At 45.5% G+C, this 403524-nt stretch carries 372 protein-coding genes, 1 tRNA gene and 1 riboswitch (1 of these 374 cut by a window edge); of the genes, 175 read left to right on the forward strand and 198 right to left on the reverse strand.

What is annotated here, in order from left to right; genetic code table 11:
• Nucleotides 1-1002, forward strand: partial view of an EAL domain-containing protein gene (locus KIT90_RS00395; protein ID WP_285374406.1) — the end only. 1335 nt of this gene lie to the left of the window's left edge; the window shows 1002 of its 2337 coding nt (coding positions 1336-2337); its start codon lies off the left edge, out of view; it ends in the stop codon at nt 1000-1002.
• 122 nt (nt 1003-1124) lie between these two features.
• Here KIT90_RS00395 and KIT90_RS00400 read toward each other — a convergent pair whose 3' ends face one another.
• The 4 genes from KIT90_RS00400 to KIT90_RS00415 all read right to left on the reverse strand — a co-directional run bounded on the left by KIT90_RS00400 (nt 1125) and on the right by KIT90_RS00415 (nt 4161).
• Nucleotides 1125-1880, reverse strand: coding sequence for a 5'-methylthioadenosine/adenosylhomocysteine nucleosidase (locus tag KIT90_RS00400; protein WP_009704133.1), 756 nt, complete (start codon nt 1878-1880; stop codon nt 1125-1127).
• A 357-nt stretch (nt 1881-2237) separates the two neighbouring features.
• Nucleotides 2238-2936, reverse strand: a complete 699-nt coding sequence (locus tag KIT90_RS00405; protein WP_285374408.1) for an aspartate/glutamate racemase family protein — start codon at nt 2934-2936, stop codon at nt 2238-2240.
• Nucleotides 2937-2944: 8 nt separating this feature from the next.
• A complete protein-coding gene (locus tag KIT90_RS00410; RefSeq protein ID WP_009704131.1) occupies nt 2945-3562 on the reverse strand; it encodes an NUDIX hydrolase in 618 nt (205 codons plus the stop codon).
• Nucleotides 3563-3750: 188 nt separating this feature from the next.
• Nucleotides 3751-4161 carry an NUDIX hydrolase gene (locus KIT90_RS00415; protein WP_285374409.1) on the reverse strand — a complete coding sequence of 137 codons (411 nt, stop codon included), beginning with the start codon at nt 4159-4161 and terminating at the stop codon, nt 3751-3753.
• A 573-nt stretch (nt 4162-4734) separates the two neighbouring features.
• On the opposite strand from KIT90_RS00415, the gene KIT90_RS00420 reads away from it, so the two are divergent.
• The 3 genes from KIT90_RS00420 to KIT90_RS00430 all read left to right on the forward strand — a co-directional run bounded on the left by KIT90_RS00420 (nt 4735) and on the right by KIT90_RS00430 (nt 6409).
• Complete coding sequence (locus tag KIT90_RS00420) at nt 4735-5379, forward strand: murein L,D-transpeptidase catalytic domain family protein (protein ID WP_039988942.1); 645 nt, start codon at nt 4735-4737, stop codon at nt 5377-5379.
• Nucleotides 5380-5588: 209 nt separating this feature from the next.
• A complete protein-coding gene (locus KIT90_RS00425) occupies nt 5589-5996 on the forward strand; it encodes a hypothetical protein (RefSeq protein ID WP_009704128.1) in 408 nt (135 codons plus the stop codon).
• Between the two features lie 95 nt (nt 5997-6091).
• On the forward strand, nt 6092-6409 hold the full coding sequence (locus KIT90_RS00430; RefSeq protein WP_009704127.1) for a hypothetical protein: 318 nt from the start codon (nt 6092-6094) through the stop codon (nt 6407-6409).
• An 85-nt stretch (nt 6410-6494) separates the two neighbouring features.
• On the opposite strand, the gene KIT90_RS00435 is transcribed toward KIT90_RS00430, so the two are convergent.
• The 5 genes from KIT90_RS00435 to KIT90_RS00455 form a co-directional block, all read right to left on the reverse strand.
• Nucleotides 6495-7172 (reverse strand): DedA family protein, encoded by a 678-nt coding sequence (locus tag KIT90_RS00435; protein WP_285374411.1) that lies wholly within the window; start codon nt 7170-7172, stop codon nt 6495-6497.
• 49 nt (nt 7173-7221) lie between these two features.
• On the reverse strand, nt 7222-7629 hold the full coding sequence (locus tag KIT90_RS00440; protein WP_045483241.1) for a hypothetical protein: 408 nt from the start codon (nt 7627-7629) through the stop codon (nt 7222-7224).
• A 141-nt stretch (nt 7630-7770) separates the two neighbouring features.
• Nucleotides 7771-8154, reverse strand: a complete 384-nt coding sequence (locus KIT90_RS00445) for a hypothetical protein (RefSeq protein ID WP_005435725.1) — start codon at nt 8152-8154, stop codon at nt 7771-7773.
• Nucleotides 8155-8332: 178 nt separating this feature from the next.
• A complete protein-coding gene (locus tag KIT90_RS00450; RefSeq protein ID WP_171371531.1) occupies nt 8333-8797 on the reverse strand; it encodes a hypothetical protein in 465 nt (154 codons plus the stop codon).
• Entirely contained in the window at nt 8790-9458 is a 669-nt protein-coding gene (locus tag KIT90_RS00455) for a helix-turn-helix domain-containing protein (RefSeq protein ID WP_285374412.1), read from the reverse strand. The genes KIT90_RS00450 and KIT90_RS00455 overlap by 8 nt, the downstream gene beginning before the upstream one ends.
• Nucleotides 9459-9946: 488 nt before the next feature.
• On the opposite strand from KIT90_RS00455, the gene KIT90_RS00460 reads away from it, so the two are divergent.
• From KIT90_RS00460 to KIT90_RS00470, 3 genes are read left to right on the forward strand one after another with little or no spacing between them, the layout of a single operon-like run.
• Complete coding sequence (locus KIT90_RS00460) at nt 9947-12004, forward strand: hypothetical protein (protein ID WP_285374413.1); 2058 nt, start codon at nt 9947-9949, stop codon at nt 12002-12004.
• Nucleotides 12005-12022: 18 nt separating this feature from the next.
• A complete protein-coding gene (locus KIT90_RS00465; RefSeq protein ID WP_020197073.1) occupies nt 12023-13075 on the forward strand; it encodes a two-component system response regulator in 1053 nt (350 codons plus the stop codon).
• Nucleotides 13075-16638 (forward strand): response regulator, encoded by a 3564-nt coding sequence (locus tag KIT90_RS00470; RefSeq protein WP_285374415.1) that lies wholly within the window; start codon nt 13075-13077, stop codon nt 16636-16638. Before KIT90_RS00465 ends, KIT90_RS00470 begins: the two co-directional genes overlap by 1 nt.
• An 82-nt stretch (nt 16639-16720) precedes the next feature.
• On the opposite strand, the gene KIT90_RS00475 is transcribed toward KIT90_RS00470, so the two are convergent.
• Entirely contained in the window at nt 16721-17239 is a 519-nt protein-coding gene (locus KIT90_RS00475) for a DUF4136 domain-containing protein (protein ID WP_005435718.1), read from the reverse strand.
• Between the two features lie 328 nt (nt 17240-17567).
• On the opposite strand from KIT90_RS00475, the gene KIT90_RS00480 reads away from it, so the two are divergent.
• Nucleotides 17568-17642, forward strand: a tRNA-Gly gene (locus tag KIT90_RS00480).
• A 186-nt stretch (nt 17643-17828) separates the two neighbouring features.
• Here KIT90_RS00480 and KIT90_RS00485 read toward each other — a convergent pair.
• The 7 genes from KIT90_RS00485 to KIT90_RS00515 form a co-directional block, all read right to left on the reverse strand.
• A complete protein-coding gene (locus KIT90_RS00485; RefSeq protein ID WP_032801934.1) occupies nt 17829-18236 on the reverse strand; it encodes a hypothetical protein in 408 nt (135 codons plus the stop codon).
• A 103-nt stretch (nt 18237-18339) separates the two neighbouring features.
• On the reverse strand, nt 18340-19197 hold the full coding sequence (locus KIT90_RS00490) for a sterol desaturase family protein (RefSeq protein ID WP_285374417.1): 858 nt from the start codon (nt 19195-19197) through the stop codon (nt 18340-18342).
• Between the two features lie 9 nt (nt 19198-19206).
• The gene (locus KIT90_RS00495; protein WP_285374418.1) at nt 19207-20217 is read right to left on the reverse strand and encodes a DUF2804 domain-containing protein; all 1011 of its coding nucleotides are present in this window, start codon (nt 20215-20217) and stop codon (nt 19207-19209) included.
• Between the two features lie 151 nt (nt 20218-20368).
• Complete coding sequence (locus tag KIT90_RS00500; protein ID WP_285374419.1) at nt 20369-21250, reverse strand: LysR family transcriptional regulator; 882 nt, start codon at nt 21248-21250, stop codon at nt 20369-20371.
• 76 nt (nt 21251-21326) lie between these two features.
• On the reverse strand, nt 21327-21794 hold the full coding sequence (locus KIT90_RS00505) for an OsmC family protein (RefSeq protein ID WP_285374420.1): 468 nt from the start codon (nt 21792-21794) through the stop codon (nt 21327-21329).
• 119 nt (nt 21795-21913) lie between these two features.
• Complete coding sequence (locus tag KIT90_RS00510) at nt 21914-24277, reverse strand: ATP-binding protein (protein ID WP_285374421.1); 2364 nt, start codon at nt 24275-24277, stop codon at nt 21914-21916.
• Nucleotides 24270-25247, reverse strand: a complete 978-nt coding sequence (locus tag KIT90_RS00515) for a cytochrome-c peroxidase (protein ID WP_285374423.1) — start codon at nt 25245-25247, stop codon at nt 24270-24272. The genes KIT90_RS00510 and KIT90_RS00515 overlap by 8 nt, the downstream gene beginning before the upstream one ends.
• A gap of 259 nt (nt 25248-25506) precedes the next feature.
• On the opposite strand from KIT90_RS00515, the gene KIT90_RS00520 reads away from it, so the two are divergent.
• The 8 genes from KIT90_RS00520 (at nt 25507) to KIT90_RS00555 (ending at nt 36067) form a co-directional block, all read left to right on the forward strand.
• A complete protein-coding gene (locus KIT90_RS00520) occupies nt 25507-29109 on the forward strand; it encodes an ATP-binding protein (protein WP_285374425.1) in 3603 nt (1200 codons plus the stop codon).
• Nucleotides 29110-30252: an EAL domain-containing protein gene (locus tag KIT90_RS00525; protein ID WP_045412218.1), complete on the forward strand. Its 1143-nt coding sequence runs from the start codon at nt 29110-29112 to the stop codon at nt 30250-30252.
• 64 nt (nt 30253-30316) lie between these two features.
• A complete protein-coding gene (locus KIT90_RS00530; protein WP_285374427.1) occupies nt 30317-31984 on the forward strand; it encodes a tetratricopeptide repeat-containing response regulator in 1668 nt (555 codons plus the stop codon).
• A gap of 463 nt (nt 31985-32447) precedes the next feature.
• Nucleotides 32448-32813 carry a hypothetical protein gene (locus KIT90_RS00535; RefSeq protein ID WP_285374428.1) on the forward strand — a complete coding sequence of 122 codons (366 nt, stop codon included), beginning with the start codon at nt 32448-32450 and terminating at the stop codon, nt 32811-32813.
• 185 nt (nt 32814-32998) lie between these two features.
• Complete coding sequence (locus KIT90_RS00540) at nt 32999-33322, forward strand: hypothetical protein (RefSeq protein ID WP_285374430.1); 324 nt, start codon at nt 32999-33001, stop codon at nt 33320-33322.
• Nucleotides 33304-33669, forward strand: coding sequence for a hypothetical protein (locus tag KIT90_RS00545; RefSeq protein ID WP_041060638.1), 366 nt, complete (start codon nt 33304-33306; stop codon nt 33667-33669). Before KIT90_RS00540 ends, KIT90_RS00545 begins: the two co-directional genes overlap by 19 nt.
• Nucleotides 33670-33898: 229 nt before the next feature.
• A complete protein-coding gene (locus KIT90_RS00550) occupies nt 33899-35266 on the forward strand; it encodes a nodulation protein NfeD (protein WP_285374432.1) in 1368 nt (455 codons plus the stop codon).
• A gap of 9 nt (nt 35267-35275) precedes the next feature.
• Nucleotides 35276-36067 carry a slipin family protein gene (locus tag KIT90_RS00555; protein ID WP_005435702.1) on the forward strand — a complete coding sequence of 264 codons (792 nt, stop codon included), beginning with the start codon at nt 35276-35278 and terminating at the stop codon, nt 36065-36067.
• An 89-nt stretch (nt 36068-36156) separates the two neighbouring features.
• Here the strand turns inward: KIT90_RS00555 and KIT90_RS00560 are convergent, their stop codons facing one another.
• A complete protein-coding gene (locus KIT90_RS00560; RefSeq protein WP_017818669.1) occupies nt 36157-36561 on the reverse strand; it encodes a hypothetical protein in 405 nt (134 codons plus the stop codon).
• 287 nt (nt 36562-36848) lie between these two features.
• Here KIT90_RS00560 and KIT90_RS00565 point away from each other — a divergent pair, with 287 nt between their 5' ends.
• On the forward strand, nt 36849-37505 hold the full coding sequence (locus tag KIT90_RS00565) for an NAD(P)H-dependent oxidoreductase (RefSeq protein WP_005435698.1): 657 nt from the start codon (nt 36849-36851) through the stop codon (nt 37503-37505).
• A 162-nt stretch (nt 37506-37667) separates the two neighbouring features.
• On the opposite strand, the gene choV is transcribed toward KIT90_RS00565, so the two are convergent.
• The 6 genes from choV to betI form a co-directional block, all read right to left on the reverse strand.
• The gene (choV, locus tag KIT90_RS00570) at nt 37668-38852 is read right to left on the reverse strand and encodes a choline ABC transporter ATP-binding protein (RefSeq protein WP_285374434.1); all 1185 of its coding nucleotides are present in this window, start codon (nt 38850-38852) and stop codon (nt 37668-37670) included.
• A 1-nt stretch (nt 38853) separates the two neighbouring features.
• Nucleotides 38854-39696: a choline ABC transporter permease subunit gene (choW, locus tag KIT90_RS00575; RefSeq protein ID WP_005425967.1), complete on the reverse strand. Its 843-nt coding sequence runs from the start codon at nt 39694-39696 to the stop codon at nt 38854-38856.
• A gap of 62 nt (nt 39697-39758) precedes the next feature.
• Nucleotides 39759-40697 (reverse strand): choline ABC transporter substrate-binding protein, encoded by a 939-nt coding sequence (locus KIT90_RS00580; protein WP_285374435.1) that lies wholly within the window; start codon nt 40695-40697, stop codon nt 39759-39761.
• 29 nt (nt 40698-40726) lie between these two features.
• The gene (gene betA, locus KIT90_RS00585; RefSeq protein WP_285374436.1) at nt 40727-42427 is read right to left on the reverse strand and encodes a choline dehydrogenase; all 1701 of its coding nucleotides are present in this window, start codon (nt 42425-42427) and stop codon (nt 40727-40729) included.
• A gap of 19 nt (nt 42428-42446) precedes the next feature.
• Nucleotides 42447-43907, reverse strand: a complete 1461-nt coding sequence (gene betB, locus KIT90_RS00590; RefSeq protein WP_285374437.1) for a betaine-aldehyde dehydrogenase — start codon at nt 43905-43907, stop codon at nt 42447-42449.
• 16 nt (nt 43908-43923) lie between these two features.
• The gene (gene betI / locus KIT90_RS00595) at nt 43924-44523 is read right to left on the reverse strand and encodes a transcriptional regulator BetI (RefSeq protein ID WP_239213236.1); all 600 of its coding nucleotides are present in this window, start codon (nt 44521-44523) and stop codon (nt 43924-43926) included.
• A 546-nt stretch (nt 44524-45069) separates the two neighbouring features.
• Here betI and KIT90_RS00600 point away from each other — a divergent pair.
• Nucleotides 45070-46521, forward strand: coding sequence for a coniferyl aldehyde dehydrogenase (locus KIT90_RS00600; RefSeq protein WP_285374439.1), 1452 nt, complete (start codon nt 45070-45072; stop codon nt 46519-46521).
• 47 nt (nt 46522-46568) lie between these two features.
• On the opposite strand, the gene KIT90_RS00605 is transcribed toward KIT90_RS00600, so the two are convergent.
• Together KIT90_RS00605 and KIT90_RS00610 are read right to left on the reverse strand one after the other, a co-directional pair.
• Complete coding sequence (locus KIT90_RS00605) at nt 46569-47567, reverse strand: AraC family transcriptional regulator (protein ID WP_285374440.1); 999 nt, start codon at nt 47565-47567, stop codon at nt 46569-46571.
• Nucleotides 47568-47714: 147 nt separating this feature from the next.
• Nucleotides 47715-48803 (reverse strand): sensor domain-containing diguanylate cyclase, encoded by a 1089-nt coding sequence (locus tag KIT90_RS00610; RefSeq protein ID WP_285374442.1) that lies wholly within the window; start codon nt 48801-48803, stop codon nt 47715-47717.
• Nucleotides 48804-49009: 206 nt separating this feature from the next.
• Here KIT90_RS00610 and KIT90_RS00615 point away from each other — a divergent pair, with 206 nt between their 5' ends.
• Together KIT90_RS00615 and KIT90_RS00620 are read left to right on the forward strand one after the other, a co-directional pair.
• Complete coding sequence (locus tag KIT90_RS00615; RefSeq protein WP_009704082.1) at nt 49010-49330, forward strand: hypothetical protein; 321 nt, start codon at nt 49010-49012, stop codon at nt 49328-49330.
• A gap of 236 nt (nt 49331-49566) precedes the next feature.
• On the forward strand, nt 49567-49728 hold the full coding sequence (locus KIT90_RS00620) for a hypothetical protein (RefSeq protein ID WP_285374443.1): 162 nt from the start codon (nt 49567-49569) through the stop codon (nt 49726-49728).
• Nucleotides 49729-50225: 497 nt separating this feature from the next.
• Here the strand turns inward: KIT90_RS00620 and KIT90_RS00625 are convergent, their stop codons facing one another.
• On the reverse strand, nt 50226-51488 hold the full coding sequence (locus KIT90_RS00625; protein ID WP_009704080.1) for an amidohydrolase family protein: 1263 nt from the start codon (nt 51486-51488) through the stop codon (nt 50226-50228).
• 183 nt (nt 51489-51671) lie between these two features.
• Between KIT90_RS00625 and KIT90_RS00630 the strand changes: the two genes are divergently transcribed.
• Nucleotides 51672-52808 (forward strand): hypothetical protein, encoded by a 1137-nt coding sequence (locus tag KIT90_RS00630; protein ID WP_285374444.1) that lies wholly within the window; start codon nt 51672-51674, stop codon nt 52806-52808.
• 42 nt (nt 52809-52850) lie between these two features.
• Here the strand turns inward: KIT90_RS00630 and KIT90_RS00635 are convergent, their stop codons facing one another.
• From KIT90_RS00635 to KIT90_RS00660, 7 genes are all read right to left on the reverse strand, one after another.
• Nucleotides 52851-53927: an XRE family transcriptional regulator gene (locus KIT90_RS00635; protein WP_285374445.1), complete on the reverse strand. Its 1077-nt coding sequence runs from the start codon at nt 53925-53927 to the stop codon at nt 52851-52853.
• 196 nt (nt 53928-54123) lie between these two features.
• Entirely contained in the window at nt 54124-54399 is a 276-nt protein-coding gene (locus tag KIT90_RS27875; RefSeq protein ID WP_373417650.1) for an ANR family transcriptional regulator, read from the reverse strand.
• 192 nt (nt 54400-54591) lie between these two features.
• The gene (locus KIT90_RS00640; protein ID WP_199436031.1) at nt 54592-55635 is read right to left on the reverse strand and encodes a GMP reductase; all 1044 of its coding nucleotides are present in this window, start codon (nt 55633-55635) and stop codon (nt 54592-54594) included.
• A 453-nt stretch (nt 55636-56088) separates the two neighbouring features.
• Nucleotides 56089-57624 carry an NAD(P)H-hydrate dehydratase gene (locus KIT90_RS00645; RefSeq protein WP_285374446.1) on the reverse strand — a complete coding sequence of 512 codons (1536 nt, stop codon included), beginning with the start codon at nt 57622-57624 and terminating at the stop codon, nt 56089-56091.
• 110 nt (nt 57625-57734) lie between these two features.
• Nucleotides 57735-58175, reverse strand: coding sequence for a PAS domain-containing protein (locus KIT90_RS00650; protein WP_005425904.1), 441 nt, complete (start codon nt 58173-58175; stop codon nt 57735-57737).
• Nucleotides 58175-59179 carry a response regulator gene (locus KIT90_RS00655; protein WP_005425987.1) on the reverse strand — a complete coding sequence of 335 codons (1005 nt, stop codon included), beginning with the start codon at nt 59177-59179 and terminating at the stop codon, nt 58175-58177. The genes KIT90_RS00650 and KIT90_RS00655 overlap by 1 nt, the downstream gene beginning before the upstream one ends.
• 309 nt (nt 59180-59488) lie before the next feature.
• Nucleotides 59489-60397, reverse strand: coding sequence for an aldo/keto reductase family oxidoreductase (locus KIT90_RS00660; RefSeq protein ID WP_285374449.1), 909 nt, complete (start codon nt 60395-60397; stop codon nt 59489-59491).
• 96 nt (nt 60398-60493) lie between these two features.
• Here KIT90_RS00660 and KIT90_RS00665 point away from each other — a divergent pair, with 96 nt between their 5' ends.
• Complete coding sequence (locus KIT90_RS00665) at nt 60494-60907, forward strand: helix-turn-helix transcriptional regulator (protein WP_005435626.1); 414 nt, start codon at nt 60494-60496, stop codon at nt 60905-60907.
• Between the two features lie 43 nt (nt 60908-60950).
• Here KIT90_RS00665 and KIT90_RS00670 read toward each other — a convergent pair whose 3' ends face one another.
• On the reverse strand, nt 60951-61511 hold the full coding sequence (locus KIT90_RS00670; protein ID WP_285374452.1) for a hypothetical protein: 561 nt from the start codon (nt 61509-61511) through the stop codon (nt 60951-60953).
• A gap of 697 nt (nt 61512-62208) precedes the next feature.
• On the opposite strand from KIT90_RS00670, the gene clcA reads away from it, so the two are divergent.
• Both clcA and KIT90_RS00680 read left to right on the forward strand, forming a co-directional pair.
• Nucleotides 62209-63615 (forward strand): H(+)/Cl(-) exchange transporter ClcA, encoded by a 1407-nt coding sequence (gene clcA, locus KIT90_RS00675; protein ID WP_005435622.1) that lies wholly within the window; start codon nt 62209-62211, stop codon nt 63613-63615.
• A gap of 211 nt (nt 63616-63826) precedes the next feature.
• Nucleotides 63827-64792 carry a TDT family transporter gene (locus KIT90_RS00680; RefSeq protein ID WP_081096614.1) on the forward strand — a complete coding sequence of 322 codons (966 nt, stop codon included), beginning with the start codon at nt 63827-63829 and terminating at the stop codon, nt 64790-64792.
• Between the two features lie 93 nt (nt 64793-64885).
• Here KIT90_RS00680 and KIT90_RS00685 read toward each other — a convergent pair whose 3' ends face one another.
• Both KIT90_RS00685 and folE read right to left on the reverse strand, forming a co-directional pair.
• Nucleotides 64886-66127, reverse strand: coding sequence for an NRAMP family divalent metal transporter (locus KIT90_RS00685; protein WP_285374454.1), 1242 nt, complete (start codon nt 66125-66127; stop codon nt 64886-64888).
• 277 nt (nt 66128-66404) lie between these two features.
• Nucleotides 66405-67058: a GTP cyclohydrolase I FolE gene (gene folE, locus KIT90_RS00690; RefSeq protein ID WP_005373478.1), complete on the reverse strand. Its 654-nt coding sequence runs from the start codon at nt 67056-67058 to the stop codon at nt 66405-66407.
• Between the two features lie 287 nt (nt 67059-67345).
• Here folE and moeA point away from each other — a divergent pair, with 287 nt between their 5' ends.
• The 7 genes from moeA (at nt 67346) to KIT90_RS00725 (ending at nt 75776) form a co-directional block, all read left to right on the forward strand.
• A complete protein-coding gene (moeA, locus tag KIT90_RS00695) occupies nt 67346-68581 on the forward strand; it encodes a molybdopterin molybdotransferase MoeA (protein ID WP_010452536.1) in 1236 nt (411 codons plus the stop codon).
• Between the two features lie 9 nt (nt 68582-68590).
• Complete coding sequence (gene moeB / locus KIT90_RS00700; RefSeq protein WP_285374456.1) at nt 68591-69340, forward strand: molybdopterin-synthase adenylyltransferase MoeB; 750 nt, start codon at nt 68591-68593, stop codon at nt 69338-69340.
• 176 nt (nt 69341-69516) lie between these two features.
• Complete coding sequence (locus tag KIT90_RS00705; RefSeq protein WP_285374457.1) at nt 69517-71622, forward strand: LruC domain-containing protein; 2106 nt, start codon at nt 69517-69519, stop codon at nt 71620-71622.
• Between the two features lie 12 nt (nt 71623-71634).
• On the forward strand, nt 71635-72138 hold the full coding sequence (locus tag KIT90_RS00710; RefSeq protein ID WP_038895740.1) for a hypothetical protein: 504 nt from the start codon (nt 71635-71637) through the stop codon (nt 72136-72138).
• 139 nt (nt 72139-72277) lie between these two features.
• Nucleotides 72278-72577 carry a hypothetical protein gene (locus KIT90_RS00715; RefSeq protein WP_045483345.1) on the forward strand — a complete coding sequence of 100 codons (300 nt, stop codon included), beginning with the start codon at nt 72278-72280 and terminating at the stop codon, nt 72575-72577.
• Nucleotides 72578-72632: 55 nt separating this feature from the next.
• Entirely contained in the window at nt 72633-73463 is an 831-nt protein-coding gene (locus tag KIT90_RS00720; RefSeq protein WP_285374458.1) for a sulfurtransferase, read from the forward strand.
• 21 nt (nt 73464-73484) lie between these two features.
• The gene (locus KIT90_RS00725; RefSeq protein ID WP_285374459.1) at nt 73485-75776 is read left to right on the forward strand and encodes an EAL domain-containing protein; all 2292 of its coding nucleotides are present in this window, start codon (nt 73485-73487) and stop codon (nt 75774-75776) included.
• A 41-nt stretch (nt 75777-75817) separates the two neighbouring features.
• Here KIT90_RS00725 and KIT90_RS00730 read toward each other — a convergent pair whose 3' ends face one another.
• Both KIT90_RS00730 and KIT90_RS00735 read right to left on the reverse strand, forming a co-directional pair.
• Nucleotides 75818-77113 (reverse strand): glycoside hydrolase family 18 protein, encoded by a 1296-nt coding sequence (locus KIT90_RS00730; RefSeq protein ID WP_285374461.1) that lies wholly within the window; start codon nt 77111-77113, stop codon nt 75818-75820.
• A gap of 126 nt (nt 77114-77239) precedes the next feature.
• A complete protein-coding gene (locus tag KIT90_RS00735) occupies nt 77240-78241 on the reverse strand; it encodes a sugar-binding transcriptional regulator (protein WP_005435602.1) in 1002 nt (333 codons plus the stop codon).
• A 465-nt stretch (nt 78242-78706) separates the two neighbouring features.
• On the opposite strand from KIT90_RS00735, the gene tal reads away from it, so the two are divergent.
• Together tal and tkt are read left to right on the forward strand one after the other, a co-directional pair.
• The gene (tal, locus tag KIT90_RS00740) at nt 78707-79657 is read left to right on the forward strand and encodes a transaldolase (protein ID WP_005425862.1); all 951 of its coding nucleotides are present in this window, start codon (nt 78707-78709) and stop codon (nt 79655-79657) included.
• Between the two features lie 125 nt (nt 79658-79782).
• Nucleotides 79783-81774 carry a transketolase gene (tkt, locus tag KIT90_RS00745; RefSeq protein WP_285374462.1) on the forward strand — a complete coding sequence of 664 codons (1992 nt, stop codon included), beginning with the start codon at nt 79783-79785 and terminating at the stop codon, nt 81772-81774.
• A gap of 121 nt (nt 81775-81895) precedes the next feature.
• Here the strand turns inward: tkt and KIT90_RS00750 are convergent, their stop codons facing one another.
• The 3 genes from KIT90_RS00750 to aroG form a co-directional block, all read right to left on the reverse strand.
• On the reverse strand, nt 81896-83458 hold the full coding sequence (locus tag KIT90_RS00750; RefSeq protein ID WP_285374463.1) for a PAS domain-containing methyl-accepting chemotaxis protein: 1563 nt from the start codon (nt 83456-83458) through the stop codon (nt 81896-81898).
• A gap of 221 nt (nt 83459-83679) precedes the next feature.
• Complete coding sequence (locus tag KIT90_RS00755; protein ID WP_285374464.1) at nt 83680-84852, reverse strand: MFS transporter; 1173 nt, start codon at nt 84850-84852, stop codon at nt 83680-83682.
• A gap of 188 nt (nt 84853-85040) precedes the next feature.
• Nucleotides 85041-86093, reverse strand: a complete 1053-nt coding sequence (gene aroG, locus KIT90_RS00760) for a 3-deoxy-7-phosphoheptulonate synthase AroG (RefSeq protein ID WP_009706150.1) — start codon at nt 86091-86093, stop codon at nt 85041-85043.
• A gap of 460 nt (nt 86094-86553) precedes the next feature.
• Here aroG and KIT90_RS00765 point away from each other — a divergent pair, with 460 nt between their 5' ends.
• On the forward strand, nt 86554-87534 hold the full coding sequence (locus KIT90_RS00765) for an OmpA family protein (RefSeq protein ID WP_038895452.1): 981 nt from the start codon (nt 86554-86556) through the stop codon (nt 87532-87534).
• Between the two features lie 452 nt (nt 87535-87986).
• On the opposite strand, the gene cyoE is transcribed toward KIT90_RS00765, so the two are convergent.
• Genes cyoE through KIT90_RS00785 form a run of 4 tightly spaced genes read right to left on the reverse strand, consistent with a single transcriptional unit; the run spans nt 87987 to nt 91226 of the window.
• Nucleotides 87987-88901: a heme o synthase gene (gene cyoE, locus KIT90_RS00770; protein ID WP_285374466.1), complete on the reverse strand. Its 915-nt coding sequence runs from the start codon at nt 88899-88901 to the stop codon at nt 87987-87989.
• Nucleotides 88894-89913, reverse strand: a complete 1020-nt coding sequence (locus KIT90_RS00775) for a heme A synthase (RefSeq protein ID WP_285374468.1) — start codon at nt 89911-89913, stop codon at nt 88894-88896. The genes cyoE and KIT90_RS00775 overlap by 8 nt, the downstream gene beginning before the upstream one ends.
• 12 nt (nt 89914-89925) lie before the next feature.
• Nucleotides 89926-90462, reverse strand: a complete 537-nt coding sequence (locus tag KIT90_RS00780; protein WP_171357769.1) for a cytochrome oxidase biogenesis cluster protein — start codon at nt 90460-90462, stop codon at nt 89926-89928.
• The gene (locus tag KIT90_RS00785; RefSeq protein WP_020194807.1) at nt 90459-91226 is read right to left on the reverse strand and encodes an SURF1 family protein; all 768 of its coding nucleotides are present in this window, start codon (nt 91224-91226) and stop codon (nt 90459-90461) included. Before KIT90_RS00785 ends, KIT90_RS00780 begins: the two co-directional genes overlap by 4 nt.
• Between KIT90_RS00785 and KIT90_RS00790 the strand changes: the two genes are divergently transcribed.
• The gene (locus KIT90_RS00790) at nt 91225-91461 is read left to right on the forward strand and encodes a DUF2909 family protein (RefSeq protein WP_005425979.1); all 237 of its coding nucleotides are present in this window, start codon (nt 91225-91227) and stop codon (nt 91459-91461) included. The two genes, KIT90_RS00785 and KIT90_RS00790, sit on opposite strands and share 2 nt — an antisense overlap.
• A 2-nt stretch (nt 91462-91463) precedes the next feature.
• Here KIT90_RS00790 and KIT90_RS00795 read toward each other — a convergent pair whose 3' ends face one another.
• From KIT90_RS00795 to coxB, 4 genes are read right to left on the reverse strand one after another with little or no spacing between them, the layout of a single operon-like run.
• The gene (locus KIT90_RS00795) at nt 91464-92348 is read right to left on the reverse strand and encodes a cytochrome c oxidase subunit 3 (protein ID WP_285374470.1); all 885 of its coding nucleotides are present in this window, start codon (nt 92346-92348) and stop codon (nt 91464-91466) included.
• 11 nt (nt 92349-92359) lie between these two features.
• Nucleotides 92360-92965, reverse strand: a complete 606-nt coding sequence (locus tag KIT90_RS00800; RefSeq protein ID WP_285374471.1) for a cytochrome c oxidase assembly protein — start codon at nt 92963-92965, stop codon at nt 92360-92362.
• A 21-nt stretch (nt 92966-92986) separates the two neighbouring features.
• Nucleotides 92987-94627 (reverse strand): cytochrome c oxidase subunit I, encoded by a 1641-nt coding sequence (ctaD, locus tag KIT90_RS00805; RefSeq protein WP_039841460.1) that lies wholly within the window; start codon nt 94625-94627, stop codon nt 92987-92989.
• On the reverse strand, nt 94624-95787 hold the full coding sequence (coxB, locus tag KIT90_RS00810; RefSeq protein ID WP_285374473.1) for a cytochrome c oxidase subunit II: 1164 nt from the start codon (nt 95785-95787) through the stop codon (nt 94624-94626). Before coxB ends, ctaD begins: the two co-directional genes overlap by 4 nt.
• A gap of 329 nt (nt 95788-96116) precedes the next feature.
• On the opposite strand from coxB, the gene KIT90_RS00815 reads away from it, so the two are divergent.
• The gene (locus tag KIT90_RS00815; RefSeq protein WP_285374475.1) at nt 96117-97811 is read left to right on the forward strand and encodes a phospho-sugar mutase; all 1695 of its coding nucleotides are present in this window, start codon (nt 96117-96119) and stop codon (nt 97809-97811) included.
• A 94-nt stretch (nt 97812-97905) separates the two neighbouring features.
• Here the strand turns inward: KIT90_RS00815 and KIT90_RS00820 are convergent, their stop codons facing one another.
• Together KIT90_RS00820 and KIT90_RS00825 are read right to left on the reverse strand one after the other, a co-directional pair.
• Nucleotides 97906-98325 (reverse strand): GNAT family N-acetyltransferase, encoded by a 420-nt coding sequence (locus KIT90_RS00820; RefSeq protein WP_285374477.1) that lies wholly within the window; start codon nt 98323-98325, stop codon nt 97906-97908.
• Nucleotides 98326-98413: 88 nt separating this feature from the next.
• Nucleotides 98414-99046: a LysE family translocator gene (locus tag KIT90_RS00825; RefSeq protein WP_020194801.1), complete on the reverse strand. Its 633-nt coding sequence runs from the start codon at nt 99044-99046 to the stop codon at nt 98414-98416.
• A gap of 250 nt (nt 99047-99296) precedes the next feature.
• Between KIT90_RS00825 and KIT90_RS00830 the strand changes: the two genes are divergently transcribed.
• From KIT90_RS00830 to KIT90_RS00840, 3 genes are all read left to right on the forward strand, one after another.
• On the forward strand, nt 99297-100124 hold the full coding sequence (locus tag KIT90_RS00830; protein WP_045414646.1) for an AraC family transcriptional regulator: 828 nt from the start codon (nt 99297-99299) through the stop codon (nt 100122-100124).
• A 71-nt stretch (nt 100125-100195) separates the two neighbouring features.
• Nucleotides 100196-100939 (forward strand): AzlC family ABC transporter permease, encoded by a 744-nt coding sequence (locus tag KIT90_RS00835; protein ID WP_020194800.1) that lies wholly within the window; start codon nt 100196-100198, stop codon nt 100937-100939.
• Nucleotides 100936-101247, forward strand: coding sequence for an AzlD domain-containing protein (locus KIT90_RS00840; RefSeq protein ID WP_005435565.1), 312 nt, complete (start codon nt 100936-100938; stop codon nt 101245-101247). The genes KIT90_RS00835 and KIT90_RS00840 overlap by 4 nt, the downstream gene beginning before the upstream one ends.
• A gap of 8 nt (nt 101248-101255) precedes the next feature.
• Here KIT90_RS00840 and KIT90_RS00845 read toward each other — a convergent pair whose 3' ends face one another.
• Complete coding sequence (locus KIT90_RS00845) at nt 101256-101870, reverse strand: fumarylacetoacetate hydrolase family protein (RefSeq protein ID WP_009706166.1); 615 nt, start codon at nt 101868-101870, stop codon at nt 101256-101258.
• A gap of 206 nt (nt 101871-102076) precedes the next feature.
• On the reverse strand, nt 102077-103102 hold the full coding sequence (locus tag KIT90_RS00850) for a porin (protein ID WP_033005111.1): 1026 nt from the start codon (nt 103100-103102) through the stop codon (nt 102077-102079).
• A 568-nt stretch (nt 103103-103670) separates the two neighbouring features.
• On the opposite strand from KIT90_RS00850, the gene KIT90_RS00855 reads away from it, so the two are divergent.
• From KIT90_RS00855 to KIT90_RS00865, 3 genes are all read left to right on the forward strand, one after another.
• Complete coding sequence (locus KIT90_RS00855) at nt 103671-104639, forward strand: porin (RefSeq protein WP_005435562.1); 969 nt, start codon at nt 103671-103673, stop codon at nt 104637-104639.
• A gap of 405 nt (nt 104640-105044) precedes the next feature.
• Complete coding sequence (locus KIT90_RS00860) at nt 105045-105884, forward strand: DMT family transporter (RefSeq protein WP_285374480.1); 840 nt, start codon at nt 105045-105047, stop codon at nt 105882-105884.
• 62 nt (nt 105885-105946) lie between these two features.
• Nucleotides 105947-106561, forward strand: coding sequence for a glutaredoxin domain-containing protein (locus KIT90_RS00865; protein ID WP_005435560.1), 615 nt, complete (start codon nt 105947-105949; stop codon nt 106559-106561).
• Between the two features lie 67 nt (nt 106562-106628).
• On the opposite strand, the gene KIT90_RS00870 is transcribed toward KIT90_RS00865, so the two are convergent.
• From KIT90_RS00870 to KIT90_RS00880, 3 genes are all read right to left on the reverse strand, one after another.
• Nucleotides 106629-106763, reverse strand: coding sequence for a hypothetical protein (locus tag KIT90_RS00870; protein ID WP_009706169.1), 135 nt, complete (start codon nt 106761-106763; stop codon nt 106629-106631).
• A 134-nt stretch (nt 106764-106897) separates the two neighbouring features.
• Complete coding sequence (locus tag KIT90_RS00875; RefSeq protein WP_005435558.1) at nt 106898-107245, reverse strand: hypothetical protein; 348 nt, start codon at nt 107243-107245, stop codon at nt 106898-106900.
• A 122-nt stretch (nt 107246-107367) separates the two neighbouring features.
• Nucleotides 107368-108558, reverse strand: coding sequence for a multidrug effflux MFS transporter (locus tag KIT90_RS00880; RefSeq protein WP_054822129.1), 1191 nt, complete (start codon nt 108556-108558; stop codon nt 107368-107370).
• A gap of 111 nt (nt 108559-108669) precedes the next feature.
• Here KIT90_RS00880 and KIT90_RS00885 point away from each other — a divergent pair, with 111 nt between their 5' ends.
• On the forward strand, nt 108670-109557 hold the full coding sequence (locus tag KIT90_RS00885; protein ID WP_020194793.1) for a LysR family transcriptional regulator: 888 nt from the start codon (nt 108670-108672) through the stop codon (nt 109555-109557).
• A 187-nt stretch (nt 109558-109744) separates the two neighbouring features.
• Here the strand turns inward: KIT90_RS00885 and fhuB are convergent, their stop codons facing one another.
• From fhuB to KIT90_RS00905, 4 genes are all read right to left on the reverse strand, one after another.
• Nucleotides 109745-111739: a Fe(3+)-hydroxamate ABC transporter permease FhuB gene (fhuB, locus tag KIT90_RS00890; RefSeq protein ID WP_285374481.1), complete on the reverse strand. Its 1995-nt coding sequence runs from the start codon at nt 111737-111739 to the stop codon at nt 109745-109747.
• Entirely contained in the window at nt 111739-112692 is a 954-nt protein-coding gene (locus KIT90_RS00895; RefSeq protein WP_285374482.1) for an iron-siderophore ABC transporter substrate-binding protein, read from the reverse strand. The genes fhuB and KIT90_RS00895 overlap by 1 nt, the downstream gene beginning before the upstream one ends.
• Nucleotides 112693-112783: 91 nt before the next feature.
• Nucleotides 112784-114907 carry a TonB-dependent siderophore receptor gene (locus tag KIT90_RS00900; protein WP_285374483.1) on the reverse strand — a complete coding sequence of 708 codons (2124 nt, stop codon included), beginning with the start codon at nt 114905-114907 and terminating at the stop codon, nt 112784-112786.
• A gap of 207 nt (nt 114908-115114) precedes the next feature.
• On the reverse strand, nt 115115-116023 hold the full coding sequence (locus KIT90_RS00905; RefSeq protein WP_285374914.1) for an AraC family transcriptional regulator: 909 nt from the start codon (nt 116021-116023) through the stop codon (nt 115115-115117).
• A 219-nt stretch (nt 116024-116242) separates the two neighbouring features.
• Here KIT90_RS00905 and KIT90_RS00910 point away from each other — a divergent pair, with 219 nt between their 5' ends.
• The 3 genes from KIT90_RS00910 to KIT90_RS00920 all read left to right on the forward strand — a co-directional run bounded on the left by KIT90_RS00910 (nt 116243) and on the right by KIT90_RS00920 (nt 119952).
• Entirely contained in the window at nt 116243-117001 is a 759-nt protein-coding gene (locus KIT90_RS00910; RefSeq protein WP_285374485.1) for a siderophore ferric iron reductase, read from the forward strand.
• 79 nt (nt 117002-117080) lie between these two features.
• The gene (locus tag KIT90_RS00915) at nt 117081-117866 is read left to right on the forward strand and encodes an ABC transporter ATP-binding protein (protein ID WP_285374486.1); all 786 of its coding nucleotides are present in this window, start codon (nt 117081-117083) and stop codon (nt 117864-117866) included.
• 265 nt (nt 117867-118131) lie between these two features.
• Complete coding sequence (locus tag KIT90_RS00920) at nt 118132-119952, forward strand: bifunctional diguanylate cyclase/phosphodiesterase (protein ID WP_045483422.1); 1821 nt, start codon at nt 118132-118134, stop codon at nt 119950-119952.
• 35 nt (nt 119953-119987) lie between these two features.
• On the opposite strand, the gene KIT90_RS00925 is transcribed toward KIT90_RS00920, so the two are convergent.
• Both KIT90_RS00925 and KIT90_RS00930 read right to left on the reverse strand, forming a co-directional pair.
• Nucleotides 119988-121274, reverse strand: coding sequence for a peptidoglycan DD-metalloendopeptidase family protein (locus tag KIT90_RS00925; RefSeq protein ID WP_285374488.1), 1287 nt, complete (start codon nt 121272-121274; stop codon nt 119988-119990).
• 123 nt (nt 121275-121397) lie between these two features.
• Nucleotides 121398-122027: a hypothetical protein gene (locus tag KIT90_RS00930; RefSeq protein ID WP_285374489.1), complete on the reverse strand. Its 630-nt coding sequence runs from the start codon at nt 122025-122027 to the stop codon at nt 121398-121400.
• A gap of 149 nt (nt 122028-122176) precedes the next feature.
• Between KIT90_RS00930 and KIT90_RS00935 the strand changes: the two genes are divergently transcribed.
• The 4 genes from KIT90_RS00935 (at nt 122177) to KIT90_RS00950 (ending at nt 127619) form a co-directional block, all read left to right on the forward strand.
• Nucleotides 122177-122578, forward strand: a complete 402-nt coding sequence (locus KIT90_RS00935; protein ID WP_009706175.1) for a GFA family protein — start codon at nt 122177-122179, stop codon at nt 122576-122578.
• A 194-nt stretch (nt 122579-122772) separates the two neighbouring features.
• Complete coding sequence (locus tag KIT90_RS00940; protein ID WP_005435539.1) at nt 122773-123444, forward strand: YoaK family protein; 672 nt, start codon at nt 122773-122775, stop codon at nt 123442-123444.
• Nucleotides 123445-123915: 471 nt separating this feature from the next.
• Complete coding sequence (locus tag KIT90_RS00945) at nt 123916-125280, forward strand: YjiH family protein (RefSeq protein ID WP_005435537.1); 1365 nt, start codon at nt 123916-123918, stop codon at nt 125278-125280.
• Between the two features lie 467 nt (nt 125281-125747).
• Nucleotides 125748-127619: a methyl-accepting chemotaxis protein gene (locus tag KIT90_RS00950; RefSeq protein WP_285374492.1), complete on the forward strand. Its 1872-nt coding sequence runs from the start codon at nt 125748-125750 to the stop codon at nt 127617-127619.
• Nucleotides 127620-127700: 81 nt separating this feature from the next.
• On the opposite strand, the gene KIT90_RS00955 is transcribed toward KIT90_RS00950, so the two are convergent.
• From KIT90_RS00955 to KIT90_RS00965, 3 genes are all read right to left on the reverse strand, one after another.
• Nucleotides 127701-128024 (reverse strand): hypothetical protein, encoded by a 324-nt coding sequence (locus tag KIT90_RS00955; RefSeq protein WP_027726582.1) that lies wholly within the window; start codon nt 128022-128024, stop codon nt 127701-127703.
• Nucleotides 128025-128259: 235 nt separating this feature from the next.
• On the reverse strand, nt 128260-129417 hold the full coding sequence (locus tag KIT90_RS00960; RefSeq protein WP_009706178.1) for an amino acid permease: 1158 nt from the start codon (nt 129415-129417) through the stop codon (nt 128260-128262).
• An 805-nt stretch (nt 129418-130222) separates the two neighbouring features.
• On the reverse strand, nt 130223-130534 hold the full coding sequence (locus KIT90_RS00965; RefSeq protein ID WP_038895484.1) for a hypothetical protein: 312 nt from the start codon (nt 130532-130534) through the stop codon (nt 130223-130225).
• A gap of 140 nt (nt 130535-130674) precedes the next feature.
• Here KIT90_RS00965 and KIT90_RS00970 point away from each other — a divergent pair, with 140 nt between their 5' ends.
• Both KIT90_RS00970 and KIT90_RS00975 read left to right on the forward strand, forming a co-directional pair.
• Entirely contained in the window at nt 130675-131022 is a 348-nt protein-coding gene (locus KIT90_RS00970; RefSeq protein WP_009706181.1) for a helix-turn-helix domain-containing protein, read from the forward strand.
• A gap of 92 nt (nt 131023-131114) precedes the next feature.
• Nucleotides 131115-131867 (forward strand): hypothetical protein, encoded by a 753-nt coding sequence (locus KIT90_RS00975; RefSeq protein ID WP_078609804.1) that lies wholly within the window; start codon nt 131115-131117, stop codon nt 131865-131867.
• Nucleotides 131868-131953: 86 nt separating this feature from the next.
• On the opposite strand, the gene KIT90_RS00980 is transcribed toward KIT90_RS00975, so the two are convergent.
• The 7 genes from KIT90_RS00980 to KIT90_RS01010 all read right to left on the reverse strand — a co-directional run bounded on the left by KIT90_RS00980 (nt 131954) and on the right by KIT90_RS01010 (nt 138439).
• Nucleotides 131954-132700, reverse strand: a complete 747-nt coding sequence (locus tag KIT90_RS00980) for a phosphatase (RefSeq protein ID WP_285374496.1) — start codon at nt 132698-132700, stop codon at nt 131954-131956.
• A 26-nt stretch (nt 132701-132726) separates the two neighbouring features.
• On the reverse strand, nt 132727-133461 hold the full coding sequence (locus KIT90_RS00985) for a nucleoside/nucleotide kinase family protein (RefSeq protein ID WP_285374498.1): 735 nt from the start codon (nt 133459-133461) through the stop codon (nt 132727-132729).
• Nucleotides 133462-133470: 9 nt separating this feature from the next.
• On the reverse strand, nt 133471-133989 hold the full coding sequence (locus KIT90_RS00990) for an MltR family transcriptional regulator (RefSeq protein ID WP_005435522.1): 519 nt from the start codon (nt 133987-133989) through the stop codon (nt 133471-133473).
• Between the two features lie 59 nt (nt 133990-134048).
• A complete protein-coding gene (locus tag KIT90_RS00995; protein WP_285374500.1) occupies nt 134049-135320 on the reverse strand; it encodes a zinc-binding dehydrogenase in 1272 nt (423 codons plus the stop codon).
• A 47-nt stretch (nt 135321-135367) separates the two neighbouring features.
• Nucleotides 135368-136789: a PTS mannitol transporter subunit IICB gene (locus KIT90_RS01000; RefSeq protein ID WP_079855974.1), complete on the reverse strand. Its 1422-nt coding sequence runs from the start codon at nt 136787-136789 to the stop codon at nt 135368-135370.
• A 12-nt stretch (nt 136790-136801) separates the two neighbouring features.
• Complete coding sequence (locus KIT90_RS01005; RefSeq protein WP_005425097.1) at nt 136802-137245, reverse strand: PTS sugar transporter subunit IIA; 444 nt, start codon at nt 137243-137245, stop codon at nt 136802-136804.
• A gap of 474 nt (nt 137246-137719) precedes the next feature.
• Complete coding sequence (locus KIT90_RS01010; RefSeq protein ID WP_020194774.1) at nt 137720-138439, reverse strand: GntR family transcriptional regulator; 720 nt, start codon at nt 138437-138439, stop codon at nt 137720-137722.
• Nucleotides 138440-138752: 313 nt separating this feature from the next.
• Here KIT90_RS01010 and mngA point away from each other — a divergent pair, with 313 nt between their 5' ends.
• The 3 genes from mngA to manA all read left to right on the forward strand — a co-directional run bounded on the left by mngA (nt 138753) and on the right by manA (nt 144792).
• Nucleotides 138753-140687: a PTS 2-O-a-mannosyl-D-glycerate transporter subunit IIABC gene (mngA, locus tag KIT90_RS01015; RefSeq protein WP_285374504.1), complete on the forward strand. Its 1935-nt coding sequence runs from the start codon at nt 138753-138755 to the stop codon at nt 140685-140687.
• A 156-nt stretch (nt 140688-140843) separates the two neighbouring features.
• Nucleotides 140844-143483: a mannosylglycerate hydrolase gene (gene mngB / locus KIT90_RS01020; protein WP_285374506.1), complete on the forward strand. Its 2640-nt coding sequence runs from the start codon at nt 140844-140846 to the stop codon at nt 143481-143483.
• Between the two features lie 115 nt (nt 143484-143598).
• Nucleotides 143599-144792, forward strand: a complete 1194-nt coding sequence (gene manA, locus KIT90_RS01025; RefSeq protein WP_285374508.1) for a mannose-6-phosphate isomerase, class I — start codon at nt 143599-143601, stop codon at nt 144790-144792.
• Nucleotides 144793-145029: 237 nt separating this feature from the next.
• On the opposite strand, the gene KIT90_RS01030 is transcribed toward manA, so the two are convergent.
• Together KIT90_RS01030 and KIT90_RS01035 are read right to left on the reverse strand one after the other, a co-directional pair.
• Entirely contained in the window at nt 145030-145416 is a 387-nt protein-coding gene (locus tag KIT90_RS01030) for a heme-binding protein (protein WP_009706192.1), read from the reverse strand.
• A gap of 9 nt (nt 145417-145425) precedes the next feature.
• Nucleotides 145426-146394 (reverse strand): aldo/keto reductase family oxidoreductase, encoded by a 969-nt coding sequence (locus KIT90_RS01035; RefSeq protein WP_285374509.1) that lies wholly within the window; start codon nt 146392-146394, stop codon nt 145426-145428.
• Between the two features lie 128 nt (nt 146395-146522).
• Between KIT90_RS01035 and KIT90_RS01040 the strand changes: the two genes are divergently transcribed.
• Nucleotides 146523-147398 (forward strand): LysR family transcriptional regulator, encoded by an 876-nt coding sequence (locus KIT90_RS01040; RefSeq protein WP_285374510.1) that lies wholly within the window; start codon nt 146523-146525, stop codon nt 147396-147398.
• Between the two features lie 9 nt (nt 147399-147407).
• Here the strand turns inward: KIT90_RS01040 and KIT90_RS01045 are convergent, their stop codons facing one another.
• Nucleotides 147408-149180, reverse strand: a complete 1773-nt coding sequence (locus KIT90_RS01045) for an SgrR family transcriptional regulator (protein ID WP_285374512.1) — start codon at nt 149178-149180, stop codon at nt 147408-147410.
• A gap of 227 nt (nt 149181-149407) precedes the next feature.
• Here KIT90_RS01045 and KIT90_RS01050 point away from each other — a divergent pair, with 227 nt between their 5' ends.
• Nucleotides 149408-149539, forward strand: a complete 132-nt coding sequence (locus KIT90_RS01050; protein WP_009706196.1) for a hypothetical protein — start codon at nt 149408-149410, stop codon at nt 149537-149539.
• Between the two features lie 235 nt (nt 149540-149774).
• Nucleotides 149775-150314, forward strand: a complete 540-nt coding sequence (locus tag KIT90_RS01055) for a peroxiredoxin family protein (protein ID WP_005435499.1) — start codon at nt 149775-149777, stop codon at nt 150312-150314.
• Nucleotides 150315-150428: 114 nt separating this feature from the next.
• Here the strand turns inward: KIT90_RS01055 and KIT90_RS01060 are convergent, their stop codons facing one another.
• Both KIT90_RS01060 and KIT90_RS01065 read right to left on the reverse strand, forming a co-directional pair.
• Nucleotides 150429-150797, reverse strand: coding sequence for a helix-turn-helix domain-containing protein (locus tag KIT90_RS01060; RefSeq protein WP_005435493.1), 369 nt, complete (start codon nt 150795-150797; stop codon nt 150429-150431).
• A gap of 167 nt (nt 150798-150964) precedes the next feature.
• Nucleotides 150965-151549, reverse strand: coding sequence for an NAD(P)H-dependent oxidoreductase (locus KIT90_RS01065; protein WP_285374517.1), 585 nt, complete (start codon nt 151547-151549; stop codon nt 150965-150967).
• A gap of 271 nt (nt 151550-151820) precedes the next feature.
• Here KIT90_RS01065 and KIT90_RS01070 point away from each other — a divergent pair, with 271 nt between their 5' ends.
• From KIT90_RS01070 to KIT90_RS01080, 3 genes are all read left to right on the forward strand, one after another.
• Nucleotides 151821-152162 carry a helix-turn-helix transcriptional regulator gene (locus KIT90_RS01070; RefSeq protein ID WP_009706198.1) on the forward strand — a complete coding sequence of 114 codons (342 nt, stop codon included), beginning with the start codon at nt 151821-151823 and terminating at the stop codon, nt 152160-152162.
• Between the two features lie 85 nt (nt 152163-152247).
• Nucleotides 152248-153303 (forward strand): ACR3 family arsenite efflux transporter, encoded by a 1056-nt coding sequence (gene arsB, locus KIT90_RS01075; protein ID WP_005435488.1) that lies wholly within the window; start codon nt 152248-152250, stop codon nt 153301-153303.
• A 153-nt stretch (nt 153304-153456) separates the two neighbouring features.
• Nucleotides 153457-153675, forward strand: coding sequence for a hypothetical protein (locus KIT90_RS01080; RefSeq protein WP_005435487.1), 219 nt, complete (start codon nt 153457-153459; stop codon nt 153673-153675).
• A gap of 35 nt (nt 153676-153710) precedes the next feature.
• Here the strand turns inward: KIT90_RS01080 and KIT90_RS01085 are convergent, their stop codons facing one another.
• The 10 genes from KIT90_RS01085 to KIT90_RS01130 all read right to left on the reverse strand — a co-directional run bounded on the left by KIT90_RS01085 (nt 153711) and on the right by KIT90_RS01130 (nt 164708).
• Nucleotides 153711-154493: a helix-turn-helix transcriptional regulator gene (locus KIT90_RS01085; RefSeq protein ID WP_039840331.1), complete on the reverse strand. Its 783-nt coding sequence runs from the start codon at nt 154491-154493 to the stop codon at nt 153711-153713.
• 37 nt (nt 154494-154530) lie between these two features.
• Entirely contained in the window at nt 154531-155064 is a 534-nt protein-coding gene (locus KIT90_RS01090; RefSeq protein WP_005435484.1) for a YbhB/YbcL family Raf kinase inhibitor-like protein, read from the reverse strand.
• A gap of 255 nt (nt 155065-155319) precedes the next feature.
• Nucleotides 155320-155682 carry a RidA family protein gene (locus KIT90_RS01095; protein ID WP_285374523.1) on the reverse strand — a complete coding sequence of 121 codons (363 nt, stop codon included), beginning with the start codon at nt 155680-155682 and terminating at the stop codon, nt 155320-155322.
• 14 nt (nt 155683-155696) lie between these two features.
• Nucleotides 155697-156743: a lactonase family protein gene (locus KIT90_RS01100; protein ID WP_285374524.1), complete on the reverse strand. Its 1047-nt coding sequence runs from the start codon at nt 156741-156743 to the stop codon at nt 155697-155699.
• Nucleotides 156744-156822: 79 nt separating this feature from the next.
• Nucleotides 156823-159276 (reverse strand): beta-N-acetylhexosaminidase, encoded by a 2454-nt coding sequence (locus KIT90_RS01105; RefSeq protein ID WP_285374525.1) that lies wholly within the window; start codon nt 159274-159276, stop codon nt 156823-156825.
• Between the two features lie 90 nt (nt 159277-159366).
• Nucleotides 159367-159996 (reverse strand): bifunctional 4-hydroxy-2-oxoglutarate aldolase/2-dehydro-3-deoxy-phosphogluconate aldolase, encoded by a 630-nt coding sequence (locus KIT90_RS01110; RefSeq protein ID WP_050907602.1) that lies wholly within the window; start codon nt 159994-159996, stop codon nt 159367-159369.
• A gap of 16 nt (nt 159997-160012) precedes the next feature.
• The gene (locus KIT90_RS01115; protein WP_285374527.1) at nt 160013-160957 is read right to left on the reverse strand and encodes a sugar kinase; all 945 of its coding nucleotides are present in this window, start codon (nt 160955-160957) and stop codon (nt 160013-160015) included.
• Nucleotides 160958-161060: 103 nt separating this feature from the next.
• A complete protein-coding gene (locus KIT90_RS01120) occupies nt 161061-162584 on the reverse strand; it encodes a sodium:solute symporter family protein (protein WP_005435470.1) in 1524 nt (507 codons plus the stop codon).
• Nucleotides 162585-162818: 234 nt separating this feature from the next.
• Entirely contained in the window at nt 162819-163211 is a 393-nt protein-coding gene (locus KIT90_RS01125) for a RidA family protein (RefSeq protein ID WP_045486620.1), read from the reverse strand.
• Nucleotides 163212-163262: 51 nt separating this feature from the next.
• Entirely contained in the window at nt 163263-164708 is a 1446-nt protein-coding gene (locus KIT90_RS01130; RefSeq protein WP_047513934.1) for an amidohydrolase family protein, read from the reverse strand.
• A 179-nt stretch (nt 164709-164887) separates the two neighbouring features.
• On the opposite strand from KIT90_RS01130, the gene KIT90_RS01135 reads away from it, so the two are divergent.
• From KIT90_RS01135 to KIT90_RS01160, 6 genes are all read left to right on the forward strand, one after another.
• Complete coding sequence (locus tag KIT90_RS01135; protein WP_285374534.1) at nt 164888-166159, forward strand: amino acid deaminase; 1272 nt, start codon at nt 164888-164890, stop codon at nt 166157-166159.
• Between the two features lie 89 nt (nt 166160-166248).
• Nucleotides 166249-167112, forward strand: coding sequence for a MurR/RpiR family transcriptional regulator (locus KIT90_RS01140; protein WP_005425077.1), 864 nt, complete (start codon nt 166249-166251; stop codon nt 167110-167112).
• Between the two features lie 419 nt (nt 167113-167531).
• Nucleotides 167532-169163 (forward strand): methyl-accepting chemotaxis protein, encoded by a 1632-nt coding sequence (locus KIT90_RS01145; RefSeq protein WP_285374536.1) that lies wholly within the window; start codon nt 167532-167534, stop codon nt 169161-169163.
• 365 nt (nt 169164-169528) lie between these two features.
• The gene (locus tag KIT90_RS01150) at nt 169529-170479 is read left to right on the forward strand and encodes an HlyD family secretion protein (RefSeq protein WP_373417651.1); all 951 of its coding nucleotides are present in this window, start codon (nt 169529-169531) and stop codon (nt 170477-170479) included.
• Between the two features lie 4 nt (nt 170480-170483).
• Complete coding sequence (locus KIT90_RS01155; RefSeq protein ID WP_285374538.1) at nt 170484-171410, forward strand: ABC transporter ATP-binding protein; 927 nt, start codon at nt 170484-170486, stop codon at nt 171408-171410.
• Nucleotides 171410-172507 (forward strand): ABC transporter permease, encoded by a 1098-nt coding sequence (locus KIT90_RS01160; protein ID WP_009706212.1) that lies wholly within the window; start codon nt 171410-171412, stop codon nt 172505-172507. Before KIT90_RS01155 ends, KIT90_RS01160 begins: the two co-directional genes overlap by 1 nt.
• A 76-nt stretch (nt 172508-172583) precedes the next feature.
• Here KIT90_RS01160 and KIT90_RS01165 read toward each other — a convergent pair whose 3' ends face one another.
• From KIT90_RS01165 to fdhF, 3 genes are all read right to left on the reverse strand, one after another.
• Nucleotides 172584-172955 carry a hypothetical protein gene (locus tag KIT90_RS01165; RefSeq protein WP_027726579.1) on the reverse strand — a complete coding sequence of 124 codons (372 nt, stop codon included), beginning with the start codon at nt 172953-172955 and terminating at the stop codon, nt 172584-172586.
• Nucleotides 172956-173147: 192 nt separating this feature from the next.
• Complete coding sequence (locus KIT90_RS01170; protein WP_285374543.1) at nt 173148-174074, reverse strand: endonuclease/exonuclease/phosphatase family protein; 927 nt, start codon at nt 174072-174074, stop codon at nt 173148-173150.
• Nucleotides 174075-174167: 93 nt separating this feature from the next.
• Nucleotides 174168-178406 carry a formate dehydrogenase subunit alpha gene (gene fdhF / locus KIT90_RS01175; protein WP_285374544.1) on the reverse strand — a complete coding sequence of 1413 codons (4239 nt, stop codon included), beginning with the start codon at nt 178404-178406 and terminating at the stop codon, nt 174168-174170.
• A gap of 324 nt (nt 178407-178730) precedes the next feature.
• On the opposite strand from fdhF, the gene KIT90_RS01180 reads away from it, so the two are divergent.
• From KIT90_RS01180 to KIT90_RS01200, 5 genes are all read left to right on the forward strand, one after another.
• Nucleotides 178731-179153: a hypothetical protein gene (locus tag KIT90_RS01180; protein ID WP_130545838.1), complete on the forward strand. Its 423-nt coding sequence runs from the start codon at nt 178731-178733 to the stop codon at nt 179151-179153.
• Between the two features lie 135 nt (nt 179154-179288).
• Nucleotides 179289-180680: a TolC family protein gene (locus KIT90_RS01185; protein WP_285374547.1), complete on the forward strand. Its 1392-nt coding sequence runs from the start codon at nt 179289-179291 to the stop codon at nt 180678-180680.
• A gap of 164 nt (nt 180681-180844) precedes the next feature.
• A complete protein-coding gene (locus tag KIT90_RS01190; RefSeq protein WP_285374550.1) occupies nt 180845-182563 on the forward strand; it encodes an efflux RND transporter periplasmic adaptor subunit in 1719 nt (572 codons plus the stop codon).
• A 2-nt stretch (nt 182564-182565) separates the two neighbouring features.
• Entirely contained in the window at nt 182566-185745 is a 3180-nt protein-coding gene (locus KIT90_RS01195) for an efflux RND transporter permease subunit (RefSeq protein WP_285374553.1), read from the forward strand.
• 76 nt (nt 185746-185821) lie between these two features.
• Nucleotides 185822-186388 carry a copper-binding protein gene (locus tag KIT90_RS01200; protein ID WP_285374555.1) on the forward strand — a complete coding sequence of 189 codons (567 nt, stop codon included), beginning with the start codon at nt 185822-185824 and terminating at the stop codon, nt 186386-186388.
• Nucleotides 186389-186471: 83 nt separating this feature from the next.
• Here KIT90_RS01200 and KIT90_RS01205 read toward each other — a convergent pair whose 3' ends face one another.
• Nucleotides 186472-186999 (reverse strand): autotransporter domain-containing protein, encoded by a 528-nt coding sequence (locus KIT90_RS01205; RefSeq protein ID WP_171305402.1) that lies wholly within the window; start codon nt 186997-186999, stop codon nt 186472-186474.
• A gap of 150 nt (nt 187000-187149) precedes the next feature.
• Between KIT90_RS01205 and KIT90_RS01210 the strand changes: the two genes are divergently transcribed.
• Entirely contained in the window at nt 187150-188058 is a 909-nt protein-coding gene (locus KIT90_RS01210) for a LysR family transcriptional regulator (protein WP_285374558.1), read from the forward strand.
• Between the two features lie 109 nt (nt 188059-188167).
• On the opposite strand, the gene KIT90_RS01215 is transcribed toward KIT90_RS01210, so the two are convergent.
• Nucleotides 188168-188698 carry a hypothetical protein gene (locus KIT90_RS01215; RefSeq protein WP_009706222.1) on the reverse strand — a complete coding sequence of 177 codons (531 nt, stop codon included), beginning with the start codon at nt 188696-188698 and terminating at the stop codon, nt 188168-188170.
• Nucleotides 188699-188808: 110 nt separating this feature from the next.
• The gene (locus KIT90_RS01220) at nt 188809-190146 is read right to left on the reverse strand and encodes a ferric reductase-like transmembrane domain-containing protein (protein WP_285374560.1); all 1338 of its coding nucleotides are present in this window, start codon (nt 190144-190146) and stop codon (nt 188809-188811) included.
• 212 nt (nt 190147-190358) lie between these two features.
• Here KIT90_RS01220 and blaCARB point away from each other — a divergent pair, with 212 nt between their 5' ends.
• From blaCARB to KIT90_RS01235, 3 genes are all read left to right on the forward strand, one after another.
• Entirely contained in the window at nt 190359-191210 is an 852-nt protein-coding gene (gene blaCARB / locus KIT90_RS01225; protein WP_199482091.1) for a CARB/PSE/RTG family carbenicillin-hydrolyzing class A beta-lactamase, read from the forward strand.
• 129 nt (nt 191211-191339) lie between these two features.
• Nucleotides 191340-191855, forward strand: coding sequence for a TetR/AcrR family transcriptional regulator (locus tag KIT90_RS01230; protein WP_005435424.1), 516 nt, complete (start codon nt 191340-191342; stop codon nt 191853-191855).
• 2 nt (nt 191856-191857) lie between these two features.
• Entirely contained in the window at nt 191858-192907 is a 1050-nt protein-coding gene (locus KIT90_RS01235) for an alcohol dehydrogenase family protein (RefSeq protein ID WP_306309978.1), read from the forward strand.
• A 103-nt stretch (nt 192908-193010) separates the two neighbouring features.
• Here the strand turns inward: KIT90_RS01235 and KIT90_RS01240 are convergent, their stop codons facing one another.
• Together KIT90_RS01240 and KIT90_RS01245 are read right to left on the reverse strand one after the other, a co-directional pair.
• Nucleotides 193011-193583 carry a GNAT family N-acetyltransferase gene (locus tag KIT90_RS01240; protein ID WP_285374567.1) on the reverse strand — a complete coding sequence of 191 codons (573 nt, stop codon included), beginning with the start codon at nt 193581-193583 and terminating at the stop codon, nt 193011-193013.
• Between the two features lie 7 nt (nt 193584-193590).
• Nucleotides 193591-194754, reverse strand: a complete 1164-nt coding sequence (locus KIT90_RS01245; RefSeq protein WP_285374569.1) for a MerR family transcriptional regulator — start codon at nt 194752-194754, stop codon at nt 193591-193593.
• Between the two features lie 193 nt (nt 194755-194947).
• Here KIT90_RS01245 and KIT90_RS01250 point away from each other — a divergent pair, with 193 nt between their 5' ends.
• Nucleotides 194948-195601: a DsbA family oxidoreductase gene (locus tag KIT90_RS01250; RefSeq protein WP_285374573.1), complete on the forward strand. Its 654-nt coding sequence runs from the start codon at nt 194948-194950 to the stop codon at nt 195599-195601.
• 70 nt (nt 195602-195671) lie between these two features.
• Here KIT90_RS01250 and KIT90_RS01255 read toward each other — a convergent pair whose 3' ends face one another.
• The 5 genes from KIT90_RS01255 to KIT90_RS01275 form a co-directional block, all read right to left on the reverse strand.
• On the reverse strand, nt 195672-196070 hold the full coding sequence (locus tag KIT90_RS01255; protein WP_045394678.1) for an NUDIX domain-containing protein: 399 nt from the start codon (nt 196068-196070) through the stop codon (nt 195672-195674).
• 19 nt (nt 196071-196089) lie between these two features.
• Complete coding sequence (locus KIT90_RS01260) at nt 196090-196605, reverse strand: GNAT family N-acetyltransferase (RefSeq protein WP_285374576.1); 516 nt, start codon at nt 196603-196605, stop codon at nt 196090-196092.
• 127 nt (nt 196606-196732) lie between these two features.
• Nucleotides 196733-197095, reverse strand: a complete 363-nt coding sequence (locus KIT90_RS01265; protein WP_285374580.1) for a VOC family protein — start codon at nt 197093-197095, stop codon at nt 196733-196735.
• A gap of 115 nt (nt 197096-197210) precedes the next feature.
• Nucleotides 197211-198617 carry a cytochrome-c peroxidase gene (locus KIT90_RS01270; protein WP_285374582.1) on the reverse strand — a complete coding sequence of 469 codons (1407 nt, stop codon included), beginning with the start codon at nt 198615-198617 and terminating at the stop codon, nt 197211-197213.
• A gap of 357 nt (nt 198618-198974) precedes the next feature.
• Nucleotides 198975-199127, reverse strand: a complete 153-nt coding sequence (locus KIT90_RS01275) for a hypothetical protein (protein ID WP_005452601.1) — start codon at nt 199125-199127, stop codon at nt 198975-198977.
• A gap of 271 nt (nt 199128-199398) precedes the next feature.
• Here KIT90_RS01275 and speG point away from each other — a divergent pair, with 271 nt between their 5' ends.
• A complete protein-coding gene (speG, locus tag KIT90_RS01280; protein ID WP_005435398.1) occupies nt 199399-199923 on the forward strand; it encodes a spermidine N1-acetyltransferase in 525 nt (174 codons plus the stop codon).
• Nucleotides 199924-199982: 59 nt separating this feature from the next.
• Here speG and KIT90_RS01285 read toward each other — a convergent pair whose 3' ends face one another.
• The 7 genes from KIT90_RS01285 to KIT90_RS01315 all read right to left on the reverse strand — a co-directional run bounded on the left by KIT90_RS01285 (nt 199983) and on the right by KIT90_RS01315 (nt 209313).
• On the reverse strand, nt 199983-200780 hold the full coding sequence (locus KIT90_RS01285; RefSeq protein ID WP_038895547.1) for a hypothetical protein: 798 nt from the start codon (nt 200778-200780) through the stop codon (nt 199983-199985).
• 162 nt (nt 200781-200942) lie between these two features.
• Entirely contained in the window at nt 200943-202064 is a 1122-nt protein-coding gene (locus tag KIT90_RS01290) for an OmpP1/FadL family transporter (RefSeq protein ID WP_020194734.1), read from the reverse strand.
• Nucleotides 202065-202350: 286 nt separating this feature from the next.
• Nucleotides 202351-203142, reverse strand: a complete 792-nt coding sequence (locus tag KIT90_RS01295) for a hypothetical protein (RefSeq protein WP_285374587.1) — start codon at nt 203140-203142, stop codon at nt 202351-202353.
• Nucleotides 203143-203772: 630 nt separating this feature from the next.
• Nucleotides 203773-205929: a prolyl oligopeptidase family protein gene (locus KIT90_RS01300; RefSeq protein WP_285374590.1), complete on the reverse strand. Its 2157-nt coding sequence runs from the start codon at nt 205927-205929 to the stop codon at nt 203773-203775.
• 175 nt (nt 205930-206104) lie between these two features.
• Complete coding sequence (locus KIT90_RS01305; protein WP_285374592.1) at nt 206105-207676, reverse strand: ABC-F family ATP-binding cassette domain-containing protein; 1572 nt, start codon at nt 207674-207676, stop codon at nt 206105-206107.
• 342 nt (nt 207677-208018) lie between these two features.
• On the reverse strand, nt 208019-208414 hold the full coding sequence (locus KIT90_RS01310) for an SAM-dependent methyltransferase (RefSeq protein ID WP_285336685.1): 396 nt from the start codon (nt 208412-208414) through the stop codon (nt 208019-208021).
• 8 nt (nt 208415-208422) lie between these two features.
• The gene (locus KIT90_RS01315) at nt 208423-209313 is read right to left on the reverse strand and encodes a DMT family transporter (RefSeq protein ID WP_285374593.1); all 891 of its coding nucleotides are present in this window, start codon (nt 209311-209313) and stop codon (nt 208423-208425) included.
• Between the two features lie 114 nt (nt 209314-209427).
• Here KIT90_RS01315 and KIT90_RS01320 point away from each other — a divergent pair, with 114 nt between their 5' ends.
• The 3 genes from KIT90_RS01320 to KIT90_RS01330 all read left to right on the forward strand — a co-directional run bounded on the left by KIT90_RS01320 (nt 209428) and on the right by KIT90_RS01330 (nt 210912).
• Nucleotides 209428-210021 (forward strand): TetR/AcrR family transcriptional regulator, encoded by a 594-nt coding sequence (locus KIT90_RS01320; protein WP_285336687.1) that lies wholly within the window; start codon nt 209428-209430, stop codon nt 210019-210021.
• A 59-nt stretch (nt 210022-210080) separates the two neighbouring features.
• Nucleotides 210081-210332, forward strand: coding sequence for a DUF6482 family protein (locus KIT90_RS01325; protein ID WP_033005935.1), 252 nt, complete (start codon nt 210081-210083; stop codon nt 210330-210332).
• A gap of 154 nt (nt 210333-210486) precedes the next feature.
• Entirely contained in the window at nt 210487-210912 is a 426-nt protein-coding gene (locus KIT90_RS01330; protein WP_009706243.1) for a universal stress protein, read from the forward strand.
• A gap of 66 nt (nt 210913-210978) precedes the next feature.
• Here the strand turns inward: KIT90_RS01330 and KIT90_RS01335 are convergent, their stop codons facing one another.
• The 3 genes from KIT90_RS01335 to KIT90_RS01345 form a co-directional block, all read right to left on the reverse strand.
• Complete coding sequence (locus KIT90_RS01335; RefSeq protein ID WP_005439057.1) at nt 210979-211197, reverse strand: hypothetical protein; 219 nt, start codon at nt 211195-211197, stop codon at nt 210979-210981.
• A 118-nt stretch (nt 211198-211315) separates the two neighbouring features.
• Complete coding sequence (locus KIT90_RS01340; RefSeq protein ID WP_285374598.1) at nt 211316-212068, reverse strand: DeoR/GlpR family DNA-binding transcription regulator; 753 nt, start codon at nt 212066-212068, stop codon at nt 211316-211318.
• The gene (locus tag KIT90_RS01345; protein WP_285374601.1) at nt 212061-212813 is read right to left on the reverse strand and encodes a glycerophosphoryl diester phosphodiesterase; all 753 of its coding nucleotides are present in this window, start codon (nt 212811-212813) and stop codon (nt 212061-212063) included. Before KIT90_RS01345 ends, KIT90_RS01340 begins: the two co-directional genes overlap by 8 nt.
• 230 nt (nt 212814-213043) lie before the next feature.
• Between KIT90_RS01345 and ugpB the strand changes: the two genes are divergently transcribed.
• The 5 genes from ugpB (at nt 213044) to KIT90_RS01370 (ending at nt 218168) form a co-directional block, all read left to right on the forward strand.
• A complete protein-coding gene (gene ugpB / locus KIT90_RS01350; RefSeq protein ID WP_038895557.1) occupies nt 213044-214351 on the forward strand; it encodes a sn-glycerol-3-phosphate ABC transporter substrate-binding protein UgpB in 1308 nt (435 codons plus the stop codon).
• 127 nt (nt 214352-214478) lie between these two features.
• Nucleotides 214479-215360, forward strand: a complete 882-nt coding sequence (gene ugpA / locus KIT90_RS01355; protein WP_199436106.1) for a sn-glycerol-3-phosphate ABC transporter permease UgpA — start codon at nt 214479-214481, stop codon at nt 215358-215360.
• Complete coding sequence (gene ugpE, locus KIT90_RS01360) at nt 215360-216208, forward strand: sn-glycerol-3-phosphate ABC transporter permease UgpE (protein WP_005439065.1); 849 nt, start codon at nt 215360-215362, stop codon at nt 216206-216208. Before ugpA ends, ugpE begins: the two co-directional genes overlap by 1 nt.
• Nucleotides 216209-217366: a sn-glycerol-3-phosphate import ATP-binding protein UgpC gene (locus KIT90_RS01365; protein WP_285374605.1), complete on the forward strand. Its 1158-nt coding sequence runs from the start codon at nt 216209-216211 to the stop codon at nt 217364-217366.
• Complete coding sequence (locus KIT90_RS01370; protein WP_285374608.1) at nt 217359-218168, forward strand: HAD-IIB family hydrolase; 810 nt, start codon at nt 217359-217361, stop codon at nt 218166-218168. The genes KIT90_RS01365 and KIT90_RS01370 overlap by 8 nt, the downstream gene beginning before the upstream one ends.
• A 71-nt stretch (nt 218169-218239) precedes the next feature.
• On the opposite strand, the gene KIT90_RS01375 is transcribed toward KIT90_RS01370, so the two are convergent.
• Nucleotides 218240-218428 (reverse strand): hypothetical protein, encoded by a 189-nt coding sequence (locus KIT90_RS01375; RefSeq protein WP_045414561.1) that lies wholly within the window; start codon nt 218426-218428, stop codon nt 218240-218242.
• A 588-nt stretch (nt 218429-219016) separates the two neighbouring features.
• Here KIT90_RS01375 and KIT90_RS01380 point away from each other — a divergent pair.
• The 3 genes from KIT90_RS01380 to KIT90_RS01390 all read left to right on the forward strand — a co-directional run bounded on the left by KIT90_RS01380 (nt 219017) and on the right by KIT90_RS01390 (nt 219696).
• Nucleotides 219017-219352: a hypothetical protein gene (locus KIT90_RS01380; protein ID WP_005439068.1), complete on the forward strand. Its 336-nt coding sequence runs from the start codon at nt 219017-219019 to the stop codon at nt 219350-219352.
• 87 nt (nt 219353-219439) lie between these two features.
• Nucleotides 219440-219568, forward strand: coding sequence for a hypothetical protein (locus KIT90_RS01385; RefSeq protein WP_009706252.1), 129 nt, complete (start codon nt 219440-219442; stop codon nt 219566-219568).
• Nucleotides 219568-219696, forward strand: a complete 129-nt coding sequence (locus KIT90_RS01390; protein ID WP_009706253.1) for a hypothetical protein — start codon at nt 219568-219570, stop codon at nt 219694-219696. Before KIT90_RS01385 ends, KIT90_RS01390 begins: the two co-directional genes overlap by 1 nt.
• Nucleotides 219697-219755: 59 nt before the next feature.
• On the opposite strand, the gene KIT90_RS01395 is transcribed toward KIT90_RS01390, so the two are convergent.
• The 7 genes from KIT90_RS01395 to KIT90_RS01425 all read right to left on the reverse strand — a co-directional run bounded on the left by KIT90_RS01395 (nt 219756) and on the right by KIT90_RS01425 (nt 225620).
• Nucleotides 219756-220172, reverse strand: coding sequence for a MarR family winged helix-turn-helix transcriptional regulator (locus KIT90_RS01395; protein WP_005439069.1), 417 nt, complete (start codon nt 220170-220172; stop codon nt 219756-219758).
• Nucleotides 220172-221086: a CDF family Co(II)/Ni(II) efflux transporter DmeF gene (dmeF, locus tag KIT90_RS01400; protein WP_285374611.1), complete on the reverse strand. Its 915-nt coding sequence runs from the start codon at nt 221084-221086 to the stop codon at nt 220172-220174. Before dmeF ends, KIT90_RS01395 begins: the two co-directional genes overlap by 1 nt.
• A gap of 223 nt (nt 221087-221309) precedes the next feature.
• Complete coding sequence (locus tag KIT90_RS01405) at nt 221310-221873, reverse strand: HD domain-containing protein (protein ID WP_306309986.1); 564 nt, start codon at nt 221871-221873, stop codon at nt 221310-221312.
• Between the two features lie 146 nt (nt 221874-222019).
• Nucleotides 222020-223024 carry a GTP-binding protein gene (locus KIT90_RS01410; RefSeq protein ID WP_285374616.1) on the reverse strand — a complete coding sequence of 335 codons (1005 nt, stop codon included), beginning with the start codon at nt 223022-223024 and terminating at the stop codon, nt 222020-222022.
• Nucleotides 223014-223574, reverse strand: a complete 561-nt coding sequence (locus KIT90_RS01415) for a carbonate dehydratase (protein WP_005531901.1) — start codon at nt 223572-223574, stop codon at nt 223014-223016. Before KIT90_RS01415 ends, KIT90_RS01410 begins: the two co-directional genes overlap by 11 nt.
• Nucleotides 223575-223722: 148 nt before the next feature.
• Nucleotides 223723-225057, reverse strand: coding sequence for a dihydroorotase (locus KIT90_RS01420; RefSeq protein ID WP_285374618.1), 1335 nt, complete (start codon nt 225055-225057; stop codon nt 223723-223725).
• Nucleotides 225058-225161: 104 nt separating this feature from the next.
• Nucleotides 225162-225620, reverse strand: a complete 459-nt coding sequence (locus tag KIT90_RS01425) for a Fur family transcriptional regulator (protein ID WP_264407893.1) — start codon at nt 225618-225620, stop codon at nt 225162-225164.
• 179 nt (nt 225621-225799) lie between these two features.
• Between KIT90_RS01425 and KIT90_RS01430 the strand changes: the two genes are divergently transcribed.
• A complete protein-coding gene (locus tag KIT90_RS01430) occupies nt 225800-226648 on the forward strand; it encodes a patatin family protein (RefSeq protein ID WP_009706261.1) in 849 nt (282 codons plus the stop codon).
• A gap of 174 nt (nt 226649-226822) precedes the next feature.
• Here KIT90_RS01430 and KIT90_RS01435 read toward each other — a convergent pair whose 3' ends face one another.
• Nucleotides 226823-227671: a pirin family protein gene (locus tag KIT90_RS01435; protein ID WP_285374625.1), complete on the reverse strand. Its 849-nt coding sequence runs from the start codon at nt 227669-227671 to the stop codon at nt 226823-226825.
• Nucleotides 227672-227992: 321 nt separating this feature from the next.
• Between KIT90_RS01435 and KIT90_RS01440 the strand changes: the two genes are divergently transcribed.
• From KIT90_RS01440 to KIT90_RS01455, 4 genes are all read left to right on the forward strand, one after another.
• Nucleotides 227993-228205 carry a cold-shock protein gene (locus tag KIT90_RS01440; protein ID WP_005439099.1) on the forward strand — a complete coding sequence of 71 codons (213 nt, stop codon included), beginning with the start codon at nt 227993-227995 and terminating at the stop codon, nt 228203-228205.
• A gap of 297 nt (nt 228206-228502) precedes the next feature.
• A complete protein-coding gene (locus tag KIT90_RS01445; protein WP_005452681.1) occupies nt 228503-228712 on the forward strand; it encodes a hypothetical protein in 210 nt (69 codons plus the stop codon).
• A 62-nt stretch (nt 228713-228774) separates the two neighbouring features.
• Complete coding sequence (locus KIT90_RS01450; protein ID WP_285374628.1) at nt 228775-228915, forward strand: adenosine deaminase; 141 nt, start codon at nt 228775-228777, stop codon at nt 228913-228915.
• A 279-nt stretch (nt 228916-229194) separates the two neighbouring features.
• A riboswitch (purine riboswitch) is annotated at nt 229195-229294 on the forward strand.
• Between the two features lie 95 nt (nt 229295-229389).
• Complete coding sequence (locus KIT90_RS01455) at nt 229390-230394, forward strand: adenosine deaminase (RefSeq protein ID WP_285374631.1); 1005 nt, start codon at nt 229390-229392, stop codon at nt 230392-230394.
• Between the two features lie 76 nt (nt 230395-230470).
• Here KIT90_RS01455 and KIT90_RS01460 read toward each other — a convergent pair whose 3' ends face one another.
• Both KIT90_RS01460 and KIT90_RS01465 read right to left on the reverse strand, forming a co-directional pair.
• Nucleotides 230471-232105: a diguanylate cyclase gene (locus tag KIT90_RS01460; protein WP_285374633.1), complete on the reverse strand. Its 1635-nt coding sequence runs from the start codon at nt 232103-232105 to the stop codon at nt 230471-230473.
• Between the two features lie 148 nt (nt 232106-232253).
• A complete protein-coding gene (locus KIT90_RS01465) occupies nt 232254-233183 on the reverse strand; it encodes a LysR family transcriptional regulator (RefSeq protein ID WP_009706266.1) in 930 nt (309 codons plus the stop codon).
• Between the two features lie 168 nt (nt 233184-233351).
• Here KIT90_RS01465 and KIT90_RS01470 point away from each other — a divergent pair, with 168 nt between their 5' ends.
• The 3 genes from KIT90_RS01470 (at nt 233352) to KIT90_RS01480 (ending at nt 235450) form a co-directional block, all read left to right on the forward strand.
• Nucleotides 233352-233846 carry a hypothetical protein gene (locus tag KIT90_RS01470; RefSeq protein WP_009706267.1) on the forward strand — a complete coding sequence of 165 codons (495 nt, stop codon included), beginning with the start codon at nt 233352-233354 and terminating at the stop codon, nt 233844-233846.
• Nucleotides 233847-233849: 3 nt separating this feature from the next.
• Nucleotides 233850-234839: an efflux RND transporter periplasmic adaptor subunit gene (locus tag KIT90_RS01475; protein WP_038895577.1), complete on the forward strand. Its 990-nt coding sequence runs from the start codon at nt 233850-233852 to the stop codon at nt 234837-234839.
• A gap of 137 nt (nt 234840-234976) precedes the next feature.
• Nucleotides 234977-235450, forward strand: a complete 474-nt coding sequence (locus KIT90_RS01480) for a peroxiredoxin (RefSeq protein WP_045380112.1) — start codon at nt 234977-234979, stop codon at nt 235448-235450.
• A gap of 70 nt (nt 235451-235520) precedes the next feature.
• Here KIT90_RS01480 and KIT90_RS01485 read toward each other — a convergent pair whose 3' ends face one another.
• The 4 genes from KIT90_RS01485 to KIT90_RS01500 all read right to left on the reverse strand — a co-directional run bounded on the left by KIT90_RS01485 (nt 235521) and on the right by KIT90_RS01500 (nt 240410).
• Nucleotides 235521-236225, reverse strand: coding sequence for a class I SAM-dependent methyltransferase (locus KIT90_RS01485; RefSeq protein ID WP_285374642.1), 705 nt, complete (start codon nt 236223-236225; stop codon nt 235521-235523).
• Nucleotides 236226-236423: 198 nt separating this feature from the next.
• On the reverse strand, nt 236424-236831 hold the full coding sequence (locus tag KIT90_RS01490; protein WP_199455284.1) for an SPOR domain-containing protein: 408 nt from the start codon (nt 236829-236831) through the stop codon (nt 236424-236426).
• A 168-nt stretch (nt 236832-236999) separates the two neighbouring features.
• Nucleotides 237000-238946, reverse strand: a complete 1947-nt coding sequence (locus KIT90_RS01495) for a diguanylate cyclase (RefSeq protein WP_285374646.1) — start codon at nt 238944-238946, stop codon at nt 237000-237002.
• 294 nt (nt 238947-239240) lie between these two features.
• Entirely contained in the window at nt 239241-240410 is a 1170-nt protein-coding gene (locus KIT90_RS01500) for a D-alanyl-D-alanine carboxypeptidase family protein (RefSeq protein WP_285374649.1), read from the reverse strand.
• 499 nt (nt 240411-240909) lie between these two features.
• Between KIT90_RS01500 and KIT90_RS01505 the strand changes: the two genes are divergently transcribed.
• On the forward strand, nt 240910-242517 hold the full coding sequence (locus tag KIT90_RS01505; protein ID WP_005439125.1) for a BCCT family transporter: 1608 nt from the start codon (nt 240910-240912) through the stop codon (nt 242515-242517).
• A 170-nt stretch (nt 242518-242687) separates the two neighbouring features.
• Here KIT90_RS01505 and KIT90_RS01510 read toward each other — a convergent pair whose 3' ends face one another.
• Nucleotides 242688-243650: an NAD(P)H-dependent oxidoreductase gene (locus tag KIT90_RS01510; RefSeq protein ID WP_285374651.1), complete on the reverse strand. Its 963-nt coding sequence runs from the start codon at nt 243648-243650 to the stop codon at nt 242688-242690.
• A 132-nt stretch (nt 243651-243782) separates the two neighbouring features.
• On the opposite strand from KIT90_RS01510, the gene KIT90_RS01515 reads away from it, so the two are divergent.
• Entirely contained in the window at nt 243783-244682 is a 900-nt protein-coding gene (locus KIT90_RS01515; protein ID WP_041056762.1) for a LysR family transcriptional regulator, read from the forward strand.
• A 54-nt stretch (nt 244683-244736) separates the two neighbouring features.
• Here the strand turns inward: KIT90_RS01515 and yghU are convergent, their stop codons facing one another.
• Both yghU and KIT90_RS01525 read right to left on the reverse strand, forming a co-directional pair.
• The gene (gene yghU / locus KIT90_RS01520) at nt 244737-245597 is read right to left on the reverse strand and encodes a glutathione-dependent disulfide-bond oxidoreductase (RefSeq protein ID WP_285374656.1); all 861 of its coding nucleotides are present in this window, start codon (nt 245595-245597) and stop codon (nt 244737-244739) included.
• Nucleotides 245598-245813: 216 nt separating this feature from the next.
• On the reverse strand, nt 245814-246380 hold the full coding sequence (locus KIT90_RS01525) for a TetR/AcrR family transcriptional regulator (protein ID WP_285374659.1): 567 nt from the start codon (nt 246378-246380) through the stop codon (nt 245814-245816).
• Nucleotides 246381-246479: 99 nt separating this feature from the next.
• On the opposite strand from KIT90_RS01525, the gene KIT90_RS01530 reads away from it, so the two are divergent.
• Nucleotides 246480-247022 carry a dihydrofolate reductase family protein gene (locus tag KIT90_RS01530; protein WP_285374662.1) on the forward strand — a complete coding sequence of 181 codons (543 nt, stop codon included), beginning with the start codon at nt 246480-246482 and terminating at the stop codon, nt 247020-247022.
• A 316-nt stretch (nt 247023-247338) separates the two neighbouring features.
• Here KIT90_RS01530 and KIT90_RS01535 read toward each other — a convergent pair whose 3' ends face one another.
• Together KIT90_RS01535 and KIT90_RS01540 are read right to left on the reverse strand one after the other, a co-directional pair.
• Complete coding sequence (locus KIT90_RS01535; RefSeq protein ID WP_285374664.1) at nt 247339-249168, reverse strand: hypothetical protein; 1830 nt, start codon at nt 249166-249168, stop codon at nt 247339-247341.
• A gap of 500 nt (nt 249169-249668) precedes the next feature.
• Nucleotides 249669-250388, reverse strand: coding sequence for a beta-ketoacyl-ACP reductase (locus KIT90_RS01540; protein WP_285374666.1), 720 nt, complete (start codon nt 250386-250388; stop codon nt 249669-249671).
• Between the two features lie 440 nt (nt 250389-250828).
• Here KIT90_RS01540 and KIT90_RS01545 point away from each other — a divergent pair, with 440 nt between their 5' ends.
• Together KIT90_RS01545 and KIT90_RS01550 are read left to right on the forward strand one after the other, a co-directional pair.
• Nucleotides 250829-252313 (forward strand): DUF1800 family protein, encoded by a 1485-nt coding sequence (locus KIT90_RS01545; protein WP_285374668.1) that lies wholly within the window; start codon nt 250829-250831, stop codon nt 252311-252313.
• Between the two features lie 5 nt (nt 252314-252318).
• Nucleotides 252319-253665, forward strand: a complete 1347-nt coding sequence (locus KIT90_RS01550; protein WP_285374670.1) for a DUF1501 domain-containing protein — start codon at nt 252319-252321, stop codon at nt 253663-253665.
• A 156-nt stretch (nt 253666-253821) separates the two neighbouring features.
• Here the strand turns inward: KIT90_RS01550 and KIT90_RS01555 are convergent, their stop codons facing one another.
• The 3 genes from KIT90_RS01555 to KIT90_RS01565 are packed head-to-tail and all read right to left on the reverse strand — an operon-like array spanning nt 253822 to nt 256678.
• Complete coding sequence (locus tag KIT90_RS01555) at nt 253822-254616, reverse strand: metal ABC transporter permease (protein ID WP_285374673.1); 795 nt, start codon at nt 254614-254616, stop codon at nt 253822-253824.
• A gap of 3 nt (nt 254617-254619) precedes the next feature.
• Entirely contained in the window at nt 254620-255546 is a 927-nt protein-coding gene (locus tag KIT90_RS01560) for a metal ABC transporter solute-binding protein, Zn/Mn family (protein ID WP_285374921.1), read from the reverse strand.
• Complete coding sequence (locus tag KIT90_RS01565; RefSeq protein WP_005439147.1) at nt 255536-256678, reverse strand: membrane protein; 1143 nt, start codon at nt 256676-256678, stop codon at nt 255536-255538. Before KIT90_RS01565 ends, KIT90_RS01560 begins: the two co-directional genes overlap by 11 nt.
• A gap of 313 nt (nt 256679-256991) precedes the next feature.
• On the opposite strand from KIT90_RS01565, the gene KIT90_RS01570 reads away from it, so the two are divergent.
• Entirely contained in the window at nt 256992-257645 is a 654-nt protein-coding gene (locus KIT90_RS01570; RefSeq protein ID WP_285374675.1) for a cupin domain-containing protein, read from the forward strand.
• A gap of 68 nt (nt 257646-257713) precedes the next feature.
• Here KIT90_RS01570 and KIT90_RS01575 read toward each other — a convergent pair whose 3' ends face one another.
• A complete protein-coding gene (locus KIT90_RS01575; RefSeq protein ID WP_020194687.1) occupies nt 257714-257953 on the reverse strand; it encodes a YdcH family protein in 240 nt (79 codons plus the stop codon).
• A 233-nt stretch (nt 257954-258186) separates the two neighbouring features.
• Between KIT90_RS01575 and KIT90_RS01580 the strand changes: the two genes are divergently transcribed.
• The gene (locus KIT90_RS01580; protein WP_285374677.1) at nt 258187-258990 is read left to right on the forward strand and encodes an SDR family NAD(P)-dependent oxidoreductase; all 804 of its coding nucleotides are present in this window, start codon (nt 258187-258189) and stop codon (nt 258988-258990) included.
• Nucleotides 258991-259316: 326 nt separating this feature from the next.
• Complete coding sequence (locus KIT90_RS01585) at nt 259317-260189, forward strand: radical SAM protein (RefSeq protein WP_285374680.1); 873 nt, start codon at nt 259317-259319, stop codon at nt 260187-260189.
• 63 nt (nt 260190-260252) lie between these two features.
• On the opposite strand, the gene KIT90_RS01590 is transcribed toward KIT90_RS01585, so the two are convergent.
• Nucleotides 260253-261167, reverse strand: a complete 915-nt coding sequence (locus KIT90_RS01590; RefSeq protein WP_285374683.1) for a LysR family transcriptional regulator — start codon at nt 261165-261167, stop codon at nt 260253-260255.
• 105 nt (nt 261168-261272) lie between these two features.
• Nucleotides 261273-262142 carry a GyrI-like domain-containing protein gene (locus KIT90_RS01595; protein WP_005439161.1) on the reverse strand — a complete coding sequence of 290 codons (870 nt, stop codon included), beginning with the start codon at nt 262140-262142 and terminating at the stop codon, nt 261273-261275.
• Between the two features lie 130 nt (nt 262143-262272).
• On the opposite strand from KIT90_RS01595, the gene KIT90_RS01600 reads away from it, so the two are divergent.
• Complete coding sequence (locus KIT90_RS01600) at nt 262273-263421, forward strand: PLP-dependent aminotransferase family protein (RefSeq protein WP_285374686.1); 1149 nt, start codon at nt 262273-262275, stop codon at nt 263419-263421.
• 437 nt (nt 263422-263858) lie between these two features.
• Nucleotides 263859-264887 carry a hypothetical protein gene (locus tag KIT90_RS01605; RefSeq protein WP_285374689.1) on the forward strand — a complete coding sequence of 343 codons (1029 nt, stop codon included), beginning with the start codon at nt 263859-263861 and terminating at the stop codon, nt 264885-264887.
• Nucleotides 264888-264998: 111 nt separating this feature from the next.
• Here KIT90_RS01605 and KIT90_RS01610 read toward each other — a convergent pair whose 3' ends face one another.
• Complete coding sequence (locus KIT90_RS01610; protein WP_009706294.1) at nt 264999-265325, reverse strand: DUF4156 domain-containing protein; 327 nt, start codon at nt 265323-265325, stop codon at nt 264999-265001.
• A gap of 79 nt (nt 265326-265404) precedes the next feature.
• Nucleotides 265405-265869 carry a hypothetical protein gene (locus tag KIT90_RS01615; RefSeq protein ID WP_285374692.1) on the reverse strand — a complete coding sequence of 155 codons (465 nt, stop codon included), beginning with the start codon at nt 265867-265869 and terminating at the stop codon, nt 265405-265407.
• 243 nt (nt 265870-266112) lie between these two features.
• Between KIT90_RS01615 and KIT90_RS01620 the strand changes: the two genes are divergently transcribed.
• Nucleotides 266113-266820 carry a lipoate--protein ligase gene (locus tag KIT90_RS01620; RefSeq protein ID WP_285374695.1) on the forward strand — a complete coding sequence of 236 codons (708 nt, stop codon included), beginning with the start codon at nt 266113-266115 and terminating at the stop codon, nt 266818-266820.
• 61 nt (nt 266821-266881) lie between these two features.
• Here KIT90_RS01620 and KIT90_RS01625 read toward each other — a convergent pair whose 3' ends face one another.
• Complete coding sequence (locus tag KIT90_RS01625) at nt 266882-267310, reverse strand: VOC family protein (RefSeq protein ID WP_038895605.1); 429 nt, start codon at nt 267308-267310, stop codon at nt 266882-266884.
• A 252-nt stretch (nt 267311-267562) separates the two neighbouring features.
• On the opposite strand from KIT90_RS01625, the gene KIT90_RS01630 reads away from it, so the two are divergent.
• Both KIT90_RS01630 and KIT90_RS01635 read left to right on the forward strand, forming a co-directional pair.
• Nucleotides 267563-269128, forward strand: coding sequence for a DEAD/DEAH box helicase (locus KIT90_RS01630; protein ID WP_285374698.1), 1566 nt, complete (start codon nt 267563-267565; stop codon nt 269126-269128).
• Between the two features lie 212 nt (nt 269129-269340).
• Nucleotides 269341-269727 carry a hypothetical protein gene (locus KIT90_RS01635; protein ID WP_285374701.1) on the forward strand — a complete coding sequence of 129 codons (387 nt, stop codon included), beginning with the start codon at nt 269341-269343 and terminating at the stop codon, nt 269725-269727.
• A gap of 96 nt (nt 269728-269823) precedes the next feature.
• Here KIT90_RS01635 and KIT90_RS01640 read toward each other — a convergent pair whose 3' ends face one another.
• On the reverse strand, nt 269824-270717 hold the full coding sequence (locus KIT90_RS01640; RefSeq protein ID WP_045418627.1) for a LysR substrate-binding domain-containing protein: 894 nt from the start codon (nt 270715-270717) through the stop codon (nt 269824-269826).
• Between the two features lie 432 nt (nt 270718-271149).
• On the opposite strand from KIT90_RS01640, the gene KIT90_RS01645 reads away from it, so the two are divergent.
• Entirely contained in the window at nt 271150-271524 is a 375-nt protein-coding gene (locus tag KIT90_RS01645) for an MmcQ/YjbR family DNA-binding protein (RefSeq protein ID WP_285374704.1), read from the forward strand.
• Between the two features lie 5 nt (nt 271525-271529).
• Nucleotides 271530-272072, forward strand: coding sequence for a nucleotidyltransferase family protein (locus KIT90_RS01650; RefSeq protein ID WP_285374707.1), 543 nt, complete (start codon nt 271530-271532; stop codon nt 272070-272072).
• Nucleotides 272073-272079: 7 nt separating this feature from the next.
• Here the strand turns inward: KIT90_RS01650 and KIT90_RS01655 are convergent, their stop codons facing one another.
• Nucleotides 272080-273003: a LysR family transcriptional regulator gene (locus KIT90_RS01655; RefSeq protein ID WP_009697185.1), complete on the reverse strand. Its 924-nt coding sequence runs from the start codon at nt 273001-273003 to the stop codon at nt 272080-272082.
• A gap of 121 nt (nt 273004-273124) precedes the next feature.
• On the opposite strand from KIT90_RS01655, the gene KIT90_RS01660 reads away from it, so the two are divergent.
• The 5 genes from KIT90_RS01660 (at nt 273125) to KIT90_RS01680 (ending at nt 277273) form a co-directional block, all read left to right on the forward strand.
• Nucleotides 273125-273793 (forward strand): SDR family oxidoreductase, encoded by a 669-nt coding sequence (locus KIT90_RS01660; RefSeq protein ID WP_285374710.1) that lies wholly within the window; start codon nt 273125-273127, stop codon nt 273791-273793.
• A gap of 100 nt (nt 273794-273893) precedes the next feature.
• Nucleotides 273894-275081 carry an MFS transporter gene (locus KIT90_RS01665; RefSeq protein ID WP_285374714.1) on the forward strand — a complete coding sequence of 396 codons (1188 nt, stop codon included), beginning with the start codon at nt 273894-273896 and terminating at the stop codon, nt 275079-275081.
• Between the two features lie 78 nt (nt 275082-275159).
• Nucleotides 275160-275789: a GrxB family glutaredoxin gene (locus KIT90_RS01670; RefSeq protein ID WP_285374716.1), complete on the forward strand. Its 630-nt coding sequence runs from the start codon at nt 275160-275162 to the stop codon at nt 275787-275789.
• A gap of 10 nt (nt 275790-275799) precedes the next feature.
• The gene (locus tag KIT90_RS01675) at nt 275800-276891 is read left to right on the forward strand and encodes an alkene reductase (protein WP_285374719.1); all 1092 of its coding nucleotides are present in this window, start codon (nt 275800-275802) and stop codon (nt 276889-276891) included.
• 184 nt (nt 276892-277075) lie between these two features.
• Nucleotides 277076-277273, forward strand: coding sequence for a hypothetical protein (locus KIT90_RS01680; protein WP_005429656.1), 198 nt, complete (start codon nt 277076-277078; stop codon nt 277271-277273).
• Between the two features lie 142 nt (nt 277274-277415).
• On the opposite strand, the gene KIT90_RS01685 is transcribed toward KIT90_RS01680, so the two are convergent.
• The 6 genes from KIT90_RS01685 to KIT90_RS01710 all read right to left on the reverse strand — a co-directional run bounded on the left by KIT90_RS01685 (nt 277416) and on the right by KIT90_RS01710 (nt 288738).
• Nucleotides 277416-278474 (reverse strand): toxic anion resistance protein, encoded by a 1059-nt coding sequence (locus KIT90_RS01685; protein ID WP_285374722.1) that lies wholly within the window; start codon nt 278472-278474, stop codon nt 277416-277418.
• 15 nt (nt 278475-278489) lie between these two features.
• Nucleotides 278490-279194, reverse strand: a complete 705-nt coding sequence (locus KIT90_RS01690) for a phospholipase D-like domain-containing protein (RefSeq protein WP_285374724.1) — start codon at nt 279192-279194, stop codon at nt 278490-278492.
• Nucleotides 279195-284057: a DNA repair ATPase gene (locus KIT90_RS01695; protein WP_285374727.1), complete on the reverse strand. Its 4863-nt coding sequence runs from the start codon at nt 284055-284057 to the stop codon at nt 279195-279197.
• Between the two features lie 56 nt (nt 284058-284113).
• Nucleotides 284114-286201, reverse strand: a complete 2088-nt coding sequence (locus tag KIT90_RS01700; RefSeq protein ID WP_005532324.1) for a peptidase — start codon at nt 286199-286201, stop codon at nt 284114-284116.
• A gap of 21 nt (nt 286202-286222) precedes the next feature.
• Nucleotides 286223-286822 carry a DUF1449 domain-containing protein gene (locus KIT90_RS01705; RefSeq protein WP_285374729.1) on the reverse strand — a complete coding sequence of 200 codons (600 nt, stop codon included), beginning with the start codon at nt 286820-286822 and terminating at the stop codon, nt 286223-286225.
• A gap of 473 nt (nt 286823-287295) precedes the next feature.
• The gene (locus KIT90_RS01710; protein WP_285374731.1) at nt 287296-288738 is read right to left on the reverse strand and encodes a glutathione synthase; all 1443 of its coding nucleotides are present in this window, start codon (nt 288736-288738) and stop codon (nt 287296-287298) included.
• A gap of 195 nt (nt 288739-288933) precedes the next feature.
• On the opposite strand from KIT90_RS01710, the gene KIT90_RS01715 reads away from it, so the two are divergent.
• On the forward strand, nt 288934-289455 hold the full coding sequence (locus KIT90_RS01715; RefSeq protein ID WP_005439241.1) for a DUF2058 domain-containing protein: 522 nt from the start codon (nt 288934-288936) through the stop codon (nt 289453-289455).
• A gap of 61 nt (nt 289456-289516) precedes the next feature.
• Here the strand turns inward: KIT90_RS01715 and KIT90_RS01720 are convergent, their stop codons facing one another.
• On the reverse strand, nt 289517-290404 hold the full coding sequence (locus tag KIT90_RS01720) for a LysR family transcriptional regulator (protein WP_038895618.1): 888 nt from the start codon (nt 290402-290404) through the stop codon (nt 289517-289519).
• A gap of 152 nt (nt 290405-290556) precedes the next feature.
• Here KIT90_RS01720 and KIT90_RS01725 point away from each other — a divergent pair, with 152 nt between their 5' ends.
• On the forward strand, nt 290557-291540 hold the full coding sequence (locus KIT90_RS01725; RefSeq protein ID WP_285374737.1) for a zinc-binding dehydrogenase: 984 nt from the start codon (nt 290557-290559) through the stop codon (nt 291538-291540).
• Between the two features lie 67 nt (nt 291541-291607).
• Here KIT90_RS01725 and KIT90_RS01730 read toward each other — a convergent pair whose 3' ends face one another.
• The 3 genes from KIT90_RS01730 to KIT90_RS01740 form a co-directional block, all read right to left on the reverse strand.
• The gene (locus tag KIT90_RS01730; RefSeq protein WP_020194663.1) at nt 291608-292057 is read right to left on the reverse strand and encodes a YHS domain-containing (seleno)protein; all 450 of its coding nucleotides are present in this window, start codon (nt 292055-292057) and stop codon (nt 291608-291610) included.
• Between the two features lie 84 nt (nt 292058-292141).
• Nucleotides 292142-292534: a ribosome recycling factor family protein gene (locus KIT90_RS01735; protein ID WP_038895620.1), complete on the reverse strand. Its 393-nt coding sequence runs from the start codon at nt 292532-292534 to the stop codon at nt 292142-292144.
• A 4-nt stretch (nt 292535-292538) separates the two neighbouring features.
• A complete protein-coding gene (locus KIT90_RS01740; RefSeq protein WP_285374740.1) occupies nt 292539-293408 on the reverse strand; it encodes a LysR family transcriptional regulator in 870 nt (289 codons plus the stop codon).
• Nucleotides 293409-293515: 107 nt separating this feature from the next.
• Here KIT90_RS01740 and KIT90_RS01745 point away from each other — a divergent pair, with 107 nt between their 5' ends.
• On the forward strand, nt 293516-294772 hold the full coding sequence (locus tag KIT90_RS01745) for an adenylosuccinate synthase (RefSeq protein WP_005439252.1): 1257 nt from the start codon (nt 293516-293518) through the stop codon (nt 294770-294772).
• Between the two features lie 115 nt (nt 294773-294887).
• Here the strand turns inward: KIT90_RS01745 and KIT90_RS01750 are convergent, their stop codons facing one another.
• On the reverse strand, nt 294888-295103 hold the full coding sequence (locus tag KIT90_RS01750; protein ID WP_005439254.1) for a hypothetical protein: 216 nt from the start codon (nt 295101-295103) through the stop codon (nt 294888-294890).
• 463 nt (nt 295104-295566) lie between these two features.
• Here KIT90_RS01750 and KIT90_RS01755 point away from each other — a divergent pair, with 463 nt between their 5' ends.
• Both KIT90_RS01755 and ansB read left to right on the forward strand, forming a co-directional pair.
• Entirely contained in the window at nt 295567-297054 is a 1488-nt protein-coding gene (locus tag KIT90_RS01755) for an EAL domain-containing protein (RefSeq protein ID WP_033005965.1), read from the forward strand.
• Nucleotides 297055-297368: 314 nt separating this feature from the next.
• On the forward strand, nt 297369-298433 hold the full coding sequence (gene ansB / locus KIT90_RS01760; protein ID WP_005439260.1) for an L-asparaginase 2: 1065 nt from the start codon (nt 297369-297371) through the stop codon (nt 298431-298433).
• A gap of 116 nt (nt 298434-298549) precedes the next feature.
• Here ansB and KIT90_RS01765 read toward each other — a convergent pair whose 3' ends face one another.
• Nucleotides 298550-299386: a pyruvate, water dikinase regulatory protein gene (locus tag KIT90_RS01765; protein ID WP_005439262.1), complete on the reverse strand. Its 837-nt coding sequence runs from the start codon at nt 299384-299386 to the stop codon at nt 298550-298552.
• A 348-nt stretch (nt 299387-299734) separates the two neighbouring features.
• On the opposite strand from KIT90_RS01765, the gene ppsA reads away from it, so the two are divergent.
• The 8 genes from ppsA to KIT90_RS01805 all read left to right on the forward strand — a co-directional run bounded on the left by ppsA (nt 299735) and on the right by KIT90_RS01805 (nt 309954).
• Nucleotides 299735-302104 (forward strand): phosphoenolpyruvate synthase, encoded by a 2370-nt coding sequence (ppsA, locus tag KIT90_RS01770; RefSeq protein ID WP_027726571.1) that lies wholly within the window; start codon nt 299735-299737, stop codon nt 302102-302104.
• A gap of 183 nt (nt 302105-302287) precedes the next feature.
• Nucleotides 302288-303067: a hypothetical protein gene (locus tag KIT90_RS01775; protein ID WP_285374746.1), complete on the forward strand. Its 780-nt coding sequence runs from the start codon at nt 302288-302290 to the stop codon at nt 303065-303067.
• 117 nt (nt 303068-303184) lie between these two features.
• Nucleotides 303185-304006, forward strand: a complete 822-nt coding sequence (locus tag KIT90_RS01780; RefSeq protein WP_285374748.1) for a LuxR family transcriptional regulator — start codon at nt 303185-303187, stop codon at nt 304004-304006.
• A gap of 81 nt (nt 304007-304087) precedes the next feature.
• Nucleotides 304088-305344 (forward strand): tyrosine--tRNA ligase, encoded by a 1257-nt coding sequence (gene tyrS, locus KIT90_RS01785; protein WP_285374751.1) that lies wholly within the window; start codon nt 304088-304090, stop codon nt 305342-305344.
• Between the two features lie 165 nt (nt 305345-305509).
• Nucleotides 305510-305806: a Dabb family protein gene (locus KIT90_RS01790; RefSeq protein ID WP_285374754.1), complete on the forward strand. Its 297-nt coding sequence runs from the start codon at nt 305510-305512 to the stop codon at nt 305804-305806.
• 133 nt (nt 305807-305939) lie between these two features.
• On the forward strand, nt 305940-306893 hold the full coding sequence (locus tag KIT90_RS01795; protein ID WP_080637418.1) for a LysR family transcriptional regulator: 954 nt from the start codon (nt 305940-305942) through the stop codon (nt 306891-306893).
• Between the two features lie 117 nt (nt 306894-307010).
• Entirely contained in the window at nt 307011-309065 is a 2055-nt protein-coding gene (locus KIT90_RS01800) for a hypothetical protein (RefSeq protein ID WP_285374757.1), read from the forward strand.
• Nucleotides 309066-309162: 97 nt separating this feature from the next.
• Nucleotides 309163-309954 (forward strand): hypothetical protein, encoded by a 792-nt coding sequence (locus KIT90_RS01805; RefSeq protein ID WP_285374759.1) that lies wholly within the window; start codon nt 309163-309165, stop codon nt 309952-309954.
• Nucleotides 309955-310034: 80 nt separating this feature from the next.
• On the opposite strand, the gene KIT90_RS01810 is transcribed toward KIT90_RS01805, so the two are convergent.
• Nucleotides 310035-311510, reverse strand: a complete 1476-nt coding sequence (locus KIT90_RS01810; protein ID WP_285374761.1) for a DUF1214 domain-containing protein — start codon at nt 311508-311510, stop codon at nt 310035-310037.
• Nucleotides 311511-311639: 129 nt separating this feature from the next.
• Here KIT90_RS01810 and KIT90_RS01815 point away from each other — a divergent pair, with 129 nt between their 5' ends.
• The gene (locus KIT90_RS01815) at nt 311640-312665 is read left to right on the forward strand and encodes an AraC family transcriptional regulator (protein WP_285374763.1); all 1026 of its coding nucleotides are present in this window, start codon (nt 311640-311642) and stop codon (nt 312663-312665) included.
• Between the two features lie 125 nt (nt 312666-312790).
• A complete protein-coding gene (locus KIT90_RS01820) occupies nt 312791-313795 on the forward strand; it encodes a DUF1214 domain-containing protein (RefSeq protein WP_285374766.1) in 1005 nt (334 codons plus the stop codon).
• Nucleotides 313796-313871: 76 nt separating this feature from the next.
• On the opposite strand, the gene KIT90_RS01825 is transcribed toward KIT90_RS01820, so the two are convergent.
• A complete protein-coding gene (locus KIT90_RS01825) occupies nt 313872-314786 on the reverse strand; it encodes a LysR family transcriptional regulator (protein ID WP_285374768.1) in 915 nt (304 codons plus the stop codon).
• A 28-nt stretch (nt 314787-314814) separates the two neighbouring features.
• Entirely contained in the window at nt 314815-315174 is a 360-nt protein-coding gene (locus KIT90_RS01830) for a DUF6559 family protein (protein WP_186175817.1), read from the reverse strand.
• 129 nt (nt 315175-315303) lie between these two features.
• Between KIT90_RS01830 and KIT90_RS01835 the strand changes: the two genes are divergently transcribed.
• From KIT90_RS01835 to KIT90_RS01885, 11 genes are all read left to right on the forward strand, one after another.
• Nucleotides 315304-316185, forward strand: a complete 882-nt coding sequence (locus KIT90_RS01835) for a LysR family transcriptional regulator (protein ID WP_020196069.1) — start codon at nt 315304-315306, stop codon at nt 316183-316185.
• A gap of 103 nt (nt 316186-316288) precedes the next feature.
• The gene (locus tag KIT90_RS01840) at nt 316289-317371 is read left to right on the forward strand and encodes an efflux RND transporter periplasmic adaptor subunit (protein ID WP_285374775.1); all 1083 of its coding nucleotides are present in this window, start codon (nt 316289-316291) and stop codon (nt 317369-317371) included.
• 9 nt (nt 317372-317380) lie between these two features.
• The gene (locus tag KIT90_RS01845) at nt 317381-320437 is read left to right on the forward strand and encodes an efflux RND transporter permease subunit (RefSeq protein WP_285374776.1); all 3057 of its coding nucleotides are present in this window, start codon (nt 317381-317383) and stop codon (nt 320435-320437) included.
• 2 nt (nt 320438-320439) lie between these two features.
• A complete protein-coding gene (locus KIT90_RS01850) occupies nt 320440-321924 on the forward strand; it encodes an efflux transporter outer membrane subunit (protein ID WP_285374777.1) in 1485 nt (494 codons plus the stop codon).
• A gap of 160 nt (nt 321925-322084) precedes the next feature.
• Entirely contained in the window at nt 322085-322240 is a 156-nt protein-coding gene (locus KIT90_RS01855) for a DUF5993 family protein (RefSeq protein WP_005429588.1), read from the forward strand.
• A gap of 12 nt (nt 322241-322252) precedes the next feature.
• Nucleotides 322253-322792, forward strand: a complete 540-nt coding sequence (locus tag KIT90_RS01860; protein WP_041056611.1) for a disulfide bond formation protein B — start codon at nt 322253-322255, stop codon at nt 322790-322792.
• Nucleotides 322793-323009: 217 nt separating this feature from the next.
• A complete protein-coding gene (gltS, locus tag KIT90_RS01865; RefSeq protein ID WP_005441437.1) occupies nt 323010-324236 on the forward strand; it encodes a sodium/glutamate symporter in 1227 nt (408 codons plus the stop codon).
• Between the two features lie 147 nt (nt 324237-324383).
• Complete coding sequence (locus tag KIT90_RS01870) at nt 324384-324638, forward strand: hypothetical protein (RefSeq protein WP_005441438.1); 255 nt, start codon at nt 324384-324386, stop codon at nt 324636-324638.
• Nucleotides 324639-325010: 372 nt separating this feature from the next.
• The gene (locus tag KIT90_RS01875) at nt 325011-326027 is read left to right on the forward strand and encodes a GGDEF domain-containing protein (RefSeq protein WP_005441440.1); all 1017 of its coding nucleotides are present in this window, start codon (nt 325011-325013) and stop codon (nt 326025-326027) included.
• Between the two features lie 66 nt (nt 326028-326093).
• Complete coding sequence (locus KIT90_RS01880) at nt 326094-326909, forward strand: helix-turn-helix domain-containing protein (RefSeq protein WP_061007572.1); 816 nt, start codon at nt 326094-326096, stop codon at nt 326907-326909.
• Nucleotides 326909-327562 (forward strand): LuxR C-terminal-related transcriptional regulator, encoded by a 654-nt coding sequence (locus KIT90_RS01885; RefSeq protein ID WP_171369968.1) that lies wholly within the window; start codon nt 326909-326911, stop codon nt 327560-327562. Before KIT90_RS01880 ends, KIT90_RS01885 begins: the two co-directional genes overlap by 1 nt.
• Nucleotides 327563-327637: 75 nt before the next feature.
• Here the strand turns inward: KIT90_RS01885 and KIT90_RS01890 are convergent, their stop codons facing one another.
• On the reverse strand, nt 327638-330046 hold the full coding sequence (locus tag KIT90_RS01890) for a glycoside hydrolase family 2 protein (protein ID WP_285374787.1): 2409 nt from the start codon (nt 330044-330046) through the stop codon (nt 327638-327640).
• Between the two features lie 292 nt (nt 330047-330338).
• On the opposite strand from KIT90_RS01890, the gene KIT90_RS01895 reads away from it, so the two are divergent.
• The gene (locus tag KIT90_RS01895; protein WP_285374789.1) at nt 330339-331922 is read left to right on the forward strand and encodes a BCCT family transporter; all 1584 of its coding nucleotides are present in this window, start codon (nt 330339-330341) and stop codon (nt 331920-331922) included.
• 99 nt (nt 331923-332021) lie between these two features.
• Here the strand turns inward: KIT90_RS01895 and tnaA are convergent, their stop codons facing one another.
• Nucleotides 332022-333443 carry a tryptophanase gene (tnaA, locus tag KIT90_RS01900; protein WP_020196079.1) on the reverse strand — a complete coding sequence of 474 codons (1422 nt, stop codon included), beginning with the start codon at nt 333441-333443 and terminating at the stop codon, nt 332022-332024.
• A 654-nt stretch (nt 333444-334097) separates the two neighbouring features.
• Nucleotides 334098-335699 (reverse strand): long-chain fatty acid--CoA ligase, encoded by a 1602-nt coding sequence (locus tag KIT90_RS01905; protein WP_009706349.1) that lies wholly within the window; start codon nt 335697-335699, stop codon nt 334098-334100.
• A gap of 343 nt (nt 335700-336042) precedes the next feature.
• Here KIT90_RS01905 and KIT90_RS01910 point away from each other — a divergent pair, with 343 nt between their 5' ends.
• A complete protein-coding gene (locus KIT90_RS01910) occupies nt 336043-336702 on the forward strand; it encodes an HAD family phosphatase (protein ID WP_285374791.1) in 660 nt (219 codons plus the stop codon).
• 46 nt (nt 336703-336748) lie between these two features.
• Here the strand turns inward: KIT90_RS01910 and KIT90_RS01915 are convergent, their stop codons facing one another.
• The 14 genes from KIT90_RS01915 to KIT90_RS01980 form a co-directional block, all read right to left on the reverse strand.
• Nucleotides 336749-337171, reverse strand: a complete 423-nt coding sequence (locus KIT90_RS01915) for a hypothetical protein (protein WP_199436163.1) — start codon at nt 337169-337171, stop codon at nt 336749-336751.
• Between the two features lie 10 nt (nt 337172-337181).
• Nucleotides 337182-337898 carry a winged helix-turn-helix domain-containing protein gene (locus KIT90_RS01920; RefSeq protein WP_285374795.1) on the reverse strand — a complete coding sequence of 239 codons (717 nt, stop codon included), beginning with the start codon at nt 337896-337898 and terminating at the stop codon, nt 337182-337184.
• Nucleotides 337891-338499 carry a hypothetical protein gene (locus KIT90_RS01925; protein ID WP_045418438.1) on the reverse strand — a complete coding sequence of 203 codons (609 nt, stop codon included), beginning with the start codon at nt 338497-338499 and terminating at the stop codon, nt 337891-337893. Before KIT90_RS01925 ends, KIT90_RS01920 begins: the two co-directional genes overlap by 8 nt.
• Nucleotides 338489-340096 carry a hypothetical protein gene (locus KIT90_RS01930; RefSeq protein ID WP_285374798.1) on the reverse strand — a complete coding sequence of 536 codons (1608 nt, stop codon included), beginning with the start codon at nt 340094-340096 and terminating at the stop codon, nt 338489-338491. Before KIT90_RS01930 ends, KIT90_RS01925 begins: the two co-directional genes overlap by 11 nt.
• The gene (tadF, locus tag KIT90_RS01935; RefSeq protein WP_285374801.1) at nt 340096-340626 is read right to left on the reverse strand and encodes a tight adherence pilus pseudopilin TadF; all 531 of its coding nucleotides are present in this window, start codon (nt 340624-340626) and stop codon (nt 340096-340098) included. The genes KIT90_RS01930 and tadF overlap by 1 nt, the downstream gene beginning before the upstream one ends.
• A 449-nt stretch (nt 340627-341075) precedes the next feature.
• Nucleotides 341076-341780, reverse strand: coding sequence for a hypothetical protein (locus tag KIT90_RS01940; RefSeq protein WP_045418430.1), 705 nt, complete (start codon nt 341778-341780; stop codon nt 341076-341078).
• Nucleotides 341780-342676 carry a type II secretion system F family protein gene (locus KIT90_RS01945; protein ID WP_171369959.1) on the reverse strand — a complete coding sequence of 299 codons (897 nt, stop codon included), beginning with the start codon at nt 342674-342676 and terminating at the stop codon, nt 341780-341782. The genes KIT90_RS01940 and KIT90_RS01945 overlap by 1 nt, the downstream gene beginning before the upstream one ends.
• On the reverse strand, nt 342673-343542 hold the full coding sequence (locus KIT90_RS01950; protein ID WP_038890818.1) for a type II secretion system F family protein: 870 nt from the start codon (nt 343540-343542) through the stop codon (nt 342673-342675). Before KIT90_RS01950 ends, KIT90_RS01945 begins: the two co-directional genes overlap by 4 nt.
• Nucleotides 343535-344776 carry a CpaF family protein gene (locus KIT90_RS01955; RefSeq protein WP_045418426.1) on the reverse strand — a complete coding sequence of 414 codons (1242 nt, stop codon included), beginning with the start codon at nt 344774-344776 and terminating at the stop codon, nt 343535-343537. Before KIT90_RS01955 ends, KIT90_RS01950 begins: the two co-directional genes overlap by 8 nt.
• Nucleotides 344769-345920, reverse strand: a complete 1152-nt coding sequence (locus KIT90_RS01960; protein ID WP_285374804.1) for a hypothetical protein — start codon at nt 345918-345920, stop codon at nt 344769-344771. The genes KIT90_RS01955 and KIT90_RS01960 overlap by 8 nt, the downstream gene beginning before the upstream one ends.
• Nucleotides 345921-345925: 5 nt before the next feature.
• Nucleotides 345926-346408, reverse strand: a complete 483-nt coding sequence (locus KIT90_RS01965; protein ID WP_285374806.1) for a hypothetical protein — start codon at nt 346406-346408, stop codon at nt 345926-345928.
• Nucleotides 346383-347606: a type II and III secretion system protein family protein gene (locus tag KIT90_RS01970; protein ID WP_285374808.1), complete on the reverse strand. Its 1224-nt coding sequence runs from the start codon at nt 347604-347606 to the stop codon at nt 346383-346385. Before KIT90_RS01970 ends, KIT90_RS01965 begins: the two co-directional genes overlap by 26 nt.
• A complete protein-coding gene (locus KIT90_RS01975; protein ID WP_045418420.1) occupies nt 347587-348366 on the reverse strand; it encodes a hypothetical protein in 780 nt (259 codons plus the stop codon). Before KIT90_RS01975 ends, KIT90_RS01970 begins: the two co-directional genes overlap by 20 nt.
• 9 nt (nt 348367-348375) lie before the next feature.
• Complete coding sequence (locus tag KIT90_RS01980) at nt 348376-348837, reverse strand: prepilin peptidase (protein WP_199436171.1); 462 nt, start codon at nt 348835-348837, stop codon at nt 348376-348378.
• A gap of 1154 nt (nt 348838-349991) precedes the next feature.
• On the opposite strand from KIT90_RS01980, the gene KIT90_RS01985 reads away from it, so the two are divergent.
• From KIT90_RS01985 to KIT90_RS02020, 8 genes are all read left to right on the forward strand, one after another.
• The gene (locus KIT90_RS01985) at nt 349992-350189 is read left to right on the forward strand and encodes a Flp family type IVb pilin (RefSeq protein ID WP_050909066.1); all 198 of its coding nucleotides are present in this window, start codon (nt 349992-349994) and stop codon (nt 350187-350189) included.
• A 35-nt stretch (nt 350190-350224) separates the two neighbouring features.
• Complete coding sequence (locus KIT90_RS01990; RefSeq protein WP_102778555.1) at nt 350225-350419, forward strand: Flp family type IVb pilin; 195 nt, start codon at nt 350225-350227, stop codon at nt 350417-350419.
• Nucleotides 350420-350454: 35 nt separating this feature from the next.
• The gene (locus tag KIT90_RS01995) at nt 350455-350649 is read left to right on the forward strand and encodes a Flp family type IVb pilin (RefSeq protein ID WP_045374443.1); all 195 of its coding nucleotides are present in this window, start codon (nt 350455-350457) and stop codon (nt 350647-350649) included.
• A 30-nt stretch (nt 350650-350679) separates the two neighbouring features.
• On the forward strand, nt 350680-350871 hold the full coding sequence (locus KIT90_RS02000; protein WP_102778554.1) for a Flp family type IVb pilin: 192 nt from the start codon (nt 350680-350682) through the stop codon (nt 350869-350871).
• Between the two features lie 42 nt (nt 350872-350913).
• On the forward strand, nt 350914-351108 hold the full coding sequence (locus KIT90_RS02005; protein WP_052470799.1) for a Flp family type IVb pilin: 195 nt from the start codon (nt 350914-350916) through the stop codon (nt 351106-351108).
• A gap of 201 nt (nt 351109-351309) precedes the next feature.
• A complete protein-coding gene (locus KIT90_RS02010; protein WP_027726685.1) occupies nt 351310-351966 on the forward strand; it encodes a TetR/AcrR family transcriptional regulator in 657 nt (218 codons plus the stop codon).
• The gene (locus KIT90_RS02015; protein WP_285374819.1) at nt 351953-353281 is read left to right on the forward strand and encodes an efflux RND transporter periplasmic adaptor subunit; all 1329 of its coding nucleotides are present in this window, start codon (nt 351953-351955) and stop codon (nt 353279-353281) included. The genes KIT90_RS02010 and KIT90_RS02015 overlap by 14 nt, the downstream gene beginning before the upstream one ends.
• A complete protein-coding gene (locus KIT90_RS02020; protein ID WP_285374822.1) occupies nt 353278-356379 on the forward strand; it encodes an efflux RND transporter permease subunit in 3102 nt (1033 codons plus the stop codon). The genes KIT90_RS02015 and KIT90_RS02020 overlap by 4 nt, the downstream gene beginning before the upstream one ends.
• A gap of 688 nt (nt 356380-357067) precedes the next feature.
• Here the strand turns inward: KIT90_RS02020 and KIT90_RS02025 are convergent.
• The 3 genes from KIT90_RS02025 to KIT90_RS02035 all read right to left on the reverse strand — a co-directional run bounded on the left by KIT90_RS02025 (nt 357068) and on the right by KIT90_RS02035 (nt 361944).
• Complete coding sequence (locus KIT90_RS02025; protein WP_285374825.1) at nt 357068-357334, reverse strand: hypothetical protein; 267 nt, start codon at nt 357332-357334, stop codon at nt 357068-357070.
• A 280-nt stretch (nt 357335-357614) separates the two neighbouring features.
• Nucleotides 357615-360773, reverse strand: coding sequence for an efflux RND transporter permease subunit (locus KIT90_RS02030; protein WP_285374828.1), 3159 nt, complete (start codon nt 360771-360773; stop codon nt 357615-357617).
• A 13-nt stretch (nt 360774-360786) separates the two neighbouring features.
• Complete coding sequence (locus tag KIT90_RS02035) at nt 360787-361944, reverse strand: efflux RND transporter periplasmic adaptor subunit (RefSeq protein WP_009706355.1); 1158 nt, start codon at nt 361942-361944, stop codon at nt 360787-360789.
• Nucleotides 361945-362533: 589 nt separating this feature from the next.
• Here KIT90_RS02035 and KIT90_RS02040 point away from each other — a divergent pair.
• The 3 genes from KIT90_RS02040 (at nt 362534) to KIT90_RS02050 (ending at nt 365326) form a co-directional block, all read left to right on the forward strand.
• A complete protein-coding gene (locus KIT90_RS02040; RefSeq protein WP_285374832.1) occupies nt 362534-364051 on the forward strand; it encodes a phospholipase D family protein in 1518 nt (505 codons plus the stop codon).
• A gap of 89 nt (nt 364052-364140) precedes the next feature.
• Nucleotides 364141-364728 (forward strand): class I SAM-dependent methyltransferase, encoded by a 588-nt coding sequence (locus KIT90_RS02045; protein WP_285374834.1) that lies wholly within the window; start codon nt 364141-364143, stop codon nt 364726-364728.
• Nucleotides 364729-364762: 34 nt separating this feature from the next.
• Nucleotides 364763-365326, forward strand: coding sequence for a GNAT family N-acetyltransferase (locus KIT90_RS02050; RefSeq protein ID WP_045483795.1), 564 nt, complete (start codon nt 364763-364765; stop codon nt 365324-365326).
• A gap of 53 nt (nt 365327-365379) precedes the next feature.
• Here KIT90_RS02050 and KIT90_RS02055 read toward each other — a convergent pair whose 3' ends face one another.
• Nucleotides 365380-365853, reverse strand: coding sequence for an ASCH domain-containing protein (locus tag KIT90_RS02055; protein WP_285374837.1), 474 nt, complete (start codon nt 365851-365853; stop codon nt 365380-365382).
• A 195-nt stretch (nt 365854-366048) separates the two neighbouring features.
• On the opposite strand from KIT90_RS02055, the gene KIT90_RS02060 reads away from it, so the two are divergent.
• Both KIT90_RS02060 and KIT90_RS02065 read left to right on the forward strand, forming a co-directional pair.
• Nucleotides 366049-366906 carry a tetratricopeptide repeat protein gene (locus KIT90_RS02060; RefSeq protein ID WP_020196089.1) on the forward strand — a complete coding sequence of 286 codons (858 nt, stop codon included), beginning with the start codon at nt 366049-366051 and terminating at the stop codon, nt 366904-366906.
• Nucleotides 366903-367298, forward strand: coding sequence for a DUF2391 family protein (locus KIT90_RS02065; protein ID WP_005441475.1), 396 nt, complete (start codon nt 366903-366905; stop codon nt 367296-367298). The genes KIT90_RS02060 and KIT90_RS02065 overlap by 4 nt, the downstream gene beginning before the upstream one ends.
• A gap of 15 nt (nt 367299-367313) precedes the next feature.
• Here the strand turns inward: KIT90_RS02065 and soxR are convergent, their stop codons facing one another.
• Nucleotides 367314-367754: a redox-sensitive transcriptional activator SoxR gene (gene soxR / locus KIT90_RS02070; protein WP_005441477.1), complete on the reverse strand. Its 441-nt coding sequence runs from the start codon at nt 367752-367754 to the stop codon at nt 367314-367316.
• 91 nt (nt 367755-367845) lie between these two features.
• On the opposite strand from soxR, the gene KIT90_RS02075 reads away from it, so the two are divergent.
• Complete coding sequence (locus KIT90_RS02075; protein WP_285374838.1) at nt 367846-369045, forward strand: MFS transporter; 1200 nt, start codon at nt 367846-367848, stop codon at nt 369043-369045.
• 46 nt (nt 369046-369091) lie between these two features.
• Here the strand turns inward: KIT90_RS02075 and KIT90_RS02080 are convergent, their stop codons facing one another.
• The 4 genes from KIT90_RS02080 to KIT90_RS02095 form a co-directional block, all read right to left on the reverse strand.
• On the reverse strand, nt 369092-370210 hold the full coding sequence (locus tag KIT90_RS02080) for a carbohydrate porin (protein WP_020196091.1): 1119 nt from the start codon (nt 370208-370210) through the stop codon (nt 369092-369094).
• A gap of 410 nt (nt 370211-370620) precedes the next feature.
• On the reverse strand, nt 370621-372048 hold the full coding sequence (locus tag KIT90_RS02085) for a sucrose-6-phosphate hydrolase (RefSeq protein WP_285374841.1): 1428 nt from the start codon (nt 372046-372048) through the stop codon (nt 370621-370623).
• A gap of 52 nt (nt 372049-372100) precedes the next feature.
• Nucleotides 372101-373465: a PTS transporter subunit EIIC gene (locus tag KIT90_RS02090; RefSeq protein ID WP_038894400.1), complete on the reverse strand. Its 1365-nt coding sequence runs from the start codon at nt 373463-373465 to the stop codon at nt 372101-372103.
• Between the two features lie 233 nt (nt 373466-373698).
• Nucleotides 373699-374427, reverse strand: coding sequence for a GntR family transcriptional regulator (locus KIT90_RS02095; protein WP_041056562.1), 729 nt, complete (start codon nt 374425-374427; stop codon nt 373699-373701).
• 128 nt (nt 374428-374555) lie between these two features.
• Here KIT90_RS02095 and KIT90_RS02100 point away from each other — a divergent pair, with 128 nt between their 5' ends.
• The 4 genes from KIT90_RS02100 (at nt 374556) to fusA (ending at nt 379899) form a co-directional block, all read left to right on the forward strand.
• Entirely contained in the window at nt 374556-375440 is an 885-nt protein-coding gene (locus KIT90_RS02100) for a LysR family transcriptional regulator (protein WP_285374847.1), read from the forward strand.
• A gap of 119 nt (nt 375441-375559) precedes the next feature.
• Entirely contained in the window at nt 375560-376564 is a 1005-nt protein-coding gene (gene dgcN, locus KIT90_RS02105; protein ID WP_285374849.1) for an N-acetyltransferase DgcN, read from the forward strand.
• 14 nt (nt 376565-376578) lie between these two features.
• Nucleotides 376579-377565 (forward strand): N-acetyl-D-Glu racemase DgcA, encoded by a 987-nt coding sequence (dgcA, locus tag KIT90_RS02110; protein ID WP_285374851.1) that lies wholly within the window; start codon nt 376579-376581, stop codon nt 377563-377565.
• Nucleotides 377566-377874: 309 nt separating this feature from the next.
• Nucleotides 377875-379899 carry an elongation factor G gene (gene fusA / locus KIT90_RS02115; RefSeq protein WP_285374853.1) on the forward strand — a complete coding sequence of 675 codons (2025 nt, stop codon included), beginning with the start codon at nt 377875-377877 and terminating at the stop codon, nt 379897-379899.
• 73 nt (nt 379900-379972) lie between these two features.
• Here the strand turns inward: fusA and KIT90_RS02120 are convergent, their stop codons facing one another.
• Nucleotides 379973-380167, reverse strand: coding sequence for a hypothetical protein (locus KIT90_RS02120; RefSeq protein WP_020196099.1), 195 nt, complete (start codon nt 380165-380167; stop codon nt 379973-379975).
• Between the two features lie 336 nt (nt 380168-380503).
• Between KIT90_RS02120 and KIT90_RS02125 the strand changes: the two genes are divergently transcribed.
• Nucleotides 380504-383518, forward strand: coding sequence for an EAL domain-containing protein (locus KIT90_RS02125; RefSeq protein ID WP_285374856.1), 3015 nt, complete (start codon nt 380504-380506; stop codon nt 383516-383518).
• Nucleotides 383519-383602: 84 nt separating this feature from the next.
• On the opposite strand, the gene KIT90_RS02130 is transcribed toward KIT90_RS02125, so the two are convergent.
• Nucleotides 383603-384217: a sugar O-acetyltransferase gene (locus KIT90_RS02130; RefSeq protein ID WP_285374858.1), complete on the reverse strand. Its 615-nt coding sequence runs from the start codon at nt 384215-384217 to the stop codon at nt 383603-383605.
• A 175-nt stretch (nt 384218-384392) separates the two neighbouring features.
• On the opposite strand from KIT90_RS02130, the gene KIT90_RS02135 reads away from it, so the two are divergent.
• Nucleotides 384393-385199 carry a phosphotransferase gene (locus tag KIT90_RS02135; protein ID WP_285374860.1) on the forward strand — a complete coding sequence of 269 codons (807 nt, stop codon included), beginning with the start codon at nt 384393-384395 and terminating at the stop codon, nt 385197-385199.
• Here KIT90_RS02135 and nqrM read toward each other — a convergent pair.
• The 3 genes from nqrM to KIT90_RS02150 are packed head-to-tail and all read right to left on the reverse strand — an operon-like array spanning nt 385196 to nt 386183.
• The gene (nqrM, locus tag KIT90_RS02140) at nt 385196-385399 is read right to left on the reverse strand and encodes a (Na+)-NQR maturation NqrM (protein WP_285374862.1); all 204 of its coding nucleotides are present in this window, start codon (nt 385397-385399) and stop codon (nt 385196-385198) included. The genes KIT90_RS02135 and nqrM overlap by 4 nt on opposite strands.
• Nucleotides 385399-385896, reverse strand: coding sequence for a NifB/NifX family molybdenum-iron cluster-binding protein (locus KIT90_RS02145; RefSeq protein ID WP_285374864.1), 498 nt, complete (start codon nt 385894-385896; stop codon nt 385399-385401). Before KIT90_RS02145 ends, nqrM begins: the two co-directional genes overlap by 1 nt.
• Nucleotides 385893-386183 (reverse strand): DUF134 domain-containing protein, encoded by a 291-nt coding sequence (locus KIT90_RS02150; RefSeq protein WP_005452940.1) that lies wholly within the window; start codon nt 386181-386183, stop codon nt 385893-385895. Before KIT90_RS02150 ends, KIT90_RS02145 begins: the two co-directional genes overlap by 4 nt.
• A 341-nt stretch (nt 386184-386524) precedes the next feature.
• Between KIT90_RS02150 and KIT90_RS02155 the strand changes: the two genes are divergently transcribed.
• The 3 genes from KIT90_RS02155 to KIT90_RS02165 all read left to right on the forward strand — a co-directional run bounded on the left by KIT90_RS02155 (nt 386525) and on the right by KIT90_RS02165 (nt 389739).
• Entirely contained in the window at nt 386525-387517 is a 993-nt protein-coding gene (locus tag KIT90_RS02155) for an ABC transporter substrate-binding protein (RefSeq protein ID WP_285374869.1), read from the forward strand.
• 88 nt (nt 387518-387605) lie between these two features.
• The gene (locus KIT90_RS02160) at nt 387606-388505 is read left to right on the forward strand and encodes a proline/glycine betaine ABC transporter permease (protein WP_020196104.1); all 900 of its coding nucleotides are present in this window, start codon (nt 387606-387608) and stop codon (nt 388503-388505) included.
• Nucleotides 388498-389739 carry a glycine betaine/L-proline ABC transporter ATP-binding protein gene (locus tag KIT90_RS02165; protein ID WP_009706378.1) on the forward strand — a complete coding sequence of 414 codons (1242 nt, stop codon included), beginning with the start codon at nt 388498-388500 and terminating at the stop codon, nt 389737-389739. Before KIT90_RS02160 ends, KIT90_RS02165 begins: the two co-directional genes overlap by 8 nt.
• A 59-nt stretch (nt 389740-389798) precedes the next feature.
• On the opposite strand, the gene KIT90_RS02170 is transcribed toward KIT90_RS02165, so the two are convergent.
• Nucleotides 389799-389924, reverse strand: a complete 126-nt coding sequence (locus KIT90_RS02170; protein ID WP_267238854.1) for a hypothetical protein — start codon at nt 389922-389924, stop codon at nt 389799-389801.
• Between the two features lie 308 nt (nt 389925-390232).
• Here KIT90_RS02170 and KIT90_RS02175 point away from each other — a divergent pair, with 308 nt between their 5' ends.
• Together KIT90_RS02175 and KIT90_RS02180 are read left to right on the forward strand one after the other, a co-directional pair.
• Nucleotides 390233-390742 carry a copper resistance protein NlpE gene (locus tag KIT90_RS02175; RefSeq protein ID WP_005441521.1) on the forward strand — a complete coding sequence of 170 codons (510 nt, stop codon included), beginning with the start codon at nt 390233-390235 and terminating at the stop codon, nt 390740-390742.
• A 193-nt stretch (nt 390743-390935) separates the two neighbouring features.
• Nucleotides 390936-391748, forward strand: coding sequence for a 5'-methylthioadenosine/S-adenosylhomocysteine nucleosidase (locus KIT90_RS02180; protein ID WP_285374876.1), 813 nt, complete (start codon nt 390936-390938; stop codon nt 391746-391748).
• 47 nt (nt 391749-391795) lie between these two features.
• Here KIT90_RS02180 and KIT90_RS02185 read toward each other — a convergent pair whose 3' ends face one another.
• Nucleotides 391796-392680 carry a LysR substrate-binding domain-containing protein gene (locus KIT90_RS02185; RefSeq protein WP_199459623.1) on the reverse strand — a complete coding sequence of 295 codons (885 nt, stop codon included), beginning with the start codon at nt 392678-392680 and terminating at the stop codon, nt 391796-391798.
• Between the two features lie 94 nt (nt 392681-392774).
• Here KIT90_RS02185 and KIT90_RS02190 point away from each other — a divergent pair, with 94 nt between their 5' ends.
• Nucleotides 392775-393683 (forward strand): DMT family transporter, encoded by a 909-nt coding sequence (locus KIT90_RS02190; RefSeq protein ID WP_039988494.1) that lies wholly within the window; start codon nt 392775-392777, stop codon nt 393681-393683.
• Between the two features lie 87 nt (nt 393684-393770).
• On the opposite strand, the gene KIT90_RS02195 is transcribed toward KIT90_RS02190, so the two are convergent.
• Nucleotides 393771-395450 (reverse strand): hypothetical protein, encoded by a 1680-nt coding sequence (locus tag KIT90_RS02195; RefSeq protein ID WP_285374886.1) that lies wholly within the window; start codon nt 395448-395450, stop codon nt 393771-393773.
• 328 nt (nt 395451-395778) lie between these two features.
• On the opposite strand from KIT90_RS02195, the gene KIT90_RS02200 reads away from it, so the two are divergent.
• Complete coding sequence (locus KIT90_RS02200; RefSeq protein WP_285374888.1) at nt 395779-396870, forward strand: transporter substrate-binding domain-containing protein; 1092 nt, start codon at nt 395779-395781, stop codon at nt 396868-396870.
• Nucleotides 396871-396951: 81 nt separating this feature from the next.
• On the opposite strand, the gene KIT90_RS02205 is transcribed toward KIT90_RS02200, so the two are convergent.
• From KIT90_RS02205 to KIT90_RS02215, 3 genes are all read right to left on the reverse strand, one after another.
• Nucleotides 396952-397470 (reverse strand): glycine zipper 2TM domain-containing protein, encoded by a 519-nt coding sequence (locus KIT90_RS02205; protein WP_009706385.1) that lies wholly within the window; start codon nt 397468-397470, stop codon nt 396952-396954.
• 220 nt (nt 397471-397690) lie between these two features.
• Nucleotides 397691-398038 carry a GlpM family protein gene (locus KIT90_RS02210; RefSeq protein WP_045415961.1) on the reverse strand — a complete coding sequence of 116 codons (348 nt, stop codon included), beginning with the start codon at nt 398036-398038 and terminating at the stop codon, nt 397691-397693.
• 18 nt (nt 398039-398056) lie between these two features.
• Entirely contained in the window at nt 398057-398416 is a 360-nt protein-coding gene (locus KIT90_RS02215) for a hypothetical protein (protein WP_005436373.1), read from the reverse strand.
• A gap of 227 nt (nt 398417-398643) precedes the next feature.
• Between KIT90_RS02215 and KIT90_RS02220 the strand changes: the two genes are divergently transcribed.
• A complete protein-coding gene (locus KIT90_RS02220) occupies nt 398644-398826 on the forward strand; it encodes a hypothetical protein (RefSeq protein ID WP_032802795.1) in 183 nt (60 codons plus the stop codon).
• Between the two features lie 42 nt (nt 398827-398868).
• Here the strand turns inward: KIT90_RS02220 and pncB are convergent, their stop codons facing one another.
• Nucleotides 398869-400179, reverse strand: coding sequence for a nicotinate phosphoribosyltransferase (gene pncB, locus KIT90_RS02225; protein WP_285374894.1), 1311 nt, complete (start codon nt 400177-400179; stop codon nt 398869-398871).
• Between the two features lie 390 nt (nt 400180-400569).
• On the opposite strand from pncB, the gene KIT90_RS02230 reads away from it, so the two are divergent.
• The gene (locus KIT90_RS02230; RefSeq protein ID WP_005436370.1) at nt 400570-401295 is read left to right on the forward strand and encodes an NUDIX domain-containing protein; all 726 of its coding nucleotides are present in this window, start codon (nt 400570-400572) and stop codon (nt 401293-401295) included.
• A 32-nt stretch (nt 401296-401327) separates the two neighbouring features.
• Nucleotides 401328-401981 (forward strand): nicotinamidase, encoded by a 654-nt coding sequence (locus KIT90_RS02235; RefSeq protein WP_285374897.1) that lies wholly within the window; start codon nt 401328-401330, stop codon nt 401979-401981.
• 99 nt (nt 401982-402080) lie between these two features.
• On the opposite strand, the gene sodC is transcribed toward KIT90_RS02235, so the two are convergent.
• The 3 genes from sodC to KIT90_RS02250 form a co-directional block, all read right to left on the reverse strand.
• On the reverse strand, nt 402081-402593 hold the full coding sequence (gene sodC / locus KIT90_RS02240; protein ID WP_285374899.1) for a superoxide dismutase [Cu-Zn] SodC: 513 nt from the start codon (nt 402591-402593) through the stop codon (nt 402081-402083).
• Between the two features lie 27 nt (nt 402594-402620).
• Entirely contained in the window at nt 402621-403085 is a 465-nt protein-coding gene (locus KIT90_RS02245) for an ankyrin repeat domain-containing protein (RefSeq protein WP_064487828.1), read from the reverse strand.
• A 100-nt stretch (nt 403086-403185) separates the two neighbouring features.
• A partial coding sequence (locus tag KIT90_RS02250; RefSeq protein WP_285374906.1) for a catalase-related domain-containing protein occupies nt 403186-403524 on the reverse strand: 339 nt, incomplete at its 5' end.

Raw genomic sequence — 403524 nt, forward strand, 5'->3', positions numbered from 1 at the left:
TCAGAGTTGCTCAAACCCATCCACAACTTGAGCCAATCTTCGACAAATTCATTTCCAGTGACGGCAAGCGTTGGTATTGCTCAATATCCAAGAGATGGCGCTGATATTGCCAAGTTGCTTTCAAGTGCGGATGCGGCGATGTACCAAGCAAAACGCGGCGGCAAAAACCAATACGCCTATTATTCTGCGGCGCTCAATATTGAAGCTCAGCGCCGTAGCCAGATCGAACGCGCTTTGCGTAAAGCCAATGTGGAAGACGAATTCCATTTGGTTTTCCAGCCATACATGAACAGTCATGCCAATGAAATCGAGGGTCTGGAGGTTCTCTTACGTTGGGAAGCGGAAGGAATTGGGTCGATTCCACCGAAGGAATTCATCCCTATTGCGGAACAAACCGGGTTGTTCGAGAAAATCGACCGCTGGGTGTTTGCTAACGCAATGGAAGAGTACCACCAGCTTAAGAGTATTTTTGGCAAGGACATCATTTTATCCATTAACCTATCATCAGCAGAGTTGAACTCCCTATCGATGGCCGAGTTCATCCACGACAAAGCGAAGCAAAATGATGTGCCCCCTCACTGTATTGAGTTGGAAATAACAGAAACCTTCGCCGCAGACCAACAAGGTACTGCTCTGCTCGATGAACTAGCCCAACTTGGCTATAAACTTGCGATTGACGACTTTGGCTCAGGCTATACCTCACTGACGCAATTGGTTCAGTACCCTGTTCAGAAAATCAAATTCGACCGAGAATTTCTGCTCACCTTGATGAATACTGACAACGGCCACGTCATCAAACCAATCATTGAACTGTGCCATGCGCAAAACAAGAAGGTAACGGCAGAAGGTATTGAGCATAACGTGATGCACGAATGGCTATCTTCGTATCGCTGTGACTTCATGCAAGGTTACTTGTTTGGTAAGCCCATGAACAAAGAGCAGCTTGATCAATGGTGGAAATCGGCTAACGACCAACCTTTTACCCGCTCTGATATTGCTTAGCCTAATAGCCTAACGGCTTATATCGTTTATTGCAGATGAATTGAAACCCAACAAAAAAAGCAGCACCGTGTGTGCTGCTTTTTCGTGTTCTCAAAAGACTATTTAGCCTAGTGAACACTTTCTCACATGCGCTTTAGCATATTGAGTGTAATGTTCGCTGAGTTGTCGGCCGTTGCTTTTTTAAGATCTGAGTAGACAACATCTGCCGAACCATCCGCTTTGTCTGAAATCGTACGGATAACCACATAAGGTACTTTGAACGCATCTGCTACTTGGCCTAACGCCGCACCTTCCATTTCCACAGCCATTGCGTTGTATTCTTGGTAGATGCCCGTCACTTTCACTTTGCTTGCAATGAACTGGTCACCAGATGCGATAACGCCACGGTAAACACTCTCTTTGCCAAGCGTATCAACGGCTGCATCAAATGCGTATTTTTGCAGTGTTTTATCTGCGTAGAAGTAACGCTCTTCGTAATCAGGCAGTAGACCTTTCGGCATATTGAACGCGGTTAGATCAACATCGTGCTGAACCAAACGTGTAGAAACCACGACATCTAACGGGTCCAATTTAGGGTCGCTAGCACCAGCAATACCCGTAAAGATCAGTTGGTCAACGCCGAAAGATTCAATCAGAAGAGTGGTCGTCATTGCCGCATTGACCTTACCTACGCCAGATTTCGTCACGACAACGGTTTTGCCCTCTAACTCACCCGTGTAAAAGCGATGGCTACCAATTTTCTTTACTTGTTGGTTTTGGATTTTTGGTAATAGCGCTTCAACTTCGACATCCATCGCACCGACAATACCGATGGTCGAACCTGCAACGGAAGGAAGTGAGTACGCAGCAAGCATTAGAGCAAGAGATTTCTTCAACATGGGAATCCTGAAATGTAATACGCGCCACCAAAGTGTGACGCGACGCAAATTATACAATACATCCCCTAGGGAGCAATCGTTTGCATCAATCAACTAATACTGATTGATTAAGAAATTCTCAATTAATGAGAACGACTTAGCCATTTTTACTTTTTAAAGGAGAAACCACCCGATCTTTAACCCGGATCGACGGCATAAAATAATCGCAAGCAGCACGGTTCGCATCCGTTGGATGACCCCAAGCCCCGCAAATATCAGCGCAGCTCTTCTGCCTTGTAAACTGGCGACATTGTCCGCATCGATAATTCATAACTCTTCCCTGAGCAATTTAATCCTGTCGATCAATTCTGTAGAGAATTACGCTTCATTCAGCGCAGCTTCCACCGCGGCCTTAGCGTGGATCTCTGTTGTATCGTAAAGCTTCACGTCTGTGTGTTGAGGTTCAACTAACATCGCAATCTCAGTACAACCAAGAATGACCACTTCAGCGCCCTCTTCAACTAACTTATTGATAATGGCGAGGTACTGTTGACGAGAATCCTCAAGCACTTCTCCTTTGCACAGCTCGTTATAGATAACCTCATGAACAATCGTTTGATCATCTGAACTCGGTACGACGACATCAACACCAAATTTATCGATGAGTCGCTGCTTATAAAAGTCTTGCTCCATGGTAAAACGTGTACCAAGCAAACCAACCTTCTTAATGCCATCCGCCACCAGTTTCTCAGCGGTCGCATCAGCAATATGAACAAGCGGTACATTGACAGCTTGCTGAATTTGGTCAGCGACTTTGTGCATGGTATTAGTACAAATCAGAATGAAGTCCGCACCGCCTGCTTCCACCGATTTTGCTGCTTGAGAAAGAATCGTGGCCGTGTCTTCCCATCGACCTTGATGTTGAAGTGTTTCAATTTCGGCGAAATCGACACTGTACAAACAGACTTTTCCTGAATGTAACCCACCTAGACGCGCTTTTACTTCACGGTTAATGATTTGGTAATAGTTCGCGGTAGACTCCCATGACATACCACCAATTAAACCTATCGTTTTCATTTTCTTCCTTAATCGACGTGTACTTGAAAATCTTCACTGTAAAAAGCATCGAAGACCATTTCAATATCTCTTGGTAAAACTCGGCTTTGTGAAAGTGGCGGAATCTTATGTTGCGCGAAGAAATCGATTTCCGACACTTCAATGTTCTCTTTAGGCTCACCAGAAACGTATTCACACAAAAAGAACATCTTATAGATGTGGAATGGGTAAGGCGGCTGATAGTCATGCATCGCTCTGTCGCGAATCGCAATCAGTTTCGGTTTTGCAACGACGAGGCCAGATTCCTCCAACACTTCGCGCACCACCCCACTACTTGGCGTTTCACATACATCAGCCCAACCACCAGGCAACGTCCACCCTCCGTCTTCGCGCTCTCTTACGAGAAGTATCTTGCCATCTTTTATCACCCCAGCACGTAGGTCGACTTTGGGCGTAGGATAACCCGTTTCAGGGATAAACAAGTTTTGAATATCGGCAACTGACTTATCGCTGATGTCAGCAAACATCTGATGAGCGATGTCTTCTACCATTTTGAATCGTTCTAGATCGTAAGCATCTTTACTGTATGCTTCCCCTGCTTGAGCAATCGCCTGTAGTTGCTTTGCCCAATCTAACCACTTCGACATACACTTCCCTTTTTCAACTTACCTTGGCAGAAACTAGCATAACCAACTGAAAGCAAAGTTTATTTTTGATCAAGTTTTCGCAAAATATTTATCCGCTATATTTTGTTAATAAGATAATTCGAATATTTTCGATATTTACAATTCAATCAAAAATATTATTACTCGTCACAAATATTATTTATGGAACTTCATTTATTAAACACAGTTCTTAGCGCTGTATTTAATCGAAGATATTCACTTAATGCGACGCGATCGACTTCCGTCGAGACTGGTGCATTTGTTATTGGATACCATTTAACAGATTCCGCTTCTAAGCTCTGAATATCACCTTGCCAATTGGTCACCACATAATAGTGAATCAATTGCAGTTCTGTAGTTGGGTGATATAAAGAACATAAATAACCAAATTGAAGTGGCTTGATGTTGAGCTCTTCTTCCAATTCTCTAAACAACGTTTGTTGTTGGGTTTCGTTTAACTCCATATGGCCGCCGGGTATTGCTATTGCCCCAGGGTCAGATTCCTTATCCTTTACTCTAGTTTCCAGCAACACGTGATCGCCCTTAACTAAGATAAATGAGACACACTCATGAACTTCCATCTTCATCGCCCTTTGATAACAGTTTTATAGCAAACTAACATAAATCATTTCGATGATGTGAACAGCAATAGTCAATAAATTGACCACATACAACAACCTAGCTGCACGTTTAGTTGAATATGCAGAATTAGGTCTTCGCTTAATCTATCAATTGTCTGTAGTTGGGTAATGATTTGTTACGACTAGGATCACAGTCTAAAAAATTTTTGTCTAATGCTAAGTATGAAATAAATACATTGAATTCAAACGGTATTTTTATTTCATTTATAATTAAACGACGTTTTATTAGCACCACTGCTTAGTAAATCACGGTAAACACAGTTTTATTAATTACCCAAATCGGCTAGTATTTGTCTTGAAGATTTTTAAAGTCATCGATTAACCTCTCAATGTTGATTAATTTCAGCGAGTTAGTTGGCAGAACTCTACCAAATATCAAAATGGTTCGGTAATACGTGTCACTACGCATAATAGGAAACGTTGAGAATAGAATTAAATTGATGTGCATGCTGTATTAACGACTGCAAGACGCAATCGCTGAATTTGCTACACCAAGAGTTTTATTTAGTACAAATGAAAAAGCTATTTTTATTATTGATATGGACATCGCTTACGGTTTCACCTTTTGCCTTTGCTCACCACTCATCAGCAAAAGCAACGGAAACTAAAGCTACCAAGCAACTTGTTGAAAAGACATTTAAAGAAGCCAATTTGGAAGGAGTCATCGACTTCAGTTTATTCAACGATGCATTTTTAGCTTACAAAAAAGCACATGACCGTAAAAAGCCAGTATTAACCATCATCGACTACAGTAAACCCTCTACTGAAAAACGCTTTTATGTGGTCGATTTAGATAAGAAAAAACTTATCTTTAATACCTATGTTTCTCACGGCGTCAATAGTGGTAAAAAAACTGCGACAAAGTTTTCTAACGTAGTGAACTCCCGTAAGACTTCTTTGGGTACGTTCTTAACTGATACCACTTACTATGGTTCTAACGGATACTCGCTGCGACTCGATGGATTAACATCTGGTGTCAACGACAAGGCACGTGAGCGTTACATCGTGGTTCATGGCGCAGACTACGCAAACCCATCTTTTATCAAAAAGAATGGCTATCTTGGCCGCAGTTGGGGTTGCCCAGCACTGCCGCAAAAGTTATCGCGAGAAATCATTGACACCATTAAAGGTGGCAGCGTTATCTACGCAAGCGCTTAGCGCCGCTTTTACCAAGTCCAAAAAGGGAGCAGATTTGCTCCCTTTTTTAATAGACAAAAAACTGTTCATCCTGTTAACAAGTCGCTAGTATACGCAAGCGCCACCAATTGGCAGCAAACGAATATCGATTCCATCTTGTGTTAGGGTTAGTTTTGGTTCACGTATTTCGCCTACTGCTTTTGTTGTCACTCTCCCTGTTCTCAGGGCAGATGTATGCTGCGCAAAATCATGAATCTGCAGATACCAACTACACAGCTTCCGAGACGTTCTACAAACTTACACAACATGACTATCATGCGTTAAAAGTCCCTTATCGAGCTTGGAATACTCGTGATGCTTGGAGCCCTGATGGTTACTACCGCCACTTAAAGCGCGACCTGTTGGGTCTACTGCCTTGCCGTCGAGCTTCTGGTAACGATGGCGAGCTGACATTGAGCGTCCTACCCGAGTATCACCTTCTGGTCGCTTTTTTGTCCCCTTCCTTATTGGATATCGCACTCAAAGCCACACCTTTGCCAAATCGTGCACAGTTATCGGCAAGCAAAAGTGCGTTTCATCTTCCGGGATGGAAGCAAGCAAATTTACTTTACGTGTTTAAACACAGTCGCGAGGCTTAGCTCGCACATTGACTGTACTGACATTAATACGGATACCTTCAGTACTAGCCAAGGATGATCTCATCTTTACCCTGAATTAACTCGAGATCCTGATTATGAAAAAAATCGCGACTATCGCCGTTTTGGCTCTAACAACCTTATTCGCTGCGACGTCACAAGCAGCAAAACCTGAAGATATGAGTAATAGTGCGCTTCTAGAGTGTGCAAATGCTTCTAACGCTCGTGCAGCCGTTCCTGAGCATCGTGCTATGTTTCGTCATTACTTAATGGCTGAGCGCGGCTATACATTCAGCCAGCTCTCTTCTGCGGAGACCGAATTCAAAGCACAAGGCATGGATGAAACGAAGATGGAACAGTTCTACAAAACTGAGTGTAAGGAAGCAGGCGAATACCTTTACAACATCGGTTACTGATTCGCTCTCATTGCAAGCAATGCAAATACAGAAAAAGGCGCTGTGATAGCGCCTTTTTTGCTTTTCAAATTTCTTACCAGAACAATTATGGCAGTTGCGGAGTTGTTTTTGATTTGCTCCAAGCCTTGCGAACTTTCACCAATACAAAACTCATGATGGCAATGGTTAGGGTAATAACCGGTGCAGCCATCAATCCCATGGTCACAATCTTGTTTATCTTTTCAGGTAACAATGGTAGCAACAGGCCAAGACCGCACAGCAGTAGTGTCCAGAGAATCGCGCTCAGCCACGCAAAGTAATGGAACTTGCTAACACGGTTCACACGTAATCCCATCATCAATGGCAGCAACGAACGCACCACTGGAATAAAACGCGCGCAAAACAGCGCAATCAAACCATGCTTACCCAGCAACATGTCCACTTGCTCTAAACGCTTCGCTGGCACTGCGTTCACCCAGCCTTGTACTTTCGGCAAGCGGTTTAACCATTTACCTTGCAGATATGCTGCCCAACTGCCCATTGCTGCGCTGACAACAATCACCAACATGATCATAACTGGGTCAAGCACTCCTACCGCTGCCAATGTACCAGAAAGTACGACCACGCTGTCACACGGGAATGGGGCTGCGGGGATAAACCCACTTTCAAGGAAAATAAGTGCACCAACTACAAAGTAAATCAGCCCTGCACTACCCGGCGCCATTAGCGCGGTAAAGTCTTGGTGCCACAACGCAAACAGCACCTGAGTAATCGAATCAAACATAGCAAACTCCTAAACATCACAATTAAATTTAAAAACAGATGAATAGGCATCACCTAGCATGCATGAAGCGATAAATGAGATTAGATTCTTGCCCTGTTCCAAGTCGATATTTCGAGCGAGGATAAAAGACATCAATAACGGGCATAGCCACTTTAGATACAAAGCGTTTATTAGAATCCGCAACTACCGTTAGCCAACGCGCAGGTACTAAATCTAAGTCATCAGATTCTGGTGATGTGTTGGAATGGTTAACGCGCAGTGCGTTTCGACTGAATAAGCTGGCGGCAATTTTACGAGATGGTGAGAATGGTGCTTTCTCAAGATACGCTTCACCATCAATTAAAGAAGAGGTGTAGCTGACCGCGTGGGAAAGTTTTGGTGACGGTGAAGCCTGACTCAATCCAAAAGCCATCAGCGCAACAACAAGCCCTAACACACTGACTAGGTAAGTACGCACAGAATTCACCTAAACCACAACGATACGCTGTTGTAACTCCATGCGTGTTGATTTGCAATCTAAATTCTCAGTTGATAGTAAAAAGAGAGTTTTGCAAACCTTTGGGCGTACATTTCATGCTCAAAATACCTCAAAAGTGCTCTAAGTAATACCAGATAATCGAGAAGCGATCTTAGCAACCACTTGTGCAACAAACTCAAGTTTACAACGCCCTAGTAACGCACCAGCCGTAGCTTCTGCCAACATACGTATTTCGTTTGGGTTGATGCCAAGCCTTGTCAGCTCATTTAACTCAAACAATAAACCCGACTCTTGCGAGCTTTTATCCCCGGGCAGAGAAACCACGTTAATGAAAATGCCAACGGATGCTAAGCGATTACAAGCCGATGCAGAGCCCTCTTCATGATGCCACTTAACCATCACTTTATTCGCTTCCGCGTTTTCGTCTCTAAGCTTACAAACTTCAAGCCCTTCATCAATCAAGCAACGCGCAAACAAGTTCGCATTATCAACATCACTTAGCATTGTCTTGTTCCTTCTATCCAAAAGCAGCTTCTTTAATACTTCTGTCGCTACTTTAAAAATAACGTTCGCGCCTTAGTGAGTAATTTAGCGTTAAATAATGGCGGTACTGTTTGTTCCCATCGAAAAGTAACGCTTCAGGAACTAGCTCACTCACTGATGAAACGAGAGCTCTTGGTACTCACCTCATCACCATGGCAAACAAATCCATCTCGCCTTCTAACTGCCCTTCAATAACGTTGTTTTCCGGGAAGTTTTCGAAGATAAAGACACGATCGCCCAGCCGCTCTACGTGGTAAAAGAGGACGTTATATCCCGAGAAGATTTCGTTATATCTGTCTGTCAGGTTGTTCGTGCTGCCACCATCAATGCGGTTTCGGTCATAGATGATGTATATCACCTGCTTGCCAAACTTCATTTGCCTTGCCATTACTTGCCACTTGGAAACCAGTTCATTTTGTTCGTTGAGAAGAGAATGGAGCACCACCACCTTGCCGCGATAGCAGGTGACAAACGTTTTTTGATGTTCAGCATTTTCCACCGAGAGGTCATAGCGACAACCAGCACCATTGACCAGCCCAGATAAAAGAAAAGCGGTAGTTAAGATGAAGCCAAGAAATGCGACGCGTTGTAGTAGCTTAGTCATGATATGCCCCCTCATAACGCTTGCCGTTTGATGAGACGAAAATGGATGAGCCTTGCTCTGCTTTCACCTCAGAGTCGACATCCCCTCGAATTGCACAGACTTTGGATTGGCCGACAACCTCGCAATCAACTTGAACCCAAGAAAAGCTGAAATACGACGCCACAAACACCACATACAATAGCGATAACCAAGCGCAAATGACACTAATCTTGTTGGAGTTTGTTTCAATACGTTTATTGATATTATGTTCAGGCTTGGATGCAACGACTTGCTCTGTTACTTCTTCAACTTGTTCTGAATGCGACTCTCCAGATCCCATACACTCTACTTCCAGTTGATAACCTTGGCGGGGGACATTAACGATCTTGATCTTTTCCGGTTCGAGTACTTTACGCAGGTTTGAAATCGCGACGGGCAATGAGTTGGAGCCGATGATCTCGGGGTTTCCCCATGCTGCGCGAATTAGAGCATCTTTAGATACCACCTTACCTAAGTTGGTAACTAACGTTTTTAAGACATCACTTTCTTTCGTTGTAATGTTGTAGCGTTTACCGCTCTCCACAATGAGTTCACACGCGTGCTGTTGCACCTTGAGTAAACACGATCCCACTTGAACTTCGTGCGCTTCAAATTCCTCGAATACAGGGCTGGTAATCTTCATTGTGACCCCCACTTTTATTCATCCTGTTAAGGAAGTAGCAAAAGCTAAGCCAAGCCCTAAAAGTGTCGCCGCGACAACCTCGTCCATTGAGGCCATGTCTATTGAAGTCGCTGTCTAGCAGTCAACTTGCATCAGGAATAGATGAGAATGAGGGAGATTGCTCTCACCTACCTGGGCGCTAGGTTCTGAGTTCTGGGTTCTCAAATTGAATGTCAAAAAGAGAATTTTTGTCTCAAAGAAGAAACCTTGATGGATAAATAAGCAATAAATTACTTATTTTATCCGGTGATTTTCATCAATCATTAGTGCCCGCGAGATTCACGACTGGTTCACTCGCTTAATACACACTTGGTACGCCTTATGCTTCTTCAGTGTGTAACCCCGTCAGAAATAAGAGTTAGCCGACAATAAAAACAACACAACCGCTAAAGGCTAGTGCAATTAATAACGAATCCAGTCGCTTATAAGTTCACAACTCGGAATCATTTATGAAAGCACTTTTATTGTTAGTCACATGCTCAACGCTTTTTCTTACCGCCTGTAATGACACCGAAACAGGCACGGAGCTAGTTACGCCACCGCAACAACAAGAAGTTGAACTGCCGAAAACCCCAGATGTAGAACCGACACCAGACCCAATTCAACCGCCAGAGAGTGAAAAACCACCACTTCCGCCCGTCGATACGCCTCCAGTTTTGCCACCAAAGGCTGAACCGAAACCCGATCCGGTGCCAGAAAAGCAGCCCGACCAAAATAAGGACAAACAACCTGATGAGAATACAACGCAGCAGCCCGATCAAAACCAAGACAAACAACCAGAACCACCAGTGGTAGCGCCAGACCCAACACCTGTGCCTGTGCCGCCAAGCGCCTTTACACTGACTGCTCCGACTTTAGTAACTGGAAAAACGTTCTTGTTTCAGTGGCAAACCAGTCAAAACGCTCACGAGTACACCTTGTGCAAAAAAAACACGACATCAACGGATAACTGCGACGTCTTGTCTAGTGGATTAACCGAGACCAATAAACAAGTTGAGCTCAACAACTTGTTATCCACCAACGAGACGTATTTTGTGGTGGCTAGCAACAAAGATGGCAGCCAGAGAAGTAACGAAGTATCGATCGAACCAAACGCTTTATTGAATGCCATTGGCTTGTTGAAAGCATCTAACACCGACAGTAACGACAACTACGGCAACGCTGTCGCGGTGAGTAATGATGGCTCGACTATCGCAGTGAGTGCTTTCAAAGAGAGCGGCATAGTCAATGATCCTACTGTAAACAGTGCTGCCCTATCTGGAGCCGTATATGTTTATCGAAAAACAAACGGTATTTGGAATGAAGTTGCTTACCTTAAAGCGCCGAATGCCGATGACAAAGATGAGTTTGGTTACGCGATTGCTCTGAGCGGAGATGGCAACACGCTTGCTGTCAGTACGATAAACGAAGCCTCGTCTGCAACGGGTATCGATGGTAACCAGTTGGATAACCTATCGCCTGCGTCCGGTGCTGTTTATCTATACGTTAACAGTGGGTCTTCTTGGCAATCGCAAGCTTACATTAAAGCCTCAAACAGCAACCTTGTTGATTCGTTTGGCTTTTCCGTATCGCTGGATTCAGACGGTACGACATTACTTGTTGGTGCGCCTGGAGAAAGCTCCTCAGCTCAGTCCATCAATGGTGACGAGACAGATAACACAGGCAGTTTGTCTGGGGCGGCCTACGTGTTTGAAACGCAAAACAACCAGTGGGCGCAAACCGCGTACTTAAAGTCATCAAACTCAGACAAGCTTGACTCGTTCGGCTACGACGTGGCGTTAAGCGAGGACGGATTAACCGTGGTAGTAGGCTCACCGGGTGAAGATTCAAATGCCACCAGCGTCAATGGTGACGAGATGGATAATAGCAGTGATAACTCAGGTTCGGCCTATGTCTTTGTTCATAACGGTACAACTTGGGCTCAAGACTCCTATTTAAAAGCCTCAAACTCGGATTCTGAAGACCAGTTTGGACACTCAGTCGACGTAAACTCAGATGGTACCGTGATAGCGATTGGCGCTTTCAACGAAGCGTCTGACAGTGAGATAAACGGCAATGAATCAGACAACTCAGCTTCTGGCGCCGGTGCTGCTTACCTCTTCTACAAATCGCAAGCGGGTTGGCAACAAGAAGATTACATCAAAGCCGTTAACTCCGATGCTTCTGACCACTTCGGTTCCGATGTTCAACTGAGCAGCAATGGCAAAGCGCTTGTTGTTGGCGCCCCAAATGAAGCCTCATCTAGCCAAGGTTTGGATGGTGACGTGCAATTGAATAACGCAAGTGCTGCTGGTGCAGTTTATCTCTTTACCAATGTTGAAGGGACTTGGCAGCAAGCAGAATACATCAAATCCCTCAATTCAGATGCTGGCGATGGATTTGGCAGCGCTATCGCGATCAGTGGTGATGGTAATACCTTGATCGTCGGCGCAAAAGAAGAGGCATCTGATGGGTCAGATTTCAACGACAACAGTAGCTCGAGTTCGGGCGCAGCTTACATCTACTAAACGCAAAGGAGATGAACCATGCTAACGACTAAACCTACGGTCTTGGTCATTGACGATACACCCGAGCACATTCAGATCATCTCTAACGTGCTGAACGAAGAGTACCAAGTCAAAGCTGCGATCAACGGTGAACGCGGCTTGCAAATCGCACTGCAAGAGCCAAAACCTGACCTCATCTTGCTCGACATTGTCATGCCTGAAATGAACGGCTTTGAGGTATGTAAGCGTTTGAAGTCGAACCCTTTGACTAGCGCTATTCCGGTCATGTTTTTAACCGCACAATCCGATGACGATGATGAACAGTTCGGCTTTGATATTGGCGCGGTGGATTACATAACCAAACCGATTAGCCCAGCCATACTTCGAGTAAGAGTGCGATCACAGCTGCTGGCTTACAGTAAAAGCCGAATGCTAGCAGCTCAAGTCAAAGAGAAAACCGCCCTTCTTGCTCGAAACCAACTCGAGATCATCAACTGCTTAGCAAGGGCTGGCGAGTACAAAGACAACGAAACAGGCATGCACGTGATTCGAATGAGCCACTACAGCCGATTGCTGGCAGAGGCCATTGGCGCTGATGAGGAATGGTGTGAACTGCTCTTTACCGCCGCCCCCATGCATGACATCGGTAAAATCGGAACACCCGATGCCGTACTACTCAAGCCCTCTCGCCTCGATGAAGATGAATGGGAAGAGATGCAACGACACGTGGAATATGGTTATGAGATCCTCGGCAAGCACGATTCTCCTCTCCTTAACCTTGCGAGAGAAGTCGTCATCGCGCATCACGAGAAGTGGGATGGAAGCGGCTACCCGAAAGGTATTTCTGGGGAGCAGATTCCCCTTTCTGCTCGAATCGTTGCCATTGCAGACGTGTTTGACGCTTTAACCAGTGAACGACCTTATAAACGAGCATGGTCGATTCCCGAAGCATGCGCGCTTCTGACTAAGGAATCGGGTACCCACTTTGACCCAAAACTGGTGCCTGTTTTTATCTCTCTCATTCCTGAAATCAAAAAAATAATGGCGCGTTATTCGGATGTTGAGCCCCAAGCTTTGAGAGTTAACGCGTAATGACCAGAGAAGGCGAAAACAAAGTCTCGAAACAAGCAAAACGAACCCTGTTGAGTTTTGGGTTCGTTATTGCGCTGTTTTGTATCGTGGGCTTGTTCGCTGGTTTCAGTATCAATAAAACCTTTGGTTCAATAGAGAGGTACGGTCTCGCGGGGCAACTCTTGCTGGCACTTGATAACGCGAGATTATATGAGCTCACCTACACGCGCGATCGTCAGTTGGAAGACGCAGCTAAAGCAGAGCGTTTTATCGAAGAGACCAAAAAACTCGCGCAGAGCTTTGAAGAGAACTCAGTATCAAACGACCTCATCGATGACTCTTTACTTAGTTACGTAGAAGACTATCAGGAACTCTTCACCCAATATAAAACCCTCACAGAACAACAAAAACAAAGCCTTTCTGTGATGGAAAAGGATGCGACAACCGTTGCCACACAAACCCGAGAGTTACAAAAACGCCTCGCTTCTAAAGTCGTATCAGACAAACAGGAAGAACTTCAAAACCGAGACATGATGGTTCGTGTGGCCGAGCACGAATCACTCAGCTACGAGATAAACTTAACCGCCCAGTCCATTCGCTCTGCGAGTCTAGAGTTTCTTTTATTCGGCAGAGACAGGGACCTCAACGATGCCATCAAGTACACGGACGAACTTGAACAGCTTACAGAAACGCTCTCTGAAGCGCTGCACAACAAATACGAATTAACCCTCGTTCAAGCGCTGAAGAACTCGCAAAAGCATTATTCATCAGCCTTAAGCTTGGTAAATCAAAGCGCAGACAATGAAGCCACATCTAAAAACCTGAGATCCTCTTCTGAACAACTCGCTCGGAGCGTGGATGCATTGCGTGAACGCATCAGGCAGGACCTGATTCAAGCGCAAGCCAATGTTGCCAACCTAGAAAGTGACATGAACATGAGCCTTGAAGCAGGCATCCAAGCGACGCTACTTAAACAATCAGTCGGAAAGGCGAGACAAGCAGATCGCGACTTCATGATCTCGACTCGAGCCGAAGAAAAGGAAAAACACAAACTGATTGTGTTAGAGGCGTTAGCGAAAGCACAAGCACACACACGTAGCATCCAATCTTTTTTGGTTGAAGAGAGCAATAATGCGCTGTTTGAATCTGTGCCTAGCTCAATTGAGGCGTATAAGCTGCACTTTTTAGATGTCGTCGAGGTATCCCAACAACTGAACGATATTGCAGGCAAAATGGTCATGGCCGCGACCAAAGCAGACGACCAGCTTGACCACTTAAGAGAGCTGCGTTTTGCCGAGGTGTCGCAATTCAAACAAGTGTCGCAATATCTCATTTATTCGGCGTTCGTGTTCATTCTGGCAATCATCTTACTCGCCTATACCATGCGTCGCTCACAAATCGAACTTCAAGCGATGGCGGCGACATTGCAAGAAGCACGTGATGATGCCGAATCTGCTAATCAAGCAAAATCGAGCTTCCTAGCCAACATGAGTCATGAAATTAGAACGCCGATGAATGCCATCATAGGCATGAGTCATCTTGTTCTTGAATCAGAGCTCAATAAACATCAAAAGAACTACATTGAGAAGGTACATCGCTCAGCGAAATCCTTGTTGCGATTGTTAAATGACATATTGGACTTTTCGAAAGTAGAAGCAGGAAAACTAGAGCTCGAACGTACGCCCTTCTTTCTCGATGAATTACTCGATCAAGCTATCGATATTTTGTCAGTCAAATCACAGGATAAATCTCTCGACCTATTACTCTCTGTCGATCAAAACTTACCGCAAACCTTGATAGGCGACCCTTACCGCGTCAAGCAAATCATCCTGAACTTAGGGTTTAATGCCATCAAGTTTACTCACCAAGGCAAAGTCACATTGCGTTTGAATTTGCTTCGTAAAACCAAGCAATACAGTACCTTGGAGTTAGTTGTCGAGGATGAAGGTATCGGCATGACACCCGGACAGATCAGCAAGCTGTTTAATAGTTTCTCTCAAGCAGACACCTCAACAACGCGAAAATACGGTGGGTCAGGGCTCGGTTTAGCCATTACGAAAAACATCATCGATTTGATGAAGGGGACAATCTCAGTGACCAGTACGCTAGGAAAAGGCTCAACCTTTAAAGTTCAATTTGAACTCGAATATTGCAATGAAGACGTTCCGTGTCCAAACTTCGACCACGTGCCTAACCGCGCGTTTTTGGTCGATGCTTGTAAAGAGTCTCGCTTGCTCATACAAGGTCAATTGCAACAACTGAACATCCGTTGTGAGGGCTTTGCTGACCTAAAAGACATGATAGATTCTGAACTTAAGCTCCCTCCACTCCTTTTGGTCACCCTACCCGCCCAATCCCACTTAATTACCAAGATGCTCTCTCAGCTTCGAAGCCTTGATGTGCCGAATAGCAAAGTGCTTTTGGTCACTAATACCAGTGTTGCGCACGTTCTACACCAATTGGACTCTATTGACGTCAAATATGATGAGCTACTCAGGAAACCTTTCACAACTACAGTGCTTTCTGAGTGCTTGGATACCCTTTTCCAAAGTGAGAGTGAAGCGCCTTCTCCTGCCACCACAAGTTCAGGTTCAAGCTTGACGAAAAAACGAATTCTTGTTGTTGAAGACCATCGAATTAATCAAGAGTTAGTGCGAGATGTTCTAGTCAATGTGGGCTGCGTTGTGCAAATCGCCAACCACGGTAAAGAAGCCTTAGAACTTTTGGTTAAACACAACTTCGATGCCGTCTTAATGGATTGTCAGATGCCAATTATGGATGGATATCAGGCGACCCAAAACATCCGACAGAAGCTAAAGCTTACCGAGTTGCCAATTATCGCATTAACGGCCAATACCTTAGCTGAAGATGAGAAAAAAGCCCTCGATGCAGGCATGAATTGTGTGCTGCATAAACCCATAGATATTCCATTGCTGAAATCGACATTAGCGAAGCTACTGTGTACTGATGGCGGCAATAGTATTGAGACGCAAACGCCTACAAATGAGATGCCAATTGCCATCAAGGAAGCGCTTTCTCAAATACCTGAACTGAATATTGAACAAGGCATCAGAGTCACAGCAGGAAATGGCACGCTGTATCTGTCGGTATTACAAAAGTTTGCTCACCAATACAAATCGTTTAGCTTCGATGAAATGAATACTGACGAGGTAGGCAGAGCCATTCATACCATCAAAGGGCTCAGTGGCAGTGTCGGACTCAAGCAAATTCAAGCACTATGCACGCGATTGGAAAAAGAGAACGTCAGTGCAAAAGACAAAGTACTTCTTGTCCAGTCCTTAACGAGCGTCTGCACTCAGGTATTGTCAGCCATTGAAAACAATACACAAGAAAAGCCCGTTCAGAGTGACGAATCATTCAATCCAGAGACGTTCGAAATGTTGAAACGCCTACTGCTTAATGATGACACCGAGGTGCTTAATCACTTGAGTAGCGTTCATAGCGGCAAACAGCTCGGATTGGCGGCCTCTTGTTTCGATAAATTTAAAAGAGCAGCAGAACAGTATGATTTCTCCCTCGCGCTTGAAATCCTCAATACATCCGATGGTTTGAGTAACTCGTGAGGGAGCAATGATGAAACCCACGATCAAAATAGCCCCGTTCGACTCATGCCGGACGGGGCTATTAGTTCGTGCTTGAGCCGAGCTATTTCTTACCGTAAGGGTAGTTTTCAAACATCTTCATCACTTCTTCCGAGATTAGCTCTTCACGCTTTTCCGTACTCATTGATTCGGTTAGCTTGCGGCTAGAAACACCCTTCCACACCACTTGGTTAGCTTTGGTATCAACAAGTTCAACAACAAGCTTGCCGTACTTCTTCTCTTTATAGCGCTCAGGGCTAGAAGTGATCACGCCAAAGCTGTTCCATCCGTAACCAACGCTAAAGCTAGAACCCGATGACACCAATTCGGACTCTTTGATGATGTCGTGATGCACATAAAGGTCACCGCCGCTTTGCACGCGCGACAACCCTTTTGATTCCAGTTGAGCAGCCAATCCCTGTTCGATTCTTCGTGCGTCCAAACTGGTTGGGGTTTCAGACTGCTCACCAAAATCAAACGTTTTGTAGGATGAGAAATCCGCTTGCTTGTCGACGTCTGTCGTCACCGTTGTACAAGCCGTTACCGAGATAGCAAACAGTGTTGCCAGTAAACCTTTCCACATACCCTTTCTCCTCTGTATTATCGTGCCGGTCTCTCTCGGCAAATGGTGGTATTCGTTTTTACGTGTGTGGGAAAAAATTGAATCATTTCAACATTTAGTCTTGACCATGAATGCCAAGTGTTCAAATTCAAGACGCGAGAGAGACGAAGAACAGAGTAAATAACTGCCTGACAAAGAAAACGGTTCGATATTTGGAGTTACCTATCGCCAACGCCATCGTGCGCTTTTTGAGCGAATTGGTATTTATTTGCTCATTAAGCAACTCATTGAGCAAAAAAGACTTTTCTTTTGAATTTAATCTGGCATATTGAATGAGTCCTATTGATGCGCGGGCATCGTATAATGGCTATTACCTCAGCCTTCCAAGCTGATGATGCGGGTTCGATTCCCGCTGCCCGCTCCAAGCTTTCCTTTAAGCTAATCTTTTTCTCAGATTTCCCAAACCTACCCTTTAAATTCTTACTTCACTGCTATCACGCTGTGGCTGTAATCGATCTCTTGTATTTACTGCCTCAAGCTGCAGGCATAAAAAAGCCCCTGCAAAATACAGGGGCGCGTCTTCGTTATAATGTTCCCCATATCTTTGGGGTTAATCCAACTGAAGTGTCGTGAACGTGTCGTTTTTCAGCCCGCCACCAGCGCGTTTCTTCATGGTGACTTCGACCGATCGCTTCCCTTCATTGACGCGATAACGTATGGCTTGAGCAAGGTATTTGTCATTTCGCTTCAAGTCTCTAGCGTCAATCTTTAACGTACGATTTTGACGATTTACCGTGCAGCGATAATCCCAATCATTTTTGCCATTTTTCAAAGCCAGCAAAATACGTTGACCTGACGTTCCCGCCGTTTTAATCCCGCGGGGCTGCTTATCTATCGCCAGTGCTAACCCTGCTTTACACAGCTGATCTGCACTAAAAGCAGGAGCTGCGTATGCGTACCCAGAGCCGAGCATAGCGGCGGTCATCGTTACAATTGAGAAAACTCGATTGAATGTCATCGTCCGTCCCTTAAAACTTACAAAACACCGTACGCATTAAAGCAACATTACCGAATGCTGTCAAGAATAAATGGTATGGCGTTTAGTTAATCATAAGAAACGGCTATTCCAAGGTGTCAGACGGAGATGCAAACAAACACCGCCAGCGCTGACGCCAAGATAAATTAGGACGAGTCACTTCTTTGAGCATGTCTTTCCATTCAGCAAACGTCACGGTAATAGGATTAAAGCTGTTAACAGGTTTTGAGATGCCATAACGAACCGTTTCAACTTCAGGCTCGAACGTCCCGAACATGCGATCCCAGATGATCAGCACGCCTGCGTAATTCTTATCGATGTATTGACGATTCACACCATGATGAACGCGGTGATGAGATGGCGTATTGAAGACCCATTCTAAAGGACCAAGAGAACGAATCGATTGGGTATGAACAAAGAATTGCAGACCAAGATTGAGCAGAACAACAAACACCACCCACTTAGGATCAAAACCAATAATGACCAGTGGCAACCAGAACAACCACATGCCGGCCAATGGATACATCAGGCTTTGACGAAATGCGGTACTGAAGTTCATACGCTCAGAACTGTGGTGCACCACATGTGCCGCCCACATCCAACGGATACGATGACTTGCTCGGTGGAACCAGTAATAGAAGAAATCTTGTAAGACCATTAGCAGTAGGAAGGTAGAAACCGTCATCTCGATATCAAACAAACGCCAACCAAACCACCATAAGTACAGCTTGGCGATAAGCAGCCCTGTTAAGATATCTGTCGCTTGATGAAGCCCAGCCAATACAAAGTTACACACCACTTCGGGTAAATAATATCGAGCACTCTCAGGTAATCTTCCACCACGCTGTCCAAACCAATATTCTGCAGCAATGCAAAGAAAAAATATTGGCGCGAGCAACATCAACAATAAATCAGGATGTTCCGTAATTTGTGACCATTCCATAGTCCGTTCCTACCATTTCGCGTAGTGATCTTCGGTGAGTCCCATCACCTCTTCAAGTTCGTGTTTAATGCCATTGCCATCAATCAAATAGCCAGAAAAATAACCGACAAACTGACGAAAGTTACTCTTCAAAAACCAGAAGTTCTTTTTCTCTGAGCGCTGATTTTTAGGTTTGAAGATCAAGTCGATGCGCTTGTCTTGTGACGTAATTCGCCATGACGCTTCTTGATGGAGGCGAGAAAATTCGAATTGGACAGGTGGCATCAAATACCGTTCGCCATCAATCCAAATCACGTTTTCACAATGTCCGGTTTCGTTGACTCCAGCAGCAAAGTTCAGCCCTATCCGTTTGTCTTCACTGTGATGATTAATGCTCGCCCATCGCCAACTGGTTTCTCTTCGCATATACCCGGCAGAGAAGTCATACCCAGCAACTGCATTGGTTAGCTCTTGCGGTTGCCCTCTCACGCTCATTTCACCTTGAACAGCGAGCGCGTTGTGTTTTTGGGTGTAGGTCCATCCGGAATACGCGGTTGGCGTGCAGAGCATCAAAGGCAAGCTTTCTGACTCAGGTTTTAACCTCAAATCAGCTTGAATAAGGTCTGTTGAAAGCTGTATGTGCCATAGTCCATGTTCAATCTTAAATTGAATGGCATCATTAGCGAGATAGGCGTGACTGTTCCAACTAGAAGGCTGTGTTTGATAGCCCATGTTGAGCGGCTTTAGCCATTGCTGCTCCACCAGTTCATGGGTTTCTGTATCAAACACATAGCAAAAGCCAGACGCCAAATAGCGAATATCGGCAATCGCAACACCAATGATGTATTTCTCTGTCACGATCGAGACGAACTGGAACTGCTTATAGTCGAATCGCTTTCGCCAACTCGATGCAGGCTGGTCCATCTCATTAAGATACTGAAACGCATCCAACTGAAGCGATTCGGGAATCGATGCTAAATGACCAAATTGAGGTAATCCATTCGCTTGAATGAAGGGATTCAAAGGCGTTTGCACATCCATGCTCGCTATTAATCAATGACACACCATTCGATATTAACATTAATTTAACAACAAACAGTTTGCGCCACTGCACAACATTGGTTCAGTTCTCGGCTTCAAATGGACTAAAGTGTGAAACCAGTCACTCATATTCAGACCATTGAACGGTTAATTAGAGCTTTAACTTGGGTTGGATGAAATCAAGGAAAGCAGAAATACGCAATGAGACAGATGAAGATTTGTAATAAACCGCGTTGATCTGTTCACGACCGGTATTAGTGATTTTGTCTGATTCCAATATCGGCACCAAGCGCCCCTCTTCCATGTCTTTACGCACCATAAAACCGGACAAACACGCAATGCCATTGCCTGCTAGCGCCAGTTGGCGAATGGTCTCACCGTTACTGGAAAGCAAATTTGGCTCTATCTCTGGTGCGCCTTTTAATGGCAGTTTGTTGAGGATCTTCGGCTCAGTGAATCCGATAATGTCGTGATGAGCAAGGTCAGTTGGCTTTTGTGGAATCCCTCTGTGTTTGAGGTAATCCGGTGAGGCAACCAAATACAACTCACTCTTACCCAGCGCTCTTGCATGCAAAGTAGAATCAGACAGTTTACCGATACGAATCGCCACATCAGTGCGCTTTTCTAATAGATCAACGAAACCTTCGTTGGACGTCAGCACCAATTCAATCTGCGGATAGGCTTCACGGAAAGGTTTGATCAGGTCAACAAGTTGATGGAAGACGAATGGACTTGCTGCATCCACACGCAGTGTCCCTTGAGGTGTTTCTCCTAACGAGAGAATGCACTCTTCCGCCTGCTGAATGTACTGCATTGCGGTGCGCACATGCTCGACAAATCGGCGCCCCTCATCAGTTAACTCAACGCGACGTGTTGTGCGGTTTAGTAAAGAAACGCCAAGCTGTTGTTCAAGACGACTGACTGAGCGTGAAACTCTTGCCACTTGCACATCTAATGCTTCTGCCGCAGCGGAAAAGCCACCACAGTCTACAACCGTTAATAGGATTTCTAGATCATCGGAACGCGTTAACATCGTCTTACCTCACTTTTGTTGCTGTAACCATAATTGAGGAGAGACTTTTGTCAATATTGAAATAATCTAAACGACGCTAATCGAGAATTTCAGTCACGACTTCGGTCTTTACGGAATTGGCGATAAAACAGTTCTCATGCGCCAGATGATGCATTTTTTCTAACTGTTCACGTGTCGGCTGTTTATCTCCAGAAAAAACGATGCGTGGTCTCAGCACAACTTTAGAAACCCACTCTTTGCTGTTTTCTCCTGCCGTCAGTTCCCCAATTGCTTCATCCACGTACGAATCAATTACATAGCGACGCTTAGCGGCAATAGAAAGGAAAACCAACATATGACAACTCGATAACGCAGCAATAAACGCTTCTTCTGGATCGACGTTTTCTTCTACCGAAAGTGGTAGCGGGACAACTTGAGGAGATGGGGATGCCGGAACGGTAACGCCGCCGTCAAACTGCCAAACGTGTGCTCGGCTGTATTGATTGTCGCTAAAGATTTCGTTGGCCTGACGTTGCCATCGGATAACTGCGGTGTGTGTACTCATTACCATCCCTTGTGCTGTGAGGTATGCCTAATAAGGCGACTCTCCATGAATAAGGTCCCAAGTAAACCACAGCACAAAGCGTACCCCAAGAGCAGGGATGAAATACGTGCGCTAAGCCATTAAATCACCTGATTTGTGTCTGCCTGTTGTTTGCGAGATTGGTCAATAAGACGTTGCCCTTGATGCACATTCACCTGCAATCGGTTAATCAACTTTTGCAGTTGTTCAATATCCGGAATTTGTTTGTTCTTCACTTGGGTTTCAATTTCAAGCGCTTGATTTGCTAGCGTATCCAAACCTAAGTTTAGCGCCATGCCTTTGGTGGTATGCAAGGTACTGTGGAGCGCTTCAAGCTCTTCCGCCATGAAGAATTCAATCAACTCGTCGACCGACTTCTCAAAGTCATTCACTATGCTTTCTAGTAAATCTACCAAGGCTTCAGGTTCCTGTTTGAGGATCTCGACAGTTTCTGAATGAGTCAGTTCCTCTTCGGTCAGTCTGAGCTTCTCAATTGGCTCACGATGCAATTGAACAATATTGTCAGCTTGCTCTGGTGCATCATCACCTTGGGTTGGTAAACGCGAAGCAAACTGCTTGAGTGCGTCAGCAAAACTCTCTCGTTGCAGCGGCTTGGTCAGTACATGATCCGCCCCTGCTTCAATGAAGTTATCGTGCGCTTCTCTAAACACATCGGCGGTGTAGGCAAACAATAAGGTATTCACGCCAAGTTTTTCGCGGATAAAGCGGGTCGCCTCAACCCCGTTCATCTCCGGCATATGATTATCCATAAGAATCAAATCATATTGGTTCTCTTGCGCTTTCTTAGTCGCAATTAGACCATTCTCAGCAATCTCGACCGTATGCCCTAGCTTCTCACAGAATCCTTTCGCTACAATCGCATTGACTCGGTTGTCCTCGGCTAGAAGAATGTGCAGGTTACGTTTGTTTTCGCGCTGGACTTTGACTTTGGTATCCGCCGCTTTAGGTAACGCCTTCTCTTCCCAAGGTATTGGGAGTTCGACTAAAAACTGAGTACCAATGCTCTCTACACTCTTAAGCTTGACCTCACCACCCATCAATTCCGTTAGCTTTTTCACAATCGCTAAACCAAGCCCTGTGCCGCCAAACTTACGTGTGGTGGAGGTATCCGCTTGCTCGAAGGAGTTAAAGATACGGTCTTGCTTGTCAGCCGGAATACCAATGCCCGTATCGTTAATAGACAACAATAAGCGCTTTCTTGATTCGTCCAACTCTGCTCGAATCAGTACATGCCCATCACTGGTGAACTTGACCGCATTGCCTGCAAGGTTAAACAGTATCTGTCGAATGCGCGCACAGTCACCATTAAACTCGATGTTTTCTGGCACTTCGTTCTCGACGTAAAGCTGAATGTTTTTCTCTTCGATTAAAGGCTGAATCGCACTACAAACTGGGGTGAGCACTTGGGGTAAATTGAATGGTGCGGCTTCAAGCTCCAACTTGTTCTCTTCAACTTTGGAGAAATCCAAAATGTCATTAAGAATCGTCATCAGATGCTGACCAGAGTCCAAAATCACCTGAACGTGCTCCTTCGTCCCCTTCTCCTTGGTCTCACTGGCAATGATTTGCGAAATACCCAACACCCCATTCATGGGCGTTCTTAGCTCATGGCTCATGGTTGCTAAGAATTGTGATTTGGCTTTTGCTGCCCGCTCCGCTTTTTCTGTGGCTTCGGTTAAGTCGTCATTGAGTTGCTTCAGTTTGTTTACACGGTGCTGAGTTTGCAGCACAAATACTGCCACCAAAGAGATAATGGATAACAGAACGAACACCCACGTAAGCCTTGCTTCACGCTGAGCAATCTCTAAAAGTTGATGCTCCGAGTATTCAACAAATTCAAAATAGTGACTTTCCAAAATCTTGTTGGTGAGCAACTCAATTTTGCGTTCGCTCTCTCGTAGTCGATCAAGGAATAAGGCGATATTTTGGCTTTGCGCGTTCTCCCCCTCTAGGGCGGCATTGGTCAAGAATTCAAAATAATGCTGTTCAAGCCAAGCATCTTCATTGGTAACTTCAAACTGCTGCTTATAAATGTTGTGCAGAGTGTGCATCTCATATTGGTTTGCCACTTGAACGCCAACCAACATATCTAGCGTCTGCGTCGCATCGCGTACCTTGCCATCGAATTGGACGACGATGTTTTGCACGCGCGTTTTGGTTGGGGTGAAACTAAACCAAATGGATTGCTTAAAATCGGTACACAAATTCTCGGCGGCAATCTCTAATTCCACCAAGCTTTGGGTGATTTCGTAGTTCTTTCGCTCTCGAAGAGAATAACGATTCACGACACTGTCACGAGACTCAATCAAATGGTGACCAATCTCAGATAACGAAGCATGTAGACCCTGTGTGTTTTTGGAATTCACATGCGTCATGTACGCCAGCACCATCATTGCTGCAATAACGATGAAAAGAAAGGCGTTGAGTAATCGGAATTTATTCATTTTCAAACACCTCTAAAATCGCGGGTCTCGGCGCCGTTAACGTGTTTAAGAACGCTTCGATGTCTGCCACTTTGTCGTCACTCATGGTCACTCCCAGCTGGGTTTGCGACATGATCTGAATGGCTTCGGAAAGCTCATCGACTTGCCCGTTGTGGAAATAAGGGCTGGTTTGCCCCACGTTACGTAAGCTCGCGACTCGGAAATAGTACTTATCCTCGCCATCCGTTGTTCTTAAGTGACGCCCTGTATCGAGGCTTTCGTCTTGGGTTCGGAAGTAGGAAAAGCGCTGAATCATTGAACCACCGACATTCTTACCTTGATGACACTGAACGCAACCGACTTGTTGAAAGGTATTCCAACCCCGAATCGCTTGTTCGTCCAAAGTGTGAGAGTAGCCGAGTAAATAAGAATCAAAAGGCGCGCCTGGCGTTTGCAGTCCTTTAACGAACTCAACAATGGCACCTTTGATATTGTTGACAGTGATCGCTCGATTGGCGGCTTGCTTAAATAAAGCTTGGTAAGAGGTATTCGACTGTACATATTGCTCTATATCCTGCCAGTTCGAATCCATCTCTAATGGGTTTTGAACCGGGCCATCGATTTGAGCCATCAAAGAGTTCGCCGTGCCGTCCCAGAGAAAACGATAATTTAAAGCCGCATTAAAAACAGTAATCGAGTTGCGGTTGCCGACACCATTCACGCCGGTAGAAACCGCGGTTGGTTCTGCACCGTTAGTTGAAAGATCATGGCAAGTTTCACAACTGATTGTCCCGTTGGAAGATAAGTTTGGGTCTCGGAACAAGTGCCAACCGACTCGAGCTAGATCCATGTCGATCTTAGGTTCGCCATCAATTGGTTGCACCAACTGAAAGTTCACTTCGTCATCATGCGTTGCACCAGCAATAACCGAAGCGCTAAAACCTATCATCAAACATCCACATAACCCTTTTGTGGTAAGCCTTTTGTTCATAATTCTGGGTATCCTTACCTAACCTCTTAATATGAACTTAGTTGCTTTTAAGTTTTTTTCCATTACGGCTCGTGGGGATATTGAACTTCCTCTCATAACTTATTGATAATTAATCGTCCTGATCCTCTCAGAACTCATCGAGTTGTATATCAAGCGTATGTTGTCGACAAGACAAACAACCTTGATTGGAGAACGCGGTGAAAACCTATACGATTCCGCCCCATTTTGAATTCGGTTCTTGGCTGGAAAACATAAAATAGTGAAACTGTTCGCATTCATTGCTGCACTACTTACCGCTCTGTCATTCAATGCATCTGCTCGTGATTTCTTAAACGCAGAAGACAGAACATTTCTGGACAATCAAAGCACATTAAAAGTCGGTGTACTTGAGGGAGATTGGCTACCTTACTGGGGTGATCTTGCCTCAAAAGAAGGCATCAATATCGAGTACGCAGAGACCATGCTGCACGACTTAAACATTGAGGCAGAGTACGTCCCGTATAGAACGTTAAATACACTATTCGATGGCTTAGAAAACGGAGAGATAGACCTCACCGTTGGCTTTGTTGCAACTAAAAAGCGTGCAGAACGTTTCCTGTACTCTGATCCAATATTTCACACATTGAGACTGGTTTGGTTGCGTGACAGCGCATTAGAGAATACCCCGCTAGACGAGCTCAAATGGGTGTGTGTGCAAGATTCAAGTGCGTGCGACCAGATTGATGTACTTGGCTTTAAACACGTCCATTCTGTGCGTAATAACATGATGATGACGGCATCGCTGAATAGTGGTGCAGCTGATGCTGCCGTGGTCGGTTTGTCGACGCTGAGCTCTTATGGATTCAAAAACCCGAAAGGTGAACTGACGGGTAAAGTCGTGTACAACAAATCCCTCACTCCGGGAGAAGTAACGATTTTTACCGGAAAAGAGTCCACTCAGTTGATGGATATCATCACTAAGTACATCAAACACTCGAAAGAATCGAAACACAGTCGTGTGCACATCGAAGCTAATATCAATATTCTGCACAACGAATTGATGCTCGATATTCTAGAGCAGCAACAAGGTCATCAGACGGTACGCTACACAATTCAAGATAATGTGTATCCGCTGTCTTATCTCGATCCTAAAACGGGCGAGATAAAAGGCTATGTTCATGATCTGCTAAAGCTGATGGAACAAAAGAGCATGATCAAGTTCGAATACGTGCCAGCTAATGGGCGCGATGTTGACTTGATGCTGCAAGAAAACCTCGTCGATTTACTGCCTGCGCGCAACATTGCCTTAACCGACAAGAAACGATTTATCACGACCAGAACTCTGGGCTACTTGCAGTTTGGCTACATTAAGTCGCTCAATTCGAACGCTGAAGAAAACGTGGCTATTTTGGATCGTTCAGGTAACTTTTACCCGCATTTTCTCGATCACTCGGAGTATTCCTCTGCGGAAGTTTATCGTGATTTCGATAACTTGATGGCAGCGTTTGAAGAAGGTGAGATTTCCCATGCTTTCGTGAATCAGAGCCTAATCGATAACCACTATTACGATGGGCAAGGCAAGACATTTGAAGCGGTTACACCTCCAACGGGTATTCAGCTCAAAGTAAGACTGGGCATGGAGCTAAGAAAAGACTCTGAGTTCTTACGCCGCGTGTTGAACACCGTGTTGAAAATCACCACAGACGCCGAGTTAAAGCAGCTCATGGAGCGTCATGACAAAGTCACCGTCCATTATGGTGTCGACAAAGAAATCGTGGTGATTTGGGCGCTAGTCGGTGTCTGTGTGCTGTTGGTTGCCGTGCTGATTTACATTCTGAGAACCGGGCATCTGACTCGTAAGATCAAGCGTAAAGAATACGAGACCAAAGTACGTCAGCGACAAAACCGATGGTTGTCTTCGGTGCTTGATCATATCCCTAATAAGATTTTGATATCGGACGATAACAACCAGCAAATCTTGGCCAACAAACCGTACTTGTCGATGCTGCAACGATGCAATACCGACAGCAACATCACAGATGAACAACGCGAATTGGTTTTGAAGCTAACCAAGGATACGGACTACCCAGTACCGGATGAAATCGTCACCACACTCTGCTCTCTCGGTAAAAAACATTATCGAGTGAGAAGGCAGTCTCTCCTTCATCCAGAGGAAGGGACACGTTTTCATATGACGGTATTTGATGACATCACTGAGCTGAAAAAGAAAGAGTGTGCATTGAAAGCCTCCAACCTCAAAGCCATGCAAGCCATTGAGGCACGAGAACACTTTCTTGCGGTGATCAGCCATGAACTTAGAACCCCTATCGCTGCCATGCTCGGACTGATGGAACTGTTGGAACAAGACCTCGACCGTCCAGAAAGCAAAGAACTACTGAAAAGTGCGATGTTGTCGGCAGAGCGTTTGCAACTGCACGTAAACGACATTCTCGACTTCTCGAAAGTGGATGCGAACCAGCTTCAGTTAGATGTGCACAGTGGCAATGTCTATGAAGAGCTTAGCTCAAGTTTGCGCAGCTTTGAAAAAGCGGTGGAGCAAAAGGCTATAGCGTTTGAGGTGAATTGGCAACCGACGCCTTATGCCTTGGTGAATCTCGACTGGCTGCGAGTTAACCAGATCATCAACAACTTATTGAGTAATGCAGTTAAGTTCACAGACAAAGGCAAAATCAGTGTGAACATTCACGTCTATGCCAACGAGCTTGTGTTCTCCGTGCAAGACTCCGGATGTGGCATGAGCAAGGCTCAATTGGATGCCCTATTCCAACCATTTGTACAGGGTGACAAGAGCATCAGCCGTCGTTTTGGTGGTACAGGACTTGGTATGTCTATCGTGAAAAAACTGGTCGACATCATGACCGGCACGATAGAGGTGAACAGTAAACAAGGCAAAGGTACAGGGATTACCGTGCGTTTGCCGATGACCAGTCAGCCTCTCGACCTAACGGGAATGGGACCGATTTACACCGAAGACAAGCAGATACAGCGATGGCTAAACACTTGGCAGGTAACACTCGATGAGTTTGAACTCAAGCATCATGTCATTGAGCCAGAACCGCACTACTCCAATGTTTATCCGGACCTTATTCAGCAAAAGCTGAACACAAGTTCGACGATGCAAAATCATTGGACACAACCGACAGCCTGCCAATGGCAAGGTCGAGTTTTAGTGGTTGATGACGATGCCATTAACCGACTGTTGTTTAAGCGCCAGTTTGAAAAGCTTGGTGTGTGTTGCCAATTGGCAGCAAGTGGGAGTGAGGCGATTGAGTTGTTGAAGCAGGCTCAAGACGACGATGCTTTCGCGCCAATCAGTTTGATTATTAGTGATTGCCATATGCCGGATATGGATGGCTATCAACTCACACAAAAACTCAAAGCAAGCAGCGAATTTGCCTCACTGCCCGTTGTGGGTTGTACGGCAGAAAACTCCCGCAATGTGATTGAGAAAGCAGAGCAAAACGGCATGGAATCGGTCTTGTTCAAGCCCTATAACTTGGACGATCTCAAAGCCTTGTGTGAGCAGTATTTGGCGATGTCCTTCTCTAGCGAGACTCAAAGTGACTGGTTGGATGCCTATCACCATGAGGAAAAAGCAGAAATGGCACTCGTGGTGTGTGAAGCGCTGAGTAACGACATCGCATTGATTCATTCAGGCGAAGAGAGTCTTAAGTCTGTCGCACACCGAATTAAAGGTTCTGCCGCCGCATTGAATTTGACTCAATTGAAGCACAGTGCCCAGCAGTGTGAAGCGCTCATAGGTACAGAGCAAGAACAGCAAGCGCGCGCCGCTTTACTTAACGAATTAGAAACCATCATAGCCACCACAAAACAATGGCTAGATTTGAGTGAGAACAACTAATTGAACATTTTGATTGTTGAAGATGACCGACTACAAGCAACCAATCTCAAGATTCTGCTTAATCGTCTTTTTAATGGCTCAATCACCATCGTACATCGAGGTTCTGAGGTCAGCAAAATCTGCACCAACCAAGCTGTAGATTTGATGTTCTGCGACATCGACCTGCCCGATATCAATGGCGTGGACTTGCTGTGCACGCTGTCGGAAGAAACGCGTCCAAAAGGCGTGGTGATTTTGAGTGCAATGAATCAGGATGTGGTCGAAATCACTTACAACATGTGTTTGTCGGCAGGCTATGACTTTGTACGCGCACTCACTAAACCGATTTCTTGTGAACAACTGAGCCAGATATTGACGGCTTTCCAGCAGTACACCATCGAAGAACAAATCGTTGCGCTGCCTGTGCTGATGAACTCAACAGATATCGATACCGCGTTCCAACAAGGTTGGTTTCACAATTACTACCAGCCGCAATACTCCGTAGTCGACAACCGTTTGGTTGGGCTGGAAGCGTTGGTGCGCTGCTTTCATCCAGAACACGGCGTGTTAGCTCCGGCTCAGTTTTTAAGTGAGGTCCAAGCCCGTAATGAGCTGGATAAACTGTTTTGGTTGGTTCTGGAAAACGCCTTACGTGATTTGGCTAAACTCAACACCAGCGTGAGTTTGTCGGTCAACATGAACCAAAAGACGCTTAAACAACCGATGAGCGAACGGTTTTTCGGTTTGTGCGACCAATACCAGATCGCACCAGAACGAGTGACGTTAGAGCTTACAGAAGATGAGGTCTACGATTCAGACGTGGTTTCGTTGGCCAACCTAGCTAACTTGCGCCTAAGAGGTGTCGGTTTGGCGATTGATGATTTTGGGACGGGTTACTCCTCTCTCAGCCAACTGGCAATTTTGCCGTACACGGAATTGAAGATTGATCGCCAGTTCATCAAAAATGCGCTAACCAATTTTAAGAGCCAACAACTGACCATATCTAGCTTACAGCTGGCAAAGTCACTGGGATTAAAGTCGGTAGCCGAAGGCGTCGAAGATCATGAAACGCTTTACTACCTTCGTCAAATTGGCGTCGACCTGTATCAAGGTTTTGTGCGCAGTCGTCCTGTCCCGTTTGAGCAACTGGAAGCTTTGTTCTAATTCAATCTAAGTGGCGTATGGTCTGCCCTCGCCGCTTAGATTTTGTTTGATGAATCACTTTGAAATGAATACCAAATCTTTCTCACAATACAATGTGCTCATTGTCGATGATGCGCCTATCGTAGTACTCACATTACGAAACATGCTGACCAAACTTGGCTTCTCTGACAAACGCATTTTCACCGCTCGTCTTGCTAAGGGTGCGATTTCAATCGCCCATCAAGAGCGCATTGATCTGATCATTTGTGACTATAACTTTGGTCGCGGCATGAACGGCAAACAGCTCTTTGAAGAATTAAAACACCTTAAGCTCTTGAGCCATGATACGGTGTTTATTCTGGTAACAGGGGAAAGCTCTGCCACTATCGTACGTGCGATCATTGAGCTCAAGCCCGACGAGTACCTACTTAAACCCTTTAACTCAATCACGTTAAAAGAGCGTATTTCAGGCGCAGTAAAGCGTAAAAATACCTTACAAGCCATCTATGAAGCAGAGCTGAAGAACGATGCTCATGCAGGCTTAGAAGCGTGCGACGAGTTAGCACCCTTCCACCCAGAATACTTCTTCATCATTGAGAAGTTCCGTGCCGATTTCTTAACGCGCCTAAAGCTGCATCACGAAGCCAAAATCGTCTACGAACAAGTCATTGAACGCAAAGACGTTAACTGGGCAAAAATTGGCTTGGCGAACACGCTGGTCTCTCTGGGTGAAAACGACGAAGCACAACGCCTAGTACGTACCTTGCTAGAAGAGTCTCCTAACAATGTTGAAGTCCGTGAATGTGCCGCAAACTTCAACATGCTTAACCGTGAAGTGCCTAGCGCAATCAGACACTTAGAGCTAGCAAACAGCTTGGTTGAAGGCAATTCAGAACGTGAACTGGTGATCGTTAACTTGTGCCTAGCAGAGCACGATTATCACTCAGCATTGCAGCACTATCACGCGTACATGGAGATCAACAAAGATACCTATCGCAACAACACCTTCTCTAAGCTGAACTTGATTCGAATTTTGCTTTATTGTGTTCGAAAACTAGAAGGTCGCGAGGATTTACTAGCTCAGGCAAAAAGTCTGTTTAAATCCATCACTAATGGTCCTGAGAACAAGGCAATTAAAGACGAGTTGGATTTGATTGCCGCACACATTGCGATTGAGGAAAACCAGTACGTTGCAGCGTTTAAAGTGCTCAGTGATTTGTATCGTCGTAAGCCTTTCGCTCACTTTTATGCGCAGTTTCATCTCGCTTGGTTATTGCATGAGATGAACTTCGAATCTGAGTTTTCTCAAGCCATAACTTGGTGTTTTGAAAACCTACAAACCGACTCAAGCGATACGATTCTATCGAGTAAAATTGCTCTTGGTCGCTCGTTAGAAACCGACAACGCGGAGCGCCAAGCTTGGATGCAAGAACAGTACAAAAAGATTCGTGCAGCCGAGCAAGATTACCAAGCTTTGATCGATGCCTTAATTGAGCTTCAAGCACGTTGTCCACTGCTAAGAACCGTGTGTATTAACATCATCAAAGTGCTGACACGAGCTTTTCCAAGCAACAAATCGTCATTAGAGGTTGAGTTACTGATCAAGCGCTGCGACAACATTGTGAAGCAATTGGTTTCTAGTGAAGAGCTTGAGAAAAGCGGCTACGACAAGTTTCTGTTTCTGGCTCAAGATCGATGTCAACAGATGTCTGTGGTGAACACTCCACCTACGCAACCAGAACTGGCAAACTAGACAGCAAAAAGGGGCACGATGCCCCTTTTATTTCGGATTACAGGTTGAAGAAACGATTAATCCAAGTCACCTCACCGAACGCAATCAAATCGTAGATAGTGAAGAACACTGCACAGATAACGGCAAGCTTCACCAATCGAATCGCAATTAACATCATAACTTCCCACTTATCTTCTTGTCTGAGTGTCGTTGATTCTTCGCAGTTTACTGGTTTTCTGAAGAACCACAACGTCCCATAAAGTGAATTTCTTTGTTTATAGAAAATGCAACTTCACAAAATCAAAGTGACACCGGTAATCTTACGCGATAGTGATTAAATAAGTTTAAATTATATTAACTAAGGTTATAAATAGTACAAAATGACTCACGTATTATTCTCAAATCACTTATCGTTGTGACACATCCGTAGCAGGTTCAATAAAAAACTCACCGAGTTGAATATCAAATCAAATGGAGAAGTGCTGTGTTATTTCCATTTTTACTTCTTTTGAATAGCCTTTTCTTCTTACTTATTTGTCTTCAGATTCAAGTTAAAGAAAACGAGCTTAAGTTAGATAAAGAAGATTACTCATTATGGTTAAACGATGAAAAGGTCATCAGTTTTCGCAATGGCAGTATAAATTTTCGGTTTATTTCCTATTTATTTGATAACCCAGGGCGCCAAATCACTGTCTCGGAGCTAGAGCGCAATGTCTTTTTCGACAACAGCATCAACCTTAATAAGGTCATGCGAAATACAGGAATACCCACAGACATTGCAAAACAACACTTCGAATTAAAGAAAGGACACATATTAATGCATAAAAAACGGACATCACCCAATCAATGATGTCCGCACGCAAGTACGTGAAATAAAACGGCAAGGTGACGCTACGCAACAATGTGACTATAACGTCCACGCCATTCTCTAATATTATTTTGTGCTCTTTTGTGTCGAGGCTCACTCAGAGAATTTCTGAGAATAAACAAAGACTCTTCGCAAAATAAATAAAAACGTTATTGAGGATTAATAATATGAACAGAAAGAAACTTATCTTCCTATTTTCCCTATCTTTTTCAGGATGGTTTTTCTCAGGCTTTCTGCTTTATAACTATATGGAAGAACAGCGAGATCATTTAGAAAGTATGGTGAGCGAAAACGCCTATAACATCGTGGCTCAAGCGATTCAGGAAGATAAATCTCAAGAAGACATTATCGCAAGCATGGAGTTTTGGTTCGAAAATAATTGGACAGCACAAACTGGCTCAGTAACCACGCTTTGCAAATTTGGCAGGGATAAACTCAAACGCATTTTGACTGACGAAGGGGTAACCACAGTATGCCGACTCAATCTTTAACAATAGCCCCGCTGACCATATTAGTAGTAATACTGAGTTTTTCAGGTTGGATAACGTCAGCCTACTTGTATATAGAAACAACAAAACAAACACAGTATATGGCAGAAGCAAAGCTCATAAATGCCTACAATATTCTCTCAGGCGCCCTCGGCTCGGCCTCCTCAGAGAGTGAATTGCACAACATTATCAATGACTGGAGAGTGAAAGGTTGGAGCGCGCAAACAGGATCGCTCACAACCATTTGTGACAACAACGCTGCCCTATTGGTAAATCTAAACCCAGTAATAGATGAACCAGTCTCAGAACACATCTGCCAAACCAATGAACAATACATGCATCGACCTTAAAACATAGCAGTTTCAAAAGCTTGAGATAGGCGGTTATCAATGAAAAACAACCTATCTTAAAGTGCTCAGAGAAGCGTGATAAGTTTGTATGGCCCACTTTCATTCAAAATTCAGTGCAATGAATTCTTTGACGTTATTAAACGTTGTTTAATTCCCTTCTCCCTCCCTCTCGTATCTATACTTTAAATAGTGTTTTGATAAGTCCCAGTGGTAACACAAGGAGGGCTGTATGAAACAGATACGATTGTGGCTTCTTCCTCTACTCTTGTTTGCCAGCCAAGCGCTAGCGAGCACCGTTTGGGTATTGCCAGTCAAAGGCGCGATTGGTCCTGCTCTGAGTGATTATCTGTCGCGAGAGATTGAAGAGGCTCAGCAAAACGGCGTCGACCTCATCATTCTAAAAATGGATACCCCCGGCGGACTTGATAGCTCAATGAGAGACATTATTCACGCCATCACCACCTCTTCCGTGCCCATTGCAACTTGGGTTGGTCCGTCAGGCTCTCGGGCAGCCAGCGCTGGCACCTACATTCTGCTGGCTAGTCATGTCGCCGCGATGGCAGAAGCCACCAATTTAGGCTCAGCTACGCCTGTTTCACTTGGCGGTGCACCACAGCAACCTTCGAGTGCCGACGACAAAGACAATGACGAATCGAATGATGAATCATCAGGTAAAAACTCCGATAAAGTACCCGCCAAAACCGCAATGGAAAAGAAAGTCATTAATGACGCCAGAGCATATATCAAAGGCTTGGCTCGCTTGCATGGCAGAAACGCAGAGTGGGCAGAGAAAGCCGTCAGCGAAGCTGCAAACATAGACGCTTCAGAAGCGCTAGAGTTAAGCGTTATTGATTACATTGCTAACTCTCCCGAAGACTTGGTTAGCACTATTAATGGCACAGAGGTAAAAGTGAACGGCAAGCCATATAAGCTGACGTTAGATAACCCAACGTGGGTCGAGCGCGTCCCCGACTGGCGTGCAGAAATGTTGGCGGTGATCACCAATCCCAACGTGGCTTACATCCTGATGCTGATTGGTATTTACGGACTGTTATTAGAGTTCTACAACCCTGGCATCGGCTTACCTGGTGTGCTCGGGGGGATATGTTTGTTACTCGCCATGTATGCCCTACAAATGATGCCAGTGAATTACGTTGGTTTAGGGTTACTGCTGCTCGGTATTGCTCTGATGATTGCTGAAGCCTTTAACCCGAGCTTTGGCATACTCGGCTTAGGTGGTGTCGTTGCGTTTGTTCTCGGCTCAATCTTCCTAATGGACAGCGATATCCCCGGCTTTCAAATCGCTCTGCCATTGATCATTGGTATCGCTATTTTCTCTGCTGGATTAATCGTGATTACCGTTGGCTTGCTGCTTAAAATTCGCAGCAAAAAAGCCACTACTGGACTAGAAACCTACCCGGGCAAGCTCGCAGTTGTGAGCGATGATTTTGTAGATGGAGCGGGGCTTGTCCAGCTGGATGGTGCTTTGTGGCAAGCCAAAGCTGACGCACAGCTCAAACAAGGAGACCACGTCACCGTGGTAACCATAAAAGGGTTGACCCTAACCGTGAAACCCAGTGACCGCCCTAAGGAATAGGAGGCGCTTATGATGCTCTACACTGTTGCCGTTATCATTGTTTTATTGGTTGCGCTGGCAACGCAAATGTTCAAGGTGCTGCGTGAGTACGAGCGCGGCGTAGTGTTCTTCCTCGGTCGCTTCCAAGAAGTGAAAGGACCGGGTTTGATCATATTAATTCCTTTCATTCAACAAATGGTTCGTGTCGACTTACGCACCATCGTATTGGATGTTCCGACTCAAGATTTGATCACCCGTGACAACGTATCGGTCAGAGTCAACGCCGTGGTTTACTTCCGAGTTGTTGACCCACAAATGGCGATCAACAATATTGAAAGCTACAGCGATGCCACCAGCCAGTTAGCACAGACAACGTTACGTTCTGTACTTGGTCAGCATGAACTGGATGAGTTGCTTTCTGAGCGCGAACGCCTCAACAAAGATCTGCAATCCATTCTCGACCAGCAAACAGATGACTGGGGTATCAAGATAGCAACGGTTGAAGTGAAACATGTCGACCTTAACGACAGCATGGTGCGTGCCCTTGCCCGCCAAGCCGAAGCCGAGCGTAACCGCCGTGCGAAGATCATCCACGCAACTGGTGAGTTGGAAGCTTCCAACAAGCTAAAAGAGGCGGCAGAAATGCTTAACGAAGCACCTAATGCGTTGCAACTTCGATACATGCAGACGCTCACTGAAATCACCACAGACAAGACATCGACCATCATTTTCCCGATGCCGATTAATCTCGTCGAAGCAGTCTCCGATATCGCCAAAGCAGTGAAGAAAAATCAGGGAGAGTCGGAAGAAGGGAAAGAGTAATACTAGCATTCACGATAGAGGCAAGTGGGAAAAAGAAAAAAGGGAGTAGCTGTGTTCTACTCCCTTTACGAATTCAACATTGATTGAACTTAAGCGTCGGTGCACTCTTTCTTCATAATTGCTAAACCCGTCTCAAAGCAGTGACGCCACGCGTACTCGACCCTTTCATCAAAGTCAGGATCACATTGGGCGACGGTTTCTAACAGGCTTTCAAACCAGACATCGATATCTTCAGGGGCGACGCCTATATTGTTGTGTCCGTGCTTATTGCCGTATTTCCTCATCATGTCACGAGCGTCTGTTGAAGTATCTGCCATCATCACAAACACGATAGATCCTTTAAGCATCCGGATTTGCTTTTTCATGTCCACGCCATCGAACTTTTGTCTGAAGTTCTCACCTTTCGACCAAAAGTTCTCATAGAACAAATCAAAGAAGTCCTCATGGATTACGCAGCGTTCGTAGCTGTCGTTAAATACCTCGATTACGTTCATACCCTAGCCTCCAACCAACTTATCTATTTTCATTATGAATGTAATTTGATAATCCTACCAAGCTCGTTGGTGTTTTCTGCGATTTCTGAACGTCAGCGTACGGGGAATGCCAACCTGCCTCTTAGGCGTTCAAATTCTATTTTCAATAAAAAATAGAAAGTGATTTAAACGAAACACGTATTATCAATTCGATAAAAGTCGATATTATGGACTCACTTTCGAGGTACGCATGGTTGTCGATGCTAAGCGCATCCTCATTTGTCTAATAATATTAAGAGGATATAAACGTGTCTCATCAAATCATTACAGACCTAAACAACCGTTACACAGCTAAAAAATACGACGAAGAGAAACGCATCTCTCAAGAAGATATGGCAATCATCAAAGAAGCAATTCGCCTATCTGCGTCTTCTATCAACTCTCAGCCTTGGAAATTCATCGTAATTGAGAGCGACGAAGCGAAACAGCGTTTCCACGACACGTTTGCTAACATGCACCAGTTCAACCAACCGCACGCTAAAGCAGCATCTCACACTATTCTGCTAGCGTACGATCCAAAATTCACTAAAGAGAAATTCGCGAAGCGTGTTGATGCTGAAGTAACTTCTGGTCACCTACCAGCTGACATGTACGACATGTTCATGGGTGCTTACGCATTTGCTGAAGCAAACACAGATGAGAACGGCTACAACGGCGGCTGGACTAAAGCGCAAGTTTACATCGCGCTTGGTAACCTACTGCACACACTAGCGCGTCTAGGTATCGACTCTACTCCAATGGAAGGTGTTGACCCAACACTGATCGGCGAAGAGTTCAAAGCAGAACTAGACGGTCACGTATGTGAAGTTGCACTAGCAATCGGCTACCACAAAGACGGCGAAGACTACAACCACGGTCTACCAAAAGCACGTCTAAACATGGATGACGTAATTACTACTCTTTAATGAGTATCGTCTCCTAGCTCCTTGGTTCCTAGCCTAGAGCCTAGCTATCTAAATCATTGTTCAAATTGAAAGAGCCGTACTTCTTAGTGTCTTAGTCTAAGAGTACGGCTCTTTTTTTGTTTTGCTGAGGGGGAATCAACAAACGTTTGAGATAAGAAACAGCTACGCCACTTGCTTGGACTTAAAATTACCAAGCAGTGCGTCATACAACTCGTTATCACTCAGTACGCCCACTAACTTGTTCTCTTCTACTAGCAAGATAGGTTGATTGCTGCGTTGCTTCAGTTCAATCGCCTCACGCATACTGATGTCTGGGTTAGCTTGAACGACCGTGCTTTCACCGATGTCGTCGAGTGTGGTTGAATCGCTTTCCCAATTCACCAATGACTTATCGGAATCCACTAGCGTTAAGCCTTTCGGCTCTTGCTCGACCCAAATCTGTTTATCTGCACACACCAACACGCGATCATTCTGCTGCTTAAGCTCGGTGCAGGCTTGCATCAGCGAACGACCTCTCAAAACATTGAGCGGATTCGTGTGAGCCACAAAGTCCGCCACATAGTCGTTTTCTGGCGCAAGGATGATTTGCTCAGGATTACCGTGTTGAATCAGTTTGCCCGATTCCATAATGGCGATGTTGTTACCGATTTTTAGCGCTTCGTCTAGGTCGTGGCTCACAAACAAAATCGTCTTGTTGAGCTTCTCTTGCAGTTGAATCAATTCATCTTGAAGCTGAGCGCGAATCAGTGGATCGAGCGCAGAAAACGGTTCATCCATTAGCAAGATGTCGGTATCCATAGCAAAGGCACGAGCCAAGCCAACACGCTGCTGCATACCGCCTGAAAGCTCATGTGGGAACTTGCTCTCCCACTCGCTCAGCCCAACCATTTCTAGTTGCTCGCGTGCTTTTTTACGACGTTCCGCTTTGCCAATACCCTGCATCTCAAGACCAAACGCCACGTTATCCAATACAGTCAACCACGGCATAAGTGCAAACTTTTGGAACACCATTGATACGCGGTGAGTACGCAAGTTACGTAGAGTCTGCTCGTCACAATTGGCAAGCTCTACCATGTCTTCACCATCTTTGATTTTGAGTGAGCCACGAGAGATCTCATTCAAACCATTAACGGCACGAAGTAGGCTGGATTTACCCGAACCGGAAAGCCCCATCAATACACAGATCTCACCTTGTTTGACGCTCATTGAGACCTTATCAACACCTACCACTTGTCCGGTTTCATCAATGATCTCTTGGCGAGACTTACCTTGGTCTAAAAGCGCCAATGCTTGCTCTTGCTGCTGACCAAACACAACGTCGAGGTTTTCAATCGTAATTGCGTCCATGTTATGCCTCCTTCTGGTTTGGTGCTTTGCACAAACGGTCGAGAATAATCGCGACCAAAACAATCGCTAAACCGGCTTCAAAGCCTTGAGAAATGTTCACGGTGTTCAGTGCTCGTACGACTGGTTTACCCAGACCATCGGCACCTACTAGTGCGGCTATCACCACCATAGAAAGTGACAACATGATGCATTGGGTCACACCCGCCATAATGCTTGGCAATGCGGCTGGGAGTTCGACTTTGAATAGTAACTTCATGCGACTGGCACCAAAGGCTTTACCCGCTTCAATCAGCTCTTCTGGCACTTTGGTGATGCCAAGGTAAGTCAGACGAATCGGCGCGGCGATGGCAAAGATAATGGTAGAAATCAGCCCCGGTACGATACCTAAACCAAACAGAACCAATGTTGGGATCAGGTACACAAACGTTGGTACGGTCTGCATTAAATCAAGTATCGGGCGCAATAAGGTATACAACCATGGGCGATGCGCCGCCATGATGCCCAGCGGCACGCCAATTAATACGGAAATCGTTGTCGCAGCGAAGACGAGAACAAAGGTTTCCAGCATTTCTTGCCAGTAGCCGAGGTTAAGAATGGTCAGCAGAGCTAGCACGATAAACACAACTAAAGGAATGCTGCGGTGTAGGAACCACGCAATCGCTGCGGTCATGATGATCGGTGCTGCCGGTGGCATCCATTTGAAAATATCCACCACGAATAGAATGATGGTTTCGAGAAAAATAGAGATAGCATCAAAGAAACCCGACGCGTTCATGGTTAACCAATCTACGCCTGTTTCCATCCATTCGCCCAACGGAAGTTTGTTGTCCGTAATAAAATTCACAATAAAACCTTTGTGTTAAAAGGCGGGCATCGCTGCCCACCTTTTCCTAAAGAGAGGAATGATTAAGCGTTTGTTTTTAGGTAAGAAGTAATCGCTTGTTTTGCGTCTTTACCATCCAGCGTCTTCACACCTTCTAGCCACGCTTCAAATTGTTGTGGGTTAGCATTCAACCATTCTTGCGCCGCTTTCGCTGGCTTTTGTTTTTGGTTTAGAATCGCTTCCATCAACTGGTTTTCCATCTCTAGGCTGAACTCTAGATTCTTAAGCAGTTGCCCCACGTTTTGACACTCAGATAGGTAGTCTTGGCGCACGTTGGTGTAAACATTTGCACCACCATAGTTAGGTCCAAAGAAGTCATCACCGCCAGATAGGTATTCCATTTCAACATTGCTGTTCATTGGGTGCGGAGCCCAACCTAGGTAAACGATCCATTGGTTACGGCGCACTGCGCGAGACACTTGAGACACCATGCCCGCTTCGCTTGATTCCACTAGGCTGAAGTCTTTCAAGCCGAATGCATCGCTGTCGATCATATCTTGGATCAAACGGTTGCCATCGTTACCCGGCTCAATACCGTAGATGCGGTCTTTGAATTTGTCAGCATATTTTGCCAAGTCAGCAAAGCTTTTCACGCCTGCGTCATACACATACTTTGGCACGGCTAGAGTGTATTTCGCGCCTTCAAGGTTTGCGCGAACGGTTTCCACTGTGCCAGCTTCACGGTACTTGGCGATATCGCCTTCCATGGTTGGCATCCAGTTACCTAGGAATACGTCAATGTCGCCGTTTGCCATTGAAGAGTACGTTACAGGTACAGATAGAAGATCGGTCTTGGTTTTGTAGCCCAAGCCTTTGAGCAGTTCAGAGGTAACCGCTGTGGTTGCAGTAATGTCTGTCCAGCCTACATCGGCAAATCGAACACTTTCACATTGGTTAGCGTAAGCACCTGTTGCCACTGCACTCAGTGCGATAGATGAAAAGATTTTTGTCATCGTAGACATGTTTAAATTCCTTGTAATGATTGCTGACTTTATGAGATTGAGCTTAAGTCTCTTTTTGGCGGACGCATTCTTTGCGTCTCTTGCCAGTTCGGAGCAATCCAAACCGGTGTATTATTCGATTCTTCGAGTATGTTCCCCAAGATCATGTCCGCGGCACGCTCTGCAACCATAATGGTTGGTGCGTTTAAGTTGCCATTCGGAATCGTTGGGAAGATGGATGAATCCACCACGCGCAAGCCTTCAATGCCGCGCACCTGGCAGGCTTCATTCAGAACTGCCATTGGATCATCGTCTGCGCCCATTTTGCAACTACACGATGGGTGGTAAGCACTTTCTACATTTTGCTTCACCCATTCATCAATCGCTTCATCGCTGGTGATGTTCAGACCCGGTTGAATCTCTTCACCGCGGAACGCATCCATTGCAGGTTGATTGAGGATTTCACGCGTTAGACGAATACAGTCTCGCCAATCCTGCTTATCTTGTTCCGTCGAGATGTAGTTGAACTCGATTTTTGGCTTGTCATTTGGGTTGGCAGAAACTACTTCGACACTGCCGCGACTCTCTGGCTTATTTGGACCAACATGCACTTGGAATCCGTGACCATCAAATGCTGCGCGTCCGTCATAACGCATTGCTGCTGGTAGGAAATGATATTGAATGTTTGGCGATTTCAACCCTTCACGAGAACGGATGAACGCGCACGATTCAAAGTGGTTAGTTGCCCCCAACCCCTTGCGCGTCAGAATCCATTCCGTACCAATCAAACCTTTGCTGATCAAACCTAACTTGCTGTTAAGCGTGATCGGCTGTTTGCAGTGATACTGGAAGTACACTTCAAGGTGGTCTTGCAAGTTCTTACCCACGCCTTCTAGAACGTGTTTTACTTCGATACCTGCTTTCTCAAGCACAGACTTGGGACCAATACCCGAGAGTTGCAGCAGTTGTACTGAGCCGATAGAACCTGCGCTCGACACCACTTCTTTGTTAGCAAAGCACTGTTTGATTTTGCCAGATTGTTCAAACTCAATGCCGACCGCTTTCTTGCCTTCCAGCAAAATACGGTGAGCCGTTACGCCTTTCATCAAGGTAAAGTTACTGCGTTTCTTTGCACGGCTTAAGTAAGCGTTAGAGGTAGAAGCGCGCACGCCTTTGTCTACCGTCATGTGCATTGGACCGAAGCCTTCTTGCTGATAACCGTTGTAATCTTGCGTTTCTGGGTAGCCTGCATCTTTACCCGCTTCAATAAACGCTTGGTAAAGTGGATTCAGCTTCATGTCGTTGCCGTTACACGTCCCAACAGGACCACTGTCGCCACGGTATTCGTCTGCGCCGCCTGTCCATGTTTCCGCTTTACGGAAGTACGGCAGACAAGCTTGGTAGTTCCAGCCTTTCGCGCCTTCTGCTTCCCATTCGTCAAAGTCACAAGCATGACCACGAACGTAAACCATGCCGTTGATCGAAGAGCTTCCGCCTAACACTTTGCCGCGTGGACAATGCAGTTGGCGTCCGTCTAACCCTTCTTCCGCTACAGTTTCAAACTGCCATGCGTACTTTTCAGTGTTCATTGGGTAAGACAGCGCCGTTGGCATTTGGATGAAGATGCTCTTGTCTGAGCCTCCCGCTTCCAGCAGTAAGACTTGGTGCTGACCGCTTTCACTCAGACGATCCGCCAAGACACAACCTGCCGAGCCAGCACCGACGATGATGTAATCGTAGTGTTGTTGCATTACAAATCCTCCAGACTGATTACGCGTAAGGGCTGTCGAAATCACCCAAATGCACTAACACGCTCTTGGTTTGGGTGTAATGCTTGAGGGTTTCCACGCCGTTTTCACGTCCAATGCCAGACAGTTTGTAACCGCCAACTGGCATTTCGGCTGGGGAATCGCCCCACGTATTAATCCAACAAATACCTGCTTGGATTTGATGAATAACGCGGTGTGCACGAGAGAGGTTTTGCGTGAACACGCCAGCTGCAAGTCCGTAATCGGTGTTGTTAGCGCGTGCAATCACTTCGTCTTCGTCATTGAACTTAAGCACTGACATCACGGGACCAAAGATCTCTTGCTGCACATGCGGCATGTCGTCTTCGCAATCAGTGAAAACCGTTGGCACAACAAAATTGCCGTTCGCCAAGCCATTGTCTGTAACTTTATAGCCACCGGTCAGTAGCGTTGCGTTGCTTGCTTTCGCTTGTTCAATTGCGGAAAGAACTTTTGATTCGTGCTCTTTGGAAATTAGCGCGCCAATTTGGGTTTGCTCATCAAGCGGATCGCCAACCACCAGCAGTTCGGTACGTTTCTTAAGTTGAGCAATAAACTCATCATAGATACCTTCATGAACGAACACGCGAGTACCGTGTGTACAAACCTCACCTTGGGTGTAGAAGTTCGCGACCATTGAAGCAGAAACCGCGTCGTCTAACTTGGCATCATCAAAAATGATCATTGGAGATTTACCGCCAAGCTCCATTGTGACTTGCTTTAGCGTATTGGCACTGTCACCCATCACCACTTTGCCCGTACCGGATTCACCCGTGAAAGAGACTTTAGCGATGTCTGGATGTGCGGTGAGCATTTGCCCTACTCGGTAATCACCTTGAATGACGTTGAACACGCCATCTGGCAACCCCGCTTCGCTGTAGATTTCTGCTAGTTTGAGTGCGGTTAACGGAGTTTCTTCCGATGGTTTAAAGATCATCGCATTACCCGCAGCAAGTGCAGGAGCAGACTTCCACATCGCGATTTGAATTGGGTAGTTCCATGCACCAATACCCGCACAAACGCCAAGAGGCTCGCGGCGAGTGTAGAAAAACTGGGATTCATTCAGCGGCTGCTGTTCACCATGCATGCTAGGTGCAAGACCTGCGTAGTACTCGATCACATCTGCGCCCGTTGCAATGTCTACGCAATTCGCTTCTTGAATTGGCTTGCCTGTATCTGCAACTTCTAGTGCTGCCAACTCGTCGTTTCTTTCACGAAGTAACGCCACCGCTTTAAGTAGAATGCGACTGCGTTCTGTCGCCGTCATGGCAGACCAAATCGCAAAACCGCGCTTAGCAGATTCAATTGCCGCTTGCATATCTTGCTGGTTAGCCTGCTTCACATTCGCAAGCGGCTCACCATTGGCGGGATTGTATGTGGTGAAGTGTTCTTTTGAGCATCCTAGGTGCATCGCACCATCGATGTAGTGTGCTTTCATATCCATTTGAAGGTTTGACTCTTTATTTTTGTTTTGAGTAGAACGTGAGCTGTTTATCGAGATAGTCGTTAATGATGACGCGAGCTTTCTCGGCATCGATGCCTTGCGGGTTGAGCGTTCCGCGCAGCCAAATGCCATCAATCAGTGACGCAATACCATGCGCTACTAGCTCTGCTTGGTCTTGATCCAGCAAAGCTTTTAATTCTTTTTTTAGGTGAGAAAGGAGACGTCGTTCATTCACTCGTTGCAGACGTTTGAGCTGTGCGTCATGCATGGAGTACGACCAGAATGCCAACCAAGTTTTTGCCACTTGGTTCTCGGCTTGGAAACCCACAAAGTTGCCGTCGATGATGGCATTAATACGTTGATGATGCGCATCAGTTGGCAGTTGGCTTAAGTTCTCTTTGATGGTGGCAGAAAGCTGGCGCAGGATCTCACGCATGGTCTCTTCTAACAGACCGTGCTTTCCACCGAAATAGTGATTAATGATCCCCGTTGATACCCCTGCTTCTTTGCTGATCAACGAGATACTCGCAGCGTGCAAACCTACTCTGTCGATGACCGACATCGTCGCTTTGACTAGCTGCGGTTTTCTGATTTCAGGCATCCCAACCTTGGGCATTTTGCATCCTTGTTATTTTTAATTGAACGGTTAGTTAAATATAAAATGCCTCAAATTTAGTTCGAACTCAAACTAATTATCTAGAAAAAACAACAGAAACAGCCGAATCATTTCGACAACAATCATTATTAAAACTTGAGAAAAGAGAGAGTTTATGAAGATTTAACACGTAAAAACAGAAACACAAAAATCATTAAAATCAATAATTAGAGCATTTATAGCGCAAATTATAGATGCAAAGACTCATGAAAACCCCGTGCTTATCAAAAGTACAAACAAAGACAAATGCAATGAACTCAAATATTTTCTACACATTTTATTTTTAAGTTTATTAATTGACCAAGGAATGGCATACCGCTTCATCACATCAAGTTCATTGCACCAGGATGTAAACACCTTGTGGCAGTCAAGATCGTTCAGTTTGATGACATTCTTTGTTTTTGTTGTCCGGTTTGGACAATAAAATGTCCGCTATCAACATGTGAAGTTCACTTTGCTAAAGACATACTGAATTCCATAAACGCAGATACTAATGAGGAGTCAGATATGTCAGCTCAACCACTTTACGACATTGACCAACCAGAAGCGGCGCTTCGCCCCACGCTAGAAACATTGAAAAGTGCTTTCTTAACCATTCCAAATCCAAGCGCTGGCATGCGTATTGAACGTCTTCAAAGACTGCACTCAGCTTTGTTAGCCTATCAAGACCGTCTCATAGACGCGGTAGATCAAGATTTCAATGGGCGCTCAAGTGCTGAAACCTTGATGATCGAGCTTCTGCCTATTCTTGAAGGAATTCATTACAACAAGAAAAACCTGCGTAAGTGGATGAAACCATCTCGTCGCAAAACACCTTTGATGTTATTCGGCGCGAAAACTAAAGTGCATTACCAACCACTCGGTGTCGTCGGCATTGTTGTGCCTTGGAACTTCCCTATTTTCTTAGGTTTGTCACCTTTGGCTGGTGCGCTGGCGGCGGGTAATTTGGCCATGATCAAAACTTCTGAATTTGCCCCAAAGACGGGGGAAGTGATGAAGCAAATGATCTCCGAATATTTCACCTCTGACGAGGTTGTCGTGGTCAATGGTGGTGTTGAAGTCGCGACCGAATTCACCAAATTGCCGTTTGACCATATTGTTTTCACTGGCTCAACTCAGGTGGGCAGCATTGTAATGCAGGCGGCAGCACAGAACCTGACTCCTGTGACTCTCGAATTGGGCGGCAAATCTCCTGCCATCATCCACGAAGACTTCCCTATAGAAGAAGCAGCTAAACGCATCGCTTTTGGTAAAGGCCTCAACGCTGGGCAAGTTTGCGTTTCACCCGACTACATTTTAGTGCCAAATGGAAAGGTGGATGAGTTTGCAGAAGCATTCAAAAACGCCATCTCTAAGCATTATCCAACCATGCGTGACAACCCGGATTACACCTCCATCATTACAGAGAGGCAGCGCGATAGATTGGCTGACAACATTGCTGACGCGAAACAAAAAGGTGCAGAAGTGATGGTGATAAACCCAGCAAACGAAGACTTCTCTGGGACTCGAAAACTGCCTATGCATGTGGTTAAAAATGTCACTCACGACATGCGAGTGATGCGTGAAGAGATCTTTGGTCCAATTTTGCCGCTAGTACCTTACGAAACGCTTGATGACGCCATTCAATACGTCCAAAGCAAAGATAGACCGCTTGCTCTGTACTACTTCGACTGGGATCAGAGCCGCGTTGAGAAAGTGGTAGAAAACACACATTCAGGTGGCGTGTGTATCAATGAAGTGATGACCCATACCATGGTCGATGATATGCCTTTTGGCGGTGTAGGGCCTTCAGGCATGGGGCACTACCACGGCAAAGAAGGCTTCTTGAACTTCTCGAAAGCGAAATCGATTGTGATCAAAGGTCGCTTTGATGCGAGCCAGTACATCTCTGCACCTTGGGGAAATAAGATGTTCAACTTCTTCACCAACTTCCAGTTGAATCGTCTGAAAAAATTCTAGAACCAAATAGCCCTAATGACGCGAAGAGTCATTAGGGCTATTTGTGTTCAACACGTTTTCTTGATGCTGCCAGGCGAGAAGCCGAACTGCTTTACAAAGGCTCGAATAAAGCTCGCTGGCTCGGCATACCCTACTCGCCATGCGACGGTTTCTACGTTCAAACAAGAAGCCTCAAGTAACTGTCGAGCAATGGTCAAACGCGTGTTGGCATACAGTTCTCGATAAGTTGTCCCTTCATCACTCAAACGCCTTCTTAAGGTTCGCTCTGTCATTGAGAGTTTGTCGGCGACCGCACTGAGCGTTTTCTCTTCTGCGATATCTTCGAGAACCACTTCTTTCACGCGCTCGGTCCACTGTTTCTCCTCGTCTTCTCCTTGAGCCACAATGGCATCACACTGTTCCAAACAGAACTTCAAGGTAACCGGATCGCTTTTTGGCAGTGGCTGATTGAGCATAGAATGAGGAATCACCAACGCGTGGTGTGATTGCCCGCCTTTAACATGAATACCAAGAACCTGACTAAGTTTGTCGATGTGTTCCGGGTTATCTAGCGTGGTTTTCAGATAAAGGTCTTCCAGTGCGGGCAAAGGTAATGCTTCACGCATAAAGTTAAGCGCAACGGCGGTATGCCTCTCTAAGATGAAAGGCGTTACTCGCTCAGACAAACCAGACATGCCAAAGCTCAGCTCACCACCTTCTTGCGTCTCTTTGAAAGTCAGTTTGGCTATCACCAAAGAGAGCGCGACATAGTCGATTGCTGTGTTGAACGCAGCACGCATCGTCGGACTGGTTAATATCGCAAATCCCCAAATGCCGAACACATTCACATGCATTTGCTGACCGATTTCAGCACCGAGCCCCACTTCACTTGGCGCCAGTTTGACGTAGTTTTCTATCACCGCGACTTCTTGCGGCATGGTGAGTTTAAGATCGTCTTTGACAAGGTCTTGCTCTGTCAGCCCTGTGCCCGCTAAGCATTCCTCTAAAGGAATACCTCGCTTCTGTGCGGCATCACAAATCAATCGTACGCTGGTGATCGATCTCATAAGCGTCTCTGTAGGTGAACAAGGCTTACGAGTTTGAATTTTAATGCAATCATGCACTTATGCATAAACCATAACTTCCTAATTCAGGTATTTCCTTTTAAGCGAGAGTACTGATAGAAGTATAGAGCGTCAATGCTGAGAAGATAGTCAAAGCACATTGCATTGACGTGAGCTATGTTTCTCGCTCAGTTCAGCCTTGGCACTTGCTTGTTGTATCGATTCATCTTCAGAGCTACACACTCGGTTTCGACCCAATGTTTTCGCACGATAAAGCGCTTTATCTGCTCGGCGATAGCTTTGCTCTACAGAACGGTTGATCGTCGTAATTCCGCCACTGATCGTAATACCCAATACACTTTTCGATTGAATAATTTCTTTGAGACGATAAATCGCTTCAAATGCATTGCGAGTATTAGTCTCTGGCATGATGATGGCAAACTCCTCACCGCCAACACGCGCGACAATGTCTGTCTCTCGACACTGTGCTTTCATCAAGTTCCCGAGGTCTTTGATCACCTCATCCCCCACATCATGACCGTGTTTATCATTAATCTGCTTGAAGTGGTCTATATCGATAATGGCCAATGCGGTATTAGACACCGCGTAACGATCAGCAATACTCGCATGACGCGCCAGCTCCTTGTCGAAACGACGGCGATTCCAACAACCCGTTAGTGGATCTTTTTCGGCAAGGTTCTTCAGCTTATTCTCCAACCGCACTCGATGGCTGATGTCTCGGAAACTAAGCACATAACGGTCGCTCATTCCCATCCCCATTTTATAATGAGTAATGTGCGTATCTAGCGTTAGATGGTCACCAAAACGGTTGGTCACTTTGATTTCACCTTTCCAGTTGGCTTTCGCGCCTAACTTGGTCATCGCTTTGTTTAAACAATTGAAGCCATACTGTTGCAGGTTTTCACCATTCAGTTGTTCGCGTGTATAACCTGTCAGCTTAGAAAAACTCTTGTTCGCAAAATCGACTCGTAAATCTTGGTCGAGAATGACGACACCAATTACCGAGTGTGCGGCAATACTTGCGATCTTTTCGTCAATGCGTTCACTTTCTAAGTGGTAGTTGCGCACTACCATCAATAAACCGATGACGAACAGCAACAATGCCTGCCAACTGTAATCATGTGTGAGCGTGTAAATCCCCCAGCCAGTCAGCGTCAATAGATAAACAAACGGAAGTAACTTGCGCTTGGTATCGTTAGTAAATTTTCTCGCATTCATAATGCGTGCTCCGAATGATTCGATGAGCAAAGGTTATTGAATTCAGGTTGTTAAGATTTACCACTTTGCGCCACACCCTGATCACTGACATGCCGCTGACAAACCATCATCGCTATTCGTTTCTTCGTAAATGTCGCTTAATGGCAATTTTGGAACGTCGTTGCCCTTTATCTTATTCATCAACTCGATTGAATTAGGAAAGAAAAATGAAAGCACGTAATGCCCTTTTGATTTTACTTACAAGCACTATTGGTTTTAACGCTTATGCGATTACCGACGCAAGCAAGATTGGCGCAAATGCAGGAGCGATGAGTTACTGCTACGATCGCGTCGCCTCTGGCAAAGACAAATCGAAATACCGTTTATTGAAGCTCAAAACACTGGAAGAGTATCAAGACCTAGACAGCGGTGATCGAGCGAGAGCCCTAGTAATGAAGAAAGCCGCTGAAGATGGAGAATATCTTGGCGACCCACTGGATAAATCACGATGCAATAGCTTAAGAAAGATGTTGTTTGTGAAATACTAATCGAACCAGAATCCTTAAAAGCCATCACTGTTTAGTGGTGGCTTTTTTGTATCTGTAATCCACTCATTACAAATTCACCCCAGCTATTTATAACCACTCCGATCGATATTACTTTTTTATCTTTACGTGCGAAGTGGCGCCAAATGGTAAGTCCCCATTTACGCTTATTTCTACTATACCGCTACAGGGTATGCATTGAGCGACAGGAGTACCCACTTAAAAAATGAGAGACCAACATGACTTACGCAGAGTTCAAACAAACTGATCTACACACTTGCCTAACCGTTGCTGGTGAGCTGATGCTGACCATTGGTAAAGTTGCCTTCAAGACCATAATAATTTTATTCAAAGCCTTTGCTTGGTTGGCAATCAAAACTTACCGCTATGTGATGAAGTAAGCTGATTCGAACTCACTCTGTCACATTACTTTTAACTAGAACCGCGCCTTTCAAGGTGCGGTTTTTTGTATGTCCTATCCCAAGTTCAATTCCCTATCGCGCCCTTCTTTCTCCTCGATCCTTCTTGGCACTTGGCGCTCAGAACAAAGCAAACCAATGCTGGTTATGAACCAATTAAGAAGATAAAAGACACCTCTTGTTTGCTCCTATGCTGAACAATTTGAAGCGCTTTCCTTTTCTTTATAGGGAGCTAGGTTAATGAAAAACTCAATGCTAGAAACGTTCTGAGGCACTCTAGATAGGCAATTTAAAATGGCTAACAAGGGGCTTTAAGAATCAAAGTGAGGTGATCTTGTGACAATAGTGGCAGGAAGGTTTAACGACTTTAGAGCTAAGTTAAGGTTGAGTCTAAAAAACCGTTCACAGGTTGAGCTTCACTTTTCTTAACACGCAAAAAAGGCGCTCAGTGAGCGCCTTTGCCTAGGAGGTGTTAAGATTTATAGCGTGTTTTTGTACACGACACCGTCTTTCATGATCAACTTCTGTGTCTCTGTGTTTGCCACACATTCCACACCTTCTAGAGGGTTGCCATCGACGATCAACAAGTCTGCGTAAGCACCTTCCACGATTTGGCCTAACTTACCTTCTTGGTATGGGTGTTGGTAAGTCGACATCTCGAACAAACGACCACAGTTTGACGTCGCCATACGAAGTGCCGTGATGGTATCGAACGTTTTCTCAATCGCTCCCAGTTCATTTAGCTGTGTTGCATGAACATTTGTCTCGCCAACGCAGTCTGTACCAAAAGCGAGGTTTTGAATATCGTACTTCTTGATTAGCTCAGCAGACTTAAACATCGCTTTGCCCACTCGCTCGGTTTTGCGGTAAGTCTCCTCATTCGGTAGCGGGATTTTACGCTCAGCGATCAAAGAGGATGTAAAGTATGAAGGGATCACCCAAATACCTTTTTCTTTAATCGTCTGAGCGATATCGTCATCCATAATCGTTGCGTGTTCGAATGACATCACCCCTGCCTCAGCAGCTCTGCGCATCGCATCTGGCGTATGAATGTGCGCCGCGACATAAGTACCGTAGTCGCTCGCTGCTTCTACCGCTGCTTTCATCTCATCAAGCGTGTATTGCAGCGTATCAAGTGGGTCAAAGGTAGAAGACGCACCGCCACCAGCCATGATTTTGATTTGTGACGCGCCCTTAAATAGCTGTTCACGCACGGCTCTCAATACTTCTGCACGACCATCTGCCACTTTCATCGCACCTAGCTTCATCATTGGCGAATCTTCGTGGCCATTCGCTAAACGCTCTTGAGCTTGGTTTTGGCGATAGTCTGCATGACCACTCGTTTGCGAGATGGCTGCCATTGAAGGCAAAATTCGCGGACCTTTTGCATAACCATTATCGATGCTGTTTTTCAAACCTAATGTGTTACCCGCCACATCACGAATAGTCGTGAAACCGCGCATCAACATCTCTTCTGAGATTTTCGCTGATCGAATCGCGACTTCTTCACGTGTCATGGTGTCAATCACATTGAATGGCGCTGACAGCGTGATGTGTACGTGCGCATCAATCAGACCAGGCATCACCGTTTTGCCTTCGGCATCGATGATTTGCTCAGCATTCGAGTCATCCACTTTCCCGATTTGTGTGATTAAGTTGTTTTCAATCAGAAGATCCACGTTCTTCAGAAGTTGCTCATCCACACCGTTAAACACGTTTGCATTTTTAATTACGATACTCATGGTTTCTATCTCCGAGTCAGTTGTCTCAATACAGGTGCATCATATCGAGTGACTCGGAAATAGAATTGCCATTTCGCGACAGTAAAATCATTCAAGACTTAAGTAAGTTTTCGTGATAGATTCCGTCGCCATTTAAATATGCATGACTACTCTTATTAACCTTTTGTGCGGATAATCCTCGTTATGTTTTCTCAATCTGTCATTGAACAACTGAAATACTATGTCTACTTCTTACGAGACCCTCGTGATGGCAAGGTGTTTTACGTTGGTAAAGGCAAAGGTAATCGAATCTTTAACCATGCAGAATGTGCATTAGAAAGTGAAAGCTCAAGCGATAAACTTGACACTATACGAAGCATTTTAAGTGCTAACTACAAAGTAGAGCACTATGTATTAAGGCATGGATTAGAAGAAGCAGCAGCATTTGAAGTCGAAGCCGCTTTAATCGATTTTATAGGCTTAACCAACCTGTCTAATTCGCAAGGTGGTCACTACTCTAGCGATTTTGGCATTAAAACGACTGATGAGATTATCGCTATGTATAGTGCTGCGCCACTAGACACTTCGTTTCCTATCGTACTGATAAACATCAATAGAAAGTACTATCGTGAAATTACACAAGAAGAACTCTATGACGCAACCCGAGAAGCTTGGGTCATTGGCAGCAAACGAGATAGCGCTACCTATGCAGTCGCAACCTATCGTGGGTTAACTCGCGAAGTTTACAAGATCCAGTCTTGGTATCCTGTCGATATTGAAGGAAAAGAACGTTGGGGTTTTATTGGTGAGCTAGCGAGCGACGCCGTTCGAGAACAGCTTCGCTACAAAGCCATTTCTTCGTACTTCCCACAAGGCGCAGCAAACCCAATTAAATACCTAAACTGTGATACACCTTTATCTGTCGTTAAAACGATGCCGTCACAAAAAGTCGTACAAGATCCTATTGATTCAGACGACAAAAAATTGAATCTCATTGTTCATATCCAGAAAGGCAAAGAAATACATGGTTATGAATGGGGAACGCGCCAAGCGTGGAAGTGTGGGGAAAAAGCGCATCGGGTAAAACGTGTAATCGGTGTCGTGAAAGGTAAAATCGCTTGTATCGTAGACGGCGTCAGTGCCGAGGTATCAACACCAACATGCAACCCGAATCACAACGCAGGTTGCGAAGGCCGTTATGTGTTCGTCGGTGGTACATGCGTTAGTGAAAAAGATCTTTGCGTTGGAATGCACGGAACGCTGATGTTTAAAAAGATATCGGGGCTTGGTCAAGGTCATCGTTATCTCACCGATGAAGAGTTACTTTCCCGCATTGATTAATAAATTAAGAGCCGCTGTTGTCGGCTCTTAATTCGAAGTCATCTATACATGACTTCTTGTTTCAACCATATCTACGATAGGTATTCTAGCGATGTCGGGAGAGTTAACCTTTTTGAAATCCCGCAGATTACACAAATTACATTCAGGATCACAATTCGCTAGGCACTCTAGTTTTTCCTTCACTTTCTTCAATAGAACAGGGTTAGAAATTGACTTTATTATGTTATGTCTGAGTAGGTAAACGCCCATACTCCCCTTCTCTTTTGGAGGGTAGTATTTAACTTCTTCGGCATTGAAGACCAACTTACTGAAAGCGACCAACGGCTGAAAATCGACAACAAAGAAGTAAGCGTAATCTTTCTTACTGGAATATCTGATCAAATAATAACAAAGTGCTTGAACGATCAACTCAAAATAGTGCGTAGAACTTGTAAAATACCCCACACCAATCAAACAACTGCGTTCAGCTTCTTCTTGTGGGATCGAAATAAATGAAGGGAGACCATTGATGCCTTCAATATTCACTATACCGTACCAATGACCTACCGTTGCATCTTGGTCATTTTTAATCAAAACACATTGATACTTCACTTCACTCGCTTTCTCTTGGAGATCTTGATAGAACCTTTTTAACGGTGAAATGTTGTGGTTAAACTCTTTGAACATATCGGAATATTCATTTATCGTCAGACTTTTGATTTCGCTTTTAGGTAATCCAGAAACCTTACGATAAGAGAGGTTAGAGATAGAGAAATCCAGTGCGCGAACTAAAGTGCTGATGACAAGATCGTGTTTGTTGGAGTAACGAACTTTTGATAGATCCATTCGTAGCACGACGTCTATCAAATCCACTTCCAAACACTTGGCGATATAGAACTGTTTGTATATTGGCGGAATACTTTTACCTGTGAACCATCGGCTCAAGGTAATAGAATCAAGGCCTTTAAACTCCTCGTAGTAGTTATTTTGTAACAGCGCGATAAGGTCCTTCCGAGTAATATCTCGAGCATCGACCCAACGACTCAACTCATCTTTAAAACAATAAGTCATATGGCTTCCCCTCCTTATCAAACTCAAAATGTCCATAAGCAAAACCGAACATTTTAGTTGTGTATGCATTACAAATCTTTGGATGCTTCTATCGGCATTCTCTATTAAACAATGCAGCCAACTATAAGATGAGGTTATTTAATTTTATCTAATTTAGAAATATAACTTTATTACTCTCAGATTTTTCTTACACAATATAGAGAACACCTGACGAATAGCTCCGGCTAACTTGTTAACGCATTAGTACATTAGAAACGAGTAACCTTTAACCTTTCTGTAAATAATGGAGTCTACTCAAGCCTCGTAACGCAGCTCTTGTTTCATCCCGCTGACAAGGAGTCTCTGAAACGAAGAGCATTCCGTGTTCTCTGCCTCGACATCGACAAAAATCAGAACGCAATAATGCCCAATACTTATCTGTACTATTCTCTGGAGCTTTTGAAGCAGCTTGTAACCATAGTTCGCAAGCCATACCCCATTCGTACTCTCGTTCATTATCTCCCGCTAGCTTTGCTAAATCCAAATACGCTCGATTGGCCATATGTGTCCTTAATTTTCAGTAAATTAGAAAGTTATATTAAGAGACAGAAATAACGTTGAGATAGCATCACAAGAGGATTTAAGTAAAAAGACGCAACTGTAGGTGCCAATCAGACTCATAAATTGCGTTCCAGCAAAAAAAAGAGCCGCAAACTGCGGCTCTTAATTTATCTATTTCAATTTAAGCAAAAACTTATTCTTTACCGAATACGTTGTTTTCCTGCTCTTGTACGCGGATGAACGTAGTACGCTTGGTTAGCTCTTTAAGCTTTGCTGCACCGACGTAAGTACATGTTGAGCGAACACCGCCAAGGATGTCTTGGATAGTACCGTGAACGCTACCACGGAATGGTAGAAGTACAGTTTTACCTTCAGCGGCACGGTAGCCAGCAACACCACCAGAGTGCTTGTCCATCGCGCTCTTCGACGACATGCCGTAGAATTTCATGAACTTCTTGCCGTCTTTTTCGATCACTTCGCCGCCTGACTCTTCGTGACCTGCTAGCATACCGCCTAGCATTACGAAATCAGCGCCACCGCCGAATGCTTTTGCAACGTCACCCGCACATGAACAACCACCGTCACCGATGATCATGCCGCCAAGGCCGTGTGCAGCGTCACCACACTCGATGATTGCAGAAAGCTGTGGGTAACCAACACCTGTTTTAACACGTGTAGTACATACAGAACCTGGGCCAATACCCACTTTCACGATGTCTGCGCCCGCTAGGATTAGCTCTTCACACATGTCGCCAGTCACTACGTTACCTGCAGAGATAACTTTATCTGGGAATGCTGCACGTACACGCTGTACGTACTCGACTAGGTGCTCTGAGTAACCGTTCGCGATATCGATACAGATGAAGATAAACTCATCAGAGATCGCCATGATGTCTTTGGTTTTTTGGAAGTCTGCATCAGACGTACCAGTAGACACCATTACGTTGTTTAGCGTTGTTTTGTCAGCTGTTTTTGCAAACTCTGCCCAGTCTTCTACTGTGTAGTGTTTGTGAACAGCAGTCATTACACCATGCTCTGCTAGTGCCTTCGCCATTGCGAAGCTACCAACCGAATCCATGTTCGCCGCAATTACAGGTACACCAGACCATTGACGGCCACTGTGCTTGAATGTAAAATCGCGGGTTAAATTTACTTGAGAACGGCTCTTAAGGGTTGAACGTTTCGGGCGAAACAGTACATCTTTGAAACCTAACTTAAGTTCTTGTTCGATACGCATTGTGTAATTCCTTGATTCATAAGTATATGTGTCATCTCAGAGTGCGTAGTGAAGTCGTTGGCAGACGAGTTCACTGTTCTTCGGACACAAAAAAACCGGAGCGTTGGCAGACGCTCCGGTTTTCAGCATTATAGGTCGTGATTTATTTCCTACAAGTCTGATATTTGAATTTTTTTTGTGATACCATCTTGGAAATCGCATATCAAAAACACCTCACCACTCTCCAAACTCATAACTTTATTAACAATATCAAACAGTTAAAACCACCCTGCATTTAATCCTTTGCGCAAACCTTTGCGTTAAGCAACGGGTATTTTACCGTTCAACCTCTCATAAACGCTCAAAATTACACCAAACGATACTTATTAGTCGGTTTGTACAAGAATAATTTTCTAATTTTTTTCACGCTCCACATCACTTTTCTGCCACTTTTTTGAGTGTATCAAGCACGCACTAGCTCTCTGTGACGTTTATAGCGCATCGAAGTGATTCAATAACATCACTTGCTAATAAGCCAATTTCGCCTTTTTGTTGAACATTAATGTCCGCAGCGTGACTATGGAGCATGACTCCCAAACGTGCAGCAACAGCAATAGGTAAGCCTTTGGCAAGCAGTGCGGCAATTACACCGGATAACACATCCCCCATACCGCCACTAGCCATTCCCGGATTTCCGGCAAGACAAACGTACATTCTCACACCATCATAGATAAGCGTACCCGCCCCTTTAAGTACAACGACACCTCCATAACGTTCATGAAGTTGTCTTGCTGCGGCAAAGCGATCTTGCTCTATGTCCTTTGTAGAGACATTAAGTAAACGTGCTGCCTCTCCTGGATGTGGTGTAATAACGCGTTGCTCATCTCGTAAAACCACGACGTCATTACGCTGATTCAGCATCGCAAGAATATTGAGTCCGTCTGCATCAACGACTTTCAGTTTTTGCTGCTGAGATAAGTATTGATAGGCTTGATACGCCCATTCATCCTCACCGAAACCAGGACCGAAAACCAAGACATCCGCCCAACGTGTCCGTTTAATCAGTTCGTTATCTGCCTCTTTTAACTCATCAAACGTAATAGCCTGACTCATGACTTCTGGAGAGCCGACTTGCAATGGCAACAATGAGCTTGGGTGAGTGAGAGCAGCGGTCAACCCTGCCCCTGTTCTTACTGCGGCTGAAGCGCACAAACGAATGGCACCAGACATGCCTTGATTACCGCCTATACATAAGAGCTTGCCATTATTCCCTTTGTGGGCTGTGGCTTTTCTTTTTGGTAGTAACCTTTTGATGATTTGATGGTCGATGCCTAAAGCACTTTCTTCTTCAATCGACTCGAACTCAACGTTTACACCCAAGCCTGAAAAATGCAGCTCACCGACGTAATCTCTCGCCTGCCCTGTGCATAAGCCTTGCTTCACACCAATAAAGGTCACCGTATGATCCGCTTGTATGGCATCTCCGAGCACGGAACCGGTGTCTGCACTTAACCCCGAAGGAATATCGATTGAGATGACCGGACAATGAATTTGATTAACTTGATCAATGTAGCGACGATACTCATGTCTTACTTCACCAGAAAGCCCTGTACCAAGCATGGCATCGATGATCACATCCGCCTCTAAAAGTGCAGTGTGCCAATAATCCCAAGAGCTATTCTCGCCATCCACAGATTGCCAATCTTCAAACGCTCGCAGCGCATCCCCTTTCAATGATGTGATGTCGCCTAGCTGGAAGACACGAACATTTAACTGTGCCTGTTTGGCAAGCGTGGCAAACACGTATCCGTCTCCACCATTATTGCCTTTGCCACAGACCACCAGCACGGTTCGCGCCCTTGGGTAAAGATGAAGAAATCGTTCGTATACCGCCATTCCTGCACGCTGCATTAGGCTGTACATTGAGACGCCTGCCATTTGAGCGGCGAGTATTTCTCCGTTTCTGACTTGCTCTGCGGTGTAGAGCTTGAGGGCGAGATTAAAGTCCATATAGAGATTCTGCGTTTTAGAAGACACGATTTAAGTATACGAAAAAGCCGAGGCGAACCTCGGCTTTTACTGTGTTTATTTTCTCAAGCTTTATTTTTGGTGCTGCGACGTCAAGTTTGCTGCTGCGACATCAAGGCTTCGGCAGTTGCATCTTGAATCGACAAGAACAGCGAGTTGATTTTCCCTGTTGGGGTTCGCATTGGGTTTAGCGTCACGTTTTGGTACATGAACTCTGCTTGTTGCGTCACTGGTCGAACGTTGCGGCAACGGAACAGATATGGACGCTGACGCCACGTGATGAAGCTTCGGCACCCCAAATCGTAAACAGGCTTAGTTTTCAGTTTGAACCACTCTTGCGGGATCTCAGGGAAGATATCAAAGATCGAACGACCAATTGCCTCGTGAGATTGCAAACCGCTGTGGTGAGTCATAAAGCCATTCCACACTTGAACGTTGTAATCTTTATCGATCACAACTAAGCCCATGTCGACATTTTGAACCATGTCGACCATCCAATGGAATTGTTCAAATTCTGCAGGTAAGTTCAGCATTAGAAATCCTCCATTAGGTACGACAGTTTGTTATCCAGCAACGGCAGTGACTCATCAACAAACATGAACAGTAGGTCACAACGGATGGAAGTGCCTTCAATGTTGTAGCTGACCTCGAATGTCATGGTTCGGCTAAATGCACCTGTTGTCGACTCGATAATTGAATCGATGGAAATGTGCTGACCAAGCAGCACTGGTGAACTCTGGAAAAAGCGGACTTCAGACTGCTCGCCCAAACCATTCAAGAATGATCCAACCAAAATATTGGAGATGTCCATCAACAGTTCTAGTTCTTCCAACTCTTCACTGTCTGCTGGCACCTTCATCAGTTTCTTAAGATCAGAAACACTGGAGTCGCTCAAGATCACTAACGCTTCGCCGGCAATACCCTCACCACAAAAGCCTTGGCAAACACCAGAGACATTGTCGTGAGATGCGAGATCACGCAAAGCCATGTGCAGTTCACTGACTTCAAAGATATTTACGTTTGGTAATGGAAGCTGAACAAATACATCAAAGTGTCGAGCGAGCGCATCCGCTGCACGACCAATAGAAACATTCGCCACTTCCATATAGATGTCGCGGCGGCGGAGAATTGGCAACTCTATGGTTGTCGGTGTGATGACTTGTGGTCGATCATTCGGCTCGATCAGCTCTTTTAACGTCGCTTTAAGCTCATCTTTACCAATCGGCTTTTGAATAAATGCTTTCGCACCGAGAGCAAACACGCGCTCTTTTGCTTTTGGCTGAATATCACCAGACACAACCACGACAGGCGTTTGAATGCCCAAGCGTTTCATGTTTTCTAATGTTTCAAAACCGTCCATCTCTGGCATGGTGAGGTCGAGAAACATCAGTTTAAATTCTTTTTGCGCTAACTCTTCAAGCGCATTTTTACCATGGATGGCAAATGTCACGTCTGCATTCAATGTTGCTGGCAGTGATCTTGCCATCTGTTTGCGTGCTAACGCAGAATCATCACAGATGAGTACAGGAAAAGACATGCTACCACCTTTAAATATTCAACAATCTGCGCGGGATTCTACCAGATTGTTACTGCTACACAGACTAAGAGTCTTCGTTTTTTGTTTACTGGGTAAGCATACGCAATATGAATAGTTGAGTGAACCAATGAACTAAGAAAAAGTTCGATTCCCTATACATTTAGTGACATCAGTCAGGAATGATTAAAAGTTCTACAAGGCTTGATACGCAAGGGGTTGCGTTTATAAAGTTGCTGCCATTTAAGATAAGCAGAAATAAAAAAGGCACCCTCTTTGGAGTGCCTCAGTCTTTTGTTCACTGGTCGCTTTCTATGGCACACCGTGACCTTTTGATGCAACCCAAACTCGGTACCATTGTTCACGAGTTAGCTCAATGCTTAGCGCGTTAACTGCACTATGCACACGCTCGATTTTACCAGAACCAATAATTGGCATCGGCTTAGAAGGCAAGCGACGTACCCAAGCGTAAATCACTTCGTCAATGCTGTTTGCCCCCACTTCTTCTCGGATAGCTTCTAGCTCGTTACGAACACGAACCGCTTGCTCCGTATCACCAGTAAAGATTGAACCGCCACCCAAACATGACCATGCCATTGGACGAACACGATGCGTTTGAAGTAGGTCTAGCGTACCATCGTGTGCCACTTCAAAGTTCAGTGGGTTGATTTCCACTTGGTTAGTCACAAGAGGTTTGCTTAAACGAGATTGAAGAAGCTCGAATTGGCGAGGCGTGAAGTTAGAAACACCAAAATGTTTAACTTTACCCACTTTATGTAGCTCAGAGAACGCTTCTGCTACCTCGTCTGCATCCATCAACACGTCTGGACGATGGATAAGAAGAACATCAATCTCGTCGACTTTTAGTCGCTCAAGCGAGTTGTTCACGGATTGATAGATGTGTGCAGCGCTGGTGTCGTAGTGGTTAATCTTACGCTCTGGCGTTTTGTCACCACACAAGTTGATGTCGCACTTTGTCACGATCTGAATTTGCTCACGAACGCTTTTGTCCAGTGCGAGTGCTTCACCAAACAGCGCTTCACATTCGTAGTTACCGTAGATGTCAGCATGATCGACGGTAGTAATACCTAACTCAATGTGTTGCTTTAGGAACGACAAACGCTCTTGCACCGTCATGCCCCAATCTACTGCACGCCAATAACCTTGTACCAGTTCAGAAAACTCTGGACCGTTTGGTGCAGTCACTACTTTTGCAACCATGGGTTTATCTCCTTTTCTTAATCTGCTTTCATCCTAGTCTTGTTTTACCGCTCGCTCAACGGGTAAACTTTCGCAATTCGAACTGGAGTACGAAATATGTCTTTTGCCCAACGACTCGCGACATTAATTGGCGAAGAAAGCATCAGTGGTTTTGCGCGACGCGTGGACGTTTCTGAAGCTTTGATTCGCAAATACCTCAAAGGCAGCGAACCCAGCTTAGCCAAAGCGAATCAAATCGCCATGCGAGCCAACTGTTCATTGGAATGGTTAGCCACTGGTTGCGGCTATTTATACCGTCAAGCGGAAGTCGTGGACATGGAGGCCTATAAACTGGCCTTCCAACACGTGATGAATGGAACGATATCAGAAGAGGAAGAAGCCAAGCACCGCAAGCTGGTAGCGGGTTATCAGTACCTACGCGCACACAAAAAGTCAGATGGATTTTTGGATGAATCCGCGATGGCGACCTTTCTTTCGTTGCATGATGAAAACAAGACCGCGCAAAACTGAACCTTTAAACGATGTTTGTATCACGACGCCTTTAACTTCCGCTTTAAAAGCGCTCAACCTTAAGCTCAATCATTTCGCCATCACTATTTAACGTGACATGCACTCTCGGTGTTGGCGATTCAAACTCTTCAGCTAACACCCAATCAATACTTCGCGGCGCTTGCTGAGGGTAGCGGTTGATAAACAGAACCAGAGCTTTGTCGACAGCTTCTGGTGAGTTCTGTTTTAAAGCCGCAGCTATATCGTATTGCTCGCCCTTTATGTCAATTCGCTTCATCACCAAGCCATCTTTTCTCAGATTCAGTATCACATCACTCAAGTTTTGAGGTTGATAGTCCGTGAGAAAGTTCAGACGAATCGCTTTTTCTTCTATCGTTGCTTCTCCGTAAAGGTGCTGGTGGTAATAATGAAAATCATCCAAGCATAATGCATCTTCGCTTTCCTGCGTCTCACATCCGTACCAGTCACCACCCTCTTGCAAGGTTTGTCGAACCTCAACGAAAGGCGCTTCAGATAACATGATTTGCCACCATGCATCTCGTGCATTTGCGGTTTGAGAAAACAAACTTAAAAAATGAAGCAGGAAGAATGAGAAACGCAACATAGGGGTACTATCGATTTGACTCGAGAAGATGAATGAAAGAGCTTTATCTTTGCTGTAAGTAGAGCGAGAAGCAAGTGACTATGTCGGATTTCGGGCACAAAAAAAGCGAACCTTCTAGCCCGCATCAATCTTTGTATAAAGCATAAACCGCGTAGTCCATCACGCTGAGAACCATTACGAAACAGCAGAATAGCATACCATTTATATTTATCAACACTTCATACGGTTATTCTTAAGCAACCGTGCAGATACCTTTGTCGGCAGAGTAGTGAATAGACTTGCGGTTTAGGCAGGCATTAAAAAGGCGCACTCTTGCGTGCGCCTCTGCCTCGTGACTCAATCGTGAGTATGCGAATCGGGAAGTCTATTGATGCATCCCGAACAAATAACGAGGAATTTCTGTAGGGTTTGAATCCATCCAAATTGTGTGTAAAACCTCACATCCCTCCTTCTGAAGCAGTCATGTTGCTTTACACTTAAAGCATGGTTCATTTTGCTCAGAAAACAAGGTTACTCGATAAAAAAATAGCGTGAGATATGGGATCAATAGCACAATATTTATCAATATTTGCACAATAGACGCTTGAACTGCTCAATAGTGGAAAGCTAAATTGCATCTTTATTGATTAGGTCTAGACTCTCGTGAGCGTATAATTTCTTTCGTCCCTTCCAATTAGTAGTCTAGGAGAATCTGTTAATGACCAAACGCGAGAGAATTGTGAAATCTGTGTTAGCGCACGTACCTAAAGATGCGATTAACCAGTTTGTCTCTCGAGGGTCAACGCCAACATCATTTTCCGTCCTCTTTATGGCCGCAATCGTTGGTACGTTAGCAGGTCTTGTCGGCACCTACTTCGAAATTGCCGTTCACTTTGTTTCAGAAACTCGTACCGAGTGGTTAAAAAGCGAAATCGGTAGCGTTCTGCCTTTGTGGCTTGCTGCGATTCTAATCAGTGCAACCTTGGCATTTATCGGTTACTACCTTGTTCACCGTTTTGCTCCTGAAGCATCTGGCTCAGGTATTCCTGAGATCGAAGGCGCAATGGATAACATCCGCCCTGTACGTTGGTGGCGTGTTATTCCAGTGAAGTTCTTTGGCGGTATGGGTGCGCTTGGTTCAGGTATGGTTTTAGGTCGCGAAGGTCCTACCGTACAAATGGGTGGTGCGGTTGGTCGCATGGTCACTGACATCTTCCGTATTAAAGACGATGATACACGCCACTCATTATTAGCCTCTGGTGCTGCTGGTGGCTTGGCCGCTGCCTTTAACGCGCCATTAGCAGGCATTATGTTTGTGGTTGAGGAAATGCGCCCTCAATTTCGCTACTCGTTGATTTCTATCCGAGCGGTGATCATTTCAGCGATCATGGCAAACATTGTATTTCGCGCCATCAATGGCCAAGCCGCTGTTATCACCATGCCGCAATATCAATCGCCAGAGTTACAATCACTATGGCTATTCCTACTGCTTGGTTCTCTATTCGGTGTATTTGGTGTCATCTTCAACAAACTGGTGACTATTGCACAAGACAGCTTTGTTGCTCTGCACAAAAACGACCGTAAACGCTACCTAATCACTGGTACTGTCTTGGGTGGTGTGTTTGGCTTGCTACTGCTTTATGTTCCTCAACTTACTGGCGGTGGTATTGGTTTGATTCCGGACATTACCAACGGTAACTACTCAATTTCGATCTTGGTGATGTTGTTTGTTGGTCGTGTTATCACAACCTTACTCTGTTTTGGTTCAGGTGCTCCAGGCGGTATCTTCGCCCCAATGTTGGCGCTGGGTACGCTATTTGGCTACGCGTTTGGCGCAAGTGCAGACATGTTATTACCTTCTCTCACGATTGAACCAGGCGTGTTTGCCATTGCCGGTATGGGAGCGTTATTCGCAGCGACAGTGCGCGCTCCAATCACTGGCATCTTGCTGGTTATCGAGATGACAAACAACTACTACTTAATTCTGCCTCTCATCATTACTAGCTTAGGTGCGGTAATCGTAGCGCAGTTACTTGGCGGGCAACCGATTTACAGCCAGTTGCTACATCGTACGCTTAAAAATGACAAGCTACGTCAGCAAGACCTACCGGAAAACCAAGCCTAACTTAATATCGGCTCCAAATTATCTTCCACATAAGATGTTAGTTTGGAGCCAGTAATTCTGCGTTTTTACATCTCTCTACAAAATTTCCCTACCAAACTCACAAAATTCCCATTCTCTGATATTTACTTATAATATTTAAGGGTAACGACTCATGAATATTGTTAGTATTCTCGCCTCAAATTAGAGTGATTAATCCAATCTCGGAGTAGTTTTGAACTGGAGAAGACTTGTACAGTTTTACAGTGTCCCGCCTTCACAAGCGGCTTTGGCACTGGGTATGATAGGGCTTGGACAAGCTTGGGCTTTATACATTCCTGACATTGGCGAACCGATAAGACCATTTCTTGCTGCACTTGGTGCATTGCTCCTCACTCCAGTTCTCCTAAAATACGCCACCAGCCCTCGCCTGTTTATGGCGGATATCAAACACCCGCTAAGTGGTAGCTTAATGGCTCCGATGAGCATGGCCTTGCTCGTACTGTGTGACTACCTTGCGGCAGTAGCACCACTTATTGCGTATCCATTGTGGTTTGTGGCGGTCTTACTTCACTTTACGATGATGGTGTTGTTCTTTGGCTTCCAGATCATGAACTTCAAGATGTCGAACATCGTACCAAGTTGGTTCTTATATCCTGTTGGTTTGATCAGCTCTTCCCTTGCAGGTTCTCAATTCGGCCATAATGTGTTTTCTGAAACCTTGGCGATGATGTGCATTGGTATCTACTTCTTCATGTTGCCATTAGTGTTATATCGATTGGTGTTCTTTGGTTCCCTGCCACGCCGAGCACGCCCAACATTGGCGATCATGGCAGCTCCGGTGAACTTGTCTTTAGCGGCGTATTTGGTCAACTTTGGCGAGCCAGATCCTATTCTGACAGGCGCATTGGCAGGCATCGCAATCACCATGACGTTGCTGATTTACCTGTGTTACTTCCGCTTGATGCGTTTGAAGTTCCAGCCATCTATTGCGGCCGTGACCTTCCCTTCCGTTATCAGTGCTATTGCGATGCATCGCCTCACCACCTTTTTTGCTGAGTCTCATCCCCACTGGCATTGGTTGCACGATTTTGGATTCCTAGAGTTAAGCATTGCGACTGTGCTTGTCGTTTGGGTTTCTGCTGGTTATGTAAAAATGTACTGGCCAGAACTCGTAAGAACGCCTTCAAAACAAACATAAAAAAACGACCTCATTGCGAGGTCGTTTTCTTTTGTTCTTTGCAAGCTCATGCCCGATAAACATTACTCGATACACGTTAGCCGATGCATTGAGTTAGCCGATAAACTTGGCCATAAAGTTGCTGATATTGGTCACGCTTGATGCCGCCATTACTACGACAATTGCAACGCCCGTCAGAGTTAAGTAGGCTGGGTGTTTGTAGTCACCTACGATGTCTTTTCTGCGTGTCGCCACCAGCACCATACCTAAAACGATTGGCAGGATAATACTGTTAACAAGGCCAGCCAGCATTAGCAGCAGAATAGGCATGTTCATCGTCACAGTGCCAAGCGATGTGATAATAATAAAACCAACACACCATGCTTTCTCGTTGCGAGCCACAACTGGGAACAGCGTTTTGATAAGGGAAATCGCCATGTACGAGTTACCCACAACCGAGGTAATCGAAGCAACAAACAACACCAAACCAAAGATAAAGTAACCTACCTCACCCGCACCTTGACGGAACGCGTCTGCGGCCGGGTTTGCAGAATCCAAAGTCGCGCCTGTCGCAATCACACCGAACACGGCCATAAACAACAGGATGCGAATCACCACGGCAATTGAAATACCGGCCCATGCTGCCGTTTTGATAGCGGGTACGTTCTCTTTACCTTGCAAGCCGATATCAACCAAACGCTGCGCGCCTGTGTAATAGCCACCGACTGCGCCACCAACGCTCGTTAGCGTCGGTAATAGCAGGCTGCCAATATCAGTAGGCATTACTGCTGCGCTCAAGGTCTCCCCCATTGGCGGCAAACTGGTCATCGCGACATACGCAATTAAGATGATCATAAACAAGCCGAGGTAGCGTGCCATTTGGTCCATGCGTTTAGAAGCGTTGTGCACCACAAACAGCAAACAACCTACTACACCTGTAAAAAGAGCACCCCAAGTCGTATCTACACCCGTTAGTACATTAATACCGAGCGCAGAACCACTTACGTTACCGAAGTTAAATGCAACCGCACCAAGTGCCAGCAGAATACCCACCACGTAGCCCATCCCCGGTGCGACTTTGTTGGCAATATCTTGAATGCGCATACCAGACACACCTACGATACGCCACAGGTTCATCACAATACCAAAAGTGATAAACATGGATGCAAACACAGGGAATGCCATGTCGATTTTGTAGATATTGGTGAAGACCGCTGTTTGGGTTAAAAAGCCAGGTCCAACAGACGTGGTCGCCATTAAGAACGCGACACTAAGAATTGCTTTCTTTTGCCAACTATTTTCCGATGCTTGAATAGAAGCGGGAACAGTCGAGTTGATGGTGGTTTGTGTGGTCATGCCAAATCTCAATTTTGTTGCCTTTCTACTATTAGAAAACAGAAAGACAACTGACCGAGATCAGCTGAGCTTGAAGAATCAAATTGGGCAGAACGAATAGAGAAGTGAAACCTTCGCAACCGTTTGCTGGGCGCGGATATTAAGTCTATCGCATGTGACTGTCAACACAGAAATCGATAAATGATTTTTGTCGTTTTCATTCTCAAATCATTATTCATTTCAGACAGATACAAAAAAGGATGGCGTTTGCCATCCTCTTAGAATAGTGCTTTGTTACTTAGCGTAAACCGTGCAGAAACTCGGCACGCGTTGCTGGGTTGCTTTTGAAGATTCCACCCAATGCTGTTGTCGTCGTTTCGCTGGTTGCATCCATCACACCGCGAGATTTCACGCAGTAGTGTGTTGCGTCAATCGTCACTGCCACATCATCAGACTCAAGCAACGTTTGAAGTGCAACAAGAATCTGCTGTGTCATACGCTCTTGTACTTGTGGACGCTGGGCAAAAAAGCGAACGATACGGTTGATTTTTGATAAGCCAATGATCTTGCCACGTGGAATGTAAGCCACAGCGGCCTTGCCATCAATGGTCACAAGGTGGTGTTCACAAGTACTGGTCACTGTGATGTCCTTCACGCGAACCATCTCGCTCACGTTCATCTTGTTCTCAATCACCGTGATTTTCGGGAAGTTGGAGTAATCCAGGCCAGAGAAGATTTCGTCAACGTACATCTTGGCAATGCGGTGAGGGGTTTCTTCTAGGCTATCGTCGGTAAGGTCAAGTTGAAGCAGACCTAAGATCTCACGCATGTGGTGCTCGATCTTCTCTTTCTTCTCTTCACGACTTACGTTGTTTGGACGCATTGGCGTTTCCAAACCGCGTTGCTCTAGCGCTTCTTTTACTAACTTCGCTGACTCGCTAAGACCTGACATTCCACTTCCTCTTTTGTTACTTCCGCTTCAATACAAACCCAATCAAAACTGCATTCATATTTTTCGCTTTGAGCTGCTCAGTTTCGTGTCTTTACACCAAGTCACATCAAATATAGGTACTGAGCTGATTTTATTGAGCTCCGCGGGCTTTTTACCCCTTTCGGATGGCTGACAAGGATACTCGGATTTTTGAATAATTACACCCATATTTTATAGGTGGACATTCTTACTCGGTCCCCTTTTTATGGTAAAGTTGCCACAAAACAAAAGAACACAGGATTTTCTCAATGGGCTGCTGCGACGCACCTGGCTTGATGCCAATTGAAGAAGCGATGGACAAAATGCTATCGCGAATCAAACCTATCCAAACAACGCTTTCTCTTCCACTTGCTGACGCACTCGGTTTTGTACTGGCAGAAGACATCCTGTCTCCTATTCACGTACCGCCATTCGATAACTCAGCAATGGATGGCTACGCTATTCGCATTCAAGATCTTGAGTCATCTTCCGTTTTGCCTCTGGCAGGTAAATCATTTGCAGGACAACCTTTTGAAGGTGAATGGCCTCAAGGTACCTGTGTTCGCATCATGACTGGCGCAAAAATCCCACAGGGTTGTGATGCCGTTATCATGCAAGAAAACACAGAAGTAACGGATGCTGGCATTCAGTTCAACCAAACCGACGTGAAGCCGCAAAACAACATCCGCCCAACAGGTGACGACATCAAGCAAGGCGACATCGTGCTTGCACAAGGTGCACGTTTAACACCTCGCGATATTCCGATGATTGCGTCTCTTGGTGTGAGCCATGTGACAGTAGTACGTAAGCCAAAAGTTGCTTTCTTCTCTACTGGTGATGAACTTAAACCACTAGGCGAGCCCCTAGACGAAGGTCAGATTTACGATAGCAACCGTTACGGTATTAAACCGCTTATCGAGAACTTCGGTTGTGAAGCCGTAGATCTTGGCATCATTCCAGATTGCCCAGAGACTCTAAAAGCAACCTTTGAACAAGCGCAAACATTGGCAGATGTGGTCGTGACCTCAGGCGGCGTAAGTGTGGGCGAAGCGGATTACACCAAAGACATTCTTGAAGAACTTGGTGAAATCGGTTTCTGGAAGCTAGCAATCAAGCCGGGTAAACCTTTCGCGTTTGGTAAGTTAAGCACTGCTTGGTTCTGTGGTCTACCAGGTAACCCGGTTTCTGCAGTTCTTACTATGTACGTGCTTGTTCAACCAATGCTGGCAAAACTTGCAGGCCATACAGAATGGAAAGCACCCGAGTCTATTCCAGCAACAACCAAAACTGCATTTAAGAAAGCGCCAGGTCGTACCGATTATCAACGTGGTATCTACACATTGGAAGATGGCAAGTTTGTCGTTGAAACAACGGGCAACCAAAGCTCTGGCGCATTCCGCTCAATGAGCCTAGCGAACTGTTTTGTTGTCTTGGAACGTGAACGCGGCCGAGTTGAAGTGGGCGAAACGGTTCAGATTCAACTATTCAACTCAACCCTTTACTAGGAAGTCGTTGTGGATATTCTTTCCGATCAGGAAATGCTGCGTTACAACCGCCAAATCATTCTTCGTCAGTTTGATTTTGAAGGACAAGAAGCACTCAAACAAGCATCGGTATTGATGCTTGGTGCTGGCGGTTTAGGCTGCGCATCAAGCCAATATTTGGCGACTGCTGGTGTCGGTAAAATCACGCTGATTGATGATGATATCGTCGAGCTGTCTAACCTTCAGCGCCAAGTGCTACACCACGATGCGGATATTGGTCGTAAGAAGGTAGAGTCGGCGGCCGATGCACTACGTGAGCTTAACCCGCACATTATCGTAGATACCATCGCAAAACGTCTTGATGATACCGCGTTAGAGAGCCTGATTAAGCAACACACTATTGTTGTCGATGCATCAGATAACGTCGATACGCGCAATCAACTTAACCGCCTATGTTTTGCGACCAAAACACCGCTGATTTCAGGCGCGGCCATTCGTATGGAAGGCCAAGTGAGTGTATTTACTTACGATGACCCAGCACAACCATGTTACCAGTGCTTAAGTGCCCTCTTTGGCAGCGGTGCGTTAAGTTGTGTCGAAGCCGGAGTCATGGCTCCTGTTGTTGGTATCGTTGGCGCAGTACAAGCGATGGAAGCGATTAAAGTGATTGCTGATTACGGCCAACCAAAGAAAGGCAAAATTCTGATTTTGGACGCGCTCAGCATGTCTTGGCGAGAAATGAATCTGATGAAAATACCCACCTGTCCGGTTTGTAGTTAGTTCTAAACCTCTAATCATTCCCAAAAAGCCCAACTCGATGTTGGGCTTTTTTCTCATTTTGACAATCAGATTTAAAACCCTTCTTCTTACAAATATTAAATCAATAAAATTCAACAATTTAAAAGTTGGCACATTCCTTTCATTGCATATATCACGAACCAATGAGAGGGCGAATTATGAAAAGGACATCACTACTACTTGGGTCTCTAATAGCGAGCGCTTATGCACAAGCGGCGCCATTTGACACGTGCCCAAGCAAAGCATACCTATTCCAATCAACCCCGGTTCAAATCTATGGCGTCAATTTGGTTACAGGTTCTACGACTCTTTTAGAGGACGACACAGGTTTGGCTTCGGGCATTAACGGTGTAGGCTTTAACTTCACTGACCGTTATATCTACGGCTACGACACCACAAACAAAAAGATTGTTCGTCTTGGTCAAGACTTCCAAGCAGAAACGCTTGATGTTTCGGGCCTTCCTACCGACCACACGTTTTACGTAGGTGACGTTTACAACCACGTCTACTACTTGTACCGCAAAGGCAAAGGACTTTTCTCCATTGACCTGTCTCCGCTCGATTCTGATCCAAATGCGACATTAAGCATCGTGAAGATCAGCTCAACAGCGACTGTGAACCTAACCGACTTTGCATTCCATCCAGGCGACGGTTCCCTTTACGGCATCGACAATAACTCTGGAGTGCTGTACCAGTTCAACCCATCAAATGGTAATACGACTGCGATAGGTGACACAGGCGAGTTAGGCACATTTGGTGCTGGTTACTTCGATGTGAACGGCAACTACTACGTGTCACGCAACCAAGACGGCAAAATCTATCGTGTTGACCTTTCGGAAGGTAACGCAGCCAATATCGCAGCAGGTATCGTTCCTGCGGTTGAGTTTGTATCCAACGGTCCAAGCTCAAGCCAAAATGATGGCGCACGTTGTGCAAATGCTCCAGTGATTGACGAAGACGAGCCAATTGATTTTGGTGATGCTCCAGACAGCTACCACACCACGCTTGCGTCAAACGGTCCTCGCCACGAGGTGGACGGTGTAACTTGGCTTGGTTCAGTCGCTCCAGATGGTGATGCCGACGGTCAAGCAAACGACAACTCTGTTGGCACAGCTGATGAAGATGGTGTTGGTTTTGTATCCGCACTTGACCCAGGCTTAAGTTCAATTGTGAATGTGACGGCTTCCACTTCTGGCTACCTATCAGCATGGTTTGACTGGAACCGCGATGGTGACTTTGATGATGAAGGCGAACAAGTCTTCACCGACCAACTACTGTCTGCGGGTAATAATCCCCTACCGTTTGTAGTTTCAACCGCTGCAACGGAGGGTTCAAGCTGGAGCCGATTCCGCTTTAGCCAACAAATCGGATTAAACTACGATGGTGGTTCGACGTCTGGTGAGGTGGAAGATTACCCAATTACCATCACTGGTAATGGTTACTCAGTGGAATATTTCCCGAGTGCAGAAGATTACGCCACCGTGGCTTACGAAGATAACTGGCCATACACCGCAGACTACGACATGAACGATGTGGTCGTGAAATTCCGCATCACTGAAACCAGTCTTGCTGGTCATGTTGAGAATATCCAGATTACAGGTGACCTAGCGGCTTACGGCGCAAGTTACAAAAATGGCTTCGCAATCCGACTACCGGGTGTACTGAGAAGCTCGATTGAAAACGGATTAACAACGCTATCCTTCAATGGTGTAGAACAAGCATCTAATGGCTTGGAAAGTATTTCTGATGAAGCCATTTTCATCATCAGTGAAGACTTAAGCACACACGCGGCGAGCAGCTGTAGCTACTTCCGTACCGAGTCTGGCTGTGATGATAACGTTTCACTCACCTTTACCTTGAATGTGTACTTCACTGAAGGATCTGACCGTTCAGCCATTCAAGCCATGCCATACGACCCGTTCATCTTCGCAACGCCGGGGACTTACCATGGCGACGGGATTACCTTCCAGCCAGGTCGTAAATGGGAAGTTCACTTAGCAGACCAAGCACCAACAGAACAATTTGATGATCAAAACCTCTTCGGTGTCGGCGTCGATGCAAGTGACCCAGCACAAGGTGTGTACTTCAAAACAGCAAACAACTTACCTTGGGCACTGTTAATAGTAGAAGATTGGGATTGGCCGCTAGAGCGTGTAGACATGGTCGATGCATACCCTCAATTCCAAACTTGGGCTGAGTCTGGTGGCGAACTAAGCACAGATTGGCACACCGCTCCAACACCTAACAAATGCTACATTCCATAGGGAGATAACATTATGAAAGCACTTATCACAATCATCATGGGATTAGCACTAACAGCTTGTGGCGGAGGCGGTGGCGGCGGAGGTGGTGGTAACAGCACACCTCCACCAACCCAAACCACCGTGCCAGAGGAAGATACTACCCAGCAAGAAGAAACTACCGAAGAAGAGACAACGGTAACAGTAGAAGAAGATGCAACTATGCAGGATCTAGTAGTACCAGATGACTTTAGCTACAACCCAGTGACGGAAGGTACGCTCAATGTAGACATCAGTGGTTTCTCTTCACAACGAGCACACCTAAGCGTGTACAAAGAGTTTGTAGAGAACAGTTCAGGTAACTACGATGCAAGATACCCGAGTAAAGTCGCATCGGTTCCACTCAACAACGGAACAGCAAATGTTGACTTTAATGTCTCTGATAGCCAAGGTAGCCTGCTTGTTGAGATTTGGTTCTATGACGGTAGTGACCCAATTCAGAAAGTGATTACTTCTGGGGACAACACTTGGACCATGTAACTGGGTAAATTGAAGGCATAGCGAAAGCAGCCTTTCAGAGCAAATCTTCAATCTTTAACTTAAAAATCGCATCGTTCTTTTGAACATGCGATTTTTTTGTTGTAAAACAGTAGGATTAATCATCGAGCAGGAAAACACGTTGGACAACCCGAAAACCTTCATTTTGGTCTTTGTTGCTGCCATCGTCGCATTATGTTTGGCTCTGTGGCTAACATCTTCTGATGAAAATCAAACCATCACCGCAAAAGTGATTTCAAATACCCTGACACAATCCCTCGATGGGCAAAGACGCTATCTCACCGTCGAATCGGAGGCACTCGGAACAAAGCGTGTTGCGGTTCCAACCTCTGTACATTGTCCTGAAGGTGCCTTAGTGACATTCAACCAAGCTACGGATTCACTCTTCGAGCAACCGCTCACGTTTTTAAACTGCGAATGAGCCTACTCTTCGAATTCATGTCAAACGTCATACTACTTTGAGGAAATGAAAAACAATGCAAGCACTGATCAGTACTGATGAACTCAATAGCCTTCTCGGCCAACCTAACGTCAAGCTCCTCGACGCTAGTATTGCGTTTCAAATCCCTTCTGAAGGCAAAAAGATCCAAGATAAGTGGATTCCAAATACTTTACGCTTTGATTACGACAATGACTTTTGCTTACCCGGTTCCTCCCTGCCGCATATGATGCCAACAGAAGAAGGCTTTAACCAAAGTGCGCAACAACTCGGTTTGAACAACGAAGACTTGATTGTGGTTTATGACAACTCAGGCACTTTAGCGGCACCAAGAGCTTGGTGGATGTTCAAAGCCATGGGGCATAACAATGTTCGAGTCTTAAACGGCGGGCTTCCGGCTTGGATTGAAGCTGGATTCCCTGCCGAAAGTGTCCTATCGCAACCAAGCGAAAAAGGTAACTTTGCGGGTAAGCTCAACCAAAATGCCTTTTTGAGTGCACAAGATGTTCTTGCTCATTCAACCAATAAAAGTGCCAACATCATCGATGCGAGAGCCAAAGCCCGCTTCCTTGGTGAAGTGCCTGAGCCACGAGAAGGTCTACGTAGTGGGCACATTCCAAATTCGGTTTGCTTACCGTTTCAAGAACTCTTAACCAACGGTCACATTAAACCGAATTCAGAGTTGCAACAGATATTTAGCGCACTAACAATAGATAGTGATAATTCAATCATTTTTAGTTGCGGCTCCGGTGTGACCGCATGCATTTTATTACTCGCGGCGTATCAAATCGGTCTGGACAATCTGTCGGTGTACGACGGTTCTTGGACCGAATGGGGCGCTGACCACTCTCTACCTATCGAGCGTTAAGATCAGGAGCAGTAAAACGATATGATCGGCTTAAAGAAGAACATTTGGACGCTCTATATGACACTGTTTGCCATCAGTGTCGGATTGTTCTCTCTGTTTGGTCACTATCATTACGAATCCACTCTCGATAAATATAAGGACAAACAGCTCCTTCAATTGGAGTTGTTTGCTTCTTCTGTCGATTCTCTATTCAAAGGGCAAGAAACGCTGTTAGAAGTCGTTGGGCATCAACTGATTGACCAAAACGATTTCACTCGCACCGCGTCATTACAAATGCGCCCTTTGCTTGATGACTTGATGGATATCCATCCCGCCATCGCCGCTTTTGGCCTGACAAATCCTGAGGGGGATTATCTTGCCATTAGTTCTAATCTGGATTTACAAAAACTCCACAACCTCAAGCAAGATCCTCAGACTAAACAGACTTTCGAAGCCGCACTGCAATCTGAGCACATGGTCGTCGGTAGAACCTATTTCATGCCTGCGCTCGATTCGTTAGTGATTCCAATTCGAAAAGCGATTCGAGATAAAAGTGGTAAGGTGCTGGCGGTGATGACAGCAGGCTTCAACATGAACTCGTCTTTGGTGTTTAGAAATGATGTGCACGCCAACAAACACAATCGCGTGTCTTTGGTCCGAGAGGACGGCTACCTAACCTTTACCTCAGCAGAACAAGCAAGCCTATTCAGTTATACCCTTCCTGCTGATGGGCACAAAAAATCCATTGTTTTTGAACAGGTTGAGAAAAAGTACGGGTGGAGTCGAGAAACCGTCAAAGCGTTATCTGGTGCGGTCAATATTGTTGCTGATGATCCAAGAATTAATCAACTCGTCACGCTGAAGTACCTGCCAGATTACAAGTTGTGGGCCTCGTCTTCCACTGATCTACGCTACATCCAAAGTGGATTTTTCGACCAATTTGCACTGTATTCCATTGTCTTTCTTTTTATCCAAGCGGGTTTTTACGCACTCGTTCGCTCTATTGCCAACAACGAACTGGCGACACGCCAAAAGCTCCTTTACCAAGCGCATCATGATCACCTAACGCTGCTGCCGAATCGAGAATATCTCAGAACACACATTAAAGGTTGGTTAAGCGGGTCTTCAACGCCATTTACTCTGATGTTCATCGACATCGACAACTTTAAATCGGTCAACGACACTCATGGGCACGAGTTCGGCGACGAAGTGTTGAAGCAAATCGCACTGCGCTTGAAAAGCTTCGACAGTGATGGTCGATTGATTGTTAGAGAAGCTAGTGATGAGTTCATACTGCTCGTCAACCGTACCGATGAAAATGCTGTGCGAACGCTGGCAAGTGACCTAATTCACTACTTGTCTGAGCCTTACCTTGTGAATGAAAACCAGTTTCTATTGAGTTGCAGCATCGGTGTTGCCCTCTACCCTTCACACGGTAAAAATTTAGACGCATTGCTTCGCTCCGCAGATATCGCGATGTATCAGGCGAAAAAAGAGCGCAATGCATACAGTGTGTTCGACCAACAAATGCAAGCCAAACACCTGCATAAAATGAAGGTTGAACAACGTTTGAGGTTAGCGATAGAACGACAAAATCTGTTCCTAGTTTATCAACCACAGTTAAACGTGAACGGTGAAATCTATGGTGTTGAAGCCCTGATTCGTTGGCAAGATGAAGAGCTGGGTTTTGTTCCACCCAATGAGTTCATCCCCGTAGCGGAAAGCTCAGGCTTGATGGTGAGACTGGGTGAGTTAATCATCGAGAAAAGTTTGATTGATATGGCTCGCCTAACCAAACTAGCCACTCAACCAATTCAAATGTCGATAAACATCTCGGTCAAACAGTTCATTCAAGTCAACTTTATCGACGACTTGGTGACGTTGATTGATAAACATGGGGTCGACCAACATCGAATAACACTCGAAATCACCGAGAACCTATTTATTGAAGACCTCAACAAGTTTGCCCCGATTTGCGAACGCTTGCACACTCTAGGCTTCAAGATTTCTTTGGATGATTTTGGTACGGGCTACTCTTCCCTTTCGATGCTCAAAGCGTTACCGATTGATGAAGTTAAAATCGATAAGAGCTTTGTCGACAATATCGAGAACGACGAAAAAGCACTGAACATGGTGCAAAACATCATTGCTATCGGTAAAAACTTTGGGATGAAAGTGCTTGCTGAAGGGGTTGAGACACGTCAGCAACGCGATCAACTTGCCGCGTGTGGCTGTGATTTGATCCAAGGCTACTTCTATTCCAAACCCTTGCCTTTTGAGCAATTGATTAGCTTCGCCGCAGAGAACCAAAACGAAAAAGCCGTCGAACGATAGCGACGGCTTGATTTAAGTAGTTATAGCGTAAGGGACAGAGGCTAGTTCTGCATTTCCTTATACATCACTTCGACTAACTCCCCTTTCGGATCTCCTGATAGCTCCCACGTAAAGATCCCACCAAGGTTTGATTGTTTCGCCCAGTCTGCTTTGGCTTTTATAGAGCGCTGATCTTCGAATGAGATGAACACCTTCTTATCTGGGTTCCACAGGTAAGGCGCTTGAGCTTGCTCGTCATATTTGTACTCATATCCCTGTTTCATGCTGTAGTTCTTCATCAGATCCCAGAACATGAAGTAGCCATTCTCACCAGTACCGAACTGTGCGCCTTGCTCAGAAACTAGGTCTTGAGTTGGTAAGCCACCGGAGAAATCTTTGGTACCTTGCCAGCCACGGCCGTAGAACGCCGCACCAATCACCAACTTTTCACTCGGAATGCCCAACTCAATCATTTGATTAATAAACACGTCTGCGCCCATTCCCCACCAACTGCGGTCGGTCGCATGTAGGTTAGTTGTATGCCCTGTCTGCTGTCCCCAACCGCCAAGGAAATCGTAAGTCATCGCAAACATGTTGGTTAGGTAAGGCTGCGCCGCTTTCCAATCGATGCCCGCCGCTTTTGGACCAACACCCACCGCGGTTGAAAGCTCGTACTCACGCTTGGTCTTTTTCGCTAGTGTATCTAAATCGCCACGCATGGTTTTGACTAGATATGTGAAAGCGTCACGTTCAAGCGCTTTCTGCTCATCCGTCAACTTAGTATCTGGGTTCCAAGGAGACGTCGTTAAACCGCCGCCACCTGGGTATTCCCAATCCAAGTCAATGCCATCGAAGAAATCGTATTGAGCAATCAACTCAACAGCCGTTTTAGAGAACTGATCCATCGCTTGCTGGTTTTTAGCCATTGCATGGAAAGGTTCAGACATGGTCCAACCGCCAAAAGAAGGGAGAATTTTCAGATCAGGGTGTTGCTTCTTAAGTTCGGCTAATTGAGCGAAGTGCCCTTTATATGGAACGTCGACAGAGACCGGACCAAAGTCTTTTTCAAGTGCCGCCTCGGTATCAACCAGAATAGCGGTATATGGCTCTTTGCCTTCACATTGCTTAGCGACTAACTTTTGCACTGTCTGAGATGCGCCAGTATGAGGACCACACATGCTCAAAAACGCATAGATGATATGGGTCAGGTTATCAGCTGGGATGTCTTTTACTGTATATGGGTTGTCTGCGTTAGCGTATTGCCAATCAGCAAAATAGCCTGCAACGACTTTTTGCTCGGCGTGCGCCATGCCTGTTAACCCCGTAAATAAAGCAGCTGCGAGAAGTGTCTTTTTCATAATTTCCTCCAGAGTAATCAACTACAAATTACTCCTGAGGATTATTTTTAACTTGGAAACGAAATCAGGCTGCGAGTCATTTATAAATCCTCACAGCCTGATTACATAGTTTGCATATTATTTGTGCTAAACCTCTGATGTACTGTTGCCGTGCATCTGTTCATCCAAGTTAAGAACCGTCAATGCATTACTAACGCTGGTTGCAATAACATCAATCGCGCCAGTTCTTAAAGCACCTAATAGTGCGAGTGGCTTGCTGTTTTCCGCCGCAATCGCAATCACTTCTGCAATCGGTCTAAACTCTTCGATACCTAAACCGATTACTCGGTCACTCATTACTGTGTTTGCGACGTTGCCGTGGATATCAAAGAAGTCGTAGCCAGCAAAGTCCCCGACGACACCTTGCATTAAACGAGATTGCACCACTTCATCTGGAGTGAACCATCCAAGGTCAACCATGTAGCTGTTTTCACTCATATCACCGATACCGACAAGGGCAACATCTGCTTTACGCGCGAGATCGAGCGTTTGTTTGACCGTAGCATTTTGCATGAAGGCAATTTTCTGCTCTCGGTTTTCAGCGTAAGCCGGTGCATAAAGGGTTTCGGAGGTTCCACCATATTTCTTAGCAAACTGTCGGCAAATGTGGTCGGCGTTAAACATACCGCCACGAGGGTGAATCCCGCCGATGCCGCACACAAACTTACAATCACGCGGCGTAATAACACCAATGTGGTGAGCCACGGAAGATACGTTACGCCCTTGCCCTACCGTCACCACCATGCCGTTCTTGAGCGTGCTAGTAAGGTAGTTAGAGACTAAACCTGACACTTGAAGGCGCTGCGCTTCTTCATTGGGCTGATCCAATGCCACTAGCGCGCGTTTCACACCAAAGCGATCAATCAAGCGTTGCTCGATCTTAGCGCTGAACACTGGATGGTACTTTACGGTTATTTCAACAATCCCTTCATCACGCGCCTGTTTGAGCATTCGCCCTACTTTGGCACGAGAAATGGAAAATTTTCTGGATATCTCTTCCTGTGTTGCGCCATCTTGATAATAAGCAACGGAAATCTCCGTTAGTAAGTCTGTGCTTTCAATAGAAATATCTTGGTTAGAACTGCTCATGGTTTTTCTCGCCCTTTTAGAGGATCGACATTGTATGCATTAGTGAGCATCCGCTCATTGACTTAGCATATGTTACCCTCCAATTTTACTGCGACATTTGCTCACTGCAATGACATTTTCTCACTACTTAATTTTATTAATCTCAGCACTGCTCAAGCCTTGAACAATAAGGGCAAACGTTTATTTCGGCCATGCTCTGAACACACAGCAAAAAAACGTTGATGAACTTCACTTAAAGTCGGTTTCGGCGATTGACTTTCAGCATGGATAGGATAAATATGGATTCATCATTTACTCAGCTACCGATCAAATGTTCATAGCAAATGTTCGGTACCGAAATTTTCCGTAGTTGGCTGAGCAGATGTCTCGTTAAATATGATGAGACGATTAGCCGACACGCTTGCAAATGCACAAGCTGTGGTATTGAAAACCACACTTAAGCCCATTTATATAGGATGATCGATTATGAGCAACAAGTTAGAGCAACTTCGTAAACTAACAACTGTAGTAGCGGACACTGGTGAAATTGACGCAATCAAAAAGTACCAACCTGAAGATGCAACAACGAACCCATCTCTTATCCTAAAAGCGGCTCAAATCGAAGAGTACGCACCTCTAATCGACGCTTCTATCGAATACGCAAAAGCACAAAGCAACGACAAAGCACAACAAGTACAAGACACTTGTGACATGCTTGCAGTAAACATCGGTAAAGAGATCCTAAAAACTATCCCTGGCCGTATCTCTACAGAAGTAGATGCTCGTCTTTCTTACGACACAGAAGGCAGCGTTGCTAAAGCTCGCCAGCTTGTAAAAATGTACAACGACGCAGGCATCACTAACGACCGCATCCTAATCAAACTGGCTTCTACTTGGGAAGGTATCCGCGCTGCAGAGATCCTAGAGAAAGAAGGCATCAACTGTAACCTAACGCTTCTATTCTCTTTCGCTCAAGCTCGTGCATGTGCTGAAGCTGGCGTATTCCTAATCTCGCCATTCGTTGGCCGCATCATGGACTGGTACAAAGCGAAAGAAGGTCGTGACTTTGAAGCTTCAGAAGATCCAGGTGTAATCTCTGTAACAGACATCTACAACTACTACAAAGACTACGGTTACAACACAGTTGTTATGGGCGCAAGCTTCCGTAACATCGGCGAGATCCTAGAACTTGCTGGCTGTGACCGTCTAACTATCGCTCCTGCTCTTCTTGCTGAGCTAGAAGCTGCTGAAGGTGAAGTTGTAGAGAAACTGGTTGATTCTAAAGGTTCTAAAGAGCGTCCAGCTCCAATGTCTCACGCTGAGTTCCTATGGGAGCACAACCTAGACGCAATGGCTGTTGAGAAAGTAGCTGAAGGTATCCGTAACTTCGCGGTTGACCAAGGCAAACTAGAAGACATGATCGCAGCTAAGCTTTAATTGCTTACCAAAAGCGAGTAGCCAGCCTACTCGCTTTTAGCATCAACGCTTTATTCAAAAAATTCTATTTGAACTTGTTCCGACGAGTTCCCTCTATTTAAATCAAATATCGAGAAGTAACTACTATGGATCGTAAATACCTTGCAAATGCAATCCGTGCACTAAGCATGGACGGTGTTCAACAAGCTAACTCTGGCCACCCAGGCGCACCTATGGGTATGGCTGACATCGCTGAAGTTCTTTGGCGTTCTCACCTAAACCACAACCCATCAAACCCAGAGTGGGCTGACCGCGACCGTTTCGTACTGTCTAACGGCCACGGCTCTATGCTTATCTACTCTCTACTGCACCTTGCAGGCTACGAGTTATCTATCGACGATCTTAAGAACTTCCGTCAGCTTCACTCTAAGACTCCTGGTCACCCAGAGTACGGCTACGCACCTGGTATCGAGACAACAACGGGCCCTCTAGGTCAAGGCATCACTAACGCTGTTGGTATGGCGATGGCTGAGAAAGCACTAGCGGCTCAGTTCAACAAAGAAGGCCACGACATCGTTGACCACTTCACTTACGTGTTCATGGGCGACGGCTGTCTAATGGAAGGTATCTCGCACGAGGCTTGTTCTCTTGCCGGTACGCTAGGCCTTGGCAAACTGATCGCATTCTGGGATGACAACGGCATCTCTATCGACGGTCACGTTGAAGGTTGGTTCTCTGACGATACACCTAAGCGTTTTGAATCTTACGGCTGGCACGTAATCCCTGCTGTAGATGGTCACGACTCTGAAGCGATCAACGCAGCAATCGAAGCAGCAAAAGCAGATCCACGCCCTACGCTTATCTGTACTAAAACTATCATCGGTTTTGGTTCACCAAACAAATCTGGTTCACACGACTGTCACGGTGCGCCACTAGGTGCTGAAGAAATTGCAGCAACACGTAAAGAACTAGGTTGGGAGCACGGTCCTTTTGAAATTCCGCAGGAAGTCTACGCAGAGTGGTCAGCGAAAGAAGCAGGCGCAGCTAAGGAAGCAGCGTGGGACGAGAAATTTGCAGCTTATGAAGCAGCGTACCCTGAGCTGGCAGCTGAATTCAAACGCCGCGTAAACGGTGAACTACCGGCTGAGTGGGAAGAGAAAGCAAACCAAATCATTGCTGACCTTCAAGCAAACCCAGCAAACATCGCATCACGTAAAGCATCTCAAAACGCACTAGAAGCGTTTGGTCAAATGCTTCCAGAATTCATGGGCGGCTCTGCTGACCTAGCGCCTTCTAACCTAACTATGTGGTCTGGTTCTAAGTCTCTAGAAGCGAACGATTTCTCTGGTAACTACATCCACTACGGTGTACGTGAATTCGGCATGACAGCGATCATGAACGGTATCGCACTACACGGCGGTTTTGTTCCTTACGGTGCAACATTCCTAATGTTCATGGAATACGCTCGTAACGCTATGCGTATGGCTGCTCTGATGAAAGTTCAGAACATCCAAGTTTACACGCACGACTCTATCGGTCTTGGCGAAGATGGTCCAACTCACCAACCGGTTGAGCAAATCGCGTCTCTACGTCTTACTCCAAACATGAGCACATGGCGTCCATGTGACCAAGTTGAGTCTGCAGTAGCATGGAAACTAGCGATTGAACGTAAAGATGGCCCATCAGCACTTATCTTCTCTCGTCAAAACCTAGCGCAACAAGAACGTACTGCTCAGCAAGTTGCTGATATCGCTAAAGGTGGTTACATCCTGAAAGACAGCGATGGTAAGCCTGAGCTAATCCTAATCGCGACAGGTTCTGAAGTTGAACTAGCAGTGAAAGCAGCAGAGCAGCTAACCGCTGAAGGTAAGAAAGTACGCGTTGTTTCAATGCCTGCAACAGATACATTCGACAAGCAAGACGCAGCTTACCGTGAATCAGTACTACCATCAGATGTAACGGCACGTATCGCTATCGAAGCAGGCATTGCTGACTTCTGGTACAAGTACGTTGGCTTCGACGGCCGCATCATCGGTATGACAACATTCGGTGAATCTGCGCCAGCTGACCAACTGTTCGAAATGTTTGGTTTCACTGTAGAAAACGCAGTAAACACAGCAAAAGAACTGCTAGCTTAATCGCTAAGTATTGTCAGTTTTCTCTATTGCGAATTTGAAAACTGAAAAGCCCCGCTTCGGCGGGGCTTTATTTTATCTATCCAATTTCAAAAACGATTCAACGCTCTAGTTCTAGTTCGAATCATTTCTCCTCAAACTGAATCGCAAGTCGATAAAAGTCTTGAACTTGTTCTTTCAACTGCTTACTGTTTTGTTCTACAGAATGTGTAGCCGCTAAGTTCTGCTCTGCTGTCGACGCAATAGAATGAATGTGCTGGTTCACGTCGCTAGAAAGCTGCAACTGCTTATTGGCAGAGTCCGCGACATTCACCATCAAACCACTCATGGTTTGCATCATCTGTTCTACCTCAGACAGACGCGCCGCACTTTGTTCAGCCACTTGCGAACAGGTGTCTGTTTGGTCTTTATTAGCGATGATATCCTTCTGCCAGCCTTGAATCGTCATTAGCATAGCTTCAATCGATGCATTAATTTGCTCAGTCGCATTCGAGGTACGTCCGGAAAGCGCCCTCACCTCATCAGCCACAACAGCAAAACCACGACCTTGTTCACCCGCTCGCGCTGCCTCAATTGCAGCATTGAGTGCTAGCAGGTTAGTTTGATCGGCAATTCCACCAATCTCTTCCATTAATTGACTGACCTTTTGTGCTTGGTCACTCAATTGATAGGTCGTTTCTGTCGCCTTCTCAGCTTGCAAGCTTAGTTGCGCTAGGTTGGTATGGGTTTGATCTATCGTTTCTTTCGCCATTAGACAGGACTTCAAAGTATCATCAATCAGCAGATGAGCATCGTGAGTGCTGGATGAAACCGAGTTCGCTGATGCCTCCATCGAGTCAGCAGCATCACGAACTTCATGAATGTCTTTGTTCTGCTGCGTCAAAGCCGTAAGTACTTCTGCGGTGGTATGACTTAGCTCTTCAGCGCAATTTTGGAGCGGTCTTGCCGAGTCTGTCATACGACCCAAAACGGTACGAATACGAGCAGAAAGCATTTTGATGTGAAAGTCCGCGATAGAGAATGGCTTATTACCGGAATACACCAAGCGACTCACACTGTCGTATTGCGCTTGCAGTTTTTTAAACTGTTGCGGCGTATCAATGAGTTCTTGGCGGAACAACACGGTAAGCACGCCTGCCGGTAATAATGTAGCAAGCCAAGCGAGTGGCCCTTCAAGTGATAAAGCAAAGCTAGTGACCGGTGCGGCTAATGCACCTAGAAGAATCGCATAGCGTAGTGTTTCATTTAACTTCAGTGACCATGCACGTCCCGACTTTTCCGCTTTCAAAAGCCCTTGGTAAGCCTTAGAAGCGATATCAACCCATTCACGCTTTGGTTTCACACGAACCGATTGATAGCCCACCATTTGATGGCCTTCATAAATTGGGGTTACGTAAGCATCGACCCAATAGTAACCACCCGACTTCGTACTGTTCTTTACAATTCCGCGCCACGCTTTGCCTTGTTTTAGGCGAGCCCACATATCACCAAAAGCGGCTTTGGGCATATCTCCGTGGCGAACGATATTGTGGTTTTGTCCGAGCAGTTCGTCGTGGCTGTATTCTGCGATTCGACAAAACGCATCATTACAGTAAGTAATTACACCTTTGAGATCGGTGGTTGAGACCAGCTCGTCGGAATCTCCTACAAGGGTTTCTTGAGCTTTATTGGAAGTTGAGACTGACATAGATGAGGCTTCTATAGTTTTTATTAAATTGCGACAGGTTATATACACGATTGTTATATTTATTACAAAATGCTAGAGAAAAAACCTTACAGATGCGACATTTCGAGCTCGAAAAACTTACTTAGATAACAATAATTAACCAATTATTTTGTGGGTTGTGAGCCGATAGACAAAAAAGACCCAGTGTACATAACTGGGTCTTATAAAATCTTGAAGTTGATTTATGCAACTTGAGATTCAGGGTTGTTATTTGCTTTGATAAAAAATATTCCCATCACCAATAGAACAAAAGGCAGAACATACAAATTTAAGTTCTGCCACCCTACGGTAGATTCCAACCAACCAGACAAAAGCGCAGTAACGGTGACGCAGCTGAACACGAAAAACTCATTAAACGCCTGCGCTTTACTCTTGTTCTTTGCTTCATAACTCTGGCTAAACAAGCTTGTTGCAGCGATAAACATGAAATTCCATCCAACCCCGAGTAAGATCAACGCGGTACTGAAATGCCAAATAGAAAGTCCGTGCATGTTAATCGCGATACACGCAATAAACAGTACTCCACCAGCTAAGATCATCTTCTTTGCCCCAAACTTCTCGATCAAACTGCCCGTAAAGAAAGCAGGAACAAACATGCCCAAGACATGCCATTCAATCACACCAGCCGCTCTGGTGAAGTCAAAGCCACAACCAATCATCGCCAAAGGAGTTGCTGTCATCAGAATATTCATGACAGCATAGGCAACCATCGCGGCTAGAACTGCGATCATAAAGTTAGGACGGCGAACAATGACTTTTAGCGAGTCTGTTTTTAAATGCGAACTCTGGGTGCGTGCCGAGGGGAATCGAATCGTTTGAAGCAAAATGAGTGCGGTAACATACAAACCAATCAATACAGCAAAAGCACTAATATACAGACCATCGCTTGACCACTTTTGTGAATAGACAGCGAGGTTTGGCCCTAATACTGCGGCAAGTACCCCGCCCGCCATGGAAATAGAAATTGCGCGGTGCCTCGCAGATTCATCACAAACTTCAATCGCAGCAAATCGATAGAGCGTACCGAATCCAATCCCTACACCTAATAAAAAGGTAGAAGCACAAAACAAAGTGAAGTTTTCTAACGAAAGCGCATAAGTTGCTAATGAAGCGCCAAAGATGCCAATAACGTTACCCAAGCTAAAACCTAGACGACGCCCCAGTTTTCCCATAATTAAGGAAGCAGGAATCGTCGCTGACATTAAGCCAAGAAATTGCAACGCTACTGGCAGAGTAATCATGCTTGAAGAAGGAGCGATTTGCTTTCCGATGAGCGCGATGACTGAGATTAAGAGAATGTTCCCTGTCATTAATAAAGCTTGGCAAAGTGACAATAGCCAGACGTTTCTGTTCATCTCATTCCTTGGGTGTTTTTTAATCTATGCCCACACCATAACGGATTTAAAACTAAAACACATGACTTATGTGCAACACGTTTATTCTTGTTTTGGTTTAGTTGGATATAACCGATTTCATTCTATGTTTTCAGAACATTAAAAAAGCCAGCAAGTTGCTGGCTTTTATGAACACGAAATATTGATGCTTATTTAGCGCGACGAGCTTTTACAGCATCTGATAACTGACGTAGAACGGTTTCCGTATCTTCCCAACCAATACATGCATCTGTAATAGATTGGCCGTAGTTAGCGACTTTGCCGTCTACTAAGTCTTGACGACCTTCAACAAGGTGAGACTCAATCATTACACCGAAGATTGCATCTTCGCCGCCAGAAATCTGCTCTGAAACATCATCAGAAACCAGCATTTGACGCTTAAATTGCTTAGAGCTGTTTGCGTGGCTGAAGTCGATCATGACTTTCTTCGGCAGACCAGCAGCATCTAGCTCATCTTTGATTTGTGCAACATGAGACGCGCTGTAGTTTGGCTCTTTACCACCACGTAAAATGATGTGGCAGTCAGGGTTACCTGCTGTTTCTACGATTGCAGAGTGGCCGTATTTTGTCACTGATAAGAAGTGGTGAGATGCGCTTGCAGAGCGGATTGCGTCACTAGCGATCTTGATGTTGCCATCAGTACCGTTTTTAAAGCCAACAGGGCAAGACAAACCTGACGCTAGCTCACGGTGTACCTGAGATTCAGTCGTACGTGCACCGATAGCACCCCAACTAATAAGGTCAGCGACATACTGTGGCGTGATCATATCTAGGAATTCACTTGCTGTAGGAAGGCCCATGTCAGTAAGGTCAAGCAACAGCTTACGACCAATACGAAGACCATCATTCAGCTTGTAAGTATCATTTAGGTACGGGTCGTTGATTAGGCCTTTCCAACCAACCGTTGTACGTGGCTTTTCAAAGTAAACACGCATGACAACTTCAAGTTGCTCACCTAATTCATCACGAAGCACTTTGAGCTTTTTGCCGTACTCGACAGCAGCTTCTGGATCGTGAATAGAACATGGACCAACGATCACAAGCAGACGGTCATCTTTACCTTCAAGAATATTGTGGATGGCATTACGACATTCAAAAGTGGTTGTGGAAGCAGTTTCGGTTGCCGGAAATTTCTCAAGCACTGCAACAGGTGGCAATAGCTCTTTTACTTTATTAATTCTTACATCATCAGTTTGAAACATTACTTCTACTTCCTAATTACTATCCCAGACCCACTAATTTGCCCAAACTTTACTCAGCGCAACATTGTTCACAAAGCAAGCAATAATAAGGGCTGTGGGCTTATTTAATTGTGTCAATGCAAGTAACTTATCGACTTAGAAGAACAGTTGCAATCACTTTTTTTAAAAAAATGCAAATTAACAATCCATGTTCAAAACAAAACACAGTGTAAATTTTTATGTACAGAAAAAGTTCAAAATAATCATATATTTTCCTGTAACTTTGAAAAAGTTGTCTACAATGTAAGAAATATCAGAAGTTTGTGAGGGAGTTCGCGACTAAAAGTGTAGCAAGATCTAAGATATTGTTGCTTGATGTTAAATTAAATGACTATTAAACTAATTTCTTATAACTACCTAGTTTTACTCAAATTGTTAAAACAAAGTAGAAATTAATATGCAATCAATACAAGGAAACACTATGAAAAAAGTAGCAATTGCAGTAGCAGCAGTGGTAGCTGGTGGTTTAATTAACTCTGCTCAAGCTGAAATGTATATCGGGGGCAAAGTAGGCATGACTACACTAGATGATGCTTGCTATTTAAACAGCCCTTGTGATGATGATGCTTTCGGTGCCGGAATGCACATCGGTTACGACTTTACCGATATCATTGGTCTTGAGTACGGCGTTGATTACTTAGGTGACTACAAAGCTAACTTCAAGTCAGGGGCTAGTACAGTTGATACGATTGACGGCGACCTTTGGGCATTAACACTTGCACCAAAATTCAACTGGCATCTAAACGATACGTGGAACCTATTCGCGAAAGTCGGTGGTGCATACATGATCTCTGGTGACGAGAAAGACATCGTTCCTACAGGTTCATTGGGTGCGGAATACACTATCGATAGAAACTGGAGTGTTCGTGCAGAGTACCAACGTTACCAAGATATTTCTGACGACGTTCTAGATGATATGGACGCTAACTTCTTCGGCATCGGCGTTAACTACAAGTTCGCAGCAGCACCTGTTGTAGCGGCAGTAGTAACAGAAGAGGTGATGGAAGAAGAACCAGTAATGATGACGAAGACGCACAAAGAAGAGTACGGTACAGGTACGTTTGAATTCGACAGTGCAACACTTACTGATTCAGTATCTGAGCGTCTAGACAACTTCGTTAACTTCTTGAATGAGTACCCTCAAGCTCAAGTTGAAATCACTGGTTACACAGATAGCTCTGGTCCAGCAGCATACAACCAAAAACTGTCTGAGCGTCGTGCTCAAGCTGTTGCAGATTACCTAATCGCAGCAGGTATCGATGCAGACCGCTTCACAGTTAAAGGTATGGGTGAAGAGAACCCTGTAGCTGACAACAGCACTCACGAAGGTCGCGAGAAGAACCGTCGTGTTGAAGTTGTAGTTCCTGAGTTCCAATACGAAGAACTAGTTCAACCAGAATAAGAGTTACCGCTCTAATTTCTAGTCTAAGGGATGTTTCGGCATCCCTTTTTGTTTGCCTCTTATTTGTTCACTTCAGTACCATTTGCCGCTAAGACTCTCTCAACTCTCTCACTGTCTAAATCAAACTTCTTATTTGCTCCGTCATAACACTTCTGGTTCTAGCTCTTATATTAAAGGCGACAGTTTAAGCTCATAGATTAAGGGTTTGTTCAGCAAGACTTGACGGAGTTCAACGGAAAGCCGTGTGGCAGTTCTTCATGAGTCCTTCTCTCTCCCGTTGCTAACTAAAGCGTGATTCATAAATCCTCAGCTATTAGCACAAGCGCTCAAAAAGGTATTTATCAAACGGTTTGGGGCGCACTACTAAGTTACACCGCAAAATGATTAGATATAAAGGCCAACAAAAAACCGCACTTGTTCAGTGCGGTTTGGAGAAACAAAGAAGAGAGCATCTATAGCGAGAAGAGCAAACCAAGATAATGGTCTGCCAACAAAGCAACAAACAAAGCAAGTAATTGATAAATGGAGAATTTGAATGTTTCCATAGCGCTGTTTTGTTCAGGTGAGAACTTCAATTTCCACGCGTGATACATAAAGCCAATGTTAAGAAGCAAAGAAGAGAAAAGATAAACCGAACCGACCATCCCCACCAGCACAGGCAGAATACAAACGAGCGTGAGTAAAACTGTGTACAGAAGAATCGAAGTTTTGGTGTACTCAATACCATGGGTGACCGGGAGCATTGGAATATCCACTTTTCGATAATCTTCGACCCGATGAATCGCCAATGCCCAGAAATGAGGTGGCGTCCATATAAAGATAATCATCACCAAAAGCCAAGCATGGGCGTGTAACTCTCCCGTCACTGCAGTCCATCCTAAAAGTGGCGGCATAGCACCTGCAATTCCGGCAATTACAATGTTTTGTGGGGTCGCCCGCTTAAGGTACATGGTGTAAACCACCGCGTAACCGAGCAAGCTTAAAAACGTCATCCAAGCTGTTAACGGATTAACCAGTGCATACAGAAGTACAAAACCAACAACACCTAACGTAACAGCAAACAACGCGACTGATAACGGATTCGTGTCACCAGAAGGCAGAGGACGCTTATGAGTTCGAGCCATTCGCGCATCAATCCGGCGATCGATAAGGTGATTAAACGCTGCCGCGGAGCCAGCCATCAAGCCAATACCGATAAGGCCAATCGCCGCTTGTAGCCAAGGAAAATTAGCCACTGGCGCTAAGCTCATTCCTACAATGGCGGTAATCAACATAAGCGCGACGACTTTGGGTTTTGTTAGTTTTAAATAAGTTGACCCGAGCTTTTTCTTACCACTTTCTAGAGGTAACGCGATTTCTTTACTCATAGCGAACTCCTTTCGCTTGATGACTCCAACGAGCTTTACCCTGCCATAGGTAGAACTGACTAACACAGATAAGTGAAAGCATGACCGCTGCGCCTAAATTGTGCGCGACTGCCACATAGATAGGAAGTTGGAACACAACATTGCTTACGCCCAATAGGATTTGGCAAACCAAAGCCAAGCCAATCCATACACCCAAGCGCTGAGAATGGTGTGAGTCTTGTTTTAATAGTAATACGCAGTAAATCAGCACAACACATGCGGTAATGATGGCACCAATACGATGGCTGACATGAATTGTCATTCGTGCTGGGTAATCTAGAACACCAAACTCATAGTTATCAAACCCTGTTTGCCAGAAAGAAAACGCCTCTTTCCAAGATAAGTAACTGGTCCAGTTCCCCTCACAAATCGGTAAAGCGGTGCACATAAGAGCAGCGTAGTTGGATGATGTCCAACCACCAAGCAAGACCTGTGTTAACACTACGCCAAAAGCGATCAAGGAAAAGGTTCTTACGTTTTTGGAAGATGGCGAAAAGTAGAGGCTGTTCTGAGATTTAATCTGACAATAGAACACCGCTTGGAGAGCAAACAATGTAAATCCGCCCAGTAGGTGCAACATAACAATTACTGGCATGAGTTTTAAAGTCACGGTCCACATCCCCAATGCTGCCTGACCAATAACTAAGACGCAGAGTAAAATCGGAATTGTCGCATCAACACGTTCAGTCCTAACGGAAACAATCGCCATCATCAAAATTACGAGCCCTAAGGTGCCCGCAAAATAACGATGAATCATCTCCAGCCAAGCCTTTCCCTGTTCCACCGCACGTTCTGGAAATAATGCATTCGCTCGAGAAACTTCAGCATCGGTTTGAGGAACCAGTAACTGACCGTAACATCCAGGCCAATCTGGGCACCCTAAACCTGCATCAGCAAGGCGTGTGTATGCGCCCAGCATAATGACAACGAGGGTAAGACAAAGACTGAACTTAACTAAACGTTTTAACGCCATATCACTCTCTCCCTAACCTACACGTGATAACTTCAATAATTTTCGAAGATCCGCCAAAACGTCTTTACTTAACTGAACCAAATCCTCGTTGGCTTCCGGTGTATAGGCCATCACAAGCTGCCCTAATGGATCAACGATCAGCATTTGCCCTGCTTGTACTTTTTCCGACAACGAATCATTCATTTGCATCACCATCATCGTTTCACTCGTACTTTCTGACGGCTTTGATGTCCAGATAACTGGGACGACTCGCTCTTGGTACTTGCCCAACGCAATATGACTCTGCTGCATGAGGTGAAGTTGTTGCTGACACTGTTCTTGGCAATCAGAAGGCAACACATAAGCCAATTGCCACCCTTTTTCACTCAGAGGCGATGTCTGCCCCAATTGTTCAAATGTGGTATAGGGCTCCACCAGCTCACCTCTATTAGTCACACCTGTTTCGTACCAGCCTTGACTAAGCACCACTTTGGCAATAATTGCCGGGAGAGCAAAAAGAACAATTAGCGACAACAGTACAATTCTTCCTCTCGTGACCGCTGATGTCATACCTCACCTCCTTGTGAGCGTGAACTTTTAAACCATCGAATGAAGATCATCACCGTGATAAGCAGAAATACACCCGCCATAGCAAACCATTGAAAGGAGTAACCAAAATGCTTAGCACTGGTTAATGGCAAAGGATTCCATGGGAAAGAATACGGCCATCGAACTAAATTGTTTGGCTGTACGACGGTCGGCATTAATTCGACATTGAGTAACTGGCTCAGTTGATTGATGTTGAGGTTTTGGACGCGTATCGTATCGCCAACTTCTGCCATTAAGTCAGAACTCAAAGGGTTCATCGATTTACGATATAAACGCCCAGTAACCTCGTAGGGAGCTTGTAAAGTTTCCACTTTAGGTAGTACAGAGCGTGAAGCTCCCCCTTTGACAAACCCTAACTCCAGGAGGGTCAATGTGGTTGGGTCTTGGGTCAAAGAAACGACTTGAAACGCTAAATAACCCACTGCCCCTTCATACGTCTGGTTATCTAAAAGGATGACCGGAAGTGCCTCCGGAGTCACATTGGCTTTCACCTTAATGCCAATCACACTCTCCTCACGCCAATCATTGTTCTCCAGTACAGTGCGTATATCCTGATAAGGTGCATTCGCTCTTGCCAAAATAGCTTGTTCTAAAAGCTGCTTTTCGTTACCACGTTCGAGCTGCCAGAAGCCCAGTTTGACCAATAGAGAAAACACGACCACAGTTAAACAAACAGCAATCCAAACCCATTTCGACAACATCAAAAACGAAACCGGAGGTGCCATGTCCACCGTATTTCTGTTCAAATTAACGCTTGTCCTTTTGCTGCTTTTCATCATCTTTAACCTCGCAAAAGCGCTTATCGAAATGGTTCGCGAAGACCCAGAGGACTCATCGAAAAAAGGCAAACCAATGAGCCATTACCTTGGTCGTCGTGTCATGTTTTCTGCGTTAGTCGTGATACTCCTTCTGATTGCTCTAGGGGCAGGATGGATCGCCCCTAACCCTCGTCCTTACTAGTTTTACAGGACATAAACAAAAACAAATAAACACAGCCAAACCACATCTACAAAGTGCCAATACCAGCTGCCCGCTTGGAACGCAAAATGGTTTTTAGGTGAAAAGTGGTCCTTGGCGATGCGGAACAGCAATACGATGAGGAAGATGGTACCGAGACAAACGTGCAAACCATGGAAGCCCGTGAGCATAAAGAAGGTATTGCCATAAACGCCCGACTGCAGTGTCAGCCCAATATCTTGATAGGCATGAGCATACTCAACCGCTTGGTAATAAAGGAAGAAACCCGCTAAGACGATGGTGATCTCCAACCAGACAATCAGTGCTGTTCGCTTATCTTGTTCTAGGCTGATGTGTGCCATATGTAACGTAATCGAAGACAACAGCAGCAAAATCGTATTGGTTAATGGAATGCCTTGCCACGGCATTGCTTGAGTCGTATCACCACCCGGCGTGGTAGTGAGCGGCCATATCGCCTCGAAAGCTGGCCACAACACTTCATGAGTCATGGCATTGTTATCTGCGCCACCTAACCAAGGCACGGAAATCATTCTTGCGTAGAACAGAGCACCAAAGAACGCACCAAAGAACATGATTTCTGAAAAGATGAACCAGCTCATCCCTTGTCGAAATGAACGGGTGATTTGCGCGCTGTATTTTCCGGTAAGGGATTCGGTGATAACGTTGCTGAACCACCCGGCCAACATGTAAAGTAAAAACAGCATACCAATTGCAAGAATAATGCCGCCTAGCGTCCCAACCGCACCGTCACTTTGAGTGCCTTGAACGGTCATTCCAGCACCGACAGCGACAAGGAATAACGCAAATGCCCCTACAATAGGCCAACTGCTTTGTGCGGGAACATAATAGGTATCAGGCTTGTTACTCATGAGTTCTCTCCTTACAGACGCGCTTTGGTTTGAGGCGTTAAGGTCTGTTTCTCACTCCCTGAGAGGCTAGCTGTCGAAGACTCGCCCGATTGAGGAGGAAATTTGTAGAGTGTGTAAGACAAGGTCAATGTATGAATTGAATCCGGCACGTCCGGCTCAATGTAGAAAATCAAAGGCATACTCGCTTGTTGCTTACCTTCCAATGGTTGTTGATTAAAGCAAAAACACTCGATCTTATTGAAGTAAGCCGCACCAGTACCCGGCGATACGGAGGGCACAGCTTGTCCTACTAAATCTTCACCGCTTTGATTAAAAGCAAAATATTCAGTTTGAATCACTTCGCCGGGATGAACATCCATGGATACAACTTTTGGTTTGAACTCCCAAGGCATGTCTGGACTGACGTGCGCCATAAATTCCACACGAATCGTTCTACTGATATCCGCTTGCATTCCTGTGGGTTGAATCGCTGCGACCTCACTGGTTTTACCGTTAATACCCAATGCATCGCACATAATGTCGTAGAGCGGTACGAGGGCAAAACCGAAGCCGAACATCATTGCTGTCGCTAACAGCAACTTGATAGTGAGTTTCTTATTGGATGAATTACCTTGCATCTCGCTCACCTCACTCTTTTCTTAATCGACTTTTGGCGGCGTTGTGAACGTGTGGTGTGGCGCTGGACTTGGTACTGTCCACTCTAGACCTTCCGCCCTCTCCCATGGCTTAGCTGGTGCTTTTTCACCACCACGGATGCATTTAATCACTAGCCACAAGAAGATCAGTTGAGAGAGACCAAAGGCAAAGCCACCTATCGATACGATTTGGTTTATGTCAGCAAACTGGATGGCGTAATCGGGAATACGTCGTGGCATCCCAGCTAAGCCCAAGAAATGCATTGGGAAGAACAGTACGTTAACCGAGATGATGGAACACCAGAAATGCCACAGACTCAGCTTGTGGTCATACATATTGCCTGTCCACTTCGGTAGCCAGTAATACGCTGCCGCCATAATCGAGAACACCGCACCAGAGACCAAGACATAATGGAAATGCGCGACAACAAAGTACGTGTCGTGGTATTGGAAGTCCGCAGGCACAATTGCCAGCATCAAGCCTGAGAAACCGCCTATTGTGAATAAGACAATAAAGGCGATGGCAAATAACATCGGTGTCTCGAACGTCATTGCACCTCGCCACATGGTCGCTACCCAGTTAAACACTTTCACCCCTGTTGGCACAGCTATTAACATGGTGCAGTACATGAAGAAAAGTTCGGCGAATACTGGCATCCCTGTGGTAAACATGTGATGCGCCCACACTAGGAATGAAAGCAGCGCAATACTACAGGTAGCGTAAACCATCGAATGGTAACCAAACAGTTTCTTGCCGCTAAACGCCGGAATGATTGCCGAGACAATACCAAACGAAGGCAAGATCATGATGTACACCTCTGGGTGACCAAAGAACCAGAAAATGTGTTGGAACATCACCGGGTCACCGCCACCAGCGGCATCAAAGAAGCTGGTACCGAAGTATTTGTCGGTCAGTACCATGGTCACCGCACCGGCTAATACGGGCATCACCGCGATCAACAAGAATGCCGTGATTAGCCAAGTCCAAACAAACATTGGCAACTTGAACCATGTCATGCCCGGTGCTCGCATATTTACGATAGTCACAATCACGTTGATGGCACCCATGATGGAACTGATACCCATGATATGGACTGAGAAAACAAACAACGCCGTACTGTCAGGGCCGTAGGTTGTAGAAAGTGGCGCGTAGAAAGTCCACCCGAAATCAGGACCACCACCCGGTAAGAACAAAGAGCCGATCAAAATGAGGAAAGCAAAAGGTAAGATCCAAAAACTCAAGTTATTCATTCGTGGTAACGCCATATCCGGCGCGCCAATCATCATTGGGATCATCCAATTCGCTAAGCCGGTAAACGCAGGCATGACGGCACCAAATACCATCACCAAACCATGCACGGTCGTCATTTGGTTAAAGAACTGAGGATCAACCAATTGCAAACCCGGTTGGAACAACTCAGCGCGAATGATCATCGCCATCGCACCGCCAGTGAGGAACATGGCAAAACTAAACCATAAATAAAGCGTACCAATGTCTTTATGACTGGTGGAATAAAGCCAACGTGCTAGCCCTTTTGGTGCATGATGATGATCGTGGTCGTCCTCAATCGCAATGGTGGTGTTTGCGGTAGTTTGCGCTTCTGCAGGAGCAGACTTCACCGCTTTTTCAATTGGCTTACTCATATTTCCTCCTTGGCACTTTCTTGTGCCTTAAAGGCATTAACATCGGATGCTTGAACGGTATCGCCAGTGTCATTTCCCCAAGCATTTCGTTGATAGGTAATAACAGCAGCAATTTCTTGGTCGCTAAGTTGGTTAGCAAAAGCTTGCATCGCTGTCCCTGCACGTCCGTTCACTAATACGTCGATGTGAGCCATAACCGGGCCTTTAGCTATTTCGCTGCCTTTAATCGCCGGGAATGCGCCTGGAATGCCTTCACCATTGGCTTGATGGCACACGGCACAGCGCGCGGTGTAAACGGACTCGCCTTGTCCCATCAAGTCTTCCATTGAGAGGTCTTGCGTTAGTGCTTCTTGTGCAGCCGCTTTTTGTAATGCAATTTCTTGTTTCTTGTCTGCCATCCATTGGTCGAAATCGTCTTCCGCCATCGCATGAACGACAACCGGCATGAAACCATGTGCTCGACCACAAAGCTCTGCACACTGACCGCGATACACACCCGGTTCGTCAATCTTGGTCCAAGCTTCATTGATAAAGCCTGGAATCGTATCTTTCTTAACTGCGAAGTCAGGCACCCACCAAGAGTGGATTACGTCATCAGACGTCATTAAGAAACGAACTTTACGATTGATTGGTAAAACGAGCGGGTTGTCCACTTCGAGTAAGTAGTGCGCCCCTTTCGCTTCGATGCCATCAATTTCTTTCTGGCTGGTAGCAAGTAGGCTGAAGAATTCGACGTCCTCTCCGAAATAGCTGTAATGCCACTTCCATTGGGAACCCGTGATCTTCACAGTGAGGTCAGACTGACTTGTGTCCTCCATCGCCACCAAAGTTTTTGTGGCAGGAATCGCCATGGCAATGAGGATAATGACGGGGATGATGGTCCAGATAATCTCCACCTTGGTGCTTTCATGGAAATTGGCCGCAACTGCCCCTTTTGACTTGCGGTGTCGGAAGATGGAATAGAACATCACACCAAACACCACAAAGGCGATGGCACAACAAATGTAGAAGATCAGCATATGTAATTCATACACTTGCTCACTGATCCCTGTGACACCTCTCGTCATGTTGTAATCGTTTTGCTCTGACCAACTGTACGAAGAAAATGTGATAAAAATCACATTCGTTAATAAGGCTAGAGTAGTCGCTAATCTTTTCAAAAGATCTCTCCTCTGCTCAGCCGCTGCGCTTGCGCGAGCTTCCTTGTTTCCCGATGCAAATATCGAACAAATTTACAAAAAATCACAAAAACTACGATTTCAATGCACTTTGTTATATTTATGTTAAAAGGCTAGTTATAGTTCAATAGTTCTTCAAGAAATAAAATGTGAATAAATTCTGTACAGAGAGAAAAATAAATTCGGTTTATCGATTGCCCTCTTTGAAATGTAATTGAGAACCATTTACATTAATAAAAAGAAAACATTGGGACACTTTCCTGATAAAAGTGTCTAAACAAGTAGGCTCCCCCTGCTAAGGAAAGATGAATATGACAACACAAATTACTCAATGGCTAGCACGAGATCCTGACCCAAAAACTCGTGAAGAGCTTCAGCACCTAGTCGATGCGAATAACGAACAAGAACTGACAGATCGATTTGGCTCACGCTTAGCATTTGGTACGGCAGGTCTGCGCGGTAAAGTTGGCGCTGGTCCAAATCGCATGAACCGTTTGGTGATTCAAGAAACAGCAACTGGTCTCGGTCACTATCTGATTGAACAAGTGAAAGATGCATCGTCTCGCGGTGTTGTTATTGGTTACGATGGTCGCCCAGATTCACAACAATTCGCACACGATACAGCTTCCGTACTTACTGCTTTAGGCATCAAGGTTTACCTAACCTATAAAGTAGCGGCAACACCAATTGTTGCTTTTGGTGTTCGTGAGTTAAATGCAGCAGCTGCTGTGGTGGTTACCGCAAGCCACAACCCGCCTGAGTACAACGGCTTTAAAGTGTACTGGGAAAATGGCGCACAGATTATTCCACCGCACGATTCTGGTATTGCTGCAAAAATCGATGAAGCAACAACAAAACCGCTTCCTCTAATGTCACTGGAAGATGCGAAAGAAAAAGGTTTGTTAGTTTGGCTCGAAGACGAGTACTACCAAACATACCGCAAAACAATGAACGACAATGCCCTGCTAACACCGGACAGCAACACAGATATCTCGATTGTTTACACAGCAATGCACGGTGTCGGTGCGGACATGGCAGAAACGTTGCTCGCAGACGCTGGCTTTAAAAAAGTGGCAAGCGTTCCAGAACAGCGCGAACCGGACGGCACGTTCCCTACTGTAAACTTCCCGAACCCTGAAGAAGCAGGTGCGATGGACATGGTGATGGCGCTGGGTAAATCTGTCGATGCAGATATCGCTTGCGCGAACGATCCTGATGCAGACCGTTTTGCTGTGGCTGTAAAACGTCCAGATGGCGAATACCAGATGCTAACGGGTGACCAAGTGGGCTCATTGTTTGGTGACTACTTACTGCAAGCTCAACCAAACGCACTTGTCGGTAATACCATTGTGTCTTCTCGACTATTGAGCAGCATTGCTAAAGCACACGGCGCGGAATACTACCAAACGTTAACTGGCTTTAAATGGCTAACCAACGTCGCAATGACTCAAGAGACAGAAGCGAATCCGTTCCTGTTTGCTTACGAAGAAGCACTAGGCTACACCGTAGGTAATAAGGTATGGGATAAAGATGGTTTGTCAGCACTGGTCGCTTTCTCTCAATTGACAGGTAAATTGAAAGCACAAGGCAAAACGCTGTGGGATAAGTTAGAAGAACTATACCGCCAACACGGTTTTTACTTCAACGCGCAACGCAGCATTGCTCTTGACCCTAAATCACCACCAATCGGTGACAAACTTCGCGCAAACCCACCGAAAGCGATCGCGGGTAAACGTATCGAAGTGATCGAAGATCTGAAGTCATCACTTCGCTTTGTGACCGATGGTCCAACAGAAGCGATTGACTTGCCTGCAAGTGACGTATTGGTTTACCACCTAGAAGACAAATCACGCGTGATTGTTCGCCCTTCTGGTACTGAGCCGAAGTTGAAGTGTTACTACGAAGTGATCAGCGACTTCCCAGCAGAGATGGATTACGCGCAAGCTAACCAAGCAGCAGAAGCGAAGATGAACGCATTGATCGAAGCACATCAACAAAGCTTGTAATTCGGGTTTGAAACATCGATTCTGTGACAACAGCAAATAGTAAATAGTAAAAGAGGCGCATCGTGCGCCTCTTTTTTGTTAAATTCAAACCAAATCAAGCAATCTGTTTTTGCAGGAAATGTTTATCAATGTCTGCTGCTGGGTAACCTGAATACTGCCCTACTTTTTCAAAACCCAATTTCAAGTAAAAATCGAGTGCTTGAAAGCTATAAGTATCGAGGTACAAATGCGTTACTCCACGCGGTTTCACTTGTTCTTCCAGTAGAGAAATCAGTTTGCTTCCCAATCCCGAAGTGCGTGCCTCTGCATCTACCCAAAGATATTCAACGAACACGGTGTTATTGAACATCTCTCCCGTGAGTCCACCAATCACTTTGCCCTCGTCATTACGGGCAAAACAACCAATGGCATTTACATCACCATCCGGTAAATGCATGCGGTTATATGCTCGGATGCCATCACGGATAAAGTCGAGATCGTTTTGTTCTGGGTTGAGTTTAAATTCAAGTTTCATACTGCCACTCCTTGGAAATCAGTGTGATACTAAAACAAAAAGCCAGCGAGTGCTGGCTTTTGTTCAAAAATCTGATTGTTCCTACACACTACATCGCGAAGCTACTGAGCATCCACACCGCAAGGATTACGAACACCAAGCCCATCAGTTTGCCTTGGTACATGCGGAATTTATCGTTTTCCAATAACCCTTTACCCAATGTCCCCGCCAAGGCAACCAGCAAGATATTGAATAGCAAGCCTAAGACGTTCAGCAGCAAACCAAGTGCGAGCATTTGCTCACCCGACGATGCGGTAATGTTGCTAGAGACAAACTGAGGTAAAAACATCACGAAGAACACCAAGGCTTTCGGGTTCAGCAGGTTACTCATCAAAGCGCGTTGATAGTAAGTCGATGCCATTTTGTTTTTCTGGTCCAGCTCTGGTGCAGCAGAAACGTCCGCTCGTAGACAGTCCCAGCCCATTTTTAGCAAGTACGCGCCCCCCAGTAGATGAAGCACTTTTAATGCGATGGGGCTCATTGCAATCAAGGTTGACACGCCCATTGCGGCCAATAAGGTTAAGATCACACCGGATGTCGCGTTGCCCAAGCTCGCAAACAGACCAACTTTCTTACCATAGCTCATGCTAGAACTGGCAATCAGCAACATGTCAGGTCCAGGTAACAAAAGAAGTGCAACAACAGCAGTGAGATAAACAGGGAGTACAGATAAATCGATCATGGTGGAACTGGCTTTCTAAAACAGGCGGCGGATCTTATACCAATGAATAGATAACAACCAGACCAAATATCTAGCCAAGGAGTAAAATTCAGAAAATAGAAAAGGTTTAATGTTCAATTTAAAAACAATTAACCTTTTTGGTGTTTATTTTTAATACCGATAGCAATTTTGTACAAAAATAAGCAGGATGGATCCGGTAGACTCCAAATGATGTGATGCCACGATTAATGCTTGCGCAGTTCGGAACAAGATGAAAGAAAAGAATAAGGAAATCGCGACTTTTAAGATTGCTCAAGAGCTCGGTGGCTTGGAGCTGCTCGACGCAAAGTACGAAAAACAGAATTTCTCTCGTCATAGCCATGAAGGCTACACCATCGGTGTGATTGAAAAAGGCGCGCAACAGTTCTTTCGTACTGGTGGCAACCACATCGCACCACAAGACAGTATCATTCTTGTAAACGCCGACGAGGTGCATAATGGTCATTCAGCATCAGAAGGCGGTTGGGAATACAAAGCCATGTATCCCGTACCAGAGCAGTTTCAAACGCTTGGGGAAGAACTTGGCGCACCCAATGTCGCGTTGCCCTACTTCCCCCAACCTGTCGTTTACGATCCAGAGCTCGCAAACCAACTGCGGTTGGTGTTCGATACTCTAGAGAAGTCCGATAACCGCTTGTTAAGAGAGACACTTGTCTACGGTACGTTGGTCAAACTTGCCAGCAAGCACAGTACACATCGAGCCCCGCTTCAAGATGCGACCAAAGCGCAAAAGCAAGTACATCTGGTCAAAGAGTTTCTTGAAGACTTTCCTCAAGCCGATGTCTCTTTAGAAGAACTGGCGAAATTAGCGGGATTAAGTCCTTTTCATTTGTTGCGTGAGTTTCAAAAGCAGTTTGGTTTCCCACCGCACGCATTTCAGATTCAACAGAGGCTCAGAATGGCGAAAAAACTGCTCAAGCTAGGACAAAAGATTTCCGACGTTGCTCAAGAGTGTGGCTTTCACGATCAAAGCCATTTGCATCGTCACTTTAAAAAAGCCATGGGCGTAACGCCTGGGCAGTACATCAAGCATTGTTAGCAATTTTGTACAAGGCAGCGTGCTGAGGTCAGCCTACCTTAACAGCATGTTTTTCTATTTAAGTTGAAGTTATGGATACTACTTTGCCAACTCATCAAGACTCAAAATCTTCACTCTTTTTACAAGGCACCATCGCAATGATGCCATTGAGCATTGCTGTATTGCCTTGGGGATTACTAGCCGGCTCATTTGCCATTGATACTGGCTTACACCCTTTGGAAGGTCAGGCGCTTTCCGCCATTCTGTTTGCAGGCTCAGCACAGCTCGTGGCTATGGGGATGATTAAAGCAGGCGCTGGCTTGACGACTATGTTGCTGACTACTTTTTTTATTACCTCTCGCCATTTTCTTTATAGCGTTTCAATGCGCAGTAAAATTTCGCCATTGCCATTAAAGTGGCGTCTTTCACTTGGCTTCTTGCTCACTGATGAGCTATTTGCCATCGTCGGGCACCAATCCGATAAACAATTTGATCGATGGTACGCCCTAGGCGCTGGATTAAGCTTCTACTTATTTTGGAACTTCGCAACGCTTGCTGGCATCGTTGCCGGCAGTTTGATACCTGAATTGAATGAACTCGGATTGGAATTTGCCGTTGCTGCCACCTTTATCGCGATTGTGGTGCCAACGATAAAAAGCATTCCCGTTTTATGCAGTGTGTTGGTGGCATTAGTTAGCTCAGTGGCGCTGAACTACTACCAAGTGGAAGGGAGCTTGATGTTCGCGAGCATTCTCGCCATGTTAACGGGCTATTTTGTAGAACAATTTACGACAAAAGCACCAAACATTGAGAATACACCGGAGGAGCGCCAATGATTTTTTTGTCTATCTTAGCCATGACAGCCTTGGTGTTCACCAGCCGTTATCTGTTCTTAGAACCGAAATTACCGCTTAGGTTGGGGGTAAGAACTCAGAAAGTATTGAGCTACGCAAGCCCTGCAGTACTCACCGCAATTTGGGCTCCAATTGTGTTTATGCCAGAGGGTGAACTTAGCGTCACATGGCAAAATCCATTCCTATTGGCAGCTCTATTAGCTGCTGCGATTGCGTACCTCACCAAGAATGTCTTGCTCACCACCATAGTAAGTATGGTCGCGTTCTTATTGCTTCGAATTTGGTTGTAAGCTCACGACTAAGCAGCTACCCACTCAATCTCTAACAAGGTGATGTCTCCACACTTCAAACGCCCAAGGAAGACATCGCCTTGATGCACTTCTCCCACGCCCTTTGGTGTGCCTGTCATCACGACATCGCCATCTTCTAGTGTTGTATAGCTCTTCAGCTCATCGAGAATACTAACTGGTGGGTAAAGCATCTGTTTAACGTGCCCTTTTTGAACATGAACACAGTTAATCAAAAGCTCTAAGTTGAGATCGTCTATATCGACACCTTGAAGAGAGTGGAATCGACTGAATACCGCTGAACCGTCAAACGCTTTGGCGCGCTCCCACGGTAACCCTTTTTCTTTGAGGGTAGATTGTAAGCCGCGTTTGGTCAGATCTAAGCCGAGCCCAACCGCATTGTATTGACCATTTTTGATCAGAAAACAGATTTCTGCTTCGTAATGCAAAGGCTCTTGATGAAATGAGGTGAGTTTAGTTGAAACAGAAGTCGCCGGTTTATTAAACACGACCATTTGCTCTGGCATGGCATTATTGAGCTCTTGAATATGCTCAACGTAGTTACGCCCAACACACAGAACTTTACCAACTTTGACTTTCTTCTCTTCAACCTGAACGACGCTCATTGCTCTTCCCTGCAAAACAAAACGCACATGATAATCTAACTGCTTGAGTTGCCCACACTAGTTCCCGCTCTGGAATGTTAAAAACAAGACATTCAGCCCGTTTTGCTCTCGCACTCTTCAAGACGAAACTCTCTGGTTTATCAAACAACAGATATGAAAAAAGCCAGCACGAAGCTGGCTTTTATAGTAACTAGGACAGGTTACTATTATAGGTAGTAACGAGCACCAAGTGCCCATTTGTCGTCTGTTTTACGATCGTTAGCATCGTTTAGGTCGAACTGGTAACCAGCGTAACCAACAAACTTAGAAGTGAAGTTGTATTCTGCTTGAACAGCCATCTCTTCACGTGCAGTTTCAGTTTTGCTGCGGTTAAACTCTTTACCTTCAACCATTTCGTAGTTGATGCTTAGGTTTAGGCTGCTTGGTAGAGCGTATGCTAGTAGCGCTTCGTACGCATCACTTTCTACAAGGCGAGCGCCGTTTGTGCCGAAGTTCATGTTTTCGTTTGAACCGTATACCGCTGCAACGTATAGGCCTTGACCGTATGAACCGTATGCCGCAGATACTAGGTGAGATTCAGCAGATTGCTTGCCTACAAAGTTTGCTTGTTGGATATCACCACCGTTGTAGGTGTAACCGATTTTTGCGCCCATGATTGCGTAAGAAAGTGCAACTTGCATACGGTCATCGTATTCAGCGCCGTCTTCTTTAGCACCTTGCCAACCTAGACCGAAGTTGATTGCACCAGCTTCACCTAGCTCGATTGCGTTGCGGTAAGAAAGCATCTTGTCCGCACGACCAGTACCTAGAGCACCGTGGTCATCGTAGATAAAGTCGTTCGCAAACGCGATTGGCATATCAGCAACACCAGCTACGTCGTAGTAAGGTGCCCATTGAGTACCACCAACTGCACGGCCGTATACGTCGTGAGTTAGGCCTAGGTAGCCAAGACGAGTAGTGAATGTTTCTTCACCGCCATCTAGGTAGTTTAGAGCCCACTCACCACGAGCGTCAGCTGTGAAGCCGTTGCCTAGGTCTTGAGTTGCTGTGAAGTTGATACGTGGAGAGTTAGTACCTACATCTGTGTCGCCTTGCTCAGAACCGTTTAGGTTAACTGAAACGTGACCACCGATAGAGAAAGTAGTGCCGTCGTTGTTGTAAAGCTCCACTGCTACTGCTTGTGTACCAAATGTTGCTGCTGCGATCGCTGCTGCTAGGAATTTTTTGTTCATTATAAAATCCGTGTATTTATGCATTAGTTTATAAGTCAGTCTTATACAAAAGTGGACTGGGGCATCTCTTCCACCAATGTCGCGTCACTTTTGCTTAACAACTGCCAATCAATGTATTTCAGAAGTTCCCAAGAGCAGAGTGAAAAGATGTAATAAAAAAGAAAAATGGCAAACGTTTAGCTCGAATCAATACACAAATTTGGAAAACAACACCCAAAAACAGAAACATTTTGTTACATCCATGAAGAAACACCAAGCATAAGTCATTGTTAAACGGTCAGATAGTCAAACATTTAAGAAACCCAATGTTACATTTCGGGTAAAGAAATATGATTAGGAACTTTTTTAAAAACACACTGTCAATTAGGTAAGACAGAAACATAAAAAAAGATAAAAAGCCCTTTCCTCTTATTTTCATGAATAGGAACGCATTCATGCATTTGAAATAAAAATGCAATGGAATCATAACTTAACAGAAATCTATCTTTCATTTTCGCGGTTTACCTTAAGCGTCATCGACACAAATCGAGCAAGTAAGCTCATCGATTACAACTAGGGTAATAAGAAAATGAAAAAGGCAGCACTAACTACTGCAGTTCTAACAGCATTGGTATCATCACCATCTTTCGCAGCAACAGTTTACAAAGACGACGGCACTGAATTAAAAGTTGGTGGTCGTGTTGAATTTCGTGGTGACTTCATCGGTTCAGACGGTGCTGAAATCGATGGCTCTATGGAAGATGCATCACGTGCACGTCTAAACCTAAAAGGTAAGACAGACATCGGTAACGGTCTTTCCGCTTTTGGTGTTTACGAAGCAGAACAAAAAACAGGTAAAAGCGAGTTTAAAAACCGTTACATGTACGCTGGTGTGAGTGCTGATGCAGGTGATTTTTCGGTAGGTCGCCAAGACATGGCTGCTGTTATCATCTCTGATATGACGGATATCACTGAGTTCTCAGGTGTTCAACAAGTTATTGATTCATCTTCTGATAAGCAAGACAGCGTATTCGCTTACCGTGGCGAATTTGATGCTCTACAAGTTCAAGCAACTTACCAAGCTAACTCTGGTGACAGCCAAGACAAATACGGCATCTCTGGCCTTTACTCTCTACCAATGGGTCTAGACCTAGGTCTTGCTTACTCTGGTGGCGATGTAGATAAAGATAACTCAGAAGACCAAATTCTTGGTGGTATCGCTTACTCTCTAGAAAACCTTTACCTTGCAGGTACATACTCACAAGGTGCACTAGATGATTCTGAAGACTTCACCGCTTACGAAATTGCAGCAAGCTACAAACTAGCAAGCAAGTTCACTGTTGTTGGTCTTTACACATACCAAGAAAACGATCCAAACGGTGGCGCAAAATACGATGCTCTTGATGGTTTTGAGCTAGTTGGTTACTACAAGCTTAACAGCAACTTCCGTACTTACCTTTCTTACTACATGAACCAACTCGACGAAGAGAAGGATGCAGAAGGTAAAGTGATTCAAGGCGAAGACACGCTACGTCTAGGCGTACGTTACGACTTCTAATAAAAACTTGTCCTAATAGCGAGTCTTTTGGCCGGCACTATTGTGTCGGCTTTTTTGATCGCCTTAACTGACGAAGAACTTGCCCTCTTTTAATGCACCAGATCCCGAAGTTAGTGCATTTCCTCTAGTTTATCTCAAGCAATACCGATCTAGCCCTTTAAAATCAATAAATTAAAAGTTGGCACACTAGCTGCAATACTTAGATCGAGCAAATGCATGGCAGCGTTTGTGCTTCTCGTTCTTTGTACCTACTTCGGTAGGCACGTCCTTTGAATTGGTAATGTCGCCTCCCTCTGGGAGGCATTTTTTTATTGGCTACCTACAGATTAGGACGTATGATTCTGATAATTCTTTAAAACCGGAAATATCCAATTGAATCATCATCCTGTCCAAGGGGCATCTTGGATGCTTACCGCAGGTTTGGCATTCGCCATCGTCAATAGTTTTGCTCAAATTGCGAGTATTCACTTTGGTGTGTCATCCACCACATTTGCACTCTTCCAGTACGCCATCGCATTTTTCGCTATCTTGCCTTACTTGCGAACCTTAGGTATCCGCCAATCTCTGCGCACGAATCATTTTGGTTGGCACGCATTACGTATCTTCTTAGCGGTTATTGGTATTCAACTTTGGTTGTGGGCGCTCGCTTACCCCGTCCCGATTTGGCAAGGTATTGCGTTGCTAATGACCTCTCCTCTTTTTGCTACCGTTGGCTCAGGCCTGATTCTTAAAGAGAAAGTGGGAATCGCTCGTTGGATTGCGACACTAACGGGCTTTATTGGCGCGATGATCATCCTTGAGCCATGGTCAGACTCCTTCACATGGGCAACCTTGCTTCCTGTTGGCGCAGCGTTTTTCTGGGCTTCTTATTCTTTGATGGTGAAGAAACTATCAGTGAACGATCCTCCTTCCACTATGGTGGTCTATCTGCTTCTACTGATCACACCATTTAATATCCTGCTCGCCGTTCCTACTTTCGCGATGCCAGAAGGTTGGAGTATCTGGGGCATTTTGGTTGCTGCAGGTGTACTGACGGCTCTTGCACAGTGGGCGGTTGTTAAAGCTTATGCCGTAGCGGACGCCTCTTTTGTACAACCCTTTGACCATGCAAAGTTACCACTTAATGTGTTCGCTGGCTGGTTAGTGTTTAACTGGGTTCCACCGGGTCGACTATGGCTTGGTGCCGCAATCATTATCGGCTCGATTGCTTTCATTACTCATTGGGAAGCAAAAAAAAGAAAGTAATTTGAAAGAAATATTTGGGTTTTGGGTTCTATATTTTCAGGAAAGGAAATGAGGAGCATCTTATGACACAGCCAATCAAAATTACATTGTATCGTTGGGCAGGCAGCTGGGGACCGTTTAAAGTAAACATCCCATGTGGCGAATGCACACTAACAAAAGACATTCTTGCAGATACGTTTGAGAACGAATTAGCAGACGTACCTGTCGAGCTTGAAGTGAAAGATTGGTTGTCTCACTGGTGGGAACCGTTGAAGCTTGGTGCTTGGCACGCCCCTATCCTAGTTGTTGAAGGCAAAGTCGTCAGCCAAGGGGAAGCGCTAAACAGAGGTGTGCTTGTTCAGTCTGTAATTGCTGAATGGACCAAACGAGACCAACTTCAAGGCAACATCGTTTATGGTAAAGCGACCTGCCCTTACTGTGTAAAAGCCAAAAAACTGCTTGATGAAGCGGGAGTGGAATACAAATATCATGACGTTGTAAAAGACAGTGCAGCACTTTATCGAATGATCCCAGAAGTAAAAGCGATCATCGGAGAGAAAACACCAGTCACTGTCCCACAAATTTGGTTAGATGGTCAGTACATCGGAGGCGCCGATAACTTGGAAAAGTGGTTAGCGGAAAAGGGATTGGATAGTGTGCCAGATAACGTGGTTGAGATCCCAAGCCAAACAGCTTAAAGCTCCGAATTCAAAAACCGATACCTAGAATGCAAAAAGCCCCGACCTGATGTCGGGGCTTTTCTTATTAATTCGCTAGCTTTTTCATAACGCGAGCAAACATAGAAGGCTTTTTCTTCTTCGCTTTACCGTAAAGCGCTTTGTGCATCGCATCTTTGGCAATCATTTGACCAAAGTAAACACCACCAAGTTCGTAACCCATGACCTTCTCCTAAGAAGTAATTGACTGGTTTATGTTGTAATTTTACACCATAAAAACCACAAAACAAGACCTAGGTCACAATTATTTTGTAATTTACTTACAGGATCTTTTATCCTAGCGAATCAGAACGGTAATTAACGCTTAGGCTGTTGGTACGTTTTACCTGCTGCTTTGTACGTGTCTTTTGGTTTGATTTCAAAGAAAGTCTCAAAGAACCAAGCTGCGAATTTGATCAGGTGATCACCCTCATTCATTACATGTTCAACGAATTCTTTCTCTTCACCCGATTCATCGGCTTGAACCGTGATGTGGTAGATACGTTTTTCGCCTTCTACTTCAGCAAGACCAAATTGACCAGTCAGTGATTCAGCCGCTTGCGCTACTTCCTCTTCCTCACACGCTTTTAATAGCTCTAGCGCTTGAGGCAGGTTTTCTTTTTGACAGATTTCTTTTAGCAGTGCTTCAAATTCGTTTTGTTGCATGATTTCACCTAACGATTAACGGGTGTTGTCGAACGCTCACTTCCATAAGCCAAGTGTAGGAACGACACAATAATTGGTTGCGCATTTTAGAGAGGAGCTTAAACGCTTGCAACCAGATTTAACTATGAACGTTCCGGTTGAACCAAGCCATTTGAAGGCGTACGAAACTGCCCGAGCAGCAGAACAACGCAAGAAATAACGGCGACTAAAACGTAGAACACACCTAATTGATGTTGAGTTGTTACCCAACTTTCAACGAGGTAACCACCAAACAAACCTGCCAAACACATCTGGATAGATCCTGACAAAGCAGACACAGCGCCGGCTTGCTGCTTGTGTGGAGACAATAAGAGGCTAATTGACACAGGAAAAGACATCCCCTGTGCAAAGCTCAAGCAAGTGAACGCCACCAATAACGACACAACGTTAAACGGCAAACAAAGTAACATAACGCCAGAAGCCGCGACGATGACAAAGCTCATCAGTAAAATCTGCTGTTCTTTATAGCGCGAGTTGATGAAGTTGAGCACCAAACTGCCCATCAATAAGCCAGCCGAAGGCACGATCATTAGTGTTCCGTAATCTGCAGCGGTTAATCCAAGCTCTTGTTGCATCAAAAATGGATAAAGAGACAAAGTAACCAAAGCAGATAAGTAGCTAAGCCAGTTGTAGCTTGCGCTGCCAATCACTTGTTTATTGGTTAGTAATTCAAGGTAGTTCAGCATTACACGTTTTGGTTCAAAGCGTCGCTTGGGATACGGCAATGTTTCATGCAACACAGCAAAGCCCAATGTAAAAATCGCTAACAGATAAACAAGCACGAACACAAAAACCGCATGCCAACTGATGTGATAGGCAATCCAACCACCAAACAAAGGAGCGACTATCGGCATCACGGACGCTGTGACCGATATGTAAGAAAGCGCTTTGGTTAACTGCGGCCCATCGTAACTATCACGCAAGACGGAGCGTCCAAGCACGGAGGCACTACCCGCCCCAAGTCCCTGCAACAAGCGTCCGGCTTCAAGGGCAACAATATGATCAGCAAACACAATACAAATGACCGTACCAATCAAGTAGACGCTCTGCCCCAAGAGAAACACCGGTCTTCGTCCAATGGCATCCGATAAAGGCCCATAAAACAGCTGCGAAACACCGAAACCAACAAGGAAAAGAGTCACTAGGTTTTGAACGGTATGCTGTTGCAAAGCGAGGTCATGACTGATCAGAGGCAAAGAGGGAAGATAAATGCTGACGCCTACTTGACCAGTCGCGATGATCATCATCGCCAATAATAATGGTGTTTTACGCAATATACCCTCCTTACAACATGACAGTTTCACGACAGACAGTGTATATTTGTTACTCAAAGATGATAATCAACCAAAATGGAAAGGGATTATTTCCCCTGAGGATGGAATTGAATGGATTGGATACAGAGTGTTAATAGCTACATTCGCGTTGTTGAAGAAGGCAGTTTCAATGCAGCAGCACGTAAACTCAATACCACCAGCTCCGCCATCAGCAAACGTATCCAATGGTTGGAAGATAAGATCGGCGTCCAATTACTAAAACGAACGACGCGCTCCATTAGCCAAACCGAGGCAGGCGCTTTGTTTTACGAGCGCGCTAAAGTGCAACTCGACTCTTGGCAGTCCGTACTCGACGAAACCCGTTCCGTTAACCAATCTCCTGCAGGGCTCCTCAAAATTGGCGCTACGCTGGCCGTTGGCTCTAAATTCTTGGTGCATTACCTTGATGACTTTCTGGAAAAATACCCAGACATAAAGCTGCAGTTGATCACAACCCTACCCGGTCAAATACCTGAACTCAGTTTAGATTTGTTCATCAGCCGAGAGTTAGAGCAGTTGAATTCGCTTAGTTTTAAAGCCAGCCCTTTGTTCGAACACAAGGCCCAGTTTTATGCGGCGCCGAGTTACCTAGAGAAACATGGCACACCACAAAGTGTTGAAGAACTGTCACAACATAACGTTTTGATTTGGGGAGAAAAACCCGTAAGAGAAATCAAGACTAATCGTGGGAAACGCATTAGTCTTTCAGGGAATTTCGCCACCACTAATCCAGAAGCTCTGTTTCACGGCGCAAAACGGGGCATGGGCATCTTGCTATCAAACAACGTGATGATAAAAGAAGACCTGAGATCTGGGGCTTTAGTGCCGATTCTTCCAGACATCACAGCTGATGAAGCTACCGTTTATGCGTATTACCCTAAGCTCGATTACCAACACACTCGAACTCAACTCTTCTTGGACTACTTAAAGAGTCGTTTAGAAGAAGAAAAGCGCGCTTAATCTGATTACGCTTTGGTTGCAAAAGCACTGGGGAATCACAAGCGTGCGTTGGTCTTTCTCGAGTGCTTTTGAGTGATAGATAAGAAGTTATCACTTTCCTCACTCTAAAAGAGCCAACGCACCAAATCATACTAAGAACAAGGTTCGCTGATATTTGATGACAAAAACCTTCAACCTACTCACAAGCCTACGAATTTCGGGATTTCAGCAGCAAGAAGATGAAGTAGCTGCCACCGATAATAGAAACCAACGTGCCTGCCGCAAGCTGAGCTGGGAAAACAACCACTTGTCCTAACCAGTCGGCGAACAACATTAGTGCCGCACCAATCAAAAACGATAAGATGATCTGTTCTCGAACCAAGCGCGCACCAACCATCGCTGCAATATGTGGGGCCAGTAACCCGACAAAAGCAACCGGCCCCATGGTGGTTGTCACCATCGAACATAAAATCGCGACAATGCACAACAGAGCGACATAGGCGATGCTGATGTTCAACCCTCTTGCACTGGCAAACTGACGACCAGTAGCAATTAATGTCACCCAACGGCTCAACAGTAAAGCAACGCCAATACAAACGGTTATCACGATAGCCATGATCGTTGCCGCATCAGGTTCAACACGATAAGTAGAGCCAGCTAACCAAGCCAACAAGGTGTACTTCCCTTCCCCTACTCGCGTTAAAGAAAATTGTACTAAAGCCTCCAACACTGCGGTCAGCGAGATACCCGTCAGGATAAGAATCGAGGGTGCAAACTGATGCTTCTTACCAAGGAACAACAGCAAACACAGTGCAATAGCGCTGCCTAAAAAAGCAATCCACGGGCTTAGTGAATGAATCGAGTATCCCATAAACAGGCTACTGAAAATCAATGCTAAAACAGCACCCGCCGATACACCGAGGATGTCTGGGCTAGCAAGTGGGTTATAAACCAACCGTTGTAAAATCACACCAGCAACAGCAAGACCCCCACCAGCAAATATCGCAGTTAACATCCTAGGCCAGCGGATTGACCATTCAAACGCGTCTGGAATTGCAAAGTAGCCCATATCAGACGCTGGTTGTGACAATGTACTTAACGCCAGCAAACCGAAGATCATGATGAACAACAAGAAATAAGCCAAAGATGAGATAGACCTCGGACCTTTCGGCATAGAGAAAAACATTTGATCTTGGGCAGACATCTGTTTGCGGGCAATAATGATCAAAGCCGGAGCCCCAATCACCGCGGTTGCCGTTCCTGTTGGAATCATATCCAAAGACCATTGAGCTAAGAATATAGCCAGACTGTCGGTCACACAGAGTAATAGTGCGCCTAACGCACAGCTTGCAATGAGTTCTGATTTCGCCTTTAAAAAGCCCAAGTGCCTCGCAATATTTGGGGCAATCAAACCAATAAAGCTGATAACACCCACCGAGGTAATCGACACTGAAACCAACCACACGCCGATTGCCATTAGCACGAAAAAGGTTGTACCTATGTTAAGGCCACGCGCAGCCGCTCCTTCCGTACCAATCGAAAGCAACGTCAAAACCCTCGGTGCCAACAGAAAAATAGCAAAGATTGGCAGTAACTTAGGCATTAACCAAAGCACTTGTTCCCAACCGTTTTGCCCAAGATCGCCAGCTCCCCATACAAACAGGTTTTGTGCGTACTGGTCGTTAAGTAAGATAATCGCGGTCGCAAATGCGCCTAACAGTAAGTTAACCGCCATACCCGCCAAAACAATTGGCAAGCCACTCATGTTTTTGATGCCAACAATGGATACAATTAGCCCCATTGCAAGCAAAGCCCCGACCAGCGCAAACCAAACTGAATACTGAGCCACCAACATCGGCGCGACCACATTTAGAATGACCAGACCAAGCCATGCACCTGACGATGTACCTAAGGTAAGCGGAGACATCATGCGATTCTGTGTTAGCTGTTGAAACAGGCTACCTATCGTGCCGAGTGTTCCACCAACCAAAATCGCCATTACCAGACGAGGTAAGTTTACATAGGCTAGCGCCATCAACTCGAATGAATCATCGACCATTCGTTCGAACGAAGCGGTGTCGCTAATCTGTGAGATTTGCCGGAACAACTCATCAACGGGACCAAATTCAGACTGACCTAACCATAAATGAACAGAGGCGGCGAGCAATAACACCGCCCCCATCATCAAACCACCGAATCTCATTACTGCTCCGCGAGCTTCAACAACGATTGCGCCATAGCTTCAGCGTTATACAAAATCGACATCGCCCCGCCGTAACTCCAACTTGCGTCTACTGGGCTAAATTGGCCATTACGCACGAAAGGCATACTCTTCCAAATTGGGGACTGATTTAACTTGTCTTGGTATGGGAAAGGTTCGAAGTAAAGTGCAATGCCATTCTTCACCTTCTTAAGCTCAGTCATACGCTTTTGACTGATCCCCCACTGACTCGCAGGAAGATCCATTGCATTTTCAAAGCCTAACTGCTCAAGCGCATATTGCGGGATCGAGTTATCACCGTAAATGTATACCGAAGTGGTGCTGGCAAAACGGAATGAAGTAACTTTCGGTTTGTCACCTGGATACGCCTTGGCCAACTCAGCCTTTAGAACAGCAATACGCGCATCCATCGAAGCCAGTTTATTGTTCGCTTGTTCTTCTTTGCCAAGCAATTGAGCTATCTTCTTAAAGTTCTCGATAGCCGCCGCCGCGTTGCTATGCTGCTCACTATAAGTTTGGTAATAAAATACTGGCGCAATTTCAGAGAGTCGCTCTTGCAGATCTTTCTGAGGCGAAGCAATAAGGATCACATCAGGGTTAAGCTTCTTAAGTGCAGAAAAGTTAGGCTCTGTTCGAGTACCAATATCCGCCACACCTTTTGGAATCGCAGGTTGCACAACCCAATCACTGTACCCTGCAATATCAGGCACCGCGATCGGTGTTACGCCTAGTTCGATCACTTGCTCTGCTATATCCCAGTTCAGTGCCGCCACTCTAACGGGTTGAGCTTGAATAGTCTTAACACCTTCACTATCTTCGACTTGGTAATCTGCCATTGCATTAAATGATAAAGCGCTCGCTAAAACAGACAGAGTGAGTTTTGTATTCAAATTTTTTGCTTTAGAAAAATGGGAAGCGATTGATTTTAAGCTCATATATTTGCCTACTTAATCTAAATTCGATATTTGTTCAAACGACAAAAGCAGCCGAATTAAGGCTGCTTTAGTAGTGATATTCCTAACCTAGTTAGAACTCATAGTTCACACTAAGCTCGACAGATTGCTCTGCACCGAACCAACAGTTCGATTGGTCATAACACGCGTAATACTCTTCGTTGAAAATATTGTTCACGGCTAGGTTCGCTGTTGCACCAGATAGCGCATCACTGGCTGCCCCTAAGTCGTAACCTACAGACAAATCAACCACCGTGTAAGACGGAACTTTACCTTGTGTATTACTCGCATCCATTTGCATTTCACCAACGTAACGAGCACCTACGCTGAATCGAGAGCCCGCTAGCATGCCGTTAAACACGTTGTAGTTTGCCCACATGTTAGCTGTGTGTTCAGGTACATAAATTGGCGTCGTACCTTCTAAACCATTGTTAGAATCTTCAGTAATTTCCATGTCAACATACGTGTATGCTGCGGTAATATCGAAGTTCTCCGTCGCGAACCAACGTCCTGATAGCTCTGCACCTTGCGATACCACTTCACCCACTTGGATTCTTGGGCCATAAACGTTGGTTGGATCTGTCATCAACATGTCTTCTTTCACAATATGGAATAGAGAAACCGTTGCTTCTTTCGACATATCGTCAGACAGGTATTTCACACCAATCTCTGCTTGCTGTGCTGTCTCTGGGTCAAACTCATTACCAGCTTTATCAACACCCGGCGCTGGTTCAAAGCTCGTCGCGTAACTAGCAAAAGGTGCTAACCCATTGTCAAACTGATACAGAGCCCCTAAGCGGTAAGTAAACTGTTTATGATCAGATTCATGCGCGTAGTAATCACTCTCTGATTTGTAATGGTCAAATCGTGCGCCAGCAATCAGTACTAATGCATCTAAACGGATTTGGTCTTGCAGGTAAAAGCCCAGTTGGCTTGATGTTGTGTCATCTAGATATTCACCCGTTTTAGTTACATCGCTACGATCTAACAGATCATTATTAGGGTTCAATGGATCAAAGCTATTAAAGCCACTGCCATTCGCAATGTAAGACGAGTAGTTAACATTACCGTCTAAGTCTTGGTAATCTAGACCAAGCAATAGATTGTGTTCGACAGACCCAACATTTATGATGCCGCTCAACTGGTTATCAATAACAAAGCCTTTGAAGCTCTCATCCGTTGAATACAAATAACGATCCAGCTGGTTTGGCGTGCTTGGGTCGTAACTCACATGATAAGTGTTCTCTTGGTATAGAGACGCATCGGTGTAACGAGCATTCTGTAAGAATGTCCATTTATCATTGAAGTCATGGTTAATCTTATAACCAACCATCAACACTTCACGTTCCAATGTATTCCAATTCTTATCACCCATCGAAACGGATGGATCGCTTACTTTCAGAACATCTAATGGCATTGCCGAGTTAATGCCCATTGAAGGATCTTTTTGGTAGTAAAGGTTAAAGTTAACTAATGTACTGTCAGTTGCTTGCCAATCCACTGAGGGAGCAATTAGGTATCGCTCTTCTTCTGCATTATCAACTTGGCTATCTTGTTTACGAGCAAGCGCGATCAAACGGTAAGAAAAATCACTGTCGCCAAACTGACCAGTGGTATCGATAGAAGCTTCCTGTAAATTACGTGATCCCGTCGCAACGCCAACCTTAGTAGATTGCTCTGTTTGCGGGGCTTTCGCGATCATATTCACCATACCACCCGGTGGCATTGCACCATAAAGTACAGAAGTTGGTCCTTTAAAGATCTCGACTTGCTGCATTGCAATCGGGTCAATCTGTGGTTGTAGGTTCCAACCATTTAAGAATTGAAGCGAAAGACCATCGTAGTAGTTAACGTTGTTGGTCGCAAAACCACGGATAGAGTACGAATCAAACATGGCTACCGAACTACCACGGTTTTCAGTTACAACACCCGGTGCATAACGAAGGGCTTGATTCAAAGATTGAACACCTCGTTGCTCTAACTGTTCTTCATCAATAACGGTAATACCTTGAGGCGTTTCTTCTGGCTCAAGCGCCGACTTAGTTGCAGTATTACGATAAGCTTTTCCTAAAACAGTGATAGTTTCTATGTTCGAATCTGTCGCTGTAACAGCTTCTTCTGCTAAAGCCTGTGTGGAAAATGCAGTCAACAACGCAACTGCCAGTGATGAATACTTAAAACGAACGTGAGTGGTCATGATTCCCTCGGTACCAATGCTTAACTTAAATAGTAATAAATCTCATTTGCATTGTATGTATCTATAAAAGGGATAATTAACAATTTGGTGCAAATTCCAAAAGAACTTGGCCAATTTTGAGAAGAGTTAGGTCAATTGATGATTAAAAATACAATTAACCTTATTGATTGAGAGGCTTTGCAGGGAGTACGCAGGAAGAAGATATGACTACGATTTAATAATAGGCACCCAGTATTCCATTACGGCATCTGCGGCATTAGATTTATAGGCTGATGGGTACACTTCAAGTTCGTAACCGTCGACACCTCGATAACCAGATTTCGGCAACCAATTAAGTACGAACCAACTCAGAGTGTATCGAAGATTCTCAATCGGGCCACAGTGTTTAACTACTGCGTAGGTTTGTTTAGGAACGGATAAGACCTCTAATTTATCAGAGATAATGCTTGGCAATTGAGGGATTGAGATTTCGTCTTTAAGTTCGACCCCAGCCCAATAGCGGATATTCGTACCATCAAAACTCGATTGAGTAAGGTCGACAACGCCAATAGACTGAAAGACATTCTCGTCTGGAAGCGTCACTTCTCCTTCTAAACGCGACCACAGTTGAGGGACTTTCTGGGCAAAATCTTGCGTTAATGAAAACAAACCACTGATTTCCGAGGTAATCCCCTTAACCAAGAAAGGTTCTCTCTCATCGATACGCACATTAACAAAACTTAGCGCGCCCTTTTCTTCAGCGCTTACCGTTTCAGACACTTGTATCGGCTTTCTTAACCCTACTCTTTTCCCCGCCTTCCTGTACTGACTAGGGCTTGCCCCAAACATCTGCTTAAACGAACGGCTAAAACTAATTTCTGAATTGAATCCGAGCCCAAGCGCGATATCGATCACTCGCTCCTTGCTGTCCAACAATTCTTCAGCCGCTTGGCTTAACTTAAGCTCTCTCACGTAGTTTGCAACAGTAAGTCCGGTTTCAGCTTGAAACACTCTTTGCAGTTGCCATCGTGACCAGCAACTCTGCTTCGCAATATCTTCTAATGATAGTGTCGAGCTGAGGTTCGCATGGATATAAGCCAAAACACGGCTGATACGGTCAAATGCAGGTGTGTTCATAGTCAAGCAATTAAATTCCCGGTAGTGGTCATAACGTATTAGATGTCAGAGATACTTTTATCATTTAAAGGCGCTTTTATCACTTAAAAATGGCTAAAGCGCACCCAATTCATCCTTCCCTCTCATTGCAATTTCGCCGAGGATATGCCCCATTTTGTATGGTTATCATCGAAAAGGTTCGCTATGATAACGCAACTAATTCTCATTTAATGGTTTAAGATGCTTTCCCAGCTGCACAATGTTTTCACTCGTCGGAGAGCCCCTTCTCTACACCAAAAAATCTTCGCTTACTCTAAACAAATTACGCCTTATCTTAGCGGAAGTTATGGTTCTCTGAGCAGCAAAAGTATCGCTATTACGAATGATAAAAGCCATATCGAAATCAAGCGCGTATACGATGGCCTTGCAAAGAATCAACCAGAAGCGGGGAAAGCCTACTGGTTAACACGAACTTGGGACCTAGTATGCTGGCAACCTGTCTATGTCACTTTTGTTTCAATATACGGCCTTCATTCGCTGCCCGATATCAAGAATATTGGTCAATTTAGGTACAAAGAGTTCGTCACAGGGTACCGCTTCTTCAATGGTGACCATCAGCACGGCACACCAGAAGAGTTAATCCCACACGCTGGTAAAGCCATACTTGAACTCACTGAGTTTTTCCGCGTTCAGATTAGTGAGTGGACACGCATCCGCCCGGGCTTTACCAACCATTTACTCGCGGATCTATTATTGGGTTGTTTAATCAAACTGCAACAGCGCGAGCAAAGCCTGACCAATGAGTATATAACCGAGCAAGCGAAACTATGGTTAGCGGCATGCCAACTGCCAGATAGTCATTTAGACAGCCTCAAAATCGACGATACTTCGGGATTGCTTAAGCTCGTTAGGGTCAGCTGCTGCTTAGTCTATAAGTGTGACTCTGGGAAATATTGTGACGATTGTCCTAGGCATCCAGACAACAAGAAGAGCGCTTAACACCACCATCTAATTTCAAAGGCCAGTAAAGGTGCATTTGCTTTTATCAAGTGACTTTGTTGGTCGAGGCTATACTGACATGTTTCAACTTTCAAACATCAAAATCGTTCGTGAAGAGCGAACCATTCTCTCAATTGACGAGCTTTCCATTCCAACGAATGAACTCACCGTGATTCTTGGTCACAACGGTTCAGGAAAATCGACATTGGTTAACTTGCTCTCAGGGCAAATGGCACCGGACCACGGTACGGTAGAGTTAAATGGTGCTTCTCTCTCCTCTTTCAAAAGCAGAAACCTAGCCAAGAAGATCGCGTATCTACCGCAAAAGCTCCCAGCTTCTGCTGGCTTAACGGTAGAGGAACTGGTTCGTCTCGGGCGTTTTCCTTGGCGAGGCACCTTTGGTCTTTGGAACTCAGAAGATCAATCCATTATCCAACAAGCGATGGAAAGAACGGGCGTTGCTGACTTCTCGCAGGCACTAGCGGACGATTTGTCTGGTGGTGAACGCCAGCGAGCTTGGGTATCAATGTTGCTCGCTCAGCAGTCACCAGTATTAATCCTCGATGAGCCAACGTCAGCACTGGATGTTCATCACCAATTTCAACTGATGGGTTTGCTGTCTGAACTGAACAAAAAAGAAGATGTGGGTGTGATTGTCATCTTGCATGACTTGAACCTCGCACTGCGCTACGCGACACACATCGTTGCTTTAAAGAGAGGTCATATCGCATTTGAAGGTAACGCAGATAAGTTACTCGACGAACAAGCGTTGTCTGCACTGTATGAATCCCCTATCCGACTGATCGACCATCCTGTACCAGCCAACACCGCCGCAAGTGAAAAAGTCGCCGTCGTCTGTGAATAGCTTAGGAAACTCTCACAAAAGACCAACATAGCGCAGTCTCTAGTATCTAGTCACTACCAAGGAGACTGCCACTTTTGTGAGAGGTTGATTCAGCCCTTGCTAACCCATTAGTTGAAAAATGCCTTTCTTAAGCAATCAGAGTTTGAAAAATCACGTGAAGTAAACAATAGTTAACGTGATGCATATCGATTAAATGAGAAAAGATCGTGTAACAAAACCAACATAAACACGATATGGCAAAACACAACGTCGGGTGAAATGTTCAATGGATCATGAACAAAACAGTATCCAATTGCTTGATGAGATTCTAAAACTTAACGGTAGTGCATTACTCGATAGAGTAACGCTGGAGCTCCATCAACAATTTCAAAGCTACTGCACATGTGTAGTCGAAATAGCGCACCTACAGCACTGTGCCGTAACCCTTTCCAATTCTAGTGGTGGCACCATTGCTGACAACATGAGTTACGGATTAGAAGGGACACCTTGCGAAAAGGTAGCACAAGACATCGGTGAGATTATTTTCTATCAAGATGAGGTCTACCGTCTCTACCCTAAAGATCAGCTATTCCAAGATGCTGGCATTCAAGCTTACATCGGCCTTCCACTGAAGACACACAATGGGGAAGTGCTTGGTATCTTACTTTCGACCTTTCCTCGCGCCATCAATGAGCAAGAGGCAAAGGAGATCATCTTCTATCACCGTTTCTTGTCCAACGTGATCATCCACAGCTTAAGAGAGAAGTGGATCAGCGAACGTTCAGACAAACTGCTTAACCAGCTGAGTTATGAAGTCTCGCATGACAACCTCACAGGCTTACTCAATCGCAGTTGTTTGGCAGACACGCTAGAAACACTCACACAACAAGCTACGCGCCCTTTTAGTCTCGCCTATTTGGATATCGATAATTTCAAATCGATTAACGACATTAACGGTAACTACATTGGCGACCAAATTATCAAATTCACCGCCAATGCGATTCAGCAGAGCTTAACGTCACCAAATAACGCGTTCCGTGTTGCAGGCGACGAGTTTGCCTTCATCACTTATGACGAAGACCCTGTCGCGGTTTGTCAGGAAATTCTAGATAAGATTGAAGCGGGTTATTCAGACAAATCCAACCGTATTTCCTTTACGGTCAGCATTGGTATTGCTCGTGCTCCTGTCCATATGCTCAACAGTGACGACTTAATTCTCAATGCAAGCCTTGCGCTCAAAGACTGTAAAAAGCACCGAGATACACGCATACAGCACTACGACACCCATTTAAGTGCGCTCTATCATCGCCAAACACAGTTGATTGAAGCACTGCGCGAACAACTGCGTTTGAGTATCGATGAAAACGAAGAGCTATACGTCGTCGTTCAACCGATTGTGGACATCACCAGTGATCGCTGGGATTACTTTGAAATCCTAGCGCGATGGAACAGCAGCGTTTACGGCAGTGTCTCTCCCGTAGAGTTTATTGAAGCAGCCGAACAATCCGGGTTGATCATAGAGCTGGGCGAACGAATTGTTGAACTGGCTTGCCGTGCGAAACAAGATCTTGAACGACAGCTTGGCTACAAGGTGAAGCTTTCTATTAACTGTTCTGCACACGAACTGGTCGATTCAAACCGTTACATGAACTTTTTGACGCGTATTTTAGAGAAATACGATCACCAAGCGACTGACTTTGTTATTGAGCTCACCGAAACGGTTTTATTGTCGCAAAGTGGCCGCGAGCAGATGGTTCTGAACTCACTTCGTTATCTCGGGTTTAAAGTTGCACTGGATGATTTCGGTACGGGTTATTCGAGTTTGAACTACATCCATAACTATCCTATCGACAGTATTAAAATTGATGCCACCTTTGTGAGAAATATGTTGGCGAATACCACGTCAGAACAAGTGGTGCTGCTCATTGCTCAATTAGCACAACTGTTAGAAGTCGATTTGATTGCGGAAGGGGTTGAAGACGACAGAGCCTTACAGAAACTGATAGAGATGGGTTGCCATCACATCCAAGGCTACTTCTATTCGAGGCCACACAACGTCAATGAACTGATAAGTATCATCAACGAAAAACAAGTGAAAAGCGCATAAAAAAGACCAAACAATGTTTGGTCTTTTTTTGTATTTTATAAAACTGCTTTTTCTTTGTCTTTCAGCAGTTTGTCCATCTCGTCTCGATTAGCAACAAAGCTTGCCATTTCCTTCTTAGGCACTGAACTCGCCATAGGAATATTGGCACGCATTGCGTTCACCGGACGACCGTATTCGATCAACTCATAGTGAAGGTGCGGACCTGTCACACGCCCTGTTTTACCAGATAGACCAATACGTTGACCACGAGAGACCTTTTGGCCTTTCTTCACGAGGATCTTGCTAAGGTGCAGGTAACGCGTTTTGTACTTGCTACCGTGCTCAATCACCACGTAGTTGCCCGCATATGGGTGTTTACGTGTCATGATAACAGTACCGTCACCGGTCGCTTCTACTGGTGTACCAACAGGCACAGCCCAATCCGTACCGTTGTGCGGTGCAACACGACCTGTTACAGGGTGAAGACGTGTCGGATTAAAGCCAGAGCTGATACGCCAACTACGACTGACAGGATAACGTTGGAAGGCACGCTGTAGGCTTTCGCCTTTCGCGTTATAGAATTGACCATCGGTATGAAGATAAGCGGTAACTTCACGACCACGGTTATAAATTTTGATTGCTTCTATTTCGTTCTTGCCAGTTGGTACGCCATCAATGCTTTGAGATCGGCGAACCACTTCGAATCGGTCACCAGCACGTAAATCTTTACCGAAGTTCACTTGCTCTTTTAGCAGGTTAACTACTTGGCTAATTTCAGCTGAGCTCAAGCCTAAGCGATTTGCAGATGACGAGAAACTGCCTCGAATCACACCAACCAATGGTTCTTGTTTCCACACACCTGGGATTGAGATGTCTGAGAAATCGTAGCTGCCATCGTCATTACGGTGGTAAACCACTTTATCGGCAATGGAGAACTGAAGCTCCATCTTTTGTAGCTCACCTGTCGATTCATCACGCCAAAAACGCAATGTGTTGCCCGGTTTCAGGGTATCAAGAGCAAGGAAGTTCAAATCCGTTTCCATCACTTTCATCAACGAGCTGTAGCCGAAGCCCAGTTGGCTGAAAATGGTACTCAGGTTATCACCTGCTTGGATTTGGTATTCAAAATTGGGTGGAGTGACAACTTCTGCTGTTGTCGCATCAAGAATATTTTCGACAACCTGCGATTCGGGCAGGTTCAATGCGATGGTTTTGGTAAGGGAAGACTCTTTGAGAGAGTTGGAAACACCAATCGCAACTAATACTGGCAAGGAGTACAACAGTAGCGCTTTACGACTTGTCAGATTCGGCAACCGTCTTGTTGTAATTTCATTTGTAGACACGGGAATTACTATCTCCTTTATAACAAGGCTCATAGCTTATGCATTCCCGCATAAGAAATCACTATGAAATTACGAGATCTAGCGCAGAAAACACTTATTTTTTACAGAAGACAAAAAAATTCATTACTGTTGCATATGTAGGTTATTACCTACACGTTTAAGCGTCGTTGAATTCAATTGATTTGGTTGTTCTGCCATCGCTTGATCTTCGCCATGTTGAAGATAAGAAAGCGAAATTTGCGTATCACTTTCCCACTTCAAAGAAGACATCTGAATTCGATCACCAATGAAAACACTGTTCAATAGCACAACTCGGCTTGGCACTGCATCAAATTTAAACAACCCGATGTAATAAAACGCCCCTGAGCCTTGTGTGGTAACAATCACTGGCGCGACAATCCAAGGGGTTTCATTGATGTCGCGTTGAACAATAAACTCGGTAGGAACCAGCACTTCACCTCTGGTGCCACCAGCGTCATATTGACCTTTCAGGAAGCCGTTCTCTTTATCCCAATCTTCAAGAAATGTTACCGCTCCTTGTTCAGGAACTTGAACCGTCCACGGATTTCGTGACTGAATCCCCAGAACTTCGGCCACGATAGGATTAGATTGTGCCTGCGCTTGAGGAAACTTCGCCATAATTTCTTCATCGGACAGACTAAATCGATAAATGCCCGCAATGATCACCACGGCTAACAGGACGATTGGGATCAGTAGAATGAGAGGGATAGGTAGGATTCTCTTACGAGCCATGAAGACTTCCTTGTGTTCTTGTTCTCTTAATTATGTTCGGAGTATATACCAATTCACCCGTGAAGACCTCAACGCCTACTCGTTCAATTTGACTCAAGTGTTTCAAAATTAAACTAAACTGTTTGGTGGGCAACCAATAGGTAATAACGATGACAAAAATCACCCACACATGCGAGTGTGCCTGTGGCTTAGTCCAACTGCGTTGCACAGCGGAGCCCATTCGCACTTCTATCTGTCACTGCTTCGAATGCCAAAAGCGAACTGGCAGCGTATTCGGCGTTCAAGCTCGATTCAACAAAGACCAAGTCATCCTTGATGGTGAGGTCACCAGTTACATTCGCATTGCTGATTCAGGCAATCAAGTTCAATACGAGTTTTGCCCTGCGTGCGGCACAACCATGCGCTTGCTCTTGTCGGACGCACCAGATTACGCCGTGATTCCGATGGGTTTGTTTAACAATAAAGAGTTTTCAGAGCCAACGGTCTCTATTTACGAACAACGAAAACACGGCTGGGTAAGCTTTGATTGCACCATGGAACACATTGGTTAAGCAGAAGCAGCCACAACAATGACACAGCACTCAGCCTATCTACTTTCGATACGCCTATTTACCCTCGGTACGGACAGATCATTCAACAAAAGTTGAGACTTTATTGAGAATGATCAACCGCGTAATAGCAGAAGTACTTTCGTTCCGCGCCACGGGCGCTATAATCTGCTCCTAACATTTGGTGAGGTTTTATTGTGATTTCCAGACTTCCTCGTTGGGTGGAATATGGCGCGTTTTTGCTTGCTCTTCTCGCAGGCTGCGTCAATGCCGTGGGTCTTCTCGGCTTTCAACATCAAGCGATAACGCATCTTTCCGGAACCGTAACTCAGCTAGGGAACAGCTTACTAACAGGTGTGGACTCAACCATTCACCTGCTCTTTATTGTATTCAGCTTTTTAATAGGCTCTGCGTTTAGCGGATTCTTTATTGAAAGTAGTGCCCTCAAACTTGGCCGCCGTTACGGTGTTGCACTTTGTATTGAAGGCAGCTTGCTACTGCTGAGCTTAGGCTTTTTGGTACAAGGCAATGTTTATGGTCAGTACCTCGCTTCTGCCGCATGTGGTTTGCAGAACGCGATGATCACGACCTTCAGTGGCGCTGTGGTACGAACAACGCACATGACCGGCATCATTACCGACCTAGGTATTATGATTGGAGAGAGCTTACGTGGTCGTCAATTTGACCGACGTAAAGCCAAACTGTTCATCTTTATCTTTTTAGGTTTCTTGTTAGGTGGTACTGCTGGTGCGGCATTGTTTAACGTTTATGAACTGTATGCGTTGGCCTTCCCTGCGCTTCTGGCATTTGTTATTGCCATCGCATATTGGTGCTACTTGTACCTACTCAATCGTAATCAAACTGCCTAAATGTAATATGACGGTTTAAGCATTCGACTTAAGCCGTCACTCTTTTACTCTCTCACCTATCTCTTTCTGCTTTAAACGAATCTCTTCGATTGCTCTGATTCAGCTATTTGTTCTTTAATCCCTTAAAAGTTGTGCCACTACTGGGAGAAAACACCGCTTTCGCCTTGAGATCCGAATCACATTTGCTAGGCTTTTTATTGCTTTGGTCACACTGTGCCGTTTAACAAGCTGCTCAGAGGGGCTTGCGTGCTACAATTTTCTAACACGAGCAACAAATTCATATACAAGATTCTGGTTTTGATTCAATTGACCGAAAAAACGGCTGAATAACTAGATGTATTTAATGAATAGTATTGCAAAGGATACAGTTTGCGGGTAATCTCCGCACACTGTGATTAAATACGGATGTTTAGTGAATATTTATGTCATGGAATATGGCGAGTATTGACTAGTAGTAACACGAGACAAAAAATGCATAACAACACCAATGCTGCTGAAGCGCCTAAGGGCAACTTTTGGATGTTCTTCATCCCATCCCTGATCGGTCTTCTACTTTTCATGGCTCCAATCTCTTACGATGGCGGCCTGACAATCCCTGTTGCGGTAATGGCAAAAGTCATTCCTGCGGTTCTTGGCGATACTTTAATTGCGATCGTGACCGCTATTGTTGCTTTCATGGCTATAGCTTCTGTTCTGTGCAAAATTTTCAAGCCAGCAGCAATCCTACGTAATGGTTTCTTGAACGGCCTATTTAATCCTTCTCCACTTTGGTTAATGGTTCGCCTAATTGGTGGCGCAGCTGTACTGATGACTTTCTTCCAAGTGGGTCCAAAAGCAATTTGGGAAGAAAACACTGGTGGCCTTGTGCTTACTGGTCTTCTACCAACACTGTTTGCGGTATTTATTTTTGCAGGCTTATTACTGCCTCTACTACTTAACTTCGGTCTGCTAGAACTGTTCGGTGCACTTCTAAGTAAAGTAATGCGCCCTGTGTTCAACCTTCCTGGCCGTAGCGCTATCGACTGTATGGCTTCTTGGTTGGGCGATGGTAGTGTTGGTATCCTGCTAACCAGTAAGCAGTATGAAAACAACTTCTACACCCAGCGTGAAGCAGCGGTTGTAGGTACGACGTTCTCTGCGGTATCTATTACGTTCAGCTTGGTGGTACTTGCTCAGGTTCAATTAGAGCACCTATTCCTGCCTTTCTACGGCGCAATCTGTTTGGCAGGTGTTATCGCGGCGATCATCATCCCTCGCCTTCCACCATTGAGTTTAAAGAAAGACCGCTACATGGATGGCAGTGAGCCTAAGAAAGACGCAGACGCAGTACCTGCAGGTCACACAACTTTCTCTTGGGGTATGGATCTCGCACTAAAACGTGCTGGTCAAGTAACTTCAGTACGCTCAGTATTTAAAGAAGGCGTACACAACGCAATCGACATGGTCTTTGGCGTACTGCCAGTGGTTATGGGTCTTGGTACTGTTGCGCTGATCATTGCTGAATACACATCGGTATTTGAAATCCTAGGTCAGCCATTTATCCCTTACCTAGAATTGCTACAAATCCCAGAAGCAGCGGCAGCATCTCAAACTATCGTCGTTGGCTTTGCAGATATGTTCATCCCAGCGATCCTAGCGGCATCAATCGACAACGAGATGACTCGCTTCGTGATTGCAGCTATGTCAGTTACTCAGCTTATCTACATGTCAGAAGTGGGCGCACTGCTTCTAGGTAGTAAGATTCCAGTAAACATCGTAGAACTGTTCGTTATCTTCATTCTACGCACGCTGATTACGCTACCAGTTATTGCCGGTATAGCTCATTTGATTTTCTAAAATCATGCATCTTACAAAGGCTCCGCTCTGTCGGGGCCTTTTTTTTATCTACTGACTCGTTTTGCAATTTCCCGCCTGTTTTGTCACATCTCCCCTTATGTATTCAGCTTTCGAATAGCCTCACTTTAAACACATAAGTTATAAATATAACTTTAAATTCATTGATTTAAATTGCAGAAAACCAACAGCTCAGACTTGTTTCTATAAGGCTCAATGATACTATTCTTATGTTTTTAACAGTTTGATGACGAAGTTCAACAAATTAGATCAATCTCACAACTTTATAAAACAAGCGACTTTTTGTTCTCGTTTCGCCAACAAAAGTCGTAATTAGCCTTCAGGTTTCTGATAAATCTGTCGATAACAAAAATAACAAACACAATAATGTGTTCACTTCTGCCGAATGTGCCCGACAAAAAAGAGGTGCAAGCAGAGTAAACCAGCCGGGAGACTCGAGAGGGAAAAGTATGAAATTCAGACATAAGGTTGTCACCGCCTCTTCTATTTTGTTGCTTGTGACTGTGGCATTACTGTCGACACAACAAGTGATGACCATTCGTTCACAGATCGAAGAAAACATCGACACCAGCGTGAGTGAGATCCTATCCAGTGTGGGGAACACGGTAGAATCTGAAATGAACGCTAAAAAAGAACTCGCTCAATCCATGACCGAGATTCTTGAAATTAACCCAAGCGACCACGATTACGTTAAAGAAGTGCTAGAGAAGCCAATGCCAAAATCAAGCTTCTTGGCCATCGGTTATGCTTACGACAGCAACGGATTCGTGATTGAAAACGATGACGGTTGGGAAGCAGGCCCTGATTACGATCCTCGTGTTCGCCCTTGGTTTGTATCAGCAAAAGCAGAAAACAAACTTGTTGTCACCGACCCTTACGTGGATGTTTCTTCTAAGAAAGTGATCATCTCTATCGGTACACCAGTGCGTGAAGCTGGCCAGTTTTTAGCAGCCATGTTCTACGATATGGAGCTAACTACCCTTTCTGACTTGATCAACCAAGTAAACCTATTCGATGCTGGCTACTTGTTCCTAGTGACTGCGGATGGCACAACCATTGCGCACCCAGAAGCAAAATACAACGGCGAGAAGCTATCAAGCTACCTACCGCAAGTATCACTAACGTCTGGTGCTCAGCACATCGAGATGAATGGCGACAAATATATGGTCAGCCTAACGCACATCGCGAGCGAGAACTGGTATGTGGGCGCGGTTGTAGACGAGAGCATTGCTTATGCTGCGGTAGGTAAGCTGCGTAATAGCGCAATCATCTACTCATTGATTGCCGTTATTGCCTCTATCATCGCGCTGACTATCCTTATCCGTACCTTGATGCGCCCTCTTGATGAGCTAAACACAGCGATCCAAGCTGTAGCATCAGGCAAAGGCGATTTGACGCAACGTCTGGACACTAATACCGATCAAGAATTCTCTGAGCTAGCAAAAGGTTTCAATACCTTTATGGAGAACTTGCAGCATCAAATCATCGAATCGAAGAGCATTTCTGATCAGATCCTAAGTGGTACGCAAATCACCGCTGAAGGCGCTCGTGATTCAGCTTCTGCGATTCAAACTCAGCTGCAAGAACTTGAACAGCTCGCAACCGCAATGCACGAGATGTCAGTGACTGCGACAGAAGTTGCGAACAACGCACAAGGCGCGGCAAGTGCAGCGAAAGAAGCAGACGATGCAACGGTGCAAGGTTCTTCGATTGTGAATGAGTCTACAGAGACGATTAACCTGCTTTCAGACAGCATCGATCAAGCGGTTGAGGAAGTGCAAGGTCTTGAGTCAGCGACAGCAAACATCGAAACGATTCTAAAAGTAATCAACGACATAGCAGACCAAACCAACCTACTGGCACTGAACGCAGCAATCGAAGCAGCGCGTGCTGGTGAATCTGGTCGCGGCTTTGCAGTCGTAGCGGATGAAGTTCGCACTCTGGCGCAACGTACTCAAGAATCCACGACCGAAATCCGCAGCATGATCGAACAGCTTCAATCTGGTGCCTCTTCTGTGGCTAGCGCTATGCACCAAAGTAAAGGCAGCGCAGTAGAAGCGGTAGAGAAAGCAGAACACGCTAATGACGCCCTGCAACGTATTCGCGATGCGATCCAACGTATCTCTGACATGAACTTGCAGATAGCATCTGCTGCAGAAGAACAAAGCTTGGTAGCGGAAGAAATCAACAACAACACGGTTAACATTAAAGATCTGTCGACCCAAGTTGCTGATTCAGCGAACCGCACCAATGATGCAATGCAAGCACAGCATGAAGACGTTCGTAAGCAAGACGAGATTCTAAACCGCTTTACGGTCTAACTTCTCCTCTTTAACCCAGAACAAACTTCATCACCCAACAAGTAAAACAGCGAGCCAAAGTGCTCGCTGTTTTTTGTTTGCTTATAAAACCACATGTATATAGCGATCTTTCGAGCGCTTGTAATAAAAGTCATCCACTTTTAGGTAGGTAAAATTGCCAATCTGAATATAGGTGCTACGTGGTGGAATGTGTTTGTAATGGTAGTAGTGATGCTTCGGTCGCTTGTGCTTCACCACCACAACCTTTTTGTGTTTATGCTTATGTTTGTGCTTATGATGATGGTGGTGATGCCCGTGATGATGTCCGTGTTTGTGGTGATGTTTAGGGTGTGCCATTGCTTCAGCACTGAACATCCCCAAAGAAAGCATCATTCCAACGACTGTGAAAGAAAATCGCTTCGACACTCGGTTCCCCTTTACTTTATAACTTGTTAGTCATCATAAAGAGAGTGGTCGCAGGCCATGTCAGCCTATGGCGAGACAGTTTCACCTCAAGGTCAAATATCATCACGATTTATCAGGCAACGGTCAGGCCATACACGCCGCTGATGCAGCACTAACAATTCTGCACAAAAAAGCCGCTTGCCCAGTTATGGACAAGCGGCTTTCTAGATTCAATTTGTGTGTTCGTAAAGTCGATTTATACCGCTTGAGCGAACAGCAAGAAACAACCGAATAGGAAGATCATGCTCATACCCATCGCACCGCCACCAGCTTCGTACACACTGTTGTCTTCTACAGGAACACGACGTACTTTCATGGTCATCGATAGTGGAACAAACACCGCTAGGAATACAAGGATGATGCCTGCGTAGCTAAGGATCGCTAAGAAGTGCTCTGGAGCAAATACCGCGCCAAGCAACGGCAGAATAAACGTCGTCACGAATACCACTGGCTTACTTGCTTTTAGAAGGTCTGCATTTTGGTCGTAAAGCGCCATTGCTACACCCAAGAAAGACGTCAGCAATGCCAAACCAGTAAACATAGACAGAATGAACTCAAGACCTGTGTACTGTTGACCAAGAACAGAGATCAATTCAGACACGTTTGAGAACTGGATAAGTTCGTGTGGTGGCAAGTTACCCACTACTGCAAACAACCACAGTAGGTAACACACAAGAGGAATCGTCGAGCCAACAATGATCATGTTGCGCAGTTGGGTCTTGCTCGCTTCTTTGTTGTAAGTCACCAAAGAAGGAATCACGACCATGAAGCCAAAGCTTGTGAACAGAACTGAGCTTTGCTTGATCAATGCCATTTTGTCTGCGTTCACGACTTCACTTAGACCTTCAAACGATACGTTTGGTGCAAGAGAGAATAGCGTAAGAACAAGTGCGACAATCATACCGATGAATAAGCCACGGTTTAGCTTATCAACCACACCGGTACCCGCCGATACAATTAGACCAACCAAAACGGTAAAGCCAACTTGGCTAGAGATAGTAGAAAGTGGTAGGCCCATTGACGCAGTCACTTTTTGTACCAAGTCACCAGCACCGATGATGTACGCCATCAAAAGACAAACAAGCAGCGCGTACAAAAGACCGTTAGTAACAAACTGACCGCCTTTGCCCAGGGTTTCACGAGCAATCGCGTTCATGCTAACGCCACCACCTACTTTACAGCTTGCTTCCAATAGAAGAAGTGCAGCGTAAGTTGTACCCGCCCAGATGAACAGCATAAGAAGAGTGCCCCAAAGGAGGCCGAATTGAGCAAGCACCATTGGTATAGCAAGCATACCAGCGCCAAGAGCAGTACCTGCAACGATCAGGGAGCTGCCGACAAGTTTTAGGTTCACGGTTAATACCTCTAAATTTAATCCGTTTTGTTTTGACTTATCGTGCTTTTGGTTCGAAGCACGATCTACGGAAACGCCCTACTTTGCAGCCAATGAATTCGATGCTAAACAGCAATTCAGGATGCAAGAAGCCTAGACTCAAGACGGATCTATCCTGTCTGAGTATATTGGGGATGTAGGGAATCATTTCCGGGCAGAGTTCGACTAACGGAATGTCTCACTTTGGGTTCGAAGCAAAATCAGCGCATCCTTTTTCGTCAATCCCATTCTCTGCTGAATGGATTTGGTTCGAAAGGATTGTAAGGCATAAATAGGACGATTGAAAAGCAAAAGCTCCATCTTATAGCCATATATTTTAACAACTATCAGTTGATGCAACAGATATGTTGTAAAACCGCCGATTATTTAGCCTTTTGTTGTTATAAAGCTTAAGAAGTGGGCTTTGGTGCTCAATTTTTGAGGTGTACATGAAAATGTACACTTTGTTGAGAGGTGTTAGAAACCCGGAACATAGCCTAGATTCAGCAATATCGTTATTATTCGCTCCGTACCGATACGTTTCGGTTCACATACCTCTAAACACTGATTTACGGTTCGAAAATATAGGTAAATGAGTGTTCCGAATGCTGGGTTTGGTTCCCCAGCATTTGCATCCTTTCTTTAAATTCCTTCAGTGCTTTTATTTCACACAATTGGCTTTGTGGGATTTCGCTCGTTCATGCTTTTACTGCTCTCGTTCATGTTGTTACAGCTCTCCATACTTTACAGTTATCCATGCTTTACAACGAGCAACGCTTTCAACCAATTACATTTCCTTGTCTAGTGCGTCAATGATGTAAGTGAGTGCTGCAACACCCATGTCTGCCACTGAGCGCTCTATCAGGCTCAAATTCTCATAGGTTTGATTCAGCTCAGTCTGGTCAAGATCGCATCGATGCAAAAACAGCTCTTTATACTTCATCAACCTTTTCTGTGATTCTCGGGTTAACCATGTCATATCCAAGCGACTATCACGGCTGCGATTGCGAATTTCATCAAGCAATTGTTCTAAAACGCGTTGCATTTTGCGAATACTTACTTCACCAGAAATTGATTTATAAAGCTGATATTTTTCCATTTTCTGAAACTGACTGAAATTTAGTAATTTTTTTGTGGAACGTCATTCTTATCGCTATATCAACTTGGGTAAATACGAGGTGGTTAAACTGGTCCGGATATTGCGTGCTTCAGGACAAAACTGTCCTTTAAGGAGCGCCTATGCATGTAGACCCACTGATTGAAGTACTGATTGCTCGACGCAAAGAGAGAGGTATGTCGCGTGAGCAAATGGCAAAAGTCGCAGGGATGAGCGAAAAGACTTATCAAAGAATTGAGAGAGGCGAATCGGATTTAAAACTCTCCCAATATCGCTCCATTCTGCGTGCTCTTAACCTAACAGATTTGGATGTAGCCCTTGATGCTAGAGGGGTCGGTAACATCTCTGCAAGCGATGTTGCCTCAGCAGCGAGATTACTGTCACCAGAGGCACAATCCATGCTGACTAAGCTGATCTTCTTGGTGTTAGAACAGAAAGCTAACGAAAGCAAAAGCTCAACGAGAACATAAAGCCGTGCCCTAGACTCCTCAGTCAAACAAAGCTATGGTGAGCTAAACTTAAAGATTAGAGCTTCGGTACTCCAACCATGGGGGAAAGCATTATGAGAAGCATCTGGGTCATGATCACCGCCATTCTCTGCTTGCTGGGAGCAACAAGTCTGTCTGCACAACCGCAAGTGAAACCCGCGGTAAAGCCGATCACGCAGCCGGGTAACAAACACGATTTGCGTCCTGTGAATCGCCCTCATAGGCCCATCAAGCCGCCCCACTATAATCGGCCACCTTATTACCGCCCGCCCTACTACAGACCACCCTATTACCATCGACCGCCATATGTCGTTAGGCCACCGCGCTATCATTCGTCGTTTATCTATGTAAGACCGGGTTATTGGTATCCACCCTATCGCGGACGTTATTACTATTATCATAGCGATCTCGTAGGCATAGCGACCTTCGCCATCTTTGCCGGCATCACCTACGCCATCGTTCAAGACTCGTATTACCGCAGGAATGGAGACCGCTATGATTACGTCCGTTACCCACCAAGCGGTAACTACACGATTGTGAATGGAAACACCATCACGACGTCTTCCTCAACGTCGTCAAGCTATGCGCCATCATCAGGGCAAATTGTGTCTTCTTCGCCAAGTTCGAACACGCCGCGAGTCACCCATGTGGTTCCGGCGACAAAACCTGAACCTAGCCCTTACAAACTCGGAGAGATCGTAGATTCACTGCCTCACACGAAAGAAACGGTCGTCGTCGATGGACAGAGCTATTTCAAATACAAAAATACGTGGTTTGCGCCACTCAGAGCCGAGCGTAAGTTTGTTGTAGTGGAATCACCGCTGTAGTGCTTTATGTGCCCCCTTAAACGAACTAAACCCGCACGCTGCGGGTTTATGTTTGTTTGTAGATAGCCGTTTGAGTTACTCGCTTTTCAATAGAGTGCTTCGAACTCTGGAATCCTCGCTTTACCTCTCAGTAATAAGAAGTTCAAAAATCGGCTCGTCGACGTAGTGAGTATCTTCTCTTCATCCACATTGTGTTTCTCCAACAAAGCAATCGCCAAATCTAACTTGGAGATCTCTTCACAGAAGTGAGCATCCGACCCTGTACTGAAGTAAACGCCAATCTCTTTGCCAAGCTCGACAATGCGATCACAACGGGAATCACTGCCCTTGCGGCTTTTGCCTGTCAAAGATGTATTGTTAACTTCAATTGCGACATTGTGTTCTTTGGCACAGCGCAACACTTGCTCCATATCGAATGGATAGTTCGGATTACCCAAGTGGCCCAGAACATCCACTCTGTCGCTTTTAATCACATTTATCAGGGCAGCGGTATGTTCAGCTTCAGTCGCGGGCTTGAATACGGGTTCATGGAAACTCGCAATCACCCAGTCAAGATGTTGGTCAGAGGACGCTGGTAAGTCTATCTCCCCTTTCACATTCAGCGTGTTGGCTTCTACGCCACGGAGAATACCTACATCGTGTAAAAAGCGGGGCAAAATTCTTTGATTGTTGAAATACCAGTAGTGAGGGGCTCCTGGCATCTCGGGAGCATGATCGGTGGTACAAAGAAGTTTTAGCCCCTTATTCTTGGCAGACAATGCGTTCTCTAGAATGGTGCTGTAAGCGTGTCCACTGGCAATAGTATGGGTGTGGCTATCAATCACGATATCCATGGTGACCTCCTGAGATTGTGGACGAACTATCGAATTTCGAACGAACCGTTTTGATTGAGAAACAATGATAAGTCAGCAGGAATCGAATGATTCAACACTTTATCAACGTTGACCGCATCGGAGCGTAAGTAGAACTCCAAGGCGGCTTCTGGGTCTGTGCCACCACGAATCTTACGATTGACTAAACGCTCTTGTAGAAACTCCGCTTGAGTATCAATAAACACCGTAAAATCGGCCAAGCGATGCAGCTCTTTCCATACTGGTTCATCTAGCAACAACCAGTTGCCCTCGACGACGACAATATTGCGGTTAACCTGAATGGCATCATCAACCGGATCATGTAAGTTGCGGTCGTAGTAAGGCCATTTGCTGTCTTTCACTTTAAGCTGTTTCAGCTTGTCGATAAGCTCGGTGAGATTGAACGTCTCGTAAGAGCCTTTAATGCTGCGCAGAGGAACAATTTCACCATTACGTTCAATGGTGTTGCTGTCGAGGATTTCGTTCGGGTAGTGAAAACCATCAAAAGGCAGAACCTGAAGTGGCTCTTGGTTTTCATCTTGTTCAGAGAGGTGTTCCCAGAACGCAGCTAGGGTCGACTTACCGCTGCCCGGAGGGGCACACAAGAACACAACAATGCGTTCCTGCTTCTCATGACAAAGACGGGTAAATTTTTCGATAAGAGGTTGATGGATTCGCTTTACGTCGGCATCGGGAAAGGTAGCTTCGGTTTCAAAACCACTGACGTTTAAATTCACTTTCATGGTGAACCCTTATTGATTGATCTCCCCTTCGATTCTTTCTATCAACATTTCACACGACAGCTTCAACACTGTTTTGATGAGAGATTCGTATCTCATTTGCGAAAAGGACTCAAACGAAGAGAACTTAAGCTGATTGATCGACTCAAGATAAAAGCTGTCTTGCTGAGAAGAGAGTACCGCTTGGTTTTTGATGAAGTCGTAAATTACGTCATCCGCAAATTCGACTTTCTCCGGTTGGCTAACCACGTACTCCAAGACCTGATCGTACAATCCGATATCGGCGTAAGTTTCCAATGAGATTTTGCCCATCGCAAACATCAGCTTCGATACCACATCGGTCGTCACCAACGGACCATCTTCTTTCAATAAAGGATCCACAGCATACTCCTTCACTAGATCGTCTTGGACGAACACGCTCGGAAGTAATGCTTTTAACTTGAGGTTAATTATTTTGTTAGAAACCTGAAGAAACGCCGTGGCATTTTCGCACTCGTCCAGTTTCTCCAGTAATTCGTCTTCACGTGACAACGTATTATGACCTCTCCATTATGTGGCAGCGCAAAGGCTACCACACAAATTCGTTGCAACTAAACCGTTAAGCTCACGTCATAAAACTCAAGTAACGCTTTTTCTGCATGTGCGTTCCACACATAGTTATTCGCGTTCAAAATTGCGTCTAATTCGGCGAAGAACGGGTCTTGGTCTGCCAACGATAAGAAATCATCAATTGCGGTCAATGGCAGGTCAATGTGCGGGTAAATCAACTTCTTACCACCCGGAATATCCAACTGATTCAGAATCGTATGTGGCGCAGCTTGCAGACCACCAACGTGGGTGATCATGAACGATGGATTGATCTTACCTTGTGAAGACAAGTCGATAGATTCAACCATGTCGCCAGTCGAGCCACCAGATGTGCCAACAATGTGCGTTGATTCGTAATGCACGTTGTAGAAGTTAAACGGTACTTTGAATTTTTTATCGGTAGGGCCTGCGAAGAAGTTCAAGCAGCCATCGTTGCCCAACAGCTCATCGGCTTGTTCTAGCACTTGCGATACTGCTGCATACACCATCACATCGTCGTAGCCTTTGCCATCGTTCAGCGCTTTCAGATAAGTCACAGGATCATCGACTTGAGCGGTATTTACGTAATGCAGTTCAACGCCTTGTTCTTTTGCTTTTTCAACCGGGATTAAGCACTCTGCTCGGTCTAAGCGCGCAGCGTCGATGTCTGTCACCACAATCAGTTTTGGCTTCACCGGACCGTTAATCGCGTAGTCAATCGCACCAATCCCCATAGGGCCAGCACACGCGAGTAGCGCTAATGTTCCGCCCTCTTTGATGCCCATATCATGCTCGTACACGTATTGCGTAGTGTGGTAACTCGCATGGTAAGCACCGATGATGCATGACATTGGCTCAGCCAAAGACGCATCTGCAAAGTAGTCACCGTGGTAAGGCAGCACACAGCCTAAGTCGATAGCAATTTTAGGAATGATGGAATACGTTGCGTTGCCGCCAAAGGTTTCGTAGCTGTAACCCGCCGAGTAACCACTAGGCAAACCCATTGCTGGTTGCAGTACAAAGTAATCGCCTGCTTTGTATTGGTCTTTTAGGTTCTCACCGACTTCAACAATCACACCTGCGTATTCATGACCCGTCATCACTGGCACTTCATCAATGTTCTCAGGTACGCGTTTGTGTTTGCTACCCAACAATGCTGCTTTGTAAGTGGACAGACAAATGCTGTTTGAAATGTTTTTAACCAGAAGTTCATCGGCTGAAATGCTTGGCAAATCAAAGGTTCTTAGTTGAACGTCTTTCTCGCCACAGATAACCGCTGCCGTTGTTTGTACCATGATTTCTCTCCTAAATGGGGTGGTAGGTGCCACCCCATACTGAATTGTTAGGCTGGTTGCTCAGTCGCGACCGCTTGTTGCTTAATCGTATCCATCAGCTCATTGAGCGCTGGGTCATTGAGGAAGTTCTTAATCGTTACCACCGGCAAGCCTGTTGCTTTAATGGCTCGACTTTCTAAGCTTTCGTGTGTCACGACAATGTCGGCTTCACTTGGGACTTTTTCGATGGCGAAGTTCTTCACTTCAATATCAATCCCAGCTTGAACTAACTTGCGTTTGAAGGTTGAAGCGCCCATCGCGCTTGAGCCCATACCCGCATCACAAGCAAATGCGACAAATGAAATTGGTTTGTTTACTTCTTGTGTTGCAGCAGCAACTGGTTTGATTGCGCCTTCCGCTTTCATGTCTTTCATATCAGAGACTGACTGTTCAAACTCGTCTTCTTTGTCTTCTGCTTTGCTCATCTTCAGAATCGCACTTGCGACAAGGAAGGAAACAATCGTTGCAGTTGTGACGCCTGCGATGGTCGCTAGGAAGCTGCCTTTCGGTGTTAGTGCTAGGTAAGAGAAGATTGAGCCTGGACTTGGACCAGCTACCAAACCCGCATCAAGTAGGTTGAAGGTTGCGATACCTGTCGCTGCACCCGCAATCATTGCCAATATCATGATTGGCTTCATTAGCACGTAAGGGAAGTACAGCTCATGAATACCACCGAAGAAGTGAATGATGATGGCACTTGGCGCAGAACGTTTAGACAGACCTTGACCAAACTTCGCGTAAGCCAGCAGCATACCAAGACCCGGACCTGGGTTAGATGCCACCATAAAGAAGATAGATTTACCTGTTTCAGCTGCCGCCTGCAGACCTAGTGGGTAATAAATACCTTGGTCGATAGCGTTGTTGAGGAACAGCACTTTCGCAGGCTCGTTTATGATAGCGAGCAGAGGAAGGAATCCCGTCGCCACCAAGGCTTCGATGCCTGATTTAACAAACAAGTTTGCCGCAGTTACCGCAGGGCCAACAATCTCGTAGGCGAACAGACACAGGATCATGCCCACAATACCTAGTGAGAAGTTGTTCACCACCATCTCAAAACCAGAAGGAATACGGTGTTGGATTCGCTTATCCATTTGCACCACAACCCAAGCACTGAGTGGGCCCATGATCATCGCGCCAACGAACATTGGGATGTCCGCACCAACGATAACACCCATGGTACCAATGGCACCGGCTACCGCGCCGCGTTTATCACCAACAATCTGACCGCCGGTATAACCGATCAACAGTGGTAATAAGTAAGTGATCATTGGACCAACAAGTTCCCCAAACGCTTCGTTTGGCATCCAACCTGTTGGGATAAAGAGTGCAGTAATAAAGCCCCAAGCGATGAAGGCTCCGATATTTGGCAGCACCATGGCGGTCAAATGACCCCCGAAGGCTTGCACATTGGCTCGCATGTTTGCTTTCACGTTATGTTCCTTTTAGTATGCTTTTATTATGTCTAGCACTTGTTCCTTAGATGAAGCTTGTGCCAGTTTTGCAATGTTCTCTTCGTCCACAAACATCTCGCTCAGCGCTTGAATCACCTCAATGTGGGTATCAGAGTCTTTTGCAGCTAGGGTAATTAGAATGTTGGCAGGGCCAAGGTCCGAACCAAAATCAACTGGTGAAGGGAAAATATGAATGCCCAAGCCCGTTTTTAGGACACCGGTTTCTGGGCGAGCATGTGGCATCGCCAGTCCAGGGCACAACACATAGTAAGGACCATTTTCTTCGGTCGATTGGATGATGGCATCCGCGTATTGCTGAGAAACGTAACCTTTGTCTTCTAGGTATTGCGTTGTCTTTTTAACTGCGTCTTGCCATTGGTAAGCGCGGTCATTAATAACATCTACTAGTTCGTGGTCGATTAATTCATACAGCATTTTTAAACCCTATCAACAGTTCGGTATCGATGGGTTAATTATCAATAAGAGTCGTAGAACCGCGCAAGCACGCCTCTTTTGTGCAACAAATCACAATTAAATGGCTGTCAATTTGTTTTAATGAACGTAGCTCAAAAATAGACAAAGAAAGTTAGCAACAAATTTTCTTTCAGCAACATGTCAATAGGCATAATTTGAACCTCCGCACCTATCCAAACATTTCTAGAAATTCGCAATAATATATCTTGATCACATTACGACTCTTGACTCGCTATTTATCGTGATTGAATTCAAACTTCATTTTCCACTAATTTGGCGCTAGTGAGTTTCAAACAGGGATAATCATCACACTTGTTTGCTAAAAGAAATCGAAACGTTGCTTAGTTTCAGCATAGAGCGAACAGAAGGTCGGAAGAGAAAAGACAAAAAAACCCGCCGAGTGGCGGGTTTAAAATGAAATGCGTAATATCGCGCTTACGACTTATGACGTTTTGCCACCAGCGTAAACTTGTAGTCAGTCGATTTGAAGTAGTTGCGGCTGTATTCAAAAACCACATCCCCCTGCAAGAAACCACGCGTGCGCTTTTCGATGATTGGCTCAGCCGGGTCAATATCTAGCAACTCTGCAATGTCTTGCGGTGGCAATACCGGGATGATTTCTTGCTCACTGCGATCAATCACCATGCCCTTCTCTTTCTCAATAAAGTGGTACTTAGAACCTTGCATCACTTGGTAGGTGAGATCAGGGAACATGTCTGTCGGCAGCCAAGTTTCTTCTACTGTGATTGGGTTGTCATCTAGGTAACGAACGCGTTTCACGTAAAAGACTTTGTCATCTTCATTAATGTTCAGCGCATCAGCCATCGTGAGCGATGCTTTAGTAATCTCGAACGCGACCACATCGCTGTGCGTCACTGCATTTAGGTGCGCCCATTTCTCTGCAAAACTGGTCTGCTGGTAAATGTCGTAGTTAACCTTGTTCTCTTTCACATAGGTACCACTACCCTGCACACTTTCCAGTTCACCATTTTCAATCAGCAGTTTTAACGCTTGGCGAACCGTGACTCGGCTACAAGAAAATTCTTCGCGTAACTGAGCTTCGGTAGGAAGAGCGGTTCCTACTTTGTATTCGCCATCGCTGATCTTCTCGCGAATCGCGTCCGCAATCTGGCGATACATTGGCAGTCTTGCCATGTTTACCTCTATAAAAACAATACAAATGACCATTCAAGTGAACTTGTTTGAGACAACTCAAGAACCGAGCACACTGGAGTGAACTATCATTGCAAGAAAGACTTGGTTTATGAGCTCTATAATACGAATTCAGGTCAACATGACAAGCACTTGTTCGCATATCGGCATACAAAAACAAGCCAAAACAATACAACAATAATACATATTTTAATTCAACTGCGATCCTGATCACGGATCATTTGTATTTAAAAGGTATTATTCACATCATTGTTGAATGCACAACAATGTCGAATGTGACAATGGGACAAAAGTTATGAAATTAACCTCTCTTACAAACCCATCGCTGATAAACCTACAAACGACGTTCGAAAGTCGTGACGCAGCGATTCGTGCACTTGCCGACCAGCTAGACCAGCAAGGCAAACTGCATAACAAGGAAGAATACCTACAAGCAGTGTTTGCTCGTGAAGAGCAAGGCCCGACAGCGCTAGGCGAAGGCTTGGCAGTACCGCACGGTAAGACAGATGCAGTAAAAGAGGCGGCGTTTGCCGTAGCCACACTAAAACAAGACTTAAAGTGGCAAGGTCTGGATGAAGACGAAGACGTAAACCTGATCTTCCTAATCGCAATTCCAAATGCGGAAGCAGGTTCAACACACATGCACCTGTTGACCGAACTGACCACAACGCTAGTGGATGACGATGTTCGTGAAGCAGTGCTCAATGCTACAAATGTAGAACAAATTTTCGCTTTGCTTGATGGTCAAGCAGAGCAAGAAGAAAAACAAGACCAATTAGATACAAATGCACCAACCATCGTTTGTGTGACGGCTTGCCCTGCGGGTATTGCACACACCTACATGGCAGCAGAATACCTAGAGAAGACGGGTAAGAAGCTGGGTTATAACGTGCATGTTGAAAAGCAAGGCGCAAACGGTATTGAAGATCGTTTGACTGCTGAACAGCTCAACAGTGCAACTGCGGTCGTCTTCGCGGCTGAAGTGGCAATCAAAGAGTTAGAGCGTTTTGACGGTATTCCTCGTGTAGAAGTGCCAGTTGCTGAGCCAATCAAACACTCTGAGCGCATTCTTAACGAAGCGGTTGAAGCAGGTAAAGCAGGTCGAAGCGCTGGTGCTGCAGTTGCAACCAACGACAAACCGAAGAAGCTACCACTTAAAACTGAACTGAAACAAGCACTGCTATCAGGTATCTCTTACGCAGTTCCTCTTATCGTTGCTGGCGGTACCGTACTTGCTGTTGCCGTGCTATTGGCACAAATGTTCAACCTACAAGATTTGTATGCAGAAGAAGGCTCTTGGTTGTGGATGTACCGCAAGCTAGGTGGTGGTCTACTGGGTACATTGATGGTTCCTGTACTAGCGGCATACACCGCTTACTCATTGGCAGATAAACCGGCACTTGGTCCAGGCTTTGCCGCAGGTATTGCAGCAAACCTTATCGGCTCTGGCTTCCTTGGTGGTGTTGTCGGTGGTTTGATTGCTGGTTACGTCATGCGTTGGGTAAAAGAAAACGTACGTCTAAACCCTGCGTTCAACGGCTTCCTAACCTTCTACCTATACCCGGTTATCGGTACTTTGGTTGCTGGCTCACTGATGCTGTTCGTTATTGGTAAACCTGTTGCTTGGCTAAACCAAGGTTTGACGGACTGGCTAAACGGCATGTCTGGCACCAACGCCCTACTTCTAGGCGCAGTAATTGGTTTATTCGTATCGTTCGACCTTGGTGGTCCTGTCAACAAAGCCGCTTACGCATTCTGTCTGGGTGCAATGGCGAACGGCGTTTACGGCCCATACGCTATCTTCGGTTCGGTGAAAATGGTCTCTGCGTTCACAGTAACGGCTTCAACCATGCTTGCACCTCGCCTGTTTAAAGATTTCGAAATCGAGACGGGTAAATCAACTTGGTTGCTTGGTCTAGCGGGCATCACTGAAGGTGCGATTCCAATGGCTATCGAAGATCCAATCCGCGTTATTGGCTCGTTCCTACTTGGCTCTGTCGTAACAGGCGCAATGGTGGGTGCTGCTGGCGTAGGTCTATCGACTCCAGGTGCAGGTATCTTCTCAATCTTCCTACTACACGATGCAGGTCTAGGCGCATTCACGGCTGCGGCAATCTGGTTTGGTGCTGCGCTGATTGGTGCAACTATCTCGACCATCACTCTCATCATGTGGCGAGCACACGCAGTAAAAAAGGGCAAATTTGCCACTGAGGCTGCCGCTCAACCATAACCCGAATCACTCATAGATTCGCTCAACACAAACTTTGGGCGTGGGATTTCTGCGCCCTAAATATTCGTCGGCAAGCATAAACGCCGTAAAAACGAATAGAAAACAATCAAATTTAAAACAAATTAACGGCAATTATTGCCTAAGACGGTAAAAGTTATGACTACATCTCGCGTTCATATTACTCCTCACATGCACTGGGATCGTGAATGGTACTTCACTACAGAAGAGTCTCGCATTCTGCTAGTGAACAACATGGAAGAAATCATGACTCGTCTGGAAAACGATCCAGACTACAAATACTACGTTCTAGACGGTCAAACCGCAGTTCTGGAAGATTACTTCGCAATCAAACCAGAAAACAAAGAGCGCGTACGTGAGCTAGTACAAGCAGGCAAACTGATTGTTGGCCCTTGGTACTCTCAAACGGATACGATGCAAGTATCTGGCGAATCAATCGTACGTAACATGCTTTACGGATTGCGCGACTGTCTAGCGCTAGGTGAGCCAATGAAGATTGGTTACCTGCCAGATTCATTCTCTATGAGCTCTCAGCTGCCAGCTATCTACAACGGTTTCGGTATCAATCGCGCCATGTTCTGGCGTGGTTGTTCAGAGCGTCATGGCACAGATAAAACCGAATTCTTGTGGCAATCAAATGATGGCAGTGAAGTCTCTGCGCAAGTACTGCCACTGGGCTACGCGATTGGTAAATACCTACCGCAAGACGAAGAAGGTCTGCGCGCGCGTCTAGATAAATACTTCCCAGTGCTAGAAAAGCCGTCGGTAACAAAAGACATCTTACTACCAAACGGTCACGACCAAATGCCTATCCAAAAAGACATCTTCGAGGTGATGGATAAGCTACGTGAAATCTACCCAGACAAAGAATTCAAAATGAGCCGCTTTGAAGAAGTATTCGAGCGTATTGAAGCCGAGCGCGATCAGCTTGATACCATCAAAGGCGAGTTCAACGACGGTAAATACATGCGTGTTCACCGTACTATTTCTTCAACGCGTATGGACATCAAACTGATCCACGCAGAAGTAGAAAACAAGATCGTCAACATTCTTGAGCCATTAGCGTCTATCGCATGGACACTGGGCTTTGAATACCACCACGGTCTAATCGAGAAGATGTGGAAAGAGAGCATGAAGAACCACGCTCACGACTCGATTGGCTGCTGCTGTTCAGACAAAGTACACGCAGAGATCTTGAACCGTTACATCCTTGCAGACGACATGGCGACCAACCTGATCAACTTCTACAAACGTAAGATTGTTGACCACATGCCTGCACGCGAAGGTTGCGACAAGCTAGCACTATTCAACCTATCGCCATACACTCGTGAAGAAGTGGTAAACACCACCATCACTATCCGTGCAGAACAGTTCAACCTGTTTGATGAAAACGGCACGCCAGTTGAATACTTCATCCAAGATCAACGCGTAATCGACCCAGGTAAGATTGACCGTCAAATCGTTCACTACGGTAACTACGACCCGTTCATCGAATACGACATTCAAATCAAGCACACTGTGCCAGCGATGGGTTTCACTACCCTACACATTCAAGCGAATGAGAAAGGCACGCAAAAAGTGGCTGAGCAGAAGGAGTTCCTGCTGGAGAACGAATTCTACCGCATCAACGTAAATGCAAATGGCACTCTGAACATCTTCGACAAAGAGACAGAGCACCTTTACGAACAAGCGCTGCGCATTGAAGACGGCTCTGACGATGGCGACGAATACGACTACTCACCTTCTCGTAAAGAGTGGCTACTGTACTCAGACGAATTCGATGCAGAAGTGAATGTGAAGCACGAAGGTTTCCAATCTGTGGCAACCATCAAGCTGCGCATGAACTTGCCTGAGAACCTACAACAACGTGAAGAGCGCACAGGTCAAAACGGTTACCTAGACGTGAACTGCCAAGTGGCTCTAAAACAAGGTACACGCCGTATTGAAGTTCGTATGGAGCTAGATAACCAAGCTGACGACCACCGCGTTCGCGTATTAGTACCAACACCGTTTGTGTCTGAAGCCGTAGTAGCAGACAACCAGTTCGGTTTGATCACTCGTCCAACGAACGATCCAGAAATGGCGAACTGGGAAGCAGACGGCTGGAAAGAAGCACCAGTGCCGGTTTACCAGCTAATGAACTTTGCCGCGGTTGAGAACGCACAAGGTGGTATGGCGCTGATGAGCAACGGTCTGCGTGAGTTTGAAGTAATTTCAAGCCAAGGCAATGAAGAGCGTGACACATTCGCCCTAACCCTTCTGCGTGGTATCGGCGTGTTGGGTAAAGAAGAGTTGTTGCTTCGTCCGGGTCGTCCATCTGGTATCAAGATCCCGACGCCAGATTCACAAGTACGCGGCAAGATCGTTTGTGAGTTCGCACTATTTGGTTTCGCGGGCAACCACATCGAAGCAAACGTAATGGCGGCGGCGCGTGACAACGTGACTCCAATCCAGTGCTACAACAAGATCCCTTACAACGCGATGAAGCTGAACGTAGGCGAGCAAAACCTACCGCTAACGCACAGCTTGCTAAGCAAATCGCTAGAAGGCGCAGTACTGAGCGTACTGAAGAAAGCGGAAGACGAGGATGCACTCATCCTGCGCGTCTACAACCCATCAGAGAGCGAAGTGATTAACGACACAGTAGCGTTTACTTCAGAAGTAACGTCATGGAAAGAAACACAGCTAGACGAGAAAGTGCTACCAAATGAGGTAGAGACAGCATCGTTCGGCACGCTGAAACCGTGTCAGGTTAAATCTTTCCAAGTGAAGTTCTAATCCGGTTCTCAGGATAAGGTCATCAACTAGATAACCCGTCCAAACCGACTCAGGCTTGCTCTCATCGTGGAGCAAGCCTCTCCTCTTCTTTCGTTCCAATCAAGAGAATATCGCCATGCAACACGCTCTATTCAAACTGGACAATGTGATTCAAAACTACGCTTGGGGCAGCCACACCTCGATTCATGATTTATTCGGCATCGACAATCCAGCAAACGAGCCACAAGCAGAAATCTGGATGGGTGCTCATCCAAACGGCTGTTCAAAGCTTGCCGACACCAAACAACTGCTGTCAGAAGTCATCAACCAAAACAAAACGCAATCGCTGGGTGATTACACCGCGGCGCGTTTTGGTGAACTGCCGTTCCTATTCAAAGTACTGGCAGCTGAAACACCGCTGTCCATTCAAGTACACCCTAGTAAGCACAAAGCGGAAATTGGCTTTGCTCGTGAAAACGACCAAGGTATCCCGCTTAATGCTGCAAACCGTAACTATAAAGATCCAAACCATAAACCGGAGCTGGTTTACGCGCTGACATTTTACAAAGCGATGAACGGCTTCCGCCCAATTGAGCAGATCTTATCTCTGTTTGAGCAAGCGAACATCACTGCTCTAGAGACTGAAATCAACGCACTGAAAGCCACACCAAACAGTGAAGGTCTAAAAGTGTTCTTCTCAGCACTTATGTCGTTAGAAGGCGAACGCAAACAGCACGCTTTGAATGAGCTATACGCAAGCCTAGAGCGCCCTGCGAAAACCGCTATGGCACGAGAAGCTTACGGTTATATTCAAGACTTCCGTCAGCATTACGCGGACGATATTGGTCTGTTTTCGCCATTGATGTTGAACACGATTGAACTCGCTCCGGGCGAAGCAATGTTCCTCCATGCAGAAACGCCACACGCATACGTTCAAGGGACAGGTTTGGAGATCATGGCGAACTCAGACAACGTGCTGCGCGCTGGCTTAACTCCTAAGTACATCGACGTTCCTGAGCTTATCGACAACACCATCTTCAAAGCGATTGACCCAGAACAAATCAAGCTCGCACCAGTACATAAGCAAGGCAAGCTTAGTTACCCAATTCCGGTGGATGATTTCGGCTTTGAAGTGATGGCTGTTGAAGGCACTGCAACGACTCAATTCGTGCGTAGCGCAGAGATTTTGTTTTGTATCGAAGGGGAAATCTCGGTTTCTAGCCAAGACGATCACATCACATTGAAAGCCGGTGAATCGGTTTTCGTCTGCAGCAACTCAGTGAAGTACGTTTGCCAAGGTGACGGCACCTTAGCTCGCGCCTTTAACTGATTGGCGAAATGAACTGACAGCTTATTGGATAGCGGCTTCCTGTTCTCCAGTAAGCACGCTCCTAACCTAGGTTTGCGCTGATTTTGTCAGTGGTCAGCAATAACCACCTTGTCACGCTCCACTTCGATGACGCTTTTCGAAGGCGAGCAGGCATTTACCGTTGATATTCGTGGTCAACTCCATCATTTTGACCATCCCCACCAATGTCTAGCGAAGAGCATTGGTGGGATTTTTTGTTTACAGCGCTTTTAATACTTCCATCGCAAGCGCTTCATCGTCTTGCTCTGCTAAACCACTGATACCAATTGCACCGACGACTTTCCCTTCTTGTTCTACAGGTACTCCGCCCATAAAGCCCGTGATCTTTGGGTCAGTCCAATAACTCAACTGCTTACCTGTTTCACGAGCCCAAGCGCCCAAATTGCCACTAGGCTGACGGTCTCTAGCCGAGGTGTAGGCTTTGTTTTGTGCCAACAAACCTGCTTGCACGCTCACATCATCCATTCGGGCAAAACCGAGCAATTCGCCATGCGTATCAACCACGGCAACCGCAATGTTTTGCTTACGAGCAGCAGCAATTTCCAATGCCGTTTGAATCAGAGTTTGAACTTGTACGTATTTCATTTTTCTCTCCTACGGGATCTCATGACCAAGGGTTTTCTCAAACAAGCCATACCAATGACTGCGCGACAGCGTGACGTTCTCTACTTGAGCACAAGCGCGAATACGCTGTGGGTTTGCAGTACCAATAACAGGCTGAATTTGGTTTGGATGACGCATTAGGAAGGCTAAAACAATCGCCTCAGACGACACGCCATATTCAGCTGCTAGCGCCATCACCATCTCCGCAGTCTGTCTGGTATTGTGATCATCAGAATGTAAGCCACGCTCTGAGAATCTTCCTTGCGCCATACTGCCCCACCCTTGCAGTTGGATATTGTGCTTACGGGCATGTTCCAGTGTTCCCGCAACGTAGTCAGATGCAGACGAAGGAAGCCCCATGCCTTGCTTGATGAAGTCAGGCTTAGCCAGACTCATTTCTAACTGGTTCGCCACAATAACTTCGCCCGTTGCTTGTTGAAGAAGATCAATTTGAGCACTGTTCATGTTAGAGACACCGAAATGGTTAACTTTGCCAGCTTGTTTCAGTGCTTGGAGCGCTGTGCCCAGTTCTTCAAATTCAACCAAAGGATCAGGACGATGCAGCATCAAAACATCAAGATTCTCCACGCCGAGGCGCTCAAGAATGCCCTCAACAGAAGCCGTCACCCATTTAGCAGAAAAGTCATACTGCTTAACACCTTGTTCATCACCAAGACGAATGCCGCACTTGGATTGCAGATAAATTCGTTCTCGTAACGTTGAGTCATTGGCTAAGATGCGCCCAAACACTTCTTCTGCCTTACCGAATTTGTAGATATCCGCATGATCAAAGAGATTGATGCCAACCTCTAATGCTACCTCTACTGCGGCATAAGCTTGGTTTTCATCTTGGGCGGTTAACGGGTTGCGATTCCACTCCCCTCCAAGCCCCATGCAGCCGAAGACCAAGCGGCTAACGTTAGGTAAGGTTTTGGCGAGCGGTAGTGTTGGATTGTTCATCGTTATTCTCACTTTTCCGATTTCTGCATTTTCAACTTCTGAAGTTAACTCGAACCATCTTACCGTTCGTAAAAATTAGTTTAATACCGTAAAATCGAATTCATTATCCTCGCTAGCGAACAATCGAGATGACAGATTACAAAAGAATTGAAAAACTGATGCTGTTTGCCGAAGTGGCTCAAACACTCAATTTTTCTAGAGCAGCGGAGCAACTTGGCATTTCTAAAAGCTACCTGTCGGAACAAATCAAGCGATTGGAATCGGAGCTCGCCACGCCTTTGATCGTTCGAACCACACGCAGCGTGAGACTAACAGCAGAAGGTGAATCGATCTTCGCACAAGCGGAAGATCTCAAACGCCGCGTAATGGAAATGGAAAAGAGTTTAAGTCAGCAATCTGAGCAAATAGATGGTCTGATTCGGCTTACCGCTCCCAAGATGTTTGCTGAAGCGGTGCTGCATGATTTATGTGTGGCGTTTCGCGCTCTACATCCAAACGTAGAGTTCGAGATCCTTTCTAGCTATCAAGCTTTTAATCTGACGGAAACCAGCGTTGATTTTGCGTTTCGAGCGACAAGAACGCCACCTGAGAATATGATTGCGCATCACCTTTTGGACTACTACCACTGGCTGGTTGCTTCTCCTCAGTATCTGCAAGAAGAAGGCACGCCGGAGACGTTAGCGGATTTAAAACAGCATCAATGCTTAACCACATTGCATCAAAAAGAGTGGCCGTTAAAAACGGGAACAGTTCAAACCCAAGGTTGGCTTTCAAGCAATGAAAACCGCTTACTCAAAGAATCAGCCCTGTCTGGCAATGGCATTGCACGATTAGCAAGTTACTTTGTCGAGCAAGACGTTGAAAATGGCCGACTAGTGCAGGTTCTATCGGAAGAAACTGACCACCAGCACAACGCGGTTTACTTGGTGTATCCGCAACTTATCTATCAATCGGCGAAAACCAAAGCCTTCATTGAATTCGTGAAGCAGCACTTTGCTAAATAACTGAGGCAGTTAATCCGCAGACCACACCGAGCGAATATCTGGCCAACCCCAATTGGTTAAAGCAACGTCTTCTAACACACCTTGGAAGCGCAAAGTTTGCGTATGGTGGAACATAGGTGCAATCCAGTATTCGCTGACGAGTGTGGAAGCAATAGGTTCAAGCGCTTTGAGATAGCCTTCTAGCGAGGTATACGCGCGCACTTTCTCTAGTTGCTCATCCAACCAAGTCGCATTCTCTTCACCCAAGGTGTGGTGCAACACGGTATTGCTAAAGAAGTTGGTAAACGCCGATGCATGGCGGTTATCATCCAAGTTGATGTTCGTCACCACCAAGGTTTCATCTAGCGTGCCGTTTTTGGCTTTTTCACTTAGCTCTCGGTAGGAGTACATCACAATGCCGACTTTGCTTCCTGTCCCTTCTAGTAAGTTAGCGATTGCACGCGCACATCGTCTCAATGCTGTGTAGTTGTATCCTGCGATGGTGATATGTTTAGGCAGTTTGCTTTCTTCACCAAACGGTCTTAGTACGGGCTTCCACGTTGGCAGCATGTTGTAAGCCGGTACACTGCCAAACACGATCTTTTCTTTGCGCATCACATCTGCAAGTCGTTCCGGTTGAATCAACTCAGCAATGTAGCGACGCTGCGCTTGAGACAGAGGATACTTGGCATGTTGATTAAACAAGGCGAACAAGCAACCGTCCTCGGTGCGACTGTGCTGACTCGCCGGTGCAGTCTCGGCATCTTGTGTCGACATGTAATGCCCGCACATGCTGTCGGCAAGCTCGTCGTCCGCTTTTTCTACCTGCTTAGGTGGAGTGTTTGCGGCTAGGGATGGGTTCTCCATTTTCTCATCATTGACGATCCAGATTGTCACCATGTCGGTCAGTACTCGACAGGCGTAATAGCCGTCAAAAGCTTGCAGTTTTAATCGATGAGCACTGTGTTCAATCACAGAGAAAGGGCCACTGCCAACGACCAAATTGTTATTGGCAACGTTCACTTGGCTAACAGGTTGGATACCGTACTTCACGCCAGAAATAAGCCCAGCAAAACCCAAATCTGGCTTGCTGAGGGTAAACACAACCTTGAGTGGATTTGGCGCGGTAATGTTATCGACATGAGCTAACTCTTTCTCATACAACTCAAGAGAACTGAGTTTGGCAAACAGGCTAACAACGGTATCGGCATCAATCGGTGCACCATTGTGAAAGGTTAAGCCCGGGCGCAGGTAAAAGGTCCATTCGTAACTTTTCTCGTCATAACGCCAATGATGAGCAAGTTCTGGCTTCACCACTCCGTTGTAGTCACTGGATACCAAACAACAGTAGATTTGACGCAAGAAGAAGCGCTCACTGCTTCGATGCAGTTGATGAGGAACAATACGCTCAAACATACGTTTGTAGGTGAGCTGAATGTTGAGTCGACCTTCTTGAACAGACGCCCCTGAAGTCGTTTTGAGCAAACGTCCAAACGCAGCTTCATCTTCATCGAGAATCGCCAACGCTTTTTCGTATTTACCCAGCTTGATCCGCTCCAGTGCGAGGCTTTCTTTTAAGGCACTCAACTCGATGTTCAGCAATAACGTTGAACGCTGATTACGTCCCGCTTTTGGCAGCCAACTCAACCACGCTTGCTCCTGCATTTGCGACAGTAAGCTGCGTGCATGGCGAGGAGAGGTGAACAGCAAGTCAGCGACTTCCTGCAATGTGGTTTTGGCTTCACTTCCCACGCCAAAGGGAGTGAGTCGTTGGTAGTAGCGGAACAAGTTGAGATCAGACACCGCGCGCCCTCAAAAAGTGGATATAGGTTTATTTTACTCAACTTATCCGAGAGAAAATAAGAAAACTTCCAAACACTTTGTTCCCCTTTTTACCCTCACGAAAGCAAAAATCGGTGAGTTAGCGCACCTTCTTGGGCTAACTAGGAATAAACCACAGAAATCTACTCTCTTTTTCAGCTCCTCTTTTCTTTGCATACTGACCCTGTCAGCAACAAGGAGGAAACACTATGCGATTCCAAATTCGATCAGCGAAAGACATGCCGACAATGGCAACCTATTTCCGAGAGCGCGTTGCGCATTCGGACAACAAGCTTGAAGTAATGGCTCTGGTAACAATGAACGATTTCTTCAACTGGTAAACGAACCTTAAGCAGAACTTAGCTCCTGATACTACACCCCCACTTCGTTGTATCTTTAAGTTCTGCTTTCCTCTTCTAACTGTCTCTTTTTCTTGCCATTCATTATCTAGGTTACCAAAAGTTAACTAGTTGAAATGCCGTAAAACTGGGTCTACATTGAAGTCTCACCCCCTACACAATCGCTTTTATTGAGAAGGGGAATCCATGGATATATACCACCAAATCGGGAGTCATTATGGCAACTTCAGTGAAACTTAAAGCGGGCGACAGCTTCCCTTCTCTTCAAGCAACCTTGCTAGATGGTTCAAGCGTGACGTTAGGTCAGCCGCAAGGTGATGCGACTTGGCAAGCCGTATTCGTTTATCGTGGTAAACACTGTCCTCTTTGTACCAAATACCTCAATGAGTTAGAGGGCTACAAACAAGCTTTCGCAGAAGCAGGCGTTGATATTCTTGCGGTTTCAGGCGATTCAAAAGAGCAGCTTGAGGGACATTTAGAGAAACTCGAAATCAGCTTCCCGATTGCTTACGGCCTAACCGAAGAACAAATGAAAACATTAGGTCTGTACATTTCACTGCCTCGTTCAGAACAAGAAACTGACCATAACTTCGCAGAACCAGGTCTGTTTGTGGTGAATGAACACGGCAACTTGCACGTGGTGGATATTTCAAACAACCCGTTTGTTCGCCCTGAGCTTGGCGCGCTATCACGTGGTTTGGCTTGGATTCGTAATCCAGACAACAACTACCCTATCCGTGGTACGTTGGACTACTAAGCGGCTTACGCCCAATCAGTCTCAGACAACAATCAAACATAAAAAATGCCAGCGATATGCTGGCATTTTTATTGGCTTAAACCGTTAAGCGATGGTGAGATACAAGAGACCGCGTTATTTACGCAGCTCAATCTGGTGAGTCTCAGACCAGATTCGCAAATCATCAAGAATCTTAAGTGCGGTTCGGCCGAACTCGGTTAGCTCATAGCTTACTGCAATTGGGCGATCGCTGATCACTTTGCGCACCACCATACCTTCAGCTTCTAGCTCTTTAAGGCGTTGGTCGATCATCTTTTTGCTTGCGCCGCCTAGCATGCGTGCTAAGTCATTGAAGCGAACTGGGCCATCTTTCAAATGAAAAATCAAAGAGCCTTTCCATTTACCACCAATTAGACGCATCCCTTTCTCGATAGCACATGGCTCCGCACATACGTTCGCCACTGACTTACGACCTTTGCTATCTACACTGATTCTGCTTTCCACAATACACCTCAAGATACGCACCTAATCTAGGTAACGAAAAGTAAGCTAGATACATTTAGTGCTTTAGAGTAATAAAAACGTCACCTCGCCGCAAACAAATAAAAATGGACCGCATGCAGCAGTCCATCTCAATTCATCATTCAGTTCGCACTATGTTTCTAAAAGGATTAGAAGTTTTCGTTAATGTGCGCTTCGAAACGAACAAAATCGTTTTCGATATCTGCGTTCTTCATCACGTCGTAACAAGCGAATGTAGGCAGTGCTGACATACCAAAGAAGCGGAAGTTAGCGTGCATGTGGAACATCAAATCGTCCACGCCTTTACCTTGGAATAGGTATTCGTTCTCATCATCAAACGATTCTTCTGGCGCGTTGAATGTCAGTGACAGCATGTATTTACTGTTGGTTTGAGTACCGCCTGTACCATAGTTTTTCTTTGGTTCTTCTGCGCTACGACCATCAAATGCACACAGTGCGCCGCCCATACCCGCAGTAAACACGTCGTCCATGTATTTTTTGAATGACCAAGGCACAGACATCCAGTTGATTGGGCTTTGGATGATCACGCGATCAGCCCATTCAAAGTGTGCGAGTTGCTCATCTACGTTGATCTCATCTTGCATTGTCACAACGCGAACCTGATGGCCTTTTGCTTGCAGAAGCGTCTGTGCTTTGTCGACAAGAGAAGCGTTTAGACGACCTTCTGAGTATGGTGATGGTTCGTGTGCGTTGATGATCAGTACGTTGCTCATGGGATTACCTTTAAATAAGTTCACAAGATGACGCAATAACCATTGTGCGTCGGATGTGGTTTATTATGGTAACCTAGAAATATAGTGCAATTAGTTAACTTTTAGTAACCTACTTAATTTTTTATTATATCACTGTTTTTAAAAGAGATATTTTTTTCAATTTTTTATTCATCGTTATTTCCCGATTAATTTTTTCATCGAGTTGTTGCATCTTCCACAGAGCAGGCGTACACTTTATCGCAATTCGACGATTAACTATTAAGGCCAGCGAATGAGTGATAAGTGCAACGACACGTGCGAAGTTGTTTTTCAGACAACCCAACAACAGCTCGAGAAAGAACAAACTCTAGCAGCACAAGCAAAAGCTTTGTCGCATCCAGCACGTTTGCGCATTCTGCATATCTTGCACACGCTCGATACCATGGGTGGTTGTTTGAACAGTGATTTGGTTTCTGAACTGGGTCTTGCGCAATCTACTGTTTCCGAGCACTTGCGCATTCTAAAGCAAGCTGGCTTTATCAGCGCCGAGCCAAACCCACCTAAGGTGTGTTACCGCATTCAACGCGACGCGTTTGATCAGTTCAATCTAGGATTTTCCAAGTTATTTGATTAATTCCCTTTGCACGCTGGTCAGGCGTGCAGAGATAAACTATACCTTTAACTATCGCCTTTCGACGATAAACGAATAAGAGAACACTATGACTACTCAAGTTTTAAATAGTGCCAGCGACAAAATGAGCTTCTTGGACCGTTACCTAACGGTGTGGATTTTTGTTGCAATGGCAATCGGTGTAGGTATTGGCGCAGCATTCCCTCAAGTAGCTGAGTGGAACGAGTCAATGTCAGTTGGTAGCACAAACGTACCGCTAGCGATTGGTTTGATTTTGATGATGTACCCGCCACTCGCAAAGGTGAACTACAACCTGCTAGGTACAGTGACGAAAGATAAAAAAGCAATCACGCTGTCTTTGGTCATGAACTGGATTGTCGGCCCTATTTTGATGTTCATCCTTGCATTGACTTTCCTAGGTGATCATCCGGGTTACATGGTTGGTATCATTCTGATCGGTCTTGCTCGTTGTATTGCAATGGTACTGGTATGGAACGATATCGGTGGCGGTAACAAAGAATACGGCGCAGCCCTAGTTGCACTAAACAGCGCTTTCCAAATCGTGACTTACAGTGTGATGGCATGGCTATTCATCACTGTGTTGCCACCAGTCTTTGGTTACGAAGGTTTCGTGGTTGATATCTCGATGATGGACATCGCGGAAAGCGTTCTTATTTACCTTGGTATCCCATTCCTAGCGGGCTTCCTAAGCCGCAAATGGCTGGTCGCTGCGAAAGGTGAACAATGGTACAACGACGTGTTCATCCCACGCATTTCACCAATTACGCTTATCGCCCTGCTTGCGACCATCGTACTGATGTTCAGCTTGAAAGGTGAAATGATTCTTGAACTGCCAATGGATGTATTCCGTGTAGCAATTCCACTGGCTATCTACTTCGTGTTGATGTTCTTTGTCAGCTTCTTCGTTGGTAAGAAAATGGGCATCGACTACGACAAAAATGCGTCGATTGCCTTCACAGCAACAGGTAACAACTTTGAATTGGCAATTGCGGTTTCTATCGCGGTGTTTGGCCTAAACTCAGACCAAGCTTTTGCTGGTGTCATTGGTCCACTGATCGAAGTGCCTGTATTGATTGCTTTGGTGAACGTAGCACTCAAAATGAAGAAGAAATACTACAAATAACCAAAGGTTATAGTGACTTGAAAGCGCCCGTCGTTAAAGCGATGGGCGCTTTTTTATATCCGCTCTAGGCATAGGCTTATCAACAAATTCCTATTTGCTAACTCAAAGTTTTGAACAATGTTTTAAATTAATCATTCACATAGGAGTTTGAGTATGAATTTAGAATATAAAAAACTGAAGTGGCATGCTGTTCTCAAGCTTTCACAACAGACAATTAAATACCTTGAAGAAGAAAACAGTACGAGCTGGAGTGACGTTGATAAAGTAAAAGCGAACGTCCACGCTGCAGAATTATTGCAACAGCTTTTGTCTGATTTGGCGATTGCAGATTCGAAAGCACCAACTGCGTTGCACTCGGTAAAACGCGCGTAAGCGATTAAACGCGCACAAGCAATTTTTCGCTAGCGCTAACTGACCACAACCGTTTTGATGTAGTCACTCGGAGTCAATCCGAATTTGCCTTTAAAGCGTTGACTAAAACGCCCCTCGGATTGATAGCCGCAAGACTGAGCCAACAGCGCGACGTTGTAATGGCCATTCTGCATCAAATACAAGGCATGATTTAAGCGCACTTCCGCCAGCACTTCCCGATACTGAGTGCCCTCTTGCTTGAGCTTGCGAATCATGGTCGCACGGCTCATGGCAAAACGTTCAGCCACCAGCTCTAGTGGGTGTTCCTCTCCTGGAGAATGCGACAAATAACGGCTCAGCTTCTGGCTGAATGTTGTGTTCGCACTCGCAAACAAGTGATGCAACACGCCACGCTCAGCAAGTTGTTGATACAACCCCATTACCCAGAAGGTTTGGGTCTCTTTGCTCATGGTTTGTTGGTCAAACGAAAACAAAGCATTGAGCGTGTCTTCCAAGGCTTTATCGGCTTCTAATGTCGGCTTTTCTTCACCACCGTCAATGCTCGCGCTAAGTTCAAGCATTGCTTCTGACGGCAAACAATGAAAGCTAAACATTCTAGAGAGAAACTTACCTTTTTGCGGTAAGTTCTCAAAACTCAGTGATGCGGAAGCCTCACAAAGCAGCAAATCAGAATGGGAAAGATCCAGTGCCGATTCCTTCCAGAAAAGACGCTTACTGCCCGTGATGATCTGAATGATACTTGGGGAATGGATCTTCACATTACGCAGTTTCTGTAACTGCTCGGCACGAAACAACGTGACTCGATATTGATGGCTCATCTATTCCCCTCGTTTTTTATCATCTACCCATTACGGTTTAACGTGTGTACGTCGCCGTCAGTTTTGCTTTGTCTAATGCCATGCTATTAAGCGTAAAACCAACCACAGCAGCCGGTGTGTTTTCATCTAGGTTTAGTTTCTCTGTTGGCAATGCCCAAACCGTAAATTGGTAGCGGTGCATGCCGTCAGCTTCTGGTGGGCAAACGCCACCAAAACCAACCGTTCCGTAGTCAATACGCGACTCTTTACCGCCCAATTTTTCAATGTTCACTGCGCGTGGCAGTTCGCTAACTGAAGCAGGAATGTTAAACGCAACCCAGTGCCAGAAACCACTGCCAGTTGGCGCATCAGGGTCATAAGCCGTGATTGCAAAGCTCTTAGTTCCTGCTGGCGCATCCTTCCACATCAATTGTGGAGATTGGTTGCCACCATTACAGCCCCAGCTGTTGTATTCGAAGGTCTTCGCCATAGGATGACCTTCTTGGATATCTTTACTGGTTAACTCAAATGCTTGAGCTGAACCCACTGCCAATAAGCTTAACGCCAAAACCGATGTAGTGATTGCTTTCATGATGATGCTCCTATTTCTTAAGTTCGGGATAAGTGTATGCCCCAAAAGAAATAGCAACCCCTCATTAAGTATCAATATAGGTCATTTCAAGCTAATCGGTGATACTTTTTGTAATATTTTTAAATTCGTGCTTATCTACGAGCTATTTGGTTTATGCTGATTAGCCCAATAAAACAAAGCCCAGCGTTATTGAACAACATAACGCTGGGCTGAGGATAACGCTGGGCTTGATGGTTTAAGTAGAGTGATGTCGAGCTACTGGAACTTCTCACCCGCAGCAGCAACGAACGCCATTTCTACCAACAGTTCTGGGTTCGCCAATTCAACTTTGACGCAAGCACGGCTTGGTGCACAGCCTTCAGGGAACCACACATCCCATACTTCGTTAAGGGCATCGAAGTTAGCAAAATCCGTCACGTAAATCGTCACAGATAGAATGCGCGACTTGTCGCTATCAACACTGGCTAGCATTTGCTCGGCTTGGTCGAAAATCTGTTGTACTTGCCCTTTCATATCCGCAGTGGTGTCAGCTTCCGCCACTTCAACAAAGTTGGCGATGCCATTGAATACCGTTACATCTGACCAACGTTTGCATGGATTAATACGATGAATTGTCATGTTATTTCTCTTAATTACGACTTCTCAACCAAACACACAGGCGCACCGATGTCGCATGAGTATCCGGTTGGAGTGATAACGCCAGTTTCCTGATTCCTATGAAAGCTAGCGACATTATGTGAATGTTGATTAGCAACGAGCATCCACTGCCCGTCACGGGATAAAACGAAATCTCTTGGAAACGCACCGCCACAATCGGACGCGGCAATTTGAACCGGAGTATTACTCGTTACATCAAATGTGCTGATCAAATTTTGCGCACGGCATGAGACATAGACAAAGCGCTCATCCGCAGAGAGACGAATCGCAGACGCCGCTTCTTTGTTCTCTTCATCGGCTAGCAGTTTAACTTGCTGAACCAGATTCCATTGCTCGTCGTGCTTACGAAGTACCACCAGCGTTTCAGACAATTCGCAAACAACGTACGCGACGGATTCATCACGATTGAAGACCAAATGACGAGGTCCTGAGCCAGCAGGCATAGCGACACTTTGAGAAAGTGGAAACTTAACTGTCTCACCATCATTGTCGTAGTCATAAAAGTGAACACTGTCTGTGCCTAAATCGACCACAGCCAATTGAGCGGAGTGTTTTAGAAAAGTGACTTGGTGGGCATGAGGCGAAGTTTGACGGTCAATATTGGGTCCATTGCCTTCTACATACAATTCTGCAATGGATTTCAATGGCTTACCTTGCTCATAAAGTTGGTAAACACTTACATTGCCGGAACCGTAGTTTGCAACAGCGAGTAACTCTTCTTTAATGTCGATATGGCAAGGGTAATCACCTTCAATTGGCAATGCATAGCTGTCTGTTTTTTCAGCAAATATCAGCTCTGCACCTGCCAAGCGGTCGACTTCATTAAAGGTATATAAATCCTCTCCTTTGAGCGCAAGGTAAGAAGGGTTACGAATCGTTTTTACCGCTTCTGGAACATGTTCATTGGTGAGCGTTAATGCGCCAGTAGCAGTATCGAGAGAAACACACGCAATGCCCTGACTTTGGCTTGGTGAATCGGTATAGGTGCCTACATAAAAATGTAAGTGACCATTTACTATCATGGGAAACCTTTAGGAGATAAAAGAGTGCTTAACCGATAAGATGCCGCCTGCGTTACCAGACGGCAATCCCTTTTAGTTATCAATCAGTTAAAGTGTGAAGCAACCGCTCGGTTGGTACTACGATGGCGACAATCGTTTCATCAAAAATAATCGCATTTTCATCGATGGTGCGTTGGTACGCTTCAGCATCAGATTGGTCAAAACCACTACCCTGCTTAGCACGCTCAATCAAGGTTAAACCTAAATCGGCAACTTTGATTGCGGCTTCTGCAACTGGCACCGTTTCTACCGACGCCACGTTGGCCGCGAAAATAGGTTTGGCTTGCTGCGCCGCTAACTTAACGCTTTGATAATGCATCGCTAACGCATCCAACACGGTTTTATCACCTTGAGCATAAGCTGCGACCAAATCTTTCATCTCGTACACTGCTAGGCTTTCTACTGGCAATGCATCCGCAAAGCGGTTTAGTCGCTCATACTGGTTGTATAAATCGCCTTCGTTTGGCGTAGAGATCCACTTCTCCCAATGACGAGCGTAGTATTGAGCCGGCTCGATGTACTTCGCTAATGTTTGTAGCGGCGTTTCATCTGCACCATTAGCAAGACGTTTCAACATCATATTGGCATCGGCATGATGACGTAGACCAAGCGAAATCTCAGACCATGTATCCATCACCTTCATGCGCTTGTACATGCTGCGCTCATCGGTCAGGTCTTGGCTCGACCATAGGCGCTCAGCAATTGCGTAGCTTCTCGGCCATAAGCGTTGCTCGATGGTCATTGAATCGAGGTTCTCACCCCAAATGGTGATTTCTCCACCTAAAATTAACTGCTGTTCTTTCTCGGTCAGCTCAGCCGGATAGCCGCCATTCGGCTCAGGAATGACACTCCCTGCCATAGCACTGCTCGCGACCAATTCTCCAGTCGCAGGCCAACGCACATTACCAATCAATTGGTAACTGCTGTCTTTCAACTTGCCATCAGCAAAGTCATAGTTGAATTCGGTGTAAGACATAAAGTTATCGAAATGCCCTTTAAACTTCACACCCGGCACGTACTCGATGATGAACACCTCTTCACGAGACTTACCGTTGTAATCGGTAAACGCACGGTAGCTGCCGTCTGTCGCTTCAATAATGGTTAGATTACCAGTACGTGGACCACCTTTGTTGCGTGATTTCACCCAATCATAAGTCGCGAATTTCTCACCTTGATGAAGTTGGTCATCAACCGTGATTCCTTTCGGCATTGGGTCATTGCGATAGTGATAACTGGTTGGTTGTGGCTGGTCTAGGTAATAGCCTGTTGAGAGAATGCCTTGATAGCCCTCTTTTGCTGCTCGACCTATACTGTCGTGCCCTTGCCAACTTTGAATCACAATCGAGGTTGGAAGGTCTTTGTGCCAGATTTCATCCCAGCCAGTCATCTTCTTGCCGCGCTGTTCCAACATCTGTTCGACCTTGGTGTTCAAATACGATTGCAGACCACGCTCTCCATCCAGATTGTTGTCTTTGATGAATTGTTGAATCTTCGGGTTATCTTTCCACTGTTGGTAATTTGGTTCATCACCGCCGATATGGAAATACTCATCAGGGAAAAGCTCAACCACTTCGTCAAACACGCTCGCCAGCATCTTGTAGAGTTCGGGATTGGTCGGATCCATTAACGGCTCAAACACACCCCAGCCACGTTGATGCGGATAAGATTGCTCGCCCATACCAGACATTAATTCAGGGTAAGCGTGTGCCACTGCTGAAGCATGTCCCGGCAAAGAAATTTCAGGGATAACTCGAATCCCAAGGTTACGCGCGTAATTCACCACATAACGGATTTCATCTTTGGTGTAGTAATCACCATCTGCGGTGTTTTGCCAAAGCTTTTGGTAATTATCGAGCTGGATACGAATCGCTTGGTCATCCCAAATATGCCAATGGAAGACGTTCATTTTTGCTGATGCCATCGCATCGAGTTGGCGAAGGATCACATCAAGTTCGATAAAGTGACGGGAAGTATCATAAGAAACACCACGCCAAGGAAAGCGCGGCTCATCTTGAATCGACACAGCAGGCACAAAGTAGCCAGTCGCGTCCGTAGTCACCAACTGCAAGAAGGTTTCTAAACCATGGAAAGCACCGTAAGGGCGTTCGGAGCGAATAATGATCTGACCATTACGCGATTCAAGTTGATACGATTCATCACTGTTAATGTCTTGCACCTCTGAATTGGACGCATTACGAATATCAATCACCAAGGTCGCATCTTTTTCCGACTCAGCATGCCAGTTCAACATTGGTAAGCCGGTTTGACGATATAGACGACCCATGGTGCGCTTGGCGTTGAACTGCACGCGCGGTGAGTCGTAGCCTTTGATGTAAATGCTGAAGGATTTATCCAGTGTGATTTTACCCTGCCCCAACTCTACATTTTGTGGGTAAGGCATTAGGTTAAGATCGGTGTTGGGAGTCATCGTCATCGCTGCCGTTGGAATTGTGATTAAGCCTGAAATGAGTAGTGCTAATGTACCTTTGTTCATCCGCGCCATCCTGTCGTTGTTATTATTGTTCAACCCAAGTCACGCTTTTTAGTGGGGTCTGGTGACTTGGGTAAAAGAGCTCAGTTTGAGTTACGCAACCAGCTCTACTGCTTCACGAACCAGCTTGCCAATTTCATCCCACTGCTCGTTTTCAATTAAGCTCGGTGCCACCATCCAAGTACCACCGCAGCAAACCACACGGTCGATAGCTAGGTAATCATTGACGTTGCTTTTACCGATACCGCCTGTAGGCATCAGACTCACATCAACATAAGGTGCGAGTAGCGACTTCACCATCGCTATACCGCCGCTCGCTTCTGCCGGGAAGAATTTGAGGAAGTTCAAACCCAGCTCTAGTGCTTGCTCAACCTGACTTGGGTTATTGACGCCGGGTACGATTGGCATGTTGATTTCTTGGCAGCGACGCACGGTATTTGGGTTCAACCCCGGCGCGACAATAAACTCTGCACCCGCGTCTTTCGCTTGGGCAATTTGCTCTGGCGTCAGTACCGTGCCAGCACCGATGCACATTTGCGGGTAAGCATCACGCATGGCTTTAATCGCATCGGCAGCGGCTTCTGTTCGAAACGTCACTTCCGCGACTGGCAGACCGTTTTCTACTAGCACTTTTGCCAATGGAATCGCGTGCTCAACCTTATTGATTTGAATAACAGGAATAACTTTGAATTGCTGAAGTTGCTGAATCATTGCTTGGGACATAATACGTTCTCGGAAATTATCGAATTAGATGAGTCATGGCGTCGTTTGGAATGATCGCGCCAGGATATTGAATAACGGTTGCTGCTAGTGCGTGACCGAGTTGGGCAGACTGCTCACAGCTTTGCCCGGTCAATCGACCTGCAAGGTAACCAGCAGCAAATGAATCGCCGGCGGCACAAGTGTCGATCACTTTGATGACCTTCTCGGCGGCTACGTAAGCGGTTTGCTTGTCATCACCATGCGACCAAACCAATTTGCAAGGCTCACAGCCACGTTTAATCACGATTTCTTGGCAACCAAAGCGAAGGCAGCGCTGCTCGGCACTTTCCTCTTCACCCCATACCAAGACATCATCGTCTTCAGTGATAAGCGCAATGTCGACTAAAGGTAGAATTTGGCTGTACCAATGCTTTGCCTCTTGTGCAGACCAAAGTTGAGGACGGAAGTTATTATCGAAGATAACCTTGCCTCCAGCTTGTGAGAACTGACTTAACGCTTTTTTAAGCCTTACTTTGCTATCGTCATTTAGAATCGCGACGCTGATGCCACTTAGGTAGAGGTAATCCAGCTCTCGGTTCGCAATCGCAGCTTCTAATTTGTTGAGCGAAGAGGTAGAGAAGTAGCTTTTAACGGCTGCACTGTCACGCCAATAAAGAAAGCTGCGTTCGCCTTCTTGGTCGGTCTGCACCATGTACAAACCCGGAAGCTGAGCTGGGAATATTTCGACAAGGTCAGTCGCAATGCCCTCTTGTTGCCAGTTTTCCAGAAGCTCTTGAGAAAGTACGTCCTCCCCAAGACCGGTCGCATAAGACACTTGGACAGGCTGCTGAGCCGTTAGTCGAGAGAGGTAAAGTGCGGTATTGAGCGTGTCGCCACCAAAGCCTTTGCGAATTGGGTCGCCGCTCAGTTCAATCATGCATTCGCCAAAGAAAGCAATTTTAGTCTGGGATGAATCGGTCATCGTTCACCTACTTTGGATAAATTTAGAATGGTGGCTCGGGGGAGCCACCAGTTTGTCAGGAGCTTATGAGCGAGTTTCTGTTCGAGCCGGAAACTCTCTGCTGTTAAGCGTTTTGATTTGCCGCCGTTGCGCGATTTTGTAGAGAAGCGTCTTCTTCCAGAACACCTTTGTCAGACAGTTCCATTTCCATTAGAGCACGCTCATCATCAAGGATTGCTCGTGCCATTTCTGGTGATACTTGGTTAGCTGGAGTCACTAGGCTCACTGCCACACCAGCAGTTAGAGCAAACAAGCAAGATGGAATCACTGGGTTGCCCCAGAAAGCGGTCAGGTCAGGGCTCAGCATTACTGCAAATGAAGCAATAGACGCACCTGCCAATGTTGCCAACGCACCTTGCCAGTTGTAACGCTTCCAGAAGCGACCCAACATACCGCACACGAACATGCCAGACATGACTGTCGAGATCATCTTAGTGATGTAGCCGATGATGTCGTTAGAAGTTAGCGCGAATAGCAATGCACAACCGATCACCACAACCAAAGCCAAGCGAGAGTAATTCAACATGGATTCTTTGTTTGGCACGCGACCGGTGAACATGACGTAAACATCACGCAGTAGGATAGAAACGCCCGCAATCGCATCGGAGCTCGCACTCGACATGGTTGCTGATAGACCAGCAATCAGAACGATAAGACCAACACCTACTGGCAATACCGTTGCCGCGATGTATGGGAAAGCAAAGTTCGCGTTGTTCAGTTCAGGGTCAATCGCATGCGCCGCCATACCGATGACTGCTGGGATGATGGAGAAGAACAAGTACAGCACACCAGAAGCCACGAACGAACGGCGGATGGTTGATACATCTTTGCCTGAGTAGATGCGTTGGCGGAATGAAGGCGTTGCAAGTACACCTACACCAATCACAACAGCAAGAGAAACCGCAGGGATTAAACCAAGCTTATCAATAGCAAGGAAGCTAACCGCTTCTGGGTCCATGGCAGAGTACAGGTTATCCAAGCCGCCAATGTGTTGCACAGACAGTACCGCCATCAGGATGAAGCCAACAAATAAGATGATAGCTTGAATGGTGTCTGTCCAAACCACCGCAGTGTAGCCGCCAATAACCACGTAAATAGTAAACGCTGCTGCGATAATCATCTTCGCAGTGCTCAGCTCAATATCGGCAATCCACGCTAGGTACATACCACCACCAAGGATGTGTGCGCCTAACCAGCCAATAGAAGCGATAAAGATAAGCAGACCAACCACGTTCTTCACGATGCGGTTTGCACCTACGTAGTATGCGAGTTCTTCACTCATGGTCATAAAGTTGAGTTTACGAACTGGCGCGAACCACAGTGCCAATAACAAGATACCAATTGCGCCGCCAATGCCATAAAGCGCACCAGCCCAACCGTTTGAGTAACCAAAGCCAACCGCACCCATACTTGAGCCCGTGCCAACCATGGTTGCTACCGTGGTACCTAATACGAGGAACAGAGGTAAGCCTCGACCACCGAGTAGAAAGTCTTCACCTGATTTTTGGTTGCGAGAGACAAACCATCCCAACCAAATTAAAAATAAGACATACGCACCGAAGCCGGTAAGAAAAAGTGTACTGTTCATTGAACACCTCTCATATCAAAATCCATCTTTCAGATTGATATAATTCCAGCAGCAAGTATTAGATTTTATTCCAGAAATTATCTAATTTTATTTTTATAGCTTTTGCTAAATATATTAGGCACTACTGCTTTATGAAATTATATTTATGTAGGGAGTGAGAGTGCCAAAAAGATAATAACAGGAAAGTAATTATTTCCGGCACTCTATTTTATTTAATTAGGTAAAGTGTGATTTCTATCGGCGATCTTCGCGGTAGCAAGTCACATCGACTTCGACTTTCACGTCCACCACGAGATCACACACCATGCAAATACGTGCAGGTGGGTGGTCGCCAAAGAACTCTCTAAACACTTTATTGAACGATTGGAAGTAACGAGAATCCGTTAGTACCACTTTTACGTGCACCACGTCAGCTAGCGTGTAGCCTGCTTCTTCCATGATATCGACACAGTTTTGAATCGCTAGGCGAGACTGGTCAATGATACCGCCTTCTACCACTTCGCCGTCAGTCATTGGTGTTTGACCCGAGACGTATAAGAAGCCGCCCGCTTCTGTTGCACGTGCAAATGGTAAATGTTGACCGCCAGTACCTACGCCGCCTTCTACACCATAACGTTTAATTGACATAATATTCTCCAGTGATAATGCTTAATCTATAAAATTAATTAATTTAATAAGTTATTGATGGGTATTATTTCTATAAATAAATACGCCATTTCTATTTTCGGTGACTTTATCTTTTAAATAAGATAGTTCGCCATTTACAAATACAGATTCAATACCTTGCGCGACGGAAATTGGATTTTCGAACGTTGCAGTATCTTTAATTGTATTTGGGTTAAATAAAACCAAGTCTGCGTAAGCGCCTGTTTTTATTTCCCCACGATCTTTCAATTGGTAGCGTGTTGCTGACATCCCCGTCATCTTGTGAATCGCTTCTGCCAATGGGAAAAGCTGCTCTTCACGACAGTAATGCCCCAAGACTTTCGGGAATGTGCCCCACAAACGTGGATGTGGGTGCGGGTCGTTTGGTAATCCGTCCGAGCCCACCATGGTCAACTTATACTTAAGGACTCGTTTGACGTCGTTTTCATCCATGCAGTGATAAACCGCACCCGCAGGTTGCAACGCTTTTGCAGCTTCCATAAGAGGCAGTTGCATCTCGTCAGCAATGTCTTTCAGCATCTTGCCAGCGTGTTCAGGTTTACTTTCAGACCAAGTGATGAAGATGTCGATTTCATCCGTCACCTGTTTTAAATCCAGCGTTGAAGAACTGGCAGAATATGGGTAGCAATCGCAAGACACGTCTTGATGCTCAGAAACCTTATCCATCAAATCCAGCACTTCTACCGTGCGTCCCCAGTTGCCTGCGCCTGCACACTTAAGATGAGAAATCACCACTGGCACTTTGGCGTACTGCCCAGTTTCAAAGGCTTCTTCCATTGCGCTGATGATTTCTTCAAACTCGGTGCGCATGTGCGTGGTGTAGATACCACCGTGATGACCGAGAATTTCCGCTAGGCGCATGACTTCATCCGCGTTCGCTTGCTTGGCACTCGCATAAGCAAGACCCGAGCTCAAACCCAACGCACCCTCTTCCATCGCTTGTGCCAGTGTTTGACGCATTTGGTCGATTTCTTCATCGGTAGCCGTGCGCAGTAAGTCGTCCATTACGTTGTTACGTAAAGTTGTGTGACCGACTAACGCTGCAACGTTGACCGCAGGGTTCGCCGCTTGTACCGCCTTCGCATACTCCGCAAAAGTTGGGTATTTGAAGTCTTCCTGCTTGCCCAATAGGTTCATTGGGTCTGGCGGAGTATCACTGAGTACCGCAGGACTTGCGCTAATTCCGCAATTGCCTACGATTACCGTCGTCACGCCTTGGCTGATCTTTGGCAAGCAGTCAGGGTAACGAATCACATTGGTGTCATCGTGCGTGTGCACATCAATAAATCCCGGAGCCAACGCAAGACCCTGACCGTTGATAACCTTCTTTGCAGAAAGCTCGTCTAGCTGCCCTACTTGCTCAATACGATCTTGACGAATCGCAACATCAGCAATGAATGGTGCTGCACCCGTACCGTCAAATACCTCTACGCTTTTGATAATGGTATCGAACAACATACTTCACTCTCTTCGTCCGTCGTTAACATGATTCCATCTTAATAATTCTTGAAATTTAAACAGTGAAGAAACACACAAAAAACTCAGATTTGTTTGATACTTTCTAACATATTATTTATGGTAGTTAGCAACAAACACTTAATATCAATCACTTAGACCATGTTAGAAGTAGGTGCGCCATGAAAGACAATCGCCAAAAGTGTGATAAAAACTATCATAATGAGTGTGTTACCACGCCAGGTTACGGAGAAAAGGCTCAACCTGTTGCGTGCAATTCCGATGGGTTACACAGTTTGATCCATGAAGAGATCACCCTGCCCGCTGCGGTGATCAAATCTTCTTCATTGAAGAACAACCTCGATTGGATGCAGCGTTTTGCCAATCAGCACAAAGTGAAGTTGTCACCACACGGTAAAACCACCATGACTCCCGCTTTCTTCCAGCAGCAATTAGAAAACGGCGCTTGGGGCATTACCGTCGCAACGCCGGCTCAGGCAGAGATTGCGGCGCTAGGCGGAGCGAAAAACATCATCATGGCGAACCAACTAGTCGGGCGCGCTAACATGACCATCATCGCCAACTTGATTGAAACCCACGGGGTCAACTTCTATTGCTGCGTGGACTCAAGCCGAAACGTCAAAGCGCTAGAGCGTGCCTTCGCTGAACATCAATTGCCGCTTAATGTACTGATCGAGTTTGGTGTTGAAGGCGGTCGCTGTGGATGCCGAAACCAACAAGATGTGGTTGAGCTCGCCACACTCATCCACCAGCAACCTCACCTTACGCTCAAAGGTATCGAGGTTTACGAAGGTGTCATTCATGGTGACAATGCTGAGCAGGACATCCGTGACTTCCTCAACACCACATTAGAAATCGCAGCCCAACTACAAAACGACAAGTTGATTGAGTCTAAACCTCTGGTCACAGGCGCTGGCTCTGCTTGGTATGACGTAGTTTCTGAATGCTTTGCCAACCTAGAGGATTTTGATGCCGTCATTCGCCCAGGTTGCTACGCGATTCATGACACAGGCATTTACCTAGATGCCCAAAACAAAGTCATGCAGCGCGCTGAAAACAATCAAAGCGCAGCGTGTGACTTAGGTGGTGACTTGGAATCAGCACTAGAGCTTTGGGCTTATGTGATTTCTCGCCCCGAGCCAACCAAGCTAGTTGCCGGCTTTGGTAAACGTGACGTGGCGTTTGATGCTGGATTGCCAATCCCCGAGCGCGCTTACCGCGATGGTGAGTCAATCTCTATTGAAAGTGCGGTAACGACCGCAGTGATGGATCAGCATGCGTTCATCGAAGTAGACGCAAACAGCGACCTTCAAGTGGGTGATATGATTGCCTTCTCAACCTCTCATCCATGTTTAACGTTTGATAAGTGGCGTGCCGTGGCGGTTTGTGATGATGAGTATCAAGTTACTCATTGGGTGAAAACCCGTTTCTGATGATGAGCTTAGTGAGGCTTTTCGTTATACTTCATGCCAAACCAGTGGAGGCGGCACAATCGTCTCCATGCAAAAGATAGGAACACAGCTTGAGTTTAGAAGTCGATATTATCTCTCAAATCACTGAACGTTTCAGTGCGCTGCGCGATGCCGAAAAGAAGGTCGCAAAGTTGATCATGGACGACATTCAAACTGCCGCCAACGCCAGCATTACTGAACTGGCAGAAAGTGCAGAAGTGAGTGAAGCCACCATCACCCGTTTTGCTAAAGCTGTTGGCTGTAAAAACGTGCGTGATATGAAGATCAAACTGGCACAAACCTTAACGGTTGGACAACGATTCATCCTTGAACCGCCTGATCAAAGTGGCTACCAAGGCATCTATGAGTCGATCAAGCAATCCCTTGATGTAAACCGCAGTTTGATTGTTGAAGAAGATATCGACACTGCTGTGAACTGGCTGCACAACGCAAGACAAGTGATCTGTATTGGTATGGGTGGTGGCTCAACCATTGCAGCACAAGAGATGCAGCATCGTTTGTTCCGTCTGGGCTATCCTGTTGTGGCGTACAACGATGGCTTGTTATCGCGCATGATTGCGGCGACGGCAGACGCGAACGATGTGTTAGTGATGATCTCAGCTACTGGCTATACCCCTGCCATCATAGAAACCGCACAATTAGCCAAGCAGTACGGCGTGAAAGTCATTGTGATTACTCCGAAAGACACACCTTTGACTGAGCAAGCCGATTTGGTTCTGCCTATTGAGCACCAAGAGACGGATTTCATCTACAAGCCATCGGCTTCTCGTTACGCGATGCTGGCGTTGGTTGATGTACTTTCCATGGCGTTGGCCGTTAATCATAAGCGACGCTCGCGCGATAAACTTCGTCGACTCAAAGTTGCTCTCGATTCTTATCGTGGCGGTTTGGAAAGACAGCCTCTTGGTGATTAAACCAACGTAATTTAGATGCCTTAAGTCTTGGCTATAAAACTCAAACAATGAAGCCCGATGTTCAGCATCGGGCTTTTATTTTACCGAAATAATACTTCAATTCGGTACGATGTCTTGTTTTAATATTTAGGAAAACTTGCTAACACATAAATAACGAAATTCATCAATAAGAAAATTCTGATTGAATGTAAGGTTATCAAGATTAATACCAATTCGTACTCGAAATAATTTATAAGTTAATTAATTATTTTCCCCATCAATATTGATTAACTATTAACTTATTTTCAAACGAAATATGAACATTAAGTTTCCATTTTATTTTGGTTTCCGATAAAACTATTTGAGACTTTCATCACACTAAATTTCAAATCTCAGGAATAGACTCCGAGCCTTTCAGCCCCCCAATTTTCAGTGAGTCTATGAAACTTTCTAACCTAAGTATTAAAAGTAAAATCAGTGCGTTGATACTTGTTATCTCCGCTGCCGTCATTGCGTTATCTTTCTTCTTTACCTCTCAAATAAAACTTATTGATGGCAAGATGACAGAATTTTCTGACACCACAGTGCCAAGTATTTTATTGGTAAAAAATATTGAAATCGAAATTGGCACCTTAAGAAAAGACGAATTCTCTTTGCTGACTAATGTAAACCATGCTGAATTTAACACTTGGCTTAAAGGTTTGGATGAATCAGAAAATAAAATCGACAACTATATTGAACAATACGGTAAATCACTTTGGGATCAGCGCGACCGTGATGCTTATAATGAGGTATCGAGTGCGTGGTCAAAATACCGTAGCTTCAACGACAAATATTCAGAGCTACTAACCACGAAACGCATTGATGAAGCCAACGCTATGCTGTTGGATGGTTTTTCAACGTTCCAAGCACTTTCTAGCTCGATTAAAGATCTGGTTGAGTTAAACCAAACCTTCATCAAAGAAGACATCAACAGCACTCACGATGTGGTTGCAGACGCCATCACTTATAGCATTATCGCGATTGTTGCTTTATTGGCATTGAGCTTTGTACTCGGCCTATTCCTCACAAAACAAATCTGTTCCCCACTGCAATACGTGGTTGAAATGGCCTCTAAGATTGCTTCCGGCGATCTAACCTACAAACTTCCACGCAATAAAATTGGTAACGACGAGCTCGGTTTATTGGCAGACGCCTGTGAAGATATGCAAGCCAAGCTGCTGAGTCTGGTCGATAGCATCTCTTCTACTACCGCTCAGGTGAGCACCGCTACCGAGGAAGTGAGCGCCATTTCAGAACAAACCTCTTCAGGCATGGATGAGCAACAGCAACAACTTAACCTGATTGCGACTGCCATGAACGAAATGCAAGCAACGGTGCATGATGTTGCAAGCAACACGGAAGCCGCTTCAGAAACTGCAAACAGTGCCTCTCAAGAAGCCAAAGAAGGCTTAGAAGTGGTTCAAGAATGTATCGAGCAGATCAACGAAGCCTCGGTCGCGATTCAATCTGTTGGCACCATGGTAAGCGAGCTAGAGCAAGACGCATCGAACATCAGCGTGGTGGTTGACGTGATTCAAGACATCGCAGAGCAAACTAACCTACTTGCTCTCAATGCCGCAATTGAGGCTGCCCGCGCGGGTGAACAAGGCCGCGGATTTGCCGTTGTAGCTGATGAAGTTCGTACGCTAGCGAGCCGCACACAAGCATCGACAGAAGAAATCATTGCCATCATCAGTAAGCTTCAGAACTGCTCGAAAACCGCCGTATCGGCTACAAATAACAGCAGCGATTTGATTCAAGTGTGCGTTGAACAAGCTCAGCGAGCAGGTACGACGATTGGTCACATTGAACAAAGCGCTGACAACATCGCTGAAAAGAGCATCCAAATCGCGAGTGCGTGCAGTGAGCAGAGCTCTGTGACTGAAGAGCTGCATCGCAATGTCGAACACATCAACCAGTTCTCTAGTGAAGTCGCAACAGGCTCTCGTCAAACCGCGATTGCGTGCCGAGACTTAAGTGAACTGGCGGTTGGTCTACAAGAAATCGTCAGTCAGTTTAAAACGGCTTAAACAGCCATTAAAGGTTGCGTTAACTTTGTCCTAGCGCGCTCTGTAAAGCCCGATGCTCAACCATCGGGCTTTGCTTTATCTAGCCGTTTCTTTACGCGTGCACGGTAAACCTGATCCTTGTCTCGATTCTTCAATTTATCTTTCCTAATCCCACCAACATCACGGTAACCCACTATATTTGAATGAGAATATTCTTAGAGACCCATTCAAAGGTGAGGCCAGTTTCAATAATTAATCAATTGATGAATATTGAAGGAATTAACTTCCTAGCCGGACAAAACTGACTCACGTTACACTGAATGCAGTCCCACACTCTTCTATAGCTTGATACGAGTTCGAGCTCACCTTCTTAGAGGAAGCGTCGCATGATGAAGCGAATCATTCTTGGCACCCTAGCCCTGACTCTTTTAACTGCCTGTTCCAAAGATGACGGACAGCAAGCCCTTGGCACACTAGAGCGTGACCGCGTAACCTTTACTGCAACCTCTAGCGAGATAATTCGAGCCCTACCCATCAAGGAAGGCAGCCAAGTCACCGAAGGAGAAGTGCTGGTTCAGCTCGATACAAAGAACCAAGAAGCCGTTTTAGCTCACGCCGTAGCCGAACAAGCCAAGGCTGACGCTTATCTTTTGAAATTGACCAATGGTGAGCGACCAGAAGACATTTCCGCAGCGCAAGCACGCGTTGCCAGAGCGGAAGCTCAATTGGTTGAAGCGCAAAAGAACTACCAACGTAAAGCGGAGTTAGTTCGCAAGAAACTCATCAGCCAATCAGAAAAAGACACCGCTTTAGCAGCCAGAGATTCTGCCCGTGCAGAGCTAGACTCCTCACAAGAAGAGTTCAGCAAATTGACGGCAGGCTCTCGTCCTGAAGATATTGAACAAGCGAAAGCCGCACTCATGGCAGCAAAAGCCGATGTGGCACTGCAAGAACAGAAACTGGCAGAACTCACCATCACGGCCACGCGTGACGGCTTACTCGATAACCTACCGTTTAACCTTGGCGAACGCGTTCCTGTGAATGGCGTGGTTGCTGTAATACAAGCCAGTCGCGTCCCATACGCTCGCGTTTACGTTCCTGCCAACTACCGAGTCGACTTTGTTCCGGGTAAAACGGTTAACGTGCATGTAGATGGCGTTGATCAACCATATAGCGGCACCGTTCGTTGGGTAGCGACTGAGCCTTCATTTACGCCTTATTTCGCGCTTACCGAGGAAGAACGCTCGCGTTTGATGTACTTAGCAGAAGTCGACCTTCAAGACTCAGCGCAATCCTTGCCTTCAGGTATTCCAGCGCAAGTGGATTTGGTGGAGTAAGCCAATGACCGAATACGCGATTCAAGCTAAAAATGTAGTGAAAAAGTTTGGTGACTTCACCGCCATCAACAACATCACGCTTAATGTGCCCAAAGGCAGTATTTATGGTTTTCTTGGCCCTAACGGTTGCGGTAAATCGACAACCATTCGTGTGTTGACTGGCTTGCTTAGCCCAAGCGAGGGCAATGTCGATGTACTCGGGCTAGAGATCCCAAAGCAATCTGAGCTTCTGCGCCTCAAGATTGGCTACATGACCCAAAAGTTCTCGCTTTATGATGACCTGACGGTTCAAGAGAATCTTGAGTTTATTGGACAAATCTTTGGTATGGAAACCAAGGCCCTGAAAGCTCGCATCGAAGAACAACTAGCCACCTACGGTCTCGACCAACTGCGTAAACAGCGCGTGGGCGGAATGAGTGGCGGCCAGAAGCAGCGCTTGTCTCTCGCGGCAGCGACCATGCACAAACCAGAACTGTTGTTTCTCGATGAACCCACGTCTGCGGTTGACCCAGAGAACCGACGCGATTTCTGGGAGCAATTGTTTGATCTCTCTGACCAAGGTACGACGATTTTGGTCACTACGCATTACATGGATGAAGCAGAGCGCTGCCATCGTCTGGCGATTATGGAAGCGGGCGAAATCCGCGCCGATGGTGAGCCAGAAGAACTCATGGCGCAAATGGGCGTTAACATCGTCGAAGTCAAAGCGGATAACTTACGCGAGTTAAAAGAGAAAGTCATTCGACGCGAAGAAGTCCGTTCTGCCGCACAGCTAGGCATTCGCTTACGCATTTTGATCCACCAGCACATCGAAAAACCGATCGAATGGTTAACCCAAACCTTTCCTGAGCTTGAAGGCTGCGAGATGAACATTGCCCGCCCGAGCTTGGAAGATGTGTTTGTCAGCGTTACGGGAGAAGGTCGCCAATGATGAAATCTATTGCCCGTATGAAAGCGGTGATGATCAAAGAAATCCGTCAGCTTTCACGTGACCGCATTACCTTTGGCATGGTCGTGATGATCCCGTTGATTCAGCTTTTGCTCTTCGGCTTTGCCATTAATACCGATATTCGCAATATTCCCGTTGGCGTCGTCGATCAAAGTGGCAGCACCGCCGGACGCGTGATTACCGAGTCCGTTAAAGTGACGCAAGTGGTCGATGTGGTCGAAACCTTCGCTACCGCATCAGAAGCCGAGCAAGCCATTCAAGACGGCTTGGTGCGAGCCGCTTTAATTCTACCTAGCGACTTAACCCAACGTATGGTGCAAGGTCGAGAGCTTGGACAGTGGATTGTGGATGGTTCAGACACCATGATCAGCTCAGCGATTCTCTCACTACAAACCATGCCGTTAACGGATTTTGATTTTGAGATACGCCCTGCCCCAACCAAAACCTTTGAAGTTGCGCTGTATTACAACCCGAGTCGGCGCTCGGCGGTGAACATTGTCCCCGGTTTATTGGGCGTGATTCTGACCATGACGATGATCTTGTTCACCAGTGCAGCCATTGTTCGAGAACGGGAACGCGGCAATTTGGAGTTACTGATTACTACGCCAATCCACTCCATCGAGCTCATGGTGGCGAAGATCATTCCCTACATCTTTGTTGGTCTGATACAGGTGTTTATCATTTTAGGCTTGGGTCACTGGATATTTGGCGTGCCGATAAACGGCGCCATTAGTCAGATACTGTTTGGCACACTGTTGTTTATTGCCGCGAGTTTAACTTTAGGTTTGGTGATATCCACCATTGCGACGACACAGCTACAGGCAATGCAGATGACGGTGTTTATTCTTTTGCCGTCGATTCTTCTATCCGGATTTATGTTCCCTTATGAAGGAATGCCCGTCGCGGCACAATGGATATCAGAAGCCCTGCCTGCCACCCACTTTATGCGCATTATTCGTGGTGTGGTGTTGCGCGGTGCAGACTTAATGGAGTTATGGCGAGATACAGTCTGGCTACTGGGCTTTACGGTGATAGGTTTAGTTGTTGCGTCTTTACGCTTCAAAAAATCACTCGATTAACCCATCAGATTCCAAAACTAAAAACGCCTCCGGATTTGGAGGCGTTTTTATTGAATCATAGTTTATCGTAGCGAGATCAGTAGTACTCACCCAGAGAACAATCATGCAGGTCTGAAATGCTATAACTTCTTAGCGAATTGATTTTGAAGTTGAAAACCACTTGTTTGCATACATTTCGACTGCGGTCGCTATAGGTAATGTAACCTTCGCTGTATGCACGTTTACCGCTGGTTGAGGTGATATCTGCGTTCAACTCCAGATGCGCCTTGTGCGCTTCTACACGTTCCATCATCTCATGTACGTCAAGCCACTCTTCACGGTTGGCCATTTGGATCAGCATCGATTCCGCCTGTGTTTCTAGCTTTTGCGGATAAACGTAAAAACGGTTATAGGCAAAATAGGCGCTCATTAAAATAAGTATTAACACTGCTGAGGTAGTTCTTGTCATACAAGTTGCCTCTTATCATTATGAATTTCTGCTTTTCTCTATATTCTCAGTATAGGAAGCGGATGGAGTTTAGGTTAAAGAATTCACCCAAATAACAACTTAAGGTCAGAGTCCGTCAATTCCATGACAAGCCACACCTCGATTTAACCTAATTCTAAATAACTAGACACTTTGCCAATAGAAAGCACTAACTCATTGCCCGATTAGAGTCGTCACCAACCTGTGATCAGAGCCATTCGGTTGATTTGTCGATGTTCTTGAGCAGATCATCCGATTTGAGCGTTCTGACTTAAGCCAGAGGTGATCAATCCCTATCATGGCGAAAGCAGGAACCGGCAAGCCTTTCACTGATGTTGGCCAACTGGCAACAGGTTGAGTTTGGAAACGAGAAAACAGCCCATTAAACCTAGGGCTTGCAGCAGAAAGATTGAAATCCCCTATCACGATCATTTCTGGTGTTGGGTACAAATCAGTAAGAGTTTCTATGGTTCGAATCAGTGCATTGCGGCGTTGCCATAACGGCTCTGTTCTTGGCGAGGGAGGATGCGCCGTCAGTAAAGTAATAGGGTTGTCCACTTGCCATGTTGCTCGAATCACCTCTTGACCATCTGGAGTGTGATAAATCGAAACTGGCTCCAAAGGATAACGGCTCAAAATCATCTGATTTGACGGGTAACCAACGCCGCGCTGGCCGCCATAATAGAAAGGATAAATATCGTCGAGAAGATGAAGCTTCTCCCCCACTTGAGGCGAGAGCTCTTGCATCACCACCAAATCCGCAGGGTGTTTAAGCAAGTAATTGATGAACTGATTGATGTCCGGATTTTCGTAGAACAGGTTGAATTGGACGATCGTCAGCGGATTTTCGCAAGTTTGATTGTTTGTGATTTGAGTGGGTAAGAGAAACGCAATAGAAGCGAAGCCGATTAAAGCAGAGAAAATGGCTTTCGCCCAGAGACGACAAACCAAAAGTACCAGAGTAAGCCCTAGGTAGACGAATAAAAGGAGAGCGGGAATCGAGGTTAGATTCTCCGCCCACCAAATATCATGATATTGCCTTGCCACCAGCCAAATTGAAGCGGGTAAAAACAACACAATCCATTTAATGACTCTTAGCACACGCACGGCTCATTTAGCGATTACATATCATAAGCTTATATGTAATCGCCCAACTCGCCAGTGCGCTGCTAACCTGTATCTAAACAGATTGGCCTAAATGGAATGAACCGCTTCCGCTGCAGGCTCTGTAAGTAGCGCTTTTTCGCTCACTTCGACTTTAACCGCAGCGACCTTGAACTCAGGGATCTTCGCATGCGGGTCAGTTGCCGTTGTCGTTAGGCGGTTGACTGGCGATTCAACAAAGTGGAAAGGAATAAACACCACACCTTTTTGAATCCGCTTAGTCACAAAGGCATCAATCTCAATGCTGCCGCGACGTGTAGACACCGTCAGACGCTGACCATTACTGATGCCAAGTGCCTCTGCGTCTTCCACGCTCACCATCGCACGAGGGCCAGCAAGATTATCCAACCCTTTGGTTTTGCGCGTCATGGTGCCAGTGTGGAACTGCTCAAGTACGCGACCCGTCGTTAACACAAGTGGGTACTCTTCATCTGGCAGCTCAGCCGCATAACGGAACGGTACACCCACCATTTGCCCTTTACCACGAGTAAACTGGGTTTGGTGCATGATGCGAGTACCCGCAGGGTTGTTCTTGTTGCTAGGCCATTGCACACCGTTTGGCGTAATGGCATCCCAACGAAGACCCGCGTATTGAGGTGTCACACGTGCGATTTCGTTAGTGATATCAGACACGCAGTGGTAATCCCAATCACTGCCCATGGCATTGGCGATTTCTTGGATAATCCACCAATCTTCTTTCGCTTCACCCGGCGCCGTGACAACCGGATTCACACGCTGAACACGACGCTCCGTATTGGTGAAGTGACCCGCTTTCTCTGCAAATGAGCAAGAAGGCAAAACCACATCCGCGTATTGCGCGGTTTCCGTTAGGAAGATGTCTTGAACTACCAAGAAATCGAGCGCTTCTAAACCTTCAATCACATGCGCTTGGTTCGGGTCACTCAACACTGGGTTCTCACCCATGATGTACATACCACGAACGTCACGATGGCAAGCCGCATCAATGATTTCTGTCAGGGTTAAACCTTGCTCAGAAGGCAGATTTGGTGCGTTCCATTCAATCGCAAACTTCTGACGCACAATTGGGTTGTATACCTTTTGATAGCCCGGGAAGCTGTTTGGCAAAGCGCCCATATCACACGCGCCTTGCACGTTAGATTGACCACGTAGCGGGTTAATACCACCACCTTCAATACCGATGTTGCCACACAGCAATTGCAGGTTAGCGATAGAACGCACGTTGTCATGACCTGTCGTGTGCTGAGTGATACCCATCGAGTAGTAAACAGCCGTACGATCTGCCGTACCGATCATGCGCGCCATTGCTTGAATGTCTTCAGCTTTAACGCCCGTAACCAACTCCACTTTATCGAGGTTGTAAGCTGGCGACATTACTTCTTGCAACAAGGTATCAAAGCCGTCGACACGTTCTTCGATGTACTCTTGATCGTACCAACCGTTCTTGATGATCTGCTGCATGACGCCATTTAGGAGCATCACATCCGTACCCGGACGGTGCGCCATATACAGCTCAGCATGCTCTGCCATATCAACACGTTTCGGGTCAGCCACAATCAAACGAGCACCGTGGTGACGAATTGCTTGTTTGATATGTGAAGCGATGATCGGGTGCGCCGATGTGGTATCCGAACCAATAATGAAGATCACATCCGAGTGCTTAATGCTTGGAATGTCGTTGGTCATTGCACCACTACCCAGTGACGCCTCAAGACCGGTTACACTCGATGCGTGACACAAACGCGCACAGTGGTCGACATTGTTAGTGCCCAGTTCACGACGGACAAATTTTTGGAATGCGTAGTTGTCTTCGTTAGTGGTTTTCGCTGAAGAGAAACCCGCCAATGCGTTGCTGCCAAAATCTTGCTTGATGCCAGAGAACTTGTTCGCAATCAGTTGAATCGCCTCTTCCCAACTTGCAGGCTGCAACCAACCGTCTTTACGAATCAATGGCGTGGTAAGACGTTCTTCACTGCCAATGAAATCAAAACCAAAGCGCCCTTTCACACACAACATGCCTTGGTTCACCGGCGAGTCTCCGCCTTTGACGTAACGAATCGTGTTGGTTGCTTCGTCCACGAACATGGTCAACTTACAGCCTACACCACAGTATGTACAAATGGTGTCGACCGCTTTCAGATCTTCAGTACGGCCTTGCGAACGGTCACGACTATCGACCATTGCGCCCGTTGGACACACTTGAACGCACGCGCCACATTGCACGCAGTTCGAATCACCCATTAGGGTTAAGCCATTCTTGTTACTTCCAAAGTGTGGACGATCGTCAGGACGTAATGCCGGACGACCTTGTTTATCGCACACGAAGTTCAGTACACCGTGTACGGCTTTGTCGCGGCACGCTTGGATGCACTGACCACAGCTAATACAGCGGTTAGCATCAAACTCAATAAACTCAGAACTGCGGTCAACTTCGTACTTATGACGCAAGTCTTTCGCACGAAGATCTAACCAATCTTGGTGTGATTTAATCTGCAAGGAGAAGTCAAAGCTTTGCTCAGCTTCATATTCGGTGGAGTAATCACGCAGCGCACAATCGGTATTTGCCTGACAGCCACATTCAAGGCAGCGTGCCGCTTCCTGCATCGCTTCTTCGTTATCAAAGCCCAACTCCACTTCAGCGAAGCTTTGCTCGCGTTGTGCTGGAGTCAGCTCAGGCATGATAGATCGAGCGACTTTCTGGATGTTCTCGAAGTGAAGCGGATCGACATGAGAGAGTTTCTTCTCTTTGCGCGAATTGAACGCCGCCTTTGGCATGTCTGCCATATCGCCATTCAAAAACAGATCAATGGCTTTTGCCGCAACGCGACCATCACCCACGGCTTCAACTGCCGTTGCAGGACCACGGCGGAAATCACCAATACTGAAGATGTTGCCCGTGCCGGTGTGCATGGTCTTTTCATCTGCATCGGAGGTGTTCCAACGCGTAAGCGGAATCGACAAATCTTCACCTTCGAGGAAGCTCAGATCTGGCTTTTGCGATACTGCCGCAATCACGGTGTCGAACTCTTCGGTGAAGAACTCGCCGGTTGGTTTAGGGCTTCGACGACCAGATGCATCCGGCTCACCCAACGCCATGCGCTCTAGACGAATCGCACTCACACGTCCGGTTTCATCGGCAAGGTTTTCTGCAGGGTTGGTCAAGAAGTGGAATTTCACCCCTTCGTGTTCCGCTTCGACAATCTCGTAGTCTTCTGCCGGCATTTCGTCACGTGTACGACGATAAATCAACGTGGTGTCGGCACCAGCGCGACGCGCAGTACGAGCACAGTCAATTGCCGTGTTACCACCACCGATAACCGCGACTTTTTGACCCGTTACATAGTTTTGCTCAGTGACGTAATCTTTAAGGTAATCAACGCCTAAGTAGCAACCTTCAAGGTCACTGCCTGTGTAATGCATTTCAACCGCTTGAGACGCACCGACAGCCAAACACACTGCGTCGTATTCTTCGCTCAATTGAGAAAGCGTGAAATCCACACCTAGCTTTTGATTGGTGTGAACTTGCATGCCATTGCGGCACATCAGTTCGATTTCTTTATCGAGAATGTCTTTTGGTAAACGGTATTCTGGAATACCGTAACGCAACCAACCGCCCGCTTTTGGCATGGATTCAAAGACCGTAACGTCGTAGCCTTCGTTCGATAGGTAGTAGCCAGCTGTCAGACCACCAGGACCACTGCCGACGACGGCAATGTTCAAACCTTTGCTTGGTTTCTTTTCTGGTACGTAGGCTCCATGCGCAGACAAATCCGCATCCGCGGCATGACGTTTTAGCTGACGAATTGCAATAGGCTCATCGACTAACGAGCGGCGACATTCACTCTCACAAAATGCCGGGCACACACGGCCAATCGATAGCGGCATAGGAAGCGTACGCTTAATCACTTCAATCGCTTTTTGATGATCGTTCTGTGCGATGTGATAAAGGTACGATTGGATATCCACGCCCGCAGGACACGCGGTTTTACATGGCGCTTCACAATCGGCGTAATGGTCCGTCATGATGCGGTTGAGTGCTTTTCTGCGGTGCTCGCTTAATTGTTCTGATTGCGTGACCACATTAAGGCCGCGGTAAACTTCGAGTTCACACGCACGCTTAGTACCGCCGCTTTCGACTTCAACCACACACAAGTCACACGGTACTTTTTCATTACTTTTGTTCATTCCGCACAGCGATGGGATCTCGACCCCACACACTTTTGCTGCTTCTAAAAGGGTTAGACCCTCTTCTACAATTCTATATTTTCCATCGATGACAATTTCTATCATGCAACCCCCGCAGCAAAGCAAATCCAAATCTGCACAAGTAAAACCATGCATTCTATAAGGATAATCATTTGTAAGACAAGTTAGTGTGATGTAAAACTTATAAACCACATTTTTCACGTGTCATAAAAAGCGAGGGCTTCTTTCGCTAACTTTCAACACTCGGTGTTTAACAAACGTTTTACTCCCTCGAAAGTGCGAAAACTGAAGGGGTGGACTATTTTGATAATAAGAGTAATAAATGATTGACCTTACCCTTAGGTTAACCTTTAGAATCGAAGGGTTTTCATCATTTTCATCATTTTCATCAAACACATGGGAAAGGGTATGCACTTAAAATCGCTGCATACAATCTGGTTAACTCTCTTCACGACGCTAGTACTATTGGTATCTAGTGTGGCGAACAGTGAGCCGTTGATGAATATTCAAATGATGTCTACTGGCATGGCTCACCATCCTTCTATGATGAGTGACAGCGAACACTGCGGTATGCCTGGCATGATGGACGTCTCCATGAATGACGCTTCTATGTCCGAAGATGGCGATGCAAGAGAAACCAGCATGAACTGTGGTGGAGGCTCCGGCATGGTTCATACCTGCTGTACTGCCGCGTGTACGATAGTTTTCGTCCCCCTACCGAATCCTATCAATAGCCCAATGCCCGTCGTCTATCGCGCAACTATTACTCCTGAAGTTGCTTCCCCAGTCGTACACGTCAGCCGCGACCTGTACCGACCTCCTATAGCCTAAATCCATCCTAGCATTCGACCCTGCGCGTGTATCGCAGGTTGTTTTAATGCGCCTGAACGATGAGGTAACAAGGCTTTACTGTTCCCGCAATAAAATCCGCACCTCCATCGATCCGGCGAACACTGGATTTAGATTATGGATATCAAACCATACCGCTTAGCTGCACCTATTTTTATGGTGGCTCTGGTCGCTGCGCCTACCTTGGTTAACGCCGCAGGAAAAGAGACGCACGCAGCGCAAAATTCCGCATCAAGTGAGCGAGCTTCAACGACCAAGCTTGCCCAACTGATCAACGTCGCTTTGAGTAACGATGGCAATCGTAAGCAATACTCTGCGCAATCTGCTGCCATGCGTGAAACGGGCGTCGCGAGTGCGACCTTGATGGACCCAAAACTGAAAGTGGGTTTTGGTGGCTTGCCTGTCGACAGCTTCAAATTCGATGAAGACCCAATGACCAACATCTCCGTTGGTTTAATGCAACAGTTTGAGCGTGGCTCTACGCTTGATTTACAGCAGAAGAAAGCCAATCAACAAGCTGACGGCCTTGGACTTCAAGTTCATGCTCGTGAGCTTGAGGTAGCCAACAGCATGACTCAACTTTGGTTAGAGCTTGGTTACCAGCAACGCGCTGAGCAAATCATGCTTGAGAATCGCAAGTTGATGAAGGAGATGGAAAGCTTTATTCAAACCAACTATTCGATTGGTAAGAGTGAAGCGCAAGATCTGCTCAACGCCCAACTTCAAGTCAGTAAATTGGATGAGAAACTGCAAGCCAACGCACAAATGCAAAATCGTCTTATCTCTCAACTCTCCGAATGGTTGGGGTCAGATTGGTTGGCAAACGAACAGGCTCTGCACGCGAGCAATCAACTTAATTGGGACACACTGAACAGCAAACTTGCTGCGAGTCAGGGTTCCACCAAGCATTATCAGCAACTCAGCCAACACCCGATGGTTAAGATGGCCGACGTCAGCATTTCTGCCAATAAAACTCAGGTGGAAATTGCTGAGCAAGCCTACAACCCACAATTTGGCGTCGAAGTAATGTACGCCTACCGCCAAGCCGACAACATGATGGGTGAGCCCGCCTCTGATTTGGTTAGCGCTTACCTCACCATGGACATTCCACTGTTCACAGGTGACCGCCAAGATCGCAATCTCGCGGCCGCTCAATACCAAGTTGGCGCGGCACAATCGCAAAAAGACACCTTACTAACGCAGATGAATGCCAAGGTGAACACTTTGCTGGTTGATCGCGGCAACTTAACCCAACGCTTAGAACGTTATCAATCCACCTTATTGCCTCAAGCGAAAGCGCGCATTCAAGCCGTTGAGCGGGGTTATCAAAACAACACAGCGCAGTTTAACGATGTGATTTCTGCCACGACTGACGAGTTGGCTCTGCAATTAGAGCAACAACGTCTGCTGACCGATCTCAACATCGCAAACAGCAATTTAGCCACCCTACTCGGTGGTTTCGACTATCAAGTGGCTTCACCGGAAGCTCGCTCTATCTCGACATATTAATTTGTGATTCCCCAAGACAGTTGGGGCTACAGCTAGGCGGCAAACGAGAGAATCCCATGAGCACTTTCCCTAACAAACTAAGGGATCTTCTATGTGACTTGGGTGAACGAGAGCAGGCAACAACGCTGTAGCGTCAAATGTGAAGGGAAAAATAAGGTAAAACAATGAAAACATTAAAGATTGCAACCATCGCGCTGATTGTTGGTGGTGCTTTAGGGTTTGGTGCTAATCATTTTCTTACGGGCTCGGCTCACGACATGAGTGCGATGGGTGGCGAATCTGCTGTAAGCTCTAATGATCCGCTTTACTGGGTTGCCCCAATGGATCCGAATTACAAACGTGACAAACCGGGTAAATCCCCAATGGGCATGGATTTGATTCCGGTTTACGCAGAAGACCTATCCGGTGAACAAGACGCACCGGGTACAGTGACTATTGACCCTTCAGTAGAGAACAACCTCGGGGTTAAAACCGCAAACGCGACACTACAGCAGTTGTCACCACGTATCGAAACGGTTGGCTATATTGCCTTTGATGAAAGTCTGTTATGGCAAACCAACGTTCGTGTGGCGGGTTGGGTAGAGAAGCTTTACATCAATGCTGTGGGTGAGAAAGTGAAGAAAGGCGATGTGCTTTTCACGCTCTACTCTCCAGAACTGGTTAAAGCACAAGAAGAATTGCTGAACGCTTACCGCACTGGCCGCAAAGGTCTTGTAAAAGGGGCGACCGAACGCTTGGTAACACTTGGTGTTGACCGTGCTCAAATCAAATCCATTACTCGTAGTGGTAAAGCATCACAAACAATTGAAATTAAAGCGCCTGCTGATGGCGTTATCGCGAGCTTAAACGTGCGTGAAGGTGGCTATTTATCCCCTGCTCAAGCGGTGATCAGTGCAGGTCCTTTGGACAATGTTTGGGTTGATGCTGAAGTCTTTGAGCGTCAAGCACACTGGATGAAAGCGGGTTCTCAAGCCACGATGACCCTTGATGCGATTCCGGGCAATGAATGGCAAGGTGTTGTCGATTACGTGTACCCAATCCTTGATCCGAAAACACGTACGTTGCGTGTGCGCCTTAAATTCCCTAACCCAGATGGCGCATTGAAGCCAAACATGTTCGCCAACATTGCCCTTCAGCCTGTCACTGACGACGCAGTATTAACGATTCCTAAATCATCTGTTATCCGCTCTGGCGGTATGACTCGCGTTGTTCTGGCGGAAGGTGATGGCAAATACCGTTCTGCTCGAATTGAAGTTGGCCGCGAAGCTGGCGAACAAATCGAAGTATTACAAGGGCTTAAACAAGGCGATAAGATCGTTACTTCATCTCACTTCATGCTCGACTCTGAATCAAGCCAGTCGGCGGATCTGTCTCGCATCAATGGTGTAGAAGCAGCGGCAGAAACAGCATGGGCCAAAGGTGAGATCACAGACGTTATGAAAGATCACCGTATGCTGACCATCAACCACCAGCCTGTACCAGAATGGGATTGGCCGGGCATGGTAATGAACTTCACTTTCGCAGAGGGCGTTGAAATGGGTGACTTGAAAAAAGGTCAGGCTATCGAATTTGAAATGCAAAAGACAGAGTCCGGTCAGTACCAAATCATCGACTATAAGGCAGACAACAGCGTCATTGCAGCTGAAGTTTGGCTGACTGGTGACATCACAATGCTGATGGCTGATTTTGGCATGATTACCTTAAACCACCTACCGGTTGCAGAATGGAACTGGGATGCGGGCGAGATGAACTTCTCTGTCGGTGAAGACGTTGATCTATCGGGTTTTGAAGAAGGACAGAAAGTTCGGTTTCTAGTTGAAAAACAAGGATCTGACTACGTTCTTAAACAGCTAGTTCCTGTAACAACAGCCGTCGAGGGTTAATTATGATCAATGCTATTATTCGTTGGTCACTGAGCAACCGATTCCTAGTGTTGGTCGCGACCTTAGCCCTTGTATTAGGCGGACTTTACAGTGTAAAGAATACGCCTGTTGATGCGATTCCGGATCTTTCTGATGTGCAAGTGATCATCAAGACAAGCTATCCGGGGCAAGCTCCTCAAGTCGTTGAGGATCAAGTTACTTACCCACTCACCACCGCCATGCTTGCCGTGCCGGGTGCTGAGACAGTTCGTGGCTACTCTTTCTTTGGTGACTCTTACGTTTATATCATTTTCAACGATGATACCGACATGTACTGGGCACGTTCACGCGTGTTGGAGTACTTAAGCCAAGTAGCACCAAAGCTGCCACCGAACGCAAAACCAACCTTAGGTCCTGATGCAACGGGCGTGGGCTGGGTTTACAGCTACGTATTACAAGACAAAACCGGCAAGCATGATTTGGCAGATCTTCGCAGCCTGCAAGACTGGTTCTTGAAGTACGAATTGCAAACCGTTGATGGCGTTTCTGAAGTCGCTACCGTCGGCGGTATGGTGAAGCAGTATCAAGTGCAGATTGATCCTGCCAAGCTGCGTGCTTACAACCTCACTCTGCAACAAGTGAACATGGCAATCCAAAACGGTAACCAAGAAACCGGCGCGTCTGTTATCGAAGTGGCTGAAGCAGAGCACATGGTTCGTACCACGGGTTACCTAACCAGCATTGAAGACATCAAGTCACTGCCGCTAAAAGTCACTGAGAAAGGCACGCCGTTGCTACTAGGGGACATCGCAGACATTAACCTTGGCCCACAAATGCGCCGTGGTATCTCAGAGCTGAATGGCGAAGGTGAAGCGGTAGGTGGCGTTATCGTGATGCGCTTTGGTGAAAACGCCAGTGAAGTGATTGCGAAAGTCAAAGACAAGCTAGCAGACCTACAACGCAGCCTGCCAGAAGGCGTGGAAATTGTAGCAACCTACGACCGCTCTACCCTTATCAATTCAGCGGTAGAAAACCTATGGAAAAAGCTTGCAGAAGAGTTCATCGTCGTTGCGATTGTGTGTGCGTTGTTCCTGTTCCACATTCGTTCTTCATTGGTTATCGCTCTGAGCCTACCGGTTGGCATTCTCACTGCGTTTATCGTAATGCATTGGCAAGGCATCAACGCCAACATCATGTCCCTTGGTGGTATCGCGATTGCCATCGGTGCCATGGTAGATGGTGCAATCGTGATGATTGAAAACGTTCACAAGCACATTGAACGAACACCACTGACCGACAAAAACCGCTGGCAAGTAATAGGTAAAGCCGCAGAAGAGGTCGGCGCACCGCTGTTTTTCTCATTGCTGATCATCACTCTTAGCTTCGTACCAGTGTTCGCCTTAGAAGGCCAAGAAGGCAAGATGTTCTCGCCACTTGCTTTCACTAAGACTTACGCCATGGCAGCGGCAGCAGGTTTGGCAATCACACTCGTGCCTGTTCTTATGGGCTACTTCATTCGCGGTAAGGTGTTACCGGAACACAAAAACCCAGTTAACCGTGGTTTGGTCGCGTTGTACCGTCCGCTGTTGAACACCAGCTTAAAATACCCTAAGAGCATGATTGTTATCGCATTAGGTCTGATGGCGTCGGCTTACTACCCTACCAGTAAACTGGGTAGCGAGTTCATCCCGCCACTGGATGAAGGCGACTTGATGTACATGCCAACGACCTATCCGGGTATCTCAATTGGTAAGGCGCGTGAGCTTCTACAACAAACCAACAAGCTGATCAAAACCGTTCCAGAAGTGAAAACCGTATGGGGCAAAATTGGCCGAGCTGAGACCGCAACCGATCCAGCGCCACTCACCATGATTGAAACCGTGATTCAGTTGAAGCCACGCGACCAATGGCGTGAAGGGGTAACAACCGAGTCACTGCGCAAAGAGTTCGACAAGCTGGTTCAGTTCCCTGGTCTTACTAACGCTTGGGTAATGCCGATCAAAACGCGTATCGACATGTTGGCAACGGGCATCAAAACCCCTATCGGCATTAAGATCGCCGGACCTGATCTGAAAGTGATTGAGAAGATCGGTTCTCAGCTAGAGCCAATTCTTAATGGCGTACAAGGCACGGCATCGGTTTACGCAGAACGTGTAGCAGGTGGTCGTTATGTCACGATCGACATTAAACGTCGTGCAGCAGCGCGTTACGGCTTGAGCATCAAAGACGTTCAGCAGGTGATCTCCACTGCGGTGGGCGGCATGAATGTGGGTGAAACCATCGAAGGCTTGGAGCGTTACCCAATCAATGTTCGTTACCCACAAGACTACCGAGATTCAGTGGTTAAACTGCAAAACCTACCGTTAGTGACACCAAATGGTGCTCGTATTGCACTGGCTGACGTAGCGGACATTCGTTACGAAGATGGCCCTCCGATGATCAAGACAGAAAACGCGCGTCCGAATGGCTGGGTATTTGTCGACATCGATGGTCGTGACCTTGGCTCTTACGTCGTGGAAGCACAGCAAGTCGTGGCTGATCAATTGGAACTTCCTGCGGGTTACTCGCTGGCTTGGTCTGGTCAATACGAATACATGGAGCGTGCGAAAGACCGCTTGAGTGTCGTGGTACCGATCACCATCGCCATCATTATGCTGCTGCTTTACTTTAGCTTCCGTCGCGTTGGCGAAGTAATGATCATCATGCTTACGCTACCACTCGCTATGGTTGGTGGTTTGTGGCTCATGCATATCCTCAACTACAACTTCTCGATTGCCGTTGGGGTCGGCTTTATTGCCCTAGCAGGCGTCGCGGTTGAGATTGGGGTCATCATGCTCGTCTACCTCAACCAAGCATGGCACTACAAAAAGCTGGATGCGGAAGAGAGCCAACAGAAGCTTGAGGTGAAAGACCTAACCGATGCCATTCGTGAAGGTGCAGGCCTGCGTGTCCGCCCAGTAATGATGACGGTACTGACGGTCATTATTGGTCTGATTCCGATCATGTACGGCGAAGGTACAGGATCAGAAGTAATGCAACGCATCGCCGCACCAATGATTGGCGGTATGGCATCGGCACTGCTGCTGACGCTGTTGGTACTTCCAGCCATCTTCAAGCTGTGGAAACAACGTGAGTTGCGTCATAGCAATGCGACTAATCACCAAGCTAGCACTCAAGCTAGTGATGTAAACAACAACGCTTAATCCCTACCTTCCCCTCAATCAATTCGTTTGAGGGGAAGCAACCAAGTTATTAATGAATTAAAACAAGGATATAAAAATGAAAAAGACACTAATCACTCTTGCTCTAGTCCTAACAACAACGACTGCGTTTGCCCAAATGGATCATTCAAACATGGACCACGCGAACATGGATCATAGCAACATGAAGCATGAAAATATGGACCACGGCAGCATGAAGATGGACCACAGTAAAATGGACCATTCAAACATGATGGATATGCCGGGCATGTCGGCAGTAGGTATGCCAGCAAAAGGGGCAAAGCCAGACAAGGTGGTACACGTTATCTTGGGTGATGACATGACTATCAAGTTCAAAAAAGACGTTAAAATTGAGCCAAACGATGTGGTGCAATTTGTTGTGATGAACACAGGTAAGATCAACCACGAGTTTACGATTGGTTCTGCCAAAGAGCAGTTAGAACATCGCGAAATGATGAAGACAATGAGCGGTGATCATATGCACGACTCGGGCAACTCTGTGACGGTCGAGCCGGGCAAAGCGAAGCAGTTGTTGTGGCATTTCCACGGTGACAACAAGATTGAGTTCGCGTGCAACATTCCGGGCCATGCAGAAGCAGGCATGACAAAGAACATTACGCTGTAAATCGTACTTGAACACAACAAAAAGGAGCTGACATTTCAGCTCCTTTTTTCTCTCTGAATCCATGCTTTCTAACTGATATCGGCTCAGAAGTTATAGGCTGCCATAACTCGAACCGCCATCTCATCCTCCTCCGATAAGCTGATGTCCTCGTCAATTTTGTAGCCTTCAACAATAAGTCCAACGCTGGCAATATCGACTTTGACACCTAAGGTTGGTTCAAAGTTGTTTTGGCTGTCTGTGTCGACATACTCACCCGTCTCTTCTTCAAAATACTCAATCTCGACATTGTTGTAATTCAACCCGATACGCGGCGTTATCGCCAACATGTCATTCACGCGAATCTCGTAGCCCAAAGCAGTATGTAATCCCCAAACTTGCTTCTCTGCCCAATGCGTACCAAAGTGCTCTTGCTCACCGCTGTCTATCGGTGCATTGAAGCCGAGTGACCAATTGATATTGGGTAACACTTCTGCGCCCATCTCTACACTCAAGACCTCATGCTCATCCAAAAACGTTACGCCACCGGCGATAAAAGGTTCTCTCTCTTCTGCAAACACTGGAGCACTAAGCAAGAGCACCAAAATGAATAAGCCAACCAGATCTTTAAGCATGACACCTCCGAGCAATGAATACGTCGATTTACCACTCTCAGAATACGTGGATTACGTGCGCATTTTTGACGGTTAAGAAGCTCAAATTTGAACCTTTGAACACCACACAATGTCGTAACCAACGACGTAAATTTATGCTTAAGGCGCTTTGTGAAACACTCCATAGACCTCAACCTGTATCGCTTTTTAAACCTGATTTTTGAACAGAAGTCGTTGCCCAAGGTGTGCCATACGCTCGATATCAGCCGAGCCACGTTTAATCGCCAGCTGGCTGACTGCCGTGAGCTATTTGGCAACGAGCTGTTCATTGCTAATAAAGGGCTGTATTTCCCGACTCTGTTTTGTAGCCAGCTCATGAACATTATCGAGGAACCGTTAGAACAACTGGAGTCTGCTCAAACTCAAGTCAACGTTCTTGAAGCCGCTACGCAACCGACCCAATTTCGCTTTTTTGTACCAAACCCTCTTAGCGCTATTCTCACCACACCGTTACTCGAATTGCTCAGCCAACACGACAATATCGCTGATTTCTCGATGGTGGATTGGAATCTTGAAGGCATCGAATTTCCAAAAGCAGGCTCACTTGCCGTCGGTATTTCTGGCTACCCTTCTGTTATGAATGAACGCGTGGTTGAGCGGAAAATCGGTGAGCTTGGTTTGTATCTCTATACCTCGCAGAACAACCCGCTTTGGCAACGAGAGCATATTGATATTCAACGCCTGCAAAATGAAAAATTGGTGCGAGTGTCGATGGGCGCACTGGATGACGCCATTTACTATGAGAGGGTGAAGCGACAACTTGGGTTTGCTTTGGAAAGACGCTTAACCGTGCCATCGGTTCATGCCGCTTTGGATTGGTTGATCAAAACCGATTATGTTCTGATTTGCTTTGCGCTGCCCGATTCGGCTTTGCCGCAAGGCATCAAGAAGATTCCGTTGATTCAGGATAACGCTCAGATGTTCTTTGATATCGGCTTGCAGTTTCACCGTGGCTATTATCAACATCCAACGATAGTGAAATTAGAAAAGCACCTATCCGATATTCTCAATGATTTATAACGTCAATGGTCATCGCGATACTGGACATACAAAAAAGCCGCCCGGTACAGGCGGCAAACAAGCAGTATGTGCAATAAAACGATAAAAATATAAAGGTCGATGAAAAACGTTAGAAGTTGAAGCTCAACGTAGCGCGAACCACATCTTCTTCAAATTCTTTACCATTGATCGGGTTAACCGCTGAGTCGTTGATCTTACCGTAATCAACCGTTAGGCCGACCATACGCCAGTTAACCGTACCGCCAACAGAAGCGTAAACGCTATCAATGTTCATGCTCTGGCCAGAGTGAGTGCCACCATTGATATCAACGTCCGCATTAAAGTAGTTGATACCAAGCTTAGGAATGATATCGAACTCAGCAATTTCAAAGCGGTAACCAATGTTCGCGTACATACCCCAAGCGTCTTGATCGTTCTTTACGGGCATATCAATTGCGTCAGAGCCAACAAAAATACCACCACCGGTGACAATGTTGTTACCCACATCGCGGCTGTAACCCAAGGTGTACATTTCGTGGTCGCCAACGAAGGTCGCACCCGCTTCAATTGAGTTGTTGCGGCCTTCTGCCAATGCGTGGCCAGAAGCGGTCACAGTTGCCAATGTTGTTAGCGCTAGAATGCGTTTTGATGTGATAGTCATCTTTACTCTCTCGGTTTGGATTTGCTTATTACCCTACCCATTTCTGAATATCGAAATTGAGGCTTAAAAAGCTCACCGCTGAGCTAACTTATGACTAACAATCTTGACACTTAGCGCATAATAAATAGCTCTTCGTGATAACTCTGCTCAATATTAAATTGATGCGCATCTAGCTCTTTTTTCAGTGTTTTTGAGAAAGCTTCTGGTCCACAGAAGTACATTTCATACTGGTTCAAATCACCACACTGAGCCGCAATACGTTCAGCATTCAAACGTGGCGATTTCATGGTATCTATCACATGCAGTTTGACGCTTGCTTGATGCGCTAAGTGCCAAAGTTCATCAACCAACTGACCGTCGATACCACGACTGCAGTAAAACAAATGAACGTCGCTAGTTTGCGCTTGCGCTTGCGCTTTCAATGCTTCCAAAGCGGCAAAGAAAGAAGCAATCCCTACCCCACCAGCAATCCAGATTTGAGGTTTCTCTAAATCAAATTCCAAACGTCCGTAAGGCCCCTCAACCATTACCGCATCGCCCGCTTTTACGCGCTCATACAAGCCGGTAGTAAAATCGCCGAGCTCTTTGATTAAGAAACGCAATTCATCACTTTCACTGCTAGAGACGATAGTGAACGGATGGGCATCTTCATCACCAAAACGCAAGTAAGCAAATTGCCCCGCCTTGTGCCCTGACCAAGACGCATTTGGTTTGACGACCAATTCCATCACTTCAGCTTGAGGGAAGTAACGTGTCGACACTACAACCGCAGAATGTTTGTTACGACGACCAACAAAGCCAAACAAACTGTAAAGTGCAGCAATCGAGCCCACAACTGCGAATGCTACTGTGAGATAGTAAACAGGCTCGCCCCAATACGCGCGTTTGAGCAGCAGTACGGAGTGAATCGCGATCAGCAAATACGCCACCGACATAAAGCGGTGCGATAGTTTAAAGGGTTTGTACTTCACAGCGCCCCATAGAGAAACCACCAGCAAAACCAACAGCATGTAGAAGCCCCACTCACCCATGCCTTGAGCAAGGTCGCGCAGACCATGAATCCAAGCCTCGATTCCAGAGAGGTTACCCTCCGGCCCTGCACCTGTGTGTTTCTCCGGTCTTACTAATACGCCAGACATGACTAGCCACTTCGGCACTTGATACCAAAGCCAGTGCGCAAGACCTAATGCAACGCCACCAATGCCGAGCCATTTATGCACTCGATACGCTTTGTCCATGCCGTGTAGCCAGTTTTCAACCACAGGAAGACGCATTGCCAACACCATGGTGATCGACATCAGCATCAAAGACAGAATGCCTGAATATTGGATCATGGCAGATCGCCATTCAAACACATTGGTAGAAGAGAAAAGCTGCGGTTCCATCGCAAACCATAATACGGACATCGCGGCGATCATTGCCCAGATGAGATTGCGGAATGTTTTCATGATTGGTTACTCGGTTAATCGACAACTTTACTTTAGCGCTTCACATGTAAAGCAACGTCAATAAGAGTAAAAGCGGGTAAAGCTCGACATATGCAAGGATTCCTACAGAAAAAAGACAAGAATCTAACAGTCATTAGAGTATTCACTCGTTATAGTTCCGGCTAAATTCGCCAAGGTGCGAACTGGAATAAATAACACTAAGAAAATCAATAATGAAAAAGCTATTTCTGCTACTCGGATTGTTAGTCTGTTCGAGTGCAACGTACGCCGCCAAACTGAATGAAGACCTCTCCGCAATTGAAGACCACATTACGGGTCGTATTGGTGTTTCTGTTTGGGATACGCAAACAGATGAAAAGTGGGATTATCGTGGCGACGAGCGCTTCCCAATGATGAGCACCTTTAAAACGCTGGCGTGCGCAACCATGCTGAAAGATATGGACAGCGAAAAGCTTGATAAAAACGCCACCGCGAAAGTCGAAGAGCGCAACATGGTGGTGTGGTCACCTGTCATGGATCGAATGGCAGGCCAAACAACCCGTATTGAACATGCCTGTGAAGCCGCAATGTTGATGAGCGATAACACCGCCGCCAACATTGTTTTACGCAGCATTGGCGGCCCGCATGGCGTAACCAGATTCTTGCGTTCGATTGGTGATAAGGCCACTCGTCTTGACCGTTTTGAACCAAGATTGAATGAAGCAAAACCGGGCGACAAGCAAGATACAACAACGCCTAACGCCATGGTAAACACTCTACACACCTTGCTAGAAGGCGATTCGTTATCTTACGAGTCGCGCATTCAATTAAAGATATGGATGCAAGACAACAAAGTCTCCGATTCTTTGATGCGCTCGGTGTTGCCAAAAGGCTGGTCGATTGCCGATCGTTCTGGTGCTGGCGGGTTTGGCTCGCGTGGTATCACGGCCATGATTTGGAAAGAGAATCATAAACCGGTTTACATCAGCATTTACATTACTGAGACCGATTTATCGTTACAGGCGCGCGACCAAGTCATCGCTCAGATTAGCCAGTTGGTGTTGGACGAATACAAAAATATTTAACGCTAACTTTATGATTTTAAACGGAGCTTTCGGGCTCCGTTTTTTTATGTCTGCGATCTTGGTTGACACGGGTAGAACGATCGCTCTACTCTAAAAGTAGAACATTCATTCTACCCATGAGAAGACGCTATGTTGAAAGAACAGATCGCCGCCAGTTTAGAACAAGCTTTTAGCGAGCTTGGATTTGCAGAGCCGAGTGTGGCACAGCTCAAGACGGCCTGTGGCGTTAGCCTACGCACCTTGTATAAGCATTACCCATCGAAGGAAGACATGATCGTGGCTGCGTTAGAACACCGCCACCAACGCTACTTAAACTTCCTGCTGGATAACTCGCCACAAGCCGGACTAGAAGCGACTCAGCACGTATTCAACAAGCTCAAACAATGGATGGAAGACTACGCACCGCATGGTTGCATGTCGATGAACGCGATTGCGGCATTTCCCGAGCACGACATCATCAACCAAACCGTGAAAGCACACAAAGAAGACGTTCGACAATTTTTGGGTAAACAGAGCCTTCGCCAAGACCTTGCCACGCAGCTGTTCTTACTGCACGAAGGCGTCTCCAGCGCTTGGCCGGTACTGGGTAACGAGGCTCTGAACTCTGCGCAACAAGCTGTTTTAAGATTGCTAAAGGAAGATTAATCATGACAACACTACCAACCACAATGAAAGGTGTTCTATTGACCGGTCACGGCGGACCAGAAATGTTGGAATACCGCCAAGATATTCCAGTCCCAACACCAAAAGAGAGTGAAGTGCTGATTCGCGTATCCGCGGCAGGCGTGAACAATACCGATATCAATACGCGTATTGGCTGGTATTCAAAAGGTGACAACGATAGCGAGGACGCAAGTTGGAGCGGCAATGCACTGGTTCTCCCGCGTATTCAAGGCGCTGACGTCTGTGGCGAGATCGTTGCTGTTGGCAGTATGGTAGATGAACGCCGCATAGGTGAACGCGTTCTGATTGAGCCTTGCTTAAGCGATGTAAATGGCGAAACCATTAATCCACCTTGGTACTTTGGCTCAGAATGCGACGGTGGTTTTGCAGAATACACCGTGGTCTCAGCTAAGCACGCCTACCAGCTAAAGACGGATTTGACTGACGTTGAACTTGCGTCTTTCCCATGTTCGTATTCAACGGCAGAAAACATGCTCACGCGCTCTCGTGTTGCCAAAGGAGATCGTGTCCTGATTTCTGGTGCTTCCGGTGGTGTGGGCTCTGCAGCGATTCAACTCGCCAAAGCGCGCGGTGCCAGCGTTATTGCCATTACAAGTCCAAGCAAAAATGAACAAGTTCTGGAGTTGGGCGCAGATGAAGTCGTGCCACGTAATGCAAATCTTGTTGAAGCGCTTGGCAATAACAGCGTCGATGCGGTTATTGATTTGGTTGCTGGCGACCAGTGGCCACAGTTCCTTGAAGTCTTGCGCCCGAAAGGTCGTTACGCGGTATCCGGTGCCATTGGCGGTGCGATGGTTGAGCTAGACGTGCGCACTCTGTACCTCAAAGATCTCAGCTTCTTTGGTTGTACCGTCCTTGAGCCCGAAGTGTTTGGAAACTTGGTTCATCATATTGAACAAGGCAACATCAAACCGTTGGTCGCACAGACGTTCCCACTTGAGGACATCAACCAAGCACAAACGGCATTCCAAGAGAAGGGCCACGTAGGCAAGATGGTCCTTACCGTGAAGTAATACCTATCTCTACACTGACAGGACACAAAAAGCCCCTCAGCAAGTTCATCGTAGAGGGGCTTTTTCGTTCAGGTTAGATCGACAATTGCCGGAGCTTAATGGGTTACCAGTAAGCAGGACTATCCAAACCTTGCACGCAAGAGGATGTGCCTTGGATTGGCGTCAATTCACCTACAAGTGATTGTGCCAACCAACCATGTGGGAAGCTCAAAGTATGAGGCGCTTTGAATTGCGCTTCCGTCACTTGTTGGAAACCAACGCGCGAGTAGAAGTTAGGGTCGCCGTAGGTAAACACCAACTCGATGCCTTGTTGTTTCAAGTGTTCAAGGCCAAAGTTGATCAGGGCTTGTCCTACACCTTTGCCTTGGCACTCTGTTAGTGTTGCCATTGGCGACAATAAGTAACCCACTTCACCATTCTCAAAGCGTAACGGTGTAAACAACACGCCTGCAATCAAGAGTTCACCTTGTTTCGCAACAAAGCCTTTCAATTCTTGCTCTGGCGTTGTAGTTAACAAATCACCGACGAGTAAGCCAATGGTTTTGCCTTCTGCTTCGCCTTCAGAATCAGAAAAGGTTTGAGTAAACAAAGCGATCATCTCGCTGCTCATGCCTCTCTCATATTGAGAAAGTGTGTAGTTAGATTTTTGAGTATTTTGATTTGTTGTTTCGTTCATTTTTCTATCAATCTTTTTGTAAGATATACATCTGATACGCTACTTCATTACCACGGCGTTTAACGATATCTAATTCAACTTGTATGTCTTTTAATGCTTGTGATGCTGGCATCTCAGCTTTCAAACTCTGCACACGCTCATCTAAAGGAACGTAGTAGTTATCCCATGCCTGCTGGCTAATTGGGAACGTCTCTAACACTCGGTAGCCTGCTGCTTTCGCCTGCGCAATACGCTTCTCGACACTGCCCACATCTGGGTATTCTTTTTGCCAGAACGCCACCGTATCTTCGCTTGGTGTATCCGTATTCCATACCAAATCGCTCACCACTAAGATACCGCCGTCTTTAAGCAATGGGCGCCATGCTTTGAATGCGTTCTCCACACCCATGATGTAAGCACTGCCTTCCGCCCAAATTAGATTGCTCGTCCCATCGGCAAATGGCAGTTCTGTCATGCTCGCACACACCGTGGTGATATTGTCATTTAAGCCAAGAGCCTCCGCTTTGCCTTGTAGGCGTTGCAAAGACGGCTCGTCGTTATCAACCGCTGTGATGTGTGCATGTTTTGCCAAAGTACGAGTCGCAATGCCCTGCCCACACCCGATTTCCAATATTTCATCAGGTTGAGTTGGTAATAGGCTCAATGCTTTCAACGTATCTTGCTCTGAACCAGGCCCCCAGAACTCCAAGGCTTCATATACGCGGAAGAAGTCCGCCATGTAGTCGTCGTGAGTATTCATATCTTTTGATAACCAACGTAAGTGAAGGGCTTCTTTCTCGCTAAAACCTTGCGTCATCAGCCATTTCAAGTGCGCATCCGGCGCGACTTCATCCAACGATTCATGCCAATCGGTTAACGGTGTTTCACCAAGCAGCGCCGCCAACAACTGGCGCGACTTCTGCTTTTGTTCAATCTCCTCATCGAGCTGTTTGAGTCTATCCAGCATCAACTGGCGATCTACTTTGGCTTCCAAACAGGCTTTACACTCCTTGAGCGTCAGTCCGCCACTCTGCAATTGCTGGATCAAACGCAAGCGTTGTAGATCCGCATCGCTATACGCGCGGTAGCCGTTGCTTAACCGTTGCCCTTTAATGAGCTCAATCTTCTCGTAATAGAGCAATGTGGTACGAGACAAACCCAGCATCTCTGCCAGTTCCGATATCCGATACATGTAATTTTCCTCAGCGCCGATGAAAGCATCTTAAACTGTAGAGTTATAGACAGGTCAATATGAATTGTAGAAAAAGATACGCTGAAAGATAAAACGCGGTGAGAAAGCATCAGGTTACTAAAAGGTAACTGGTTGAATTCGCACTCTTGGTCTCCATATCCAATTTATAACTCGAAAAAGTAAGGTCTGTTTTATGGAATCAGTAATCAAAATCGACGTAGTGTCAGATGTGGTTTGCCCTTGGTGCATCATCGGCTACAAACGCTTAGAACAAGCAATTCAAGAACTAGGATTGGAAGACAAAATTGAGTTGGAATGGCAACCGTTCGAGTTGAACCCAAACATGCCAGCAGAAGGTGAAAACCTACGCCAACACCTAGCGAAGAAATACGGAACAACGCCGGAAGACAGCGTTCGTGCACGCGATAACCTGACTAATCTGGGTAAAGAAGTGGGATTCGACTTTGACTACTTTGATGACATGAAGATGGTCAATACGCGAGATGCACACGTACTGCTGCAGTGGGCGGAGCAATTTGGTAAGCAAACTGAACTGAAGTTAGCCCTGTTCGCGGCGTTCTTTGGTCAACGCAAAGATGTCTCTGACCGAAGCACACTGGCAGCGATTCTGACTGACATTGGTTTAGATGCAAACATGGGCATCGCCACCCTAGACGACGCAAGTAATGCTGACTCTATCGAGTATCAAGAAAGCCAATGGCATCAACTTGGCGTGAGCTCAGTACCAACAGTGGTGTTCAATATGGAAAGTGCTGTGACTGGCGCTCAACCAGTTGAAGTCTTCAAGCAGATCCTGAGCGAATACGCAGAAAAACTGACTAAGTAAAAGCTCATAAGAAAACGCCCACAATACGGTCGCATTGTGGGCGTTTTCGTATTCTGCTAGAGGTTTAGTGTTATTTCACTAATCCTTGTTCAACCAAGCTTGGGAACACCTCATTGCGGAAAATCGTGCTTATGGCGATGTCATCCACGTTTGAAGAATCTACCCATAGGCACTCTTCGATTTCGTTACTGGCAACCACCTCGCCCGAATAATCATTAACGAAGAACACATCCATGACCAAAGTAATGCCGTCTTTATCGTGTGCAGGCGCTTCAAAGCGACCAAACAGCGTCAATGCATTTTCCTTCACGGCAATGCTCACTTCTTCTTGAAGTTCGCGACATAACGCTTGCTCTGAAGTTTCGCCACTATCCAGTTTTCCACCCGGCGCATAGAAGGTGTCTTTGCCTTTTGAGCGCAACACTAACAACGCGCCGTCTTTGATGATGATACCTGCTGATTTGTGCATCTTGCTTTCCTTCTAGGCGCTAGAGAAACTTCTCGATCATGACTTCATTGATGTATTGGCCGTTAACCTTGGCGTGCTTCTTAGCGGTACCAACCACTTCAAAGCCATGTTTTAAATACGTTGCGAGCGCGTTGGGGTTGTCCTCTCGGACATAAGCAAACAACTTTTCATAGCCTTTGGATTTAGCATCAGCAAAGGTGGCAGTAAACAGCGCTGAAGCGACACCTTGTCGGCGACATTTGGCATCAACGAACGTACCGATAATGCCGACATGCGCGAATGCCTTGGTATAACTGGCGAAAGGCTCTACGTTTTGGAAACCGAGCACGGTGCTGTCTTCCTCATCCGCTTCTTTTACCTTCAATGCCACATTGAACACACCCGTTTCAGGAAAGCTTTCAATGAAGCCTTCTTCCTCTTCTGGGGTGAAGATGGTATCAAGGATCGTGTATAAGCCCTCTTCTATGATGGGATTGAGAACTTCGGTAATGCCTTGAGCGTGCTGATTTTTTGCCTTTGTGACGACAACTTTCATAGTATTTTTCGTTCTTTTTATAGGGATGAAATAGGAGCTCGATTATCTTCTATCTTGATCGTAAAACCAATGACCTAGCGATCGTTCGATCAGTAAATACCCATTGACTCATCCTATAGTTAACGTCCTATAAATAAACCACCGCTTCGATGTTGTTACCATCGGGATCATAAAAAAACACTGCGTAGTAATTTGGCGCATAGTGTTCACGCAAACCTGGCTCACCATGACAAGTAAAACCAGCCTCAATACCCGCTTTATGAAAGGCCTCGACGGAAGCCTTGTCATTCGCTTTAAACGCAATGTGGCAAGGGGCGCTTTGACCACCCTTTTCTATCAGGAAGCGCGTATTGGCTTCACCAACTAATCCAAAGCCTGCCGCTGCTTCGTCCGACCATTTTAGCTCAATGCCCAGAGAGGTAAGCACCTTGGAGTAAAAAACGACACAGGCGTCAAAATCCACAACCTTAATTTCAAAATGATCAATCATATCTATCCCTACTTGATTGAATTTGTTCCATAAAAAAGACCACCTTAATCAAAGGTGGTCTCGATTGCGAAGTCTATCGTTTTATCGGTGATAAACTTGTCGGTAATGCCTCAGCTTAACTTAAAGGACGACCTTCATAATCACCCGTCAGTGTTTTCAAGAACGCTTTGATGGCATCCACTTCTTCATCCGACATTTCCACTCCGACTTGGTATTTACCCATGTCGTAGATAGCTTTTTCTAGCGTATCAGCATGTCCATCGTGGAAGTATGGCGGTGTCAGTTCAATGTTACGCAAGGTTGGCACTTTGAACTTGTGCTTGTCTTCTTTGTTGCCAGTGAAGTTGTAACGACCAAGGTCTGCATCCGTCATATCAGTACCACGCTCAGCGAAGTAGTCCGCTTTCATGCCCATGGTTTCAAACGTTTCACCACCCATCGCTTCACCTGCGTGACAGGTTTGACAATCGTACTTCTTGAACAACATCAAACCGTATTTCTCGTGCGAGTCCAGCGCCTTTGTATCACCCATCATGTATTGGTCGAAGCGGCTGTTTGGTGTGGTTAGGGTTTTCTCAAACTCGGCAATCGCATCCGTGATGTTGTTGCCATTAATCTCACCTGAGTAAACCTTTTTGAACATCGCAACCATTTCTGGATCTTGGCTTAACTTATCGACGATTTCATCCCAATCCATAGAGCCCATTTCAATCGGGTTAAACGGAGGACCACCCGCTTGGTCTTGTAGATCCGCGGCACGACCATCCCAGAATTGCAGCTTGTTGTACACAGCATTAAACACGGTTGGCGCATTGATGCCACCCACTTGGCCATGAATACCAACAGACGTTACGAGTCGGTCCACGCCGCCTGTATCAAGGCTATGGCATGACGCACATGAGACACTATTGTCTCCTGATAGTCGCGTGTCGTGATAAAGCACCTTACCCAGTTCAGCCTTGTCTGCATCGGTTTCGAACGTGGTGTAAATTGGTTGTAGAACTTTGGTTTTACGTTCTTCAGATACCGGAGACTGTGCATGACGCTCTGCACGCTTCTCACGAATCCACTTCAATAAGGTGTGTTTTTCGTCTTTCGACATGCTCGCTGACCAGTGCATAGTCAGGTAGATCGCTGGCGGCATTGAGTCGTCGTAAAGCACCTTCTCAAGACGAGCAAGTGCCACTTCAGAAACAGGATCATTCTGCTTCACGTCGCCAAACAGATTGGTCATATCAAAGTGACGCATGGCCACCTTCACATCCGCTTCCATGATCTGTTTCGCCACTGGCATTTCTGAGTAGAAAGGCATTTCGCTGTTTGGTGTATGGCAATAGCCACAACCTTTATCCGCCAACACCTTCATCGCTTGATAATCCAGCGTAGATTGGTCTAGCGAACTAAATTTCGCCAGATTTTGTTGAGCTACATTTTTATCGTCTTGGTTCACCATGTAAACGGTGCCGAAGTAAGCCACCAAGCCTGCTCCCACGATCCCTAGTGTTATTTTCTTTTTATTCATCACTGTTCCCCTAAATCAGTTGGGGCGAAAGTTATTGAAATGCCAATATTTTTAAAAATGGGAAAAAGGAATAGATATTAATCGAATATTTAGATGAGCAACGAATTTAACATCTAAACTTTATAAAAACAGACACTTGCGGCAACAAGTGAAAAATACAACATAAAAACAACAACTTAAAACCGGAACTTTTATTGATATGAGTCAAAAATGACGGAGACGACAATATATTAACCAAACATATTAAATTTGATTAAAAATAATTCAGTTCGAAATAAAGTAGGAATTTAGGAAGGAATTGTAGGCACAAAAAAAGGCAGCTCGGGAGCTACCTTTTTAGCAAGTCAGCAAATGTAATTATGCTTTCTTAAGATCTTTAGCTGGGTAAGTTAGTGTCTTTTCGCCAGCTTTAACGTGTGCGTAAAAACCGCCGCTGCTTAGACCTGTAACAACCATTTCGCCTAGTTCGATACCTTTAGTAGCTACTACTACGTCACCGATTGAAAACATATTTAATACCTTGTTTCTGTAGATTATGACCTTAAGTCGTTGGCGGTATTTAATCTGAAATTGCACCCTTAACCTAATCAGGTTTTTTGTCGTCATGATTAAGTTTCATTATTGCCGTAACCCTTATAGATAAAGGCGTTGCAAGGGTATGACGAAGATCGCTTTTACGACCCTAAAGTCTTAGAAGTAAAGGGGAGATTTCCCTCTAATGGGCTAAGATGGCTTGGTTATAGTCGCATTTGATTATGCTTTTGCTATCCGGAGATAGACGATGAAAAATGGTCTCACAATTCGTGCTTTAGAACGTTCAGACCTGCGCTTTATTCACGACCTCAACAACAACCGCAACATCATGACTTACTGGTTTGAAGAGCCTTACGAATCTCATGATGAATTAGAAGAACTGTATCGCAAACACATTCACGACGATGCCGAGCGCCGCTTTGTCGTAGAAGATGAACACGGTGTCTTAATTGGTCTGGTCGAGTTGATTGAAATTAACTACATCCACCGCAGTGCCGAGTTCCAAATCATCATCGCTCCAGACCACCAAGGACGAGGCTATGCCGAAGAAGTAATTAATCGTGCTTTGGATTATTCATTCTCGATTCTTAACCTACACAAAATCTACCTGTTGGTAGCCTTGGACAATGAGAAAGCGATCCACCTTTACAAGAAGTGCGGCTTTATTGAAGAAGGCCACCTCGTGCAAGAGTTCTTCATCAACGGTAGCTACCGCGATGTAAAACGCATGTACATCCTGCAAGACCAATACCGCGCAGAGTTAGAGAGCTGATCCATTCTGATATGGCGTGGCACTTTTTAATTAAAACGCAGCCGATGGGCTGCGCTTCTTTAATCAAACTGATATTGGTATGAGACGATGACGCGCTTGTCTGGATCATCGAGATAAGTGTTGTTGTCCATCATAAACGTCATCAAGTTAAACGAGTGACGCTTTTGAACAAGATAACCCAACCCTAAGCCACCAAAAGCACCTTTGTAGTTGTCGCCTTCACTGTTCTCTGAGCCATAAGAACCACCCGCGAATCCCATCAAGGTCAATTGCTCTGTTAGGGGTTTCAATGTGAACGCTCCCAAATAGCCGCTACTGCCGGAAGAGTTCATCATGTTGAACCCATTCTCTGGGCTAGGTGTGCCAGTAAAACCAGGGTCTGAACATGCACTGCCCTCTGCGCCATCACAAACTGGCACATCGCCATCGTTATAAGTGTAGCCAGCCATAGGGAAGATCTGAAAGCCTGCTGGCTCGATGCCAAAATAGCTCAATGGTACAAACGTTCCGACGCTGTAGTTGGTTTGATCGGCACCGTTGGTGTATTCATTCTTACCAAAGTTGAAGTTCACGATACCCACCGGAAATAGCCAAGAGCCGCCCACGCGCCATTCACTCGCATCATCATTGATACGAACATTAATCTTGCGAGCTTCATCCAATGCTAAAGAGCCTGAGAACGAGATGTTCTGGTCATCAAAATCATAGTTGTTGGAATAAGCCGCACCGAACTTGGTGATCACCTTTGTTGGGTCATCGGCTAATTTGTTTTTGTTCTCTTTGGGAACGCGTTCGCTAGCCAGAGCCGACGAGCTTAAAACTAACGCTGCACATGCCAGCCAAAACGTGTTGTTCATTTCAAATTTCCTCGACGAATTCGCTATCGTCTTTTTACTTTGTGCTTTTTGTTCAGTTGAATTAATACCGTCCCGCTACAAACAAAAACGGCGGTAAGCCTAGGACGTGCTTACCGCTGCTTTTCGTTGTATCGCTAATCTAGTGATTGCGTTAACGCCGGACTATTGGTTTTTCCAGCTGTAGCCGATGCTCAGGAAGTACAACGCTGGATCATCAAAGCTTGCAATCGTGTTGCCCGCTCGACCTTTCACCTCAGACGATTCAATTAAGGTCGCTTCAAAGGCAACTGACACCGTGCTTGCTTCATCAATCTTGTAATCAATGCCCGTACCTAGACGGTAAGCGTTGCCAGTTGGGATAGTCAGATCACCGTTGGATTGGTCTGTGTACATGCTTGAGTCAAATGCGAAACCTGCATTCCACATCACTTTGCTATTAACCTTGTACTGTGTACCCAAAGCAATCTGATAGGTGTCTTGTGTTTCTACATCCATCAGCGTTTGGTAAGCACTCCAATCTTGCCAGTTCAAGTTACCCATCACCGCCAGTTTGTCGTTAAGCTCATGGTATGCACTGAATACCAACTGCTGAGGCGCAACGGCACTGGTCGAGAAGTCCTTATCATCGAATTCGAACTCAGTTTCATTCGAGTAAGACAGACCTAAGCGAGTACCTGAATTCAATTCATACAGCACACCAACGCGGCCATTGACTTGAGTATCTGTATCTTCAATGCCACCAGCGAGTGTCGTACCATCAACTTTGACATCCATATCTAAAATGCCGTAATGGATGCCCAATGCAGCACCCACAGACCATTGATCGTTAATACGGTATGAAGCAGAAGGTTGAACCGTCACGGCCTGAGTAATTGCATTAGGAATATCAATACGGCTGAACAGCTTGTCGTATTCCAGACCCAAGCCGTAGTTGCCGTACATACCAATACCAAGCGTCCACTTATCGTTCACTTGTTGGCTGTAAAACGCAGAACCAAGCGGCACGTAACCAATGATGTTACCTGCGTCACCGCCACCAAAGGTGTCCAGCGTTGTGTCGCCATACAAGCTGATCAAGTGACCCGAAAATGACTGACCCGCCACGTTAGACAAACCCGCTGGGTTCGCCGCCATGACCGAGGCATCCTGCGCTCTTGCCGCCATACCCGCAGACGCTAAACCAATGTCTGTGGTGGAAGTCTCGTACAAGTACAGACCTCCTGCTTGCGCTGCTGCACACGAGATGAGGGACCCCACAGCAACGATTTTGGTAAGATTTTTCATACTAAAACCTATAAGCATGTTAAGAGAAAACCCGTACTGCAGCGTTGGTTGTATATCAGTGAAAGGACTGACCATCGCACACAGCACAGGCAATTTGTGGATTGAATGAGAAATAAAACCGACTAAGCGGTTGGTCTTTCTTCTATTTTTGTTTTCATCTTGTCGTCTGAAATAAAACCAACGACGAACGCACTTAAAATTTTATGCGCCTTGTTATTTCCACTTAATGCGTGACCAAACATCACACAGTAAAAATGCGTAAATTATTGTTATCTTATGAGTCGTATTAGAATTGGTAGTTGTATTCGATGCGGTGGTCGCCATCGCCAAAGTCGACTTGCTCATTCCAGTTAGCGAAGTAACGAATATTTGAGCGTGGTGTTATTTGGTAAGAAATCGCAAATTCATGCGTTAAGATATTATCCTCACCCGCATAATACGTGTCTTTATAATCACTTGAGCCCGACAAGGTATGCATATACATCGGGTTGTAGTTGATCCAAATTTTGTCGGTAATATCGATTTTCGAGTACATCCCAACCACAGTAAATGTACCTGGAATCTCGTAGCCCTTGTCTTCACCGCTGAAGTCATTGGCAATCGTCACACCTGCACCAGCTAGTGGATAAAGCTGGACAACACCAAGCTTAGGCAAGGCCTTGATGAAGCTGTACGACGCATCCAACTTGTCGGCATCCACGTCGTAGTTCACATCAAGCTGACGCCCTAATCCTTTCGCAACTTCAACTTGGAAATTACGCAGGCGGAAGGAATCAATACTGTCATCTACTTTGCTGTACAGCGGGTCATCTTCATCTCGAATGCCAAACAGCTCGCCACCAATACCTTTGACTTCGATAACGTTCATTGCCATCGTGCCCGGTTGAGACGCTTTATAGGTTTGGCCTATCTTAATGTTTGCCCCTTTGTCCGTAATGCCAAAGCCAGCTTGGGTATAAACCGCAAGAGGATCGGACATGTCTTGTAGTTCTTTGTCTGTATCTGTCTCAGCACAAACGGGGGACGCAAACTGGATTGCTGCTGCCATCACGACAACAGACGGTTTCACCATATTCATAGGATTTTATCCATCTTTTATTCAATTAAACGCACGTGTCATCAAACCTGCATAAATCGCGGACGAGCTGAATCGAGCCTCGGAAAATTCAATTTCCAACGCGAATTTACGAATAACAGGTTGTTTAACTCTGCATTTAAATTAAATAGAGGATAACGGTAAGTTCAATCACCTATGGTTATATGAGTTATAACCTAAATTTTGGTTTAGATTTGAAATGAAATTTAGATTAACAATTATCTAAATAGTAGATATCACAACAAAGAATGAATACTCAGTTAATATAGATTGAACATGTGAAATCAAACCAAAGAGAAAATAAATGGTCAATCGAAAGCTGAAACCACCTAGACGTTTAGCTATATACTTTTTCAGCGATTTCACCAATAAATAAGTCATTTTGGTTTAAGAATATATTCTACAACTGTAGAGTATTTTCATTAAAAAAATGTTATTTCGTCTTGGCGTTCGATACTTCCACTTATTGGAAATTCTTCAATATCATTTATGTGAACTACGTTGGCATCGCATATTTTTCTATTCTCCCTAAAACAAAAAACGCAGCCCGAAGACTGCGTTTTGATTCCAATGTAAATGAGCTTAAGCTCTTTAGTTAATCTCCCCTCTCGCTTACAGCTTTTCAACGCCCATATTGAACAAAGTAAAACTGTAAACATCGGCGGTTTTCTCGATAACCTTACTAGTCGGAGTGCCTGCACCGTGCCCTGCGTTAGTTTCGATTCGAATCAAAGTTGGATTCGTACCCGCTTGTTTCGACTGTAGCTCAGCCGCGAATTTGTAAGAGTGCGCTGGCACCACACGGTCATCGTGGTCACCCGTTGTTACCATAGTTGCAGGGTACTTAACGCCGGCTTTGACGTTGTGTACTGGCGAGTAACCTTTGAGGTAATTGAACATCTCTTTACTTTGCTCTGCTGTACCGTAGTCATAAGCCCAGCCCGCTCCTGCCGTAAAGGTGTGGTAGCGAAGCATATCCAATACACCCACTGCTGGCAGTGCCACTTTGAACAGCTCTGGGCGCTGCGTCATCACCGCACCAACAAGTAAGCCACCGTTCGAGCCACCGTTAATCGCGAGCTTATCTGACGAGGTGTAGTCTTTATCGATAAGGAATTCAGCTCCGGCAATAAAGTCATCAAACGAATTTTGCTTCTCTAATTTGGTACCAGCATTGTGCCACTCTTTGCCATACTCACCACCGCCACGAATGTTCGCGACAGCGTAAATACCGCCCATTTCCAACCATGCAGCTCGACTCGGACTGAAGTAAGGCGTCAGGCTGATATTGAAACCACCATAACCATACAAGATCGTTGGCGCTGTGCCGTCCATCGGTGTGCCTTTCTTGTAGGTGATGATCATGGGAATCTTGGTGCCGTCTTTCGATTTGTAGAACACCTGACGAGATTCAAATTGTTCTGGATCGAATGGTGCGTTCGATTTGTGGTAAACCTCGCTGTCACCGTCTCTGATGTCTAAACGATAGGTCGTGCTTGGCGTCTTGTAGTTGGTGAAAGAGTAGTAGACTTCAGCGTCTTCTTTCTTACCCCAAAAGCCGTAAGCACTGCCGATGTCTGGTAGCTTGATTTCACGAATGAACTTGCCGTCCATGTCGTATTGTTTGACCATAGAAAGGGCATCAACAATGTAGCTTGCGAATAGATAACCGCCCGCGGTTGATGGGCTAAGCACGTTGTCCGTTTCAGGAATTAAATCTTTCCAATTCTTCGGCTCAGGGTTGCTCGCATCCACCGTCACCACTCGTTTATTTGGTGCATCTAAGTTAGTGACCAAATACAGCTTGGTACCTTTGCTATCAATCACCCAAGTATCAGAATTGGTGTCATCCAAAATGGTTTGCAGCGGACTGCCTGGCTTGGTCAAATCTTTGAAGAAGAGCTTATTGCCAGACGTTGAAGTGCTTGCCGAAATAAACAGGTAACGTTGGTCATCGGAAGTGTAACCACGAACGTATCGGTGCTTCTCTTCCTCTGTACCACCGAAGATAAGCTTATCTTCACTCTGCTTAGTACCTAGTTCGTGATAGTAAAGCTTGTGTTGGTCGGTTTTTGCCGAAAGCTCGCTGCCTTCTGGCTTGTCGTAACTTGAGTAGTAGAAACCTTTGTTCCCCAGCCAATTCACGCCGCTGAACTTAATATCCACTAGCGTCTCACCGACAGGCTTTTTGGTTTCTGCATCAAGCACAATCACTTTGCGCCAATCGCTACCGCCTTCTGAAATACTGTAAGCGACTAAAGAACCATCTTTGGTGAAGCTCACATTCGCCAATGAGGTCGTGCCATCTTCGCTAAAGGTATTCGGGTCGAGGAAGACTTCTGGCTTGCCATCATCAAGTTGGCGGTAAAGCACATCTTGATTTTGCAAACCATTGTTCTTGTAGAAATAGGTGTATTTACCTTCTTTGAATGGTCGCCCTAACTTCTCGTAATCCATTAACTGAGTTAAGCGTTCTTCGATCTGGTGACGATAAGGAATTTGCGCCAAGTAATCGAACGTGACTTGGTTCTGCGCTTTGACCCAGTCAGCGGTTTCTTTACTGCGGTCGTCTTCTAACCAGCGGTATGGGTCACTGACTTTGGTACCAAAATACTCATCCACCACATCGACTTTCTTTGTCGTTGGGTACTTCACCGCCATTTTATGTACGTGTTCAACCAACTCCTTTGTTGAGTCTTCGGCATAAGCTCCCGGTAATACGCCCGTCATCGCGAACGCGGTCACCAGTGCTAAGGTTTTCTTTTTCATAGACTTCCTTTTCTGTTTTTGTTTTGTGTAATGCATCAGCATCTTACCCATATCGAAGTAAGGATTCTAATTGCTTTGAGAAAACTGCTTGGTAAAGGTTTTAAAGTCACCAAAGCCAAACTAGCTGCTTAGCTTCGGTGAGCTTCCTTAATGTGGATTTATAGACAAGAGCTTGTTAGCTCAGTTCAATGCTTCGAGACACACCCGACTCCGCGGCAAAATCTTGGTCGTGACTGATAAGAATAAAGCCACCTTTATACGTGCTTAGTGCCTGAGCAAGCATGATTTTCGAATCCAAATCGAGGTGATTATCTGGCTCATCCAAGAGCAACAAAGGCTGGGTTGGTTGATGACTGACAATCAGCATCGCGAGCTTCATTTTCTCGCCTCCACTCAATACGCTGCCCAAACGAAACACACTGTCTCGGCGAAAGCCAATGCCTGCTAGTAATGTTCTGGCATCGCTTTCTTTTATCCCCTCACAATGTTGCATTAGGTTTTCCAACATGGAGAGTTCAGGCTGTATCGCACCAAAGTGCTGATCGAGATAATAAAGCGGCGTGTTGATTTGTAGCTCACCACTTTGCAGTGAGAACTCACCCAAGAGTGTTTTCAGTAAGGTCGATTTGCCGCATCCGTTTTTGCCCAACAAATGCAATTTATCATCCGCATGAACTTGCGCAGTGATGGGCTGAGCCGACCCAAATGGCAACACGCCTCCTAAAAGCGACACGACTTTTCGTGAGCGACTTTGACTGTCTGCCAAATACAGTTTTTGCCCTTTGATTTGCTCTTTGCGCACTCGCAAGCTTTGCTCTTTCTCCTGCAGGTGCGCTTGGCGAAGTTGCTCGTTTTTATTACGACTGGCGGCTCGGGCTGTCGCTTTGTCTTTCATACCATCCAATAAGATCTTCGGCTGGCTGCCATCCTTTCTCAGCTTGTTACCTTGAGCCGCTCTTTGTTCTGCTTTCTCTCGATTGCGCTGCGCTTGCTCTTCCAATTGCTTTTTTTGTTTATCGACACTGGCTAGTTGGCGTTCCACCGCTTGTAGTTCAGTGCGCTTTTGCTCGGCATATACGTCGTAATTACCGCCAAATACTTGCAAGCCTAAACCGGATAGCTCCCAGATTTCCTCCATCTCGCGAAGTAACTCCCTGTCATGACTGATGAGCAGAATCGCGCCAGAGAAACTGCGCATCGAATCAATCAACCACTGCTTGGCATGTGTATCAAGATGGTTCGACGGTTCATCAAGGATCAGCAATTCCACTTCACTTTCGAACATCTGCCACAGTTGCAAACGCGCTAACTGCCCGCCACTCAATTGCGAACAAGGAAAGTCTGGCTGTGGCGGCAAGCCCATGGTTTCTAACTGCTTAGCAAGTTGGATGGGCAAATCCCATTGTTCGCCCACCACCTCAAACAAATGCTCAGAGCAATCGCCCATTTCGATCTGCTTGAGCGCGCTTAGCACTTTGTCCTTTGCTAAAAACTGGGCAATCGAAAGATCGCCCTCTAACAAGTGCGATGGTTGCTGACGATATGTCGCAAATGACCTTGGTACGGCCACCGTGCCACTGGCCGAGGTTTGCTCACCGCAGAGTATCGATGCAAACACCGATTTTCCGACACCGTTGCGTCCAACTAACCCAACACGACGTTTAGTCATTGAACATGAGATTTGCTGAAACAGCGTTTCGCCATTACCAAATTGATGACTGATATTGTAAGCCTGTAAGACTGGCATAATTTGCCTCCTGTATGACAGGGACAACAGCCGTAGCTTGAGATAAATCTAGAGATGAGATCGATGCAAATACACGCGCCCATAGAAGCGCTTCAAACAGAAAAACGGTAACTGCAAAGAAATATCGGAAAGTGAGCTACGCCTACTAACCCTGTAAATCCAAAAAATAAAATGAGAGTTGGATGACAGGTTTAGTTGTTCATGTTGGCGTAATCTCCTAAAGAAGTGATGAGCAAAGTCTAAAGGTTTTCTTGTATAAAAAGCAAGCGACTTCTGTCACAAGCCGCTTTCAGACCGAGAGCTCGTTTGGGTGCCCTAGCTTACAAGGGCACAAACCTAGGACTATGCTTCAAAGTAAATCGCCGGTTTGATATCAACCAAAGGCGTGCCATCCAAGCAGTCCAAACCACGCGCTTTAATTACTCCCTCGTCGATAGACTCAATCGGTAAGACCGCCGCGCCAATAGGGTTTGGTCTGTGCGGCGAACGTAAAGCAAAGGTGCCCTTCTTTCCTTGCAGTATTTCAGGTTGGCGGTTCGCACCAGAAAGCCAATACAGAACCAGTATTTTCTGCCCAACTTCAAGCCCTACAAGCCCTTGGTGATACTGAGATTTAAGTTGAATTTCACACACAGGTCCATCTTGTGGCTGAATGTTATTTGGGCACTGAGAAACCTCAGTATATGGCGTACAAATTTGCCCAATAAACTCAAGTTGCGGGGTTTGATTTGTGTTCATATCAACCTCTATTTTTGTTCTGACTTCATCGCTGAAAAAGCGTAAATGGAAATAGTGACCAAGATGATTGAACCACCAAGAATGCTTGCCATTGCAGGAATTTCATCAAAGAAGATTAAGGCCCAAAGTGGTGCTAGCACGGTTTCAATCATCAGAATCATGCCAACTTCAGGCGCCGTGATGTAACGGGTAGCGACTTGTGAAAGCACACGCCCAAACGGCGCAGTAAACAGCCCCATCAAGCCCATAATCAGCCAAGTGTTCGTGCTGTAAGTTGAAGGCGTTGCCCAAAACAGCATTGCCATCGCTAAGAACAGCCCACCAAAACCAACACTTGCCATGCGGCTTACGTGTTGATGCTTACGCAGTTGCACCTGGTTGAGCGACAAACACACCACGGCAAACACTGCTAAACCATCGCCAATCCAGTTACCCGATTTAAAAGAACCAGAGACCACAATCACAATACCTACCATCACAGCAACAATCGCAATCCACGTCGAACGCTGGGTCACTTCACCCAAAAACCACCAGCTGAACAATGCTGCCAAAGCTGGTGCTGCGCTCAGAATCACAAAGGTATTCGCAACCGTGGTGAGCTTAATGCTCATCACCAAACCAGCAGCACTGCCGAGCATCAATAAGCCAGACAACAAGACATGCCAGCCGCTCTCTTTCACCGCTCGAACCAGACCGCGCTCATCGCGAAGTTGGATAAATATTGGCATCGAAATCGCGGTAAACAAGCCAAATAGAAATGCGGTATCCACACCACTCACGCCCGAGAAGCGAATAAAAATTGGGTCTAGGCTCATCAGCAGTGCACCAACCAAGGTGATCACCACCCCGGCAAAGCGTGCGCCTTTGGCGTTTAGGTTATTCATTAATGCCGTCGTCATCGTCTTTGTCCTCAAAAAATAAATCATACTCGTAAGTATGATTTTATAATTTCGGAGTTGTGTCAACAAAAATCATACCGTATAGTATGATTATCAAATCAAGAGAATCTGAGCATGAGCAAGATCGAGCAAAACCGAGAGAAGAAACGCCGAGCTATTTTGGAAGCCGCGAAAGAGAACTTTTTGTCCGAGGGATATGTGTTAGCGAACATGGATAAAATCTCCGCCCAAGCAGGCATGACAAAGCAAACCGTGTATCGCTACTTTCCATCTAAAGCAGCGCTATTTGAAGCAACATTGCGCCAGATAGGTGAAAACATGGATGGTGGCTTCATTAATCACCTACAAGAGGATGACCTGCGAGAAGCGTTGAACTCATTTGGTGAACACTTCGTTTCTTTCCACCTTTCTGATGAGCACTTGGCGACCTTCCGCTTGTTGATTGCAGAAAGTGCTAAAGCGCCCGAGATCACGACGATCTTCCGCGAAGTCGGTCCGGACGATACCGATGCTAAGCTCACTCAGTTCTTCCAAGATCGTTTCGATATTAAGGAACCAGAAACACAGATTCGCCTCTGGACAGGCATGCTACTGTCGATTCGCTCTGGCGTTTTAATGGGAATGGAAAAGCCAACGCAAGCTGAGATAACGGAGCACGTGCAAGAGGTGACTGAGTTTTTGTTGGCAGCAATCGAGCATCAGAAGTGAACTAAAATCCATCGCTCACCGTAATAGCCAAAGAGTGAAAACACCAATGGGAAACGGCTATGAATCTTTTGATTGAATCGGTCGAGGGTGGTATCTACCTCGCTTACAATGTAGAAAACCATACAAAGTCATTGATATTGAACGAGCACAAAAGCCCGCTCAAATTTGCTAGCCTCTGCGAGGCAAGAGACCACTTTCGAGGAGAAGGATACTCCTCTGCAAAACTGGTTCACCTCAACGCATCCGATGAGATGTGTGGAGAAAGAATACGCTGTGACATGCCATTAGAGATTGAATTGAGCTGGTATTAGTACCGGCTCTTTTTTCGCCCTCCCCCTATATCCTCTCGCTCTTAGGCTGGTGATAATTTGCCAAAACTTTGAGCGATTTCGGGATCTTATCAACACATTTTTTGTTAAAGGCGTACTATGCTATTGGTAGTGTATTCCACAAGAGGGCGTGGTTATGAAATACAAACATATCCTAGTCGCACTGGAACTGTCTGATGAGAGTACTGTGTTGATTGACCGAGCGGTATCTATGGCGAGTTATCTCGGTGCAGAGATTTCTTTTATTCATATCGATGGTACTCATGGCGAAATTTATCGTGAGCTTGTCGATATTAAAGCAAACCCAGACCAAAGACCGTTGAATGAACATTCAATGGAGTGCTTGAAGTCCTTTAGCGATTACATGGAGCAGCCATTGAAGCACTTCTTCGTTGGCACGGGTGACTTGGCGGACAAACTGGAAGTGACCATCAAAGAGCAAGAAGTTGATCTGCTTATTTGTGGCCACCATCAAGACTTCTGGAGCAAGATCATTTCTTACTCAAGACATCTGATCAACAAGTCTCCGGTCGATATTCTGGTTGTGCCGATTCACGACTAGTTTGAATGAACGATCTAAAAAGCCGCCAACGATGGGCGGCTTTTTTTGTGTTTCTTGTTGGCTCAATTAAGGCTCTATTTCACCAATCGAATACAGCACCAACTCTTCTGGGTTGTTCCCTTCCCCTAACGAGTGAATGTCTTCCCCTTCTTGCTTCAGCTCATTAATCAGCTTGAGCGCTTTATCTTGCTTCACCCCAATAATGGTTGGCATTTCAGAGGCAGAGACACCAAAACGTGTCGCAACAAGCAAGTTTCTTACTTTGGTTTTATCCGATTCAAACATGGCAGGACCTCTTTATTTTCAATCATCTAAGCATAGCGAATCGCGATGAAAAAGCATCACGCAGGTCGAATCAATAACGGATTTTCCTACGAGTTAGACAAACGAGGCGAATAAAAGATCAGTTACTGAAAACTCGGTCGAAATAATTGAGTGGCGCCACCTTAGTGTTGGCTCTTCGCTGCCATTTACTTTTGTTCGCCACCAGCCACTTTTGTTCGGAATTGGCTAATATTGCTTGGCTCACCTTGGCTTCTCGCAACTCATGTTCCATCGCGAACAACTGAGTATCAACTTCTGTGCGACCAAAATTGACCATCTCTGAATGAGGCTGTGCGATTTCGGTGATACCTGCACAACCAATAATACCGATGTCTGCGGAAAACTGGCCGTAAAACTGTTCTGCCGAACCATCCACCACATCGCGATCGTTCGTACGAATACGACCTCCCGGAATCCAAGTTTCGATGTTCTCAAAGTGAGACAAAATATGCGCCGCTTCGAAGTTATTGGTCACCACACGTAACTCACTGTGATTGGCTAGACGTTCAGCAACCAAAGCAATCGTAGTACCGATCCCCAAAAACAAAGTCGTGCCGTTTGGGATCGCTTTGACTACTTCATCGGCGATGATCTGCTTTTCCTGTTGATTGGTGACTTGACGAGAGGCATAGCTGCGATTGCTCAGAGTGGCAGGTAGCCCGACACCACCATGATGGCGTCGGGTAAGTCCGAGTCGACAAAGTTCATTGATGTCGCGACGAATGGTTTGCGTCGTGACTTCGAAACGTTGGGCAAGTTCTTCTATCGAGCAATATTCTTGCTGATGAATTAGTTCAATGATGCTTTGTTGACGGACGTTTAAATTATTCATTCAATGCGGGTTCTCGTATGGCTGAAGGCACTTTAACTTTATAACGTTGAGGCGTATCTGTAATCATCATATCCACGCCCCAATGCCAATGTGCTTCAACTAATTGAGGAAAGTTTGGTGTATAGCAGAAGAGTTGATAGCCATACTGCTTGATCTTCTGAGTTTGCAATTCAGTCAGGAAGCGGTAATCACAATGCACACTGTATGCATCGATGTGTTGTAGCACGACAGCGGAATCATCTGGAATCTCCTGCCATAGCTGCCCTCTTCTCACTTCTGGCAGGTAGTTTTTCATCATCATTAAGGCTTCTGTGTTAAAGCTAGAAAACAGAATCGCGTCCGCTTCTACGCCTAAGTGCTCAATGACCTGTGCAACCTTTTCGCACAACAGGTCGATTTCGTCACCGGAGTAGACCTTCAATTCAATATTGAGCTTCACACCCGCTCTTGAAGTGAGCTCAAGCGTCTCTTCTAAACTAGGGATAGGCTCGCCTGCGAAGTCATCACCGAACCATAAGCCTGCGTCGAGTAACCTTAGCTCGTGCCAAGTCAGATCTTTGACTTTGCCTCGACCATTCGTGCAGCGGTTGACCGTTTTGTCATGGATGACGACAGGAATGTTGTCCGCACTAAGTTGAACGTCGATTTCAATCCATTCGCAACCAAATTCAATGGCGCGTTGTATTGCCGATAAAGTGTTTTCTGGAGCCAAACTAGATAAGCCGCGGTGTGCTGTTATTTTCATTTTTTATTCCGTCTTTTTCATTTGTTTTCAAATGAACTATCTCAACCCTCAATGACGCTTTGATTACAAAATAGTGACGAAAGCAATGTTCAAATAAGTTCATTTTTTTGTAACTAGAACGTCATTTGGCTCATTTAATGTTCATTTGAATTTTTTGGAGCGGATTCATAATCAAAATGAACATTCGCAAGGAAACACCTGTTCAAATCATCCAATGAAAAGGAATCATTATGGCTATTAAACACCTCGCCGGACTTGCAGTTGCAGCGGCATTCATCAGCACGCAAGCACAAGCAAAAACAGAGGTTGAGTGGTGGCACGCGATGGGCGGCGCACTAGGTAACAAGGTTAATGAAATTGCGGCAGACTTTAACGCAAGCCAATCAGAATACGAGATCAAACCGGTTTACAAAGGCAGCTACGCAGAAACAATGACCAGTGCTATCGCGGCGTTCCGAGCAAAAGAGCAGCCAGCGATTGTACAAGTATTCGAAGTGGGTACGGCGACCATGATGGGCGCAGACAAAGCGATTTATCCTGTTTACCAATTGATGGAAGACACCAAAGAGTCGTTCAACCCTGATGATTACCTTGCCGCCGTAACGGGTTACTACACCACCAATGAAGGCAACATGCTTTCCCTGCCATTTAATAGCTCTACGCCAGTGCTTTACTACAACAAAGACATGTTCGCAAAAGCTGGCGTAGCAAACCCACCAAAGACATGGAAAGAAATGGAAGAAGTTTCCCGTAAGCTGCTGGCATCCGGTGCGAAGTGTGGTTTCAGCACTACGTGGCAATCATGGACGCAAATCGAAAACTTCGGCGCACGTAACAATGTTCCTGTTGCCAATAACAACAACGGCTTTGCTGGCTTAGACACTGAGTTTAAGTTCAATGATTCGGCGTTTGTTCGTCATATTGACCAAATGGGCAAATGGTCGAAAGAAGGCATCTTTAAGTACGGCGGTCGCCAATCTGATGGTATGCCACTGTTCTACACCCAAGAGTGTGCAATGACTATGGGCTCGTCGGCAGGTCTGGCTGGCATTAAAGAGAACATGAAAGACGTTGATATCGGCGTAGCGCAACTGCCTTATGATTCAGAGATCGTCGCTAAGCCACAAAACACCATCATCGGCGGTGCATCACTTTGGGTACTTCGTGGTCATTCAAGCGAGGAATACAAAGGCGTGGCGAAGTTCTTCTCTTACCTTTCTAGTGCAGAAGTCCAAGCAGATTGGCACCAGTTCACTGGTTACCTACCAATCACTAAAGCGGCTTACGAGCTAACGAAAGAGCAAGGCTTCTACGCTAAGAACCCTGGTACAGATACAGCAGTTCTACAAATGACGTCGACCGAGCCTACAGAAAACTCGAAAGGCATTCGCTTTGGTAACTTCCTGCAAACACGCGACATCATCAACGAAGAGCTAGAAGCAGTGTGGGCAGGCAAAGCAACGGCACAAGCTGCGCTAAACAATGCGGTTCGTCGCGGTGACGAGCAGCTACGTCGCTTTGAGCGCACACAGAAGTAACGAACATTAATAACGAACAATGATGTGCTGAGTCTTATTCAAATAACCGCTCAGATACGCACTCTCCCCGCCCATCTTGGGTGGGGAATTCGTTCACACACCTTGCCTGTTTTACTTTGGTATTTGTATGTCCTCACCTGTTGTTTTTAAACACAAATGGCTTCCGGTTGCGCTGATTGCACCTCAGTTGGTGATCACCTTGGTGTTCTTCATCTGGCCGGCAGGACAAGCCATTTTCCAATCTTCTCAACTTGAAGATGCTTTCGGCATGAGCCGTGAGTTTGTGGGTTTGGAGAACTTTGAAAAGCTCATCCATGATCCCCTTTACCTAGATTCATTAATGACCACGCTGCAATTTAGCATCAGCGTTGCGGTGCTCGCGTTGGTCAGCGCACTTGTTCTTTCCGCTTTCGCCGAACAAATCATCCGTGGCGCGACCATGTATCGCACCTTCTTGATTTGGCCTTATGCGGTCGCTCCGGTTGTCGCAGGTTCGTTATGGCTATTTTTATTCGATCCAACCATCGGTGTGATGACCGAACTGTTGAACTTGTTTGGCATAGACTGGAACCCAACGCTCAATGGCACTCATGCAATGTGGATGGTGATCATCACTTCGACTTGGAAGCAAATCAGCTACAACTTCCTGTTCTTCTTAGCAGCACTTCAATCCGTGCCGAAGTCTTTGCACGAAGCCGCGGCCATTGATGGTAGCGGTCCGATCAAACGCTTTATCACCATTAGCTTCCCGCTGATTTCACCAACCAGCTTTTTCTTGTTGGTCGTGAACTTTGTTTATGCGTTCTTTGATACGTTCGCCATCATCCACGCGATGACACAAGGCGGCCCGAGCAACAGTACATCGACCTTGGTTTACAAAGTCTACAACGATGGCTTTATCGGGCTGGATTTAGGTTCATCGGCCGCACAGTCCGTGATCCTGATGATCTTGGTTGCTTCCCTGACTGTGATTCAATTTAAGTATGTTGAGAAGAAGGTGGCGTACTGATGGTAGAAAGAAGACCGTTTTTTAATCTGTTTTGCCATGTCATTTTGATTCTTGGCATCATTTCGATTGCGCTTCCGGTTTGGATTGCAATCGTAGCAACGACCCATGAGAACAGTGCATTCGCTACTGGCACTCCACTTTGGTTTGGAGATTTGGGTTTTAGTGTATTTACTGACTTGTTGAGTAACGACACTCAGTACAACAACAATACTTTGCCGATTGGCAGCATGCTGCTGAACTCTTTCATCATGGCGATGTGCATTACCATCGGTAAGTTGAGCATTTCCATCATGTCTGCCTATGCAGTGGTGTTCTTCCGTTTTCCGGGACGAATGCTGGCGTTCTGGATGATCTTCTTCACGCTGATGTTACCCGTTGAAGTTCGCATCATGCCGACGTTTGAGGTGATTACGAACCTCAACATGCTCAACTCATTTTACGGCTTAACCATTCCGCTGATTGCCAGTGCGACTGCCACTTTCTTATTCCGTCAGTTCTTCTTAACGGTGCCGAATGAGTTGGTGGAAGCAGCACGAATTGATGGCGCAGGACCAATCAAGTTCTTCTTCGATATCTTGTTGCCCCTGTCGCGTACCAACATCGCTGCACTGTTCGTCATCACTTTCATCTACGGCTGGAACCAATATCTATGGCCACTGCTGATCACCACTGATGTGCAGTACTACACCATCGTGATGGGCATTAAACAGATGCTTGGAGTGGTTGATGGTGTTGTGGAATGGAACAAAATTATGGCCACCACCATTATCGCCATGTTGCCACCCGTGATTGTGGTAATTGCAATGCAAAAAGCCTTTGTTAAAGGTCTGGTAGATTCGGAGAAATAAATGTCCACGTTAACTCTTTCTAATATCGCTAAATGTTATCCGAACGGCTATCAGGCGATCCAAAAACTCAATCTTGATATCTGCGACGGTGAAATGGTCGTGTTGGTTGGCCCAAGTGGCTGTGGTAAATCCACCCTACTTCGCATGATTGCGGGTCTAGAAGAAATCAGCTCTGGCGAGCTCAAGATCGACACCACAATCGTCAACGACCTCGAACCTGGCGAGCGCGACATTGCCATGGTTTTCCAGAACTACGCCTTGTACCCGCACATGACGGTGTACAACAACATGGCTTATGGGCTGCGCAACCGCAAAACACCGAAAGCGGAAATCGAGCGATTGGTTCACGAAGCAGCAAAGATGCTGGAGCTGGATCACCTACTCGACCGCAAACCGGGGCAGCTCTCTGGCGGGCAACGTCAGCGTGTCGCGATGGGGCGTGCAATTGTACGTGAACCAAAGGTGTTTCTGTTCGATGAGCCTCTGTCTAACCTAGACGCCAAGCTGCGTGTTCAAATGCGTTTGGAAATAAAGAAGCTGCAACGTCGCCTTGGTACCACGTCGGTTTACGTTACCCACGACCAAGTGGAAGCAATGACGCTGGCAGACAAACTTGTTGTGCTGAACAAAGGCAACGTCGAACAAGTTGGTACGCCGCTAGAGATATACGACAACCCTGCTTCTCTGTTCGTCGCGACCTTTATTGGCTCACCATCCATGAACATCTTAGATGGCAATGTTAGCGCTGACGGCATTACTATTGGTGACGCACTGCTTCCTACATCCACAACAAACTTAGATCTAGGTGAAGTAAAACTGGGGCTTCGCCCAGAGCATTTACAAATCAGCCAAGATGACCCATGGTTGCAGGTAGAAGTCGAATTGATTGAATCGCTCGGTGCTGACTTGCTGCTTTACTGCCGCACAGAAGGCGATGATTCACAAAAGCTGGTTGTTCGTGTTGAGGGGCATACGCCTATTCAAATTGGCGACAAGCTTGGTCTGGATATCAAACCAAAGCATGTTCATCTATTTGATGCCAACACAGAAAAGCGCATCGAGTGTACACTGGCTCCAGCGGTGCCACTGCAAGACGTCAGTGACAATACCCAAGCAATCAATCCTAAAGTAAACAAGCAAGGAGTGGTGAATGCCTAACACGTTATCAGAGCTCAATGTGGAGAGCCTGAAACAGATCGAATGGCTGCTGACCGACGTGGACGACACGTTGACTTGGCAAGGCAAACTGCCACCAGAGACATTAATTGCGCTAGCAGAGTTAGAGCGTGTGGGCGTAAAAGTGGTCGCAGTAACAGGCGCATGTGCTGGTTGGTGTGACCAAATGGCAAAGATGTGGTCACTGCATGGTGTGATTGGTGAAAATGGCGCGTTTTGGATGAGAAAAGACGCGACAGGGTTCAATACCACCTTCGCTCGCCCAGCCGAAGCGATGCGCAAAGAACAACGCGCATTACAAGAAAGCATTGCGGGCATTTTGGCAGAGTATCCTGATGTCGAGTTCAGCCAAGATCAGAGTTTTCGCTACTGTGACGTTGCGGTGAACATCGCGCAAGATAGAACGCCAGTTCCCCCTTCCACGACAATGGAGCTTCTTAATCGCATCGTGAATTTGAATGTGGAGTCTCACCCCGTTAACGCCACATTGAGTTCGATTCACATCAATGCTTGGGTAGGTAATCACAGTAAGCGTACTAGCGGTGAAGCGTACATTAGGCAGTTCAATAATGGCGAACTACCGAGTTTGGAGCGCATCACTTATGTGGGAGATTCATTGAATGATGAAGGCATGTTTGAATGGCTACCAACAACCTTTGGCGTAAACAACATTCGCCCTTTATTGGAGAAACTGAATCACCAACCTAGCTTTTTGACCGAGGAAAATGGCGGCTTTGGGTTTGCACAATTGGCTAACCTAATCGTCAAAGCCAAAAGGCAGTAACGGCTTTTATCAGGGCTGTTTGGTAAAAGTGCAGCCTTCGAAAGGGTTAGATACTCGGGTAAATGGATACCCTAAGAATAGGAGGACGCGGTTCTCTCTTCGGCGAACAGTCGATGGATGAATTGGCGTTCTTCTTCACTCAAACGCACTGGCACTTCCTGTTTGGTTGCATTCTGAACCAACTGATAAACCTCATTCAATTGCGATAACGTCAAAGAATTCAGTTTTTGCTTTATTGCACTAAATTGCTGCTGTTCCATATTTTTATGCTACTTATTCCTTATTTCACCCCTCATTGAGAAAAAAAGACACTCAATCCAAATATCACCATGGAGGGGGGAAATATATTCGGATTGAGTGAAAAGAAGGAGTAAAGACTGCGGCGGATTGCATGAGAAAATCAAACTCTCAATCTTTATTAAGCACTCCAACGAGAAAAAGAATATCGCTTTCTGATGTATTTATAATTAGCAGTTGTGAAGTTTATTTATCATAAGTGCTTAAAAATCTCTCATCGAGAAACACCGCTTAAGCCCTTGCTACACTTAGCATTTCTCCAGTTCAGGCAGCCTACCATGCCCAGAATGGACAATCTCGCAACAAAGATTGCTTGTTGTTTTCACTAATTATTTTTGTTTGTCGCATCCAAAAGCAGCCCATATTATCCGCAGCACAAGGGATGACATTCCTTACGCTCTTTAACAATCAAATGCCGTACTTCCTCATCTGCAACTTTCCTACTGATGTAAAAATTTCCTTTTGATTCCCATTTTCTAATTTTTACAACCACTGCGCAGAGCATTTAAAGCTGTGTTCTGCATTACAGTCTATTCATGTAGGAATTCATCGTGGATAAATATCAAGCTGCATACGCTAAGCGTCTAGAAAAACTGAAAGGCAATCGTTCGCCAAAAGCTATTGCACGTATTTCGGCGTGGGATGCGTTTTTTAACAAAGAATACGAGATGCAAGATCTAGAGTCTCAAATGACAGACTCAGCTCGCAAGCACTACGAGCAATCTGACGTTAAAAATGAAATCAGCTTTGGTTCATTCAAACGCGCGTTCTATAAAGAATCGATCGTGATTTATGACCTAACCGATGGTGCTTCAATTCAGAAGGTGTTCACACCACTACTTGTGCTAACAACAGCATGGGTACTGTTCGTGTGTTTTACCCAGTAATTGAATAACCGAATTTAACAAGCAATAGATAAACTATTGGCAGGGTGTTTATACCTTTGTTCAATACAAACAGTTGAGAGTTTAAGGATGAAAGGAAGAAACATTGCGGCATTTGCCATTGTGATGGCAGCACTAACGTTTGGGTATGGCTTTAAAGCGTACCAAGAGGCTAATGGTGTCATTTACCCAACCTTTAAGAAGGAGTTTAATCTCTAATGCCTAAGATTACCCTTCTGCTACTCGCAACGACAGTCGCCATGGGCATTACTGGCGCTGCATTCTGTGTTGGCGTCACTTACGCGTTCACACAATTGCCAATAGAGCAAATTCTATCGAGCTTATAATAAAAAAGTAGAGCATTTCGGTGCTCTACTTTTTTGCTATTTAGGGTTTAAAAAACCAATCAAAATTCTCGATTCATCTTCTCTAAGCAGGCGAACAAAATCGCTTGATGCTCGGGGTCGATATTACGCGTTAAATCTTGAACCAAATCTAAATGCAGTTGATTGTGATGACGGTGAATCTCTTCACCCGCTGGTGTGAGCTTCACAACAATTGCGCGACGATCTTCTGGGTGCGGGCAACGCTCAATAAGCTCTGCTTTCACCAGTTTCTCAATTTGAACCGTCAGCGTACCCGTCGTGATACCGAGTTTCTCGGCCAACTCTTTCATACGCATTGCACCGTGCCCACCCAACACTTCGATGGTGTGAGTTTGAGCCAGTGAATAACCCGTTTCTTTTACTACAGATTGCTCCCAAGAAGACATTTTGTCATAGAACTCGGTAAGCGTTTGATTCAGCTTTTCTAATTCGCGCATCAGTCAGTCGTTTGAACTTCCAAAGTCAGGTGATGAATCTTATCAAATTTACTCAATAATTGCTTAAATTCATCCAGCGTTTTGTCGCTATGATTTTTGAGTGCGATTGCCGCAGAGTAATGGTGACCACTCACTTTCCAGATGTGTAAATCAACGATCTCGGCATAAGGCGTGAGTGTCTCTGTAATCTCATCTCGGTAAGACTTATTGATGCTCTCGTCCAGTAATACAGGCGCCGTTTGCTTCATTAAGCCCAAAGTCCATTTACCAATCACAACGGCACCGACAATCCCCATCATGGCATCTAACCAAACCCAACCGTAAAGCTTACCGACAATCAGCGCCACAATCGCCAGCAAAGACGTCAATGTATCTGCCAGCACATGGAAATACGCAGCGGTTAAGTTGTGGTCGTGATGATGTTCGTGCTCATGTTCGTGAGAGTAGTGATCGTGATGGTCATGCCCATGATGATGGTGATCTTGCAGAAGTAGCATGCTTGCAAGGTTAACCACTAGACCAATTACCGCCACCATGATCGCTTCGTTAAATTGGATACTCTCTGGATTAAAGAGACGATGAATCGACTCGACCATCATCATCAGTGCCACAATCCCCAACGCAATCGCGCTGGTAAAACCGCCAAGTACACTGACTTTGCCCGTACCAAATGAGAAGCGGTCATTGTGCGCGTTTTGTTTCGCGTAGCGGTAAGCAAAAAGAGTAATACAAAATGCCGCTGCGTGTGTGCCCATATGCCAGCCATCTGCGAGCAATGCCATTGAGCCAAACATGGTTCCGGCAGCAATCTCCACCACCATAGTGGTCACGGTTAGAATCAATACGTAGAGCGTGCGTTTTTCACCCTTTTGGTTATGAGAAACGAAATCATGTGAATGTTGCGATACAGCCATTGCGACACTTACCTTCCAATTTTAGTTTGATTATCAAATTATTTGATTTTAATTTAGTTTGACCATCAAACAATGTCAACCTAGGAAAGCAATTTGATCAAAGAAGAGAGAGAAAAAGGATCTTGCTGAGCGCAGAAAACGCAAATGTAATAAAGCACTTAAGCTCGCTAGAGAAGCCTAAGTGCTTTTAAAGAAAGTGATGTTCTTGAGTAGAGAGTCGGGACTAACGATCAGCTAATCGGCGGGTATCTTCATCGATGATCGCTCGAAGCGCTTTGGTCAGCTCATCAAAATCGGTGTGCTTTTTGCCATATTCCAGATTAAACGCGTAATTGAAATCAGCAGGGTTATCACCTTGCGTGTGCTGCAAAATGGTTTCTAACTTATCCAACGCTTTGGTGAGTCGAGCTTCTTCGGTGGTGGCACTGTCATATTCCAACCAAAGGCCCAACAACTCCTGTTGCAGAGATGCGTCTAGTGGAGCGATAAGCTGCTTCAAATCCGCCAGTTCTAGCGCGCTTTTATTCAACCCATCGTGTTGCTCCAACGCTGAAATGTCGCCACTCACGGCTTCTGCTAAGTCATGCACAATGCAAAGCTTGAGCACTTTTAGCATGTCTAAATGCGGGTAATGTTCTCCCACCAGCATGGCAAGCAAACACAATCGCCATGTATGCTCAGCCGTGCTCTCATGGCGACCAGATGATGTCCAAGCGGTACGTAAGGTGCTTTTGAGCTGCTCCGCCTCACGCAGAAAAGTAAGAATGCCGGGTAGCTTGTCGATCATATCAGTGCTCATGTTTCAATGTTTTCAAGAAGAGTAACGGATCGGACTGAACCGGAAAAGCACAAACGACAGGGAGAAAACAGGAAGCTATTAGAAGAATAGAAGAAGACTCAGACACTCATATGGAAAATGCCTGAGCCTATAGATCACGCCAATTCACACGAAAGCAGTTTGGCTTCAAATTGATCGTCAATGCTGTCTGCAATCAATTCGATGCGGCTTTCGGCACAATCATCCAACTCCACTTCGGTTAGTCCATCTGGCGTTAAGTTGTAGCCATAAATGCCATCGCTCGTAATAAACACGGCTTTCATGCGCTCGACTTCTAGCTCTACCAACAAAGGAATTAGCTTCCGACGGTCAAACACTTTCTCCGGCGAGAAGCGCCAACCGACACTTTGGAAGCCTTCTCCTTCATTGGTCGCTTTAATAATGCCACTTTCAGGCATTGGCATGTCTGAAGCCAACGGCTTGTCACTCGCATGATGGTGGTGATGGTGTGGCGGATGCTCATGAATGGTGGTTTCGCCTTCGAATTCATGAAAAGGAATCACACCATGTTCCGCGAAAATCACTTTTGTATTTGGACGACCAACTTCCGCCACGTAAGCTTCTAGCTTCTGGGTATCACCCTGTTGATAGAGATCGAGCTTGTTACCCACCACTGTATCGGCAATGGCGATTTGCTGATTGAATGTATCGTGCTCGGTGTAACGAAGGTCTGCCAGCTTACGAGCATCAACTAAAGTGATGTTCTTTTGTAGCGACAACACTTGTCGATAATGATCCGTCGATAAAACCTGTAACACCTCTTTTGGGTGCCCAAGACCAGTCGGCTCAATCAACAAGCGGTCGGGCTTCGCTTCATTCAGCAGTTGATTCAGTGCGATTTGCATGGGTAATCCCGCCGCACAGCACATACACCCGCCGGGTACTTCACGAATAAAGACTTGCTGCTCTTCGCTTTGCTGCCCTTGAACCAAGCTGCCATCAACACCGATTTCGCCAAACTCATTCACCAAAACAGCCCAGCGTTCGTTCTCTGGCTTACTCGCCATCAGGTTCAAAATCGCAGAGGTTTTACCTACGCCCAAAAACCCGGTAATAATGTTAGTTGGAACCCCAAGTATGGGCTGATTATCAGAGCTCATTGGCAATTCTCCTGTAGCCTTGAACCAGTTCGTGGTTTGCTGAAACCACAGACTCCGAAAACGCCGAGTATTCTGGCGGCACTTTCGAGATGCTGTTTAAATCAAAATCGGCGCCGATATTGGTCATCGGCGGAACATGGAAGTTCTCTGGCAAGTCTAGTCCATCCACCACACAGTTATGACGAATCACACAACCTGTACCAATCACAGCATTAAACACCACGGAGTTAAAACCGATAAACACGTCATCACTGACTTCACATGGGCCATGAATAATAGAACGGTGCGCAATCGAAGAACGCTCTCCAATGGTCACAGCTGCACCTGCTTTTGAGTGGATAACGACGCCATCTTGAATGTTGGTATCGCGCTTGATCACGATGGCTTCCATGTCGCCTTGCTCGTTCACTTCATCGGCACGAATCACCGCGTAAGGACCAATAAAAACGTTATCTTCTATGATTACTTTGCCACAGATGATCGCCGTTGGATCAATGAACGCCGTTTCCGATACTTCCGGCATGTGACCAGTAGGATTTCTTCTTAACATATTGATTTCTCTTTATTCGGTGCCTTAGAGACACTCAAGCTACGACAACTATACTTCTACAAATAAAGCCCAAAGAAAGCGGATAAATGTAAGCTTTCGAAAATAAACTGAGCTTTCAAATAATCTAAGTTTCTGAAAAACGTGAATCCTAGCGATCGAATACCAATCGCATGGCGTGTGCAGCCTGCTCATTCACTTGTTGGTTGGCATACACTAAGCCGCCATTGACCCATGTATTCTTAATTTCAGCCGAGAACTGATGACCAGCAAACGGCGACCAACCACAATGGTACAGGCTGTTCTCGTTCGTCACTGGCGTTGGTGCTGCTGTATCAACAAGAACCAAATCAGCAAAGTAGCCTTCACGAATAAAACCGCGCTCTTGAACACCATAACGAATCGCTGGGTTATGAGCCGTTTTCTCTACCACTTGCTCCATCGTCATGTGCCCACGGCTCACTTGATCAAACAGCGTCAATAGTGCGTGCTGCACCAAAGGTAAGCCAGCAGGTGCTTGGTCGTAAGATACTTGCTTTTCTTCCCAAGTGTGCGGGGCATGGTCCGTCGCAATAATATCAATCTGACCTGTGCTTAATGCCTTTAGTAGCGCGTCACGATCGCTTGGGTACTTCACCGCTGGGTTGCATTTAATTTGGTTACCACGATCTGCATAGTCTTCATTGCTAAACCAAAGATGGTGAACACACGCTTCTGCGGTGATGCTCTTACCTTGAATCGGGCCCGCTTCAAACAAAGCCAATTCTTTTGCTGTTGTGATATGCAGTACGTGCAGTTGGCTGTTGTGCTTCTTCGCTAACTCAACGGCATAAGAAGAAGAGGCATAACAAGCTTCATCATCACGAAGTACAGGGTGGTCTTCAATGGTGAATTCCGACTTCTCTTTCAACAGACGTTCTTTGTTCTGAGCAATGACAGAGCCACTTTCACAGTGCGTTACGATCAATACTGGCGAATCACGGAAAATCTCATCCAATGCTTGCTCGTCTTCCACCAACAAATCTCCGGTAGATGCGCCCATAAAGACTTTCACACCACAGTGCTTCTTTGGATCGAGTAATTTGATTTGCTCAAGGTTGTCTTCTGTTGCGCCAAGGTAGAAAGAGTAGTTAGCCAGAGAGCTTTGTTCCGCGATAGCAAATTTGCGTTCCAACGCTTCAATCGTTGTGGTGGCCGGGCTTACGTTTGGCATTTCCATGAAGCTCGTGATGCCACCAGCGACGGCTGCGCGTGATTCGGTTGCAATAGAGCCTTTGTGAGTCAGCCCTGGTTCGCGGAAATGTACTTGGTCATCGATCATTCCAGGGATCAAATAGCAACCTTTTGCATCGACAACGACATCACTTTCCCTTGCTGCTATGTCAGTTGCGATAGTTTCGATTCGTTGATCGACAATTCGCAAATCGGTTTCGGTGATGGTTCCTTCATTTACTACACGGGCGTTTTTAATGAGCGTTGCAGACATAGCGGTTCAGAATCTCCTTGCTTATGATGCTAATGGTTGGGATGTATTTGAGGAAAAGGCGACGACGACGTCATGGTGTGAGCCAAACTCAATAAAAAGCACGGCTATTTGGTGTCAGCGCAGTCATCACATACACAATTGATTTCTAATTGAGGGCTAACGACGGTAAACCCCTCTTGTTTTGCATGAGATTTAAGACCGTTAATCAATTTGGGATCGATGGCTTGTTCGCTGATCTTGTTGCACTTGGAACAGATAAGAAATTGAGGGATACCGTGCTCGTGTTCGCAGAGAATATGGGAGCATACGATGTATTTATTGGACACTTTAAGCTTGTGAGCCAGATGCTCTCCTTCAAGAAAATCCAAGATTCGATAAACGGACATAGCCTGAATATTCTGCTCAAAATGGGCTTTGCAATAATCCACTAACTCATAAGCTGATAACGCCTTATCGGCATGGACCAAGGCTTTCAACACCAGTTTTCTCTTAGAAGTTAATTGCTTTCCCTGAGCCTTAAAACTCTTCTCAACATGCTCAATAATGGCGTCAATATTGCTCACTCTCACCTCACACAAGACACACGCTACCTTTTAATAATTTTGATTATTGTTATGTTATAACATAAAAAATAGATTCATCAAGGTGAGACCAAAGTGAACGCGACTTGGGAATGCGCATTAGATCCGTTACTCTAATTAGCTCGTATCCCAAATCAGAATAATCAAAACGGATGGCTAGAATGGAACACGTTGGCTCTCGGGCACTGGTTGTTGAAGGCGGTGCCATGCGCGGGGTATTTTCCTGCGGCATACTCGATCATTTTATTAAGCAAGACTTCTCCCCGTTTGACAGTTTTTGGGGCGTTTCGGCAGGCGCGAGCAACTTAGCCGCATACCTTGCAAAAATGCCGGGAAGGAACCTCAAAATCTATCTCGATTACAGCTTACGTAAAGAGTTCATTTCTCCCACTCAACTGCTGCGTGGCGGTGACATGATGGACTTGGATTGGATGTGGGATATCACCCTTAAAGAACTCGATATAGATAGAGATGTGCTTTCTGCAGATCCCCGACCTTTCTTTTTAGGGGTCACTAGACAAGACAACGGGCAACCAGAATACCTCACGCCATCCATTCAAATGTTGGCAGAAACCATGAAAGCCAGTAGCGCCCTGCCCATCATGTACCGAAACGGTGTCGCTTTAGATGGTGTGAGATATGTTGATGGCGGCGTAGCGGATGCGATTCCCGTCGCCGAAGCCATTAAACGTGGCGCGACCAGAATCATGGTGTTAAGAAGTCGGCCAGCCAGTTATCGCAAATCCAAACCTAAACTTGAAAAGCTCACTGCACGCCTGTTGAAAGATCACCCTGCTTTGGTGGAGCCAATGCTCACGCGTCATATTCGCTATAACCAGAGCTTGGAATTGATAGAGAATCCACCCGCTGGCGTTGAGATCATTCAAATCTGTCCGCCAGAAGGCTTTAAGTTAAAACGCTTGAGTCGCTCGCCAGAACCATTGCGCAAAGCTTATGAATTGGGCTTGGAGTTTGGCAAGCATGCCATAACGCGTTGGGAACAGAGCTAAACACCACTTTCAAAACGCAGCAGAATAAAAAAAGCCACACCATGTTAGTGTGGCTGATGCAAATTCGATGGCAGTGGATATCGTCTTTGCTTGCGTATGAGCCCAATGCACGGACTCCAAATCACTTAGGGGTCACCAATCGTGCTAATTCAGTGCGCACGACTGTCGGTCAAACTAATACGTTTCAAACAATCCAGAGTTGTAATCTTGAATCGCTTGTTCAATCTCTTCGATGCTATTCATGACAAACGGACCGTAATGCACGACAGGTTCATCAATTGGTTCACCGATAAAGAGCAGTACGCCACTGGTATCATTTGATTGAAGCGTCACCAACTCACCTTTAGAAAGCAATGCCATTTCTCCCTGCATGACAACGCGCTCTCCAATAGCAATGCTGCCTTTATAAGCATAGACCATCATATTGTGATCGTTAGGTGTCATCAGGTTTAACGACGCGCCTTGGTGCGCTTGCCAATCAGCGACCGTCACAGGTACACCAGTTTTACTCAATGGCCCATGAATCACTTCACCATCAATGTTCAGCTCACCAGAAATAACGCGAACTAAGCCATACGCCTCTGCGCGATGTTCGGTAATGGTTTCCGGTTGGAAGTCGTGATATTGCGCCGGAGCCATCTTGTCTCGCGCTGGTTGATTAATCCAAATTTGGAAACCGTGCAGCTCACCGCCTTCCATTATTGGCATTTCACTATGAATGACGCCTCGCCCAGCTGCCATCCATTGCGCACCGCCGGAGCGAAGTTCACCGACATTATCCATGTGGTCACGATGTTGGAAGTGTCCCGTTAACATGTAAGTCAGCGTTTCAATGCCTCGGTGTGGATGCGGAGGGAACCCGCCTACGTAATCAGCTCTTTGGTCTGATTTCAGTTCATCTACCATCAAGAATGGTGAAAAGCTCGCATTGTTAAAGCCTGCGACACGGCGAATTTTCACGCCGTCACCATCAGCAGTTGCATGTGATGGGATAATCTGACGAATCTCTCTCACTGTACTCATAATCTTGCCTCCCTTTAGGATATGAGTTGATTCTAGAGAGCAAGTACTGAGTTTATGAGGGGGAAAAATTGTTCTACTTCATCAACTTTTTCGAACGAAAAAAATGAAAAATAAATGTAGCTATTTTTTAAACACCCTGTATAGTGGCGGCTGGCTCTAGAAAAGAGCTGTTAATGCTACATTTAGTTTAAGTTCCCTCTCAGTAACATCCTGAATCTTCGGTTCAGACTCCTGCGTAAAACTTCCTCTTGATTGCACATTCAATAGCTTAAAAAAGATCCACCACAATTCGTATATTATTGTTTAATTTCAGAGGTTTTTATGTCTGGTAAAGTAACTGGTTCAGTAAAATGGTTCAACGAAACTAAAGGTTTTGGTTTCCTAACTCAAGACAACGGCGGCCAAGATGTATTCGTACACTTCAACGCTATCGTTGCTGACGGTTTCAAAACTTTGGCTGAAGGTCAGAAAGTAAGCTTCAACGTAGAAGATGGTAAAAAAGGTCCTCAAGCGACTGAAGTTACTCCTCTATAAGATAGCTTTTCTTGGTGCAGCATTTCCTCGCTGCACCAAACTCTCTCCTCCTTCAAAAAATTCCTCACACTTAATACTCAGCAATCAAATATTGCTCGGTTTTCTGCTGCCTAAAATAAATGGGCTGCACCACTGTATCCATCGTTGGAATAAGGTATCTGTCGTCAGATCACTGTTACCATCGTTGGTATGTAAATTACTAAAATTAGGAAAAATCATGTCTAGAAGAACAGGTCGTCAAAGACACTGGTATCAATTATCGAATAAAGAAAAGATCACAAAGAAACAGGAGAATAAATGATAGAGATTGAATTCCGTTTAAAACAACCCGACATCTCTTGGAACGCCAAAATTCATCAACTTAACAGTGATATTTTAAGGCGCCATATATTGCCAAAACTCCAATCCGCTTGCTATCTCATTGATTTTAAATACTGTGAGAAAACCTACTCCGGTGACATTCTGTGTGACTCAGGTTCAAAGCTAGGAAGTTTTATTATTAAATAAATCAGTTTCGTGCATTAATAATTAATGTGGAAATTTAGGAAGAAATTCCCAAGGTGAAAAACATGGCAAATAAAAGCAAGAAGCAAATTGAGCAAGAAAAGAAAGAGTCCGAACAAAACGCTGCTGCGTTAAAACAACAAACTCGCCGCCGAATTGAGGACATCATGGAGCAAAGAGAATTTGATAAAATGTTCGAGCTATAAATACATTCCCTTTCATTTCCTTTTCTCTTCTCAATTTAAAGTATCGATGTGCAAGGTATCGCCACCCCTTCTCTCAGTTCACAATGAGCAACGCACAATAAAATCGATATGACTCCCAATGTTTCTCGCATGATGTGATTCAGTATTAGCCACTGAATATTCGACTCAGCTAGGTGTGTGCTGACAACGAAACCATCATGCGATGAAATCGCTCCCTTATCCCTTATCCCAAAGAGTTACAATTTACTCACTAGCTCTAGCCAAGCCCCAATTTTTGCGTATAATCGCAACCGTTTGCTTCGTATAACCCCAATGATATGGTTTGGGGGTCTCTACCAGCTCCCGCAAAGTGCTGATTACGAAGAGTCGAGATCACTGTGGATCTTACTCTTTGTAATGGCGTTCGATTTTTCTCAATCTATACCTATTCTTAGAGTAATTGCATCCACGTAAAAGCATAAGAAGAGGTGGAATATGAACGCATTTATTCAAGGTCTTCCAAAGGTAGAGTTACACTTACATATCGAAGGTTCGCTAGAGCCAGAACTGTTGTTTGAGCTTGCACAGCGCAACAACATCGACATTCCATACGAATCACCACAAGCACTGCGCAAGGCGTACGAGTTCGAAGATTTGCAGTCTTTCCTAGATATCTATTATCAAGGTGCTAACGCACTTCGCACGGAACAAGACTTCTATGATTTGACTTGGGCATACCTAGAGCGCTGCAAAGCCGACAACGTTATCCATACTGAAATCTTCTTTGACCCACAAACCCACACCGACCGTGGCATTGAGTTTGAGACTGTTATCAATGGTATTCACCGAGCAATGCAAGATGGTAACGAGAAGTTAGGTATCACCTCTCAAATCATTGCGTGCTTCTTGCGTCACCTATCGGAAGAGAGCGCGATTGAAACACTGCAGTCCATTGTTAAGCACAAAGACAAAATCGTCGGTGTTGGTTTGGATTCTTCAGAGCTTGGACATCCGCCAGAGAAGTTCAAACGTGCGTTCCAACAAGCAAAAGAAGCCGGTTTGCTCACCGTGGCACACGCAGGAGAGGAAGGTCCGGCACAAAACATCATCGATTCTGTCGAGATGCTGGGCGTTAGCCGCGTTGACCATGGTGTTCGCTGCGTTGAAGATGCATCGTTGGTCGAAGCGCTTATCGAAAGTAAAATGCCACTCACGGTATGCCCGTTATCGAACATCAAGCTTTGCGTGTTTGACGAAATGGAGCAGCACAACATTGTCGATTTGCTACGTAAAGGTGTCGCGGTAACCATTAACTCGGATGATCCGGCGTACTTTGGTGGTTACATGACAGATAACTTTATAGCTGTCAGCAATGCGCACCCAATGACGAAGCCAGAGTTGGCTCAGTTTACGATCAATGCGATTAATGCGAGCTTTATCAGCGAAGCACTTAAAGCCAAATACCGTGCTCAAGTCGCTGATTACTTAGCGAATCACTGATTATAAATACAAACCAATAAGGGCTAGTTCGCTAGCCCTTATTTTGTTGTTTGCTATACGTAATTCACCACGTACCTCATGATGTGTCTCGCTCGGTTTTAACACAGTTTCTTCCCGCATTTTTCGCAACATAGAGCGCCTTATCCGCTCTTGCGACCAGATCATCAAAACTGTCTTCCAACTCTAATGTGGCAATACCCGCACTGAACGTTACTTTCGAAACGGGGCTGAAATCCTCATCCTCAAGCGCCTCTAAACGACTTTGCGCCCATTGCTTTGCCTTCTCTAAAGATACCTTTGAAGCGACGATGACAAACTCCTCCCCGCCCCAGCGCGCCAACATTCCCTCTTCCAAAGGGCCTTGAGCGAGAAAGTCAGCAATATGCTTCAACACATCATCCCCAACATCATGCCCAAAGGTGTCGTTGACCTCTTTGAAATGGTCGAGATCGAGCAAAATCAATGAGACAGGCCAACTGTGCGCTCTTGCTTTCTGAAGCTGCTCGTTGACTTTGGTGATCAGTGCACGGCGGTTAAATAAGTTAGTGAGCGGATCATGCATCGCCAACCACGTAAGCTTGTGGTTGTTTGCATTGAGCAAATTGACCGAGTACGCCAACTCTTGGTTCGCTGTGTTGAGCTCTTGCGTTCTGAGCGCGACCACTTCCTCTAACTTTCTATTGTGCTGATGGATTTCATCAAAGGTGTTTCTAAATGCATTGGAAAGCTGGCCGATTTCATCTTTCGAATCGTAGCCAGAAAACGTGGTGTAATGGTTGTTCACTGCGTTTTCAACGTCGTACGTCAGCTCCAAAATCGGTCTTGTGATGGAATTGGTGAGGTAAAACACGATAGGCATAAAGACAACAATCACCACCGATGAAGTAATCGCAACATCTTCTAGTAGCTCATTGATATCGAGGAAAATATCGGACTCTTCCGTAGTCACGAAGAGCGTCCAATTAGGCAAGGTGTCGATTTTAGCAAAGGTCACGATCTTGGCTTCATTCACCTTTCTGTCGTAGTAGTGGCCGTGTCCGACATTTTCCCAATTGGTTTGCACTGCAATGTCTGCAAAGCCTTCAAAACCAACTCGCTCACCTTCAAATATATTGGCGTGCAAAATCAGAGAACTGTCGGGGTGAGAGACCACCGTTCCGCTGCTATCAGAGATCCAAGCATAACTGCTGTTACCTAACTTTACTTTCGACAAACGCTGCGCGAGGTAGTCTACGGAGATAGACACACCGACAATCCCTTTCCAGTTATCCGCTTCGTCATACACGGGCACACCAAGGGCCACAACGGGCGTTTTGACCAGTAAGCCGATGTGCGGTGCCGTGATGTGATAATCCGCGCTTTTCCATCGAGCGTCTTCTACAAATTCAGGCCACTCAATTTTGATGGTTCTGCCTTTGTGATCAATGAGATTCCAATGTTCATCGACGAAAAGCGTATTAATCACGGACTTCTTAGACATGCTTTTGAGCCATTTAAGCTCTTCGACAATAAAGTCTATATCCCCTTCTTGCACACGTTGATGACCACTGATGGTTTGCAATGACGCCACATGTCGTTGCAGTTCTTGACTGATGACGTCTGAATGAAGGTTGGATAATTGGATGGAGTTTTCTAAGGCGACACTAAAGATCCGTTGCCGCTCTTTAAAGTACAACACGGCGAAAAGAATCAGGACGAAACAAATCGTCATTACTGAGTACGTAACGACAAACTTGGTTCTCACACTTCGGAAAGCAAACCCCGCGATATACACAAATGTCCTTATCAAGTGTATGGATATGCATATAGTCTAGTTTGTTAATAAAGAGTCTGCTATGTGGTTTAGCGCAAAAATTGGCTTAAATTGAATGATTTATTACGAATTTCTCAGCAGCTAATAAACACTGCTCGCGTAGCCATTGATGGCTTGGGTCATTGGTGCGAGAGGGGTGCCAATACATCGCCACGTCGATCGGATCTTTCATGAACTCGGCTTCAAGCTCTCTGAGGTGATACAAATCTCTATATTGCTCCAGTAAGGTTTGTGGCATCAAAGCAAGATAATCACAGCGCTGTACCACTGGCAATATCTCGATAATACTTCCCGCCTGCCATGCCACTTGGCGCTTCCCTAAGATCTGCTCATTCTTGATGCCACGGCCAATCAAATATCCGTTTTGTTGGTCAAACTGAGAAAGGGTCACATGCTTCTCGTTAAGATACTCTTCTACGCTGATGGTATTGCCTTGTAACCGAGGGTGATCCTCTCGGCACACAACCGTGAGTTTATCGGACATCAAAATCTGTGAACGCAGATGCGGGTGTAAATTGGTCTGAGCTTCAATCACCAAATCGCACTGCTGTGACCTCAGCAAGCTGGTTAAGTCCATAGTAAAAAGCGGCTCAATCCGCGTGTTTGCCTTCGGTGCTTTTTCGTTAAGTAAGGCTGAAAGCTCTGGCAGCAAAGTAAAACTGAACACACTGAGTGAAGAGATCACAAAACGCTTATCGCACTCGGCAGGATTAAATCGCGAGTGCTCTGGCAACATATAAGCAATGCTTTCTACCGCCGTCGCTAATGTGGGATAGATATCAATGGCAAAGGCTGTTGGTGCCACGCCGTGGCTTTCTCGAATAAATAATGCATCCTTAAACACCTCACGAAGCCTGACTACCGCTTGGCTGACCGCTGATTGACTCACACCCAGACGTTGCGCCGCTTTGGTGTAACTCTTCTCTTCGACAATCGCCACGAAGGTCGGGATAAGACTGTAGTCTGAGTGCTTCATAGATTATGTGTTCTCGAATATTTCCATACTGATATGAGCTTAACTTATATCATATATAACTCAACTTATGACGTTTTTTCATACAATTCCGCGCATGTGATTACAAAAGACAAAACAATAATCACACGCTCAACGTTTTACCCTCACACATCGACAAAAGGTATAACTATGAACGTCATAAAAGCCATAGGTCGCGTTATCTTTGCGATTTTTATGGTGCTATTAAAGTTCTCACTATTCATGGCTCTCATGCTTGGTGGGGCTTACTTGCTTGCACCCATGGGCACGATCAATTCAAAAGACATTGATATGAGCTTGTTCACCAACACGCCCAACGACACCATGATGGTGATTTTCAACTCCGAATACTTCAGTGGTTATCTGTTCTCTGTCACCATAGCCCTTGCCCTTTTTGTCATCTATTTGCTGTGGCAGATCCATGAAGTTGCGGTTCACCGAGCTCAAGAAAAGAAAAGCTCTCATATCCAATTGGTGTTTGCCCTCTCCTTGTGCGGCTTGTTTCTTCACAAAGCGTGGTGGGTTCTGGCGCTGATCATTGCCTTCGCGAACTGGGAGCACATTGGCAACTCGCTGAGCAACATTATTCGCAATAGCCGTTTGTCGTCGCAACCACAAACACCTGCAAAAGTGACGGAGGAATAAGCCATGAAAGAGGTAATGATTCCGTACATTCTGATCATGTGGATTTTGGTCTCAACGGGTGCGATTAAGTGGACATTTAAAAGCGCGTTTTGGATCATCTCTGGAGGTGCATTCATTCTGGTGGTGTTAGGAATCCTCTCGCGTCTATGGGCTCCGGTTGATTTGACTTATTCATCGACGGTGAAAGCGCCCCACTCGGTGCTCTCTCCACTGTTTCGCGAGCAGATTGACCACATCTATGTCGACCACAACCAAGAAGTGAAGAAAGGCGATGTGATCTATACGCTCGTCGATACCACCTCTTTGGCAGACGTAGAAAAAATCAAAGCAGGCATTGTTCAACAAGAAGAAAACGTGGCTCAGTTAAAGCGCGATATTATTCGCGGTAAAACGTCACCAGAGATCTTCAAAGGACGTGACATTGAATACTACGAATCTCAACTTCGCGTAGCAGAAGCGTCGTTGAAGTCTTTGCATGCCGATTTGCAAAAGACCGAATTTGAACAAAGCCGTAAAACCGTTCGTGCGCCTTTCGACGGCCAAGTTGCAGTGGTGAACGTAGCCGATGGTAGCCGAGTCGGTAACATGCACATCTACGACACGTCGCGTAAATTCTTGGAGATGCGCATACCAGACCAAACCTACCGCTATGTTGAACAGGGTCAGTTTGCTGAGTTCTACGTCGATGCGTATCCAGGTGAAGTGTTCCGAGCTCGTGTTCACAGCATCACGGCGGGTACTGGAGAATCATCGGTCTCGCCATTGCAAGGCCCACAGAGCGTTCGTCAACACGTAGGCGCAAACACCAGTAGCCACGGCCGTACAGTGATTCTGGAAATTTTCGAACCAGAGGGCAAGTCCATCCCAATCGGTGCCACTGGCTCTGCATGGATTGCTGCAAATAAACCACACAGCCTATTTGGCTTCATTGATGTGATTGGCGCAGCAACGGTTCGACTTCACTCTTATAAGTCTTACCTTAACGCGATGTAGAGAATAAACAAACCGCCAACTTCGGCGGTTTGTTTTTATGAAGCCAATTAAGACCTTACATTTCTTCCGTGGTTAGCCCGCGGTTTTAGCGCTAGACTGAGTGAGCTAAATAAAGCATACACAAAAGGAAGAAAATCATGATTCAACAAGGTCAAGCACTGCCTGCTGCAACGCTAAGCGAACTGACTGCAGATGGTATGGTAAACCACCAAGTAACAGAGCTATTTGCAGATAAGAAAGTGGTTCTATTTGCGGTTCCAGGTGCATTTACTCCTACTTGTTCTGAAGCGCACCTGCCAGGTTACGTCGTATTGGCTGACCAACTAAAGGCAAAAGGCGTGGACCTGATTGCTTGTGTATCTGTTAACGATGCATTCGTAATGCAAGCTTGGGGTGAAGCACAAAACGCATCTGAGTTACTAATGCTGGGTGATGGTGACGCAAGCTTTACTAAAGCACTGGGCCTAGAAATGGATACCGGCGGTTTTGGTGGCATTCGTTCACAGCGTTACGCGATGATCATCGACAATGGTGTGGTTACGACACTAAACGTTGAAGAGCCAAAGACATTCGAAGCAAGCAAAGCGGAAACCATTCTCGCTGCACTTTAAGTTCAACGCTAAGATCACAAAACGGAAGCCTCTGCGCTTCCGTTTTTTCTATCTGAACTCACTGATTTTGCTAGCTCAGCGCCACACATTTAATGAAGATGAAGTTCGGGAACGTCGCCAAACGTTGGTAATGCTCCTGAGAGATTTCACGAATCTTTTCATTCACCTTACCTTCTGAAATCGCCAGCATCGCCATGTTACTACCCGTAATCGCATCGGTGATGTCTTGCAATGAGCGGCGGTAGAATGCCACAGGAACTGGTTCTCCTACCGTATTCCACATATCTTCAACCAGCTCTTTATCGTAGTAATTGCCCGAAGCCGAACATTCGAAATCGGCAAATGGATGATGGGTTGAAAAGACAAACTGACCACCGGCTTTTAGTACGCGCTGAATATCGTTAAACAAGGGACGAAGATCTTCAATGTAATGAACCATAAGCGGGCAAATGACCAAGTCGTACCGTCCGTCTGCCTCTTCTGGTAAACCGAGCGCCAAGTTTTGTGCATAAGCGGTGACCGAGCTACCAAGCTTTTCTTTTACGATATCTATCATCTCTTGAGCAGCGTCGATGCAGGTTACTGAGCTTGCGCCCAACTCAAGAAGAAGCTGCGCGTAAATACCAGAACCACAACCTAAATCCAGCACCTTTTTACCTGCCACATCACCGACTAGTTCAAGGGTGTTTGGACGCTCAAAATGCGCATTGTACAGGTTATCTTGCGCGGCTAAATCGTATTGCTTTGCGTAGGTGGTGTACATTTCTTGCTTCATGGTGACTCCGACAGAAAAAGTGGGATGCGAAGACTAGAAAATACCCGATAACAAGTAAAGTCAAAAGCGCGTTAGAAGCGTGATCTTGCGCGTACATTGAGGAAGATTGGCGATTGATGGTTGGGTTGAGCCTTTCCAACCGATGGCAAAGGCTCGATGTGTAACGATAAAGCGCTTATTGGAATGACAAGAACAGCACTAACGCATACGCACAACGCTGGTCTCTTGTTTGCGCTGCATCTCAGCAAACGTTAAGACGAACGGGGAAGATTGCTTAACTCGACTTGGTAATGAAGACAGTGCGTTGTAGGCGTCTTGCTTGGTTTTGAAATCCCCAACCGTCACTGTGTACCAACGTGTGCCACGGCTGTTTTTCCAGTTTACCCACACCGGATGTTTAGGGTCGATGTAGCGAATGTACTCTTTAACATCCTTTTCTTTCTTTAAGGCCAGCACTTGCATGGTGTAGTGATTTGGGTTGAGGTAGCCATAAGCGTCTTGCGATGACATCACACCCACACACTGCCCTGTTTCCATTGATTGATGCTGCGGCATCACACAGCCAGTAAGTGACATAGCCAAAGTCAAAGATAGAATCTTGCGCACGCGTAACTCCGTTTTTTGTTCTGAATGGTTCTCTTGAAGAGTGCTCTACATTGAGTAGGCGACCACCGACTCCAAAACATGAAACACAAAATAAAAACGGCAGATTGACCATATCAATCTGCCGTTTCGTTCTTTGTAATTTATCTATTTTCAGCGCAATTCTTAAAGCTACTGAGCCGCCTTTGGTTCTGGAAATACGACCTGATCCTTGCCATTACGTTTTGCCTCGTAGAGACTTTTATCTGCTCGGCGGAAGTATTCATCGTTGTAGGTGAAGGTTTCGATTAACCCGCCGTGACTGACACCAATAGACGTAGTGACATTCAAACTCGCTTCTTCTGTCTCAAACGAAACATCACCAATGTGTTGGCGCATTTCCTCAAGACGCTTGGCCAGATCCTCTGTGGTTTTCAACAACATTAAGAACTCTTCACCACCCCACCGAATCAGTAACTCTTGAGATTGAACATGAACTCTTAAACGTTCAGCAAAACCTTCTAGAATTCGATCTCCCGTTTCGTGTCCATACACATCGTTTACTTGTTTAAAGTTGTCGATATCAAACAACACCACTCGGTATTCCGCTTTGGCATCTAGGTGCTCAGGATGATCAATCTGCGCGTAGTAATAGCGTCGGTTGTGCAATTGAGTCAAAGGATCAAGCAACGAGAGCTGCTCTAATTCTTGGTTTTTGCGCTGCGTGGCTAGCACTTTCGTCACCGTCAGCGCCAGTACCACTGCTGAAATCGCAATCCAGATAATCGCAATCTGAAAGCGCAGTTTCTCTTGGTCCAACTCGGATTCTGCCAAGCGCTTTTCGACTTCCAACAAATCTCTTTCTCGTTGGATATGCTCCGTCGCAAATGCCTGTTCTAAGTCATACACTTTTCCCAACAACTGCTTTTTGCTGTCGACGGAAAAGTGTTTAAACGAACTCAGCGCTTGTTCGTATTCACCCAGTTGTTCAAATATCTTCGCCTTTTGTTCTTCTACTCGAATCAACCAGCGTTGATGCTCGATTGAGCGAAAAGCCGCAGCGCTCAAAGCCGCACTCTGCATGGCTTTGTCTAAATCTCCCATCGCCAGTTGGCATTTGGACATAATCAAATAGCACTGGCCATATTCAATGGGATAATCCGCCGCTGAAGGCAACATCACACATTGTTGAGTCGTCTCCAACGCTTTCGGGTATTGCTCTTCCAGCAGCAACATATCTGCTTTGCCTTTCAACTGAATAAGATGATGACGCAGATTGGTTGACGTAGGTTTGTAGAACTCTTGCGACTTCTCATAAGCCGTGCGAGCCAATTCGGCTTTACCTTGTCGATTGTAGATATGCGCCTCATTGAGATACATAATCTGCAATCCTCTGGCTTTGTGCCCTTTGGCATGGCGCTTGAGGTAAATTTGCTGCGCTTTTTGAATGAACTCTAATGCTCTATCCCAGCTTTCGATGTGCAGATAAAGCAGACCAAGGTTATTGTAAATCGTACCTTTGTAAGCCTCTTGCCCAACTTGTTCAGCGATATCAATGCCATCAAGGAAGTAACGTTGGGCATCCACCAGCTGGTTTGTCGCATTACTCAACGCGCCTGCGACGTTATAAAACTTGGGCAAAAGCGAGTTGAGGTGCTCTTTCTCCGCTATTTCGATAGCGAGTTTTATTTCGCTCAAGCCAACATCATTTCGGCCGTGCAAGGTGTGCTCTTTCGCACTGTCTGCTAGCAACACGGCATCAAGCCATGGTTGATCGCTCTCTCGGGCAATGGCTTGAAGTTGTTGAAGGTAGTCGGCCGCCAATAGAGGCTCATCATTCACACGAGCCAATCGATATTGCTGATACAAGGCATAGGAGGTTTCGAGCTCAGACGAAAAGGCATTCCCGACCGCTTCCAACGCTTGTTGCGCACTTTCAGGATCACTGTAAATAAGCGAACTCACATCGAGTAGCGCTTGTCCTTGAGCTGTTTTAGCAAGCAAAATTTGAGGATCTTGACTGACAGTTTGTTTGATATGTTCACTTGGCGAATCCTTACGCCAGTAATCGTGCAAAGCGAAAGCGACCACTACCCAAAGCAGCGCCGCTAACAAGGTGACAACATAGCTTTTTCTCACGAGGTATTACGTTCCATCTCGATTGTATTTAGATTTTTCTTTTTAGAAGCATCTGATTTATAAGAAAACCATAGCATTAATCAAATGCATTCCCAAGCATGCATAAGAATCGATATTTATATGAATGTCACGTTTAAGCCCATGGTTAGGCAAATGCTCTAATGGCAAGTTTTATTGCCATTTGTGTATGTTCTTCTGTGGAGTCAGGAAGAGAAAGGGCTGAGCTTGAGAGGAAAATGAAAAAGCCGCACCTGAAACTCAAATGCGGCTTAAATAGAATAGGATTAAGAGAAGTTAGAACCAGCTCGTAACCAAGCGTTTGAACCAATCCATTAGGCGCTTAAAGATGCCGCCTTCTTCAACTGGTTCAAGCGCAACCAATTCCGCTTCTTTGACTACGTCGCCATCGACTTTGTACAACACTTTGCCGACAACTTGGTCTTGCTGAATTGGAGCCATTAGGTCGCCATTGTATTCCACTTCGGCTTCCAGCTTGTTCACATCACCTTTTGGCAACGTTAGGTAAATATCACGATCAACACCGACTTTTAGCTCGTCTTGGTTACCCATCCAAACGCGTGCCGTTGCCACTTCTTTACCTGCTTGCGTTGGAACAACGGTATCGAAGAAACGGAAACCGTAGCTCAGAAGCTGTTTGCTCTCTGATTCACGCACGCTAGGGCTTTTCGCACCCATCACAACCGCAACTAAACGCATGTCACCGTTGGTTGCCGAGGTCGCGAGACTGTAACCCGCGCCGCTGGTGTAACCCGTCTTCATGCCGTCAACGCTCATGCTTCGGTCACGTAGCAAGCCGTTACGGTTGTATTGAGTGATGCCGTTGTAGGTAAACGAAGTCTCGCTGTACAACGGATAGATATCTGGAAGATCACGGATAATCGCACGGCCTAGCGTTGCAATGTCACGCGGCGTTGAATACAGACCATCGCTATCCAAACCATGTGGGTTGGTAAATGCAGAGTTTGATAGACCAAGTTGGTTCGCCCAGCTGTTCATCAAACCAACAAAGCCCGCTTCACTACCTGCAACGTGTTCTGCGATAGCAACACTGGCGTCGTTACCCGATTGAACAATCAATCCACGGTAAAGATCCGACAGTGAAACCGACGTGCCGACTTCGATAAACATCTTGGAAGAATCAGGGAAGTTTTTCGCCCACGCGTTGCGGCTGATCACCACTTCATCGTCTAGGCTAATGTTGCCAGACTTGACCTCTTGACCCGCAACATAAGCGGTCATCAGCTTAGTCAAACTTGCCGGGTTTAGGCGTTTGTCGGCATCACGTTCCACTAGCACGGTGCCAGTGTGGTAATCCATTAATACGTAGCCACGAGAGCTCAGCTCTGGGGCATTTGGAACAACGGTAGGAGCAGCAAAACTAAACGCAGAAACAGCAGTCAAGGTGATCGCTAACGTAGCATTGAATAAAGTGTTTTTTCTCATAGCAGCATTCTGTGGCTTACAACTTACAAACTAAGTCGAGTATATGGAAACGCTGTTCAGTTACAGCACCTCTGTTACGATTGGTTACGTTTACTCGATATTTGTCGAAAAGAATGCGAAGTTCGTTGGAATTTGTGCTTATTCGTTAACCAATCCCTTGAAATCATGATTTTTGATTAGCCCTAGTTCAGCGCTTGCGTTCTTTGGAGCCTTACTAAACTTCAGTCGCGCGTCACGCTGCCACTTTTGGTCAAACAATCTTCGCTAACACCAAACGAATATTTACACATCAAAACATTACACCTCATTGTATTTTTCACTAAAAACCTGACTTACAACCAGTTTAAAAGCCTTAAAACTCTATCGATTTGCAATGTTTTACACAAAACATTATGATCACGTCGCATTTTTTAATTAGAACTCAAAACAATCGGAGGGCGGTTTTAGTGTTTTTCTTGTTCAGGAAAGACACATTTAAAAAAGCGTACATGTTGTATTTATGGATAATGCACTAAAAAAATATAGTATCGACACTACCGACTATCAGGTTGGTCAAGATAACGTTCAAAAATGGGGATTTGATATCCACAATCCAGTATTTGGGATTAGTGCTGGTCTTGTTCTTCTCTGTCTTGCTTCTCTTTTAATTGTTGATCCTTCAACAGCCCGTGATGCCTTAAACGGCGTTAAGAACAGCATCATTTCTGACTTCGATGTGTTCTTCATGTGGTCTACTAACTTCTTCATCGTATTTGCTATCGCTGTCTTACTTTCACCGCTGGGTAAAATCCGCATTGGTGGTAAAGACGCGCAAGCAGAACACTCAACAGCCTCTTGGTTATCTATGCTGTTCGCTGCGGGTATGGGTATCGGTCTGCTATTTTGGAGTGTTTCGGAACCAACGGCTTACTTTACTGATTGGTATGGCACACCACTGAACGTAGAACCTTACACCGAGGAAGCAAAATCACTCGCTATGGGTGCAACCATGTTCCACTGGGGCATTCACGGTTGGGCGATTTACGCCATCGTTGCACTTTCACTGGCTTTCTTTGCCTTCAATAAAGGCTTACCACTTTCTTTGCGCTCTGCGTTCTACCCACTATTTGGTGATAGAGCTTGGGGCTGGTTAGGTCACGTCATCGACATTCTTGCGGTACTTTCAACCCTGTTTGGCCTAGCAACTTCGCTTGGCTTGGGTGCACAACAAGCCACCAGTGGCATCAACCATGTATTTGGTTTGGATGGCGGCATTGGCATGCAAATGATCGTAATCGCGTTCGTGACCTTTATTGCGGTTCTTTCTGTTGTTCGAGGCATCGACGGCGGCGTTAAGCTATTAAGTAACATCAACATGGCAGTGGCATTTGCCCTACTTGCTTTCGTGTTGTTCATTAGCTTTGATGTAGCGACAACCTCTATCTGGGATACGACCGTCGCTTACGCAAAAGACATCTTCGCGCTAAGTAACCCACATGGTCGTGATGATACGGAATGGATGCACGGCTGGACTGTGTTCTACTGGGCATGGTGGGTATCTTGGTCACCATTTGTTGGTATGTTTATCGCACGTGTATCAAAAGGTCGTACCGTTCGTGAATTCCTATTTGCCGTTATCGTTATTCCAACCACAGTGACACTGATTTGGATGGCTGTATTTGGCGGTATCGCACTTGATCAAGTCGTCAATAAAGTGGGCGAACTGGGTGCGAACGGCCTGACAGATATCTCGCTAACGCTGTTCCACGTTTACGATGCAATGCCGTTTAGCTCTGTGATTTCAGTTCTGTCTATCGTTCTAATTTTGGTGTTCTTTATCACTTCATCAGACTCAGGTTCATTGGTTATCGATAGCATCACGGCTGGCGGTAAAATTGATGCGCCTGTACCACAACGTATTTTCTGGGCGTGTATTGAAGGCTCTATCGCCGCGGTCATGCTTTGGATCGGTGGTAAAGAAGCACTGCAAGCGCTTCAATCCGGCGTCGTGGCAACAGGCTTGCCATTCACCTTTGTTCTATTGCTGATGTGTGTCAGTTTGATCAAAGGTTTGAGATCAGAATTGCCTGCTTATCAAAACACCGCACAGAAACAATCTGTCGCTTAGTAAAAGCTGTAGAGCATCAAGATGAGAAACGAGCGTCCATTTGGCGCTCGTTTTTTTATCCGCGTCATTGCCTGTATTGGTGAGTCAGTAAGTTAAGTTCTTACACATAAAAAAGCCCCAAGCACAAAGGCTTGGGGCAAATAAAGCAATGAGTTATCGGTCAAGGGTAGCTAACTCACCACTGGAACAACGTTGTATTCATGAATGGTTATGGGGCCTGCTTCCTCAATCGAAACTTGCCACGTCTCGTTAACGGTTAAGTTAACGGCTTCACCTTTCATCATCGAATCTTCATAACTGTCTGCTGTTAATCGAATACGCAGTTCCACTTGGAAACGATCACCAATTGGCTTCACTTCGATCTGCTGAACGTCGTGATCACAGTTTGGTTTGAAGGTCGCACGAGCAATCGCATACCAATCTCGGAAACCGTCATGCCCTAAGAATTCACCCTCTGGCATCGACCATTTCACATCTTGTGCTAGCTTATCGGTAAAGAACTCAGTGTCTTCTTCCAGTACATCGAACTTGGCAAACCACTCTTCAACAAACTTCTGCATACGACTTTCTGGTGAAGCCGTGCTCTCCTCAATCTGCGCCAACAAACGGCTCGCATGATCTTTTGCTCGTGCTTGCACCTCTTCCAATTTGTTGTACACATTTGGAATGTAAACCATGCGGTGCGTATAAATTGGCTTGCGGTAGTTCATGCCGGCCAAGTAAGCGGTTTGTTGGAATGGGTAAACAAACTGCTCAACAGTAAAGTGGTTGTAGCCAAGTGGGTCGTAAGACTCTTCAGGGCCACCTACCGTAAAGGAAAGAATGAAATCTTTGCCTTTTAACTTGTCGCCTTCTGGGCCGTAAGCGAAGTTGAAATTGAATACATCATCTACCCACTTTTTCAGTAAGGCTGGCGACGAGTACCAGTAGAATGGAAATTGAAGCACAACCACATCCGCACTCACGAGCGCCGCTTGCTCTGCTTCAACATCAATTTGATAGTTCGGGTACAGAGTATCTAGGCGGCGAACTTCAACATCATTCAGTCCCGCTTTTAGCTCGTCTATGATAACGGTGTTTGTGTATGACTCATCTAGGTTTGGGTGGCCTGAAATTACCAGTACTTTGCTCATCGTGATTCCTCTGTTTCGAAGCGTTAACCGATGAGTAGAGAATACGCCGAAGTGACCTTTAGTTTTAGACGCTCTTTACTTAAATCATTATTAGGTAGAAACTAAAGATAAACACATCACTCGGGAAAAGGCATGAACGGCACGACCTACAACCAACTAATGATGTTCCATACCATTGCGCAAGAAGGCAGCATCACCGCCGCAGCACGTAAATTAGAGATCGCCCCACCCTCGGTGAGCCAAGCACTAAAGATGCTAGAAGAGCAACTCGGCTTGCCCCTGTTTACGCGTACCACTCGCCGCATTGAGTTAACAGAAGCGGGGCAGTTGCTCTATGAACGCACATTAGCGTCGATGTCAGAGTTAAACCTTGCCGTCGAAAGCGTCAGCGATTTGAGTCGAGTCCCTTCGGGCAAAGTCCGTATTACCGTTCCTCGATTCGTGTATCAATCGCTACTCAAACCCATCTATATTGAGTTCTGCCAACGTTATCCAAGCATTCAATTGGAGATTTCTGTTTCTGACAAAGCCATCGACATCATTCGTGACGGCTTTGATATGGGCATCCGCTTTGGTGACCGAGTAGAAGAAGGCATGATTGCACGCCAGCTAACACTCCCAGTGAAAGAAGCGTTATTCGCCTCACCGGGCTATGTTGAGCAATATGGCTTACCCAAAACACCCGATGACTTGAAGCAACACAAACTGATTCAGTACCGATTTATTTCGTCGAACCAAGTCGCTCCACTGAATCTAAACAACCAAGGCGAGACCATTACCGTCAACATGCCAACTGCCCTCATTGTGAATGATACAGATGTGATGATAGACGCGGCGCACAACGGCTTGGGGATCGGGCGTATCGTGACGCCAATGGTCGAAGAAGGCTTTAAGAAAGGTGAAATCGTGCCTGTGCTTGAAGAATACTGGCAGCCCTACTCGGGTTTGTATGTTTACTTTCACAAGAATACTCAGAAGGCGAAGCGTGTCCGCGTGCTCATTGACTTCTTACTTGAGAAAGCTGAGCTTTAGTACAACAAAAAAGGAATGCCGAGGCATTCCTTTTTACTGATTCAGAAAGGGCAATTATTCAGGCTTCTTCGCCAGAGCCGCATCAATGTCTGCTGCGCTGTGACGCTCTGCCACTTGCTCCCACTCTTCACCCCATGCGCGGTTAACAATGCGACCACGTTTTACCGCTTCACGCTCATCAATCGCTTTCGCCCAACGCACAACGTTTTTGTAGCTTGCTACGTCTAAGAATTCAGCCGCATCGTAAGCACGACCCAATACAAGGTTGCCGTACCAAGGCCAAGTTGCGATATCAGCAATGCTGTACTCATCGCCACCTAGGAATTCATTGTTTGCAAGACGCTTGTCGAGTACGTCTAGCTGACGTTTTGTTTCCATCGTGAAGCGGTTGATTGGATATTCGAACTTCTCTGGTGCGTACGCGTAAAAGTGACCAAAACCACCGCCTAGGTATGGCGCAGAACCTTGAAGCCAGAACAACCAGTTCATTACCTCAGCACGCTTCGCGCCTTCTTTTGGTAGGAAGCGACCAAACTTCTCTGCTAGGTAAAACAAGATGTTGCCAGATTCGAACACGTTCACTGGCTCAGCACCTGAACGGTCTACCAACGCAGGAATCTTCGAGTTCGGGTTAACGGACACAAAGCCAGAACCAAACTGGTCGCCATCACCAATCTTAATTAGGTATGCATCGTATTCTGCTGCTGTTACGCCTGCCGCCAAAAGCTCTTCAAACATGATCGTCACTTTTTGACCATTTGGTGTACCCATTGAGTAAAGTTGGAATGGGTGCTCACCAATTGGAAGCTCTTGCTCATGACGTGCGCCAGAATCCGGACGGTTGATGCTCGCCCACTGACCGCCGTTTTCATTATCGTTTGTCCAAACTTTTGGTGGAATGTATTCGTTAGTCATTGTTATCCCTTATTGTGTTTGAATGCATCTTCAAACTGACGGCTTTTGCGCGCCAGCAAGCATTATTAAAATCACCACTTCGCCAACTGCGATTGGGCATACTCAAGATATTAGGTCGAATTCGCCAAATAAAAGTCCTGCAATCTCTTTTAGTTAGAACCTTTGGTTATGGGAATTTCTTTCACGCTATAAGTAAAAAGTACACGTTAATGTGAACTAGGTTCGAGATGCCAATAACGAAGAACAGATCAGATTCAACGGCCCATCCATCATCTCCGTCTTAATCAAGCTCGCATCGTGGCAACAACTGATCGAGAACGCGAACCCATGTAGATAATCTGCCAATAGATCCAAACTGTCTTTCTCCACTTGCGGAGACAATGCCAAAGGCTGAACAATGATTTGATAACGCTCGGTAAACACTTGAGCAGGGCCATGAGATGTCATACTCAACATGGTTTGTAGTAACCCGTTGTACTCACGCAGCAGTTCAATGTAGCTAACACATAAGCTTTTGAGTTCACCTTGCCAATCTTCATTCACTTTCGGTTGATAAATTTCTTCCACTAGCGATGTGGTTAGCGCTTCAAGCAACGCATTCTTGTTTTTGAAGTAGTGATAGATCGCCATAGGATCCACATTTAGTTGCGTCGCTAACGAGCGAATACTTGGTACCTTGCCATCCTTTTTCATCAATGACTTAGCTGTATCTAGGATGTTTTCTGCGCTTAACTGCGACTGCTTGGCGGCTGGTCTCCCGCGCTTCTTTTCGTTGACAGACATTTGATCTTCTCGATAAACTCAGAATTATTCTACATTGTAGAATTAATTTTAAACCATACTTTAGCTTGGCTCAAGCATCACCATTTTGATGAGGTACTCATGGCAAATATCGTATTTATTGCAACCAGTCTGGACGGTTACATCGCAGATAAGCAGGGCAAACTTGACTGGCTACATTCAGTACCAAATCCAGACAACATTGATACTGGCTTCTTCTCACTGATGGAGCGTATTGATGGCTTGGTAATGGGACGCAACACCCTAGATGTCGTGCTGGGCTTTGATTGCGATTGGCCTTACAGCAAACCTGTGTTTGTACTCAGCAATACCATGACAGAAGTGCCACAAGGCTACGAAGACAAAGTCTTTCTAGTAAAAGGAGAGCTAAAAGATGTGCTTGCGGAGCTAAACGCAAAAGGCTTTAACGACCTTTACATCGACGGCGGTGTAACGATTCAGAACTTCCTGAAAGAAGATCTTATCGATGAAATGGTGATCACGCGCTTCCCTATCCTACTTGGCGGCGGCGCCCCCCTATTTGGCGACTTAGAACAACCGCTGAACTTCAAACTCACCAAAAACGAAGTTGTTTTGGATACCTTAGTTCAAACCACTTACGTACGTGAAAGGTGTTCTACTTAGGTAATTTGAACAAAAGAAAAACGCCCTTCATGGAGATATGAAGGGCGTTTTTTATTCAAATTGTTCAGGCTTAGTAAAGCTCGATTTTGGACAATTATTAGAAATCGAGTTTGCTTAATTAGCAAGTCATGAATGAGTGTAGGTATGACAATTTGTTGTGACGTGCTAGTGCGATAAATAAAATCGCACTAGCAGAAATTTTGATTTGTTTAAATACGCAATAATTGCTATTACACTAAATGATGACTTGAATGAAAGCCCGAATTCAGAGATTAAGTGTGATACTTAATGGATAGCATTTAGGAGTAACTTCAGTTTAATAAAAATAAACTGGTCTAGAGTCGTCCCCCTGACCATCTGAATTATCCGCACTCCAATAATGCGGCGCCCCCACAGCCAATGCCTTACCATCTGACGACAAGGCGACGGCACCACCAAAATAGTTAAATTCATGAGTGTTAGAGGCCTTTAGGTAGGCTTCCTGAGTCCATTTAGAATCACTGTAACGAAAGAGATAGGCAGCTCCAGACGCGCGAAAATCATTGTTTTCTTGATCCTCAGAATTTACCCCCACACCACCTGAATTCTCGTAAGGCACTCCCACAGCCAATGCCTTGCCATCTGAGGATAAGGCGATGTTCGAACCAAAATAGCGACCGACATCAGTGTTAGATGCCTTTATGTAGGCTTCCTGAGTCCATATAGAATCACTGAAACGAAAGATATAAAGCGCACCAGTGTAGCGAGCATTATTGTTTGATAGAGCCTCAACGTAGACCCCCGAACCATCTGAACTCTCGCCAGATGCCCCCGCTGCTAACGTATTTCCATCAGATGATAAGGCGACGGAACCACCAAAATGGTCCCCTACACCAGCATTGGAGGCCTTTAAGTAAGCTTCCTGAGTCCATTTAGAATCACTGTAACGGAAGAGATAAACTGCTCCAGACTTGAGAGCATTGTCGTTTTCTTGAGCTCCAGAATTTACACCCGTACCATCTGAACTTTCGCCAGATGCACCTACAGCTAGAGTATTACCATCTGATGATAAAGCGACGGAACCACCAAAAAAGTCATGTTCACCCGTGTTGGAGGCCTTTATGTAGGCTTCCTGAGTCCATGAAGAATCACTGTAACGAAATAGATAAACCGCACCAGAATCACGAGCACCTATATCCCATACCACTTCAGAGTTGATTCCCACACCATCTGAACTCTCGCGACTCGCCCCAACAGCTAGCGTATTGCCATCTGCTGACAAGGAAATGTCACCACCAAACCAGTGACCTAAACTAGCATGAGAGGACTTTATATAAGCTTCCTGAGTCCATTCAGAATCATTGTAACGGAAGATATAAACCGCTCCAGAGTCCTCGCCATAGTTGTCTGCTTGCTCTCCAGAGTTTACCCCAAGACCATTTGAATCCTCACCATGCGCCCCTACAGCCAGCGTATTGCCATCTGATGATAAGGAAATGGCACCACCAAAAGCGTCACCTTCACCAGCATTGGAGGCCTTTAGGTAAGCTTCCTGAGTCCATTTATAATCACTGTAGCGGAAGATATAAACCGCTCCAGAGTGGCTAGCATCATTATTTGCTTGAGCCTCAGAGTTCACCCCTGTACCATTTGAATCCTCGCCAGTCGCCCCCACAGCTAGCGTATTACCATCTGATGACAAAGCGATGGAAATACCAAAATCGTCATCTTTGACAGTGTTAGAGGCATCTATGTGTTGAATGAGAGGCGTTAACTCTTGAGGCCCCAGAAACCTTTCATTGGATGCGATTTCTCCAAAAGAATTCTTTGCAATGACAAAATATTCCGATGTTAAGTGTTTGATAACACCAATACCATTAACGATGGCACTCGTCGTCGTAGTTATTTCAAGCACATCACATGATTTTGGCTTTGATAGATCTTTTCTACACAGTGAATATTCGGTAGCGTTATCAGAAGCCTCCCATGTAAAAGTTGTTGCCTTATCACTGCTTGATGCTGTGATTGTAGTTAGGTTAAATGCTAAAGGCTTTGCATGAGCACTTGTATCATCTTTCGAATTAGCACTTGTATCATCAGTTCCACAACCGGCCAACATCAACGCAACAGATAACGTTATTAATCTTTTTTTATTTGATAGAAACATAAAGCCATTTTTTAATTAATTAGTTAATTTAGTAAGTTAACATAAAATTGACAATAAATAATACCAATAGTAATCAATACCCGGTCAATTTAGTGAGGTATTCATTATTCCTAACATGACAACTGTGCGAGTTTACGATCAAATATAACCCTCAAACCGTCTAAAACGCTCTAAGTTGATATTTGGGACACTTGTTTAAGGTTATATATCACCATAATACTTTGAAATTTTGTGGCCCTTTCAGAGCGATTTACAGGGTACAAGTCAGCAAATTAATTCGAGGTAAGTACGGCAATCTGACAGCCATTTTGCGTACTTTATGAGCTTTAGATGTTAGATTAGTTATATTTGGTCAAAACCCACCCGACCGAGAACGTGGGCTTTTTGGCGAAACTAACAATGGGGCAACTGTTAACGAACAACTCAATTAACTCCTCCCAAACAAAAACGCCCTTCACATAACTAAAGGGCATTTGTTATTTGAGGCTACGTATTGAAGGTTAAAGCACTAACCCACCGTCAATCTTGAGCACTTGGCCTGTGATGTAGGCGCTCTTGTCGGAGGTGAGGAAGGAGACGCCATTGGCGATGTCTTGCACTGAGCCCATTCGGCCTAATGGGGTTTTGCCTTCCATCATTTGAATCACTTTTTCTGGCAGGTTCTTGGTCATATCGGTGGCGATAAAGCCTGGTGCAACGCAATTGACGCGGATTTGTGCGCCTTTTCTTGATAGCTCTTTCGCCCAGCCTTTGCTCATTGAAATAACACCGCCTTTACTTGCTCCGTAGTTGCTCTGGCCTATGTTGCCATCCGTCCCCACGATAGAAGAAATACTGACAATACTGCCTGCGCCTTGCTCTAGCATGACAGGGGCAACGCGCTGGGTGAGTAAGAACACCGCTTTTAGGTTCACGTCGATAACGCTGTCCCAATCGTGCTCTAACATCTCTGGCAACAGTGCATCGCGAGTGATGCCCGCGTTGTTAACCAGCGCATCGATTCTTCCATGCTGCGCTACGATACTTTCTACCACTTCGCTGACGGCTGCGGCATCACACAAGTTGACTTGATAACTGCTTAGCTGCGCCGACTGGCTCCATTCCACGGGCGATATGTCTAGCCCGACAACGTGGAATCCATCCTCCAGTAATTGCTCACAAATCGCTTGGCCAATACCACGAGCCGCACCAGTGACTACTGCTACTTTTTCCGGTTTCATCTTGGTCTTCCTTAAATGTTGAGATTACAAATTCGCTTGTATCCCTAGCGTTTTTTGTTTTTATGCCTAGTCGCGTTACAGCTGCGCTTCTCATACGCAGGGTCTTTCATATCTTATAAAAACTATAGAAACAGTCTGGGAGTCGGATGTGAACTAATCAAGACAACTTGATGATGGTTTGCCAAATAGTTCGTTTCCGTCACCGTTCTGCCGATCAGCCTGTGCAACAAATGCGCTTTTTGTTGAATAACTCGCCTTTCATTTAAAGCTCAGACGAATAATTTTTAGATTAGGCAGCAAAGTCACATTAAACCTGTGGGTATTACATTCTTGATATCAAAAATCTGGATTACGATTTTAAAGATACAGCGTGTTTTTAAATATGGACATGAAAAGAGACGCCTTACCTGACAAAGATAAGAATACCTACGGGAGATAAAATGAATCAGGCTTACATAGACGCAGCAAGAACGCTGCAACAATGCACGTTCGGGGGTTCCCAGCGTGACATTAATGACCTTGTTCAATCAGGAAGCATTGAAAACTGGGTTGCTCAACAAACACTTATTCCCTCTTCTTCTTGGCTGACGCACTTTGAGCAAGATGAGCTTAACGTACCCGACTTAGGGCAAGGCTTGTATTACGCCAGCAGTTGGACGCGCATGACGGTAGAAGGGCAAGACATTCTGCGCCAACGCATCGCATATACCCTCTCTCAACTGTTTGTGGTGAGCGTGAAAGATCCAGCGTTCAGTGCCTCCTCTAAGCGTCGCTACATGTGCCAATACTTTGATGGGTTGCTCGACAACGCTTTTGCTAACTTCCGAGATGTGATTCGTTTTGTGTCGACCTCACCAATCATGGGTGAATATCTGACCTTCGTAAACAACGTTTCTAATGAGCTCACTGCCCCAGATGAAAACTACGCACGAGAGCTGTTACAGCTGTTCACGCTTGGCCCAGTCAAACTGCGTAATAACGGTGAAGTACGTTTGGATGCCGAAGGTAACGAAGTTGCATCATACACCCAAGAAGACATAGAAGAACTGGCTCGTGTCTTTACAGGTTGGAAATTCATCGACATTCGCGGTAACGACAAATACAGCCAGCCGATGGAACCGCGTGGCGAACACGACATGGGTGAAAAACGCATTCTTGGTAAGAAATTCCCTGCCGGCGTAAGCGCGGTAGATGAACTCGAAGCCGTGATTGAACTCTTGATGAACCAAAACACGCTTTACACCTTTGTCACCAAGTTCTTCATCAATAAGCTTGTAACCAGCAACCCTAGAGCGGGCTACGTTCGCCGTGTGCGCCGCGCATTCAAGCGCTCCGATGGCGATATGCAAACGCTAGTGATCGCGATTTTAACCGACAAAGACGCTCTGCGTTCTGGTAACACAGTAGGTAAACTGCGTGACCCACTGTCTGTATTTACGCATGCGATGCGCGCGCTACAAGTGAAGCGACGTGACGGTGTGATGATGTGGCCTAAGCAGTTCAACTGGTATAACCGAACGCTGCCTCTGTCTGCCCCTTCTGTGTTCTATTACTACCAACCGGATGATGCGCCCAACCACCCTGATTTTAATGGTCTTGTTGCACCCGAGTTCAATGTTTATCAATGGCACGACATCTATCAATACGGCATTCAATTTCGCGAGTTAATCGCTCGATTTGAAGAAGAAGCCAAAGATTGGTACATGGATGAAGCGCTATTCACCCGTTACCTTGCTTTTGATGACGAAGGCGTTGTGGATTACCTCAACGAGCATTTGTTTGCGTACCAAATGAGTGAGCAAGCACGTCAATGCTATCTCGATTACCTCGCTCAGTGCCCAAGTCGCCAATCTAAATGGCGTAAAGAGATCAAGAATCTCGTTATGAACGCACTGCTTTCACCAGAATTCATTACACAGGGGTAATCACCATGAACTTAACTCGACGTCGATTTTTACAAGCAGGTTCCGCTGGTGTGGGGATTTCTGCGCTTAACCTTGCTGCATTCCCAACCTTCGCTGATTCGTTTAACCAATGCAAGAATGGCTATCGCGCTGTGGTTGGTATCGACCTTGCGGGCGGTAATGATGGCTACAACATGCTTATCCCAACCGCCGCTAACGCCAACAGCCAATACCGCGCGCTACGTGGCAACTTAGCTTTGGATGAGACAACCTGTATCCACTTAGACGCAGTGAACGACGAGGCCAAACTGGCACTCAACCCAGCGATGGCAGCCCTCAAACCTTATTGGGATAGTGCTAACCTTGTGCCCGTGGTGAACCTCGGCCCGTTGACTCAGCGTGTAAACAATGTGATTTACGATGAAAGCACTCGTCCGGCGCACCTGTTCAGTCACTCACATCAGTCTACTATGGTGCAGTCTCATGCCACCAAGTCATTGTCGAAAGAAGGTTTTGGCGCGAAGACATCCACAGAACTTAGCTCTATGCTGCGCAGCTTGAACGAGTTGTCACCGATGTTTGATATTGGCGGCACACAAGTGTGGACCAACTGTATTGAAGCCCAATCCAACTCTGTCGGTTCTCAGCCACCAAGTGATATTTTCAACGATCAACGCTCACGCGATCTGTTCGATCAACTACAAAGTACGGGCAATTACGGCAATGTCTTCCAGTCTCATTATGCGGGCGTTGCTGTGGACTCAACCAGAATGTATGAGCAGTTCAGTGCGATTCTAAATGCCGAGATCCCAGACGTATTCCCAGAAACTCGAATCGGTAAGCAATTGAAAGCGGTTTTTAAACTGTTGCTGCACAAAGATCAGTTCCAACATCCTGCGCAGTACTTTAGTTGTAAGTTGGGCGGGTTCGATACTCACTCAGCTCAAATCAGCCGCCAAACCGGTTTGCTGCAAGAACTGGCAGAAGCCATGGCCGCTTTCCAATTGGCACTAGAGAACAACGGCTTGTTTGAGCAAGTGACCACGTTCACGCATTCTGAATTTGGTCGAACTCTGATTCCGAACGGCACAGATGGGACAGACCACGGATGGGCAAGCCATGCATTAGTCATGGGCGGCGGTGTAGCCGGAAAAGCGATTGTGGGTGAATATCCAGACTTATCTGAGACGAGCCCTTACTTGCTTTCACGTGGCCGTGTGATTCCAACGATATCTTCAGATCAGCTTCATGCGAGCTTAATGGCGTGGTTAGGACTGTCTGAAACGGGAATTAATCAATTATTCCCTGCGCTGGATAACACTTTGACAGATTCAATCCAACCTCAGACTCTACCTCTGTTCAAATCTTGCTAATATAGTAGGAGATAAGTAACTAAGTAATCAGTTAATAACTAGCAAGGTTACTAATAAGAAAAAGCAGTGCTAAACAAAAGGCTCCGTTCACGCGGAGCCTTTTTATCATTAAGGCCAAAGTACTAGGTCAACGTTCGAGCAGACTCCTCAACGTTTTCATACCGTCTCTTCATAAACGGATTGCGCTTTTGACAGCCAAGGCTGAAGCAAAAGATTGAACAACATGCCCGCAATAAACAAGGTGATCACGATACTCGCCCCACTTGGCAAGTCATAATGCGCTGACGCCGCGATACCTGACAATATCCCCACGATGCCAATACTGATGCTTGCAGCGAAGAATCTTGTTCCTTTCAGTGCTGCCGCACACAAGGCCGGAATCACCAACAAAGCAAACTCCAAATAGATGCCCGTTAGCTTGACCGTAATCGGCATTAGTATCGCGAAGATGAGATAGAAGCCACTGCCCTGCATGAACTCTGGCTTCACCCATACCAATAACAACATCGCTGCGGTGATTAATGCCAAAGGCCAAACATCATCCCATGTCGACCACAGCAACTGCCCGTTGAGAATCCCTTGAATAAAGTCTGCGCCGTGTGGATCTTTGCTCACCAGTAATATCGCCAGTGAGGCCGACACTACAAACAAGCTGCCAATCGTTGGCTCTAAATGCTGTTGGTAGCGCTTTTCCATTAGGGCGATCAGACCACAAAGCAGTAACGACATCACCCAAGGGCCAACCATTTCACCGAAGAAAGAACCAGAAAAGAGATCGTATTGGTTCAACCAATAATGACTCAGTGCTGCCCCTAAGGCCGCAACTTGTGCCACCGCCAAATCGATGAAGATAATTTGGCGTTTTAACACCTGCTGTCCGAGCACCACGTTACCAGCCAGAGCAATCAAGCCACACAGCACCGCTGGTAATAGCCATGCATAATCTGCCATGACTTAGATCTTCACCGGAACAGGTTGCACGAGCACATCCAACAAATCATCGATAACTTGGTCATACATTTCATCCAGACTTTCGCCATCAGACACCGTCAAAGGCAGCTGAATCAGCGGCTTATTGGTTTGTTTCTGTAACCAGTTTGCTGGACGCTGGTCTTGATGCGACGAGTAGACAATCGCTTCAAAAGAATCCGAGTCCAACTTAGTTAAAGATTGAAGGTGAGAAGTGGTAGGAGAAATGCCCGGCTTTGGTTCGAGGTCAGCAATTTGCTCCATGCCAAGCCAATCGTATAGATAACGGTAGGTTTCGTGATAACCCACCACTTGTTTACCCTTTAATGGCGCGGCTTTCTCATTCCACTCATTGAGCTTTTTACGCCAGTGAGCGCGGAACTTCATACCATTCACTTGATAGCTTTGCGCATTTTCAGGATCGATGCTCTTCAAACGTTCTGTCACAGCACGCGAAATCGCAACCATGTCATTCGCCGCAAACTGCACATGTGGGTTTCCGTGCGCATGAATGTCCCCCATGCTGCGGTCGACATGATCATGAGTGTCTAACATGCGCACGAAATCGGTCGCGTAGATCATGCTTTGTGAACCGTTTTGTACCGCACCATTGCTACTGCGAACTTGCAACATAGGCAACCATCCTACTTCTAACTCCGCACCAGAACACATTGCCATGTCGGCTTGGCGCATCTTTGCAATCAAAGAAGGGCGAGCTTGTACATAATGAGGATCTTGCTTGGCGGTGGTCGCGGAATAGATGGTCGCGTCTGGAGCGTGACTTTCGATAAGGGCTTTCCATTCTGGCTCACAAACAAAGATGTTAAGAGCCAAAGCAGGTGAAGAGATGATGGCAGCCCCCGCCGCCATCATCGCTAAACTGCATTTATTTAATGTCAGCTTAGAACGCATGTGCACCGTGCGCTCCAAATGTCATTACGTATTGCAGAGTGAATACGTTGTCTGTCTCGCTGTCTTGGTTATCAATACGAGTGTATTGCGCACGGATAGTACCGAAGTGAGAAGAATCCCATGCGATCATCGCATCCATTTCTTTATCATTCAGAGCAGTGAAGTGCATGTGGTCGCCGTGCGCGTGGCCATCGTAGCTTTCTGCTTCACCGTAACGTAGACCAGCAGACCAGCTTGGGTTAAAGCGGTAAACACCCGATACGTAGTATGCGCTTAGGTTGTCTGGTGATTCAGCATCGTTCTTGTATTTGCTGTCTACCACACCATCTAGCAACATGTACTCCGCAGATAGCGTGAAGTTGCTGTACTTGTAGTTACCGTCTGGCGCCCACTTCCATACAAAGTCTGCACCGTATAAGTTTTCACCCGTTACCGCAGCTGCGTGGCTGTGGTCATGATCATGCTCATCTGCATGGCCGTGATCATGATCTTCGAATTCTGTTACCTTACCGTTTTCGTTACGTAGGTAGCTCAGGCCAAACTGCCAGCTAGAAGACTCTGAAAAATCGCTGCCAAGCTTAAGTGTTGTCGTGTAAACGCCAACTTCAGAACCATCTTCAACAGAAGACATCTTGCTACCGCTTAGTGCTTCTACACCCAACTTCACATATAGGTCTGTCGGAAGAACGATGTTTGCGCGCACACCGTCATCGTAGTAATGCGAGCCAAGGAAAGTACGGTAAGCAATTGGACGCTCAACAAAGCTGTCTGTGTGCATGTGTTGGTTGTTCAGGTAACCAAAGTCAGATAGGAAGCGACCCGCACGAACATTCAAGCCGTATGGTAGTGCTAGTGTCTCGATAAACGCCTCTTCAAGCATTAGCTCGGTTTCATCACCGTGGCTTTCTAGAACCGCCGTTAGTGCGCCGTGGAATTTATCATCGATGTTTGCAGACATGTTCAGCTCGGTATGACCTAGGCCAAAACCTTCTTCACGCTCTGAGTTATGACGCTGGCCATCTTGATAGTAACCGTCTAGTACCACGCCAATCTGAGGGTTCGAAAGCGTATCGGCAAAAACTGGGGAAACAAACAAGCTACCAACCGCTAAAGAGACCAATTTCTTATTCACTACGTTTTTCCTTATTTTGTTATGTTATAACACCATTTAATATTTCGCGGATGTTATAACATAACAAACACTAAAAAAAGTGTAGCTTGTAACATTTTGTAAATTTAGTTTTTATGAAAATTATCAATAACAATCATAAGGTTAATTAGAAGAACCTTGCTCCATCGTCGTGTTTATTCCCCTACGCCCTACTCTGTTGTGATCTTTCCAATACAAGTGAGTAAGTGAAAATCTCGCGCTCCAAGGGTTGAAAACCGACCTGTGTGAAACTACGTATACTTAAACAATGCAAAGCAAACACTGGAAATACGCAATGATAAACATGGACTTTTCACAACGTTTGGTGATTAAAACTGGCGAACAAGATTGGGTAGCCAGCCCAGCCGCCGGTGTATGGCGCAAACCGTTGGAACGAGAAGCGAAAGAGTCTGGGCATACCACCAGCGTGGTGAAATACGAGCCGAACTCACAGTTCTCGACGCACCCTCATCCATACGGAGAAGAGATACTGGTGCTCGAAGGGGTGTTTTCTGACGAGCATGGCGATTACCCAGCGGGGACTTACCTTCGTAATCCTCCGGGAAGCCAACATGCCCCATTCAGCAAAGACGGTTGCGTGATCTTAGTGAAACTCAATCGATTTGATCCTAACGATCTAGAAACGGTGCGCATCAATACCAACCAAACCGAGTGGTTGCCGGGCATTGGTGGCTTGGAGGTGATGCCATTACACAACTTCGAACACGAGCATGTTGCGTTGGTTAAATGGCCTAAAGGTGAAAAGTTTCAGCCACACCGCCACTTTGGCGGTGAAGAGATCTTTGTCTTATCTGGAGAGTTTAAAGACGAACTCGGGGAATACCCTACCCACACTTGGCTACGCAGCCCTCACATGAGTGAACATTTTCCTTTCGTCGAGGAAGAAACGGTAATCTGGGTCAAAACTGGCCATTTGCCTGTCGATTAATCGAGCCCTTTAAAAAAGCAAAACGGCTCGAACATTCGAGCCGCCATCAAAGACACTTAACAGGTCAATTAAGCGTTCATAATTTTTGAGTAAAGCCAGTCTTTTAGCTCTGCACGGTTATGTTTCATCGTGTTCATTTCGTGGTCGTCGATTGGGCTTCCTCGCAATTCTAGTTGGCGTATTTCCTTGTCGAGCGTGTTATAGTTTTTAGCGTTTTCAGCAAACGTGGCGTCATCTGCCGTAAGTTGAGTAATGGTATCCAAATGTTCTGGGAATTCATGAGTTAATGAGTGATTTTCACCTAACATAGAGACCTCTTTGGCTGAGTACATTTCAAGTTAAATAAGCTGCTCAAATCTTAAGCAACGCTTAAAATAACCATAGCATTTCATGAGCGGTTAATTCGTCGTATCGCCCACAAAAAGACTAACAAATTCATTTTCAATATTTTCTATAAAGTGTTTCCCTCACTCTCCCAATAGTCGAACGCCAAAGATGCCACTATGATTGTTGCATATCGAATTCAAAAGGAATCTCAATTATGCAAAAAATCATCCTGATTACTGGCTCTACAGACGGCATTGGTTTAGAAACAGCAAAAATGTTAGTGGCAGACGGTCACCACGTGATTGTTCATGGCCGTAACGAAGCAAAAGTTCAAAACGTAGAGCAAAGCTTGATTGAGATGAACGCTGGCAAAGTGGAAAGCATCGTAGCTGATCTGTCTTCAGTCACAGCAGTGAAACAGATGATTGCGGAAGTGGCAGAACGCTTTGGCAAACTGGATGTGATCATCAATAACGCTGGCGTGTTCGCGACACCTAACTCAAGAACTCAAGAAGGTCTTGATGTGCGCTTTGCCGTTAACACCATTGCGCCATACATGCTGACAAAAGAGTTACTTCCACTACTTGGCAACACAGGTCGTGTCGTAAACCTATCTTCTGCGGCACAAGCGCCAGTGAGCATCGAAGCCTTGATGGGCGACAAACCACTGTCAGACGGTGAAGCTTACGCTCAAAGTAAGCTGGCACTGACTATGTGGTCACGCGTAATGGGATTGCAGTTGAAAAACGTCGGCCCGATGGTGGTTTCCGTCAATCCAAAATCATTCCTTGGCAGCAAAATGGTGAAAGACGCTTACGGTATCGCGGGTAATGACATCAGTTTGGGCGCAGACATTCTAATTCGTGCTGTACTATCGGATGAATTTGCTCAAGCGCATGGTTCGTACTTCGATAACGACATTGAAGCTTTTGCCGCTCCTCATCGTGATGCGTTGAATGACACCAAATCACAACAAGTGGTAGACGCGATTGAAGCAGTGATTGCCAAACTCGCTTAATTCAACGCGGTTGATTCCTCTTAAACACCTAGCTTCGGCTGGGTGTTGTTGTTTTTACGTACTGATTTCTGTGTATTGGTTTCTGTGTACCAGTTTCTAGCGTTTCTGTTTATCACGTTTCCGTCTCTGTGCTTTTGAAACTGCCACTATTGCTCATTTTCAATAAAATCTAAAAACTCATTCGATATGAAGGCCAATTATCAACAAACCCTTCTCTTGTTAATCTTCAGCCATCGGGAAAAACGCCAGACTCAAACGCGTTCGTTCCCATTATCTTTCGCGAGTGATGACATCGAATCATCCCGCTTTTAACTGGAGATCCAACTATGAACTATGAGGGCAAAGTTTACCGACCATGGCCGGAATACCGCAGCATCTTAATCCAAACCACATTGGGTTGTAGCATCAACACCTGCACGTTTTGCAGCATGTTTGATGACAAACGCTTTAAGGTACGCCCTATTGAAGACGTGATTAAAGACATTGAAGAAGCACGCTTGATCTACCCACATGTAGAGTCGATCTTTTTGATTGATGGTAACGTTATGGCGGCACGTACGGATTACTTGCTTAAGATCTTCGACAAACTGCGTTCAACCTTTCCTGAATGCAAAAAGATTTCTCTTTACAGTGGATTGAACGATTTCCGCCGTAAAACCATTGCTGAATTGAAAGAGCTAAAAGATGCGGGTTTAGATATGGCCTATTCTGGTCTTGAATCTGGCGATCGCATTGTTCTTGAGCGCATTAAAAAACGCATGTCACCAGAGCAAGCGATTGAAGGCATGGCAATGGCGAAAGAAGCTGGCATTGAAGTGTTGCTGTCTTTCATCTTTGGCCTTGGCGGACGCGAACGTTCAAAAGAACACATTATTGCGACAACAGACATCTTGAACCAAATCAACCCTGAGCAAATTGCTCCTATGGCACTTGCGATTCAACCGGGTACGGTGATGGAACAAGAAGTGAAGAATGGTGAGTTCATTATGCCAACTCAACTCCAAGTGCTTGAAGAAGAGAAATACCTACTCGAAAACTTGAACATTGATACCTTCTACTGGGGCGACCATGGTAACAACATCGTTCCACAAAAAGGTTGGTTGTTGGATTCACGCGAGAATTTTCTGAGAAACATCAATCACGCGATTGCATCTAACCCAATGGCAAAAGACAACGTCATCCAGACTTTCTCTTGGTAGTCGTTCTCTTTCTCGTTAAATGAACACAATAAAAAACGCTTTCCGATTGGAAAGCGTTTTTGTTTATTTCTGATGGGCAGCCAGTTCGGTTTCCCAGTAAGGTGGCTGCCCGTAATACTCGGCAAAGTAATCAATAAAGGCACGAACCTTAGGTGCGATCAAACGTGAGCTAGGGTAAACGGCCCAAATGCTGGCGTTCATCACCAATGGATAGTCTTCCAAGATTTCTACCAACTCACCAGCTTGAAGCTGTTTGTAGACACTCCAAATAGAGTTAATCGACACACCAAGCCCATCGATACAAGCATCACGCATCGCATCGCCGTTATCGGTTCTAAAGCTGCCAGAAGCGCGCATCGCATAATGACCATCTGGGGTTTCAAACACCCAATTGTCTAGCCCCATTAGCGTCACGCATTCATGCTCAGCAAGTTCTTGCGGTGTTTTCGGCGTACCGTGCTTTTCTAAATACTCTGGTGAAGCGACAATGATGCGACGATCCGGCGCTAGTTTGCGTGCCACCAGCGTTGAGTCTTTCAACTCTGCAAGACGAATAGCGACATCGAACCCGCCTTCAACCATATCAATGATGGAATCGGAGAAACGAAAATCCACCGTAAGCTCGGGGTAAGCCGCCATAAAGCCTTTGAGTGCAGGCACAAGATGCAAACGCCCAAACGATGCCGGAGCCGTTACTCGAAGCGTGCCGGTTGGTGCGCTATGACCTACTCCGACCGCACCTCGCGCCGCTTCTACCGTTGCAAGCACTTCTTCTGCGTGTGGCAAAAATGCCTGACCTTCTTCCGTTAATGAGACCTTACGTGTGGTTCGGTGCACAAGGCGAACGCCTAGCCCTTCTTCCAACTTATTGATGTGAGCACTAGCAACGGCCGGCGATAATCCAAGCTCTTGTCCTGCCATGCTGATGTTGTGCGTTGATGCCAAACGAACGAAAAGCTTGAGATGTTCTATATTCATTTCATTTTCAACTTATTCTATAAAGTCCGACGTCAATGTCGGGCATTTTCATCTGACACAATAGTAAAGCATTGAACGTGAAGCAAAGCTTTTTAAAAGAAATTGTTAGAAGAAACTGATAGGCAAGTAGAAATCTAATTCAAACGCTTCTTCATGATTTAAAAAGTGGTTTTGATGATAATGCACATACGCAGGAGTCGAGCGTTGCTTAAAGCCTGAGTTTGGCAACCATTTCTCCAACACCATACTGATTTGAGGCAGCAGCTCACCATACACACCAGTCAACCTGAACACCGCATGTAAGCCCCCCGGGATGGTCATCTGGTTCACTACGCCGCGATACTTAAGCGGTTTATCAATGGCCATGCACGCCACATAACGACACTTGTCCAACTCAACCCAAGCCGGATTGGAATGATGCAAACCATATTGGGTAGAGAAGTCTCGGTTCTCTGAATTGGCCCACGCTTTTAACACCAGCCAAGCATTGCGAATAGAACGGTTGTAGCCTTCATGACGAACATAAGCAGCAAAGCGTTGGGGCACTTCAACAATCTTTGGCTCCGGTAAGGTACGCTTCGCGACTCGATGGTAACCCGCTGCGACTTCAGGATCTTTGAGATACGGCTTTTCCGCGACATGCAAATCATGCTTACGCCAAGCACCGGGCGACATATCAAACGTGGATTTAAAGGCACGGCTGAATGACGACACTGAACTAAAGCCACACTTGTTAGCAATCTCTAATACCGACGATTTGGTATCGAACATCAATTGGTTTGCTGCGTATTCCATTCGCGTACGACGAATGTATTGATGAATCGACTCCCCTACCACATCTTTAAAAATGCGGTGGAAATGCTGCTCAGAATACGCTGCTACATCGGCTAGCTCTTTAGCGGATAATTCTCTGCTAATGTCTTGGTGAATGTAGAACAGTACATCATTGATTCTGGAAACCTGTTGCTGACTCATAATTTAGCGTTTGATTGAAATAGCATAAATGGGCATGTTTAACAGCATAAATGGACACACTTAAGTTAGCAAATCCCATGTACTATCTTCTGAATAAAACCAAAATTAAAAAATACGAGAAACACAACACATGGAAATCGCACAGTCACTACAACAAGTAAAGTCATCGTACATTCGAGAGATCCTCGCTGCCGCTAGCGATAAAAACGTCATCTCGCTTGCTGGCGGTTTGCCAGATGAGAAGACCTTCCCAATCGACTTAATGAAGCCGACGCTTGAAAACTTGGCCAACATGCCAGAGGTGTTCCAATATGGCTCAACCGCAGGCTATGGACCGCTACTTAGCTTCCTAAACGGTTACTTCAAGCTTCCTGAAACACACACGGCGATGATCACTACAGGCTCTCAGCAAGGTTTGGATTTGATTGCACGCGCTTATGTGAACCCGGGTGACAAAGTGGTAATGGAAGCCCCAAGCTACCTTGGTGCGATGCAGGTGTTTGGCTTGGTTCAAGCAAACATCGTGACTGTTTCTCAAACTGAGTTCGGTCCAAACCTTGAAGAGCTAGAACAGTGCTTCGCTGAGCAAAAGCCGAAGATGTTCTATGCGGTGCCAGATTTCCATAACCCAACGGGCGTATGCTGGGCACTAGAAACGCGTCAAAAGGTTGCAGAACTTTGTATTCAATACAACGTGGCTTTCATCGAAGATGCACCGTACCGCGAGCTGCGTTTCTCTGGTGAAGCTTTGCCTTTGGTTTCTGATTTCTGTCCACAGAATTCTATCGTACTGCGTTCGTTTTCTAAGATTGCATCGCCAGGTCTACGTATCGGTGTGGTTACGGGTAAAACTAGCTACCTAGAACCGCTTATTAAAATCAAACAAGGTGCCGATCTGCACTCAAGCATACCGATGCAAGCCCTACTGCACGGCTTGCTTCAACATGACAACTTCGAAACCCACATCAGCACTATTTGTGAGCTGTACAAGTCTCGCTACGATGTGATGTATGCAGAGCTAGAAAAACAGCTTCCAGCAAGCTGCATCCTCAAGCCTGTTGATGGTGGTATGTTCGTATGGGTAGAGATCCCAGAGTGCGATACGTTTGAGCTGGCAAAATCACTACTTGCGAACGGTGTGGCTGTTGTACCAAGCCCTGTCTTCTACCCAGAAGGTTCTGAAGTGAAGGCGGCACTGCGTCTTAACTTCACCAATGCAACACCAGAAGAATTGAAAGTGGCGGTAACACGCCTAGCAGACGTACTCAACGCGCTGTAATAAAAATTACACCTTAAATTCCAAATACCTGCCTTTGAGATGCGAATTAAGTCTCAAAGGCAGCGTTTCAAAAAGTTCCCCAAAAAATTTATTTTTTTCTCTCAAAATCAACTCTCTACGTTAAGTGTCTGTTTTCGCTTGCTCCTCGCACTGTCGCAAAAAATAGATCTCGATCACGGATTTGAAGCCTTGAAAAGTTACGTCTATCTTTCAGAAAAAAGACATCGACCTTGCAGCATCATCTGCGAATTCAAACACTTTTGATCGTGACGGCTTATCACTATCGAAAGTCGAGCTGAAACCTTCAGCAATGCAGTCTTGTGAAGATGAACGTGGTGAGGACGCAATTACAACCATTCTGAATGTCGCTATACCAATCCGCGATTGGACTTATACACGTCGGCTTAGCGCATCATATTACAGAGGGGTTTATCAGGATGAACAATCAACCATCGAAAGGACTCGTCGTCACTGGCTTGTCCGCCATGCTTTCTCTCGCTGCGATTCAAACCGCACAAGCGAGCAACTCACCAAACTGTAGCGACGTATTAGCCGGCAACAAAACTGCTGCGTCGCAGAAAATGACTGTCTTGCTAGGTGAAGACATCACCAAATCTAACCTCGTCACGACGGTGGTTCCTGCAAAAAACAATCCGTTTGTGACCGAAGAGTTAGTTTCGGTTTCAAACGACGTCTCACCTAACGGTTTACTGCCGAAAAAATCATTAGAAGAGATCAAACAAGTTCGTGACAACATTGAGAAAGCGGGCATTGAAGTCAACAAGCTCCAAGGTACGTTTGAAGTGGCGTTTGTCAGCCTAATCGACGGACACTGCCAGTTCTCAACCAACAAGCTCACCACGAACGCGAAGATCGACTTCGACCACTTAGAAGGGTTGTCTGCTTACTCTATCCCTGCACTGCTCGCTATGGTTGATAAATCTTATGCGATGGCAGAAGCTCGAATTGAAGAAGAAAAAGCGCGTGTTGCAGAAGTTGAACGCGAGAAGGAACGACAAAGAGAAATGGCAGCTGCAGCGGCGGCCGCTCGTTACCAAGACGCGAACGTACTTGTTCGAGTAGAGAAGTTTGATGGTTCTAACGTCACCTTCTCTGTGACTAACTTAGCCTCTGACGGTGAGTTACAACCGAACTTTAATACCTTCAGAGCGTATCAAACCGACAAGGGCGAGTTGATTTATAAATCTGAATCTTTGTTGAGCTTGGTCGATCAGGAAGGTAATGGCCTAACGACGATTGGTATCGCTGAGCTTGGCCCACAAGCGGGCAAAGACTTGACCATCTCTCCAGGAGAAACTCGTCAGTTCATTACCAGTATCGAATCAGAAGTCGCACCAGAGGCGAAGCTAAGCCTAGAGTTTCCGGCAAAAGTTCTGAACACGGATGACGCTTTCTCTTTGTCCTTTACGGATTCAGTTGCCATGGCGACTGCTGGGCTGAACTAAACAGCTGAGCTGAACTAACTAGCATCCACGGCTTGTCCCTTGTCGTTCCTTGCTATGCCTTGAAGGCAAATACTAAAACGAAAAAAGCAGACATTAACGTCTGCTTTTCTTTTAGTTCTGACACTGATACGCGTTAGCGAACATGGTCACTGAGCTTGAGAAACCAAGTGGTTGATACAAGTAAAGGGTATCTGCCCCCAGCTCTGCTGCTTTGATGCGCATTTGGTTTAGTGTACCCCAAACCATGTCTTTGTCTGCATGAAGCCAGTAATCATAAAAGTGGCCTTCTGAGCCCATTACTGTGCCTAGGTGCTGGCAGTTTGCGATTGCGTTTACATCATCCCAAATCACTTTCACTTGCTCGGACTCTTGCGTTGGGAAGGTCACGCAGCCAGTTAACAACGTTGCTAATGCTGCAGCAGTCATTAACTTTTTCATAATTTCATCGCCTTAGAATTAAATAGTCTGCGGATTCTATTTATCACCCAGACGATGACCAACAAATTATTTTTATGCTTTACATAACAGCCTGTTTAGGTGCTTTTGTTGGTCGTTTTAATGCTCTTGCATCTCGAATATTCAACGTCATCAAAGTCAAATTGGTGAAGCCAGCAAGTAGCTCCACGATTTGAACCACATAAAAAGTGGTCTCAAAGCGCCCAAGTTCCGCTAAGTGATGAAGGTAAATGGCTGATGGAACAAGAATCAAGATGCCGTTCAACGCAATGAAAGGCATACGCTTTTTCTTTGCAGCCAATGGGCCTTTCTTTACATTCGGAGCCATCTTAGACCCCGTAATACCAGCTGCCGCCATTAAAGGTACTACCGCCCAAATAGCATAAGAAATATAGGTTTTGACGAACAAGATAGCTTGGTGCTCACCAAATAATTCAACCAACACGGTGCTAATAAAAAAGCTCATGATCAGTAGGTATGCACTGATAGAGCTGAGTCGATGAGCTAGGCTGAGTGACTTTTTCATAGCGATATTCTCTTTTTTGATTTGATGTGAGTAGCGGTACAAAACAAAGATTACACAACAATCATTGCGCACGCAACATTTGCATTAAAAACAAATTATGAAACTGACTAGATATTTGCGTATTAAGGTTTTAACTTAATGTTTTTAATGAACATTTACTTTCAAATAAAAACAGAGTTGTGATTGGATTTTGTGACGAAATTGGAGTAAAACTGAAGGGTAGATGATGAAGAGGAACTGAATTTGGCTTCCAAAAATAAACTGATCCGCTATCAATCCACTGAAGTCGCAGATGTTTTCAGTAAAGAAGATGAGCTGATCAAACTCGTGCAGACGGATCAACTCTCTCAAGTCTTATTGTTGTGGCAAGTGAAAAGCCCAACGCTCGTCCTTCCTGCAGGAAAGAAGTGGCCTATTTCAGACGAGCTTGAACAAGGCCTTGAAGACACTAACTGGAAGCTATTCTCTAGAAAAACTGGCGGCGCCCCCGTACCTCAAGTTCCTGGAATCATTAATCTATCCCACATCTATCATTGGCCAGAAGGTCAGCCATACGATATCAAAAAAGCGTATCTAGACTTATGTTCTGTCCTAGAGGTTTTCTTTGAACAACTCGGTGTGAAGGTTGATGTGCATGCAACACCAAACTCCTACTGTGACGGGGACTACAACCTAAACATCAATGGACAAAAAGTGGTGGGAACCGCACAGCGAGTCTTACTGAAGAAAGGCGGCGGGCAAGTGGTGCTCTCTCAGGCCTGCATTCTTATTAATGCGGACGTAGAAAAGATCGTTGAACCTGTGCAGTTATGTAATCGCCTCTGCGGACATAACGATGATATTCGCGGCGATGTGCACACTCCCCTATTCAATCACATAGAAGAAAGGCCAGATACTGACGCGCTGTTCCAACTGCTAACTCAAGCATTTTTGGATCACGCCAAGCACTAACCTCACTCTTAAGAGCAAGGTATACGCTCTATGCCTTGCGCCATCCTTGATTCAATAAACACTACTGAGTGTAATCATTTCGTTCGCTGTCTTTGTCTGACAGATACTCGACAAACTCAAACTGCATCCCATGATCTTCCAAGTAATAGACGTTTTTACGAAATGGGTGTTCCGCGCCCCAGTGGTCAAGCTCATAACCCACTTCTTTTAATCGAGCGACAAGCGCATCAACATCTGGAACGACGATGCCGAGGTGCTTCATGCCAGTAAAATGGGTCGTCCAATGCCCAGCATCGCCATCTCCACCATCGGAGATCGCAATGTAAGAATGCTCATCTCCGACATGAAACCATTCGATAGGACGTCCAAACCAGTCATCAAGCTTACCGCTACCACGGATTGTCCACTCTGGAATAGCAGTCGTTAAAAATTCAATGGTTTTGCGCGCATTTACAACGGAGATATTGGCGTGTTCAACATAGCTTTTCATAACGTTGTTCCTTGTTAATTTGGGTTATCGTTTTAGTTTTCCTTTTGCTTGTTAAACACCCTAAAACCTCAAGCTAACTTGAGGTAAAGACTACATTTTAACGCTATCGTGAGAAATGAGATCTGCTTCAAATAATTATCCATGACAGAAATAGTTGAAGCTAACGCTTAAAAGCCTCAGAATGTCGCACTTTTCGCGTCGTACATAAATTCGACGCCTTGTTATCTAACTCGACAATTGAGAATCATACATATGGGTTTTACCTCGTTAGGTCTATCTGCTCCAATCCTTAAAGCTATTCAGGAAAAAGGCTACGACACCCCTTCGCCAATTCAGGCACAAGCAATTCCAGCTGTTTTGGAAGGGAAAGACGTGATGGCAGCAGCACAGACTGGTACAGGTAAAACGGCAGGCTTTACGCTTCCGATTCTTGAACGTCTGTCGAACGGTCCACGTGTACGCAGCAATCAAGTCCGCGCATTGGTGCTAACGCCAACTCGTGAGCTTGCGGCTCAGGTGCAAGAAAACGTGTTCATGTACAGCCGCCACCTACCTCTAACGAGTGCAGTGGTATTTGGTGGTGTGAAGATCAACCCGCAAATGCTTCGCCTACGTAAAGGTGCGGACGTATTGGTTGCAACACCAGGTCGTCTATTGGACCTATACAACCAAAACGCAGTGAAGTTCGACCAACTAGAAATGCTGGTTCTGGACGAAGCGGACCGCATGCTAGACATGGGCTTCATTCGCGACATTCGCAAGATTCTTGATTTACTGCCAAAGCAACGTCAGAACCTTCTGTTTTCTGCGACTTTCTCTGATGAAATCCGCGATCTTGCAAAAGGTTTGGTAAACAACCCTGTTGAGATTTCAGTAAACCCTGCAAACTCAACAGCACGCACTGTAGAACAATGCATCTACCCAGCAGACGTGAAGAAGAAAGCGCCAATGCTGGTGAAGCTGATCAAAGACGGTGATTGGAAACAAGTATTGGTATTTACCAAAACCAAGCATGGCGCAAACCGCTTAGCGAAGTTCTTAATCGACCAAAAGATTACAGCTGCTGCGATTCACGGTAACAAAAGCCAAGGCGCACGTACTAAAGCACTGGCTGACTTTAAATCTGGCGAAGTTCGTGTATTAGTTGCAACAGACATTGCTGCACGCGGTATCGATATTCCTCAGCTCCCTCAAGTGGTTAACTTCGAGCTACCTAAAGTGGCAGAAGACTACGTTCACCGTATCGGCCGTACTGGTCGTGCTGGTGAAGTGGGTAAAGCGATTTCTCTAGTGTGTGCACTTGAAGCATCAGAACTGTTTGCGATTGAACGTTTGATTCAACAACTGCTGCCTCGTAAAGAGCTAGAAGGCTATGCACCAACTAACGTATTGCCAGAGTCGAAGCTAGATACGCGCCCTATCAAGCCAAAGAAACCGAAAAAGCCTAAGAAGCCAAAGGCAGAAGGTGAAAACGGTCAAACTGCTGAGAAGAAAAACAGCGGCGGTAACAACAAACCAAAGCGTCGTTTCAACAGCGACAACAAAAACCGTAAAGGCGAAAACAAATCTGGCAAAGGCGGCGCTGGCAAGCCAAAAGGCAACCGTGACGGCCAAGCTCGCTCAAACGGCAAGCCAAGCGGTAACAAACCGAATAACAACCAGTCTGGTGCAAACAAACCGGGCGCAAATAAAAACGGTGACGGTGGCAAACCATCAGGTAACCGCAAGCCTAACAGCGGCAAACCTGCAGGCGCAAAATCATCAAACGGTAAGCCATCAGGACAACGTCGCAAGCCACGTCCGCAAGTAGCTAAGTAATTTGATACCGAATTAAAACGACAAAGCCGCTGACAATCTCAGCGGCTTTGTTTTATCTGCCATCTAGAGAAAACCGCGACCTTTTTCGCTTTCTTTCCTCAAATCATAAAAACCTGTGACTTTCACCTCTATATTATTCACAAGACAATTGATTATCAGACTTTAGAAGTGATATTCATATGTATGCATTTAACTGATGAGAGGTGTTGTCAATGATTTCTGCACAAGATTTTCAAATTAAGCAATCCCTGTTTTCCTTTAAACAAGATCATTATCTTTTGGAAAAGATAAAAGGAATACGTGTAAAAACGAACACATTTAAAGACCATGCCTTACGTATCCTTTGCATCGGAACAATAGTCTCAAGCGTCGTTTGGATGGTTTGCCCTGAATCACTTGGCGTTTTTACCGCCCCTTTTGCCTTCGTTGTGGGCATAATTGCTGCCCTCAATTCAACAAAAAAATACGAGCTACAAATTGAATTCCAACATGTTGATGGAACTGGCTTACAGTGGGTATCCGTAGCTAAGAGCAGCAATCAAAAAGTCAAAGACGTCTTTAAAGAACAAGTCATTAAAGTAACAAGCCAGCTCAGTTAATCAAATAACTAGCACCCAAAGGCATGTTGGGTTATCTCAAACAGCCCGTCGTTTGACCTTATCATTCCCAATGAAAATAAACTTAAAACTAGCAAGTTACTTAAAAGAAAGCTCTTTCATTAACCAAGCTTTAAAAGCACTGATACGCAAAGAGCGCGAAGACGAAGGGTCATCAATTACCGAGTAACGAACACCTGGCTTTAAACCAATATCAAAAGGTTTCACTAGCATCCCTCTTTCAATAAAGTCGGCACAAACACTATCTGTTGCTAAGCACGCCCCGTGACCAGCTACCACAGCATTGATTCCCATATCAAAGGTGCCAACCTCCATCCACTGAAGTCTGTCTTTTTGAGTATCAACGTTGGCAGCTTTAAACCACTGCTCCCAATTGAATGCCTCTGAGTGAAAGTCAATCAGCCAACAACGTTGTAACTGCTCAGGGTGGGTAAACTTAATTGATTCAGCAAGTTGTGGAGAACAGTAAGGATAGATTTCTTCTTCAAATAACGTCTTTTGCTCCAACCCTAAATCGGTTGCATCTCCATCGCCTTGCCAAATTAGTACATCGGTCTCAGTGTGTCTGATATCCATGGTGTGGAGGTTTTGCATTCTGATAGGAATATGCGGGTACTCCATTGTAAATTTCCATAGCCTTGGCATTAGCCAACGAGTCGAAAAAGAACGCGGAGCACTAACATTCAACACGCCTTCTAGCGGTTCATTTTGAATTCGATTTAGGCCTGTAATGATGTTTTTGAAACCATCATTAACGTGTCGATGAAGAATTTGCCCTTTATCCGTCAGATGCATTTCACGTCCACGTCGAATGAACAGCTTGCAACTCAAACGTTGTTCTAACTGCCTCAACTTTTGGCTTATCGCTGCCTGAGTGATGCAAAGTTCCTCAGCCGCTTTACTGTAGCTTTTTAGTCGAGCTGCAGATTCAAAGTAATGAAGCGCTGAAAGAAAGCGAAGTCGATTGTCCATAATCTCTACTTATAATACTTGTAATAAATCGTTGTTCGTAATGGATCTTTGTTGGTTCGATAATACTGACATTAAATGGTCGAACAAGGAAATTCAATTGAAGAACACATTGTTAAAAACTCGAAAAATAGCATCTATACTATTGAATAAATTAAATTTAATTAAAAAAACCAATATTGAGAAGTATTACATTAACGACCTCAGCAATCACGTAAGAAAGGATATAGGAGTCCAATCCTACGAGGAGAAAAGTTCACATTACTCAAATTACCTATAATTTAAAATTATTTAAATTTCACTCTACCTGAGTTAAAGCAAAAAGTTCAGACAGAATCCGACCTTTAAAGCTTTACAATGAATCGTGATACATCAAGACCAATCAACCTGTGCTAACCTAGCCAACACCATGATTCTCATAAGTTAAGGTTGACCATGACATACGATGAATTTAATCAATTCTGCGGCTCATTCGCCGCCACTTCCCATGTAGTTCAATGGGGTGATGCACACGTTTGGAAAGTCGGTGGAAAGGTATTTGCGATTGGTGGTTGGAGTAAAGACAAGCAGCCTGCATTTACGTTTAAGACTTCCCCTTTAAACTTCGATTTTTTAAGTGATTATGAGGGCTATATTCCTGCCCCTTATTTCGCAAACCGTGGTATGAAGTGGATTCAGCAAACGGAAACCTCCGGACGCCTAGACGAAGAGCTAAAGTACTATTTATCAGAATCTTATCGATTAGTTACACTTGGCTTGAGTAAGCGAAAACGCGATGAATTGGGCATTGAACTGCCACCAGCGAAGTAATACCGATGCTTGAAGAAAAACTTGCCCAGTTGTTGGCAGAAGAGCCACTTCGCATTCAAGCCTTGGAGTGTGTTCGAACACTGGCTTTACCGGATTGCTACATTGCTGCGGGCTTTGTGCGAAACCTAGTTTGGGATCACCTTCATCTAAAGCAAAATCCAACACCATTAAACGATCTTGATGTTGTTTATTTCGATCCGAATGAGTTGGACGAACAAACCTACCTCAAATACGAAGCTCAACTAAACGCCTTAATGCCAGAGCTAAATTGGCAAGTTCGCAATCAAGCAAACATGCACCTAAGGAATGGTGATACACCTTACCAAAGTACCTTGGATGCGATGAGTTACTGGCCAGAAAAAGAGACAGCGGTCGCGGTCAGATTGAACGAAAAGAACCACATAGAGTGCATTTCCGCGTTCGGATTTGAGTCTTTGTTTGAAGGTCGGATTACTTACAATCCCAAGCGAACATTAACGCTGTTTCAATCTCGGGTAGAATCCAAAAACTGGCTAATCACATGGCCTCAACTGCGGGTTGCCGTCTAAGTCTTGCTTATTCCGGAAACTGGCTATGAAAACGCTCAATCAAGAAGTCCAAAAACAAACGAAGTCGCTTGGGTTGATACTGGCGGCTCAGGTAAATCACGTTCAAATCCGCGCCTGCAGAAGAGGTCGATGCGTTGAAGTTCTTCATATAGCCATTTAATACCGTCACTAAACGCTGCTGTTTGATGTCCTCTTGTACATCGAGAATCGATTTCAACGCAATACCCGCGCCATCTAACGCCCACTGACGAATCACTTCGCCATCATCAGAAAAACGCTTCGGTACGACAGTAACAACATTGTGCTGCTCTTCATCTTGAAAGTGCCATGTTTTCAACTCTTCATTGCTGCGAACCATGGCTAAACAATCGTGATGTGCTAAATCTTGTGGCGTGATCGGCGTGCCTTTCTTTGCCAAATACTGAGGAGAAGCACAAAGCACTCGGCGACTGGACGCCAGTTTGCGAGAGATAAGGTTGCTGTCGGCTAGCTCCCCATATCGGATAACGATGTCCAAACCGGACTCAGCTAAGTTGGATAAGTTATCGTTCAAATACAGATAAGGGATCACATCGGGATAGAGCTGACTAAATTCCGACAGTATTGGCGAAATGTATTGCTTACCAATATCACGAGGAGCCGAGATTTTAAGTGTGCCGCGCACTTCTTTGGTGCCAGTTTGGAGTAAGTTCTCCGTCTCTTTGACGCTGTCGATGATTTCCAAGCATGCCTGATGGTACATAGCGCCAGAGTCCGTCAGTGAGATATGCCTTGTACTGCGATTAAGTAATTTCACCCCATAGCGATCTTCCAGCGACTGCAATCTTGCCGTTACTGTTGCTGGCGATAAGCCGAGCTCTCTACCAGCCGCCGCCAACCCTTGGTTCTTCACTATGCTGACAAACAGCGTCATATCCGAAAACTTGTCCACATTCCCTCCTTAAACTTCATTATTCATCTGAGCTGAATAATCAATTCAAATATTACTCAATTATCAAATTTATTCCAATCAATATACTGACTCCATCGAAACGAGATTGGAGAAACAAATCATGACAACAGAAAAAACCATTTATGTCGTACTGGGTGGCACATCAGGTATTGGCGCTGAACTTAGCCAACAACTTACGAGCGACAATGCGGTTGTCCACGTAGCAAGCCGCAAGACAGGGTTAGACATCAGCGATGAACAGTCGGTTTACCACTACTTCGAAACCATTGGTGCTTTTGACCACCTGATCGTCACAGCAGGTTCTTATGCTCCAGCAGGCAAAGTGGTGGATGTAGAAGTTTCCCAAGCAAAATACGCGTTCGATACCAAATTTTGGGGCGCCATCAACGCAGCGAAACATGGAGCACGCTACATCAAGAAAGGCGGAGCAATCACGCTAACGTCCGGCATGTTATCGCGCAAAGTTGTTGCTAACACCTACGTAAAAACCGCGATTAACGCTGCCATTGAAGCAACCACAAAAGTACTGGCGAAAGAACTGGCTCCAATCAGAGTGAATGCAGTCAGCCCAGGTTTGACCAAAACTGAGGCGTATCAAGGCATGAACGAAGACGACAGAAATGCCATGTACAAACGCACACAAAATAGCTTACCAGTGGGCAAAGTTGGCGAAGCCAGTGACGTTGCAAAAGCTTACCTACTTCTGATTGAAAACATCTATATGACCGGTGCCGTGATTGATGTCGATGGTGGCGCACTGCTTGGCTAACAACACACGTTTGGATAACAACAAATAAAAACAAGGTGCCAGAGCAAGAAAAAAGCATGGCACCAATGGGTTAAAACTAATTAAAAAAAGAGACTCCCCCATGAATAAAGAAAAAATGCCGCTGCAGGTATGGATCTTAACACTTGCAGCTTTTGCTATCGGTACCGCAGAATTTGTTATTGCAGGAATCCTTCCTCAAGTCGCCAACTCTTTGTCCATCACGGAAGGACAAGCCGGTTACCTAATCAGTGCCTACGCACTTGCCATTGTATTTGGCGGTCCGCTACTTACGATTTACTTAGCACGCTTTAACAAGAAAGCCGTACTGGCTGGGCTAATGGTGCTGTTTATTCTCGGCAACGTGTTGTCCGCTTTCGCGCCGAACTACTTTGTATTGATGGTCAGCCGAGTGATCACAGGTTTAGTTCAAGGTCCTTTCTACGGCATCGGTGCCGTGGTAGCGACCAATTTGGTTTCAGAAAAAATGGCAGGTCGTGCGGTCGGACAGATGTTCGCGGGCTTAACGCTGGCTAACGTTTTAGGTGTGCCTGGCGGTACCTGGATTGGCTTGCAATTCGGCTGGCACACCACTTTCTTGACCGTTGCAGCTTTCGGTTTAGTGGCTCTGTTTTTTATCACTTCAGTGATCAAATCCACCGGTCATGGCGAAGCAAAAGATGTCAAAGCGCAATTGGCTGCGTTCAAAAACCCAATGCTACTTATCAGCCTTGCGATCACCGTATTTGCTTGGTCGGGGTTTATGACTTTGTATGGCTACATCGCCCCTATCGCCATGCACATCACTGGCTTTGGTGAAAGTGCCGTGACTTGGATTTTGGTTATCGTTGGTGTCGGTCTGATTGTCGGCAACACCATGGGTGGTCGCTCATCGGATAAAAACCTACAAAAAGCGTCCATGTTCTGGGCTATCGCGATGATTGTGTCACTGTTACTAGTCGGCCTAACTGTCGACAGCAAAGTTCTGTTTATTGCCACCGCCTTTGTATTTGGTATTGCGTCATTCGCTAACGTGCCAGCAATGCAACTTCGAGTAATGAACCACGGTGGTGAAGGTCAAGAGCTAGCGGCGACGGCAAACATATCTGCGTTCAACTTAGCCAATGCCTTTGGCGGCTTCTTGGGCGGCATGGTGCTCGATAGCCAAATGGGCGCTGGCATGATCCCTTACGCAGCCATCATTGTTCCACTGATTGGTCTGCTATTCATCGCCAAGGCGAACCGCAAAGAAAGCAAACAAACTGAGCTAACACCAAGCTTCAACAACTAATTTCATCCCTACTGGTAGCCCTGACTTAACGCCTCCCGAACAAGCGGGGTTATCCAATTAAATGACTAGGAAAACACTATGAAACTCTACATTTACGAACATTGCCCATTCAGTGCTCGCGTCCGCTATGTTGCTGGCATGCTGAATATCCAACTCGACGTCATCAATATTGCTTATGACGACGACAAAACCACAACAGACCTGATTGGAACCAAACAAGTACCACTTCTTATTAAAGACAACGGTGAAGCGATGGCAGAAAGCCTAGATATCATTGCTTACTTCCTTGAACTGGCTACATCAAGTGAAACAAGCCAACCATCTCAACAAGCGCTGGATTGGCAAAAAATTGCGTTTCTTCCACTACAGAAAGTGGGTTACCCACGCTGGTCAAACATGGATTTACCAGAGTTTGCCACTCAGTCTGCACAGCTCGCTTGGCGCGCGAAAAAGGAAACTGAAGAACTCAATTTTGATGCACTTTTGCAAGACACACCAAACATTGCCAAAGAGGTAGAAGCGCTCATCGAACGTGCGAAAAGTGTGTTGAATCTCGATTCCTACCAGCATGTGACTTTGGTAGACGAAGCGATCTTATTTTCTATTTTGCGCGGGTTCTTCAGTGCCACAGAAATCCAATGGGACAACACCGTGAAAGATTGGATGGAATCGGTAAGCAACAAAACCCAAGTGCCACTACTCAAGTAAGGAATCGATCATGAGCAAACTATTTGAACCAGCACAGCTAAAACAACTGGATCTACAAAACCGCGTAGTCATGGCACCAATGACCCGAGCGCGCACTAGCCAACCGGGAAACATTCCAAACCAAATGATGGCGACTTACTACAAGCAGCGCGCAACCGCAGGCTTAATTATCTCTGAAGCCACCCAGATTTCAGACGATTCGCAGGGTTACTCGTTCACACCAGGTGTCTACACAGATGAACAAGTGGCTGGCTGGAAAACCGTCACTCAAGCAGCAAAAGAGCAAGGCGCAGCGATGTTTTGTCAGTTATGGCATGTTGGCCGTGTATCACACCCGACATTCCAAAAAGGCGAACAGCCTATTGCCCCATCAGCACTAAAACCTGTAGAAACCCAAGTGTGGATTGCCGACGAACAAGGCAATGGCAACATGGTCGATTGTGTAGAGCCGCGAGCCATGACTCAAGCAGATATTGACCGTGTAGTGAGTGATTTCGCCCATGCCGCGAAACGTGCGATTGAAACTGGCTTCGATGGCGTTGAAATCCACGGTGGTAATGGCTACCTGATTGACCAGTTCCTGCGCACCAATTCAAACCACAGAACTGATAACTACGGCGGAACTCGCGAAAACCGACTTCGCTTTTTGTTAGAAGTGGTCGATGCGGTAAGCGAAGCCATTGGTGCCAACAAAGTAGGAGTACGACTCGCGCCATTTATCACTTTCAAGGACATGAACTGCCCAGACATAGTGCCAACCATCCTTGATGCATCGAAACAACTTCAAGCTCGTGATATTGCGTACTTGCACCTGTCTGAAGCGGACTGGGACGACGCACCAGTGATTCCAGAAAGCTTCCGCATCGAACTGCGCGAATACTTCACCAATACTATTATCGTTGCTGGCAGTTACACCCAAGAGCGAGCTGACGAGGTACTTGAGAAAGGTTATGCGGATTTAGTCGCGTTTGGACGCCCGTTTGTTTCTAACCCAGATTTGGTGGCGCGCTTACAGCACCAACAACCTCTGGCTGAACTGGATGGCTCTACGCTTTTTGGTGGTAATGAACACGGCTATACCGATTATCCGGCGCTTGGTTGAAGGGTTTTACCCGCTTCTGAAAAGGTTTTATCCGCTTCTGATAGCGATCCATAGCGTGCCATATTTCCCAAATTAATCAGTTGTTATCCCATAAAGAGAAAAGCGCAAAGTAGTTCAACGTTTTCTTGTGTTTAGGTGTAATAAACTGGCTGCATATTCAGAATGCAAATTTAGGAGAACGCTCGTGTCTGATGAAAATTCAAAACAAGAAGTGACGGTTGTTGATATTAAAATGCCATTTATGTCGATGGTGATCTTTATGGTCAAGTTCGCTATCGCTTCAATTCCTGCGATGATCATTCTGGGGATCATCTTCAGCATTTTAGGGATGATATTTGGCGGAATGTTCGGTGGCATGTTCCACGGTTCTGGTCACATGTAAGCGCAATCACCGCTGTGTGGTCTAGCTTGAGCTCGGGATAAAGCCACGCTGTCTCTTTTACCAAAAAATCACTCCCTATTTTCTATTACTCGTTAAAAGTAGATAAAAAATGAGTAAGGGAGTGATTTCTCGATGGCTCTCCTTACAAGGTTTGCTCAAGCGCTTGTTTAAGTTCTGCCTCTGCTCGCTCAATCACTTGTTGAGCCTGCTCGCGTTGCGCTCTGCCTTCCTTCACTCGCGATAGCGTATTGTTCAACGTTTCTATCGTCAGTTGATTCACGGTCTCTAGAGAATCAAGGTCGAGAATGCCACGCTGGTAATTTTCTGCTATTTGCTCTTCTAACGCCTTCAGTTTCTCTGCGTTTTGCACATATTGCTTATTGGTGTAATCCTTCACCGCACGCGTTACCTTCAACGCTTTCTCTTTTTCATAATTAGAAATCGCGATCAAGAATTGGCGCTTCCACAATGGAAAGGTGTTATTCACGATATCTTGAATGTCTTCCATCAGCATTTTATTGCCTTCTTGAGACAATCGAATCTGAGGTGCGGTTTGGATAGCAGCAAGGCGAGTGAGCTCAAGGTTATGCACGCGCTTTTCTAAACGAGCAACGGCTTGGGTCGCATCACGGTATTTCTGAGCATCCAACGCGTCACCACTTTGCTCAGATTGTGCCAGTAAGCTTGGTAGCACATTTTGCGTGAGCTGGTTTAACTTATACTTACCAGCGGCGATGTACTGCTCTAATCCGCCGAGCAACTCTAAGTTATGGTCATAGAGCGTATCGAGCTGGCTAATATCATGAGCTAGCTTCATCTCTTGTGCTTCTAAACGTCCTGAAAGCAATTCCAATTGGCTTTTCACTGAATCAAAACTTGCCGAGAATTTTTTGAATGAATCAAAAAGTTCACCTACCAGAGGAAGTTTTGATAACAAGCTAGTTTTGCCTAAATTAGAGAATTCAGCACTGTCCATGGACGATACCATTGCATGCAAAATATCGCCCGCTTCACCGCTGTCGCGAACACGGACTTGCTCTAACACTTCGTCAGAGAAAGCCGTGATTTTTTCCAGCGCCTCTTTACCAAAAGTGATCGTCGCTACACTATCAAACGCATCAAATTGCTCTGCGAGTGCGACGATTTGAGGAGTAGCGTCCACCTCAAGTACCTGATGGTCAGAATTCATCAATTCGGTCATGGGATCTCCCTATATTTATGACGGCTTATGGCAAGGAAACTTCTGCCATAGCGTTTCAAATTGTCTTAAGAACGCAGAAACAAACCTGCGGTCGTCGGTAAGCGTAATATCTTCCTGATTGTATTTAGAAGCGCTGCGTGTCCAGTTAAAACTGCCATTGATCAACCGCTGTTGGTCGAATATCGCGAACTTATGGTGCATGTGGTATCGAGTCGTATCAATTTTGACCGCCACGCCTTGTGCCGCAAGGTATTCAACATCACTGCCTTTATCGTACATTTTGTCGTTGTCGGTCACGATTCGGACCGTCACGCCTCTTTTATGCGCGGCGAGGATCTGATCGGTTAAGTCGTTATCCGCGATAGTGAAAACACAAATGTCCACAGAGTGACGAGCCAGCTTCAGCTGTTCAATGATGCCGGACGCACAGGCTCTACCCGGAGAAAACCAGCTCGACGCGGTATCTGCCGAGTTTTCACTCATGACATTGTTTAAAACCTTGACCACGCGCTCCAACCAACGAACTAAAGCGGCTGCATCACCTTGATTTTGGATTTCTTGCTGCACGAGCTTAAAGCTCATATTACGCAGGTAGGCGCGGTCTTCATGACTTAATACCGAGTCCTGCAGCTCTGATTGGAGCTCTCTTCGCTCACTATCATCTAGGCGGTAATCTTGTATCGAAGCCTCTAACCACGCAGACCATTTCTGTCGATTCATTTAACTTCCCTCCTGATCATGACGACCAAATCGAGCAACATGTTGATTCAACATAGCAAGTTGCTGCACAACCTGCCCTGCTCGGTCTTCCGAATCACCCATCATTTGCTGACGCTGATACCCTTCTTTAATTTCAGACCAACGTGCTTGCTGTTCATCCGTCATGTCACCACGCAGCTCTGCAAGCTTGAGTAGGTTTTCCTCAGTGCCCGCGGCCAGCGTTTGTGCTTCACCCTGATAGTGATCTTGAAGCAGCGTGTTCATCTCTTGGTCAGTCATCACTGACGAGATTTTCTCCGCCAGTTTATTCATGTTTCGATATGAGCCTTGCAGCTTGAACGGAGGTTCGACACGATACTGATCCGCTGTCGCGGCTGACTTGATGTACTGCTGATTCACCTTCAAGACAATTTGCTGCGCCATGATCAGTTTTTGCAAGGTTGTCACGATCTCGCTAGATTCGATCGCAGAATAAGAATGGCTCATCTCACTCAGCGCAATGCTTTCTCCCTCTGCCATTCTGACAAAGCGATACAAATCATTCAGGTCTCGCGTTGCTAAAGGCGCAAGCACGTTGTTGGAGGTGAGCGAGTTTTCGATAAAGCTTAAATCGAAGATCGATTTCTGGTCAGACAGCATGTCACCGAGGTTGTAGATGTCCGCGCGGTTAGCCAACATATCTGGGATTCGGAACGCTTCGCCACTCTCAGTGTAAGGGTTACCCGCCATCACGACAGCAAACTTTTTGCCGCGCATGTCGTAGGTTTTCGTTTTCCCTTTCCAAGTACCTTCTATGCGGCGCGTACCATCACAGAGTGAGATGAATTTCTGTAAGAATTCGGGATGTGTATGTTGAATATCGTCCAAGTACAGCAACACATTATTGCCCATCTCGAAAGCGAGGTTAATTTTCTCAATTTCGCGCGCCGCATTTTGATCAGGGGCGTCGGCGGGGTCGAGAGATGTCGCTTGATGACCGATGGATGGGCCATTGATCTTCATGAACACCAAACCTAATTTGTGTGCAACATACTCAATTAACGTCGTTTTACCATAACCAGGCGGAGAGATAAGAAGTAGCATCCCCATCAAGTCAGTACGTTTTTTATCGCCTAACGTGCCCATTTGCTTAGCAAAGTTGTCGCCAATAAGAGGTAAGTAGCTCTCACTGATCAGCTTGTTGCGCACAAATGACGTTAATGGGCGAGGTTTAAACTCACTAAGACGGAAATCTTCTTTAGCGCAGCTCAACAACTGGGTGCGCTGGGATAGATAAGCTTCAAAATTCGGAACTACCGAGCTTCGGTGATGTTCGTTTCTTTGAATAAAGTCATCCAATACGAGCTCTAAACTGCCTTTACTAATTCGAGTGTGCTCTCCCAATAACCCTTCGACATGACACACCAATGAAAAGTCGACACTGGCTAGCCTTTTCTCTGACAAGGTATTCACCACAGCAACCGTCGCCGCTTCGCATACGAATGCCTGACCGTATTGCTTTTTCGCCGTGTACGCACTTAACCACTGATGATGATCGTTAAATGATTCGGTAAAGCTGAGCGGTTGAGGTTGCCAGCCCAGACTGCGTCTAAATTGCAAATAATCTTCGCAGAGAGAAAGGGAATCCTGACTCACTTCGATTTGCCAATCTTGCTCACTCAATAGCTGCGCAAGGTAATCTGCGGCTTCATGTTGATCATCATTTAGGGAATCAACCAGTTGTTTTTGCAGCTCCTGATACGCTTGCGATGCATTTAAATGCTCTCGCAATAACTTCGCGTTTTGCGCCTGTTGTTGATAATGATCTATTTGGTCAGCATCTTGCTCTAATAGCCACAAGATGGCCTTCGAGCGCGCAGTTTGGCTGTAACGCAGTAACCCCGCTTGCTGATAAACAGGCAGCACTTTACGTAAAATGTTGACCGCATCATGATCGTGGATACCTTTGACATACCCTTCTCGATAACGTGGTGCTGCAAAACGTTGAACAAGTTCGTTCAACTTCTCTTCTCTCAAAGCATCATAAAGCTTACCTAGGCTCTGCCCATCTTGATTGATAGACGCTTGATGCAAGATTAAGTACGCCAGATACTCCGCTCGATAGACGTCCTCACTCTCTGAGGCAACGTCTAAACGAGAGACGGTTTGCAGGTCGAGAAATGCTTTGTCTTCTACCGCTTGGTAAAAATCCGTACCGGAGATGTGTAGCGCCAACTCACCACTTTGATCGACCAAACTGAGGTCAAGTGGCTGCTGGTTCACACTAAACCTATGCTTGCCCAAGCGCAGAACCGTTCCACCTTTCTCGAAGATGTCTTGGTTATCTCGTAATGCGCGTAGCGATTGGTCTTGAAGCGACTTCAATTTTGAGTCAACGCTGTCTGCTTTGACACTGTCGCCAAGCTCACGAATAGTCTGAGACAACTGTTGTAGCTTGAGAACCATTGCGTCGGTGGCAAAGTAGCTGTTCAGTCCTGCAACATCATCGAATCGTTCTACCCGCTTTTCTATGCTGCTCATGGTGACGTTGGCAGCTTGAAGTAAGTTTTGTACTCGACGTTGTTGACCTGCAATGAGCTGTTGCTTGTGGTTATCCAACGTTGATTGGATCTCATCACGCTTTGAATAAATCTCGCTTAAAAACTGGTCAAAATCCGCGAAGCGTGACTCTAACTTACCCAGTTGCCCAACGAGCTTAGCAAGCTGGGTATCACAATCGTCTGGCGTTAACGCTTGCTCCATTGCACTGCTCACAGACTGGCTGAGCAGCTTAAATTGAGCACTGAATTCCGCTTGAGCTTCTTCACTTTGTAAGCCTTGAGACTTTGCTCTTAGCTTGGCTGAAACAGTGTTAAGCAGCGACGTTACTTCTGTGGTGAGGTCTAAGATTCGAGTTGCTTGTGTCGGATCTTCTGTTTCGATGTCCGTGACTTCTTCCGTCACTATCTGGAGCTCATGACGAAGCGTTTCCACTTCTTCATTAAGCTTCTGAATCTCCGCCGTTTTAGTTACTTCTTCGAGCTGTAATTCAATTTTTTGAATTTGCTTCTTGAAAGGGACGTACGCTTTTTCGTCTTGAAGAAGAGTGAGCAAATGCAGGTTAAGTGACTCGCGCTGTGCCTGTAATTCTTCAAGCAAACGGTCAACTTGAACTTCATCAATGTAATGTTGCTGACGGAGCGACATAGTCACACCGACTTGCCCTTTTACTTCACTAAGCAAACTCAGTAATGTGTTCGCTTGCTCTTTTGGGGCCAGTTTGATTTTGCCAATGAGCTCGGAAACTGCCGATTTTTGCTCATCAAGGCTGCTGGAAGCATGTTTTTGTAACTGCTGAACTTTGGCAAACTCATCGATGATCTTATCGGTAGTCCCCATGAGTTCTTTGATCGCACTGCCTATTCCGCAAGCGTAATCATGATTGAGCCAAGTGTAGTGATCGAGGGTCGAGCGACACTGCTTGATAAGTACTTCATAGGCCGCTTGAGTTACTTCTTCACTCTGCGCTAATTGGCAAATCGAAAGAACAGAAGACAACGCTCGAACCAACTCAGTATTACCAAGATTGAACAGTGGACTGCTGCCTTGGGTTTGCGCATTGACTTTCGCATAGTACTCTGGGGTAGAAAATGGCGTATCCCAAATCCTCATCGGGTGGATGGTCGACGCCTCTTCATTCTCAGACAATTGAAACACTAACCAGCGGCCATCTGGGTATAAGCTGTAACCGTGGCTCTCCATTGGTGCTTCAAATTTCTTTTCAATCAAGTTGTAGGTGTACGCGATGTAATAACCTTCAACGGCGTTGAAAAAGATATAAAGAATATCTTCACCATTCGGTGACGTGATCTGCTGGAAGAACTTGAGCTGGTCAGCGTCAAAGGCGAACTGTTTGTCTTCACCATTTGATAGAACGTAGCCATTGGCGTATAGCACGCCATGATCTTCAGGTAACGTTTTTGCACTTGCCCCCAGAGCATCAGCCCTTACGACGGACTGAGTCACTGAATTGTAGAGGAAGTATCGAGAGTGCTTTTCTCGGTTTGGCTTTACTCGTAGCGCAATTAAGTCTCCGACAAACGCGTAATCGATGTGTGCGTCAGCCACGCTTTGGTGTGGGTCTTCAACGTCTTCTCTGTAGATACCTTTACCATCTTTGGTATTGTCTTCCACCTTGATGGTTAAGTCCCCGCCAACACATTCAACAAACAACTTATCTTGAATAGACACATGCGGATGATCGCCAAGCACGTGGTCATCTCGCGTTGTTGGGATCCAATCAAAATCATGTTGAGGAACACTGGTTAAGGCGTTCTGACCTAAAGAATCAATGTACTCGATAGAATGAGCGTTGATCTGAAAACGGAAGACTTTTCTGTCTTCTGGACGCATGCCAATTTGGAAGGCGATATAAAGCGTGCTTTCTTGACGAGAGATTTGAGAAAGCTTTGCGTCTCGGTAGTAAGTAAACAGTTCCGTCAATTCATGGCTAAAACGGGAATCGGATAAAAAACTGGATTCAAGTGGAAGCGGCTCAACACGAAATGTACCTTCATTTTCGTGGAGGTGATAAAGCCCAAACACATCGTCTAATGAAGGCGTCGCTTTCATCCCAACTTGCACATGATAACCGAACAATAAATGCTGGTTTACCTGAGCCATATCGATTGGAATGCACTTAGCATCGGTTTGAACATTGACCTTGCCGATCAATTTAAAATCTTGACCGCCAAACGTTTCTTGGCGTTGCTGATTGAAGGATTGGGAGAGAGACTTTAGCTGGCTGCCTTGCTGCAACAAACGCGTCTTTAAAACATCGTATGCACCAGCATCACTCACCGCTTTTTGAGTCATATCTGACATGCTAATACCTATAAATCCCGCTAACGAAGAAGCGGGATTTTTTAGAGAGAATGAAATTATGATTTATCGCTGGTTGTCGTATCTAGGGAGCTTTGGATTTTCTTCATTAGCTCCGCAGCGCCACCTTGTGAATTCAGCAAACTCGCGAGCGCGACATTACTCAAATCACTGCTTTTCAGTTCCGTACTCTCTAACACGTCTTTGATGTCTTGCGGTAGGCTACGGTTGCCATTCACATAATCTGAGACCAGTGGGTTAAGAACCTCTGATTCATTAAACTTCGCATCGACGACAGCGGCATCCATGATAGTGCGACGGATTTGCTCCATTCCTTCACCACCAAACAAACGGATATCAGCTTTCGATAGTGCCTCACCCAAGGCTTGAGCGTTCGCCCCAACCACGGTTTTCTGAGCATCAATGCGCGCTAATTCAAGGTCTTTCTCTTGTTGCAACTGCATCACCCACTTGTCGTGTTCACGAGTGTGATCATCGTATTGCTGAGCCGCCTCGAAGCGAGCTGTCTGCGCTTCTGCTTCTGCTAGGCCTTTCGCACGTAGAGCTTGCGCTTCCGCTTCACCGGCACTTTGTAAGGTGTAAGCTTCTGCTTCACCCGTCTCTTTAATCGCAAGTGCACGTTCGCGCTCAACTTCCACTTCAGCAAGACCCGTAGCACTGATCAGCTCTTTCTCTGCTTGTGCCATACGCTCTTTTGCTGCCGCTTCACGGTCTTTCGCCACAAACTCAGCTTCTGCACGCTTGGTCGTTACTACTTGTTCCGCTTCGGCTTGACGAGTCTTCACCGCTAGCTCGTTTTCCGCATCACGCGTTTTCACTTTCAGCTCAGCTTCGTTCTCAATCAAAATACGTTCAGAACGTTCGCGAGCGGCATCTTTTTCTGCACGAGCAGCAACCAGCAGTTCAATCTGTGCAGATTCAGCAACCGCTTCTGCTTCCGTCAGTTTGATGCGTTTTTCACGGTTAACACGCTCATTAACGCGCAGGTTTTCCGTCTCTTCTTCTTCGCGAGCAATCTTACGTTCGATTTCTACACGTTGAGAGCGGGTTTCCGCGACAGACTTCATCGCTTCTTCTACCGTCGTCTCTTTCTGCATTTCTCGCTCAGCAACTTCCGTAGAAGTACGAACTCGCTCAGTCTCTACCGAACGGTTCAATTCTTCTTGTTGGATTGCCACTTGGCGTTGGTTTGCGATACGCGTCATCTCGACTTCCATCTCGACACTTTCACGCTTCTTGGCCACTTCTTCTTCAGTTTCTAGCTCCGCTAGCTTAGTGATTCGCTCATATTCTTCACGTTTTTCAGCGGCCAAGGCTTCTTCTTGCGCTTTGATAATATCGATTTCACGCTGAGTACGGGCAATACTCTCTTTTTCTTGCTTATCAAGCTGTAAGCGGTTTGCTTCAGCTTCAACGTTTTTCTTCTTGATCGTTGTGCGTTCATCCTGACGAATCGCGTTGGTTTCCGTATTCTTTTGCGCTGTGATGGCAGAGATCTTACGGATACCCTCTACGTCAAGAATGTTACCCGGGCTATGAGCGTCCAGCGCGGTTTGGTCGACTTTATCGATAACAACGTCGTAGATCTTAAAGCCATCCATTTCGCTACCGATGACTTCAACAACGGCATCACGGAAAGCGCGGCGATTCGTTAACAACTCCTCAAATTCAAACTGTTTTACTGCCGTTTTCAGAGCTTCAGAAAACTTCGGCTGAAAGTGCTCTTTTAGGCGCTCTAGGTTAGAAGCATCATGGGCAGTAAAAAGTTTAGCAACACGAACAATGTCTTCTTCTTCGTGATTCACACCGATGTAGAAATCAACTTTGAGGTCCGCACGAATGTTGTCTCGGCAATGAAGGCCTTCGTATTCTTCGCCTTCTTGATCTTTGCGGCCACTTCGAACAACAGAGATCTTCTTACGAGTAATATCCATAAACTCAAATTTGTTGATCACTGGCCATACAAAAGTACCAGTTAGAGAAGCGCGCGTGGCATGCAGTCCATTGACAATTAGTGCGTCGCCTTCACCTCGAACCTTTTTATATCGAGTGGTGAGAAAGATAAGAATAATCAAAAAAATCCCGATACCAATCCCAAGGAATATCAGACTTGGAGAAATCTGCATAGCTGCTCCTTAATTTTCTAGCTACTGATTAATAATGTAATATTTTTTTTGTTTATTGAGAGAAACGATCACAACATCGTTCCCATATTCAATGGGTGCATCAGACTCCAAAATCCGCGCATCCAGTAAAAATTCGCTGCCATTATGATGAACAATAATTTCACCACGTTGACTGTTCACCTCACTGCTATGAACTTTTGCTTTCATTCCAATAAAGTCCACCTTTGCAAAAGCTTTACTCTTATCAAAAAGTGGCGCTAAAGGGCTTAATAGCTTCGCGCTGATATACAAGGATAGGTAGAAGTTAACTGGAATAGAGACAAGATCCGCAACCGTCAAAAAAACAGAGGTAAGGTGTTGATTTAGAAGAGATGATGAGTAAAACGATAGAATAGTGGCGAAAAAGAAACTAACACACAAACCTACCGCCAAGGGTACTTTGGATAATATAGGTGGTAATAAAAGCCCACCGCTAAATAGACTGCCTGACTCGAATAATTCTATATCTGCAACGGCTACATCTACCACATTGAAGATGAGATCGATGCACATAATAAGAAGAAGAAAAACAAAAGGTACAAAGAAAACATTCGTCGGGAAAGACAGCAATATATCGGTCATTACTAGCAACAATATTAAATGATGAGTGTCATCGCGTTATGGTAAAGGATCATTAATTAAGTTTATTTCCTTACCTTTTCTTTTGTGACTAACGTCGACAAATTTAAACTAAACCAAATAAAAACAATGACACCATTAAAAATAAACCCAATCAACCTCACAATATACAGCGACTGAAATGACAAAAAACACATTAAAATTATTTATTAACTCACCGAGATACAGCATATCGTTTTATTTACAATGAGTAACACTGTCATTAAAAATAATTCTTAAAACACCTATTCAACAATAGTCATTGCTTAAAAAGCTTTTTATATCCAACGAGTAAAACGCGCACGAAGCAGATGTATTTTAGTAAATTTTGAGATACGAGGTAGCTAGAATTGTCATACTCTACGGTCAGATGACATGTAAGCGCTACGCCATGAGAGAAATGTTCTCCAACAACTACTCATAGGAAGCGTTTCTTTTTAATCCACCAGCACTAAAGAATCTAAGATGCCCTTGCCGCTGTGGATGCCACCTTCGTTTTCACTGGCTGGTTTACTGCGAATCAAATAGCCCGCGTAGCCATCCAATTGCGTTACAGGTTCACCTTGATAGTGCGCCGTGAATAAACCAATTTCACTCACAAGGTCTGTCACCACGCTCTGCTTTGCATCACGCACCGCAATCGTCGGTGTTTCTCTTTCATGCGGATACAAACGCTGCATCAAAGCCCAAGCGCTGTATTGCTCTTGCGGCAGTCGACTCAGCTGTTTCGCAATATCGTCACCAAAGATACAGTGACCACCGCCCTCACCTTGGTTTTTCAAAACCCATTCGTCTTTGTTACCAGAAGCAGCAAACCATTTAATCGTGTCAGTGTTAATTGGCTTCATCTCTGCCAAAACGCTTTTGACCAACTCGGCTTCTTCAAGATTGAGCCCCCAGCGTTGATACTCACTTGCTGGCATCATGGTTAACAACATTTGCATTGATTTACTGGTAGCCAACTGTTGACTAATGGTCGCATTCATCGCTACGTAGTGCTTTTCCATGAACAAACGAGTTTGGCTCAAGGTGTGGCAACAGATTGGTTCATTTAGCTCTGGTGAGAAGTAGTCCATATATTGATAACCAGCGCGCAAGTACACAACGTCAAGACCGCCGATGTTATCTAGCAAAAGGCGTTGATTGTCACCGCTCGATAGCTGTGAACTTAACTGCTCAAAGGTACGTCTTACTGTGCGAACGCCAAGCTTCTGCAATTCCACTTCGAGTAAGTGTTGGTCATACACATTGTCTTCGTTTTTCTGCACCACCATCAAAAACGTCGGTGCGCCTTCTTCATTAAAATGCGCTTTGACTTTTCTCGCGGCAGTGGCAATGCCAAGCGCAAGTTGCTGCATGCCTTGGTTATCGGCTGGCGTTGCCGTTTTATCTTCTAACCATTGTTGGTAAACACTGCCCCACTGCGAGCTTAGGAATTGATGCAGCTCTGTGGCACGCTGACCAAAAGGCGCCATCCCAGCCGCAATACCATTAAACTCGATGACTTTCGCACCGTGTTGACGATCATCCATAAAGTCGGTTCGCATTAACAACAACGGTTGGCGCGCAGCTTCATGGTGAACCTCTTTATGCAGTTCCAATAAACGCTCAAAGAAAGTATCGGCTTTGCCTAGCTCGGCTAAGGAGGTTTGCAGGAATTCATAATCTTCAGACACATGACTGATCAGCTTGGCGATTAGCGGCGTCACTCTCTTCAAATGTGCGAACACATCACGCTCTATCGTCATTGGCGCAAAGCTAAAAGGACAGTGTCTTGCGGTATTATCTGCTTGGCGAAATGCCACGCCGTGCATGATTGCCCACTCACAAGCTTCTTCAATCACTTGTTGCGGGATGGTTTGTTTGTCTGAGGTACTCATGGTTTTGCTTCAAAATTTTTCGCCTAATGTACTTAAGACGCTGGAAGTTGCAATAAGACGCACACTTTCTCGATTTATTTTTCGTTTTTTTGCTCAACAAAGCGCCGAGTCATATCCCGCCTTGTGTTTAACCCTCTTTCTTTGCGGTGGATGACTGGTTAAAATGCACAAAATTGCGCACTAACTGGATAGATCATGGCAAAACTTACCCTTCAAGAGCAGATGCTAAAAGCAGGCTTGGTTAACGAGAAAAAACTGAAAAAAGCGAAAAAAGGCTCTAAAAAATCACGCGTTCAAGCTCGCGAAGTAAAAGCGGCGGTTGAAGAGAACAAACGTCAGCAGTTAGAGCGTGACAAGCAATTGAGCGAGCAACAAAACGCAGAGCGCTTGAACAAAGAAATCAAAGCGCAAATCAACCAACTGATTGAAATGAACAAGGTTGATTTGAAAGATGGCGACATCAAATACAACTTCACACACGGCACGCTTGTGAAATCTCTGTACGTTGAGTCAGAGATCCGCGAACAGCTGATCAAAGGCATCTTGGCAATCGCGATTGTTGGTGAAAGCTACGTTGTCATCCCACGTGGTGTAGCAAACAAGATTGCTCAACGCGATGAATCTGTCATCATCGAACAGAAAGAACCAGAAGCGGACATCCCGGCAGAAGATGACCCGTACGCAGATTTCGTCGTACCAGACGATCTGATGTGGTAATGCCCCACTTCGTGGAACCCAAAATGAAAAAGCCGCGATGATCGCGGCTTTTTTGTGTTTGCTATTCGCTCTCTTGATAGCGTTGTCGAATGTAATCGACGATGTGCTTTATCTGGCTCTGCGCGTGTCTGCGTCCTAAATAGTACGCGTACATAACACGCTTACGAGGCTCTAAGTTTTCAATTTGTAACGTCACTATGTTTGCATCCTTTACCATCGACGCTGGCAACATACCCATATATTTGCCCGACTGAATCGCGTGATACGCCAAACCAAGATCATCCACCGTCAAACCTTGCTGTGGCGATACAGCGACTTCTTCAAATTGCTTGTTCACAAACATCCAGTTCATTGCAGGACGAGTTATCACTCCCGGCAGTGATTCCAACTGTTCGATGGAAAGAGTGAGTTCACTCAATTGATGGTTTTCAACGTAATCACGGTGGGCACAAACGACGTATGGAATATCCCATAAATGCAATGCGATTGCAGAGGAATCAACAAGTGGACCAACTCGGAATGCTAAATCGATGTCATCTTTAATCAGATGCTTATTGTCGTTCGACAGAGAAACATCAAGCTGAAGATCGGGGTGCTCTGCTGCAAAATCGATAAGCCACGCCCCAAGAAAATCAATGCCAGCACGAACGGGCATCGACACATTCAACTTCCCCTTAAAAGCAACTTCAGAATCCACCGCAAAATCTATCGACTGACGAATAGTCCCAAGCAGAGCCGAGCAGTTTTGATAAAGTTCTTCACCTCGAGTAGACACTTTGACTTCACGGGTGGTGCGATGAAGCAGCACTAAACCCAAGTTGTTTTCTAGCGCTTCGATACGCCGACTCACCGTACTGTGAGGAATTTCTAACCGCTCAGAAGCGCGCTTTAAGCTGCCCTCTTCGACCACGGTGCAAAATACCTGCAAATCATCCAACACTCGTTTCACCCAGAACTCCTTTTAGCGAGTATGAATTTCTATTATCCCATTTTTGGAATAGTGATACTCAATATCGCCAATTTTTTCTCTCAGCGCAAGCGTCTAGTATTTGATTCACAGACACGGCAAACGCCCATTAATCGAATCACGAGGATGACATCATGAAAGCAGTATTACTGACTCAAACAGGCGGCAGCGACAAACTGGTTTACCAAGACGTAGCACAACCAACATTGAAAGAAGGACAAGTTTTGGTTCGCATTCACGCCGCACCAGTGAACTTCATTGATACCATCATCCGTGAAGGCAATATGCCTCCAGGTATGATGCCAGAGTTGCCTTACATTTCTGGTGTTGAAGGCAGTGGTGTAATTGCCGATTCAAACAACACGAGCTTAAAAGAAGGCACGAAAGTCGCGTTTCTTGGCCCAATTGGCGCATCAACTTACGCAGAGTTTACTGCTGTCGACGCAGATAAATTGGTCGTGCTACCAGAGTCGGTCGACCTTCAAGAAGCTGCTGTTCTACCTGTTAACTACTTTACGGCTTACCACATGCTACATAACGTTGCTCGCGTTGAAGAAGGCAAAACAGCGCTGGTTTACGCAGCGTCCGGTGGCGTGGGTACGGCACTGATTCAATTGGCTAAGCTAGCAGGTCTAAACGTTATTGCTTTAGAGCGACAAGCCCACAAAGCAGAAAACGCATTGAAGATGGGTGCGGACCACGCATTTACCTCTGATAGCGATTGGGTAGAGTCAGTTAAAGAAGTCACCGAAGGTCGCGGAGTGAACTACATCTTTAACCCAGTAGCTGGTGATACCATAGTGCAAGACTTGGAAGTATTAGCGCCACTTGGTCACGTTGTTGTGTTTGGTTTCTTGGCGGGTATGGGTGAGACAAACTTGCAAGCCGAGGCGATTAAGCACTTTAGCAAAGCGCCAACTATTACTTACTCAGAAATCTACGCAACTTACTTCAACGACTACCCATTGGTGAAATCATCCATGGAAGCGCTTTACGAACTCCTAGAGCAAGGCAAAATTAAACCTGTGTTTACCACTCTGCCGTTGTCCGAAGCTGCGCAAGCACACGATAGAATCGAAAGTGGTTCGGTGATGGGCAAAATGTTGTTGCTACCGTAAATCTAAAGATTCCCCCACAATCAAAAAAGGTCGCTGTAATAGCGACCTTTTATCTTATCGGACTTCGTTATTCTGCAAGTAACTTCGGCCAGTTTTTATCCCCGCTCGCGATGTTACCCGGAATGTCTTGTTGCCAAGAGGCTTGAACGGATTTGCTGTAGTTTAGGTAGAGCTTTCCATCGTGAATATTCCACGCATTAGGATCTATCTTGGCGGTATAGCCTTTGCTCACAGCCCAAGCACAATAGCCGCCATATTGCGGTGCAAATTTCTCAGGATTTTTCACGAATGCATCTCGATTTTCCGCTGATGAAAAGTACCATTTGGCATCATTCCAACGGTAAGTGAAATCGCTGTCACCTTTGACTGGTTTTGATTGAGTGAAGTAGGCGACAGGGTCGTAACCACGAATCGCTTTACCGAGAAAGTCGCTATAAACAGGATCAAGAGCGAAAGCAGGAAGCGTCAAGCTCCCCCAAATGAAGAACACACTCAACAGTTTTAATATCAGCTTCATAACTTTCCCTCTCTACGTTATCCGATGTTTGATAATCAATCGCTTACCAGTATAGACAGGAAAAATCAGAAGAAACTTTCAGGCTTATAGCATCTCTGCGTCGAAACGTGCCGTTCGAGCTTGGGCGATCGTACAGTTGGTTTCCGACATTAGCTCTGCCAAGGTAATGTTTGGATTCTCCAAGACCAATCGAATCAGCTTCGCCTCTAAAGGTTCAAGCTTATCGCTGTGCTTAGCCAGACCAACTTCCATTTTGTTGATCACAAATCGCATCGGCTCAGACTCTTCTGCTTTGATATGATCGAGAAATGCTTTCAAATCCAAAGCCTCACCAGCAATTTGCCAATTACGCGAGCGTCGTATGCGCTTCATTTCGCACTTCTTCTCAGCCGCTATTGCTTTAGCTCGCTTAGCGTGATCGCCACCAATTCGGTGAATCAAAGATGGTAGAGGGATCGTAATGGTTGTGTCTTGCATACCGTTAAACCTCTACCACAGACACATTCTCAGCTACCCATTTTAGGAGCTGTTTTGCGGCTTTGGACAGCACTTGGTTTTGGCGAACAATATAGCCAAAATCAGTGTTGGGGAAGCTGGGTAACGGCGTTACTTTTCTTGATAGTTTCAGTCTTGGATCGAGTGAGAAGTCCGGCACAATTGCGGTTCCGAATCCGGCTTCTGCCCAATCAATTTGTGCCTCTACACTGCCTACTTCCATGACTCTATGTTTTGGCAAGTTTAGCTCTGGCAGAGACGCGTCAATCAACTCACGCGTTCGGGTATCGTGACCGAGCAAGATCAGTGTTTGGTTCTCTTCGCTGTTATCTCGCCAATTGAAGATGTTATCGCCGAAAGCACACCAATGAATCTGGGTTAGCGACGTAAAGTGCAGTGGTTGACTCTCTTTCTGCGCAATAACAAAACCGATGTCAGCACGAGCACTTTTTACCAAATCTACCGCTTGCGATGAAGTGGTGTTGAACAGCGCTAAGTCGATACCGGGATATTCGTTTTTGAATTGTTGGAATGGCTTGATAAGTAACAGGCGCGAGACAATATCACTCGCCGCAATCGAGAGCGTTCCTTGCGTTAAATCATTAATGGCATTGAGATCGGACTGGCAGATTTGCAGCTCATTCAACATGTGCTCGGCAGTGTCTAATAATCGCTTACCGGCCTGAGTCAACTGTACTGGGTTGCGTTCAATCAACTTGGTACGAGTAGCTTGTTCTAGTTGCTTGATGTGAAGGCTGACATTTGGCTGCGTCATGTGCAGTTCAATCGCTGTTTTTCCGAAATGTTTCACTTCTGCCAAGGTGACAAAGGTACGTAACCAGTTCAAATCCAACATAGAAAATTACCCGATATGACTTTCTTATCAAGTTAATGAGTATAATTAATTTCTCTTATTCATGCGAGCATCCTAAGATTTTCCGGTCTGTTTTTGGAGAATGAATTATGTCGTCTATCGTTGTTGTGGGTGCAAACTGGGGTGATGAAGGCAAAGGCCGCATCGTTGACTTTTTGGCAGAGCAAGCTTCTGCAAGCATTCGTTTCCAAGGTGGTAACAACGCGGGTCACACCGTAGTTAACGACCTAGGTACATTCAAGCTACACCAGCTACCAAGTGGCGTTTTCAACCCTGACTGTTTGGCAGTTTTAGGTCCGGGTATGGTTATCAGCCCTGCGTCGCTGTCTGAGGAGATTGCGGAAGTCGCGGAAGCGGGCGTTAAAGTGAACATGTGCATCTCTGATCGCGCAACACTGTGTCTACCTCTACACGCACTAGAAGATACACTAGAAGAGCAACGCTTAGGCGACAAAGCATACGGTTCAACTCGTCAAGGTATTGCACCTGCATACGGCGACCGTGTGATGAAAAAAGGCATCCTAGTTGGTTGGTTGAAACAACCAGAAGTTCTAGTAGAACGCATCAAGTTCTGGATGGACTGGAAACTTCCACAACTACGTGCACTTTACCCAACGTTCGAATTCGAGCAAACCGCTGAAGAAATGGCGAACTGGTTGCTAGAAGTGTCTGCACCTTGGCGTGATGCTATCTGCAACGTAACGCTGCCGCTAAAAGAGCTGCAAGCAAAAGACCAAACTCTACTGTTCGAAGCACAGCTAGGTGCGGGTCGTGACCTTGTTTACGGTGAGTACCCATGGACTACATCTTCAAACGTTGTGTCTATGTACGCAGGTATCGGTAGTGGTCTTCCTGCTCTACGTCCAGAGCGCGTTATTGCAGTAGCAAAAGCGTTTAGCTCATCAGTAGGTACTGGTACGCTAATCACTGCAATGGAAGAGCAAGATGCATTCCGTGAACTTGCGGGTGAATTCGGCGCAACAACAGGTCGCCCACGTGACATGGGTTACTTTGATGCAGTAGCGACTAAGAACGGCGTTGAGCTTCAAGCAGCGACTGAAATCGCTCTGACCAAAGTAGACTGTCTGACTGGTCTTAAAGATCTAAAAATCTGTGTTGGCTACGAGGGCGAGCACAGCGAAAACCCAATTTGGCCTCAAACGGCTGCACTAGCACCAATCTACGAGAAGATGGAAAGCTGGAGCGAAGACATTACTGGTTGTCGTAAGTTCGAAGAGCTACCAGTTGCGGCACAAAAATACGTTCTACGTATTGAAGAACTAATGGGTGTACCAGTGAAAATGGTATCGGTTGGTCCTGGTCGTGAACAAATGATTATGCGCTAAGACGTAAACAATACGTCTATTGGCAAGCGGCTTTTATCTTTTCCGGGGTAAAGCCGCTTTTTTTATGCACTTTATACTTTGTTAAAACAAGTACTGTTCTATGTTTTAACGAGCGTCAGAACGCTAATTCTTCCAACGGCCTCACCACAGAGCCATGTTGCTGAGACAGCAAGGAGAACTCAACTTCTTGCCCACATCCGCAGTAAAAGTCGTAACCTTCACCAGTTAAAAACGGCGTACTTTTATCGATAAACCAATCTCTAGATTTTTTAGTATGAAGCTCACCACAACTTGGGCAAGTCACCTCAATCGAGAAAGTTTTCGCAATCATATCCCTAACCTCTTGTTTATTGCATCACGTACAACGAAATCGTTTGCTGCAAATAAATTAAACGAAGTCTTGAAACACTTCGTTAAGATATTGTCAGAGGCAAGGGTGGAAAATGCGTGTTTCAACGACACTTTGAACAAGTTTTTGCAGAATTAGATAACCGACAAACTTTGCTCTACATACCCCTTTAGGGTGAATACATTTTGAACGCTTATTTATCACAATTATGTGATAGTAAGACTCATTTTTTATTTTAAAATAGTAACTTATCGTTATTTTATAAGATCATCTTCACAGTTTGCGCTGAACATTTCCTAAATATGAGACGCTTAATATAGTTTTATGTCATTACTTGCTTGCGCTACTGATATCTGTGACCAATAAATTCTTCAAAAACGCCTCCAAAAGATGGACAAACAACATCAAATTGGGTGTGGTCGGTGTTCTTTCTTTCACGTTCACCATGTTGGCTTTCATCCCTCTTGCGAACCAACATCATAAAAAGCTCACCGAACAAGCGGTGGTGTCTATCGAAAATGAGTTTCGAGACAATGTGAATGATCTCACCTACTTGCTTGATGACGCGTTTTTTCTAAAAGCCTGCAATGATTTAATACATGACCTGAGAGCGAGCATCTTCAGCTTGGGAATGGCTAAAGATATCGCTACGTTCGACAGCGATGGTCAAGTGTTGTGTACCAGTAGCGAACGCAGCCCGTCTTTTTTTATTTACAAAACCATCTTAAAACGTCTTGGCGATAGCGATGTACACGCCACACTCTCCTACACCAAAAGCGCATTAACTCCGGACCAAGCACTGATTCTGTTTTTCACTAAACAAGAAGGCAGAGGCATTAGTGTGGTTTTTCCTAAGGAGTCATTAGAGACCCTCGTTGCTGACATCTTTCGCTTTGGAGACATGGACTATCGGATTGATGTCATCGGTAGAACAGTAAGAAGCCCGAGCGATAAACAGCCTCTGCGCATGGAAGAAGTCGCCTCAGATGTGCTGCCTTTTACGGTTTACTCTTGCATTGGCTTTGCGTTCTATCTGCAGTTTCTGGTGAGCAAGCTTTGGCTAGGATTGCTAGTGATGGCGTTTGCGCTTGTGGTTCGCCTATTCTTCACTTCGAAGAAGTTTGCTAAGAACAGCCTGGAGTTCTCTCTTACACAAGCGATCAAAAGTCGAAATTTGAGCGTGCATTATCAGCCAATTGTAGATCAACGAGATGGGTCAGTGATTGGCGGAGAATCCTTAGTGCGCTGGAACGATCCGGTTCAAGGCTTTATTTCCCCAGGTATCTTTATCCCTCTTGCAGAGAAAGTTGGCTTGATCGACCAGATCACTTATCTCGTTTTAGATAAAGCGATCAATATGATCGCCTCGAATAAGGTGACGTTCCATGATCGTTACATCAGCGTGAATGTCAGTCGCTCTTTGATCTTGCGAGAGGATTTCATTAAAGAGGTAGAGTCTCGTTTGAAGTATCGTTACTTCATCAGCGAACGTTTGGTGTTTGAGATCACCGAAGAGGCGATATTCAGTGGCGGCGAGCTCGCGGTGCTTCGTAAACATCTCGACCGCTTAGCCGTTTTAGGAATTCGTATTGCGGTTGATGACTTCGGCACAGGTTATTCGGGGCTGGACTTCATCAGCCAGTATCCGTTTGACATCATTAAAATCGACCGTGTGTTCGTCACCAACTTAGGTAACGGGCAAACCATTCAACCTTTGTTAGAAGCCATCCACACGCTTTCCCAAACACTGAACATGTCAGTGATTGTGGAAGGCGTAGAAGAGCAAGCACAATTACGTGTTTTGCATGATCTCGGTTTCTACAACATACAAGGCTTCTACTTCTCGAAGCCGATACCGAAGCCTGACTTCCTCGAATATTTGGAATCGAAACAGGCAACGACGCTACAAACTCTCACGCCCGCTCTAAACTGAGTTTAAAGTTCTTTGGCTCTTGGCTGAGCGATGGATGCTCAGCCAACTCTTACCTTAAAACCCTCATCAAACGTTGCCTTACTTACAAACCAGTAATTTACAATTAACCAATTGTTAAACACACTGCCGAAAGATCTCACTTGTTAATGAAGCACGTCGATTAAGTTAAACGCTTGATTTAATGTTCTTTAACTGATTAGTTGATCACGATTTTCATCTGCAAATTGGTGAACTTGTGCTCAAAAAATCTACCGCACTGTTTTTAGGATAGATATCGCTTCCCCCAACATCTAACCCAAAAACAGGTGAATCCTATGACTAAAAAGTTTCTCCGCCTAAGTACGATCACGCTCGGTTTGTGCATGAGTTCTTTGTCCTTCGCCAATGCCGACCTACCAAACATTAAGATCTTAGCAACCGGCGGTACTATCGCTGGCGCTGGTCAATCAGCAACGGAATCCAATTACACTGCAGGTAAAGTCGGAGTGGATTCGCTGATCAACGCAGTTCCTAGCATGACCAAGATTGCCGACATTTCTGGCGAGCAAGTGGTCAGCATCGGCTCTCAAGACATGAACGATGAAGTCTGGTTGACGTTAGCCAAACGCGTAAACGAATTACTCGCTCAAGATGATGTCGACGGCATTGTGATTACTCACGGTACCGACACGCTCGAAGAGACCGCCTACTTCCTTGATTTAACGGTGAAGAGCGACAAGCCTGTTGTCATTGTGGGTGCAATGCGCCCTTCTACTGCAATGAGTGCAGACGGCCCAGTCAACCTCTACAACGCCGTGGTGACCGCAACGGATGAAGATTCTCAAGGTCGAGGGGTTTTGGTTGCGATGAATGACACTATCTTTGATGCGCGTGACGTAACGAAAACTAACACAACCTCAGTAAGCACCTTCCAATCACCGAACTTTGGCCCGCTCGGTTACATTCACAACAGCGATGCAAAGTACCAACGCAGCCCAGAGCGTAAGCACACCACAGAAACAACCTTCGATGTTTCCAAGCTCGATAAGTTGCCACAAGTTGGTATCGTTTATAACTACGCCAATGCGTCGAGCTTACCTGTGAAAGCATTCGTAGATGCGAAGTTTGATGGCATCGTCAGCGCAGGTGTGGGCAATGGTAACTTGTACCACACGGTATTTGATGAGTTAGAAAAGGCGAGTAAAGATGGCATCATGGTTGTTCGTAGCTCTCGCACGCCTACCGGCTCTACTACCCTAGATGCTGAAATTGACGACGATAAATACGGTTTCGTGGCATCTGGTACGTTGAACCCACAGAAAGCTCGTATTCTGTTGATGCTATCGCTAACACAGACCAAAAATTACCAAGACATTCAGAAGATGTTCCAACATTACTAATCGGACAGTTCACGAACTTTCCGATTAGTGAAAGCTAACCGCTAACTAAAAAGAGGAGGCTCAGATGCCTCCTCTTTTGTTATTTTTCACTAGTAACAAAGCGAAACAAGGGCAACTTAGCCAAACAAGCGACGTTTCATACCTGCTCTTTCAAGAATGCGCGTAGTAATTTCTTCCACCGATAGCGATGACGTGTTGATGTAAGGAATAGCTTCTCTTCTAAACAGTGCTTCTACCGTATCAAGCTCCAACTTACATTGCTCAGTGCTGGCGTATTCGCTGCCTGACAAGCGGTTCTCGCGGATTTCATTCAACCGTTCTGGGTTGATGGTTAAGCCAAACAGCTTGTGGCGATGGATTTCAAACTCTGGCAATAAACGCATCATCTTGACGTCTTCGGCGATAAACGGGTAGTTCACCACACGTAAACCAAATTGCATCGCCATATATAGGCTGGTTGGGGTTTTGCCACTGCGAGAAACACCAAGAAGGATAATATCGGCCTCATCCAAGCCTTTAAGTGTGATGCCGTCATCGTGAGCAAGCGTGTATTCAATCGCAGCGATACGGTCGAAATAGGTGTCCGAATCTTTGCTTACGCTACGTGAGCGCTGCATCTTCGGCTGTGGTTCCATTTGAATGTCGTCTTGCACCTTCTGCACAATGCTTTCTAGTACGTCATAGCTATGAGCTGGCGCTTTTAGCAGCATTTCACGAATTTCTGGCACAACAATCGAGAAGAAAACCAAAGGCTTAATCCCATCACGCTGGTAGGAAATCTCGATTTCTTTGATGACATCGGCGACTTTGTCTTCACTTTCGACAAAAGGAAAGGTTTTTTCATTAGGAATGAAGGAAAACTGACCCAGAACAACATGCCCTAACGTCTCACATGTTATGGCCGTTCCGTCAGAAACATAGAATACATCACGACTTTGGCTATTTATTTGCATTTTAGTTTAATTTTTAAAATTCATTTGAGTAGGATGGTTTACATAATATTAATAAATGAGTTTGGCTTGCAATTGCGTGCCCCACAGCTTTGAAAATTCTTCGGAGTTTTTTTAAGCCAAGACGTAATCGTTTGCCTTTCATATCAACCACGAAAAGTGTTGAACCATGTTTGGTCGGAAAATTCGTTTAAGCCCCAGTTGGGAAATTGTAGTTAACGCCCCTTATCTACAATGGCTGCTTGTCAGCTCGATACTGCGTCTTCAATGACATTGACCTGCAAGGATGCTCAACCGCTGTTCGAGGTTGGTATAAATCCCTACAAAGCTGCAATGTTTCTGGAGAAAGACATGCAAAAGAACACCCTCTGGTTCAATGGACTATCCATGGATGATGTCGACAAAGTCGGCGGTAAAAATGCTTCACTTGGCGAAATGGTTTCTAACCTAGCCAATGTTGGTGTATCAGTACCAAACGGTTTTGCGACAACCTCGTATGCGTTTAACCAATTCCTTGACCACGAAGGTTTGGATGAGCGTATTCACCAACTACTTGATGAACTGGACGTTGAGGATGTAGAAGCCCTGCGCAAGACAGGTGCCACCATTCGTCAATGGGTATTAGAAGCCCCGTTCCCTGCGGATCTTGAACAAGACATCCGCGATAACTACAAAGAACTGACAGATAATCATCCTGAGATTTCTGTTGCCGTTCGTTCTTCTGCAACTGCAGAGGATCTACCGGATGCGTCATTTGCAGGTCAGCAAGAGACGTTCCTAAACGTAAAAGGCATTGATGCAGTATTAGAAGCGACCAAGCACGTTTACGCTTCTTTGTTCAATGACCGTGCTATTTCATACCGTGTACACCAAGGCTTTAACCACCGTGGCATTTCGCTATCGGCAGGTATTCAACGCATGGTGCGCTCGGACAAAGCCTCTTCTGGCGTTATGTTCACTCTAGATACGGAATCTGGCTTCGACCAAGTCGTATTCATCACCTCTTCTTGGGGCTTGGGTGAAATGGTGGTTCAGGGCGCAGTTAACCCTGATGAATTCTACGTTCACAAGCCAATGCTAGAAGCGGGTCAACACCCAATTGTTAAGAAGACCTTTGGCTCTAAGCAGATCAAAATGATCTACTCAGACCGTCAAGAAATCGGTAAGCAAGTTGAGATCATCGATACTTCAGTAGAAGAGCGCAATGCCTTCTCTCTGAATGATGAAGAGATCAAAGAGCTAGCAAAACAAGCGATGATCATCGAGAAGCACTACAAACGTCCTATGGATATTGAGTGGGCAAAAGATGGCATCGACGGCAAACTTTACATCGTACAGGCACGCCCAGAGACCGTATGTTCTCAAAGCGAGCAAAACGTGATTGAGCGTTACGAGCTAAGCAACAAAGCGGATGTTTTGGTTGAAGGTCGTGCAATTGGTCAACGTATCGGTAAAGGCCCAGTGCGCTTAGTCGACTCTCTAGACCAAATGTCATTGGTACAAGATGGTGATGTGCTGGTGACAGACATGACTGACCCAGATTGGGAACCAGTGATGAAGAAGGCGTCTGCGATTGTCACTAACCGTGGCGGCCGTACTTGTCACGCAGCGATCATCGCACGTGAGCTTGGTATTCCTGCAATCGTTGGTTGTGGTGATGCCACCAGCAAACTGACGGATGGTGAGACCGTGACTGTGTCTTGTGCTGAGGGCGAAACGGGCTACGTTTACCAAGGCGAGCTGGATTTCGAAATCAAACGCTCTGCGGTCGATGAGCTTCCGCTGCTTCCAACCAAAGTCATGATGAACGTGGGTAACCCAGACCGTGCATTCGACTTCGCTCAAATTCCAAACGAAGGTGTGGGTCTTGCGCGTCTTGAATTCATCATCAACAAGATGATTGGTATTCACCCGAAAGCGTTGCTGAACTTTGATGCGCAAAGCGATGAGCTAAAAGCTGAAATCACTGAGCGTATTCGTGGCTACAAAGACCCAATCGATTTCTACGTTAGCAAGCTAACCGAAGGCATTGCGACTATCGCATCTGCATTCTGGCCAAAACGCGTGATCGTTCGTATGTCTGATTTCAAATCGAACGAGTACAGCAACTTGGTCGGCGGCAAAGGTTACGAACCACATGAAGAGAACCCTATGCTGGGCTTCCGTGGTGCGTCTCGCTACATTTCTCCAGTGTTTGAAGACTGTTTCGAGCTAGAAACTCAAGCAATCAAACGCGTTCGTAACGAGATGGGGCTGAAGAACGTTGAAATCATGATCCCATTCGTACGTACACCAAGCGAAGCGGCATCGGTTATCGACCTACTAGCTAAGTTCGACCTACGCCGCGGCGACCAAGGTTTGAAAGTCATCATGATGTGTGAGCTACCGTCAAACGCAGTACTTGCTGAAGAGTTCTTGAAGTACTTCGATGGTTTCTCTATCGGCTCAAACGACATGACTCAGCTTACGCTAGGTCTTGACCGTGACTCTGGCGACGTTGCTCACCTATTCGATGAGCGTAACCCTGCAGTGAAAGCCATGCTGCAAATGGCCATCGATGCGGCAACCAAAGCAGGCAAATACGTCGGTATCTGTGGCCAAGGCCCATCAGACCACGATGACCTAGCGGAATGGTTGATGGAACAAGGCATCAGCTCTGTGTCATTGAACCCAGATACGGTTATCGATACTTGGTTGAAGCTGGGTAAAGTGAGCAAGTAATACGCTCCTTCCCAACTCGTAATGAAAAGCCCTCAAGCCTCGGTTTGAGGGCTTTTTCTTTTTCTATCATGTCAAAGCTCTGTGAGTTCGTGACGATAATCCCAACCTAAATGGCGTGCTAATTTTCCCTCTGAGATTTTTCACCTAGAATGAAAGAATCTGATTTCATAAAAGAATGGACCTATGAAAAAGCCACTTGCACTTGTTACCGCTTTAACGCTACTCGCCTCTCCGGCTTACGCAGATTGGGACGACATTTCTAACAGTCTCTCAGACCTTGGTGACGCCGTCTCTGATACCGCAAAAGACACTTGGGATGACACCAAGGCGTTCTCAAAACAAGCTTGGCAAGATTTCACTAACTGGTCTGAAGATGCGATCAACACTGCGGGTGAATGGACCGATGCCAGCATTGAGACCAGTAAAAAGTGGATCGACGACGCCGATAAGAAAATCGATGAATTGATGGAAGGCGATACGCCAGAAGAAGCGCGCCAAGCGATTGATTTAATGGCGGATAGCACCTTGCTAAAGCTCTTCAATGAGAAACCAGAAGCGAAAGAGCTTTATGATAAAGCTTACGGTTATGCGGTGTTTGATTCACGCAAACTGTCGCTGATGTTCCATACCAACTCTGGCTCTGGTGTTGCAGTCAACAAATCGACGGATAAACGCACTTACATGAACATGTTTGGTGCGGGTGTTGCCCTTGGTGTTGGCGGTAAGTTCTACCAACAAGTCGTGCTGTTTGAGGAAGAAAAAGACTTCAACACCTTTGTCGAGGAAGGCTGGGAAGCATCGAGTGAAGCTTCTTTAGTTGCTGGTGAGGATGGCGAAGAAATGACAGCGCAATTCAACAGCGGCGTGGCGGTATATCAGCTAAACACCACAGGCTTGTTGGTTGATGCTAACGTTTCTGGCTCGAAATACTGGGTCAACAAAGAACTGACCGATTCGCAGTAATCGCTTAGTGACAAGGATTTATTGATGGGGAGCACAACGCTCCCCTTTTTGATCACTTTGGGATCATAGCCTGTTGCGTTATGCTTATCTCAACCTTTATCGCACACTCGAATTCCCATGCCTAACGACGCATTCAACACTCAACTTGCAGAGACAATTTCTGCCCTTAATTCACCAAGCTTTACGCCCAAACTGATGCGCGTTATAGCTTCGTTATTGAGTTTTGATTGCGCGGTGATCCTCGGTTACCGCGAAGGCAAACACCCTATCTATCTTTATGATTCGATTGAGAATGAGCGCGAGCTTTTGTTTCAGCGTTACCTCACCACCTCTTTTCAAAACGACCCGTTTTACCAGAAGCTTAACGCCAACAAAGAGCAAGGCATCTTTACGCTCAAAGATGTCGTAGACAAAGACGTCGCGCGTAACGATCTCGATTACCAAGCCTACTGTGAGCAGTTTTACCACCAAACGGGCTGGAAGGATGAACTCAGCATGCTGATTGAAATCGAGCCGACACGTTGGGTGATGCTCTACTTCGGTTTTATGCAAGACGATAAACGCTTCACCAAGGCTCAAGTCACCAAGCTCAAATCTTACTTCGCGATTATCCAGTCTCTGTGCCAACAGCACTGGAAACAAACCGAGTTTACACTCGCCGAGCCAGTATTCAGCCCTAACGTTTATTCAGGACAAATGCGTGCCGCGATTGAATCCGCACTGGCATCTTTTGGCCAAACCGTCCTCACTAATCGAGAACAAGAAATCGCGGCATTGATCGCGCAAGGCTATGACAGCAAAGAGATAGCAACGCAGCTAGATGTGGCAGAAGGCACCGTTAAGAACCACCGTAAACGCATCTACGCACAACTGAATGTGGCGTCTTTAAGCGAGTTCTTTCAGTTGTTTCTCAACCACCTGATCACTCAATCAAGATAACAAACTGTCCCTTTAGGGATATATCTCGATTCCGCATCGCCTTTTAATCTGAATACAACCAAACCAGATAAAGATAAGACGATGACACTGATTGAAGATTTACAAGCTCGCGGTTTGATTGCCCAAGCGAGCGATTTAGACCAAGTTCAACAACTGCTATCTGAGCCACAAACCTTGTACTGCGGTTTCGATCCAACCGCAGGTAGCTTGCACATTGGCCACCTAGTGCCACTGATTATGCTCAAGCGTTTTCAAGATGCAGGACACCAAGCCATCGCTCTGATTGGTGGTGCAACCGGTATGATTGGTGACCCGAGCTTTAAAGCCACTGAGCGAAGCTTAAACTCAGAAGAAACCGTAACGGGCTGGGTACAAGATCTGTCGAATCAAATTCAACAGTTGATGAAGAACCAAGTCAGCAAGCCAATGATCATGGTAAACAATGCGGATTGGGTAAAGCAGATTAACGTGATCGACTTCTTCCGCGACGTAGGTAAGCATTTCTCCGTGAATACCATGATCAGCCGAGAGTCGGTGAAGCAACGCTTACAACGCCCAGATCAAGGTATCTCATTCACCGAGTTCAGTTACGCACTGCTGCAATCTTACGACTTCGCAGAACTAAACCGTCAGTACGGCTGCCGCCTACAAATCGGTGGCAACGACCAATGGGGCAACATTGTTAGCGGCATTGACCTTACTCGCCGTCAAAATGGTGAGCAGGTCTTCGGTCTAACCTTACCTTTGATCACCAAATCTGACGGCACTAAATTTGGTAAAACCGAAGGTGGCGCAGTGTGGTTAGATCCAAGTAAGACCTCACCTTACGCTTTCTACCAATTCTGGTTATCTGCGGAAGATGCCGATGTCTACCACTTCCTGCGCTACTACACCTTCTTGAGTTGCGATGAGATTGCCGCGATTGAAGCACAAGACAAAGAGAGCAAAGGCAAACCGCAAGCACAGCGTATCCTAGCAGAGCAAATGACGCGTTTTGTCCACGGTGAAGAAGGCTTAGCAAGTGCAGAGCGAATCACTCGAGCGCTATTTAGCGGCAATGTGCAGCAGCTAAGTTTGAGCGAGCTAAAACAGTTGGAACTCGATGGCTTGCCAAGCATGGAAAGTGCAGAGCAAGATTTGGTAGAACTACTGATTGAATCGGGCTTAGCCAACTCAAAGCGTATTGCTCGTGAGCTGATTGGCAACAACGCCATCAGTGTGAACGGCGAGAAAATTGATGCAGAAAACCCAAGCTTGAACTTCCCGCTGTTCGATCAGTACTGGTTGCTTCAACGCGGTAAAAAGCATTTCTACTTGGTGAAACGCGTCGAAGGTTAACGGTTCCCATCTAACGACCTCCGACCTAGATAAACCAACTAAAAACGCGAGCCAAAGTGCTCGCGTTTTTGTTTCCCTATTTTGTGAAGCCAAAAGCTAACTTTAGAGTGGATGCCCGTTATAGTGTTGTTCTTCAAACACAATAAAATATAACACCACAAAACCATGATCAGACACATTCTACTCATCAAATTTAAAGCATCTGCCACCGACGACAAAATCCAACAACTTCGAGAGCTATTCGAAGCCATGCCAACGAAAGTGGAAGGTGTAACCGACGTTGAATGGGGCTTAAACAACAGCCCAGAAGGAAAGAACAAAGACTACACACACGCCGTGATGATGACGTTTTTCGATGAAGCGGGTCGTCAAAACTACCTGCCTCATCCAGAGCACGATGCATTGAAAGAGGTATTTAGACCACTGCTTGAAGACATCATCGTGTTTGATTACGAAATCTAATTGATGCGTTCAGCCAATCGATTCTAGCCATCAACTCGTGAGTCAAAGGTCCAACCTTTTGTTGCAGCTTTGACTCTCAGTACTAAATTAAGGATATTGAAGTAAGCGACATCAACGACAAAGGGCGTAAATATTGAAAGATTTATACTCCAACTTAGACTTAAATCTTCTGAGAACTTTTTTGGTCATCTATCAGGAGCAAAATCTTCAAAAAGCGTCTAATCGATTGTTCGTCACCGCGCCCGCACTCAGTAAATCCTTAACTAAGTTGAGAAACCATTTCGATGATCCGTTGTTTGTCAAAGTGCCTACGGGGCTATCACCAACTCACTTTGCTACAGAACTTTACGGTGTCATTGAGCCAACGTTCGATAAGCTCTCGAAAAAGCTGAACTCCCTCAACCAATTCGATCCTGCAGAGCTTGAAGGAAAAATCACCGTCGCGATTTCCCCGATATTATTGCAAGCTTTAGGCAAAGATCTATTCAGTGAAATTAGCCGACAAGCGCCCAACGTGGAACTTCACTTGCCTTGCTGGAATAATAACTCACTCGATGATCTTGCCAATGGAACCTGTAAAGTCGGTATTAACTACGAGTTACCTTTCTCGCGCAAAGACATTCTTAGCGAAGTGGTGGGGCAAGACTTGTTTGGCATCTACGTTCGCAAAGACCACCCTCTGGCAGCAAAGACCATTTCGTTGGCCGACACCATTTCTTACCCTTTGGCACTTTTGCTCGTCACGGATTGGAACATCGATGAACCATACGCGATCAAAGTACTTCGAGAATACTATCCCGATGTTCCACCAAAGATTGCGTTTCGCTCCGAATTGCCATCCCCTATTCTGGAAATATTGGCAGAGACAGACCTGCTGTTTCCCTATACCGCCTTTTTCCACATTGAGCGTTATCCCAACCTCACCGCTTTGGATATCAAGAAAGATCAATTGGACAAGCTACTGAAGCGGATTCATGTCTATTACCCCAACAAGGATCGATTCGACCCTGTTCAGCAATGGCTAATGGCAATTATTTCTAACTTACTGAATCAATTACCTCAGGCACACAACCCTATTAACTCTTAGTTAATACCCATTTTCCTTCTGCTCAATATTCGTCCAGCTGTATTAAAAGTAAGATTTTCTCATCGGTCGGGCATGCATCGCTCTGCCTTTCTTCCAAGCGATTATGAGAAATCACCAATGAGAAAATCACTTCTAGCTACCATCGTTTTTAGTTCTCTTTCTGTTAATGCTTACGCTGTGCAAGTCGACACTCGTGAAGCTAATCGTCAAACCTCAATCTTAATTGATCAACAACTTTCCGCTTCACAGGCGATGTATGTCGCAAGCTTGAATGCACGTAATCAACAAATGGAATTGAGTGAGTTTGCAACGGAAGACGCTACCGATGAAAGCAGTTGGGACAGCGCAGGCGCGATTGCTGGCGGCCTTCTTGTTGGTGCGGTAGGCAGTATCAGTACGGGTGGTTCAAGTTCCGATCCTGCTTCACCAATGAAACCAATCTCAGTGACGCCAAATAACCCAATCGAGACCGAGATTGGGAATCCGAATATGGAATACGACTACGCATGGAATGACCAAACGCTGATCATCACTGAGAAAGGCACTGATGTTTGGGTAGCGACAGGCACGCTTGAGAAGACGAATACTGGCGTTGAGCTTGTTATCAAGCACAGCACAGGCGAAGTGGTTCGTATCCCGCTAGAGAACGGCAAGCCTGTTATCAAGCCGGGCACGCCATCTAATCCGATTGAAGGTGAAGTTGGTAATCCGAATATGGAATACAACTACGCATGGCACGACCAAACTCTAGTTATCACTGAGAAAGGCACTGATGTTTGGGTGGCGACAGGCACACTTGAGAAGACTAACTCTGGCGTCGAACTTGTTATCAAACACAGCACAGGCGAAGTAGTTCGCATCCCACTAGAAAACGGCAAACCAGTGATCAAACCGGGCACACCATCAAATCCAATTGAAGGTGAAGTTGGTAATCCAAACATGGAATACGACTACGCATGGCATGACCAAACGCTGATCATCACTGAGAAAGGCACTGATGTTTGGGTAGCGACAGGTACGCTTGAGAAGACCAACTCTGGAGTAGAACTGGTTATCAAGCACAGCACAGGTGAAGTGGTTCGCATCCCGCTAGAGAACGGCAAACCAGTGATCAAACCGGGCACGCCATCTAACCCAATCGAAGGCGAAGTGGGTAACCCGAACATGGAATACAACTACGCATGGCACGACCAAACTCTTGTCATCACAGAGAAAGACACTGATGTTTGGGTAGCAACAGGTACGCTTGAGAAGACGAATACTGGCGTCGAGCTTGTTATCAAGCACAGCACAGGTGAAGTGGTTCGCATCCCGCTAGAGAACGGCAAGCCTGTTATCAAACCGGGCACACCATCTAACCCGATTGAAGGCGAAGTTGGTAATCCAAACATGGAATACAACTACGCATGGCACGACCAAACACTGATCATCACTGAAAAAGGCACTGATGTTTGGGTAGCAACAGGTACGCTTGAAAAGACCAACTCTGGTGTAGAGCTGGTTATCAAACACAGCACGGGTGAAGTGGTTCGTATCCCGCTAGAAAACGGCAAACCTGTTATCAAACCGGGCACGCCATCAAACCCAATCGAAGGCGAAGTTGGTAATCCAAACATGGAATACGACTACGCATGGCACGACCAAACGCTGATCATCACTGAGAAAGGCACCGACGTTTGGGTAGCGACAGGAACAATCGAAGAAACAACCGTTGGCTTTGAATTAGTAATCAAACACAGCACAGGCGAAGTGGTTCGCATCCCGCTAGAGAACGGTAAGCCTGTTATCAAACCGGGCACGCCATCAAACCCAATCGAGGGTGAAGTTGGTAATCCAAACATGGAATACGACTATGCTTGGCACGACCAAACGCTGATCATCACTGAAAAAGGCAACGATAACTGGGTAGCAACGGGCACTATTGAACCAAACAATACTGACTCTGGTTTTGACCTTGTTATTAAACACAACACTGGTGAAGAGGTTCGTATTCCACTTGAAAATGGCAAGCCAGTGTTCAAACCAACTGGAAACAATGAGTTTGATGCTTACCAAATCACAGAGAAGGTAAACGCTTCAGACTTCGATATTCAAAACGTTAAAGATCGCTTTAATGCTTTGTCTGCGGACCAACGCAAGAAAATCCGTCAATTTGTAAATACTAGAAAATAACGTCAGTCGGTAATTCAAGCCCCCTTCCCTTGGGGGCTTTTTTATCTTAATTCTGTCCCGCATTCACAGCATGGAAGCCCATTAAAGAGAGCCGCTCGTGAGATTTCCATTTACAACCTTTATCGTTTCTTTGCTACTTCTGCCATTTCAAACCAACGCAAGTACCGAACCTGAGCATGTCCACACAAAACTCCAAGAACTAGAATCACCGGAAGAATCCCAGCAAGATTGGGGAACCTTGCTTGTCGAAACATTCGATGTTTCAGTCAGTAAGAGTGATTTTCTTGGAGACTATTCGAACGACTATGTTTTCACCCTAAATGGTTCTTATAACTTGAACGATAAGTGGCGCCTATTTGGTTCGGTAGACAGCGACAAATTTGGTGACATTGGTCTTGGTTACTCTTTCCTACTCTTCGACCAAATTTACAATGAAGTAAGCGCTTCTGTAGGTGGAAACACAGATAAAACGGGCGTTTACACCACAGGGTTGTTTTCAGCCGCGCAATTAGGTGACGCGATAGTGTTCACCAATTTCGATGTTCAATACATCGATAGCCGATTTGAGGGAGAAGGTTGGGATATTCGTGATGAATCGTTCAATCTGAACAAGTTAGTTGGTGTGCTTTACCCTTTGAATGATGTATTAGAGCTGTCTGCCTCGTACGGACACGACAGTAATCTTTACGGAAAAGCGCAGCTCAATCTTGATGAATTGCCATGCTCCAGACCGATTTGCACCAACCGAAACACAACCGATGCCGACAGCTATATTAATCTCGGCTTTACGTTGAATCTTTGGGGAGTAAAACCGTATTTATCTCATCGATTTGACCTCAATGATTCAAACCGAAACTACTGGGATTTTAGTTTATCGTTTGATTACTAATTCAAATTAGCAGCACAACATCAAACGCAACGAGTCTTTAAAAAGCCACCACGACAGTTTTATCATGGTGGCTTTGGGGGTTACTTCACGTGTTTAAAGTTTGGCAGAATCGTTTCTGGCTTCTGCTCAACAAACGCCTTGCTTGGTGAGTAAGCACGGAAGTACACAAACCAGTTTTCATCTGGTCGAGTTTGTACCCAGTTTGCTTCATTCACACCTTCTGGCTTAGTTGGTGAGAAGTGGAACGTGTAGTTCCCGTCTGCGTCTTTCACTGTGCCCGGAACGTTTGAGCCCACATCCGCACGTTGAATATCGTTATCGATGATGGCACGGTTTTCCACGTTGTACACCGTAATGGTCCAGAACAAATCGGCATAGTTCACATCGCCATCTAAAGTTAGCGTGTAGTGATTGCTACCATTTAGGCCATAGCCTTCGCCGTCACGATAGTTATCAAGGTATATCTGACCCCAGCCACCGTTTTCAAAACCATGCATCGCAATATCGTTCGTCACCGCTTCATAAAACCATGCCGCGCGACCATCGAGATCCATGCCATAAGCGCGATCTTGGTTTGGTGTTGATGCTGTTGCAACTTCCCAACGGTTCCCTTCAGGCCCATATTCCGATTGATGTAAACGACCCGTTTTGTTGAAGTCGATATTCTTAGTCATGGCCTCACCAAGCACTACCGCTTCTTTCATGATCTTCACTTGCTCGTCATTTGGCTCGAAAGGTTTACCCTTCTCAATACCCAATGGACGCAACATGTCATGCATCATGCGATCGCGCTCTGCAACAGGTTCTGTTTGAATGGCTTCATTGAGCACTTGCCAAAACTCCATACCACGTGGGTGTTTCGCATCGAGACCTTTTTTCGGGAAGTTAACACCTCGGTCACTGAGTGGTTTTCCATCCAGATGCGTGATAGACATCGACTCCAAGTCCGTCATGCGCTGTTTCTCTGTTTTCGCCATTAAGCGCACACCAAAGAAGACATAGTTAGTATCCGATTCAAGCACTACCGCTTCTTTTGGTAGGTTCTTCGGTGTTTCGCTGCCCTTGGCTTTTATCACGTATGTGCCTGGTTTGGTCATTTGTGCAATGCCAATCTGCCACATGGTATGCACCGCACCACGCAGTTCATCGGTAGGGATGTTCACCACTACGGGCTCTTTCTCTACGTTAAACCATGTAATCGCGTAAGGCGTTGAGGTGTTGTAAGTTAAGCCGCCCAATTTGGATTGATGCGATGCCACATAAGTAATTTGGCCATCTTCTGAGCCCATTTTTTCATACGCCGCCTTCCACGCGTAGTTAGACGTCAGCGGAATAGACCAAATGTAAGCTTGTGTCGCGCGCTGAAAATCCATCAGATTAAACAGTTTCTTTGAGCTTTCCTCTGTTGGAATGCCATTGAGTACGCTGGTTTCAAAAGCAAAATCACCAGAGCGGGTGTGCATGTTCTCAATCTTGATGTTGTTGTCTGCGTATGCGCTGCTGGTTAAAGCGGCAAATATCAAACCAGAGATAAGGGTTTTCGTTACTTTTTTCATGTCTATTCTCTACTCGTCGTTTCAGGCGGTATCGGGATGAAGTTGAAATCAGCCATTTCTTGACCAACTCAATGTGGCGCAGTATAAAAACAAGCCAAGACTAAAAATTGACATTTTGAGAATATTTGAGTGAAAAACGAATATCGATTGAGTGCGTTATATCTCTCTGCTTTCCCTAGATTGTGCAGACGATATGGTGTGGAGCCTCAAACCTTAACCTCAAAGCTCAATATTCAAATCTCAACCTTACACGATGAAAACCAAGAGCTTAGCCATCAGCAATTTGCAGAACTGCTGAACTTGGCCGCCAAAGAGACTAAAGACCCGCTGTTCGCCCTAGAGCTCAGTACCTTGATTGACTACCAGTCTTTGGACATCGCTATGTTGCTGATTGCCAGTCAGGAATCTCTCGCAAACATCTATCCGGTTTTGTTTGGCCTGTACAGCTATCAACAGCGCGCTTCTCGCCATCAACTTGATATTCGTGAAGACATTGCTCGCCACTTTACCCAGTTCTTATTCGAGCCCAATGTCGATACAAGCCAACACGCTTTGCTTTCCATCGGAGGCATTATTACAACGTTCAAGATGGTATTGGGCGAACGGTTGAAGTTGCATCAAGTGCATTTTAAAGCGCGCTACCAAGGTGAATCAGGAGCACAGCAGCAAACACAGATAAAACGTCTTGAACGTTTCTTTGAATGCAAAGTGATATTGGGTAGTCAGTTCGATGGTTTTGAGTTCCCCAAAGCCCTACTCGCAGAAAAGCCCGATTTGGAGATGACCATCACCAATCAAATGCGACGCAAAGTCTCTCACGGTCTTCAACATCACAACACGCTATTGGAAATCACCACCAACTCGATTCTCTTATTGCTTCCTCTCGGTGATATCAGCAAAACCTTGGTCAGCAAAATGCTCGGCATCCACCCGAGAACATTGCAGAACTTGTTGAACAAAAATAACCTCACCTACCGAGATATAGTGAATTCAGTTCGCGACACCGAGAGCAAGAAACTGCTCACCAACAGCGAATATCCAATCCGCACCATTGCTGACATGCTTTGCTACACTTCTGCCGATTCTTTTATTCGCCAGTTCAAACGCACCAATGGCACCACACCTTTGCAATATCGAAAACAGCATCGCGTGTGACGGCTGGCAATCCGAGCTTGCAATTCGATTTGGTTATTATCTGAATTACATCAATTCATTTCTGTCATCACAGGCATATCGATAAAGTGAGGTCATCTCTTAATGACGACCTCAAGGTAAGCGACATGAAAAAGACCATATTAGCGACTCTTATTGCCATCACCTCTATGCAGACCATGGCAGCCGTTAAAGTGACCGACGAAAACTTCGCCAGTGCAGAAACTGACCTGTACTTCACTCAACAACTAGAGCGCCAACCAATCAATGTGTTTGACCACAACCGAGACAGCGTCACCGTTGATAATCAGATGATCATTCGCTCAAACACCGACTTGCTCTACTCAACAGCCGTGGTCGATGTGTCGAAAGGGGCCACTTTCCGTTTAGCGAAAGGTGATGCTTACCAAATCATGCATTTCTTCAACAACAATCACGACAACCACATGGCGATTTATGGTGGTGACGAGATCTACATTGATTCGAAAATTGCAGGCTCGGATTACATTTACATCTTAATGCGTACCGCTACGACGGCAGGCATGGAAGAAGCACATCGCTTACAAGATGCCGCCGTGATTGATGCAAAATCCGCAAAACCATTTAAGCCAGCGCAAGATTGGGACAGCGCCTCTCGCGACGCGGTGCGTGCGAAATGGGAGAAGCAAGTCAACACGATTAAGACTGAAGAAGCCTTCACTACTGGCATTACTGCAACGCCAGATAACAAGCAATTTATGATTGGTACCGCTGTGGGCTGGGCTGGCTTACCAGCAGAGTACGCTGTGTACTCTTCACGAGCAGGTACTGGCAAAGTTGAGTGTGCTTACATCACCTTCGATAAACCGTCACTGAGCTATGAAAAAGGCGGTTACTGGTCTATCACCGCATATTCAGGCAAAGGCTGGTTGATGACGGATAACAACAGCGCAGACTCAACCTCCGCAGTACCAAACAAAGATGGCTCTTACACCATTCACTTCGCACCGAAAGGCGAGACGTGTGGTGCCGCGAATAACGTAATTGAAGTGAACGATGCAGGCTGGAACTTTGCGCTGCGCGCTTACCGTCCAAGTGACAAAGCCAAAGCGATTGAGGAAATGCACAACTTCCCGAACGTGACGGCAAAATAACGCAGAACAGGCTGAATCCCTTCAGACCAAGCCTCTGAGAACACACCTCTAAGAACAAGCCTCTCGATGGAGAGGCTTATTGTTTTTCTTGGATGATAGCTTGAGAAGTGGTGATGATTTTTCGTTTGAGCCACTGATGCATAGGGTGCATGCGTTTATTGTGCGATTCCACCAACACAATATTTTTTAGCTCATCAGGGGTGTGATTAGGAAAAGAGACATACTCAAACTCACCGTGCAGATAATGAGCAAGCTGTCGAGAGCAAGGCAAGATGATCTCACTCTGTTTGACCACATCAAGCAAGGTATGCAGATAGGAGCTTCGTGCTTTTACTTTCAGCACTTCACTTGAAAGATGCTTAGCAATAAAGGGCTGAGTATCATTCCAACCCGGCACCACTAAACTGGCGTATTCTGCTTGATTGATTTCAGCTTGAGACAAGGTCTTTCCTGCCAAAGGGTGGTTGATTTTCACTAACCCAACAAAATCATCTTCACCAATCACTTGGTGGGTAAATTGCTTATTGGTGTCAACAGGCGAATAGTTGATGGCCGCTTGAATCTCACCATCGAGCAGCTTTTTGAGTGTTTGAGAGCCCCAATTCACTATATTTACTTGTGCGTTTGGTGCCTCTTCAATCACCGCGAGACACAAGCGTGCACCGAGCCAATTGGAGATAAAACCGTTAATCGCAATGGTGATGTTACCTTGATAGCCGGAAGGCTCAAACGTTGGCGAATCTAGAATCACCTCATCCAAACTCTCCATGATCATTGGCAACTTTTCACCCAGCTCAAGTGCACGAGGCGTTGGCTTTAAGCCAGAGTGAACGCGAGTAAACAACTCATCATCAAAGTAATCACGCAACCTTCCCAACGCTTTGCTGACTGCGGGTTGGCTCAACGCTAATTGGTCACCAGCAATACGCGTGTTCTTGGTTTCAAGTAACACCAGAAAGATGCGAAGTAAGTTGAGATCCAGTTGCTTCATTGTGATTCGTTCCCTAATACAACCCTGTTTAGTATCGGCTATTCATTCCGAATCGGTGCGACATGTCATCGTCCATACGACCGCCTTTCCAACCACCCGAACCAAGTAGATTCAGTACGTCTTGCGCCGTGTAATCTCCACCATCAAAAAAGTCATTCGAGACATCGGCACGCAAGGAAGTAAGCTCCGTTCTAACTTCTGCGGTCAGTTCTTGAGGATCGGCATACAGAGCCAAAGCGATCTGTTGTTGGCGCTTGCTCAACTCGCTTGTGCTGCTTTGCACTTGTCCGATAGAGAAATACTCGCGACTTCCATAGCCCTTAATCAATCTGGCAGAAAGCAACTTAATGACCTTTTTGATTCGACGACGTTGAATGACTCTCAGCACATTAATTTCCTATTTCTCTTTTCAAAAAAGTATCTGTTATCAAAAGTCACGTTATATTTTGTGCATAACGTTACGATGCTTTAGAGTGTCACGGTTTAGTACAGTGTTCAATAAGCATGGAGCGCCAGTGTGAAAATCGACGATCTTAAACTCTTCATTAAAGTGGTCGAGCTAGGAAGCTTTACCGCCGCGGCAAACGCATTGGATCTGCCGCGCGCGAATGTGAGTCGACGAATAGGCGAATTAGAGCAATCCTTAGGCGCTCAACTTTTCCATCGCACCACACGCAGTTTATCGCTAACCAATAACGGCGAAGCTTATTATGAGAACCTGCAAAAAGCGCTGACGATGCTCGATTCAGCAAACGAACAAGTCAGCAACGATACCAATGAAGTTCGCGGCCGCATCAAACTCGGGTTGCTGCCGGAAACCGATGAACTGGTTCGCCCAATTCTGTTTAACTTCCACGATAAATACCCTCATGTTGAGTTGGATATTCGCAACATCAACAATGGCTTTAGTGACATGTTCCAACAGGGCTTGGACATCGCTTTTCATGGTGGCGCCCTATTTGATTCCGACATCGTTGCCCGTAAGCTTTTGACACTCGACCGTTGTTTAGTTGCTTCTCCCAATTACCTTGAAACACATGGCATGCCAGAGAACCTAGAACAACTGAAGGAACACCAGTGTGTCTGTTTTCGTTGGCCAAATGGCGAGGTAGACAATGTATGGCACTTCCAAGAACAAAGTGTACAACTGCACCCGAAGCTTATTTCCAACAACATTGGCTTTATTAAGAACGCGACGATTTTAGATCGTGGTATCACCTTTATGCCCAAACTACTGGTGAAGCGAGAGTTGGAATCCGGCAGCTTGGTGCAGCTATTGTCACAATATTCTGTCACTGAAGAATCGGGGTGGTTGCTTTACCCGCAGCCTAAGACATTGAGTCAGGCGAGCCGTCTACTTATTGACCACCTCATTAAAGAAGTCCCAAAACTCGTTTAGCTGAATACATTGTCTCGTTTTTTGAGACAGTGAGTCTCATTGCCGAGTGATTATCTGAACATTGTACAATTGTATGATGGCACCAAAATTATGGAGCCATCGTATGAATCGTCTATTCAAAACTACTGCATTAGGTGCCGCGACATTGGCACTGTTTGGCTGTAATCAAAGCCAAAACACGTTCACAGAACCAGAGTCCCCTCGCCCAATTCAAGTTGTTGAAGTCACGGGTGAAAATACGGCGTTGAACAAATCATTTAGTGGCATTGTTCAAGCAAAAGAGACCGCCTCCCTTTCTTTTCGCGTTCCTGGCACCGTTGACCGCGTTTTGGTGAAGAAAGGCGATCATGTCGAGAAAGGACAGATCATTGCTACGCTTGATCCTCACGATTACCAAGTTTCTTTGGAAGAACTTCAAGCGCGCATGCTGGAAGCGAAGTCTGCGCATAAACTCGCAAAGGCCGAGCTAAAACGCGTGAAACAAGCCACCGATGATGACGCGATTGCCAGTGTGAATTTGGATCGAGCCATCAGCGGTTATGAGCGTAGTTTGTCTGCGGTTAAAGTAGTAGAGAAGAATATCCAACGCGCGGAAGATGCCTTGGCTTACACCACACTGCGTGCACCATTTTCTGGCAGCATTGGCGAGGTACGAATCGACGCATTCGAGCAGACACTGCCGGGCGTTAGCGTCGCCACTCTTCAACAAGACGGTCAGTGGGAAGTGGATATTGATGTGCCTGAAAACATGATTCGTCAGTTTAATCTTGGGCAAACAGCGGCACTGTCTTGGTATGGTTCAGAGCAAACATATCGTGCTAACGTCGCTGAAATCGCGCCTAAAAAGCATCTCATCAAACAAACTTACCCTGTCACTCTAGCTATCGATTCGATTTCTGGTGAGCTGTTCAATGGCAAAGCCGTTACGGTCACAACCTCATTTCAGCCAGATCAATCCAGTCATTGCTTCCCCTATTCTGCGATTTTAGGTGAAAAGAAAACGCTACACGTCAATGTCGTTCGTGACGCTATCGTGCATACCGAGCCAGTGAGTTTGCAGTCCATCGACTCGCATCAAGCGTGTGTTTCTGGCGCTTTCAATCAAGGTGATTATGTGGTCATTAGCGGCACCCATTATCTGCAAGCTGGCGACAACACGCCGAACTTAACCATCAAAACGCTATAGGTTCGAATCATGATCAATTTAGCTGAATTCGCGATAAGACAGCGCACTTTCGTGTTGTTCTTTATCGCCTTAAGTGTGGTGGCAGGGCTGTATTCTTACTTCGATTTAGGCAAGTTGGAAGACCCTAGCTTCACGGTTAAAACCGCCGTCGTTGTCACCTTGTATCCGGGCGCCTCGGCGGAAGAAGTGGAACAACAAGTCACCGATACCATTGAGACCAAGCTGCAAGAAATGGCCGAGTTGAATCGCCTGCGCTCATTGTCTCGTCCGGGCATGTCAATGGTATTTGTCGACTTGAAAGAGAGCCTCAATTCCAAAGCGCTTCCGCAGCAATGGGATTTACTGCGCCGCAAAGTCGACGACGTAAAACTGCAACTGCCATCTACAGCGCAAATCAGCATTGTTCAGGATGAGTTCTCTGAAGTGTATGGCATGCTTTTCTCTATCCATAGCCAAGACGCCGCACCAGAAGAGTTACGCCGCTATGCAGAAGAATTGCAACGCCAAATCAAAGCCGTAAAAGGCATCAAGAAGATTGAGCTACACGGCGTGCAACCACGAGTGGTTTACATTGATATGCCTGACGAACGTCTGGCTCAATATGGCTTGTCTGTCGCGCAGGTGTGGAACCAACTCAGCACACAGAACATGACCTTTGAAGCAGGCAAGTTCGATGCTGGCACCGAGCGCATTCGCATCACTCAAACCAGTGAATTTCAATCATTAGATGATATTCGCAATTTGGTCATCAAAGGTGGCGTGAGTGAGCTAGGTACAGGCTTGATTCGCTTAGGTGACATCGCCGATGTATCCATGGGCTACCAAACACCAGCACTAACAGAAAGCCGATTTAATGGTGAGCCTGCGGTGACGCTAGCGGTCAGCCCTGTTGAAGGCATTAATGTGGTCTCACTCGGCGACACTATTCGCGACATCATCCAAAACTACCAACAAACACTGCCACTTGGCGTTGATATTTCTACTGTGGCTTACCAACCTGAAGAAGTGCAAAAAGCGATTGATGACTTCGTCGGTAACCTACTTGAAAGTGTCGGCATTGTGTTTGTGGTGCTGTTGGTCTTCATGGGCTTTAAGAGCGCGACAATTGTGGGCTCGAGCTTATTGCTGACTATCCTGCTCACGCTGGTCTACATGAATATCGCGGGTATTGATTTGCACCGAGTCTCGCTAGGTACCTTCATTCTTGCTCTAGGTATGTTGGTAGACAACGCCATCGTGATCACTGACATGATGATCGTAAAACTGAGCAAAGGCATCGAGCGCACACGTGCTGCTATTGATTCGTTCAAAGAAACCGCCGTCCCTCTGCTTGGCGCGACCGTCATTGCCATCATGGGTGCAAGTCCGGTTCTGTTCTCCAAAACTGACTCAGCCGAGTTTGCGGGTTCAGTGTTCTACATCGTAGCGTCTTCGCTTCTTTTGTCTTGGTTGGTCGCGATGACCTTTACCGTGCTGATGTGTTGGATGTTCATCAAACCAACACCTATTGATGAAGATGCAAAGCCAAGCCGTTACAAGCAATTGGTATTTTGGACGGTTGATCACCCAATGAAAGCGCTGACAGCATTGATTCCTCTGCTTTTAGTGACTGCTGTTGCCGTGCCTTACGTGGCGGTGAACTTTATCCCGCAATCGGATCGCCCTATCGTGTTCCTTGATTACTGGCTACCGAATGGCGCCAAGATCGAGCAAACCTCAGCAGACATGCGCAAAGTAGAACAATGGCTACTCAAGCAACCAGAAGTAGAAAGCATCTCTAGCTACATGGGCGCAAGTGCACCGCGCTTCTCGGTGACCGTAGAACCAGAGCCGCTTGATCCTGCATACGGGCAGATATTGATTAACACCAAAGATTACGAAAGCATCAGCCAACTTGTTGAACGTGGTGATAAGTGGTTGCAAAACACTTTCCCGGATGCCGAACCTCGCTTTAGAGCACTAAAACTGGCGACCTCAGACAAGTATGCGGTAGAAGTGCGCTTCTCTGGCCCTGATGAAGCGGTGTTGCACCAACTGGCGGATCAAGCGAAAGCCATTTTTGCTACTCACCCGGATGCCAAATACGTTCGTGATGACTGGCGTCAAGAAAGCAAGGTGCTCAAACCCATCATCAATCAAGACAAGATGCGCCAAGCTGGCATTAACCGTGCAGATATCGCTTTTGCGCTGAAACGCGCTTCTGATGGCATGCCACTAGGTCAGATGAACCTTAATGACGAGTTGATTCCAATTCAGCTGCGTGGCACGTCGCAAAACATGGCGTCACTAGAAACATTGCCCGTGCGTTCGCTACTTGGCATGCATAGTGTGCCTCTAGGACAAGTGGTTGATGGCTTTGAGCTAGTACCAGAAGAGAGCATGATCTGGCGCCGCAATCGCGTCAAAACCATCACAGCACAAGCAGGTGTTGAGCGTTCAACCACACCAGCAAGAGTACGCAACGCGGTGAAAGATCAAATCGAAGCGATTCCTTTGCCAGCCGGCTACAGCTTGGAATGGGGCGGCGAATACTACGATGAACACAAAGCGGTTACTGACATCTTTAAACAGCTACCAAAAGCCATGCTGATCATGGTGATCATTCTGGTCGCAATGTTTAACGGCTTTAAGCAACCGATCATCATTCTAGCCACACTGCCTTTGGCGGCTACCGGTGCCACCTTTGCTCTGCTTGGTTTTGATAAACCATTCGGCTTTATGGCGTTGATTGGTGCCATCACCCTGACGGGCATGATCATTAAAAACGGCATTGTGTTGATGGACCAAATTGAGTTGGAACGAGCGAATGGCCGCCCATTATCGGATGCCATCAAAGAAGCCACCGTTAACCGCACCATGGCGATTTCGATGGGTGCACTAACAACCGCACTCGGCATGATCCCGCTGCTATCGGATCTCTTGTTCGACCAAATGGCCGCGACCATCATCGGCGGTCTGGCGGCAGCGACCGTGTTGTCATTGTTCATCATGCCGGCACTGTATCGCTTAGCATACAAAGAAAAATCACCAACAACGCAAACTGACGCTGAATTGAAGGAGGCGTAATCATGAGAAAGTTCGTTATCGCGCCACTAGTATTGGCAATAAGTTTATCCGGTTGTGCCGTTGGGCCAGACTATCAAACGCCAACCACCAGCATGGCAGAAACTTATTTGTATGCTGACCAAAATGGCGTCAGCCGCAATGCAGAGACAGAACCATTTTGGTGGACAGAGTTTAACGACCCAACGTTGAACGATTTGGTGCTTGATATGCAAAGCCAAAACATTCCGCTTAAGGTTGCGGCAGAGCGCATCAAAATGGCAGACAGCTATAAGAGCGTTGTTGAGTCATTCAAGGTGCCGACCATCAATGTCGGTGCCGGATACGTCAATTATCAGCTGAGTAAGAACGACTCACTGCTTGGCCCAGCGCTGAACCCGATTGGTGATTCCGCCGCTGGCCTACCACCACAAATTGGCAATACAACCTTGTTGGACAACCAGCATGATGGTGTGTTTGCCGGAGCGAGTATCGCTTGGGAATTGGATTTGTTTGGTCGCATTGATCGTCAATCCAATGCCGCCCAAATTCGTGTTGAGCAAGCAGAGATTTATCAAAGCGGGCTGACGACTTTGCTTACTGCGGATTTGATTCATAACTACTTGCAGTATCAAGGAGCAAGCGAGCGTCTCGACTTAGCCAAATCAAACCTTGAAGACCAAAGGAAAACCATGGACTTGGTCGAGAAAGTGGTTCGTAGCGGTTATGGCTCGGATCTCGATTTAGCGCAAGCCAAAGCGACGCTTGCAGCGATGGAATCAATCATTCCTCAGCTGGAAATCGCGCAGCAAGTACACAAGCATCGTATCGCGGTACTGCTTGGTGAGCCTTTATCGAAAGTCGAAGTGCGACTTGCAGAGACTCAAGGTGTACCAGCAATGCAGAATGTCGTGCCAATCGGATTACCTTCAGACTTACTCCAGCGTCGCCCTGATATCCGCTTAGCGGAGCGAGAAATGGCAGCCATCAATGAAGAACTTGCGGCAAGTATTGCCAATCAATATCCGAAGTTCTTCTTAACCGGTGCTCCTGGTGTGTCCGCCTCTAGCTTTGATGATCTGTTTAGCAGTGATTCTTTCGGCTGGGTTGGCGCGGCTGGCATCAGTTGGAATGTCTTTGATGGTGGTCGTGGCGATGCTTTAGAGGACATCAACCAAGCTCGTTTTGACGCAGCAACACTGACTTACCAACACGCTGTAGATTCGGCTTTTGCTGAAGTGGATTCCACCCTATTTGCGTATGGCAGAAGCCAAGAGAATCAGCGTCGTATTGATGATGCTCTGGTTGCGACAGATAAAGCCGTGGGGAAAGCCAAATCCCTTTACCGTGCTGGTTTGATTGACCACTTGTCGGTACTGGATGCTCAGCGCCAACAACGCATGATGCAAGATCGACAAATCGCAGCCAAATTGCAAACAGCTCAGGTCACTGTCGCACTCTACAAATCATTGGGTGGCGATTGGGCATTAGAGCAATCTCCACAAAGTTAAACCGAATGAATTAAGTAACGATTTTGGGGGAGTGGGTTAGCTTCATCTGGGACCTCGAATCTAACCCCTCCTCTTTTTTATTGTGCATAAAGTCGCGCATTAGCTCGCGTTTCCTATAGTTAAAAGGATTGAAATCAGAGAGTAAGGAAGGAACTCCCTCATGATGACATTAATCTTTTTGCTGTTATTGATTGCGATGCTCAGTGCATTTTTAGGTAAGAAAGCGGTGGGCTATGCCTTCTTTGCTTCCTCGGTGATCATTGGACTGTATTGGTTCAATCATCACGCCACCGACCCTCTTTCCATCTTGTTGTAAGGGGGATTGCACATGAATCGAAACTATCTGGCTTTACTCAATACCCTTGGTTTACTGGGCATGACAGCCGTTCTACTGATTGGCTTTGTTCTGCAATTTGTACTGAATGAGTTGCCTTGCCCTTTATGTTTATTGCAGCGCATTGGCTTCATCATGATCATGTTCGGCTTCTTGTTGAACGTGGTGTATGGACCGCAGCCTCGACATTATGGTGTGGTCCTTATTGGCGCACTCTATGGCGTCGCTACGTCACTGAGACAAGTCTCTTTACACGTGATTCCCGGTACGCCGGGATACGGTAGCCCTATCTTCGGGATGCACTATTACACTTGGGCGTTTGTGTTGTTTGTTGCCACCATTTTCGCGGTCGCCGTTATTCTGATGCTCACCAGTAAAGAGGAGTCTCCAGAACCCTACGAAATGAGCAATCTAGGTCGCATCACATGTTTGCTAGCGATTTCTGTTGTGGCACTCAATGTGATTGGGACTTTTGCCGAATGTGGTCCTTATCAATGTCCAGACAATCCAGAAAGCTACTGGCTATTTAACTAACGAGCCCTTAGTCGAAGCAAGAGGAGTCATGCATAGGTACATGTGACCTTGTATTACTCCTCTTTTCTATCGGTTACGAAAATACGATTCTCAGCACAATCCGACTTGGTTCAAATTCGTTGGTATGCAATTGGATGTCATACAAACATGTCAGTATGTTTAGAGATAAACGTACCGATTAATTCTCTCATCATGTTTTACCAAAGCAGGAGTGGTTATGAACTTTGTCGACGGTGTATTACAAGTCGAATCTTTTCTCGCGGTGACCCTCGGGATCATCGTGTTGTTTTTAGGCAGACGCCTAACCCAAGCCAGCAGTTTCTTAAAGGAATTCAGTATTCCTGAACCGGTTTCCGGCGGCATCTTGGTATCGGTGTTGTTCGCCGTTATCCATTACGTCACTCAAATCGATGTCCAATTTGATCTTGCTACCCGCGACTTGTTGTTGGTGTATTTCTTTACCACCATCGGCATCAACGCCAGTCTGCAAGATCTGTTCAAAGGCGGTAAGCCATTATTGATCCTGCTGTCGGTCACCATCGGTTATATGTTAATTCAAAACCTCACCGGCATTGGAATTGCGACCATGTTAGATCAACCAGAAGCGGTGGGCTTGTTGAGCGGAACGGTGTCTCTGATCGGCGGACACGGCACCGCGATTGCGTGGTCACCTCGCATCGCTGAAATATTCGATCTTGATACCGCAATGGAAATTGGCATCGCAAGTGCAACGTTTGGCTTAATTTTAGCAAGCTTGATGGGCGGCCCGATTGCAAAATACCTGATCAACAAACACAACCTAAAGCCAGCTAAAGTGGAAGAAATGGACGTGGGTACGGCGCAGGATGAACCGCAACCGTCTATCAATGCTTATGACTTCTTAGATGCGATGTTAGCAATCCATGTTTGTATTATCTTGGGTGCGATTTTGAACGAAGGCGTAAGCAGTTTGGGGCTTGAATTGCCGTTGTTTGTGACCTGTTTGTTCGCCGGTATCTTGATTTCTAACCTTATTCCCGCCTCTTACCCTCGCCTTACAGGCACTCGTTGGCCAGCAAGAAAACCAGCGGTGGCGTTGATTGCGGATATGGCGTTGGGCGCTTTCTTGGCCATGTCACTGATGAGCATGCAGTTATGGGCTTTGGTCGATTTGGCTGGACCTATTTTTATCATTCTTGGTGCGCAGTTCCTGGTGGCAATTTGTATCGCGATATTTGTCGTCTTTCCATTGATGGGGAAAAACTACGACGCTGCTGTAGTGTGCTCTGGGTTTGGCGGCATATCTTTGGGTTCTACCCCAACCGCTATGGCCAACATGTCTGCAGTTGCTCAGAAATACGGTAACTCGCATCAGGCGTTTATTATCGTGCCTTTGGTTTGTGCGTTCTTCATCGATTTAGCCAATGCTCTTATCATTCCGTACTTCATTAATTGGATTGGATAATTAAGACGCCATCTGGTTAAAAAGAGGTCACTTCGGTGGCCTCTTGTCATATTCATGCAAATATTGCTACCACTTCCCCCCTCACTCAGTTGTATAATGTTTCTCTTGAAATATTTTGTTACGAAGTCAGTAACTCTTGAGATGAACATGAACAGCAGTAGATGGGTTGGCCTTTCCATTGGCACACTCTTTTTAATTGGCACACTTATTCTATTTGGATCGACCGTGCATGCGTCTTGGTACAAGATCCCGATGGAAGCCGTGAATGGCATTGCATTCACCTTGTCTTTTGGATTAGGTTTGAATCACTTTATTGCCTACATTTCTGCGTTCGTCACGCTCGCAGCGCTGTTTTATCTTGGTTATGCAACCGGTTACCGCATCCATCAAAAACTCAAGTAGACATCTCAAACTTAAGACTGATTTCACTCACACCTCATAGCACTTAAGTATTAGTTTTTCCTCGATAAATTTGCTGTTAACCCACTTTTTATGCGGACATATTGAGATCGGGGCATTTTCCCGAAAACCGTATAGTTTTATGCAACCTCGCCTCATAGAATAGTTTATAAAAACGGCAGTAGGTATCGAGCATCTTTATGAAATGCAGTGTCGCTTGCAGACGAGAAAAACGCCCGAAAAAGCATATGCGCCTCGCATTTCCAAATTCATGCGGTGCAAATTCTTTGTTTCTCACGTTCTCTATCCACACTCAATCCATACTGAACCCTATCTCTGACTGCCCATTATTTGCTGTTCCTTTGAGACATAACTATGGACAGAACGCAGTTCACCAAAATCTTTACGCGCTACTACATGCGCTCTACAAGTTTGGGGATTCTTATTACCCTATTCGCTTGTGCAATCAGAGGGGTTAATTATGTTGTATACCTTCCTTACGTGTTATCCGCGGTTGCTTGTTTTACCTACCTTTGGGTGGGGCGAACGTTCGCATTTGAGCAAAGACATCGCTCTGTCGTCATTGCTCTGATCCTCGGCTACACCCTCACTTTCTACCTGTACTACTTCTTAGGCGGCCACTTCCTCTTTTCGTCATTAGTCACAATAAACCTTCTTTTAGCCTTAATTGAGTTCGGTGTTTTTTGGTCATTAATCACATACACCCTATCAATGGCAGTTTGCTTTAACATTGATTTGATAACCGCAGGCAACGACCTGTTTAAACTACAGGGTTTAAGTGAGTTCTCCATTCGGAGTACGTTTCTGTACTTGTTCAACCTATTTATTTACAAAGGGTTGCGCTCTATTGAGAGCTATTGGCACAGCGCATGGCAAACCCAATATGAACAAGTTGAAAAACTAGAAAGACTGCTCGAGATTGACGAGCTAACAGGGTGTTATTCCCGCTTTAAAGGCAATCAGTTGATAGAACGACAGATACAGCGTGCTCAACCGTTTACTCTGTTTTATATCGACTTGGATGGCTTTAAAGCCGTGAATGACGAATTCGGGCATGATGCCGGAGACAAGGTTTTACGCATTACCGCCCAACGTATTTTGCATCTACTAAGTGATGGCCAGTTCGCAACGAGAATTGGTGGCGATGAGTTTATTCTTTGTCTACCCGAGCTAGAACATACAAAGGATTTAGAACAGTTTCAGTCTTTGCTGCACCAAGCATGTAGTGCACCTATTTTTATCCATTTTCAAAACGTTCACATCGGTCTGAGTGTCGGTGTCGCGCGCTTCCCTTATGAAGGGAGCTGTAGTGACTCCTTAATCCAGCACGCAGACCAAATGATGTACCTCACTAAAAAATCAAGAACATAGAGTTTTGGCTCGGTCCGAGCCGCTTCGAAGCAATCAAAAAATATAATGAGTTCAGGACGTAGATATATGGTTAGCAAGTTAGAATTTTCGCATGCGGTCGCTGCAGTTCGAAAGGAGAGGGGATTAACTCAAGGTCAATTGGCGGACGACTTAGCAAGGAGTTACAGCGCTTTTGAAAGCTTAAACCAACCCACGTTAAGTCAGTGGGAAAGCGGAAAAGTCACACCGAGTTTGTTAAAGCGACTCGCCTTCTCTCACTATATCGGTGAGCAGTATGAATACACTTCCAGCGAGTATAAACGGATAAAAGCCTCGCAAAGTAAAAACATCTATTTGAGCTTTAAAGACATTGTTTATGAGTATCAGGTTACCGATGTGAAAAGTTGTTCTCTCAGCCAAATCAGCGATTCAGAGTTCGAACAGATTGACGCCGTCCACAAGCAGTTAATTACCCCCGGAGGTGTAGAGGACACGCTCAACCAGTTTGGTGAATCCCCCAGCAAGGCTCGCCTCTACTATTGCAAGGGCATGTTAGTTGGACATTTGATTTATCAAGAGCTGAGGTCTGAATTTCGGATTCTCAGCTTATGGCATTTAGGGCGCTCAATTTTGAAATTCTTGGTGACTGACATCATCCAAGTTATGGGCAATGCCATCATCCATTTTCCGGTTCATGAGCCCGTAATTAAACAACTTCTATTCGACATTTTCATACGGGATTTCTACCACCACCGGCGGGTCACGTTTTTTAAAGCCCCCGCGACACACATATTCGAGAACCCCATGGTGAAGCATTGCTTTGATGGACTCTTAGATCTGGTGCTCTATCGCTTCCATCAAGTAGGAAATGAATTTATGCAGTCTCGACAGGAGGCCCACTAATGATAAATAACAACGCAACCAACAGTACCATCTTATTGTTTACCTTCAATAATATACAAGGTCGAGGCTTACAATCGGCCATTGAGCAGCAACTCGGACAACCAGTGCTATTAGCAAAAGGGGCTGAAGTAGAATTACCTCACTATAGAGATGAGCACTACATGGCGATCGTCGACAGTTCCCTGCCCGATCTATCGGAGGTCAAAATGACGCTCAGTGAACTGGAACATGTCGATGCAACGGTGTTGGTGAATGCTGAGCCGAATTTGGGCGTGGAGAGCCTGCTCACTTGGTCAAACCTCAAAGGCTTGTTCTATTTTGAAGATGACTTCGACAAGGTAATCAAAGGCTTGAAAGGTATTCTGAGTGGGGAGAACTGGCTCTCTAGAGACATTCTCAATCGACTGCTTGGCTATCTAGTAAATCTTAACCACACGGTTACTGAGCTGGATACGAAACTCGAAATTGAACTCACTCGTCGAGAAATGCAAGTACTGACCGCCCTGTGCCAAGGCGGCTCTAACCTTGATATTGCAGACTCATTGTTTGTCAGTGAACACACAGTGAAATCGCACCTGTATAGCATTTTCCGCAAACTGGAAGTGAAGAACCGAATGCAAGCGGTCGCTTGGGCAAAACGTAACTTGTTCTAGTCCTCGTCCAAAAACAAAGGGAGCACGGAGGCCCCCTTTTATGCGTTTGCAGTGCTTCGGCTCACTTGAGCTCTCTTATTGCATCAAATGATAGACGCGTAGCGATTCTGCCATCATTGCTAAATCTTCACCTAAGAACTCTACAGTGACAGGTTGGTTCGCCAATAGCGTGATGCTTGAGTCGTCAAAGCGTCCTGCGGTGTCACACTCCAAATGAACAAAGAACGCTGGTTTATCTGCGACGAGTGTGACTTTGTTAGCTTCAATCGTTACGTCAATCTTGGCGCTTTCCATCGGTAATATTTTTAGTTCGTGAGTACTAAACCAAGTGTTGGTGATTCTCTCTTGCCCTACTTGCCCGTCCACGTAGAAGAAACCCGATTTCAATTCAGACGAATCAAGTGCCTCATCCAACTGCCAAACGACGGTATTGCTGTCGCTAGAAACCGTGTGCTCTAGCGACCAAGTTTGCTTCACTTCACCTTGCCAGTTCACCCAATGTAATTGCGCACTCACATCAACAGGGTCTTTGGCATCATTGAGCAAATGGAGGCTCAGCTTGCCCGTGTGTTCTGAAAACACCAAATACTGCGGCGCAAAGAAGCGTTTCGCGTGGTAATGCAATTGCTTCCAACGGCCACTGTACTCCAAACTAGACCAAGAACTCACTGGCCAGTTGTCGTTGAGCTGCCAATACAACATGCCACGACATATTGGAGAGATCGCACGCCAGTGGTCACAAGCGGTTTTGATTGCCATCGCCTGTTGCACTTGGCTGAGGTACAACATTTGCTCAAAGCCGGAAGGGAAACGGAAATAGCGAGTAAACATCTCCGTGATGATGCTGTTACCGCGGGGGTTCTTTTGGTGCTGCTCAAATGTTGGTGAGGTGACGTTCCAATCTTGCTCTGGTACGAACTGTTTTGCTTCAGCAAACGAAGGCCAAGATTGGAAACCAAACTCGGAACAAAAACGCGGGTTAATGTTTAGATAAGCATTAAACGATTTTCCTGAGTGCCAAACGTCCCAGAAATGCATGTCGCCTTTGCTATCATCATGCCATGCATCGCCAAAATCCAACTCACCGTTACAAGGAGAGCTTGGCCAAAAACGGCGTGAATCATCTTGCTGACCAATCACCTGCTCTATCATTCGATTCAGACGGTCGTAATTCACTGTGTATTTGACTTTGTTGTGCTTGGATTCGTCGTACCAACCAATCGCACCAATCACTTCGTTATCACCACACCACAGTGCAATCGACGGGTGCTCTTTCAAACGTGGGATTTGGAATCGCAACTCTTGTTCCACATCTTTCAAGAAATCATCATCAGATGGATACAGTGAGCAAGCGAACATCATATCTTGCCAAACCAACAGACCTAATTCATCACACAGGTGGTAGAAAGTTTCGCTCTCATATTGGCCACCACCCCAGACACGAATCATGTTCATATTGGCATCGACTGCGCTTTGCAGAAGTGCACGATAGCGGCTTTCACACTCACGCCCTGGCATAGCGTCCACAGGAATCCAGTTTGCACCCTTAGCATTGATTGGCACGCCATTGACGACAAACTCCATCGCCGAGCCATGCTCATCAACTTGGTTGTTTAGGCTCAGCTCACGCAAACCAATCGTGCGTGTCAGTGATTGCTCACCACAAATGACTGTTATCGGATATAGGTGTGCTTCACCATAACCCGCAGGCCACCAGCGTTTTGGCTTGGAAATATGGAACTGGCAGTGATAGTGACCACTACCTTCGGTTTGAATCGATTGGTGCTGACCATCGAATTCAATCGAAATTTCATGAGGTTGAGTATCGGTTTCTACTTCGGTTAATACATCAACTAGCACGCTACCGTCAGCTTGCCATTGTTGCTCTGTAGAGAATCCTTTGAGCCACACATCGTTTATGACATCAATTTTAATCGGGTCATAAATACCAGACACCATCAAACAAATACCCCAGTCCCACCCCGAGTGACATTGGGTTTTGCGAATCAAGTTCATGTGCGGGATCTGGTTGTTCCCCATCGCCGAAGGAATCGGGAAAGGCAATTTCTGCGCACGTTCTAGCCCTTCTAAATCCACTCGGGCAAACTCAACTCGAATCGTGTTAGTGCCTTGTTTTAAGTAAGGTTTGATATCAATACGTTGCTGGGCAAACATGTTGCTGCTAGTTAGTGCTTGCTCACCATTGATATAAAAGGTCGCTAAGGTGTCTACACGGGTGAGCGTCATCCACACTTGTTTGGCAGAAAGCACAGAATCATCGACATCAAACTCGCGTGAAATGTGCCAATCACAAGTTTCAATCCAACGAACTTTCGCTTCATTATCAGCAAAATAGGGATTCGGGATGAGCTCCGCTTGTAACAATGCGGATACATTGTCACCGGGCAAAGTCATAGGAATATCGATATCTGGACGCTGTGGCGAGGTAAGTTGCCACGTTCCGTTAAGTTCAAAATGAGCCATAGGGTAAGACCTTTAATTTTTATTAGAACAGGTTGGCTCAATGTAATCTTGCAGTGTCCCTACAAGAATAAGGGGAATGTCATTTCCGTATGAAATGCGGCGCACTTCACGTAAAAATTCTCTAACCAAAAATCAGTAATTTGGCTAGGAAAACGACATTTAATCCGGTTTCACGGTTATATTGAGCATCTCAACGTGCTAGTATCAGCGGCTTTTTGATCATCCTCACACTTTTCGAGCCATTTGTGTGAGGGAAATGCACGGCTTCCGAGCCCTAAAAAGCGAAGTAATTATGTCAAATATGACGAACGCCGCCTCTCATGCTCCTATTCAGGAGGCAGACTATTCTGCGATTCATCCTCCTTCCCTTCTTAAGCGTCTTGAACTCACCAACCCAGTATTCTGGCTAAGTGGTAGCTTCCTCACCGTGTTTGTATTGCTTGCTCTGACGAATACAGACTCTCTGACCGCAATGGTTAACGCAGGCTTCGGGTTTGCGACTCAATACTTCGGTGCCTTCTGGCAAGTATTACTCCTACTGAATTTCCTTATTGGTTTGGCTATCGCGCTAGGTCGTACGGGTTACGTGCGCTTGGGTGGTTTAGCGAGACCAGATATCGATACCTTTAAATGGTTGTCGATCGTACTTTGTACCCTACTCGCGGGCGGCGGTGTTTTCTGGGCCGCAGCTGAACCTATCGCGCACTTTGTTTCTGCGCCGCCTCTATACGGTGAAGCATCACCAAAAGCATCTGCAATCAATGCACTTTCTCAGTCTTTCATGCACTGGGGCTTCCTTGCTTGGGCAATCTTAGGTTGTCTTTCTTCTGTGGTGTTGATGCACCTTCATTACGACAAAGGCTTACCACTAAAACCGCGTACTCTGCTTTACCCAGTGTTTGGCGACAAAGCGATCAACGGTTGGATTGGTGACGTGGCTGACGCCTGCAGCATTATCGCCGTAGCTGCTGGCACTATTGGTCCAATTGGCTTCTTAGGTCTGCAGATCAGTTACGCGTTGAACTCGCTATTCGGTTTGCCAGACACCTTCATCACTCAAAGCATGGTGATTGTGGCTGCAATTCTAATGTACACCTTGTCAGCGCTAAGCGGCGTGAGCAAAGGCATCCAGCTTGTGAGCCGTTACAACATCATTTTGTCTGTGGCTCTAATTGGTTACATCCTGTTCTTCGGCCCAACCAGCTTTATTGTCGATGGTTACGTGCAAGGCATTGGCCGTATGGTGGATAACTTCTTCCCTATGGCGCTTTACCGTGGCGACACAGAATGGCTAAGTTGGTGGACAGTATTCTTCTGGGGCTGGTTTATTGGTTATGGACCGATGATGGCAATCTTCATCGCGCGTATCTCACGCGGCCGTACCATTCGTCAGTTGATCCTTTCTATCAGCATCGCTGCACCTCTGATTACCTGTTTCTGGTTCAGTATTGTTGGCGGCAGTGGTTTAGCATTCGAGCTAGAAAACCCAGGTTTGATTTCATCCGCATTTGAAGGCTTTAACCTACCAGCGGTTCTGCTTGCGATTACCTCTGAACTGCCATTCCCAATGGTGATTTCGGTATTGTTCTTGATCCTGACCACGACGTTTATCGTTACAACCGGTGACTCAATGACTTACACCATCAGTGTGGTAATGACAGGCTCAGCAGAGCCAAATGCCGTGATTCGCTCGTTCTGGGGCTTAATGATGGGTGTGGTGGCTATCGCGCTTATCTCGATGGGCTCAGGCGGTATCTCTGCATTGCAGTCTTTCATCGTGATTACTGCCGTACCCGTGTCTTTCATTTTGCTACCAAGCATCTGGAAAGCACCAAGCATCGCCAACCACATGGCAAAAGAGCAAGGTTTGGTTTAATCAAATAAGCTTTTACCACACAAACATAAAACAAGCGCCTATTAAGGCGCTTGTTTCTTATTGAGCCATTGCAATAGCCGCTTCATTACGCAAGGTAAGTTACGACCCGATCTCTTTGAGTCGAGCAGTAAAGTGACGCAGGACCGGCGGTTCGTAAGTGAACTCCAAACCTTTGACATTATGTACATTCTCTTTCACTTTTTGGAATGCTTCGATAACGTAATCCATGTGCGTTTGAGTGTAAGTCGCCCTTGGCAAAGTCAGGCGTAGAAACTCCGCAGGACAAGGCAATTGCTTGCCTGTTTCAGGGTCTCGTCCGAGCAATAGTGAGCCAATCTCCGGCGCTCTAATACCAGCAACTTTATACAACTCACACGCCAGAGCATGAGCAGGAAATTGATCACCCGGAATATGCGGTAGAAGTTTCCCTGCATCAACAAACGCCGCATGACCACCGGCTTGCTGGCAGACAATACCTATCGCCTCTAACCCTGAGACCAAGTATTGAATCTGAGCGATACGGTACTCCAACCATTCCTGTCGCATCCCGTCATAAAGGCCAACAGCAAGGCGCTCCATCGCTCCTCCCTCTAAACCGCCGTAAGTAGGAAAGCCTTCTTGCACAACACACAGAGTTCGACATTCGTTGTAGACGTCGATAAAGCTGTCATCCTTGAAACACAATAATCCGCCCATCTGAACCATTGCATCTTTCTTTGCAGACATGGCTAATGCATCAGCATATTTGTAGCTCTCGAATGTGATCTCTTCAATCGACCAATCTTGGTAGCCCGGCTCACGCTGCTGAATAAAGTAAGCATTTTCTGCATATCGAGCTGAGTCCATGATGACAGGAATATCGTATTTCTGACCAATGGCATACACCGCTTTTAAGTTCGCGATAGAAACAGGTTGGCCACCGGCAGAGTTGCACGTAATTGTACTGACGATATAAGGAACGTTTTTCGGGTCGGCATCAAGAATCGCTTGCTCAAGCTTATCGATATCAAAATTGCCTTTGAAATCAGCATTGACTGAAGTATCAAACGCTTCTTCCGTGTAAACATTTTTAGCCACACAGCAATTGATTTGTGTATGCCCCTGAGTGGTGTCAAAGAAGTGATTCGACAATGCGACCATTTTGGTTCGGTCAAGTCCTTTCTCTTTTTCACGTTTGGCGATCAAGACCGGAATGTAAATCTGTTCCGCACCACGGCCTTGGTGAGTAGGAATCGTCAGCTCGTAGCCAAAAATGTCTTTCACTGCATTCGCCAACGCATGATAACTACGGCTGCCGCTGTATGCCTCATCGCCTCTAAACATGGCGGCCTGCATATCTTGAGTGATCGACCCAGTACCACTGTCTGTAAGCAAATCAATAAACACATCGTCGCTTTCAAGCAGAAATGGATTCATTCCTGACTCTAAAATGGCTTGTTCACGATACGCTCTCGTTGTTCTTTTTACGGGTTCAACGACACGAATACGAAACGGTTCTGGCAAATGTTTAAAGTTTTCCATCAAAAATACCTTACTTCCAGATAGTCGCACACGTCTCTTCCATAAGCGAAAAGTACAAATGTGCGCACTAATTTAATAGCAATTAATTGTTCTAAAGAGAGATAACTTTTGAACAGCAAACTCAGCGAAGGGTTCGCTTAGTCAGCGCTACAACGACCGTATTACACAGTTCAACGATCAGTTAAAACGGGCTCTGCTGTTAAAGTCGAATTGCATTAAGAAAGGTAGATTTTAGAAAGATAGGCACGTTGCGGATCACGCGTGTACCAAGCAATAGAGCTTGAGCACTGCTTGTGTCGCATCAATAAAGGCATACGCATCTTACATCCTCTTCAAGCAGTCAATAAATGAAAACACATGAGTTGCGTTTCCCCCAAAACCAAGCTTAATCACGAATTAGCATTGGTTGATTTCTAGTCTATTTCGTCGTTATTACTAACACTAAACCTTAACCGCCACAATCGCTGCACGCTCGTGCCATCAAGGATATGAGAATAGAATCACAAAAAAACAGCCTAGTTATGCAATGGCTCGCAGTCACTTTTACACAGAAAAAATGGCATAATTTGAATCGCTTGCTTGGATAAAAACGGCCCCGACACATAATCTGTATCGGGGCCGTTTTTATGGGGTGGATTCAAAAAGCTTCACAACTTACAGGTGAAGTTTACGCAGCTCTTTCTTATCCACTTTACCGACACTGGTCTTGGCGATCTCGTCCACCAGCTTCACTTTTAGTAGTAACGCTTCTCTGGCAAGAATGCCTTTGCTGATAAAGTCTTTCGCAAAACCTAACAGCTCTTTCTCAGTCATCTCTGCATCGTCTTTTAACGTCACCAACGCTAGCGGCACCTCGCCCCATTTGTTGTGTGGCATGCCAATTACAGCGACTTCAGACACGGCCTGATGCTGGTGCAGAATGTCTTCCAACTCTAAAGAGCTTACCCACTCACCAGAAATCTTAATCATGTCTTTTACGCGGTCAGTGATCTTGATAAAGCCTTCATTGTCGATATGCGCGACATCGCCAGTGTGTAGGTAACCACCACGCCACAAGGCTTTAGAGTTCTTGTTATCTTTGTAGTAGCTTGGCGTTAACCAAGGCGCACGAACAACAATCTCACCTGCACTCTCACCATCGTGTGGAAGCCTGTTCATCTCATCATCGACAATATGAGCTTCCACCAGCGCGACTTTCTTACCAGTCTTAGAGCGGTATTCCGCTTGCTGATCTAGGTCGAGTTCAAGCTGCTCTGGAGTCAGTTGAACAATAGACAGAATTGGTCCTGTTTCGCTCATGCCGTACCCCGCAAACACATCAATATCGCGCTCAAGGGCTGATTTACACAACGCTTTTGGTAGCGCTGCACCGCCAATCACGACTTTCCAACCAGAGAAATCAATAGACTTGGATTTTGGTGAGCTCAACAGCAGATGCAGAATGGTTGGCACACAGTGTGAGAAGGTCACTTTCTCTTGTTCAATCAAGTTAAGCAGAACATCTGGGACATATTTGCCCGGGTAGACTTGTTTCACGCCAAGCATGGTCGCCATGTACGGAAGTCCCCATGCGTGGACGTGGAACATTGGCGTTATCGGCATGTAGATATCACCTTGATGCAGTCGACCTTGCGACGCATTGGTGCCGATGGTGCTCAATATGCCCATGGTGTGGAGAACCAGTTGGCGGTGAGTAAAGAACACGCCTTTAGGGAAGCCTGTCGTACCCGTGGTGTAGAAAGTGGTCGCGATGGTGTTTTCATCGAAATCAGGGAAGTTGTATTCGGTGCTTTCTTGCTCCAGAAGACGCTCGTATTCACATTCATCGTTATCGCGTAAAACCACATAACGCGTCACCGTATCAATACGACCTTTGATCTGATCCAGAATTGGCAGAAACTCTTCGTTGATCAGGATAATGTCATCTTCCGCATGGTCGATGGTGTAAAGGATCTGCTCTGGAGACAAGCGCACGTTGATCATGTGCAGCTTTGCACCAATCATCGGGATGGCAAAGTAGCATTCAAGATAACGGTGTGAGTCATAATCCATTACCGCTACCGTATCACCTTTCTTTACGCCCATTCTGGTTAGCGCGTTTGCAAACTGTCTCACACGGTCATGAAACGTTTTGTAGCTGTGACGACGGTGATTTGCGTAGACGATTTCTTGCTCGGGGTTGAAAGCCACTGGGGAAAACAGCAAGTTTTTAATTAACAACTGATAATTGGATGGATCATTTACATACTGGTTCATATCGGGGATTCTTTTTGTATTTTTCTTAACGTTCGCTTTGCGCGAATGGCGCTATTATCACTCAAAGACAAGACTGTATTCAGTACACAATATTGAGATCAGGTTCGAAAGACGCCATATATCTAAAGTACGCGGTTTCTAAAGTACCCCTGTATTGTAGCCTTCTATCACCAAGTCAGAAATGCTTCATCCCACGACTTAATCATTAAGTTTTGTCATGGTCAGAAAAAGTGCAACGAAACCGTCACAGTTTGTCGTTAGCATACATCCCACACTCGTAAACCTCGCTCTATACTGACCGACACGTTACATCGACCTCAATCCAAACTGTGAGAAGCCAACTATGTCCAAGCCTTTGTATGTTTTTGATCTGGATGAAACCTTAATCAACGCTGACTGCGCAATGATTTGGAATGAATTTATGGTCGAGAAAGGCATCGCCACTGCGTCTAACTTTATTGAGGAAGATAAGCGTCTAATGGGCTTATACGCAGAAGGCAAACTGGACATGGAAGATTACCTAACGTTCTCCATGAAGCCGCTAGAAAACATGCCTATTGAACAGGTCAAAGCCTTAGTGGAAGAGTGCGTTGAAAACCATATTCTGGCTAAACAATTCCCTCAAGCCAAAACACTGATTAAACAACTGTCTCGTGATGAGATTGATATGATCATCATCTCTGCCAGCGTCACTTTTTTGGTTGAAGCAGTTGGTCGACGTATCGGTATTCCTAATGCTCTCGGCATTGATTTAGTCGAGCAAGGCAACTGCTACACCGCGGAAATAGAAGGCATCCCGAGTTATCGCGAAGGCAAGGTTACACGCTTAAAACAGTTGTTAGAGGCTCAACCTGAGACCTACTCAGACATCCATTTCTATACTGATTCGATCAACGACTTACCACTGTGTGAATGCGCGGATTACGCTTATCTGGTCAATCCATGCCCTCGCTTAAAAGAGCACGCCGATAGACCGAATTGGACTGTGTTAAGTTGGGGGTAAAAGGCGGCAAGACAAGAGCCCCACTCAAGCAGTAGGGCTTCTAATATCATCCGTTTGTGTTATCAGTGGTCTTTTGCAGCAAAATGAACTTGCCTTCTGAATGCACCACCAATACTTTTGGGGAAAGCGTGTAGACTTCTAACCTTTGAACCGAGTGAAAGAAATCATATTTAGATGCTTGCTCGACGGCTTTGTCTTGCTTTTCTCCAATCCCAGTTTCATTGATAACAAAGACATTCTCTTCAATCTTCACCAACTCAAACAGCCTAGTATAGTCGTAACTTTTATCGCCGACCTTGAGCGTTGACTGTAAAAGCAGTTTTCCCCCACTCAAAGCATCAATAATATAGTCAAACTCAACACCTTCATTAGTCGATACGTTTGCCGAGAAGCGATGAGATATATCGTGATACGCGGGCTTCTTCAGCATAAAAATGCCCAAACAAGAGAAAATTAGAACAACCAACACGTCCTTCTTCTTACAGCGAAGCAACATAAATGTCACCCTTGACCTTACTGATGATATACGATCCTTTCTTGTCGAAATCAAAATTTGAAATCTCAGTGCACGCTATTTCTTCACTCGTAAAAATCACGTTTGCGTCAATGTCGCATTTATCTAACAGCAATGGGGATGAATCGATTTCCAGTGGCAATTTTGGATAATGTAAAGCATTGCGACTCAACATGATCCCAACGAAAAACACTGAGAGAAGAAAAACAAAACCCAGATCTCTTACTCTAAACTCACGATTCTCATTAATGCTGAAAAGCTCTTTGAGGAACTGAGATTGAAAAAAACGGTACTTTTTCTCGGATTCTGGGTCACGATCGTAAATGCTATTCGCCGCATAAGTGATCTCATCATCATTAAACTCGTAACCATCATTTAATGTTAAATAATAGCCAACCCCACGTTGGCTTTTAATTTCCACTATTTGCTCAAGGGGCTTGAGCTGCCTTCTTGTTTTCGATATCAACTGAATAAGATTGGAACTATCTGGCCGATAATTCCCCTCGTTTGCGTTTCCCCAAACTTCATCAATAATCGAATCGCTTGACCGTACTTCACCTTGACTGTGTATGAGGTAATAGAAAAGATTGAATTCATATTTGGTAAAATGGATATCAATTCCATTTTCACCATATAAGCTTCTTTTCTTTTTATCGATAGTCCAAAATGTCTCTTTATTCATAGGTTAATCCATATATCGACACACTTCGTCGTTTTGATTTGTAGAATTCCTCGTTCGCTTTAGAGCTATCTTGCCCAAAAGCACCTAAATTCATTAAGAAAATATCTTTACGACCTTTCAGTTTCTCGACAACCTCATTACCACGTTTTAGCGAAAGGTTTAGGTTATAAATTGTGTCCCCGACAATCGAAGAAGAACCTACGACAAGCAAGGCATCTGCATCGATGAACTCGTTCGTTGAAGAGATATGAGATAAATCCGCATCTCGCGTTTCATACAATGCCGTATCAAAATAGACCGTAGTTAGATGCCTAAAATTATTGTTATTCAATGTTCTGTGCAAAGCAGAGAAGTCGTTTCGTTCGCAGATATCATAGGAGGATGCCTTCAGCTCACTAAGCTTCTGTTTCAAGACATAGCTGTGAACTGAATGAGATTCGATAGTACGCCCCATAAAGGAGTAATAGTTACCATCTTTCATTGTGTTCTTTGCGATCAAATAGGTATCACAACTCTCAACTAACTCTTGAGCAATGACTGTATGACTGAAGGTAAACATCAGCGTCAAAGCAAATTTCACAAAATATGATTTATTCTTCATCGTCTTCATTTCCAATATAAGTAGAGCTAGATTCTTGTAAAAGTTCGTAGGAGATTCTGTCTGTAAGCTTCTCATCTTCATCAATTTCATCGATATCAATAATTCCCGTTGATTTATTCCAAGCGTTGGCACAATTTAACGCTTCAATATCATCAAGATTCGAATTGGTATCGATTATAAATATCGACTTAGCTGACACATCATTAACGTATTTGTTCTGCACCGTGCTGCAAAAATCCGAGAGTATGTCTTTGTCTTCGTCTTTTTGGTCCTGTTCAGAAAGATAAATATCGTCTAAGGAAGTAATATTAATTACGACCGTTCTTTTATTATCTAAGTTAAATGCATTTTTCAGTGAATAGTTAAAGCCCTGAATTGGAGAAACAAAGCTATCACTGAAATCCATACTATTAACTATTGAGAGAAACTTACTATAATCACTCGAATTAGTTAGAGCTTGCTGACTCGGGCAGGTCTTAGAGTTTCCGAAGTATTTATTTCTAGTGACTTTCAACTCGTCTACACTAGCCATGTTCGTTCGCTTCGAATCGGAAATAGCGTCACCATCTGTATAGCTGTACCCATTAGACTCGAGAAATTCGTCAAAGTAGTTGTCTAAGTAGAGGTAGTTGGCGCCTCCATAGTTTGGCTTAGCATAGTGATAGGCAAGCTCTTTGTATTCCTCATAAATAGGGCTGGATTCGAGCTCTGCAATCACCTCCTCTTGATCTTCGATCTGTTCTTCTTTGTCCTCGAGGTTAGACTCATACTCCTCAATATCTTCATAAAGGTCGTCAATCTCCCTCTCTAAGCGTTCTCTCTCCGCCTCTAGTTGATCTTTCTCTGCCGGATCCTCTGTTTCAGCAAGCAGTTCATTGATCTCGTTAATACGCCTTTGTTTCGCAGCAATCTGAGAGTTAGCGTTTGATATATTGTTTTCTATCGAAGATTTTTGATTCTCAAGAGTCTTGAGCACATCAAGCTCACCAAAATACTTCTCCCACCATTGAAATGGGAAGTTATCCCCACGTGGGAAGGTGCTCCAACACTTGCCACTTATGTTGATACGATACCCATAAGGAATCACCGTTATCGTTGAATTGGTTTTATCAAATAATGATTTGAGTGCATCGTTAATTTCATATTTGACTTCATTCGCAATTGAACGAGTTCTAGGGTCGTTCGAAATAGCGATGATGATATTCAAATCTTCATAGTGTTTTGCTCTAATAGTTTTTGCACTCACAGTGAATGAATCGTTGCCCACACTGCTCAAGCCCGGGGTTAATTTGCGGTGCTGCTGCATGGGCAAAGAGGTCGTCATATACACGACTTCATCATCGTCATGCTCTTCAAAGGTCCAGTCATCGTTGGAGCCATTCACATCAAGACCATTTGATTCAGCCACCTGCTTTTCTACATTCCCCTCCGAGTCACCCGTTATAGCGGTAAGATCGTTAAGTTCGCTAGCTGTGTTAATCTGGACTTTTGCAGCTAAATAGCTTCGGCTCATATCGTATGAGTAGTAAGCAAATACAATTGCAGACAGCATAACCAACAATACGATTGGCGTAGCCGACCCTCTTTGATTTCGCATTAGTGGTGTTTCCCGTAATGAGTGGAAGAAAACTTAACTTCAAACCACTGATAAATTTCTTCTGGCAACTCAATGGTGTTGAACGCGGCAATTTCACGACACAGAGTCACCCTATAGACTGAGTGATACTTCTTATAAGCGTTGATGACAGGACTGATGTCAGAGAGTGATGTATCTATATCGCAGGCTTTCCCTTCAAGATCGTTGTTGATGCGAACTTTCTTGTACTTCTGTCGACTCGACGTAACCTCCCCGTAAGCTAGCTCTTCAACGATGATTGAGATGTTTCTCTCTTCGAGATGAAAAGCATCCGATAACTTTTGTACCTCTGCCTCTTTCAAATTACCTTCAAATATATCGCGACGATTGGATATCACTTCACCAGCTTGATAAGCCATATCAGACATCTCAAACTTCAAAGACGTTGAAGCGGCATACTGCATAGTTAACAACAACGCAAGAAACAAAACAGGCGCAAGAATCGTCGTTTCAACCGCCATCCCACCATGTTCTGAATTAATAAATCTCATTGACGATAACCAGTTCTCTTTTCATGTCTAAGAAGGCTGACGGATATATCGTTGAAAACAGCCATGAAAATCTCTTGTAGTCGAAATCAAAGGAAATAAGAATTAAGTTTGTTTTCTTTATATTACTTTGATTGCATACCAGTTCGTTTTTACGTTCAATTAAATCATCGACAGTTTGAAAGCAAGTGAATGCAAGTGAGCTAGCATTTATATCGATGACATTTGTATTTACTTTATGATTCAATTCTTTTATAAAGTTCGACTTTGATAGTTCTACGTTGTCTTCTTTCTCTATGGACTTGTAATCGAATAACTGAACTGAGCGAGTAATATTGTAATTAAGTAGACTCTCATTACCTACATATTGAAAGAATCCAACTATAACAATCAAGATATAGATAATAATCGGAATGGTGAATACAGCCTCTATAGCAGCTATACCATCCTCGTTATTTAAGTGAGGTATATTTAATATCTTCATAAATTAACAAGGCCTTTTCTTTGTCTTTATATTTTTTATTGAGAAGGTCAATGACCATTTCGTCTTGGCCTGCAACTATGCCTGCTAAGACAACATACTCAATGTCATTAGTACCAGTTTCATACGAGTTATAGATCTTCAAAAAGTTTGCTTTATCATCAGGTTTGTAAGCGAATCTAGAAAGCAGCATGTTGTTGTAGATACTTTCCGAGGTCGGATATTTTTTACTCAATGTATTAAAGCGTTCACTACATTGTTTTTTTCCAAGTTCTTGGCACTGTGAGACCGCATATAAATTGTCGACTTTCGCTGCTAGCTTATTGTTTCCTGAGTATCCCTGAGTCTTTTTTATGTCATCAAGATAACTTCTAGAACGCTCGTTATCGCCATTTTCTAGATAAATAACCGCTAGCAAATACAAGTCGTCATAATTGAGTTTCTCTTTAGTACTCAAAACGTAAATAGCCCGATCTCCGTTGCCATTTTTGTAGAACGAGTAAGCCAGCAAGAAGTTCTCTCTATCACTAAGCTGCTTTTTCTCTGATAGTTGTGTGATAACTTTGTCGTAGCTTTCTAAATTGAATGCCAGCTCTGCGCTTTCATAGTCTTGCCCTGTAGACTGACACCCAAACAAGGCGAGGCACAGCATTGAAATACCGAATTTTTTTTTCATTACATCTTACTCACTAGGTTCAGGACGCCCGGGGCGATGATTTCGACAATAATTGGGAACATGATGAAAACAATGAGCGGGATTCCCATTTTCGCGTTCACCTTACCTATCTTTTCTTCGGTTTCGATAAAGTGAAAATCACGGGTTTCCTTAGACAAAACACGTAGAGCATCTGTCACTGCTGCACCGCTTTCTACCGCGTTTTCGAGTACCGCCGTAAAATCTTTAACCTCTTGTAGGTCCAAATTTTTACGTAGGTTTTCCCCCGCAATGCTAAAGCCATTATTCGAAATATCATTCGAGTAGATCTTGATGTAGTTTGCCAGTGAAGATGACATGTTTCCGATATACTCAGACACAGCAATGAGACCCAATTCCACCGTCATACCAGATTTTGTCGCAGTTGCTAATAGGTCCAAGAAGTAAGTAAAGTTAGTCTTAATTCGACGTCGTTCTTCGTTAATAAAAAATGTCCTAAAGATCATCTTTATCATAATATTATTAACTATTATAAAGACCACCATAAAAGCCAACATTTTTATTTTGTCTTCATTCAGGTAGTAAACAACAGCCAAACCTAGTATTGCTTCTAGAAAATAAATAAGAAAAAAATTGGTTTTATCTTTTTTCTTAACCAAGCCACCTGAAGGTAGCATTGTATAAAGTTCGTTTTCAGATAGGTACTTTGTAATCAATGAATATAAGAAATCATCTAAAATCTTTTTCTGCTCAGAGATTTGGTTAAATATATTATAGTATTCTTGCTTACTATCATGGTCAGAAATCATAAACTTAAAGTTATCTACATATTCTTGTTCTTCTTTCATACTTTTACTATTAAGTATAAAAACAATTGAACCAAGTAAGAAAAGTAGAATACTGATGGCAATAATCATAGCGCTACACTGTCAATCATTCGTTTAATTAAAACAAAGCCAATACTTACACTTGTAACCACATAGATAAGTATGTACTTACCGTATTGTTCGCTAATCAAATACTCATAGTTTTCAACTGCAAAGCTCTTGAGAACAAAGAGCATCAAAAAAGGTAACACAACCAATATCTTTGCTGCCCCTCGTGACTCAGATGTCAACGCTAATGTCTTCTTACGAATAACCTGAGAAGCAACAAGATCTTGGGCAAGTTCGTTTAGAGAATCTTTGATGCTGCCACCGCGTTTTAGGCTCATTTGAACGTTTGCACTGAATACCGCATACCCTTTGTAGGGATAGATTTTTTCACCTGCAATCAACGCTTCTTCCAGTGTGTTTCCTGCATGCACCTGTTTGATGATTCGTTCAAACTCGATACGAATCTTACCAACCGTGTGGCGCGACGCTGATTCAATTGCTGAAATAATTGTCTTACCAGACAACAAGTTCCTGCTGATCATCCGGAGTGAAAAGGCAAACTTATCTTCGAAGTAGTTACTAAGCTTCAAATGGTACTCTTTCAAAATCAGCAAACTACCAATCGTTATCACAACACCTACGAGAATCAGTGTGATGAAATAAGATAAATCAAACGTCTCACTTACGAAAATCATAAAAGCGACGTAAAACAAGATAACGCCACAATGCAAAACGAAAGCACCTAGACCATAGATTTCAAAGAAGATAACCAGGATGTTCTGGCTCAAGTACTTAATATAGAAATCGTTGATCTCTTTTTTGACTTCATCAAACTTACTGGCTTCCTCAAGTTCAGGAAGCTCAGCGTCTTCAATGTATTCGTCTATTTTGTTGCTTCGATTAAACATCAGTAAATACCAACGCGAGTTCATTTTCCAAGCCCGCAGCCTTCACTTTTCGCTCTAGCAAAGTGGATTTGACCTCGTTTACGTGATCATCTTTTTTGTGGTCATAAACGAATAGGTCTTGCGTGGCGATAACACCTCCATCAAAGTTACCTACTTCCGTAATATGAGTGATTTTCCGTCGACCATCGATAAGGCGACTGGTTTGAATGATGATGTCTACAGCTTGGCTTATCTGCTTTTTGATAGATTCTGGAGACAAGTTACTTGCCGTCATCATAATCATGCTTTCCAAACGAATTAGCGCATCTTTGGGGTTATTCGAGTGAATGGTCGACATCGAGCCATCGTGACCAGTGTTCATCGCTTGAAGCATCTCGAAAGCCTCGTCACCACGACACTCACCTACGATAATTCGGTCCGGGCGCATACGTAGAGAGTTAATAACAAGAGAACGTATTGAAACCTCCCCCGACTCTTCACTACTCGCAGGACGAGATTCAAGACGAACAACGTGCTCATGTTGCAATTGGAGCTCAGCTGCATCTTCAATGGTCACGACTCGATGACCTTCGTTGATTTCGTTGGAGCAAGCGTTAAGCAATGTCGTTTTACCCGAGCCAGTACCCCCAGAAATGATGATGTTTGCCGCAGAGCGAACCATTACACTCAAATAAAGCGCCATCTCCTCAGTCATCGACTCGTATCGAACTAAGTCAACAATATCGAGCTTATCTTCGCGAAATTTACGAATCGAGATGCTACAACCATCTAAAGCAATTGGTGGAACAATGATGTTTACACGGCTCCCATCCGGCAGGCGCGCGTCTACCATTGGTGAGCTTTCATCAATGCGTCGGCCAATAGGAGATACAATTTTTTTCGCTATACGTAAGACTTGATCTTCATTCTGAAAAACCACATCGTAAGCACGACTAATTTTGCCGTTACGTTCTACAAACGTCTCCGTTAAGCTGTTAACCATAATGTCACTGATGGTGTTGTCACCAAGCAGATCCTCTAAAGGTCCATAGCCAAAGATGTCATCTTTCACTTCTTTTGTTAGCTTCTGACGATCTGACTCAGTTAAAATGAATGAAGAACTTGAAAGAAATTCATTCACTGTGTTGTAGATGGTGCTACTTTTAATGCTGTCGTCTTCATGTTGAATATCTGTAATATCGATATTATCTAAAACAAACTTTCGGCAGAGCATAAATATTTTTGAATCAATCATTCTTCACCAACCTAGTGATAATTTCGTTCTTACTATCTTTATTTCTAAAAAATCTATTTTTACTATCAGGATTGAATTTATAACTAATTCTTTGACCTGTTTTCTTATAAATACTACTCTTGTCCAACAAGTATCGACTTTCTTTATTCGATTTAATTTGAAACGTTTTTACGTTCGTGTCCTTACCTTTAATTTCCTGCTCAATAAGATACTTAAGCATATATACCGACTCTAAAGATGCATCAGTAACCATAGTTACATTGTCAGATTTGTTAATAAGCTGCTGATAGAGCTCTATTTTCGTAAAGTAAAAAGGTACATAAATAAATATGTAAGAAAATTCACCATCAAAGATATTGAAAAAATTCATCAACTGCTCAGCAATTTTGTCAATGGAATGCAATGTGGTGTGATGCAAAACATCAATCGAGAAATAAGAAAAATTTTCATCAACTTTAATGATGTATTCTTCAGCCGCTTTCGCATCGACATTCTCTCCATTGATCAACATATTAATGATCTTAGGGTCTGCTTTTTTACCAATACGCGCGTCTAAAGAGATGCTGAAAACATCTAAGTTAATAAATAAGGTATTTAAGCTTGGCCTTTTTCTGACGTAGTCACGCAAATTATCGTATACGTAGTGTAAGACCTTATCACCATGAAGTTGGGTCGTGTCAGAAAGCAAAAACCAGTGGCTGCTGTTTGATTTTACAATTCCGAAAAACCACAAAATCATATTAAATACTTGCTTGGACATATCAGAATAACTGGTGTATTCACTGATACCTTCTGATTTGATGAACCAGTAATAATCCAGATCTTCACGATCACCATAAATGAGTGTCCCCACTCGGCCTTTAGTGACTTCTACGAATTTAGCAAGCCCTTCCTTTTCTCTTAACGTGTCTTCATCACTAATGACGTAAATCTTTGATTTAAAGTGTAGGTTGAATACGTTCTCTAATGACTCGATATCGTCTTGATAATCGATGATTTCAACATTGTAAGCAGAAAAATAGTTCTGAACACGTTGCATGATCTCATTGTTGTTAGAGATAACAATGATCATGTAAGGTGAAAAAGCTTTACCTTTTGCGCTAGTCTGGCTTTTACTTGCTCGTTTTAATTTCTCTAAAATCATTTAAATTACCACAGCTCTAATGAAGAACAGGCCGTTTCATTGGCAAAGTTATCGAGTTCACTATCAGACATTGAGAAATGTCCATATGTAGGGACTTCCCAAACTTGACAATTAACCAGTCGCGTATCACTTACATGTACTTCCCATAGCAGAAGTTGCTTATCATCGTAGTTTCCGATATCAATAAAGTTCGGCGAAAAATCGTAGATGTTTTCCATATCAATTTTTAATTGATAGAGGCGCTCCCTAGACAAATTATCTGTATGATAAACGTTAATTCCATGAATCCAAGAAACACTTTCGTTCTTTATTTCTTGGTTGATCGCCTTTGAAAAAGGAAGAATATATTGAATATTATTTCCTTCAGAAATTTCATGGACGATATACACGTAATCATCTTTTAGTGCACTGCTACATCCAGAAAATAGTGTCACTACCCCTATCAAAAAGGTGTATTTAAATTTAGTTTTCATAATGATATTGAGCATGTTTAATAATATCCTTTACTTCAGGCACGTCATCACTGCCATCTATATTAGTGAATATAGAAAGGGATGACTTTATATTTACCTTTGGTAGTTTTGGCTGATCTATACTGTTTTCTACAAAGTTAACTTCTGCAAAGACCATTAACTCAGTTTTATTAGATTGAAAGTTCTCAGACGTAAATAGCGCACCAATAACGGGTAAGTAACCTAAAAATGGAACTTTTGACACGGCTTGCGTCTGACTGTTATCAATCAATCCTGCAAGGACGAAAATATCTCCGTCATTAACGTTGAGCTCTGTATTCACACTCCGAGTGTTGAGCTGTGGAGTGTCATTACCAGCTAAGTTGATAAAACCAGCAATTTGTGATGATGAGATATTCGCTCTTAGGTCAATACTCTGATCTCGTTTGATCTCTGGTTTAAACTCTAACTTGATTCCGTACTCTTTAAATTCGACGTCAACGTTTTCATCATCGTAAGTCAAGACAGGGATTTCGCCCCCCGCTTCGAATGTTGCAGTTGAATCATTCGTGACGATGATTGAAGGCCTTGTAAGTACCGTGGCCAAGTTATTGCGAGATAAAATTCCTATCGTGGCGTTGAGCATTTCACTCGTCACACCATCTATTTTGCTCCAGCCAGCACTCCATTGGATGCCAAGATCATCATCAATGCTCTTCGATACCTCGGCCATGGTGAGTTTAATTCGCACTTGGCGGTTTTCAGTGATCGTCGTGTTATCAACGTAATAGCTTGAAATTGCACTCCTGATCAGTTCATTAAGCTCTCGCTTTTCGACTTTGTCCTTAACCGCGCCATTGATATAAATTTTCTCCGCGACTTTGACCGCTTCTATGTCCTTGAAGCCTGCGGAATCAAGGTATTTATTAAGGTTTTCGGTCTCTTGGTCAGTGTCACGTACCTGAATGACATACTCAGTAGTTTCCTCTTCTCCCTTTACAATGACCTTGGTCTTCCCCGCTTCATGTGCAATCAGGTACAAGTTATTACTATCCGTCAGAGTGACATCAACGATCTTGTCCGATCCAACAACGATATCTTTAGGGACATACGAAAGGGACATATGCCTAGTTTCATTAACAGACATAGTAATAAACGTGTCGGCATGTACATATAAAGACGCTAAGCACAAAACAAAGCCGAGAACGATTTTTCTATTTAATAAAGTTGACATCGTATTTGTAGCTCGAACTAATATCATTTGCTTGAATTTCCTTAGATGAATCAACTTCTAATGTTGAATAATTTTCTAGATTGATACTCTTTTGTGTCACGTTGACTATCTTGAAGTAGCCTAACTGATCGGCTTGCAAATAACGCTCTACCACATCGTCATTGACCGAAAATACAACCGGGCTAAGATTTTCATGATCGCTGTTATGAGGCGCTGCGTTTTGCTCCCCTTCTTGCGATTGGTTTAGTGGTCGAATAAATACATTCTTCGAGAATAGTTTCACTTTTCTGGAGTTTTTATCTCGACCAGAGTTATTAAAATGCCAGTAAACGTCATAGAAATCTGAAGTGAAGTTTTCGATTGAGCTTCTATCCACTCTCAGCACTATATCGGTGAAGTTTTTACTTTTTAGACTTTCAAGGTCATCCAAGGAGATAAACTGTCCAGCGTCCATCTTGTGCTTTAAGATAAAAATCTCCGGATCAAGCAGCTCTTCTTCACCTTCAGTAATGTATAAGCCTTCATCTTCCGGGCTAAAGGTCGCAGGTAGAAGCTCGAAAGAATCACGTGACACCAATGTTCCCGCCTTAGAAGCATTCCTAACGGCTAAAGCAAGCACCGTTTTCTGGACGTTTTGTGGTTCTGCGTTTTCGGTTTCTTCATGATTTGATATCCTGCTTAAATCTTCTGATTTGTAGATACCAACAGCCCCCATCCCGATGATAAAGAGGGCAAGTAAACCAATAGTTTGAAATCTCATGCTTTGCCTTTATAAAAAAAGTGTATTTGAATGTATGACGTAAGATGCAATGATCGGAATCGCGTAAGGAACTCCATTCGAAGAAAAGCCGAATCTATCAAAATAGTGATTAAGGATTTTTAACTGAAGCACGGCAAGCCCGCCGCCAATAAGCGTCATGTGAAATAAAAACAATTTATAATCACTAAACTCAATAAAAATGAGCATAATCATTATCAGTTTTACATCACCCATGCCTAGCAACCTAAATGCACCTAAAGCAAAGAAAAATAAAGATATCGCTATATAGATAGAAAACTCATACCCAGAGATTTGGAATTCTGCGCCACCAAAAAACAGCTCGTAAAGATACTTAACAGACAGTAGTAACAACAAAAGAACAACTCTTTTATTGTATATTTTTCTGTGTTTTACATCTTCATATGAGATGACTAAAAGCAATGTGAGTATTAATGAATTTATAATAACCATTATTCATTTCTTATCCATTCAGAGAGCTATTAACACTTCTTGCCATATCAACCCAAGTTTCGTTCAATGTTTGTAGAAAGCTCGAGCTATCTAATATATATAACAGTGATACCGACATACAAACGCCAATAATCGCGTATTCCACTGAAGTAATACCATCACACGAAAATGCAAGACTGGTGATTTGTTTTTTCATATCGTTCCTTAACCAGAACTCAGTTCTTAATTACTGCTTAATATATTAGCCCCAAACCAAGATTAGACTTACACTAATAACATTAATTGTTAATTATTCATGTTATCAACATTCAAATAGTCTTTTTTTGATGTTAACTTAAGCAGGCACAAAAATTAAAAACCAATAACCGGGGTCTATTTTGTTTCGAAATAAACTATATGAGTACATACTCGTACTCTTTGTTAGCTTTTTTGCTTATGCCGTCGTCATACATTTATTAGATTTGCTTAAATACTGGGCATCCATCACTCGTGTTCTAGTTGAAATCAGAGATATCCGATAAGTTTATCCTCTCCCACTTCTCACTATTAATCTCAAACCTCACATGTATAAACCATGAAGGCTGAGTAGAAGAAGCCGTTACACTCCACACTCTCATACCCAGTCATTACTGGGTTTCATCACCTAAACTGGTTAAAATCCCAACATCACAACGTCAATGATGTCTGTCCTCCTCTCAATGTAACTTGAGACAAGCACCACGCTTCAGTGTTAACCATTAATGATTATCAAAGCAAAAGGATTAATTAATTGTCATTGCCATGAATTTTAGAAAGGATGCTACATAAGATTTTCGTGATATCCAACCAAGAAACGGATAAATATAAATTAACAATGATTAACAAATCGAATTAATGGAACATTTTTATAAAAAAGACTAAAAACCCCAAGCGGATATCCATGTTTTTACCTGATGCATCTCCGCACCGACGTATGAGTACAAATCACACTATTCATTTACTTTAGGCAGATTATTTATTCTAGATTTAGATGAAGTTTTCTTATTAAAAGCCAAATTTTGTTAATAACGTGGAGTATTGATTCGATAATGGTCATATTGAAATGGTCTTAACGAGCTGTAGCTACTTAAAAGCACAGCGAGAAACTTTAAATAACTTATGCAATGAGAAACACAATGAACAAAACACTAAAAAACTTCCTTTCTAATGAAGATGGTATTACTGCAATCGAGTACGCAATTATCGGTGTCGCTATGTCTTCTGCACTCTTTTACATCTTTGATGAAGGCGGCTTCCTTGAGTCTTTAGAAGATGCTTGGGGAACGATGGAAAAGAACATTAAGAACTCTGGAAAAGTACTAGGCAGCAGCTAATCAATCAAATTAAACAACTTTCAAAAGGTAAATACATGAACGTAGTTAAACACTTTCTAAATAACGAAGATGGTATTACAGCAATCGAATACGCAATTATTGGTGTCGCTATGTCTTCTGCACTCTTTTACATCTTCGATGAAGGTGGCTTCCTGGAATCACTAGAGAAGGCTTGGGGTGATATGGAAAGCAATATTAAGAAATCCGGAAACGTACTAGGCAATAGCTAATCAATCAAATTAAACAGCTTTCAAAAGGTAAACAAATGAACGTACTTAAACACTTTCTAAATAACGAAGACGGTATCACTGCAATCGAGTATGCGATCATCGGTGTAGCAATGTCTTCTGCACTCTTTTACATCTTCGATGAAGGCGGTTTCCTTGAGTCACTTGAAGACGCATGGGGCACCATGGAAAAGAACATTAAGAACTCAGGCAAAGTACTAGGCAGCAGTTAATCAATTAAACAGCTTTTAAAAGGTAAACAAATGAACGTACTTAAACACTTTCTAAATAACGAAGATGGTATCACCGCGATCGAATACGCAATCATCGGTGTCGCTATGTCTTCTGCACTCTTTTACATCTTCGATGAAGGCGGCTTCCTTGAGTCGCTAGAGAAGGCTTGGGGTGATATGGAAAGCAATATTAAAAAATCCGGTCAAGTACTAGGCAGCTAGAAACACCTGATGACCAATTCGCTTACAACTAAGGTAATTAACATGAATTTACTGAAACAATTTCTAAATAACGAAGATGGTATCACTGCGATCGAATACGCAATCATCGGTGTAGCAATGTCTTCTGCACTCTTTTATATCTTCGATGAAGGCGGCTTCCTTGAGTCACTTGAAGATGCATGGGGCACTATGGAGAAGAACATCAACAAAGCTGACAACATCCTTGGCAGCTCTTAATTACCATCCTGTCTAAACAAGGGAGCCTATATGGCTCCCTTTTTAACTTTCCGCCTACCAACCTCCGTACTCTTGTTCCTGACGATTACCTTCTCCTTCACAAATTAATCACTTGATTAAATACTGATTAATTTTTCGCATGTCGTATAAGAAATCAGCGTCTTATAATTAATCAAATGTTTAATATCTTGAGAGACGATTGTGACGGAAGCTCATCGAAGGGCGGGAAGACCCACAGATAAAATCGACGCACGGGAGAAGCTGATTTTCCATGCGCGTGAACTCTTCACCATTATGGCTTACGACAAGGTGTCTACTCGCCTAGTCGCGCAGAAAGCAGGTGTGAACGTGGCGATGATTCGCTACTACTTTGGCAACAAAGAGGGCTTGTTTGAGACCATGTTGCGCGAAACGCTGTCGCCGATGCAAAAGCAGATGCAAGCATTGATGTCCGACAGTAACGAGAAAAACTTCCTCGACTTAATGCGTACCTACTACCGCGAGATGATCAAAGCGCCACAGTTCCCGCGTTTGATTGCCCAAGTCATGCATATGCCTCCTTCAGAGACCCAACGCAAGCTGCTCGAAAAAGTTATCGCTGATATCAGCAAGCCAATGCAAGGCGTGATCTTTGATAAGTTGATCGACAGTGGCGTTTTACGAAAAGACGCCGACCCTCAACTTTGTCGCGTTTCTTACATCAGCTTAATGGTGTTTCCTTTTATGGCTCCACCCTCGTTGCTCGCCCTTCATGGTATCGAGCTCTCAGAAGCCTTCTTGAACCGATTATTCGAACACAACATACAACTGATGAAACATGGATTTTTAGACTCGGGCGACCAATATGAAAATGAATAAAAAGCTGCTGTTCTTTCCTGCCCTTGCTGTTGGGGTCGTCATTCTATTTTTGGCGATTAGCCTCAAGCCAGATTTGCCCGTCAAACCAGCCGGTGATCGTGCAAGATTGGTCGAGACGATTCCTCTTGAGCTGAAAGCGATTGCACCTGTTGCTATTGGCTTTGGCAAAATCGCACCAAAAGTTGAGTGGAAAGCGATAGCCGAAGTGACCGGTAAGGTGGTTTACCGTCATCCGCAACTGGAAAAAGGACAAGTGCTGCAAGCAGGAACGGAAATCTTGCGCATCGACCCACTCGATTACGAGTTGAAACTGGTTCAAGCTCAAGCCGATCTCAAATCTGCCCAAACCTCTCTGGCTAAGCTGAACCAAGAAGAAGCGAACCTCAAAAGCACACTCAAGATAGAAGCCAACCGTCTGGTTATCGCTAACAAAGAGTTAGACCGAAAACAAAACCTGCGTAAGAAAGGCCTAACGTCTCAATCAGATGTAGATCAGCAAGAGCAAAGCGCGCTCTCTCAACGTAAGTTAGTGCTGGATATCGAAAACCAAATTGGTTTGATGCCGGATGAAAAACGTGTCGCGGAAGCCCTAGTTAAGGTCAATGCATCAAAGGTGGACGAAGCGAAACGCTCACTTGATAAAACCATTATCACCCTTCCTTACGACTTGCGTATTGCAGAAGTCGAAATTGAGCAAAACCAAGTGGTTAATCTACAACAGACCATGGTGACAGGACATGGTATTGATGTCATGGAAGTGGAAGCTCAACTGTCCATTCATGACATGCAAACTTTGGCGGCGAGTATCGGTGAGTTTGTTCGCGATGAATCTGGTATTCCACAACCTGATATGAATGCGATTCATGCCAACATTGAACTCAGCAGCGGTAACCTCTCTGCAAGCTGGCCTGCGAAAGTTGCACGCATCAGTGAAACGGTTGATCCAAGCCAAGCGACTGCCGGTGTGATTCTGGAAATTGAACAAGACTACCGTGCATTAAACCCAACCTCTGCGCCTCCATTGGTGAACGGCATGTTTGTGCGAGCCTTGATTGAGGGACAAGAGAACCCGAGTTGGGTCATCCCAGAGCGTGCGCTTCATGGCGATAAGATTTACCTAATGGGTGATGACAATCGTCTGCAAGTAGTGACGGTAGAAGTGTTATATCGCCGCAATAACCAAGTGGTGATCGATGGCGAATTGGAGCAAGATCAGAAGCTGATCATCAACGACTTGCTGCCTGCGATTAACGGCATGCTATTGAAAGAGTCACCTGAACCGTCAGAAGCGGCTATTGAGGAGTCTGATTCATGATCCGATTCTTCGCCAAGCACCCAACGGCAGCCAACTTGCTGATGCTAACGCTGCTGATATTGGGGATTTCTTCGCTTTCCACGATTAAGCGGGAAACCTTTCCTGAGTTTGATCCGCCCTACATCCTTGCTGGTGTAGTTTACCCTGGCGCTTCCCCTCAAGAAGTCGAAGAAAGTATCTGTGTCCGCATGGAAGATGCTGTTGATGGCCTTGCTAACATTGAAGAAACGCAATGTGAAGCGATTGAAGGCTCTGCACGTCTTATCTTAAAACTGAATGAAGAAGCCGACATCGGCCGTATGCTGGTTGATGTTCAAACTCAAATCAACTCGATTAACGACTTCCCACAAGAAATTGAATCTCCTGTGGTACAAGAGCTAGATTGGAATGAGCCAGTTGTGGATGTCGCGATCACCGCAGACACCACATGGCCAGAGTTAAAAGCTTACGCAGAACAACTTAAACGCACATTAAAGCTCGATTACGATGTGTCTTTGGTTGAAGTTGCAGGCTTCTCTGACCACCAATACCGAGTAGAGTTAGATACTCAAGCTATCCGACAACTTGGCTTAAGTGTTGGCGATATTGCTGAGCAGATTGGTCGTCAGAACGTCAAGTTGCCAAGTGGTAATGTCGAAACGCCAGATAAGAACTTTCTGATCCGCTTTGACGAACGACGCGTAACGCCAGAAGAGCTTGAGACTATCGTCGTGGGCTCTGGCCCAAATGGATCAATCATCCGTCTAAGAGACATTGCGACGATTACCGACCGATTTGAATTGGACGAACAGAAAGTCCTCTTTGATGGTCACCCTTCTGCCCTACTAAAAGTCAGCAAAAACAAAGAAGACGATGCACTGCGCATTAAAGAACGTGTTGCTCAGTTTGTCGAAGAACAACAAGCCATCGCGCCAGACGGTGTGATGCTACAAATGACCAATGATCTTTCATCCGTGCTTTGGGATCGCCTGACCATGATGGTCAAAAACGGTTGGCAAGGTATCATTCTGGTTTTCGCCACCATGTGGTTGTTCTTTAGTTTTCGCTACTCTTTTTGGGTTGCGGCTGGTTTGCCCGTTGCCTTCTTAGGTGGGTTATTTTTGATGGCGCAACTTGGCCTGTCCATCAACATCATGTCATTGGTCGGGTTACTCATGGCCATCGGTATCATGATGGATGACGCCATCGTTATTGCCGAATCGATCGCCGCTCACCTCGACCGAGGAGAAGAGATCGATGATGCCGTAATTAAAGGGGTGAAAAAGGTACTACCGGGGGTTATCTCTTCCTTTTTAACTACGGTGTGTATTTTCGGTAGCTTGTTATTCCTGCAAGGTGAAATGGGTGCGGTACTTAAAGCGGTACCTCAAGTTCTGATCCTCGTTTTGAGTTTGAGTTTGGTGGAAGCCTTCTTGATCCTACCTAACCACCTTTCTCATTCACTGCATAAACAAAAGCAAGAGCGAAAGACACCGAAGTTCAAACAAAAGCTGCTCGCTTCTTTTGAAAACTTCCGAAACACCACCTTGGTCAACGCAGTCGATAAGGTGGTCGAGTATCGCTATGCCTTTATGGGTGGTGTGGTTGCATTACTTCTTATCTCCGCAGCCACGTTAGTAGGTGGTTTACTCAAGTTCCAACCCTTCCCTGAACTGGATGGCGACATTGCAGAAGCGCGCATTATTCTCCCTCCGGGTTCTTCTCTGTCTCAAACTGAAGCCGTCGTCGATAAGATCGTTGCTTCCGCTCAAAAGTTAGATAAAGAATGGACAGAGAAAGTGGAAGAAGGCAATCCATTGGTTCTGCACATCACCAGTCAATTCAATGCTAACGCCGACGCGAATGAATCTGGCCCTCACATTGCCACGGTACGTCTGGATTTGCTGGGCGCAGAGAGTCGTAACACACTCATCGATGAATTTATCGATGCATGGCGCGAAGACATTGGTGAACTTGCCGATCCTATCTCACTGGTATTCAAACAACCGACCATGGGGCCGGGTGGACGAGCGATTGAAATTCGAGCGAAGCATGATGATCTGGATGCGCTCAAAGCGGCTTCTATCGACATTCAGCAATACTTGAATGAGTTTGACGGTGTCCATGGCGTATTAGATGACATGCGCATGGGTAAAGAAGAAGTTTTGGTTAAACTGCGTCCGGGCGCAGAAGCTTATGGGATTAACGGCCAACTCATCGCCAATCAATTGCGTGCGGCTTTCTTTGGCCAAACTGCAGACGAGATCCAAGTTGGAGTAGAAAACATTTCAATCGAAGTTCGCCTCGATAAAGCACAAGCCGGTGACTTACAGCAATTGGCAAACTTCCCAATTATCTTGTCCGACGGCAGTCAAATCCCCCTCGCGACCATTGCGACTTTGGATTTCCAACGTAATTACGTAAGAATCCAGCGCATTGATGGCTTGCGCACTGTGAGCGTATTTGGCGATATCGATAATACGAAAGCCAACTCAACCGCCATTATTCGTCAGTTCCAACAGGATGAAGCACCAAAGCTTATGCAAAAGTATCCTGGTCTTCGCTTTGATTTTGAAGGCGAAGCCAAAGATACCGCTGAAACTGGCGCATCAATGGGTAAAGGCTTCTTGCTTGGTTTGTTTGGCGTGTTTGCGATTCTGAGTTACCAATTCCGCAGTTATTTGGAACCATTCGTCGTCATGCTTGCAATTCCCCTCGCCTTTATTGGCGTAGTATGGGGACACATCCTACTCGGTCATTCATTAAGTATGCCAAGTATGATGGGCTTCGTCTCACTAGCGGGGATTGTGGTGAATGACTCGATTCTGTTAGTTCAGTACATACGCCATCATGTAGATGAAGGGGATAATGTGCACGACTCGGTAGTCAAAGCCAGTCGAGAGCGCTTTAGAGCAGTATTCCTGACATCAATGACCACTGCAGCAGGTTTGCTTCCATTACTGACTGAAACCAGCCTGCAAGCACAGGTTATCCAACCACTGGTTATCTCCATCGTGTTTGGTATTTTCGCATCCACTCTGCTGGTGTTGTTTATGATCCCTGCCGCGTATGCCATTTTAGCTGACTTCGGCCTAGTCCATAAACACGAAGAAATCTAAAACGACTGATAAGTAAATTTATCAAAATGAACAAGAGCGGCTTAGGTCGCTCTTTTTGTTTTCAGTGAATAGCGTTAAAAACAACACAAATACTTAACAAATGCAGGGTTATTATGTGGCATTAAGTGCAAATATGAACAATTGAGAATGCGGTATGTCGAGTTTTATATAACCAACCCCAATGATCACTATAAGATTTATGATAAGTTTTATTATCAAAAACGACATTTAGCACAGTATAAATACACACAGACAACACATTCACAATTTGAACTAACGATAATGAAATCATTGATTGAAGAATTAACATTTTAACAATGATTACAACAATGTTAACTTTAGCGTCGTTGGTCGCACTGGTGGTAAGCCTCTCACCAAGCCTATTGTCAGTATGATATGGACGTTCGACCATCTCCAAAATGAATAGACACCCAATTTGGTGCCCTTTTTTCGCCCGTGAAGGTATTCTTCGCGGGCTTTTTTCTATCTGCCGTATTTCTCCTACTCAATTCCCAGTTTTGGCGCCCCCCTCCTTAATCAACAGGCATAAAAAAGCCAACCCATTAATAGGTTGGCAAATAGAGCAACAAGGTTGACGCTGACTGCTCACTAACGTCGTGCTTGTATCGGATGCACTCTGGTTACTCACTCGTCCTTGTGACTAACACGGAATCTTTGTCGTCAGAGGTTATGACTTGGTTGCCTCTGTCTTTTGGCATTTGATCTTTACCAGTTGAGCTTGTTGTTCTTTGATGTGTTTAACAATGCGTTCATCGCGTTCATCAATAGCGTCCATGTTCATTTGTTGGATGTCCGCAACCGCCTCATGCTTCATTGTTGTAAATTCTTGACGTAAATCCGCACTCCACTCTTCTTTGTTTAGAGTGTTAGCAGCAGCGATTGGTGATGACATTACAGCAATAAGACCTATAGTAGATAGAAATACGCTTTGCATAATAAGCTCCTTAGGGATTAGCAGTTCATTGGGTTGCATTCTATACATTGCACATAGGATGCCAACTTTTTAAACCTTTAATATCAACCACTTAAACAAAAGTTTATTTTTCTACCATCTGCTCAATGGCGAATTTCACACACACAGTGTTAAATTAACCAACGGTATTTATGAACACTCAACCATTCACTCAATTTATATTATAGATAGTCCATTTTAGTTCGCTTAAGGCACAAAAAAGCAGCCCGAAGGCTGCTTTGGATTTTCGCTTTAGGTGAAACTAGTTTTGCGTGCTTTCGTTGCCGACAGTGTTTGATGACTGTGATTTGAATTTACCTATCAAACGACCAAAGAATCGTTTAACAATGCGGAAGATGTTTTTAATATCCTCTAGCATCAGGTACAAACAAGGCACCAGAACCAAGGTAAGGACAGTTGCAAACAGAACGGCAAAACCAAGCGCGACCGCCATCGGGATAACAAAACGCGCCTGCAAGCTGGTTTCAAACATGATAGGAAGTACACCAGCGAAGGTGGTAATAGACGTCAGCGTGATCGCTCGAAAACGAGCACAGCCAGCCTCAACAACCGCTTGCTTAATGCTCATGCCTTTTTCTCGCACTTGGTTAACGTAATCTGTCATCACCAAGGAGTCATTGATAACCACACCCGCTGCCGCAATTAAACCAAATGTCGACATCATGCTGATGTCCATATCCAGCCAGAAGTGTCCCCAAATCGCCCCCGTTAAGCTAAACGGAATCACCGACATGACGATAAGCGGTTGGGTGTAGCTCTTAAGTGGCACAGCCAGCAAGATGTATACGATGATCATGCCTGCAATGAAGAACATGATTTGCTCGTTCCGCTGCGCAGCTTGCTCTTCGATGTCACCACCCAATTCCGTTTTCACACTTGGGAAGGCTTGCTTCATATCCGGCAAGATGTTGTCGTCGATAACTTTCACGACTTCTTGAGGTTCAACCAACTCTTCATCTATCGAGCCATACACATAAACGGTTTGATAACCACCTTCACGTCGAATGGTACTCACACCCGGTTGCTCGTTGATCTTCACCACATCGCCAAGCATGACCTTCTTACCTGCTGGCGTGGTAATCACAGCGTAACGTAGTGATGAGAAGGCTTCACGCGTCAATTGCGGGTAACGCACCATGACCTTAATTTCTTCGCCATCACGGATAATGCGCTGCGCTTCGCCGCCGTAGAAACTGCCACCGACTTGCTCTGCGATCATGGTGAGATCCAAGCCCAAATCATAAGCAACAGGAGCTAGTGATAGCAGTACCTCTTTACTACCAGAATCGATAGAGGAAGAGATATCGTACAGACCTTCCTCTTGCTGAAGTCGACCAATCAGGTAACGACCTGCTTCGTTTAGCTCGTTAATGTCCGAACCAAACAGCAAGTAACCAAACTCGTCGCGGTCACCGCCACCTGCACTTTGCTCACGGATCTTAAAGCTCTTCATGCCCGGAATAACTGGCATTGCCTCACGCCAGCGACGTGCAAGTTCAAAGGTATTGAATGGACGCAGTTCTTCATCCACAAGCGGCACAAGAATACGACCTTCAGTACGGCTGCGGTTGTAAGAAAGCACATCCCGAATCATCCCCTGACCATGCTCATCAATGATCTGGTTTTCGATTTTCTGTATCACGCCTTCAATGGTTTTTAACGCATTGATGGTTTGCTCGCTCGATACCGTGTCATTCATCTCAATCGTAATCGCCGGATAATCCGTTGGTACTTTCGGGTTTGGAATCACACGCACGTAGTTCGAGCTAACTAAAGCAGCACTAATCAGTAACAAACCACAAAAGAAAGCAAAAACGGTCCAACGCCAATGGGTACAAGCCTTAACGAAGCTGCGGTAAGGACCATTAACAAAGCCGAAGAAACGCCTGTTGAAATTATCACGCCAACCGCCTGCTTTTATTGGCGTAAAGTTGGTGTGAGCTAAGTGAGCCGGCAAGATCAGCTTAGATTCTATCAAGCTAAAGATAAGACACAGGATCACCACACCCGCAATGCCGTAGAAGAAGGCACTATCAATCCCACTTGAGAGTAGGAATGGGGCAAACACCGCTATCGTGGTTAACACACCAAAGGTAGCCGGAGTCGCGACACGCTTAACACCCGTCACAACGTTCTCAACACCACCACCCTTTTCTTCGATCTCACTGTAGGCACTTTCTCCGGTTACGATGGCGTCATCCACCACGATACCGAGCACCATGATAAAGGCGAACAAAGACACAATGTTCACGGTGATACCTAGCATTGGCATCATCATTACTGCGCCTAAGAAACACACTGGTAGCCCCAACATTACCCACATTGCTAAGCGGAAACGAAGGAATACCGAGAGCATGATTGCAACCAACGCGGCACCTTGAAGAAGGTTCTTCAGCATCATGTCGAGACGACCATTTAGGTAGTAGGTCATATCGACGAGAACTTTCAGTTGAATGTCATCAGGTAAGGTTTTGTTCTTTGCTTCGATGTAGTTACGAACGGATTCAGCAACTGGGATGATGTTTTGATCACGCGTGGCTTGAACCGCCATGTAGATCGCGTTTTGACCCGAGTATTCGAAGTAACGATCTTCTTCGGTGAAGCCGTCTTTAATCGTTGCGATGTCTTGTAGCAGAACTTTTGCACCGTTTGCGCCAAGCTTAACAGGGATATTGCGGAACTCATCACCACGGTAGTATTGGTTCTCAATACGTACTGCGATCATACCTGCGTTGGTTTTTACTTCACCAGCAGAAAAGTTCGCAGAGTAACGACGAATCGCGTTGCTCACATTACTTAGCGTTAAGTCATATTTACGAAGAATCAGCGGATCAACTTCTATAGCAATTTCTTCTTCTGGTGCATTAAGATCCACCAGCATGACATTTTTCAGTTGCAGTAATTCGTCTTCAACTTGTTTCGCAATAGGTTTGAGCTCTTCCAGTGGTCTATCGCCCACCAAGCCCATTTCTATCACCTCTTGTCGCCATTCCACTTGATAAACGTTGATGGGTTCCATGCCTGCCGGCAAATTGGATAAGGTGTCTACCCGTTGCTTTACATCGTCCAATACACGTTTGATGTCGGCATTCACATCTACTTCTATCGATACGTAAGCGCTGCCTCGAGAAGCTCGTGCCACGGTCTTTTTGATGCCAGTGACGTCTTTGATCGATTCTTCGACTTTAACCAAGATACTCTCTTCAATCTCTTGCGGAGAGGCACCAGGATAAGCCGCTCGAATGTTGATGTAATTAACTTCAACGTTCGGGAACATTTGTCGTTGAATGAACATGAAGCTCACGATACCCATCACGATGATGAACACCATCATTAGGTTCGCGGCGACAGAGTTATTCGCAAAATAGGCAATGATGCCCTTTTGTTGATTCTCTTCCATGATTGACTCCTACTTACTGTACGACGGTTTCGGAGTCGTCATTCTTTTTTGCGACTTGGACAGCCATGCCTTTTTGCGGGTACTCAGGTAACGTCAGAACGAGCTTGTCTGATTGCTCAAGACCTTCTCCCACAAGTAGGAACTCACCCTCTGCACGAAGTACATTAACCGTTCTCGGTTGCAGTTCGTTTTCGCCATTCACGACCCAAACGGTGCGGTTCTTAACTAGCTCCTGAGGCAGACGATAAATGTGCTTGAGTTCTTTGCCAGTAAAGCTCACTTCAACGTATGAACCAAACTTAATCGGTGGTTGATTGTTGTCTAGACCATATGGGTCACGAACTTGAATCACCATATTGATCATGCGCGTCGCACTGTCGATCATGCCGAGATCGCGAACGACTTTACCTTCACGAGTGGTCGATAGAATGCCTTGCTGCGTTACAGTCGCACGTAGCTCTTTCAAAGATTCAGGAAGGAATGCGCTGTCAAAACCAGCGATAGGAACGTGGATCTCCGCCACTTCGATATTGTTCAAGGTTGCAACGCGAGAGCCGGAAGAGACAAACTGCCCCACACCGATATCACGCTCAACAACAAGCGCATCATATGGCGCAATCACTTTACAGTTTTCTAGGTCACGGTTAGCTCGCTTCAACGCAGCTTGAGCAGACTTAACTTGCGCCTGAGCACTCAAGACATGGGGCTTACGTAGGTAAAGGTCTGTGACTTGTTTGTCGCTTAACTTTTTCGCTTGGCGTTTTGCGACTTCCGCTTTGGCTTGTTCCTCGATCAACGCAGCACGTGCACTTGCCAAGCCCGCTTCTGCTTGTAGAACGGCCGCTTCGTAGTTATCACTTTCAATCGTGAATAACACTTCACCACGCTTTACGATTCCACCCGTCACAAAATTTGGGTGCCAACTGATCACTTCGCCGCTAACTTGCGCTGCTAGGTGCGTTTTTTCGAATGGACGCATTTCACCGTGACTGGTGATAACAACTTTGTGATCGGTAGGAAAAAGTGAAGAAGTTTGTACTGTGGGTTCAGTAATGGTGTCTTTGATTGACTCTTTTTCGGGCGCAGTAGCGGCAATCGCGGCATAACCCGCATAAGAACCACCAACTACGACGAAGGGTAAAAGCCAACGTAATACTGGTTTTGCTAACATCAAAAATCCTTTTTTATTTTTGTATTCTCCTGTTCATCCCCGTCAGGCCTTCGCCTTAGAGCTGAATTAACAAACGGAACGTTCGATAACCCAATCTCCTACTCCCCGTGGACAAACAGTGAGTGTTTGCATCTGAAATAGACAACTTTATAAGAGCGCCGTGCTTCTGCTGTGTTTCGCGATTATCAATCACAAAAGAACTATCCATGGCAAGTTAATAAAATTAACAAAAACTTAACCATCTCCGCAAGTTACGACCTCTCACGCTCACTGTTTATACGCAATCGTCATGCCAAACGTTTACTCTTTAAATATCAATAAGTTAGGTTAAATTGGTAATTTCTCTCAGTGCAGTGTTGGTAATTACCACCAGATATTAGTGATATTGACCATTTCTGAGTAAAACATAAGTAAAAAACATGATATTGTCCGCCCGAATAATATGCTTTCCAAAAACCATATCGAGTCATTCAGATTCGGTTGCTTTATTGAGAAATCTGCGACTTGGCTACAATCACTCGCGTTACCCAGATTTAAAGCTTGATATATAATCAAAGAGTTACGTTGTGTATTAACAAGGAAGTGTGCATTGCTACGTTCTCTCTCTAAAGCCTTACTCGGTTCAATGCTTGTACTTGTCTCGGCTTGTTCCTCAATTCAGCCAAGAGATCCAAGTGAGAAATCCACCAGTTTTCAGTTCGGATATCAAAGCGACTCATCGTTGGCAGAGTTCTTTGAAAGTTACGACAAAGACCCTAACTCAGATACTGGCTTTTACCCTCTTAATCAGGGAAACGACGCGCTATTAGCTCGAATAGCACTGATTGAATCTGCCGAAAAAAGCCTAGATTTGCAGTACTACATCTATCGCAGTGACGAGACCAGTCAACTAATGACGTGGCGTTTGTATGAAGCAGCACAACGTGGCGTACGCGTTCGCCTACTTCTCGATGACATGCAAAAGCGAAATGATGCAGGAATGGCAGAACTGAACGCTCACCCAAACATCGAAATCCGACTGTTTAACCCGCACCAATATCGAGATGCACGTGTATTTGCACTGGCAAGTGATTTTGACCGCCTTAATCGTCGCATGCACAACAAGGCTCTGATTTCCGATAGTGTGTCTGCCATTGTCGGCGGCAGAAACATTGGCAATGAATACTTCTCTTTCGAGTCCAATGTCGAGTTTGGTGATTTCGATTTGATGCTTTATGGCGAGGCCGTGACGCAAACTGCTGACCAATTCGATTTGTATTGGAATAGTCTCTATGCCATCCCAATGGAATGGATTGTGCCTGAGTCTGAAAAAGTGGCAGACGATGCGATTCAAGCGCAAGTAAAAAAACTCAAATTGGAACAGAAGTTTTCTACCGGTCCCTATAACTTCAAAGAGTTAGACCTGTACGAGGAGCTCCAACAAGGCAAACTGAAACTGTATTGGGGACAAGGCCAAGTGTGGTTCGATTTACCCGATAAGATTGCCACTCAAGAAAGCCAACTGGTCGCAAACTTAGGTGAACTCCTTGAGAACGTTGAAGATTCTTTTGTTCTAATTTCCCCTTACTTTGTGCCAACAGAATCCGGAACAAAAGCTCTGACTGATGCAGCAAAACGAGGGATAGATATCACCATCGTGACCAATAGCTTGGCATCAAACGATGTGTTCGCTGTGCACGGTTGGTACGCCAAGTACCGTGAAGATTTGGTCAAAGCAGGCATTAAATTATGGGAAGTAAAAGCCAGCGCGAAAATCAAAAGCAAATGGAGCTTAACCGGTAGCAGCCGAGCGAGTCTGCACGCCAAAGCCATGATGATCGATGGGAAAACCTTGTTTGTAGGTTCGATGAACTGGGATCCGCGTTCGGCTGAGCTTAATACAGAGATGGGCGTAGTTATAGAGCAACCAGAGTACGTGCAAAAACAACAAACCGTTTTGCCAGAGCAGTTGAAAGAAAATGCCTATCAACTCATCATCAAAGATGGTGATATCGCATGGATTGATCAAGCAACAGGCGAAGAATTCGATTCAGAGCCAGAAGCCAGCGTGTGGCGAAAAATGGGCGCTTGGTTCTCGGGCATTCTGCCAATCGAGGATCAGCTGTAACTTCCCTTCGAGGATAAAGTCAACAAAACTAAATCAAAACGCTATTCAGGCACTGAGTAGCGTTTTTTACACATAAGAAAGGAATCTCAATGTCAGTAACATGGAACGATTACTATCAAAAGGTTGCGAGCCAACCTCACCGACCAAACGTAGAACGTGCCGCCAATCTGCTTACGCTCGACAACAAAATCGCCATTGATGCAGGATGCGGTACCGGTCGAGATTCCAACTACCTCCTCAATCAAGGCTTTACCGTTTACGCGTTTGACACTCATCAAGATGCAGTGGAAACTTGCTTGACGCGTTTCGAAGGCAATCCTAACTTTTCCATATCGCAGTCTTGCTTTAGTGACTTTGATTACCCGCCATGCAGCTTGTTCATTGCCAGTGCGAGTTTGTTCTTTTGCCCTAGTGAGCACTTTGAAAACGTGTGGCAAAGAATCGACTCAGCCTTAGTCTCCGGTGGTGTTTTTTGTGGGGATTTACTGGGCGTGAAAGATTCTTGGGTCAAAGCCAAAACGCATCCAGACATCAGTGCGTTTACCAAAGAGCAAGTCGAAGCATTGTTTGAAGGATATGACATTCTCCACTTTCATGAGCGGGATGAAGATGGCAGCACTGCTCTCGGCAACGCAAAACATTGGCACATGTTCAGCGTCACTGCGGTCAAACGTTAATTCGTTACTCTTATTCGTTACTAAAAGGAGTGTTATGTACCATTTCCAAGGCGTCACATTAAGGCGAGCCGTTCCGGAAGAAGCCAAAGCGCTCTATAAGCTCATCACTGAGGATGAACGCTGGGCGCAATTCAATGGTCCTTACTTCCCTTATCAAACACCAACATTAGAAGGCTTTCGTAACCACACCTTTCAACGCCTACTGAAAGGCGAGGACATGTTATTGATTGAGTTCGAAGGTAAGCCCGTCGGCTCAGTGAGTTGGTATTGGGAATGTGAGAGCACTCGTTGGCTTGAAGCTGGCATCGTCATTTACGATTCGAACTATTGGAATAAAGGATTGGGATTTTGTGCGCTCGTACCTTGGATTAGCCATATATTCGAAACCCAAGACATAGCACGAGTGGGTTTAACAACATGGTCTGGTAACCCAAGAATGATGCGTTGCGCAGAAAAGCTTGGCATGCAACAGGAAGCCCGGATTCGTAAAGTGCGTTACTACCAAGGCGAGTACTACGACTCCATCAAATACGGCGTATTAAGAGAAGAATGGCAAACGCTGATCCAACGGCTCTATAGCCAAGAACAATTAGCGTAAATCATCATATTTAGTGAAAAGGCTTGGCAACGCGCCAAGCCTTTTTAGTTGGGTTACTTGGATATAGGGTAAACCACTTCAAACCGCTCAAGCACCAACAAACGTTGCTCATGCCAATCGATGCCAAGCTCTTCACATTCCGCTTTAAAGAATTTAGTGTGCGCTTCTCGCCACCAAGCTATTGTGCGGTCGCCCTCCCCTTCAGCTTGGGCAAACTCTTCACTCACGTCCGAATATCGGCAGGTGCTGATGTCTGTGATTTGAATAATACAAACAGGTTCGCCGTCCCAATTGGTCACCACTTGTAAGTGCCCCACTTGAGGCATCACCTCTCCGTGTTCGCTGTACCAGAGTTCCATACTGCAAGAGGCCGTTTTCTGGCCAATTCTCACTAGCTCAGCACAAGTATTAGCGTTGTACTCGTCAGCACAATAATAATCAGCGCTTACGGAGGGAATCGCTGCTTGCTCTTGTTCAGAGAGCGTCTCCATATAATGGGTAAGATAAGCTTGTGCTTTGGCGTCCATACTTCTGTTCCTTGGTTCTGCTTTTCCATCGCTTTACTAACCGGAAAGAGTATCCATTCATGATCAAAAGAACAAGATACGAGCCCATCAGAACGCTTTATAAAACAAGCATTTTTCATCTGATTTTTGCTAAACCTTGTCTGTATTTGCTATGGTTTCAGAGATTCATCCATTCTCGACGCAAAAGGACGTTCTATGCGCTTAATCATCGGCATCTTCTTCGCTGCTCTGCTCTCCTTTCCAACTCTTGCATCCGAAGAAAAGTACTCAGAATCCGACCTTTTAGACAGACCATTAATGGAGCGTTATATCCTTGATGAGTTGAAGTCGCTGCGTCAGGAACAACAGGATTTAGAACGAAGAATGATTGTTGAAATCACCGACCGTGAGTTAACGGTGGCTGATAAATCTTTGAACTACGCTAACGTGACGGTTACCTACTTCTTCTACATCATTGCGGGTGTCGCTTCACTCATTGCTTTTGTTGGTTGGCAATCTCTGCGCGAGTTTAAGCACAACACCAAAGAGATGGCAGACAAGCGATTAGAAAAGATCGCTCAGGAATATGAGAAAAAGTTCGTGGCGTTGGAGCGTGACTTGAAACGTAAAACCCGCATCATCAGCGAGAACAACAAAGAGATTGAGAAGATCAACGAAATCCATAACTTATGGCTTCGTGCACAAAGCTCACAAACTCCGGAACAACGCATCGATATCTACGATGAAATTTTGCTTGTTCGCCCTGGTGATTTAGAAGCGCTGACTTACAAAGCCGACGCTGCTATGGAGATCAAAGAGTACCACTGGGCACTGAGCTTATGTAACAGAGTTCTGGAAGTGGACGATACGAACGGCCCAGCCCTTTACCAACGCGCTTGTGCCTACTCTCGTTTAGGGATTGAAGAGCAAGCGATTGAAGACTTAGAGCGTGCGATTGATACCAGCCCTTCCATTCGCGATCTGTTAGCGGAAGAACAAGATCTCGAGCTGCTTCACGGCAATGAGCGCTTTGAGCAGCTCTTAGCAAGCAGCACGCCTGAGTCTCAAGCATGAGCAGCCACTTTAACCTCGAAGATGCCAGCCAAGTTTTAGTTGGCGCTTTTGCTCTCGCCGTCCCAATTTCTTTCTCGGAAGAAGCGTGGCGCTTGGGTGAAAGCTTGCCGATGTTGAATTTGCTGATGCTATTCAGCTTGTCGGTACTCTTCTTAGGTTTTTTCGCTTATCAAAGCGTATTTCAAAGCAACATAAAAACGCGCGTTGCCGTTTTCATCTTTCGTGTGGTAATTGCCTACTTCATCGCCGCTGTGGTGGTGGCTTTAGTGCTATTCTGCATCAACAAACTTCCTTTATTCACCGACCCACTTATCGCCCTCAAACGAGTGATTGTGATTACCATGCCCGCTTCAATGGGCGCGATTGTGGTGGATAGCTTCGATAAGGAATAACCAGCTCAGCCGTTGTTATGACTCTTGTTCGTCGAGAGTCAGATTCGAACCAGCATGATCTTTACCAAGCACATCTTCAGGGTTTCTTAATGCACAAGTTTCTAGTGAGAGACACCCGCAACCAATACAACCTCCCAAATCGTTTTGTAGCGCTTTGAGCTTTTGAATCTTTTGTTCTAACTGCTCATGCCAATGACTGGCCATGGTTTCCCATTGCTGCTTGTTTGGTGCTTGATGCTTGGGCAGCTCTTCTAATGCCACTTTGATCTCTTCTAACGACAATCCAACTTGCTGCGCTGCTTTGATCACAGCCACACGACGAAGTACGCTGCGATGGTAGCGACGTTGATTACCTTGATTTCTCCAGCTTGAAATCAATCCCTTCTGCTCATAAAAGTGCAGCGCTGATACCTTCACTCCAGAGCGCTTTGCCACCTCGCCTACGCTGATTTCCATTTCTGACCTCTTGTTTAAAAAAACGCTTTACCTCAAGTTTACTTAAGGTTCTAAAGTTACACCACGTTAACAAATTAAGCAGATAAAAACGATGAAAAATAAAACGCTGCCCTACTTGGCTGGGCGATTCTTCGATAGCATTTCTTCGGGATTATTCATGATGGCACTTCCATGGGTAATGCTGGCTGAACCGGGGATGGGAACCTTTGTTGCTTTGGTCTCACTCTCTTGTACTGCAGTTTTTTTCTTGGCTACGCCTTTCTTCTCTACTCTTATCGACCGCCATTCAAGAAAGCAGTTACTCGTGCTCAATCAATGGTTACAAGCTGTTATGGCGTTCATCATTTTTGTCGCGTACTGGCTTGAGCTTGGCTCACATTGGTTGTTAGCGTTTGCACAATTGGTCTATTGGGTATCCAGTAACTTCGCATGGACAACCAATAATGCTTTCACCCAAGAGAACTATCAACGCCATGAATACGCCAAAATTTCCGGTCAGCAAGAAATCGTGATGCAATCGACCACGCTGGGCGCTGGCGCGCTAGGTATCGTGTTGTTAGAGATGTGGGGAATGAGGGAGTTTGCTTTGTTTGCTGCCTCCGCTTCTTCTATCGCCGCCCTTTTCTATATGGCCACGCCGTACGTGCAACAAATCAGAGACGCTCACACTGTTGCCTTTATGTCGCAGTTAAAAGAGAGCAAGCAAATCTTTGCTAAAGAGCCGACCTTTTACGCTTTCATTTTGCTGTCCTGCCTGTCTTATCCCATTCTGACTTACCTTGGAAAATTGGTGCCTATTTGGTTCTCGGAGCAAGGTATCTCGGGTGATTGGTACGCTGGGTTTAACATCAGCTTTGGCTTGGGTTCATTACTAACCGGACTTATCGTTACCAAGGTACTGAACCAGTTTGGTCACACCAGCATTATTGTCGTATCGATGAGCGTGCTAGTGATTGCTTTAATTGGCATGAGCTTATCCGCACATCCACTGACCATTCTGATGTTTACTGCGCTCTTTGGCACATTTAACGCGTTGAATCGAATCGCAAGAATCAATTGGATGCACCACACTGTCTCTGTCCATCAACGAGGGCGAGTCGACGGCGGAATCAGCATGTTCGCCACTACCGTGCAATCTTTAAGTTATGTTGTTATTGCGATGTTGAGCCACTATGGCTTGACCGAGTATGGCTTCATTCTGGCGGCTGGCACCATGGCGATGGCAGTCTGTGTGATGTGGTATTTGAATCATAAAATGAATGGCGATGGCCAACTTGCAATAAGCCAATAACAAAAAGCCCAGCAATCGCTGGGCTTTTGGCTTCCAAAGGGAGGAATTAGAATTCGTAGTATAGGCGAACACGCGCACCGAAATCGTCTTCTTCAGCAAAGGCAGTTGCATCCGATTGCTGCGTCAGCTTGTTGTCGACCATAGTGTAGTAAGTACCTAATAGGATTGAGAAATCCTGAACTTCTAGTACATCACGGAATGCGTAAGAAGCGTACCAAGTTGATACGTTTACGTCACCTTCCGCCCAAGAAGAAAATTCTTTGTTTTCGAATTCGTTCGTTGAGTAGATGTAACCAAGACCTAGGTTATTCCACAATGCGTTCACACCTGCCGACATGTTGTTCTCGTCTACTGCATCTAGGTAAGAAACACTTGCGTTCACAGACCAATCACCGCTTGTCCAGTTACCTGTTAAGCCGTAACCCGTACGATCTGAGATGTCCACGCCATCAGCAACAATAGCGTCAGAAACTAGGTTAGTCTCCATCGATGCTGCGACTGTGAAATCACCCATTTGGTAAGCAACGACAGGGCGTAGTAGGAACGCATCTTTGCTTTCTGTGATTTCTTTACCGTGGTAATAACCACCAACGCCGCCATCAAATAAGTTAGAACGGTCACCCAACATCGCACCAACTTCTACATATAAGTTGCCGAATGTTTGGTTGTACATGATCTGACCATCAGAACCACGACCGCGCGCTTCTTTCATTTGGTAAGAGTATGCCGCACCGTCTGCGTATAGGTCATTCGCCGTATCGCCTGAATACTCAAGGAATACGTCTAGGCCCACAGGGAACATATCATAAGCTTCGAAACGACCCGCTTTAATCGCCCAACCGTCTTTCTTACCAAATTCAAAGTACGCGTCATCCAATGCGATGTTGCCTGTACTTTCAAAAAGAGGCTGTGCTTTGACACCCACATAGTGACCGTTGCTGGTGTACTTTTCACCCGCAAACTCGATAAGTACGCGACCGTCTTGGTTGAATTCGCTGTCGTCATTGGCGTTTGATTCACGATCTTCAAAGTTGAAGTTTAGCTCTACGTTACCGCCAACCGAGAAGTTACCTTCTTCGTTGTCAACGATACTGATACCTGCGTTTGCAGTCATTGCTGTTGATACTAAAACAGCCGCTAGCGAAAGCTTAAAAGTGTTGTTCATGTGAACCCCTATATTTGTATTTTTTAATAGTTTGCCCGCCTTAAAGGAGGGCTTATGTGTAGCTATGGACAAAAAAGAACTGCTAATTAACTGGCCGATCATTAGCAGTGGACGGGGCTAATTCTTGATCAACAAAATCAGCAAAACAATATTGCTAAACCGTTTTTGCCAGACAAGATCACGATTTTAGATCTTTGATTATTTACCTTTAATTACAGCAACTTAAATATAAAAATTTATAATTATCGGATTTTAAAGCAATTTTTTGAGTGAAATTGATAGAAATCAAACTCATTCATATGAGCATTGTGACATGACAGATATCACAAAATTTATGAATCAATTTCATTGCTAAATAGCAGGCACAAAAAAGGCCACCAAGTTGGTGGCCAAAAACCAATCCGAAACTGCTAGCAGTATGAGATCGGGGACAAGTAATGCAGTGTTGCTTGAGCCTGTTTGAGCTCGATGTTGCACAGATCATCAATAAAGATCCGCGAGGTGAAAACCGTCTTACCACTGTCGGCAAAAATCTCGATGGCAGAGTTATCCACGAAGATACGAATGCGCTGTGCTTGTTCAAGTCGCTTGGCATAACGAACGGAACCAAACGCCTCGGCATGCAAATGAGAAACATGAGTTCGATCTAGGGTGAACTCATGTTGATCACCACTAAATACCATTCGCTCACCTTTCTGATTGGATAGAGCCAAAGAGAAAGCGCCATCAACATGAAGATCGACCTCAAATGCTTGAGAATCCAACGAATGTGAACCGTCGACTTCGACAGAATCTTTGCGTAACGCTTCCAATTCTTGTAATGGGCTTTGAATGAGGTAATCCCCTTCAATAGTCAAGACACGAGGTAGCGTCAGCATATGCGCCCAACGGTTCTTATCGGTTGGGTATTCACTTTTCGAGTTACCCAACCAACCAATCAGAATACGTCGCTGCTGGTCATCGAGATAGGTTTGAGGAGCATAGAAATCAAAACCTTTATCCAACTCTCGGTAACCCTGGTTAAGAAAGACTTTGTTTTCGAAATCAATGCGCTCGCCCACCATGTAAACCACAGAGAAAACGTTCTTCAGGTCATATTTACTCTCTGAGCTTACGCCTTGAGGAGAGAAGATAAACACGCCGTTTTCATCTTGTTCGTAATAGTTAGGGCACTCCCACATATAACCGAAGTCACCCAGTCCCACATCAATATTGCCTTGATAGTGGTAATCATCGATATCGGAACCGTGATAATAAGCAAGCTTGCCTTTTTCATCATGCCCTTGAGCACCTATCAGCATGTGGTAACCGTCGTCGCGAGTGACTAATACTGGATCACGGAATTCTTGCGTGTACGCATCGGAATTAAACTCAACTACGACGCCTTTTTTCTCGATCTTGCCTTGTTTATTCATCACCGCGAGTGCTTGTGTTGGCAAGCCTTTCCCCTCTTCATTCAGAAGGTTGGCGGTGTAGAACAAGTACAATTCGTCATTATGAGGAACACCCACACCCGTATAACAACCGTGATGGTCGTAATCTTGGTCTGGATACATCGCAATGCCGCGATCGTTAAAGTTAACGAAGTCTTTGGTCGACACGTGATACCAATGCTTTAAACCATGCACAGGACCTAGTGGAAACCACTGATAGAAAATATGATGCTCGCCATTAAAGTAGCTCAGACCATTTGGGTCATTCACTAAGCCATGATGCGGGGCAATGTGGTAGCTCGGATAAAACGGGTCTGTTTTCGTTTTATGCTTAATGTCTGCCAAATATTCCGCGCTCACCTCATCGATTCTCACAAATCGATTTTGGCGATTAGAAAAATCCATAACGACTCCAAAAAGAGAAAGCACTCCCGCTAAACAACGGGAGTGAAAAGAGTTACTTTGGTTCTTTGTAGAACAGTTTTGTTAGAGCGAACGCCGACACTGCGCCCACCAGCATGACAAGCATGTACATGCCTAGGCCGCCGCCGAGGTACAACAACATACCCGGTAACATAGTTGCGCCTGTACCCGCAGAGCCGATGCCTGCAATAGCACCAAGGCAGCCACCAATCGCACCACCGACACAGCCGTATAGGAAAGGCTTAACGCGAGGAAGCGTAATCGCAAACATGGCAGGCTCTGTGATACCAAATAGTGCAGGAAGCGCCGCACCAAACATACCAGAGCGTTTTACTTTGTCTGTTTGCATAGTCATGACCGCCATCGCCGCACCAAACTGACCGGCAATCGCCGCTGTACCGAGTGGGTTGATGTAGTCGAAGCCTGTGTCTGTCACCATCGCAATCGTGATTGGAACGATAGTGTGGTGCATGCCAGTCACGGCCATAAATTGAATAGCACCACCGTAAATCAAACCGCCGATACCGTAAGGAATTTGCAGGAAGTACAGCACCGCCTCAGTAATCAGTTTCTCGATACCAAGCAGAAGTGGGCCTACGAATACTAAGCCAGCAATCAGAGACACCAACAGGGTAATGAAAGGCGTGAGGATTAAGTCCAACACTTCCGGAATGTGTTTACGCGAAGTGCGCTCTACCATCGCCGCGAACCAACCCATAAATACCGCAGGAAGAATAGAGCTTTGCAGACCGGTAACTGCGATATCAAAACCCATAAACGGAATGATCATGGCTTCAGCGTTGCCAAAGGCTACATCCCACTTACTGGCTAATTGTGGCGCAACTAGCATCAGGCCGAGCACAATACCGAGAACCGGGTTACCACCAAACACGCGCATCGCTGACCAAGTCACCAAAACTGGGATAAAGATAAATGCCGTGTCGGTCAGAACTTGCGAAAGCGTGTTTAACTGTGGCGATAGCTCCATGCCAAAACCGTTGACGAGCAAACCACGTAAGCCCATCAAAAGACCCGTAGCAACCAGTGCTGGAATAATGGCAACAAAGATATCAGAGAAGGTACGCGTCACTGCTTGAAAGGTGCTGACTTTGTCTTTCTTCTCTTCGGTTTGTGGCGCTTCTTCAATCGCTTCATTGCCTTTCATAATGGCAAATACTTTACCCACAAACCCGGTACCCAAGATCACTTGGTGCTGTCCGTTTTGGAAGAAGTAACCGTGTACTCCTTCTGTCGCGCTGAGTCCTTCCGCGTCTACTAGTCCATCGTCCTTGGCCACAACACGCAGTCGTGTTGCACAGTGATTAAGTTGTGCGATGTTGCCCTCACCACCTAGCAAGGACATCACTTTACTCGCTACAACTTTCGCATCTCGCGCCATAATTTTTGTCTCCAAAGAGTGCAAAGAAATAACAACCTGTATTCAACTTGTATTTATCGTAATACAGGTTAGATACAGGTTGTATTTTTCATTCTCGTTTTTTGTCACACGTCACACTTGTTATTGATTCAAAATGCATGGAGTTGCTTAGTTATTAAACCTATAAATAAAAAAATAGCCCACATCGGTGGGCTATTTTTCAATTCGTTCAATATTCGTTTAATTCAAGGTCTTTAAACTCGTGCGGTGATTTCAAAATCGTACAAACTCGACTTGTAATAAACGATGGAATACTCGTATATCCCTTGTTCTTCATAGAAGTTCTGAGATTGGTTGATCAAGATAGGATCCAGCTTATCGACCGCCAACAGTTTCTGTGCCGCATCATCCGGTAAGGCAGGGATCAATTTCTGCTGCGTTTTCACCATCTCAATACCATGACGACTTAAGTATTCGAACTTTGAGCCTTCAAGGTCTTGTTGCGTTAAATTAGGCAAAAGAACACGAGGAATATAAAACTCCTCATAAGAAACAACCTGATCATTAATCAGACGTAAACGACGAGCAAAATTCACTGGCTCACCTTGCGCAATATTGAGTTTTTCAGCGACTAACTCGTCTGCAGGAACCACTTCAAACGCATCCACAATGTTCTTAGCTTCTAACCCTGAGCCTGCCGCTTCTTGAGCAAAACCAGACATGGACAAGAAATCATGACGCAATTTGTTGGATTTAACGAACGTTCCTTTGCCTTTTTCTGAGAAGGTATAGCCCAAATCATTAAGCTGTTGAAGCGCTTTCCGAACCGTCACTCGACTGACTTTGAGTAACTCCACCAGTTGATTTTCCGATGGAAGCTTACTGCCTGCAGGGTAAATACCTTTATCAATTTCGCGCTTTAATTCATCCGCGACTTGAATGTACAGCGGCTGCAAACTTTTTTGATCAAATAACTCAGTCATAATTCCGTGAAAACTAAGGGGTTACCAACTCATCTTACTCAAGCTGAGAGTAATTACCAACTATTGTTAAAAGGCGTAAGAATTGGATAAGCTAGCTTCTAGCTCAAACGAAACAACAGGAAACCGCAGTGAATTTAAGACAATTGGAAGTCTTTTACGCCATCATGCAAACTGGGACCGTTTCTGGTGCCGCGCGCCTATTGCATGTATCGCAACCTAATGTCACTCGGGTACTTGCCCACACGGAACAACAACTTAGCTTTGCCCTGTTTGAGCGCGTCAAAGGCCGATTAGTACCGACCCAAGAAGCCAAAGTCCTATTGCCAGAAGCCGAGAAAGTCTACCAACAGCTAGGGCAGTTTCGCTCCCTCACAAACAAGGTGAAACAAGGCACTCAGCACTTGAGAGTCGGAGCGCCGCCTGTCTTGGCTTCCCAACTGCTTGCTCCAACGGTTGCTACACTGTCGAAGCAACAAGGCATCTCATTTGAACTATTAACTGCAAACCGTGATGAGCTGTGTTCAGGCTTACTTAAGCACGAATTGGATGTAGCGATTGCCTTTGGTGAAGAAGCTCCACCCGCGATTTTGAGTGAGGTTTTACTCAAGCAACAACTTGTTCTGATTGCGCCAAAAGAAGCGCTCAATTCGACTGACGACGCGGTATCATTTGATGATTTGATTCAGCACGAATTGCCAATCATCGGCTTGGACAGTCGCGACCCACTCGGTTTATTGCTGCATCAAACACTCTCTGCACGTGACGAACATTATCATCACGCAATCACAGTACGCAGTTACGCCGCTGCGGCCGAGCTAGTCAAACACCATGCAGGCTTTGCGATTGTCGATCCATGGACAGCAAAACAGTATCAAGGTGACGAATCAGTCAGCGTGCGCTCACTTTCTCCAGCGCTGTCATTTTCTATCTCTATCCTGTTTGCAGAGCACACACCGCAATCCATATCGACCAAGCTTTTCATTGAGTCGTTAAAGCAGCATGTTAATCAGTAAGTTAGCACTCATGCTCACCTATAACCTCAAGTTATAGGCGCACAACAAATAGGCATTCGGCTTCCCTCTTCAAACTGACTACATTGTCTGAAAACATACGAATGACAGAGGGAACCATCATGCAAATTGCTCAACCTTACCTACTTTTTCTTGGCGACGTCACCGATCCATTAGCCGCAAAAACCGCGCGCGGTATCCATCAATGGCGCCCAGAGATTTGTTTAGGTCAGCTTCGCCTTACGTCAGAAACCGTTTCATTAGGCTTAACCGACATGACGCTGCAACAGGCTCAGCAGCAAGGCGCAAAAACGCTCGTCATCGGTACAGCAAACCCTGGCGGTGTTATTCCTGAATCATGGCAGGCGACGTTACTGGAAGCGGCGGAAATGGGGTTTGAAATTGCCTCGGGTATGCACCAACGTCTTTCTGAATTTGCGCCTTTGAACGACTTACAGCAACGTGGCTTAACCAAGTTGCACGATGTACGCCATTACGATGAATCACTGAAAGTGGGCAATGGTAAAGCGCGCTCGGGTAAACGCTTGCTAACGGTTGGCACCGATTGCTCGGTTGGAAAAATGTTCTCGGCCCTCGCGATTGAGAAAGCCTTGCAGCAAGCTGGTTGTAAAGCTGAGTTCAAAGCCACAGGTCAAACGGGCATCTTAGTCGCGGGCAGTGGTATTTCGATTGATGCGGTTGTCGCGGACTTTATCTCTGGTGCGGTGGAAGCCATTAGTCCTGAGTTTACTGACCACGAATGGGACATCATTGAAGGACAAGGTTCACTATTCAATCCGTCTTTTGCTGGCGTGAGTTTAGGCTTGCTTCACGGCGCACAAGCAGACGCTTTAGTATTGTGTCACGAGATCGGTCGCCCGCACATTCGCAACCTTCCTCATGCTAAGTTGCCAACGATTGAACAAACCATCGAAGCGAATTTACAAGCTGCACGTTTAACAAACTCTGACACACGTCTTGTCGGAATCTGCTTGAATACTTCTGCAATCAGTGAAGATGATGCCGCACAGCTTTGCCAAGACTGGACTGAGAAATACCAAGTACCAGTGACCGATCCTGTGCGTTTTGGCGTAGAGCAAATTGCTCAACACATTATTGCGATTTAAGGATTGTAGACGCGATGAAAATTCATGTAGAGCCCGTCACCATTGCGATGGCGACGCCTTTCCGTATATCACGTGGCAGCAGAACCGAATGCCACGTGGTACGAGTAACCATAGAGCAGAACGGCATCAGTGCCCAAGGTGAATGTACGCCTTATCCCCGTTACGGCGAGTCGGTAGAATCGGTGATCAAAGCCATTTCTCAAGCCGCCCATGAACTGCAAGGTTTGTTTGCCAAAGGCGATGCGAACATAGTCTCTCTCAGAGAAAAGCTGCAAACCCTTCTCCCTGGTGGTGCGGCACGTAATGCACTCGACTGTGCGATGTGGAACTTACAAGCTAAGCTAGCGGGCAAGCAACACACTCAAGATTTATTTGAACTACCAGCATCGATTGTCACTGCGATGACCGTGTCGATTAACACGCCAGAGGCAATGGCAAACCAGACCCGCAACTACATCGAGCAAGGCGCAAAACTGCTTAAAGTGAAGCTCGATGGCGAACAAGTGATTGAACGTGTTCGCGCAGTTCGTGAAGCGGCAGGCGATGCGATGATCGTGCTGGATGCAAACGAAGCATGGCAAGAGCTGGATTTAGACGCCACCTTTGCCGCGCTTGCGCCATTAAATATCGCAATGATTGAGCAGCCTTTACCCTCGAATGACGATGAAAAGCTAAAAGACATTTCGCACCCAATTCCACTTTGTGCCGATGAAAGTTGCCATACACGCCAACAATTGCACGAATTGGTAGGCAAATACGAAATGGTCAACATCAAGCTCGACAAGACAGGTGGTCTAACCGAAGCCCTACAGCTTGCAGAAGAAGCGAAACGCCTTGGCTTTACCTTGATGTCAGGTTGCATGTTAGGCACTTCATTGGCGATGCGAGCAGCGCTACCTATCGCTGTGCAATCAAAAGTGGTCGACTTAGATGGTCCGGTTTTACTGGGTCAGGATGTTGAGCCTGCTTTGGTATATCGAGAAGGTGAAATCGTCCTGTAAAGGATCAGTGATCACCCCATCACCCATTTCATGACCTAGATTAAAAAACAATCACCGTCAGCATGAAATAAGTCACATAAATTACGGGGTTATTACGGCATGCTAATACAGTAGTAACCTCTAATGCGCTTTTTCAGCAAGGTGGTGGTTGTATGTATAGAGTCATCCGAAAAATGACATGGAAGACGAAAAGGCGGTAAACCCGCCCTACTCCAATGCAGTTCGTGCCTGATATCAGGTTTGCTTTGGAACCGTTGATTGGCCGCTAAAGGCTCACTCGGTTTCGCACGTCATTTGCAAGGAGGCTCTATGCCTATCAATAAGATCCGCAACGTCGCCTTTGTCGGTCAAACGGGTACCGGCAAAACCACACTGATAGAAAAACTGCTCTACACCTGCCAAGCTACCAACCATTTAGGTTGTGTGGAAAAAGGCGATACGGTGACCGATTTCGACCAACAATCCATCCAATATCAACACAGTATCGAAGCCACACCAGTCGCCCTAAGTTGGAACAAACACCGCCTCAATATCATCGACACTCCCGGACAAAGTGAATTACTCGGACGCACACTCAGCGTGTTCCCTGCCGTTGAAACTTCCGCGTTGATCATCGACCCACAAATGCCCATCAACCAAACGTCTGACCGCTTGTTCGCCTTTGCTAAAGAGCAGCAAAAGTGCCAGATGATCATCATCAACAAGCTCGACAACCACGGTAATCAACTTGAAGCAGTGATGGAAAACATCATCGAACACTTTGGTGATAATTGCTTACCAATCAACTTACCTTCAGCCGATGCTCAATCGGTCGTAGATTGCTATTTCGAACCAGAGATCGAACGCGAGACCCTGCTCGCCAAAGTCGAAGAAGCCCATGAAACCTTGATAGACCAAGTGATTGAAGTCGATGAAGAGTTGATGGAACTGTATCTTGAACAAGGCTCAGAACTGACAGCAGAACAGCTGCATGACCCGTTTGAAGAAGCATTAAGAACCGGACACGTTATTCCAATCTGCTTTGTGTCGTCCGAAACAGGCGCAGGGGTAGAACTGCTGCTGAGAACCCTAGCGGAAATCATGCCGATGCCAAATGAAGGCAACCCACCGCTGTTGGAGAAAAACGGCAAGAAGGTCAAAGTAAACTGTGAAGCACTTGAGCACAGCGTGGCACATGTGTACAAGATCAGCGTCGATCCTTACATGGGCAAACTCGCCTACTTACGTGTTTACCAAGGTGAAATCAACGCAGGCAGCCAACTCTACATTGGCGAGAGCAACAAAGCGTTCAAAGTCGGTCATCTCTACCAATTGCAAGGCAAAGACAGAACGGAGATCCCAAGGGCGCTTGCCGGCGATTTCTGTGTGCTAGCCAAAGTGGATGAGTTGGAATTTGATTCCATTGTTCATGACTCTCATGAAGAAGATGGCGTGCAACTCAAAACCCTCAACTTCCCTGATTCAATGTACTCGCTGTGCCTAAAACCCGTTAAGCGTGGCGACGAGCAAAAGCTTGGGGATGTACTGAATAAAATCGCCAGTGAAGACCCTTCTCTTCGAATCGAACATCGCGCACGCACTAATGAAACCATCATAAGTGGTCAGGGTGAATTCCACCTCAAAGTAGCGCTGGAGAAAATGTCTTCTGTTTACAAACTGGAAGTGGAAACCAGCCAACCAAGCGTCGAATACTTTGAGACCATAACCAAGCCAGCAGAAGGTCATTATCGTCATAAGAAACAGAGCGGCGGTGCCGGTCAATTTGGTGAAGTGCAATTAAAAGTACGCCCACTCGAGCGCGGTGCGGGCTTCAAGTTCATCAATAAAGTGGTAGGCGGTGCCATTCCTACCGCACTCATCCCTGCGGTGGAAAAAGGCATTGTTCAAGCACTAGAAGAAGGAGCGATTTCTGGTAACCCAATCAAAGATGTCGAGGTGACCGTTTACGATGGTAAATACCACTCGGTTGACTCGAAAGAAATCGCGTTTGTCATCGCAGGTAAGAAAGCGTTTTTAGATGCGATCAACAATGCGGACCCGATTGTGCTCGAACCGATTGTTCAAATGGAGCTTCATATTCCAACCGCGAATGTGGGTGATGTATCCGGCGATTTATCTGGTAATCGTGGGCTGATTGAAGGCACAGAACCTATCGATGCGAACTTCACTATGTTAAGAGCCAAGTCTCCGGTCAACGAGCTGCAAGATTATGCTCGTCGTCTACGCTCAATTACTGGCGGTGAAGGCAGTTTTAACATGACGCTCAGCCATTACGAACCAGCGCCACCAGCAGTACAAAAACAGGTCTGCAACGAAGCGACACAGCAAAGCTAAGACTTGACACATTTAACCTCACCAACAAAAAACGCCCTCGAAACTTGAGGGCGTTGTTGTATTCAGTTGAGGTCTATTTGTCTAACGACATACCAATATCTTCAAGCTTGGATTGGAATTGTTCAACACTGTCGGCTTTATAGGTAGGAGAACCGTTAAAATAGCGCGGCTTCTCTGGCAACATCGCGTTCTTGAGTTCTTGTTCCTGATCGACATTGTCATGGTACACCGTTACACGGTTTGGGATATCCTGTTTCATAAATGCCATTTTGGTTCTCCTTTGTTAAGACGAACCTTAAAGTTAAAGGTGGTTAAAAAATAAGCAAAACAAGTTATGTAAAAATTAGACATTCTCGACAGTTTTTATTGTTAAATCCAAAGCATTTTATAAACCGGGCATGAACTGAATTTTGACACTACGTCATCGAACTGGCAGCGAACTCATCCCATCCCCTACCAAACGTGCGCCTATTATCATTTCCACAAATTATGTCTTTTTTTTGAGATTTTAGTCAGTAATGTGTGGATGCAAATAGCCTCATATTCAACTTACTCATAGAGGCGACCTTTTTCTTTTTGAGTTTTACTCGACTTGCTGATTCAGATGAATAGACGTGTTTTTGATAAACGCCCAACCATTGGCATCATCTTGCCTATGTTGAGCGGTTTTTATATGGGAGAGCTTAACGCCACGTTGCGCCAAATGGCTAAGCAACATGGGGTTAATTTGGTATTTATTCGTAGTGGGCATCGCCGAGACTTCGACCTGTCTGTTGCTTTGCATCATCTCGATGCATTGATGGTGGTTTTGCATTCTGCATCCGACCATCTGGTGCAAACAGCGCTGAGCAAAGGCATTCCTGTTTTGTCTTTGGGTGCAAGCTACGCACCGCTTGATGTTGAGCAGTTCATCAGCATACAAAGTGACGGCGTAAAAGCCTTGTATCGCTGGCTGTTGGAGCAAGGACATCAACGCATTGGTTTTTGTGGTGACTTGTCGGTCAACGATGTACGTTCACGTTTTAAAGCCTATCAACATGCTGCCACGGAACATCAAGGGGCTTTCAATCCAGAAGATTTCTTTAGCGTTAGCAACTGCTCGTTAGCGGGCGGACGAGAAGCTGCCGTTGAGTTCGTGCAGCGCAATTCGCAATGCACGGCGGTTATTTGTGCTACCGACCACAACGCCATTGGCATGATGGAGCAACTTAAGCACTTGCAAGTTGCCGTACCAAATGAAGTCGCCGTGGTTGGTATTGATAACGTCTTCTTCGGTAAACAAACTCAGCCACCGTTAACCACTGCCGATCAGCAATTGGAAGTTCTGGCACGCCGAGCATTCAGCCGAGCTATCGAGCGCATTCAAGGGGCTGCGTTTTCAAACCAGATTAACCAAGTGCCACAGAAATTGGTTATCCGTCAGTCCTGTGGTAATCGCAATCCAATCTATGAATCAACAGAATGTCCGAACTCAATTCGTCATGCCCTGTTGAATGTGGAAGGCCGCTCTCCGGCAGAGATTTTTGAGAACTTCTATTCTCAAGCTCAGAACGGCTTTAACTCCATCCTGGACGCTCAAAGCTTGTATGGCAACAACCTCGATTGGGCATGTTTAGCGCAGTGCGATCAGGAGCAATACCATATCGAGAGTTGGGTCGAACAAGGCATGACCCAGCCAACCACGCTGCCAAAACAGAGCACAGCAAGTGATGACATTCGTGACTTCCCTTTCCTTGAAGGCTGCGAACACTTTGTTGCAACAGTGATGCCAATTGCTACGGGGCAAAAAAACCAGTGGCAGTTAGTCGCCGTGGTCGATTCGCTTGAAGATCAACAAAACATCGGCACCCAATCGGTGTTCAACAACTATCTCGATATGTTGTCTTTGTTCATCGAACGTGATGCGCTGCTCAACACCAGCACCTTACGTCAAAAGAACTCACAGCAACTGCTACAGCAACTCAAGGTGGTATCAAACAGCTCAAATGATGGTATTTGGGACTGGGATTTGACCAGTAATAAACTGCGTTGGAACAGTCGTTTGGTCAATATGCTCGGCAATGAAAACATCTCCCACAAACGCTACATCGATTGCGATCAGCTGTTCCAATTTATTCATCCAGAAGACATCGACCAATTAGAAGAACACATCCAAGCTCACTTGGTCGATAAAGTGGCGTTCAAAACCGAATTTCGTATTCGCAAACACGACAACAGCTATATCTGGGTGCAAGCCAATGGCTCTGCAGTACGCAACGCACAAGGTCATGCGGTGCGCTTTATCGGCTCAATGACGGATGTGACTGAGCAGCGAGAAAGCGCCGCGAAGATCCATCATATGGCGTATTTCGATGCGCTAACGGGTGTCGCCAACCGTCGCAAAATCATGGAAGAGATTGTTGAACACATCCGCGTCAATCCGGATAAGCCTCGTGCCATCATGTTGATGGATCTCAATCGCTTTAAAATGATCAATGATTCTTTCGGACACCATGTCGGCGACGCTCTGCTATGCCACATAACCAAAGAGTTAGAGAGTGTTTTAGTTGAGCCTCATACCATTGCGCGACTCGGCGGAGATGAATTTCTGTTCTTCTGTCATGTCAGCAATGCCGCCCAAGCCAACCAGATTGCTAGTATGATTTTACGCACCATCGAAAAGCCAATGATTCATGAAGAGATGGAATTGGTCAGCCAAGGCAGTTTAGGGATTTCCTTCTACCCATCGGATGGCCATAGCCCTGAAGAGTTGGTCAAAAAAGCCGATATCGCCATGTATCAAGCGAAGCAACTCGGTGGGCGCAAAGTGGTGCATTACAACGACACCATGGAAGCGACGACACAAAGCTTAATTAAGTTCGAACACCACCTAAATCGCGCTTTAGAACAAAGCGAAATTGATGTGTTCTACCAACCTCAGTTGTGCCACAAAACGCAGCGTGTGATCGCAGTAGAAGCCTTGGCTCGTTGGCAATCTGAAGCGCTTGGCTTTGTCCCTCCAAGTCAGTTTATTCAGGTCGCTGAAAACGCAGGTATGATCTCGCGATTGGGAGAATACATTCTCAATCGAGTCTGTCGTGACGTGCAGCAATCCGCTTGGTTACAATCAATGAGCCATATTTCGGTCAACATCAGTGCACGTCAGTTGGTACAGCCTTATTTTGCTGACGAGGTGATTCAAACCATCCTTAACTACCGATTGCCATTGTCTCTGTTCTGCATCGAAATCACCGAAACAGCAGCCATTAGTGACTATGACTTGTGTGTAAAATCGCTTGAGAAGCTCAGAAAAGCGGGCATTACCATCTCTTTGGATGATTTCGGGACTGGCTTCTCTTCGTTGTCGTTATTGAAGAAGTTGCCATTGAGTGAAGTCAAAATCGACCGTTCTTTCATCGCCGACATCATCAAAGATCAATCCAACCTCGATTTCGTTTCCACTATGATTTTGATGGGTAGAAGTTTGGGTTATCGCGTGGTCGCAGAAGGGGTAGAAACCGCAGAGCATGTATCTAGCTTAAGCGAACTCGGCGTGGATTTACTTCAAGGTTATTACTTCAGCAAACCCCAACCTATTTCTCAGCTAGAGCAACAATACACGCCACTTGGTGCCGTTTAAACACAACAAGGCGAGCTCATGTGCTCGCCTTGTTCTGTTCTTCACCGTTGGTTTTAAATACATCGCTTTAGAAAACCTTCTTGTCTAATCCAACTTCATTTCCATCAACGGTCGCCACATCTCGATAATCTCTTCTTCCGATGGCATTTCGCTTTGCTCGATGGTTTTCACTACGCGACATGGATTCCCCACCGCAACGCATTCTGCTGGGATGTCTTTGGTCACCACGCTGCCTGCCCCAATAATCGCTCGGTCACCAATTGTCACGCCATCCAAAATGATGGCACCCGCACCAATCCACACACTATCACCGATGGTAATTGGGTTGCCCGTTGCTATGGGACGAACACGCTCGGCGAGCTCAAAGGGGTGTCCTGCCGTACTGATCACCACATTAGGACCAATTTGCACGTACTCACCAATATGAACAGGCGCAAGATCGAGAATGGTAACGCCTGCATTCAAAAAGCCACCTTGGGTAAAGTGAATGTTCTTGCCCATGTCACAATAGAACGGCGGCACGACGTTCACGCCTTTCGCACTGCCAAGAAGTGATTCGATAATCTCGGCTTTCTTCAAATGCTCAGAAGGTCGTGCGTGATTAAAGTCATACAGCTTCTCCTTCACTTCGGTTTGAAACTCAAACAACTCAGGCGTAATAGGAATATGCACAGAAAAATCAGCCAGCTTACTACTCATCGACAACCTCTAAAGAAACAAGAACACATCGATAAATAATCGTAAATTCAGCCAGTTAACTACCAATTTTTCGCATCATTTCGCTAGGTATTTGCGAGCAACAACGCATTTTGATGTTGGCAATTGGACGCTCGATGTTTATCTTGAAATTCCATTCAGCATGGAAAGCAGATTGATGTCACGAAAAGAGCTAAGCCAGATGGGCAGCGCCCAAGTGTTCCTAACAGAAAAAGAAGGCCTTAAAGTCATTGAGAAACGCAACCCTACGCAGGTTGAAGTAGCGTTTTACCAAAAGCAATCTGCTAGATTTAATCAGCAAGGTATCCTTGTCCCAGAATTCATCGGGTTCGACGCTGAGCAAAATACCTTATGGATTGAGTACATTCCTCACCCAGTAGATCAAGCATTCCTTCTACAAGATCCAAGAGTTTTGAGGCGTCTTGCCCAAATTCATCAAACTCCACAGCCCGCCAATAACGCCATATTTAAATCCCATACGTGGACAGATGAAGAAACAACATCAGCATTTGAAACCCTCCACCTAGATGCTCAAACCGAGGCTCAGCTCCATCATTTTCAAACCCAAGCAAAGTACCTCTTCAAACCCCAAACTCTGCTCTCAGGAGACAGTAACGCTGGCAACTGGGGGCTAAGGGATAATGGCGAGTTGGTACTGTTCGATTGGGAACGTTTTTCTACTGGTCATCCTGCGATTGACCTATCGCCCTTGGTGGCAGGAATGGGTACCATAGAAGACTACAAACAAGTCGCAAAACAATACATAGCAATGGGTGGAAAGGGGATAGAATCAGAACTCACCACTGCGGTCCTACTAGCAAAAGCTTGGATCGTAATTGAGGTGACAAATTTGCTGGTTTCCAGAAGCAATCCGCAAGCCAGCAAATATATAGAATGGTTTAGACAGACATTACCAAAGTGGTGCAAATCGGTGTCATTAGAGGCAGGTTTAGCTGAGCGTTAGCTTATCGAACTCGGCTCTTGGATCTGATAGAGGCGGCGCTCGTTGTCTGCACAAGTAGTCTCACAGTTACACACTTTATCAACGCCTACGTTACTCAAACCACCGCAACTGCCTTGAATGCGTTTGTTATGAAAGATCACGCCCAGTGACATCAACAAAATGATGGCTAAGAACCCAAGAAAAGTGAACAACCAAACCATTACTTCACCTCTTTCACGTAGGAAGAAACCAATGCTTTGAGTTTCATCGGGCGAAGCGTCATTAGTGTTTTTTGGGATTGAGATTGAGGATTAAGCAATAGCGAAGACGCTTTTTTGCTGCCACAGCCTCCGCAACCACCTTTCTTAGCGTGATTGATAGAAGGTCGGCCTTGCGTGGCAAGCGTTAATGGCGAACGCGGCACACCCATCACATCATCCAGTGAGCTGCGAGTCGATAGCTTAAAGACTTGCTTACCACTGCTCAAAAGCTTACCCAGCGCACGTTCACCAATGTTGCGAACCAACACCGCATCCACTTTGTATTCTTGCAAAGATTGGATAAGTTGTGATTTTGCTTTGCAACCAGCTTGTGGCATAGAAGCAATATTAGCTAGATTCTTTAACAATCCGTCTGAATCGGAATAAATCGCAATGTATGGGGCTTTAACAAAGTGATTGGCGACACGTTCGCCGTCATTCGGAATAGCGTAAATCATGAGTTTGACTCCTGGTCAGGAAAAACAAGTGCATGACCCTCAACTAGGCTTTTCGCGACTTTAAAACGCGCGCTTTTAACCGTATTACCAAAGGTCTGGCGAGAGACTCCCATTTGGTCGGCGGCTTGTTGCTGGCTCAATCCTTCCAGATCGGCCAATCTCAATGCCTCTAGTTCTTCTGGCAATATGTTGACTTTTTCTAGCTCGTAAAACGGTACACCATTGGGCTTAAAGCAATGGTGCGCTGCACGTCCACATATACGTCTTTCTATTTTTGGTCTCGCCATCACATCCTCTCTACAAAACGCCTTCACCTTACGCCCGTTTATGGCATATGCCAATTATAGTTTTTAGCATATGCCAATATCTTAGTTTGCAAAAATCGTATCCATAGCGAAATATTCGTTAGACATCTAATAATAATGCAACAACACATACAAACCACCATACGATTCATTGACATGAGTCGATAAAAAACCTCTCATTTCTGTGGCCATTTTCATCAAATGTTCACCATCATTTTCACGCTTGTTAACAAACAAAGCTATAATTCACCTAACACATTAGTTTGAACACTAATGATTAATTCGTTACCCTAAGTGAGCTATTTAGAGAAAGGAAACTCAATATGACGTACAAAACTCCCTTACTACTAGCGATTGGTGCGCTAGCAGCGACCAACGCAAACGCAAGTGAGTGTGGAACGGTTACCATTGCAGATATGAACTGGAACTCTGCAACACTGATTGCCAATGTGGACCGTTTTATTCTTGAGCACGGCTACGGCTGTGATGCCGAACTCATCCCAGGCGACACCATGCCTACCGGCACCTCAATGATCGAAAAAGGACAGCCCGATGTGGCACCAGAACTTTGGAGTAACAGCCTTAAAGATGCGCTAGACAAAGGTGTTGAAGAAAAACGCCTACGTTATGCTGGTAAAGCGCTTGTCGATGGCGGTGAAGAAGGTTTCTGGATCCCTGCCTACCTTGTTAAGCAATACCCTGAAATGAAAACCATCGAAGGTGTGAAAAAACACGCGAAGCTGTTCTCTCATCCTGAAGACAAAGCAAAATCCGCATTCTACAGCTGTCCTGCTGGTTGGAACTGTCAGATCAGCGCAGGCAATCTTTTCAAAGCAATGGATCTTGCTGACTCAGGTTTTGACATCATTGACCCAGGCTCAAGTGCCGGTCTATCTGGTTCAATCGCAAAAGCTTACGAACGCGAACAAGCATGGTTTGGTTATTACTGGGCACCAACTGCGGTTCTTGGTAAGTACGACATGGTTAAAGTCGATTTCGGTAGCGGCGTTAATGAAGAAGAGTTCGTGAGCTGTACTACTCAAGCGGATTGTGAAGCGCCAAAAGCAACCATGTACCCACCTTCACCAGTGCACACGATTACCACTGAAGAGTTTGCTTCACGTTCTCCAGCAGCGTACGACTACTTCACTAAACGTGGTTTCACCAATTCAGACATGAACCAACTGCTCGCTTGGATGGAAGACAATCAAGCAGACGGTGAAGAAACCATGTTCCATTTCCTAGAAAACTACCCACAGATCTGGACCGCATGGGTTCCTCAAGACGTAGCTAAAAAAGTGCAAGGTGCACTGTAAGACTTAGACGTTTCGTAAATGGTATAGGAATACCAAAATTGTTGTATGCCGAGACTCGCTTGAGTCTCGGCAAGAAAAGGAAGTAAACATGTCTGACTCGAATTGGCTTAGCGAATTCCCAGAAATGGATCGCTCAGATCTTAGAGCCATCCGCAAAACCTTAGATGGAGCCTACCGCGATTTCTCTCGCGAATACGGCGACCTAATTGAATCATTCTTCGACCCTCTTCTCTCATTTCTCGTTTGGTTCGAAAAACTCCTCATTTCTACACCATGGATGATCATCCTTGCTGTGTGTACCGCGTTAGTTTATGCCGCGAGTCGCTCATGGAAATTGGCTGTCGCGTGTTTCGTGTCATTGATCCTGATTGGGTACTTTGGCATGTGGGAAGATACGATGCGGACGCTCAGCATCATCACGGTGTGTACCATGCTCGCCATTGCGCTCGGTATTCCGATTGGTATTGCCATGGCGCGCTCAAATCGCGTGCAATCCGTCGTAACCCCGCTTCTTGATGTTATGCAAACCATGCCAGCGTTCGTCTACCTGATTCCTGTCGTGATGCTTCTAGGTATTGGTAAGATTCCGGGCTTGATTGCTGTGGTTATCTACGCGATTCCACCAGTGATTCGTTTAACCAACTTAGGTATTCGACTGGTAGATAAAGAAGTACTTGAAGCCGCTACTGCCTTTGGTGCCAGTAAGAAGCAGCGCTTAGTAGGCGTGCAATTACCTTTGGCAATGCCAACCATCATGGCTGGTATCAACCAAACCATCATGATGGCGCTTTCTATGGTCGTTATTGCTTCGATGATTGGCGTAAAAGGCTTAGGTCAGCCAGTATTAAAGTCAATCACGAACCAGTATTTCACGCTTGGTCTGCTTAACGGCTTGGCAATCGTGGCACTGGCGATTCTGTTTGACCGTGCATCGCAAGCTTACGCAAAACGAACGCAAGCACACCTAGGAGATCTGAAACATGACTAAGCCACTTATTGAAATCAGCGGCCTGTATAAGATCTTCGGCCGAAAACCAAATTCTGTTATCGACCGTGTTAAGCAAGGACAGAGCAAAGACCAAATTCTTGCTGATACCGGCCATACCGTTGGTTTAAAAGACATCAACCTGCAAATCAACAAGGGCGAAATCTTCGTTATCATGGGTCTATCAGGCTCTGGTAAATCGACCATGATTCGTCACTTCAACCGTTTGATTGACCCGACCATGGGACAAATCTTAGTTGAAGGCGTCGACGTAATGCAGTTGTCGTCAAAAGAATTGGAAGAGTTTCGTCGCCATAAGATGTCGATGGTATTCCAGCGCTTTGGTCTGTTGCCTCACCGAACTGTGGTCGACAACGTAGCTTACGGCTTGGAAATCCAAGGCATCAAGAAAGAAGCACGTCTTGCCAAAGCCAACGAATGGTTGGAAACAGTAGGCCTTAAAGGTTACGAGAACCAGTACCCTGCACAGCTTTCTGGTGGCCAGCAACAACGTGTAGGCTTGGCTCGCGCATTGGCGACCGACGCTGAGATCCTATTGATGGATGAAGCTTTCTCGGCGCTCGACCCACTGATCCGCAGCGAGATGCAAGATCAGCTTATCGAACTGCAAGAGAAGCTACATAAGACCATTATCTTTATTACTCACGATTTGGACGAAGCACTTCGCTTAGGCGACCGTATTGCTATCTTGAAAGACGGTGAATTGGTACAGCAAGGTTCTCCAGACGAAATTCTGCTTCATCCTGCTGATGAATATGTAGAAGCCTTCGTTAAGGACGTTAACCGAGCGCGCGCTCTGACCGTAGAAACCGTGATGCAGCCACCGGCGTATCGCATTGCAGCGACGACCATTGAAGAAGCCTTGATAGAAATGAAACGCGTGAAGCAAGACTATGCCTACCATGTAACCGACGACGGCTATCAAGGTGTGGTGACCAAAGAGAGCTTGCTTGACGCTGCGAAAACCGATGCAGCACAAGAACTCGATGAAGAAATCTACGAAGAAGTGCCTGTTGTCTCTCCGGATTCTGTGATTGAAGAAGTGCTACCGGACACCATGTCTTGTGACTACTCACTGCCAGTTGTCGATGACGAAGGTAATCTGCAAGGCGAACTAGAACGAAGCGCCGTGGCCGAAATCTTCACTGACAATACCGAAGAGGAATCTCCGTCAAAGGAGGTCAAAACGCCACCAGCAATGGATAAGGCATCCTAAAACGCAAAAGGCTCATCATCTGATGAGCCTTTTTTATCTGGTGACGTTTTAATATCGCGCTATGAAAGCCAAATCATAAACGCAAAGATCACAACCAACAGCAAGATACCAAAATAGCTGATACGTAAGCGCATCGCGTCCGATACCGGTTTGTGTGGGCGTTTACCCAGAGTAAGAATCGACACACCAAGATATCCAAGGTAGTAGCTCACTCTCTCGAGGAGAAAGTCGATAATAATCCAACGGACAAGCGCCCCAAGTACCCTAAGGGCTCCTATGAAGAATTCTTCCATTATTCTTTTCCTTTTCCTTCTTCTTTGCAAATCACTGACGTTAAAGAGTTTTTCTAACAGAGGCTGTTCAATGGTTTGCTTTGTTCTGACGCAGGTCTAGGAAACAAGTCTATTATTATCACGGTATACCTAAGTGACCTTAGCATACATGCAACGAGATTACTTTGGTATGTCAACTTGTTGATTTAGAGAGGAATAAAATGAAAAAGACATTATTAGCACTCACAGGTGCGGTCATTATTCTAGCAGGCTGTCAGGATGAGAAACCAGCGGAGACAACTGCGGTTGACGTTCCTCAAGCCACTGAAGTTGAAAGCACGGTTGATGCGACACCAATTGAAGAAGAGCAAGTGATCACTCCGGACACGTTCGTAGATTCTGGCCACAATGCGCAAAATGCATTGGATTGGAACGGCATTTACAAAGGTAAGCTTCCTTGTGCAGATTGTGCGGGTATCGATACCACGCTAACTCTGAATGAAGACGGCACTTACTCATTGGTAGAGCTTTATGAAGGTAAAGAAGGCGACCCAATCAAATCAGAAGGTAAGTTCACTTGGAACGAATCAGGCAACACCATTACATTGGTTGATGAGTCTGGTCCAAACCAGTACTTCGTTGGTGAAAACATGCTAATGAAGCTGGACATGAACGGCGAAAAAGCAACAGGCGAGTTGGCTTCATTCTACAACCTGAGCAAGATGCCTTAATGCTGAATAGCAATTCAATTTAATCCTGATAAAGACCAAATCCGAGCCTCCCCCGCTCGGATTTTTTCATTCTCGTTAATTAGAACGACAATCAAGAATTTTCATTTATTAAGAAAAATAACAATCCAACCAATTGACGCAAACGATTGCTATTGATAGATTGCGCCATCTTTTTTATTTGTAAGTATGTCGTATGCAAATCTTTAAACGTTTCACTGCACTTGTTCCTGCAGTACTTTCCTTCTCTGTTTTCGCTCAAACTCAACCTATCCTTGTTCAGGGTGCAATGGATATTGAAACCAGCACATTAGTTGAAGCATTGGATGATGCAAAAGAAACCACCGTTGGCTCTTGGACTTTCTGGCAAGGTGAAATCGACGGCTACCCAGTAGTCGTGTCTCGTACCGAGGTTGGCTTAGCGAATGCTGCCGCTTCTACTACGATTGCGATTGAACACTTCAATCCTAAGTACATCATCAACCAAGGTACATCGGGCGGTCACGACCCTGAGCTATACCGTGGTGACATTGTCGTGGGTGAAGCCAGCTTCAACATGGGCTCTTACAAGTCTGAGTTTACTGAAAAAGGCAAAGGCATCGACCCAACGAAGTGGCAGAACTTCGACGTAACCATGCGTCTACGTGAAAACGGTGAGTTTGTTGAACACAAACAATTCAAAGCGGATCCGGCACTGGTTGAAACCGCTCTCTCTTTGTCTGAAGAATACAAAAAAGGCAAAGTCGTGAAAGGCTTGATTGGCTCAGCGGACGAATGGAACCGCGAAGTGGATCGTATCAACTGGTTCCATGAAACGTACGGTACGTCTGTTGAAGAAATGGAAACGTCATCAGCGGCATTGGTTGCTCAAGCTTACCAAGTGCCTTTCGTTGGCATCCGTATCCTTTCGAACACAGATCAACACAAGCAAGACTTCGAACCACAAACTGCGGTCGATTGTCAGCTATACACGATTGATGTGATTAAAGCGCTGATCAAAAAGCAATAGTCGCTTTTTTGAATCGCAAAGGGAGGCCGAGTGCCTCCCTTTCTTGTTTATAAGCACTGCTGCTTAAGCCAGTTAGTCAACTTAATGATTTCTGGTTGGCGAGCTCGATTCTTCTTATGTACGAAGTAAAAACTGTCGCCCGTTTCTAAGCCGTGAGAGGGGATATAAACCAAGTCTTGAGCCTTGTCCCGTTCATTCAACATGAAGTCATTGGCAAACGTAATACCCTGATCGTAACGAGCGGCTTCGATAGCCAGCAGCATGTGACTGAAATGCTGCATATCAATGTCTTTAGGCAATTCAAACCCGCCAGCTTTACACCACTCCGCCCAATCTTTACCGCGCTCACGATAGATAGAATCAGTAGACAGAATCGGATAGTGCCAAAGCGCCTCTGGCATCGGTTGATCTTGAATTTCCTTCCAAATGTTGAGGCTGCATACCGGATACAAGGTCTCGTCATATAAGCGAACTGCCATGTAGTTGCGCTTTGGCTTCTGCACCGTGATAAAGCAATCACCAACGCTGTCGGTTTGCTCTGGGTCTCCTGCAACCATGTTGAGCGTCAGATCGATTTCTGGATGCTGACGCTTGAAGTCTGCCAATCGTGGGATCAACCATTTCACCGCCAGCGAGCTGTAAATCGCCAAACGTAGACTGCCCTTTTCACCTTCCCGCACTTTTTGGCTCGCCATCGCAATGGCACTGATCGCAGGGCTGATGTCTTCAAGATAACGAAACCCCGTATCCGAGAGAGACAGCTTACGACCTTGGCGAATAAACAGAGCTTCACCAAGGTAGTCTTCTAATATACGAATCTGATGACTCACGGCGCTTTGGGTTACGTTGAGCTCTTCTGCTGCAAGGGAAAAGCTCAAATTACGCGCAACGGACTCAAAACAGTGAACCGCTCTCAGAGGTGGCAATTTCATTATCTAAAAATCTCATACTTAAACTAATAAATATCATTTCACTTCATCCTATGACATCACCTACTCTTTGGCAAAGAATGAGGAGAGGAATAACGTGAAAGTCACATCTGTCGGCGCAGCCATGCTGCTATTAATTGTTGGTAACCTAATTGCGGTGCTCTCAGACGCTTTGATCAAAAGTGTCGGTAACGAGGTGCCGGTTTTTCAGTTCGTGTTTTACCGACAGCTGTCAGCAGTGATGATTTTGTTACCTGTATTCTTGCTCACCAAACAAGCACCGTTGATGGAAGGCTTTAAATGGCATGCAGTGCGTGCCCACGTTTGGCTAACTGGCGCGATTTTCATGGTGTTTGCTATCTCGTCTATGCCCCTCGCCACCGCAAATGCGATCTTTTATGCCGCTCCTTTGATCATGTTACCTCTGGCAGCGATCTTCTTTGGAGAGAAGCTTTCTGCACAATCTATTGCAGCGGCAGTGATGGGCTTTGCAGGCGTGCTTGTGATTATTCGACCAGACCAAGTTGATTGGGCGGCACTATCTGCTCTGGTTGTCGCGGTTACGTTAGCAATTAACAACCTGTTGATCCGCAAGTTGCCAAAGAACCAATCAGTGCCACACACGCTATTGATGACTAACCTAGCCGGCATTCCTGTGTCTCTATTGCTAGTGTTTATCGAAGGTGAAGCGTGGGATTGGAGCTCCTTCCCTGTTGCGGCAGGTTCAAGCCTATTTATCATGATTTACGCGGCAACTTGTGTATTGGCTTATCGCTCCATCGATAGCAACAAAATCGCCAGCGCAGAATACAGCGGCTTAATTGGTGCGGTAATCGTTGGTTTGATTTGGTTTGGTGAAGTGCCAGATATCTTTATGGCAATAGGCACAGTGATGATTGTGGTGCCTCTGGTTTGGCTATCTAAGCGCGAACGCCGCAAACAAAAACAAGCCCAAGCAGCCAAACTTGCGGAAGAGCAAAAACATCATCAAGCGCCAGCAGCGTAAACAACCAAAAAAGCCGAGCATTCATCGCTCGGCTTATTGTTTTAGGGCAACACAGATGAGCATTGTCTTTCGTGGGTTATTGACTCATTAGTTTTTGATGGCATTAATGGTTGCCGCTTTTTGCTGTAACGCGTTAAAGTCAGCGCTCTGCTTAATTTGGTTCAAGGTGCCAGTAACATCAAACGTACCAACCACCTGCTTTGCGGCCTCAAAGGGTGTCACTCCTTTTTGCAATTGAAGGATGTCATAGCCTGCCGCCTTCAACGCATAAATTGCGGCTGCACCACTTGGATAGAAATATCCCCAGCCAAACTGAGACTCCACACTTTCACGGTTTTGATACTGAGTCGTAAACGCGTAGCTATCGACGAACTTAAGCTCAGAGAAATTCGGTAGCGCATTTCTCAATGCCATCACTTCAACATACCAAGCGCTGCCTTCAAACAGCTCTTGGCCTAATCCCATGTTCTTCGCATAACGCTTACTGCTGGTATCAATATTGATCTGCTCCTGAGTCAAAGCAATGTATTGCTTAAGCATGGTTTTCGCTTCGTCTTGGGTTATTGTTTTAGGCAAGGATTTAAACAGATCCAGTACCGCTAGCTTGTAAGTGATCTGCTCTACATTCACAGGGTAACCGTTGAGCTCGTTAAAGTAATCGGCAGGATCGCTAAAGTGCTCCAGCTGATAATCATGAAACATCTCATGCACAGCTAATGCAATAGTGTTGCGTTGATGCTCACCTTTTACGAAGGTCTCTGACGGCTTATACACTTGGAGATAGTACTTCGCTCCATTAAACGTATATTGCCTTTCATACACCCCATTACCTTTGTTTATTGCATCATGAAAGACGTGCATATTGGTTTCGTATTGATAGATATTCAGAGCACCACTTTCATTGGCGCCTAACTTTTGCGCTTCTTCTGGGACTTTGGAAGGATTGACCAAATAGGCAGTGACTGGCGTGCTGCTCTTCTCATCCAAACGTAGAAAGTAAGCTGGCGTACCTGATAAGTAGTCCCCATAACCGCCCCAAACAGATTGGAATTTCAGTGCATTCACAGAGGCATTAAGTTGCTCGAAAAGCTTACTATCAACCTCATTGGTCAAAGACGTTTCGCCTTCAGGGGAGACAAGTTTACCGAGGCCATACTTGGTTATCTCTTGCTCAGACATGTTGTGTATGTCTTGCGCCGGCGCGGCATTAATCGTGAAGTAGTAAAAACCTTCAGGGTCTGGCAAACCCATCTTTTTGTAGTAATCAATGTAAGGTTGATGATACTTGTGACCAACAGGGAAATCCGTTGCAACTTGATCTTCCGTTGCCCATGAATGAACGCCAATCGTTGCGCCGCTCTCAATCGTTCGGTTTACACCTGCCAAAAACAAATCAGTGCCGCCAGAAGCAATTTGCCCACTGCTTGCAATATAGGAGTCCAACTGTTTAGCACGGACTTGATAAGCCAGTTCGAGGTTTGATTCATCATCAACAGAACCATCAATACTGATGAACTTGAGCTGCTTCACGTTGGCATGTTTTGTCATCATTTGCTCAAACGCCTTTGGTGAGCCCTGACAAATAACACCTTGCAGTTCTGCGACGTCTCCTTTCACAACAAACGACAAACCCGGCTCTTGAGCTGACAGTTGGTCTCCACATTGAGAAGTAAATGTGTTGGTTGTTGATGTGCTTTGGTCCTTCCCTTCTGAACGACAACCAGATAATGCCACGGCAATGCTCAGCGCCAATATTTGTTTTTTCATTCCTTTCTCCAATAAAACGCCGTTCGATAGGAGAAATGATAAACAAAAAAATCCTGTTTTCTGGCGATTCTTACGTTGGCTTACAGACGCTTAATAATCCATCGATAACACCGGTTTTGTAAGCAACTCGCATACAATTTAGGTTGCCTAAACATTCGAGGGAGCCTCAGATAGGCATCAGCTGCTATAGTTAAAACAGTAAATAATAAAACTAGGGCAGTATTGAAATCGTCATCACCTCTCCTACTTTCTCAGCACTCTGGCATTTTTAGAGCGAGCGTTCGCTCTTGATTCGATTCATCGCTGCCTCTTTTTTGAGGGTCTGCGCATGCAAATTGGTTTCAAATCGACGCTTCAATCTTTTGTCCTTTCAACGCTTTTTCTTATCTCTGTTTTCAGCCCTTATGCTTCTGCATCTTCACTAAAAGTAGGAACTTACCCCTGTCCACCTTTTGTCATTGGCTCTGTTGATTCGGAGCTAAACGGCCTCAGTATTGAGTTGTGGGAGCAAATAGCCAAAGAGATGAATGTCGAGTTCACTTTCGAAAACCACCCATTGGATGATCTTCTTAACTCGATAGAAACGGAACAAATCGACATTGGTGTTTCATGCATTTCAATTACTCCAGAACGTGAGTTATTTGCAGACTTCTCCCACTCTTTCTATGAGACCCACCTTGCAATTGCAGTTAAAAACCAAGGATACCTACATTCCTTACAATCGATCTTCATGAACCCTGCATTGTGGTTAATCGTTGGCGCGATCATTCTGGTTGCAGGTTTGGTTGGGGCGTTTTTCTACGCGATAGAAGAAGGGAAAAATGAAAAGCTGTATTCGATGAAAAGCCGAGTAGGACGTTGGGTTGAGAGCTTTATTCTTGGGTTGCTTTTCATTACGCGAGGCCCCTTTAACTACTTCGAGTTTAAGAGCTTAACAGGACGCATCGTAACGGTGTTTATTGGTGTGTTTAGCATGCTCTTTATCGCCAGTATCACCGCCGTGCTTGCCAGCAAATTGACCCTAAGCCAAGGCTATTCTCAAATCAAAAGCATTAACGATCTCGCCAATGTCAAAGTGGGAACCAAAACCGCAACCACCTCATCTTTGTTACTTACAAGCTTCGGTATTCGTCATCACGATTATCAAGACATGACTGCGCTTTTAAATGCATTGGATACTGGAGAAGTCGAAGCAATCGTTGCCGATGACGTCGTGCTCAAATACATGATTGGTAACGGCAGAATATCGGGGCAATATGAAGATTTAGAGGTGCTGCCTTACCAGTTAGAAAAGCAGAACTATGGCTTCATCATTACTGAAAACAACCCGTATGAGGAAGAGATCAATCGCGCTCTACTGCAAATTCGTGAATCACGGAAATGGCGTAAGATTTTGGTCGATTATTTTGCAGACAAGTAGTGTTCACCACTGTCTTCTAAAATGAAAAAAGCCCTTAAGTTCAATGAACAAAAGGGCTTTTGTATTCAATCTCGTTGGCGATTATTGCGGTAGAACCACTTTGCCATCTTGAATTGGGAAAGTTTTACCTGCAGGTTTGCTTTGCATACGAACGGTTGTTGGCGCCCCAGCAACTTCGTAAGTGACATCGTAACCCACTACTTTCTCAGACGTGGTGTATTCAGTGTGACATTGCTTCTCAGTTGATGTCACAACATCACCCTTTTGTACATTGTCTTGGATCTTACGACCTGTCATCGCACCAGCAACAGTACCTGCAGCAGTCGCAATCACTTTACCTGAACCACCACCGATTTGGTTACCCAATGCAGCACCTGCCGCTGCACCACCCACAGTGCCAAGGATCTTGTTGTTGTCCGTTGGTTCTACTTGATGTGTTACTACCACGTCTTTACACACTTGGTGTGGGTTTTTCACAGTTTCTGTTACCGCTTCAACAAGCGTGATATTTGCTTCTGTTGGTGCTGGTGGCGTTTTGTCTTTACAACCCGCTAGTACTGCAACAACCGCTGTTGCGATTGCGATAGATTTCATATTCATGATTTACTTTCCGATACGGTTATCTTTGTTTGGCGATATAGTAAATCTAGAAGAAAAATTCACATCAGGTGAAAACAAACGTCCGGTCATTAGCAGGTTAAAATACAGCGTTTTATAAACGCCGTGTTAGAGAAAGCTCAGAGAACGGTCAATTGGAGCGAGATCACATCAGTTTGAGCAATGAATATTGCGCTAACTACAATGCCAAATTGAGCAAACTTTAGGCAGGCACCATCCAACGAGTCCAAAATGCAAGCAACATCGTGGCAAACATGACCCACACCAGGGTTGCAGCCGTCAGTGTCCCCACCAAGCTCAAGCGGTAGCTAAAGTAGAAAACCGAAATTAGGTACGCCGCGTAAGGAATCAAAGAATAGATGCCAAACAGAGCCGTTTGGCGCAGGGCTTCCATGTCTCGCTCGCTACCGACAATAAAGTGCGCGATCAGAGCAAAGGTCGGAAATAAAGGCACGAGCCCCGCGATATAAAAGCTTTTCGACTTCGATAGCATAGCAATAATCAATACCGCCACGGCACCAAGCAAAGATTTAAGAAACAGACTGGTCATCAGTGTATGCCAAACACCCTAAGCTAGGCTCAAGAAGAGCTCATCATCGGTTAGATACTTATGACGATGACTCAGACTGCGTAGGTGCATAAACATAAAATCAGGAAAACCAGGTGCGATAACGTTGTTTGGTTCCCAGAAGATGCCACCAACAAATACATAACGACCTTGCTTCTCATCATCATGTAAAGGGTTGTTGATTGGTGTTGTCAATTCAGCACGACAACCTTCGACAACACAAACGATCTGACCTTTGAAGATCCCGATCACTCGTTTCACAAGATTAGCTTTAATCCCACACTTCCAAGCTTGGCGCGTTGCCCACTCATAGCCGTGTTTGTTGATCGCTTTTTTCTGTAGATGCACAACCAAATTCATCGTTCATTCCTGACTTGACCTTTGCTTGTACTATAACCAAATCACCTGTTAGGTTTGCCGATATTAATTTATCGAAACCATAGAAGGTAAAAATCAAGAAACGAGAGCGTTACAACAAATCGCCATTTACTTAACGGTTTTTAGGATTTTTCTGACATTAGAAACAGAGTTGTGTTGCATAGAATAGCGTCACATTTATAAAAATAATTATGACAACAAGGTGACGTATGGCTTTTGATGACTACTGGAAGAAGGTTCGCGAAAAGCACCTGAAAAGTGCCAATCTAGAAGGGCTTATTGTAAAAAGGGTTCGCGCTAATACAGGAAGTAAACGTCTTCCCTATCGCACAAAATGTGGCGCGCTGTGCGAAATCAAATACAACGAAGTGTGTGAATCACAAAAAGAGTGATGACATTGCACCACCCTTTTTCATCATGACTCACTTCGATATTTAAGCGTCGATAAGGTAGTTATCGCCCTCGTTTTCTAGACGATCAAGCAATACGCGACACTCATCGAGATCGAGCGGCTGCTCAAAACGACGCTTCAAATTCATCAAAAAGAAAATGTCTTCACACATCGCTTTCTCTGGCTCATCACTGATTTTCGCCACTGGAGAGCCATTACACGAAACCATCTTGATTACGATGGAGAGCGGCTTATAAGCGACACCTTGTTCTTTAGTGTACTCACCCATATCGTTTGCCAAAAACGTACCAATACCAAAGCTGATTTGTACTCGACCTTGGAAGTGCTCACAAATGTCCAATGCTTGGTCAAAGTTTAAGCCGTCTGTAAACACCAAGGTTTTGGTCATAGGGTCGATGCCGAGCGATTGGTAATGCTCAATCATCTTCTCGCCCCATGTGTAAGGGCAGCCACTGTCATGACGAACACCAGCGTATGCATTACTTAGCTCTTCATCGAAGTCTTTTAAGAACGCATCAATACCAATGGTGTCTGTTAAAGCAATGCCTAGCGCGCCATTAAACATCTTTTGCCAACGCTGCAATGCTACCTTTTGTGAATCACGAACATTCACGAGCGCTTGGTGTCCCATAAACCATTCGTGTGCCACCGTACCGATTGGGGTGAGATCGAGCTCTTTCGCCAAATGGTAGTTACTGGTTCCAGTTAGGCTGTCAGGTAACTCTTGGCTCAGATACTGCAGCATTGAGCGCTGGGCTTGGAAAGAGAAGCGACGACGGGTCGACATATCAGCAAACTTAAAGTTAGTGATATTGCGGCGTGTTAGTTCGGATTTTAGATGACTAACTTTCTCTTTAAGAACAGATTGGAATTGCTCGACTGGAATGTCTGCCCAACGTGCACGGCTACGCACTTCGGACACAATACTCATGATAATGGTTTCGTAGAGAATGGTTTCTTTCCAAAGACCATTGATGGTGATGCGTAATTGGCTTGTGCCATCAGCCATGGTTTTAGTATTGAAAGAAACATCACGTTGAGGGTTAAAACGAAATGCATGCAGAGCGTCAACAAACTCAGAGCTAAGATAAGGCGCGACACCTTTCATGTACTCGATTTCTTCTGCCGAGAAAGTGATATCTTGCAGTTTAAGAACTTCCGCTTTCACATCTGGCAGTAGTTCAGACAGGTCTTCTTCACTGCGAACAATGAATTTGTAGGACACCATCGCATCTGGATAAAGCGCTGCAACAGCACTCATCATATTCACTTTGTATACGTCAAAATCTAACGCACTTTGAATGATGCGAGACGAAAATAAATTGGTGGTCATTCGGAGCCCTTCTACACGCCCTTTTTCGTTTATACCCAAATTCCCTCAGCACGGTGCAAACCGCATCTTATTGTTTTCCCAACGAAGTTGGTGGGAAGTTCTCAACAAGGCAAACTTGGGTATATAACTTGTTGTTACTAACTAAATTGCGTAAACAATAAACACCCACTATTAGTTTGTCAACTTTTGTTACTAACCACTCTTTTTTATAAGGTTTTTACGCGCAATAATCCAACAGCTATTGTGGATAACCTTAACAGATACGCACATTCATGCTTAAACACCACCACTAAGAAAATACATGTACGTTTCTAACAATCGGTTACTTACCCATTGATTGACTACTTGTTATGCGCTAGATTACTTACAAATCAATCTCAGGACCCAATCATGATCGTAACTGTCGACATCATTCCATTCAGACTATCTGGCTGTGCCGATAAAGGGTTGGAAGTGTTGCTGATCAAACGCTCAAATCCAGAACGCCCCTACCACGGCGTGTGGGCTTTGCCTGGTGGATTTGTGTTTGATAAAGACATGACGCACGAAGGTGGACGAGCAGCAGACGAAAACTTCGAAGCAGCGCGACGTAGAATCTGCCGTGAAAAAATTCACACCTACCCTCGCCACTTTAGCGAAGCTTTTGTCGATGGCGACCCAAAGCGTGACCCTGAAGATTGGAGCCTGAACATCACCCACTACGCCTTAGTAGACCGCAATAACAAAGAACAAATCGACAACGCTGGTGTACCAGAATGCCATTTGAAGTGGTTCCCGCTGCAAGCAATTCTTGATGGTGAAGAAACCCTCGCTTTTGATCACCAAAAGATGATTGAAAAGGCATGGCAGAAGCTGCGTGCCTCTATTGAATACACCTCAGTATTGTTGTTCGCACTCGATAAAGAATTTTTGGTCGCAGACATCATTGCCGCTTACCAAGAGTTCGGTATCGATATCAGTCGTATGACGATCAAACGCCGCTTGATTGATTCTGGTGTTCTAAAGCCAACCAACAAAGTCGCTTCCACCAACAAAGGTAAAGGCGGTAAGCCAGCCATGGTGTATACCCTAGCAAGCGACGAAGTGACCTTTTTCCAAAACTGTTTGCGTGGTTAACGCAAGCACAAAAGACAGACAAGGAGTCTGCCATGACCGTTCGAGTTAACTACCAAACCACCGCAGTGATCGACGTGGATCCTGAAAAAGGCTTCACTGAACTTTGCCCTGACGAATTACCCGTCACTGGCGCATTAGAAATCGTTCCAGAGCTATTAAAGAACCACACTAAAGGTCGCTTAAAGCTTGTTAGCCGTGATTTGCACCCACCAAAAGCGGCTTGGGACGCAGAAACGCCAGCGAATATGCTTGACCCTGTCGGCCTACCTAATGTGGACATTAAGTGGAACCGCCACTGCGTGCTTGGTACCACGGGCGTTGAACTGCTGGACGGTCTGCCTCCTGTTCTGGAATACGATTTCCAAGTCAACAAAGGCATGGACCCAGACGCACACCCTTACGGCATCTTTTTCCACGACGTGGCTGATACCAAAGCTACAGGCGCGAATGAGTTCCTTAAATTCAACAACATCGATACGGTTGTTGTTGGTGGCTTAGCGCTTGATTTTTGTGTTAAGAAGTCCGTGACTCAAGCTCTCGATTTGGGTTTTAAAGTGATTGTGAACCTAGCCTCTAGCCGCGCGGTCTTGCCAGATACTATCGATGCAGTGATTGCGGAGATGGAAGAGAAAGGCGCAGTGTTTGTTAACAATGCAGATGACATCATCGTCGAGAACTTCGCGTAATTTTCGTCGGATTAAACCTAAGCCCATCAGCTTTTGCTTATAAAGAAAACGGTCCAGCTTATCTGGACCGTTTTTTGTTTGTGGCGTCTAAGAAGGGGATTACTTAATCACACCACACACAATGCGAGCACCGCCGCCGCCAAGTTTCGCCGGATGGTCGGAGTGGTTATCGCCCCCAGCATGAACCATCAAAGCACGACCTTTTACGTCATCAAGTTTTACACGTGGTGCTAATACTGGCTGATCCGCCACACCATGAGCATTCACGTAAAGCGCTGGTAAATCGCCAAGGTGATTGTCGTCCGTCCAAGGGAAGCCATGCTTGCCTGTTTTTTCTGGGTCATAATGCCCTCCGGCAGCACCGCCAAGTATCGTTTTACCTTCTTTGGTAATACTGTCGCACGAGCCGTTAGCGTGTAGATGGAAGCCATGTGTACCAGCAGGTAACCTCTGTAGTTTCGGCGTAAAAACGGTGCCGTAATCACTGTCGCTGATCATCACGCTCCCGGTTGATTGACCAGAGCCAAGGTCAATCATTTCTACGCTTACTGTATCGGCAAAAGTTGGGGAAGAGAGAAGCGTAAGTGCAGCAAGCCATGTTGTTTTATTCATACTGTGGGTCCTATTTATTGTTATTTATCAGTGTTGAAGTGATTTCAACACATTGGATTGACCATAGATCTCGGCAAACTCTTTCAAATTTAACCCTGCTTTATTGCGCATCTCTGGTGAACAGTCCGCTTGATAGAGGTCTTTCGCTATGCCGATTTCACGCTTGATAAGTGCCCCCATTAATGCGGTGTTACCACGTTTATCTTGCAGGCAGGCGTTAGCGCCGGAATCAAGCAGCAAGCGAACGGTTTCTCGATGTCCTTGATACGCTGCCACCATCAATGCGGTATAGCTTTGAGTGTTACGTTGGTCGATTGGGAAGCCTTGAGAAACAAATGTATCGACCACTTCGTTATTGCCAATTCGCGCTGCGTCAAAGAACAGTTCAACCAAAGATTGGTATTCCTCTTCCAGTTTGTCTTCGGCAGCTAATAAGCTCAGCGAGAAGCTCAAAGAGAACAGAACGGCACTGAGCAAAAACACGGTTTTCATTTACTCACCCTCACTAACAGAATTTGAGAATGACCCACGGGAGCCCTGATTTTCGGGCAGAAAAGAGCAGATAAATCTCCCGCAGGTCAAAACTTATTGCTTACATCATCGCTTTGTTTTTCACTTGCTTGAGATTGGTATCTGTCGCCTCAGCCAGACGCGTACCGTACTCTTTATCTGCGCGATAAAAATAACTCACCATGGTTTCCTTAACATCTTTATCCATCACCTTGTTCAGGTCACCCGCTAAGTTGGCAATCAAATCACTCTGGTCTTGCTCGTTCATGCTGCGGAACAACACACCCGCTTGGTAGAAGTTGCGAGGATTGCTGATCGCTTTTTGTTGAACCGTACCAACCAGCTTGGTTTCAACCGCTTTAAATTGCGTGTCTTCTGCCAGTGCCAGTTTACGGCTTGGTTCGTAGTTCACATCACCATT

This window comes from Vibrio sp. B172a, from assembly GCF_030248355.1.
GTDB lineage: Bacteria > Pseudomonadota > Gammaproteobacteria > Enterobacterales > Vibrionaceae > Vibrio > Vibrio owensii.

Excerpts from the sequence above, each read along its gene's own strand:
- KIT90_RS00400 (WP_009704133.1), bottom strand. The coding sequence starts at position 1,880 with ATGTTGAAGAAATCTCTTGCTCTAATGCTTGCTGCGTACTCACTTCCT.
- KIT90_RS00405 (WP_285374408.1), bottom strand. The coding sequence starts at position 2,936 with ATGAAAACGATAGGTTTAATTGGTGGTATGTCATGGGAGTCTACCGCG.
- KIT90_RS00410 (WP_009704131.1), bottom strand. The coding sequence starts at position 3,562 with ATGTCGAAGTGGTTAGATTGGGCAAAGCAACTACAGGCGATTGCTCAA.
- KIT90_RS00415 (WP_285374409.1), bottom strand. The coding sequence starts at position 4,161 with ATGGAAGTTCATGAGTGTGTCTCATTTATCTTAGTTAAGGGCGATCAC.
- KIT90_RS00420 (WP_039988942.1), top strand. The coding sequence starts at position 4,735 with ATGAAAAAGCTATTTTTATTATTGATATGGACATCGCTTACGGTTTCA.
- KIT90_RS00425 (WP_009704128.1), top strand. The coding sequence starts at position 5,589 with ATGTATGCTGCGCAAAATCATGAATCTGCAGATACCAACTACACAGCT.
- KIT90_RS00430 (WP_009704127.1), top strand. The coding sequence starts at position 6,092 with ATGAAAAAAATCGCGACTATCGCCGTTTTGGCTCTAACAACCTTATTC.
- KIT90_RS00435 (WP_285374411.1), bottom strand. The coding sequence starts at position 7,172 with ATGTTTGATTCGATTACTCAGGTGCTGTTTGCGTTGTGGCACCAAGAC.
- KIT90_RS00445 (WP_005435725.1), bottom strand. The coding sequence starts at position 8,154 with ATGCTAAGTGATGTTGATAATGCGAACTTGTTTGCGCGTTGCTTGATT.
- KIT90_RS00450 (WP_171371531.1), bottom strand. The coding sequence starts at position 8,797 with ATGACTAAGCTACTACAACGCGTCGCATTTCTTGGCTTCATCTTAACT.
- KIT90_RS00455 (WP_285374412.1), bottom strand. The coding sequence starts at position 9,458 with ATGAAGATTACCAGCCCTGTATTCGAGGAATTTGAAGCGCACGAAGTT.
- KIT90_RS00460 (WP_285374413.1), top strand. The coding sequence starts at position 9,947 with ATGAAAGCACTTTTATTGTTAGTCACATGCTCAACGCTTTTTCTTACC.
- KIT90_RS00465 (WP_020197073.1), top strand. The coding sequence starts at position 12,023 with ATGCTAACGACTAAACCTACGGTCTTGGTCATTGACGATACACCCGAG.
- KIT90_RS00470 (WP_285374415.1), top strand. The coding sequence starts at position 13,075 with ATGACCAGAGAAGGCGAAAACAAAGTCTCGAAACAAGCAAAACGAACC.
- KIT90_RS00475 (WP_005435718.1), bottom strand. The coding sequence starts at position 17,239 with ATGTGGAAAGGTTTACTGGCAACACTGTTTGCTATCTCGGTAACGGCT.
- KIT90_RS00485 (WP_032801934.1), bottom strand. The coding sequence starts at position 18,236 with ATGACATTCAATCGAGTTTTCTCAATTGTAACGATGACCGCCGCTATG.
- KIT90_RS00490 (WP_285374417.1), bottom strand. The coding sequence starts at position 19,197 with ATGGAATGGTCACAAATTACGGAACATCCTGATTTATTGTTGATGTTG.
- KIT90_RS00495 (WP_285374418.1), bottom strand. The coding sequence starts at position 20,217 with ATGGATGTGCAAACGCCTTTGAATCCCTTCATTCAAGCGAATGGATTA.
- KIT90_RS00500 (WP_285374419.1), bottom strand. The coding sequence starts at position 21,250 with ATGTTAACGCGTTCCGATGATCTAGAAATCCTATTAACGGTTGTAGAC.
- KIT90_RS00505 (WP_285374420.1), bottom strand. The coding sequence starts at position 21,794 with ATGAGTACACACACCGCAGTTATCCGATGGCAACGTCAGGCCAACGAA.
- KIT90_RS00510 (WP_285374421.1), bottom strand. The coding sequence starts at position 24,277 with ATGAATAAATTCCGATTACTCAACGCCTTTCTTTTCATCGTTATTGCA.
- KIT90_RS00515 (WP_285374423.1), bottom strand. The coding sequence starts at position 25,247 with ATGAACAAAAGGCTTACCACAAAAGGGTTATGTGGATGTTTGATGATA.
- KIT90_RS00530 (WP_285374427.1), top strand. The coding sequence starts at position 30,317 with ATGAATACCAAATCTTTCTCACAATACAATGTGCTCATTGTCGATGAT.
- KIT90_RS00540 (WP_285374430.1), top strand. The coding sequence starts at position 32,999 with ATGAACAGAAAGAAACTTATCTTCCTATTTTCCCTATCTTTTTCAGGA.
- KIT90_RS00545 (WP_041060638.1), top strand. The coding sequence starts at position 33,304 with ATGCCGACTCAATCTTTAACAATAGCCCCGCTGACCATATTAGTAGTA.
- KIT90_RS00550 (WP_285374432.1), top strand. The coding sequence starts at position 33,899 with ATGAAACAGATACGATTGTGGCTTCTTCCTCTACTCTTGTTTGCCAGC.
- KIT90_RS00555 (WP_005435702.1), top strand. The coding sequence starts at position 35,276 with ATGATGCTCTACACTGTTGCCGTTATCATTGTTTTATTGGTTGCGCTG.
- KIT90_RS00560 (WP_017818669.1), bottom strand. The coding sequence starts at position 36,561 with ATGAACGTAATCGAGGTATTTAACGACAGCTACGAACGCTGCGTAATC.
- choV (WP_285374434.1), bottom strand. The coding sequence starts at position 38,852 with ATGGACGCAATTACGATTGAAAACCTCGACGTTGTGTTTGGTCAGCAG.
- KIT90_RS00580 (WP_285374435.1), bottom strand. The coding sequence starts at position 40,697 with ATGTCTACGATGACAAAAATCTTTTCATCTATCGCACTGAGTGCAGTG.
- betA (WP_285374436.1), bottom strand. The coding sequence starts at position 42,427 with ATGCAACAACACTACGATTACATCATCGTCGGTGCTGGCTCGGCAGGT.
- betB (WP_285374437.1), bottom strand. The coding sequence starts at position 43,907 with ATGGATATGAAAGCACACTACATCGATGGTGCGATGCACCTAGGATGC.
- betI (WP_239213236.1), bottom strand. The coding sequence starts at position 44,523 with ATGCCCAAGGTTGGGATGCCTGAAATCAGAAAACCGCAGCTAGTCAAA.
- KIT90_RS00600 (WP_285374439.1), top strand. The coding sequence starts at position 45,070 with ATGTCAGCTCAACCACTTTACGACATTGACCAACCAGAAGCGGCGCTT.
- KIT90_RS00605 (WP_285374440.1), bottom strand. The coding sequence starts at position 47,567 with ATGAGATCGATCACCAGCGTACGATTGATTTGTGATGCCGCACAGAAG.
- KIT90_RS00610 (WP_285374442.1), bottom strand. The coding sequence starts at position 48,803 with ATGAATGCGAGAAAATTTACTAACGATACCAAGCGCAAGTTACTTCCG.
- KIT90_RS00615 (WP_009704082.1), top strand. The coding sequence starts at position 49,010 with ATGAAAGCACGTAATGCCCTTTTGATTTTACTTACAAGCACTATTGGT.
- KIT90_RS00620 (WP_285374443.1), top strand. The coding sequence starts at position 49,567 with ATGACTTACGCAGAGTTCAAACAAACTGATCTACACACTTGCCTAACC.
- KIT90_RS00625 (WP_009704080.1), bottom strand. The coding sequence starts at position 51,488 with ATGAGTATCGTAATTAAAAATGCAAACGTGTTTAACGGTGTGGATGAG.
- KIT90_RS00630 (WP_285374444.1), top strand. The coding sequence starts at position 51,672 with ATGTTTTCTCAATCTGTCATTGAACAACTGAAATACTATGTCTACTTC.
- KIT90_RS00635 (WP_285374445.1), bottom strand. The coding sequence starts at position 53,927 with ATGCATACACAACTAAAATGTTCGGTTTTGCTTATGGACATTTTGAGT.
- KIT90_RS27875 (WP_373417650.1), bottom strand. The coding sequence starts at position 54,399 with ATGGCCAATCGAGCGTATTTGGATTTAGCAAAGCTAGCGGGAGATAAT.
- KIT90_RS00640 (WP_199436031.1), bottom strand. The coding sequence starts at position 55,635 with ATGCGTATCGAACAAGAACTTAAGTTAGGTTTCAAAGATGTACTGTTT.
- KIT90_RS00645 (WP_285374446.1), bottom strand. The coding sequence starts at position 57,624 with ATGGACTTTAATCTCGCCCTCAAGCTCTACACCGCAGAGCAAGTCAGA.
- KIT90_RS00650 (WP_005425904.1), bottom strand. The coding sequence starts at position 58,175 with ATGCTGAACTTACCTGCAGAATTTGAACAATTCCATTGGATGGTCGAC.
- KIT90_RS00655 (WP_005425987.1), bottom strand. The coding sequence starts at position 59,179 with ATGTCTTTTCCTGTACTCATCTGTGATGATTCTGCGTTAGCACGCAAA.
- KIT90_RS00660 (WP_285374449.1), bottom strand. The coding sequence starts at position 60,397 with ATGGTTGCAAAAGTAGTGACTGCACCAAACGGTCCAGAGTTTTCTGAA.
- KIT90_RS00665 (WP_005435626.1), top strand. The coding sequence starts at position 60,494 with ATGTCTTTTGCCCAACGACTCGCGACATTAATTGGCGAAGAAAGCATC.
- KIT90_RS00670 (WP_285374452.1), bottom strand. The coding sequence starts at position 61,511 with ATGTTGCGTTTCTCATTCTTCCTGCTTCATTTTTTAAGTTTGTTTTCT.
- clcA (WP_005435622.1), top strand. The coding sequence starts at position 62,209 with ATGACCAAACGCGAGAGAATTGTGAAATCTGTGTTAGCGCACGTACCT.
- KIT90_RS00685 (WP_285374454.1), bottom strand. The coding sequence starts at position 66,127 with ATGACCACACAAACCACCATCAACTCGACTGTTCCCGCTTCTATTCAA.
- folE (WP_005373478.1), bottom strand. The coding sequence starts at position 67,058 with ATGTCAGGTCTTAGCGAGTCAGCGAAGTTAGTAAAAGAAGCGCTAGAG.
- moeA (WP_010452536.1), top strand. The coding sequence starts at position 67,346 with ATGGGCTGCTGCGACGCACCTGGCTTGATGCCAATTGAAGAAGCGATG.
- KIT90_RS00705 (WP_285374457.1), top strand. The coding sequence starts at position 69,517 with ATGAAAAGGACATCACTACTACTTGGGTCTCTAATAGCGAGCGCTTAT.
- KIT90_RS00710 (WP_038895740.1), top strand. The coding sequence starts at position 71,635 with ATGAAAGCACTTATCACAATCATCATGGGATTAGCACTAACAGCTTGT.
- KIT90_RS00720 (WP_285374458.1), top strand. The coding sequence starts at position 72,633 with ATGCAAGCACTGATCAGTACTGATGAACTCAATAGCCTTCTCGGCCAA.
- KIT90_RS00725 (WP_285374459.1), top strand. The coding sequence starts at position 73,485 with ATGATCGGCTTAAAGAAGAACATTTGGACGCTCTATATGACACTGTTT.
- KIT90_RS00730 (WP_285374461.1), bottom strand. The coding sequence starts at position 77,113 with ATGAAAAAGACACTTCTCGCAGCTGCTTTATTTACGGGGTTAACAGGC.
- KIT90_RS00735 (WP_005435602.1), bottom strand. The coding sequence starts at position 78,241 with ATGAGCAGTTCTAACCAAGATATTTCTATTGAAAGCACAGACTTACTA.
- tal (WP_005425862.1), top strand. The coding sequence starts at position 78,707 with ATGAGCAACAAGTTAGAGCAACTTCGTAAACTAACAACTGTAGTAGCG.
- tkt (WP_285374462.1), top strand. The coding sequence starts at position 79,783 with ATGGATCGTAAATACCTTGCAAATGCAATCCGTGCACTAAGCATGGAC.
- KIT90_RS00750 (WP_285374463.1), bottom strand. The coding sequence starts at position 83,458 with ATGTCAGTCTCAACTTCCAATAAAGCTCAAGAAACCCTTGTAGGAGAT.
- KIT90_RS00755 (WP_285374464.1), bottom strand. The coding sequence starts at position 84,852 with ATGAACAGAAACGTCTGGCTATTGTCACTTTGCCAAGCTTTATTAATG.
- aroG (WP_009706150.1), bottom strand. The coding sequence starts at position 86,093 with ATGTTTCAAACTGATGATGTAAGAATTAATAAAGTAAAAGAGCTATTG.
- KIT90_RS00765 (WP_038895452.1), top strand. The coding sequence starts at position 86,554 with ATGAAAAAAGTAGCAATTGCAGTAGCAGCAGTGGTAGCTGGTGGTTTA.
- cyoE (WP_285374466.1), bottom strand. The coding sequence starts at position 88,901 with ATGAGTAAAGAAATCGCGTTACCTCTAGAAAGTGGTAAGAAAAAGCTC.
- KIT90_RS00775 (WP_285374468.1), bottom strand. The coding sequence starts at position 89,913 with ATGGCGTTAAAACGTTTAGTTAAGTTCAGTCTTTGTCTTACCCTCGTT.
- KIT90_RS00780 (WP_171357769.1), bottom strand. The coding sequence starts at position 90,462 with ATGACATCAGCGGTCACGAGAGGAAGAATTGTACTGTTGTCGCTAATT.
- KIT90_RS00790 (WP_005425979.1), top strand. The coding sequence starts at position 91,225 with ATGTCCACCGTATTTCTGTTCAAATTAACGCTTGTCCTTTTGCTGCTT.
- KIT90_RS00785 (WP_020194807.1), bottom strand. The coding sequence starts at position 91,226 with ATGGCACCTCCGGTTTCGTTTTTGATGTTGTCGAAATGGGTTTGGATT.
- KIT90_RS00795 (WP_285374470.1), bottom strand. The coding sequence starts at position 92,348 with ATGAGTAACAAGCCTGATACCTATTATGTTCCCGCACAAAGCAGTTGG.
- KIT90_RS00800 (WP_285374471.1), bottom strand. The coding sequence starts at position 92,965 with ATGCAAGGTAATTCATCCAATAAGAAACTCACTATCAAGTTGCTGTTA.
- ctaD (WP_039841460.1), bottom strand. The coding sequence starts at position 94,627 with ATGAGTAAGCCAATTGAAAAAGCGGTGAAGTCTGCTCCTGCAGAAGCG.
- KIT90_RS00815 (WP_285374475.1), top strand. The coding sequence starts at position 96,117 with ATGACAACACAAATTACTCAATGGCTAGCACGAGATCCTGACCCAAAA.
- KIT90_RS00820 (WP_285374477.1), bottom strand. The coding sequence starts at position 98,325 with ATGAAACTTGAATTTAAACTCAACCCAGAACAAAACGATCTCGACTTT.
- KIT90_RS00825 (WP_020194801.1), bottom strand. The coding sequence starts at position 99,046 with ATGATCGATTTATCTGTACTCCCTGTTTATCTCACTGCTGTTGTTGCA.
- KIT90_RS00830 (WP_045414646.1), top strand. The coding sequence starts at position 99,297 with ATGAAAGAAAAGAATAAGGAAATCGCGACTTTTAAGATTGCTCAAGAG.
- KIT90_RS00835 (WP_020194800.1), top strand. The coding sequence starts at position 100,196 with ATGGATACTACTTTGCCAACTCATCAAGACTCAAAATCTTCACTCTTT.
- KIT90_RS00840 (WP_005435565.1), top strand. The coding sequence starts at position 100,936 with ATGATTTTTTTGTCTATCTTAGCCATGACAGCCTTGGTGTTCACCAGC.
- KIT90_RS00845 (WP_009706166.1), bottom strand. The coding sequence starts at position 101,870 with ATGAGCGTCGTTCAGGTTGAAGAGAAGAAAGTCAAAGTTGGTAAAGTT.
- KIT90_RS00850 (WP_033005111.1), bottom strand. The coding sequence starts at position 103,102 with ATGAACAAAAAATTCCTAGCAGCAGCGATCGCAGCAGCAACATTTGGT.
- KIT90_RS00855 (WP_005435562.1), top strand. The coding sequence starts at position 103,671 with ATGAAAAAGGCAGCACTAACTACTGCAGTTCTAACAGCATTGGTATCA.
- KIT90_RS00860 (WP_285374480.1), top strand. The coding sequence starts at position 105,045 with ATGCTTACCGCAGGTTTGGCATTCGCCATCGTCAATAGTTTTGCTCAA.
- KIT90_RS00865 (WP_005435560.1), top strand. The coding sequence starts at position 105,947 with ATGACACAGCCAATCAAAATTACATTGTATCGTTGGGCAGGCAGCTGG.
- KIT90_RS00870 (WP_009706169.1), bottom strand. The coding sequence starts at position 106,763 with ATGGGTTACGAACTTGGTGGTGTTTACTTTGGTCAAATGATTGCCAAA.
- KIT90_RS00875 (WP_005435558.1), bottom strand. The coding sequence starts at position 107,245 with ATGCAACAAAACGAATTTGAAGCACTGCTAAAAGAAATCTGTCAAAAA.
- KIT90_RS00885 (WP_020194793.1), top strand. The coding sequence starts at position 108,670 with ATGGATTGGATACAGAGTGTTAATAGCTACATTCGCGTTGTTGAAGAA.
- fhuB (WP_285374481.1), bottom strand. The coding sequence starts at position 111,739 with ATGAGATTCGGTGGTTTGATGATGGGGGCGGTGTTATTGCTCGCCGCC.
- KIT90_RS00895 (WP_285374482.1), bottom strand. The coding sequence starts at position 112,692 with ATGAGCTTAAAATCAATCGCTTCCCATTTTTCTAAAGCAAAAAATTTG.
- KIT90_RS00900 (WP_285374483.1), bottom strand. The coding sequence starts at position 114,907 with ATGACCACTCACGTTCGTTTTAAGTATTCATCACTGGCAGTTGCGTTG.
- KIT90_RS00905 (WP_285374914.1), bottom strand. The coding sequence starts at position 116,023 with ATGAACACACCTGCATTTGACCGTATCAGCCGTGTTTTGGCTTATATC.
- KIT90_RS00910 (WP_285374485.1), top strand. The coding sequence starts at position 116,243 with ATGCTTTCCCAGCTGCACAATGTTTTCACTCGTCGGAGAGCCCCTTCT.
- KIT90_RS00915 (WP_285374486.1), top strand. The coding sequence starts at position 117,081 with ATGTTTCAACTTTCAAACATCAAAATCGTTCGTGAAGAGCGAACCATT.
- KIT90_RS00920 (WP_045483422.1), top strand. The coding sequence starts at position 118,132 with ATGGATCATGAACAAAACAGTATCCAATTGCTTGATGAGATTCTAAAA.
- KIT90_RS00930 (WP_285374489.1), bottom strand. The coding sequence starts at position 122,027 with ATGGCTCGTAAGAGAATCCTACCTATCCCTCTCATTCTACTGATCCCA.
- KIT90_RS00935 (WP_009706175.1), top strand. The coding sequence starts at position 122,177 with ATGACAAAAATCACCCACACATGCGAGTGTGCCTGTGGCTTAGTCCAA.
- KIT90_RS00945 (WP_005435537.1), top strand. The coding sequence starts at position 123,916 with ATGCATAACAACACCAATGCTGCTGAAGCGCCTAAGGGCAACTTTTGG.
- KIT90_RS00950 (WP_285374492.1), top strand. The coding sequence starts at position 125,748 with ATGAAATTCAGACATAAGGTTGTCACCGCCTCTTCTATTTTGTTGCTT.
- KIT90_RS00965 (WP_038895484.1), bottom strand. The coding sequence starts at position 130,534 with ATGGAAAAATATCAGCTTTATAAATCAATTTCTGGTGAAGTAAGTATT.
- KIT90_RS00970 (WP_009706181.1), top strand. The coding sequence starts at position 130,675 with ATGCATGTAGACCCACTGATTGAAGTACTGATTGCTCGACGCAAAGAG.
- KIT90_RS00975 (WP_078609804.1), top strand. The coding sequence starts at position 131,115 with ATGAGAAGCATCTGGGTCATGATCACCGCCATTCTCTGCTTGCTGGGA.
- KIT90_RS00980 (WP_285374496.1), bottom strand. The coding sequence starts at position 132,700 with ATGGATATCGTGATTGATAGCCACACCCATACTATTGCCAGTGGACAC.
- KIT90_RS00985 (WP_285374498.1), bottom strand. The coding sequence starts at position 133,461 with ATGAAAGTGAATTTAAACGTCAGTGGTTTTGAAACCGAAGCTACCTTT.
- KIT90_RS00995 (WP_285374500.1), bottom strand. The coding sequence starts at position 135,320 with ATGGTACAAACAACGGCAGCGGTTATCTGTGGCGAGAAAGACGTTCAA.
- KIT90_RS01005 (WP_005425097.1), bottom strand. The coding sequence starts at position 137,245 with ATGCTGTATGAATTAATCGACCACGAACTAGTAGATGTTATTAATGAC.
- KIT90_RS01010 (WP_020194774.1), bottom strand. The coding sequence starts at position 138,439 with ATGGCAAGACTGCCAATGTATCGCCAGATTGCGGACGCGATTCGCGAG.
- mngA (WP_285374504.1), top strand. The coding sequence starts at position 138,753 with ATGAAATTAACCTCTCTTACAAACCCATCGCTGATAAACCTACAAACG.
- mngB (WP_285374506.1), top strand. The coding sequence starts at position 140,844 with ATGACTACATCTCGCGTTCATATTACTCCTCACATGCACTGGGATCGT.
- manA (WP_285374508.1), top strand. The coding sequence starts at position 143,599 with ATGCAACACGCTCTATTCAAACTGGACAATGTGATTCAAAACTACGCT.
- KIT90_RS01030 (WP_009706192.1), bottom strand. The coding sequence starts at position 145,416 with ATGAAATACGTACAAGTTCAAACTCTGATTCAAACGGCATTGGAAATT.
- KIT90_RS01035 (WP_285374509.1), bottom strand. The coding sequence starts at position 146,394 with ATGAACAATCCAACACTACCGCTCGCCAAAACCTTACCTAACGTTAGC.
- KIT90_RS01040 (WP_285374510.1), top strand. The coding sequence starts at position 146,523 with ATGACAGATTACAAAAGAATTGAAAAACTGATGCTGTTTGCCGAAGTG.
- KIT90_RS01050 (WP_009706196.1), top strand. The coding sequence starts at position 149,408 with ATGCGATTCCAAATTCGATCAGCGAAAGACATGCCGACAATGGCAACC.
- KIT90_RS01055 (WP_005435499.1), top strand. The coding sequence starts at position 149,775 with ATGGCAACTTCAGTGAAACTTAAAGCGGGCGACAGCTTCCCTTCTCTT.
- KIT90_RS01065 (WP_285374517.1), bottom strand. The coding sequence starts at position 151,549 with ATGAGCAACGTACTGATCATCAACGCACACGAACCATCACCATACTCA.
- KIT90_RS01070 (WP_009706198.1), top strand. The coding sequence starts at position 151,821 with ATGAGTGATAAGTGCAACGACACGTGCGAAGTTGTTTTTCAGACAACC.
- arsB (WP_005435488.1), top strand. The coding sequence starts at position 152,248 with ATGACTACTCAAGTTTTAAATAGTGCCAGCGACAAAATGAGCTTCTTG.
- KIT90_RS01080 (WP_005435487.1), top strand. The coding sequence starts at position 153,457 with ATGAATTTAGAATATAAAAAACTGAAGTGGCATGCTGTTCTCAAGCTT.
- KIT90_RS01085 (WP_039840331.1), bottom strand. The coding sequence starts at position 154,493 with ATGAGCCATCAATATCGAGTCACGTTGTTTCGTGCCGAGCAGTTACAG.
- KIT90_RS01090 (WP_005435484.1), bottom strand. The coding sequence starts at position 155,064 with ATGAAAGCAATCACTACATCGGTTTTGGCGTTAAGCTTATTGGCAGTG.
- KIT90_RS01095 (WP_285374523.1), bottom strand. The coding sequence starts at position 155,682 with ATGACAATTCATCGTATTAATCCATGCAAACGTTGGTCAGATGTAACG.
- KIT90_RS01100 (WP_285374524.1), bottom strand. The coding sequence starts at position 156,743 with ATGATAGTAAATGGTCACTTACATTTTTATGTAGGCACCTATACCGAT.
- KIT90_RS01105 (WP_285374525.1), bottom strand. The coding sequence starts at position 159,276 with ATGAACAAAGGTACATTAGCACTACTCATTTCAGGCTTAATCACAATT.
- KIT90_RS01110 (WP_050907602.1), bottom strand. The coding sequence starts at position 159,996 with ATGTCCCAAGCAATGATTCAGCAACTTCAGCAATTCAAAGTTATTCCT.
- KIT90_RS01115 (WP_285374527.1), bottom strand. The coding sequence starts at position 160,957 with ATGACCGATTCATCCCAGACTAAAATTGCTTTCTTTGGCGAATGCATG.
- KIT90_RS01120 (WP_005435470.1), bottom strand. The coding sequence starts at position 162,584 with ATGAACAGTACACTTTTTCTTACCGGCTTCGGTGCGTATGTCTTATTT.
- KIT90_RS01125 (WP_045486620.1), bottom strand. The coding sequence starts at position 163,211 with ATGTCAATTAAACGTTATGGTGTAGAAGGCGGCGTAGGTACTGGCGGT.
- KIT90_RS01130 (WP_047513934.1), bottom strand. The coding sequence starts at position 164,708 with ATGTTGTTCGATACCATTATCAAAAGCGTAGAGGTATTTGACGGTACG.
- KIT90_RS01135 (WP_285374534.1), top strand. The coding sequence starts at position 164,888 with ATGAAAGACAATCGCCAAAAGTGTGATAAAAACTATCATAATGAGTGT.
- KIT90_RS01145 (WP_285374536.1), top strand. The coding sequence starts at position 167,532 with ATGAAACTTTCTAACCTAAGTATTAAAAGTAAAATCAGTGCGTTGATA.
- KIT90_RS01150 (WP_373417651.1), top strand. The coding sequence starts at position 169,529 with ATGATGAAGCGAATCATTCTTGGCACCCTAGCCCTGACTCTTTTAACT.
- KIT90_RS01155 (WP_285374538.1), top strand. The coding sequence starts at position 170,484 with ATGACCGAATACGCGATTCAAGCTAAAAATGTAGTGAAAAAGTTTGGT.
- KIT90_RS01160 (WP_009706212.1), top strand. The coding sequence starts at position 171,410 with ATGAAATCTATTGCCCGTATGAAAGCGGTGATGATCAAAGAAATCCGT.
- KIT90_RS01165 (WP_027726579.1), bottom strand. The coding sequence starts at position 172,955 with ATGACAAGAACTACCTCAGCAGTGTTAATACTTATTTTAATGAGCGCC.
- fdhF (WP_285374544.1), bottom strand. The coding sequence starts at position 178,406 with ATGATAGAAATTGTCATCGATGGAAAATATAGAATTGTAGAAGAGGGT.
- KIT90_RS01180 (WP_130545838.1), top strand. The coding sequence starts at position 178,731 with ATGCACTTAAAATCGCTGCATACAATCTGGTTAACTCTCTTCACGACG.
- KIT90_RS01185 (WP_285374547.1), top strand. The coding sequence starts at position 179,289 with ATGGATATCAAACCATACCGCTTAGCTGCACCTATTTTTATGGTGGCT.
- KIT90_RS01190 (WP_285374550.1), top strand. The coding sequence starts at position 180,845 with ATGAAAACATTAAAGATTGCAACCATCGCGCTGATTGTTGGTGGTGCT.
- KIT90_RS01195 (WP_285374553.1), top strand. The coding sequence starts at position 182,566 with ATGATCAATGCTATTATTCGTTGGTCACTGAGCAACCGATTCCTAGTG.
- KIT90_RS01200 (WP_285374555.1), top strand. The coding sequence starts at position 185,822 with ATGAAAAAGACACTAATCACTCTTGCTCTAGTCCTAACAACAACGACT.
- KIT90_RS01205 (WP_171305402.1), bottom strand. The coding sequence starts at position 186,999 with ATGCTTAAAGATCTGGTTGGCTTATTCATTTTGGTGCTCTTGCTTAGT.
- KIT90_RS01215 (WP_009706222.1), bottom strand. The coding sequence starts at position 188,698 with ATGACTATCACATCAAAACGCATTCTAGCGCTAACAACATTGGCAACT.
- KIT90_RS01220 (WP_285374560.1), bottom strand. The coding sequence starts at position 190,146 with ATGAAAACATTCCGCAATCTCATCTGGGCAATGATCGCCGCGATGTCC.
- blaCARB (WP_199482091.1), top strand. The coding sequence starts at position 190,359 with ATGAAAAAGCTATTTCTGCTACTCGGATTGTTAGTCTGTTCGAGTGCA.
- KIT90_RS01230 (WP_005435424.1), top strand. The coding sequence starts at position 191,340 with ATGTTGAAAGAACAGATCGCCGCCAGTTTAGAACAAGCTTTTAGCGAG.
- KIT90_RS01235 (WP_306309978.1), top strand. The coding sequence starts at position 191,858 with ATGACAACACTACCAACCACAATGAAAGGTGTTCTATTGACCGGTCAC.
- KIT90_RS01240 (WP_285374567.1), bottom strand. The coding sequence starts at position 193,583 with ATGAACGAAACAACAAATCAAAATACTCAAAAATCTAACTACACACTT.
- KIT90_RS01245 (WP_285374569.1), bottom strand. The coding sequence starts at position 194,754 with ATGTATCGGATATCGGAACTGGCAGAGATGCTGGGTTTGTCTCGTACC.
- KIT90_RS01250 (WP_285374573.1), top strand. The coding sequence starts at position 194,948 with ATGGAATCAGTAATCAAAATCGACGTAGTGTCAGATGTGGTTTGCCCT.
- KIT90_RS01255 (WP_045394678.1), bottom strand. The coding sequence starts at position 196,070 with ATGCACAAATCAGCAGGTATCATCATCAAAGACGGCGCGTTGTTAGTG.
- KIT90_RS01260 (WP_285374576.1), bottom strand. The coding sequence starts at position 196,605 with ATGAAAGTTGTCGTCACAAAGGCAAAAAATCAGCACGCTCAAGGCATT.
- KIT90_RS01265 (WP_285374580.1), bottom strand. The coding sequence starts at position 197,095 with ATGATTGATCATTTTGAAATTAAGGTTGTGGATTTTGACGCCTGTGTC.
- KIT90_RS01270 (WP_285374582.1), bottom strand. The coding sequence starts at position 198,617 with ATGAATAAAAAGAAAATAACACTAGGGATCGTGGGAGCAGGCTTGGTG.
- KIT90_RS01275 (WP_005452601.1), bottom strand. The coding sequence starts at position 199,127 with ATGTTTTCAATCGGTGACGTAGTAGTAGCTACTAAAGGTATCGAACTA.
- speG (WP_005435398.1), top strand. The coding sequence starts at position 199,399 with ATGAAAAATGGTCTCACAATTCGTGCTTTAGAACGTTCAGACCTGCGC.
- KIT90_RS01285 (WP_038895547.1), bottom strand. The coding sequence starts at position 200,780 with ATGAACAACACGTTTTGGCTGGCATGTGCAGCGTTAGTTTTAAGCTCG.
- KIT90_RS01290 (WP_020194734.1), bottom strand. The coding sequence starts at position 202,064 with ATGAAAAATCTTACCAAAATCGTTGCTGTGGGGTCCCTCATCTCGTGT.
- KIT90_RS01295 (WP_285374587.1), bottom strand. The coding sequence starts at position 203,142 with ATGAATATGGTGAAACCGTCTGTTGTCGTGATGGCAGCAGCAATCCAG.
- KIT90_RS01300 (WP_285374590.1), bottom strand. The coding sequence starts at position 205,929 with ATGAAAAAGAAAACCTTAGCACTGGTGACCGCGTTCGCGATGACGGGC.
- KIT90_RS01305 (WP_285374592.1), bottom strand. The coding sequence starts at position 207,676 with ATGCCAGTCTTACAGGCTTACAATATCAGTCATCAATTTGGTAATGGC.
- KIT90_RS01310 (WP_285336685.1), bottom strand. The coding sequence starts at position 208,414 with ATGAACACAAATCAAACCCCGCAACTTGAGTTTATTGGGCAAATTTGT.
- KIT90_RS01315 (WP_285374593.1), bottom strand. The coding sequence starts at position 209,313 with ATGACGACGGCATTAATGAATAACCTAAACGCCAAAGGCGCACGCTTT.
- KIT90_RS01320 (WP_285336687.1), top strand. The coding sequence starts at position 209,428 with ATGAGCAAGATCGAGCAAAACCGAGAGAAGAAACGCCGAGCTATTTTG.
- KIT90_RS01325 (WP_033005935.1), top strand. The coding sequence starts at position 210,081 with ATGAATCTTTTGATTGAATCGGTCGAGGGTGGTATCTACCTCGCTTAC.
- KIT90_RS01330 (WP_009706243.1), top strand. The coding sequence starts at position 210,487 with ATGAAATACAAACATATCCTAGTCGCACTGGAACTGTCTGATGAGAGT.
- KIT90_RS01335 (WP_005439057.1), bottom strand. The coding sequence starts at position 211,197 with ATGTTTGAATCGGATAAAACCAAAGTAAGAAACTTGCTTGTTGCGACA.
- KIT90_RS01340 (WP_285374598.1), bottom strand. The coding sequence starts at position 212,068 with ATGAATAATTTAAACGTCCGTCAACAAAGCATCATTGAACTAATTCAT.
- KIT90_RS01345 (WP_285374601.1), bottom strand. The coding sequence starts at position 212,813 with ATGAAAATAACAGCACACCGCGGCTTATCTAGTTTGGCTCCAGAAAAC.
- ugpB (WP_038895557.1), top strand. The coding sequence starts at position 213,044 with ATGGCTATTAAACACCTCGCCGGACTTGCAGTTGCAGCGGCATTCATC.
- ugpA (WP_199436106.1), top strand. The coding sequence starts at position 214,479 with ATGTCCTCACCTGTTGTTTTTAAACACAAATGGCTTCCGGTTGCGCTG.
- ugpE (WP_005439065.1), top strand. The coding sequence starts at position 215,360 with ATGGTAGAAAGAAGACCGTTTTTTAATCTGTTTTGCCATGTCATTTTG.
- KIT90_RS01365 (WP_285374605.1), top strand. The coding sequence starts at position 216,209 with ATGTCCACGTTAACTCTTTCTAATATCGCTAAATGTTATCCGAACGGC.
- KIT90_RS01370 (WP_285374608.1), top strand. The coding sequence starts at position 217,359 with ATGCCTAACACGTTATCAGAGCTCAATGTGGAGAGCCTGAAACAGATC.
- KIT90_RS01375 (WP_045414561.1), bottom strand. The coding sequence starts at position 218,428 with ATGGAACAGCAGCAATTTAGTGCAATAAAGCAAAAACTGAATTCTTTG.
- KIT90_RS01385 (WP_009706252.1), top strand. The coding sequence starts at position 219,440 with ATGAAAGGAAGAAACATTGCGGCATTTGCCATTGTGATGGCAGCACTA.
- KIT90_RS01390 (WP_009706253.1), top strand. The coding sequence starts at position 219,568 with ATGCCTAAGATTACCCTTCTGCTACTCGCAACGACAGTCGCCATGGGC.
- KIT90_RS01395 (WP_005439069.1), bottom strand. The coding sequence starts at position 220,172 with ATGCGCGAATTAGAAAAGCTGAATCAAACGCTTACCGAGTTCTATGAC.
- dmeF (WP_285374611.1), bottom strand. The coding sequence starts at position 221,086 with ATGGCTGTATCGCAACATTCACATGATTTCGTTTCTCATAACCAAAAG.
- KIT90_RS01405 (WP_306309986.1), bottom strand. The coding sequence starts at position 221,873 with ATGATCGACAAGCTACCCGGCATTCTTACTTTTCTGCGTGAGGCGGAG.
- KIT90_RS01410 (WP_285374616.1), bottom strand. The coding sequence starts at position 223,024 with ATGAGCTCTGATAATCAGCCCATACTTGGGGTTCCAACTAACATTATT.
- KIT90_RS01415 (WP_005531901.1), bottom strand. The coding sequence starts at position 223,574 with ATGTTAAGAAGAAATCCTACTGGTCACATGCCGGAAGTATCGGAAACG.
- KIT90_RS01420 (WP_285374618.1), bottom strand. The coding sequence starts at position 225,057 with ATGTCTGCAACGCTCATTAAAAACGCCCGTGTAGTAAATGAAGGAACC.
- KIT90_RS01430 (WP_009706261.1), top strand. The coding sequence starts at position 225,800 with ATGGAACACGTTGGCTCTCGGGCACTGGTTGTTGAAGGCGGTGCCATG.
- KIT90_RS01435 (WP_285374625.1), bottom strand. The coding sequence starts at position 227,671 with ATGAGTACAGTGAGAGAGATTCGTCAGATTATCCCATCACATGCAACT.
- KIT90_RS01440 (WP_005439099.1), top strand. The coding sequence starts at position 227,993 with ATGTCTGGTAAAGTAACTGGTTCAGTAAAATGGTTCAACGAAACTAAA.
- KIT90_RS01445 (WP_005452681.1), top strand. The coding sequence starts at position 228,503 with ATGATAGAGATTGAATTCCGTTTAAAACAACCCGACATCTCTTGGAAC.
- KIT90_RS01450 (WP_285374628.1), top strand. The coding sequence starts at position 228,775 with ATGGCAAATAAAAGCAAGAAGCAAATTGAGCAAGAAAAGAAAGAGTCC.
- KIT90_RS01455 (WP_285374631.1), top strand. The coding sequence starts at position 229,390 with ATGAACGCATTTATTCAAGGTCTTCCAAAGGTAGAGTTACACTTACAT.
- KIT90_RS01460 (WP_285374633.1), bottom strand. The coding sequence starts at position 232,105 with ATGACGATTTGTTTCGTCCTGATTCTTTTCGCCGTGTTGTACTTTAAA.
- KIT90_RS01465 (WP_009706266.1), bottom strand. The coding sequence starts at position 233,183 with ATGAAGCACTCAGACTACAGTCTTATCCCGACCTTCGTGGCGATTGTC.
- KIT90_RS01470 (WP_009706267.1), top strand. The coding sequence starts at position 233,352 with ATGAACGTCATAAAAGCCATAGGTCGCGTTATCTTTGCGATTTTTATG.
- KIT90_RS01475 (WP_038895577.1), top strand. The coding sequence starts at position 233,850 with ATGAAAGAGGTAATGATTCCGTACATTCTGATCATGTGGATTTTGGTC.
- KIT90_RS01480 (WP_045380112.1), top strand. The coding sequence starts at position 234,977 with ATGATTCAACAAGGTCAAGCACTGCCTGCTGCAACGCTAAGCGAACTG.
- KIT90_RS01485 (WP_285374642.1), bottom strand. The coding sequence starts at position 236,225 with ATGAAGCAAGAAATGTACACCACCTACGCAAAGCAATACGATTTAGCC.
- KIT90_RS01500 (WP_285374649.1), bottom strand. The coding sequence starts at position 240,410 with ATGAGAAAAAACACTTTATTCAATGCTACGTTAGCGATCACCTTGACT.
- KIT90_RS01505 (WP_005439125.1), top strand. The coding sequence starts at position 240,910 with ATGGATAATGCACTAAAAAAATATAGTATCGACACTACCGACTATCAG.
- KIT90_RS01510 (WP_285374651.1), bottom strand. The coding sequence starts at position 243,650 with ATGAGCAAAGTACTGGTAATTTCAGGCCACCCAAACCTAGATGAGTCA.
- KIT90_RS01515 (WP_041056762.1), top strand. The coding sequence starts at position 243,783 with ATGAACGGCACGACCTACAACCAACTAATGATGTTCCATACCATTGCG.
- yghU (WP_285374656.1), bottom strand. The coding sequence starts at position 245,597 with ATGACTAACGAATACATTCCACCAAAAGTTTGGACAAACGATAATGAA.
- KIT90_RS01525 (WP_285374659.1), bottom strand. The coding sequence starts at position 246,380 with ATGTCTGTCAACGAAAAGAAGCGCGGGAGACCAGCCGCCAAGCAGTCG.
- KIT90_RS01530 (WP_285374662.1), top strand. The coding sequence starts at position 246,480 with ATGGCAAATATCGTATTTATTGCAACCAGTCTGGACGGTTACATCGCA.
- KIT90_RS01535 (WP_285374664.1), bottom strand. The coding sequence starts at position 249,168 with ATGTTTCTATCAAATAAAAAAAGATTAATAACGTTATCTGTTGCGTTG.
- KIT90_RS01540 (WP_285374666.1), bottom strand. The coding sequence starts at position 250,388 with ATGAAACCGGAAAAAGTAGCAGTAGTCACTGGTGCGGCTCGTGGTATT.
- KIT90_RS01545 (WP_285374668.1), top strand. The coding sequence starts at position 250,829 with ATGAATCAGGCTTACATAGACGCAGCAAGAACGCTGCAACAATGCACG.
- KIT90_RS01550 (WP_285374670.1), top strand. The coding sequence starts at position 252,319 with ATGAACTTAACTCGACGTCGATTTTTACAAGCAGGTTCCGCTGGTGTG.
- KIT90_RS01555 (WP_285374673.1), bottom strand. The coding sequence starts at position 254,616 with ATGGCAGATTATGCATGGCTATTACCAGCGGTGCTGTGTGGCTTGATT.
- KIT90_RS01560 (WP_285374921.1), bottom strand. The coding sequence starts at position 255,546 with ATGCGTTCTAAGCTGACATTAAATAAATGCAGTTTAGCGATGATGGCG.
- KIT90_RS01570 (WP_285374675.1), top strand. The coding sequence starts at position 256,992 with ATGATAAACATGGACTTTTCACAACGTTTGGTGATTAAAACTGGCGAA.
- KIT90_RS01575 (WP_020194687.1), bottom strand. The coding sequence starts at position 257,953 with ATGTTAGGTGAAAATCACTCATTAACTCATGAATTCCCAGAACATTTG.
- KIT90_RS01580 (WP_285374677.1), top strand. The coding sequence starts at position 258,187 with ATGCAAAAAATCATCCTGATTACTGGCTCTACAGACGGCATTGGTTTA.
- KIT90_RS01585 (WP_285374680.1), top strand. The coding sequence starts at position 259,317 with ATGAACTATGAGGGCAAAGTTTACCGACCATGGCCGGAATACCGCAGC.
- KIT90_RS01590 (WP_285374683.1), bottom strand. The coding sequence starts at position 261,167 with ATGAATATAGAACATCTCAAGCTTTTCGTTCGTTTGGCATCAACGCAC.
- KIT90_RS01595 (WP_005439161.1), bottom strand. The coding sequence starts at position 262,142 with ATGAGTCAGCAACAGGTTTCCAGAATCAATGATGTACTGTTCTACATT.
- KIT90_RS01600 (WP_285374686.1), top strand. The coding sequence starts at position 262,273 with ATGGAAATCGCACAGTCACTACAACAAGTAAAGTCATCGTACATTCGA.
- KIT90_RS01605 (WP_285374689.1), top strand. The coding sequence starts at position 263,859 with ATGAACAATCAACCATCGAAAGGACTCGTCGTCACTGGCTTGTCCGCC.
- KIT90_RS01610 (WP_009706294.1), bottom strand. The coding sequence starts at position 265,325 with ATGAAAAAGTTAATGACTGCTGCAGCATTAGCAACGTTGTTAACTGGC.
- KIT90_RS01615 (WP_285374692.1), bottom strand. The coding sequence starts at position 265,869 with ATGAAAAAGTCACTCAGCCTAGCTCATCGACTCAGCTCTATCAGTGCA.
- KIT90_RS01625 (WP_038895605.1), bottom strand. The coding sequence starts at position 267,310 with ATGAAAAGCTATGTTGAACACGCCAATATCTCCGTTGTAAATGCGCGC.
- KIT90_RS01630 (WP_285374698.1), top strand. The coding sequence starts at position 267,563 with ATGGGTTTTACCTCGTTAGGTCTATCTGCTCCAATCCTTAAAGCTATT.
- KIT90_RS01635 (WP_285374701.1), top strand. The coding sequence starts at position 269,341 with ATGATTTCTGCACAAGATTTTCAAATTAAGCAATCCCTGTTTTCCTTT.
- KIT90_RS01640 (WP_045418627.1), bottom strand. The coding sequence starts at position 270,717 with ATGGACAATCGACTTCGCTTTCTTTCAGCGCTTCATTACTTTGAATCT.
- KIT90_RS01645 (WP_285374704.1), top strand. The coding sequence starts at position 271,150 with ATGACATACGATGAATTTAATCAATTCTGCGGCTCATTCGCCGCCACT.
- KIT90_RS01650 (WP_285374707.1), top strand. The coding sequence starts at position 271,530 with ATGCTTGAAGAAAAACTTGCCCAGTTGTTGGCAGAAGAGCCACTTCGC.
- KIT90_RS01660 (WP_285374710.1), top strand. The coding sequence starts at position 273,125 with ATGACAACAGAAAAAACCATTTATGTCGTACTGGGTGGCACATCAGGT.
- KIT90_RS01665 (WP_285374714.1), top strand. The coding sequence starts at position 273,894 with ATGAATAAAGAAAAAATGCCGCTGCAGGTATGGATCTTAACACTTGCA.
- KIT90_RS01670 (WP_285374716.1), top strand. The coding sequence starts at position 275,160 with ATGAAACTCTACATTTACGAACATTGCCCATTCAGTGCTCGCGTCCGC.
- KIT90_RS01675 (WP_285374719.1), top strand. The coding sequence starts at position 275,800 with ATGAGCAAACTATTTGAACCAGCACAGCTAAAACAACTGGATCTACAA.
- KIT90_RS01685 (WP_285374722.1), bottom strand. The coding sequence starts at position 278,474 with ATGACCGAATTGATGAATTCTGACCATCAGGTACTTGAGGTGGACGCT.
- KIT90_RS01690 (WP_285374724.1), bottom strand. The coding sequence starts at position 279,194 with ATGAATCGACAGAAATGGTCTGCGTGGTTAGAGGCTTCGATACAAGAT.
- KIT90_RS01695 (WP_285374727.1), bottom strand. The coding sequence starts at position 284,057 with ATGTCAGATATGACTCAAAAAGCGGTGAGTGATGCTGGTGCATACGAT.
- KIT90_RS01700 (WP_005532324.1), bottom strand. The coding sequence starts at position 286,201 with ATGCAGATTTCTCCAAGTCTGATATTCCTTGGGATTGGTATCGGGATT.
- KIT90_RS01705 (WP_285374729.1), bottom strand. The coding sequence starts at position 286,822 with ATGACCGATATATTGCTGTCTTTCCCGACGAATGTTTTCTTTGTACCT.
- KIT90_RS01710 (WP_285374731.1), bottom strand. The coding sequence starts at position 288,738 with ATGAGTACCTCAGACAAACAAACCATCCCGCAACAAGTGATTGAAGAA.
- KIT90_RS01715 (WP_005439241.1), top strand. The coding sequence starts at position 288,934 with ATGGCAAAACTTACCCTTCAAGAGCAGATGCTAAAAGCAGGCTTGGTT.
- KIT90_RS01725 (WP_285374737.1), top strand. The coding sequence starts at position 290,557 with ATGAAAGCAGTATTACTGACTCAAACAGGCGGCAGCGACAAACTGGTT.
- KIT90_RS01730 (WP_020194663.1), bottom strand. The coding sequence starts at position 292,057 with ATGAAGCTGATATTAAAACTGTTGAGTGTGTTCTTCATTTGGGGGAGC.
- KIT90_RS01735 (WP_038895620.1), bottom strand. The coding sequence starts at position 292,534 with ATGCAAGACACAACCATTACGATCCCTCTACCATCTTTGATTCACCGA.
- KIT90_RS01740 (WP_285374740.1), bottom strand. The coding sequence starts at position 293,408 with ATGTTGGATTTGAACTGGTTACGTACCTTTGTCACCTTGGCAGAAGTG.
- KIT90_RS01745 (WP_005439252.1), top strand. The coding sequence starts at position 293,516 with ATGTCGTCTATCGTTGTTGTGGGTGCAAACTGGGGTGATGAAGGCAAA.
- KIT90_RS01750 (WP_005439254.1), bottom strand. The coding sequence starts at position 295,103 with ATGATTGCGAAAACTTTCTCGATTGAGGTGACTTGCCCAAGTTGTGGT.
- KIT90_RS01755 (WP_033005965.1), top strand. The coding sequence starts at position 295,567 with ATGTTGGCTTTCATCCCTCTTGCGAACCAACATCATAAAAAGCTCACC.
- ansB (WP_005439260.1), top strand. The coding sequence starts at position 297,369 with ATGACTAAAAAGTTTCTCCGCCTAAGTACGATCACGCTCGGTTTGTGC.
- KIT90_RS01765 (WP_005439262.1), bottom strand. The coding sequence starts at position 299,386 with ATGCAAATAAATAGCCAAAGTCGTGATGTATTCTATGTTTCTGACGGA.
- ppsA (WP_027726571.1), top strand. The coding sequence starts at position 299,735 with ATGCAAAAGAACACCCTCTGGTTCAATGGACTATCCATGGATGATGTC.
- KIT90_RS01775 (WP_285374746.1), top strand. The coding sequence starts at position 302,288 with ATGAAAAAGCCACTTGCACTTGTTACCGCTTTAACGCTACTCGCCTCT.
- KIT90_RS01780 (WP_285374748.1), top strand. The coding sequence starts at position 303,185 with ATGCCTAACGACGCATTCAACACTCAACTTGCAGAGACAATTTCTGCC.
- tyrS (WP_285374751.1), top strand. The coding sequence starts at position 304,088 with ATGACACTGATTGAAGATTTACAAGCTCGCGGTTTGATTGCCCAAGCG.
- KIT90_RS01790 (WP_285374754.1), top strand. The coding sequence starts at position 305,510 with ATGATCAGACACATTCTACTCATCAAATTTAAAGCATCTGCCACCGAC.
- KIT90_RS01800 (WP_285374757.1), top strand. The coding sequence starts at position 307,011 with ATGAGAAAATCACTTCTAGCTACCATCGTTTTTAGTTCTCTTTCTGTT.
- KIT90_RS01810 (WP_285374761.1), bottom strand. The coding sequence starts at position 311,510 with ATGAAAAAAGTAACGAAAACCCTTATCTCTGGTTTGATATTTGCCGCT.
- KIT90_RS01820 (WP_285374766.1), top strand. The coding sequence starts at position 312,791 with ATGAAAAAGACCATATTAGCGACTCTTATTGCCATCACCTCTATGCAG.
- KIT90_RS01825 (WP_285374768.1), bottom strand. The coding sequence starts at position 314,786 with ATGAAGCAACTGGATCTCAACTTACTTCGCATCTTTCTGGTGTTACTT.
- KIT90_RS01840 (WP_285374775.1), top strand. The coding sequence starts at position 316,289 with ATGAATCGTCTATTCAAAACTACTGCATTAGGTGCCGCGACATTGGCA.
- KIT90_RS01845 (WP_285374776.1), top strand. The coding sequence starts at position 317,381 with ATGATCAATTTAGCTGAATTCGCGATAAGACAGCGCACTTTCGTGTTG.
- KIT90_RS01850 (WP_285374777.1), top strand. The coding sequence starts at position 320,440 with ATGAGAAAGTTCGTTATCGCGCCACTAGTATTGGCAATAAGTTTATCC.
- KIT90_RS01855 (WP_005429588.1), top strand. The coding sequence starts at position 322,085 with ATGATGACATTAATCTTTTTGCTGTTATTGATTGCGATGCTCAGTGCA.
- KIT90_RS01860 (WP_041056611.1), top strand. The coding sequence starts at position 322,253 with ATGAATCGAAACTATCTGGCTTTACTCAATACCCTTGGTTTACTGGGC.
- gltS (WP_005441437.1), top strand. The coding sequence starts at position 323,010 with ATGAACTTTGTCGACGGTGTATTACAAGTCGAATCTTTTCTCGCGGTG.
- KIT90_RS01870 (WP_005441438.1), top strand. The coding sequence starts at position 324,384 with ATGAACAGCAGTAGATGGGTTGGCCTTTCCATTGGCACACTCTTTTTA.
- KIT90_RS01875 (WP_005441440.1), top strand. The coding sequence starts at position 325,011 with ATGGACAGAACGCAGTTCACCAAAATCTTTACGCGCTACTACATGCGC.
- KIT90_RS01880 (WP_061007572.1), top strand. The coding sequence starts at position 326,094 with ATGGTTAGCAAGTTAGAATTTTCGCATGCGGTCGCTGCAGTTCGAAAG.
- KIT90_RS01885 (WP_171369968.1), top strand. The coding sequence starts at position 326,909 with ATGATAAATAACAACGCAACCAACAGTACCATCTTATTGTTTACCTTC.
- KIT90_RS01890 (WP_285374787.1), bottom strand. The coding sequence starts at position 330,046 with ATGGCTCATTTTGAACTTAACGGAACGTGGCAACTTACCTCGCCACAG.
- KIT90_RS01895 (WP_285374789.1), top strand. The coding sequence starts at position 330,339 with ATGTCAAATATGACGAACGCCGCCTCTCATGCTCCTATTCAGGAGGCA.
- tnaA (WP_020196079.1), bottom strand. The coding sequence starts at position 333,443 with ATGGAAAACTTTAAACATTTGCCAGAACCGTTTCGTATTCGTGTCGTT.
- KIT90_RS01905 (WP_009706349.1), bottom strand. The coding sequence starts at position 335,699 with ATGAACCAGTATGTAAATGATCCATCCAATTATCAGTTGTTAATTAAA.
- KIT90_RS01910 (WP_285374791.1), top strand. The coding sequence starts at position 336,043 with ATGTCCAAGCCTTTGTATGTTTTTGATCTGGATGAAACCTTAATCAAC.
- KIT90_RS01920 (WP_285374795.1), bottom strand. The coding sequence starts at position 337,898 with ATGAATAAAGAGACATTTTGGACTATCGATAAAAAGAAAAGAAGCTTA.
- KIT90_RS01925 (WP_045418438.1), bottom strand. The coding sequence starts at position 338,499 with ATGAAGAATAAATCATATTTTGTGAAATTTGCTTTGACGCTGATGTTT.
- KIT90_RS01930 (WP_285374798.1), bottom strand. The coding sequence starts at position 340,096 with ATGCGAAATCAAAGAGGGTCGGCTACGCCAATCGTATTGTTGGTTATG.
- tadF (WP_285374801.1), bottom strand. The coding sequence starts at position 340,626 with ATGAGATTTATTAATTCAGAACATGGTGGGATGGCGGTTGAAACGACG.
- KIT90_RS01940 (WP_045418430.1), bottom strand. The coding sequence starts at position 341,780 with ATGAAAAAAAAATTCGGTATTTCAATGCTGTGCCTCGCCTTGTTTGGG.
- KIT90_RS01945 (WP_171369959.1), bottom strand. The coding sequence starts at position 342,676 with ATGATTATTGCCATCAGTATTCTACTTTTCTTACTTGGTTCAATTGTT.
- KIT90_RS01950 (WP_038890818.1), bottom strand. The coding sequence starts at position 343,542 with ATGTTTAATCGAAGCAACAAAATAGACGAATACATTGAAGACGCTGAG.
- KIT90_RS01955 (WP_045418426.1), bottom strand. The coding sequence starts at position 344,776 with ATGATTGATTCAAAAATATTTATGCTCTGCCGAAAGTTTGTTTTAGAT.
- KIT90_RS01960 (WP_285374804.1), bottom strand. The coding sequence starts at position 345,920 with ATGATTTTAGAGAAATTAAAACGAGCAAGTAAAAGCCAGACTAGCGCA.
- KIT90_RS01965 (WP_285374806.1), bottom strand. The coding sequence starts at position 346,408 with ATGCTCAATATCATTATGAAAACTAAATTTAAATACACCTTTTTGATA.
- KIT90_RS01970 (WP_285374808.1), bottom strand. The coding sequence starts at position 347,606 with ATGTCAACTTTATTAAATAGAAAAATCGTTCTCGGCTTTGTTTTGTGC.
- KIT90_RS01975 (WP_045418420.1), bottom strand. The coding sequence starts at position 348,366 with ATGAGATTTCAAACTATTGGTTTACTTGCCCTCTTTATCATCGGGATG.
- KIT90_RS01980 (WP_199436171.1), bottom strand. The coding sequence starts at position 348,837 with ATGGTTATTATAAATTCATTAATACTCACATTGCTTTTAGTCATCTCA.
- KIT90_RS01985 (WP_050909066.1), top strand. The coding sequence starts at position 349,992 with ATGAACAAAACACTAAAAAACTTCCTTTCTAATGAAGATGGTATTACT.
- KIT90_RS01990 (WP_102778555.1), top strand. The coding sequence starts at position 350,225 with ATGAACGTAGTTAAACACTTTCTAAATAACGAAGATGGTATTACAGCA.
- KIT90_RS01995 (WP_045374443.1), top strand. The coding sequence starts at position 350,455 with ATGAACGTACTTAAACACTTTCTAAATAACGAAGACGGTATCACTGCA.
- KIT90_RS02000 (WP_102778554.1), top strand. The coding sequence starts at position 350,680 with ATGAACGTACTTAAACACTTTCTAAATAACGAAGATGGTATCACCGCG.
- KIT90_RS02005 (WP_052470799.1), top strand. The coding sequence starts at position 350,914 with ATGAATTTACTGAAACAATTTCTAAATAACGAAGATGGTATCACTGCG.
- KIT90_RS02015 (WP_285374819.1), top strand. The coding sequence starts at position 351,953 with ATGAAAATGAATAAAAAGCTGCTGTTCTTTCCTGCCCTTGCTGTTGGG.
- KIT90_RS02020 (WP_285374822.1), top strand. The coding sequence starts at position 353,278 with ATGATCCGATTCTTCGCCAAGCACCCAACGGCAGCCAACTTGCTGATG.
- KIT90_RS02025 (WP_285374825.1), bottom strand. The coding sequence starts at position 357,334 with ATGCAAAGCGTATTTCTATCTACTATAGGTCTTATTGCTGTAATGTCA.
- KIT90_RS02030 (WP_285374828.1), bottom strand. The coding sequence starts at position 360,773 with ATGGAAGAGAATCAACAAAAGGGCATCATTGCCTATTTTGCGAATAAC.
- KIT90_RS02035 (WP_009706355.1), bottom strand. The coding sequence starts at position 361,944 with ATGTTAGCAAAACCAGTATTACGTTGGCTTTTACCCTTCGTCGTAGTT.
- KIT90_RS02045 (WP_285374834.1), top strand. The coding sequence starts at position 364,141 with ATGTCAGTAACATGGAACGATTACTATCAAAAGGTTGCGAGCCAACCT.
- KIT90_RS02050 (WP_045483795.1), top strand. The coding sequence starts at position 364,763 with ATGTACCATTTCCAAGGCGTCACATTAAGGCGAGCCGTTCCGGAAGAA.
- KIT90_RS02055 (WP_285374837.1), bottom strand. The coding sequence starts at position 365,853 with ATGGACGCCAAAGCACAAGCTTATCTTACCCATTATATGGAGACGCTC.
- KIT90_RS02060 (WP_020196089.1), top strand. The coding sequence starts at position 366,049 with ATGCGCTTAATCATCGGCATCTTCTTCGCTGCTCTGCTCTCCTTTCCA.
- KIT90_RS02065 (WP_005441475.1), top strand. The coding sequence starts at position 366,903 with ATGAGCAGCCACTTTAACCTCGAAGATGCCAGCCAAGTTTTAGTTGGC.
- soxR (WP_005441477.1), bottom strand. The coding sequence starts at position 367,754 with ATGGAAATCAGCGTAGGCGAGGTGGCAAAGCGCTCTGGAGTGAAGGTA.
- KIT90_RS02075 (WP_285374838.1), top strand. The coding sequence starts at position 367,846 with ATGAAAAATAAAACGCTGCCCTACTTGGCTGGGCGATTCTTCGATAGC.
- KIT90_RS02080 (WP_020196091.1), bottom strand. The coding sequence starts at position 370,210 with ATGAACAACACTTTTAAGCTTTCGCTAGCGGCTGTTTTAGTATCAACA.
- KIT90_RS02085 (WP_285374841.1), bottom strand. The coding sequence starts at position 372,048 with ATGGATTTTTCTAATCGCCAAAATCGATTTGTGAGAATCGATGAGGTG.
- KIT90_RS02090 (WP_038894400.1), bottom strand. The coding sequence starts at position 373,465 with ATGGCGCGAGATGCGAAAGTTGTAGCGAGTAAAGTGATGTCCTTGCTA.
- KIT90_RS02095 (WP_041056562.1), bottom strand. The coding sequence starts at position 374,427 with ATGACTGAGTTATTTGATCAAAAAAGTTTGCAGCCGCTGTACATTCAA.
- dgcN (WP_285374849.1), top strand. The coding sequence starts at position 375,560 with ATGCAAATTGCTCAACCTTACCTACTTTTTCTTGGCGACGTCACCGAT.
- dgcA (WP_285374851.1), top strand. The coding sequence starts at position 376,579 with ATGAAAATTCATGTAGAGCCCGTCACCATTGCGATGGCGACGCCTTTC.
- fusA (WP_285374853.1), top strand. The coding sequence starts at position 377,875 with ATGCCTATCAATAAGATCCGCAACGTCGCCTTTGTCGGTCAAACGGGT.
- KIT90_RS02120 (WP_020196099.1), bottom strand. The coding sequence starts at position 380,167 with ATGGCATTTATGAAACAGGATATCCCAAACCGTGTAACGGTGTACCAT.
- KIT90_RS02125 (WP_285374856.1), top strand. The coding sequence starts at position 380,504 with ATGAATAGACGTGTTTTTGATAAACGCCCAACCATTGGCATCATCTTG.
- KIT90_RS02130 (WP_285374858.1), bottom strand. The coding sequence starts at position 384,217 with ATGAGTAGTAAGCTGGCTGATTTTTCTGTGCATATTCCTATTACGCCT.
- KIT90_RS02135 (WP_285374860.1), top strand. The coding sequence starts at position 384,393 with ATGTCACGAAAAGAGCTAAGCCAGATGGGCAGCGCCCAAGTGTTCCTA.
- nqrM (WP_285374862.1), bottom strand. The coding sequence starts at position 385,399 with ATGGTTTGGTTGTTCACTTTTCTTGGGTTCTTAGCCATCATTTTGTTG.
- KIT90_RS02145 (WP_285374864.1), bottom strand. The coding sequence starts at position 385,896 with ATGATTTACGCTATTCCGAATGACGGCGAACGTGTCGCCAATCACTTT.
- KIT90_RS02150 (WP_005452940.1), bottom strand. The coding sequence starts at position 386,183 with ATGGCGAGACCAAAAATAGAAAGACGTATATGTGGACGTGCAGCGCAC.
- KIT90_RS02155 (WP_285374869.1), top strand. The coding sequence starts at position 386,525 with ATGACGTACAAAACTCCCTTACTACTAGCGATTGGTGCGCTAGCAGCG.
- KIT90_RS02160 (WP_020196104.1), top strand. The coding sequence starts at position 387,606 with ATGTCTGACTCGAATTGGCTTAGCGAATTCCCAGAAATGGATCGCTCA.
- KIT90_RS02165 (WP_009706378.1), top strand. The coding sequence starts at position 388,498 with ATGACTAAGCCACTTATTGAAATCAGCGGCCTGTATAAGATCTTCGGC.
- KIT90_RS02175 (WP_005441521.1), top strand. The coding sequence starts at position 390,233 with ATGAAAAAGACATTATTAGCACTCACAGGTGCGGTCATTATTCTAGCA.
- KIT90_RS02180 (WP_285374876.1), top strand. The coding sequence starts at position 390,936 with ATGCAAATCTTTAAACGTTTCACTGCACTTGTTCCTGCAGTACTTTCC.
- KIT90_RS02185 (WP_199459623.1), bottom strand. The coding sequence starts at position 392,680 with ATGAAATTGCCACCTCTGAGAGCGGTTCACTGTTTTGAGTCCGTTGCG.
- KIT90_RS02195 (WP_285374886.1), bottom strand. The coding sequence starts at position 395,450 with ATGAAAAAACAAATATTGGCGCTGAGCATTGCCGTGGCATTATCTGGT.
- KIT90_RS02200 (WP_285374888.1), top strand. The coding sequence starts at position 395,779 with ATGCAAATTGGTTTCAAATCGACGCTTCAATCTTTTGTCCTTTCAACG.
- KIT90_RS02205 (WP_009706385.1), bottom strand. The coding sequence starts at position 397,470 with ATGAATATGAAATCTATCGCAATCGCAACAGCGGTTGTTGCAGTACTA.
- KIT90_RS02210 (WP_045415961.1), bottom strand. The coding sequence starts at position 398,038 with ATGACCAGTCTGTTTCTTAAATCTTTGCTTGGTGCCGTGGCGGTATTG.
- KIT90_RS02215 (WP_005436373.1), bottom strand. The coding sequence starts at position 398,416 with ATGAATTTGGTTGTGCATCTACAGAAAAAAGCGATCAACAAACACGGC.
- KIT90_RS02220 (WP_032802795.1), top strand. The coding sequence starts at position 398,644 with ATGGCTTTTGATGACTACTGGAAGAAGGTTCGCGAAAAGCACCTGAAA.
- pncB (WP_285374894.1), bottom strand. The coding sequence starts at position 400,179 with ATGACCACCAATTTATTTTCGTCTCGCATCATTCAAAGTGCGTTAGAT.
- KIT90_RS02230 (WP_005436370.1), top strand. The coding sequence starts at position 400,570 with ATGATCGTAACTGTCGACATCATTCCATTCAGACTATCTGGCTGTGCC.
- KIT90_RS02235 (WP_285374897.1), top strand. The coding sequence starts at position 401,328 with ATGACCGTTCGAGTTAACTACCAAACCACCGCAGTGATCGACGTGGAT.
- sodC (WP_285374899.1), bottom strand. The coding sequence starts at position 402,593 with ATGAATAAAACAACATGGCTTGCTGCACTTACGCTTCTCTCTTCCCCA.
- KIT90_RS02245 (WP_064487828.1), bottom strand. The coding sequence starts at position 403,085 with ATGAAAACCGTGTTTTTGCTCAGTGCCGTTCTGTTCTCTTTGAGCTTC.